This window comes from Pseudomonas sp. m6p, assembly GCF_055760375.1.
In genome coordinates, this window is sequence record NZ_CM147084.1 from 5,282,271 (window position 1) to 5,743,643 (window position 461,373).

Consider the following 461,373-nt stretch of genomic DNA (forward strand, 5'->3'; position numbering starts at 1 on the left):
CGCAAGGAAGTGCCGGGGTTCATTGCCGACCGTTTGCTCGAAGCGCTGTGGCGTGAGGCGCTGCACCTGGTCAACGACGGCGTGGCGACCACTGGCGAGATCGACGACGCGATCCGTTTTGGCGCCGGTCTGCGCTGGTCGTTCATGGGCACGTTCCTGACCTACACGCTGGCCGGTGGTGACGCGGGGATGCGTCACTTCATGTCGCAGTTCGGCCCGGCGTTGCAGTTGCCGTGGACGTATCTGCCGGCACCGGAGCTGACTGACAAGCTGATTGACGATGTGGTCGATGGCACCAGTGATCAGCTCGGCCGCCACAGCATTTCAGCGCTGGAGCGCTATCGTGATGACTGCCTGCTGGCGGTGCTGGAGGCGGTGAAAGCCACCAAGGAAAAGCACGGGATGAGTTTCAGCGAGTAATCCTTGCTCAGCAGTTCCGGCCCCTTCGCGAGCAGGCTCGCTCCCACAGGTCACTGCATTCAAGTGTGGGAGCGAGCCTGCTCGCGAAGACGGCAGTCCAGACACCCACAATGGAACAGACAGCATGCCCACCCTCACCACCTACCAAACCACCATCATCCCCGACTGGGTCGACTACAACGGCCATCTGCGCGACGCCTTCTACTTGCTGATCTTCAGCTACGCCACCGACGCCCTGATGGACCGTCTCGGCATGGACAGCAACAACCGCGAGGCCAGCGGCCACTCACTGTTTACTCTCGAACTGCACCTGAATTATCTGCACGAAGTGAAGCTCGACGCCGAGGTCGAAGTGCGCACGCAGATCATCGGTCACGACAGTAAACGCCTGCACCTCTATCACAGCCTGCACCTGGCCGGCGACGACAAGGAACTGGCCGGCAATGAGCAGATGCTGCTGCACGTCGACCTCGCCGGCCCGCGTTCGGCACCGTTCACCGCCGATACCCTGAGCCGTCTGCAAGCCATCGTCGCCGAGCAAGTCGATCTGCCCGCCCCGGCTTACATCGGCCGCGTCATCGCCCTGCCACCCGCCCGGTAATCCGCCCACGCTAGGAGCCAACATGAACACCGCTGCCGCTGTTGCCGATTTCCGCAGTTATCCGTTGATCAGCGCGCTGAGCGGCGTGCAGAACCTGACGGATCGCGTTTCGCTGGCCTGGGCTGATGGCCGTGTCAGCCCGTTTCACCATGTCTGGTTGCGGGACAACTGCCCGTGTGAACAGTGCGTCTATACCGTCACCCGCGAGCAGGTATTCGAGATCGTCGATGCCGCGCCGGATCTGGCTCCCGTCAACGCGCACATCGACAGCGACGGCTGTCTGCAGATCGACTGGCAGGACGGCCACCACAGTCGCTTCGATCCGGGCTGGCTGCGCGCCCACGCCTATGACGACGAGTCCCGCGCCGAACGTCTGGCGGCTAAACCTCAGCCCTATCTGTGGCGCAGCAATTTACAGCTACCGGCATTCGACTATTCAGCGCTGATGAACGACAACGGTGCGCTGCTGCAATGGTTGATCGCGGTACGCGACATCGGCCTGACCCAAGTGCGCGGCGTGCCCACCGAACCGGGTTCGCTGAAGCTGATCGCCCAGCGCATTTCGTTCATCCGCGAGAGCAACTTCGGCGTGCTGTTCAACGTGCAGTCCAAGGCCGATGCCGACAGCAACGCCTACACCGCTTTCAACCTGCCATTGCACACCGACTTGCCGACTCGCGAGCTGCAACCAGGGCTGCAATTTCTGCATTGCCTGGTGAATGACGCCGAAGGTGGCGAAAGTATTTTTGTCGACGGTTTCGCGATTGCCGACGCGTTGCGTCAGGAGGCACCGGAGTTGTTTCAGGCGCTGTGCGAAATCCCCGTGGAGTTTCGCAACAAGGACCGCCACAGCGACTATCGTTGCCTGGCGCCGATCATTGCGCTGGATGCGCTGGGCCGGGTGGCGGAGGTTCGCATGGCGAACTTTCTGCGCGGTGCATTTGATACATCGGTGGAGCAAATGCCGCTGCTGTACCGGGCCTATCGGCGCTTGATTGCGATGACCCGTGAGCCACGTTTTCGCCTGATGCAGCGACTCAATCCGGGTGAACTGTGGTGCTTCGATAATCGCCGCACGCTGCATGCGCGCAATGCGTTTGACCCGGCCACCGGGGCGCGGCATTTCCAGGGCTGCTACATCGATCGGGATGAGTTGTTGTCGCGGATTCTGGTGTTGCAACGCTAGACCGCTAAAAGCAAAAGATCGCAGCCTCCGGCAGCTCCTACAGGGGATCGCATTTCAACTGTAGGAGCTGCTGGAGGCTGCGATCTTTTGACTTTCATAAAATTAAAAAAAGCCCCGATACAAGCCGTGACAGGATCGGGGCAGAGGGTACTGTGAGGAGCTGCCAGTCGAGGGTGACCAAACCGTCTGTAGCGAGCTGAGGCCAGTGTGCCCACTCCCCTTGGCACTGAGTTAGCCGAAAACGACCTGTTCATAGCCGTCGCGGCCACTGCGACAAATCACCCTTGCCGTGCCTGCGCATGCCCACCAGAATCGAGCCACGACCTCCATTGCCGAAGAAGGAAGCGCGCCATGATGTATGCCGATTTGATCGATCAGGAAGACTTGTTGGGCCAGCTCAAGGCATTGGGGTTTCAGGTGCCGAGCGGCTCCACAGCGGAGCAGGCCTGCGAGTGTGCGGTGCGTGGTCTGGACAATGTTCGCGCGTTTGAATTGCGCAAGATGGTCAAGGACATGTACACCAGCGGCGCCAGTATCCAGCCTGCGGTGCGTCAGGCGATCGACAAACAGTTGTTGCCGGCATTGGCGGATTACCAGCAAAGCCATAGCGCCTGACAGAAGATCAAAAGATCGCAGCCTGCGGCAGCTCCTACAGTTGAAATGCGATCCCCTGTAGGAGCTGCCGCAGGCTGCGATCTTTTGCTTTACAGCCTTACGCTGGCAAACGTCGACTCATTGCGCGCCTGACTCAACGCCGACATCGGCCCCGACAGCGGCGACATCACGATGGCCTGCGGCAGCGGCAGCATCGCCACTTGCTGCGTGGTGTTGGAGCCTACGCGTTCGTCACGTGGCGGAATGCCGAAGTATTCGCGGTAGCATTTGGAGAAGTGCGGCGTCGACACGAAACCACACACCGAGGCCACTTCGATGATCGACATCGGCGTCTGCTTGAGCAGTTGCCGGGCGCGGATCAGGCGCAGCTTGAGGTAGTAACGCGACGGCGAGCAGTGCAGGTATTTCTGGAACAGCCGCTCCAGCTGTCGACGCGACACGGCGACGTACACCGCCAGTTCGTCGAGGTCGATCGGCTCTTCGAGGTTGGCCTCCATCAGCGCGACAATTTCCTGCAGCTTCGGCTGGTTGGTGCCGAGCATGTGCTTGAGCGGCACGCGCTGGTGATCCTGCTCGTTGCGGATGCGCTCGTAGACGAACATTTCCGAGATCGCGGCGGACAACTCGCGACCGTGATCGCGGCTGATCAGGTGCAGCATCATGTCCAATGGCGCGGTACCACCGGAACTTGTGAAACGGTTACGGTCGAGGGTGAACAGGCGAGTGCTCATCGCCACACGCGGGAAAGCTTCCTGCATCGCCGCCAGACATTCCCAGTGCACGCTGCAATCGAAACCGTCGAGCAGACCGGCGCAAGCCAAGGCCCAACTGCCGGTGCACACCGCGCCCAGCCGCTTGGACTGACGCGCCTGGCTCTGCAGCCATGACACGTGCTCGCGGGTCACGGTACGTTGAATACCGATCCCGCCGCAGACGATCACGGTGTCCAGGGGCGGGGCTTTGTGCATGGAGGCATCGGGGGTGATTTGCAGACCGTCACTGGCCCACACCTGGCCGCCATCGACGGTCAGGGTGCTCCAGCGATACAGCTCACGACCGGACAATTGGTTGGCCATGCGCAGGGGCTCGACTGCGGAGGCCAGAGAAATCAGCGTGAAATTGTCCAGCAGCAGAAAGCCGATGGATTGAGGCGCACGGTTCTGGGGTTGGGCCCCGGAGTTGAACGACGTCATCGCGGTATCTCCTCACACAAAGCGGGTGATGGCCTCAGGCGGAGGCTCTTGTTATTGCCGGCGTTCTCACGTGGGAGACGGGCTTTGTTATGACAGAGCAAATGCCATGCCTAAAATTGAATGGCCGTTCAATAACTCCTGAAAACGACGTCGCGACGTGTCTATTCAAGACGTCGGCCAACAGCTGTTTCGAAGTGCCATCAGCGGCAGTGAGCGCCCTGCCCCGCTGCCTGTGAGCAGATCGGTAGCACTTGTGGGAACTGGCCTGCGCGCAGTTTGTGGGGAGTGTCACCGCAGGCACGGGTGACGGACGGTAGGGAGTGCGAATGGCGCACTGCGAGTGGGAAAAGCTCTTATCTGATTGCGACGCGCTAAAAGGTGGCGTGATTTGATCAGCGTGTGCACTTGGTGAGCAGTTTTGACTGGTCTGGCGCTTCCAAATCAAACATAAATCCTGTGGCGAGGGGATTTATCCCCGATCGGCTGCGCAGCAGCCGTAAAACCATTCAGCGCGGTGTGTCAGGCAACACTCGATGGCAGGATTTGGGGCCGCTTCGCAGCCCATCGGGGATAAATCCCCTCGCCACAGGACATCTCGGTCTCAGCACTCAACCGCGCTAACGGCCAAACCACCGCGCGAAGTCTCTTTATATTTGTCATGCATATCGGCGCCGGTATCGCGCATGGTGCGGATCACCCGGTCCAGCGAGATGAAGTGCTGACCATCGCCGCGCAAGGCCATCTGCGCCGCGTTGATCGCTTTCACCGCCGCAATCGCATTGCGTTCGATGCACGGCACCTGCACCAGTCCACCGACCGGATCGCAGGTCAGGCCGAGGTTATGTTCCAGACCGATTTCCGCCGCGTTGCACAGTTGCTCCGGCGTCGCACCCAAAATCTCTGCCAGACCCGCTGCCGCCATCGCGCAGGCCGAACCCACTTCACCCTGGCAGCCGACTTCGGCACCGGAGATCGAGGCGTTCTTCTTGCACAGAATCCCCACCGCCGCCGCACCCAGAAAGTAGTCGACAACGTTGGCGTCGGTGACCGCTTCGCTGAACTTCATAAAGTAGTGCAACACCGCCGGAATGATCCCCGCCGCGCCATTGGTCGGCGCCGTGACCATACGCCCGCCCGCGGCGTTTTCTTCGTTGACCGCCAAGGCGAACAGGTTGACCCATTCCATCGCGCTCAACGTCGAACCGATCACGTTGGGCTTGTTCAATTCCTGCAGGTTGCGATGCAACTTCGCCGCACGCCGACGCACATTCAAACCACCGGGGAGGATGCCTTCGTGCTTGAGGCCCTGCTCGACGCAATCCTGCATCGCCCGCCACAGCCTCATCAGCCCGGCGCGGATTTCTTCTTCGCTGCGCCAGACCTTTTCGTTGGCCATCATCAATTCGGCGACGCGCAGATTGTTCTTTTGGCACAGCTGCAGCAGTTCCACCGCGCTGGAAAAGTCATAGGGCAATTCAGTGCGATCCAGATCGACCACACCGCTGGATGCCTGCGCCTGATCCACCACGAATCCGCCGCCGACCGAATAGTAGGTGTCGCGATGAATCTCGCCGTGATCGCCTTCGGCAATCAGGGTCATGGCGTTGGGGTGGAACGGCAGGTTCTCGTCGATCAGGCGCATGTCGCGCGCCCAGACAAACGGCACCGACAAACGGCCGTCCAGAAGAAGCGTGTGGGTTTCACGCAGGGCCTGGATTCGCGGGCCAATCTGCGACGGGTCGATTGCGTCCGGCCACTCGCCCATCAGGCCCATGATCACTGCGTTGTCGCTGCCGTGGCCGATACCGGTGGCCGACAGCGAACCGAACAGTTGCACTTCTATACGCCGCACCTGTTCGAGCAGGTGCCGGTCGCGCAGCGATTCGACAAACAGGGCCGCGGCGCGCATCGGGCCGACGGTGTGGGAACTGGACGGGCCGATGCCGATTTTGAACAGGTCGAAAACGCTGATAGCCATTGCTGCAGAGCTCCTGAGGATGCCGTTCCCGGGCGTTAAGCGCCCGCTGGCGGAGCTGCTACGCTCAAGCTGCGATCCGCCGGAATGCCCGCATCATCAGGCTTTTGTCAGGTCGCCCGGCGTCTGACACCGACGCACTCATGCCCACCAACGCCGTGCCGGTTTCCTCCCCTGTTTTCGCCGTTTTTATGCGGTTCAGATGGCCAAACGGGGCGGAAAAAAGCTGTAAACGACGTCACTGACACTGGATGCGACCATCCCTGTACTGGATACGACCCACCCTGTAGGCGTCAGATTTTCACTGGTACATGATCGTTATGACTCGATTGCAAGGCGCCGTGGTAGAGCTGTCTCCAGAACGCCATCCAACCGCAACCTATAAGTGCGGTGGTCCACAGTCGGAACACTGCCAAAAAAAACACCAAGGAGTCCATCCATGAAAGGTTCCCCGTCGTTGTTGTTGGCCGCCATGCTGAGTCTGCCGTTACTGGCTCACGCTGCAGAACCCGCTCAGTGCAGTACCGTGAACTTCTCCGATGTCGGCTGGACCGACATCACCGCTACCACCGCCACCACTTCGGTGGTGCTCGACGCCCTCGGCTACAAGACCAAGACCACCATGATCTCCGTGCCCGTGACCTACAAGTCGCTGGCCGACGGCAAGAACATGGACGTGTTCCTCGGTAACTGGATGCCGACCATGGAAAACGACATCAAGGCCTACCGCGATGCCGGCACCGTCGAAGTGGTGCGCACCAACCTCAAGGGTGCCAAGTACACCCTCGCCGTACCGCAAGCCCTGTACGACAAGGGTCTGCATGACTTCGCCGATATCGCCAAATTCAAGAAAGAGCTCGACGGCAAGATCTACGGCATCGAGCCCGGCAATGACGGTAACCGCCTGATCCAGAGCATGATCGACAAGAACGCTTTCGGCCTGAAGGACGCCGGTTTCAAAGTCGTCGAATCGTCCGAAGCGGGCATGCTCTCGCAGGTTGACCGCGCACAGAAACGCGACACCGCCGTGGTCTTCCTCGGCTGGGCGCCGCACCCGATGAACAAGCGCTTCAAGATTCAATACCTGACCGGCGGCGATGACTTCTTCGGCCCCGATTTCGGTGCTGCGACCGTGGCGACCAACACCCGCAAGGGTTACACCACTGAATGCAGCAACGTCGGTCAGTTGCTGAAGAACCTGGAGTTCACCGTCGACATGGAAAGTACCCTGATGGGCAACATCCTCGACGACAAGATGAAGCCTGAAGCGGCCGCCAAGGCCTGGCTGAAAAAGAACCCACAGGTGCTCGATACCTGGCTCGCTGGCGTGACCACCATTGACGGTAAACCTGGCCTGGAAGCCGTGAAAGCCAAGCTCGCACAGTAATTGCCTTACGCCGGGCGAGTTCGCTCGCCCGGGCTGTTTATTCCTTGCATGCGGACGTTCACTACCATGCTGATTGATCAGAAAATCCCTTTAGGCCAGTACATCGCGGGCTTCGTTGAATGGTTGACGCAACACGGCGCCAGCACCTTCGACGCAATCGCCGTGACACTGGAAACGATGATCCACGGCGTGACGTTTGCGCTGACCTGGTTCAACCCGCTGGTGCTGATCGGCCTCATCGCCCTGCTGGCCCACTTCATCCAGCGCAAATGGGGGCTGACGGTGTTCGTCATCGCCTCGTTCCTGCTGATCCTCAATCTGGGTTACTGGCAGGAAACCATGGAAACCCTCGCCCAGGTCATGTTCGCGACCCTGGTCTGCGTGGTCATCGGCGTGCCGCTGGGCATCGTCGCCGCGCACAAGCCGATGTTCTACACTTTAATGCGTCCGGTACTCGATCTGATGCAGACCGTACCGACCTTCGTTTACCTCATTCCTACCCTGACCCTCTTCGGGCTGGGTGTGGTGCCGGGCCTGATCTCCACGGTGGTGTTCGCCATCGCTGCGCCGATCCGCCTGACCTACCTGGGCATCCGCGATGTCCCGCAAGAACTGATGGACGCCGGCAAGGCCTTCGGCTGCTCGCGTCGCCAATTGCTTTCACGGATCGAACTGCCTCACGCCATGCCGAGCATCGCGGCCGGCATCACCCAGTGCATCATGCTGTCGCTGTCGATGGTGGTGATCGCGGCACTGGTGGGCGCCGATGGACTCGGCAAACCGGTGGTCAACGCACTGAACACTGCTGATATCGCCCTGGGCTTCGAAGCGGGCCTGGCGATCGTACTGCTGGCGATCATGCTCGACCGTATCTGCAAACAACCCGACGCCAAAGCAGGGGGTGACGCATGAGCATAATTCGCTTCGATAACGTTGACGTGATCTTCACCAAGGATCCGCGCGAAGCACTGAAACTGCTCGATCAAGGTTTGACCCGCAGTGAGATCCTGAAAAAGACCGGGCAGATCGTTGGCGTGGAAAAGGCCAGCCTGGACATCAACAAAGGCGAGATCTGCGTGCTGATGGGCCTGTCCGGCTCCGGCAAGTCGAGCCTGCTGCGCTGCATCAACGGCCTCAACACCGTCAGTCGCGGCAAGCTGTTCGTCGAGCACGAAGGCAAGCAGATCGACATCGCTTCCTGCACCCCGGCCGAGCTGAAAATGATGCGCACCAAACGCATCGCCATGGTGTTCCAGAAGTTCGCCCTGATGCCGTGGCTGACGGTGCGCGAGAACATCAGTTTCGGTCTGGAAATGCAGGGCCGACCGGAAAAGGAACGGCGCAAGCTGGTGGACGACAAGCTCGAACTGGTGGGCCTGACCCAATGGCGCAACAAGAAGCCCGATGAACTCTCCGGCGGCATGCAACAGCGGGTCGGTCTGGCCCGGGCGCTGGCGATGGACGCCGACATTCTGTTGATGGACGAACCGTTCTCGGCACTCGACCCGCTGATCCGTCAGGGTCTGCAGGACGAACTGCTGGAACTGCAACGCAAGCTGAGCAAGACCATCGTGTTTGTCAGTCACGACCTCGACGAGGCGCTCAAACTGGGGAGCCGCATCGCGATCATGAAAGACGGCCGGATCATCCAGTACAGCGTGCCGGAAGAGATCGTGCTGAACCCGGCGGACGACTATGTGCGCACCTTCGTGGCCCACACCAATCCGCTCAACGTGCTCTGCGGTCGCAGCCTGATGCGCACGCTGGACAACTGCAAACGCATCAACGGTTCGGTGTGCCTCGACCCGGGCGGCGACTCGTGGCTGGACCTGGCCGAAGGCAACACCATCAAGGGCGCGCGGCAGAACGGTTCGGTGCTGAACCTGCAGAACTGGGCACCGGGCCAGGCCGTGGAAGGTCTGGAGCGCAAACCGACGCTGGTGGACTCGAACATCGGCATGCGTGACGCGCTGCAGATTCGCTACCAGACCGGCAACAAACTGGTGCTGCACGACAACAACCATGTGGTGGGGATTCTTGGCGACAGTGAGCTGTATCACGCGTTGCTGGGCAAGAACCTGGGGTAAGAACCCCGGACACAAAAACGCCGCGAGAGGATCGCGGCGTTTTTGTTTGAAGAGCAAAAGATCGCAGCCTTCGGCAGCTCCTACAGGGGGAATGCGATCCATTTAGGAGCTGCCGAAGGCTGCGATCTTTCAAAGGAACAACGCGGTGCTTCAGACTGAAACACCGCGCACTTGCTGTTTAGCTATACACCCGGCCAAGGAGCTGCCGATGGCTTTCAAACTGATCGAGCACATCGCGTGTGATCTGATCCTGCGTGAAGCCCATCAGGTCGTAGTCCTGGCTGCCGTTGTGCAGGTACACCTCGGCACGGTAATAGCGCTGGCGCGCCTCATCGGACTGGGCCGATTCGGTCGGGGTCGCCAGGTAGCCGTCCAGGCTCACTTCATAGACGAAAGGATTGCCCTCTTCCATCTCGACACGCACGCCCATGCAGCGCTTGGATTTGCCCAGCAGCGTCTGCACTTCCAGACCCTGTGCACGCATTTGCGCGGCAGCGTCTTCCAGCGCAGGGCTGACCTGCTTGTCCATGAAGCGCTGCACCACCGATTGGCTCGGCTGCAGATCCAGCTGCGTCAGACGCTCGCTGAAACCACGACGACCGCGCTCAGCCAGTTGCGCCTGCTCCTGTTCGATCTGCACGTCCTGACGCATCGCCTTGTGCAGGCCGAACATGAAGAACACCAGCACCACCGAGAACGGCAGACCGGCCAGCACCACCATGGTTTGCATGGCTTCGAAGTTACCGGCGAACAGCAGACCGATAGTCACCAGCGTGATCACCACCGACCAGAAGATGCGCAGCCAGTGCGGCGCGTCTTCATCGACGTTGCCGCCCTTGCAGGACAGATTCGCCATCATCACCGCGCCGGAGTCGGCCGGGGTCAGGAACAGCACGAAGCCAACAAAGATCGACACACCGATGACGACTTTCGACGCCGGGTAGTGTTCCAGCAACTGGTAGATCGCCATCGACGGCTGTTCCAGCGCCGTCTTGCCGAGTTCCACCGCGCCCTGGTTCATCACCAGATCCAGTGCCGAGTTACCGAAGATCGACAGCCACGCCAGGGTGAAACCCAGCGGAATCAGCAGCACGCCAGCCACCAGCTCACGCACGGTACGACCACGGGAAATACGCGCGATGAACATGCCGACGAATGGCGCCCAGGAAATCCACCAGGCCCAGTAGAACAGGGTCCACAGGCCCAGCCAACGGTCGGACTTGGCGCTGTCGCCTTCATAGACGTACAGGTCGAAGGTCTTCAGCACCACGCCGTTGAGGTAATCGCCGATGTTCTGCACGAAGCCGTTGAGCAGGTGCAGGGTCGGGCCGAACAACAGGACGAAAATCAGCAGACCGCTGAACAGCACGATGTTCAGGTTGGACAGACGACGGATGCCGTTTTCCACACCGGACACGGCAGCGATGGTCGCCACGGTGCTCATCACGATGATCACGATCAGCAGGTTGGTGTTGCTGTGCTCCATGCCGAACAGGTTTTCCAGGCCGGAGGACACTTGCAGCGAGCCGATCCCCAGGTTGGTCACCAGACCCAGCAGGGTCACGAACATGCCGAAGCCGTCCACTGCGTGTCCGGCAGCGCCTTTGACCCAACGCTCGCCGACCAGCGGATACAGCGCCGAACGCAGGGCCAGGGGCTGGTTATGACGGTAAGCAAAGTACGCCACGGCCAGACCGACCAGTGCGTAGATCGCCCAGCCGTGCAGGCCCCAGTGCAGGAACGTCAGTTGCACCGCCTGACGCGCGGCCAGGTTGGTGGCCGCTGCGCCTTCCGGCGGATTGAAGTAATGGTCCAGCGGCTCGGAGGCGCCGAAATACAGCAGCGAAATACCGATACCCGACGAGAACAGCATCCCCGCCCAGGCGCCGTAACTGAAATCCGGGGTATCGTCCTTGCTGCCCAGTTTGAGTTTGCCGTAGGAGGAAAACGCCAGGCCCACCACAAACACCAGGTAGGCGGCGATCACCACCATGTAGTACCAGCCGAAGCTGCGCGACAACCAGGCCTGAGCCATACCCAACATTCTGCCGGCCTCTTGCGGGGCGATGATCAGAATGGCGGTCAACAACAGAATCAGCGCGGTCGAGGTGTAAAACACCCAACCGTTGACCGTCACCTTCTCGGGCGGGGTCTTTATAAGCGAGGCAGAACTCATGGCACAAATGCTCCAGGCAGTGCGAGAGAAGAACACAAGGCAACACGGAACCCGACCAATCGGTTAGTTGGCAGCCGACCGGCGGGTGATATAAAGACACCCCGAAAAAAGCCCGAACCTGCCGAAATGGCGTTGCGAATCGCTTTCGTGGCCGAAGCTGTGCGGACGTTCATCCGAAACCTGGCCCCGAGCGTCTTGCCCATTCAACACGTCCATCGAATAGCGAACCGCGCCATGCCCCACGCAGGCTTCAAGGATTTTCGGAGGTCGTTTTATCGCCATTTACAAGCAGAAAAAATCTGTAGGCAGCGACGATTTGTCGCAGATCTTATTCTTTGTTGATTGAACGTTCAATCAAAACAAAATAGACTGGCCCTCAATCCGATCGGCGTTTATCGCCCGTCGGAAGGCCTAAGGAGATGTGCAAGATGCCCAAGGTCGGTATGCAACCCATCCGCCGCCAACAACTGATCGAAGCCACGTTGCAGGCGGTCGATCAGGTCGGTATGGGGGACGCCAGCATTGCGCTGATCGCCCGTTTGGCCGGTGTCTCGAATGGCATCATCAGTCACTATTTTCAGGACAAGAATGGCCTGATTGCCGCCACGATGCGGTATCTGATGAACGTCCTCAGCGAGAACGTCACCGCGCGCCGGCAGGCGCTGGCAGACCGCAGCCCACGGGCGCATCTGCAGGTGATCATCGAAGGCAACTTCGACGCCAGCCAGGTCAATGGCCCGGCAATGAAAACATGGCTGGCCTTCTGGGCCACCAGCATGCACCAGCCGTCTTTGCACAGGTTGCAGCGGATCAACGATCACCGTCTGTATTCCAACCTGTGCTGCGAGTTCCGCCGTGTGTTGCCGCTCGAAGATGCGCGCAGCGCTGCGCGTGGACTGGCAGCGTTGATCGACGGTTTGTGGTTGCGCGGCGCGCTGTCGGGAGACGCTTTCGACACCGCGCAGGCGCAACAGATCGCTTACGAATACATGGATTTCCAATTGGCCAAGCAGGTGAGCCAGAGCACACAGAAAACGCTCGGTACCTGAACCGCCACCGCAGTTTCAGCGCGGTGGTCGACGCCAACCACTAATGCACTTGCGAGGACACTATGGCCCGTTTCGAACTGCAAAAACTCTACATCGATGGCGCGTACTCCGACGCTGGCAGCGATGCCACTTTCGAAGCCATCAACCCGGCGAACGGTGAAGTCCTCGCCAAAGTGCAACGTGCGACCAAGGAAGACGTCGAGCGTGCCGTGGTCAGCGCTGAAAAGGGCCAGAAAATCTGGGCCGCGATGACCGCCATGGAGCGTTCGCGCATCCTGCGTCGCGCCGTCGACATCCTGCGCGAGCGCAACGATGAACTGGCTGCTCTGGAAACCCTGGACACCGGCAAAGCCTTCTCCGAAACCAAGTACGTCGACATCGTCACCGGTGCTGACGTGCTGGAATACTACGCAGGCCTGGTGCCGGCGATCGAAGGCGAGCAGATTCCGCTGCGCGACACTTCCTTTGTCTACACCCGTCGCGAACCGCTGGGCGTGGTTGCCGGTATCGGCGCGTGGAACTACCCGATCCAGATCGCGCTGTGGAAATCCGCACCCGCCCTGGCCGCTGGTAACGCGATGATCTTCAAGCCAAGCGAAGTCACTTCGCTGACCACCCTGAAACTGGCCGAGATCTACACCGAAGCCGGCCTGCCAAACGGCGTGTTCAACGTCCTGACCGGCAGCGGCCGTGAAGTCGGCACCTGGCTGACCGAGCACCCGCGCATCGAGAAAGTCTCCTTCACCGGCGGCACCGACACCGGCAAGAAAGTCATGGCCAGCGCTTCGGCTTCGTCGCTGAAAGACGTGACCATGGAACTGGGCGGCAAGTCGCCGCTGATCATCTGCGACGACGCCGACCTCGATCGCGCCGCCGACACCGCGATGATGGCCAACTTCTACAGCTCCGGTCAGGTCTGCACCAACGGCACTCGCGTATTCGTACCGAGCCACCTGAAAGCCGCGTTCGAAGCCAAGATTGTCGAGCGCGTCGCGCGCATCCGCATCGGCAACCCGGAAGACGAAAACACCAACTTCGGCCCACTGGTTAGCTTCGCCCACATGGAAAGCGTGCTGGGTTACATCGCCAAGGGTAAAGAAGAAGGTGCTCGCGTGCTGTGCGGCGGCGAGCGTCTGACCAACGGCGAATTCGCCAAAGGCGCCTTCGTTGCACCGACCGTGTTCACCGATTGCACCGACGAGATGACCATCGTCCGTGAAGAAATCTTTGGCCCGGTGATGGCGATCCTCTCCTACGAGACCGAGGAAGAAGTGATCCGCCGCGCCAACGACACCGACTTCGGCCTGGCCGCCGGTATCGTCACCAAAGACCTGAACCGCGCACACCGCGTGATTCATCAACTGGAAGCCGGTATCTGCTGGATCAACGCCTGGGGCGAGTCCGACGCAAAAATGCCGGTGGGCGGTTACAAGCAGTCGGGCGTGGGCCGCGAAAACGGCATCAGCTCGCTGACCAACTACACACGTATCAAATCGGTACAGGTCGAGCTGGGCGATTACGTCTCGGTGTTCTGATCTGACTCAGAGTCTGGATGGGGCCTTTGTGGTGAGGGGATTCATCCCCGACGGGCTGCGAAGCAGCCCCCATCCAGACCCTGCAACTCTCCAGACAGAACTCATTCGCTGGCTTTACGACTGCTGCGCAGCCGGTCGGGGATAAATCCCCTCACCACAGAGGATTCTCTCCTCACCACTGGTTTTGCAGCGTCCCGGCGATCTTGACCTGACCAACCTCTAAGAGGGTGCATTCAATGTCCCAAGAATTCGATTACATCATCATCGGTGCCGGCTCGGCCGGTAACACCCTGGCGACCCGTCTGACTGAAGACGAAGGCGTCACCGTGCTGCTGCTCGAAGCAGGCGGCCCGGACTATCGTTTCGACTTCCGCACGCAAATGCCGGCCGCGCTGGCATTCCCGCTGCAGGGTCGTCGCTACAACTGGGCCTACGAAACCGATCCGGAGCCACACATGGACGGTCGCCGGATGGAATGCGGTCGCGGCAAAGGCCTCGGCGGCTCCTCGCTGATCAACGGCATGTGCTACATCCGTGGCAACGCGATGGACTACGACGGCTGGGCGAAGTTGCCAGGCCTGGAAGACTGGACCTACCTCGACTGCCTGCCGTACTTCCGTAAAGCGGAAACCCGTGACATCGGCCCGAACGATTACCACGGTGGCGACGGCCCGGTCAGCGTGACCACGCCGAAAGCCGGCAACAACCCGCTGTTCCACGCCATGGTTGAAGCCGGCGTGCAGGCCGGTTACCCGCGCACCGAAGACTTGAACGGCTACCAGCAGGAAGGCTTCGGCCCGATGGACCGCACCGTGACGCCAAACGGCCGTCGTGCTTCCACTGCCCGTGGCTACCTCGACGTCGCCAAAAAACGCTCGACCCTGACCATCGTCACCCACGCCCTGACCGACAAGATTCTGTTCGAAGGCAAGCGCGCGGTCGGCGTGCGTTATCTGGTCGGCTCGGCGGAAGAGCGCGTTGAAGCCAAAGCACGCAAAGAAGTTCTGCTGTGCTCCGGCGCCATCGCTTCGCCGCAGATTCTGCAGCGCTCCGGCGTCGGCCCGGCGAAACTGCTGGAAAGCCTCGACATCCCGGTCGTCCATGACCTGCCGGGCGTCGGTGAAAACCTGCAGGATCACCTTGAGCTGTACCTGCAATACGCTTGCACCCAACCGGTCTCGCTGTACCCGTCGCTGCTCTGGTACAACCAGCCAGCCATCGGTGCCGAGTGGCTGTTCAACGGCACCGGCATCGGCGCCAGCAACCAGTTCGAAGCCGGCGGTTTCATCCGTACGCGCGAAGAGTTCGAATGGCCGAACATCCAGTACCACTTCCTGCCGGTGGCGATTAACTACAACGGCAGCAACGGTGTGAAAGAGCACGGTTTCCAGGCGCACATGGGCTCCATGCGTTCGCCGAGCCGTGGCCGCATCCAGGTCAAATCCAAGGATCCGCGTCAGCACCCGAGCATCCTGTTCAACTACATGGCCACCGAGCAGGACTGGCAGGAATTCCGTGACGGCATCCGCCTGACCCGCGAAATCATGCAACAGCCTGCGCTGGACGCCTTCCGTGGCCGCGAAATCAGCCCGGGCATCGACGTGCAAACCGATGAGCAACTGGACAAGTTCATCCGCGAGCACGCCGAAACCGCGTTCCACCCGTCCTGCTCGTGCAAGATGGGCACCGACGAGATGGCGGTTGTGGATGGCGAAGGCCGCGTGCACGGCATGCAGAGCCTGCGAGTGGTCGATGCTTCGATCATGCCGATCATCACCACCGGTAACCTGAATGCGCCGACGATCATGATGGCCGAGAAAATCGCCGACAAGATCCGTGGCCGCCAGCCACTGCCGCGCAGCAACGCGCCGTACTATGTCGCTGGCGATGCGCCGGTGAAAGGCAAGGCGCTGCGTGATGTAACGCCTGCCGCTCACTGACAACCAACTGGCGCCGCCACAAAAAACCGCCACCTCTTTCAGAGGCTGGCGGTTTTTTTTATTTAACCCTCCCTACTATTTAAAAGTGCAACTTCGACCGAACAAAACTCGCAATACTTACCAACTTTACCTCTCGATCAAACACACTAGAATGCGCGCCTCCAAAGTACGAACCAAGGAAGAACAATGCCATTCAACTACGCAAATGAGAACATGTCCGCCAGCTTCTTTCGGCACGCATTATCTAAAGAAAAAACCATCACGTTGGACTTCGGCTATTTAAGCGGCGTTATCGAGTCGTGGTGGCAAAAGAACAAGAATCAAAACCTACACACCCTAAAAATACAACTTACAAATTTATTCATTAATTATCTCCACCCAGAAGACACCCTCTACTTTGACCAGGTCGGCACCCACAAAGGCATTGCCGCGGTGTGTATCAGAAATATTTTCAGCATTGACTGCCCTGCATTGGCCCTCACCGTCCATGAGGCGCTGGCTGACCTGTTCCACTTGACTGATATCAAGTACGAATACGAAGACCATAAAGCGCTGTACATGAAACCCTCCGCTGAAAAGTATCGGGAATGGGGTAATGGTTACGGTGACATCACCCCGCATTCAGATGATTTGTATGAAAGCCTGGACGTTGACTATCTTGCACTCACGGTGTGTCGGGACACGACTCGCACGCCGACCGCCTATTACTTTCCAGCCGACTTGCTGTTATCACTTGATGATGAAGAAATTCAAACCTTACTTGGCATGCAGGCGATTTTCATTTCAGGTAAAAACGTCAGCGGCTCGAAAGAGCGCGTTCGAAATGTCGTTGAATACAGTGAACTGTATGGCTACCGGTTTTCACTTGATTTCCGTATCGACATTCACAGCGGCGAGCGAATGCGTGCATTCAACGGCGGTCAAGAGGTGTTGGACAAGATCCGCGCAGGGCTACCCACTGCCAAGTGCAATGTCTCCACAGCGCAGACCGGCACGTTCCTGATCGTTGCCAATAACAAGATATTGCATGCTCGCCCCACTCTGAATATCAGCGCCGATGAGGTTCGCTCGCAAGCCGCAACTTCGACGTTGACCACTACGCCACGCTTGTTGTTTCGCAGCAAAGGGCCTCGCAAGCAGTATTACTCGCTGGACGAAAAGCACGCAGTCCGAGGAGCGGCTTGATGAAGGGCTGCCAGTCGTCATCCGACTCGACCTTCGCGCAGACACTCAAGGCGGGAGGGCGCGACGCTATCACCTTCGGCATCGCGTTCATTTTTCTGTATTTATCAATCGGAATGGTGGGCGCTGCTCAAGCGCTGACATTGAGTCAGACAATGGCAACGACCCTGTTGATTTTTTCGACACCGTTACAGTTTCTACTCATACAAAACTACAACGACGGATGGTTACTGCTCCCGATCATTCTGGCACTCAACGCCCGATTCGTTTTGCTTTCAGCAACGTTGGCACCGTACCTCAAGCAGACGTCGACGCGTAAGACTCTCGCGTCATTGATACTGCTGACACCCTCGATCTTCACGGCCTGCATAACGCGCTTCAAGCACAAGACGAGTTTCCCGTTCGCATATTTTGTTGGCGTAGGCGCCCCCATCTTCGCCTTGTCGATCATCTGCACTTACGTCGGCTTTATCGCCGGCGCAGATTTTGCGTCACCGACCGTTGCAGCCGCCATGACGATGCTCTTGCCACTTCAGTTCACTGCGCTGGCCGGCAAACACTGGCCGCACTACATGGAGGTCTCCAGCTACTGGCTAGGCTTCATCGGTGCCCCTTTGCTGGTGTTGCTCTTCAAGGACTACAGCTTGCTGATTACGCCCTTTGTGATCGGCGGCATGCTCGTAATGATTGAAAATATCCGTATTCGCCAAGGAACGGCTTCGCAATGACTCTCTGGATGCTGATCGGCTTTGCCGCAATCACGGCTTTTGCATTTCGTGCATTACCGTTTGCTTTCAAAAACACCACGGCGCTGGCGCGCACCGACGGTTCTTTTTACCGCTTCGTCAGCTACAGCGCCCAGGCGATGTTGGGAGTGATCATTTATGACACGGCATTTGCCAGGCTCGACGGTCCGAGCCTGGTGCAACAGTTTCAGATTCTGGACGCACTGAAACTGCTGCTCTTAGTCGGAACATTTGCCGTAGTGGCCAGAACCCGAAAAATTCTGCCGGGTTTCTTTGCCAGCCTGCTGATTTACGTACTTGCATTCGCCTATTTGAATAACTGAAGTTTTACCGCAGAACCGGCCAGGGGCCCTTGGACACACTTGCTCAAGCACGCCCCTTTTGCCTGACGGGATGACTGCCACTCACAGAATAGTTTTCCCTCCCGGGCGCCACCCTTGATACTCCCCCCCGCGCAGGCCTACTCTAGTCCTCGTCTGATCGCTTCATCCCTCCCGCCGAATCCGCTGCGCCGCTACTCCCATAACAAGGAGGTTCCCTGATGTTCGATTTCCACCCCCAGCTCAAGCAGCGCTTCGCTGCCTTGCGCACGGGCGCCGAGTTTTTTTCCTTGCGGTATGTACGCGAGTCCGGCCAGTACCTGTCGGTGCGCAAGAATGTCGCCGAACCGCCGAGCCTGAGCCGTGACGAGGGTGCGATGCTCACAGTGCGGGTCAACGGCGTCGAGGCTTACGCGGCGACCAACGACCTGTCGCAGCAAGGTCTGCAAGCCGCCCTGGAGCGCGCCGAACAGCAGGCCCGTCGGCTCAAGCCCCACGCCTTGCTCGACCTGCGCGATCAGCCGGTATCCAGTGACCGCGCTGATTACTTTTCGCCCAATCTCGATCAACCCTTCCCGTCCCTGAGCGAATGCTTCGAGCTGCTCGGCGCGGAATCCGCCGCGGTGCCAAAGGATGAGCGCCTGGTGCATTGGCAAGCGAGCATCGGCATCACCCACGTCGAACAGATTTACCTGAGCAGTGCCGGCGCCGAATTGCGCCAGGCCCAGCGCTTCGTTTATCCAAGTTTCGATGTCACTGCCTACGACGGCCACGACAGCCAGACCCGCTCCCTGGGCCGCGAGAACTTCGGTCAGCAGGGTGGCGCCGACGTGATCAGCCGTTGCGGTCTGGTCGGCGCCGGCCCGCAAGTGGCCGATCAGGCCCTGCAACTGCTGCTCGCGCCAAATACCCCGCAAGGCCCGCGCGATCTGTTGCTGATGCCCGATCAGATGATGCTGCAGATTCACGAGTCGATCGGTCACCCGCTGGAGCTGGACCGGATCCTCGGTGACGAGCGCAATTACGCCGGCACCAGCTTCGTCAAAACCAGCGACTTCGGCAGCCTGCAATACGGTTCGAAGCTGCTCAACGTGACCTTCGACCCGGACATTCCCGAAGAGCTGGCCAGTTACGGCCACGATGACGACGGCAGCAAGGCCAGCAAACAATTCCTGATTCGCCAAGGCTTGCTGTTGCGGCCATTGGGCGGCGCACTGTCGCAGTTCCGCGCCGGCCTCGACGGCGTTGCCAACAGCCGCGCCTGCGGCTGGAACCGGCCGCCGATCGACCGCATGGCCAACCTCAACATCGAGCCGGGCGATCAGTCGCTGACGCAACTGATCAGCGGCATCGAGCACGGCATTCTGATGAGCACCAACCGTTCGTGGTCGATTGACGATGCGCGCAACAAATTCCAGTTCGGTTGCGAGTGGGGGCAGTTGATCGAGAACGGTGAACTCAAGGGTGTGGTGAAAAATCCGAATTACCGAGGTATTTCCGCGCAGTTCTGGAAGAGTCTGCGCGCGGTCGGCGATGCCGGCACCCGTAAGGTGCTGGGCACGCCAAACTGCGGCAAGGGCGAGCCGAATCAGGTGATCCGCGTCGGCCACGCTTCGCCGGCCTGCGTATTCAGCAACGTAGATGTGTTTGGGGGAGACGCCTGATGAACATTTCGAAGAGTCAGTCCGACGCCTTCAAGATCATGGTCAATTGGCTGCGCGACAGCGTGCGCGAGCCGGAACAATTCACCCTCAGCTATGCCGCGGAATCCTCGGCGTTCGTGCGCTTCAACCACGCCAAGGTGCGTCAGGCCGGTCAGGTGCAACAAGCCGACGTCGGGTTGAAGCTGATCAACGATGGCCGCCATGCCGACCTGCACATCACCCTGTCCGGTGATCAGGAGGCCGATCTGCAACGCCTCGCCGAAGGCCTGCAACAACTGCGCGAAACCCTGCCGCTGCTGCCACAGGATCCGTACCTGCTGCTCAACCACAACGGCTGGCAGAGCAACAACGTGCAGCAACATCCGCTGCCGGACACCGAGCAAGTGGTCGAGGAAATCTGCACCGCGGCTGAAGGTCTGGATCTGGTCGGCTTCTATGCTGCCGGCCCGATCAGCCGTGGTTTCGCCAGCTCCTCGGGAGCGTTTGGCTGGCATCAGGCCAACAGCTTCAACTTCGACTTCAGCCTGTTCCACGAAAACGGCGAAGCGGTCAAGGCCAGCTACGCCGGGCACGAATGGAGCAGCGAAGGCTTCGCCCGGCGCTTCCAGCAGGCGCGCGAGCAACTGGCGTTCCTCGGTCGACCGTTGCGCACCCTCGCACCGGGGCAATACCGGGCGTATCTGGCGCCAGCCGCGCTGGAAGAAATCATGGGCATGCTCAGCTGGGGCGGTTTTTCCGCACAGTCGATCGCCAGCAAGAGCAGTCCGCTGCAGAAGCTGTATGTCGGTGATCAGGCGTTCAGTCCGCTGGTGTCGCTGGATGAGCAAGTCAGCGGTTCGTTGAGCCCGGCGTTCTCCGGCGAAGGCTACCCGCGCAGCGATCTGCGGCTGGTCATCGAAGGCAAGGCCGGCGATCAACTGGTCGGCTCGCGCAGTGCCGCCGAATACGGCCTGACCGCCAACGGCGCCGGCGGCGGTGAAATGCCGAGTGCACTGAACATGGCCGCCGGTGACCTGTCACAGGCAGAGATCCTCAAGCAGTTAGGCACCGGGCTGTACATCAGCAACCTGTGGTACCTGAACTACTCGGATCAACCGGCGGCGCGCCTGACCGGCATGACCCGCTTCGCAACTTTCTGGGTCGAGAACGGCGAAATTCAGGCGCCGGTCAGCACCATGCGCTTCGACGACAGCGCCTACAGCCTGCTGGGTTCGCAGTTGGAAGCGTTGACCGCCGAGCGTGAGTTGCTGCTGTCGGCGAGCACGTATAGCCAGCGCAATACGTCGTCGGCGTTGCTGCCGGGGGCGCTGGTGAGCCGATTGACCTTGACCCTGTAACTGAAAACCTCCAGTACCCCCAAGGATCAAGTGCTGGAGTGGACCCTGTGGCGAGGGGATTTATCCCCGATGGGTCGCGTAGCGGCCCCGCTTTTAAAATCAAATGCAGGGGACTGCTGCGCAGTCCATCGGGGATAAATCCCCTCACCACAGGGTTTCTTCACGACAAGCCATTTGGATTAACCACCCACCCGAGGTTCCATGCCCACACGCCCGCCTCTCGACGCCATCACCGCCCGCTGGTTGCCGTGGGTCGTCGCCATTGCGTTCTTCATGCAGTCCCTCGACGGGACCATTCTCAACACCGCCCTGCCGGCCATGGCCCGGGATCTGGCCGAAGACCCGTTGCGCATGCAAGGCGTGGTCATCGCCTACATGCTCACCGTGGCCTTGCTGATTCCGGCCTCGGGCTGGATCGCCGACCGCTTTGGCACCAAGAAAATCTTCTTCGGCGCGATCCTGCTGTTCAGCATTGGCTCGCTGCTCTGTGCGTTATCGAGCACTCTGACCATGCTGGTTGGCGCGCGTGTGATCCAAGGCCTGGGCGGCGCATTGATGTTGCCGGTCGGACGGCTGGTGGTGCTGCGTGCCTATCCGCGTTCGGAACTGGTGCGGATCATGGGCTTCATCACCATTCCCGGCCTGCTCGGCCCGTTGATCGGTCCGACCATGGGCGGCTGGATGGTGCAATACCTGACGTGGCACTGGATCTTCCTGATCAACCTGCCGGTCGGTGTTCTCGGCTGCTACGCGGTGTGGAAATTCATCCCCGACCTGCGCGGTACTGAACGCACGCGCTTCGATAGCCTCGGTTTCCTGCTGTTCGGCGCTGCAATGATCCTGATCACCATCGCCATGGAAGGTCTGGGCGAATTGCACTTGCCGCATCTGCGGGTGATGTTGCTGCTGTTCGGCGGTCTGGCCTGTCTGGCGGCGTACTGGCTGCGCGCCGGGCGTGTCGAGAATCCGCTGTTCGCCCCTTCGCTGTTCAAGACCAGGACTTTCGCGGTAGGAATTATCGGCAACCTGTTCGCCCGCCTGGGCAGCGGCGCCCTGCCGTTTCTGGTGCCGTTGCTGCTGCAGGTGGCGCTGGGTTATTCGCCATCGCAGGCAGGGATGAGCATGCTACCGCTGGCTGCAGCGGCGATGTTTGCCAAGTGGATGGCGCGGCCGCTGATCGAACGCCTCGGCTATCGCATTGTGCTCACCGGCAACACTCTGGCGCTGGGGATCATGCTGGCGAGCATGGGCCTGGTCAGCGAGCAGACGCCGTACTGGCTGCTGTTGTGCCTGCTGGCGGTTCTCGGCGCGATCAACTCGCTGCAATTCACCGCGATGAACACCGTAACCCTGATCGACCTCGACGACGCCAGCGCCAGCAGCGGCAACAGCTTGCTGTCGGTGGTGGCGCAATTGTCGCTGAGTCTGGGCGTGGCCTGTGCCGGTGCGTTGCTTGGTGGCTTCACGGCGGAGATCGGCAACGATGGCGTCGAGACCGTACTGGGCGCGTTCCAGCTGACGTTTGTCACGGTCGGAATCATGGCGATGCTGGCAGCGACGATCTTCTCGCAACTGTCGAAAGAAGACGGGCGCCGGGTCAAACGCCCGGATGAACATCCGGATGAGCACATCGAACACTGAACAAACAGTGAATGCTTTTGTGGCGAGGGAGCTTGCTCCCGCTGGACTGCGCAGCAGTCCCCCGCTTTATGAGCTGAAGAGCGGGGCCGCTTCGCGCCCCAGCGGAAGCAAGCTCCCTCGCCACAGTTGAATCTCTTCCCATGGGTTTTAATCACTGTTCGTCCAGAACTTTCGAGGAAAGTGGCACGGGGCTGCTACACTGCGCGACATTTTGTTTTGCAGGCCAGTCCCGTGACCACCATCGCCACCGCTTTTAATACTCTGCCGCTGTCCGCCGCCATGCTGGCTAACCTCGAATCCCTCGGTTATGCCCAGATGACGCCGATCCAGGCGCAGAGCTTGCCGGTGATCCTCAAGGGGATGGACCTGATCGCCCAGGCCAAGACCGGCAGCGGCAAGACCGCTGCATTCGGCATCGGCCTGCTCAACCCGATCAACCCGCGCTACTTCGGTTGCCAGGCGCTGGTGATCTGCCCGACCCGTGAGCTGGCCGACCAAGTCGCCAAGGAAGTCCGTCGCCTGGCCCGTGCCGAAGACAACATCAAGGTCCTGACCCTGTGCGGCGGCGTGTCGTTTGGCCCGCAGATCGCTTCGCTGGAGCATGGCGCACACATCATCGTCGGCACCCCGGGACGTATCCAGCAGCATCTGCGCAAGGGTTCGCTGGTCCTCGACGGCTTGAACACGCTGATCCTCGACGAAGCCGACCGCATGCTCGACATGGGCTTCTACGACGCGATCGAAGACATCATCGAAAAGACCCCGGCACGCCGTCAGACCCTGCTGTTCTCCGCCACGTACCCGGTGGGCATCAAGCAATTGGCGTCGAAATTCATGCGCGATCCGCAAACGGTGAAAGCCGAAGCGTTCCACGACGACACGCAGATCGAGCAGCGCTTCTACGAGATTTCCCCGGAAGAGCGCATGAGCGCAGTGACCAAAGTCCTGCACCACTTCCGCCCGGCTTCCTGCGTGGCGTTCTGCTTCACCAAGCAGCAAGTGCAGGAAACCGTTGACCACCTGACCTCCAAAGGCATTTCCGCCGTCGGCCTGCACGGCGATCTGGAACAGCGTGACCGCGATCAGGTACTGGCGATGTTCGCCAACCGCAGTACTTCGGTTCTAGTCGCCACCGATGTCGCCGCTCGTGGTCTGGACATCGACGCGTTGGACATGGTGATCAACGTCGAACTGGCCCGCGACTCGGAAATCCACATTCACCGCGTCGGCCGTACCGGTCGTGCCGGCGAGAAAGGCATTGCGGTCAGCCTCGTTGCGCCGTCCGAAGCGCATCGCGCGCAAGCCATCGAACAGTTGCAGAAAGCCCCGTTGAACTGGGATCAGGTCGATAACCTCAAGTCCCAGGGCGGCGCCCCACTGCAGCCACCGATGAGCACCCTGTGCATCGCCGGCGGGCGCAAGGACAAGGTGCGTCCGGGCGACATCCTCGGCGCACTGACCGGTGACGCCGGCATCCCGGGTGCCCAGGTCGGAAAGATCGCGATCTTCGACTTCCAGTCGTATGTGGCAGTTGAGCGCACCGTGGTCATGCAGGCGCTGCAGCGCTTGAACAACGGTAAGATCAAGGGCCGTTCGCTGCGCGTGCGCGTCCTTTAAGAACAACGCACACCCCCTGTAGGAGCTGCCGCAGGCTGCGATCTTTTGACTTTGTTTTTAAAGAGCAAGATCAAAAGATCGCAGCCTCGTTTCACTCGACAGCTCCTACAACAGTTGGTTTTGTGGTGATATTTCAGAGGACACCGTTTTGCGCTCTACCGAAGTCGTGATCATTGGCGCTGGCGCCGCAGGGTTGATGTGTGCACTGACCGCCGCCGGGCGTGGGCGTCAGGTGCTGCTGCTCGACCATGCGAACAAGGCCGGCAAGAAAATCCTGATGTCCGGTGGTGGCCGCTGCAATTTCACCAACATGTACACCGAGCCGGGCAATTTCCTCTCGGGTAACCCGCATTTCTGCAAATCGGCACTGGCGCGCTACACCCAGTGGGATTTCATCGGCATGGTCGCCAAGCATGGCGTGCCCTACCACGAGAAAAAACTCGGCCAGCTGTTCTGCGATAACAAATCCAGCGACATCCTCGGCATGCTGCTCGACGAGTGCGATCAGGTCGGCGTCGAGCTGCACCTGGACACCTCGATCCAGACCATCGAAAAGGTCGAAAGCGGTTACCTGCTCGACACCACCCTCGGCCAGGTTCAGTGCCAATCGCTGGTGATCGCCACCGGCGGGCTGTCGATCCCGACGCTGGGCGCTACCGGTTTCGGTTATCAGGTCGCCAGGCAGTTTGGCCACGAACTGCTGCCAACCCGTGCCGGCCTGGTGCCGTTCACCATCACCGATCAGCTCAAGGAACTGTGCACCGAGTTGTCCGGTACCTCGGTGGATTGTCTGGTCAGCTGCAACGAGCAGAGCTTTCGCGAGAATATCCTGTTCACTCACCGCGGCCTCAGTGGCCCGGCGATTCTGCAGATCTCGTCGTTCTGGGAGCCGGGCGACACCGTGGAGATCAACCTGCTGCCGGATCACGACACCGCCGCATGGCTGCAACAGCAAGTGGCCGAACGCCCGAACAGCGAACTGAAAACCCTGCTCGGGGAAATCTTCACCAAGAAGATGGCCAACCTGTTGGCGGACAACTGGTTCGTGTCCAAACCGATGAAGCAATACACCCACGCCGAACTGGCGCAGATTGCCGACAAGCTCGGCAGCTGGAAAGTTGTCCCGGCCGGCACCGAAGGCTACCGCACCGCCGAGGTCACGCTGGGCGGCGTCGATACCCGCGAAGTGTCGTCCAAGACCATGGAATCGCTGAAAAGCCCAGGGCTGTATTTTGTCGGCGAAGTGCTCGACGTCACCGGGCATCTGGGCGGTTTCAACTTCCAGTGGGCATGGGCCTCGGGTTACGCGGCTGCGCAATACGTCTGACTGAAACAACACTCCCCTGTAGGAGCTGCCGAAGGCTGCGATCTTTTGATCTTAAAAACAGGATCAAAAGATCGCAGCCTTCGGCAGCTCCTACAGGGGTAGCGGGCAATCAAGGAACACTTTTTGCTGTCAGATGTGATCGGCGCCATTGCGTCGGCGTCATTACTGGCTCAATTTAGCGGCATCGCCTCGGAAGGCCTTCGCACTTCATGTCCTCGACCTCGTTTCGTCAGTCTTTGCGGCGCCTGTGGGCGCTGGATAAATTCAGCTACAGCGTGCGGGTGTTCATCGCCCTGACCGGCAGCATGGCGCTGTGTTGGTATCAGGATGAAATGGGCCTGCTGATCCCGTTGTTCCTCGGAATCATCGCCAGCGCCCTGGCCGAGACCGACGACAGTTGGCAGGGTCGCCTCAACGCCCTCGCCGTGACACTGGTGTGTTTCAGCATCGCCGCGCTGTCGGTGGAACTGCTCTTCCCCTACCCCATCGTCTTTGCCATCGCCCTGGCCCTGGCCAGCTTCGCCCTGACCATGCTCGGTGCGCTCGGCGAGCGTTATGGCGCGATTGCTTCGGCAACGTTGATCCTGTCGGTCTACACCATGATCGGCGTGGATCAGCGCGGCGGCGCGGTCACCGATTTCTGGCACGAACCGATGCTGCTGGTGGCCGGCGCGGCGTGGTACGGCCTGCTGTCGGTGCTGTGGCAGGCGCTGTTTTCCAACCAGCCGGTGCAGCAGAGTCTGGCGCGGCTGTTCCGTGAACTGGGCTTCTATCTGAAGCTGAAAGCCTCGCTGTTCGAGCCGATCCGTCAGCTGGACGTCGAAGGACGGCGGCTGGAACTGGCACAGCAGAACGGTCGCGTAGTGGCCGCGCTGAACAGCGCCAAGGAAATCATCCTGCACCGGGTCGGCAACGGTCGCCCGGGCTCGAAAGTCAGCCGTTATCTGAAGTTGTATTTCCTCGCCCAGGACATTCACGAACGCGCCAGCTCTTCGCACTATCCTTACAACGCGCTGGCCGAGGCGTTCTTCCACAGCGACGTGCTGTTCCGCTGCCAGCGCTTGCTGCGCCAGCAGGGCAAAGCCTGTCGTGCGCTGGCCGAGTCGATCCAGATGCGCCAGCCGTTCGTCTACGACGCCAGTTTTGCCGAAGCGCTGACTGACCTCGACGCGTCCCTTGAACACCTGCGCATCCAGAGCAATCCGGCGTGGCGCGGCCTTCTGCGTTCGCTGCGTGCTCTGGCAGCCAACCTCGGTACCCTCGACCGCTTGCTCAGCGATGCGAGCAACCCTGACGCGCTGGCGGACGCCACCGACAGTAGCCTGCTCGACCGCTCACCACGCAACCTCAAGGACGTGTGGATTCGTCTGCGCACGCAGCTGACACCGACCTCCTTGCTGTTCCGCCACGCCCTGCGTCTGCCGCTGGCATTGAGTATCGGCTACGGCATGGTGCACCTGATTCACCCGTCGCAGGGCTATTGGATCATCCTCACCACACTGTTCGTCTGCCAGCCGAATTACGGCGCAACCCGGCGCAAACTCGGGCAGCGGATTCTCGGCACCGCCATCGGTCTGACCGTGGCCTGGGCGCTGTTCGATCTGTTCCCCAGCCCGCTGGTGCAGTCGTGCTTCGCCATTGCCGCCGGGGTGGTGTTCTTTACCAACCGCACCACGCGTTACACCGTGGCGACGGCGGCGATCACGATCATGGTGCTGTTCTGCTTCAACCAGATCGGTGATGGCTACGGGCTGTTCCTGCCGCGCCTGTTCGATACCCTGCTCGGCAGCCTGATCGCCGGCCTGACGGTGTTCCTGTTCCTGCCGGACTGGCAAGGTCGACGCCTGAACAAAGTGCTGGCCAACACCCTGACCTGCAACAGCATCTACCTGCGCCAGATCATGCAACAATACGCCGCCGGCAAGAGCGATGACCTCGCCTATCGCCTGGCACGGCGCAACGCGCACAACGCCGACGCGGCACTGTCGACCACGCTGGCGAACATGCTGATGGAGCCGGGGCATTTCCGGAAGGAAGCGGATGTCGGTTTCCGCTTTCTGGTGCTGTCGCACACGCTGCTCAGCTACCTGTCCGGGTTGGGCGCGCATCGCGAAACGCAGCTACCGGCGGAAGTCCGCGAACACCTGATCGACGGTGCTGGAGTGAAACTGGCCGCGAGCATCGATGAAATCGCCCAGGGCCTGGCGAACAAACAGCCCGTGGCGATCCAGAGCGACGACGAGGAAGCGCTGGCCAATGAGCTGGAGCAGATGCCGGACGAGATCGATGAAGGGCAGCGGCTGGTGCAGACGCAACTGGCATTGATCTGCCGGCAGCTGGGGCCGTTGCGCACGTTGGCGGCGCATTTGATCAAAGACACCAGTGAGGCTTAAGTTGACCGGACTGGCCCCATCGCTGGCAAGCCAGCTCCCACATGATTTGTGTACACCGCAATACCTGTGGGAGCTGGCTTGCCAGCGATGAGGGCATCAGCAACAACGCACGGGATCAGATGCTCACATCCCATGCTGCCTCAGCAACTTGTCATAACTGCCATCCGCCTTCATCGCCGCAATCGCCTTGTCGAACCCGGCCACAATCTGCTCATGCTCGGGGTTCTTCAGGCTCACCAGAATATGCAGGCTGTTCTCGCTCAACGGCTTGGGCAGGAACTCCACGGCGTTGCGTACCTTGGGTGATTCGCGCGCCAGGTAATAGCGTGCGACATACTCATCTTCCAGCGTCAGCTTGACCCGATCCGCCGCCAGCATGCGCACCGCCATTGCAAAGTTGTGCACCGGGACTTTCTGCAACGCCGTGTCGGCATCGAACGCCTGCGAGTAGGCATAACCGCGCACCACCGCCACCGGATAGGTGTGCAGTTGTTCCAGGCTGCTGTATTCCAGCGGCGTGTCCTTGCGCTTGAGAAAGCGGATGCGGTTGAGCAGGTATTCGCCAGAGAACTGGCCGATCCGGGTGCGCTCGTCGTTGTACCAGGCGTTGACCAGCACGTCGTACCGGCCCTCGCCCACCCCCAACAACGCCCGCGCCCACGGCACCTGCTCATAGTCGCTGGCATAACCGGCCCGCGCCAGCGCCGTGCTGACGATGTCGGTGGCCAGACCACCGTTGACCAGCGTGTCATCGGTAAAGGGCGGCCAGATATCAAACACCAGTCGCAACTTCTCCGCTGAGGCGGTTTGGGCCAGCAAGAGCAATCCGATCAAAGCAAAGGCTCGATGCAGTCGCGGCATGCTTGAAAATCCTTAGCGGGCGGTTGGCCCGGCGTGTTTTCCAGTCAAAACCCCAAGGCCCCGTACCGGCGAAACCCAGGCCCTAACAGTAGCTCATTGAAGCCAGTGCACAGCGCTTTCCAGCAGATTACACAAAGCGGCCGCCACCGCGAGAAAGGAATGATGGCATTTTGACCTTTGTCACAGACTGTTCCGCCATACAGACATCCGGCGCCAGTGCCCTTAGTATCGGGCGACGGAGTTCAAGGAGTCGGAAGATGACAATCGAGTGGGTCTGCAAGCATCACAGTGATCTGGGCAAAGAAGAGTTGTACGCACTGCTGAAGCTACGCTCGGAAGTGTTCGTGGTCGAACAGAAATGCGCCTACCCGGACCTCGACGGCCAGGATCTGGACGGCGACACCCATCACCTCATGGGTTGGGAAGATGATCAGTTGATGGCCTATCTGCGCCTGCTTGATCCCGAATCCCAGGGCGGTGACGTGGTGATCGGCCGCGTGATCATTGCGCCGCAGGGCCGTGGCAAAGGGCTCGGGCATGTGATGATGGAACACGCGCTGAAACAGGCCGGGAAGCATTGGCCGCAGGTGCCGATCTACCTGTCGGCGCAGGCGCATTTGCAGGGGTATTACGGCAGGTACGGGTTTGTGGTGGTGGGTGAGGAGTATCTGGAGGATGACATTCCGCATATCGGCATGCGTCGTCCTTGAGGCCCTCATCGCTGGCAAGCCAGCTCCCACAGGTTCATCCGTTGCTCACAACAACCGTGTTGACTGGAGACCCTTGTGGGAGCTGGCTTGCCAGCGATTGCGTCAGCTCAAACACTGCAAAACTCAGGGATATTCCAGCACAGCCTTGATCTGCCGCAGATTGCGCTCGATCCACCCGCGATCAATCGCCCCCCACTCGCGAATCCGATAGCGCCCGGCATGGTTGCGCGCACCCTCTTCCTGCTCGAATTCACAGACGATGTCCAGATCCGCCAGCGCGGCGATCGTGTCCTGCGCCGTGCGCCGGGGCATGCCGGTCACTTCGGTCAGCGCCGGGACGCTCGGGGCCAGGCCGCTGTCGATCAGGTAGGCCACGTACAGGCGCCGGTAAAAACTGCTTTTGGTCTTGCTTACGTCCATCTAAACACTCCCAACGTTAAAAGATCGCAGCCTGCGGCAGCTCCTACAGTTGGAATGCGATCTTTTGATCTTCATTGCAAATCCCGCCACGTCAGGTACACCCGCAGATCGAACTCGATCTGGTGATACCCCGGCAGCATGTGTTCGCACAATTTGTAGAAAGCCTTGTTGTGGTCCGATTCCTTGAAGTGCGCCAGTTCATGCACAACGATCATCTTCAGGAACTCGGGCGCAGCCTCTTTGAACAGCGAGGCGATGCGAATCTCTTTCTTGGCCTTGAGCTTGCCGCCCTGCACCCTTGAGACCGTGGTGTGCAGGCCCAGCGCGCGATGCGTCAGGTCGAGGCGGTTGTCGAACAGCACTTTGTCGATGGCCGGCGCGTTGCGCAGGTATTCCTGCTTCAGGTCCAGCGCGTAGCTGTACAGCGCCTTGTCGCTCTGCACATCGTGACGTCCGGGATAGCGTTGGCTCAGATAGTCACCCAGACGCTGTTCGGCGATCAGTTGGCGCACCTGATCCTGCAGTTGTGCGGGATAGGCCTGGAGGTATTTCAACGCAGTCATGGACACGGCAGCACGGTTCGAAAAGAGCGCCAGTGTAGCGAATTCAAACCGGCAGCGCGCTCCAGTCAAAGGGTTTGGCAAAGCTGACGGCGTCCTCGGAGGTCAGCGGACGCGCCACCAGGAAACCCTGCACGTATTCGCAGCCATGCGCCTGCAGCCATTGATACTGTTCAACGGTTTCCACGCCTTCGGCGATCACCAGCAAACCGTACTGTTTGCACAGATTGATCACGTTGCTGACCAGCGCCGCGTCGCGCGTCGAGTCCGGCAGCCGCGCAATCAGGTGTCGATCCAGCTTGAGCGTATCCAGCTCCAGATCACGCAGATACGCCAGCGAACACGGGCCCGAACCAAAGTCATCCAGCGCCACCCGCACCCCGAGATTACGCAGCAGGCGCAACTGTTTGCGGGTCTCGTCGGGGTTGTGCATCAGCGCGTCTTCGGTGACTTCCACCTCCAGTTGCCGCGGCTGCAGCGAATGCCGCTCCAGCACCTGACGTAACTCGGTGACCAGGTTCGGCAGGCCGAACTGGGTGTTGCTCAAACTCACGCCGAGCACCAGATCCTCGGCGAACAGGGTTTCCCAGGCTTTGCGCTGACCGGCGCCACGGTGATAGATCCAGCTGCCGAGCCGACTGATCAGCCGTGCTTCCTCCAGCAATGGCAGGAACAACCCCGGCGGCACATCGCCGACGCTCGGGTGCTGCCAGCGCAGCAACGCCTCGAAACCGCGGATCTGCCCGCTGTCGATCGCCACTTGCGGTTGATACACCAGATTGAAGTCACGGTTCTCGATGGCGTTGCGCACGCTCTCTTCGAGCATCAGCCGCGAGCGCGCGCGGCCGTTCATTTCGTGATCATAAAAACGATACTGCTGACGCCCGGCACGCTTGGCTTCGTACATGGCGATGTCGGAGGCGCGCAGCAAGCCGTCGAGGTTCGCGCCGCAGTCCGGGTAAGTGGCGATGCCGATACTCGCGCCGAGAGCGATGTCCAGTCCTTCGATCTGCTGACAGATCGACACCCTTTCGATGAGCTTCTCGGCAATTTTTGCGGCCTGCTCGGGAAACTCCAGATCGAGCAACGCGGTGAACTCGTCACCGCCCATGCGCGCGAGAATGTCGAACGGTCGCAGACAGGCCTTCAACTGCTCGGAAACCCAGCGCAGCACCCGGTCGCCGGCATCGTGGCCAAGGGAATCGTTGACCCGTTTGAAGCCATCCAGATCCAGATACAGCAGCACCCAACTGCTGTCGCTGCGTTCACCGCGCAGCAGCAGGTTTTCCACCGTCTGATAAAAGCCCCGGCGATTGAGCAGACCGGTCAACGGATCGGTGACCGCTTGAAATTCCAGCTGCTGATGCAGGTGACGCACCACCGACATGTCCAGCACCGTCACCACCATCGCCCGCTGCTCGGCCGGCAACGGCGCGCAGGACAACGCCACCGGCACCTGCTGCCCCGGTGCCGTGCGCAACAACGCATCGTGCAGACGCAAGGTCTCACCGCGTTTATAGCCGGCCAGCAACTCGGAACCGGCCCATAGCGGGATATGCGGTTTCTGCAGAAAATCGAGAAATTCCTTGCCCTCCAGCTCTTTCACCGGCGCATTCAGCAATCGCGAAATCGCTGGGTTGGCGAAGCGGATCAGGCCGTCCTCGCCGAGCACCAGAATGCCTTCCGCCGCGTTGTCCAGCACCGAGGCATTGAAGGCCCGCGCGAGTTCCAGATCATGACTCAGACGCTGCAAGGCGCGGCGGTTGCGCTGGTGTTCGAGCAATGCCTGGACTTTCGGCTTGAGGATCTGCGGATCGAACGGCTTGAACAGGTAATCCACCGCGCCACTGGCGTAACCCTTGATCACGGCGTCCTGTGATTGCTCGTTGGCGGTAAGGAAAATGATCGGCGTGAGACGCGTGCGCTGGCTGCCGCGCATCAGCCGCGCGACTTCGAAGCCGTCCATGCCCGGCATCTGCACGTCCAGCAGCACCAGATCGACATCGTGTTCGAGCAGCAGATTGAGCGCCTCGAAACCGGAGGCGGCGGTCATGACGTGCCAATCCTGACGCTGCAGCAACGCGCGCATGCTGATCAGGTTTTCAGGGTAGTCATCAACGATCAAAAGGACAGAGCTGCCTTCACCTGGCTGGGGTTGCGCGCATTCCATGCTGCTTCTCTTGTCGGGACATCTCTTGTCGGACTATCGGCCGGTTTTTTGTGAAAACCGTACAGTTACTGAGCCATCACTCTAGTCCCGGATCTGTGAAAGCAGAAGCTGCCACGCCGCCATCATTTAGCCAAAGCTGTAATTTACCGACTAACGGTCACCCCTGCAGCCCCCGAAAACCGGCACAGATGGCATTTCGACAGGATGTTGACGCCAATCATCTGCCAAACGGGCGTTAACAAAAAACACCTCTACGCTTATAACTGCCGCCCGAAAAAGCGCGGGCTAGAGCTTCTGGCACTCGCGTACAGGAAAATTGAGTGGAAGAACCGACATGATCGATCTCGCAACCTGGAACCTCAGCGTTCCCGTCGGCAGTCCGCCGTACACCGTCGAAACCTCCAAACTGGTGAATGGCTTCAAGGATCAGTACTTCCATTCCGACACCGGCACCTTGTTCTTCTGGTCGCCGGTGACCGGGTCAAAAACCGAAAACGCCATTTACCCGCGCACCGAACTGCGCGAAACCTTCAGCAACGGCTCCCTGCGCAACTGGTACTACCCCGACGCCGACAACACCCTGCGCGCGACCCTCGCCGTGAACAAAGTGCCCAGCTCCGGCAAGATCGTCATCGGCCAGATCCACGCTTATGAAAGCCAGAAGCCGATGGTCAAACTCGAATACCAGTACAAGACCAAAACTGAAACCGGCAACCTGGTGATCAAGGTGCGCATGCACCCCGATGACGACGAAAGCCGCGTCATCACCCTCGCCACCGGCATCAAACTCGACCGCGAATTCAACTACCTGATCCACCTCAGCCCCGGCGGTGCACTGGGCGTGAGCGCAGCGGGTTATCAGTGGGATTCACAAATCAGCGCGACGTGGCGCAACAAGCCGCTGTACTTCAAGGCTGGGGTGTATGTGCAGGACAACACCGGGTATACCAGTGAGGGTGGGCAGGTGACGTTCAGCAAGCTGGATATTGATCACGACAAATAACATTGCCGAGATTGCGAAAGAACCCATGCCCCCTGTGGGAGCTGGCTTGCCAGCGAGGACGGTTTACCAGCCTCCAGCAATGATGAATGCCAGACTGCAATCGCAAGCGGGCTCTCGCCTGCAAGGGTTTCAGCCTGTTCTGCACCCAATAAAAAACCCGCCTCTCGGCGGGTTTTTCATAAAAGCGGTTTAACGCTCAGGCTTAGTTGACCTTGGCGTTCAACTCACCCTTCAGATAACGCTGATACATCGCTTCCAGCGAGATCGGCTTGATCTTCGAAGCGTTACCGGCGGTGCCGAACGCTTCATAACGAGCGATACACACATCACGCATCGCCGTCACGGTCGCGCCGAAGAATTTACGCGGGTCGAATTCGCTAGGGTTGGTAGCCATCAGGCGACGCATGGCGCCGGTGGATGCCAGGCGCAGGTCGGTGTCGATGTTGACCTTGCGCACGCCGTACTTGATGCCTTCGACGATTTCTTCAACCGGTACGCCGTAGGTTTCTTTGATGTCGCCGCCGTACTGGTTGATGATCGCCAGCCACTCTTGTGGAACCGACGAGGAACCGTGCATCACCAGGTGGGTGTTCGGGATGCGCTTGTGGATTTCCTTGATGCGGTCGATCGCCAGCACGTCGCCGGTAGGTGGCTTGGTGAACTTATAGGCGCCGTGGCTGGTGCCGATGGCGATGGCCAGGGCATCGACCTGAGTCTTCTTGACGAAGTCAGCGGCTTCTTCCGGGTCGGTCAGCATCTGGCTGTGATCCAGAACGCCTTCAGCGCCGATGCCGTCTTCTTCACCGGCCATGCCGGTTTCCAGCGAGCCCAGGCAGCCCAGCTCGCCTTCTACCGAAACGCCGCAGGCGTGAGCCATGGCGACGGTTTGTTGGGTCACGCGGACGTTGTATTCGTAGTCGGTGGGGGTCTTGCCGTCCTCGCCCAGGGAGCCGTCCATCATCACCGAGCTGAAGCCCAGTTGAATGGAGCGCTGGCAGACGTCAGGGCTGGTGCCGTGGTCCTGGTGCATGCACACCGGGATGTGCGGGAATTCTTCGATCGCGGCCAGGATCAGGTGACGCAGGAACGGCGCGCCGGCGTATTTGCGAGCGCCGGCCGAAGCCTGAACGATCACCGGGGAGTCAGTCTTGTCAGCGGCTTCCATGATGGCGCGCATCTGCTCAAGGTTGTTGACGTTGAAGGCTGGAACGCCGTAGCCGAACTCGGCTGCGTGGTCCAGCATCTGGCGCATGCTGATAAGTGCCATTGTGTGTGTCTCTCCCGGTTGAGGGTCGTTAATCGTGCCAGCCTGCCGGAGCGGCGGCGGCTATTCAAGTGATTGCAGATCGGGGGTTGAGGCCCGGTCTGGTGATTCGATAAAGCAAATTCCTGAGAACTGCACAGATCCCCTGTGGGAGCGAGCCTGCTCGCGAAAGCAATCTCGCAGTCGTTGATGCAGTGCCTGTCAGACCGCTTTCGCGAGCAGGCTCGCTCCCACATGAGAATCGCAATGCTTCAATTACTCGGCTTTGCAGCCGCGGCCAATCAGGTCATTGGTGGCGACCCAGTACACCAGGCCTTCGTCACCCTTGACGTGAAACGCCAGCATGCCGTCGCTGTAAAGCACGCCCGAGGCGCCCGGCTCTTCTTTCAGGCGATAGACCTGATCGCCGCCGCCCAGTCGAACATCGACTTCCTTCTGGCCGGCATCGGCGTAACGCCACAGCACTTTGGCCTGGCTGTCGCAGGTCCAGGTGGTCCAGCTATCCGCCGGCGCGGACGACTGAAACAGGTTCATCTGCGCGCAACCGCCTAACAATGCCAATGCCGCAATGGCGATCAAGCCTTTCATCCGTGTTCCTCGACTGACAGCGCACGCCGCCAGCCCTGCGTTAAAGAGTCAGACCGGTCAAGGACAACCATGTTCCTTGGCCGGGGTTTGCGTCTCGTATTTGTCCAGACCGTCCGGCCCCGAGCGCTTGTTCAGCACCGGGTTGGTTTCGGCCTGCCAGTCGGCCTGATAGCAGCCTTTCTGTGCCGCATCCGGCGCAGGTGTCGCCTCGGCCTTCGGGTTACTCCCGCAGGCCGCCAGCGTACCGGTCAGCAACAACAGCGCTAACGACTTGACCATCTGAACACTCCTTTGCCTGGCCAAACGGGCGGCCTCAGGCCTTGGCCCGGCTTTCCAGGACTTCAACGGCTGGCAGCACCTTGCCTTCGACGAATTCGAGGAACGCGCCACCACCGGTGGAAATGTAGGAGATTTGCTCGGCCACGCCATATTTATCGATGGCCGCCAGGGTGTCGCCACCGCCGGCAATGGAGAACGCGGCGCTGTCAGCGATGGCCTGGGCCAGGACTTTGGTGCCGTTGCCGAACTGGTCGAATTCGAACACGCCGACCGGACCGTTCCACAGAATGGTTTTCGACGATTTCAGCAGTTCAGCGAAGTTGGCCGCGGTTTGCGGGCCGATGTCCAGAATCATGTCGTCAGCGGCAACGTCAGCGATCAGCTTGACGGTGGCTTCGGCGCTTTCGGCGAATTCCTTGGCAACCACCACGTCCACCGGCAGCGGCACGCTGACCTTGGCGGCGATGGCGCGCGCGGTGTCCAGCAGGTCCGGCTCATACAGCGACTTGCCGACCGGGTGACCGGCGGCCGCCAGGAAGGTGTTGGCGATGCCGCCGCCAACGATCAGTTGATCGCAGATCTGGCTCAGGCTGTTGAGGACGTCGAGTTTGGTCGAGACCTTGGAGCCGGCAACGATCGCAGCCATTGGCTTGGCCGGTGCGCCCAGCGCCTTGCCCAGTGCGTCCAGCTCAGCGGCCAGCAAAGGGCCGGCAGCGGCGACTTTGGCGAACTTGGCCACGCCGTGGGTCGAACCCTCTGCGCGGTGCGCGGTGCCGAAGGCGTCCATCACGAACACGTCGCACAGGGCGGCGTATTGCTGGGCCAGGTCGTCGGCGTTCTTTTTCTCGCCCTTGTTGAAGCGCACGTTTTCGAACAGCACGATGTCGCCGGCCTTGACGTCAACGCCGCCCAGGTAATCGGCCACCAGCGGCACGTCGCGGCCCAGGGCCTTGCTCAGGTAGTCGGCGACTGGCTTGAGACTGTTCTCGGCGGAGAATTCGCCTTCGGTCGGACGGCCCAGGTGCGAACACACCATCACCGCCGCGCCTTTTTCCAGGGCCAGCTTGATGGTCGGCAGCGAAGCCAGGATACGCGCATCGCTGGTGACAACACCGCCCTTGACTGGGACGTTGAGGTCTTCGCGGATCAATACGCGCTTACCTTGCAGATCGAGGTCGGACATCTTCAACACGGTCATGGGTCGCACTTCCTGAGTAGCTGTTCTTAGAGAGCAGGTTTTTTTGAAATCGCTGTTTGCAGATAGTGGTCTGCAACGTCCAGCATTCGGTTGGCAAAACCCCATTCGTTGTCGAACCAGGCCAGGATGTTCACCAGTTTGGGGCCGGAAACACGGGTCTGACTGGCATCGACGATGGCCGAATGTGGGTCATGGTTGAAATCACAGCTGGCGTGCGGCAACTCGGTGTAGGCCAGCAGCCCCTTGAGCGGGCCGTTGGTGGCGGCTTCGCGCAGGATCCGGTTGACCTCGCCCGCATCGGTCGCGGTGGCGGTCTGCATCGTGATGTCGAGGCAGGACACGTTGACCGTCGGCACGCGTACGGCTTTGGCCTGAATTCGCCCGGCAAGTTCCGGCAGCAGGCGCTCGATGCCACGCGCCAGACCAGTGGACACCGGGATCACCGACTGGAACGCCGAACGGGTGCGGCGCAGGTCTTCGTGGTGATAGGCGTCGATCACTGGCTGATCGTTCATCGCCGAGTGAATCGTGGTGATCGACACGTAATCCAGGCCGATCGCCTTGTCCAGCAGACGCAACAGCGGCACGCCGCAGTTGGTGGTGCAGGAGGCGTTGGACACCAGCAGTTCGGTGCCGGTCAGGCAATCCTGATTGACACCGTAGACGATGGTGGCGTCGACATCCGCCTCGCTGGCCATCGGTTGCGAGAACAGCACCCGGGGCGCGCCGGCGTCGAGGAAACGCTGGCCGTCTTCACGGGTGTGGTAGGCGCCGGAGCATTCGAGCACCAGGTCGACGCCCAGCGCCGCCCAGTCGATGCCTTCGGGGGTGGCACTGCGCAGGACCTTCACGCAGTCGCCATTAATATGCAGACAATCGCCTTCTACTCGCACTTCGCCGGGAAAGCGGCCGTGGGTGGAGTCGAAGCGTGTCAGGTATTCGATGCTGGCCATGTCCGCCAGATCATTGATCGCGACAATTTCAAACCCGGCCTTCTCGCCACGCTCGAACAACGCACGCAAGACGCAACGACCAATCCGGCCGTAGCCGTTGAGTGCAACTTTGTAGGGACGCGGTTGAGGCATGGGGTTCTCGATAGTATTCGCTAACAACACAACCCCATGTAGGAGCTGCCGGAGGCTGCGATCTTTTGATCCTGTTTTTAGATCAAGATCAAAAGATCGCAGCCTTCGGCAGCTCCTACAGGGAACGCGGCGACTTGGGTCGCCGCGCTATGTTTTAGTCTTCCAACAGCTCTTCAGCCTGACCCAGGATGTTGTCCAGGGTGAAACCGAATTCTTCGAACAGTGCCGAAGCCGGCGCCGATTCGCCGTAGGTGGTCATGCCGATCACGCGACCTTCCAGACCCACGTACTTGAACCAGAAGTCGGCGTGAGCCGCTTCGATTGCGATACGTGCGCTGACCTGCAGCGGCAGAACCGATTGCTTGTAGCCGGCGTCCTGCGCATCGAACACGCTGGTGCAAGGCATGGAAACCACGCGCACCTTGCGGCCTTGCCCGGTCAGTTTGTCGTAGGCCTGAACGGCCAGACCGACTTCCGAACCGGTCGCGATCAGGATCAGCTCAGGCTCGCCTGCGCAGTCCTTCAACACGTAACCACCGCGGCTGATGTCGGCGATCTGGCCGGCATCGCGTTCCTGATGCTGCAGGTTCTGACGCGAGAAGATCAGCGCCGATGGGCCGTCCTTGCGCTCCAGCGCGTTTTTCCAGGCCACCGCCGATTCAACGGCATCGGCTGGACGCCAGGTGTCGAGGTTCGGCGTGGAACGCAGGCTGGTCAGTTGCTCGATCGGCTGGTGCGTCGGGCCGTCTTCGCCCAGACCGATGGAGTCGTGGGTGTAGACGTGGATCACGCGCTTCTTCATCAGCGCCGACATGCGCACCGCGTTGCGCGCATATTCCATGAACATCAGGAAGGTCGCGCCGTAAGGCACCAGACCGCCGTGCAGGGACACGCCGTTCATGATCGCGGTCATGCCGAATTCGCGCACGCCGTAGTACATGTAGTTGCCGCTGGCATCTTCAGCGCTGACGCCTTTGCAACCTTTCCACAGGGTCAGGTTGGAACCGGCCAGGTCAGCCGAACCGCCGAGCAGTTCCGGCAGCAGCGGGCCGAACGCGTTCAGGGTGTTCTGGCTGGCTTTACGGCTGGCGATGGTTTCGCCTTTGGCCGCGACTTCAGCGATGTAAGCCGAGGCTTTTTCCGAGAAGTCAGCCGGCAGTTCGCCGCTCAGACGACGGATCAGTTCGTTGGCTTCGGTCGGGAATGCAGCAGAGTAGGCAGCGAAGCGCTGATCCCATTCGGCTTCGGCGGCACGACCTTTTTCCTTGGCATCCCACTCGGCATAGATGTCGGCCGGGATTTCGAACGGGCCGTGGTTCCAGTTCAGCGCCTGGCGGGTCAGAGCGATTTCCGCGTCACCCAGTGGGGCGCCGTGGCAGTCTTCCTTGCCCTGCTTGTTCGGCGAACCGAAACCGATGGTGGTCTTGCAGCAGATCAGGGTCGGCAGCGGGCTCTTGCGCGCGGTTTCGATGGCGGTCTTGATCTCTTCCGGATCGTGACCGTCGACGTTGCGGATCACCTGCCAGTTGTAGGACTCGAAACGCTTTGGCGTGTCATCGGTGAACCAGCCTTCGACTTCACCATCGATGGAAATACCGTTGTCATCGTAGAAGGCGATCAGCTTGCCCAGGCCCAGCGTACCGGCCAGGGAAGCGACTTCGTGGGAAATGCCTTCCATCATGCAGCCATCGCCGAGGAACACGTAGGTGTGGTGATCAACGATGTTATGGCCAGGACGGTTGAACTGCGCGCCCAGCACCTTTTCAGCCAGCGCAAAGCCGACGGCGTTGGCCAGACCCTGACCCAGCGGGCCGGTGGTGGTTTCGACGCCCGGGGTGTAGCCGAATTCCGGGTGACCCGGGGTGCGGCTGTGCAGTTGACGGAACTGCTTGAGGTCGTCGATCGACAGGTCGTAACCGGTCAGGTGCAGCAGCGAGTAGATCAACATCGAGCCGTGGCCGTTGGACAGCACGAAGCGGTCACGGTCGGCGAACGACGGGTTGCTCGGGTTGTGCTTGAGGTAGTCGCGCCAAAGTACTTCGGCGATATCTGCCATACCCATAGGGGCACCGGGATGGCCGCTGTTGGCTTTTTGCACGGCATCCATGCTGAGGGCACGAATGGCGTTGGCACGCTCACGACGGCTAGGCATCGCTGATCTCCTGGGTGTGAATAGATTGAAACGGAAAAAAGGAGGGCATTTTCCCTCACCGGAGCGCCTCGGGGCAATGACAGATAGTCATCCGAAGGCGTTTTTCCCGTGCTGGACGGCGGTTTCGTCTGGTGAAACCTTTCCGCTGTTCGTTTGTAGAGTTAACCAGTCAGTGAGAAGTGCCATCTATCGAGCAATATCAAAACTTTTTGATATTGCCCTTGCGGCGATTTCCCACCGTCACTAGACTGCTGCCCCATGAACTTACGCGTGCCTTCCATTCGCCATGACGATTGCGACGAGCTGGCGGCCCTGTGCAAGGCCGGTGGCGACCCGCTGCGCCTGAATGTATTGCGCGCGCTGGCCAACGATTCGTTCGGTGTACTGGAGCTGGCGCAGATTTTCGGCATTGGTCAGTCAGGCATGAGCCACCACCTCAAGGTGCTGGCCCAGGCCGATCTGGTAGCGACGCGCCGCGAGGGCAACGCGATTTTCTATCGCCGCGCCCTGCCCCACACTGAATTGCTGGGCGGCAAGTTGCATGCAGCACTGTTAGAAGAAGTCGACAATCTGGCGCTGCCGGAGGACGTGCAGGCACGGATCGCTCAGGTCCACGGACAACGTGAAGCTGCCAGCCAGGATTTTTTCGCCCGGGTCGCAGAGAAATTCCGCGCCCAGCAAGACTTGATCGCAGGCCTGCCGCAGTACCGCGACAGCGTGCTGGCCCTGCTCGACAAACTGAACTTCAATGGTGCTGCCACGGCCATTGAAGTCGGCCCCGGCGATGGTGCTTTTCTGCCGGAACTGGCCCGCCGCTTCGGCACCGTAACCGCGCTGGACAACAGCCCGGCGATGCTCGAACTGGCGCGTCAGGTATGTGAACGTGAACGGCTGGCTAACGTCAGCCTGCAATTGGCCGATGCATTGAATGGCACAAGCCTGACGGCCGATTGCGTGGTACTGAACATGGTGTTGCACCATTTCGCCGCGCCGGCCGAAGCGCTCAAGCACATGGCCGGCCTGCTGCAACCGGGCGGTAGCCTGCTCGTGACAGAGTTATGTAGCCACAACCAGAGTTGGGCCAGGGAGGCCTGCGGTGATCTGTGGTTGGGGTTTGAACAGGACGATTTGGCCCGTTGGGCCACCGCTGCGGGACTCGTTCCCGGGGACAGCCTCTATGTAGGCTTACGTAATGGTTTCCAGATCCAGGTTCGCCACTTTCAGCGACCGGCTGGCGACACTCACCATCGGTAAATTCAGGAAAACATCGAGATGAGCGAATACTCCCTCTTCACCTCCGAGTCCGTGTCTGAAGGACATCCGGACAAAATCGCCGACCAGATTTCCGATGCGGTGCTGGACGCCATTATTGCCCAGGACAAACACGCACGCGTTGCCGTGGAAACCCTTGTCAAGACCGGCGTTGCCATCGTGGCCGGTGAAGTGACCACCAGCGCCTGGGTCGACCTGGAGCAGATCGTTCGTGACGTGATCTGCGACATCGGCTACACCAGCTCCGAAGTCGGCTTCGACGGCGCGACCTGCGGCGTGATGAACATCATCGGCAAGCAGTCCCCTGACATCAACCAGGGTGTTGACCGCGCCAAGCCTGAAGATCAGGGTGCCGGCGACCAGGGCCTGATGTTCGGCTACGCCAGCAACGAAACCGACGTGCTGATGCCAGCGCCGATCACCTTCTCGCACCAGCTGGTACAGCGTCAGGCCGAAGCCCGCAAATCAGGTCTGCTGCCGTGGCTGCGTCCGGACGCCAAGTCGCAAGTGACATGCCGTTACGAAGGCGGCAAGGTGGTCGGTATCGACGCCGTGGTACTGTCGACCCAGCACAACCCTGAAGTGTCGTACAAAGACCTGCGCGAAGGCGTGATGGAGCTGATCGTCAAGCACGTGCTGCCTGCCGAACTGCTGAGCAAAGACACCCAGTTCCACATCAACCCGACCGGCCAGTTCATCATTGGCGGCCCGGTAGGTGACTGCGGTCTGACCGGTCGCAAGATCATCGTCGACAGCTACGGCGGCATGGCCCGTCACGGCGGTGGCGCGTTCTCCGGTAAAGATCCATCGAAGGTTGACCGTTCGGCGGCCTACGCTGGCCGTTACGTGGCCAAGAACATCGTCGCTGCCGGCCTGGCCGAGCGTTGCGAGATCCAGGTGTCCTACGCCATCGGTGTCGCTCAGCCGACTTCGATCTCGCTGAACACCTTCGGTACCGGCAAGATCAGCGATGACAAGATCATCAAACTGGTGCGTGAAGTGTTCGACCTGCGTCCATACGCAATCACCACCATGCTGGATCTGCTGCACCCGATGTACCAGGAAACTGCAGCCTACGGCCACTTCGGTCGTGCTCCGCAGACCAAGACGGTTGGCGAAGACACCTTCTCCACCTTCACCTGGGAAAAAACCGACCGCGCCGACGCTCTGCGTTCCGCCGCAGGTCTGTAAGCCCTTCCCGGCTGCAAAAAAAGCCCCGCACGGTTCGCGCCGTGCGGGGCTTTTTCATGCTTGCCAGGATTAAAAGATCGCAGCCTTCGGCAGCTCCTACAGATGAATGCGCTCCCCTGTAGGAGCTGCCGAAGGCTGCGATCTTTTGATCTTCATCGCCGAAACAAGAGGAAAAACTCCCACTCGACGTGGCTGAAAAATCCTGACTACCCTTCAAATTATCCCCATGAGCAAGGACGCTCACGATGCGCTTTTCTGTTTTGCTTTTTCTCAGTCTCGTAGGCCTGAGCAGCCACGCCACCCAATGTCCGAACTGGCCTGCCGCTCAGGCGCAAAACGAAATCTCGGCTCTGCAACAGCAGATCGACCAATGGGACGACGCCTACCACCGCCAAGGCCGCTCGCTGATTGCCGACGAGCTCTACGATCAATCGCGCCTGCGGCTCAACCAATGGCGACAGTGCTTCCAGCAGCATTCAGCGCCCGAACCTTTGCGCACTGCCTCAGGCGCCATCGCTCATCCAATCGCCCACACCGGTCTGGACAAGCTTCACCAAGCCGTCGCCGTTCAAGCGTGGTTGAAGAATCGGCAGGATGTCTGGGTACAACCCAAGGTCGATGGTGTGGCCGTCACGCTGATTTACCGTCGCGGCCTGTTACAGCAAGCGATCAGTCGCGGTAACGGCATCAGCGGTCAGGACTGGACAGCATCGGCGCAAAAGATCGGCGCCATTCCGCAACATCTGACTCAACCGCTGGACTTGCTGGTGCAAGGCGAACTCTACTGGCGCCTGCAGCAACATGTGCAAGCCAGCGCCGGCAGCGTCAATGCCCGCGCCACCGTTGCCGGGCTGATGAACCGCAAAACCTTGAATGCAGAACAGGCAGCCGGAATCGGCCTGTTTGTCTGGGACTGGCCACAAGGGCCAGCGAGTCTGCCGGAAAGAATATCGACGCTGGCAACCTTGGGATTCGCCGCAACGGCGCCATTCAGCCAGGCCATCGCCAACTTTGCCGATGCACAAAAATGGCGCGAGCATTGGTATCGATCGCCTCTGCCCTTCGCCACCGACGGCATTGTCCTGCGCCAGAGCCAGCGCCCACTGGCCGAGCGCTGGCAGGCAAGCGCGCCCTACTGGGCCGTCGCCTGGAAATACCCGTTTACCCGAGCGCTGGCCGAGGTGCGCAAAGTGAATTTCAAGGTCGGCCGCAGCGGACGCATCACCCCGGTATTAGAGTTGTCGCCGGTGATGCTCGATGACCGCGAGATCAAACGCGTCAGCGCCGGCTCCCTCAAGCGCTGGCAGGCGCTGGATATCCGCCCCGGCGATCAAGTAGCAATCAGCCTGGCCGGGTTGACCATCCCGCGACTCGACAGTGTGGTGCTGCGCACTACCGAACGAGCCGCCCTCGACATTCCCGACACGCGCGACTTCCACGCCTTGAGTTGCTGGCAACCGACACCCGGTTGTGAAAGCCAGTTTCTCGCGCGCCTGACCTGGCTCAGTGGCAAACAAGGCCTCGCGCTGCAGAATGTCGGGCGCGGCACCTGGGAGAAACTTCTGGAAACAGGCCGCCTGAACAACCTGCTGGATTGGTTGACCCTCGACGAGCCAGAGCTTGCTAACATTGCCGGCTTCGGCGAGCGCAGCAGCGCACGTCTGATCAACAGTTTTCACAGCGCCCGCCAACGACCGTTCACGCAGTGGCTCAAAGCCTTGGGTTTACCGCCCACCGGTCAGGCACAACTGGCCGACTCGTGGCAGGCGCTGGCACAACGCAACACCGAACAATGGCAGGCAGAAGCCGGAATCGGCCCGGGCCGCGCGGCGCAATTGAGCGCATTCTTCCGCGACCCGCAGGTGCTGGCCTTGAGTGACACATTACGCGCCGCCGGAATCGACGGCTTCTGATCACGCAATTCCGGCAGCCGGGAACCGAAGGAACGTCAGACGCTCAAACAGCGCAGTGCCACCGACCCGATTGCCTTCGCACATGGAGCTTTTATGAAATTTCTTGCACCGCTCGCCTTGCTGACCCTCTGTGGCGTTTTGGCCGCACCTGCGATGGCCGACGAAGACGCGCCGGGCCTGACCGGTTGCGCCGCGAAGAAGCAGGGCATCATCAATCAGCTCGAACAGGCCAAATCCCGGGGCAACACCGATCAGCAGGCCGGTCTGCAAACCGCTCTGGATGAAGTGACCAAGAACTGCACCGATGCCGGCCTGAAGAAAGAACGCGAAAACAAGGTGCTGGAAGCCAAGCACGAAGTCAGCAAACGTCAGGCTGATCTCGACAAGGCGATGAAGAAAGGTGATCCGGAGAAGATCGACAAGCGCAAAAACAAACTCGCCGAGTCGCGCAAAGAACTGCAGGATGCGCTGGACCAGATCGATAAGTAACCGAAGGTTTGGTGAGGGAGATTTATGTGGTGAGGGGATTTATCCCCGATGGGCTGCGCAGCAGCCCCAAAACCATTCAATCGAGTCTTTCAGAAAGAACAGCAGGTTCACGACGGCTGCGCCGCCGATCGGGGCGGTGCGACGTTTCGCTAAATCCCCTCGCCACAATTGCTCAGCAGTTCAATGGTCCCGAAACTCTTTATGGCAAGCGCTGCAGGCATCTTCAACCTTCTGCACGGCCGGCCCGAGGTTACTGGCCTTGTACGGCTGAACCTTGCTGGCGATCACCAGTTCACCGGTGGCCGCCTCAAGGTTACGGACCAATTCCTGAAAGCGGGCCTGACGCAGCCAGACATCGTCCTTGGCGCTGGTGTGATCTTCTTCGCGCACCTGCGGGAAATGCTTCCACGGTTCATGAGACAACGCATCAAGCTTCACCGCGCCTTCGGCGAATTTCGGCCCGTCGAACGGAATGCGTCCGCGCAACATGCCGCCCAGGTCTTCACCGGTCTTGAGCATCTGCTTGAAGATCGACTTACGTTGACCCAGCGGCGAATTCGGATCGACGCCGCCACAGGCGGACAAGGTCAGACAGGCCAGCAATACAACAGTAATTCTTTTAAGAGTCATGGTGGCTTCAGGTCACGGAATTCGGCGGCCAGTATCCTCGCGTCGCCGTCAAACACCAATAGCCCTATTAAAAATACGGGTTGCCCGAGCGCATGGAGCACTCGGGCAACCGGCACAGGAATCACTCCATGAACAGCCGTTTCAAGGCCTGGCGTTACCCGCTGATCGCAACCCTGCCGCTGCTGGCAATCCTTGCTGGCTGTACGGGCGGCGACAATGCCAAACCGAAAACCCACGCCTTGGCGACTTATTCCAGCGCCACCTGGGAAGCCCTGCCGGCGGTGTCCGACAGCGACCTGGTCGCCGGTTTCGGCTCGTGGCGCAGCGCCTGCACCCGACTCAAGGCTGATCCGATCTGGGGTGGCACCTGCGCGGCAGCCGCCAACGTGCCGCAGAGCGCCGGCGAAATTCGCGCGTTTCTCAAGCAGAACCTGGATGTGTTCGGGTTGCGCGCCGAACACGACAACCCCAACGGCCTGATCACCGGTTACTACGAGCCGGTCTACCCCGGCAGCCTGACCCCCACCGAAACAGCCAACGTGCCGGTCTATGGTGTGCCCGAAGACATGATCATCGTGTCGCTGGACAGCATTTACCCCGAACTCAAGGGCAAGCGCCTGCGTGGTCGCCTCGAAGGTCGGGTGCTCAAGCCGTATGACGACGCCGCAACCATCGAATCCAAAGGCGTCAAAGCCCCGGTGGTGGCGTACCTGACCGATCCGATGAACCTGCAATTCCTGCAGATCCAGGGCTCCGGGCGGATTCAGACGGCGGACGGCAAGCAACTGCGCATCGCCTACGCCGACCAGAACGGTCACCCGTACCGACCGATCGGCCGCTGGCTGGTGGAACAGGGCGAGTTGAAGAAAGAAGACGTGACCATGAGCGCGATCAGCAATTGGGCCAAGGCCAACCCGTCGCGCATTCCGGAGCTGTTGGGCAGCAACCCGAGTTATGTGTTCTTCACCCGTAACCCGGACAGCAACGAAGGCCCACGTGGCTCACTGAACGTACCACTGACCGCTGGGTACAGCGCGGCGGTGGATCGCAAGGTGATTCCGTTGGGCAGTCTGCTGTGGTTGTCGACCACCCGTCCGGATGGCACCGCTCTGGTTCGCCCGGTCGCGGCGCAGGACACTGGCGGCGCGATTGCCGGCGAGGTGCGCGCGGACTTGTTCTGGGGCACCGGCGACGCAGCCGGGCAACTGGCCGGGGACATGAAACAGCAGGGGCAGATCTGGATGCTCTGGCCTAAAGGTGCGGCGTTGCCGCAAGTGCCCCAGGTCGCCGACAAACCTTGAAAAGCAAAAGATCGCAGCCTGCGGCAGCTCCTACAGGGGACATGTATCAACCTTGTAGGAGCTGCCGCAGGCTGCGATCTTTTGATCTTGCTTTATCTATACCGACACAAAGAAGAACGCAGCAATCAGCCCCATCCCGACAAACCACACCAGCGACCGCAAGATCGCCCAGTCCGCCAGGTAGCAGATGATGTACAGCAGCCGACTGGTGATAAACATCACTGCCAGCACATTCACGGTCACTAGCTGCGCCGTGCCCACCAGATGCGCAACAATCACTGCGGCAGCAAATGCAGGCATCACTTCGAAGCTGTTCAGCTGCGCCGCATGCGCCCGTCGGGCGACGCCGCCCACGCTATCGAGAAAGTCCCGAGGACCATGATTGTCACTGAGCCGGAAACCGCCCGAGACCTTGGCCACAATCGTGCACACATACGGCAGGAAAATCGCGATCAATACACACCACAGAGCCACCGTCATAACGCCGTCCTTTTTTTCGAGTGTTGGAAATGGCGGGCAGTCAGAACTTCATCACCAGCATGCCGATCAGCACCAGCCCACAGGCTAAGAGCCGCGGCCTGCCGAAAGGTTCTTTCAGATAACGCATACCGAACAGCACCACCAGAATCACGCTGATTTCACGCAAGGCCGCCGCTTCGGCAATCGAGCCCAACTGCATCGCCCACAGCACCAGAGCGTAGCTGAACAACACGCAGAACCCGACCGCCAGCCCCAGCTTCCATTGCTCGCGCCAGAACACCAGAAACGCCGGGCGCTTGGCGACCCACGCCAGCAACGGAAACGGCCAGGCGCTGAGCAGCGTGACCCAGACCAGGTAATCCAGCGGATGCGACCAGCGCCGCAAGGCCTGGCCATCGATGTAGGTGTAGCAACCGATGCACAGCCCGATCAGCGCCACCACCGGCAGCATCGACCACGGCAAATGTTTACCACCACCGCCCTGCCAGAGCAGACAGACCATGCCCAGCGGAATCAGCATGATCCCGAAGATCTGCTGCGTGGTGAGCACTTCACCGGCGAAGATCAGGGTCAGCGCCAGCACCACCAGCGGCGACAAGCCGCGCATCAAGGGATAGACCAATCCGAGGTCGCCGACCCGATAAGCCTGGATCAGCAGATAGCGATACAGCAGCTCGAATGCTGCCGACGCCAGAATCCACGGCCAGATGTGCGCCGGTGGCAGGCTGATGAATGGAAAGGCCAGCGCCACGAACAACAGCGCCACCGTGTCCATGCACGCCACCACCAACAGCCGTTCGGCACTGAACTTGATCAGGGTATTCCACGTCGCATGCAACAGCGCCGCCATCAACACCAGAACTGTCGCCGCCACGTCCCACTCCTTGATTTTTTGTTGACCCTACACCAATGCGTACCACTGACCAACCGAGGGATGTGATTGTGTCCCCACCCCGAAACAGCCCATCCAACTTTCGCGCCGAAGAATCGGGGCGCTGTCTTTCCCCCCATCCAATGGAGCCCGGATGCTAGAACTTGTAGCCGCTTTTATCTGCCTCACCACCCTTCTCACCTTCGTCAATTACCGCTTCATCGGCCTGCCGCCGACCATCGGCGTCATGGTCACCGCGCTGATGTTCTCCCTGTTGCTGCAAGGCCTGAGCGTGCTCGGCTACCCCGGCCTCGAAGAACGCGTGCAGCAACTGATCGGCCAGATCGACTTCGGCGACCTGCTGATGAACTGGATGCTGTCGTTCCTGCTGTTCGCCGGCGCCCTGCACGTCAACCTCAACGATTTGCGCAGCTATCGCTGGCCCATCGGCCTGCTGGCGACGTTCGGCGTGCTGATTGCCACCGCCGTGATCGGCAGCCTCGCCTATTACATTTTTGCCCTGTTCGGTTGGCACGTGAGCTTCCTCTACTGCCTGCTGTTCGGCGCGCTGATTTCGCCGACCGACCCGATCGCGGTACTCGGCGTACTGCGTACCGGCAATGCCTCAAAACCGCTGAAAACCACCATCGTCGGCGAGTCGTTGTTCAACGACGGCACCGCGGTCGTGGTGTTTACCGTGCTGCTGGGCATCGCTCAGTTGGGTGAGACGCCGACCCTCAGCGCCACGGCCATGCTGTTCGTGCATGAAGCCCTTGGCGGCGTGCTGTTCGGCGGGCTGATCGGTTATGGGGTGTACCGGATGATCAAAAGCGTCCAGCAGCATCAGATCACGGTGATGCTGACCCTGGCGCTGGTGATCGGCGGTTCGGCGATGGCCACCGAGTTGCACGTCTCGGCGCCGATTGCGATGGTGGTGGCCGGCCTGATCATCGGCAACCTGGGGCGTAACCTGGCGATGAACGACATGACCCGCAAGTACCTCGACGGCTTCTGGGAGCTGCTCGATGACATGCTCAACGCCCTGCTGTTCGCGCTGATCGGCATGGAGCTGTTGCTGCTGCCGTTCAACTGGGCGCACGTGGCGGCGGCCAGTTTGCTGGCACTGGCGATCCTGCTGTCGCGCCTGCTCACCGTGGCCCCGGCCATCGTTCTGCTGCGGCGTTGGCGCACAGTGCCGCGTGGCACCATCCGCATCCTGACCTGGGGCGGTTTGCGCGGTGGTGTTTCGGTGGCACTGGCGCTGGCTCTGCCGCTGGGCCCGGAGCGCGACTTGCTGTTGAGCATCACCTACATCGTGGTGCTGTCGTCGATCCTGTTGCAGGGCCTGACCATCGGCAAACTGGTCAAGCACGCCACCCGCGACGAGCCGGCCACCACGGCCGAGCCCGCGCACCACTGATCATTTTCTGATCTGCTGCGGGTCAGGCTTTTCGGCCTGATCCGCAGCCCCTTTGGCCTTGCCTGTTTCCTTTGGCGCACCGCTTTCGCTGCGGATCTGCGCATGGCTGATCAGGGCAAAGATGCAACTGCCGCCGATGATATTCCCCGCCAGCGTCGGACCGGCAAACACCATCCAGAAATCACTCCACGGCAACTCGCCGGCAAACACCAGATACGAGACTTCTGCCGAACCGACCACGATGTGGGTGAAGTCGCCCAACGCCATCAGATAAGTGATGAGGATGATGATCCACATCTTCGCGCTCTCCATGGACGGGATCATCCAGACCATGGTGGCGATCATCCAGCCGGAGACGATGCCCTTGGCGAACATCTGGCTGGCGTGGTTCTCCATGACCTTGCGGCCGATTTCAAGGAAGGCGTGATCAGTCTTGGTGTCGAAGATCGGCAGCTCGAGCATCACGTACGCCACCAGAATCGTCCCGCACAAATTGCCGAACAGGACGACGCCCCACAAGCGGATCAACCGGCCAAAATTGGCCAGGGTCGGTTTGGTCATCACCGGGAGGACGGCGGTCAGGGTGTTTTCGGTGAACAGTTGCTGGCGGGCGAGAATCACCGCGAGGAAACCGGCACAGTAGCCGAAACTGGCGATGACCTTGTATTCGTCGCCCTCGGGCAGGCGCGAATTGAGCAGGCCCATGCCCATCAGCGACAGGCCCATGGTCAATCCGGCCGCGAGCGCCGACCACCACAACGCGGCGATGCTGCGCTCCAGTTCCTGATCGCCCTGAGTGCGGATGATTTCATGCAGAACCGCTGCGCGAGGCGGCTGGTTTTTCTCGACTTCATGTTGTTCATCGGTCGAGAGATTGGGGGTCTTGCCGTCTGTCGGGGTGGTCATGGCGTGGGAACCGGGTGGGGGCTTTTAGCTACGACCCTTGCCGTTCGGAATACGTTCTGTAGGAGCTGCCGAAGGCTGCGATCTTTTGATTTTGCTCGACCAAAACAAAGTCAAAAGATCGCAGCCCTCGGCAGCTCCTACAGGGCTTGCATTACTTGGTGACGAGCTCATCTTCCTTGAACTGATCTTTGACGTACTTGATCTCGGTCCGCCCGTGCGGCGCTGGCAGGCCGTCTTCACCGAGGTTGACGAAGACCATCTTTTCGACGGTGAGGATGCTCTTGCGAGTGATCTTGTTGCGAACCTCGCAGGTGAGGGTGATCGAGGTGCGGCCGAACTCGGTGGCGGTGATGCCCAGTTCGATGATGTCGCCCTGGCGCGAGGCGCTGACGAAGTTGATTTCGGAAATGTACTTGGTCACCACGCGCTGATTGCCCAACTGGACGATCGCGTAGATCGCCGCTTCTTCGTCGATCCAGCGCAGCAGGCTGCCGCCAAACAGGGTGCCGTTGGGGTTCAGGTCTTCGGGTTTGACCCATTTGCGGGTGTGGAAATTCATGTTCACTCCTGAGCGTTTGCCGAAAGATGGCGCCATCTTGGCAGACCGGGCGGTCAGGCTCCATGAGCCTTCTACTATGGTCGCTATTAACGATCTTCATCTGGCCGACAGAAACCCTTTGGAAGATCAGTCTAGACGGCTATAATCGCCCCCGTTTCAAAACGGTAACCTTCACTTGTTACCGTTTTCCCGCCACCTGTCCGAGGGGCGCTGCAGCAGGATCAACCTGTCAGGCTCGGATGGGGCGTTGACTGGCCACGGCCGGACACTAAACGCACAACGGCGCCCATTCGCATACATTACGAATGGAGGCTCTTCATGAGCGCTGTTATCACGCCTGCAGATTTTAACGATTACAAAGTTGCCGACATGTCCCTGGCTGCCTGGGGCCGTCGCGAAACCATCATCGCCGAGTCGGAAATGCCGGCCCTGATGGGTCTGCGCCGCAAGTACGCCTCCGAGCAGCCGCTCAAGGGCGCGAAAATCCTCGGCTGCATCCACATGACCATTCAGACTGCCGTGCTGATCGAAACCCTGGTTGCCCTGGGTGCCGAAGTACGTTGGTCGTCCTGCAACATTTTCTCGACTCAGGATCAGGCCGCTGCGTCCATCGCTGCCGCCGGCATCCCGGTTTTCGCCTGGAAAGGCGAGACTGAAGAAGAGTACGAGTGGTGCCTGGAGCAGACCATCCTGAAAGATGGCCAGCCATGGGACGCCAACATGATCCTCGACGACGGCGGCGACCTGACTCAGCTGCTGCACGACAAGTATCCACAAGTACTGGACCGCGTTCACGGCGTGACCGAAGAAACCACCACCGGCGTTCACCGTCTGCTGGACATGCTGGCCAAGGGCGAGCTGAAGATCCCGGCGATCAACGTCAACGACTCGGTGACCAAGTCCAAGAACGACAACAAGTACGGCTGCCGTCACAGCCTGAACGATGCGATCAAGCGCGGCACCGACCACCTGCTGTCCGGCAAGCAAGCGCTGGTCATCGGTTACGGTGACGTGGGCAAGGGTTCGGCCCAGTCCCTGCGTCAGGAAGGCATGATCGTCAAGGTTTCCGAAGTTGACCCGATCTGCGCCATGCAGGCCTGCATGGACGGTTTCGAACTGGTTTCGCCGTTCATCGACGGTATCAACGACGGCACCGAAGCAAGCATCGACAAAGCGCTGCTGGGCAAGATCGACCTGATCGTGACCACCACCGGTAACGTCAACGTTTGCGACGCGAACATGCTCAAAGCTCTGAAGAAGCGCGCTGTTGTCTGCAACATCGGCCACTTCGACAACGAAATCGACACCGCTTTCATGCGCAAGAACTGGGCATGGGAAGAAGTGAAGCCACAGGTACACAAGATCCACCGTACCGGCCCGGGCGCTTTCGACGCGCAGAACGACGACTACCTGATCCTGCTGGCCGAAGGCCGTCTGGTGAACCTGGGCAACGCCACTGGTCACCCGAGCCGCATCATGGACGGTTCGTTCGCCAACCAGGTACTGGCGCAGATCTTCCTGTTCGGCCAGAAGTACGCCGACCTGTCGCCAGCCCAGAAAGCCGAGCGTCTGACCGTTGAAGTACTGCCGAAGAAACTCGACGAAGAAGTGGCCCTGGAAATGGTGCGCGGCTTCGGCGGCGTGGTCACTCAACTGACCAAGCAACAGGCTGACTACATCGGCGTGACCGTCGAAGGCCCGTTCAAGCCGCACGCTTACCGCTACTGATTGGCTGAGCGTCGACGCGGTGTGCCTGGCGCACCGCGTTGCCTGACTGGCGCTGCTGACCGCTCTGTGTAGGAGCTGCCGCAGGCTGCGATCTTTTGATCTTCAAAGATCGCAGCCTGCGGCAGCTCCTACAGGAGTACAGCGTCCGGCTTACGTGTTTCCAAGGGTATGACCATGTCCCAAGACCGTCGCTACAGCTTCGAGTTCTTCCCGACCAAGACCGATGCTGGGCATGAAAAACTGCTCAACGTTGCCCGCCAGTTGGCAACGTACAACCCCGATTTCTTTTCCTGCACCTACGGCGCTGGCGGTTCTACCCGTGATCGCACCCTCAACACCGTTCTGCAGCTGGAAAGCGAAGTCAAAGTACCGGCCGCACCGCACTTGTCGTGCGTCGGCGACAGTAAAGACGACCTGCGCGGCCTGCTGAACGAGTACAAGGCTGCCGGCATCAAGCGCATCGTTGCCCTGCGCGGTGACCTGCCGTCCGGCATGGGCATGACCAGCGGCGAGCTGCGTCACGCCAATGAACTGGTTGAATTCATTCGTGAAGAAACCGGTGATCATTTCCACATCGAAGTTGCCGCTTATCCGGAGATGCATCCGCAAGCGCGCAACTACGAAGACGATCTCGCCAACTTCGTGCGCAAGGCCCGCGCCGGCGCCGACAGCGCGATCACCCAGTACTTCTTCAACGCCGACAGCTACTTCTACTTTGTCGACCGTTTGCAGGCGCTGGGCGTGGATATTCCGGTGGTACCGGGGATCATGCCGATCACCAACTACAGCAAGCTGGCGCGTTTCTCCGATGCCTGCGGTGCGGAAATCCCGCGCTGGATCCGCAAGCAACTGGAAGCCTACGGCGACGACAGCCAGAGCATTCAGCGCTTCGGCGAGCAGGTTGTCAGCGAAATGTGCGAACGCCTGCTGCAAGGTGGCGCACCAGGGCTGCACTTCTATTCCATGAACCAGGCCGAGCCTAGTCTGGCGATCTGGAATAACCTGAAGTTGCCGCGCTAAAAAGCATCAAAACACAATCAAAAGATCGCAGCCTTCGGCAGCTCCTACAGGGGTGTCGTGGCTGCGATCTTTTGCTTTTGAATCCCCGAATTAGAGCTTGTGCAGGCACTTTCTGGCTCTTTCGCGTTTCTCGTCGTAATCTCAAGCCATGCCTTTGATCGCGCAATTATTCACGGTGCTGGTTTTTGCTTGCCTGAGCTTTGCCGCTCGGGGCGAGAAGTTGCGTATTGTCACCGAGCCATGGGCGCCGTACGTGTACGAAGAGGACGGCAAGAACCTCGGGCTGGATTACGAAACCACGGCCATCGTGTTCAAGCGTCTGGGGATCGAGGTCGAATGGCAATTTTTGCCGTGGAAACGTTGCCTGTCGATGCTCGAAACCGGTCAGGCTGACGGCGCACTGGACATCTTTCACAGCGACGAGCGCGACGCCACCCTGCTCTACCCCATCGAACCGCTGTCGGACGTCGAGTTCGTGATGTTCTACGCCAACGACCGGCCACACCCGTTCAGCAAACTCGAAGAACTCAAAGGCCTGACCATCGGCACCTCGCCGGGTTATCTGTACAGCCCTGACTTCAGCGAATCGACACTGTTCACCCGCGAACCGGCGCCCACCCACGAAGCCAACTTCGGCAAACTGCTGCGCGGGCGTATCGACTTGCTGATCACCGATCGCCGCGTCGGTCAGCATTTGCTCGATCAGTTGAATATCCGCGATCAAATCAGCGAAAACCCTACAGTTATCAGCCGCCAGAGCCAATATCTGGCCGTTCGCCGCAATGCCGGGATGGATCTGCTGGTGGCGCGTTTTGGCGCCGAGCTCAAGCGCTTCAAGCGCGAACCGGCCTACGCCGAGCTCAGCGCACGCTACGGCGCAGCCCCGGTCGACGCTGCGCCAATGAGCAACGTCTCGGCCAGCCGCAAAACCGTTGAGCAGCAGGAAAGCAGCGCGCAGTGATTGCTCTGTTATACTCCGGCGTTCCCGCCAGGCTCACGCCCGGACGCCCGGAACCGTAACAGGCCTCCAGTCCCGCTACAGCGCAGCTTTTCAGCCCGCGCGAGCGCTCCTGACGTGCCTTCGAGACCGCAGCAGGACCGGACGGGGTCGCGTCCTCTTAAACGCGATTCGCGCCAGGCAAGACTCCCATTGGGCCAAGCCCTAACTAAAACAGGATTACTCATGTCCTTTGCTTCCCTCGGTCTCTCCGAGGCTTTAGTCCGTGCCATCGAAGATGCGGGCTATACCGAGCCTACTCCGGTGCAACAGCGGGCCATTCCCGCCGTGTTGCAAGGTCGCGACCTGATGGTTGCGGCACAGACAGGTACCGGTAAAACCGGCGGTTTCGCCCTTCCGATCCTGGAGCGGTTGTTCCCCAACGGTCACCCGGACAAATCCCAGCGTCACGGCCCGCGCCAACCGCGCGTCCTGGTCCTGACCCCGACCCGCGAACTCGCGGCCCAGGTTCACGAGAGCTTCAAGATCTACGCCCGTGACCTGAAATTCGTCAGCGCCTGCATCTTTGGCGGCGTCGGCATGAACCCGCAAGTCCAGGCCATGTCCCGTGGCGTTGACGTCCTCGTCGCCTGCCCGGGTCGCCTGCTTGACCTCGCCGGCCAGGGCAGCGTTGACCTGTCCCACGTCGAAATCCTCGTCCTCGACGAAGCCGACCGCATGCTCGACATGGGTTTCGTGCACGACGTGAAGAAAGTCCTCGCGCGTCTGCCGGCCAAGCGTCAGAACCTGCTGTTCTCGGCGACCTTCTCCAAAGACATCACCGATCTGGCCGGCAAGCTGCTGCACAACCCGGAACGCATCGAAGTCACGCCGCCGAACACCACGGTCGAGCGCATCGAGCAACGCGTGTTCCGTCTGCCGGCCAGCCACAAGCGTGCCCTGCTGGCGCACCTGATCACCGCCGGCGCCTGGGAACAGGTACTGGTGTTCACCCGCACCAAGCACGGCGCCAACCGTCTGGCCGAATACCTGGACAAACACGGCCTGCCGGCTGTGGCGATCCACGGCAACAAGAGCCAGAACGCCCGCACCAAAGCCCTGGCAGACTTCAAGGCCGGTGAAGTGCGCATTCTGGTCGCTACCGACATTGCCGCACGCGGCCTGGACATCGACCAGTTGCCACACGTGGTCAACTTCGAACTGCCGAACGTCGATGAAGACTACGTGCACCGTATCGGCCGTACTGGCCGCGCCGGTCGTTCGGGCGAGGCGATCTCGCTGGTCGCACCGGACGAAGAAAAACTGCTGAAAAGCATCGAACGCATGACCAAGCAGAAAATCGCCGACGGCGACCTGATGGGCTTCGATGCCAGCACCATCGAGGCCGAGAAGCCTGAAGTGCGCGAGCGTCCGGACATGCGCAACCCGCGCAACTCCCGCGGCCCGCGTGGCGACGGTCCGAATGGCGGCGGCGGTGGCGGCGGTCGCAAGGACAAAGGCAAAGACAAGGGCAAGGAAAAGCCGGCCGGCGAACGCGGCGAGCGCCCTGCCCGTCAGCAGAAACCACGTGAAGGCACGCCGAGCCGCGAACAGCGCCCAAGCCAGCCACCACGCGCGGCTGCCGACCGTGCACCGGACGAGTTCCTCGACGACGATATCGATAACTTCGGTAACCGCGTTGACTACGTGCCCAAAGCCGCTCCGGCCGGTGGGCGTAGTCGCCGTCCGGGCGCGCCAGGCCAGGGCGCAGGTGCCGGCGCACCTCGCGGCGGTCAATCGCAAGGTCGCCAGAACGGCCCGCGCAACAGCAACGGTTCGAGCACCGGCACCCCGCCGGGCAAACGCAACGGCCCGCGCAACGGCGCTCCACGTGATGGCCAGGGCCGTCGTGACGAGTCCTCGCGCAACCGCCGTCCGGCTCGCGACGATCAGCAACGCGCCGAACCGGCCGTGCAGAACCCGCGCAGCACCGGGCCGAAGATCATGCACAAGGAGTCGAAAGCCGACCGCTTCCCGACGCCTGAGCAGCTCGATCAACTGCCGACCCGTCCGCGCGGCGAAAAACCAGCCTTGCTGACCCGCAATCGCTGAGTTATCGCAGCCATGAAAAATGCCCCGGTTCGAAAGAGCCGGGGCATTTTTTATGGATGTCCCAGAACCCGCTTTCTGTAGGAGCTGCCGAAGGCTGCGATCTTTTGAGGTTGGTTTTTCCAGGATCAAAAGATCGCAGCCTTCGGCAGCTCCTACAGGGGATTCGGGTTGTGGCGGGCAATAAAAAACGCCCCCGGCCTTGCGACCGGGGGCGTTTTAGTGTGGCAGCGAAGTTATTTCGCTTTCACACCTTCAAACGAGATGTACAGGTCGACGTTGTCGGACTGTGGGCCCAGGTCCATCATCTTGCCGAAATCAGAACGCTTGATGCTGGTAGTACCTTCGAAGCCGGCACGGTAGCCGCCCCATGGATCCTTGCCTTCGCCCAGGAACACGGCCTTGACCACGATTGGCTTGGTCACGCCGTGCAGGGTCAGGTCGCCGGTCACGTCAGCCGTGTCTTTGCCAGCGGCGTTCTTGCCGGTGGATTTGACGCTGGTGGAGACGAACTTGGCGTCAGCGTATTTGCCCACGTCCAGGAAGTCTTTGCTGGCGATGTGCTTGTCGCGCTCGGCGTGGTTGGTGAACACGCTGGCGGTCTTCACGTTGAATTCGATTTTGCTGTCTTCAGGCTTGGCAGCGTCAAAGCTGAACTTGCCGTCGATGTCCTTGAAGGTACCGGTGATGTAGCTGTAGCCCAGGTGGCTGATCTTGAAGTCGACGAAGGCGTGCTGGCCTTCCTTGTCGACGGTGTAATCAGCAGCCATCACGTTCGCGGACAGTACGGCCGAACCGATTGCCAGAGCGGCCAGAGTCTTTTTCAACATGCTTTCTTTTCCTTTGAGTCGAGGTTGAATTTCAGGATTTGCGACCGAGCATTCGCGTCAGGGTCGCATCACGATCGATAAAGTGGTGCTTCAATGCTGCCAACGCATGGAGGCCGGAAAAAATTACCAGCGCCCACGCCAGCCAGAGATGAATCACCCCAGCGGTATCTGCCTGATCCGGTAGCCCGGAAACCAGTGCAGGCACTTCAAACAGACCAAACACCGGAATCCCGACACCGTCTGCGGTGGAAATCAGGTAACCGGCAAGCATCACAGCGAACAGCCCGACGTACAGAAACCCGTGGCCGAATTTGGCGCCGATGCGGGTCATGCGGCTGTAGCTCTGCAGGGTTGGCGGCGGAGGGCTGATAAAGCGCCAGAGCACCCGCAACACCATCACACCCAACAACACCAGACCGATGCTCTTGTGCAGATCCGGCGCGTCTTTGCGCCAGCTGCTGTAGTAATCCAGCCCCACCATCCACAGACCCAGCGCGAACAGTCCGTAGACTGCCAGCGCCACGCCCCAGTGCATGAAGATGCTGACCCAACCATAGCGTGAAGCAGAGTTACGTAGCTGCATTGCCCAAATCCTGTGAGAACTGCGAACCAAGACTAGCGAGTTATCTATCGAATTAAAGCGGAAAATTTTGCTTTGAAATATCGAGAAATACGATCAAGAGTCTGTAAGTGGCTTGTTAAGGAAAGATTAAGCGGGAAAAGTGTGGCGGGATGTTGTTGCCAGACAATGGAATTGCGTTGTCTGAGCGAACCCTTCGCGAGCAGGCTCGCTCCCACAGGTGATCGCATTCTCTCTGAAAGCACTCGGTCAAATGTGGGAGCGAGCCTGCTCGCGAAAGCGATCTGACAGGCAAAAAAAAGCGCGGCATAAACGCCGCGCTTTTTTCATTCACCGCAAGGCTTACTGCGCCTTGGTCTCGGTCGTTGCTGCAGGCTTGGCCGCTGGCTTCTTCACCGGCTCAGCCTTTTTCGCCGCAGGCTTGGCTGGGGCCTTTTTCGTCTCGGTTTTCGCTGCAGGCTTCTTCGCCGCAGGCTTGGCTGGCGCTTTCTTCGCCGGCTCGGTTTTCACCGGAGCAGCGGGTTTCGGCGCTTCCACCGGAGCTGGCGCAGGTGCCGGAGCCGGTGCAGGCGCTGGGGCCGCTGGCGCTGGAGCCGGCTCAGGCGCCTTCGCAGGCTCTGGCTTCTTCTCGTCGTCCGAACCGCCAAACAGGTTGCTGAAGAAGTTACCCTTCTTCGCCGCCACGGCACCCGCTGAGCCCGCCGCTGCTGCAGCCGGAACCACTTTGACCGGTTCAAACGACTTGCCGGCGGCCAGGTCTTCAACCTGACTGGCCGCACGCTGACCAGTGCGCAGCGCACCTTCCAGGGTGCCCGGGTACAGGGTGTCGGTGTGCTCGCCCGCGAAGGTCACGCGTTGCAGTGGGCGCTCCCACAGGCGCCAGAACTTGCTGATCTGGCCCGGGCCGTAAGCCAGGTAGGCGCCGCCCATCGACGGGTCAGTGCTGTAGCGACGGATTTCATAACCGGTGAACGAGCCACGGGCCTGTGGATAAAACGCGTGCAGACGGATCAGCACCTGATCGACCATCTGCTTGTCGCCGAACGCCTGCATCACGCGGGCATTGTCGCCGGACAGGTTGATCACCACGTTGGCGCCACCCTTCAGCGCCGGTTCGATCCAGAGCATGCCGAGGCCGGCGTTGCTGTAGATCTCACCGGACATGCGCGCCTTGCTTTCCCACACCGGCGTCTTGAACTTCAACATGATCTGGTCGCGCCAGCCGTAGTTGGTGCCCTTGATCGCGGCCAGATGCTGGGCGTCCAGTGCCGGGGTCAGCGCAATCTTGTTCAGCGCGCGCAATGGCACGGCCAGCACCACGTAATCAGCCTGGTAGCCGACACTGCCGACCTTGACGTTCACGCCGTCCTTGTCCTGAGTGATCGCCGACACCGGCGAGTTGGTCTTGATGGTCTTGATCTGTTTGACGAAAGCCTGGGCCAGCACCTGGCTGCCGCCGACCAGACGCGAAGCACGCAGGTCGCGGTCGGAGACGCCGCGGTACACACGGTTCTGCTGGGCGAAATACAGCAGCGACAGGCGCGAAGGCTCGTCGTAGTGGGTGCGGATGTCCTGGTTGATCAACTGACGCGCGGTGGCCGGCAGGTTCTGCTTGTCGAGCCAGCTCGACACGTTGATCTGGTCCAGCGCATGCAGGGTGTTGGTCGCGGCCGGGTTCTGCGGGTCGTCGATCGAACGGGCCAGATCGTCGAGGGTTTTCTGATAGCGCTTCAAGGCATCGGCGGTGGCCGGCTGCTTGGTTGCCAGATCGGCTGCGGAGAAATACTCGCCGTCGATCAGATAACCCGGTGTACGCACAAATTCAGGGGCCGGCGTGGTGCTCAGCTTGAAGGTCGAGACGTATTTGTTCAGCACCGGCTGGGTCTTGTCGTTGCCGATCCACTCGCTGGTGGCCATGCCCGAGCGACCGCCCAGGCTCGGCTTGGCTTCCAGCAGGGTGACCTGCCAGCCCTTGTTTTGCAGCTCGTAAGCCGCGGTCAGGCCCGACAGGCCGCCGCCGATCACGATTGCGGTTTTATCCTTGGCCAGCGCCGTAACGCTGAACAGCCCCAACATCACCAGCGCACAGGCGCGCAGCCAACCGACAGACATTCAGCGAACTCCGGAAATACACGTAGGAAAAAGCAGTTTTTGCGGGTCAGACGACCCAAAGAACCGCGAAGAATACGTCAGCCATCAAAACGCCGCCAGCGACGTCTATCGGCCCATACAAAGTAGCTCAATCGACACAATGGGTTGTTCCGACGCGATGCATTGCATAGGCTTGCGCGATTGTTTGCCCGCGCCTGACGCGAGCCGCCTCGAGGAGACTGTAAATGGGCCTGAATAACCAGTGGATGCAACGCGACCTCGCGGTGTTGTGGCATCCCTGCACCCAGATGAAAGACCACGAACAGCTGCCGCTGATCCCGATCAAGCGTGGTGAAGGCGTGTGGCTCGAAGACTTCGAAGGCAAGCGCTACCTCGACGCCGTCAGCTCCTGGTGGGTCAACGTGTTCGGCCACGCCAACCCGCGCATCAACCAACGCATCAAGGATCAGGTCGATCAGCTGGAACACGTGATTCTCGCCGGCTTCAGCCATCAACCGGTGATCGAGCTGTCCGAGCGCCTGGTGAAGATGACCCCGCAAGGCCTGAACCGGGTGTTCTACGCCGATAATGGTTCGTCCTGCATCGAAGTCGCGCTGAAAATGAGCTTTCACTACTGGCTCAACCGTGGCCAGCCGAACAAGAAGCGCTTCGTCACCCTGACCAACAGCTACCACGGCGAAACCATGGCGGCGATGGCGGTCGGCGACGTGCCGCTGTTTACCGAAACCTACAAAGCCCTGCTGATGGACACCCTCAAGGTGCCAAGCCCGGATTGCTACCTGCGCCCCGAAGGCATGAGCTGGGAAGAGCATTCACGCAACCTGTTCGCCGCCATGGAACAGACGTTGGCAGAGCATCATGACAGCGTGGCGGCAGTTATCGTCGAACCGTTGATTCAGGGTGCCGGCGGCATGCGCATGTATCACCCGGTGTACCTCAAGCTGCTGCGCGAAGCCTGCGACCGTTACGGCGTGCACCTGATTCACGACGAAATCGCTGTTGGCTTCGGCCGCACCGGCACCATGTTTGCCTGTGAACAGGCCGGCATCCGCCCGGACTTCCTCTGCCTGTCCAAGGCCCTGACCGGCGGCTACCTGCCACTGGCGGCGTGCCTGACCACCGACGAGGTCTACAGCGCGTTCTACGACGACTACCCGACCCTGCGCGCCTTTCTCCACTCGCACAGCTACACCGGCAACCCGCTGGCCTGTGCGGCGGCGCTGGCGACGCTGGATATCTTCGAGCAGGACAACGTCATCGAGAACAACCAGGCACTGGCCCGGCGCATGGCCTCGGCCACTGCGCATCTGGTTGATCACCCGAACGTCTCCGAAGTGCGGCAGACCGGCATGGTCCTGGCCATCGAGATGGTCAAGGATAAAGCCACCAAAAAGGCCTACCCTTGGCAGGAACGTCGCGGCCTGAAGGTGTTCCAGCATGCGCTGGAGCGTGGCGCGCTGCTGCGGCCGCTGGGCAGCGTGGTGTATTTCCTGCCGCCGTACGTGATTACCCCGGAGCAGATCGACTTCCTCGCCGAAGTCGCCAGCGAAGGCATCGACATCGCCACTCGCGACAGCGTCAGCGTGGCGGTGCCGAAGGATTTCCATCCTGGGTTCCGTGATCCGGGCTGATCCGGCTTACTTGAGATTTGCAGTGCCTGGACTGTCCCTTTCGCGAGCAAGCTCGCTCCCACAGGGAAATGCATTCTAAATGTGGGAGCGAGCTTGCTCGCGAATGAAGTCGACTCCGATCCAACTGATTCACATCTTTTTAGAGACCCACCATGAGACTGTCCCGCTTCTTTATCGACGCCGCCCTGAGCACCGGCGAACACGAACTGCCGGAAGCCCAGGCGCATTACATCAGCCGCGTGCTGCGCATGGCCGAGGGCGATGCGGTGCAGTTGTTCGACGGTTCCGGCCATGAGTTTCGCGGCTCGCTGGTGGAAGTCGGCAAGAAACGCGTCGTCGTACAGATCGACGAGCAGTTAGCCGGGCAGATTGAATCGCCGCTGCAGATCCACCTCGGCCAGGGCCTGTCCCGTGGCGAACGGATGGACTGGGCGATCCAGAAAGCCACCGAACTGGGCGTGAGCGAAATCACCCCGATCTTCAGCGAGCGCTGCGAAGTGCGGCTCAAGGACGAACGCGCCGACAAGCGCCTGCTGCACTGGCGTCAGGTGGCGATCAGCGCTTGCGAGCAATGCGGTCGTTCGCGGGTTCCGGTGATTCATCCACCGGTGCTGCTGACGGACTGGCTGAAACAGACCGACGCCGCGCTGAAACTGGTTCTGCACCCGGTGGCGGAGCCGTTGGTCAGCCATGCCAAACCGGCGACGCTGGCGTTTCTGATCGGCCCCGAAGGCGGCTTGTCCGACGCCGAAGTCGAGCAAGCCAAGGCCAACGGTTTCCACGCCGCCCGCCTCGGCCCACGCGTGCTGCGTACCGAGACTGCGCCGGTGGTTGCACTGGCGGTGGCGCAGCAACTGTGGGGTGATTTCTAACCCGTCACTGCACCGGATCACTGATCGGTTTGGCGATGATTGCCTTGAGTTCGCTGGTCATCGGGAACTCAAGGTTCAAGCCTTTCGGCGGGATCGGCTGTTCGAACCACTTACGGTAGATCTCGTTGATCTCCCCCGAACTGTACAGATCGGCCAGCGCGCCGTTCACCAGCGCGAGGAATGGCGGATCATCCTTGCGCACCATGCAGCTGTAGATTTCCCGCGATTGTTCCTCCCCCACCACGACCCAGTTGTGCGGGTCCCGCGCCTTGGCCCGCTCGCCGTAGAGCAATGCGTCGTCCATGTAGAAGGCCGCTGCCCGTCCCGATTGCAGCATCTGAAAAGCCTCGCCGTGATCCTTGGCGCTGATCACAAACATGTTCAGTTTGTGGTCGAGGTTGTAGCTCTTCAGATAGCGCTCGTTGGTGGTGCCGGCGGTGGTCACCACGTTCTTGCCGCGCAGGTCATCGAAGCTGTGGATGCCGCTGTCCTTTGCGGTCAGCAACTGCCCTTTGACGTAGATGAAACCGTAGGAGAACGCGACCTGTTTCTGCCGCTCGGCCGTCACCCCGGTGGAGCCGCACTCAAGATCAACCGTGCCGTTCTGCACCAGCGGAATCCGCGTCTGCGACGTCACCAGGTTGTACTTCACCTTCAGCTCCGGCAACGCCAGTTGCTGCTTGATCCGCTCGACAATCTTGCCCGCCAGCTCCACCGAATACCCCATCGGCTGCCCGGTGTGATCGCCCACATACGAGAACGGCACCGACGCATCGCGATAGCCCAGGGTGATGCTGTTGGCGCTGGCGATCTTGCCAAGCGCGCCGGTCAGCGGCACTTCATTGGCCTGTGCCTGGGCGCCGATGAACAGCGCCAGTGTGCAGCCGAGCAACGTGATTTTTTGCATTGTTATTCTCCGTTGTGGTTGGGGTGTTTTAGCAGAAACTGTCACGCCGCACGGGGATTGAACCCGTGCAGATCAATTGAGGGGCGTTGCTGGCCAATCAGTTCGCTGAGCAACTGCCCGCTGCCGCAGGCCAGGGTGAAACCGAGCGCGCCGTGGCCGAGGTTGAGCCACAGATTGCGATACGCCGTGGCGCCCAGCAGCGGTACGCCGGTGGGGGTGGCCGGGCGCATGCCCGCCCATTCAACAGCCACGTCGTAATTGCCGGCATCGGGAAAGGTGTCGCGGGCCTGGCGCTTGATCAGTGCCAACCGCTCGGGATCTACCGCCGGGTCGAAACCGACGATGTCGACCATCGCCGCCACCCGTAACTGTTCGCCGATGCGCGCGTAGACGATCTTGCGGTCGTAGTCGGTGATGCTCACGTCCGGCGCCCGATGCTCATCGCCGATCGGCACGGTCAGGCTGTAACCCTTCAGCGGATACAGCGGCAGGCGCAGGCCGGGCAGCGCCAGCAAGGGGCTTCGGTGCCCGGCGGCGATCACCAGTTGTTCAACTGGCAGGGTTTCGTTGCCAAGCTCAATCGCCGTAACGACGCCGTGGCTGTGGCGAATGCCGGTGACTGCCTGACCGAGGCGAAACTCGCAGCGACCCGACGCCGTCAATCGCGCCGCCAACTGCTGGCAGAAGGCGTGACAGTCGCCGACTTCTTCATCCGGCGTGTAGATCGCGCCTACAAACGGCGCATCGGTCAGTGCCGGTTCCAGCTGCGCACATTCGGCGGCGGACAACACCTGTTGTTGCTGCGGATCGGCCAAGCCCTTGCGCGCATGGTCGAAGTTGCCGGCATTGCGGAAGGTCACCAGTTTGCCGTTGCGCCGCCAGTTGAAACCGGTGAGCCCATCATCCTCTCGCCAGCGTTTCAGCGTGCTCTGGCTGAACAGCGCCAGACGCAACAGATGCGCCGCGTTTTCGCGGTTGACCGAGGTGCGGCAGGCGGCGAGAAACGACGCCATCCAGCGCCATTGCGCCGGGTCCAGACGCGGGCGCAGCTTGAGCGGTGAGTCGCCGCGCAGCATCCAGCCGATCGCCTGCAACGGCACGCCGGCATCGGCCAGCGGCGCCACATAGCGATAGGACAACTGGCCGCCGTTGGCGAAACTGGTTTCGCTGCCCAGCGACTGCCGCGCCTCGACCACTGTCACTTCGAAACCGTCGCGCACCAGCGCATAGGCCGTTGCCAACCCGATCACGCCGCCGCCGATGATGCACACACGCTGAGCCATGTCCGTCCTTATTTCTATGTGAAGACGAGGCTGAGGTTAGGGTGAGGTGACAGGCGCCGAACAATGAATAAAGATGCCAGACCTATAAACAAAGGTTATGGACTCGCCATGCGCCTTCGCCACATCGAGATTTTCCAGGCCATCCGCCAGACCGGCTCGGTCAGCGCCGCTGCGCAATTGCTGCACGTCTCGCAACCAGCGGTGACCAAAGTGCTGCAGCACGCCGAGCAGCAGTTGGGCTTTCCGCTGTTTCTGCGGGTGCGCGGTAAATTGCAGGCGACCCCGGAAGCGCTGGAGCTGGAGCGCGAAGTCGACAAGGTCACGGAAAGTCTGCAGGGCGTGCGACGCCTGGCCCAGAGCCTGCGCCGCGAGCCCGGCCACAGCCTGCGGATCGGCGCGACCCCGGCGCTGGCGCTGTCGTTGCTGCCGCCGGCGATCCGGCAATGGACGGCACAGTTCCCGGACATCGCCTGCGAACTCTCCAGCGCCCACAGCCGCGAGCTGATGCAGAACCTGCTGATGCGCGAAGTGGACGTGGCCCTGACGTTGCAGTTGCCGGATCATCCGGGACTGAAGGCGCAGGCATTGGCCTCGGGCGTGTTGGTGGCGCTGGCGCCGAAAGGTTACTGGCCGGAGGAAGAAGCCGGTCAGCCGTTGCCGCTGATGGCGTTGGCGGGAGCACCGCTGATCGGGCTATCCAGCGCCGACCCGCTGGCTGCCCGACTCGACAGCTACCTGGAAGCGGTCGAGCCACCGCCTCGCGTGCGGATCGCCGTGCAGACGTATTCGCTGGCGCGGGCGATGGTGGAGTCTGGCGCCGGGGTGGCGGTGATCGACCCTTTCACGGCACTCGGTGCTTCGCCGACCAGCACCGTAATCCGCCCGTTGGCGCCGCCCTTGCCGATCACGTTGTACGCAGTGACCCGCGCCACCGAACCGCCACCGCATACCCTCGGCGACTTGTTGCAGATATTCAGCAGACGCGCGCAGATACAACTGCAAACCCTGGTCCCTGTGGGAGCTGGCTTGCCAGCGATTGCGGTGGCCCCATCAACACATGAGTGACTGACAGGCCGTCATCGCGGGCAAGCCCGCTCCCACAGGATTTGTGATGTTCTAAAGGACATAAAACAGAATCGCCACAAAGTGCAGCAGACTCCCGGCGATCACGAACAAATGCCAGATCCCGTGCGCATGCCGCAACCGGTGATCCAGGGCAAAAAAGATGATCCCCACGGTGTACAACACCCCGCCCGACGCCAGCCAGGCAAACCCTGCCGTGCCCAGCGCCGCGATCAACGGCTTGACCGCCACCAGCACGATCCAGCCCATCACCGCGTAGATCACGATCGACAGGATCCGCGCTTCCGAGCGTGGCTTGATCTCCTGCAGGATACCGATCAGCGCCAGCCCCCAGACAATCCCGAACAACGTCCAGCCCCACGGCCCGCGCAGCGTCACCAGGCAGAACGGCGTGTAGCTGCCGGCGATCAGCAGATAGATGGAAAAGTGATCGACCTTCTTCATGATCGCTTTCTTGCGCCCGCGCACGCTGTGGTACACGGTCGAGGCGCTGTAGAGCACCAGCAAGGTAAAGGCGTAGATCGCCACGCTGACGATCTTCCACGGACTGCCGTCGAGGCTGGCAATCACCAGCATCCACACGCCGCCGATAAATGCGGCCACGGCCCCGACCAGATGCGTCCAGGCGTTGAGTTTTTCCCCGTGATACATGTGTCGCTCACCTCAAGATTCGTTACCGCAACGCGCAAGGCTCGGGCCTTGAGCGTAAAAGCGCAATGTTTCCGTTTAAAAGATCAAAAGATCGCAGCCTTCGGCAGCTCCTACAAAGAGCGGCGCATACCGGGCACAATCGACGCATTCTAAAAAGAGTCCGCGCCATGCTGATCGACGAAGAATTGACCCTGAAAAAACTCGAGGTGTTCCTCGCCTTCATGCGCACCGGCAACCTGGCGCGCGCCGCTGTCGAGTTGCAGACCAGCAATGTCAGCGTGCACCGGGCGATCCATTCGCTGGAAAGCGCCCTGCGCTGCCCGCTGTTCAAGCACGAAGGGCGCAACCTGACGCCACTGGAAAGCGCCTACGTGCTCGAAGAACGCGCGCAGAAGCTGATCCAGGACGTGGTCGAGAGTGTGCGCCTGACCCGCGAGGCCGCCGGGTTCTCCGCTGAACGCTTCAAACTCGGCTCGCTGTACTCGCTGACGGTGAAAACCGTACCGCAACTGATCATGGGCCTGAAGATCCGCCGCAGCGAACTCAACATCGACCTTATCCTCGGCTCCAACATCGACCTGCTGTACAAGCTGAAGAACATGGAAGTCGATGCGATTCTGGTGTCGCTGGACGACACCGTCAGCGACCCGGACTGCGAGCAGATCCCGCTGTTCTCCGACGACATTTTCCTCGCCACACCGGCAGATTCAAGATTCGCCCAGCGTCAGGAAGTCGATCTGGCTGAAGTGCGCGATGAAACCTTCATCACCCTGACCCAAGGCTTCGCCACCCACCAGGACGGCATCCGGGTGTTCAAACAGGCGGGGTTCGAGCCGAAGGTGGCGATGCAAGTCAACGACATCTTCACCCTGCTGAGCATGGTCAGCTCCGGGGTCGGCTATGCGCTGCTGCCAGGAAGGATTGCGGCGGTGTACGAGAACCGCGTGAAGCTGATCCCGTTGCAGGAGAAGTACCGCTTGCAGCAGCATATTGGCGTGGTGTTCTTGAAGGCCAAGGAGCGCGATCCGAATCTGCTGGCGTTGCTGGCGGAGTGTCGGATGTATGCCAATCGCCAGGCCTGACACCGCGTCGCCTACATCGCTGGCAAGCCAGCTCCCACAGGGTTTTGTGCTGATTCAGAAATCTTCTTACAACACAAAACCTGTGGGAGCTGGCTTGCCAGCGATGGCGTTAGACCCGACAACACAGAATCCGAAAGTCAGCCAACAATCCCGCGAACAATGAAGAACAACAGCGAAGGCCCAAGCAAACAGCCAAGCCCGGTGTGGAACGTCGCCGTCAACGCCCCATAAGGCACCAACCGCCGATCCGTCGCCGCCAGCCCTGCGGTCACCCCACTCACCGTCCCGGCCAGACCACCGAACACCATCGCCGAGCGCGGGTTATCCAGGCCCATCCAGCGCGCCGCGACCGGCGTGCCGACCATCACCAGAATCGCCTTGATCAACCCGGTGGCAATCGACAGCGCCATCACATCCGAGGTCGCGCCAATAGCCGCACCAGTCACTGGGCCGACGATGTAGGTCACCGCGCCCGCGCCGATGGTGGTCATGCTTACCGCATCGCGATAGCCGAAGGCCCAAGCCATACACGCGCCGACAATGAACGGCAGGATCGTACCGAGCAGCAGCGCGATCACGCCAATCAACCCGGCCTTCTTCGCCTCGGTCGCCTGCACTTCGAACGCCGTGGCGACAATCGCGAAATCACGCAGCATCGCCCCGCCCATCAGGCCGATGCCGGAGAACAGCGTCAGATCCGCCAGGCCTTTCTGACCACCGGTCAGAGTGCCGCCAACCCAGGCCAGCACCAGACCGATGACGATGGCAATCGCCGAGCCGTGAATGCGCCCGAAGGTCAGGCGTTTGGAGAGAATCACCGAGACCCACATGATCACGCCGACGAAAGCGAACGCGGTGATCAGGCCATTGTGTTCCAGACCGTTTTCAATGAGTGCCCACATGTCAGCGACCTCCTACCGGGGTGCCGACCGGGGTGACTTCCACCGGTTCGTCAGGCAATGGCTCACCTTTATGAGTGCGGCTGATCAGGGCAATGGTGCAGCCACACACCACCACCGAACCGATGGCCGCCAGCACCGCCACCGGGCCGCCGTGCAGGGCGGTGACGACGTTCTGTTGCGCGGCCATCGCCACCACCACCGGAATGTACATCGCGCCCCAGAAGCCGACGCCCATCTCGCAATCCTCGGTCATGCCGCCGCGTTTCTGCATCCACAACCGCGCGCAGATCAGCAGGATCATGGCGATGCCGACCCCGCCGACGTTGGATTTGACGCCCAGCAACACGCCGAGCATGTCGCCCATGATCACCCCTGCCAGCGTACAGATCGCCAACAGCGCCACACCGTAAATAATCATTGTTGTAGTCCTCAAAGTGCATCGTCGAATGTTGTTTTTGTTGTTCGAAGCCTGAGTCGCGGCGGTTTAGGGTCGGCGGCCACCCTCCTCTCGCAACAGCGCCTGCAAGGTGTCCAGACGCGCACTGTCGAAGGCAGTGACCGTGCCCGATTCGAACACCCGGCGCGCCAGCCCGGTCAGCACCGCACCGGGCGGCAGTTCGATCTGTAAACGCACGCCGCGCTCGTAAGCGCTTTGCACGGTGCCGCGCCAGTCCACCACGCGGCACATGTTGAACGCGAGATCGTCGCGCAGGGCGTCAGTCTTGATCAGCGGACGCGCGCGACTGCCACTCAGGTAAGCGATTTTCGGAGTCTTCAGTTCAACTTTGACGAAAGCCTCGGCGAGGGTTTGCGCCGGTGCCTCCAGTAACGGGCAGTGCGACGGCACGCTCACCGCCAGGCGTTTCGCCAGACCGGCGCCACGACTGCGCGCCAGCTCCGCCACCGCTTGCATCGCCGCGTCGCTGCCGGCAATCACCACCTGGTTATCGGCATTGATATTGGCCAGGTACACCGGCGACTCCGCGCTGTGCACCTGCGCCAGCAGCGTTTCGACGGTGGATAATTGCAGACCGATGATTGCGGTCATGCCATAGCCCTGTGGATAAGCCTGCTGCATTAACTCGCCACGCAGACTGACCAGATTTAACGCATCGCTGAAGCTCAGCGCCCCGGCGACCACCGCTGCCGGGTATGCGCCGATGGACAGGCCGGCGACGTAATCCGCCGTGAGTCCGTCCTGCAGCAATTGTCGTGAAGCAGCGACCCCGGCGATCAACAGGCACAGCTGAACCGCCCGGGTGCTGCGCAACGCGTCGGCAGAATCGAGCCGCGCGACATCTTCACCGAGCACCTCGCTGGCCTCGGTCAAGGTTGCCCGGGGCAAACGCTGGAGCATGCCCGGTTGCTGCGCGCCCTGGCCGGGGAACACCAACAGGCTGCTCACGCTGCCTGCTCCTGCGGGTTCCACGGGTCAGCGACCAGACAGGCTTGATGGGCGTTTTTCAGCAGCACCCGTGCAGACCCGCCGGCCCATTCGCGCAACGCGACTGCACCGAACGGCGTCTGCAATTGCATGTCGACCCGGCACACGGCTTGATCAAAGAGCTCGACCAGTTTGCGTGCCTGATTGCGGGTAATCAGCTGCGGTGTACGCAGAATCAGATCGAGATCGCTGGCCGCGTGCATCGCGACAAATCCACTGGCCAGCTCAAACCCGACACTGCCGCTGATGCCCCAGACCCAACCGCAATCATCGAGCATCGGCCGCAGTTGTTTGAGGGCCTGCATCACTGGCAGATCGCGCGCGCAATCGACATGACAAAGCGCTTCGGGGCTGACCCGACAGGCAATCGAATCGAGCGCCATAAACGCCGCCAGCCGCTGCTCACGGAACACACCGCGCACGCCCACCGCGACCAAACCTTCAGCGCTCACCGCCCGCCGCACCACCACCGGTTGCCCGGCAGCCAGCGATTCGACTGCCCACTGCGGCGCATCCGCCGGCAACTGCGCCGGGGTCATGCCCCACAGCAGATCGTGGGCCAGTGGCAGGTTCACCACTGCGCCCTCAGCAGTTCACGCACGCGGCTGGAGGCTTCACGATTTTTCGCGCCGAGACGCTTGCGCAAATCAGTGCCGGAGATATCGTCGATAGCCTGTTTCAGGCACCCGGTCACCCGCGCCAGATCCTCCGCCGTCGGCTGCTCGATCTGCTGCACCGAGAGGGTTTCCCAGAGCAATCCGAGGCTGGCGTAGCTGTCGATGTCATACGCCATCGGCGGCACGCTGGCGGCCAGTGCTTCCAGTTCCTCGACACTGCGCAGCGTCACTCGCGCCGCCGAGGCCTTGCCCATCGCATGCACCATCACCCCGGGATCGCGCAGGGCAATCAAGCGGTTGGCCTGATAACCGTGGGCCAGAAACGCCCCGGACATGGCCTTGCCCACCAGCAGTGCAATCACCGGATGCCCGGCCAGACGGGCGCGGGCATAACTGTCCGCCGCACCGGCCAGGGCCTGATGAATGCCGAGGGCTTCTTCGCGACGACCGTAAGCCTGGCTCGGGACGTCGACGATGGCGATGATCGGGCGTTTCCGTGTGTTGTCGCGATCTGCCGTGATTGCGTCATCCACCGCCTTGGCCAGGCCCCAGCCTTCGAGCAATCCGACTTCGCCGTTGCGAGCCCGTGGGAAACGGTTGTCGGGGTCAGCGACCACAGCGATCAATCGTCCGAGTTCGCCATCGGCCACCTTCAACGAGGGCGGCAAACCCTTCACCGCTTTCGCACCCGCGCTCAGGGCGTTGAACCAGTTCAAACCGCGCACCGAATAACCACTCATGAGCGCTCTCCTTGATACAGATCGCGAACCACCGACGGTTCGATTTGCTTGCCAGTGTCCAAACGGTTCAGGCGTTGCAAAAACCAATCGGCACGCTGACTGCGCGGTCGCGTTGGCAAACCCTGTTGCAGCAACGCACCGACCTGCTGGCGAATCTTTGCCACATCATCGGCGACGTAACGATCCACCAAGCCGCTGGCGAAACGCTGTTCGCCACCGGTCAGGCTCCAGATGAAGGGCCGGTCGCGGGAGTCGTATTCCTCGATCCCGGCTTCCTGCTCGATCACCTGTGGGCCGTTCAACCCAAGGCGCGCTTCCTGAGTCACCAGCAAATAGCTGCACAGCGCAGCGGCAATCGACATGCCGCCGAAGCAACCGACGCTGCCCGCCACCACACCGACCACCGGTTGGTACTGCTGCAAATCGACAATCGCCGCATGAATATCGGCAATCGCCGCCAACCCGAGATTGGCTTCCTGCAAGCGCACGCCACCGGTTTCCAGCAGCAACACGACGCGCGTCGGGATGCCCTTGCGGTTGTCTTCGGCGGCCAGTTCCAGCGCGCCGGCAATCTTCGCCCCGCCGACTTCGCCGAGGCTGCCGCCCTGGAACGCGCCTTCGATGGCGGCGATCACCACCGGCAAACCGTCGACGCTGCCCTTGGCGATCACCACGCCGTCATCGGCTTGCGGCACCACGCCCTGACGTTCGAGCCACGGCGACATGACCCGTTGAAACGGGTCGAGCAATTCGCGGAAGGTTCCGGCGTCGAGCAAGGCTTTCGCCCGTTGCCGCGCACCGAGTTCGACAAAGCTGTGCTTGTGCAACAGCGCTGTGCTGTCAGTCATGGCCGATCTCCTCGAAACCTTGTTCCAGACGCAGACGCACCACCCCCGGCGTGGCGCCGAAATCGTGGATATCGATGGCCATCGCCGGTGGCGTGGTGCCGTCGAACATCCGCGCGAACAGATGCTGCCAGCGCTGCTGCGCACCGTTGACCGAGGTCTGCACATTGATCGTCAGCTTGCCGGCCAGCCCCGGTTCGATCAGCACTTCCAGATCGCCCGAGCCGACACAACCGACCAGCGCGCGCCCGCGCGGCGGCTGCCCGGCGGAGAATTCAAAGGATAAGGTTTCCATCAAAACGCTCCCTGAAGGATGCCGTCGCGCTCGATTCGATCGAGCAGCAGCGTGGCGGCGAGCAAGTCGGCGGCGCCACCGGGCGAGGCATTCAATGCGATGAGTTGTTGATCCAGTGCGTGCAGGCGCCGACGCCCGGTGAGGCTGGCGCTGCCGCCAGCGTCGAGCACCGCTTGCGCGCCTTGCTGCATAGCGTGCAGGCCCTGTTCACCAGCGCGGTAGAGCACGCAGGTGTCGGCCAGATCGGTCATGATCGCCAGTAGCGCATCGAGCCGGGCATTCTGTTCGCCGTGACCGTTGGCGCGGCTGCGTTTGAGTTGCGGCAGGCCGCGTTGCAGCACGGACGGGAAGCCGAGTTGCGCTTCCTCACGGGCACCGCGTGCGCCGTAACGCAGGGCGACCTGAGCGCCGTGGCTCAGCGGTTTTGGTGCGTAGCGATCATCCAGCAAGGCCAGACGTGCGGCGCGAAGAGAGACGGCGTTGGCGCTTGAGGATTTCGGTTCCAGTGCAGCAGCGGTGATCAACAGGCCCAAGGCCCAGATCGCCCCGCGATGGGTATTCACCCCGTTGGTGGTCGCGAGCATCGCTTGCTCGCCTTCGCGACCGAGGCGGCCAATCGCTTCGCGCAACGCTGAATCGACTTCGCCGATGTCCACCGCCGCTTCAGCCATTTCCTTGAACGCCGGCCATAACGACAACGCCGAAGCGTGCATCAGGCCCAAGTGCAGATCGGTGTGTGCGCCATTGCCACGCCGGTCGACCAGCGCCGGTTTCGGCGAGAGATCGGCTTCGTCGATCAGCGCATCCACCGCCAGATCGGCCATGCGTTCGCTCAGGCTCAGGGGTTTCGCTTGCAGATTGAGTGCGTGCATTACCAGCTCCTGAACTTGGCGGGCGGGTTGTACAGGCCGCCGGACCACTCGACCAGATCGGCCACACTTTTCGCCGCCAGCAGTTCGCGGGTGGCGTCGGTGCGGCGGATGCCGAGGTCTTCGGGCAAAGCGATCAGGCCTTCGCGGCGCATGCGTTCAGTGTCTTTCGGGTTGTGGCGCAGGCCGATGGCGGTGACGCCGGCGACCGCTGCAATCATCGCCTGGCGCTCTTCCAGCGAGCGCGCTTTGTACAGGTAGGCGATGCCTTCTTCGGTGAGCAGGTGGGTGACGTCGTCGCCGTAGATCATGATCGGCGCCAGCGGCATACCGCTTTTCTTCGCCACTTCCACCGCGTCGAGGGTTTCGACGAAGGTCGGTTTGCCGCCCTCCTGGAAGGTCTCGACCATTTGCACGACAAGTTTCTTGCCGCGTTCGAGCATCGGTTGCGGCGCGTCGTCGTGGCGCATGTCGAGCCACGCCGGGGTGCCGTGACGCCGACCGCGCGGGTCGTGGCCCATGTTCGGCGCGCCGCCGAAACCGGCGAGGCGACCACGGGTGACGGTCGAAGAATGGCCGTCGCCATCGACTTGCAACGTTGCGCCGATAAACAGATCCACCGCGTACTGCCCCGCCAGTTGGCAGAACATCCGGTTGGAGCGCAGCGAGCCGTCGCGGCCGGTGAAGAACACGTCCGGGCGCGCGGCGATGTAGTTTTCCATGCCCAGTTCGGTGCCGAAGCAATGCACGCTCTCGACCCAACCGCTCTCGATCGCCGGGATCAGGGTCGGGTGCGGGTTGAGCGTCCAGTTGCGGCAGATCTTGCCTTTGAGGCCGAGGGATTCGCCGTAGGTCGGCAGGATCAACTCAATGGCAGCGGTGTTGAAACCGATGCCGTGGTTGAGCGACTGCACGTTGTGTTTTTCGTAGATCCCGCGGATCGCCATCATCGCCATCAACACGTGCACCGGTTTGATGTGCCGTGGGTCGCGGGTGAACAGCGGTTCGATGTAGAACGGCTTGTCGGCCACCACCACGAAATCCACCCACGAGGCCGGGATGTCGACGCGCGGCAGTTCGCTGACGTCATCGACCAATTGGTTGACCTGGACGATGACGATGCCGTCGCTGAAGGCCGCCGGTTCGATCAGTGCCGGGGTGTCTTCGGTGCTGGGGCCGGTGTAGATATTGCCGGCGCGGTCGGCCATGAACCCGGCCGAGAGCACGACGTTGGGGATCAAGTCCACCACCAGCCGCGCGTAGAGTTCGATGTAGGTGTGAATCGCGCCGACTTCCAGCAAGCCGTCTTCGAGCAACTGGCTGATGCGCAGGCTCTGGGTGCCAGCGAAGGAGAAATCGAGCTTGCGGGCGATGCCGCGTTCGAACAGATCCAGATGCTCGGAGCGACCGACGCTGGGCATGATCATGTGCAGATCATGCAGCTTGGCCGGATCGGCTTTGGCCAGCGAACGGGAAAGGAAATCCGCCTGCTTCTGGTTGTTGCCCTCCAGCACCACCCGGTCGCCGGGATGGATCAACGCTTCAAGCGCGGCGACGATCTTGTCGCTGGGCAACACCACACCGTCGGCCAGCCCGCGCACCTTGTCGAGACGCCGCTGCTTCTCGTCACGCCGCCGCGTCCAGCGCGAGTCGGGGGAAATTGTTGTTGTCATGCTCACTCCACGGGGTTCGCTGTCGTGGAGCTACCTTAGGAGTGTGGGGTGGGGGCATCAATCAAGCGCGGTGGTGAATCATTACGCTGAGCGTAACGTTTGACGACGCCTTCGCGAGCAAGCTCGCTCCCACAGGGTTTTGGGTTGTTCAATCACTATGTGACAACCCAAATCCCCTGTAGGAGCTGTCGAGTGAAACGAGGCTGCGATCTTTTGATCCTCAGAATCAAGATCAAAAGATCGCAGCGTGCCGCAGCTCCTACAGGGGAAGGCATTGCGCTTCTCAGTTCGTCGGCACCAACTTATCCAACACCCGATTTACCGCCAGCTCCGCCACCATCACCACCTGAGCAATGCCCTGCAGCGTCTTGAGGTGCGTGCCTTGCACCAGCGCCGCATGATTGTTGAGCATGACCGTGGCCGAGCCGAGGGATTCACTGGCGTCGGCCAGCAGGGATTCGCTGTCGGCGTCGGGGTTGGCCATGTACAGCGTGTTGGGGGTGTAGGGCGTGGCCATGAGGTCGGGTTTTGGCGGGCCGAGGTAATGGTCGAGGGCGCGTTCGGCGGCTTCGTGGAATTTCTTTGATTCGGGGGCTTCGTAGGGGGATGCCGTGTCGGTGACCGGCGGGTTAGGTGTTACTTTGAACATCGGAATGTACCTCTGTGAGGCCGCACCATCTCGCTGCTAAACGGTAGGGTGGCGGCTGTGCGCAAGTTAGCAGACCGGTCATTCCGGAACCCGGCGCACCCGAAGGTGCCATGCACACAGCCACCATCAAGCGCAGGCGAATGCCTGACCGGATGAGACTTGTACGACCGGAATAAAACGAAGCCGGGCTGCTAAACCCGATCACTGGGAATCAGTGACGCAATCAAGTTACGCAGGCTGCCGAGGGCGCACAAGCCGGCGGATTCTGGTGCATGCGTAGGCAGTGGCGCAAGGATTTGTAGGCTGGTGAGGCGTAACACTGAGTGTCTTTAAACAGCTGTGCCAGAATGTGTTTATTGCACTGCAGAAATTGAAGATTTGCCTGTAAGAATTTGCTGATTCAACTGGCCCCATCGCTGGCAAGCCAGCTCCCACAGGGTTTTGTGTGACTCACAAAATCCGAATACGACGCGGACACTGTGGGAGCTGGCTTGCCAGCGATAGGGCCAGTCAGGGCAGCACAAAGGCTGGATCAGTGAACCAGCCCAGCCTTCACCAACAACTGCTCCAACCCCAACAAATCCGGGACCTTGGCCACCTGTTCCCCGACCTGCACCGCCGCCTGCTCCAGCGCACACAACGGCACATCGACATAACTCAACTGACTGTCGAGCTTGTATGAACGCGGGATCCCCTGCACCAGCAGCGCGATGAATTTCAGCTGCGGCAAGCCGCCGAGGGCATTGAGGATGACGATCCGCGCGCGTTCGCCGATGACGATTTTCTGCCCGCACGCCGACTCGAAACTCAGCAGCGGAATCTGCCGCTCCCGCCAGCTCACCCGCCCCAGGTACCACGGCGGGGTGTCGAGGTCGAAGGCGCTGGCCTGATAGTCGATGAGCTCGGCGACGGCGACGTTGGGCAGGATCAGGTTGCGGTCGGCCAGTGGCAGCAACAGGCCGGTGAGTTGGCTGCTGCGCGCGTTGTGGCGGCGCTCATGCATGTTTCTTGCTCCAGTGGGCAATGCTTTCGAGCAGCACCGATTCCTGATACGGCTTGCCGAGGTAGTCGTTGACGCCGATGGCCATCGCGCGGTCGCGGTGTTTCTGCCCGGTGCGCGAGGTGATCATGATGATCGGCAGGTGCTGCAGGCGTTCGTCGTGGCGCACCTGGGTGGCGACTTCGAAACCGTCCATGCGCGGCATTTCAATGTCGAGCAGCATCAGGTCAGGCATGTGTTCTTCGAGCAGCAGCATCGCGTCGACGCCGTCCTTGGCGGTCAGCACGTTCATGCCGTGGCGTTCGAGCAAACGGCTGGTGACCTTGCGCACGGTGACCGAGTCGTCGACCACCAGTACCAGCAGGGGTTTTTGCGGCTCACTGTCGATGTCCGCCTGCGCCGGATGCTGGGCGATCCGCGCCTGCATCGCGCGGATCGGCGCGAGCAAATCAAGAATCAGCACCACCCGGCCATCGCCGAGAATCGTCGCCCCGGACACGCCCTGCACCGCCGCAAACTGCGGGCCGAGGCTCTTGACCACAATCTCGCGAGTGCCGGCCATCGCATCGACCTGCACCGCGATGTGCCGGTCATTGCACTGCACCAGCAGCACCGGCAATGGCAGGCTCTGGCCGAGCAGTTTGGGGCGTGGCACGGTTTTCAGCAGCTCGCCCAGATAACACAATTCATAGCGCTGACCGGCGTAGTGGTAGCTCGGCGGATCGTTGCGGTAGTGCGCTTCCAGATCATTCGGCAACACCCGGACGATGCCTTCGATGGTGTTCAGCGGAATCGCATACTGATCCTCCCCGCACTGCACCATCAGCGCGCGGTTGACCGACACGGTGAACGGCAGACGAATCCGGAAATGCACGCCCTGCCCCGGCACCGAGTCGATGCTCATGGTGCCGCCGAGCTGGCGGACTTCTTCGTGAACCACGTCCATGCCGACGCCGCGTCCGGAAATCTGGGTGATCTTTTCCGCGGTGGAAAAGCCCGGCTGCAGGATGAACTGCAGCACGTCGCGGTCGCTGATCTCGGCGTCCGGTGCGAGCAGGCCGCGCTTGATCGCCTTGCGCCGCACCGCGTCCAGCGGCACCCCGGCGCCGTCGTCGCGAATATCGAAAACGATGTCGCCACCCTCGCGGGTCAGGTCCAGGGTGATCGTGCCCTGCGCCGGTTTGCCCGCCGCCAGCCGCACTTCGGCCGACTCCAGACCATGGTCGACGGCGTTGCGCAGCATGTGCTCCAGCGGCGCGGCCATGCGCTCCAGCACGTTGCGATCCATCTCGCCTTCGGCGTTGCCGATGATGAAGGCGACGTCCTTGTTCAGCTCTTCGGCGACCTGCCGCACGATGCGTTTGAGGCGCGGCAACATCCGTTCGAACGGCACCATGCGCGTGCGCATCAGGCCTTCCTGCAATTCGGTATTGATTCGCCCCTGCTGCTGCAACAGGTTCTCGGCGTCGAGATTACGGCGCTCGAGGGTTTCCTTGAGGTCAAGCAGGTCGGAAGCGGATTCGAACAGCGCCCGCGACAGTTGCTGCAACTGCGAATGACGATCCATTTCCAGCGGGTCGAACTCTTCGTAACCGAGGCGTTCGGCATCGACTTGCTGACGGCTGAGGATCCGCCCCTGGGTTTCGGTGTCGAGCCGGCGCAACTGATCGCGCATGCGTTCGATGGTGGTTTCCATCTCGTTCAGCGCGGTTTGCGCATCGCTGACTTGCTGCTCGATACGCCCACGGAAAATCGAGGTTTCCCCGGCCAGGTTGACCAGCTCATCGAGCAGTTCGGCGGAGACCTTGACCATGTCCGCGCCGGCATCAGCGGCGGGTGCCGCAGGCTCGGTCTTGGCCGGAATCGGCAGCAACGGCGGCGTGTCGGGGGTCGCCGGATGGCTGAAATTCTGGATCGCATTGATCAGCCGATCCGCCGGCGGGCATGGCTGCCCGGCGCGCACGCCGTCGAGCATCTGCGCCAGGCGGTCATGCCCGCGCTGCACCAGCGCGAACAGTTCGGCGGACGGCTGCAGCACGCCGGTGGCGAGGCTTTCGTAAAGGAATTCGAGCTCATGGGCGAGGTCGCCGATCGGGCCGATCTCGACCATCCGCGCGCCGCCCTTGAGCGTGTGCAGATCGCGCAGCAGGGTTTCCACTTCCTGCCGATTGCCCGGCTCGGCCTGCCAGCGCAGCAACGCCGCGCCGGAGCTTTCGATGATGTCGAAACCCTCTTCGAGGAAGATGTCCAGCAGCTCCGGATCATGCGCCGCGCTGTCTGATTCAGCCGTCGGTTGCGCCGCTTCGGCAGTACCGGCGGCGCCCTGGCGGAACTGGCGGATCGTCTCGATCAGATCCTGCGCCGGGCGCAATGGTTGATGCGCCTGCAACAGCTCCAGCAACAAGGCCAGGCGGTCATGGCCCTTGTGCAGCAAGCGGCCCAGCGCCTCGCTGTGACTGTAGCGACGATCCACCAGCCCTTCGTAAAGGCTTTCCAGCTCATGGGCCAGATCGCCGATGGCGTCGACCTCGGCCATCCGCGCGCCACCCTTCAGCGTGTGCAAATCGCGCTGCAACGACGACAGCGGCGCAGCGTTGTCCGGGTCGCTCAGCCAGCGTTGCAAGGCTTGCCCGGCGCTGTCGAGAATGTCTACCGCTTCTTCGAGGAAAATCTCGACGATCTCGTCGTCCGGCGCAGTCTCGACATTGGCGCGGGACAGTTCGGCGGTGGCGGCACCCAGTTCGCTGATGCTCAAAGTGCGGCTGCCGTCGCTGCGGATCAGCCCCATCGCCGTCGGATCGAGGCTTTCATCCAGCAGTTCGTGCAAGGCGCGGATGCGCTGCGGCTGCGGGGTAACTTCCTGGCCGGCAGCCAGTTCGTCGAGCATGTTGATCAGCGCTTCGTGGGCGCTCTGGGCTTCGTGGAAAAACCTGTCGCTGACCGCCAGGCTGCTTTCTTCGACCGCGCCGTAGAGGTCGAGCAAGGCTTCGCACAACACATCCACCGGCAGCAGATCGGCGAGGTGCGCGCCTTCGCCCAACGTGGTCAGCTCATCCAGCAGCGCGCTGAGTTCCTGACGCTCGCCGGGGTGTTGCTGCCAGCGTTGCAACAGGCTTTCGGCATCGAGCAGGATGTCCATGCCCTGGGCGAGGAAGTTGTTGATCAGTTGCGGATCGCGCTTGATCCGCAGGCCGGTGTTCGGCGCGCTGAGGATCGCTTCCAGACGTTCGGCCAGCAGCGTTTCGGTGCGTTTGATCAGCGACTGCGCACCAACAATCGGCGCCAGCGGATCGTGCTTGAGCTGGCGCAAACCAACGCGGAACAAGCCTTCGGCTTCGAGGAGCAACTCCACTTCATCGAGGTCCAGCGGCAACTGATGCGCCTTGAACTCGCGCGCCAGCTTATCCAGCGGCGCGGCCAGTTCGGCAATCGGCAACACGCCGGCCATCGACGCACTGCCCTTGAGCGTGTGCAAGGCGCGCTGCAATTCGTCGCTGGCCGGCAGCGGCACATGCTCGGCGGCCTGATCGAGGAAGCGGTTGAGGCTGGCGAGGTGGGTTTCAGCCTCGTTGCGAAAGATCTCCAGCAACAGCGGATCGAGGGCCGCCACGTCATCGATGTCTTCGGCCGCCAGCGGCTCGACACCTTTGGCCAGCGCATGCGCGCGGGCCGCCAGTTGATCGACATCGCTGCGCTGACGCTGGCGCTGAGTGGCGAATTCGCTGATCAGTTCCGGCAGCAGCAACACCGTGTCGGTGAGCAACTGCTGCACCTGCGCGCCAGGTTCGACGCTGTGTTCCAGCACGCGGTTGAGCAGGTTTTCCACCGCCCAGGCCAGTTCGCCAAGGATCAGCGCACGAACCATGCGCCCGCTGCCCTTCAAGGTGTGAAAGGCCCGACGCAGTTCGGTCAGGGCGGCGCGGTCATGGGTGTCAGCCGACCAGCGCGGCAGGTATTCGTGCAGGACTTCGAGGACTTCGTCGGTCTCTTCGAGGAACACTTCGCGCAGTTCATCGTCCACCGGTTCTTCATCGGCCGGTGGTGGCATCAGGCTGCCGGGGGTGATCAAGGCCGGCGGGTTGACTGCCGATACCGGACTGGCCAGCACCTCGGCCAGCGACTGCACGGTATCGGGGTCATCCAGCGCTTGCAGATCCTGCATCACCAGCGCTTCGCTGGGGCTGAGCACATCGTCGAGCAGCGGCACGTGAGGTTCGCCGGGTGGCTCGTCAGGAAAGAAACCGAGGCTGGCGAGGCTCTTCTGTGCAACATCCAGCAGTTGTTCATTCGGCGCTTGCGGGTCGTCGCTCAGGCGTTCGAGGTAATACTCGAGGCTGGTGATGACGTCGGCCAGATGATCCAGTTGCTGCCAGCCCGGCTCGTGCGGATCGAGCAGCAAATGCTCGCGAATGAAGCTGTTGCAGGCTTCGACCAGACTCGCCGCGCGGCTCAACGGAATCATCGCCAGCGCGCCGCGCACCTGGGTCAGCAGTTCCGGCAACGGTTGCAGTTGCTGGCGATCCCAGTCGGCGTCGATGTAATCGACGATCATGTCCTTGGCCTGTTGCAGGCAGATGCGTGCTTCCTTGATCACGATCTGATGGATCTGCGTCAGGTCGGTGGTCGGCAGGCGCGCGTCTTCGGGGCTTTCCGGCTCGACGGTGCCGACCATTCCGGCGAGGTTGGCTTCGACGTAAAGCAGCGCGCCGGCAACGTCCATCAGGGTCGCGTCGTTCGGTTCGAGCTGGCCCTGAGCGAGGCTGAGCACCACCGCCAGTTGATCGATGATGACTTTGCGCGGCTGGCCGAAACCGAGCACCGCGAGGGTGTCGGCGATCTGCCGCAGCGGCGCCAGCAGACTCTCCAGATCGGAGGTGTGCTGACGGTCGCTGCGCACGAACAGGTCGAGGCGCTCCTTGACCCGCACCAGCTCTTCGCATAGCGCCGCCAGCACCGAGCGCATCGCATCGCGGTCGGGGCCGGCCAGGCGCGCGCGTTCTTCGTCGACCATCGCGCTGTCGGGCAACGCGTCGTCCAGGGAGTAGCGATCTTTCATGGTCAGCATCTGCCCGGTGGGATGTTCGGCTTTGGCAATATAGAACAGCAGGCTTTTCAGCAACTCCGGCGGGGGCGGCTGATTGAGGCCGCGCGGGCCTTGTTCGAGCAGGCGCTTGAGTTCCTTGTCGGCGTCCTTGAACAGGCTGCGCAGCGCCGGACTGTTGGCGATGGCGCCTTCGCGCATGCCTTCGACCAGCGCTGAAGCGACCTGCCACAGCGGGCTCAACGGCGCATTGGCGCTCAGCGCTTCGAGGCGCTGGAAGACTTTCGCCAGGTAGTCGAGGTGGGTCTGGTCATCCTGCTCGCGCAGCAACCCGACCAGCGCCATTTGCAGCATCTGGCGCAACTTGCGCAGCACGTTGGGCCACTCGGCCGGCTCCAGCGCGGCCAAGGCTTCTGCGCTCAACGGCGGCAAGTCCGGCAGTGGCGGGCTGAACAGGCTGGTTTCCGAGAGCAGGCTGTCGCCGCGGGCACTGCGCAGGTCGTTGATCAGCGGCAGCACCACCAGCGGCAGATCGCGGCGGGCGCTCTGCACCCGATCGAGATAGATCGGCAATTGCCCGAAGGCTTGCAGCAGCAGGTGCAGGGCTTCGTCCCGATGGGCGACGCGCCCCTGCTGCAAGGCTTCGACCAGATGCTCCATTTCTTCGGCCAGCAACGCCGCGCCGTAGAACTCGACCATCTGCAAACTGCCGTGCACCTGATGGATATAGGCCAGACACTCATCCAGCCCCGGCGCGGCCTGCGGGTCATCGAGCACGGCTTCAATTGCCTGATGCGCCTGTTTCAGCGTTTCGGCAATTTCACCCTTGACCCATTCGAGGGCCACGTAGTCGTGCCGGTCACCCATAACCACTCCACTCACGCCTTGTCCGTCGCGGACGCCGACGGCAAGGTGAAACCGGATACCGAACGGCGCAGCTGACTGGCCATTTTCGCCAGATTGCCGATGCTCTCGGCGGTGGCGGTGGAGCCGGACGAGGTCTGCGTGGTGATCTGCTGAATCACGTTCATCGTCAGCGAGATCTGCCCGGCCGACGAGGTCTGCTGCTGCGCCGCGTTGGAGATGCTTTGAATCAACGCGGCGAGGGTTTTCGAAACGCCTTCGATTTCTTCCAGTGCCACTCCGGCATCCTGCGCCAGTCGGGCGCCGCGCACCACTTCGGTGGTGGTCTGCTCCATGGAAATCACCGCTTCGTTGGTGTCGGTCTGAATCGCCCTCACCAGCGTTTCGATCTGCCGGGTGGCGGCGGACGAGCGCTCGGCCAGCCGCTGCACTTCATCGGCAACTACGGCAAAACCGCGTCCGGCGTCCCCGGCCATCGAGGCCTGAATCGCCGCGTTGAGCGCGAGGATGTTGGTCTGGTCGGCAATGTCGTCGATCAGGCTGACGATGTCGCCGATTTCCTGGGACGACTCGCCGAGGCGCTTGATGCGTTTGGCGGTGTCCTGAATCTGTTCGCGGATATTGTCCATGCCGTGGATGGTGTTGTGCACCACCTCGTTGCCCTTGTTGGCAATTTCCACGGAACGCTCGGCCACCGCCGAGGACTCAGCGGCGTTGGCCGACACCTGATCGATGGACTGGGCCATGTCGCTGATCGCGGTCGAGGCTTCGGAAATCTGCTGCGCCTGATGCTCCGAGGCCTGGGCCAGGTGCATGGCAGTGGCCTGGGTTTCCTGCACGGCGGCAGCCACCTGGCCGGCAGTAAGGTTGATGGTCGCGACCAGATCGCGCAGTTGGTCGACCGAATAGTTGATCGAATCGGCGATGGTCCCGGTGAAGTCTTCGGTCACCGAGGCGGTCACCGTCAGGTCACCGTCGGCGAGGTCTTCGATCTCGTCGAGCAGGCGCATGATCGCGTTCTGGTTACGCTCGTTCTTCTCGGCGGTCTCGCGCAACTGGCGATTGGTTTCGCGGACCATGACCATGCCGATCAGGATGATCGAGGCCAGCGCCAGCAAGCCCAGCACGTAGCCGCCAATGGTGTCGGTGCTGCGCCCGCCGGCAAGGTTTTCGAAACCGCTGGCGAGGTGTGAAGCCTCATCAAGCAGGGTCTGCGACAGGCTGAAGATGTTGCTCGCCGATTCACGGACCTTGAACAGCTCCGGCGAGGTTTCGAGGATTTCGTCCACGGAGCCTGAGACGAACTGGAACAGCTCGGAAATTTCACTCAGGCGCGCACGGGCGTCGCGGTCTTCGACCTGGCTGATTTTCAGGGTCGGGTTGCCCTGCAGCATGCCGTTGAGCACCTGGCCGAAACGGGTGGCGTCGCGGCCAAAAGCGTCGGCGGCCTGCTGCGAATTTTCGTCGCCAGCGAGCACGGTGTTGACCGCGCCGAGAATGCGTTCGGCCAGCAGCGATTGACGCTGGGCCATCGCCACTTGCGCCGCCGGGGCGCCGCGTTGCAGGAGAATTTCGACGACTTTTTCGTATTCGATCTGCAACTGCGGCACAGTTTCGGCCAGGGTCGCGGCGACCTGATGCAGCGAGAGTACGGTCTGTTCGCTGGAGAGAATCGCGTCGGTGTTTTTCAGCAGGCGTTCCCAGTCCAGCTGCACGGCGCGCATTTCCGGGCGCACGGTGGCGGGCGCGGGTGGCAGGCCGGTGGCCGGGTCGCCCTTCTTCAGGTAACCCCAGCGCTGGGCAAAATCGTTGCGCGCATCGCTCAGCAGCTTGAACGCAGCGGCCTTGCCGGCGGCGGCCTCGGTGGCGTTCTTGGCGATGCGTTGCGACAGCACCCGCAGTTCACCGGCGTGGCCGATGTACTGCTTGTCGTAATTGGCCTGGGTGTTGAGATAGGCGAAGTTGGCGAACAGCAGCATGATGAACACGATCAGTGCGATGAACAGCACGATGATCTGCGAACGACTGCGCGACCCTTCTGCCGACTTGCCTGTTTTTGCTTTTGTCATCGGTCCTCGCCTATGAAACCTGCCACGGTCCACTGTGGGATTTGTGGTGAGGGGATTTATCCCCGATGGGTCGCGCAGCGGCCCCAAAACTGAGTGGTATCTGGAACATCGCGAATGCAGGTTTTGGGTTGGCTTCGCCAACCATCGGGGATAAATCCCCTCGCCACAGACTCCCACCCCATAGATTTATGGTGCTTCGGCTATATCGCGACGCTCATGAACACCGGCGACCTGGCCAGCGCAAACAGGCTGAACACCCGCCAGTTCTGCTCGCGCCGGAAATAGCCTTTGACGAACTCGGCCTTGGAACCCTGGCGTTTGCTGATCGAGATCGGCTCGAAGCTGTCCTGCTCGAAGTGCTGCAGACCGAACACCTCATCCACCAGCAACCCGGCGAACACGTCGTTGTGCTCCACCACCAACACCCGCCGCTGTTTGCGCAGCGGTGACAGCTCGTGGCCGAAGAAGCCGCACAGGTCCATGATCGGCAGCAAGCGCCCACGCAGGTTAGCCACCCCTTTGACCCACGGCTTGACCCCGGGCAATTGAGTGCAACGCGGTTCGTGCAGCACTTCGCTGACTTCACCCATCGGCGTGACGTACCAATGCTCACCGAGGCGAAAGCCGATGCCGCTCCAGCGATCCTGACGGCCGGGCTGCGACGGCAGATCCGCCGCCAGCAGACGGCAGCGCTGGTCGATCTGCCACAGCAGCTCGAACGCGGTCAGCGACTGGTTCATGGCCGCGCGATCAACCGGCCAGCACGTTGTTCAGGGTCTTGATCAGCATGTCTTCTTCGACCGGTTTGGTCAGGTAATCCTTCGCGCCCTGGCGCGTGCCCCAAACCTTGTCGGTTTCTTGATCCTTGGTGGTGATGATGATCACCGGAATATGGCTGGTCTCGGCATCCTTGGTCAGTTGCCGGGTGGCCTGAAAGCCGTTGAGGCCGGGCATGACGATGTCCATCAACACTGCGTCGGGTTTTTCCTGACGGGCCAGGGCCACGCCGTCGGCGCCGTTTTCGGCCTTGAGCACTTCATGGCCGTGCTTTTCCAGCATGCCGGTGAGTTTGTACATTTCAGTCGGCGAATCATCGACGATCAGGATACGTGCCATGGTCTTCCCCATTTTTCTTGTCGACTCCCGGCCCGCTGGCCAAGCGTCACTGTACGTGTCTTACTGCGGCAAAACGGCGGCAAAGCCCGGAACGTGGGCCTGAATCGCGTCGAGCAGTTCTTCCTTGCTGAAAGGCTTGGTCAAAAATTGATCAGAACCGACAATCCGCCCCTTGGCCTTGTCGAACAGCCCGTCACGCGACGACAGCATGATCACTGGCGTGGCCTTGAACGCACTGTTGTTCTTGATTAAAGCGCAGGTCTGATAACCATCCAGACGCGGCATCATGATGTCGACAAAAATGATCCCGGGGTGGTTGTCGGCGATCTTGGCCAACGCGTCGAAGCCGTCGATGGCCGTGATGACCTCGCAGCCCACATTCTTCAACAGCGTTTCGGCGGTGCGACGAATCGTTTTCGAGTCGTCGATCACCATGACCTTCAAGGCGCTGGACTGCTGTTCCATAAGGGGGCTCTACCGTCGCCTTTGCGAATCAAATTGTCCGTTTTGCGATGAGTAATGGCTGGAAACCCTTGATGCTCAAGGGCCAGCACGCTATGCCAGCCTTTTTAGCACAGTCTCCAGATGCAATCTATCGACGGGTTTTTCCTTGACCGAAAACCCTGCCAGCGCCACTCTGGCGGCACTTTTTCAATACCGATCCGGTAGCCAATTGTCGAGGAAAACCCAATGAGCGTTCGCGTCGGGATTGTCATGGACCCTATCGCCAGCATTTCCTATAAAAAGGATAGCTCGCTGGCCATGCTGCTGGCCGCGCAGAAACGTGGCTGGGAACTGTTCTACATGGAGCAGCGCGACCTGTATCAGGCCGAAGGTCAGGCCCGGGCGCGCATGAAGCCGCTGAAAGTCTTCGCCAACCCGGAAAAATGGTTCGAACTGGACGCCGAGCAGGACAACCTGCTGAGCGACCTGGACGTGATCCTGATGCGCAAGGATCCGCCGTTCGACATGGAGTTCGTCTACTCCACCTACCTGCTGGAACAGGCCGAAACCGCCGGCGTGCTGGTGGTCAACAAACCGCAGAGCCTGCGCGACTGCAACGAAAAGCTGTTCGCCACGCTGTTCCCGCAGTGCACGCCGCCGACCATCGTCAGCCGTCGTCCGGACGTGCTGCGTGAGTTCGCCGACCACCATGGCGACGTCATCCTCAAGCCGCTGGACGGCATGGGCGGTTCGTCGATCTTCCGTCATACCGCCGGTCACCCGAACCTGTCGGTGATCCTTGAAACCCTGACGCTGCACGGCAAGCAGCAGATCATGATTCAGGGCTACCTGCCGGCCATCGTCGACGGCGACAAACGCATCCTGATGATCGACGGCGAGCCGGTGGATTACTGCCTGGCGCGAATTCCGGCTCAAGGCGAAACCCGTGGCAACCTCGCGGCCGGTGGTCGTGGTGAAGCGCGGCCGCTGACCGACAAGGATCGCTGGATCGCCGCGCAAGTCGGCCCGATCCTGCGTGAGAAAGGCCTGCTGTTCGTCGGTCTGGATGTGATCGGTGAGCACCTGACGGAAATCAACGTCACCAGCCCGACCTGCATCCGCGAAATCGACAACGCGTTCGGCACCGACATCGGCGGCATGCTGATGGACGCGATCGACAAGAAGCTGCAAGCCGCCGGCAAAAAGCCACAAGCTTGATGCACGTCACATGCAGTCTGTCGCTTGAAGCGTGAAGCCCAAGGCGTGAAACCAACATTGCGTTATCATGCGCAGCCTCTGAAAAACGCGATGTTGGTTTTCTTGTCATGACCCTCCCGTCCGATCTGCCCGCAGAACTCGCCCAGCGTGGCGTGCGCCCGGCCGATCGCCTCGGTTTTACCCTGTTTCTCGCGGCGCTGATTCATTTGGCGTTGCTGCTCGGCGTCGGCTTTACCATGGTCGAACCCAAGCAAATCAGCAAAACCCTGGAAATCACCCTCGCCACCTTCAAGAGCGAAACCAAGCCGAAGAAGGCTGATTTCCTCGCTCAGGAAAACCAGGAAGGCAGCGGCACCCTCGACAAGAAGGCGATTCCCAAGACCACCGAGGTCGCGCCGTTCCAGGACAATCAGGTCAAGAAAGTCACCCCGCCTCCGGCCGCCAAGCCGGAAGTACGCGAGGCCGCGCCGAAAGCTGCGGTGACCACGGTGGCGCCGAAACAGCAAAAGGCGCCGACCAAGAAAGAAGAAACCAAAACCGAAACCAAGCCTGCGGTCAACGCGCCGACATTCGACAGCTCGCAGCTGTCCAGCGACATCGCCAGCCTCGAAGCCGAACTGGCCAACGAACAGCAGCTGTACGCCAAGCGCCCGCGGATTCACCGCTTGAGCGCGGCCTCGACCATGCGCGACAAGGGCGCCTGGTACAAGGATGACTGGCGCAAGAAGGTCGAGCGCATCGGCAACCTCAATTACCCGGAAGAAGCGCGGCGCAAGCAGATTTACGGCAACCTGCGCCTGATGGTTTCGATCAACCGCGACGGCTCGCTGTATGAAGTGCTGGTGCTGGAATCCTCCGGCCAGCCGCTGCTGGATCAGGCGGCGCAGCGCATCGTCCGACTGGCGGCGCCGTTCGCGCCGTTTACCGGCGATCTGTCGGATATCGACCGACTGGAAATCATCCGCACCTGGAAATTCGCCCGGGGCGACAAGCTTTCCAGCAACTGACCGCCGGCATACAGGTTTTTTGTGGTGAGGGGATTTATCCCCGATCGGCTGCGAAGCAGTCGCAAAACCAGCACACGCGGTATGTCAGGCATATCACGTCAATGGATTGAGGGCCACTTCGCGCCCCATCGGGGATAAATCCCCTCACCACAAAGGTTCAACTTCAACAATGGATCTGCGTTGTTCTCTGATCCTCAGCTTGTCAGTTCGCCCCTTGAACGCCACACTATCGCTCATGAAAAACGTCAGCCCCAGCTACCTCAAGCATCATTTCCTGATCGCCATGCCGCATATGGCCGACCCGAACTTTGCCCACACCTTGACCTACATCGTCGAGCACACGGCCAATGGCGCCATGGGGCTGGTGGTCAATCGACCGCAAGAGCTGAATCTGGCTGACATCCTCGAGCAATTGCGCCCGGACATCGATCCGCCAGCGCTGTGCCAGCATGTGCCGATCTTCATCGGCGGCCCGGTGCAGACTGATCGCGGTTTCGTCCTGCACCCGGCCGGCAAGACCTTTCAGGCCACCGTTGAGCTCGAAGGTGATCTGGCGCTGTCCACTTCGCAGGACGTGCTGTTCGCCATCGCTGACGGCGTGGGCCCGGTGAAAAGCGTGATCACCCTCGGCTACGCCGGTTGGGAAGCCGGGCAACTGGAAGCCGAACTGGCCGACAACGCCTGGCTGACCTGCCCGTACGACGCCGACATCCTGTTCAACACCAGCAGCGAGCTGCGTCTGGAAGCGGCGGCACGGCATCTGGGGATCAACCTCAGCCTGCTGACCAGTCAGGCGGGGCACGCCTGATGGCCCTGCGCCTGATTCTCGGCTTCGACTACGGCACCAAACAGATCGGCGTTGCGGTCGGCCAGGTGATTACCGGCCAGGCCCGTGAGCTGTGCACCCTGAAAGCGCAGAACGGCGTGCCCGACTGGAATCAGGTCGAAGCGCTGTTCAAGGAATGGAAACCCGACGCCGTGGTGGTCGGCCTGCCGCTGAACATGGACGGCACGCCCAGCGAGATGTGCCTGCGCGCGGAGAAATTCGCCCGCCGTCTCAATGGCCGTTTCAATGTGCCCTTCTATACCCACGACGAACGCCTGACCACCTTTGAAGCCAAGGGTGAGCGACTGGTGCGTGGCGGGCAGAAAGGCAGTTACCGCGACAACCCGGTGGACGCCATCGCCGCCGCTCTGCTGCTGCAGGGCTGGCTCGATGAAAACACTGCATTGTTTGAATCCTGACAAGCGCTTCGGCGCTTTTCTTTTGGTTATAAACCCAGCCACGTCCGGCAGGACGCGGCTCGGAATCACGAAGGAGCATCCATGAGCCTGCCCAATCCCGCCGATCTGATCAGCCAGATGGCGACCCGCCTCAAGGCGCACCTTGCACAGCGTGATATCCGCGAGCCGCGTTACATCGGCATTCGCACCGGTGGTATCTGGGTCGCACAGGCCCTGCTCAAGGAACTGGGCAGTGACGCGCCGCTGGGCACGCTGGATGTTTCCTTCTACCGCGACGACTTCAGCCAGAACGGCCTGCACCCGCAAGTGCGTCCGTCGGCCCTGCCCTTCGAGATCGAAGGCCAGCACCTGGTGCTGATCGACGACGTATTGATGAGTGGCCGGACCATCCGCGCCGCCATGAACGAACTGTTCGACTACGGCCGCCCGGCCAGCGTGACCCTGGTCTGCCTGCTCGACCTGGACGCCGGCGAGCTGCCGATCCGCCCGAACGTGGTGGGTGCGACCCTGTCGCTGGCCGCCAATGAGCGGGTCAAGTTGTCCGGCCCGGAGCCGCTGACGCTCGAACTGCAAGACCTGAATCCTTAACCCGCCCTTATTGAGAGTCCCCCTCGCGATGACGCCTCTAGATACCAAGCGCCCGCTGCAGCTCAATGATCAGGGCCAGCTGCGCCACTTCCTCTCGCTCGACGGCCTGCGCCGCGAGTTGCTGACGGAAATCCTCGACACTGCCGACTCGTTCCTCGAAGTCGGTGCCCGGGCGGTGAAGAAGGTCCCGTTGCTGCGCGGCAAGACCGTGTGCAACGTGTTCTTCGAAAACTCCACCCGCACCCGCACCACCTTCGAACTGGCGGCCCAGCGGCTGTCGGCGGACGTGATCACCCTGAACGTGTCGACCTCGTCGGCCAGCAAGGGCGAAACCCTGCTCGACACCCTGCGCAACCTCGAGGCCATGGCCGCCGACATGTTCGTCGTGCGCCACGGTGATTCCGGCGCCGCACACTTCATCGCCGAGCATGTCTGCCCGCAGGTGGCGATCATCAACGGCGGCGACGGCCGTCATGCGCACCCGACCCAGGGCATGCTCGACATGCTCACCATCCGTCGGCACAAGGGCGGTTTCGAAAACCTCTCGGTGGCGATTGTCGGCGACATCCTGCATTCGCGGGTCGCGCGCTCGAACATGCTGGCCCTGAAGACCCTGGGCTGCCCTGACATCCGCGTGATCGCGCCGAAGACCCTGCTGCCGATCGGCATCGAGCAGTACGGGGTCAAGGTCTACACCGACATGAATGAAGGCCTGAAGGACGTCGACGTGGTGATCATGCTGCGCCTGCAGCGTGAGCGCATGAGCGGCGGCCTGCTGCCGAGCGAAGGCGAGTTCTACCGCCTGTTCGGCCTGACTACCGCGCGTCTGGCCGGGGCCAAGCCCGATTGCATCGTCATGCACCCGGGGCCAATCAACCGGGGGGTGGAAATCGAGTCCGCGGTGGCCGACGGCCCGCACTCAGTGATCCTCAATCAAGTCACCTACGGCATTGCGATCCGCATGGCCGTGCTGTCCATGGCCATGAGCGGGCAAACCGCCCAGCGCCAATTCGAGCAGGAGAACGCCCAGTGAAGCTCAGCATTCTCGGCGCCCGCGTCATCGATCCAAGCAGCGGCCTGGATCAAATCACCGATATCCACGTTGAAGCCTGCAAGATCGTCGCCCTCGGCGCCGCACCCGCCGGTTTCACTGCCGTTGAAACCATCGACGCTCAAGGTCTCGTTGCCGCGCCCGGGCTGGTCGATCTGAACGTCGCCCTGCGCGAACCGGGCTACAGCCGCAAAGGCAGCATCGTCAGCGAAACCCGCGCGGCGGCGGCGGGCGGCGTGACCAGTCTGTGCTGCCCGCCGAAAACCAAACCGGTACTCGATACCTCGGCCGTGGCCGAACTGATCCTCGACCGCGCCCGCGAAGCCGGCAACACCAAGGTGTTTCCGATCGGCGCGCTGAGCAAAGGCCTGGACGGCGAACAGTTGGCTGAGCTGGTGGCGCTGCGCGACGCCGGGTGTGTGGCGTTCGGCAATGGCCTGGAGAGTTTCCGCAACACCCGCACCCTGTGCCGGGCGCTGGAATACGCGGCCACTTTCGACCTGACGGTGATTTTCAATTCGCAGGATCACGATCTGGCCGATGGCGGTCTGGCCCATGAAGGCGCGGTTGCCAGTTTCCTCGGCCTGCCGGGGATTCCGGAAACCGCGGAAACCGTGGCTCTGGCTCGCGATCTGCTGCTGGTCGAGCAGACTGGCGTGCGCGCGCACTTCAGCCAACTGACCAGCGCGCGCGGCGTGGCCTTGATCGCTCAGGCGCAGGCCCGTGGCTTGCAGGTCACTGCAGATGTCGCCCTGTATCAGCTGATCCTTACCGATGAAGCGCTGATCGACTTCAGCAGCCTGTATCACGTGCAACCGCCGCTGCGCACCCGCGCCGACCGCGACGGCCTGCGTGAAGCGGTGAAGTCCGGGGTGATTTCGGCGATCTCCAGCCATCACCAGCCGCACGAACGCGACGCCAAACTGGCACCGTTCGGCGCGACCGAGCCGGGCATCAGCAGTGTGGAATTGCTGCTGCCGCTGGCGATGACGCTGGTTGAGGATGGTTTACTGGATCTGCCGACCTTGCTGGCGCGCCTGAGTGCCGGGCCTGCGGATGCACTGCGTTTGCCGGCGGGCAAACTGGAAGTCGGTGGTGCGGCGGATATCGTGCTGTTCGACCCGAAAGCCTCCACCGTGGCCGGCGAAGGCTGGCTGTCGAAGGGCGAGAACTGCCCGTTCCTCGGGCACAGCCTGCCGGGCGTGGTGCGCTATACGCTGGTGGACGGGCGGATCAGCCACCAGGCGTAACCGGCTGCTGAGGGACATTGTGGCGAGGGGATTTATCCCCGATGGGCTGCGCAGCAGCCCTCGATCTACAACCGCGGTGATTTCAGTTCCTCCGCGGTTGAATGTTTTAGGGCCGCTACGCGCCCCATCGGGGATAAATCCCCTCGCCACAGGTTACTGAAAGGCGCCGCGATTCTGCGCGTTGCGCACCGACACCTGATCATTCAGGGTCCAGAAGTCATACAGCACACCAATAAAGAACAACCCGCCGGTCAGCAGATACAGCAACCCGCTGATCCACTTGCCCTGGTACATCCGGTGCACGCCGAACACGCCCAGGAACGTCAGCAGAATCCACGCCACGTTGTATTCGATCGGCCCTGCGGTGAAACGCAGATCCGCCTCGCGATCCATTGCCGGGATCAGGAACACGTCGATCAGCCAGCCAATGCCCAGCAGACCGAAGGTGAAGAACCAGATCGTCCCGGTCACCGGCTTGCCGTAATAGAAGCGGTGAGCGCCGGTGAAACCAAAAATCCACAGCAGATAACCGATGATTTTGCTGTGGGTATCCTGCGGTGCAGCGACCTGCTGATAGCGGTTCATGAAGACCTCGATTCACTCGATAGATAAATTTTCTTTAATTCTTTGTGACTTTTTTACAGGGAGCCGACGTACGGCAAATGTTACTGTGTCGTCCGTCAAAGCCTTATACCACCGGACTTCTGTCGGACAATCGCGTCCATTTGCCGCTTGTTTGGTTCCGTTGCCTCCCGATTGAATCGACCAACGGCCTCGGAAGGGACAAAAAAGCTGTTATAAAGTTGCGCGCTACCACCTAAGAGCCACGCCTAATGCGACCATTTTTCAAGACATGGCTAACTATTTGCCTATTAATGCCACTGGCCGCCCACGCCACCAATCGTGAGCAACGTCTTCCCAACGTTAACGGTTTCACCCCTAAATCCCATGCTTCGGCTCCTTCGAGCAAAAGCAGCAAACAAACGAAACACACCACGCTCGCCAGCAAGAGTCACGGCAAGCTGGTGCCACCGATGGCCAACAAGGAAAGCAGCAACGTCCTGAGCCGTGCGGTGAACGTCCTCGGTACTCCCTACCGTTGGGGCGGCAGCAGCCCAAGTAAAGGCTTCGACTGCAGCGGTCTGGTCAAATATGCGTTCAACGACGCCACGTTCGACCTGCCACGTACCTCCAACGCCATGGCCAGCGGGCATGGCGAGAAAGTCGAACGCAAGGACCTGAAACCGGGCGACCTGATTTTCTTCAACATCAAGAGCCGTCGGGTCAACCACGTTGCCATCTACCTGGGCAACGACCGCTTCATCCACGCACCACGCCGTGGCAAAGCGGTCAGCATCGATACGTTGAACAAGCCGTACTGGGAACAGCACTACGTGGTTGCCAAGCGTGTGCTGCCGAAAGAACCGGGCGGCAAGCAGATGCGCGTGGTTCAGCGCTAAGCTTTCTAATCAAGATCAAAAGATCGCAGCCTTCGGCAGCTCCTACACAAATCACTGTAGGAGCTGCCGAAGGCTGCGATCTTTTGCTTTTGGCCTTTAGAAATTATCCGGCGTACGCGCCTTTTCCCGCGCATGCTCGCGGCTGATCAAGCCCTTGGTCACCAGCTCCTTCAGGCACATGTCGAGTGTCTGCATCCCCAACGACCCACCGGTCTGAATCGCCGAATACATCTGCGCCACCTTGTCCTCGCGGATCAGGTTCCGGATCGCCGACGTTCCCAGCATGATTTCATGCGCCGCCACCCGCCCGCCGCCGATCTTCTTGATCAGCGTTTGCGACACCACCGCCAGCAGCGACTCGGACAACATTGAACGCACCATGGACTTCTCGTCGCCCGGGAACACATCGACAACTCGGTCGATGGTCTTGGCGGCCGACGTCGTGTGCAGCGTGCCGAATACCAGGTGCCCGGTCTCGGCGGCAGTCAGTGCGAGGCGGATGGTTTCCAGGTCGCGCATCTCCCCCACCAGGATCACGTCCGGGTCTTCGCGCAGCGCCGAGCGCAATGCCGTGGCGAAACTGCGGGTATCGCGATGGACTTCGCGCTGATTGATCAGGCATTTGCGCGATTCGTGGACGAATTCGATGGGGTCTTCGATGGTGAGGATATGGTGATGGCGATGGGTATTGAGGTAATCGATCATCGCCGCCAGCGTGGTCGATTTGCCGGAGCCGGTCGGCCCGGTCACCAGCACCAGCCCGCGTGGCGCATCGGTGATCTTGCGAAACACATCGCCCATGGCGAGGTCTTCCATGCTCAGCACTTTCGACGGGATGGTGCGGAACACCGCACCGGCGCCGCGGTTCTGGTTGAACGCATTGACCCTAAAACGCGCGACGCCGGGAACCTCGAACGAGAAATCCGTTTCCAGGTGTTTCTCGAAGTCGACGCGCTGGGTGTCGTTCATGATGTCGTAGATCAATTCGTGCACTTGCTTGTGATCCAGCGCCGGCAGATTGATCCGCCGTACATCGCCATCGACGCGGATCATCGGCGGCAGACCGGCCGACAGGTGCAGGTCGGAAGCGCCCTGTTTGGCGCTGAACGCCAGCAGTTCAGTGATATCCATAGCGTCCCTCAATTCCAGTAGAATGCCGCGAACCTTCAGACCGCCGGCGCCTCTTGATGTCCACGATAGCAGACAACATTCTCCAGGTTAGTTCGCGTATCCAGGCCGCGACCAAAGCGGCCGGTCGTGACGAAAACAGCGTTCAATTGCTCGCCGTCAGCAAGACGAAACCGGCGCAGGCCCTGCGTGAAGCCTACGCCGCCGGCCTGCGTGACTTTGGCGAGAACTATCTGCAGGAAGCCTTGGGCAAACAGCTCGAACTGGCCGACCTGCCCTTGATCTGGCACTTCATCGGCCCCATTCAATCGAACAAGACTCGCGCTATCGCCGAGCATTTCGACTGGGTGCACTCCGTGGATCGCCTGAAAATCGCCCAACGCCTGTCCGAGCAGCGCCCGACCGAGCTGCCGCCGCTGAACATCTGCATTCAGGTCAACGTCAGTGGTGAGGCCAGCAAGTCCGGCTGCACCCCGGCCGACCTGCCGGCGCTGGCCGAGGCCATCAGCGCCCTGCCCCGATTGAAACTGCGCGGGCTGATGGCGATTCCCGAGCCGACCGAAGATCGCGCCGAACAAGACGCCGCTTTTGCTGCCGTGCAACGTTTGCAGGCCAGCCTGAATCTGCCGCTCGACACACTTTCCATGGGCATGAGCCACGACCTCGAGTCGGCCATCGCCCAAGGCGCCACCTGGGTGCGGATCGGTACCGCCCTGTTTGGTGCCAGAGATTACGGTCAGCAATGACCGACAGCCATCTGAAAAAGGACCTGACATGAGCAACACACGTATTGCCTTTATCGGTGCCGGCAACATGGCCGCCAGTCTGATCGGCGGCCTGCGCGCCAAGGGTCTGCAAGCCAGCCACATCCGCGCCAGCGATCCGGGTGAAGAAACCCGCCAACGCGTCAGCGCCGAACACGGCATCGAAACCTTCGCTGACAACGCGCAGGCCATCGACGGTGTCGACGTGATCGTGCTGGCGGTCAAGCCACAGGCGATGAAAGCCGTGTGCGAAGCCATCCGTCCAAGCCTGAAACCGCAGCAACTGGTGGTGTCGATCGCAGCCGGCATCACCTGCGCGAGCATGACTGCGTGGCTCGGCGAGCAGCCGATCGTGCGCTGCATGCCGAACACCCCGGCGCTGCTGCGTCAGGGCGTCAGCGGTTTGTACGCCACCAGCGAAGTGACTGCCGAACAGCGTCAGCAGGCTGAAGAGCTGCTGTCCGCCGTGGGCATTGCGCTGTGGCTGGACGAAGAGCAGCAACTCGATGCCGTGACCGCCGTCTCCGGCTCCGGCCCGGCGTACTTCTTCCTGCTGATCGAAGCGATGACCGCTGCCGGCGTCAAACTCGGCCTGCCAAAAGAAATCGCCGAACAACTGACCCTGCAAACGGCGCTGGGCGCCGCGCACATGGCGGTATCCAGCGATGTCGACGCTGCCGAACTACGCCGTCGCGTGACGTCGCCAAATGGCACCACAGAGGCCGCGATCAAATCATTCCAGGCTAATGGCTTCGAAGCCCTGGTGGAAAAAGCACTCGGCGCCGCCGCGCACCGCTCGGCCGAAATGGCCGAACAACTGGGCAAATAAGGAGCCTTACATGATTGGATTGAACACCGCAGCGGTTTACGTGCTGCAAACCCTCGGCAGCCTGTACCTGCTGATCGTGCTGTTGCGCTTCGTCCTGCAACTGGTGCGGGCGAATTTCTACAACCCGCTGTGCCAGTTCGTGGTCAAGGCCACCCAGCCGCTGCTCAAGCCGCTGCGCCGGATCATCCCGAGCCTGTTCGGCCTGGATATGTCATCGCTGGTGCTGGCAATTCTGGTGCAACTGGCCTTGATGGCCCTGACCCTGCTGCTGACCTACGGCACCACCGGTAACCCGCTGCAGCTGTTCATCTGGTCGATCATCGGCGTGATCGCGCTGTTCCTGAAGATCTTCTTCTTCGCCCTGATCATCAGCGTGATCCTGTCGTGGGTCGCCCCAGGCAGCCACAACCCGGGCGCTGAACTGGTCAACCAGATCTGCGAGCCGGCGCTGGCACCGTTCCGCAAGATTCTGCCGAACCTCGGCGGTCTGGACCTGTCGCCGATCTTCGCCTTCCTCGCGCTGAAGCTGATCGACATGCTGGTGATCAACAATCTGGCGGCGATGACGATGATGCCGGAAATCCTGCGCCTGCTGATGTGAGCTGGTTTCGCTGGGATGGGGACGATTTGATCCTCGAATGTCATCTGCAACCGGCAGCCCGCAGCGATGATTTCGCCGGGCTGCACGGTGACCGCCTGAAGATCCGCCTCACGGCGCCGCCGGTCGAGGGCAAGGCCAATGCGTATCTGATGGGCTTTCTGGCCAAGGCTTTCGGGGTGTCCAAAAGCCAGGTCAGTTTGCTCAGCGGCGAGTTGAACCGGCAGAAACGGGTGAAGATCTGTGCACCGAAGAAGCTGCCGGAGTTGCCTGATCTGGTGCGTCCGGTCTGATCCACTGTGGTGAGGGGATTTATCCCCGATGGGTCGCGAAGCGGCCCCCTTGTTGCTGCCAACCCCATTCTCTCGGTACGGCCAAAGATTACAGGGCTGCTACGCAGCCATCGGGGATAAATCCCCTCACCACAAGGACTTCGCTCAATCAACGATCAGGCCTTATCGTTGCTTGCCGCTAACCCCCCCGGTCTTTAGACTTACGCCTCATTTCAACGAGAGCAGGGTCGATGCCAGCTGCCTTTCCCCCCGATTCTGTTGGTCTGGTGACGCCGCAAACGGCGCACTTCAGTGAACCTCTGGCTTTGGCCTGCGGCCGTTCGCTGCCCGCCTACGACCTGATCTACGAAACCTACGGCACGCTGAACGCACAGGCGAGCAACGCCGTGCTGATCTGCCACGCCTTGTCCGGGCATCACCATGCCGCCGGCTATCACAGCGTCGACGACCGCAAGCCCGGTTGGTGGGACAGCTGCATCGGCCCCGGCAAACCGATCGACACCAACAAGTTCTTCGTGGTCAGCCTGAACAATCTGGGCGGCTGCAACGGCTCCACTGGCCCGAGCAGTATCAACCCGGAAACCGGCAAGCCATTCGGCGCCGACTTCCCGGTGCTCACCGTAGAAGACTGGGTGCACAGCCAGGCGCGTCTGGCCGACCGGCTCGGCATTCGTCAGTTCGCCGCCGTGATCGGTGGCAGCCTCGGCGGCATGCAGGCCTTGCAGTGGACTATCACCTACCCGGATCGCGTGCGTCACTGCCTGGCTATCGCCTCGGCGCCCAAGCTGTCGGCACAGAACATCGCCTTCAACGAAGTCGCGCGTCAGGCGATCCTCACCGACCCGGAATTCCACGGCGGTTCGTTCCAGGAACAAGGTGTGATCCCCAAGCGTGGGCTGATGCTGGCGCGGATGGTCGGGCACATCACCTACCTGTCCGACGACTCGATGGGCGAGAAATTCGGTCGCGGCCTGAAGAGCGAAAAGCTCAACTACGACTTCCACAGCGTCGAGTTCCAGGTCGAAAGCTATCTGCGCTATCAGGGTGAAGAATTCTCCGGACGATTCGATGCCAACACTTATCTGTTGATGACCAAAGCCCTGGACTACTTCGATCCTGCGGCGAACTTCGACGATAACCTGGCGAAAACTTTTGAAAACGCCACCGCCAAGTTCTGCGTGATGTCATTCACCACCGACTGGCGCTTCTCCCCGGCTCGCTCGCGGGAGCTGGTGGACGCGCTGATGGCGGCACGCAAAGACGTGAGCTACCTGGAAATCGATGCACCCCAGGGCCACGACGCCTTCCTGATTCCGATCCCGCGCTATTTGCAGGCGTTCGGCAATTACATGAACCGAATTACGGTGTGAACAAGCCATGAGAGCTGATCTGGAAATCATCCAGGAATGGATCCCCGCCGGCAGCCGCGTGCTCGACCTCGGCTGCGGCGACGGCGAACTGCTGACCTGGCTGCGCGACAACAAGAATGTCACCGGTTATGGCCTGGAAAACGACGCCGACAACATCGCCGAATGCGTGGCCAAGGGTATCAACGTCATCGAGCAGGACCTGGACAAAGGGCTGGGCAACTTCGCCAGCAACAGTTTCGACATCGTCGTCATGACCCAGGCCCTGCAAGCCGTGCATTACCCGGACAAGATCCTCGACGAAATGCTGCGGGTCGGTCGTCAGTGCATCATCACCTTCCCCAACTTCGGTCACTGGCGCTGCCGCTGGTATCTGGCAAGCAAGGGCCGCATGCCGGTGTCGGAATTTCTGCCGTACACCTGGTACAACACGCCGAACATTCACTTCTGCACCTTCGAAGACTTTGAAGAACTTTGTCGCGAACGTGATGCGAAGGTCATTGATCGGCTTGCCGTGGATCAACAGCACCGCCACGGGTGGGCCAGTAAGCTATGGCCTAATCTGTTAGGTGAGATTGGTATCTACCGCGTCAGCAGCCCGGTGCTTGCAGATCATCGGGTCGCGGTCTGAACCACGACATTTCGAGGAGAACGATCATGGGTCGCTTGATTACTGTGCTATTGGCCGCCTGCCTGAGTCTGTCGGCGGTGGCCGCCGATGCCATCAAGGGCGAACGCAAGGAAGTGTTCGGTGACGTTACCGTGCATTACAACACCTTCAACTCGACCTTCCTGACACCCGAGATCGCCAAGGCAGCCGAGCTGATCCGCAGCAAGAACCAGGGCGTGATCAACGTCTCGGTGATCAAGGACGGCAAACCGCTGATCGCCAACGTCACTGGCACGATCAAAGACCTGACCAGCCAGAGCGTGACCCTGAACTTCCGCCAGGTCACCGAACAAGGCGCGATCTACTACATCGCCCAGTATCCGGTGGAACAGCAGGAAACCCGCACCTTTGAAATCAAGGTGCAGAACGGTGACAAGATCAACACCATCAACTTCAACCAAGAACTCTTTCCCGGCGAATGATGAACCTCACGCAACTCGTACTGGCCAGCCATAACGCCGGCAAACTCAAGGAACTCCAGGCCATGCTCGGCGACTCGGTGCAACTGCGCTCGATCGGCGAATGGAGCAAGGTCGAACCGGAAGAAACCGGTCTGTCGTTCGTCGAGAACGCGATCCTCAAGGCGCGCAATGCCGCGCGCATCTCCGGGCTGCCGGCGCTGGCTGACGATTCCGGCCTGGCGGTGGATTTCCTTGGCGGCGCGCCGGGCATCTACTCGGCGCGCTATGCCGACGGCAAGGGCGATGCGGCGAACAACGCCAAACTGCTCGACGCGCTTAAAGACGTGCCACAAGCCGAGCGTGGGGCGCAGTTCGTCTGCGTGCTGGCACTGGTGCGGCATGCCGATGATCCGCTGCCGATTCTCTGCGAAGGCCTGTGGCACGGGCGCATCCTGACCGCCGCCAGCGGCGAGCACGGTTTCGGCTACGACCCGCTGTTCTGGGTGCCGGAGCGTGACGTGTCCAGCGCCGAACTGAGCCCGGCCGACAAAAACCAGATCAGCCACCGCGCCCGTGCAATGGATCTGCTGCGCCAGCGTCTGGGTTTGAAATGACCGATAGTCACCCCGCGTCGTCGCTGATCATCGGCGGCGCCTCTTCGCCTCGGGCGCCGCTGCCGACGCTGCCGCCTCTGGCGCTGTACATCCACATTCCGTGGTGTGTGCGCAAATGCCCGTATTGCGACTTCAACTCGCACACCGCCAGCCCGGTGCTGCCGGAAGAGGAATACGTCGACGCGTTGCTGGCCGATCTCGATCAGGACCTGCACGCGGTGTACGGCCGTGAAATCAGTTCGATCTTCTTCGGTGGCGGTACGCCGAGTCTGTTCAGCGCCGAAGCCCTCGGGCGCCTGCTCAAAGGCGTCGAGCAGCGCATCCCGTTTGCGCACGACATCGAGATCACCCTGGAGGCCAATCCAGGCACCTTCGAGCAAGAGAAGTTCGTCGCGTACCGCAAGCTGGGGATCAATCGCCTGTCGATCGGCATCCAGAGCTTCCAGCAGCAGAAACTCGAAGCCCTCGGACGTATCCACAACGGCGACGAAGCGGTGCGCGCGGCAGGTATGGCGCGTCAGGCCGGGTTCGATAACTTCAACCTCGATCTGATGCATGGCCTGCCCGACCAGTCGCTGGACGATGCCTTGAGCGACCTGCGCCAGGCCATCGAACTGAAACCGACGCACATCTCCTGGTATCAGCTGACACTGGAGCCGAACACGGTGTTCTGGAACCAGCCGCCGGTGCTGCCGGAAGACGATACGCTGTGGGACATTCAGGAGGCCGGGCAAGCGCTGCTGGCCGCGCACGGTTACGCGCAATACGAGGTCTCGGCCTATGCCCAGCCCGGGCGTCCGGCGCGGCATAACCTCAATTACTGGAGTTTCGGCGACTTCATCGGCATCGGCGCCGGCGCCCACGGCAAGCTCAGCCATCCGGACGGGCGCATCGTGCGCACCTGGAAGACGCGTTTGCCGAAGGACTATCTCAATCCGGCAAAAAACTTCCAGGCTGGCGAAAAAGCGCTGACCAACGACGAGATGCCGTTCGAATTTCTGATGAACGCTTTGCGCCTGACCTCGGGCGTCGAATCGCGCCTGTATCCGGAGCGCACCGGCCTGCCGCTGGAAAGCCTCGCAGAAGGCCGGGCAGCGGCAGAACAAAGTGGCCTGTTGCAGGTCGAACCGTCACGTCTGGCGGCCACCGAGCGCGGACAGTTGTTCCTCAACGACTTGCTGCAACAATTTCTGAACTGATTTCAGCCCCAAGGGAAAACGCATGGATTTGATACTCGATCTGCTCGCCACCGTGTCCCGCTGGAGCCGCAGCAACCTCTCGGAAATCGCCCTGGCGCTGGTGGGCTGCCTGCTGGTGCTGTTCGGCGCCGACTTCAAGGGCTGGGTCGAGCAGCGTCTGGGCAGCATCGCCGGCGCCCTGCGCGTACCGCTGATGGCCCTGCTGTGCGTAATCGGCAGCGGTGCCGCGCTGATCTACGCCACACCGTGGGTGGTCAAGGGCCTGAGCCAGTTCAACAACTACAGCCTGGCGCCGGTGTTGCTGGTGGTGCTGGTGTTGATCGGCGTTGTCGCTGATCGCCGCAGCTCCTACAGGAGTATTGCGCAGGACTCAGGACAGTTTTTCGAACTTCAGATCCCACACGCCATGCCCAAGACGTTCGCCGCGGCGTTCGAACTTGGTGATCGGGCGCTCGGCCGGGCGCGGTACGCATTTGCCGTCTTCGGCGAGGTTGCGGTAGCCCGGGGCGACGTTCATCACTTCCAGCATGTACTCGGCGTACGGTTCCCAGTCGGTGGCCATGTGCAGGATGCCGCCGACCTTCAGCTTGCTGCGCACCAGTTCGGCGAAGGACGCCTGAACGATGCGACGCTTGTGGTGACGGCTCTTGTGCCACGGGTCAGGGAAGAACAGCATCAGGCGATCGAGGCTGTTGTCGGCGATGCAGCGGTTGAGCACTTCGATCGCGTCGCAATCGTAGACCCGCAGGTTGGTCAGGCCCTGAGTCAGCACGCCATTGAGCAGCGCGCCAACACCCGGACGGTGCACTTCCACACCGATAAAGTCCTGATCCGGTGCCGCCGCGGCCATTTCCAGCAGCGAGTGGCCCATGCCGAAACCGATCTCCAGCGAGCGCGGTGCCGAACGGCCGAACACCTGATCGTAATCCACCGGCGCGTCGGCCAGCGGCAGCACGTACAGCGGCGCGCCCTGGTCCAGACCACGTTGCTGGCCTTCGGTCATGCGCCCGGCGCGCATCACGAAGCTCTTGATGCGGCGGTGTTGGCGCTCGTCGCCCTCTTCCGTCTGGATAGGCGTGTCGTTCGATTCAGTCATCAATGGCTCTTACTTGATCAGACCATCCAGCGGCGAAGAGGCGCTGGCATAGAGTTTTTTCGGCATGCGGCCGGCGAGGTAGGCCAGACGGCCCGCGACGATCGCGTGTTGCATGGCTTGGGCCATCATCACCGGTTGCTGGGCGTGGGCGATGGCCGAGTTCATCAGCACGGCGTCACAGCCCAGTTCCATGGCGATGGTGGCGTCGGAGGCGGTACCGACACCGGCATCCACCAGCACCGGAATTTTCGCTTCTTCGAGGATGATCTGCAGGTTGTACGGGTTGCAGATCCCCAGACCGGAACCGATCAGACCGGCCAGCGGCATGACCGCGATGCAGCCGATTTCCGCCAGTTGCCGGGCGATGATCGGGTCATCACTGGTGTAAACCATCACGTCGAAGCCTTCCTTGACCAGCGTTTCCGCGGCCTTGAGGGTTTCGATCACGTTGGGGAACAGGGTTTTCTGGTCGGCCAGCACCTCCAGCTTCACCAGGTTGTGGCCGTCGAGCAGCTCACGGGCCAGGCGGCAGGTGCGCACGGCCTCGATAGCGTCGTAGCAACCGGCGGTGTTCGGCAGGAAGGTGTAGCGATCCGGCGACAGCACTTCGAGCAGGTTCGGCTCGCCTTCGATCTGGCCGAGGTTGGTACGGCGCACGGCGAAGGTGACGATCTCGGCACCCGAGGCTTCGATGGCCTGACGGGTTTCTTCCATGTCACGGTACTTGCCGGTACCGACCAGCAAACGCGACTGGTAAGTACGACCGGCCAGAACAAAAGGCTTGTCGCTGCGAACGATGCTCATGGGGAATCCTCTTTAGGGGTGAGGGTCTTGCAGAATTCTGTGCCCTTGCGGGCCGGGCGACTAGCCGCCGCCGATGGCGTGCACCACTTCAACATGGTCGCCGTCATTGAGAACGGTGTCGGCATGCTGACTGCGCGGGACGATATCCAGATTGAGTTCAACTGCCACCCGCCGACCGGTCAGGTCCATACGGGCAATCAGGGCCGCAACGGTTTCACCGTCGGGCAGTTCAAGGGATTCGCCGTTCAACTGAATGCGCATGCGCCAGGCCGCCATCATTTTTAGGGGGTGGCATTCTAGCCCGATCATGACCTAAAGGTCAGCACCAAGCGTCAAGCGGTTTACTGCAGGCGCCAGGCGGCAAGCCCAAGGCACAGCCAGCCGACCAGAAACGCCAGCCCGCCGAATGGGGTGATGATGCCGAGCTTGCTGATGCCGGTGGTGGTCAGCACATACAGGCTCCCGGAGAACAGCAGAATGCCGACGGCGAACGAAATACCCGCCCAGGTCACCAACCGCCCCTGAATCTGCGTGGCCAGCAGCGCCACGCCGAACAACGCCAGGGTGTGCACCAGTTGATAAGTCACGCCAGTATGGAAAATCGCCAGATACTCAGGGGTCAGGCGGCTTTTCAGGCCATGGGCGGCGAAGGCGCCAAGGCCCACACCGGTAAAACCAAAGAAAGCGGCCAGCATCAGAAAGCCACGCAGCATGTGGAACTCCAGTCAGACTCGTTCGGCAGGGTCTGTATAATGGCCCGCTCTATCGGTTCGGCCAAGCCATCTCTATGCTGCGTTCACTTTTGCGTCGTCTCACGAAGGCCCTGCTCTGGTTCGCGGGCGGCAGTGTGTTGCTGGTGTTGCTGTTTCGCTTCGTGCCGCCGCCGGGCACGGCGCTGATGGTCGAGCGCAAGATCGAATCCTGGGTCGACGGCGAGCCGATTGACCTGCAGCGCACCTGGAAATCGTGGGACGAAATCTCCGATGACCTCAAAGTCGCGGTCATGGCCGGCGAAGATCAGAAATTTCCCGAGCACTGGGGTTTTGACTTCGGCGCGATCCAGGCGGCGTTGGCCCACAACGAACTCGGCGGTTCGATTCGCGGCGCCAGCACCCTGAGCCAGCAAGTGTCGAAAAACCTGTTTCTGTGGTCGGGGCGCAGCTATCTGCGCAAAGGCCTGGAAGCCTGGTTTACCGGACTGATCGAAGTGTTCTGGCCCAAGCAGCGGATTCTTGAGGTTTACCTGAACAGCGTCGAGTGGGATGACGGGGTGTTTGGTGCCGAAGCCGCAGCACGTCATCACTTTGGTGTGAGCGCCAAGTCACTGTCGCGTCAGCAGGCCAGTTATCTGGCGGCAGTACTGCCCAATCCGCGGGTGTGGAGTGCGAGCCATCCGACAGCTTATGTATCGCGCCGGGCCGGGTGGATTCGGCAGCAGATGAGCCAGTTGGGCGGGACCAGTTATTTGCTGGGGCTGGATGATTCGCGTCGGGCGCCTTGGGCGCAATAGCCCTCACTGTTCTTATAGACACTGAAAATCCCTGTGGGAGCGGGCTTGCCCGCGATAGCGGTAGTTCAGCCACCATCTACATGACTGACCCGACGCCATCGCTGGCAAGCCAGCTCCCACAGGGATTAATGCCGCCCTGACATATGCGCATAAAAAAACGCCCCGATCATCGCTGATCGGGGCGTTTTTGTTTGCCTGAGCGCCGGTTACGCGGCGATCGACAACTTGAGCTTGTTCATCGCGCTCTTCTCGAGCTGACGGATCCGCTCGGCCGACACGTTGTACTTCTGTGCCAGGTCGTGCAGCGTGGCTTTCTCTTCTGCCAGCCAGCGCTGGTAGAGGATGTCACGGCTACGCTCGTCCAGCACTTCCAGCGCTTCGTGCAGGTTGTGATTGGAGTTGTCGCTCCAGTCGGCATCTTCCAGCTGACGCGCCGGATCGTACCGGTGGTCTTCCAGATAGTTGGCCGGCGACTGGAAAGCACTGTCGTCATCGGCCTCTGCAGCCGGGTCGAAGGCCATGTCATGGCCGGTCAGGCGACTTTCCATCTCACGCACTTCACGCGGTTCGACGCCGAGGCTTTCCGCCACACGGTGGACTTCCTCGTTGTTCAGCCACGCCAGACGTTTCTTCTGGCTGCGCAGGTTGAAGAACAGCTTGCGCTGGGCCTTGGTGGTCGCGACTTTCACAATGCGCCAGTTGCGCAGGATGAACTCGTGAATTTCCGCCTTGATCCAGTGCACGGCGAACGACACCAGACGCACACCCATTTCCGGGTTGAAGCGTTTAACCGCCTTCATCAGGCCGACGTTGCCTTCCTGGATCAGGTCAGCCTGAGCCAGACCGTAGCCGGAATAGCTACGGGCAATGTGTACGACAAATCGCAGGTGGGCGAGCACCATCTGCCGAGCCGCCCCAAGATCCTGCTCATAGTAGAGACTCTCGGCCAGTTCACGCTCCTGCTCCGGCGTCAGCAATGGAATGCTGTTGACGGTGTGCACATAGGCTTCCAGGTTCGCACCCGGAACCAACGCGTACGCAGGTTGCAAAGAATTGGTCATGCGAAAAAACCTCCCACTTACATACTCGTGCCTCTCGGCACTGCGAAAAATTGACCGGGAATTCAAGTGCAAGTTCCCAAAAAAACCGCAAGGTCAATCACGCGCAAAAAAGATTCTACTTCGGCGCCAGCTCCCTGAGATGACGTGCGACTGCAATCCATGCACCGATATAACCCAACAGCACCGCGCCAAGCAAGAGCGACAGACCGTCGGCAACTGGCACTCCGGCCAGCGCGAAATCACTGCCGTACAAGCCGGCCAGTCCAACCACCGCGTCGTTCAGCCAGTTCAGGCCGAACGCCAGCACACCCCAAGACAGAACACCTGCACCGAAGCCATACAACGCGCCCATATAAAGGAAGGGACGACGCACATAGCTGTCAGTGCCGCCGACGAGTTTAATCACTTCTATCTCTGTGCGGCGGTTTTCAATATGAAGACGAATGGTATTGCCTATCACCAAAAGTAATGCAGAAACCAGAAGCACCGTCAGACCGAAGACAAAACGATCACCGAGCTTGAGGATGGCAGCCAGACGCTCGACCCAGACTAGATCAAGTTGCGCCTGTTGTACCTTGGGCAGCTCGGAAAGTTTTTGTCTTAATGCTTCCAGGGTCGGCTTGTCGACCTCGTTCGGGGTCACCAGCACCACGCCCGGCAGCGGGTTCTCCGGCAGTTCGCGCAAGGCCTCGCCCAGACCGGACTGCTGCTGAAATTCTTCCAGCGCCTGATCGCGGCCGACATATTCGGCATCAGCGACACCGGGCATGCCTTTGATCTGCTCGCGCAACGACTCGCCCTGCGCGGGCGTGGCATCCAGTTGCAGGTACAACGAAATCTGCGCCGCCCGCTGCCACGAACCGCCGAGACGCTCGACGTTGTTGATCAGCAGCGACAGGCCCATCGGCAAGCTCAGCGCCACGGCCATCACCATGCATGTGAAAAAGCTGCCGATCGGCTGCTTGCCGAGGCGACGCAGGCTGTCGAGCAGGCTGGCGCGGTGACTTTCAATCCACGAACGCAACAGCGTGGAGAAGTCCGGGCCATCGTCATCGTCGTGTTTTTTCTTCTTCGGCGGTTGCGGGTCGGCGGCCTTCGGGGCCACGCGCTCGGAAACCTTCGGACTGCGTGTCGCACTCATACGCCGGCCTCCCCGTCGCCGATCAATCGGCCGCGCTGCAGGGTCAGCATGCGGTGCCGCATGCGCGCAATCAGGGCCAGGTCGTGACTGGCGATCAGCACACTGGTGCCCAGGCGGTTGATGTCTTCGAACACGCCCATGATCTCGGCCGCCAGGCGCGGGTCGAGGTTACCGGTCGGTTCGTCCGCCAGCAGCAGGGCTGGACGGTGGACGATGGCGCGGGCGATGCCGACGCGCTGTTGCTGACCGGTGGACAGGTCGCCGGGGTACAGATCGGTTTTATCCGACAGCGCCACGCGCTCCAGCGCCGAATCGACGCGCTTGGCGATCTCGGCCTTGGACAGGCCGAGAATCTGCAGCGGCAGCGCGACGTTGTTGAACACCGTGCGATCGAACAGCAACTGGTGATTCTGGAACACCACGCCGATCTGCCGGCGCAGGAACGGAATCTGCGCGTTACTGATGGTGCTCAGGTCCTGCCCGGCCAGCAGCAGTTTGCCGCTGGTCGGACGCTCCATCGCCAGCAACAGGCGCAACAGCGTGGATTTACCAGCACCGGAGTGACCGGTGACAAACAGAAACTCGCCACGACGGACTCGAAAGCTCAGCTCATGCAAGCCGACGTGACCGTTCGGGTAGCGTTTACCGACCTGTTCGAAACGAATCATGAACGCTCCCGCTCGGCAAACAGTGCCTGGACAAAGGGTTCGGCTTCAAAGGTACGCAGATCGTCGATGCCTTCACCGACGCCGATGTAGCGGATCGGCAGACCAAACTGCTTGGCCAGGGCGAAAATCACCCCGCCCTTGGCGGTGCCGTCGAGCTTGGTCAGCGCCAAGCCGGTCAGTTCGACGGTCTGGTTGAATTGCTTGGCCTGATTGATGGCGTTCTGACCGGTGCCGGCGTCGAGCACCAGCAACACTTCGTGCGGCGCGTCGGCGTCGAGCTTGCCGATCACCCGGCGAACTTTCTTCAGCTCTTCCATCAGGTTGTCTTTGGTATGCAGACGACCGGCGGTGTCGGCGATCAGCACGTCAATGCCACGGGCCTTGGCGGCCTGCACGGCGTCGAAGATCACCGACGCCGAGTCCGCGCCAGTGTGCTGGGCGATCACCGGGATCTTGTTGCGCTCGCCCCAGACCTGCAACTGCTCAACGGCAGCGGCGCGGAAGGTGTCACCGGCGGCGAGCATGACTTTCTTGCCTTCCAGTTGCAGCTTCTTCGCCAGCTTGCCGATGGTGGTGGTCTTGCCGGCGCCGTTGACGCCGACCACCAGAATCACGAACGGTTTGGTCTGCGAGGCGATTTTCAGCGGCTGTTCGACCGGTTTCAGCATCGCCGCCAACTCGGCCTGCAGCGACTTGTACAGCGCGTCGGCATCGGCCAGCTCTTTGCGGGCGACCTTCTGAGTCAAGCGCTGGATGATCTGCGTAGTGGCTTCGACACCGACGTCGGCGGTCAGCAGACGGGTCTCCAGCTCATCAAGCAGGTCGTCGTCGATGGTTTTACGGCCGAGAAACAGGCTGGCCATGCCTTCGCCGATGCTGGCGCTGGTTTTCGACAGGCCTTGCTTGAGGCGGGCGAAGAAGCCGACTTTGGTTTCTTCGCTGCGCGGAGCTTCCACTGGCGTTTCAGCAACCACGTCTACCGGCACCACCGGAGCAGCGACGACCGGGGCAGGTGCAGGTGCAGGCTGCTGAACGACCGGCGCAACAGGGGCGACGACCACCGGGGCCACGGGTTCGGGAACAACCGGCGCTGGCTCGACAACGGGCTCAACCACTGGCGCCGGAGCGACTTCAGGGACGAACGCGGCAGGCGCCGGAATCGGCGGCGTCACATGCGGCGCCGCCTCTTCGACCAAGGCCACCGGCTCTTCCGCCACCGGCAAGGTCAGCCACGGCTCGACCGTCGGAGTCAATGACAGCTCGGCCGCCACCGGGGTTTCAGGTTGTGGCTCTGGCTCAACCGGTTGCAGCACCGGCTCGGCAATCGGCAGCACGATCGGCGCCGGCTCTTCTTCTATGGCAGGCGCTGGCGTCGGGGCCGGTTCAGGAATCGCGGGCGGCTGTTCGACGACGGGTTCCTGCGGTTTCTTACGCAGCCATCCGAACAGGCTTTTCTTCTCGCCAGCCGCAGCTGGGGTCTTCTTGTCGTCGTTGGAACCAAACATGGAGGACGGCTATCTCACGGTAGCGACGCGCCATAAGGGCGCCCCGGCAAATAAATATTCGATGCAGAACAGACTGTGTTTCATCCAGCTTGTTCACGCGCAACATTTTGTCGAGGCGCCAGCGGCACCCCAAAGATTCGTATTAACGAAGGACTAAACCGGAAAAATCGGCGAAAAAGCGAAGTCTAGTCGATAAACCGCAGCTTTCTGCCGCCAACCTATACAACCGGATCAGGCCTGAAAACCTGATAGGCGTGGTCGCCGGTAAAACGGATCAGTATCCTAGCACCCTCTCGCCCGCCGACGCTAAGACCAAGCGGGCAGCCCAACAGGTTAAAAAACGAATGAATGCTCTAGCCCGCCGCGCTGCAGGCCTGCTGCTCAGCACAGTCTGCCTGCCCCTTTCGGCCCTGGCGGCCGACCCGCAACCGACCCACGAATTCACCCTCGACAACGGCCTGAAGGTCGTCGTGCGCGAAGACCATCGCGCGCCGGTGGTGGTGTCGCAGGTCTGGTACAAGGTCGGCTCCAGCTACGAAACCCCGGGCCAGACCGGTCTGTCCCACGCGCTCGAGCACATGATGTTCAAGGGCAGCGAGAAAGTCGGCCCCGGCGAAGCCTCGCTGATCCTGCGCGACTTGGGCGCCGAAGAAAACGCGTTCACCAGCGACGACTTCACCGCCTATTACCAGGTGCTGGCCCGCGACCGTCTGGGCGTAGCGTTTGAACTGGAAGCCGACCGCATGGCCAATCTGCGTCTGCCGGCGGACGAGTTCGCCAAGGAAATCGAAGTCATCAAGGAAGAGCGCCGCCTGCGCACCGATGACAAGCCGATGTCCAAAGCCTACGAGCGCTACAAGGCGATGGCTTACCCGGCCAGCGGCTACCACACGCCGACCATCGGCTGGATGGCAGACCTGGACCGGATGAAGGTCGAAGAGCTGCGGCACTGGTATCAGTCCTGGTATGTGCCGAACAACGCCACGCTGGTAGTGGTCGGCGACGTCACCCCCGATGAAGTGAAGACCCTCGCCCAACGCTACTTCGGGCCGATTGCCAAGCGCGACGTGCCACCGGCGAAGAAACCGCTGGAACTGGCCGAGCCGGGTGAGCGCCAGATCACCCTGCATGTGCAGACCCAACTGCCCAGCCTGATGCTCGGCTTCAACGTGCCCAGCATTGCCACTGCTGAAGACAAGCGCTCGGTCAACGCCCTGCGCCTGATCTCGGCGCTGCTCGACGGCGGCTACAGCGGGCGCATCCCGACGCAACTGGAGCGCGGCGAAGAGCTGGTCTCGGGCGGTTCGTCGAGCTACGACGCCTACACCCGGGGCGACAGCCTGTTCACCCTGTCGGCGACGCCGAACACGCAGAAGAACAAGACCATGGCGCAAGCTGAAGCCGGTCTGTGGAAACTGCTGGAACAACTGAAAACCACCGCACCGTCCGCCGAAGAGCTGGAACGCGTGCGGGCACAGGTTATTGCCGGCCTGGTGTTCGAACGTGATTCGATCACCAGTCAGGCCACCGCCATCGGCCAACTGGAAACGGTCGGGCTGTCGTGGAAGTTGATGGACACCGAACTTGCCGATCTGGAAAGCGTGACCCCGCAAGACATCCAGAACGCCGCCAAGCTGTATTTCACCCGCGAACGTCTCAGCGTCGCCCATGTCCTGCCACTGGAGACGACTCATGAGTGAGCGCAAATCCCCACGCCTGCTGCTCGGTTTGATCGCCATCGCCGTGATCGGCTCTGCCGCGTTCTATCTGATGCCCGGTGTCAAAACCGACGCCAGCGAAGCGCTGGACAACGCCAAGACCAGCCAGAAGCTGCAATCGCTGGCCGAGCTCGACGGCAAGGCCCCGGCCAGCCGCAAGCTCGACGTGCAGACCTGGAACACCGCCGAAGGCGCCAAGGTACTGTTCGTCGAAGCCCATGAGCTGCCGATGTTCGATATGCGCCTGATCTTCGCCGCCGGCAGCAGTCAGGACGGCAATGCGCCGGGCCTGGCAGTCCTGACCAATGCCATGCTCAACGAAGGTGTGGCCGGCAAGGACGTCGGCGCCATTGCCCAGGGCTTCGAAAGCCTCGGCGCGGATTTCGGCAACGGTGCCCACAAGGACATGGCGCTGGCTTCGCTGCGCAGTCTGAGCGCCGCCGACCAGCGCGAGCCGGCGCTGAAGCTGTTCTCCGAAGTGGTGGGCAAACCGACCTTTCCGGCCGACTCCTTCGCACGCATCAAGAATCAGATGCTCGCCGGTTTCGAGTACCAGAAACAGAACCCCGGCAAACTCGCCAGCCTTGAGCTGATGAAACGTTTGTACGGCGACCACCCTTACGCGCATTCCAGCGACGGCAACCCGCAGAGCGTGCCGAAGATCACTCTGGCGCAACTGCGTGAGTTCCACGCCAAGGCCTACGCGGCGGGCAACGTGGTGATAGCGCTGGTCGGTGACCTGTCGCGCGCCGAGGCGGAGACGATTGCCAATCAGGTCTCCGGCGCCCTGCCGAAAGGCCCGGCGCTGGCGAAAATCGCCCAGCCGCAGGAACCGAAAGCCAGCGTCAATCACATCGAGTTCCCGTCCAAGCAAACCAACCTGCTGCTCGCACAGCTGGGCATCGACCGTGACGACCCGGATTACGCGGCGCTGTCGATGGGCAACCAGATCCTCGGTGGTGGCGGTTTCGGCACCCGGCTGATGAGCGAAGTGCGCGAAAAGCGCGGCCTGACCTACGGCGTGTATTCCGGGTTCAGCCCGATGCAGGCTCGCGGCCCGTTCATGATCAACCTGCAGACCCGCGCGGAAATGAGCGAAGGCACGCTGAAACTGGTGCAGGACGTGCTCGCCGATTACCTGAAAACCGGCCCGACCCAGAAAGAACTCGACGACGCCAAACGCGAACTGGCCGGCAGCTTCCCGCTGTCCACCGCGAGCAATGCCGATATCGTCGGCCAACTGGGCGCCATGGGCTTCTATAATCTGCCGCTGAGCTATCTGGATGACTTCATGCGTCAGTCCCAGAGCCTGACTGTCAAGCAGGTCAAAGACGCGATGAACAAACACCTGAGCACGGACAAACTGGTCATCGTCAGCGCTGGCCCGACCGTGCCGCAAAAGCCGTTACCGGCCCCATCTGATAAACCTGCCGAGCCACCGCTCGGGGTTCCGGAGCATTAATGGCTACTCGTCCTAAAAAACCTGCGCAGAACGTCCACAACGGTGTGAACCAGCTGCGCATCATCGGCGGCGAATGGCGCAGCCGCAAACTGAGCTTCCCCGATGCGCCGGGCCTGCGCCCGACGCCGGACCGCGTGCGCGAAACCTTGTTCAACTGGCTCGCGCCGTACGTCGCCGGGGCCAAGGTGCTGGATCCGTTCGCCGGCAGCGGCGCGCTGTTTCTTGAGGCCCTGTCGCGTGGCGCGGCCATGGGGCAGGCGCTGGATGCCAGCCACGTTGCCGTATCGAGCCTGAAGGAACACCTCGGCACCCTGCGCTGCACCAACGGCCAGGTGCAGACCGCCGACGCGCTGCGTTATCTGGAGACCCAGGTCGCCACGCCGTTCGATCTGGTATTTCTCGATCCGCCGTTCAACAAGAACCTGCTGCCAGCGGTCTGCACTTTGCTCGAAGAGCGCCAATGGCTGGCGCCGGATTCGTGGATCTACACTGAAAGCGAGACCGCGCCTTCGACGCTGGGCCTGCCGGGCAACTGGCGCCTGCACCGCGAGCAGAAATCCGGGCGGGTGTACTACGCGTTGTGGCAACGTATGGCAGAGATCGCTGGTTAACTGAAAGTTTGCGCTAAATCTGTGGCGAGGGAGCTTGCTCCCGCTGGGTCGCGTAGCGGCTCCTGTTTCAGAAGCGAGGCCTGCTGCGCAGTCCAGCGGGAGCAAGCTCCCTCGCCACAAAAGCCTGCCTACTCTGCCCACAAAGCTGCATCGAGAACCATCGTGCCCGCTTCTTCAGAACGCTTCACCCCCGCCTTCGGCCTCGGCAACCCGCACCTGCAAACCTTGTGGGGGCCGCTGTGGCGCAAAACCGTCCACCTTGATCGCGAGCGTGAACGCCTGTGGCTGGATGACGGCGACTTCCTCGACCTCGACTGGCATGGCCCGCACAGCGCCGAGGCGCCGCTGGTGCTGGTGCTGCATGGGCTGACCGGTTCTTCAAATTCGCCTTACGTCGCCGGGATCCAGGCCGCGCTCGCCGCCCAAGGCTGGGCCAGTGTCGCGCTGAACTGGCGCGGCTGTTCAGGCGAGCCCAACCTGCTGCCGCGCAGTTACCATTCCGGTGCCAGCGAAGACCTCGCCGAAGCCATCAGACATCTGCGTGCCAAGCGCCCGCTGGCGCCGCTGTATGCGGTTGGCTATTCGTTGGGCGGCAATGTGTTGCTCAAGCATCTGGGCGAGACCGGCAGCGACAGCGGCGTGCTCGGTGCGGTGGCCGTGTCGGTGCCGTTTCGGCTTGATCAGTGTGCCGACCGCATTGGCCAGGGTTTCTCCAAGGTCTATCAAGCACACTTCATGCGCGAGATGGTCGCCTACATCAAGAACAAGCAACGCCAGTTCCAGCATGACGGGCGCGAGGATGGCCTGGCAGCCTTGGCGGCGCTCGGTTCGCTGGAGAACATGCGCACCTTCTGGGACTTCGACGGCCGGGTCACCGCGCCGCTGCACGGTTTCACCGATGCCGAGGATTACTATCGACGGGCGTCGAGTCGTTACTTTCTCGGCGAGATCCGCACCCCGACCCTGATCATTCAGGCGGCTGACGACCCGTTCGTGTTTCCGCACAGTTTGCCGACTGCCGAGGAGCTGTCCACCAGCACCCAGTTCGAATTGCAGGCCAAGGGCGGGCACGTCGGCTTTGTCGATGGCACGTTCCGCCAGCCCGGCTATTACCTGGAACGGCGCATTCCGCAATGGCTGGCCCGTGTGACGTCGTGAGCGATCAGGGCGAGTCGATCCGCTTCTGGCAAACCGCGCCGCTGGCCGGGGTCGAGTTGCTGTCGGCGCGCTACATCGAGCATCGCTTCGCCCCGCACGTCCACGACGGTTATGTGATCGGCATGATCATGGCCGGTGCCCAGCGTTATCGCTATCGCGGCGCCGAACACCTGGCCGGCAGCGGCACGCTGGTGCTGATCAATCCGGACGAATTGCACACCGGGCACAAGGGTACTGAGGATGGCTGGCTGTACCGGGCGTTCTATCCCGATACCGGACAGATCGTGTCCTTGCTCGAAGAACTGGAACTGCCCTGCGCGCCGATGCCGGCGTTTGGCGCGACGCTGTACCGCGACCCGGATCTGGTCAACGGCTTCTGTCAGTTGCACCGCTTGCTGGAAAGCCCCGCCACCGCACTGCAACAGCAGACGGTGTGGCGCGAAATGATGATGCTGTTGTTGCAGCGACATGCGGCGGTGCAGATCAACGGCAGCCCGGGCAAGGAACATCGCGCGGTGGTGATGGCCAAGGAGCTGCTGCACGCGCAACTGGCGGCGCCGCCATCGCTGGAAGAACTGGCGGCCGCGGTGAATCTGTCGCCCTTCCACTTCGCCCGTGTCTTCCGCCGCGCCACCGGCATGCCACCGCATACTTGGCTGATGCAGCAGCGCATCGCCACGGCCCGGGGTTTATTGCAGAGTGGTTGCCTGCCGGTGGAAGTCGCCATGCAGTTGGGTTTTGCCGACCAGAGTCATCTGAGCCGGCAGTTCAAGCAGGTGTATGGCGTGGGGCCGGCGGCGTATCGCAGTGCCCGCGTGGAACGCTAAAAGATCGCAGCCTGCGGCAGCTCCTACAGGGAAATACATTCCAATGTAGGAGCTGCCGCAGGCTGCGATCTTTTGCTGTTATTCGCCCGTGGCTATACCTCTGGAAGGCTCATTGATCCACTCACTCCACGACCCGGCATACAACGAACCCAGCGGATACCCCGCCAGGCACAACGCAAACAGGTTGTGACACGCCGTCACCCCGGAACCGCAATAAGCGACCAGGTCCGTTGGCGAACGATCACCAAGTTTCGCCGCAAAACGCTGCTTGAGCTGCTCCGCTGGCAGGAACCGCCCGTCGCCGCCGAGGTTCTCGGTAAACGCCGCGCATTGCGCCCCGGGAATGTGCCCGGCAATCGGGTCGATCGGTTCCACCTCACCCTTGAAGCGCGGCAAGGCCCGGGCATCGAGCAATGTCAGCGACGGCTGCGCAAGGCGCTTCTGCAATTGTTCGGCGCTCAGCAGCAGTTTCATGTCCGGTTGCCCGCTGAAATTGCCGCGACTGACCGATGGCGCATCCAGACTCAGCGGCAAACCCGCCGCGTGCCAGGCCTTGAGGCCGCCGTCGAGAATGAACACGCCATCGCGCTTGCCCAGCCACGCCAGCAACCACCAGGCGCGGGCCGCATAGGAACCAGGGCCGTCGTCGTACAAAACCACGTCGCTGTCGACATTGATGCCCCACGCCTGCAGACGCTCGATCAACGCCGCCGGCTCGGGCAACGGGTGACGTCCGGTCACGCCTTTGACCACTTTGCCACTGAGGTCGCGTTCAAGGTCGGCGAAGCGGGCGCCGGCGATGTGCCCTTCGGCATAGCTGCGCTGCCCGTAGTCCGGGTCTTCGAGGGCAAAACGACAATCGAGAATCACCAGCCCCGGCTGCTCCTTGCGGGCATCCAGTGCGGTCGGGCTGAGCAGTTGCGCAATCGGCATAACGGACTCCTGTGAGCGACTTCGAAATGGATTACCGCCCTTCCTCCAGGGCCTGGGCCAGCGGCACGTAGAACTCGTCGAACAAGGCATTCACCTCTTCGCGGGCCTGATCGGTGACGAATCCGGCTTCCAGCACCAGCACCTGATACACGCCACGCTTGATGGCCTGTTCGCTGAGGTGGTTGGAGTTTTCCCGGGTGGTGCACAGAAAGCGCACCCACGAGGTGAGGATGATCCAGGCATTGATCGTCAGGGATTCGATCTGCACCCGATCCATCTTGAGAATGCCGGCGGCGACGAAGCCCTCGTAGATCGCCATGCCCTGAATCACGCAGCGCTGGGAAAAGCGCCGGTAGCGCGCAGCCAGGTCCGGGTCGCTGTCGAGCAGGTGCTCGAGATCCCGATGCAGAAAGCGGTAACCCCACATCGCCGACAGCAGCTCCTTGAGGTAATAGCGCTTGTCTTCGACGGTGGCGGCACGCCCCTGCGGCGGGCGCAGAAAGCTGTCCACAAGCGTCTCGTACTCACTGAACAGCACGGCGATGATCGCCTGCTTGTTCGGGAAGTGGTAGTACAGATTGCCCGGAGAAATCTCCATGTGCGCGGCTATGTGATTGGTGCTGATGCTGCGCTCGCCCTGCTGATTGAACAGTTCGAGGCTGTTCTGCACGATGCGCTCGCTGGTTTTTATTCGTGGGGCCATGGCTTGAGCTTTAATTCAGAGTGCGGTGAGGGGCATCTTACGACCTAACCGGAATTGGATAAAACAAAGCTGTGTCGGGAAGTCATTTGACTTTCTAGAGCATAGACTCTAAAAAGTCCTCACTACAATAAATCCGGAGCCGACGATGACTGCCGACATTGCTTATCTGCAAACGCTGCAACAGCCCCTGGAAGAGCTGGATCGGCTGTTCGCGGCACAGCGCGCCGCCTACACAGCCAACCCGATGCCACCGGCGGCCCAGCGTCAGCAATGGCTCAAAGCGTTGCGCGAGATGCTCAGCAATGAGCGCCAGGCCTTGATAGACGCCATCAGCGCAGATTTCAGTCATCGCAGCGCCGATGAAACCCTGCTTGCCGAGCTGATGCCCAGCCTGCACGGTATCCATTACGCCAGCCGCCACCTCAAGGGCTGGATGAAGTCGTCGCGACGCAAAGTCGGCATGGCCTTTCAGCCGGCATCAGCGAAAGTCGTGTACCAGCCGCTCGGCGTGGTCGGCATCATTGTCCCGTGGAACTACCCGTTGTATCTGGCCATCGGCCCATTGGTCGGTGCGCTCGCGGCGGGTAACCGGGTGATGCTCAAACTCAGCGAATCGACCCCGGCCACCGGCCAACTGCTCAAAACCCTGCTGGGACGAATTTTCCCCGAAGACCTGGTCTGCGTGGTGCTCGGCGAGGCCGACATCGGCGTGGCGTTCTCCCGTCTGCGCTTTGATCACTTGCTGTTCACCGGCGCCACCAGCATCGGCAAGCATGTGATGCGCGCGGCGGCGGAAAACCTGACCCCGGTAACACTCGAACTGGGCGGCAAGTCCCCGGCCATTGTCTCCGGCGACGTACCGCTCAAGGACGCCGCCGAACGCATCGCCTTCGGTAAAACCCTCAACGCCGGCCAGACCTGCGTCGCGCCCGATTATGTGCTGGTGCCGCAAGACCGTGTCGGCGCGTTCGTCGAAGCCTATCGCCAGGTGGTGAACAATTTCTATCCGACCCTCGCCGACAACCCGGACTACACCGCGATCATCAACGAGCGCCAACTGACCCGGCTCAACAGTTATGTCAGCGACGCCACCAGCAAGGGCGCGCTGCTGATTCCGCTGTTCGAACAAGGCCAGGGCCGGCGCATGCCGCACAGCCTGCTGCTGAACGTCACCGACGAGATGACCGTGATGCAGGACGAAATCTTCGGCCCGCTGCTGCCGATCGTGCCGTATCAGGATCTTGATCAGGCGTTTGCCTACATCAATCAGCGCCCGCGTCCTCTGGCGCTTTACTACTTCGGCTACGACAAACGCGAACAGAACCGCGTGCTGCACGAGACCCACTCCGGCGGCGTGTGCCTGAACGACACCTTGTTGCACGTGGCGCAGGACGACATGCCATTCGGCGGCATCGGCCCGTCGGGCATGGGCCACTATCACGGCCACGAAGGCTTCCTGACTTTCAGCAAGGCCAAGGGCGTACTGATCAAACAGCGCTTCAACGCCGCGAAGTTAATCTATCCGCCGTACGGCAAATCGATCCAGAAACTGATCCAGAAGCTGTTCATCCGCTAATCGTCGTCACCGACGGGTAATAACAACAATGCACCCAAGCCTGACCGAAACACCTGCCCTGTCGCGCCGTGGCCTGCTGAAATTCAGCCTCGGTGCCACCGCGTTCCTCGCCACCGCCGGCCTTGGCGCCAGCCTCAGTGGTTGCTCATCGAGTGTCGCGGCCAACGGTTTCGCCACCTTGCGTGACGGCGACCTGCTGTTCCTGCGGGCACTGATTCCGGTGATGCTCGAAGGCGCCGTGACCACCGAGAAGATGCCCGGTGCGGTGGATGGCACTCTGAAGTCGCTGGACTTCAGCCTCGATCACCTGTCGCCGGAGATGCTCAAACTCACCCGACAACTGTTCGACGTGCTCGGCATGGCCGTCACCCGCGGGCCGCTCACCGGCATCTGGGGCAGTTGGGAAAACGCCAGTCCCGAGGCCATGCGCCACTTCCTCGAACGTTGGCAGAACAGTTCATTGAGCCTGCTGCGCATGGGCCACAGTTCTTTGCAGCAGATGGTGATGATGGCCTGGTACACCCGCGCCGAGTCCTGGGCGCATTGCGGCTATCCCGGCCCGCCGACTGTTTGAAACCGAGTCGCGCCCTTCGCAAGCAGGCTCGCTCCCACAGTGGGTTGCGGTGCAAATGTGGGAGCGAGCCTGCTCTCGAAGGGACCCGCCAGAACAACAAGAACAAGAGAACCTGATCAATGCCCGTACCCGACCCGTTCCGCGAAGGCCTTGCCCGTGGCTGGAAAACCTACAACGGCGCACAACTGACCGACGACCTGACGCTGCAAACCGACGTGGCCATCATCGGCAGCGGTGCCGGAGGCGGCACCACGGCGGAAATCCTCAGCGCCGCCGGTTACAAAGTGCTGCTGATCGAAGAAGGCCCGCTCAAGACCAGTTCCGACTTCAAAATGCTTGAAGACCAGGCCTACAGCAGCCTCTATCAGGAAGGCATCGGCCGCATGAGCAAGGACGGCGCGATCACCATTCTGCAGGGTCGCGCGGTGGGCGGCACCACGCTGATCAACTGGACGTCGAGCTTCCGCACGCCCGAGCCGACCCTCGAACACTGGGCCAGGGAACACAACGTCAAAGGCCACAGCCCGGCCGAGATGGCGCCGTGGTTCGAGAAAATGGAACAGCGCCTCGGCGTCGCGCCTTGGAGGGTCCCGCCCAATGCCAACAACGACGTGATCCGCAAGGGCTGCGAGCAACTCGGCTACAGCTGGCACGTGATCCCGCGCAACGTCCGTGGCTGCTGGAACCTTGGCTATTGCGGCATGGGCTGCCCGACCAATGCCAAGCAGTCGATGATGGTCACCACCATTCCGGCGACCCTGGAAAAGGGCGGCGAACTGCTGTACCTGGCCCGCGCGGAAAAACTGTTGATCAGCGGCGACAAAATCACCGGCCTGCAATGCGTGGCGATGGACGAGCGCTGCGTCGCGCCGACCGGACGCAAAATCACGGTCAAAGCCCGGCATTACGTGCTGGCGGGCGGCGGCATCAACAGCCCGGCCCTGCTCTTGCGTTCAGACGCGCCGGACCCGCATCAGCGCCTCGGCAAACGCACCTTTTTGCATCTGGTTAACATGTCCGCCGGGCGTTTCGACGAGGTGATCAACCCGTTCTACGGCGCGCCGCAGTCGATCTACTCGGATCATTTCCAGTGGAAGGACGGCACCAGCGGGCCGATGGGCTACAAACTCGAAGTGCCACCGCTGCAACCGGCACTGGCGGCAACGCTGCTCGGCGGCTTCGGCCAGCAGAACGCCGAACACATGGCCGACCTGCCACACACCCACGCGATGCTCGCGTTGCTGCGCGACGGCTTCCATCCGGACAGCCCCGGCGGCAGTGTCGAATTGCGCGGCGACGGCTCACCAGTGCTCGACTATCAAGTCTCGTCTTACGCCTGGGAGGGCTTGCGTCGCGCGTTTCACAGCATGGCCGAGATCCAGTTCGCCGGCGGCGCGAAAGCGGTAATGCCGATGCACGCCGATGCGCGCTACGTGAACACCCTGGCCGAGGCGCGCAAATTGATCGACGGTCTGAGCCTTGAGCTCTATCGCACGCGACTGGGCAGTGCCCACGTGATGGGCGGTTGCGCAATGGGTGAAGACCCGAAAAACGCGGTTACCGACAGCCTTGGCCGGCATCATCAACTGAGCAATCTTTCGGTTCACGACGGCTCGCTGTTCCCCACCAGCATTGGCGCCAACCCGCAATTGTCGGTGTATGGACTGACCGCACAACTGGCGACATCCCTCGCCGATCGGCTGAGAAATCCGTGAAAAAAACGGTTTATCGCGTCGTCTATAGTGCTTTCTTACCCAACAGGCGACTTGGCCGACCGGGACGGCTGCGATACCATCCGACTCCCCAACGGACTCCCGCCAGGACGACGCGATGAACCGAGTGTTGTACCCAGGTACCTTCGACCCTATTACCAAAGGGCATGGCGATCTGGTCGAACGCGCCTCGCGCCTGTTCGATCACGTGATCATTGCGGTCGCCGCCAGCCCGAAGAAAAATCCGCTGTTCCCGCTGGAACAACGGGTTGAGCTGGCTCGCGAGGTCACCAAACACCTGCCCAACGTCGAAGTGGTCGGCTTCTCGACGCTGCTGGCGCATTTCGCCAAAGAGCAGAACGCCAATGTGTTCCTGCGCGGTCTGCGCGCGGTGTCGGACTTCGAATACGAATTCCAGCTGGCCAACATGAACCGCCAGTTGGCCCCGGACGTCGAGAGCCTGTTTCTCACCCCGTCCGAGCGTTATTCGTTCATTTCCTCGACGCTGGTGCGGGAAATCGCCGCGCTGGGCGGCGATATCAGCAAGTTCGTGCACCCGGCCGTGGCAGATGCGCTGACCCTGCGCTTCAAAAAGTAGGAGCTGCCGAAGGCTGCGATCTTTTGCTTTTAAAGATTGCAGTCTCGTGCCCTTGATCGCAGCCGCGTGCACTGTTCTCGCCAATGCGGCACAATTGCGCGCATTGATTTATTGCGCCCGGGCCTGCCGCCCCGGCTGGAGTTAGCATGTCCCTGATCATCACCGACGATTGCATCAACTGCGACGTCTGCGAACCCGAGTGCCCGAACGCTGCCATTTCCCAAGGCGAAGAGATCTACGTGATCGACCCGAACCTGTGCACCCAGTGCGTCGGCCACTACGACGAACCGCAGTGCCAGCAGGTCTGCCCGGTGGATTGCATTCCGCTGGACGAGGCGCATCCGGAGACTGAAGAACAGTTGATGGAAAAGTACCGCAAGATCACCGGCAAGGCCTGAGTCCTTCAGCGCCTGTTCCGACGCCATCGCGGGCAAGCCCGCTCCCACAGGGTTGTGTGGTGATACACAAATCGTGTGAACACCGAAATCCTTGTGGGAGCGGGCTTGCCCGCGATGAGGCCATCAATAACACCGCTGATCTCGGATCAGCTCACTCACGCTGCTCAAACCCCTCCCCCGTACACCCCAGACACCGCACAAAAGCAGCTTTCGCCGGATCCACCACCAGCGCCTGTCCCGCATCGCCCACCCCGCCACCCAGCGCGGTAAACGGCAATGACACCACAAACACCCCCGCACCCAGCACCGTTGCCACCACCAATAAAGGTCGGGCAATCAGCAAATCGCCGATCATGGCGTAGGCGGGAGGGTTCTGGATGGCGTAGCGCGGATCACCGCTGCCGTTTTCCGTGGCCTGAACGGCCAGGCTGAAACACAGCAGCAGTGTGGCAAACAGGACTTGCAAGGACTTCATGGCACGATCCTTCGGGCTGAACAGTGAGACCACTCACTATAGACCGTAGGACTTTTTCAGCTTTTTGCCTCAGGTCTGACAGCGCGGACAGAACACACTGGCCCGCTGACCGAGCTTCACCTCGCGCAGACCGGTGCCGCAGACCTTGCAGTGCTCACCGCCACGACCATAAACGAAGAGCTCCTGCTGGAAGTACCCCGGTTGCCCATCGCCGCCAATGAAATCACGCAACGTGGTGCCGCCGCGCTCGATGGCTGCGGCCAGGATGCGTTTGATCTCGATCGCCAGCTTCAGGTAACGCGCCCGGGAAATGCTCTTGGCTTCGCGCCGCGGATCAATCCCGGCGGCGAACAGCGCTTCGGTCGCGTAAATATTGCCGACGCCCACCACCACCGCGTTGTCCATGATGAACGGCTTGACCGCCACAGAACGCCCGCGTGACAACTGGAACAGCCGCTCGCCGTCGAACAGATCGGTCAACGGCTCCGGCCCGAGGCGAATCAGCAGTTCGTGATTGAGCGGGTCGCTACTCCAGAGCATCGCACCGAACCGGCGCGGATCGGTGTAGCGCAGGGCCAGCCCGGATTCCAGCTCGATATCGACATGCTCATGCTTGGCCGCCGGCATCCCGGCCTCAACCAGCCGCAAGTTACCGGACATGCCCAAGTGGCTGATCAGCGTGCCGACTTCGGCATTGATCAACAAATACTTGGCCCGCCGCTCGACCAGCACGATGCGCTGCCCGGACAGGCGCACATCGAGGTCTTCGGGGATCGGCCAGCGCAGCCGGCGATCCCGCACGATGACCCGGCTGACGCGCTGGCCTTCCAGGTGCGGAGCAATGCCCCGGCGGGTGGTTTCGACTTCCGGCAGTTCAGGCATGGCGTCCTCGAATCAATGCGCGCCGAGGTCGCGGATGGTCTGTTTGAGGGTTTCGAAATCGTAGTCCGACAAGCCCACGTAATCGAGAATCAGCGCACCGATGCTGTTCCACTCGTGGTCCTCGGTCTGGTTGCCCAGCACCCGATACGACGCACAGATGTGTTCGGCCATCTTCAGGATCGCCAGCAGATTCTTCATCTGGCTGTTGCGCGAGGACTCGTCGCTGAAGATCGCCAGCGCATTGTGGTGATTGGCAATCGCCGTGCTGACATGTTCCGGCAGGCGCCACGACTTGGCGGTGTAGTAGCCGACCACGGCGTGGTTGGTATTGAACTCGGCGTTCTCGGTGTCCACCACCCGGCATTCGGCGCTGGCATTGGCGTAAGCCTTTTCCAGTACCGACATGTAGTTGGGGAAGCGCTGCAGCATCAACGGCACGCCGCAGTCGTGGAACAGCCCCAAGGCATAGGCTTCGTCGCCGGCCTGGGTGCCGATGCGCTTGGCCAGGGTCAGGCACGTCATCGCCACGTCCTGCGCAGTGTCCCAGAAACGGTTGAGGGTGACGATGGTGTCGTCGTTCATCTCGCCCTTGATCGACTGCGCGTTGATCAGGTTGATGATCGAACGGCTGCCCAACAGGTTCACTGCACGCTGGATCGAGGTGATCTTGTTGCTCAGGCCGTAATACGGCGAATTGACGATTTTCAGCAGCGAACCGGACAGGCCGGGATCCTGGGAGATCAGCTTGGCGATCACCTCCAGGTCCGGGTCGGGCATGTACTGCTCCATTTGCAGATCCACCATGATCTGCGGCTGCGCCGGCACACTGATGCCTTGCAGGGATTGTTGAATCTGTTCGGTGGTCAGCTCTTGGGACATAAGTACACACTCTGGGACAGGCGGCGATTCTAACCTCTAAAAACCGCACGACGACACACCAGTGGGCAATTGTCAGGAACTTTCATCCACGCTCAGGCTTCGGACTTTGTAAGGCCGACCGGACAATCAAGCACCGGCGCGGCGGTAATTTCCCGCAGACTCAGGAGCTTATCGATGACTACCTCCCTCACCGGCAAACGCGTCGCCATTTTGGTAACCGACGGTTTCGAACAGGTCGAGTTGACCGGCCCCAAGCAGGCACTCGAGCAGGCCGGCGCCCAGGTCGACATCCTTTCGGCCGAGGCCGGCAAGGTCAAAGGCTGGCACCACGACAAACCGGCGGATGACTTCAAGGTCGACCAGACCTTTCAAGGTGCCAGCAGCGAGCAGTACGACGCGATCGTCCTGCCGGGCGGCGTACAGAACTCCGACACCATCCGCATCGACCAGGACGCCCAGCATCTGGTGAAAACCGGGGCCTCCGCCGGCAAACCGATTGCGGTGATCTGCCATGGCGGCTGGTTGCTGATTTCCGCCGGGTTGGTCAACGGCAAAACCATGACCAGTTTCAAGACACTCAAGGATGACCTGGTGAATGCCGGGGCCAACTGGGTCGACAAGGAAGTGGTCAAGGACGGTCATCTGATTAGCAGCCGTCAGCCGGACGATATTCCAGCGTTCAACAAGGAACTGATCGACGCGCTGTCGGCCTGATCTGTGGGGCTAGTGAATTCATGTGGTAAGGGGATTTATGTGGCGAGGGGATTTATCCCCGATGGACAGCGCAGCTGCCCCAAATCGATTCACGCGGTCAGTCAGACAACTGCGTTCGGGGTTTGCGGCTGCTATGCAGCCGATCGGGGATAAATCCCCCTCGCCACAGTAAACTCCTTCATCACTGATTCCCCTTGCCACATGTCCACTCACCAGCCAATCAGGCCGAGCAACACGCTATACTCCCGCTCTTTTTTCCGGAGCGACGTCATGTCCCTGCCTAGCCTGCGCCTTAAAGCCAACGCCGACCGTCGCCTGCGCAACGGCCACTTGTGGGTCTACAGCAACGAAATCGATGTGACCGCCACGCCACTGCACGGCTTCAAGGCCGGCGATCAGGCGATCCTCGAAGCTGCCGGCGGCAAGCCGCTGGGCATCGTCGCCATGAGCCCGAACAACCTGATCTGCGCGCGTCTGTTGTCGCGCGACATCAAGTTGCCGCTGGACAAGTCGCTGCTGGTGCACCGCCTGAACGTGGCCCTGTCACTGCGCGAGCGTCTGTTCGACAAGCCGTTCTACCGCCTTGTCTACGGCGACTCCGATCTGCTGCCAGGTCTGGTAGTCGACCGTTTCGGCGACATCCTCGTCGTGCAGATCGCCTCGGCGACCATGGAAGCGCATAAAGATGCTGTGATCGCTGCACTGACCCAAGTGCTCAAGCCGAGCGGCATTCTGTTCAAGAACGATTCCGCCGCCCGTGATGCCGAAGGCCTCAACCGCTACGTCGAAACCGTGTTCGGTCTGGTGCCGGAGTGGGTGGCCCTGGAAGAAAACGGCGTGAAATTCGAAGCGCCGGTCATTGGCGGCCAGAAAACCGGCTGGTTCTACGACCACCGCATGAACCGCGCCCGCCTCGCCCCTTACGCCAAAGGCAAACGTGTCCTCGACCTCTATAGCTACATCGGTGGCTGGGGCGTGCAGGCTGCTGCGTTCGGCGCCAGTGAAGTATTCTGCGTCGACGCATCGGGCTTTGCCCTCGACGGCGTCGAGCGTAACGCCGCGCTGAACGGCTTCGCCGACAAGATGACCTGCATCGAAGGCGATGTCTTTGAAGCGCTGAAGGAACTCAAGGCCAGCGAAGAACGTTTCGACGTGATCGTTGCCGATCCGCCTGCGTTCATCAAGCGCAAGAAAGACATGAAGAACGGCGAAGGCGCCTACCGTCGCCTGAACGAGCAAGCCATGCGCCTGCTGACCAAGGACGGCATTCTGGTCAGCGCTTCGTGCTCGATGCACCTGCCGGAAGACGATCTGCAGAACATCCTGCTGACCAGCGCCCGTCACCTGGACCGCAACATCCAGTTGCTCGAACGCGGCGGTCAAGGTCCGGACCATCCGGTACACCCGGCTATCGCCGAGACTCGCTACATCAAGAGCATCACCTGCCGTCTGCTGCCGAACAGCTGATTGGCTCATGAAACGGGGAGCCTGCGGGCTTCCCGTTGCTTTACGGCGATGCAATATCGTCGAATTCCTTTCCTTTTCCTACAACTAACTTCCTACATGTACGCAGGACATTTCCCTGCGCGTTGATTTTCAAGAACTAATACTTACAAACTTGACCTTGCAGCACATCCACTCCGACAAAATTAATAGAAATTTCCTACCCAAGTATCGCTTGCCAATAATTCATTACAACCTATTATTAAGTTGTCACCACGACGGTGACATTCACTCTCAATGAACAAGGAGTTCATACTTATGAAAGCAATTACTCTGGAAACCAACAAAATCGCAAACCTGGCTTTCCTGGTTGCGCCTAAAGCCCGCTAAGTAAACCGGAACGCTGGGGAGTGCCGGCACCCCAGCGTTCTTTCGACTACGTCCAGAGTGATGAATACAACATGTACATCAATCCTTATTTATTCATATTGCCGCGCACGCCCGGACAAATAGTCTGGAACTATAAAGACCACACCCAACATGAACTTGACCTGACTTACTCTTGTCGACTCGCACAACTTATCAATAACCCGGAACAGTTCGACAGACGCAACATAATAGACTCACAACTTCTAAACGCAGGCATATTAACCGTTGCAAAAATAGACAGTCCGCCATGGGGCTGGGACGAGCTGTCGAAGATTTATCATATTGGTACCCAGAACATTCCCTGCGAACAGACGCCCCAGAATATTCATGAGTGGTCCAGGCAATACCTGAACCATTGCAGTGCGGTGCTGACCACACCGGCACCCACTCAAGATCGCCCGATACTTGAAGACGCACCTCGAATCGCCCTGCCCGCCTCTGCGGCCCTGACCGTCGCCAGCCTGGGTAATGTCCTGCGCTTGAGAAAAACCTGCCGCTCCTTTACTGGCGAAGCGATCACGCTCGGCGACGTCGGCACGCTGATGTATCTCACACTGGGTTTTCTTCACCATCGCGACCTTGACCGCGACGAAAGCATCGCCGAAGGCCTCGGCGCCCGTCGCAGCAGTCCCTCCGGGGGTGGACTGAATGCCTGTGAAGGCTTTCTTCTGGCACGCAATATCGAGGGTCTTGAGCCGGGCCTCTACGCCTATCACCCGGCAGACCACACGCTCAGCCGGGTCAACCCATTGCCCGAACCTGCGCTCGGCCATTTGCTGGCGGGCCAGCATTTCATCAATAACCTGCCTCTGGGCCTGTTCATCACCGCTCGTTTCGACAAGCTCTGGTGGAAGTATGAACACTCGCGCGCCTATCGCATGGCGTTCGTCGAGGCGGGTCATCTGTCGCAGACCTTTCAACTGGTGGCCACGGCGCTGGGCCTGGGAACGTGGCTGACCGGGGCATTCGCTGATCGGCAGGTCGAAGCCCTGCTCAAGCTCGAAGGCAGCGCTGAACAACCGTTGTTCTTTGTCGGCTGCGGTGCCAGCGACGGTCAGGCGATGTGTCAGGAAATGCGCGACCTGTTGCTGGAGACACGGACATGAACGTGCCATCCACGGATCTTCCCGAAGCGCCAACGTCCTGGGCGCTTCGATTCACCCTCGGCGACTGGAACAACCACGCTTCGGTACGCACCAGCCGGCACGACTACCGGTTGCCGGAAGACCTGCAGCTGCAACTGCAGACCCGCTTCTGGTTCCCGCCGGCCTTCCTGCCGTATCTGTCCCACCCGGCCATCGAAGCCGCAGGCAGCAAGGTCATGCATCGGCTGGCAGCCAGCCACCTGGTGCACTTCCTGGACTACACCACGCTGCTTGAACACCGCATCGTCAACCGCGCCGTGGAAACCATCGTCCACGGCGAGTTGCCCGCGTACATTCCTCCACGGATGAAAACCGCCGCGCTGCAGCTGTATACCGACGAGGGTTATCACGCGCTGTTCTCCCATCATCTGGCCGAACAGATCGCCGAACTGCATGGTTTTACCGGTCGCCCGCAGATGCCGCTGCGCATCACCCGCCTGACCGGTCAGATTGCCCGAACGCCGGAGAGTAAACGCCCACTGGCATGGTTTCTGCTGGGTTTCGTCTCGGAAACCATCATTGCCCGGGAGCTGCTGGATGTGTGTCGGGAAACGCTGGTCAGCAGCGTGAATGACATGTTGCGCGATCACCTCGCTGACGAAGCGCGCCACAGCCGGTTTTTTTCCGAAGTCTTCCACTACCTCTGGTTGACCCTGAACAGCCGCCAGCGCGCCTTCGTTGCCAGAACCTTGCTGGAGACCCTGGCGACCTTCTTCGAAGTCGACGAGCAATGGCTGCACCAAAGCCTGCGCCGCGCCGGTATCGGCGAAGGTGCGATCAAGGAAATCCTCGACAGCCTGACCAACGAGCACGCCAGCCGCCAGCGTGCCAGATCCGGAGCCGTGGCCACGCTTGCCGCACTCGAAAGGGCCGGATTTTTCGCACTACCCAACAACCGTAAACTTTTCGCCAAGGCAGGACTGATCGATGCGTGAAGGACGAAAGGCAGTAACAACCCGACAACGCCGCGGGGCGGTCAGTCTGCTGTTGGCCATGGTGCTGCTGGGGGTGTTTCCGCTGGATGTTCTGCTGCCGTCGTTCCCGGCGCTGGCCGAACACTTCGCCCGCACTCCGGCCGACATCGCGCTGTCGATCAGCCTGTTTGCCGTGGGCATTGCCTTCGCCCAACTGGTGATCGGGCCGTTGTCCGACGTCATCGGGCGCAAGGGACTTTTACTCGCCGGCATGGGAGTCTCGATCCTCGGCGCCATTGGTTGCGTGATGACCAGTCACTACACGCTGTTCATGACCTTTCGCATCGTGCAGGCCATCGGCTGCGGCTGTTTTGTCCTGTCGCAGGCGCTGGTACAGGATCTGTTCGATGGCAAGGAGCGCGACCGCCTGCGAATCCTGATGGTGACCGCCACCGGGATCTTCATCTCCCTGTCACCGCTGGCTGGCAGCTTCCTGCAAGCGGCCCTGGGCTGGCGCGGCAGCTTCTGGCTGTTCATCGCACTCGCGGCTGCGGTGTTGCTCAAGGCCTGGCTATTTCTCGACGGTGCTCGGCCAGACGTCAACGCTACACCGCTCAATTTCCTCAGAGCCTATCGACGGGTGCTCGGGGATTTCGAGTTCGTCGGCTACTGGCTGATTTCAGCTTTCGCATTCGCCTGCCACTTCTCGTTCATCGTCATTTCGCCGTTGATCTTCATGGATCAATTGCAGCTGTCCGCCTTCGACTTCTCGTTGATCCTGCTGATCTACGGTGCGGCCTATGTAACAGGCGGAATTGCCGCCGCGCTATTGAGCCGACGCATCAGTTCTGCGCAACAGATCGTGGCCGGGTTGAGCCTGATCCTGCTGGCGGGGCTGGTGATGCTATTTCTGTCGCAGCACTTCGCGCTCTCGCCCGCCACGGTATTGATCCCGATGCTGATCTGCACCGCCGGCACCACCATCTCACGCCCGGCCGCCACCTCACGAGCCATGGACCTGTTCCCGGAGAACGCCGGTACGTCAGCCTCGGCCGGCAGCACAATCATTTTTATTTGTGGTGGGTTGATCAGCGCACTGATCAGCCTCAGCCCGAGCAATCTGCAAGCGACCCTCGGCTACAGTTTTGTTCTGCTCAGTTGCATCGCACTGGCATTGAACAAGCGGATCAGCCATCGCGCCAGCGTCATCGAAAACGGCGCCGTCACGCCCTCTGGCAGCGATTGAGCCTGCCAGTCGTCATGCCATACGCACCGTCGGCACTGGAACAACGCTTTGCGCCATTCCCTCCAGACGCCAGCGGTGTAGAATCGGCTGATTCATCGCCATTCATCCCCCGGCGGGTTTATGAGCTCAGGCTGAGGCAAGCGGCGATCCCGCAAAGTCATCAGCAACATCCAGGACACACGGCCATTTCTGAGTGTTCCAGACGTCAATAGAAGCTCACTCCCTTTTGATACCTGATTTAGCCGCCCGGAGTGCTCCATGCCAGATTACCGCTCGAAAACATCCACCCACGGCCGCAACATGGCCGGCGCCCGCGCACTGTGGCGCGCCACCGGGATGAAAGATGACGACTTCAAGAAGCCGATCATCGCCATTGCCAACTCCTTCACCCAGTTCGTGCCGGGCCACGTGCACCTCAAAGACCTCGGTCAACTGGTTGCCCGTGAGATCGAACGCGCCGGTGGCGTAGCGAAAGAATTCAACACCATCGCCGTGGATGACGGCATCGCCATGGGTCACGACGGCATGCTGTATTCGCTGCCGAGCCGCGAGATCATCGCCGACTCCGTCGAGTACATGGTCAACGCCCACTGCGCCGACGCCATTGTCTGCATCTCCAACTGCGACAAGATCACCCCCGGCATGCTGATGGCCGCCTTGCGCCTGAACATTCCGGTGATCTTCGTGTCCGGCGGCCCAATGGAGGCAGGCAAAACCAAACTCGCTTCCCACGGCCTCGACCTCGTCGACGCCATGGTGATCGCCGCCGACTCCAGCGCTTCTGACGAGAAAGTCGCCGAGTACGAGCGCAGCGCTTGCCCGACCTGCGGTTCGTGCTCCGGCATGTTCACCGCCAACTCGATGAACTGCCTGACCGAAGCCCTCGGCCTGGCATTGCCGGGCAACGGTTCGACCCTCGCTACCCACAGTGATCGCGAGCAGCTGTTCCTGCAGGCCGGCCGCACCATCGTCGAGCTGTGCAAGCGTTACTACGGCGAGAACGACGAATCCGTGCTGCCGCGCAACATCGCCAACTTCAAGGCGTTCGAGAACGCGATGATGCTCGACATCGCCATGGGTGGTTCGACCAACACCATCCTGCACCTGCTGGCGGCCGCCCAGGAAGCCGAGATCGATTTCGATCTGCGCGACATCGACCGTCTCTCGCGCAGCGTGCCGCAACTGTGCAAAGTGGCGCCGAACATCCAGAAGTACCACATGGAAGACGTGCACCGCGCCGGGGGCATCTTCAGCATTCTCGGCTCTCTGGCCCGTGGTGGCCTGCTGCACACCGACCTGCCGACCGTGCACAGTCGCAGCATGGAAGAAGCCATCGCCAAGTGGGACATCACCCAGACCACCGACGAAGCCGTGCATCACTTCTTCAAGGCCGGCCCGGCGGGCATCCCGACCCAGACTGCGTTCAGCCAGTCGACTCGTTGGGAAACCCTGGATGACGACCGTGAAAACGGCTGCATCCGCAGCTTCGAACACGCCTATTCGAAAGAAGGTGGCCTGGCCGTGCTGTACGGCAATATCGCGCTGGACGGCTGCGTGGTGAAGACCGCCGGCGTTGACGAGTCGATCCACGTCTTCGAAGGCAACGCGAAAATCTTCGAAAGCCAGGACAGCGCGGTGCGCGGCATCCTTGCCGACGAAGTGAAGGAAGGCGACATCGTCATCATTCGCTACGAAGGTCCGAAAGGTGGCCCGGGCATGCAGGAAATGCTCTACCCGACGTCGTACCTGAAGTCCAAAGGCCTGGGCAAAGCCTGTGCGTTGCTCACCGACGGTCGCTTTTCCGGCGGTACTTCCGGCTTGTCGATCGGCCACGCTTCGCCAGAGGCCGCGGCCGGCGGCGCGATCGGTCTGGTTCAGGATGGCGACAAAGTGCTGATCGACATTCCGAACCGCTCGATCAACCTGTTGGTCAGCGATGAAGAACTGGCTGCACGCCGGGTCGAGCAGGACAAGAAAGGCTGGAAGCCGGTCGAACAGCGTCCACGCAAAGTGACCACCGCTCTGAAGGCCTACGCCCTGCTGGCGACCAGCGCCGACAAGGGTGCGGTGCGTAACAAGGCGATGCTCGACGGGCTGTAAGCGTCGAATCGCCAAAACAAAAATACCCCGCCAACTGCGGGGCATTTTTTTGCCTGATGCTTGCAAACCACCCCATGTAGATACCGTCTTGCCCCTCACCGGGCAAGTGCCAATTTCGGGTCAAATGGTTGGCCCGATTTGAGCACTCCGTAGACGAAGTGCAACAACTTGCGCATGGCTGCACAGATGATCTGTTTGGGGGCTTTGCCATTGGCCTTCAAGCGTTCCTTCATGGCGATGATCGCCTCGTTGTGCCTCAGCGCTACCAGGCCTGGCATGTACAGACCCGCCCGAACGCGAGCCGAGCCGACCCTCGAAATAATTGTTCTGCCTTTGAGTTTTCCTGACTCCTGCAGCTTAGGGTTCAACCCTGCAGCAGCGACCAGTTTGCGAGGGTCGTCGTATTTGCGCAGGTCGCCCAGCTCGGCCAGCAGCCGCTCAAGGGTTTTCTGCCCGATACCGTCGATGGTCACGATCAAGTCGCGCATCTGGCGCATGTCCGGATCATCATCGATGTGTTTCTTGATCGCTTTGTGCGTTTCAGCGATCTCTTTTTCGATGTGGCGCAGAACGGAGTTGATCGAGTCTTTGACCTTTTCGTCGGACACATCCAGACGATTGAGCTCCATCTGCTCCATTTCCTGAAGATCATCCAATCGACGCACCATCGCCTTCAGTTGGCGGTATTTCAGTGGCTCCGGAGCCCAAAGCTGAAGCTTTTCAGCCTTTTCCCGAGCAAAATCAGCGAGCAGTTTGGCGTCGCTTTTATCGGTTTTGATCCGGCGCAATTCGCTGTCGGCGTAAGCATGGGTCGTGGCCGGATTGACGACACAGACCCGGTAACCCTTGTTGTAGACGAACTCGGCAAGTTCCAGGTGATAGACGCTGGTGGCTTCCATCACGATCGAGGCTGTGGGCTCGACCTGCTTGTTCAACCAAGCTTCAAACTCTTTGAAACCCTTCGCGTCATTAGGCAGCTTGGCCTTGGTTTTGTGCTTACCGTTTGGCAAGTGCGTGGCGATATCAAAGGTGTTTTTAGCGATATCGACACCGACGAAACTGGACATGAGTGTCTCTCCATTGATCTGTTTTCGATCATCACTGCACTCTGTCCAACCTTGCGAATGCGAGCTCTCGCCAGAGACGGGCCCAAGATACCGTTCGAACTATATGAGTGAGTGTGGAGGGCTGGAGCACGATCTACATCACAGGCAAAAAGCCTAAGGAGCTGCACGGCTTCCAAGTCCCTCCCTCGATGATCAGTCGAGAACTATCGCTCCTGACGGAGCGATAGTCGAGATACAAGGAGCTGCCGCAGGCTGCGATCTTTTGATCTTGCTCTTAAAAACAAGATCAAAAGATCGCAGCCTGCGGCAGCTCCTACAGGGATTTCAGGGCTTACTGAATTTCTTCAGGCTTCACGATCACCCAGTTCTTGTCCGCCGTCACCGGCAACCCTTCCTTGGCCTGCGCCGCTGCGTGCTTGGCCATCATGCCGTTGAGCTGGGTCATGTATTTGTCCTTGCGGTTGACCCACAAGTGAATGCCGCCCTTGGCTACATCCACATCGTGGAACAACATGTAGCCGTCGCTGCTCGGGGTGTCGCCGCCCACCAGTACCGGTTTTTTCCACTCATCGATGTAGGTCAGGATCGCCGCATGCTTGCCGGCCATCCAGGTTGCCGGGGTCCACAGGTACGGGGTCAGTTCCAGGCCGAGGTTGGCCTTCTCGTCATACTTGCCGGCGGTGATCTGCTTGCGCGCAGTGGTCAGCTCGCCGGTTTCGCGGTTCTTCAGCAACGTGGTCACGCCGATCACATTCTGTGGTTTGACGTTGTAGCCGTACTTCGGATCGGCCGCGACCATGCGCACCAGTTCTTCGGAGGCGGCGGTCATCACGTAAACCTCGATGCCGTTCTCCATCAGCTTGTTGTACAGCTCGGCCTGGCCGGTGAAGACTTTCGGCGGCTGCACATCGAGGTTCTTCACCACTTCGCCGTCGTAATAGGTCGCCGGCACCGGTTTGCCCGACGCCATCAGCTCATCGACGTAGCCTTTGAGTTCCTTGAGGGTAAAGCCGGAGAACACCTGCGCCACCCACGGGTAGCAGACCATGTCGTCGACTTCGCACAGGCGATAGTAGTAACTGAACAGGCTTTCCTTGTGGTCGGCGGTGTCCTTGAACGGCATCAGTTTCAGGGAGGGATCGAGTTTGTCGCGGGTGATCAGGCCCTTGTTTTCCATGAACGGCAGCAACGACTCTTCGAGGTCATAGCGGTAACTGGTGTTGTCCATGTCGAACACCGCGTAGTTACCTTTGTTGGCGTTGGCCGCGATCATCGCGTCCAGTGCCTTGGCCTGATCCGCCGGCCAGTGCTTCAGATCGGTGGCGAATGCGTGAGCGGCCAAGCCCAATCCAAGCACCACAGCGAGCATTTTCGGTGCGAACTTCATCGACGTTTTCTCCCTGACTGAAAGACATCGACGCTAACAAATAAGTGTGACAGTCCTCGTCTGTCAGCGACCGCTTACGTCTCCTCAACGCCAGTTGCATTGCCAAGAGCGACAAGCGCTTATTCCAAAAACGACGGACGACCTGCTATTTCGGTATTAATTCATTGGAAATCAAACTGTTAGGCTTGCCGGTTCGCAGTTGCCCCAGAAGGTGACTGGCACAAGTCTTATCGGAGTCTTCATGAATCTGCCGCTGATCCTCAATCTGCTGGTGTTCCTCGCCCTGCTCTTCGGTCTGGCGCAAACCCGCCACACGACGTGGAGCCTGGCGAAAAAAGTCCTGCTCGCACTGGTGCTGGGCGTGGCGTTCGGCGTGGCCCTGCACACCGTTTACGGTGCCGGCAATCCGGTGCTGAAAGCCTCGATCGGCTGGTTCGATCTGGTCGGCAACGGTTACGTGCAGTTGCTGCAAATGATCGTGATCCCGCTGGTGTTCGCCTCGATCCTCAGCGCGGTGGCCCGTCTGCACAACGCCTCGTCGCTGGGCAAGATCAGCTTCCTGACCATCGGCACGCTGCTGTTCACCACCGCGATTGCGGCGCTGATCGGTATCGGCCTGACCAACCTGTTCGGCCTCACCGCCGAAGGCCTGGTCGCCGGTACTCAGGAAATGGCCCGTCTGCAAACCATCCAGACCGACTACGCCGGCAAGGTCGCCGACCTGAATGTGCCGCAACTGCTGCTGTCGTTCATTCCGCAGAACCCGTTCGCCGACCTGGCCCGGGCCAAGCCGACCTCGATCATCAGCGTGGTGATCTTCGCGGCTTTCCTCGGTGTCGCGGCGCTGCAACTGCTCAAGGATGACGTCGAAAAAGGTCAGAAAGTGATCAACGCCATCGACACCCTGCAAGCCTGGGTGATGCGTCTGGTGCGTCTGGTGATGAAGCTGACCCCGTACGGCGTGCTGGCGCTGATGACCAAAGTGGTCGCCGGTTCCAACCTGCAGGACATCATCAAGCTCGGCAGTTTCGTCGTGGTTTCGTACCTCGGTCTGGGCCTGATGTTCGTGGTGCATGGCCTGCTGGTGTCAGCGGCCGGGATCAACCCGCTGCGTTTCTTCCGCAAGATCTGGCCGGTGCTGACGTTCGCGTTCACCAGCCGTTCCAGCGCCGCGAGCATTCCGCTGAGCATCGAAGCGCAGACCCGTCGTCTGGGCATTCCGCAGTCGATCGCCAGTTTCGCCGCCTCGTTCGGTGCGACCATCGGCCAGAACGGTTGCGCCGGTCTGTACCCGGCGATGTTGGCGGTGATGGTTGCGCCAACCGTCGGCATCAACCCGCTGGATCCGCTGTGGATCGCGACGCTGGTGGCGATTGTGACCCTGAGCTCGGCCGGTGTGGCCGGTGTTGGTGGCGGCGCGACGTTCGCCGCACTGATCGTGCTGCCGGCGATGGGTTTGCCGGTGTCACTGGTGGCGCTGCTGATTTCGGTTGAGCCGCTGATCGACATGGGCCGTACGGCGTTGAACGTGAGTGGCTCGATCACTGCAGGTGCGATTACCAGTCAGGTGATGCAGCAGACCGATAAAGCGCTGCTGGATGCCGATGAGCATGCGGAGCTTGCTCAGGCTTGATGTAAAGCAAGATCAAAAGATCGCAGGCTTCGCCAGCTCCTACAGGGGACATGCGTAAACCTTGTAGGAGCTGCCGCAGGCTGCGATCTTTTAGGCTTTTTCCCAGACCTCAAAGTTGTACGCGGGCTTGTCGCCCTCAGGCGGATTCGGCACGTTCGACACCAGCTTCCACTGGTTCAGGTCAAACTCCGGAAACCACGCATCCCCTTCCGGGCTCAGCGCCACACGGGTCAGATACAGACGATCGGCCTGCGCCAGCCCTTGCGCATACAACTGCGCGCCGCCAATCAGCATCAACTCATCGACGCCCTGCGCTTTCGCCCATTCCTCGGCACGCACCACCGCGGCTTCCAGCGACGGATACACCTCCGCGCCTTCCAACACCAAGTCTGGCTGGCGGCTGACCACGATGTTCAAGCGCCCCGGCAGCGGACGGCCGAGCGAATCCCAGGTCTTGCGGCCCATGATGATCGGCTTGCCGAGGGTCGTGGCCTTGAAGTATTTGAAGTCCCCCGGCAGGTGCCAGGGCATGCTGTTGTCGACACCGATCACGCGGTTTTCACCGAGGGCTGCGATCAGGCTGAGGGGGAGTGATTTAGTCATGCCGGCGAGGATACCAGAGCCTCGCTTGACCCGATAAGCGCCACAGCGGTTATGCTCATGGCTCAATTGAGCAACGGAATGGCGCGTGACTGAACTGACTCCCCTGCAAAACCTCTGGCTGACTGAAACCATCCGCCTGCGTGAAGAGCACGCAGGTCCCCTGGAGGATCTGGAAGCCAATCGTCTGGCCCGCGCGGCCGGCGGCGATCTGCCGAGCCGTATTCAGCGCCGGGCGGCGTGGCTGGCCGAGCGCGACGGGCTGAGCACGGCACTCAAGCACTGGCTGCAGGGCGCGCGTCTGGCGCTGGTGCTGTTGGTGATTTTCGCGTTGCTGAGCGGCGCCGGACTGGCCTTCGCCGCACTGAGCCAGTCACCGGTGAATGTATTCTGGGCCTTGGGCAGCCTGCTCGGGTTGAACCTGATTCTGCTGCTGAGCTGGGCGCTGGGGCTGATCTTTGCCGGAGAACACGGCGCCACCCTCGGGCGCTTGTGGCTGTGGCTCAGCGAAAAACTCGCTCGCGATGCCAAAGCCGCGCAACTCGCGCCGGCCCTGCTGCTGATGCTGCAACGCAAAAAACTCAATCGCTGGGCGCTCGGCACATTGGTCAACGGTCTGTGGTTGCTGGCGATGCTCAGCGCCCTGCTGTTGCTGCTGACACTGATGGCGACCCGGCGCTACGGCTTCGTCTGGGAAACCACCATTCTCAGCGCCGACACCTTCATCAACCTGACCCAAGCCCTCGGCGCGCTGCCGGCGCTGCTCGGTTTCAACGTACCCAGCGTGGAAATGATCCGTGCCAGTGGCGACGCGGCGCTGGGTATCGAAAGCGCGCGACAGGCCTGGGCGACCTGGCTGGTTGGCGTGCTGGTGGTCTACGGCGTTCTGCCGCGTCTGCTGCTGGCGCTGTTGTGTTTCTGGCGCTGGAATCGCGGCAAAGCCGTGCTGGCGCTGGACCTCAACCTGCCCGGCTACGCCCAGCTGCGCGAACGGCTGATGCCGACCAGCGAACGTCTCGGCATTAACGACGCGGCGCCTGAGCAGTTGCATCGCGTCGAAAGCAGCGTCAGCGAACACGCCAGCGACGGCGCTTTGCTGGTGGCCATTGAACTCGACGATCAGCGCCCGTGGCCACCGGCCCTGCCGAAAACCGTGAGCAACGCCGGAATCCTCGACAGCCGCGAATCACGGCACAAACTGCTCGAACAGCTCAGCCGTTTCCCTCCGGCGCGCCTGCTGATCGCCTGCGACCCGCGACGCTCGCCGGATCGCGGCAGCCTCGCGCTGATCGCCGAACTGGCGCGCAACGCCAGCGCCACCCGCGTCTGGCTGCTGCAAGCACCGCCCGGTGAAGCGCTGGACAGCGCCCGCCTCGGCGACTGGCATGTCGCGCTGCAACAGCTGGAATTGCCGTTCGCCGATTGCGCACCGATGAACTGGCTGGAGAACGGTCATGACTGATGCCCGCAAAGCCCCGCTGAAACTCGCGGTGGTCGGCCACACCAACGTCGGCAAGACCTCGCTGCTGCGCACCTTGACCCGTGACGTCGGTTTCGGCGAAGTCTCGCACCGCCCGAGTACCACCCGCCATGTCGAGGGCGCGCGGTTGTCGGTGGACGGCGAGCCCTTGCTCGATCTCTACGACACGCCGGGGCTGGAAGACGCCATTGCCCTGCTGGATTTCCTCGAGCGTCTGGAGCGCCCCGGCGAACGCCTCGACGGCCCGGCGCGACTGGCACGGTTTCTCGACGGCAGCGAGGCGCGCCAGCGTTTCGAACAGGAGGCGAAAGTCCTGCGACAACTGCTCGCCTCCGACGCCGGTCTGTATGTGATCGACGCCCGTGAGCCGGTGCTGGCCAAGTATCGCGACGAACTCGAAGTGCTGGCCAGCTGCGGTAAACCGCTGCTGCCGGTGCTGAATTTCGTCAGCAGCGCCAACCATCGCGAACCGGACTGGCGCGAAGCGTTGGCGCGGCTCGGCCTGCATGCGCTGGTGCGGTTCGACAGCGTTGCGCCGCCGGAAGATGGCGAGCGGCGCCTGTACGAAAGCCTCGCGCTGCTCTTGGAAAACGCCCGTCCGCAACTGGAACGCTTGATCGCCGATCAACAGGCCCAGCGCCTGGCCCGCCAGCAAAGTGCGGCACGCCTGATCGCCGAATTGCTGATCGATTGTGCGGCGTGCCGGCGCAGCGTGGTCAGCGAGGCCGAGCAGGAACAGCAAGCCATCAGCGAACTGCGCAAAGCCGTGCGTCAGCGTGAACAGAAGTGCGTCGAGGCGCTGCTCAAGCTTTATGCGTTTCGCCCGCAGGACGCGGCGGCCAGTGATCTGCCGCTGCTGGATGGGCGTTGGGGCGATGACCTGTTCAACCCGGAAACGCTTAAGCAACTCGGCGTGCGAGTCGGCGGCGGGATCGCGGCAGGCGCGGCGGCCGGAGCTGGCGTGGATTTGCTGGTGGGCGGGATCACCCTTGGCGCTGCGGCGCTGGCCGGTGCGCTTGCCGGCGGCGCGCTGCAAACGGCGCGCAGTTATGGCAGCCGTCTGCTGGACAAGATCAAGGGCCAGCGCGAGTTGACCGTGGATGACGGGGTGCTGCGGCTGCTGGCGTTGCGTCAGCGGCAGTTGCTGTCTGCGCTGGATCAACGCGGACATGCGGCGATGGACGCAGTTCAGGTCGCCACCCCGCAGGACAAGAGCTGGCGCGAGGGCAAGCTACCGGAGGCGCTGAACAAGGCGCGGGCGCACCCACAGTGGTCGTCGCTCAATCCGCATGCGAAGTTGAATCAGGCGGAGCGGCAGGAGCAGATAGATCTATTAGCTGCGGATTTGTAGCGCCTGGACTGGCCCCATCGCTGGCAAGCCAGCTCCCACAGGGTTCTCGGTGAAAACCCATTTTGTGATCAACCGAGATACCTGTGGGAGCTGGCTTGCCAGCGATGGCAGCCACTCGGTTCCAAGACCTGAGAAGACAAAAGACGCACCGCTTTCTCCTTCAACACCTTGAGATCCATCACCGGCACCGCCGTTTCCTTGGCCAACTCATCCCACTGGCGCATGCGCAAACTCACGGCACACAACGGATCACGCTCAAACGCACCCGCCTCCTCCTCGCTCATCACCCCGCCCTGATACTCCAGGGTCCGGCGACTCGCTTCACTCAGGCGCTCGAAATACCCAGGTTCGCGCAAGGTCAGGTAACGCTTGGCCTCAACGTGATATTCCACCAGCCGCGCCAGACGCTCACTGAAACCCGCCTCACGCAAATAATCCGCACCCAGGCGCTCATGGCTGACCACGCCATACCCGCCCATGTTCTCGGCGCCCTCGGCACACAAATGGCCGATGTCATGGAAGAACGCCGCCAGCACCACTTCATCATCAAACCCTTCAGCCATCGCCAACTGCGCGGCCTGAGACATGTGCTCGATCTGCGACACCGGCTCGCCGATGTAATCACTAGCACCAAAGCGTTCATACAGCGCAAACACCCGGTCAACGACTTGCGCATGCGCCGCCATCACATTTCCTCCAGTAATTGCGCCACGTTGCGCTCGGCCAGTGCCGGGCCGACGCTCATGCCGACGCCGGTGTGCATCAACGCCACACTCAGCCCCGGGGCCGGGCGCAGCAACGAAAACGGTCCCGGCCCCCGGGCACCGTAGACGCCCTGCCAGCGCTCGAGCACTTGCACCTTGCAGCCCAACGTCTGTTCGGCCAGCTCGAGCATCCAGTTGTCCACTTGCTCGGCATTGAACGGCGACGGATCGCTGCCGTAATGGTGCGAGTCGCCGATGATCAGCTCGCCATACGGCGTCGGACTGATCAGCAGGTGAATGCCGTTGTCGTGCAGGTGCGGTTGTTCGCGCAGGATCTGCGCCTGCACCGCCGCCGCTTGCGGCAGGTCAGCGAAAGCGCCGTAGTGCACGCAGCTCAGACCGGTGAGCAAGGCGTGTTGCAGATTCAGCTCGATCTGCGGTTTGGCACGGAGCATTTGCAGGCGGCAGATCTGCGGATCGAGCGCGGCGATCGGCTCGGCCAGCAGGGTCTGATAATCGTGGCCGGAGCAGACGATGATTTGCTTTGCCGTGAAGCTGCCGGCGGTGCTGTGCAGGTGCCCCGGTTCGACGTCGCGCACCAGCGTACTGAAGTGAAACTCGACGCCGAGATCGCGGCGCAGGTAGTCAATCAGCGCGGGGATTGCTTCGCGCGAGTACAGCTGTTGATCGTCCATGCCGTGCAATGCAGCACGGTGGTGACTGAACTGGCCGTGGTACAGATCACGCAGTGCGGCGCCGCGCAACAGGGCGACGTTATACCCGTGTTCCACGGCGCGGCCGTTGCAGAAGGCCTCGAGCAATTGCTCTTCGGCTTCGCTGCGGGCGAACAGGTACGAGCCGTTGCGCTTGATGTGCAGACCGGCGAGTTGCGCCCAGTCGCCCCAGATCTCGCGGCTGGCCGTGGCCAGTTCGAGCATCGGCCCCGGTGGCTGCCCGGTGACCAGCGCCTGACCAAAGTTGCGCACCGAAGCGCCGAGGGGCGTGGCGGTGCGTTCGAAAACGCTGACCTTGAGCCCGCGTTTGGCCGCGGCATAGGCGTGGGACAGGCCGAGGATGCCGGCGCCGACGATGAGCAGGTCTTGGTGCTGAGTCATAAAAGCAATCCCGCTTGTGTGGCGAGGGAGCTTGCTCCCGGTCGGCTGCGCAGCAGTCGTAAATTCAGCAGACGCGGAGTGCCTGACACTACTCGTTTGCAGGATTTGGGACCGCTTCGCGCTCCAGCGGGAGCAAGCTCCCTCGCCACAGGCTGTGTGAGTCAGTTACTTGGCGACGACTTTCTCGGACTTGCCGTCATAACGCTTGCGCCACTCGGTGAGGATCTCGTCGCGATTCTTCGAGGCCCAGGCGAAGTCGTTCTTGATCAGGCGCTGCTCGTAGTCGACCGGCAGTTCGGTCTGCGGCTTGGCGATGCCCGGCTGCGCAAGAACCGCGAAGTTCTCCTTGTACAGGTCCATCGCCTCGGCGCTGGCGGAGAAGTCCGCGAGTTTCTTCGCGGCGTCTTCATGCGGTGTGCCTTTGATCACGGCCGTCGCTTCGATCTCCCAGCCCAGGCCCTCCTTCGGCAGAATGATGTCCAGCGGCGCGCCCTGGCGCTTCAGCTGTACCGCCGGGTATTCGAAGGAAATGCCGATCGGGAATTCACCCGCCGCCGCCAGTTTGCACGGCTTGGAACCGGAGTGAACATACTGGCCGATGTTCTGGTGCAGACCGTCCATGTAGGCCCAGCCCTGCTTCTCGCCGAAGGTTTGCAGCCAGGCGCTGACGTCGAGGAAACCGGTGCCGGACGACGCCGGGTTCGGCATGACGATCTTGCCCTTGTACTCAGGCTTGGTCAGATCCTGCCAGCTCACCGGTTTACTCAGTCCCTGCTTCTCGGCTTCGACGGTGTTGAAGCAGATGGTCGCGGCCCACACGTCCATCCCGACCCAGGCTGGCGGGTTGGCGGCGTCGCGGTAGTTCGCGCCGATCTTGCCCAGATCCTTCGGTGCGTAGCTTTGCAGCATGCCCTGCTGATCGAGGATCGCCAGGCTCGAAGCGGCCAGGCCCCACACCGCGTCAGCCTGTGGACGGGCCTTTTCGGCCAGCAGCTTGGCGGTGATGATCCCGGTGGAGTCGCGCACCCACTTGATCTCGACGTCCGGGTTGGCCTTTTCGAACGCAGCCTTGTAGGCGGTCAGTTGTTCGGCTTCGAGGGCGGTGTACACCGTCAACTCGGTTTTTGCCGCGAAGGCATTCAGGCTGAAAGTAGCGAGCACAGCAGCGGCCAGGGCCATAGGCTTGAACATGATCGTTTTCCTGTCTTGAGTTGAGGTTGGGAAAATCAGTGACCGGGCGCGGTTTGCCGCCAGGCCTGGGAACGGCGCAGCAAGCCGCGCGAAGCCCACGCCAGCAGCAAGGACACGCCCGCCGAGGTGAACAGAATCAGGGTCGACATCGCTGCCGCGCCGCCGACGTTGCCGGCGTCATCCATGTTCAGCACCGCGACCGCCGCGAGGATGGTGTCGGGGCTGTAGAGGAAGATCGCCGCCGACACCGTGGTCATCGCCGAGACAAACAGGTAGCGCACGATGTCCAGCAGCGCCGGCAGACAGATCGGCACGGTGACCCGCAGGTAGTGGCGGTACAGCGGCGCCTTGAGCGACAGCGCGGCGGCTTCGAACTCGGCGTCGAGTTGGCGCAGCGCTGTGGTCGCGGTCATTTGTGCGGTGGTCAAGTAGTGCGCAATGGTGCAGACGATCAGCAGGGTCATCGTGCCGTACAGCACGTGCAGCGGGTTGCCGCTGAGGTTGAAGAAGAAGACGTAACCCAGACCGAGCACCAGCCCCGGCACTGCCATCGGCACGAAACTGAGCATGCGCAACGTCAGGTTGAGGCCGCGTTGGCTGCGGGTTTTCTCCATCAGGTAAGCGCCGGTGAAGATCAGCACGCTGCCGATCAATGCGGTGCCCAGCGCCATCTTCAGGCTGTTGCCATAGGCCAGCCAGCCGCCGCCAGCAGTTTCGTTGAACTGGTAGTGATTGAGCGACAGCGACAGGTTGTACGGCCAGAACTTCACCAGCGAGGAGAACACCGCCATGCCGAACACCAGCAGCAACGCCGCGCTGATCAACACAACAATCGCCAGATAGCAGGCATCACGCATTTTCGACGGCGCTGGTTTGAATACTTGCGCACGGCCACTCATGGAATCGCCGTGACGCCGACGCAACCAGGCATCGACGCCGAAGCTGAACAGCGCCGGCAGCAACAGCACCATGCCGATCAACGCCCCGCGTCCGAATTGTTGCTGACCGACCACGGCTTTGTAGGCTTCCAGCGCCAGCACTTGATAGTCTCCGCCGACCACCACCGGCACACCGAAATCGGTGATGGTCAGAGTGAACACCAAGCAGAACGCGGCGAACACCGCCTGCCGGGTCGCCGGCCAGGTGATGCTGCGAAACGCCTTGGCCGGACTGGCGCCCATGCTCGACGCCGCATCGAACAGCCGCGCATCGGCCAGCGACAACGCCGACAGCAGAATCATCAGCGCATGGGGAAAGGTGTAGATCACCTCACCCAACACAATGCCCCAGAAACCGTAGATATTGTCCGAGAGCAGCCCGCGCAACATGCCCTGGTTGCCGAACAGATAAACCAGTGCGATACCCGGCAGCATCGACGGCGCCATCAATGGCAGCAGGGAAATCCCGCGCCAGATGCCCTTGGCTGGAATCAATGTACGTTGCAGGGCGTAGGCAAACAGGTAGGCCAGCGGTACGACGATGGCCGCGACGCTGAGGGAAACTTTCAGGCTGTTACCAAGCAGCCAGTGGAAATTCTCGCTGGTCACCAACTCCTTCGCGGCGAGCCAGCCACCGCCCTGCCCGGCCTCGCTGCTGAAGCCGCGCCAGAAGATCGCCAGCAACGGCAGCAGCACCGCGACACCGAGCAGCAACAGCAGCAGGAGTTTGCCGCCGAAGACGAAGATCCGGTCACCGACCTCGGCCCCGGACACTCGCCGCGCCTGCTTGTGCGGTAGCGGCAGTGCGATGTTCGCGCTCATCAGGCAAACACCTGCAGGCTGCGCGGCGGCAAGGCGACCATGATCTGCTGGGCGCCGAGGCGCGGCATGGCTTCCGGCGCCAGTTCGGCGAGCAGCGAATGGCCCGGCAACTGGTCGAGTTCGAAGCTCATGCGGCAGCGATTGCCGAGGAACGTGATCTCGCGAACCTTGGCCGGGAACAGGTTTTCTTCGTGCACCAGCGGATTGACGCTGATCGCTTCCGGACGGCAGAACAGTCGGCCCGAAGCGCCGCTCACGCTGCCATCCGCCAGACGTACATCCATCCCGCCAACCCGGGCGTAACTGGCGCTGCTGCGCTGGAACGGCAGCCAGTTGCCCTGCCCGACGAACTCGGCCACGAACGGCGTGGCCGGGCGGTTGTAGATGTCCTGCGGAGTGGCGTACTGCTCGACCCGACCGTTGTGCATCACGGCGATGCGGTCAGCCATCAGCATGGCTTCGTCCTGATTATGGGTGACCATCAGGGTGGTGATGCCGAGGTTGCGCTGCAGCTGGCGCAGTTCGGTGCACAGATGCTCGCGCACCCGGGCGTCCAGCGCCGACATCGGCTCATCAAGCAATAACAGCGACGGCGCCGGGGCCAGGGCGCGAGCCAGCGCGACTCGCTGTTGCTGACCGCCGGACAACTGGCCTGGGTACTTTTTCTCACTGCCGCTGAGGCCGACCAGCTCCAGCATCTGCCCGACGCGACGGCGTACTTCGTCACGACCACTGCCGGCGAGGCCGTAGGCAATGTTTGCTTCGACGGTCAGATTGGGGAACAGCGCGTAGGACTGGAACAGGATCCCGTAATCCCGGGCCTGCGGCGCAAGGTGCGAGACGTCGCGGTCGCCGAGGTACAACTCGCCGCTGTCCTGCTTCTCCAGCCCGGCGATGCAGCGCAACAGCGTGGTCTTGCCGCAGCCCGACGGGCCGAGCAGGCACACCAGCTCACCGGCGGCGACGTCGAGGGAGACGTTATCCAGTGCGGTAAACGCGCCGAAGCGTTTCTGCACGCCGCGCACTTTCATCGGCGCACCGGGATTGGTCAGGGCAGTTGCGATGGCAGGATTCATGGACAGACCTCATCAAGCAGATGGGGCCAATCCTAGAGTTGTAATGCGTCCGTCATGTGGCAGTGAGGCAAAAACGGCCGATAGTGGTATTCGGGGATTTTGGTTCAGGTTTCAAGTCATGGGTTGCCGGGTCTGGCCCCATCGCTGGCAAGCCAGCTCCCACAAGGATCTTCAGTGAATGCAGATTTTGTGAACACCTGAAATACCTGTGGGAGCTGGCTTGCCAGCGATGGGGCCAGTACTAGCAGTGAAGAAATCAGGCCGGGGACATTTCCTGAGCCAAGCCGAGGAAGGCCGCCGGCAACCGCGCCCCCTTGCGCTCCTTGAGGCAATACAGGTACTCGGGAATCTGCGGCGCATTCTCGATGGTCAGCACGCGCAACTGCGGATCATGCGGCACTTCCTGGCGGGCAATGATGCTGATGCCGATATTGCGCAGCACCGCCTCGCGGATCGACTCACGGCTGCCGATCTCCAGCAACGGCCCGAAACTGACCCCGGCGCTTTCCAGCAACTCCTCGGTCAAACGGCGGGTGGTCGAACCGGACTCGCGCATCAGCAAGGTATGCCCGGCCAGTGCACTCAACGCCACATGCTCCTGCGCCGCCAGCGGATGGTTGCGATGCACCGCCAGCACCAGCGGATCGCTACCCAATACCCGGCGAATCAACCGCGCATCCTCAAGCAACTGCGACGACGCCGCGACATCCACCCGGTAATCCTCCAGCGCTTCGAGCACTTGTTGCGAGTTGCCGATTTCCACCGACACCTCCACCTGCGGCAGACGCTCGCGGAAGGTCTTCACCAGATCGAGGATGTAATACGGCGCAGTGGCAGCGATGCGCAACGTGCCCTGCACCTGACCGCTGTTGCGCAGGAAGAACTCGATGTCGGCCTCCTGCTGCAACAGCGTCTTGACCATCGGCAGCAACCGCGCGCCTTCGTCGCTGACACTCAAACGACGGCCGCCACGGTAGAACAGCTCCACCGAATACTGGCTTTCCAGATTGCGAATCTGCGTGGTCACGGTGGGTTGGCTGAGGCCGAGCTTTTTCGCCGCCAGCGTAATGCTGCCCAGGCGGGCGACCATATAAAACGCTTTCAGCTCGGCACTCAGCACAACCATCCCTCATCGTTTATTTACGCAGCAGGCGCAAACCGTTGAACACCACCAGCAGGCTCACGCCCATGTCGGCAAACACCGCCATCCACATGGTGGCGAGTCCGGCGAAGGTTACCCCAAGAAAGATAGCCTTGATCACCAGGGCCAAGGCGATGTTCTGTTTCAAGATGCTCGCGGTGTCGCGCGACAGGCTGATGAACGCCGGGATCTTGCGCAGATCATCGTCCATCAGGGCGACATCGGCGGTTTCAATCGCGGTGTCGGTGCCGGCGGCCGCCATGGCGAAACCGATTTCGGCCCGCGCCAGCGCCGGGGCGTCGTTGATACCGTCGCCGACCATGCCGACCCGATGCCCCTGTGCATAAAGCTCTTCGATAGCCTGCAGCTTGTCGGTCGGCAGCAAGTCGCCCTTGGCCTGATCGATACCGACCTGCGCGGCAATCGCCTGCGCGGTGTGAACGTTGTCGCCGGTCAGCATCAAGGTTTTCACGCCCAGTGCGTGCAACTGGCGGATCGCTTCGCGACTGGATTCCTTGACTGTGTCGGCCACGGCGAACAGCGCCAGCGGACCAGAACTGTCGAGCAGCAACACCACGGATTTGCCCTGTTTCTCCAGCGCAAACAGCTTCTCTTCGAGTTGCGGCGAGCACAGGCCCAGCTCCTCGACCAGACGATGGTTGCCCAAGTGATAGGTCTGGCCGTTGACCTGGCCCTTCACGCCACGACCGGCCAGCGCTTCGAAGTTATCCACACTCAGCACGGCGAGGTTTTTATCCACAGCCGCATTGGCGATCGCCAGCGACACCGGGTGATCGGAGCGCCCGGCCAGCGCGGCGGCAATCGCCGGAGCGCTGGCGTCAGCGGTCGGGTTGAGCGACAGGTAATCGGTCTGCACCGGTTTGCCGTGGGTGATGGTGCCGGTCTTGTCCAGCGCCAGATAATCGAGCTTGAAACCGCCCTCCAGATAAACGCCGCCCTTGACCAGAATACCTTTGCGCGCCGCCGCCGCGAGGCCGCTGACGATGGTCACCGGGGTGGAGATCACCAGTGCGCACGGGCAGGCCACCACCAGCAACACCAGCGCGCGGTAGATCCAGTCGAACCACACCGCGCCCATGAACAGCGGCGGAATGATCGCCACGGCCAGCGCCAGCGCGAACACCACCGGGGTGTAGATTTTCGAGAATTGATCGACGAAGCGTTGGGTCGGAGCGCGCGCCCCCTGAGCCTGCTCGACGGCGTGGATGATCCGCGCCAGGGTCGAGTTGTTCGCCGCCGCAGTCACCGTGTATTCCAGCGAGCCGGCCTGGTTGATGGTGCCGGCGAAGACTTTGTCGCCCACGGTTTTCTCCACCGGCAGGCTTTCGCCGGTGATCGGCGCCTGATCGATGGTCGAACTGCCGCTGACGACTTCACCGTCCAGGGCGATGCGCTCGCCGGGTTTTACCCGCACACGGGCGCCGAGTTCGACGCTTTTAACCTCTTGTTCGATCCAGTTGCCATCGGCCTGCTGCACCGTGGCCTGTTCCGGGGTCATTTGCATCAGGCCGCTGATGGCGTTGCGCGCGCGATCCAGCGAGCGCGCCTCGATCAATTCGGCCACGGTAAACAGGAACATCACCATCGCCGCTTCCGGCCACTGCCCGATCAACACCGCACCGGTCACCGCGATGCTCATCAGCGCATTGATGTTGAGGTTACGGTTCTTCAGGGCGATCCAGCCCTTTTTATAGGTGGTCAGGCCGCCGCTGAGGATCGACACCAGCGCAATGATCGCCACCACCCAGGTTGGCGCGGCGTTGGTGAAGTGGATAACTTCCGCCGCCAGCGCGCCGACACCGGACAGCGCCAACGGCCACCAGTGTTTTTTTACTGGTGCCGGGGCCGGGGTTTCGACGCCCGCCTCCAAAGGCTCGGCGTGCATGCCCAGCGAGGTGATCGCCTCGGTGATCGGCGCGGTGTCCGGCAGGTTGTGGGTCACGCCGAGCACGCGGTTGATCAGATTGAATTCCAGTTGCTGCACCCCGGCCAGTTTGCCGAGCTTGTTCTGGATCAGCGTCTGCTCGGTCGGGCAGTCCATCGCTTCGATGCGGAAACTGCTCAACCGGGCGTCAGCGCTGGTCTTTTCGCTCAGTTGCACCAACGCAGGCGCAGCCGCTGTCGACGAGCAGCAAGAATCTTCGTGCGAATGAACCGGTGCCGGTGCTGCGGCTTTCGACCCGCAGCAGGAATCGCCGCCATGTTCGTGCTTATGCACAGGCTGCAATTTATGGCTGTGGCTATGATCGTGCCCGTCGCCGGGCTTGTGGGTGTGCTGGGAATCGCTCATTGGTCGCGTCCATGAAGGTGCCTGTTGCCAAGTAAAGACCCTGTAGCCACTATAGGGTCAAGCACCCATTTTGGAGATCGCTGTCATGAAGATCGGAGAACTGGCGAAACTCACCGACTGCGCCGTGGAAACCATCCGCTATTACGAGCGCGAAAACCTGCTGCCGGAACCGGCGCGCAGCGATGGCAACTACCGCGTCTACACCCAGGCCCACGCCGAACGCCTGACCTTCATCCGCAACTGCCGCACCCTCGACATGACCCTCGAAGAAATCCGCAGCCTGCTGGCCATGCGTGACAGCCCGCAGGATCAGTGTGCAAGCGTCAATACGCTGATCGACGAGCACATCCAGCATGTGAAAGCGCGGATTGACGGATTGCTGGCCTTGCAGACACAACTGCTCGACCTGCGCCAACGCTGTGGCGAAGGGCCGGGGGCGGATCAGTGCGGGATTTTGCAGCGGCTGGAGGTGAGTGGTGGCGTCGTCGCAACCGAAGTCGAACATTCCCACGTAGGCCGCAGCCACGGCCATTGACAACACCACAAAATATTGTGGGAGCTGGCTTGCCAGCGATAGCGGTTTTACCGACACATCAATGTTGAATGTGCTGCCGTCATCGCTGGCAAGCCAGCTCCCACAGGTTTAATGGCAGTCTGTCAGACCGCCATCGGCGCGGTCATCGGCGCATGGTGCTCGTAACCTTCCAGCGAGAAATCGCTCGGCTCCACCAGCTCCAGCCACTCCGGCTGGTATACACCGGTCTTGGCAAACTCCGGCACGCGGTCGGAGATTTTCAGTTTTGGCATGGCGAACGGCTCGCGCTTGAGCTGTTCGTTGAGCATGTCCAGATGGTTCTCGTAGACGTGCGCATCACCGATGAAATAGGTGAACCAGCGCGGCGTGTAACCGGTCAGGCGCCCGATCAGGCTGAGCAGCGCGGCGCCTTCGGTGAGGTTGAACGGCGTGCCCAGGCCCAGGTCGTTGGAGCGGATGTAGAGGGTCAGGGAGATCTCTTTGGTCTCTACATTCGGATGGAACTGGTACAGCAGATGGCACGGCGGCAGGGCCATTTCATCGAGCTGGGCGCAGTTCCAGCCGTGGAACAGGATGCGGCGGCTGCCCGGATCCTTGATGATCGTGTCGACGCACTGGCGCACCTGATCGATGGCTTTGTACAGCACCACATAGGCCTGGCCGTCTTCATCGCCCTGGGCGATCTGCTTGTAGCCGTTGCTCAGGGTCTGTTCGATGGCGGCGGTGTTGCTCAGCGGGATCTGCTTGTACGCCGGCCATTTGCGCCATTGCACGCCGTAGATTTCGCCGAGGTCGTCTTCGCCCTGACGGAACGGGTTGGCCAGCCACTGCGCGTTTTCGTTGGCGTTCTGGTCCCAGACCTTGCAGCCCAGCGCACGGAATTCAGCGGCATTGTTCACGCCACGCAGAAAACCGCACATCTCGCCGATGGCCGATTTGAAGGCCATCTTGCGGGTGGTGATCGCCGGGAAACCTTCCTGCAGATCGAAACGCAGCATCGCACCCGGGAAGCTGATGGTGTTGATGCCGGTGCGGTTGGCCTGTTTGGTGCCGTTCGCAATGACGTGCGAGACCAGTTCGAGATATTGCTTCATGAGTTACCTGTGTCCTTTGAGCCCCGGCGTCGCGCGCCGGGGTTCGTAGTTTAAGCGGTCGGCGCGAGCGGCGCTGCCGGCGCACGACGATAGGCCAGCCAGATCAGGAACAGCCCGCCGACAATCATCGGCACGCACAGCACTTGGCCCATGGTCAGCCAGTTCCAGGCCAGGTAGCCCAGTTGCGCGTCCGGTACGCGGACGAACTCGACGATGAAACGGAAGATGCCGTAGAACAGCGCAAACATGCCCGATACCGCCATGGTCGGACGCGGTTTACGCGAGAACAGCCACAGGATCAGGAACAGCGCGACGCCTTCGAGCGCGAACTGATACAGCTGCGACGGGTGACGCGGCAGCTGCGCCGGATCGCTGAACGGCGGGAAGATCATCGCCCACGGCACGTCGGTCGGCTTGCCCCACAGCTCGGCGTTGATGAAGTTACCGATACGCCCGGCGCCCAGACCGATCGGCACCATCGGCGCAACGAAGTCCATCAGCTGGAAGAAAGTCTTGCCGTTGCGTTTGCCGAACCACAGCGCGGCGAGCATCACCCCGATGAAACCGCCGTGGAACGACATGCCACCCTTCCACACTTCGAAAATCAGCGTCGGGTTGGCGATGTAGGCACTCAGGTCATAGAACAGCACGTAACCCAGACGTCCACCGACAATCACCCCCATCGACAGCCAGAACACCAGATCGGAGAGCTTCTCCTTGGTCCAGGTCGGGTCGAAACGGTTGAGCCGGCTCGACGCCAGCAGCCATGCGCCGCCGATGCCGACGAGGTACATCAGGCCGTACCAGTGGATTTTCAGCGGACCGATGGCCAGGGCCACCGGGTCGATCTGCGGGTAAGGCAGCATTGCGACTCCTCGTTAGAGTTGAAACCAAAATTCCCGGGCGACGCTGCCACCTCAGGATTAAGCCAGGATTGCGGCCTGCTCTGAACCAGAGGCTCAGAGCAGGAAATTCAGACCCACGCAGAACAGCAAAGCGGCGAACAGCCGTTTCAGCAAGCGCGGCGACAACTTGTGCGCCAGACGCGCGCCGAGACGGGCGAACACCATGCTGGTCAGGGCAATGCCCAGCAGCGCCGGCAAATAAACAAAACCGAGACTATGCGGCGGCAACAACGGATCATGCCAGCCCAGAATCATGAAACTTAAGGCACTGGCCAGCGCAATCGGCAGGCCACAAGCCGACGACGTCGCTACGGCTTGCTGCATCGGCACGCTGCGCCAGGTCAGGAACGGCACGGTCAGCGAGCCGCCGCCGATCCCGAAAATCGCCGAGGCCCAGCCAATCACACTGCCGGCCACGGTCAGACCGAGTTTGCCCGGCACCGTTCGACTGGCCTTGGGTTTGACCTCCAGCGCCAGTTGCACGGCAATCACCAAGGCGAACACGCCGATGATCTTCTGCAGGTTCGGCCCGGAAATCGCCTCGGCCGTCAGCGCCCCAAAACCGGCGCCGAGCAGAATGCCCACGGTCATCCACATGAAGATCGGCCAGCGCACCGCACCACGTCGATGGTGTTCACGCACGGCATTGACCGAAGTGAAGATGATGGTCGCCAGCGATGTCCCTACCGCCAGATGCGTGAGGATCGACTGATCGAATCCCTGCAAGGTAAAACTGAACACCAGCACCGGGACAATAATGATCCCGCCGCCCACCCCGAACAGCCCGGCCAGCACGCCCGCACAGGCGCCCAACGCCAGATAGAGCAGAAATTCCATGACCGTCTCCCAGACGCATCCCCAAAACCGGAGCGGCATGGTAACGGATGCATGCCCTCCGGCTCCACTTGCGATGGATGCACGGACGCCGACTGCGTAGAGTGAGCAAAAAACACACAAGGACCACCTTATGTGCCTGATCGTTTTCGCCTGGCGTCCGGGCCATGCCCAGCCGCTGATCGTCGCGGCCAACCGTGACGAGTTCTACGCCCGCCCGAGCCTGCCGCTGGCGCCATGGACCGACGCGCCGCACGTACATGCCGGGCGCGATCTTGAGGCGGGCGGCACCTGGCTGGGGATCGGCGCCAGCGGGCGCTTTGCCGCGCTGACCAATATCCGCGATCCACACCAGCCTCCGGCGCGTAAATCGAGGGGCGAGCTGGTGGCGCGGTTTCTCGCGGGCGATGCGTCGATTGATGATTATTTAAGCGATGTGGTCGCGCGCTCGCCGGAGTACGCCGGGTTCAACCTGCTGCTGGGCAATGCCCACGAGCTGTGGCACTTCAATGCGCGAACGTCCGAGCCGGTGATGCTCCAACCCGGGGTTTACGGGCTGTCGAATGCCGGGCTGGATACGCCGTGGCCGAAACTGCTCAAGGCCAAGGCTGCCCTGAGCGCGGTGCTGGACGATCCACAACCTGCGCGGTTGCTGGAGTTGCTGGGCGATGCGCAAACCGCACCGTTTGCCGAACTGCCGGACACCGGAGTCGGGCTGGCGACCGAATCACTGCTGTCGAGCGTGTTCATTGCCAGCCAGAGTTACGGGACGCGGGCGAGTACGGCGTTGATTGTGCAGGCGGACGGCACGCGGCGGATGATCGAGCGCAGTTTCGGGCCGTATGGCGGGCATTTGGGGGAGGTGGAGATCAATACCTGAAAGTGAGCAACCATTGTGGCGAGGGAGCTTGCTCCCGCTCGGGTGCGAAGCAGCCGCAACCCAGCCAATGCGATCTCTCAGAAGAATCTCATTGACCGAATTGGGAGCGCTCCGCACTCCAGCGGGAGCAAGCTCCCTCGCCACAGGGCCATCAGCCTTTTAAAGGGCCTTGTTGACCGCCGGCGGATTCATCTTCGACAAGCCGAGATTCTTCAGCGCCAGTTGCAGCGAGCTGTGGATAACCTGCGGATTGTCGATGGTCATCAGCTCGGCCAGCAGGTCCTTAGCCTTGCTCAGGTTGATTTGACGCAGCATCCACTTCACTTTCGGCAGGTTGGTGGCGTTCATCGACAGGCTGTCGAAGCCCATCGCCATCAACAGCACCGCCGCTGCCGGATCACCGGCCATTTCGCCGCAGATGCTCACCGGCTTGCCTTCGGCATGCGCGTCGCGCACCACAGTCTGCAGGGCTTGCAGCACCGCCGGGTGCAGGTAGTCGTAGAGATCGGCTACTCGCGGGTTGTTGCGGTCAACCGCCAGCAGGTACTGAGTCAGGTCGTTGGAGCCGACCGACAGGAAGTCCACCTGGCGCGCCAGTTCCCTGGTCTGATACACCGCCGCCGGAATCTCGATCATCACCCCGATCGGCGGCATCGGCACGTCGGTGCCTTCGTCGCGCACTTCGCCCCAGGCCCGGTGGATCAGGTGCAGGGCTTCTTCGAGTTCGTGGGTGCCGGAGATCATCGGCAGCAGGATCCGCAGGTTGTTCAGGCCTTCGCTGGCCTTGAGCATCGCACGGGTCTGCACCAGGAAGATTTCCGGGTGGTCGAGGGTCACGCGAATCCCGCGCCAGCCGAGGAACGGGTTGTCTTCCTTGATCGGGAAGTACGACAGCGATTTGTCACCGCCGATGTCCAGACTGCGCATGGTCACCGGTTGCGGATGAAACGCGGCGAGCTGCTCGCGATAGATCGCCAGTTGTTCCTTCTCGCTCGGGAAGCGCTGGTTGATCATGAACGGCACTTCGGTGCGGTACAGGCCGACACCCTCGGCGCCGCGCTTCTGCGCCCGCGCCACATCGGCCAGCAGACCGGTGTTGACCCACAACGGCATGCGGTGCCCGTCGAGGGTCACGCACGGCAGGTCACGCAGGGTATCGAGGCCCAGCGCCAGTTGTTTCTCTTCTTCGACCACCTCGGCGAACTGCTTGCGCAGCACGTCGCCAGGGTTGGTGTAGACCTCGCCGCGGGTGCCATCGACGATCACTTCGATACCGTCGACCTTGGCGTACGGCAGATCGACCAGGCCCATCACCGTCGGAATGCCCATGGCCCGGGCCAGGATCGCGACGTGGGAGTTGCCCGAACCGAGGACCGACACCAGACCGACCAGCGTGCCTTCCGGCACCTCGCCGAGCATCGCCGGCGTCAGTTCTTCGCTGACCAGAATGGTTTTTTCCGGGTAGACCAGGTTCTGCTGACGCTCTTCCTGCAGGTAAGCCAGCAGGCGCCGGCCGAGGTCTTTGACGTCCGACGCACGCTCGCGCAGGTAGGCGTCGTCCATCAGTTCGAAACGGTTGACGTGCTCAGTGACCACCTGGCGCAGCGCGCCCTGGGCCCACTGGCCGGTCTTGATCACGGTGGTGATTTCGCTGCCCAGCGAGGCATCGTCGAGCATCATCAGGTAGACGTCGAACAGCGCGCGCTCTTCCGGACGCAACTGGGTCGCCAGTTTGGCGGACAAGGCGCGCATGTCGGCGCGCACGCCTTCGATGGCGGTCTTGAACAGCGCCAGTTCGGCGTCGATGTCGGTGATGTGCTTGTCCGGCACCACGTCCAGATCCGCTGGCGGCAGCATCACCACCGCAGTACCGACGGCAGCACCCGGCGAACCCGGTACGCCGACGAACTTGGCTTCCTGAATACCCTTGCCCTGACGGCCCAGGCCACGGATCGAACCGGTGGCCTCGGCGTGGGCGATCACGCCGGCGAGCTGCGCGCTCATGGTCACGAGGAAGGCTTCTTCACCTTCATCGAACTGGCGGCGTTCTTTCTGCTGGATGACCAACACGCCGACGACGCGGCGGTGGTGAATGATCGGCGCCCCGAGGAAGGAGGCGTAGCGCTCCTCGCCGGTCTCGGCGAAGTAGCGGTAGCGCGGGTGATCCGCGGCGTTTTCGAGGTTCAGGGGTTCTTCACGCGTGCCGACCAGACCCACCAGACCTTCGTTGGGTGCCATGCTGACCTTGCCGATCGAGCGCTTGTTCAAGCCCTCGGTGGCCATCAGGACGAAGCGGTTGGTCTCGGGATCAAGCAGGTAGACCGAGCAGACCTGGCTGCCCATGGCCTCTTTGACGCGCAACACAATAATCCCCAACGCCGCCTTGAGATCCTTGGCGGAGTTAACTTCCTGGACGATCTTGCGCAGCGTATTGAGCATGGCTCGGGGTCGAACTCCGTCGTCAGTCGCGCGCTAAAAGGCGCGGGGCAAGCTCTTTGAGGGCGCGTCGATACACCTCGCGCTTGAATGTCACCACCTGGCCCAACGGATACCAATAACTGACCCAGCGCCAGCCATCGAACTCCGGTTTACCGGTCAAATCCATCCGCACCCGCTGCTCGTTGGAGATCAGGCGCAGGAGAAACCATTTCTGTTTCTGGCCGATGCACAGCGGTTGGCTGTGGGTACGCACCAGACGTTGCGGCAAACGATAGCGCAACCAGCCCCGGGTACAGGCCAGTATTTCAACATCTTCACGTTCCAGGCCAACTTCTTCGTTCAGCTCGCGGTACAAGGCGTCTTCCGGCGTCTCCTCGGGGTTGATTCCCCCTTGCGGAAACTGCCAGGCATCTTGATTGATACGGCGAGCCCATAGCACCTGGCCGGCGTCATTCGTCAGAATGATCCCGACATTGGGGCGGAAACCATCGGGGTCGATCACGGCAACAACCTCGCAAACGCATGTCGCCGCATTGTTCCACAAAGCTTGATAAGGCGGCAACGAAGGTTCCTACCTTATGTGCACTCTTGTGAAAAGACCGTATTCTTGTCGCCTTTTTACTGACTTTTCAGCGGGTAACTGCAATGCGCCTGGCTCTATTCGATTTGGACAACACCCTTCTGGGCGGCGACAGCGATCACGCTTGGGGCGACTATCTGTGCGAGCGCGGCTTCCTCGATCCGGTGGCGTACAAGCAGCGTAACGACGAGTTCTACCAGGATTACCTGGCCGGCCAGCTGGATAACGCCGCGTACCTGAACTTCTGCCTGGAAATCCTCGGTCGCACCGAAATGGCCGTGCTTGAGCAGTGGCATAACGATTACATGCGCGACTGCATTGAGCCGATCATGCTGCCCAAGGCGCTGGAGTTGCTGAAACAGCACCGTGACGCCGGTGACAAACTGGTGATCATCACCGCCACCAACCGCTTCGTCACCGCGCCGATTGCCGTGCGCCTGGGCGTTGAAACCCTGATCGCCACCGAGTGCGAGATGGTCGATGGCCGCTACACCGGGCGCAGCACCGACATTCCGTGCTTCCGCGAAGGCAAGGTGACGCGCCTGAATCGCTGGCTGGAGGAAACCGGGCATTCGCTGGATGACAGCTATTTCTACAGCGACTCGATGAATGACCTGCCGCTGCTGGAGCAGGTGGCGAACCCGGTGGCCGTGGATCCGGATCCGAATCTGCGGGCCGAGGCCGAGAAGCGCGGATGGCCAGTCATTAGTCTGCGCGGCTGATATAGCTATCGCTGGCAAGCCAGCTCCCACAGGTTTTTCAGGTGGTCACACCATTTGTGTTCGCTACAGATCCTGTGGGAGCTGGCTTGCCAGCGATTGAAGCAACGCGGTCTCAAGCCTTAAACAGGCTTGGCGCCCATCAACCCGGCAATCGCGATAAAGCAGACAACACTGAACAACGCCAAGGCAAAAGTGAACCTGCCAACCCCGCCAGGCGCCTTGCGCAAGCGATTCAACCGCACCAGCAACCAGAACCACGCCAGCGCCGCCACGGTATACAGCACGCTGGAGGCCAGCAGCCAGGTCTGCCCCAGCGGCCAGCCGACCAGATGCACCATGCCCCAGCCGGTGAACGGCATGCTCAACAACGCCAGGCCCATCAACAGCCAGATGAACACCCGTGGCCGTTGCAAGGTGCGGCTGCCCGCCGTTGCATCACCTTTGCGTTTTGCCAGAAAAACCCAGACTCCCAACCCCAGCGCACCGGCCAGCAACACTACAGTGGCGACCATGTGCGCGGCTTTCAGGGCAGTTAACGTTTCCATTGTTCGATTTCCTCAGGGCCTGCCCATCAGCGTAGCCGCTCAGCCAAGAAACAACTGATAGGCCGGGTTTTCGCTTTCATCCCAGTACGGATAACCGATTTCCTCAAGCGCCGCCGGCACCAGATGGCGCTCGTCATGCGGTACTTGCAGGCCCGCGACCACCCGGCCGTCAGCTGCGCCGTGGTTGCGGTAGTGGAACATCGAGATGTTCCAGCGCCCGCCGAGCTTGTTGAGGAAGTTGAACAGCGCGCCCGGACGTTCCGGGAATTCGAAGCGGAACACCACTTCGTCGATCACGTGCGCCGCATGGCCGCCCACCATGTGACGAATGTGCAACTTGGCCAGTTCGTTGTCGGTCAGGTCGAGTACCGGGAAACCCTGCTCGGTCAGGCTCGCCAGCAGCGCGCTGCGCGGGTCGTTTTCCGGGTGCGTCTGCACGCCGACGAAGATGTGTGCTTCGCTGCCGGTGTTGTAGCGATAGTTGAATTCGGTGATCTGGCGCTTGCCAATCGCTTCGCAGAAGGCTTTGAAACTGCCGGCCTTCTCAGGAATGGTCACGGCGATGATCGCCTCGCGACCCTCGCCCAGCTCGGCGCGCTCGGCGACGTGGCGCAGGCGGTCGAAATTGACGTTGGCTCCGGAGTCGATGGCGACGAAGGTCTGGCCACTGACGCCGCGCAGTTCGACGTACTTCTTGATCCCGGCCACGCCCAAGGCGCCGGCAGGTTCGGTGATCGAGCGGGTATCGTCGTAGATATCCTTGATTGCCGCGCAGATCTCGTCGGTGCTGACAGTTATTACTTCGTCGACGTAGTCTTTGCAGATGTCGAAGGTGTGCTGGCCGATCTGTGCCACCGCCACGCCGTCGGCGAAGATGCCCACGGTCGGCAGTACCACGCGCTCACCGGCGGCCATGGCCGCTTGCAGGCAGTTGGAGTCGTCCGGCTCGACGCCGATGACCTTGATGTCCGGACGCAGGTATTTCACGTACGCCGCGATACCGGCAATCAGACCGCCGCCGCCGACCGGCACGAAGATCGCGTCCAGCGGTTGCGGGTGCTGGCGCAGAATTTCCATCGCCACGGTGCCCTGCCCGGCAATGGTGTGCGGATCGTCGTACGGGTGGATGTAGACGTAGCCCTTTTCATCGACCAGTTTCAGCGAGTAGGCCAGCGCTTCCGGGAACGAATCGCCGTGCAGCACGACTTTGCCGCCGCGCGAGCGCACGCCTTCGACCTTGATCTCCGGAGTAGTCTTGGGCATGACGATGGTCGCTTTCACGCCCAGCACTTTCGCCGCCAGCGCCAGACCCTGCGCATGGTTGCCCGCCGACGCGGTGACCACGCCACGGGCACGTTCTTCGTCGGTCAGCTGGGTCAGCTTGTTGTACGCGCCGCGAATCTTGAACGAGAACACCGGCTGCAAGTCTTCACGCTTGAGCCAAATGTCATTGCCCAGCCGCTCGGAGAGCTGGCGAGCGTTCTGCAGCGGAGTTTCTACGGCAACGTCATAAACGCGCGAGGTGAGGATCTTTTTGACGTACTGTTCGAGCATCGGAAAGCATCACTGAGCGGTTGGGCAGGGCCAAGGAGTCTAACCCGGCTTTTGCCCGTGCGACCACACTGAACAGGGGGTTTTAGCCGGGGCGAACAGTTTGTGATGCAAACCTCATTGTGGTGAGGGGATTTATCTCCGATCGGCGGCTCAGCCGTCGTCAACCTGAGAGCGCAATATTTGCGAGGGGTGCTGGGAGCGCTTCGCCCTCCATCGGGGATAAATCCCCTCACCACAGGAGTTTTCGCCGGGCATGGGGGCTATAATGCCGGCCTTTCCGAACTCACCTTGCCCGCTTCCGGAGCCCGCATGACCCAGGATCAACTCAAACAGGCAGTGGCTCAGGCCGCCGTCGACTTCATCCTCCCGAAACTCGATGACAAGAGCATCGTCGGGGTCGGCACCGGCTCCACCGCCAACTGCTTCATCGATGCGCTGGCCCAGCACAAGGGCGCGTTCGATGGCGCGGTCGCCAGTTCCGAAGCCACTGCCGCACGCCTCAAGGGCCACGGCATTCCGGTGTATGAGCTGAACACTGTCAGCGACCTGGAGTTCTACGTCGACGGCGCCGACGAGAGCGACGCGCACCTGAACCTGATCAAGGGCGGCGGCGCGGCCCTGACCCGCGAGAAGATCGTCGCGGCCGTGGCCAAGACCTTCATCTGCATCGCCGACGCCAGCAAACTGGTGCCGGTGCTGGGCGAATTCCCTCTGCCGGTGGAAGTGATCCCGATGGCCCGCAGCCACGTCGCCCGCCAACTGGTGAAACTGGGCGGCGACCCGGTGTACCGCGAAGGCGTACTGACCGATAACGGCAACATCATCCTCGACGTGTACAACCTGCAGATCACCAACCCGGTGGAGCTGGAAGCGCAGATCAACGCGATCGTCGGCGTGGTCACCAACGGTCTGTTCGCGGCGCGCCCGGCGGATCTGCTGTTGCTGGGCACCAGCGAAGGTGTAAAAACGCTGAAGGCTGAGTAAGTCAGCCGCCCACCATTTATGGGCAGGCGAGTAAACCTGTGGGAGCTGGCAAGCCAGCTCCCACAGTGTTTTGCGGTGTGAGTTAAGGCTGTGCAGGTTTCCTGAAGACGTAAAACAGATTCGGCTCACTCACCAGATACAACGTTCCGTCATCATCCATCGCCATGCCTTCGGCTTGCGGCACGCTCTTGTGCAAACCCTGCCGGCCCTTGTTCAGCGACAAGGTGCTCAGCGGACGTCCATCAACATCCAGTTCAAGAATCAGCCCCGACTCGTCGGACAGCACCAACAAATGGCCGCTGCGCTCGTCGTATTGCAGGCTCGACAGATCGCGCACGAACATCCCGGCATCGCGCTTAGGGTTGTTGATCACGTGCACCGCGTAGGATTTTTCTGGATTGAAGTGCGGAAACCCGTGCACTTCATAAATCAGCATCGGGTCGCGCTCCTTGGCCACGAACAGGCGTTTGCCCACCGAGTCATACGCCAGGCCCTCGAAGCCCTTGTTGCCGCTCATGTGCACGCCAAGGGTCATCTGTTCGGCATCCGCCGCATCGAGGAAGGTCGTGTCCTGCTCAAGATGCACCTTGATCAGCCGTTGCTCTCGCTCGTCGGTGATCACATAGGTGTCGGCACTGATGAACTCCACCGCTTCGGCATCGCCAAAGCCGATCAGTGCGATGCGCCGCAGGATCTTGCCGTCGAGCGACAACTCGACCAATTCGGCGTGCTTATTGGTCACGGTGAACAGGCTTTTGCGCAGCGGATCGTAGGTCAGCGCCGACACATCGTCGTTCAGCCCGTCGATGACCCTGGCCTCCACCTCGACCCGGTACTGATCCAGACCGATGGCCTGGCTGCTTAACGGTTGCCACACACTGTGCAGGTTGAACCAGGCGCGCTCGAACAGGCGCAGGTATTGGCCGATCGCGATCAACGCGATCAGGGCAATCACTGACAGGATGGAAAACAGGGGCTTGGGACGGGCAAGTCGACGCATTCAGGCAGGCTCGGGATCAAAACAGGCGGATGAAATATCACGCCTGTCTGAACTGAAGCTTAATGGCCACTTGCCTCAGGCCACAAGACGCCCCTGTGTAGGAGCTGCCGCAGGCTGCGATCTTTTGATCTTGAAAAACAAAAGCAAAAGATCGCAGCCTGCGGCAGCTCCTACATGAGGATTAGTGAAAGGTGGTTATTTCTGCTTTTCGAAACGATAGAACAGGTTCGGCTCACTGACCATGTACAGCGTACCCGCGTCGTCCATGGTCACGCCTTCGGCGCGGGGAATGGTGCTCTTCAAACCGTTGAAGCCGCCCAGCAGGGTCATGAAGCTGACTTGCTCGCCCTTCTCGTCCAGCTCCAGCAACAGATGCGAATCAGCGGACAGCACCAGGGTGTGGCCGGTACGCGGGTCGATGGCCAGCGCCGAGAGGTTGCGGATATCCAGCTCATCATTGGCCAGCTTCTGCTTGTCACCCTTGAGGATCTGGCTGCCGTCGCTTTTCCAGGTGAACAGCGCTGGCGGCCGCTCTTCGCCCAGCAGCAACTGCTGGTTGCGCGGATCCCAGGTGATTGCCTCAAATGCCTTGTTCTGGTTTTTCGACGGACCGAGGTCGTATTTCGGGAAATCGGCGATATTCAGCTCGCGGGTGCTGGCATCGACCTTGACGATGGTCAGCAGATGCTCGCGCTCATCGACGATCGCCATCAGGCCGTTTTGCAACACGGTCACACCTTCCGGATTGCTCCAGCCCACCAGCGGCATCTTGCGCAGCACATCACCCTGCAGGGTCAGTTCGACCAAAAACGGGTTCTTGCCCATCACTGAAAACAGGGTTTTGGTCTGCGGGTTGTAGGACAGGTCAGAGGCCTCATCCTTTTCCATGCCCGGCAGCAATTTACCGTCGATGACCACGCGATAGTCCGGCAACCAGATGCTCGCTTTTTGCTCGGCCTGGCTTTCGAAACGCTCGCGCAACCAGAGCAGGCCACGGTCGTCCCAATGCATGGCAAACGCCAGGCCATACGCGGCGGCAAGCACCAGCAACAGCCAGACATACCAGCGCAGGGCAAAACGTGAACGACGGGAAGGTTTGAGCTGAGTTTGAGCTGACATCAGGGACGCGTTCCGAAAATTCAGGCTATGGGTAATAGCACAAAGAGGCCGGCTCAGACGCCAGAATGAGAGGAATTATCCGGACAGAATGTGAAAAAAACGGCAAATGACGGGATTGCCCCCTGCCTTATAAAGCCGGATCAAAAGATCGCAGCCTGCGGCAGCTCCTACAGAGACAGGTGTAGGAGCTGACGAAGGCTGCGATCTTTTGCCCTTAGCGCACGCTGCTGCTGAAGCGGCTCGCGCCAACCAGTTCCAGCACGATGTCGTCGCCGACATTCAGCGGGCCGACGCCCACTGGTGTGCCGGTGAGGATCACGTCGCCGGCCTGCAGCGAAAAGCAGCCGGCCATGTGCTGGATCATCGGCACGATCGGGTTGAGCATCGCGCTGCTGTTGCCGTCCTGACGCACTTCACCGTTGATGGTCAGGCGAATACCGATGTCGGTCAGGTCTGGGAACGTGCTGCCGACCACAAACGGCGCGATCACCGCCGCGCCGTCGAACGATTTGGCGATTTCCCATGGCAGGCCCTTGGACTTGAGCTCGGCCTGCTTGTCGCGCAGGGTCAAATCCAGCGCCGGGGCGAAACCGGAGATCGCATCCAGCACTTCTTCGCGGCTCGGTTTGGTCGACAGCGGCTTGCCGATCAACACGGCGATTTCCGCTTCGTAGTGCACCGAGCCGCGCTCGGTCGGAATGCTGAACCCACCTTCCAGCGGCACCACACAACTGCCCGGCTTGATGAACAGCAACGGCTCGGTAGGCACCGGGTTGTCCAGTTCCTTGGCGTGTTCGGCGTAATTACGGCCAATGCACACTACTTTCCCGATCGGGAAGTGAATGCGCGTGCCGTCGACGTACTGGTGCTGATAGCTCATTTACCGACTCCTGCCTTCATTGATTCAGGGGATTGCCAATCAAACCGCGAAGATCTTGCCCGGGTTCATGATGCCGTTCGGGTCGAACACCGCTTTGACCGCCTTCATGTACTCGATTTCGACCGGCGAACGGCTGTACGTCAAATAGTCGCGCTTGGTCATGCCCACGCCGTGTTCGGCGGAGATCGAACCGTTGTATTTCTCGACGGTTTCGAACACCCACTTGTTGACGGTCGCACACTTGGCGAAGAACTCGTCCTTGCTCAGGTTATCCGGCTTGAGGATGTTCAAGTGCAGGTTGCCGTCGCCAATGTGGCCGAACCAGACAATTTCGAAATCCGGGTAATGTTCACCGACGATCGCGTCGATTTCCTGCAGAAACGCCGGCACTTTCGACACGGTGACCGAGATGTCGTTCTTGTACGGCGTCCAGTGCGAGATGGTTTCGGAAATGTACTCGCGCAACTTCCACAGGTTGTGCAGCTGGGTTTCGCTCTGGCTCATCACGCCATCCAGCACCCAGCCCTGCTCGACGCAGTGTTCGAAGGTTTCCAGCGCGGTGTTGGCCACTTCTTCGCTGGTTGCCTCGAATTCCAGCAACGCATAGAACGGGCACTCGGTGTCGAACGGCGCCGGTACATCGCCACGGCCCAGCACTTTGGCCAGGGCCTTGTCGGAGAAGAATTCGAACGCGGTCAGGTCAAGCTTGCCCTGAAAGGCGTGCAGCACCGGCATGATCGAGTCGAAATCAGCGGTGCCGAGGACCATCGCCGTAAGGTTTTTCGGCGCGCGATCCAGACGCATGGTCGCTTCGACCACAAAACCCAAAGTGCCCTCGGCACCAATGAATAATTGGCGCAGGTCGTAACCGGTGGCGTTCTTGATCAGGTCTTTGTTCAGCTCCAGCACATCACCCTTGCCGGTGACCACTTTCAGGCCAGCGACCCAGTTACGGGTCATGCCGTAGCGAATCACCTTGATCCCGCCGGCATTGGTGCCGATGTTGCCGCCAATCTGACTGGAACCGGCCGACGCGAAGTCCACCGGGTAGTACAGGCCGTTTTCTTCGGCGACGTTTTGCAGGTGTTCGGTGACCACGCCCGGCTGGCACACGGCGGTGCGATCGGTGAGGTTCACGTCGAGAATCTGGTTCATGTAGTCGAACGACACCACCACTTCGCCATTGGCGGCGACGGCGGCGGCGGACAGCCCGGTGCGCCCGCCGGATGGCACCAGCGCCACTTTGTGGGTATTGGCCCAGCGGACGACGGCCTGCACCTGCTCGATGGTCTTGGGAAACACGATGGCGCCTGGCGCGGGCGCGAAGTGCTTGGTCCAATCCTTGCCGTACGCATTCAGGGAGTCGGCGTCGGTCAGGACCTTGCCAGGCTCGACCAGGGTCTTCAGTTCATCAATCAGGGCAGGATTGGTCATCGACAGAACTCTCGAACAATTCATGGTCATCCTGAAGACGCTTCACGTCGCAGGAATGAGTGTTTAGCGGGGTGGCTATGCTAGCATACCGACCCCGCAGGCCAGTGCCCAAGGCCAGTTCTGCGGTGACGGCTTTCTTGTCGTCCAGGTCAATGTCTGTTGACCATTTCCTGCCATTTTTCTCCGGGATACAGGTTTACGCAGATGAGCAAGACTTCTCTCGATAAGAGCAAGATCAAGTTCCTTCTTCTCGAAGGCGTCCACCAATCGGCTGTCGACGTCCTCAAGGCGGCGGGCTACACCAGCATCGAATACCTGACAGGCTCCTTGCCGGAAGCCGAGCTCAAGGAAAAGATCGCTGACGCTCACTTCATCGGCATTCGTTCGCGCACCCAACTGACCGAAGAGATCTTCGATCACGCGAAGAAGCTGGTCGCGGTCGGCTGTTTCTGCATCGGCACCAACCAGGTTGACCTGAGTGCTGCCCGCGAGCGCGGTATCGCCGTGTTCAACGCGCCGTACTCCAACACCCGCTCCGTCGCGGAACTGGTACTGGCCGAAGCGATCCTGCTGCTGCGCGGCATTCCGGAGAAAAACGCTTCCTGCCACCGTGGCGGCTGGATCAAGTCCGCAGCCAACTCCTTCGAGATCCGTGGCAAGAAACTCGGCATCGTCGGCTACGGCTCGATCGGTACGCAGCTGTCGGTTCTGGCTGAAGGCTTAGGGATGCAGGTCTTCTTCTACGACACCGTGACCAAGCTGCCGCTGGGCAACGCCACTCAGGTCGGTAACCTGCACGAGCTGCTGGGCATGTCCGACATCGTCACCCTGCACGTTCCGGAAACCGCTGCGACCCAGTGGATGATCGGCGAGAAGGAAATCCGCGCCATCAAGAAGGGCGGCATCCTGATCAACGCCGCGCGCGGTACCGTGGTCGAGCTGGACGCCCTGGCGGACGCGATCAAGGACAAGCACCTGATCGGCGCGGCCATCGACGTGTTCCCGGTAGAGCCACGCTCCAACGACGAAGAGTTCGAAAGCCCGCTGCGTGGCCTGGACAACGTGATCCTGACCCCGCACATCGGTGGCTCGACTGCCGAAGCCCAGGCCAATATCGGTCTGGAAGTGGCGGAGAAACTGGTCAAGTACAGCGACAACGGTACTTCGGTGTCGTCGGTGAACTTCCCGGAAGTGGCCCTGCCGGCTCACCCTGGCAAGCACCGTCTGCTGCACATCCACGAGAACATTCCGGGTGTGATGAGCGAGATCAACAAGGTCTTCGCCGAAAACGGCATCAACATCTCCGGTCAGTTCCTGCAGACCAACGAGAAAGTCGGTTACGTGGTGATCGACGTCGACGCCGAGTACTCGGAGCTGGCGCAAGAGAAGCTGCAACACGTCAACGGCACCATCCGTAGCCGCGTGCTGTTCTGATCGAACGCCGAGCAATGAAAAAGGGAGCCTTCGGGCTCCCTTTTTCATGCACCACCGGAAACTTATTTGACGTTGACGGTGATTTTCTTCGACACGATTGGCGGATCGAACGGCATGTGGCCGCTGTCGCCCAGTTCCAGCTGCAAGGTGTGCTTGCCCGGGGCCAGTTTGATCGTGGCCTCGGTCTGCGCCTTGCCGAAGTGCATGTGGTTGGCATCATTCGGAATCGGCGCGCCCGCCGCCGGCATTTGGTCGACGTCGATCAGCAGGTGATGGTGACCGGTGTTCTTGGTAACGTCACCGGCCGGTGCCAGCGCCACGTCCTTGACCCCGAACTTGACCTTGAACTCCTGAGAAACCGTGGCCCCGTCTTCGGGAGAAACGATGAACACTTCGGCACCTTTAGGCGCCGGGGTCGCTGCACTGGCCAGCACTGAAACACCCATCAACAGGCCAGCCAAGGCTGCTCGTGACATAAACGTTTTCATTCTCTTCTCCAGTTTTTCCGTAAAATCCGCGCGGTCATGACAACTTCACGACCATTCGTTGTCGAAGGCACTCGACAACCATAGCAAAGCGAGCCTGACTCAGAGCATCGCAATAATGATTTCAAAGGAGTGACCATGCGCCTTCTGCCTGGCCTGATCTGCCTGCTACCCCTTCTGAGCCCCTTGGCTCACGCCGAACTGATTGATGACGTCAACGACCGTGGCGAGTTGCGCATTGCCCTTGAGGCTAATACACCGCCCTTCAATTTCAAGGATGGCGACACACTCACGGGGTTCGAGGTCGAGCTTGGGCAACTGCTGGCCAACGAGCTGGATGTACGCGCCGACTTCATCGTCACCGACGAAGCCGACCTGCTCCAGGGCGTTGAAAGCGGCAAGTACGACGTCGCGCTCAACCACATAGCACTGACACCTGAACTCAAGGATCGTTTCGACTTCAGCGAGCCTTACGGCAAGGTCGACTCGCAGCTATGGGCGAAGAAAGATGAGCAGCCACGGCCAATGGTGCTGGTGCAGGCGCTGACCGAAGAGAAGCCGAAAGCGACCCCGGTGGAGCTGGCGATTCCGTTTCAGAAGGGTAATCCGGCATTTCACGCCAGCCTGGAAGGTGCGTTGCAGCGGATCAAGGCCGATGGGCGGTTGGCGGCGCTGTCCGCGAAGTGGTTCACCGAACCGTAGGAGCTGCCGCAGGCTGCGAGCTTTTGATCTTGATTTTGAAGATCAAGAGATCGCAGCCTCGTTTCACTCGACAGCTCCTACAGGGGGTTTGTGGTGGGCTTTTAGTCGAGGTGGGCCAGGGCCATGGCGGCCTGAGAAAGTTCGAGTTCACTGAAGACTTGAACCCCATGGCGTTTGAGCAGCGCAGCCGTCACGCCTTCTCCCGAAACCTTCACCCCACTGAACGTCCCGTCATAAGTCAGCAGATTCCCGCAGGAAGGGCTGTTGGCCTTGAGCACCGCCACACGGATGCCATGCTTTTGCACCAGTGCCAGCGCCTGCCGCGCGCCGTCGAGAAACTGCGCGCTGACGTCCTCGCCTTCGGTGGTGATCACCGCTGCCTTGCCATCGAGCACGTCGGTGCCCTGCCCGCCCGGGATTTCCGCCGCGGCACGCGGGGTCGGCAAACCACCGGCCACTTCCGGACACAGCGGCACTACACGGCCTTCGGCGATCCACTGTTCGAGCAAGTCGAACGGCCCGCTGGCCCCGCCGTCGTAACGCACGCGGTGGCCCAACAGGCAGCGGCTGACCAGAATCTTCTGCATCTCAGAACGGCTCGTTGCCACGACGGCGGAACCAGCCGGTCAGCGACAGGCGCTCGCGCTGCGCCGGCAACACTTCATGCGGTACTTCGCCAGAGAGGAACACCACCAGGCAGCCGCCGGTGGGTTGCACGTCATGCACCCGGTCTTCGCTCAGGTACATGCGCAACTGACCGCCGTCTTCCGGCAGCCAGGCGTCATTGAGGTAGACCACCGCCGAGACCATGCGCCGGTCATCGTCGCGAAAACGGTCGACGTGCTTGCGGTAGAACGCGCCCGGCGGATACAGGGCGAAGTGGCACTCGAAATCCTCAAGCCCGAGGAACAACCCGCGATTGAGCGCCTCGCGCAGACTCTCCATCAGATTCAGATAACGGTCGCTGGCCTCGGCCTGGCCCGGGTCGATCCACTGGATGTGGTCGCCACGAATGCCCTCGCGAATCTCCGAAAACGGCCCACGGCCTACCGCTGCCGGCGCCAGTTCGCCCTCGGCCTCACGTTTGCGGCACTCGGCCGCCAGCTCACGGGTCAAACCCGCGGGCAGGAAAATGTTCTGCTGCGACCAGCCATGCTCGGCCAAGTCGTCGACGATGCGTAACAGCAGCGGGTGTTCAGAGGATATTTGCATGGCGCGCATAGTATGCCGGCGGCAGGAAATCCGACAGAGCCACGCGGCGGCTTGATACGAATTCTCGACAAGTACCGGCACCGCACGGAGAATAGTCCGCTGCTGACAGGAGTCCCTATGCGCCGTTTGCTTTTTTCACTGTTGATGTTCTGCGTTTTGCCCGCCTGGGCGGACGGCCACGATCAACTGTACAAGATCGCCGGCTGGCCAGATCAACGTGCGCATTTCAACGATGCCCTGAGCGCCGCGCAGCAGCGCTACCAGAACAACCTGCCACCGGCGGTGTTCCAGGCCCTGGTCAATAACAGCAACCAGCGCTTCGCCCCCCAGGCCATGGATCAGCGTGCCGAAGCGCAGCTGCGCCAGCACCTTGCCGATCCACAACCGGCGCTGACCTTTTTTCAATCGCCGCTGGGCAAGAAAATCGTCGCCGCTGAATTGCTCGCCACCCGTAGCGATCAGCTGGCGAAGAACGCCAAAGGCTTGCCGAAGATGCAGGTCAGCGACAGCCGTCTGCTGGTCATCGGCCATCTGGCCCAAGCCCTGCCGGCGCGCGAGGCCGGCGCCGAAGTCAGTCTGGCGATTGCCGGCGTGGCGGCGGACAGCCTGAGTTCGATGATCCCCGGCCTGCTCGGCGGCGGTCAGGCGCAAGGCATGTTGAACGGTCAGCGCCAGCGCCTGATGGAGCAGATCGGCGCCGATTTGAACAACACGCTGCTCTACGTTTATCGCGATCTGTCGGACGACGAACTGGAGCAGTTCGCGACTTTTGCCGAATCCACTGAGGGCAAGGCGTATTACCAGGCGGCGCTGGCAGCGATCCGGGCGGGGTTGGCGGTGGGGCAAAGCTCTTCGAACCTTGGCCAGTAAGCTTTATCACCTTTCAGACCGCCATCGCTGGCAAGCCAGCTCCCACAAGGATTTTCATCTAATACAGAGTTTGTGAACGCCGGAAAACCTGTGGGAGCTGGCTTGTCAGCGATGAGGCCAGCAACTCCCCTAGAGATTCCGCCCCCTGATCCGCTTGTTCAGAAACTCGAAATACTCCTCGCGCATCTCCAGCGTCTCATTCGCCAGATGATGCCGCGCCTCTGGCAGCAACAGAATCTGCGGCCGGTCGAATTTCCACTTCAGCACCTGCAAGTTGTGCTGCCAGTCCACGGTCATGTCCGCCTGCCCCTGAATGATCAGCGGCCGTCGCGGACTTTTTTTCGCGTGTTCGACGCGGATGATCCAGCGCGACAGCGCACCGACCCACGCGGTCGGCAAGCGCTTTGGCTGCAACGGATCGGACTGCAGAAACGGCAGGAAATCCGGGTCGTTGGAGTTCTCGCTGAAGCGCCGGGCGATGCCTCGCACGAAAGGTCTGAGCAGGTAATAACTGAGCTGCGACCAGCCCCAGGCGCGCGGACGTACCAGCGGCGCCAACAGAATCAAATGGCCTTGCGCCGGGCTGCCCTCGCCATGATTGAGTACATGGTCGACGACGATCGCGCCGCCGGTGCTTTGCCCGCACAGGTGCCAGGGTTGCGGCAGGGCAATCGAACCGGCTTCGGCGAACAGCGCCTGCAAGGCGTCCTGATATTCAGAGAAATCACGGATGCTCGCCCGCGGCCCACTCGACAAACCATGCCCCGGCAAGTCGCAGGCAATAACAGCAAAATCCTGATCCAGTGCCCACTCGATGACATGCCGATACAGCCCGGTGTGATCGTAAAAACCGTGCAGCAGAAACAGCGTGCCCTTGACCTTCTCCGGCCACCAGCAATGGCTGACCAGCTCATACCCGTCCACTTCAAAGCGGCCCATGCCGCGCCAGACATCGCGCTCGGGGAAGTCGGTTTTATAAAACCGCTGATACGCTTTCGCCTCATCCGACAACGGCTGCCACTGGGCCAAAGGCTTGAGGCTGGCGCGTAAATGATCGGCATCGAAAGTGTCAGGCATGCGGGTATTCCAAAGCGGTAAACAGACTTTATCGGCCTGCGATATTCATCTGTTGCGGCAAGCATGGCAAGCTAGCCCCCCTTCGAGGATCGAAAAACCATGCGCTCGCCCTACCGCACCGCACTGTTTGCCAGCCTGCTCGCGCTTGTGTGTGCCGGGGTGCTGTGGGCGGCGTACGACTGGTTTCAGGGGCGTTATCTGCGTGCGTTCAGTCAGCACACCGCGGTGTTTTCCGGTGATTCGCTGCGTCTGCCGGATGAACTGGCCGGGCCCGGCAAAATCCGTCTCGTGCACTTCTGGGACCCGGCCTGCCCATGCAACGTCGGCAATCAACAGCACCTGACGGAAATGGTCGAACAGTTCGGCCCGCGCGGCGTGGAATTCTTCGCCGTGCAAAAAGCTGGCAGCCACGGCCAGTTGCCCGCGACCCTGAGCAATCTGAAAAACATCACGGTGTTGCCCGGTTCCGAGCAGGTACCGGCCAGCCCCGCCGTGGCGATCTGGGACCGCAGCGGCAAACTGGCGTACTTCGGCCCCTATAGCGAAGGCCTGACCTGCAACTCCAGCAACAGCTTTATTGAACCGATCCTCAACGCGCTGATGGATGATCGACCGGTCAACGCCACCCACACCCTGGCGGTCGGGTGTTACTGCCCTTGGCCGGTGGTGGTGCAGTAAGGCATTCCGGACTTTTCGAGGACAGCGATGCACGGCACGGAAGGTCTGTGCTAATTGTTTGCAGCCCGACGGGCGGCAATCCCGCATGCACAAGGAGTCACCATGAAACGCGTCTTCACCGTTCTTGCCTTGCTCATCGTTGTCCTGCTCGCCAGCGTCGGCGCCTACCTCTACAGCAAGCAACCGACGCGTCAGGGCCAGGTGGAGCTGCGCAACCTGCAGGGTTCGGTGACCGTGCGTTACGACGAACGCGGGGTGCCGCATATTCGTGCCGAGAACGAAACCGATCTGTATCGCGCCCTCGGCTACGTGCACGCTCAAGATCGACTGTTCCAGATGGAAGCCATGCGCCGCCTCGCGCGTGGCGAGTTGGCCGAAGTGCTAGGGCCGAAGCTGCTCGACACCGACAAACTGTTCCGCAGCCTGCGCATCCGCGAACGCGCCGCCCGTTATGTCGCCAGTCTCGATAAGCAGTCACCGGCGTGGAAGGCCCTGCAAGCTTATCTGGACGGCATCAACCAGTATCAGGACAGCCACGCTGCGCCGATCGAGTTCGACGTACTGGGCATCCCCAAGCGGCCGTTTACGGCAGAGGACAGCATCAGCGTCGCCGGTTACATGGCCTATAGCTTTGCCGCAGCGTTTCGCACCGAACCGCTGCTGACCTACGTGCGCGATCAACTCGGCGCCGATTACCTCAACGTCTTCGACCTCGACTGGCAGCCCAAAGGCGTGCTTGCCAAAGGTCACGCCAACAAGACGCCGGCCCTCGCCGCCAGCGACTGGCAAGACCTCAACGCCCTCGCCCGCCTCAGCGAGCAGGCGCTGATTGAAAACGGCCTGCCGCAATTCGAAGGCAGCAATGCCTGGGTGATTGCCGGCAGTCGCAGCCAGAGCGGCAAACCGCTGCTGGCCGGCGACCCGCACATTCGTTTCTCGGTGCCTTCGGTGTGGTACGAAGCACAACTGTCGGCGCCGGGGTTTGAGCTTTACGGCCATCATCAGGCGCTGGTGCCGTTCGCGTTCCTGGGGCACAACCTGGATTTCGGCTGGAGCCTGACCATGTTCCAGAACGACGATCTGGATCTGATCGCCGAGAAGGTCAACCCGGACAACCCGAATCAAGTCTGGTACCACGGCCAGTGGACCGATCTGCTCAGCTCCGAGCAGCAGATCGCGGTGAAGGGCCAGGCGCCGGTGACGCTGACCCTGCGCCAGTCGCCCCATGGCCCGATCGTCAACGACGCCCTCGGCACTGCCGCCGGCAAGACACCGATCGCCATGTGGTGGGCGTTTCTCGAAACACCGAACCCGATCCTCGAAGGCTTCTACCAGCTCAACCGCGCCGACACCCTGGCCAAGGCCCGCGCTGCGGCGGCGAAGGTGCAGGCGCCGGGGCTGAACATCGTTTACGCCAACGCCAAGGGTGACATCGCCTGGTGGGCTTCGGCGCTGTTGCCCAAACGCCCGGCCGGGGTCAAACCGGAGTTCATTCTCGACGGCAGCGGCAATCAGGCGGACAAGGATGGTTACTACCCGTTCAGCGCCAACCCGCAGGAGGAAAATCCGCCGCGCGGCTACATCGTCTCGGCCAACTTTCAGCCGCTGTCGCCGACCGGGATGGAGATTCCCGGTTACTACAACCTCGCTGATCGCGGCCAGCAGCTCAATCGCCAGCTCAGCGACAAGAGCCTGAAGTGGAGCAACGAGGCCAACCAGAAGCTGCAACTGGGCACCACCACCGGTTATGGCCCGCGTACCCTGGCGCCATTGCTGCCGGTGCTGCGTGAAGTGGTGAGCGATCCGGCGCAACTGAAACTGGTCGAGCAACTGGCGCAGTGGCCGGGCGACTATCCGCTGGATTCGGTGAGCGCCACCGTGTTCAACCAGTTCCTCTACGACCTCGCTGATGCGGCGATGCGCGATGAGTTGGGCAACGACTTCTTCGAAACGCTGCTCTCGACCCGGGTGATCGACGCCGCCCTGCCGCGCCTGGCGGCGAACGCCGATTCACCGTGGTGGGACAACCGCAACACGCCGAACAGGGAGACGCGCGCCGACATCGTCAAAGCAGCGTGGCAGGCGAGCATGGCGCACCTGAAACAGACCCTCGGCGACAACCCGTCCGACTGGCAATGGGGCACGGCACACACCCTGACCCATGGTCATCCGCTGGGGCAACAGAAGCCGCTGGACCGCATCGTCAATGTCGGGCCGTTCGCTGCGCCCGGCAGTCATGAAGTGCCGAATAATCTCTCGGCCAAACTCGGCCCGGCGCCATGGCCGGTGACTTACGGGCCTTCGACGCGGCGGCTGGTGGACTTCGCCGACCCGGCACACAGCCTGACCATCAACCCGGTCGGCCAGAGCGGTGTGCCGTTCGACAGCCACTATGACGATCAGGCTGAAGAGTACGTCGAGGGGATGTATGTGCAGGCGCATTTCAGCGAGGAAGAGGTGACGGCCAATACGCGCAGTACCTTGAAGCTGTTGCCAGCGCGGGCTGCGCAATAGATTTGTGCTGGCTGGTCTGGCCCCATCGCTGGCAAGCCAGCTCCCACAGTGTCTCTGGTGTTCTCATGATTTGTGAACGACACAAAAGCCTGTGGGAGCTGGCTTGCCAGCGATGGGGCCCTCAAGAACAACACTGGAACTCAGAGCAGCCCGGCAAAATTCAGCCGAAACTGCTGCGGCGTCACCCCCAACCGGCGATTGAACACACTGCGCATGTGCTGCGCATCGCGAAACCCACACTGATAAGCCACGGTCTTCAGCGGCGCCGTGGTGCTTTCGAGCAGCACCCGTGCCGCATCGACTCGCGCACTTTCGACGAACTCTGCCGGGGTGACCCGGGCCTCGCGGGCAAACACCCGGGAAAAATTGCGCGCGCTCATGTTCGCCGCGTTCGCCAGATCGGCAATCGTCAGGTCGCCGGTGAGATTGGCCAGCACATACAGCTGCACCATCGCCACCGCCGAGGTCGGCTCCGCATGCGGCGTGAGAAACGGACTGAACTGCGACTGTCCGCCCGAGCGCTGGGTGAACACCACCAGCCGTTTGGCCACGCTCAGCGCCACGTCAGCGCCGTGATCGCGGGCTAACAGGTACAGCGACAGATCGATCCCCGCCGTAACCCCGGCCGAGGTATAGAGCGCACCGTCCTCGACATACAGGCGATCGGCTTCGACCCGCGCCGATGGACACAATTGCGCCAGCGATTGGGCATCGTTCCAGTGGGTGGTTACCGTTCGCCCATCGAGCAACCCCGCGCGGGCCAGCATGAACGCGCCGTTGCAGATCGAGCCAAAACGCCGCGCACGGGCACTGGCCTCGCGCAGCCAGGTGTCGAAGCCTTTGCCGAAATCCAGAAACGGTAACTGCGGGCCGCCGGCGACGAGCAACAGGTCCCAGGCGTCGAGCGCCTCGCTGAAGTGCCGGTGAGCGCTGAGGTTCAAACCGTTGGAACAGGCCATCGGGCCATGCTCGACGCCGATCACCTCCAGCCGATAGTGATCCTCGGGCGGCAGAAACCGGTTGGCCTCGGCAAACACATCCATCGGCCCGCTGACATCCAGCGCCTGCACGCCGGGGAACACCACGATGGCGATGGTTCTGTTCATAAGCCTCCTTGGGGATCTTTGTGGCGAGGGGATTCATCCTCGATCGGCTGCGCAGCAGTCGTAGATCCTCACTGCGCGGTTTACCTGATACACCGAAACAGCAGGTTTTGGGACTGCTGCGCAGTCCATCGGGGATAAATCCCCTCACCACGGAGGAGCGCAATAAGCGCTCAAGCCGTGAGTTGGCACGATTTGCAGGTCGATTGGCAAGGATCGCAGCCATGGGTTGATTGTCCGTTCAGTGCCTCGGGGAACAGACTTTGTCCATCAGCGCCACAACGGCGTTTTCGACGAGGAAACACCTTATGAGCACGACCATTGCCGGCATCAAAATCCCCGACAGTGCCCTCGCCCGGGCCACCACCGAGTACATTCGCGACATCGAATCCGACCTGCTCTATCACCACTCGCGCCGGGTGTTTCTGTTCGGTGCGCTGAGCGGCGAACGCCAACAACTGACCTACAACCCGGAGCTGCTGTATGTCGGCGCGATGTTCCACGACCTCGGACTGGTCGACGGTTATCGCAGTGATGACGAGCGTTTCGAAGTGGATGGCGCCAACGCGGCAGCGGCGTTTCTCAAACCGTACGGGCTGAGCGATGACGACATCGAACAGGTCTGGCTGTCGATTGCCCTGCACACCACGCCGGGCGTGCCCAAACATCTGCGGCCGACTGTGGCGCTGGTGACGGCGGGTGTCGAGATGGACGTGTTGGGGATGGATTACGCGGCGTTCAGCAGTACCCAGCGCGAGGCGGTGGTGCATGCGCATCCACGCGGGGAAGGTTTCAAGGAATGCATCATCTGCGCGTTTGCCGACGGCTTGCGCCATCGTCCGCAGACCACCTTCGGCAATGTGAAGACCGATGTGCTGGTGGATCAGGAGCCGGGGTTCAAGCCGATGAACTTTGTCGAGGTCATCCGTACATCCCCTTGGATTTCCTGAGCTCCAAAAGCAAAAGATCGCAGCCTGCGGCAGCTCCTACAGTGGAATGCGATCCCTGTAGGAGCTGCCGCAGGCTGCGATCTTTTTGCCTGTCAGGCCGCTTCCGGCGCAGGCGCGCGGCGCACGTCCGGTTGTTTCCACGAATCGGCAGCGCCTTCTTCGATGGCTTGCTGGATGGCTTTCTTGCGCGCTTCTTCGGCGCGGCGGCTGAAGAACCACACCAGGAAGGTCACCAGCGATACCGCCAGCAGAATCAGGCTGGCCACGGCATTGATCTCCGGCTTCACGCCCAGACGCACCGCCGAGAACACTTCCATCGGCAGGGTCGTCGAACCCGGGCCGGAGACGAAGCTCGCCAGTACCAGATCGTCCAGCGACAGCGCGAACGACATCATGCCGCCCGCTGCCAACGAAGGCGCGATCATCGGGATGGTGATCAGGAAAAACACCTTCCACGGCCGCGCACCCAGATCCATTGCTGCCTCTTCGATCGACAGGTCCAGCTCACGCAGACGCGCCGACACCACCACCGCCACATACGCCGCACAGAACGTCGTGTGGGCGATCCAGATGGTGACGATGCCACGTTCCTGCGGCCAGCCGATCATCTGCGCCATGGCCACGAACAGCAGCAACAGCGATAGACCGGTGATCACTTCGGGCATCACCAAAGGCGCCGTCACCAGACCACCGAACAGCGTGCGGCCCTTGAAGTGGGTGATGCGGGTCAGGACGAACGCGGCGAGGGTGCCCAGCGCCACCGCGGCAACCGCGGTGTAGCAGGCGATTTCCAGCGAGCGCACCACCGAGCCCATCAGTTGCGTGTTGTCGAGCAGGCCGACGTACCACTTCACCGACCAGCCGCCCCACACCGTCACCAGTTTCGAGGCGTTGAACGAGTAGATCACCAGGATCAGCATCGGCAGGTAGATGAACAACAGACCCAGTACCAGCATCAGGCTGGAGAAACGGAAGCGCTTCATTCTTTACCCTCCATTTCCTTGGCCTGACTGCGGTTGAACAGGATGATCGGCACAATCAGGATCGCCAGCATCACCACCGCCAGGGCAGACGCCACCGGCCAGTCACGGTTGTTGAAGAACTCTTGCCAGAGCACTTTACCGATCATCAGGGTTTCCGGACCGCCAAGCAGTTCCGGGATCACGAACTCACCGACCACCGGGATGAACACCAGCATGCAGCCGGCAATGATCCCGTTCTTGGACAGTGGAATGGTGATTTTCCAGAAGCTGTTGAAGGTGCTCGAACCCAGGTCGGCAGCGGCCTCCAGCAAGCTGTGATCGTGCTTCACCAGGTTGGCGTACAGCGGCAGAATCATGAACGGCAGGTACGAGTAGACAACACCGATGTACACCGCGAGGTTGGTGTTGAGGATCTGCAGCGGCTCGTCGATCCAGCCCATGCTCATCAGGAACCCGTTGAGCAGGCCGTTGTTGCTGAGAATGCCCATCCACGCATACACACGGATCAGGATCGCGGTCCAGGTCGGCATCATGATCAGCAGCACCAGCACCGTCTGCAGCTCTTTACGGGCGCTGGCGATGGCGTAGGCCATCGGGTAGCCGATCAGCAGGCACAACAGCGTGCTGAAGAACGCCATCTTCAGCGAGCCAAGGTACGCGGCGATGTACAACTCGTCGTCGCCGAGCATTGCGTAGTTGCCAAGGTTCAGCAGCAGTTGCAGCTTCTGCTCGGCGAAGGTGTAGATCTCGGTGTACGGCGGGATGGCCACATCGGCTTCGGCAAAGCTGATCTTCAGGACGATGAAGAACGGCAGCATGAAGAACAGGAACAGCCAGATGAAGGGAACCCCGATGACCAACTGGCGGCCACCGGGAATTATTCGATTGAGCCGGCGTTTGAATTTGCGCATGTTCATGAGCGAAGTACCACGCCGCTATCGTCTTCCCACCACACGTAAACCTGATCACCCCAGGTCGGACGCTGGCCGCGACGCTCGGCGTTGGCAACGAACGACTGCACCAGCTTGCCACTCGGCAATTCGACGTAGAACACTGAGTGCCCACCGAGGTAGGCGATGTCATGCACCTTGCCGCTGGACCAGTTGTATTCGCAGGTCGGCATTTCGGCGGTGACCAGCAGCTTCTCCGGACGAATCGCGTAGGTCACGGATTTGTCCTGCACCGAAGTGCTGATGCCGTGGCCGACATAGATCTGCCGGTCGAGGTCCTTGCAGGTGATGGTAGCGTGGCCTTCGGCGTCGTCGATCACTTCGCCTTCGAAGATGTTCACGTTGCCGATGAATTCGCAGACCAGACGGCTGGTCGGGGTTTCGTAGATGTCGATCGGGCTGCCGATCTGGGCGATCCAGCCCAGGTGCATGATCGCGATGCGCTCGGCCATGGTCATGGCCTCTTCCTGGTCGTGGGTCACCATCACGCAGGTCACGCCCACACGCTCGATGATTTCCACCAGCTCCAGCTGCATCTGCGAACGCAGTTTCTTGTCCAGTGCGCCCATGGGTTCGTCGAGCAGCAGCAGTTTCGGCCGCTTGGCCAGCGAACGCGCCAGTGCCACACGCTGCCGCTGACCGCCGGACAGTTGATGCGGCTTGCGCTTGGCGTACTGGCTCATCTGCACCAGTTTGAGCATCTCGGCCACACGCGCATCGATCTCGGCGTTGGGGATCTTGTCCTGCTTGAGGCCGAAGGCGATGTTCTGCGCCACGGTCATGTGCGGGAACAAGGCGTACGACTGGAACATCATGTTGATCGGTCGCTCGTACGGCGGCATGTCGGTGATGTCGACGCCGTCGAGGAAAATGCGCCCCTCCGTGGGCCGTTCGAACCCTGCCAGCATCCGCAGCAGTGTGGATTTGCCCGATCCCGAACCGCCGAGCAGGGCGAAAATTTCGCCCTTCTTGATTTCCAGGGACACATCGTCCACGGCAATCGTCTCGTCGAACTTCTTCGTGACCCGGTCGATTTTGACCAACACCTGCTTAGGTGTCTGGTCGCCCTCGAGGGCTTTCTTATAGGCGCCGGAGGCAACTGCCATTTACGAAACTCCCAGAAAAAAACAGTGCAGTTCGCCCCATGCGGACGAACCCAGGATAGTTTGTGCCTTACTTGCCCGACTTGACCTTGGTCCAGCTACGGGTCATCAAACGCTGAATATTGGGTGGCAACTCGACCGACACGTAAGTCTTGTCGAGGACTGCTTGCGGTGGATAAACCGCTTCATCGGTGCGGATGGACTGCTCCATCAGCTTGTCCGACCCCGGGTTGGGGTTGGCGTAACCGACGTAATCACTGACCTGGGCGATCACCTCAGGTTTCAGCAAATAGTTGATGAAGGCGTGGGCCTCTTTGACGTTGGACGAGTCCTTCGGAATCGCCAGCATGTCGAACCACAGCGCGCCGCCCTCTTTCGGAATCGAGTAGGCGATGTTCACGCCCTTCTTGGCTTCCTCGGCACGGTGCTTGGCCTGGAAGATGTCACCGGAGAAACCGATGGCCACGCAGATGTCGCCGTTGGCCAGATCACCGATGTATTTCGAGGAGTGGAAGTAGGTGACGTAAGGACGCACGGCCAGCAGTTTGTCGGTGGCCTTGGCGTAATCCTTCGGATTGGTGCTGTTGGCGTTCAGGCCCATGTAGTTGAGCACGGTCGGCATCATTTCATCGGCCGAGTCGAGGAACGCGACGCCACAGCTGTGCAGCTTCTTGATGTTCTCCGGTTCGAACAGCACGCTCCAGGAGTCGATCTTGTCGATACCGAGCACGGCCTTGACCTTGTCGACGTTGTAGCCGATGCCGTTGGTGCCCCACAGGTACGGCACCGCGTACTGGTTGCCCGGATCGTTCTGCTCCAGGCGCTTGAGCAGCACCGGATCGAGATTCGCATAGTTCGGCAGCTGCGACTTGTCGAGCTTCTGGAACGCGCCTGCCTTGATCTGCTTGCCAAGGAAGTGGTTCGACGGCACGACCACGTCGTAACCGGTACGCCCGGCCAGCAGCTTGCCTTCCAGGGTCTCGTTGGAATCGAACACGTCGTACACCGGTTTGATCCCGGTTTCTTTCTGGAAGTCGGCCAGGGTGGTCTCGCCGATGTAATCCGACCAGTTATAAATATGCACCGTACCGGCGGCCTGGGCTCCGACAGCGATCGTCAGGCCGGCAGTGGCCAGCAGGGCTTTGCGCAAAGAAGAAAAAATAGGCAAGTGGAGGTCCTCTAATTTAGTTGGGCCCAAGTTGCCCCGTGCTGCATGACAGTCACGGTTGCCCGGCAACAAAACCGGCGCGCAACTTACCTTCGAAAAACCGATCCAGCAAAACTTTCTGTCATTTAATTGATCCGCTGACCGCCGTCGTGGCGACGACAGCCAGCGGTTGCTGCTTCAAACCGGCTTATTTACCGGATTTGATCTTGGTCCAGCTGCGGGTCATTTCGCGCTGGGTAGCGGCCGGCAAGTCGGCGATCGCATACAGCTTGGCCTGCACGTCGGCTGGCGGGTAAATGCCTGGATCGCTGGTGATGTCTTTTGCCACCAGAGCGGTCGCAGCAGCGTTACCGTTCGGGAAGCGTACGGCGTTGGTGATGCCGGCCATGACTTCAGGCTTCTGCAGGAAGGTCATGAACTTGTAGGCGCCTTCAACGTTTTCGGCATCTTTAGGGATGGCGACCATGTCGAAGAAGCTGCCAGCGCCTTCTTTCGGAATGGCATAGCTGACTTTCACCTTGTCACCGGCCTCGGCGGCACGGGACTTGGCCTGCTGCACGTCACCCGAGTAACCGACCGCTACGCAGATGTTGCCGTTGGCCAGGTCCGAGATGTACTTGGAGGAGTGGAAGTAGGTGATCGAAGGACGAATCTTGAGGAACAGGTCCTCGGCTTTCTTGATGTCTTCTTTCTTCTGGGTGTCGGTAGGCAGGCCCAGGTAGTGCAGTGCGACCGGGAGCATTTCGGTCGGCGAATCGAGGAAGCTCACACCGCAGCCCTTGAGCTTGGCGATGTTTTCCGGCTTGAGCAGCACGTCCCACGAGTCGATGGTGTCGACGCCCAGCGCGGCCTTGACCTTCTCCGGGTTGTAACCGATACCGATCGAACCCCACATGTACGGGAAGGCGTGCTTGTTGCCCGGATCGCTGACCGACACGGCCTTGAGCAGGTCCTGGTTCAGGTTTTTCCAGTTAGGCAGCTTGGACTGGTCCAGCTCCTGATAAACACCGGCCTTGATCTGCTTGGCCAGGAAGTTGTTCGACGGCACAACGACGTCGTAACCGGATTTGCCCGCCAGCAGTTTGGCTTCCAGGGTTTCGTTACTGTCGAATACGTCGTAAACGACTTTGATCCCGGACTCTTTCTCGAAGTTGGCAATGGTGTCCGGAGCGATGTAGTCGGACCAGTTGTAAACATGCAGTACCTTGTCGTCCGCGTGAACCGCACCCGCCATCATGCCCGCGACGGACAGCGCGAGAAGAGTCTTGCCAGCAAGCTTTTTACCTAATGCCTTCATGCGTCATGCTCCAAATTTTTCTTTTTTGAACCACTTTGTTCAGCGGCCGAACCCCGACAACTGGAACTGCGGCTAGTCTGGCAAGATCGGAGGCGGTCTTTCAAGAAAAGGCCCACCTTTCTGACACCTTCGAGCGAGAGCGCCGCAGCTCCCCCGCTCGAAGCCTAGCACTTAGGCTTGCAACGCACTGAGGGTCAGGTCCAGGCACTTGCGTGCCTTGGTCACCAGTTCATCGATCTCCGCCTTGCTGATCACCAGCGGCGGCGCAATGATCATGGTGTCGCCCACGGCGCGCATGATCAGGCCGTTATCGAAGCAGAACTGCCGGCAGATCATGCCCACGCCCCGGCCTTCGTAACGCTTGCGAGTGGCCTTGTCCTGCACCAGCTCGATCGCCCCCAGCAAACCGACGCCACGCACTTCGCCCACCAACGGGTGGTCGTTGAGTTCGCGCAGACGTTTCTGCAAATACGGTGCCGTTTCGTTGTGCGCGTTCTCGATAATTTTCTCGTCGCGCAGAATCCGGATGTTTTCCAGACCCACCGCTGCCGCCACCGGGTGCCCGGAGTAGGTGAAGCCGTGGTTGAAGTCGCCACCTTCGTTGAGCACCTTCACCACATCGTCACGGACGATCAGGCCACCCATCGGGATGTAACCGGAGGTCAGGCCTTTGGCGATGGTCATCATGTCCGGTTTCAGGTCGTAGAAATCCGAACCGAACCACTCGCCGGTACGGCCGAAACCGCAGATCACCTCATCAGCGACGAACAGAATGTCGTACTTGGCGAGGATTTCCTTGATGCGCGGCCAGTAGGTATCAGGCGGAATGATCACGCCGCCGGCGCCCTGGATCGGCTCGGCAATGAAGGCGCCGACGTTGTCCACGCCGACTTCAAGAATCTTCTCTTCCAGCTGATTGGCGGCCCAGATGCCGAACTCTTCCGGCGACATGTCGCCGCCCTCGGCGAACCAGTACGGCTGGGCGATGTGGACGATGCCCGGAATCGGCAAGTCGCCCTGCTCGTGCATATAGGTCATGCCACCCAGGCTCGCGCCGGCCACGGTGGAACCGTGGTAACCGTTCTTGCGGCTGATGATGACTTTCTTGTTCGGCTGGCCCTTGATCGCCCAGTAGTGGCGAACCATGCGCAGCATGGTGTCGTTGCCTTCGGAGCCGGAGCCGGTGAAGAACACATGGTTCATGCCTTCAGGCGCCACGTCGGCGATGGCCTTGGCCAGTTCCAGCGCCGGCGGGTGCGCGGTCTGGAAGAACAGGTTGTAGTAAGGCAGTTCGCGCATCTGTTTGGCGGCAGCGTCCGCCAGCTCATCGCGGCCATAACCGATCGCCACGCACCACAGACCCGCCATGCCATCGAGGATCTTGTTGCCCTCGCTGTCCCACAGGTACACGCCCTTGGCGTTGGTGATGATCCGTGGGCCCTTTTCTTTCAGCTGCTTGAAGTCGCTGAACGGGGCCAGGTGGTGTTCGCTGCTGAGGGCTTGCCATTCACGGGTTTGCGGGTTGTTGCTGGTCATGCCAATTCTCCTTGTTATCGGTGAAGGCGCGGCTGCTGCCAGCCGCGCCCGGCGTATCAGACGGCGAAGAGCAGGTACTCACGCTCCCAGGAACTGATCACGCGCTTGAAGTTTTCATGCTCGGCCCGCTTGACCGCGACGTAGCCGGTGATGAAGGTCTTGCCCAGGTATTTCTCGATGGTTGCGCTGTTTTCCATACGCTCCAGCGCGTCTTCGATGGTCAGCGGCAGGCGCAGGTTGCGGCGTTCGTAGCCGCGACCGACCACCGGCGCGCTCGGGTTCAGCCCCTCGACCATACCGATGTAACCGCAGAGCAGGCTCGCGGCAATCGCCAGGTACGGGTTGGCGTCGGCGCCCGGCAGGCGGTTTTCCACGCGGCGGTTCTGCGGGCCGGCATCCGGGACGCGCAGGCCCACGGTGCGGTTCTCTTCGCCCCACTCCACGTTCACCGGCGCCGAAGTGTCCGGCAGGAAGCGGCGGAACGAGTTGACGTTCGGCGCGAACAGCGGGAGCAATTCCGGGATCAGTTTCTGCAGGCCACCGATGTGGTGCAGGAACAGCTGGCTCATGGTCCCGTCTTCATTGGAGAACACGTTCTTGCCGGTCTCGATGTCGATGATGCTTTGGTGCAGGTGCATCGCACTGCCCGGCTCGCCGGTCATCGGCTTGGCCATGAAGGTGGCGGCCACGTCGTGCTTGAGCGCGGCTTCGCGCATGGTGCGTTTGAACACCAGGATCTGGTCGGCCAGCGACAGTGCATCGCCGTGACGGAAGTTGATTTCCATCTGTGCCGTGCCGTCTTCGTGGATCAGCGTGTCGAGGTCCAGCTCCTGCAGTTCGCACCAGTCGTAGACGTCTTCGAACAGCGGGTCGAATTCGTTCGCCGCTTCGATGGAGAACGACTGACGCCCGATTTCCGGACGGCCCGAGCGGCCGATAGGCGGCTGCAGCGGATAGTCGGGATCGTCACTGCGCTTGGTCAGGTAGAACTCCATCTCCGGCGCCACGATCGGCTGCCAGCCCTTGTCGGCGTAGAGTTTCAGGACTTTCTTGAGCACGTTGCGCGGCGACAGCTCGATCGGGTTGCCTTGCTTGTCGTAGGTGTCGTGGATCACCTGGGCGGTCGGCTCGATGGCCCATGGCACCAGGTACACGGCGTTCTGGTCGGGGCGGCAGATCATGTCGATGTCGGCCGGGTCGAGCAGTTCGTAATAGATGTCGTCTTCGACGTAGTCGCCGGTCACGGTCTGCAACAGCACGCTTTCCGGCAGGCGCATGCCCTTCTCGGCGATGAATTTGTTGGTCGGCGAGATCTTGCCCCGGGTGATACCGGTCAAGTCGCCGATCATGCATTCGACTTCTGTGATCTTGTGGTCTTTCAACCAATCGGTGAGCTGGTCGAGGTTGTTACTCATAAATGCCTCTGGGCTGAGTCTCCTGACATCGTGTCAGGCAAAGTTTGACGCCGTGGCGTCGCGTTAAAGGGGGCTTGCTTGCGCGCAGTGCCGGCTTACGCCTGGCACCGCGCATCGACAATGAAAGAGGAGCTTACCTGCCCTTTACGCTGGCGTTGCATTTCCTGTGCACATTCAAGGCGTGCAGAATCATGAGCACGGCTTTGGGAGCGGCACAGGCTTTGGGACTCAAAGGGATCTATATTGAAGGAAGACGCCATAAACAGAATGCTTTGCCGTACGTCCAGAATAACGGACGCTGCCGTTTGGCCTGATGCGGACGAGGACATCGTCGACAGCCCGCGAGCCTTGCGGGCTGCACCACGGACGGATTGGTCGCCACTGATGTGTTGAGCATGCAGACCGGACTGTTGCGAGCAGTCGGTGATGCCGATTAACGGCAGGCGAGACATGAAGCACCCCGGTATTATTGCTGTTATGGGTTTGATCGGAGCTTAGCCTTGTTCATTTTTTTACACAACACCCCCGTAAAAAATACAACACGGCCTGCTCAAGCCCGCGGGTGCCAAGCGTCCCAAGGACAAAAAACTGCCCCAAAGTGCCCCATAAATGCCCTTGCAGCGCTTTTTTAGGGCAAAAAAGGCCTCGCTTGACTTCGGCATGCCGTTCGGGTTGACTGAAACCAGAAAAGATCAATGATTGATATTTTTAACAACAAAGGTGTTGCATCATGTCGGTACCCCCGCGTGCCGTTCAGCTTAACGAAGCGAACGCGTTCCTTAAGGAACATCCTGAGGTTCTGTACGTTGACCTTCTGATTGCGGATATGAATGGTGTGGTGCGCGGCAAGCGCATCGAACGCACCAGCCTCCACAAGGTTTACGAGAAAGGCATCAACCTGCCGGCCTCTCTATTTGCTCTGGATATCAATGGTTCGACGGTGGAAAGCACCGGCCTGGGTCTGGACATCGGCGACGCCGACCGGATCTGCTATCCAATCCCCGATACCCTGTGCAACGAGCCATGGCAGAAGCGCCCGACCGCGCAATTGTTGATGACCATGCACGAACTCGAAGGCGACCCGTTCTTCGCCGATCCGCGCGAAGTGCTCCGTCAAGTTGTTGCAAAGTTTGACGAGCTCGGCTTGACCATCTGCGCAGCCTTCGAGCTGGAGTTCTACCTGATTGACCAGGAAAACGTGAACGGCCGCCCTCAGCCGCCACGCTCGCCGATTTCCGGCAAACGCCCGCACTCGACTCAGGTCTACCTGATCGACGACCTCGACGAATACGTCGACTGCCTCCAGGACATTCTGGAAGGCGCCAAAGAACAAGGCATCCCGGCCGACGCCATCGTCAAGGAAAGTGCTCCGGCGCAGTTCGAAGTGAACCTGCACCACGTCGCCGACCCGATCAAGGCGTGCGACTACGCGGTGCTGCTCAAGCGTCTGATCAAGAACATCGCCTACGACCATGAAATGGACACCACCTTCATGGCCAAGCCCTATCCGGGCCAGGCCGGTAACGGTCTGCATGTCCACATCTCGGTGCTCGACAAAGATGGCAAGAACATCTTTGCAAGCGAGGATCCCGAGCAGAACGCCGCGCTGCGTCACGCGATCGGCGGTGTGCTCGAGACCCTGCCGGCGCAGATGGCTTTCCTCTGCCCGAACGTCAACTCGTACCGTCGCTTCGGCGCGCAGTTCTATGTACCGAACTCGCCGTGCTGGGGCCTGGACAACCGCACCGTGGCGATCCGCGTACCGACCGGCTCTGCCGATGCCGTGCGGATTGAACACCGCGTGGCCGGCGCCGACGCCAACCCGTACCTGCTGATGGCTTCGGTTCTGGCCGGTGTGCATCACGGTCTGGTGAACAAGATCGAACCGGGCGCTCCGGTCGAAGGCAACAGCTACGAGCAGAACGAGCAAAGCCTGCCGAACAACTTGCGCGATGCCCTGCGTGAGCTGGACGACAGCGAGGTGATGGCCAAGTACATCGATCCGAAATACATCGATATCTTCGTCGCCTGCAAGGAAAGCGAGCTGGAGGAGTTCGAACACTCCATCTCCGACCTTGAGTACAACTGGTATCTGCATACCGTTTAAGCGGTTTGCAGGAATAAAAAACGCTGCCGGCCATTACAGCCCGCAGCGTTTTTTTATGGCAGAACACAAACCCCTGTGTTTGGTGTGAAGGGCCGCCTGCGGCGGATCGCTGGCAAGCCAGCTCCCACATGCTCTTCGTCGAGCATAGATTCCAAGTACAAAAACATTCCTTGTGGGAGCTGGCTTGCCAGCGATGGCGTCCGGGCAGACAACATCGAACCCGGCTCGTACAATGCTCGCTGCCCCGCAGGAGACTTCCATGACGCGTCCCGCCCCCGTCCGCAAACCCCGTGCCCGCAGCCAGGCGCGCATCGATTCGATACTCGACGCCGCGCGCACGCTGCTGGCCGCCGAGGGGGTGGCCAGTCTGTCGATCTACAGCGTCGCCGAACGCGCGCAGATTCCGCCCTCCTCCGTGTACCACTTCTTCGCCAGCGTCCCGGCACTGCTCGAAGCGCTGACCGCCGACGTGCATGCGGCGTTTCGCGCCTGCCTGCAAGCGCCGATCGACCACGATGCCCTGCGCGACTGGCGTGACCTGTCGCGGCTGGTCGAGGAGCGGATGCTGGAGATCTACGACGAAGACGCTGCGGCCCGCCAGTTGATCCTCGCCCAGCACGGCCTGACCGAAGTGACCCAGGCCGACCGCCAGCACGACATAGAACTGGGCGACCTGATGCACAAGCTGTTCGACCATCACTTCGAATTGCCGCGCCTGCCGAGCGATGTCGATGTGTTTGCGCTGGCGATGGAACTGGGCGACCGCGTGTATGCACGTTCGGTACAGCAACACGGGCAGATCACACCGCGCATGGCCGAGGAAGGGATGCGGGTGTTTGATGCCTATCTCGGGTTGTATCTGCCGCCTTATCTGCCTAAACGCTAAAAGATCGCAGCCTTCGGCAGCTCCTACAGGCGCGCATTCCCTTGTAGGAGCTGCCGAAGGCTGCGATCTTTTGATCTTCAAAAAGAAAAACCCCGAAGGGCTCACGCCTTTCGGGGTTGTTTTTTACTCACTGGCTTACAACTTGGCGATCGACACCTCGGTGGATTTCACAAAGGCGATCACTTCGCTGCCCACCGCCAGTTCCAGCTCCTTGACCGAGCGGGTGGTGATCACCGAAGTGACGATGCCGGAAGCGGTCTGCACGTCGATTTCCGACAGCACGTCGCCGAGAACGATCTCCTTGATCGAGCCTTTGAACTGGTTGCGCACGTTGATGGCTTTGATAGTCATGGCTTTGATTCCTGTCGTTGGAGGTAACTTGAGTTATTGAGCCCAGCGCAATTGCGTAGGCAGTGGTGAAACAGGTTCCGGCTCCGGCGGTTCGCCAGGCAGGGAGAGAACACGGTTGAGCACTTCGGTTTCCAGCGCCGCCAGTCGATGCGATCCGCGCACGCGCGGACGTGGCAACTCCACTGGCAGGTCGAGGCCGACTTCGCCGTCCTCGATCAGAATCACCCGATCGGCAATCGCCACCGCTTCGCTGACGTCATGGGTCACCAGCAGCACGGTAAACCCATGCTGTTGCCAGAGTCGTTCGATCAGTTGCTGCATCTCGATCCGGGTCAGCGCATCCAGCGCACCCAGTGGCTCGTCGAGCAGCAGCAGGCGCGGCTGATGAATCAGCGCCCGGGCCAGCGCCACACGCTGCTTCTGCCCACCGGACAAGGCGGCCGGCCATTCGTTGGCACGATCGGCCAGACCCACCGCTTCCAGCGCTTCAAGCGCTTGCGGGCGCCAGTTGCCGTTAAGGCCGAGGCCAACGTTGTCGATGATCTTTTTCCACGGCAGCAGCCGTGCTTCCTGGAACATCAGCCGGGTGTCTTCGCGCGCATCGCTCAGCGGTGCGGCACCGGCCAACAGGTCGCCGCCAGTCGGTTGATCGAGGCCGGCGAGCAAGCGCAGGAAGGTGCTCTTGCCGCACCCGCTGCGCCCGACCACGGCGACGAATTGCCCCGCTGGAATGTGCAGGTCGATGTCGCGCAGCACCTGCCGCGCACCAAAGGTTTTCTGCAGGTTGCGCACCACCAGCGGAATCCCGCGCAGCAGGCGTGGAGGTTGTTGAGCGGTCATGCCGCACCTCCCTTGGCAACCTGATAAGCCGGGTGCCAGCGCAACCACACACGTTCAAGTCCACGGGCCGCGAGGTCGGCGAGTTTGCCGAGCACCGCGTAAAGCAGGATCGCCAGCACCACCACATCGGTCTGCAAAAACTCCCGGGCATTCATCGCCAGATAGCCGATGCCGGAGCTGGCGGAAATGGTTTCGGCAACGATCAGCGTCAGCCACATGAAGCCCAGCGCAAAGCGCACGCCGACCAGAATCGAAGGCAGTGCCCCCGGCAGAATCACCTGCCAGAACAAACTGAAACCGGACAGACCATAACTGCGCGCCATTTCCACCAGCGCCGGGTCGACGTTGCGGATGCCGTGATAGGTGTTGAGGTAGATCGGGAACAACGTGCCCAATGCGACCAGAAAAATCTTCGCCGACTCGTCGATGCCGAACCACAGGATCACCAGTGGAATCAGCGCTAGGTGCGGCACGTTGCGGATCATCTGCACCGAGCTGTCGAGCAGGCGTTCGCCCCACTTCGACAGGCCGGTGATGAAGCCCAGCACCAGGCCGATGCTGCCACCGATGGTGAAGCCCAGCGCCGCGCGCCAGCCGCTGATTGCCAGGTGCGTCCAGATTTCGCCGCTGCGCACCAGGCTGACACCGGCCTCGATCACCGCCACCGGTGCCGGCAGAATCCGCGTCGACAACCAACCGGCCGACACCGACAACTGCCACACCGCCAGCAACAGCACCGGCAACGCCCAGGGCGCGAGGTTGTGGATAAGTTTCTTCATGGCGCGCCTCAGCTCTGCGACGCGGCTTTGGGAAGAATGTCGTTAGCCACCATCTCGCCGAACGGGCTGACATAACCGGCGCTTTTCGGCAGCTCCGGACGCTCGATGTCGAGGTGCGGGAACAGCAGCTCAGCGACGCGGTACGACTCTTCGAGGTGTGGATAACCGGAGAAGATGAACGTATCGATCCCCAAATCCGCGTACTCCTTCACGCGGGCGGCCACGGTCGGACCATCGCCGACCAGCGCGGTACCGGCGCCGCCGCGCACCAGACCGACGCCGGCCCACAGGTTCGGGCTGACTTCGAGGTTGTCGCGACTGCCGCCGTGCAGCGCGGCCATGCGTTGCTGACCAACCGAGTCGAAGCGCGCCAGCGATGCTTGCGCACGTTTGATGGTGTCGTCGTCCAGATGCGAGATCAGCCGGTCGGCTGCTTGCCAGGCTTCGGCGTTGGTTTCGCGCACGATCACATGCAGACGAATACCGAATCGCACGGTACGTCCGAGCCTGGCGGCTTTGGCGCGCACCTGCTCGATCTTCTCGGCCACCGCCGCTGGCGGCTCGCCCCAGGTCAGGACCATCTCGACCTGTTCGGCAGCCAGATCCTGCGCTGCTTCCGAAGAGCCACCGAAGTACAGCGGCGGACGCGGTTGCTGGATCGGCGGATAGAGCAGTTTGGCGCCCTTCACGCTGATGTGTTCGCCGTCGTAATCGACGGTTTCGCCTTCCAGCACGCGACGCCAGATGCGGGTGAATTCCACCGAAGCCTGATAACGCGCTTCGTGATCGAGGAACAGACCATCACCGGCCAATTCTTCCGGGTCGCCACCGGTCACCAGGTTGAACAGCGCACGCCCGCCGGACAGACGATCCAGGGTCGCTGCCTGCCGCGCGGCCACCGTCGGGGAAATGATCCCGGGGCGCAGGGCGACAAGGAATTTCAGACGCTGGGTCACCGGGATCAGCGACGCGGCCACCAGCCACGAGTCTTCGCACGAACGGCCGGTGGGAATCAGCACGCCGCCAAAACCCAGACGATCCGCCGCTTGCGCGACCTGTTGCAGATAACCGTGGTCAACGGCGCGGGCGCCTTCGGCGGTGCCAAGGTAATGGCCGTCGCCGTGGGTAGGCAGGAACCAGAAGATATTAAGGCTCATGGAGTGGTCTCCTTGGAAATTCGATTTACTGGGCTTGGGTAACCGAGCTTTGGGCCACAGCGGCCGGTGGTGTCCAGATCACGTCCTTGATGCTCAACGGCTTGGGAATCAGCTTGAGCTGGTAGAAGGTGTCGGCGATTTTCTGTTGCGCGGCGACCACGTCCGGGGTCAGGAACAGCGCACCGTAGCCTTGGCGTTTCACCGAGGTCAGGGTGATGTCCGCCGGCAGGCCGAGCAGTGGCGCGACCTGTTGGGTCACGTCTTCAGGATTGGCTTTGGACCACTCGCCCACGGCGCGCACTTCTTCGACGAGGGTCTTGATCACCTCGGGATTTTTCTGCGCGTAGGGTTTGGTCGCGAGGTAGAACTGATGGTTGTCGACGATGCCTTTGCCGTCACGCAGGGTGTGCGCTTGCAGCTGTTTCTCGGCAGCGGCCTGGTACGGATCCCAGATTACCCAGGCGTCGACGCTGCCGCGTTCGAACGCGGCGCGGGCATCGGCCGGCGGCAGGAATACGGTCTGGATATCAGCGTATTTGAGGCCGGCATCTTCAAGGGCGCGCACCAGCAGGTAGTGCACGTTGGAGCCTTTGTTCAGCGCGACTTTCTTGCCCTTCAGATCGGCGACCGATTTGATCGGCGAGTCTTTCGGTACGAGGATCGCTTCGCTGTTCGGCGCTGGCGGCTCGTAGGCGACATAGAGCAGGTCAGCACCGGCAGCCTGAGCGAATACCGGTGGGGTCTCGCCGGTAACACCGAAGTCGATCGAGCCGACGTTCAGGCCTTCGAGCAGTTGCGGGCCGCCGGGGAATTCAGTCCATTGCACGTCCACGCCTTGCGCGGCCAGACGCTTTTCCAGAGTGCCTTTGGCTTTGAGCAGCACCAGCGTGCCGTATTTTTGATAACCGATCCGTAGAGTCTCGGCCTGAGCTTGAGTAATGGCGCCGAAGGACACAGCCGCAGCAAACAGAGCGACCAGACCACGACGCAAAAATACAGGGCGCATAGCGCTCTCCTTTTTGCTGTTGGGTTTTGGCTGCACCTGCTTGGCCGTTAGCGGCTGAGTAAGGTGAGTGGAGCAAATTCGGGTAAGGCTTAAATGCTCCAGCGAGCACTCAACAAACGTTCATTCAACAGCCCCGGCTCCAGCGGTTTCGGCCGGCGGGCCATGGCACTGACAAACTGCTCCAGTGCCTCGTGCAGACGCTGCTCCAGCGCCGGCGCCAGTTGCGCCTGGGCACTGCCTTCGCCGTAAGCAATCTGGCTGTCCTCGGCAAAAATCCCTTGCAGCATTTCCTGGGCTTTCAATGCCGACAGCACGGGCTTGAGGGCGTAATCGACCACCAGCATGTGGGCGATGCTGCCGCCCGTGGCCATCGGCAGCACAATCTTGTGGTTCAGGGCGCGTTCCGGGAGCAGATCGAGCACGGTCTTCAGTGCGCCGGAAAACGACGCCTTGTACACCGGCGTGGCGATCAGCAGACCGTCGGCGTTTTCAATCTGCGCCAGCAGGTCGAGCACCTTCGGGCTGTCGAAGCGGGCGTGGAGCAAGTCTTCGGCCGGGAAGTCCCGCACCTGATAACTCACCACTTCCACCCCCTGCTCCTGCAACCAGCGTTGCGAGCGCTCCAGCAACACCCCGGAACGGGAGCGCTGGCTGGGACTGCCACCGAGAGAGACGACCAGCATTCAGACGATTCCTTGCGCGTTACAGGCGATTCGCGGGTTGCGATCTCGCTTCGATGGAGTGACCTTACCAGCTGATTTATATATCCATAAATCATATTTATTCATTTGGTTATGCATTTTGGAGATATACATTTCAACAAACTGCGCGCGAAAAAAAGGCCGTCGAAACGGCCTGAAATCCCCTGCTATTTGGATGCACCAAAAGATCGCAGCCTACGGCAGCTCCTACATGGATCGGCTTACTCCTGTAGGAGCTGCCGCAGGCTGCGATCTTTTGATCTTAACGATTCGGCTGCGGCGTCAGGCGCAGGTATGGTTTCACCGCACGATAGCCTTTGGGGAAGCGCCGCTTGATCTCTTCCTCATCCTTGAGCGACGGCACGATCACCACCTCCTCACCGTCCTGCCAGTTGGCCGGGGTGGCCACCTTGTAGTTGTCGGTAAGCTGCAGCGAATCGATCACCCGCAGGATCTCGTGGAAGTTGCGTCCGGTGCTCGCCGGGTAGGTGATGGTCAGGCGGATCTTCTTGTTCGGATCGATGACGAACAGCGAACGCACGGTCAGCGTGTCGTTGGCGTTCGGGTGGATCAGATCATAGAGATCGGACACCTTGCGATCGGCATCGGCCAGGATCGGGAAGTTGACGATGGTGTTCTGGGTTTCGTTGATGTCTTCGATCCACTTGTGGTGCGAGTCCACCGGGTCCACCGACAGCGCAATGGCTTTGACGCCGCGCTTGCTGAACTCATCCTTGAGCTTGGCGGTGAAGCCCAGCTCGGTGGTGCACACCGGGGTGAAGTCGGCCGGGTGGGAGAACAGCACACCCCAGCTATCGCCCAGCCACTCGTGAAAACGAATCTTGCCGGCGCTGGAATCCTGTTCGAAATCGGGGGCGATGTCGCCGAGTCTGAGGCTCATGGTGCTGCTCCTGATGAGTTGTTGGAGAACTCAACTGTAGCTTGGGATTTGCCATCATGAAAAAGAATAAATAACTAGATATCTAGCACTTAAAGGAATATTAAACATCGTTCACTGGACGCTCGCCGCCATCGCGACGAACATCGACCCCAAGGTTCGAGAAGGCCTTGAGTAGCTGCAAAAGAGGGAAATTTCGGGACAGGCTTACGGGGGTGAGCCTGACCCGAAAATGCAAAAGCCCCGTCCGGCGCAATGCCGGACGGGGCTTTTTTACATCAGCCGCTTGAGCGCGCTATTACAGCAGCGGGATCGAGTAGCTGACGATCAGGCGGTTTTCGTCCTGGTCGCGCTGACCCGGGATGTCGTTGCGCCAAGTAGCGTTTTTCCACATGAAGCCCAGGTTCTTGGCCGGGCCTTCAGGAATAACGTAACCGATGGTCAGATCGCGTTCCCACTCGGAGTTGCCGTTGCCGTTCTCACGACGGTTGGAACCCACGGTGTCGATGTCGCTGCCGCGCAGGTAGACCATGCCGGCGGTCAGGCCTGGCAGGCCGACTTTGGCGAAGTCATACGAGTAGCGTGCTTGCCAGGTTTTCTCGCCAGCACGACCGAACTTCTGGATCTGCATGTCGGTAATGGTGTAGTTCGACGAACCGTCGCCCTGGTTCAGCCAAGGGAAGTCGGAGCTGCCGTTGGAAACCTGATAGCCGCCACCGAAAGTGTGACCTTCAACGGTATACAGGAACAGGCCGCTGTACAGGTTGTTGTCGATCGGACCTTTGCCGCTGACATTGCCGACGTAGTTACCGTTGCCGAAGTAGGCGGCGGTGTTGCCGTTGGCGCCGTCGTCGCTGCTGTGGAAGTAGCGGAAGTCAGACTTCAGTACGCCTGGGCCGATTGCCCAGTTATGAACCAGACCCAGGAAGTGCTGCTTGTAGAAGTCTTCCAGGTTGCCGTAGTAGTACTGGGCAGTGAGGTCCTTGGTGATTTTGTAGTCACCACCGGCGTAGTAGAACTTGTTGCTGTTGGCCACGCGAGCGTTCGCACCGCCAACAGACAGGTTCTCGTTGTTACTGGAGTTACGCCCTTTCACTGCTTCGATCTGACCAGCGACCAGAGTCAGGTCCTTGATCTCGCCGGAAGTGATCTGGCCACCCTGCCAGGTTTGTGGCAGCAGACGACCGTCGTTGGTCACGATGACCGGGTTCTTCGGCTGCAACGTGCCCAGCTTCAGTTCGGTCTGAGAGATTTTGGCCTTGGCGGTCAGGCCCAGACTCGAGAAGTTATCAACAGCTTCGCCATTGGACTTGCTCGGGAACACGGTGCCACCGTAGGACGTCGAGGTTGCACCGTTGGTGCCGCCGCCCGAATCCAGGCGCACGCCCAGCAGGCCGATGGCGTCGATACCGAAGCCTACGGTGCCTTGGGTGTAACCGGAGATGAAACGCAGATCGAAGCCTTGGCCCCATTCTTCGTTCTTGTTCTGAGCGCCAGCCGCTTTGGTGCCGGAGTCACGGTTATCGGTGTTGATGTAGAAGTTACGCAGCCCCAAAGTAGCTTTGCTGTCTTCGATGAAACCGGCGGCGCCTGCCTGCTGCGCCAAAACCCCTACGGCCACAGCCAGGGCCAAGGTGGACTTGTTCATGTAAAGCTCCTCTCGTTTCTAATTCTTGTGTTCCTGGCCCGGGGTCTGATGCCCTGGATCCTAAGATGCGCGATTAGCGCCAGACCGTGACTGACAAGTCAATCGTAACCTTGTGTGTCTACGACCAAGGTCTAATCGCAGTGATTTGGTCCGTGCAGAGTAAAGATTTCCTGATAAACCCAAAAAGAATTTATTCATTCTTTTTCATATCATTTGGAAATATGGCCAGTATCGTGCCACCTCCGCCGGGAAACAGCGTATCGGCGACTAAGCTCATTCCTAAATGGTATTTGTTAGCCTTTTTTTATATCGATTAGCTTTGGCGCAACCCCGATTCGTCAAACCCTATCGAAAAGGCGACGCCATGATGGCCAAACGCGCACTATCTAGTCAATTTGTTACAGTTTGTGTATCAGCGCTGATTTCTTTTTCCGCCCATGCCGCCAACCTCACTGTTGGCTATCAAACCGGTATCGACCCGAGCAAAGTCCCTCAGGCCGACGGCGTCTACGAGAAGACCATCGGCGAGAAAATCGACTGGCGTCGCTTCAACAGTGGCCCGGAAGTTGTGACAGCCATCGCATCAGGCGACGTACAGATCGGCAACCTTGGCTCCAGCCCTCTGGCAGCGGCCGCTTCGCGCAATCTGCCGATCGTCGCTTTCATTGTTTCAGCGCAGATCAACGCCGCCGAGGCGCTGGTGGTGCGCAATGGCAGCGGGATCAATACCCCGCAGGATCTGGTCGGCAAGACCATCGCCACGCCTTTCGTTTCCACCTCCCACTACAGCTTGCTCGGCGCACTCAAGCACTGGGGCCTGGACACCTCGAAAGTCAAAGTGGTGAACCTGCAGCCCGCAGAAATCGCAGCGGCGTGGAAGCGTGGAGATATAGATGGCGCGTTTGTCTGGTCGCCGGCGCTGGGGGAAATCCGCAAGACCGGCAAGACCCTGACCGATGCCGCACAAGTCGGCCAATGGGGCGCACCGACCTTCGAAGTCTGGGTCGCGCGCAAGGACTACGCCGAGAAGCACCCTGAGGTGGTGGCCAAGTTTGCCAAGGTCACTCTAGACGCATTTGCCGATTACGCCAGCCATAAAGACAGCTGGACGGCGGACTCGGCGCCGGTGCAGAAAATCGCCAAATTGACCGGTGCCAATGCGGCCGACGTACCGGAGCTGCTGGCCGGGTCGGCCTTCCCGGATGCCAAGGCGCAGCAAACCACCGCACTGCTGGATGGCGGCACGGCCAAGGCGATAGGTGAGACGGCGAAGTTTTTGAAGGAACAAGGCAAGGTCGAGACGGTGCTGCCGGACTACTCGCCGTACGTCAGTGCGAAGTTTGTAACCGAAAACAATTGAATAGGTGGCGAGGGGATTCATCCCCGATGGACTGCGCAGCAGTCCCCTGCTTTTGCTAAAGCGGGGGCCGCTGCGCGGCCCATCGGGGATGAATCCCCTCGCCACAAAAGTCCTTCGCTAATCTTCAGAGGGTCTTTTCGAAGATCTTCGAATTGCGCTGATAGTTGTACAGCGACGCCCGCGCCGCCGGCAGGCGCTCGACGCTGCTAGGCTCGAAGCCACGTTCGCGGAACCAGTGCGCGGTACGGGTGGTGAGGACGAACAGGGTTTTCAACCCTTGCGCCCGGGCACGGGTCTCGATGCGCTCCAGCAGCTCATCGCCGCGACCACCATGGCGGTACTCCGGATTCACCGCCAGGCACGCCAGTTCACCGGCGTCCGAATCGGCAATCTGGTACAGCGCCGCACAAGCAATGATCATCCCTTCACGCTCAACCACACTGAACTGCTCGATTTCGCGCTCCAGCACTTCGCGCGAGCGACGCACCAGAATCCCCTGCTCTTCCAGTGGGCTGATCAGGTCGAGCAAACCGCCGACGTCTTCAATCGCCGCCTCGCGCACCAATTCGAATTGCTCCTGAGCGACCAGCGTACCGCCACCATCGCGGGTGAACAGTTCGGTCAGCAGTGCACCGTCCTCGGCATAGCTGACGATATGGCTGCGCGCGACACCGCCACGGCAGGCCTCGGCGGCGGCCTCCAGCAGTTCGGCCTGATAGTTGTTGCCCAGACGCGCCAGATGCGCAGGTACTTGTTGCGGACGCAGTTCGCGCACCAGTTTGCCGTTTTCGTCGATCAGACCGAGGTCGGCGCCGAACAGCAACAGTTTGTCGGCACCGAGGTCGATGGCGGCGCGGGTGGCGACGTCTTCGCAGGCGAGGTTGAAGATTTCCCCGGTCGGCGAGTAGCCCAGCGGCGACAGCAGCACGATCGAGCGCTCGTCGAGCAGGCGATTGATGCCTTTGCGGTCGACCCGGCGCACTTCGCCGGTGTGGTGATAGTCGACACCCTCGAGCACGCCGATCGGCCGCGCTGTAACCAAGTTGCCGCTGGCCACCCGCAGACGCGAGCCCTGCATCGGCGACGAGGCCATGTCCATCGACAGCCGCGCTTCGATGGCGATGCGCAACTGACCGACCGCGTCGATCACACATTCCAGGGTTGCCGCATCGGTGATGCGCATGCCGTGGTGATAGTGCGGGGTCAGGCCGCGAGCGGCGAGGCGGGTTTCAATCTGCGGACGCGAACCGTGGACCAGCACCAGACGCACGCCGAGGCTGTGCAACAGCACCAGGTCGTGGACGATGTTGCCGAAGTTCGGATGCTCCACACCGTCGCCGGGCAGCATGACGACGAACGTGCAGTCGCGGTGAGCGTTGATGTAAGGGGACGCGTGACGAAGCCAATTGACGTATTCGGGCATGAACCTGGGCCTGTAATAAATAGCAGCCGGAAAAAAGGGCGAAACGGAAAACGCACAGCGGGCTGATGGTTATCGTCGGAACAGGCTTGGCGACACGCGCGTTCTCCTCATGAATACGGGTTGGATTCCCACTAATTTAACGTCTTCCCCTGTAGGAGCTGCCGCAGGCTGCGATCTTTTGACTTTGTTTTTAAGAGACAAGATCAAAAGATCGTCCGAACGCGGCCCGAGCCTTCGGCAGCGCCTACAAGGGATGTGTTCAATTCTTCAGGCAGTAATGTTCAACCAACTGCCGCAATAGATGCACGGTAGGCTGCAAACGTGACATTTCGAGGTATTCGCCGGGCTGGTGGGCACAGGCGATGTCGCCGGGGCCGAGCACGATGGTTTCGCAGCCAAGGCGCTGAAGATAAGGCGCTTCGGTGCCAAACGCCACTGTTTCGGCACGATGGCCGGTGAGCTTTTCGGCGATGCGCACCAATTCGGCGTCTTCGGCCTGTTCGAACGGCGGTACTTCTGGGAACAACGGTTTGTAATCGATCTTCACCTGGTGCCGCTCGGCCACGGGATTGAGCTTGCGCAGGATCTCCGCACGCAGCACTTTCGGGTCCATGCCCGGCAACGGACGCAGGTCGAACTCCAGCGAACACTGGCCACAGATGCGATTCGGGTTGTCGCCGCCATGAATACAACCAAAGTTCATGGTCGGTTGCGGCACGCTGAACTGCGGATTGTTGAATTCACGCTGCCACAACAGGCGCAAACCGCGCAGCTCGCCGATGGCATCGTGCATCGCTTCGAGGGCACTGTGCCCCAAACGCGGATCCGACGAATGGCCGCTCTGCCCGAGGATATCGATGCGCTCCATCATGATGCCCTTGTGCATGCGGATCGGCTTGAGCCCGGTCGGCTCGCCGATCACCGCCGCACGGCCCAGTGGCTTGCCGGCCTCGGCCAGCGCCCGGGCACCGGACATCGAGCTCTCTTCATCACAGGTGGCGAGGATCAGCAGCGGTTGCTTGAACGGTTGATCGAGCAGCGGCTGCACGGCCTCGATGATCAGCGCGAAAAAGCCCTTCATGTCGCAACTGCCCAGCCCGACCCAGCGGCCGTCAACTTCGGTAAGCTTCAGCGGATCGGTCTGCCACAGCGCATCGTCATAAGGCACGGTATCGCTGTGCCCGGCCAGCACCAGACCGCCGGGGCCGCTGCCGTAACTGGCGAGCAGGTTGAATTTGCCGGGGCTGACCTGCTGGATATCGCAGCTGAAGCCCAGATCACCCAGCCAGCCGGCGAGCAAATCGATCACCGCCCGGTTGGACTGATCCAGGCCCGGTTGGGTGCAACTGACCGACGGTACGGCGATCAGTGCAGCGAACTGGTCTTGCATGGACGGCAAAGGCATCGCTGACTCCAACTCCGATTTGAAGTCCATCATAGAGCCATCCGGCGCCAGGAATAAACCGCCGCAGGGCGTAGGAAGTTTGAGTCCTGTACACTGCACGGCCTTGGCAGCCACACATTCCCCCGGCTGCGCTCCCGATCCTGGATTTTCCGGCCATGCAGAAAGAAACCGAAATCAAACTCCGCGTCAGCCGCGAAACCCTCGCTGCCCTGCGCGAGCACCCGCTACTGAAAAAACGCAACAAAAATGGCTGGGAACGCCGTGAGTTGATGAACCAGTACTTCGACACCCCCGAGCGCGACCTGGCCCAGGCCAAAGTCGCCCTGCGCCTGCGCAAGGACGGTGACGAAGTGATTCAGACCCTCAAGACCCGCGGCCAGAGCGTTGCCGGTCTGTCCGAGCGTAATGAATACGACTGGAAGTTGCCCAAAGCCAAGCTCGACGTGAAGAAACTCGACGGCGAATGCTGGCCCGAGTCACTGGCCGAGCTGGACAAGAAAACCCTGAAGCCGATCTTCACCACCGACTTCGTCCGCGAGCGTGCGGAAATCGCCTGGGGCCGCGGCAAGGCCAAAGTCGTCATCGAAGCTGCGCTGGATCTGGGCCACGTGGTGGTCGGCAAGCAGAAAGAAGAAATCTGCGAGCTGGAACTGGAACTGCGCGAAGGCGAGCCGGCCGCACTGCTGGAACTGGCCGCCGAACTGGCCGAAACCCTGGCCCTGATGCCGTGCGACATCAGCAAGGCCGAGCGCGGCTACCGTCTGTACGACGCCAACAGCTACTCGCTGAGCCTGCCGGCGCCGCAACTGACCCCGGAAACCCCACTCGACGACGCGTTCGCCGCATTGGCCTGGCACTTGCTCGGCAGCAGCCAGCGTCTGGCCGAACAATATCGCTTCAATGGCCACTGGCGCCTGCTGCAGGACTGGGTCGAGAACCTCGCCGAAATGCGCGCCCTGCTCAGCAGCCTCGGCCAGGCGGCACCGCGTCCGGCCACTCACGACCTGCGCGTGGCGCTGGACGCATTGCTCGAAGACTGGCGCCCGCTGGTTCAGGTCGGCATCGAAGACGAAGACGTGCGCAAGGCGGCGCCGGAGCAATTCCTCGAAGAACTGGAAGACCCGCGCTGGGGCCTGTTCTCGCTGACCGCATCACGCTGGCTGCTGGCCCACGCCTGGACCGCCGAGCGCAACACCCGCGGCAACCGCCAGGGCGCCGCGCAACTGCACAGCTGGCTGCCGCGCCTGCTGGGCGAGGAAGCCACGTCCCTGCAATTGCAGCGCTATCAGCAGCAACCGGAAGATCTGGCCGAGCAACTGCCGCGCATCGAGCGCATCCAGGTCTGGCTGCACCACGCGCGCAACGTGCTGGAGATTGCGGAAATGGATCGCCTGTACGGCGAGCTGAACAAACTGGCGCAACTGGCCAACGAACCGACCATCACTGACGAACTGCTCGATGCGCGCAAGCAGCAGGCGATTGCGGTTTATCAGAATCGTGCGTGGAAAATGCTGCTGCGCATGTGATGACTGCGTGGTGAGGGGATTCATCCCCGATGGACTGCGCAGCAGTCCATCGGGGATGAATCCCCTCGCCACAGAGGCCATCAGCGCATGACCGGCAGGCTGGTGGTGGACTTGATCTCCGACAGCGCCACAATCGAATTCACTTCCTGAATCCCCGGCACCAGCGACAGTTTCTCGAAAAAGAACCGCTCATACGCCTCGATGTCCGCCGCGACAATCCGCAACAGAAAATCTACCGCGCCCATCAGCACGTAGCACTCCAGCACTTCCGGAAAACCGCGAATCGCCTCGGTGAATTCGGTGAAGTTCGACCGCCCGTGGGCGTTGAGCTTGATCTCGGCGAAGATCTGCGTGTTCAGGCCGATCTTCTTGCGATCAAGCAAGGTCACCTGGCCGCGAATGATGCCCTCCTCCTTCATCCGCTGAATGCGCCGCCAGCACGGTGACTGCGACAGGCCCACCTGCTCGGCGATCTGTGCGCTGGACAAGGAAGCGTCCTCTTGCAGCAGGGCGAGAATCCTGCGGTCGTAGCTGTCCAGATCGCTGTGCATAGAAAAACCTCAAATATCAATTCATGCGAATCAATCCAGTCGACCATTCGCCAATTACACCGATCTTAGCCAAGAAATACCCGGCACCGAATGTAAAAATTTCTCCAGTATTATTTGGAGACTCGCCATGCCGCACCTCGAAGCCGTGAATACCGCACCAACCCGGGCCGATGTCTGGAACGTCAACAACAGCCATTGCCTGGCGCAGTATCAGATCCTCGCCGAAGCCGAGCCGGATCTGCTGGTGCGGGTGCTGAACCTGTTCGCGCTGCAGTTCCTCACGCCTGAACAGGTCAATGTGCAGCGGATGGACGACTTGATGTCGATCGACATCGTCATGGGCGGTTTCAGTTGGCATCGCGCCCAAGTGATTGCTGAAAAACTTCGTAACCTGATCAGCGTCTGCTCGGTCAACCTGCAAAACGCCGACGCGGCGTGGGATACGCCCGCGCAAGCGGTTGGCTGAAAAATCCGGCAACGGCTTTGTCGGGTAGTGGCCCAACGGTCTGCGGGGCCACGACTATCCTTTGCGAACTGTCGTTCAAAAGGAGCCCGCATGTCCGTTCAACTCGCCACTCAGGACCGCTGGCTGGATCTCAACGATGTGTTGCGTGAATTGGTCGCCCAAGGGTTCATCAGCCAGGATTCGGCGGAGCAGGCGCTCAATGCCCGACGCCGCCACGCGACCCACGGCCAGCAGCACCCGCTGGAGTTCATTGCCAGCCAGCAACTGGATGACCTCAGCCGTCCGGGTAAACATCTGGATCTGGAAAGCCTGACCCTGTGGCTGGCGCAGCAGGCCGGCCAACCGTACATGCGCATCGACCCGTTGAAGATCAACGTCGCCGCCATCACCCCGCTGATGTCCTACGCCTTTGCCCAGCGGCACAGGATTCTCGCGGTGGCGGTCGACCGCGATGCGGTGGTCGTGGCCAGCGCCCAGCCCTACGTCACCGGTTGGGAGGCTGACTTGACCCACGTGCTGAAGCTGCCGATCAAACGGGTGGTCGCCAACCCGGTGGACATCCAGCGCTTCAGCGTCGAGTTCTTCCGCCTGGCCAAATCGGTCAGCGGCGCCAGCAATGCCGATCAGCAAAGCGGCAACCTCGGCAACTTCGAACAACTGCTCAATCTCGGCGCCAGCGATCAGGAGCCGGATGCCAACGATGCGCATATCGTCAACATCGTCGACTGGCTGTTCCAGTACGCCTTCCAGCAGCGCGCCAGCGATATCCACATCGAACCGCGCCGCGAACAGGGCACCGTGCGTTTCCGCATCGACGGCGTGCTGCACAACGTCTATCAATTCCCGCCGCAGGTGACCATGGCGATCGTCAGTCGCCTGAAAAGCCTCGGGCGGATGAACGTCGCCGAGAAGCGCAAACCCCAGGACGGCCGGGTCAAAACCAAAACCCCGGACGGCGGCGAGGTGGAGCTGCGGCTTTCAACGCTACCCACCGCGTTTGGCGAAAAAATGGTCATGCGGATTTTTGACCCGGAAGTGCTGCTCAAGGACTTCGATCAGTTGGGCTTTTCCGCCGATGACCTGCGCCGCTGGCAGGACATGACCCGCCAGCCCAACGGCATCATCCTGGTCACCGGGCCAACCGGTTCGGGCAAGACCACCACGCTCTACACCACGCTGAAGAAACTGGCGACGCCGGAGATCAACCTCTGCACCATCGAAGACCCGATCGAAATGGTCGAGCCGGCGTTCAACCAGATGCAGGTGCAGCACAACATCGACCTGAGCTTCGCCGCCGGCGTGCGCGCGCTGATGCGGCAAGACCCGGACATCATCATGATCGGCGAGATTCGCGACCTGGAAACCGCGGAAATGGCGATTCAGGCGGCACTCACCGGCCACCTGGTGCTGTCGACCCTGCACACCAACGATGCCCCCAGCGCTATCAGCCGGTTACTCGAACTCGGCGTGCCGCACTACCTGATCAAGGCCACGGTGCTCGGGGTCATGGCCCAGCGTCTGGTGCGTACCTTGTGCCCGCACTGCAAGGCGCCGCTGACGCTGGAAGAGGAGGACTGGCAGACCCTGACCCGCCCCTGGCAGGCGCCGCTGCCGGGCAATGCGCAACGCGCGATCGGCTGCCTGGAGTGTCGCGACACCGGTTATCGCGGACGCGCCGGGGTCTACGAAATCATGCAGTTGAGCGATAGCCTCAAAGCGCTCATCACCCCCGACACCGACCTCACCGCCATCCGCCGGCAAGCCTTCAAGGAAGGCATGCGCAGCCTGCGCCTGTCGGGTGCGCAGAAGGTCGCGGCGGGGCTGACCACCCTCGAAGAAGTGCTGCGGGTGACACCGCAGAGCGAGCAGAAATAGGCCGCTACGGAACCGGATCGGGGAATCGTTATCCAACGCCGTAGTTAACCCCCAGGAGTCACTCAATCATGCGTCTCAAACTTGCTGTCGCCACCCTTGCCTTGCTGTCCCTTCCCGTTGGTTCAGCGATGGCCGACAGCTTTTGGCGTAACGTCATTTCGTCCGGCGCCACCACCGGTTCGACCTACCTGACCTTCAAGGATCACAAGCTGATCGTTGCCGCGCAGGACGACGCCGGCAGCTTCGTCGCCAGCGATGGCGGCATTCGTGGGCCATATCTGGAAGCAGCCATGCAGAAAGTCCGCGCCGACAATCCGGGCCTGCAGGCCACGGACATGGAACTGGCGAATGCGATTCTGGCGAAGAACGCAGTGGCTTCCGAGTAAGCCCGGCGCCAACAAAAATGCCGCTCGATCGAGCGGCATTTTTTTAAGCAAAAAGCAAAAGATCGCAGCCTTCGGCAGCTCCTACAGGGATCAGTGTAGGAGCTGCCGAAGGCTGCGATCTTTTGCTCTTCAGCGGTAATCGTCCACCGGGACGCAGGCACAAAACAGATTGCGATCCCCATAAACGTTATCCACCCGATTCACCGCCGGCCAATACTTGTGCGCCTTGGTGTGTGCATCCGGGGTGATGCCCTGCTCGATGCTGTAAGGCCGCTCCCAGACTCCGGTGACATCCGCCAGGGTATGCGGCGCGCGCTTGAGCGGGTTGTCTTCCGCCGGCCAGTTGCCGTTCTGCACTTCGGTGATTTCCGCACGGATGCTCAGCATGGCGCCGATAAACCGGTCCAGTTCGGCCTTGGATTCGCTCTCGGTCGGCTCGACCATCAACGTCCCCGGCACCGGAAAAGACATGGTTGGCGCATGGAAACCGTAGTCCATCAGGCGCTTGGCGACGTCTTCTTCGCTGATCCCGGTCTGCGCCTTCAACGGCCGCAGATCGAGAATGCATTCATGGGCCACCCGCCCGTTGCGCCCGGTATACAGCACCGGAAATGCGCCGGATAAATGCTGCGCCAGATAGTTCGCGGCGAGGATCGCCACCTCACTGGCATCCGCCAGTTGCGGCCCCATCATCGCGATGTACATCCAGCTGATCGGCAAAATACTCGCACTGCCCCACGGCGCCGCGCTGACTGCGCCGTTCTGCGGCAGCGGGCCGTCAATCGGCACAACCGGATGATTGGCGACGAACGGCGCCAGGTGCGCGCGAATGCCGATCGGCCCCATGCCCGGCCCGCCACCGCCGTGGGGAATGCAGAACGTCTTGTGCAGGTTCATGTGCGACACGTCGGCGCCGATGTCCGCCGGCCGCGCCAGCCCGACCTGCGCATTCAGATTGGCGCCGTCCATGTACACCTGCCCGCCGTGCTGGTGGATAACTTCGCAGATTTCGCTGATGCCCTCCTCGTAAACACCATGGGTCGACGGATAGGTCGCCATCAGGCACGACAATTTGTCCCCCGCCTCGGCCGCCCTGGTTTTCAGGTCGTCCAGATCGACGTTGCCGGCCTCGTCGCATTCGACGATCACCACGCGCATCCCGGCCATCTGCGCCGAGGCCGGGTTGGTGCCGTGGGCCGAGGACGGGATCAGGCAAATATCCCGCGCGCCCTGATGCCGGCTCTCGTGATATTTGCGAATCGCCAGCAGCCCGGCGTACTCGCCCTGAGCCCCGGAGTTGGGCTGCATGCAGATTGCATCGAACCCGGTGATCGCGCACAGCCAGCGCTGCAGTTCTTCGATCATCAAGGTGTAACCGACTGCCTGCTCCCGAGGCGCGAACGGGTGCAGATTGGCGAACTGCGGCCAGGTGATGGGGATCATCTCGCTGGTGGCGTTAAGTTTCATGGTGCAGGAGCCCAGCGGGATCATCGACTGGTTGAGCGCCAGATCCTTGTTCTCCAGTTGCTTGAGGTAGCGCAGCATCTCGGTTTCGCTGTGATGCGCGTTGAACACCGGGTGGCGCAGGTACGGCGTGTTGCGCTGCAGATGGTCGGGAATGCCGGAAACCAGTGCTTCTGCGTCAATGTCGTCGACGTTCAAACCATGATCGGCACCGAGCAGCACATCGAACAGCTTCGCCACCGTGTTTTCATCGCACGTCTCGTCGAGGCTCAACCCCACTCGGCCACGGCCGAGAATCCGCAGGTTGATCTGCGCGGCCCTGGCACTGTCGATGATCGCGCTCTGCGCACCACCCACCTCCAGCGTGAGGGTGTCGAAAAACTGTCCGTTGACCCGCGCAATACCATGGCGCTCAAGGCCCGCCGCCAGGATGCAGGTCAAGCGGTGCACGCGCTGGGCGATGCGTTTCAAGCCTTGCGGCCCGTGATACACCGCGTAGCAACTGGCGATGTTGGCCAGCAGCACCTGCGCGGTGCAGATGTTCGAGTTGGCCTTCTCGCGGCGAATATGTTGCTCACGGGTTTGCAGGGCCATGCGCAACGCGACGTTACCGCGTGCGTCTTTCGACACGCCGATGATCCGCCCCGGAATCGCCCGTTTGTACTCCTCACGGCTGGCAAAAAACGCTGCGTGCGGGCCACCGTAGCCCATCGGTACGCCAAAGCGCTGGGACGAACCGAACACCACGTCCGCGCCCAGTTCACCCGGCGGCGTCAACAGCAACAGGCTCAGCAGATCGGTGGCGACACACGCTAACGCCTGCTGCGCGTGCAACTGATCGATGACCGGACGCAGATCACGGATCTCGCCATGAGTGTCGGGATACTGCAGCAACGCGCCGAATACCTGATGCTGGTTGAGGTTATCCACAGCGTCGATGATCAGCTCGAAGCCGAAACCTTCGGCGCGGGTCTGCACCACGGAGATGGTTTGCGGATGACAGTTCTCATCGACGAAAAACAGATTGCTCTTCGACTTCGCCACACGCTTGGCCAGCGCCATGGCTTCTGCAGCGGCGGTGGCTTCGTCGAGTAACGAGGCGTTGGCCAGTTCAAGTCCGGTGAGGTCGATGGTCAGTTGCTGAAAATTCAGCAACGCTTCGAGACGGCCCTGGGCGATCTCCGGTTGATACGGGGTGTACGCGGTGTACCAACCAGGATTTTCCAGCACGTTACGCAGAATGACGGTCGGCGTCAGCGTGCCGTAGTAGCCCATGCCGATCAGACTGGTCCACACCTGATTCTGCTCGGCGTAACCGCGCAGCTTGGCCAGCGCCGCCTGCTCATCAAGGGCCGGCGGCAAATCCAGTACCCGGTTCAGCCGAATGCCCGGCGGCACCGTCTGCTCGATCAGTTCAACCCGGCTGCCGAGACCGAGGCTGTCGAGCATCGCCTGTTGCTCGGCAGCGTCGGGCCCCAAATGGCGGCGCAGGAAGACTTCGGGGTCGCGTAACTGGCTCAAGGATGGCAACTGGGACATGACGGGCTCTCTCTTGGCTGCTCGGCGTCAATGCAACACGGTCAAACCAGCATAGCAGCCGATACCGACGCGCACGGCTTGGCGGCAGCGGGGGTTCCGGGGCATGCTGTAGCGCCTGCATCAGGCGTCCAACTTCCGGATGATCGAACCCTCATGAGCCAACTGCCGTTCCTGCCGTTTTCCAAACCTGTCATTGATGAAGCCACGATTGCCGCCGTCGGCGATGTACTGCGCTCCGGCTGGATCACCAGCGGGCCGAAGGTCCAGGCCTTTGAAGCGCAGTTGTCGGAATATTTCGGCGGACGCCCGGTGCGCACCTTCAACTCCGGCACCTGCACCATGGAAATCGCCCTGCGCATCGCCGGCATTGGCCCGGGTGACGAAGTGATCACCACGCCGATTTCCTGGGTCGCCACCGCCAACGTGATCCTCGAAGTCGGCGCCACCCCGGTGTTCGCCGACATCGACCCGGTGACCCGCAACATTGATCTGGACAAGCTCGAGGCAGCGATCACCCCACGCACCAAAGCGCTGATTCCGGTGTACCTCGCCGGCCTGCCGGTGGACATGGATCGGCTATATGCCATCGCGCGCAAACACAATCTGCGGATTGTCGAAGACGCCGCGCAGGCGTTGGGTTCGAGCTGGAACGGCCAGCGCATCGGCGCCACTGGCGACTTCGTGTCGTTCAGTTTCCAGGCCAACAAGAACGTGACCTGTTCCGAGGGCGGCTGCCTGGTGCTGAACACCCCGGAAGAGGCGCGGCTGGCGGAGAAGTACCGCCTGCAGGGCGTGACCCGCAACGGCTTTGATGGTCTGGACGTCGATGTGCTCGGTGGCAAGTTCAACATGACCGACATCGCCGCCACCATCGGCCTCGGCCAGTTCGCCCATATCGAGGCGCTGACCGCCCATCGTCAGGAACTGGCCCGGCACTATTTCAAATGTTTTGGCGATGACTTTGAAGCGACCTATGGCGCGCAACTGCCGCCAGCGGATTTCACTCACAGCAACTGGCACCTGTTTCAGCTGGTACTGCCGGAGCGCAAGGACGGTTTGCCGGCCCGCGCTACGTTCATGGAACAGATGCAGGCACACGGCGTCGGCATCGGCTATCACTACCCGCCGATTCATTTGCTGAGTCTGTACCGCGAGCGCGGTTTCAAGGAAGGCATGCTGCCGGTGGCCGAGCGCGTCGGGCGACTGATTGTGTCGTTGCCGATGTTCAACACCATGATCAAGGAAGATGTCGAGCGGTCGGTGGCGGCGGTGAAAGCGGTATTGAAACCCTGAAGCGCTCTTAATGTAGGAGCTGCCGCAGGCTGCGATCTTTTGATCTTGTCTTTAAAAACAAAGTCAAAAGATCGCAGCCTGCGGCAGCTCCTACAGGGGGCGAGGATTATTCGCCGATTGCAGCCTTGTAGCCCTCGGCGTCCAGCAGTTTTTCCAGCTCGGCTTTGTCGCTTGGCTTGAGCTTGAAAATCCAGGCGTTGTAAGGGTCGTTGTTCAGCTCTTCCGGCGCGTCAGCCAGCGCTTCGTTGATTGCGGTCACTTCGCCGCTGATCGGCGAGTAGATGTCGGACGCCGCTTTCACGGACTCGACCACACCGGCCGCTTCACCGGCTGCAAACACCTTGCCCACTTCAGTCAACTCGACAAACACCACATCGCCCAGCGCTTGCTGCGCGTGATCGCTGATGCCCACGGTAACGGTGCCGTCGGCTTCCAGGCGTGCCCATTCATGACTTTCGGCAAAACGCAGTTCAGCGGGGATATTGCTCATGCTCGGTGTCCTCAAGAAATTGTCAGCGGTCAGGCCCGCCGGAAAAGGTCAGATCAAGGTTTTGCCATGGCGCACGAAGGTCGGTTTGACCACTCGTACCGGATACCACTTGCCACGGATTTCCACTTCGGCGCGGTCGGCGGTGGCCATCGGTACACGCGCCAGGGCAATCGATTTGCTTAGCGTAGGAGAGAAACTACCACTGGTGATCTCTCCTTCGCCAACATCGGCGATACGAACCACCTGATGGGCACGTAAAACACCGCGCTCCTCAAGCACCAGCCCCACCAGTTTGTGCGCAACGCCGGCGGCTTTTTCCGCTTCCAGCGCAGCACGCCCGATGAACTGCCGCGAGGTCGGTTCCCAGGCAATGCTCCAGGCCATATTGGATGCCAGCGGCGAGACATCTTGATGAATGTCCTGGCCGTAGAGGTTCATCCCGGCCTCGACCCGCAACGTATCGCGGGCGCCGAGGCCGATCGGCGAAATGCCGGCACCGACCAGATCGTTGAAAAATCCCGGCGCCTGCTCGGCCGGCAAGGCGATTTCCAGGCCATCCTCACCGGTGTAGCCGGTGCGCGCAATGAACCAGTCGCCATCGACGTGAGCTTCGAACGGTTTGAGATGTTTGATCAGTTCGGCGCGGGACTGGGTCACCAGTTCGGCAATTTTCTGCCGGGCCTGCGGGCCTTGAATGGCGAGCATCGCCAGATCCTGACGCTCATGCAATTGCACGTCGTAACCGTCGACCTGCGCCTGCATCCATGCCAGATCCTGGTCGCGAGTGGAGGCGTTGAATACCAGACGATAACGGTCTTCGAGGCGATAGACGATCATGTCGTCGACGATGCCGCCACGCTCGTTGAGCATCGTGCTGTAGAGCGCGCGGCCGGGGCGGTGCAGGCGCTCGACGTCATTGGCCAGCAAATGCTGCAGCCAGCCCTTGGCCTGTGGGCCATCGACGTCGATAACGGTCATATGGGAAACATCGAACACCCCGCAATCGCGGCGCACCTCATGGTGTTCCTCGACCTGCGAGCCGTAATGCAGTGGCATGTCCCAACCGCCAAAATCGACCATCTTCGCGCCGAGGGCGAGATGCAGGTCATACAGAGGCGTACGCTGTCCCATGGGTTTCTCCTTCCGGGCGTGGCGAAGGTGCGGACAGCCGCTGCACGGGGTGAAAGCCGCTAAATAGAAGGCTTTCAGCCGATTTCAGCGAACGGGTCTGTCAGACGAACCGCACCGAATGCCGCGCATTGTAGCCGCATGATTCAGCTCTCACTACTAAGTGTTTCGGTGCGCCGAGCGGCGGATCAGGCCGATGACCGGCAACAGACCGACCAATACCAGGGTCAGCGCCGGCAGCGACGCCCGCGCCCACTCGCCCTCACTGGTCATTTCGAAGATCCGCACCGCCAGCGTGTCCCAGCCAAACGGGCGCATCAGCAGGGTCGCGGGCATTTCCTTGAGCACATCGACGAACACCAGCAGCGCCGCACTCAGCGTGCCGGGCAGCAACAGCGGCAGATACACTTTGAAAAACAGTCGCGGCCCACTGACACCGAGGCTACGTGCCGCTTCGGGCAATGAAGGCCGTATACGCGCCAGACTGTTTTCCAGCGGCCCGTAGGCCACCGCGATGAAGCGCACCAGATAGGCCATCAGCAATGCCGCCAGACTGCCCAGCAGCAGCGGCTTGCCGGCGCCGCCGAGCCAGCCTGAGAGCGGAATTACCAGTTCGCGGTCGAGATAACTGAACGCCAGCATGATCGACACCGCCAGCACCGAGCCCGGCAGTGCATAACCAAGATTGGCCAGACTGACCCCGGAACGGATCGACCGGGTCGGCGCCAGTCGTCGGGCGAAGGCCAGCAGCAACGCGACGCTGACGGTGATCAATGCCGCCATGCCACCCAGATACAGGGTGTGCAGAATCAGCCCGGCGTAACGTTCATCGAGATCGAAGCGCCCGCGCTGCCAGAACCAGACAATCAGTTGCAGGACTGGAATCACGAATGCGCAAGCAAACACCAGAGCGCACCAGCCGGTCGCCGCGAACGCCTTGATCCCGCTCAGGTGATACAACGCCTTGACCCGTGGCCGCTCGTTGCTCGCCCGATTGGCGCCGCGCGCGCGCCGCTCGCCGTACAGCACCAGCATCACCACCAGCAGCAACAGACTGGCCAGTTGCGCCGCGCTGGGCAGGCTGAAGAAGCCGTACCAGGTCTTGTAGATGGCGGTGGTGAAGGTGTCGAAATTGAACACCGACACCGCGCCGAAATCCGCCAATGTCTCCATCAGCGCCAGTGCCACACCGGCACCAATCGCCGGACGCGCCATCGGCAACGCCACCCGCCAGAACGCCTGCCAGGGCGATTGCCCGAGTACCCGCGCCGCTTCCATCAGGCCTTTGCCCTGCGCCAGAAACGCGGTGCGCGCCAACAGATAAACGTAGGGATAAAACACCAGCACCAGCACCACGATCACCCCGCCGGTGGAGCGCACACGCGGCAGGCGCAGGCCGCTGCCGAACCACTCACGCAACAGGGTTTGCACCGGGCCGGCGAAGTCCAGCAGACCGACGAAGACGAACGCCAGCACGTAGGCCGGAATGGCGAACGGCAGCATCAGCGCCCAGTCGAGCCAGCGCCGCCCGGGGAATTCGCAGAGGCTGGTGAGCCACGCCAGGCTGACACCGAGCAGCGTCACGCCGACGCCAACGCCAAACACCAGCGTCAGGGTGTTGCCCAGTAGACGCGGCATCTGGGTTTGCCACAGGTGCGACCAGATCTGCTGATCAATGGTCTGCCACGACAGCAGCAGGACACTCAGGGGCAGCAACACCAGCGCGGCAATGGCGAGGACGATGGGGTACCAGCGGCGTTGGGCGGGGTGGGCCAAGGGGGTTCTCTAATAAATCGTGGGTCGGCGCAAGCGTAATGCCAGCCCCAATTGTGGCGAGGGGATTTATCCCCGATCGGATGCGCAGCATTCGTAAAAACTACGCCCGCGGTGTATCAGTACGCTTTGATTAAGGGCATTGGGGGTGCTTCGCACCCCATCGGGGATAAATCCCCTCGCCACAGGATATAACCAGGTTTTAGTTCCAGCCCGCCCGATCCATCATGCGGATCGCTTCAGCCTGTCGCTTGCCCGCCACTTCCACCGGCAAGGTGTCAGCGACGAACTTGCCCCACGCTGCCACTTCTTCCGAAGGTGCCACCGCCGGGTTGGCCGGGAACTCCTGGTTCACGTCGGCGAAGATTTTCTGCGCTTCAGGTGTGGTCATCCATTCGACCAGCGCCTTGGCTGCCTCCGGGTGCGGTGCATGTTGGGTCAGGCCGATACCGGACAGGTTGACATGCACGCCGCGATCGGCCTGATTCGGCCAGAACAGTTTCACCGGCAGGTCCGGTTTCTGCTTGTGCAGGCGACCGTAGTAGTAGGTGTTGACGATGCCGACGTCGCACTGCCCGGCGTTAATCGCTTCCAGCACCGCGACGTCGTCGGAGAACACATCGGTGGACAGGTTGTTGACCCAGCCCTTGAGGATCTTCTCGGTCTTCTCGGCGCCGTGCACTTCGATCATGGTCGCGGTCAGCGACTGGTTGTAGACCTTCTTCGCCGTGCGCAGACACAGGCGTCCTTCCCAGTTCTTGTCGGCCAGCGCTTCGTAGGTGGTCAACTCGCCCGGTTTAACCCTTTCGGTGGAATAGGCGATGGTCCGCGCGCGCAGGCTCAGGCCGGTCCAGGCGTGGGTCGAGGAGCGATATTGCGCAGGAATGTTGGCGTCGATGGTCTTCGAGGTGAACGGCTGCAGAATGCCCATCTGCTCGGCCTGCCAGAGGTTGCCGGCATCGACGGTCAGCAGCAGGTCGGCGGTGGCGTTTGCGCCTTCGGCCTTGATCCGCTGCATCAACGGCGCTTCCTTGTCGGTGATGAACTTGATCTTCACCCCGGTTTTCGCGGTGTAGGCGTCGAACACCGGTTTGATCAGCTCATCGATACGCGAGGAATAGACCACCACCTCGTCGGCGGCCTGGGCGGTAGTGCTGCCGATCAGGGTCAGGGCCAGTGCGGTCAGAAGACGCTTGGGTGCCAACATGGGAGTGATCTCTCGGTCGGAAAATGTGGGCCAAATGATAAGGACTCACATTTACCACCTCAATCGAACTCTTTTCCAAGGAGTTACCAGATGTTGCACAGGGCAACACACCCCTGTAGGAGCTGCCGAGTGAAACGAGGCTGCGATCTTTCGATCTTAAACCAAGATCAAAAGATCGCAGCCTTCGGCAGCTCCTACAGAGAGCGTTATCGACTCAGGGTTTGGCGAGCGCGGGGAGGTCGCCTGTGAGGCCAAGTGCTTCACGAACAAAGAGAGCCTTGGCCTCGGGCATCTGCTCCACCAGCTTCAACCCGGCGTTGCGCAACCAGCGCACTGGCAACGGGTCGGCCTGGAACAAGCGTTCGAAGCCCTCCATCGCCGCCATCAGCGCGAGGTTGTGCGGCATGCGTCGACGCTCGTAACGGCTCAGCACCTTCACGTCCGCCAGGCGCTCGCCGCGTTCCGCGGCTTGCAGCAGCACTTCAGCCAGCACCGCCGCATCAAGGAAACCCAGGTTGACGCCCTGCCCGGCCAACGGGTGAATGGTGTGCGCCGCATCGCCAATCAGCGCCAGCCCTTCGGCGACATAGCGCTTGGCGTGACGTTGACGCAGCGGCACGCACAACCGTGAGTCAGCGCTGAGCACTTCGCCCAGGCAACCCTCGAACGCACGCTCCAGCTCACGGCAGAACGCGGCTTCATCCAGCGCCATCAGGCGTTCGGCTTCACTCGGCGTGGTCGACCAGACGATCGAGCACCAGTCTTGCTGCCCGTCACGCTCCAGCGGCAGAAACGCCAGCGGCCCGTGATCGGTGAAACGCTGCCACGCGGTCATCCGGTGCGGCTTGCTGCTGCGCACGCTGGTGACGATGGCGTGGTGCAGGTAATCCCACTCTCGGGTGGCAACGCCGGTCAGCCGGCGCACCGCCGAATGGGCGCCATCCGCCGCGATCACCAGCGGCGCACGCAACTGGCGACCGTCGGCCAGGGTCAGCAGCCAGTCGTCACCGGAGCGGCGCATCTGTTCCAGCCGTGCGTTGGCCAGCATACCCAGATCGCAATCGTGCAAACGATCAAGCAAGGCATCCTGCACCACACGGTTTTCGACGATATGTCCCAGCACATCGGCGTGCACACTGCTCGCCGAGAAATGAATCTGCCCGGTGCCGCTGCCGTCCCACACATGCATGTCGGTGTAGGGACTGCTGCGGCGTTTGGCGATGCCGTCCCAGACGCCAAGGCGTTCGAGAATCCGCTGGCTGGCCGCCGACAAGGCGCTCACTCGCGGCTCGAACGGCGCGGCGGCATCGAACGGTTTGACGCTCAGCGGGCTGCCGTCGAGCAGCAACACTTCCAGGCCACTGTCCTGCAGCGCCAACGCGAGGGCGCTGCCGACCATTCCGGCTCCGACAATCAGCAGATCTGCGCGCATTTCCATGCTTTAAGCCTGTCTCGCTGGCGGCATGCGCCGCCCGTAAAGGGTTTTACCGAACGCGCCAGTGGGCGGCGCGCTGCTGAAAGTGAAGGTGACGATCCGCCGCTCAAGCATCCGGCCGCGTCCCCAGCCCCATGGCCTGACGGGCAAACCAGCGCTTGGCCGGTGGCAGCAGATCGAGACCGAGCAAGCCAATGTTGCGCCCCAGCGACACCAACGGCTGGGTGCTGCCGAACAGGCGGGTAACCTGATCGGAGAAGCCTACTGTAAGGTCCTGATCCAGGCGCTGGCGCTCGCGATAGGCCTGCAACGTGGCGAAGTCGCCCAGCGGCTGGTCGCTGGCAAGCAGTGCGGCGGCCAAAGCATCGGCATCACGCAGGGACAGGTTGAAACCCTGCCCGGCAATCGGGTGCAGGCTGTGTGCAGCGTTGCCGAGCACCGCCAGATGCGAGCGCACTTGCTCCTCGGCCTCGACCAGCGACAACGGATACAGATGCCGCGCGCCAACCTGTTTCAGGGTGCCGAGGCGGTAGCCGAACACGCCTTGCAATTCACTGAGGAAATCGCGCTCGCTCAAGTCTGCCAAACGCTGCGCGTCCATGCCCAGGCGGGTCCAGACCAGCGCACAGCGGTTGTCCGGCAGCGGCAGCAAGGCCATCGGTCCTTCGTCGGTGAAACGCTCGAAGGCCATGCCGTTGTGCGCCTCGCTCGGGGTGATGTTGGCGATCAGCGCGCTCTGGTTGTACGGACGCTTGCGCACGTTGATGCCCAGTTGTTCGCGCAAACCGGAACGGCCACCATCGGCGAGCACGGCCAGATCGCACTCGATGCTGGTTTCATCGTTGAGGGTCAGGCGATAACCGTCGGGCAGCGGCTCCATGCGCGTAACCTCCGCCGGGCAACGCCAACTGATCACGTCTTTATCCAGATGCTGCCACAGGCACTGGCCGAGCCAGGCATTCTCCACCACATAACCGAGCGCCGGCACGCCCTCTTCCATCGCCGACAGACGGGCGGTGGAGAAGCGACCCCGATCGGAGACGTGAATCTGTTTGATCGGCTCGGCGCGGCGGGAAATCTCCTGCCAGACGCCCAGCCGCTGATAGATCTGCCGTGAACCGAAGGACAGCGCCGATGAACGGGCGTCGTAACTCGGTTGCCAACTGTCGCCGGGGGCGAACGGTTCGATCAGGACGATCTTCCAGCCGCGCGCCTTGGCCCCAGCCTGCAAGGCCAGCGCCAGACTGGCGCCGACCAGACCGCCGCCGATGATTGCCAGGTTGACTCGACTCATGCCGCGTGTGTCCGTGCTTGCGCCATCAGCGCTTCGATCTCGGCGACGGTTTTCGGTACGCCGCTGGTCAATATTTCACAACCGGTCTTGGTCACTACCACGTCATCCTCGATGCGCACGCCAATGCCGCGCCATTTCTTTGCTACGTGCTGGTTGTCCGGGGCGATGTAGATGCCCGGCTCCACGGTCAGCGCCATGCCGACCTCCAGCACCCGCCATTCGCCGCCGACCTTGTATTCGCCGACGTCGTGTACATCCATGCCCAGCCAGTGCCCGGCACGGTGCATGTAAAACGCTTTGTAAGCTTCGGTCGCGATCAATTCGTCGACCTCGCCTTGCAGCAATCCAAGTTTCACCAGCCCCGTGGTAATCACCCGAACCGTGGCTTCGTGCGCCTGATTCCAGTTTTTGTTCGGGGCGATTTCAGCGAATGCGGCTTCCTGCGAGGCCAGCACCAACTCGTAAATCGCTTTTTGCTCTGGCGAGAACTTGCCGTTGACCGGCCAGGTGCGAGTGATGTCGCTGGCGTAGCAGTCGATTTCGCAACCGGCGTCGATCAATACCAGATCGCCGTCCTTGAGCAGCGCGTCATTCTGCTGGTAATGCAGGATGCAGCTGTTGCGTCCGGCGGCGACAATCGAGCCGTAAGCCGGCATCTTCGCCCCGCCCTTGCGAAACTCGTAATCGAGCTCGGCTTCCAGGCTGTACTCGTACAGTCCCGGCCGGCTGGCCTGCATCGCGCGGACATGCGCCTGAGCGGAAATCCGCGCTGCTTCGCGCATCACCTTCACTTCTGCCGCCGATTTATACAGGCGCATGTCATGCAGCAGGTGATCCAGGGCAACGAATTCGTTCGGCGGCTGGGCGCCGAGGTGCGCCTTGGAGCGGATCACGTTGATCCAGTCCATCAGGTGGCGATCGAACTCCGGGTTGCTGCCCATCGCCGAATACACCCGATCGCGGCCTTCGATCAGGCCCGGCAGGATGTCGTCGATGTCGGTAATCGGGAACGCGTCGTCGGCGCCGTAATCACGGATTGCACCTTCCTGCCCGGCGCGCAGACCGTCCCACAACTCGCGTTCGGCGTTGCGTTCACGGCAGAACAGCACGTACTCGCCATGCTCGCGGCCGGGCATCAGGACGATGACCGCCTGCGGCTCGGGGAATCCACTGAGGTACTGAAAGTCACTGTCCTGACGATAGACGTGCTCGACGTCGCGGTTGCGGATCGCGACTGCGGCGGCGGGCAGGATCGCGATGCTGTTGGGTTCCATCTGCGCCATCAGGGCCTTGCGGCGACGGCTGTATTCCGCTTTGGGGATATGGGTCATGGGCAGATGGCTTTCCCTGGCACGCGATTAATGCAGCGACGGCTTGGCGGCTGGCGGCACGTCGGCTTTCTTGGTTTCCGAGAACAGCAGCAGCGGCGCGACGCGCAGATACTCCATGACTTCCATGTAGTCGGTTTCGCCGTCTTCGGACTCTTCCAGGGCATCTTGCACCTGGGAAATCGCCGCCAGATCCTGCAGCACTTCGGTCGCTTCGGTGCTGAGCATGCTGCTGTCGCGGCAGTTCAGGCCGAAACCGCTGAGGAAGCCCTGGCACCATTGGCCCAGTGCAGCGGCGCGGTCGGCCAGCGGCGCATCATCGGTCGGCAGCAGCAGAACGACGGTCACGTCGCTGCCAGTCAACTCACCCTTGACCATTTCTTGCAGGCCGATCAGGGCGTTGCGGACGTTGTCCTGGATATCGCCTTCGAGCAGTTCGGCGGCGTCGATCAACCAGCCTTCGTTATCGAAGCCGGCGCCGGCGCAGCTGCGGCCGAGCAGCAGGCCATGCAGTTCGGCAGGCGAGACGTTGTGGCCGCTGGCAGTCAGCAGGGTGGCAAAGGCTTGGTACGGGGAATTCGCAATGGTCATGGGCAGCTAGGCGCCAGACGGCGCTATGTCTAGAATGAAGGCCTTGTATCCTACATCGACAGACTCGCCAAGACTATTAAAGGCTGTCCGCCAGCTATCCCATCAGACAGACTCCGACTCAGTGGACACAATGGAAGACACCGACCTGCAAGCGCTGATGGCCAGACTCGAACTGCTGATTAGTCGAGTGGAGCAACTTAAGAGTCAAAACGCACTCTTACTAGCTCAGGAAAAGACCTGGCGCGAGGAACGCGCTCACCTCATTGAAAAAAACGAAATCGCCCGGCGTAAGGTCGAATCGATGATTTCGCGCCTCAAGGCCCTGGAGCAAGACTCATGAGTTCAAGCAATAGCGTTACCGTGCAGATCCTCGATAAAGAATATTCGATCATCTGCCCCCAGGAAGAACGCAGCAATCTGGTCAGCGCCGCCCGCTACCTGGACGGCAAGATGCGCGAGATCCGCAGCAGCGGCAAAGTCATCGGCGCCGACCGTATCGCCGTGATGGCCGCGCTGAATATCACCCACGACCTCTTGCACAAAGAAGAGCGCCCGGACATCCAGGCCAGCGGCTCGACCCGTGAACAGGTGCGCGACTTGCTCGATCGTGTCGATCTGGTGCTGGCGACCGATCCGGACGTCACCAAGGGCTGATTCGCCGGGCCGCTTGAGGTATACTCGCGGCACTCCCTGGGGTGCTTGCCAGTTGACGATGTCCCTGAGCCGATTTGCACTACCCTGGAGGTTGCACGTTGGGCTGGTGTGCATGTCCGCCAGACGGAAAGCCTTAAAGTCTACTGCATCCTCCACCTTGAACTTTCGGGTTCAAGGGCTAAGTTGACAGCGGTTCATCCGGGGAGCCTGATTCGAATCCGATGCCGGTTTTTGCCGGCATCGGATTTTTTATGCGTGCGTTTTCGCCCTCACCTGCCGAAGCCGAACCATGACCGAACCTGCGCTGCTGCCCCGCCCGCAACTCCGTCGCCTGCTGCGCAAGACGCGCCGCGCATTGACCCCGGGCGAACAACGCCAGGCCGCCAAAGGCCTGTTCCGCCAACTGGCGCAAGACCCGCACTTTCGCCGGGCCAGACACATTTCCCTGTACCTGCCCACCGACGGTGAAATCGACCCGCGCCTGCTGCTGCGCGAAGCCCAGCGGCGCGGCAAGGCCACCTACCTGCCAGTGCTCAGTGCCTGGCCGCGAACCAAAATGGTGTTCCAGCGGATTCGCCCGGGCGACAGGCTCAAGCCCAATCGCTTTCGCATTCTCGAACCGCGAGCCAATCTGGCTCAGCAACGCAGGATCTGGACCCTGGATCTGGTGCTGTTGCCACTGGTTGGGTTTGACGATGTCGGCGGACGGCTGGGGATGGGCGGCGGATTCTACGACCGCAGTCTGGCCTACCTGGCCCGGCGCAAAAACTGGCGCAAGCCGACGTTGCTGGGGCTGGCCCATGAATGTCAGAAGGTCGAACGCCTGGCGCAGGCCAGCTGGGATGTACCGTTGCAGGGCACGGTCACCGATAAGGCGTGGTATTTCGCAGGGTAGACGCCGCGCGGGTCAGCGGCGTCGGGAAGGCTGTTTCAGCGCTTGAACGCGGTCGACTGTTGGACCTGTTGCGCGACTTCAATCGGCGCATCGGTCTTGCTCGTCCACAGACTTTGCGCATAACCGGTGGTTACGACGCCGAGGCCGAACAAAATAACCAAAGTCCATAGCAAATCCGGTTTGCGTTTCATCGATTGCCCCCCTCAAGGCACATCATCACGATGACAGCAGCGGTTTCCGTTCGTAGGCCGTGCAGCAGCGTCAAGCTTTAAAGGCCTGCATTTTGCGACAACGTGAACCCGGGCGCAAATGCTGACGTCAACCGACCGTCGGTTTGTCATAAAATTGCCCGACAACCTGTCCAATCACCGCTTGAGGAGCAAAAGACATGGCCTATTGGCTGATGAAATCCGAGCCGGACGAACTCTCGATCAAAGGCCTGGAGACACTCGGAAAAGCGCGCTGGGACGGGGTTCGCAACTATCAGGCGCGCAATTTCCTGCGGGCGATGGAGGTCGGGGATGAGTTCTTTTTCTACCACTCCAGTTGCCCGGAGCCGGGGATTGCCGGAATCGGCAGGATTATTCAGGCAGCGTACCCGGATCCCACCGCACTGGACCCCGAAAGCCATTACTTCGACCCGAAAGCCACGCCCGAGAAAAACGCCTGGAGTGCAATCGATGTTGCACACGTCGAGACCTTTGCCCGGGTGCTGAAACTGGATTATCTGAAGCAGCAGACCGCACTGGCCGAGATGCCGCTGGTGCAAAAAGGCAGCCGTCTTTCGGTCATGCCGGTGACCGCCGAACAGTGGGCCGTCGTGCTCGGTTTGCGCTGAGAACTCTCCGGTCACGGTTTTTTACCCGAAAAAAGGGCTAGGCTTGGCGCTCATTTGACTGACATCAAGCGAGTGAAACGCTTGAACAGTCAGACTGGACGCCACAGCCGCAGGATGCCCCCATGTCGACGCACAGCCGTTCTTCACTTCTATATGCCGGTTCGCTCCTGGTGTTACTCGCCGCCGCGGGTGGCCTCGGTTACTGGATGTCGATCAGCAGCCGGCTGGTCGAGGGGCTGTCGATGGGCAACGGGCGCCTGGAAGCAACCGAGGTGCAGATCGCCAGCAAGACGCCCGGGCGCCTGGCCGAGGTGCTGGTGGATGAAGGCGACAAGGTCAGCAAAGGACAACTGCTGGCGCGCATGGACACCCGCACCCTCGAAGCCCAGCGCAATCAGGCCGAAGCCGAAGTCCTGCGCGCCCGGGAGAATCTCAACGCCGCTCAGGCCAATGTGCAGTTGCGTCAGAGTGAGCTGCTGCTGGCCCAGCAAGAGCTCGGCCGCTCGCAGTCACTGTTCAAGCACGGTTACGTCAGCGCGCAGATCATCGATCAACTGCAGTCGCGAATTGGCACCGGCAACGCTGCGGTGACCGCAGCCCGCGCCCAGGTATCTGCCGTCAGCGCAACAATCGGCGCAGCGCAGGCGCAGGTGGCGCAGCTGACCAGCGAAATCGACGACAGCCTTCTGCGCGCGCCGATTGATGGCGTGATCCAGCTGCGCATGGCCGAACCCGGCGAAGTGCTGGGTGCCGGCGGCCGGGTCTTGTTGCTGATCGATCCCAACGATCAGTACATGAACCTCTATCTGTCAGCCGCGGTGGCTGGGCGCCTGGCGGTGGGCGATGACGCTCGCGTGCTGCTCGATGCCTTGCCCGATAACCCGCTGCCGGCAAAAATCAGCTTCGTCGCAGCCAAATCGCAGTTCACTCCCAAAGAGGTCGAGACCCGCGACGAGCGACAAAAACTGGTGTTCCGCGTCAAGTTGCGCCTGACCCAGCCCAGCGCCGTGCCACAGGCCAAGCCCGGCATGCCCGGCGCCGGCTATGTGCGCATCGCCCCCGTCGAATGGCCGGCCAATCTGCAATGAGCAGCCTTGCGGTTCAAGCGAACGGTATCGCCCACCGCTACGGCAAACAGCAAGCGCTGAAGGAGATCGCCTTCAGCCTGCCCGCCGGAACCCGCTGCGGGTTGATCGGCCCCGATGGCGCGGGCAAGTCCAGCCTGTTGGGGTTGATCGCCGGCGTGAAAACCCTGCAACAAGGGCAACTGCAAGTGCTCGGAGGCGCGATCCAGGATCGCCGGCATCGCGACACACTCTATGCACGCATCGCCTTCATGCCGCAGGGTCTGGGCGGCAACCTGTACCCCGAGCTGTCGATCCGCGAGAACATTCAGTTCTTCTCGACGCTGTTTGGCCTGTCTAGGGCTGAAAGCGAGCAACGCATGCACAGCCTGTTGCTCGCGACCGACTTGCTGAAATTTGCCGAGCGCCCCGCCGGCAAGTTGTCCGGCGGCATGAAGCAGAAACTCGGGCTGTGCTGCGCGCTGATCCATGAGCCCGACCTGTTGATCCTCGATGAGCCGACTACTGGCGTCGACCCGCTCTCGCGCCGGCATTTCTGGGAGCTGGTCGACGATGTGCGCAGCCAGCGCCCGCAACTGACGCTGCTGGTCGCCACGGCGTATATGGAAGAAGCCGAGCAATTCGAGCATTGCCTGATGCTCGACGCCGGCCAGTTGATCGCCACCGGCCTGAGCCGCGAGCTGGCGGCCGTCACCCCCAGCGGCAAACTCGATGACGCCTTTACCCATTTCCAGGGTGACAGCCAGCACGACGCTCAACCGCTGGTGATTCCACCGCGCACCGGCGACAGCAACGACATCGCCATCCAAGCCCACGACCTGACGCTGCGCTTCGGCGATTTCACCGCCGTGGATCACGTCAGTTTTGCCATTGGCCGTGGCGAGATTTTCGGTTTTCTTGGCTCCAACGGCTGCGGCAAGACCACCACCATGAAAGTCCTGACCGGGCTGATGCCGGCCAGCGAAGGCAGTGCGACGCTGCTCGGTAACCCGGTAAACGCCAAGGATCTGGCCACGCGCAAGCGGGTCGGGTTCATGTCGCAGAGCTTTTCGCTGTATGGCGAACTCAGTGTGCGACAGAACCTCGAACTGCACGCGCGGCTGTTCGACCTGCCCAAAACCGAGAGCGCACAGCGCATCGAGGCATTGATTCAGCGCTTCAATCTGCTCGCGGTCGCCGACCAGCCATCCGGGGCATTGCCATTGGGGCTGCGCCAGCGTCTGTCGCTGGCGGTGGCAGTGCTGCACCGCCCGGAAGTGCTGATCCTCGACGAGCCGACCTCCGGCGTCGATCCGGCAGCCCGCGATGACTTCTGGCGACTGTTGATCGAGTTGTCCCGCGAACAGGGCGTAACGATCTTCCTCTCCACGCACTTCATGAACGAAGCGCAGCGCTGCGACCGCATCTCGCTGATGCACGCGGGCAAGGTCCTCGCCTGCGACACCCCGGCGGCGCTGCAACGCCAGTTTGCGGGAGAGACGCTGGAAGCGGCCTTCGTCACTTGCCTGGAACAGGCTCAGGGCGCTCAGCCACCAGCGCCTGCGGCCGAACCGCAAATGGCGCCGCCGAGCGCAGCGACAACACCGCTGCCCCGCCACGGTTTCAGCCTCGGTCGCCTGCTGGCGGTGGCCCGTCGCGAAGGCAAGGAACTGCTGCGCGACAAGGTGCGCATGGCATTCGCGCTGGCGGGGGCGATTTTCATGATGGTGATTTTCGGCTACGGGATTTCCCTGGACGTGGAAAACCTCGCGTTCGCCGTGTACGACCAGGATCAGACGCCGCAGAGCCGGGCTTATCTTGAGGCGTTTCGCGGCTCCCGCTACTTCGACGAACAGCCGGCCATCCACGATCCACAGGAACTGCACCGGCGCCTGCAACGCTCGGAAATCAAACTGGCACTGGAAATCCCGCCCGGATTCGGCCGCGATTTGTACGCCGGGCGCCAACCCGCTGTGGCGGCGTGGCTGGATGGCGGCATGCCGTTTCGCGCCGAAACCAGCCGCAACTATGTTGAAGCCGTGCACCTGGCCAATCTGCAACAACTGGCCGAGCAAAGCAGCCCCGCGCTGGCCCACCCGACAGCGGCCAGTCTGGAAACCCGTTTTCGCTATAACCAGGACGTGGTCAGCGTCAACGCCATCGGCCCCGGGGTCATGGCGCTGATCCTCGCCTTCATTCCTGCGATGCTGACGGCGTTGGGCATCGTGCGCGAAAAGGAGTTGGGCTCGATCACCAATTTCTACGCCACGCCCCTGACCCGCTTGGAGTTTCTGCTGGGCAAGCAGGCGCCGTACCTGCTGGTCAGTCTGGTCAACCTCGCGGTGCTGGTGGCGATGAATCGCTGGCTGTTCGGCGTGCCGTTCAAGGGCAGCCTGCTGACACTGGCATTCGGCGGCCTGCTGTACGTGCTGGCGACCACCAGCATGGGCCTGCTGATTTCGGCGTTCACCCGCACACAAATCGCCGCGATCCTCGGCACCATGATCATCACCAGCTTGCCGACCATCCAGTTCTCCGGGCTGATCGTGCCGCGCTCGTCGCTGGAGGGTGCGGCCGCGGTGATGGGCATGCTGTTTCCGGCGGGGCACTTCCTCGACATCGCGGTGGGCACGTTCACCAAAGCGCTGGACGTGCGTCAGCTGTGGCCGCAGTGCCTGGCGCTGTTCGGGTTCTTTGTCGGGTTCACCGGGCTGAGCCTGATCATGCTGAAAAAGCAGGAGGCCTGATGCACAAGTTCGCACATATCCTGCGCCTGGGCCTCAAGGAACTGACCAGCCTGCGCCATGACAGCGTGTTGCTGCTGTTTCTGTTCTACGCCTTTACCGTGGCGATCTACATGCCCGCTGCGGGTTCGGTGATTGGCGTACACAACGCCAGCGTGGCCATCGTCGACGAAGACCACAGCGCCCTCTCGCGCCAGTTGGCCCAAGCCCTGCAGCCGCCGGAGTTCCAGACGCCGGTGCTGTTGCCTTACCCTCAGCTGGACCAGGTGATGGACAGCGGTCAATACACCTTCGTCATCAACATCCCGGCGGGCTTTCAAACCGATCTGCTGGCGGCGCGGCAACCGGCGATTCAGGTCAATGTCGACGCCACGGCCATGAGCCAGGCGTTCATGGGCGCTGGCTACATTGGCCGGATCTTTCAACGCGAGTTACTCGACTATGCAGATCAGGGTGAAGCAGCGACCAAGGCGCCGCTGCTACTGACTACTCGCGCGCTGTTCAACACCAATCTGGAGGGTGGCTGGTTTCTGGCGGTGATTCAGATCGTCAACAACATCACCATTCTGGCGATCATCCTCACCGGCACGGCGCTGCTGCGCGAACGCGAACACGGCACGCTCGACCATTTGCTGGTGCTGCCGCTGACGGCGCTGGAAATCATGCTGGCGAAAATCTGGAGCAACCTGCTGGTGGTGGTGCTGTGCACCTGGTTGTCGTTGGAAGTGGTGGTCAAAGGCCTGCTGGGCGTGCCATTGGCCGGCTCGATGAGCCTGTTTTTACTGGTGACGGCGGTTTATCTGTTTGCCAGCACCGCGCTGGGCATCTTTCTGGCGACGCTGGCGCGTTCGACGCCGCAGTTCGGCCTGCTGGCGATTCCAGTGATCATCCCGATGTTGCTGCTGTCGGGCGGCAGCACACCGCTGGACAGCATGCCGCAATGGTTGCAGTGGGTGATGCAGGGCTCGCCGTCCACGCACTTTGTCAGCCTCAGCGCCGCGATTCTGTTTCGCGACGCCGGGCTGAGCGTGGTCTGGCCGGACTTGCTGGCGCTGACGGCCATCGGCCTGCTGTTCTTCCTCATCGCGCTGGCACGCTTTCGCAGGAGCCTGGCGTCCTGAACAGCCGCCAGCGTGGTTACTGAATGATCAGGTTGTTGAACAGCAGATCTTCAACCACCGGCTTGCCGGTCTCGTCATTCATCACTTGCTGGGTCTGCTTCAGGGCTTCCTGACGCAGCTTTTCCTTGCCTTCGATGCTGCCCATCGCCTCGGTGGTCTGCTGAGTGAACAGCGCCACCAGTTGATTGCGGATCAGCGGCTCGTTGGCCTTGACCAGTTTGGTCGCCTCTTCACCGGTCACACGCAGCGCCACGTCGGCCTTGTAGACCTTCAGCTTCGGCGTGCCGTCCAGCCCGTAATTGCCCACGAACGGCGGGCTCAGGGTGATGTAGTTGACTTTCGGCGCCTCGCCTTCTTTGGCTTCTTCGGCCAGCGCTGCCACAGGCAGAGACAGGGCCAGCAACAACATGATCCACGCTTTCACAATTCGCTCCTTATCCGGTTTGCGGCCTAGCATAACGACCCGCCGCGCAAGCACAAGCTTATGGCTGACTATCAGGGCCGGGCATGCTCGTTGACCCGTTGACTGACATACCTACACTTATCGGCCATCACTCCCAAAGGAATAGCCCTGATGAAAGCCTTGCTGTGCAAAGCCTTCGGCCCTGCCGAATCGCTGGTGCTGGAAGACGTCGCCAGTCCTGTCGCGAAGAAGAACGAAATCCTGCTGGAGGTGCACGCCGCCGGGGTCAACTTCCCGGACACGCTGATCATCGAGGGCAAGTACCAGTTCAAGCCGCCCTTCCCGTTTTCCCCTGGGGGCGAAGCGGCTGGGGTGGTCAGCGGCGTCGGTGAAAAGGTCAGCCATCTGAAAGTGGGCGACCGGGTCATGGCCCTGACCGGCTGGGGCAGCTTCGCCGAACAGGTCGCGGTGCCGGGCTACAACGTGCTGCCGATCCCGCCGTCGATGGATTTCAACACCGCCGCCGCGTTCAGCATGACCTACGGCACTTCGATGCACGCCCTCAAGCAACGGGCCAACCTGCAACCGGGCGAGACCCTGCTGGTGCTCGGCGCTTCCGGTGGCGTCGGCCTGGCGGCAGTGGAGATCGGCAAAGCCATGGGTGCCCGGGTCATCGCCGCCGCCAGCAGCGCGGAAAAACTTGCCGTGGCCAAGGCTGCCGGTGCCGATGAACTGATCAACTACAGCGAAACCAGCCTCAAGGATGAAATCAAACGCCTCACCGATGGCCAGGGCGCCGACGTGATCTACGACCCGGTCGGCGGCGACCTGTTCGACCAGGCCATCCGCGCCATCGCCTGGAACGGCCGCCTGCTGGTGGTCGGCTTCGCCAGCGGACGCATCCCCGAACTGCCGGTCAACCTCGCGCTGCTCAAAGGTGCAGCCGTGCTCGGCGTGTTCTGGGGCTCCTTCGCCCAGCGCCAGCCACAGGACAACGCAGCAAACTTCCAGCAACTGTTCGGCTGGTTCGCCGAAGGCAAGCTGAAACCGCTGGTGTCGCAGGTGTACCCGCTGAGCAACGCGGCGCAGGCGATCAACGATCTGGGGCAGCGCAAGGCGGTGGGCAAGGTGGTGGTGCAGGTGCGCTGAGTTTTTCCCGGCCGGCGCCCCTTGGAGCCGGCCCGGTTCGCGCCAGGCAGCAACACAGCTTCACTCTCTGCGGCGCTGGTTATCAAAGCAACTCACGAACCTCTCCCGGCAGAAAACTCATGTATCTCCGCATGGGGGCCTCCCGGCAGCCTCTGACGATCATCGGTACGCGCCGATTCATCCTGGCGATGATTGCCAGACGTTGATCATCGGCCAACTGACTCTTGTGGATCGCGTTCGAAAGGTAAGCGCGGGTGTAATGAAACACGTCCGCGTCGACCCAGGCGTACTCAGGCATGTTCCTGAAACTGCCATTGATGACATGACACTTCACTGACTTCAGCCACTGATTGAGATGGATCGGCTCGTCCCGGCCCAGTCGAAAGAGCATCGGTGCCACCACGGGCTGTTCTGCAGGCCGCCCGTCTTCAGCCGTCCAGGGCTTGAAGCGCCACTGTGTTATTGCATCTTTGACCGCCTCAGCCAGATCAGGGTGATCACTTTGCACAATGCTGATCGCGCTGACCGAACCATCCGCCTTGACGACAAAACTGACCCTGACTTCGCCTTCGACCCCGGCCCTGTGCAACAGCTTCGGGTAGATCGGCTTGGGATTGTTTTCCGGTATGAGTAGCCCTTCCGCTGCCAGCGCAAGACTGAAGATCGTCAATAAAAGCCCAGCAAAGAACCACCGCATGATCTCGCCCCTTCCCGATTGAGATGCCTGTCCGGCAACAACAGAAAGGTTACGGAGCACTGCCTGTTAACTGAATGGCGCAGCTTCGCTATTGAATGCAGGACATTTCTCGATCCTGACAAGAAAACAGGCGAACGCCCTGCGCAACGGGCTTCAGGTACATTTTCTGACGGATGTTTAGCCGCCACTGGTCGCTGCCGCGTCGCCCGGCAACAAATGTTCCTGAACCTTCAGACTGCGAGACGGAATCAGCCGTCCCTTGTCATCGAAGCGCAAAACGATCAGCCAGTCGAAGACTTCATCCGGCCATCTTTCCTGGCCCATCAGCGCTGTGGGATCGCCACCAAAGGCCTTGAGCAGTTTATTGATGTGGCCGTGGTGCCAGGCGATCAGCACCGTTTGCGCCTGATTGCTCTTGCGCAACAGTTTGACCAATTGATGCAGATCGCCATTGACGTAGGGCTGCTCGATCGCGAGGTTCAGGCGTTGGGCCAGCGGGGTCAGGGTCAGGCGCGAGCGCGAACTCTCCGGGGTGTCGCCTGCAGCGATCAAACGCTGCGGGGTGAGCGCTTGGCCGTCGAGTTGCAGCGCAGAGAAATAGTCGACGTAGGCGGCTGCACGCTGTTCGCCCCGGGCGTTGAGCACAGATCCGACATCCGGTTTTTCCGCATGCCGGATGATCAGCACCGTGGCGTTGCGCAGGCCGGAATGGGAAGGATGATCGGTGACGATCAATGTCAGCAGCACAACGGCGAGCCCCGCCGCCACCAAGAACCTCGGCACCAACATGCGAACCTTCAGGGCCATTTCCTATCTCTGCTGATCAATTGGCTGAACGGGCCGCGAGTCTATGCCACACCCTGTTGATAAGTGGTGAAAACGTCGTGTTTTTACAGCTGAGCGACAGGTTCGTAAAAGAACATGCGACTTCCAACATTTTCCGCTGTTTTGCCGATGCGAACCGGTGCTATTTTCGGTAACGAAACTGTAACATTCGCATCCGCAGTCAAAACAAGAAATCTGGAGCTCTTGAATGTTTGCTTTCTTTCGTCCTGCCGCACATCAGGCTCCATTGCCTGAAGAAAAAATAGACAGCACTTACCGACGCCTGCGCTGGCAGATCTTCGCCGGTATCTTCTTTGGCTACGCGGGTTACTACCTGCTGCGCAAAAACTTCTCGCTGGCCATGCCGTACCTGATCGACGAAGGCTACAGCCGTGGCGATCTGGGTCTGGCGATGTCGGCCATTGCCATCGCCTACGGTCTGTCCAAGTTCCTGATGGGGCTGGTCTCCGACCGTTCCAATCCGCGTTACTTCCTGCCGTTCGGCTTGCTGGTGTCGGCCGGGGTGATGTTCATTTTCGGTTTCGCGCCGTGGGCGACGTCCAGCGTGACCATGATGTTCATCCTGCTGTTCATCAACGGCTGGGCCCAGGGCATGGGCTGGCCGCCGAGCGGGCGCACCATGGTGCACTGGTGGTCGCAGAAGGAACGGGGCGGCGTGGTCTCGGTGTGGAACGTGGCGCATAACGTCGGCGGCGGTCTGATCGGCCCGCTGTTCCTGATCGGCATGGGCCTGTTCAATGACTGGCACGCAGCGTTCTACGTCCCGGCAGCGGTAGCGCTGGGCGTAGCGGTGTTTGCCTTCATTACCATGCGCGACACCCCGCAATCGGTCGGCCTGCCGCCGATCGAGAAGTACAAGAACGATTACCCGGAAGGCTACGACGCCAGCCACGAAGACGAATTCAGCGCCAAGGAAATCTTCGTCAAATACGTGCTGCGCAACAAAATGCTCTGGTACATCGCCATGGCCAACGTCTTCGTCTACCTGCTGCGCTACGGCGTACTGGACTGGGCGCCGACCTACCTCAAAGAAGCCAAGCACTTCGACGTCGACAAGACTTCGTGGGCTTACTTCTTCTACGAGTGGGCGGGCATTCCGGGCACGCTGCTGTGCGGCTGGATGTCGGACAAGATCTTCCGTGGCAACCGTGGCCTGACCGGCATGGTGTTCATGGCACTCGTGACCGTGGCGACGCTGGTGTACTGGCTGAACCCGGCCGGCAACCCGACCGTGGACATGATCGCGCTGTTCTCGATCGGTTTTCTGATCTACGGCCCGGTGATGCTGATCGGTCTGCAGGCGCTGGAGCTGGCACCGAAAAAAGCCGCCGGCGCGGCAGCAGGCTTCACCGGTCTGTTCGGCTATCTGGGCGGTTCGGTCGCGGCGAGTGCGGCGATGGGTTATACCGTTGACCACTTCGGCTGGGACGGTGGTTTTGTCCTGCTGGTGGGCGCTTGCCTGCTGTCGATGGCCTTCCTGGCCCCGACGCTATGGCACAAGCAAGTCGCCAGTCAGAGCCGCGAAGCCGTCGCCTGATCGGCTTTTGCCTGACAGCGCTTGAGCCGCGCCTCCAGATTTCGATCCGGCATGGCGTGGCTGCGCAGGGCGTGGGCGGTCTGCTCGACATAATCGCGAGTGGTGCCGTAGCGCCCGCAAGCGCTTTCGAACACCTGACTCAGCACATGATCCGGCAAGTTGCCGGCATAGCTGGGCAGGTGTCGCTCCAGAACAAACCCCAACGCCTGAACCTGACTGCCATCTTCGAGCCGGCAGTTCAGCCAGTGCGGGCGATAGGACGGGAACGGCATCTCGCGTTTCCACAGCGCGTACAGCGCAGCGTCGAGATTCTCTTCCGGCAGCCGATAGGCGAAGCCGCTGCACGAACCGCCACGATCCAGACCGAACACCAGCCCGGGCATTTCCGGCGTTCCACGATGCTCATGCGACCACAGGTACAAGCCGCGATGGTAACCGTGGACTCGCCCGCGCACCCGCTCCACCGCCGTGCACTCCGGGCGCCAGATCAGCGAGCCGTAAGCAAACAGCCACACCGGCCCACCCTTGTGGCGCGCCATGGTCGATTGCATCGAGACGAGAAGTTGTTCGTGGGTCAGCTGCGGTCCCAGATCGAGCCGCGGAGGGTAAGCCAGATTCACAAAAGCAGATTCAATGGCTGTCATGACGGAAGTGTTCGGCCCCGCAAGTATTACAAGATGTAAGCACAATTCGCTTGATAGAACATATAGCAGTAACTGTAAAACGAAAAGTGCTAAAGGATGTATGACCCGCCTGACAACGATAATGCGGGATCATCTGCCCGGTTATCCGGTTTTATATAGCCTAATACCCTTGCAGCAATATCTTAAATACCCGAATGAAATATGCATAAGCCTTCGCTTGTTCAGGTTTCGTTCATGAAGGCGCGGGAAACTCCCTACTAGAATGTCGGACTTTCTTTCTTCTCCGTCGCTGAACGCCTACGTATAACGGCCTTCCTCTGGCGCAAGCCATCCCGTTTAACCGAGGCTGCACAATGAACATCCGAAGACTTCTGACCGTATTGCTGATGACTCAGACCGGCCATGCATTGGCCGCGGACGATGCGCAGGACACGGGCTTCTGGTATGCCCAGACCAGCGTCTACACCCGACATTATTCGCCCGACCCCGAGCACAATAATCATCAGGACTTGATCGGCATCGAACGCAATCAGGCTTCGGGCTGGGTCTTTGGCGGGGCAACTTTCCGTAATTCGTTCCGCCAGCGCTCGAACTACGCCTATGCCGGCAAGCGCTACGACAGCAGTGAGTATCCGGTGTATTTGAAAGTCACGGGCGGGCTGTTGCAGGGTTATCGCGGTGATAACAAGGACAAGATCCCGTTGAACCGCTATGGCGTTGCGCCAGTGATCATTCCGTCCGTCGGGACTCACTACGGCCCATTGGCCGCCGAGCTGGTGTTTCTCGGCGCCAATGCGGCGATGGTGACTAGCGGCGTACGTTTCTAGGGACGGGGCTCAAGAGCGCGGCGCGTAGGCAAATACGTCGGCGCGCATCTGGTGCGCATCCATCCCCGCTTCCACCAGCGCATCCAGCGTGCCGTAGACCATCGCCGGCGAACCGCTGGCGTAGACGTGCAGGGCCTTCAGATCGGCGAAGTCCTCGCACACGGCCTGGTGCAACATCCCGCAGCGCCCTTCCCAACCGCACTGGTCGCTGACCACTTTGTGCAGGAACAGATTGGGCAGCTTCAGCCATTCGTCCCAATGCTCGATGTCGTAGAAATCTTCCGGGCGACGCACGCCCCAGTACAGATGCACCGGGTGTTTGAAGCCGTTGGCGCGGCAGTGTTCGATCAGGCTGTGGATCTGGCCCATGCCGGTGCCGGCGGCGATCAGCACCAGCGGCCCGTCAGGCAATTCGGCAAGATGCGTGTCGCCGAACGGCAGTTCGACGCGCACCAGCGGGTTGCGCTGCAGTTGCTCGATCAGGCTCAGTGCACTGGCTTCGCGGGCCAGTACGTGAATTTCCAGATCCCGTCCGCCGTGCGGTGCCGAGGCCATGGAGAACGCTGACTTTTCACCGTTCTCGCGCTCGATCATCAGGTACTGCCCGGCGTGATAACGCGGTGGCTTGCCGGCCGGCGCACGCAGGCGCACGCGCCAGGTGTCGCCGCCGACGTCCCGGCATTCGATGACCTGACACGACAGGCTGCGCACCGGCAGTTCTCCCAGCGCGAGCACGCCATCCCACAGCAGGACGCAGTCTTCCAGCGGCTCGGCTATGCAAGTGTAGAACTCGCCGTGGTCCTGCACCTTGCCGGCCTGTTCGACCCGGCCTTCCACCAGCAGCGCCGCACACACGTGGCAATTGCCGTTGCGGCAGCTTTGCGGGCAGTCGTAGCCCAGGCGCCGCGCACCATCGAGAATCCGCTCACCGGGCCGTATCTCAAGCACCGCTCCGGAGGGCTGCAGGGTTACACGCATCAATCTATTCCTAACTGATTCCAGATGGCATCGATCCGCTGGGTGACGGCGTCGTCCTTGACGATCACACGGCCCCACTCGCGAGTGGTTTCGCCCGGCCACTTGTGGGTGGCATCCAGGCCCATTTTCGAGCCCAGGCCCGAGACCGGCGAGGCGAAGTCGAGGTAGTCGATCGGCGTGTTGTCGATCATCACCGTATCGCGCTTGGGGTCCATGCGCGTGGTGATGGCCCAGATCACGTCGTTCCAGTCGCGGGCATTGATATCGTCGTCAGTGACGATAACGAACTTGGTGTACATGAACTGTCGCAAAAACGACCAGACACCGAGCATCACGCGCTTGGCATGCCCCGGATACGACTTCTTCATCGTCACCACGGCCATGCGGTACGAGCAGCCTTCCGGCGGCAGGTAGAAGTCGGTGATTTCCGGGAACTGCTTCTGCAGGATCGGCACGAACACTTCATTCAGCGCAACGCCAAGGATCGCCGGCTCATCCGGCGGACGACCGGTGTAGGTGCTGTGATAGATCGGCTTGATCCGGTGGGTAATGCGCTCGACGGTGAACACCGGGAAGCTGTCGACTTCGTTGTAGTAACCAGTATGGTCGCCGTACGGGCCTTCGTCGGCCATTTCGCCCGGATGGATCACGCCTTCGAGGATGATCTCGGCAGTGGCCGGCACTTGCAGGTCGTTGCCACGGCACTTGACCAGCTCGGTGCGATTGCCGCGCAACAGGCCGGCGAAAGCGTATTCGGAGAGACTGTCCGGCACCGGCGTCACGGCGCCGAGGATGGTCGCCGGGTCGGCGCCCAGCGCGACCGACACCGGGAACGGCTGGCCCGGATGCTTTTCGCACCACTCGCGGAAGTCCAGCGCGCCGCCACGGTGGCTGAGCCAGCGCATGATTACCTTGTTGCGGCCGATCACTTGCTGACGGTAAATACCGAGGTTCTGGCGCTCCTTGTTCGGGCCTTTGGTGACGGTCAGGCCCCAGGTGATCAGCGGGCCGACGTCGCCGGGCCAGCAGGTCTGCACCGGCAGCATCGCCAGGTCGACGTCGTCACCTTCGATAACCACTTCCTGGCACACCGCGTCTTTGACGACTTTCGGTGCCATCGAAATGATCTTGCGGAAGATCGGCAGTTTCGACCACGCGTCCTTCAAGCCCTTCGGCGGCTCCGGCTCCTTGAGGAAGGCCAGCAGCTTGCCGATCTCGCGCAGTTCGCTGACCGACTCGGCGCCCATGCCCATGGCCACCCGCTCGGGCGTGCCGAACAGGTTGCCGAGCACCGGAATGTCGTAACCGGTGGGCTTCTCGAACAGCAGCGCCGGGCCCTTGGCCCGCAGCGTGCGATCGCACACCTCGGTCATCTCCAGCACCGGCGAGACGGGAATCTGGATGCGTTTCAACTCTCCGCGCTGCTCAAGCTGCTGCACGAAATCCCGAAGATCCTTGAATTTCATTGACGATGGCACCCTCAAAATAGGCGTACATCCTACCTGCTATGCAGCCCTGTGGCAGCCTGTCGCTGCTTACTTGGCTGCATTGGTCTGCGCTTTCCCACGGTTTTCCCGGGCTTGCAGGCTCATAAACAGCGGCTCGAGGATCGGCGCCACAAACCGCGCACCGACTTCGGACAGGTGGTTGTCATCGGTGTACAGCGAATAGCCGCCGAGTTCGGCGTGGCACAAGCCTTTGTCATCGCACAGCCGTGGCGCCGGATCGACCACGCGCACGGCCGGATCCTCCTGCGCAAGTTGCGCAAACAGCTGACTGATGAACACCTGGCGTTGGTGGTGCGCCTCGACGTCCAGCCCGACGTCATCGACCGGACGATCGAGCATCGCCAGACGTGTCAGCCGATAGGGCGGACTGAACGCCTGCAACGGCGCCTCTTTCACCAGCCACACGCGATGCCCGCCGGCACGCAATTGCGCCACTCGGGCCCGCAGACCTTCAGCCAGGCGCCGCTCGGCGTCGGCACGATCATAGCGGCCATCGGTGGTTCTCAGCACGTGGCCCAGATCACCTTTGGCATCGCCGTACAGGTACAGGCTCCAACGCGCAACCAGCACCACATCGCTGACCGATTGCGCCTTCAGCCCCTGCTCGACACGCTGGTTGAAACGCGCACAGACACCGTCATGTTCCAGCCCGTCGACCGGAATACAGCCGGGGGAGCTGGCCAGGATCACGCTGACGCCGTGGGCCTTGGCACCGTCATCGAACACCGGGATCAGCGCCGTGGCATGGCTGTCACCCCAGACCATCGCGTGGGTCGGCAGATCCGCCACGCCGTAATGGCAGAACAGCTTGTCGTCCGGGGTCTTGTCATCCGCCAGACAGGCCATCAGCTCCGGCCGCCACTCGCGGCCCTTGGCGTATTGCAGGGCCTGCTCGGACAGGCGCCATGGCAGGCCATCGGTCCAGCGCAGCGATTGCCCGGCCAGACCGAGCACCAGGATGCCGCAGAAACCGGCCAGCAGAATCTGCCGACGACCGGCGAGCAAACGCCGTTCGCGGAACGGCGTTTCGACGAATTTCCACGACAGATAACCCAGCACCAGGGTCAGCAGGATCAACCCGGCCGTGTCGAGCGCGCCCGGCTCATCGACGCTGGCGTAGCTGGAAAACACGAACACCGGCCAGTGCCACAAGTACCAGGAATAGGAAATCAGGCCGAGGCCGACCATCACCCGACTGCTCAACAATTGACCAACCAGTGTTTCGCGATGACCGTTGGCCAGAATCAGCAGCACCACGCCCAGCACCGGCAGCAGCGCGGTCGCTCCCGGGAACGGCATCGACTTGTCGTAGACGAACACTGCCAGCAGGATCAACCCCATGCCCAGCAGGCTCAAGGCCTGGGCGGCCAGCGGTTTCAAACGCCAGGCGTGTTTCGGTGCAATCGCCAGCATCGCCCCGGCGAGCAACTCCCAGGCACGCATCGGCAACAGGAAGAAAGCCTTTTCCGGATGATGCTGGATCGCCCACACACTCAGCCCGAACGACACCAGCAGCACAGCGAACAGCGCCAGCCGCCAGTGTTTCAACCGGCTCGAGAGCAACGTCAGCAGCAGCGGGAAGAAGATGTAGAACTGCTCTTCCACCGCCAGTGACCAAGTATGGAGCAGCGGTTTCAGGTCAGAGGCGACGTCGAAGTAACCGTCCTGGCGCATGAACAGGATGTTCGAGACGAACGTCACCTGATAGCGCACCGAACGCCCCAGTTCTTCGTAGTCCTTGGGCGCCAGCAGGAACCAGCCCACCGCCAGCACCGCAATGATCATCGCGAACAGCGCCGGCAGGATGCGCCGCGCACGCCGCGCCCAGAACTCGACGAAACTGAAACGCCCGGCCTGACGCTGGTTCCAGATGATCGAGGTGATGAGGTAACCGGAGATCACGAAGAACACGTCCACGCCGACAAAACCGCCGGTAAACCCCGGAACGCCAAAGTGGAACAGCACCACGGCGATCACCGCGACTGCGCGCAGGCCGTCGATATCCCTTCGATAAGCGAGTGTGCTCATAAAATCTTTAATGCCAATCAGGTGGTGGTTTTTATACAGCGCGAGCCCGAGTCGAGAGGCTCGCGAGCGCTGCTGGTTGTATTGCCCGATCACAGACCTTAACAGATCAGGAATCGCTCATTGCCGAGACAAATTTCATGCAAAAAAAAGGCGCCCCCGCGAGGGCGCCTTTTTCCGCTTCAACTGGCGATGTTACTTGCGTTTCATCGACAGGAAGAACTCGTCGTTGGTCTTGGTCGTTTTCAGCTTGTCGACCAGGAACTCGATGGCCGCCACTTCGTCCATCGGGTGCAGCAGCTTGCGCAGGATCCACATGCGCTGCAGTTCGTCGTCGGCAGTCAACAACTCTTCGCGGCGGGTGCCGGAGCGGTTGATGTTGATGGCCGGGAACACACGCTTCTCGGCGATCTTGCGATCCAGAGGCAGCTCCATGTTGCCGGTACCTTTGAACTCTTCGTAGATCACTTCGTCCATCTTCGAGCCGGTTTCAACCAGCGCGGTGGCGATAATGGTCAGCGAGCCGCCTTCTTCGATGTTGCGCGCAGCACCGAAGAAACGTTTCGGTTTCTCCAGGGCGTGAGCATCGACACCACCGGTCAGCACCTTGCCGGAGCTCGGGATCACGGTGTTGTAGGCACGGGCCAGACGGGTGATGGAGTCGAGCAGGATCACCACGTCCTTCTTGTGTTCGACCAGGCGCTTGGCCTTCTCGATCACCATTTCGGCAACCTGCACGTGACGGGTCGGCGGCTCGTCGAAGGTCGAGGCAACCACTTCGCCGCGCACGGTGCGCTGCATTTCGGTCACTTCTTCCGGACGTTCGTCGATCAACAGCACGATCAGGTGCACTTCAGGGTTGTTACGCGCGATGTTCGCCGCGATGTTCTGCAGCATGATCGTCTTACCGGCTTTCGGCGGTGCAACGATCAGACCACGCTGGCCTTTGCCGATCGGGGCGCACAGGTCGATCACACGACCGGTCAAGTCTTCGGTGGAACCGTTACCGGCTTCCATCTTCATGCGCACGGTCGGGAACAGCGGGGTCAGGTTCTCGAAGAGAATCTTGTTCTTCGCGTTCTCGGGACGATCGAAGTTGATCGTGTCGACCTTGAGCAGAGCGAAGTAACGCTCGCCTTCCTTCGGCGGACGGATCTTGCCAACGATGGTGTCACCGGTGCGCAAGTTGAAACGACGGATCTGGCTCGGCGAGACGTAGATATCGTCCGGGCCGGCGAGGTAGGAAGCGTCAGCGGAGCGCAGGAAGCCGAAGCCGTCCTGGAGAATCTCCAGCACGCCATCACCGGAGATTTCCTCGCCGCTTTTCGCGTGCTTTTTCAGCAGGGAGAAAATCACGTCCTGCTTGCGCGAACGGGCCATATTTTCTATGCCCATCTGTTCGGCCAATTCGAGCAGTTCGGTAATCGGCTTTTGCTTGAGTTCAGTCAGATTCATATAGGAATGACGTAATCATTTATGGAGGGGGGGAAATTAAGCTTTTGGCTTAATGAGGCCGCGCCGCGGAGAAGGCGACAGGATCGCGAACTTGTTCGAAAAGGAGTGCGTCGGCGACGGCTAGCAGGGGGCAGTGGAGAAACCAGTGCGGGGCCGAATGTACCACCTGAGTTTCGGAGCGTCTAGCCCTGAATACGCAAAAAGCCCCGCAAATTGCGAGGCTTTTTTTCGGCGATTTACAGCGACGCTTAGATGTTGGCGTCGAGGAAAGCAGCCAGTTGCGACTTCGACAGGGCGCCGACTTTGGTCGCTTCAACGTTGCCGTTCTTGAACAGCATCAGCGTCGGGATACCACGCACGCCGTGCTTGGCCGGGGTTTCCTGGTTTTCGTCGATGTTCAGTTTGGCAACGGTCAGCTTGCCTTTGTAGGTCTCGGCAATCTCGTCCAGAACCGGAGCGATCATTTTGCAAGGGCCGCACCATTCAGCCCAGTAGTCGACCAGTACAGCGCCTTCGGCCTTGAGTACGTCGGCTTCGAAGCTGGCGTCGCTAACGTGTTTGATCAGATCGCTGCTCATGGAATTCTCCAGGTTGTAAGCAAAAAAACGTGGCCCATCATATCCGCCCTTCCCTTGTTCAGGAAGCCGCAGTTGATTGAGTCTTGCTATGGCGCCCCATGAGTCTGGGTATAGCCCAAGTCACGCGGTGGCGGGGGCGATGAAGGCGATCCCGGTGCGCAGCGCCGCGTTGCGCACGTGCTCTTGCATGGCCTTCTGGGCGGCGGCGGAGGCCCGGCGCGCGAGGGCGCGGAGGATCTTGCGGTGCTCCTGCCAGGTTTCCATCGCCCGTTCGGCGCGGATGAACGGTAGCTTCTGGCTCTCCAGAAAGATCTCGGCGCTCGCAGTGAGGATGCTCAGCATCGCCTGATTGCCGCTGGCCAGCAGAATGCGCCGGTGGAATTCGAAGTCGAGTTTCGCCGCAGCCTCGAAGTCCCCAGCCTTCAATTGCTCGCGCATTGCCGCGACGTTGTCCTCCAGCGCATCCAGATCGATCGTGCTCAAGGTCACCGCCGCCAGCCCGGCGGCAAAACCCTCCAGCGCATAGCGCAACTGAAAGATGTCCAGCGGCGAAGCCTGCGCCGCGAACGGCCAGCCCGGCGCATGGTCACCCGGCGCAATGTCCACCGGTGCCTGCACGAACACGCCTTTGCCCGGCTGGATGCTGACCACACCCAGCGCACTGAGCGATGACAGCGCCTCCCGCAACGATGCCCGGCTGACCCCCAGTTGCACCGCCAGATCCCGTTGCGACGGCAACGCATCGCCCGCACCGAACCCCTGTTCGGTGATCAGTTTGCGTATGGCTTGCAGCGCCACTTCGGGTACGGCGCGGGAGATCGAGTTCATGGTTGTTCAGACGAGCCAGGCCAAGGTGCGGCTAGTTGTAAAGCTATTCGCCGGATCCGGCAAGTCGTGCCCCAGCGGGGTTCGACGCCTTGGCGCGATGCGCTATCGAGGTGCGAAAAACATCCTGACTGTTCAGACCAGTAAGACCGAAAGAACACGCCAAATCCGCGGCCTGCGTGGCATCCGGCGCGGTGTTGGCACGGCGCATGCTCTGTCCGATCGCAGAAAACACTTCCCGCCGATCCGGAGATTTGCCATGAGCCTGCGTTACAGCGCCCTCCTCACCGCCCTGTTTGCCAGCCTGATGCTGAGCCAGGTGCCCGCCCACGCCGACGGTCTGGAAGACGTGGTCAAACGCGGCACACTGAAAGTCGCCGTGCCTCAGGACTTCCCGCCATTCGGCTCGGTCGGCCCGGACATGAAACCCCGTGGCCTGGATATCGACACGGCGAAGCTGCTGGCTGATCAACTTAAGGTCAAACTCGAACTGACCCCGGTCAACAGCACCAACCGCATCCCGTTCCTCACCACCGGCAAGGTCGATCTGGTGATCTCCAGCCTCGGCAAGAACCCGGAGCGCGAGAAAGTCATCGACTTCTCCCACGCCTACGCGCCGTTCTACCTCGCGGTGTTTGGCCCGCCTGATGCCACCGTCAACACGCTCGACGACCTCAAGGGCAAGACCATCAGTGTCACCCGTGGCGCCATCGAAGACATCGAGCTGACCAAGGTCGCCCCCGAAGGCGTGACCATCAAGCGCTTCGAGGACAACAACTCGACCATCGCCGCTTACCTCGCAGGGCAAGTCGACCTGATCGCCAGCGGCAACGTGGTGATGGTGGCGATCAGCGAGAAGAACCCGAAACGCGTTCCGGCGCTGAAAGTGAAGCTCAAGGATTCGCCGGTCTACGTCGGCGTAAACAAGAACGAGCCCGCGCTGCTGGGCAAGGTCAACGAGATCCTCGCCACCGCCAAGGCCGACGGCGCGCTGGAGAAAAACTCGCAGACCTGGCTCAAAGAGCCGCTGCCGGCCGACCTCTGATCGGTCGCGCGGGAGACAATCGATGGCTTATCAGTTCGATTTCATGCCGGTGGTGCAAAACACCGACCTGCTGCTGCGCGGCGCTCTGTTCACCCTGGAACTGACGGCGATTGGCGCAGTGCTCGGCGTCGGCGTCGGCATCGTCGGCGCGCTGGTGCGGGCGTGGAACATTCGCCCGTTCTCGGCACTCTTCGGCGTCTACGTCGAGTTGATCCGCAACACGCCATTTCTGGTGCAGTTGTTCTTCATCTTTTTCGGCCTGCCGTCGCTTGGGGTGCAGATTTCCGAGTGGCAGGCAGCGGTGCTGGCGATGGTGATCAACCTCGGCGCGTACTCGACCGAGATCATCCGCGCGGGCATCCAGGCGATTCCGCGCGGGCAACTGGAAGCCGCCGCCGCACTGGCGATGAGCCGTTTCGAAGCGTTCCGCCACGTGGTCCTGCTGCCGGCGCTGGGCAAGGTCTGGCCGGCACTGAGTAGCCAGATCATCATCGTCATGCTCGGCTCGGCGGTGTGTTCGCAGATCGCCACTGAGGAGCTGAGCTTCGCTGCCAACTTCATTCAGTCGCGCAACTTCCGCGCCTTTGAAACCTACGCGCTGACCACGCTGATTTACCTGTGCATGGCGCTGCTGATCCGCCAGTTGCTGAACTGGGTCGGCCGCCGCTATATCGCGAGGAGCAGCCGATGAGCGACTTCACCTTCTGGGACATCCTGCGCAACCTGCTCACCGGCCTGCAGTGGACGCTGGCGCTGTCGCTGGTGGCGTTCATCGGTGGCGGGATCGTCGGGTTGCTGATTCTGGTCATGCGCATCTCGAAAAAACCGTTGCCGAGCAACATTGCCCGCACCTGGATCGAACTGTTCCAGGGCACACCGCTGCTGATGCAGCTGTTCCTGGTGTTCTTCGGCGTGGCGCTGGCCGGGATCGAGATCTCGCCGTGGATGGCGGCGGCGATTGCCCTGACGCTGTTTACCAGCGCCTATCTGGCGGAGATCTGGCGCGGTTGCGTCGAAGCGATCCCTCACGGTCAGTGGGAAGCGTCATCGAGCCTGGCGCTGAATCCGCTGGAGCAACTGCGCTACGTGATCCTGCCGCAGGCGTTGCGCATCGCGGTGGCGCCGACCGTGGGCTTCTCGGTGCAAGTGGTCAAAGGCACGGCGGTGACCTCGATCATCGGTTTCACCGAGCTGACCAAGACCGGCGGCATGCTCGCCAACGCCACGTTCGAACCGTTCATGGTCTACGGCCTCGTCGCCCTCGGCTACTTCCTGCTCTGCTACCCCTTGTCGCTCAGTGCGCGCTACCTGGAAAGGAGACTGCATGCCTCTGCTTAGAATTTCCGCCCTGCATAAATACTACGGCGATCACCACGTGCTCAAAGGCATCGACCTGAGCGTCGAGGAAGGCCAGGTGGTGGCGATCATCGGCCGCAGCGGCTCGGGCAAATCGACCCTGCTGCGCACGCTCAACGGCCTGGAGTCGATCAATGACGGGGTAATCGAAGTCGACGGCGAGTACCTCGACGCCGCCCGCGCCGACCTGCGCAGCCTGCGGCAGAAAGTCGGCATGGTGTTCCAGCAGTTCAACCTGTTCCCGCACCTGACCGTCGGCGAGAACGTGATGCTCGCGCCGCAAGTGGTGCAGAAAGTACCGAAGGCCAAGGCGGCCGAACTGGCGCGCAAGATGCTCGAACGCGTCGGCCTGGGGGAGAAGTTCGACGCCTTCCCGGATCGGTTGTCTGGCGGGCAGCAACAGCGCGTGGCAATTGCCCGGGCGCTGGCAATGTCGCCGAAAGTGCTGCTGTGCGACGAGATCACCTCGGCGCTGGACCCGGAACTGGTCAATGAAGTGCTGGCCGTGGTGCGCCAGCTGGCGAAAGAAGGCATGACGCTGATCATGGTCACCCACGAAATGCGTTTCGCCCGGGAAGTCGGCGACAAACTGGTGTTCATGCACCATGGCAAGGTGCATGAAGTGGGGGATCCGAAGGTGTTGTTTGCCCATCCGCAGACGGCGGAGCTGGCGAATTTCATTGGCACGGTGGAAGCGACAGCCTGAAATAGCCGTAGTGATGGGGCGGACGCCTTCGCGAGCAGGCTCGCTCCCACAGGGATCTCTGTTGGACCACTATGGTGTGTTCGCCGCAAAACCTGTGGGAGCGAGCTAGCTCGCGAATGGCCGCGCCGCGGTCTCAAGCTTTTATGCGCAGGATCAACGGTTTGAACCATGCGCGTTGGCGCCAGCGTTTGATCGTGGCACGATGGCGGGGTTATCGACCGAGACCCCCTGACCATGCCGCAATCCAAAGCCAAGAATCTGTCCCTGATCGCCGCAATCGACCTGGGCTCCAACAGCTTCCACATGGTCGTGGCCAAGGCCCAGAACGGTGAAATCCGTATTCTGGAGCGCCTCGGAGAGAAAGTGCAGCTTGCCGCCGGTATCGACGATGAGCGCCATCTCAACGAAGAATCGATGCAGCGCGGGCTCGATTGCCTCAAGCGTTTTGCCCAACTGATCAACGGCATGCCGCTGGGCGCCGTGCGAATCGTCGGCACCAACGCCCTGCGCGAAGCGCGCAATCGTCTGGAATTCATCCACCGCGCCGAAGAAATCCTCGGTCACCCGGTGGAAGTCATCTCCGGCCGTGAAGAAGCGCGGCTGATTTATCTGGGCGTGTCACACACCCTCGCCGACACCCCGGGCAAGCGTCTGGTGGCCGACATCGGCGGCGGCAGTACCGAATTCATCATCGGGCAGCGGTTTGAACCGCTGCTGCGCGAAAGCCTGCAAATGGGCTGCGTCAGCTTCACTCAGCGTTATTTCAAGGACGGCAAGATCACCCCGGCCCGTTACGCCCAGGCGTACACGGCGGCGCGGCTGGAGATCATGAGCATCGAGCACGCCCTGCACCGCCTGACCTGGGATGAAGCCATCGGCTCCTCGGGCACCATCCGCGCCATCGGCCTGGCGCTGAAGGCCGGCGGGCATGGCACCGGCGAAGTGAATGCCGAAGGCCTGGCCTGGCTCAAGCGTCGTCTGTTCAAACTGGGTGACGTCGACAAGATCGATTTCGAAGGCATCAAACCTGACCGCCGGGCGATCTTCCCCGCGGGTCTGGCGATTCTCGAAGCGATCTTCGACGCCCTCGAACTGCAACGCATGGATCACTGCGAAGGCGCACTGCGTGAAGGCGTGCTCTACGACCTGCTTGGCCGCCATCACCACGAAGACGTGCGCGAACGCACCCTGACTTCGTTGATGGAGCGTTATCACGTCGACCTGGAACAAGCCGCGCGAGTTGAACGCAAAGCGCTGCACGCCTTTGATCAGGTCGCTGCAGACTGGGAGCTGGACGACGGCATCTGGCGCGAACTGCTCGGTTGGGCGGCGAAAGTCCACGAAGTCGGCCTCGACATCGCGCACTACCACTACCACAAGCACGGCGCCTACCTGATCGAACACTCGGACCTTGCCGGGTTCTCCCGCGAAGACCAGCAAATGCTCGCCCTGCTGGTGCGCGGCCACCGCCGCAACATTCCCAAGGACAAGTTCGCCGAATTCGGTGACGACGGCGACAAGCTGATCCGCCTGTGCGTGCTGCTGCGCTTCGCGATCCTGTTCCACCACATCCGTGGCACCCAGGCGATGCCGCAAGTGGTGCTGCACGCCAAGGGCAACACCCTCGACGTGGAATTCCCGGAGCACTGGCTGGATGAGAATCAGCTGACTCAGGCTGACTTTGGCCTGGAGGCCGAATGGCTGACGCGGGTTGGCATCGTGCTGACAGTCCACTGATAACCCCTGTAGGAGCTGCCGCAGGCTGCGATCTTTTGCTCTTTAAACGGCAAGATCAAAAGATCGCAGCCTTCGGCAGCTCCTACACAGGTCGGTGTTTGGCGTACAAAAAAGGCGATCCCGAGGGATCGCCTTTTTATTTCACCTGAAACCGAGGCTTAGCTGCTCACCGGCAAAATCGGGCTGCCCAGGCGTTCCAGCAACGTCGCCTGCGCGCTGCGCGGGTTCTGGTTGCCGGTTGGCGTGTTGCGGATGTAACGGCCATCCGACTGCAGGCTCCAGCTGTGGGTGTTGTCGGTCAGGTACAGCTCCAGCTCTTTCTTGACGCGAGTCAGCAGCTTCTTGCCTTCCACCGGGAAGCAAGTCTCGACGCGCTTGTCGAGGTTGCGCTCCATCCAGTCGGCACTGGAGAGGAACATCTGCTCCTCGCCGCCGTTGAGGAAGTAGAACACTCGGGTGTGTTCAAGGAAGCGACCGATGATCGAGCGCACATGGATATTGTGCGAAACCCCGGCAATGCCCGGACGCAGGCAGCACATCCCGCGCACCACCAGATCGATGCGCACGCCGGACTGGCTGGCCTTGTACAGCGCGCGGATGATCTTCGGATCAGTCAGCGAGTTGAACTTGGCGATGATGTGCGCCGGTTTGCCTTCGATGGCGAACTGGGTTTCCCGGGCAATCATGTCGAGCATGCCCTTTTTCAGGGTGAACGGCGCATGCAACAGCTTCTTCATACGCAGGGTTTTACCCATGCCGATCAACTGACTGAACAGTTTGCCGACGTCTTCGCACAAGGCGTCGTCGGAAGTCAGCAGGCTGTAGTCGGTGTACAAACGGGCGTTGCCGGCGTGGTAGTTACCGGTGCCGAGGTGCGCGTAACGCACGATCTCGCCGGCCTCGCGACGCAGGATCAGCATCATCTTGGCGTGAGTCTTGAAACCGACCACGCCGTAAATCACCACCGCACCGGCCGCTTGCAGACGGCTGGCCAGTTGCAGGTTGGACTCTTCGTCGAAGCGTGCGCGCAGTTCGATGACCGCCGTCACTTCCTTGCCGTTGCGCGCGGCGTCCACCAGCGCATCGACGATTTCCGAGTTGGCGCCGGAGCGGTACAGGGTCTGGCGCACAGCCAGAACATGTGGATCTTTCGCCGCCTGCCGCAGCAGGTCGACCACCGGGGTGAACGACTCGAACGGGTGCAGCAACAGGATGTCCTGCTTGCTGACGACACTGAAAATGTTCTCGCTGTTCTGCAGCAGTTTCGGGATCTGCGGGGTGAACGGCGTGTATTGCAGCTCCGGGTGACTGTCCAGACCGGTGATGCTGAACAGGCGGGTCAGGTTGACCGGGCCGTTGACCTGATACAGCTCGGTCTCGCTCAGGTTGAACTGTTTGAGCAGGTAGTCCGAGAGGTGTTTCGGGCAGGTATCGGCGACTTCCAGACGCACCGCATCACCGTAGCGCCGCGAGAACAGCTCACCACGCAGGGCGCGCGCAAGGTCTTCGACATCTTCGGAGTCGAGCGCCAGGTCAGCGTTTCGGGTCAGGCGGAACTGGTAGCAGCCCTTGACCTTCATGCCCTGGAACAGGTCATCGGCGTGGGCGTGGATCATCGACGACAGGAACACATAGTTGTCGCCCGGGCCGCCGACTTCTTCCGGAACCTTGATGATCCGAGGCAGCAGGCGCGGTGCCGGAATGATCGCCAGACCGGAATCGCGACCGAAGGCGTCGATGCCTTCCAGTTCGACGATGAAGTTCAGGCTCTTGTTTACCAGCAACGGGAATGGATGCGTCGGGTCGAGGCCGATCGGGGTGATGATCGGCGCGATCTCGTCGCGGAAGTAGCGGCGCACCCAGGTTTTGATCTTGGTCGTCCAGTGACGGCGACGGATGAAGCGCACCTGATGCTTTTCCAGCTCCGGCAGCAGGATGTCGTTGAGGATCGCGTACTGGCGATCAACGTGACCGTGCACCAGCTCGCTGATCCGCGCCAGCGCCTGATGCGGTTGCAGACCATCGGCACCGGCCTGTTCCCGGGCGAAGGTGATCTGCTTCTTCAGGCCGGCGACGCGGATTTCGAAGAACTCGTCGAGGTTGCTGGAGAAAATCAGCAGGAACTTCAGCCGCTCCAGCAACGGATAGGACTCATCCAGCGCCTGTTCCAGCACGCGGATGTTGAACTGCAGTTGCGAAAGCTCGCGGTGGATGTACAGGCTGCTGTCATCCAGCCCCGGGATCGCAATCACTGGCGCCGCCGCAACGGCTTCGGTGACCGGCGCGGGCGGCGCAGGTTCGAGTTCCGGCGGGGTTTCGGTGATTTGCTCCACCACCGGTTGAGCTTCTTTTACTGCAACTTCAGTGAGTCCTTCGGTATTCATCGAATGTTCCTGGGAGGGCTATTTCTGCTCTCGTAACAATTGAGCGGCGCGGACAGCAAAGTAAGTCAGGATGCCATCAGCGCCGGCACGTTTAAAGGCGGTCAGTGACTCGAGAATCACCGCCTCGCTCAACCAGCCATTCTGGATCGCCGCCATGTGCATGGCGTATTCGCCGCTAACCTGATAGACGAAGGTCGGCACTTTGAAGGCATCTTTTACCCGGAAAAGAATGTCCAGGTACGGCATGCCGGGTTTGACCATGACCATGTCCGCGCCTTCAGACAAGTCCGCGCCGACTTCGTGCAACGCTTCATCGCTGTTGGCCGGGTCCATCTGATACGAGGCTTTGTTGGCCTTGCCCAGATTCGCTGCCGAACCCACGGCATCGCGGAACGGCCCGTAATAGGCGCTGGCGTACTTGGCCGAGTAGGCCATGATCCGCACATTGACGTGGCCGGCGATCTCCAGCGCTTCGCGGATCGCCTGAATCCGACCGTCCATCATGTCCGACGGTGCCACGACCTGAGCGCCGGCTTCGGCGTGGGACAGCGCCTGCTTGACCAGCGCGTCGACGGTGATGTCGTTCTGCACGTAGCCTTCTTCGTCGAGAATGCCGTCCTGCCCATGGGTGGTGAACGGATCGAGGGCGACGTCAGTGATCACTCCCAGCTCGGGAAACCGCTCACGCAACGCACGAGTGGCGCGCTGGGCAATGCCCTGCGGGTTCCAGGCTTCGGCGGCGTCGAGGGATTTCAATTCGACAGGCGTAACCGGGAACAGCGCCAGCGCCGGAATGCCCAGTTCGACCCATTTCGCCGCTTCTTCAAGCAGCAGATCGATGGTCAGGCGCTCGACGCCGGGCATCGAGGCCACGGCTTCGCGACGGTTCTCACCGTCAAGCACGAACACCGGCAGGATCAGGTCATCGACCGTCAGCACGTTTTCCCGTACCAGCCGACGCGAAAAATCATCGCGACGGTTGCGGCGCAAACGGGTAGCGGGGAACAAACGGTTGGCAGGGGTAAAGCTCACGGCAGACTCCTGAGCCCGCGCAAACGGGCGAGCGTGACAGTTATAGACGGCCATTATGACGAACAGATTACAGTTGTGCGTACCCCGTGACATGTAGCCGCATTCCATTGTTAGCGTAGGAATTGTTCACGTCGAGACACATTTCGACACTTTCCTGAATGTGTCCGAAGGGTTAGGCTGCGCGTTCATTTCGCCAGCACCCAGACAATGCTCCAACAATTTCTGCATGACTTCGGCTACTTTGCCCTGTTTCTCGGCACGTTCTTCGAAGGCGAAACCATCCTGGTGCTCGCGGGCTTCCTCGCGTTCCGTGGATACATGGACATCAACCTGGTGGTGGTCGTGGCGTTCTTCGGCAGCTATGCCGGCGATCAGCTGTGGTACTTCCTGGGGCGCAAGCACGGGCGCAAATTGCTCGCGCGCAAACCGCGCTGGCAGATGATGGGCGACCGCGCGCTGGAACACATCCGCAAGCATCCGGACATCTGGGTCCTGAGCTTCCGCTTCGTTTACGGCCTGCGCACGGTGATGCCGGTGGCGATCGGCCTGTCGGGTTATCCGCCGGGACGCTACCTGCTGCTCAACGGCATCGGCGCAGCGATCTGGGCCACCGCTCTGGCGGCCGCCGCCTACCACTTCGGCGCGGTGCTCGAAGGCATGCTCGGCAGCATCAAGAAGTACGAACTGTGGGTGCTCGGCGCCCTGTTGGTACTGGGTGTCGGCCTGTGGCTGCGTCGCCGCTTCAAGAATGCGCGCCTGGCCAAGCAGGTTTACGCCGATGAACAAGCCGCAAAAGCCGCGCGCCTGCTTCAGGCAGAACACACCAAACCCGCCGAGCCTAAGACGCCAGCCGAGTAACACGCTGGCGACAGCCATACAGCCCGATGCCACTGAGCAGGCTGTAACCGAGCAGACCAGCCCAGGCCAACGGGCTGGCTGGCCATAGCCCGAGCAGCGGCGCCAGCCATACCAGGGGCACATTCGACCCCAGCCGCAGCAGCTCGACCTTCAGTGCCCACGGGCGATTCTCCAGCATCACCCCCAGCGCGAACAAACCCCACGCCACTGCGCCCCACCCCAGCAACAGCGCTGTGATCGACAGATGTTGCGCCTGCCCCATCAGGTCACTGCCCAGCGCGATATAGACGCAGAACTGTAGCGCCACATACCACTGGCGACGGCTGTCGAGCGGCACCTCGTACTTGCGGAAGCGGCTCAAGTCGGGTTTGGTCAGCGGGTACTTCGCCGCCACGTCCGCCGGACGCCAGCCGGTGCGCATGAACCAGATCCGCAGCTTGTCCCACTTGCTCTCGGCACGGCGTGCGTCGCCCCACAACTGCACATAGAACTGCACATTGGCCCACAGCGGATTCCAGCTCGCCAGCGGCGTGGTCACACCGAAAATCACCGGCTCGTTGTCGTCCTCTTCCTGAAACGTACCGAACAACCGATCCCAAAGAATGAACACCCCGCCGTAGTTGCGATCCATGTAGAGAGCGTTCTGTGCATGGTGGGCCCGATGATTGGATGGCGTGACGAAGAACCACTCGAACCAGCCGAGCTTGGGAATGTGCCGGGTGTGAACCCAGAACTGATACAGCAGATTCATCGCCGCGACACTGACGAACACCAGCAGCGGCACGCCAAACACGGCCATCGGCAGGTAGAAGATCCAGCCCAGCACAAATCCGGTACTGGTCTGGCGCAACGCCGTGGAGAGGTTGTATTCCTCGCTCTGGTGATGCACCGAATGCGCGGCCCAAAGAATGTTGCGCTCGTGGCCCAGACGATGCAGCCAGTAATAGCAGAAGTCATAGAAGACAAAGGCCAGCACCCAGACCCAGAGACTGTCGGCCGGCAACCTGAGCAGCGCCAGGTGTTCCAGGGCAAACGCATAGGTCACCAGCCCCAGGCCTTTGGTCAGCAGGCCGGTGGTGGTCGACAACACCCCGGCGCTGAGGCTGTTGACCGAGTCGGCGAGGCGATAGTGTCGGGTCCCGCGCCAGCGATCGGCAAGCAGTTCGGCGGCAATCAGCACGAAGAAAAATGGCACTGCATACAGAATGAAGTCCATGGCGCGCCCCGGTCGGATTCTATGGACAGATCCTAGGTCTAGCCGCCCTTTTCCCCTATGGCAACGTACGACAATTTAGTGGACATTTAGCGCCATGAATCTGGAGAGAAACCCATGAGCAAAAAAGTTGCAGTGATCCTGTCCGGCAGCGGCGTGTACGACGGCGCCGAGATCCACGAGAGCGTCATCACCCTGTTGCGCCTGGATCAACGCGGCGCGCAGGTGCAGTGCTTCGCGCCGAACATCGCGCAGTTGCATGTGATCAATCACCTGACCGGTGAAGAAATGCCCGAAACGCGCAATGTCCTGGTGGAGTCGGCGCGCATTGCCCGCGGCAACATCAAGGACATCCGTGAGGCCGTCGTCGAAGACTTCGACGCGCTGATCGTGCCTGGCGGCTTTGGCGCCGCGAAAAACCTCTCGAACTTCGCCGTCGAAGGTGCCGGCTGCACGGTACAGCCTGAGGTGCTGGCCTTGGCTGAAGCCTTTGCCGAAGCGGGCAAACCGGTGGGTCTGATGTGCATCTCGCCGGCGCTGGCAGCGAAAATCTACGGCCCGGGCGTAACCTGCACCATCGGCAACGATGCCGATACCGCCACCGCGATGAACAAGATGGGCGCCACCCACGAAGACTGCGCGGTGAGCGAGATCATCGAAGACAAGGCGCGCAAACTGGTGACCACCCCGGCCTACATGCTGGCGCAGAACATCAGTGAGGCGGCTTCGGGGATCAACAAGCTGGTCGACCGGGTTCTGGAACTGACTCACGAGAACGATGTTTGATGCGACCTTTCTGAAGGGTTTTCGTGGTGAGGGGATTTATCCCCGATGGCTGCGCAGCAGCCCTTTGCATCTTGAAGCATTGGGCCTGCTGTGCAGGCCATCGGGGATAAATCCCCTCACCACAGGAATACGGTTGAATCAGGACTGACGTGCAAGGCGGGTGAGAATCCGGTCCAGCGCATTGGCAAACGCCTGTTTCTCACGCTCGCCGAACGGTGCCGGGCCGCCGCTGATCTGACCCTGCTCACGCAGGTCGGTAAACAGGTTGCGCACGGCCAGGCGCTCGCCCATGTTCTGCGCGTCGAACTCCTTGCCGCGCGGGTCAAGCGCCGCTACACCTTTCTTCACCAGGCGATCGGCCAGCGGGATATCGCTGCAGATCACCAGCTCTCCGGGCACCGCGTGCTCGACCAGATAATCGTCCGCCGCATCCGGGCCGCTGGGCACCACGATCAGCTTGACGATGGCCAGCCCCGGTTTGATCTGCGGTTGCCCCGCCACCAGCACCACTTCGAACCGGCGCTTGAGGGCGAACTTCACCACCAGCTCCTTGGCGGCCCGCGGGCAGGCGTCGGCATCAATCCATACACGCATCTTGATAACCTCTTGAAAGCAAAAGATCGCAGCCTGCGGCAGCTCCTACAGGGATACACCGAACCCCTGTAGGAGCTGCCACAGGCTGCGATCTTTCAAACGATAACCCGATCAGGCAGCAGAAACCCGCTTCTTCTCGGCCATCCGGCTGCGCCCATACAACACTACAATCGCCAGAATCGCCACGGCCTGCGCCAATAGCGAATAAGCGTCGGCATGAATCCCCAGCCAGTCGAAATCGAAGAACGCCACCGGCCGCGTACCGATGATCCCGGCTTCCTGCAACGCCTTCACGCCATGCCCGGCGAACACCACCGACAACGCGCAGAGCAGACCGGCGTTGATGCTGAAGAACAGCGCCAGCGGCAGTTTCGCCGAGCCACGCAGGATCACCCAGGCCAGACCGATCAGCAGCACCAGCGCCGTCGCACCACCGGCCAGCACCGCATCATGCCCGGCGGGACCGGCCTGCAGCCACAGGGTTTCGTAGAACAGGATCACTTCGAACAACTCGCGATACACCGAGAAAAACGCGAGGATCGCGAAGCCGAAACGCCCGCCGCCGCCCACCAGGCTCTGTTTGATGTAGTCCTGCCAGGCTGCCGCGTGGCGCCGGTCGTGCATCCACACGCCGAGCCACAGCACCATGACGCTGGCGAACAGGGCCGTCGCGCCTTCGAGCAATTCACGCTGCGAGCCGCTTACGTCGATCACATACGCCGCCAGCGCCCAGGTACCCAGACCGGCGAGCAGCGCCAGGCCCCAGCCGAGGTTGACGCTGCGCACCGCCGATTGCTGGCCGGTATTGCGCAGGAACGCGAGGATCGCCGCCAGCACCAGAATCGCTTCGAGGCCTTCGCGCAGCAGAATCAGCAGACCGGAGATGTAGCTCAGCGACCAGCTCAGGCCATCGCTGCCAAGCAGTTCGGCAGACGCTTTGAGCTTGCCCTTGGCCGCGTCCAGGCGCTCTTCGGCCTGCGCCACCGGCAGACCATCCTGCAACGACTGACGGTAGGCCATCAGCGATTTTTCGGTGTCCTTGCGTACGTTGGCGTCGACGTTATCCAGCGAACTTTCGACCAGTTCGAAACCTTCCAGATACGCCGCCACCGACAGGTCATAGGCCTGATCACGATCACCGGCGCGGTAAGCCGCCAGGCTTTTGTCCAGCGTCGCGGCGGTGTAGTCGAGCAATTGCGCCGGGCCGCGTTTGACCTGCGGTGGCTGGGCGCGCTGGGCACGGAAGGTCGCGGCGACTGGCGCACCTTCGGCGGCCTGTACTTCGGCCGGCGTCTGGCGTGCCAGATCAGCGATATTGAAAGTCTTGTCGGACTTGGCGGCGGCCGGGTCGGCACTGAAGCCGGCGATGTAGGTCGCCAGGTCCCAGCGCTGACGGTCGTCCAGTTGATCGGCGAACGCCGGCATGTCGGTGCCTTCGACACCTTGGCCGAGGGTGCTGTAGATCGCGTACAGGCTCAGATGATCCATCCGCGCGGCATCGCGCAGGTTGGCCGGTGGCGGCGCCATGCCGAGGCCCGCCGGACCGTCACCGGCTCCGTTGGCACCGTGACAAACCGAGCAGTTTTGCGCATACAGCGGCGCGCCACGGGTCGGATCCGGCGTGATGATCGGCGCCTGGCTGACCTCATACGCCACCGCCAGTTTCGCCCCCAGTTGCCGGGCCTGACGGGCGACGTCGGCACCATCCTGCTTTGCCTTGATAGCCGCATGCAGAGCTTCGACGCCCTGCTCCAGCGCAGCCTTCTCCGGTTTGGCCGGCAGACCGCCGATCAGTCCTTGCAGCACTTGGGTGAATTCCAGCTGCTCGCGGTATTCGCCGTCGTCGACGACCTTGCCCGCTTCGACCGTCGGCGGGTAGTCGGCGCTGATGTAATCGAGCAGGTGCAGCGCTTGCGGGGCGCCTTCCACCGTGTCGGCCAGCAGGTTGAAGCTGCTCAGGGCGCACAACGGGAACACCAGCCAGGCCAGAAATCGGGACGCGGCAGTCATGAATGAGTCTCAAATGGAAATGCGAAGTTACATATTGTTCACTTCGAACGCTTTTCACTCAAGCGTTGTCGACGTACGCCACCTGGGACGGGTGCCATGAACCTTCGAAAACGGACGCATCACTTGGCCACTACCGCACTCTATACTGCGCCACCTCATTGCATTTGCTGTTCAAGGACGAACCCTCTTCATGCGCCATAGCTTGCTGCTACCCCTGTTGATCGCCACCGTTGTGCAGTTGAACGGTTGCGGTGCGTATCGCAATTACGATCTGGAGCTGCAACAGACCACCGCGCCGCTCAAAAACGGCAACATCGAAGGTGCCCTGTCGGTGATCGAAGCGAACAATCCGGACCCGGAAAAAGACCTGCTCTACTACTTCGAAAAAGGCGCCGTACTGAGTGCCGGCGGCGATTTTGCGCAAAGCCAGACCACCTGGCGCAGCGCCGAACAGATGATTATCGAACGCCAGGACACAATCCAGACCACTGGTGACAAGTTGCTTGCAGCAATGGGCGATCACTGGGGCAGCATCATCAACGACAAGCTGCGCCGCTACGATGGCTACGACTATGAAAAGGTCATGCTGACCACGCAAATGGCCCTCAATCAGTTGGCGCTAAATGACTTCGATGGCGCTCGCGCCGACATCAAGAAAACCCACGAGCGCGAAGCGCTGATCGCTCGGCAACGGGAGCTGGAATACGAAAAAATCGAGGAAGCAGCCAAGGCCCAGGGCGCACGTGTGCATTACAGGGATCTGCAGGGCTACCCGGTGGTAATGCTCGAATCGCCTGCGGTGATTGCCCTGAAAAACGGTTACCAAAGTGCATTCAGTCACTATCTCGCGGGCTTCACTTATGAAGCGCTGGGTGAAAAGGATCTTGCCGCACCCGGATATCGTCAGGCCATTGAACTGCGCCCGGACGTAGCCTTTTTTCAACAGGCACTGCGCGACCTCGGCAGCCCCGGACTCAAGGCCGATGAAAGTGACGTGCTGATCATTGTGCAAAGCGGGCTGGCACCTGCCCGCAGTTCAGTACGCGTGCCGTACCCGGTGAAGCTGGCAGACGGGCAAGTCATCGTCGCCAACATTTCGTTTCCGGTGATGGTGCCGGACACCTCAACCCCGCCGGTCAGTCAGGTGAGTATCGATGGTCGCCAGAAGAAACTGATCGCGGTCAACAGCATCACCGAAATGTCCTTGCGCACGCTGCGTGACGACATGCCCGGGATTATCCAGCGCACGACCTATCGGGCATTCCTCGCCGCAGATGTTCAAGGCACGGACAATCGACGCAACCCGAGCAAGGCGTCCTACGTGACTCACTGGGACAATTTCGAACACGCTGACACCCGCACCTGGCGCACCCTGCCTGACCTGACGCAGGTTGTGCGCCTGCGCCTGAAAAAGGGCGAGCATCTGATCAGCCTGTCGAATACCACGGCGCCGCTGAAGATCCGTATCGACCAGCACCGGCAGATGATCGGCCTGCGCGTGCTCGGTGGACAGATTTACGCCAATGGCAGCGCTTTTCAGTCCCGCACCTCACTGGAAAATCGAGTATCCAGCCTGAAATAAGTAATGGCACCAAACTAACAAGTGCGATTAAAAAGCTATTACATGGCCAGCATCGCCCGCTTATAATGCCGCGCCCTCGCTATAGCGACGCGGCATAAAAGCTCCTCTGGTTATGAGGAATTGGCAGGAGGCCAGCGCCACTGTCGATGGGTCACACCAGCCCGACCAGCACCGGCGGCTGATGCAGTTACTAGCTCAGGGAAGAAGTACCCCCATGGCATTGCGCACTCCCACCTTGATCGCGCTCAGCGCTGTCACTCTGCTGTCCGGCTGTTCGGCGTTTCGCAACTACGATTCGGAACTGGCCCAGACCAACCAGCAACTGGCCACCGGCAACGTCGACGCCGCGCTGACCCTGCTGGAAAAGAACAACACCGGCCCCGACAAAGATCTGCTCTATTACTTCGAGAAAGGTGAGTTGCTGCGCGCCAAGGGTGACCTGTCCGGCAGCCAGAACGCCTGGACCAGCGCCGACCAGGTGGTCGGTCAGTGGGAGGATTCGGTCAAGCTCGACTCCGGCAAATACCTGGCCCAGTTCGGCAGCTTCATCGTCAACGACAAGGTCCGTCGCTACGAAGGTTACGACTACGAGAAAGTCATGCTGACCACGCAGATGGCCCTCAACCTGCTGGCCGTCAACGATTTTGATGGCGCCCGCACCGCGATCAAGAAAACCCACGAACGTGAAGCGGTGATCGCCGACCTGCGCGACAAGGAATACCTCAAGAGTGAGGAAGAGGCCGAAAAGGAAGGGATCAAGACTCAGTACAAGGATCTGCAAGGCTACCCGGTCGCCAGCCTCGACGCGCCGGAAGTGGTCAGCCTGAAAAACAGCTATCAGAGTGCGTTCAGCCATTACCTGGCCGGTTTCGTCTACGAAGCCCTGGGCGAGAAAGACCTGGCTGCACCGGGCTACCGCAAGGCGGCCGAACTGCGCCCGAACACCCCACTGCTGGAACAGGCGCTGGTCAACCTCGACAAGCCGAGCAAGTCCGACGACAGCGACATCCTGATCGTGGTGCAAAGCGGTCTGGCACCTTCGCGCGATTCGATCCGCGTGCCGCTGCCATTGCCGATCTCCAACAATGTGGTGATCACTCCACTGTCGTTCCCGATCATCAAGCCTGACACCTCCACCGCACCCTTCGCGCAGATCGGTGTCGATGGCCAGCAAGTCAACCTGACGGCCCTCAACAGCACCACCGCCATGTCCCGCCGCGCCCTGCGCGATGACATGCCGGGGATCATTGTGCGCACCACCGTGCGCGCAATCACCAAAGGCGTGGCGCAGAAGAAGATCAACGAAACCAATCCGCTGGCCGGTCTGGCCGTGGGTATCTCTTCAGCCGTGCTGGAAGGTGCCGATACCCGTACGTGGCGCACCCTGCCGGACAATACCCAAGTGGTGCGTCTGCGCTTGAAGAAAGGCGAGCATCAAGTCAGCCTGCCGAGCGCCGTCGGCGGTTCGCTGGTCAAGGTCACCGTCGATCAGCGTTATCAAGTGATCAGCCTGCGAGCGGTGGGCAATCAGGTATTTGCCGGCGGCGTCGCCGCCCATGTCATCCCGAGCGTCGGCGCGACCAACGTCGCCAGCCTCAAACAACCTTAAGAACGGAGTCTTTGCATGCGCTTCAAACTCTTCGCCGTTGCCGCCCTCGCCGTCCTGGCCAGCGGCTGCGCCACCCCGCCACCGCCGGAGCCGGGCAGCGCCGCGAGCAAGGTCGTGGCCATGGGCCCGCAGAAACACATCGCGGTCGGCGCCATGCGCGTCGCCCGTGAGAACGGCTTCATGACCGTCAATGTGCAGTTGACCAACACCCTCAACAGCAACAAGACGTTCTACTACCGCTTCGCTTGGCTCGGTGCGGAAGGCTTTCCGGTCGCCGAGGAAGAAGTCTGGAAAAGCCAGATGATGTACGGCGCTCAGACCAGCTTCATCCAAGGCATCGCCCCGACCCCGAAAGCCGTGGACTTCCGTCTCGAACTCAAGACGCCTTAAGCCCGCCAACCTATTCCTGTATTAGAGAGCATTCCCATGTTTGCACGCTTTTCCCTGATCGCTGTCCTCGCCCTGCTGGCCTCCGGTTGCGCCAACACCTCGCCGACCCTGGGTAGCAAGAACATCAGCTACGGCGACACCAAAGCGGTTGAAACCGTGACCAACGAATTCGGTTCGACCGACCTGCAGATGATCGCCGAATCGATGACCCGCTCGCTGGCCCAGTCCGGCATTCTGCAGGGCCGCCCGGTGGTGCAGGTCTACGACGTGAAGAACAAGACCAGCGAGTACATCGATACCCGCGAAATCACCACCAGCATCAAGACTCAGTTGATGAAATCCGGCACCGCCCGCTTCGCCAGCGACAACACCGCGATGCAGAGCCAGGTCGATCAGCTCAAGCTGCAAAACCAGAGCGGCCTGTACAAGAAGAGTACCGTGGCCAAGACCGGCAACATGATCGCCGCCAAATACCGTCTGGAAGGTTCGATCAGCTCGATCGTCAAGCGCAGCAGCGACTACAAGGACGTCTTCTACAAATTCAGCCTGCAACTGATCGACGTCGAAAGCGGTCTGGCCGAGTGGATGGACGAAAAAGAGATCCGCAAAACCACGGAGCGTTAATTGATGCGCGCATGGATTGGCATGATGGCCCTGGCTTGCGCGTTCAGCGTGCAAGCGGCCCCGAAAGTCGCGGTAACGGATCTGGCGTATCAGGAACGTGTGGAGCAGTACATCCACATCGTTTCGGCGCAGAGCAATTACCGCGAGGGTTACTACAGCTCCAGTGGTTCGTCGAACTACAACGAGCTGGAAGCGACCACCAGCTACATCGAACAGGGTGAACTGCGTAAATTCACCGGCGACATCAAGGGCGAGATCCTGCGCACCGGGATGTTCCAGCTGGTGCAGGGCACGCCGTACACCGCATCGTCCAAGGGTGACGTCTACGACGTGATCAAGCGCATCAAGGCCGGCAGCTTCAAAGACGCCGACTACGTGCTGTTCGGCACCGTATCCGACATCGACTTCACCCAGGACATGAACGAGCTGGCGCACACCGACAGCTATTCGGCGGTGCTGGGTCTGACGCTGGTGGCGGATTTCAGCCTGATCAACACCAAGACCTACGAGATCACCTCGGCCTTCACGGCGATGGGCGAAGCGCAGGACACCAAACTGGTGAACGGCCGCGACATCAAGATCTCGCTGAACCGCCCGCGGGTGGTGCGTGACGTGTCGAAAGCCCTGGGTGAGGACGTCGCCGGGCAACTGAGCATGCAGCTCGGTGGCGGCGGTTACGAGCAGCCGCGTGAGGCGCAGCAGCGCAACAACCTGCCGCGTGATACCGCGCCGGTGATTTTGCACTGACCAGCTGAGTGAACAACTCTGTAGTGAGGGGATTCATCCCCGATGGCTCGCGAAGCGAGCCCCTCTTGATCTTGAAAGAAGGGGCTGCTACGCAGCCCATCGGGGATAAATCCCCTCACCACAAAGCGCCCTCACCACAGTTGGATGTAACCCAGATGTATCGTCAGAAACGAAAAAGGCGACCTCGATAGGTCGCCTTTTTTCTGGCCGGGGCTTTTAGACCGCCGCTTTACGCAATGTCGCCATAAACGCCGCCGCGCCAATGAACAGCCCGGCAAACGTGCGGTTCATGCGTTTCTGCTGCTTCGGCGTGCGCAACAGGCGTAGCACCTTGGACGCCAAACCCGTGTAGCCAGCCATGACAACCAGATCCACGCAGATCATGGTCACACCGATCACCAGGTACTGCATCAGCAGCGGTGCGTGGGGATTGATGAACTGCGGCAGCACCGCCAGCATGAACACCAGCGCCTTGGGGTTACTGATGTTGACCAGGAAGCCGCGAAACACCAGCGCCAGCGGTTTGCCGATCGGCCGGACTGCCGCGTCATCGCTCATGTCCATGGGCAGCGCACGCCATTGCTTGACCGCCAGATAGACCAGATAGGCCACACCGAACCATTTGATCGCATAGAACGCGGTGGCCGAAGCAGTGAGGATCGCGCCGACCCCAGCACCGACAATCGCAATCTGTACCGCCAGGCCGACTTGCAGGCCCAATGCGTTCCAGTAACCGCGCCAGAAACCGTATTGCAGGCCGCTGGACATCGACGCAATGGCGCCAGCACCCGGGGACAGACTGATCACCCAGCAGGCGGCGAAAAATGCCAGCCATGTTTGAAGCTCCATCGCACACCTCGACTCTGAATCGTGACAGACGTCAAAGCTAATGCGGTTTGGGCCTAAAAGCAAAAGATCGCAGCCTGCGGCAGCGCCTACATTGAAATGCGATCTTTTGATCTTGTCTGGAAAACTACTTCTCGAATCCGCTGGACGGAAACACATCGCTGCCGCGCCAACGCCGCACCGAGCGCTGGAAGAACAGGCTGTTCGGCACTTGTACCATGGCGCTGCCAGTGCCCAGTTCCTCTGCCTCGATCAACGTGGTGTAAAGCAGATTGATCGCCACCACCCGGCCTTTGACCCCGGGTTTGTCAGTGGTGTCGACCAGCTCCACCACATCGCCGAGGCGGAACGGGCCGACGGTGAAGATCAGGATCGCGCAGAGCAGGTTCGACAGCACACTCCACATCGCGAAGAACGCCACCGCCGCCACCGCGACGAAACCCGACAGCGCCGTCCACAACACCGTGGCCGACACCCCGAGGCGCTCCAGCACAAAGATCAGCGCACTGCCCATGATCAGCCAGCGCAGACCGCCACGCAGCGGCATCAGCAACTGCGGCGGAAACGGGTAGCGCTCACCCAGACGGGTCAGGCCTTTGGCAACGAAGCGCTGGGCCAGATAGCCAGCCAGCAGGATCAGCAGAATCTGCACGCCGAGCCAGATCGGCTCGACCCACACCGCCGGCAATGGCCACTTGAACGCGTCCATCAGGACAGCGCCTCCAGCTCCGCCTGCATGCTTTCCAGCGTCTCGAGCGCCTCCATCCACGCTTCTTCCAGCTCGGCTTCGCGCACTTTCAGCCTGGCCTGCTCGGCCAGCAGATCACGCAACTCGTTCTTGCGCGCCGGCTCGTAGATATCGCTGTCGCCGAGGCTGGCATCCACCTTGGCGAGTTTTTCGTGAAGTTTGCCGAGCTCGGCTTCGAGCTTGTCGGCTTCGCGCTTGTGCGGCGCCAGTTGCTGACGCAATGCAGCGGCGGCCTGGCGCTGGGCCTTCTTGTCGGTTTTGTCCGGGTTAACCGGCGTGTTGCTGACCGGCGCGTTGCGCTGGCGGTATTCCACCAGCCAGCGCGCGTAATCTTCAAGGTCGCCATCGAACTCTTCGACCTTGCCGTCAGCGACCAGGTAGAAGTTGTCAGTGGTGCTCTTGAGCAAGTGCCGATCGTGAGACACCACCAATACCGCGCCGCTGAATTCCTGCAGCGCCATGGTCAGCGCCAGGCGCATTTCCAGGTCGAGGTGGTTGGTCGGTTCGTCGAGCAGCAACAGGTTCGGCCGCTCCCAGGCGATCAACGCCAGGGCCAGACGCGCTTTTTCGCCACCGGAGAAATTCAGTACCGGCTCGTCGATACGCGCGCCACGGAAGTCGAAACCGCCAAGGAAGTCGCGCAGGGTCTGCTCGCGTTCGGTCGGCGCCAGACGCTGCAGGTGCAGCAACGGGCTGGCCTTGGCATCCAGCGAGTCGAGTTGATGCTGGGCGAAGTAGCCGACCACGGTGTTCTCGCCGCGTGTCAGACGCCCGGCCAGCGGTTCGAGCTCGCCGGCGAGGTTCTTGATCAGGGTCGACTTGCCGGCACCGTTCGGCCCGAGCAGACCGATCCGCGCCCCCGGGATCAATTGCAGCTTGACCTTCTCCAGGATGGTTTTTTCGCCGTAACCCAGACGCGCATCGGACAGGTCGATCAGCGGGCTGGAGATCTTGGTCGATTCACGAAAGACGAAGTCGAACGGCGAATCGACGTGGGCCGCCGACAGCTCTTCCATGCGTTCCAGGGCCTTGATCCGGCTCTGCGCCTGACGGGCCTTGGTGGCCTGGGCCTTGAAGCGGGCGATGTAGCTTTCCATGTGCGCACGTTGCGCCTGCTGCTTCTCGTAGGCCTGTTGCTGCTGGGCCAGACGCTCGGCACGGGCACGCTCGAACGCGGTATAGCCGCCCCGGTACAGGGTCAGTTTGCGCTGATCGACATGGGCCACGTGATCGACCACTTCATCGAGGAAGTCGCGGTCGTGGGAAATCAGCAGCAAGGTCCCCGGGTAACTTTTCAGCCACTCTTCGAGCCAGATGATCGCGTCGAGATCCAAGTGGTTGGTCGGTTCGTCGAGCAACAACAAGTCCGACGGACACATCAAGGCCTGCGCCAGGTTCAGACGCATCCGCCAGCCACCGGAGAAATCGCCTACTTGACGATCCATCTGCTCGTTGGTGAAACCCAGACCGGCGAGCAACTTGCGCGCCCGCGCATCGGCGGTATAGCCGTCGGCGCTGTCGAGTTCGGCGTGCAGACGGGCCAGAGCCGTGCCATCGTGGGCCGCTTCGGCGGCGGCGAGGTCACGTTGCACTTCGCGTAGACGCAGGTCGCCATCGAGCACATAGTCGACCGCCAGGCGTTCGAGCGTGTCGACCTCCTGGCGCATGTGCGCGATCCGCCAGTCGGCCGGCAGCAGGCAATCGCCCGAGTCCGGATGCAACTCGCCGCGCAGCAAGGCGAACAGGCTGGATTTGCCGGCGCCGTTGGCACCGATGAGGCCGGCTTTGTGGCCGGCGTGCAGGGTCAGCTCGGCGTCTTCTAGCAGACGTTGCGGGCCACGCTGTAAAGTCAGGTTCTGAAGTCGGATCATAATGGCGGCGGAGTCTACCAGCTTCGCTCACAACTGGCGCGAGTAGCACGATGTCCTCTGACCTGTGGAGCTTTTCCCTTGCCACCTACGCCCGACCAGGCGTGGAACCTGCCTGCCTGCAACTGCAAAGGGCGGGGGCCAATGTCTGCCTGCTGCTGTGCGGTCTGTGGTTGGAACAACGTGGCGTGGCCTGCGACGAACAACGCCTGGAGCAGTTGAAAACGCTGGTGGGGTCTTGGGATGCGGAGGTGGTGCAGCCACTGCGTGCGTTGCGCACTCAATGGAAAACCCTGGCCGAGGAAGATCCGGTACTCAAGGGGCTGCGAGCACAAATGAAGGCGCTGGAGCTGGAAGCCGAACGGCATCTGCTGTGGCAACTGGAACAGGTTGCGCAGGATTGGCCGCGCGATGACGCATCAGCGTCGGGGGAGTGGCTTGAGAGTCTGACGGGATCGGCCGCCAGCCCGAACCGCGACGCGCTGCAAGTGCTGCGCGTCGCGGCAACCGGCACTTAGGAAGCGCTGGTCGGGTTGCTGCTGGCGCTCGACGCAGCGGCTGGCATTGGCGCAGTCGTGGTGGTCGAGGTGGAAGCGGCTGGAGCAGGCGCGGCGGCCGGCGCCGGAGCGGTTGGCTTGGCAGCCGGTGCTGTCGCCGGTTTGGCGGCAGCAGGTTTGGCAGCGGCCGGTTTTTTCGCGGCAGGTTTGGCGGCTGGTTTAGCGGCCGGCTTGGCGGCTACCGGTTTGGCAACAGGCTTGGCTGCAGCGGTCGCAGGTTTTGCTGCTGCAGGTTTGGCAGCGGTTTTAGCGGCAGGCTTGGCCGCTGGTTTGGCAGCAACCTTGGCAGCAGGTTTTGCCGCGACCGGTTTGGCCGCAGTCTTGGCTGCCGGTTTTGCCGCAGCGGTTTTCGCGGCAGGTTTGGCAGCCGGTTTTACCGCGACTTTGGCAGCTGGTTTAGCAGCAGCGGTTTTTACCGGAGCGGCTTTGCGCGCAGCAGGTTTTGCCGCTGGCTTGGCAGCCGGTTTTGTCGCTGCAGGTTTGGCAGCGGCAGTACGAGCAGCCGGTTTCGCAGCGCTCGCCGCAGCCGGTTTTTTCACTGCGGTTTTGGCAGCAGGTTTGGCGGCGGTTTTAGCCGGTGCCTTGGCCGCTGGTTTTGCCGCTGGCTTGGCTGCAGCAGTTTTCGCCGGCGCTTTTGCCGCCGCAGGTTTCGCGGCCGCTTTCTTCGCAGGCACTGCTGCAGGTTTTGCTGCGCGAGAGGTCAGCGCCTTGCCGGCGGCCTCTTGGACACGACCGACACCCTGAGCCAGTTTCAGGCTTTCCTGGGCGTCGCGCTTGAGTTGCAGAATGTAGCCACGAGTGTCGGACTGACGATCCTTCAGCGCATCGAGCAGGTCTTCGAGTTCTTTGACGGCAGCCTTGGCCTTGTTCTGCGCCTTGGCTTTACCGGCAGCGGCTGCGTCCTGCAATTTGGTGCGGGATTTGTGCAGTTTTTCTTGCGCCTTGCCGCGTTGCTTTTCCAGTTTGGCGAGCAGTTTTTCAGCATCAGCCAAGGCTTGGGAGCAAGCGTTTTCCAAATGCTCGAGCAGGCTGCCCGAGAGTTGTTGGAGTAAGTGCAACGGAGTGTTTACAGGCTTCTTGGTGGCCGACATGGTTTACCTCCTGGCTGACGTGAGTGCGGCTCATACTAGACCTCTGCAGTTACCGCCGCTAGGTCATCTTGACAGTAACGAAACCGTTGCGTTGCAACGAAGCGAAAATGTTCTGCACAAAGACAAAAGCAGTTCACCGTTGCAGACGTTCGCGCTGGCATAATCGCCCGCATCTCAGGACGGAGTGTGCCCATGTCGCGCTACCTTGTTTTATCCCTCTGGATGATTTTTTCCGCCGCCCACGCCGACGAAAAAACCACCGCGAACGATGCTCACGATCTGGCCTACAGCCTCGGCGCCAGCCTCGGTGAACGCTTGCGCCAAGAGGTCCCGCAATTGCAGATTCAGGCGTTGGTCGACGGATTGCAGCAGGCCTATCAAGGCAAGCCATTGGCACTGAGCGAAGCACGGATCGAGCAGATCCTCGCCGATCACGAATCGCAAAACGCCGAACACTCCACGCTGCCTTCAAGCGATGCCGCGATGGAAAACGAACAACGTTTTCTCACCGCCGAAAAAGCCAAGCCAGGCGTGAAGGAACTGGCCGACGGCATCCTGTTGACCGAGCTGACCCCGGGCAGCGGTGCCAAGGCCGGCCCGGATGGGAAAGTGCAGGTGCTGTACGTCGGTCGATTGCCGGATGGCACGGTGTTCGACCAGAACACTCAGCCGCAATGGTTCAGCCTCGACAGTGTGATTGCCGGCTGGCGTACCGCACTGCAGAACATGCCGGTAGGTGCCAAGTGGCGATTGGTGATTCCATCGGATCAGGCCTACGGGGCCGATGGTGCGGGTGATCTGATCGCGCCATTTACACCACTGGTGTTTGAAGTCGAGTTGCGCGGCGCAACGAGCTGATTCACGCCGATTCACGGGCATAAAAAAACGCGATGCGCTTTCGGCGCACCGCGTTTTTTTCATGTCTGCGAGAAACCTGTCAGGCCTGAACCGGATCTTCCTGCTTGTGTGCCGTGTGCAGCACTTCAATCAGACAGTCTTCCAACTCGAAGCGCTCGTGCAGCAGGCCACCCAGTTCCTTGAACTTCTCGGCGACACATTTGCCTGCATCGCAAAGGTCGTTGAACGCGAGGAGTTTTTCGGTGATGACGTCGATACGCGGGTAAAGGGTTTCGGCAAGTTCGAGGCCGCGCTTGTCGTTGAAGGCCTTGGCTTCACCGGTCAGCTGTTCGTAGATTTCGAAGTGCCCGGCCGAGACGTAATCGACCAGCACACCGCAGAATTCCAGCAAGGGTTTACGGTTCTCGGACAGAGCCTGTGGCTTGTCGCCCAACTTGTCGTAGGCACCGATCAGATCTTCACGCTCTTGCAACCAGCGGTCGATCAGCAGATGAACTCCACCCCAGCGTTCCTGAGCATTCTGACAACTTTCGAGCATGGCGATCTCTCTTCCCTTGTGGGTCATGCTGCTCTACACCCGCGCCCCTCTTCTGGCTGTTATCACTTGGAGGCGAACCGGGCAGAGCGTCATCGAGCAACATAAATCCAATGACACGTGCGGGCCAGATTATGCCCGCACGCCTGTGGCTTCAAGGTACGCAGGAGATAAAGTTCATACAAGTGTTTAATCCCTGACCAGCGTGCGGTGCGACGCTTCGCCGCTGGGGGAGCGCTGCAGAGCGCTCCAGACCAGCCGCAGCAATTGGTACACAGACAGGATGAACATTGCCACAAAGAACAGCAGGCTCCACTCGGGGATACTCAAATCGAACAGTGTCCAGGAAATTTCTGCGCAATCTCCACCGCCTCTGAGCATCCGCACCGTGGCACACAACCATGGCAGGTTGCTGAACAACGCTTCGGAATCAGGCGCGCAGCGGGTCATCTGCATCAGCGGGTCACTCTGCAGCAACACCTGTCGCCAGGCCGCCGTCGTCCCGCCCAGGCTCAGGCCAAGCGCGGCGCCCCAGTACAGCGACAGGCCGACACGCCGTGGGCCATGGACCGCCGCCACCCCGCAACAGAACGTCAGCAACGCCATGAAGAACCGTTGCGCCAGGCACAGGCTGCAGGGCGTCAGCCCGACCGCATACTCGAGATAATAGGAAGCTCCCAGGGCCATAGCCCCTGCAGTGAAAGCCGTGAATAACAAGGAGCGTGAACAGGCCAACGACATGGCTTTTCCGTAGCAATAGAGACAGGCAGTTACGGTAGAGGAAAGCTTGTCAGCCTTTCAAGGCGGAGCTCTGGCGACAGTTCACCAGAAGTGTAGGGAAAACCCGACAGACGCGAGAGGAATAGGCGTAGTCCCCTGTAGGACTTCGCCCAAGACGCCCGCCGGTGGTAATTATTCGCTCACTGAACGTTCACGAGGGAGCATGCTCCCTCGCGAAATCAGGCGTGAACCGGCACTGGCAACGGCGCAGCCAGCAGGCGCTCGTCCAGCAATCCGAGACCTTCCTGGAACAACTGGTTACTGCGCTCGGTGTCACCCAGTTGCGCAAGCAGACGCGCCAGCTCTGCACAGGCTTCCGGATTGCGCTGCAGCCGCAGACTGCTTTCCAGGTAATCCCGTGCCTTGCCCCACAAGCTGGTTTGCAGACAGAGACGACCGAGGGTCAGCAACAGGCTCGGATCCGCCGGATGCTCTTTGAGCCAGCCTTCGGCGGTCTGCAACTGACGCGCCGGATCACTGCCGCGGACCAGGCCATACAGCCGAGCAAGATGGCTGTCGTACTTGCGCTTGAGGGCGCTGCGCAGGACTTCTTCCGCTTCAACCTGTGCGCCCAGCTGACGCAGTTGCTCGGCGTATGCCAGCACCAGCGCCGGTTCCTGACGCTGCGCGGACGTCAATTGCTCCCAGGCACGGGTGAGTGACTGCAGACCAACCTTGCCGTCCTCGTCACGATGCGCCGCCAGCGACAGGTTGTTACCCCAGGCTCGCCGTTCCAGTTCAGCCAGTTCGGCTGGCGGCAGAGCCTTGTCCTTGCGCAGTTCCGGCAACAGGCGAACCACCGCCGACCAGTCGCCGCGCTGCTGATGCAGACGCTGCAACTGCCGCAAGGTCTGCACGTTATGCGGATGCCGCTCGTGCATCGCTTGCAGGGTCACCAGGGCGCCGTCGGTATCACCGCGATCGGTCTGCAATTGCGCATGACTCAAGGCAATCGCCAGTTCGGCCTGCGGCTGGCGCTCCAGCGCACGCTCAAGCAACTGATCGCACTCCTTGTACTTGCCTTGCTCGTTGGCCGCGCGTGCCGCGCCGAGGTAATACAACAGCGGCTGGCGCTCGGCCTCGGCGGCGCGAGACAGGTGACGTTGCGCGCTGGCCCAGCGACCTTCGGCCAGATCCAGCTGACCGTGTTCGATGGCCACCTGCACTCGCCGGCTGCGATTACGTCGCGACCACGGGTTGACCACACCACTGGAGGCCATGACCAGCTCGACCAGGGCCTTGATGCCCCAGATCAGCAGCCACAACACCGCAATCAGTGCCAGCGTCGCCCACAGACTGGATTCATAACGGAAGCTCTTGTAGGCGATCAGCACGTACCCGGAGTGCTCGGCAATCGCCAGGCCCAGCGCCGCCGTCGCGGCGATCACCAGAAACACGATCACATACAGGCGTTTCATGGCGTGGTCTCCTGCGCGGTGTTGGCGGCAGGTTTGGCGAACGGTTTGACCGATTCTTCAGCGTTGACGTTACGCCGCCCCAGATAAGCCTGCACCGCGCTCAACGTGCCGGTCAGATCCGGCGTCTTGACGGTGACCGGTTGCTGGCTCAGCTCGGCAACCTGTTCGAGCATGGTTTTGCTCTGCGGATTGTCCGGGTTGAAATTGCCCTTGAGCACGTCCCGCGCTTCGGTCAGCGCCTGGGTGTAGACGGGCGCCTGGCCATTGAGCGCCGCCCATTGCGCCTGCTCCAGCGCCAGGCTCAGGGCCAGACGCACCTGGCTCAGGCTTTGCCCGGCCAGCAGTGGCTTCACGTTCTTGTCGGCATTGAAATCGATGCGGATGTAGCGCGACACCTGATCCCACCACTGCGCCCAGCGGCTGGCGCCATCGCCGTCAGCGGTCAGGCCCAGCAGTGACTCGCCACGATCCTTGTACTCCGGGGCCAGTTCGGTCAGTTCGATGACCTGGTCACGCAAGGCACCAATGCGCAGGAACAGGCCGGTGCGATCCGGCTGTTCGGTGCTGCGCAGCGCGACGAGGGTTTTCGCCACTTGCTCGCGGGCGGCGAACGATCCCGGATCGTTCTGCTCACGGAGAATTTCGTCAGCGCCCTGCACCAGCGCCTGAGCGCTGCTGATGTCCTGCAAGGCCGAAAGGCGCAGGCTGGCCAGTCGCAGCAGATGCTCGGCCTCGGCCAGACGCCAGTCCTTGCGGCTGGCACCGAGGACGGTTTCCAGACGCTGGTTGAGGCGCTGCTGATCACCCTGCAGTTGCGTCACCAGACGCTGGCGCTCGGCGAGTTCATCGGCACCGGGCAGTTGCGCGAGGCGCTCGGTCAGGCGCTGTTCGTTGAGTTTGAGGCTCTGCGCCTGATCGTTCAACGCTTGCACCTGGCCAGACTGCTGCGCAGTGTTGGTCTGCAGGTGACGCACCTGCCAGACACCCCAGCCACCAATCGCCACGCCGGCAGCGCCGAGCAACAGGGCGACAATGGCCAGGCCGTTGCCTCGGCGCGGCGCTTGGGCCGGCGGTGGCGTTTCAACCTGGGCATCGATCACAGGCTGGACATCATCTTTAGGCAAGGCTGTTTCGCTCACGTATCCATCCTTTGCATTAGAGAACGGGCACGGGATGCTCCCGTAACGCCGTCAGCAAAGCCGCAGCACTCGCGCCACGGCAATCCACAACTGTTTGGGCCCCGGCGGCACGTGCCAGCTCGGCGACCCTTGGGCTTGGCACAAACAACGGCAACTGCGCAATCGCCGGCCAGGCAGCGCCGGCCAGTTGGCACAGGTGCTCGAAACCCTGTCCACTGCTGACCACCAGCCCGTTCAAGCGTTCCGCTTCGATCCGTCGGGGCAGTTCATCCGGGGCATAGGCTGGCAGGTCACGCCTGTATAACTCCAGATACTCGACACTAGCACCTAGCGCACGCAGGCGCTCGGCGAGCAGCTCGCGACCGCCCTCCCCGCGCAGGATCAGCACCTGCGCGTCGGCCCCGCTGACCGCTTCGCGCAGACGCGGCAATTGCAGCAGGGCTTCGCTGTCATCGCCGTCGGCGGGAAAGTGTACGTCGAGACCGTGATCGCGAAGAATCTGCGCGGTCGCCGCGCCGACGCTGAACCACGGCATCGACAACGACCCAGGCCCATGAGCGTCCAGCAGATCAAGCGCAATCCGCGCCGCCGGTTTGCTGACCACGATGATCGCGCTGCAGCCCGACAGTTGCGCCAGTGCTCGACGTATCTTGTCAGAAACCGGCAGCGGCACGATGTCCAGAAGCGGCAGACAACTGCTGAAAAAACCTTCTGCGGCCAACACCCCGGCCAGCACCGCACAGTCATCCGCAGGACGCGTCAGCAGCAGGCGCCAGGCAGTCACTCGTGACCTGCCTCGCCATACACCGCTTTGAGAATGTCGTCGGCCCCCTGACTGAGCAGGTCTTCAGCGACCTTCACACCCAGTGCTTCGGCATCGGCGCGCGACGCACGGGCCTCGGCGCTGAGCAGCTTGCCGCCGCTCGGCTCGCCCACCAGACCACGCAGCCACAATTGCTCACCTTCAAGCACGGCGTAGCAGGCGATCGGCACTTGGCAGCCGCCATTCAGATGTTTGTTCAGAGCACGTTCAGCGGTCACGCGCGAAGCGGTGTCGGCATGGTGCAGCGGTGCGAGCAAGGCGTGGATTTGCGTATCGGCGCTACGACATTCGATGCCGACCGCGCCCTGGCCACCGGCCGGCAGACTGTCGTCGATACTGATCGCCGAGGTGATGCGGTCTTCGAAACCGAGACGAATCAGGCCGGCTGCCGCGAGAATGATCGCGTCGTACTCGCCGGCATCGAGCTTGGCCAGACGGGTGTTGACGTTGCCGCGCAGGAAGCGGATTTCCAGATCCGGGCGACGGGTCAACAGTTGCGCCTGACGACGCAGGCTGGAGGTGCCGACGATGGCGCCGGCAGGCAGCGCATCCAGGCTTTGATAGGTATTGGAAACGAAAGCATCACGCGGATCTTCACGTTCGCAGATGCAGAACAGTCCCAGGCCTTCGGGGAAGTCCATCGGCACGTCTTTCATCGAATGCACGGCGATGTCGGCTTCGTTTTCCAGCAGCGCGGTTTCCAGTTCCTTGACGAACAGACCCTTGCCGCCGATTTTCGACAGCGGTGAGTCGAGCAGCTTGTCGCCGCGACTGACCATGGGCACCAGCGTCACCAGCAGACCCGGATGGGCCTCCTCAAGACGGGCTTTGACGTATTCGGCCTGCCAGAGGGCCAGCGCACTTTTACGGGTGGCGATGCGGATTTCGCGAGAGGACATGGATCAATCCGTACTGAATAGATACGACGGATAATAACAGCTCAGCCAAATCCACTTTGACTTGAATCAGAAACGGCGTGGCCTCCCTGGCCTGCAATGCCCGGCAGAAGAACGTGCAACCGCGCGCGAAGGCCGGGTCAGAGGCCCTGCATCATCTTGCGCACACCGGCCACATGCCGCCGGCTGACGATCAGCGCATCACCATTGAGGCCTTTGAGGAACAGCTGGAAATGCCCAAGCGGCGTGCGTTGCAGACGCTCGATACGGTCGCGGGCCACCAGCGCGTTACGGTGGATGCGCACGAAACGCTCGCCGAATTCGTCTTCGAGGGCCTTGAGCGGCTCGTCCAGCAACACCTCGCCACTTTCATGGCGCAGGGTCACGTACTTGTGATCAGCAATGAAATAGACCACCTGATCCAGCGGGATCAGTTCGATGCCTTTTCGGGTTCGGGCGCTGATATGACTGCGCGGGCCGTTGCCGCTTTCGGCGGCAGGCCGAGTCAGGGCCGAAAGTTGCGCCCGGTTGGGACGTTCAGCCCGCTTCAGGGCGTCATGCAGATGTTCGGTTCGCACGGGTTTCACCACATAGCCCACGGCGCTGGCCTGCAGGGCTTCCACGGCAAATTCATCGGGGCTGGTGCAAAACACCACGGCCGGCGGCGTTTCACGCTCGCACAGACGGGCAGCCACTTGCAGGCCATCGAGGCCCGGCATGCGGATATCGAGCAGCACGATATCCGGCTTGTGGCTGTCGATCAGCGCCAACGCCTCTTCGCCATTCGTGGCGCTGGGCTCCAGAACTGTATAACCCTCGAGCTCGCTCACCATTCGGCTGAGGCGCTCGCGAGCCAGTGGTTCGTCATCAACGATCAGGACATTCATATTGCGCTGGATTCCTGCGTGAGTCTCGCACAAGGATAGCGTAGACAGGTGAAGTGACGTCCGTCACCGCGATCCACGCTAAGACTAGCCCGAGCGCCAAAAAGTGCCGTACGTCGGCCAGCAATATTTGCCAGTGTCCGGGTCGTACTGCTCAAAGCCCGCTGTTTTCTGCGTTTTTCACGGGGTATGCCAAAGGACAAATCCACCCACCCCCTCTTCTTATAGTCGGCGTCCAGACCTTAGCGCGATCTGCAGTCGCGCCGACCCTTATGTCCAACTGTAGACGCTTGCCGGGCCGATATTGCTCAATCGAAAAATATCCTTGCGCAAATCCCCTGCAGACAGCGCCGACTATGAACGAGCGGATGAGAAAAAAACGTATCGACCAGTGTCAGCGACAGGATTGGCAACCCTGTTATTATCCGCGCCAGCGTTTCACGCCTTCTTTCTCCAAGCCGATACGAGCGAATTCATGAGCACTGACAAGACCAATCAGTCCTGGGGCGGCCGCTTCAGTGAACCCGTCGACGCCTTCGTCGCCCGCTTCACCGCCTCCGTCACTTTCGACCAGCGCCTGTATCGCCACGACATCATGGGCTCGATCGCCCACGCCACCATGCTGGCCAAGGTCGGCGTGCTGACGGATGCCGAGCGCGACAGCATCATCGATGGCCTGCAGACCATCCAGGGCGAAATCGAGGCCGGCCAGTTCGACTGGCGCGTCGACCTCGAAGACGTGCACATGAACATCGAAGCGCGCCTGACTGACCGCATCGGCATCACCGGCAAGAAACTGCACACCGGGCGCAGCCGTAACGACCAGGTCGCCACCGACATCCGCCTGTGGCTGCGTGACGAAATCGACCTGATCCTGGCCGAAATCACTCGCCTGCAAAAAGGCCTGCTGGAGCAGGCCGACCGTGAAGCGGCGAGCATCATGCCCGGCTTCACTCACCTGCAGACCGCACAACCGGTGACCTTCGGCCACCACATGCTGGCCTGGTTCGAAATGCTCAGCCGCGACTACGAGCGTCTGGTCGACTGCCGCAAGCGCACCAACCGCATGCCGCTGGGCAGCGCTGCGCTGGCCGGCACCACCTACCCGATCGACCGCGAATACACCGCGCAACTGCTGGGCTTCGACGCCGTGGGCGGCAACTCGCTGGACAACGTTTCCGATCGCGACTTCGCCATCGAATTCTGCTCCGCCGCGAGCATCGCGATGATGCACCTGTCGCGCTTCTCCGAAGAGCTGGTGCTGTGGACCAGCGCGCAATTTCAGTTCATCGATCTGCCGGACCGCTTCTGCACCGGCAGTTCGATCATGCCGCAAAAGAAAAACCCGGACGTGCCGGAGCTGGTACGCGGCAAGACCGGCCGGGTATTCGGCGCGCTGATGGGCCTGCTGACCCTGATGAAAGGCCAGCCATTGGCCTACAACAAGGACAATCAGGAAGACAAGGAACCGCTGTTCGACGCCGCCGACACCCTGCGCGATTCGCTGCGCGCCTTTGCCGACATGATCCCGGCGATCAAGCCGAAACACGCGATCATGCGTGAAGCGGCCCTGCGCGGTTTCTCCACCGCCACCGACCTGGCGGACTACCTGGTACGCCGTGGCCTGCCGTTCCGTGATTGCCACGAAATCGTCGGCCACGCGGTGAAATACGGCGTGGATACCGGCAAGGATCTGGCCGAGATGAGCCTGGAAGAATTGCGCCAGTTCAGCGACCAGATCGAGCAGGACGTGTTTGCCGTACTGACGCTGGAAGGCTCGGTGAATGCCCGTGACCATATCGGCGGGACAGCGCCTGCGCAGGTCAAGGCAGCGGTGGTTCGCGGTCAGGCGTTGATCGCAAGCCGCTAAAAGCATCGCGGGCAAGCCCGCTCCCACAGGGTTCTTTTTTGGAACACAATTTTGTGTTCGACCCAAAGACCTGTGGGAGCTGGCTTGCCAGCGATTACCTATTTACAAACGCCGCAATACTCACTTCTTGGCAGCGATCATCGCCAAAAACGTCGGCATCGCCGCCTCTTTGTCGGCAGCAATCTTCTGCACATGCGGATTCTGCTCAAGCTGCTCCAGCAGCGCCTTGGCTTTCGGCATCTCCGCCAGCCAATCGATCCCGAACAGCTTCTGCCCGACCGCACAGGCCAGCGGCACGCTGTACAGAAAGTACAGATCCGCAATGCTCAGGCTGTCGCCCGCCACGTACGGCGCGAACTTGCCGTGTCGGCCCAGTGCCGCAAAACCCAGCAACAGCTCGGCTTTGGTTTTCTCCTTGATCGCGTCCGGCACCGTCGCGCCGAAGAACGCCTCGCCATAACAGGCGCGCCCCGGCAGCTCGATGTACAGCTCGATTTCCTTGGCAATCGCCAACACCTGCGCTCGCTCGAATGGATCGCTCGGCAGCAACGGCGTACCTTTCTGGGTCTGCTCAAGGTATTCGAGGATGATCGCGGTTTCGTTAATAAATCCGGCATCGACACCGAGTACCGGTACTTTGCCGCGCGGGCTGATCGCCAGCGACTCCGGGGTCTGCGTCGGGTAGAAGGTGACTTCTTCGAACGCCAGGCCTTTTTCCAGCAGCGCCAGTTTGACCATGTTGTAGTAGTTGCTGACAGCGAATCCATAGAGCTTGAACATCACATAGCCTCCAGGCCGTGCGGGGTGGGCAGGCACTGTTTATAGATCGCCCGTCACGATCCTGCCAGCAGCATCACGCCGCTGAATGCGGGTAAACTGGCGCCTTTCCTTGAGGAGCCTGCCATGAGCGAGCCGACAGACATCGACAACGACGAAGAAGAGTTCACCGAGGCGACGTTGATCGAAGCCATCGAGAACCAGATCGAAAGCGACAACCCGCCAGCCGCCAAGGCGACCTTCAACAAGCTGACCCTGGTGGGTGTCGAGCGCGAAGAGATACTCAACCTGATGGCGCACGTGCTGGCCTATGAGATTGACGCGATGCTCGACGAAGACCGTGCGTTCGATACCGAGTGGTATGAAACCGCACTGCGTGCGCTGCCCGAGTTGCCGCCGGAAAAGCAGTAAGCAAAACACTTCCCCTCGTGGGAGCGAGCCTGCTCGCTCCCACACAATTTGTCACCCATCCATCCAGCCATCTCTCCGACCCCGACTACACTGGAATCCGCCTCAAGACAAAATCCCTGATCTGAGCACTGGACACGCCGCAAAAGCGGGTTCACCTTAGGGACGCTGTCGTCCAATTCCTAGAAAGTCTGGAGTCCTTATGTCGCTTACCCCTGAGTTGGTTGCCGAACTGGAAGTCCTCGCACTCTTCAACCTGGACAGTTCCCAGGAAGGTTTGAAAATTCATCAGACCGCTGCCCCGAAACACATTGCCGCCGCCAAACGCCTCTTCGAAAAAGAACTCACCGACCAGCCCGATGGCGGGTATCTGACCAGCCTGGGTCGCGATGCCGCGCAAAATGTGCAAACCGTGCTGACCATTCTGAGAGAGCAGGAAACCGCCTGATTCCCCCTTCTTTTGCCCACGGGAACTCCTGCCACGGGATTTCCGCGGGCCTGCCCCGCCCTTGCGCTAAAAATCTGGCGTCAAAAAACAAATTCAGCTTAAAAGTCCCGCCGTGCAAAGGCTAAACTGCCTCCCATTCCGAGACCCTCTTCGTCCGAGCCCACGAGCCGGTTTGAGCTGACATGACGCGCACCCATGAAATCCGCCCCGATCTGGACGAAGGCATCGACCGCAAGGTACTCAGCCAGCTGCGCGCGCGTTTTCTCAAGCTCAATGAAGGTCGCCTTGGCCGGGCACTCGAAGGTCTGTCGACCCGCCAGCAAGGCGTGCTGACCCTGCTGCCGCTGTTCTTCCACGTCAATCATCCGCTGCTGCCAGGCTATGTTTCCGGCAGCACGCCAGCCGGGCTGTCCAACTATGAACCGGACGCTACCGCCCTCGCCGAAGCACAACGCCTGACTCGCTCGTTCTCCTACAAACCACGCCACGGCAGCAACCCGCCACGGCCACTTCACGGGCTGTTCCTGATGGGCAGCCTCGGCACCCTGGCCCAGGCCGATCAGAGCGACATGGACGTGTGGGTCTGCCATGCGCCGGATCTGGGCGAAAGCGAGATCGCCGAGCTACGCAAAAAATGCCAGCTGCTCGAAGCCTGGGCCGCGACCCAGGGCGCCGAGGCGCACTTCTTCCTGATCGACCCGGTGCGTTTCGTCACAGGCGAACGCGACAGCCAACTCAGCTCCGAAAATTGCGGCAGCACTCAGCACTATCTGCTGCTGGACGAGTTTTATCGCACCGCGATCTGGCTGGGCGGACGCACGCCGATCTGGTGGCTGGTGCCGGTCTACGAAGAAAGTGCGTACGACCTGTACACCCACACCCTGCTGTCCAAGCGCTTCATTCGCGCCGACGAGACGCTGGATCTCGGACATTTGGCGAGGATTCCGCCGGGCGAGTTCATCGGCGCCGGCCTGTGGCAACTGTTCAAGGGCATTGAGTCGCCCTACAAATCGGTACTCAAGTTGTTGCTGACCGAGGTCTACGCCAGCGAACACCCAAAAGTGCAGTGCCTGAGTCTGCGTTACAAGCAGGCCGTGTTTGCCAATCAACTGGATCTGGATGAGCTGGATCCGTACATGGTCGTGTACCGACGCATCGAAGAGTACCTGACCGCCCGCAACGAGCCGGAGCGGCTGGAGCTGGTACGACGCGCGTTGTACCTCAAGGTCAACCGCAAGCTCACTGGCAGCAGCCGCACCCAGAGCTGGCAGCGCTCGCTGCTGGAACGCCTGGCGCACGAATGGCATTGGGATCAGCGCCAACTGGCCTTGCTCGACAGCCGCAGCCAGTGGAAAGTCCGCCAGGTCAGCGCTGAACGCCGCGCCCTGGTCAATGAGCTGAATTACAGCTACCGCTTCCTGACCCAGTTCGCCCGCAGCGAACAGACCGTCAGCCTGATCAACAAGCGCGATCTCAACGTGCTCGGGCGCCGCCTGTACGCGGCGTTCGAGCGCAAGGCCGACAAGGTCGAATTCATCAATCCCGGCATCGCCCCGGACCTGGCCGAAGACACCCTGACCCTGGTGCAGTCGCCGAACAAGAAAGAACCCGGGCAAACCCAGTGGGGCTTGTACAACGGCAGTCTGAACGCTTTGGAATGGGAGCACTTTGCGCCGATCAAGCGCAGCCGCGAGTTGCTCGAGCTGCTGACCTGGTGCCATCGCAACGGCGTGATCGACAGCAGCACGCGCCTGGCCCTTCATCCCGGCACCAGCGACATGAGCGAGTTCGAGTTGTTCAACTTGCTCGGCAGCCTGCAGCAGTGCATCGCCCTGCCCCTGCCAACCGTTGCAGAAGAGCCGCTGCTGCGCGCCGCGATGCCGAGCGAGGTGCTGATACTGGTCAACGTCGGTGTCGACCCGCTCAAGCATCATCGCGACCTGAATATCCTGATGACCACCGAGCGCACCGATTCGTTGAGTTACGCCGGGGTGCGCGAAAACCTTGTATTGACCCTCGATCAAGTCACGCTCAACAGCTGGAATGAAGTGCTGGTCAACCGCTTCGACGGTCCCCACGCATTGCTCGATTGCCTGCGCGACTACCTCAACAACCTGCCGCGCGGCCCGCAGCAGCCGTCATTGAAAGTGCGCTGCTTCTGCCACAACCGCGCACAGTTCATTGCCCGGCGCGTCGAAGAAGTCATCGACACCGCGCAGACCCTGCTGCTCAGCGAACTCAATCATCGCTACCTGATTCAGGTGCAACAGCACTATCACGTGCTGGAACTGGTGCCGGGCCAGGTCAATCATGTCGCGCTCGCCACCTTGCCGGCGCTGCTGGATTATCTGGGCGAAGAACAGCCGCGCTACAGCCCGCTGCACCTGGATCCGATGGCTCTGGAGGATCATGACCTCGCGCTGATTCTGCCCATGGGTCAGCCGGAGGCGATTCAGGTGTTCTACCGGATTACCGAACAACAGGCCGAGTTGTACGTGCTGGATGAGTTCAACGCGCTGTGGCAACAGCATCTGCCGTACCACGACGAACAGAGCCTGCTGGTGCCGCTGCAACGCTTCCTGCAATCGATTCAGTACCGGCGAGAAGCACTGTTGCCGATGGACGGCAACCCGGCGATCAGCCTCGAAACCTTGTATTACCAGTTATTGCCTTCAGGCCCGGGGCGCGCGCGCCGGGTCGAAGCACGGCCGGCGCCGCAAACCCCGGTGAACAAACCGTTCTACGATGTGCAGGCAATCATTGGCAAAGCCGCACCGGGCGAAGTGCAGGTCACCCTGTATTGCAATCAACGAGAATTCAGCGAGCTCGAACATGGCGACCAGCTGTTTCGCGTGGTCGCCCGGGAGATCGTCGAACAGCGCCGCGAGACCGAGCGCTATCGCTGCTACATCACCGACCTGGACCTCTCGGGCCTGCTTGGTGACGGGCAGAGTTCAAGCAATCTGTATTTGCGCTACAAGGCCGACCTGGAGCGCGCCCTGAACGAGGCGCTCGAACAGATCTGAGGCGGGGTCACTCGCGGAAATCACCGCCGTTGGCTGGTTGTGACTCGACTTCCAGCAAGGTCAGTTTCAGGGTCTTGCCACCCGGCGCGGGCCAGTCGATGTGCTGACCGACCTTCAGGCCCAGCAGCGCGCTGCCGACCGGCGCGAGGATCGAGATCTTGCCTTCGTCGGCGTTGGCATCCTTGGGGTAGACCAGCGTCAGGTGATAATCCTTGCCGCTGCCTTCTTCGCGGCAGTGCACGCGGGAATTCATCGTCACGACATCAGCGGGCACTTCATCGTGGCCGACCAGTGTATCGGCGCGGTCCAGTTCGGTTTGCAGCGCGATCACGCCCGGCGCAGCCTGGTCTTTCTCGTTCAGGTTGTCGATCAGGCGCTCCAGACGTTGTACGTCCAGACGGGTAAGGGTGATGGAAGGTGCGGTCATGATTCGGGCAGACTCCTTTCTTCTGCACACAAAAAAAGCAAAACCCCGCCAAAAAAGACGGGGTTTTCACCAGGCCTCGATGGGTTGAGGCGTGTTCGGACACTATCACAGCTCAAAAAATATACAAGCCACCCACCCGACAGCCCCACTCAGCCCTGAGGAAACTTTGTGGTGAGGGGATTTATCCCCGATAGACTGCGCAGCAGTCTCAAAAGGCTGGGGCCGCTGCGCAACCCATCGGGGATAAATCCCCTCGCTACAGGATCGAGTCAGGCCTGAATTCGGCGTTGTCGGGCTTGGCTGACGATCACCCGCCGCCGCTCATCATCGGCCGAGCGCCATTCGCGAATATCCTCGACATGGCGGAAGCAGCCAAGGCAAACCTTCTGCTCATCCAGCCGGCAAACGCCAGTGCACGGTGACGGCACCGCTGGGCTGACGTTGCTGTAGAGCGGCTTGGGTGGGCGCGGGGCAACCTCGGTCACGATCAGATCTCTTCGAAATCCAGCTCAAGGCCGGTCTGGTCCTGAACGCAACGAGCCAGGACTTCACCGAGCAGTTCTTCAGACTTCTCGCAGCTCCATTTGCCCGACTCTTCGTCGTAGTCGAAATGGAAACCACCGGAACGCGCCGCCAGCCACAGCTGACGCAGCGGCTCCTGGCGGCTGATGATCAGCTGGCTGCCGTTGTCGAACTTGATGGTCATCATGCCGGCCGTGATCTCGATATCGTCGGCATGATCCTCCAGCAACTCTTCCAACGCCTGCTGGGTGGCATCGACCAGATCGTGGAAACGCGCTTCGGACAAACTCATTGTGGCAACCTCAAAAAATGTCGGGTCAGGCTCAAGCGCCGCAAGATACGGGCGCTGCCGGCCGATTGCAAAGATTAACGACCAAGCACCGTTTCCCATCCAGCACTGGCGCCTATGGGAGCGAGCCGGCTCCGGGCGGCGATCCGACGAAAGCGGTGTGTCAGCCAGCAAACATATCGGATGTGCCGGCCTCTTCGCGAGCAGGCTCGCTCCCACAAGGCTCCAGGTGTATCCAGAGAGCCCCGCCGGACGGGAACCCCCTCGCATAGGCAAGCTGCCGGGTGGCCGGTATACTCCGGCGCAATTAACGCATTTTCAAGGATTTCGCCATGAAGCGCCTGATCTCTTCCCTTGCTGCGCTCGTCGCGGTTGCCTGCCTCGTTTCGGCCTGTGGTCAAAAAGGCCCGCTGTACCTGCCGGATGACGATCAGGACCCGGCCGAGCAAGCCCAGTCTTCGCAAAAGCAGCCGTCCAAAGCACACAAGCACGACGTTTACCAATAAGGGATCGCCATGGACGCTTTTAACTACCGTGGCGGGGAGCTGTTCGCGGAAGGTGTGGCGCTGTCCGCCATCGCCGACCGCTTCGGCACGCCCACCTATGTCTACTCGCGTGCGCACATCGAAGCCCAGTATCTGGCCTACGCCGATGCCTTGGCGGGCATGCCGCACCTGGTCTGCTACGCCGTAAAGGCTAACTCCAACCTCGGCGTGCTGAATGTCCTGGCCCGTCTCGGCGCCGGTTTCGACATCGTTTCCCGTGGCGAACTGGAGCGTGTGCTGGCCGCTGGCGGCAGCGCCGACAAGATCGTCTTCTCCGGTGTCGGCAAGACCCGTGACGACATGCGTCGCGCGCTGGAAGTCGGCGTGCACTGCTTCAACGTCGAATCCACCGACGAACTGGAGCGCCTGCAAGTGGTGGCCGCCGAGCTGGGCGTTCGCGCGCCGATCTCGTTGCGCGTCAACCCGGACGTCGATGCCGGCACCCATCCGTACATTTCCACCGGTCTCAAAGAGAACAAGTTCGGCATCGCCATTGCCGACGCCGAAGACGTGTACGTGCGTGCCGCACATCTGCCGAACCTGGAAGTGATCGGTGTCGATTGCCACATCGGCTCGCAACTGACCACCTTGCCGCCGTTCCTCGACGCTCTCGACCGTCTGCTGGACCTGGTCGACCGCCTCGGCGATTGCGGCATTCATCTGCGCCACATCGATCTCGGCGGTGGCCTGGGCGTGCGTTATCGCGATGAAGAGCCGCCACTGGCCGGCGATTACATCAAGGCTGTGCGTGAGCGTCTGAACGGTCGTGACCTGGCACTGGTGTTCGAGCCGGGCCGCTTTATCGTCGCCAACGCCGGCGTGCTGCTGACCCAGGTCGAATACCTCAAGCACACCGAACACAAGGATTTCGCCATCGTCGACGCGGCGATGAACGATCTGATCCGCCCGGCGCTGTATCAGGCCTGGATGGACGTCACCGCCGTCAAGCCGCGTGACAGCGCCGCGCGCCAGTACGACGTGGTTGGCCCGATCTGCGAAACCGGCGATTTCCTCGCCAAGGATCGTGAGCTGGCGCTGGAAGAAGGTGACCTGCTGGCCGTGCATTCGGCCGGTGCCTATGGCTTCGTGATGAGTTCCAACTACAACACCCGCGGCCGTGCCGCTGAAGTGCTGGTAGACGGTGATCAGGTTTTTGAAGTGCGCCGCCGCGAAACCGTGGCTGAGCTGTTTGCCGGCGAAAGCCTGCTGCCGGAGTAACCCATGCTGCTGCGTTTTACCAAAATGCACGGCCTGGGCAATGACTTCATGGTTCTCGACCTGGTCAGCCAGCACGCGCATATTCAGCCCAAGCACGCCAAGCAATGGGGCGACCGGCACACCGGTATCGGTTTCGACCAGTTGCTGATTGTCGAAGCGCCGAGCAACCCGGACGTGGATTTCCGTTACCGGATCTTCAACTCCGATGGCTCGGAAGTGGAACAGTGCGGCAACGGTGCGCGCTGCTTCGCGCGCTTCGTGCTCGACAAACGCCTGACCGCCAAACGGCAGATTCGCGTCGAGACCAAGGGCGGCATCATCGAGCTGGACGTGCGTAACGACGGCCAGATCGGCGTGAACATGGGCGCACCACGCCTGGTCCCGGCGGACATTCCGTTCGACGCACCGGCGCAGGCGTCCAGCTATCAGCTGGAAGTCGACGGCACCACGGTCGAACTGGCCGCCGTGTCGATGGGTAACCCCCATGCGGTGCTGCGCGTGCAGGACATCAATACCGCACCGGTGCATGAACTGGGACCGAAAATCGAACACCATCCGCGCTTTCCGGCGCGGGTCAACGTCGGTTTCATCCAGGTCATCGACCGCCACCGCGCGCAATTGCGCGTCTGGGAACGCGGCGCCGGGGAGACCCAAGCCTGCGGCACCGGCGCTTGCGCCGCGGCTGTCGCGGCTATCAGCCAGGGGTGGATGGATTCGCCGCTGTTGATCGACCTGCCCGGCGGGCGTCTGTCCATTGAATGGGCAGGCCCCGGCCATCCGGTGCTGATGACCGGCCCGGCAGTGCGTGTATACGAAGGACAAGTGCGTCTTTGAGTGAGCAGAAGCCATGACCGATAAGCCTCAGGTACCCGCCCGACAGTCCGACGAATCAGCGTCCGAGAGCCTGGAGGCGGCAGCGGTTGCCGCATACCTGGAGGCTCATCCGGACTTCTTCGTCGAGCACGAAGAACTGCTGCCCGCCCTGCGCATTCCCCACCAGCGCGGTGACACCGTATCGCTGGTCGAACGGCAGATGAGCATTTTGCGCGACCGCAACATCGAGATGCGTCATCGCCTCTCGCATTTGATGGACGTCGCACGCGACAACGACCGACTGTTCGACAAGACCCGCCGCCTGATCCTGTCGCTGATGGACGCCGCCAGCCTCGAAGACGTGGTGATCAGTGTCGAAGACAGTCTGCGTCAGGATTTCCAGGTGCCCTTTGTCAGCCTGATCCTGCTCGGCGACAATCCGGCACCGGTTGGCCGCTGGGTGACCCACGCCGACGCGCAAACCGCCATCGGCGGCCTGCTCACCGAAGGCAAAAGCGTCAGCGGCAGCCTGCGTGAGCATGAGCTGGACTTCCTGTTCGGCGAAGAACAGCGCAAGCAGATCGGCTCCACCGCCGTGGTTGCCGTCAGCCATCAAGGCATCCACGGCATTCTGGCGATCGCCAGCCGTGATCCGCAGCACTACAAAAGCTCGGTCGGCACGCTGTTTCTCAGCTACATCGCCGAAGTCATGGGCCGCGTGCTGCCACGGGTCAACAGCTCACTGCGCTCGGTACGCTGAGCATGGAACGACAACTGGACGCTTACTGCGAACACCTGCGCAGTGAGCGACAGGTGTCGCCGCACACCCTGTCGGCCTACCGCCGCGACCTCGATAAAGTCCTCGGCTGGTGCCTCAAGCAGAACATCGGCAGCTGGGCGGCGCTGGATATTCAGCGTCTGCGCAGCCTGATTGCCCGGCTGCATGCTCAGGGACAATCCTCGCGCAGCCTTGCCCGTCTGCTCTCGGCAGTGCGCGGCCTCTATCACTACCTCAATCGCGAAGGTCTGTGCGACCACGACCCGGCGACCGGCCTGGCGCCGCCGAAAGGCGAACGGCGCCTGCCGAAAACACTCGACACCGACCGTGCTTTGCAACTGCTGGAAGGTGCCGTCGAGGATGATTTTCTGGCGCGGCGCGATCAGGCGATTCTCGAACTCTTCTATTCCTCGGGCCTTCGCCTGTCCGAGCTGACCGGGCTCAACCTCGATCAGCTGGATCTGGCCGACGGCATGGTTCAGGTGCTCGGCAAGGGCAGCAAGACCCGCCTGCTGCCGGTCGGCAAAAAGGCTCGCGAAGCACTGGAGCAGTGGCTGCCGCTGCGGGCCATGACCAACCCGGCCGACGACGCCGTGTTCGTCAGCCAGCAAGGCCGGCGCCTCGGTCCACGGGCGATTCAGGTACGAGTGAAACTGGCCGGCGAACGCGAACTGGGGCAGAACCTGCACCCGCACATGCTGCGGCACTCTTTCGCCAGCCACTTGCTGGAGTCCTCGCAGGATTTGCGCGCGGTGCAGGAACTGCTCGGCCACTCGGACATCAAGACCACGCAGATCTACACCCACCTGGACTTCCAGCACCTGGCGGCGGTCTACGACAGCGCCCACCCACGGGCCAAACGCAGCAAAGGCGACGATTCATGAACATCCAGTTGATCACCTTCGACCTCGACGACACTTTGTGGGACACCGCGCCGGTGATCGTCAGCGCCGAAGCGGTATTGCGCGAATGGCTGAGCGAACACGCACCGAACCTGGGCGCGGTGCCGGTGGAGCATCTGTGGGCGATTCGCGAACGGGTGCTGACCCGCGAACCGGGCCTCAAGCACCGCATCAGCGCGCTGCGCCGGCGGGTGCTGTTCCACGCACTGGAAGACGCCGGGTACGCCCACGGCGAAGCTTCGGATCTGGCCGACAAAAGTTTTGAAGTGTTCCTGCAGGCACGGCACCAGATCACGGTATTTCCCGAGGTCGAACCCACCCTGGAAATCCTCGCCAACCACTACGCCCTCGGCGTGGTCACTAATGGCAACGCTGACGTGCGCCGCCTCGGGCTCGCCGATTACTTCAAGTTTGCGTTGTGCGCCGAAGACATCGGTATTGCCAAGCCGGATGCGCGGCTGTTTCACGAGGCGTTGCAGCGTGGTGGTGTGAGTGCGGAAGCGGCCGTGCACATTGGCGATCATCCGGGCGACGACATTGCCGGGGCGCAGCAGGCGGGCATGCGCGCGATCTGGTTCAACCCGGCGGGCAAGGTCTGGGAAGCGGAGCGTCAGCCGGATGCTGAAATCCGTAACCTCACGGATCTGCCAGCAGTGCTCGCCCGCTGGAATGCCACCGCCTGCTGACACACAACCACTTTTTTGTGGTGAGGGGATTTATCCCCGATCGGTTGCGCAGCAGCCGTGAAGTCATCTTGCACGGTGTGTCAGGACTGTGGGGCGTGCTGCATTAGGGGCCGCTTCGCGACCCATCGGGGATAAATCCCCTCGCCACAAGGCTCACCCCTGCAAGGGATCGCGGCGCGTCTGGAGTATTTGTTCGAGGCATGAAAAAGCCCGCAGCGACGGCGGGCTTTTTCAGCAAGCAAGTGGCACGCCTCAGATAGGGCGGCTGCCGTACTTGTTGTCCGGCTTCTTGGGCGGATCGGCGACCACGTTGGCCTCCACTTCCTGCACCTTGCCGCCGCGCGCAAGGAATTCTTCCATGGCCTTGGCCAGGGCGTCGCGCTCCTTGTTCTTGGCTTCGATGCTCGGCAACTCGTCTACCGACACCGCAGCCTTGGCTTTGCCCTTGGCAGCCGGGGCCGGCGTATCGTCACCGCCATCGTCTTCAGCAACGTCTTCCGCTGCTGCTTCCAGACCGTCCTCGGCCTCGTCTTCGTCGCCTACTTCGAGGTCGTCGTTTTCCAGATCATCGTCGCTCATGTTCTACCTCATGACTTGCGAAAAGCAGATTAGTTATAGACCAGCTTTGGCGACTGTCGAAAGTCGCCGGAAAAAAATCGGTAACCGCTGGTGACCAGCGGTTTACGCCCCGTCACCGTGCAAGGTGGCGAGGACTTTACGGGCACCGCCATGATCACGGTGCTCGCCCAGATAAACGCCTTGCCAGGTTCCCAGAGCCAGACGCCCAGCCGATACCGGCAGACTGATCTGGCAGCCAAGCACGCTGGCCTTGAAGTGCGCCGGGAGGTCGTCCAGGCCTTCGTCGTTATGCTCATAGCCGTCTGTTCCTTGTGGGATCAGACGATTGAAAAATCGTTCGAAGTCGCGACGGACCGCCGGATCGGCGTTCTCGTTGATGGTCAACGACGCCGAGGTATGCTGCAGCCACAAATGCAACAGACCGACCCGGCACGCCTTGAGTTCAGGCAGGCCGGCGAGTAACTCGTCCGTTACCAGATGAAAGCCCCGGGGCCGTGCCCGCAGGGTTATCAGAGTCTGTTGCCACATACAGTTCTCCGCACGTTCGGGGCGCATTCTAGCGCGCTCTGGGAAAAAACAAAGGCCCTAATATTCCTGCAATGATGTAAGCCATTGGCCGCAGAAAAATGCCCATCGTAAACACGACGAAAGCCGTACGAAAAATCCTTTCAGCTGCTCTCTCAATGACAAATCCCGGACAAAAAAATGCCCGGCAAGCCGGGCAAGTTTTTTCGATGCGCGTACTTACAGGTTGTAGCCGCGTTCGTTGTGTTGTGCCAGGTCCAGGCCAACCGATTCTTCTTCCTCGGTCACCCGCAGCCCCATCACGGCGTCCAGCACCTTGAGGATGATGAAGGTGACAATCGCGGTGTAGATCACTGTGAAGCCGACGCCTTTGCACTGAATCCACACTTGCGCCGCGATGTCGGTCACGGTGCCGAAGCCGCCCAGCGACGGTGCAGCGAATACACCGGTCAGGATCGCACCGAGGATACCGCCGATACCGTGCACGCCGAATGCGTCCAGGGAGTCGTCATAACCAAGCTTGCGTTTCAGGGTGGTGGCGCAGAAGAAACACACCACACCCGCCGCCAGACCAATCACCAGTGCGCCCATCGGGCCCACGGTGCCAGCCGCCGGAGTGATTGCAACCAAACCGGCAACCACACCCGAGGCGATGCCCAGTGCACTTGGCTTGCCGTGGGTGATCCACTCGGCAAACATCCAGCCCAGTGCGGCAGCTGCGGTTGCAATCTGAGTGACCAGCATCGCCATACCGGCAGTACCGTTGGCAGCAGCGGCGGAACCGGCGTTGAAACCGAACCAGCCGACCCACAGCATCGCTGCACCCATCAGTGTGTAACCGAGGTTGTGCGGCGCCATCGGGGTGGTCGGGAAACCTTTGCGCTTGCCCAGTACCAGGCACGCTACCAGGCCGGCGATACCCGCGTTGATGTGCACCACGGTGCCGCCCGCGAAGTCGAGTACGCCCCAGTCCCACAACAGGCCGCCGTTACCGGACCAGACCATGTGTGCAATCGGTGCATAGACGAGGGTGAACCACACGCCCATGAAAATCAGCATCGCCGAGAATTTCATCCGCTCGGCGAACGCACCGACGATCAGCGCCGGGGTGATGATCGCGAAGGTCATCTGGAAGGTGACAAACACCGCCTCAGGGAACAGCGCCGCCGGGCCGGTCAGGCTCGCCGGAGTGACACCGGCCAGAAAGGCCTTGCCCATGCCGCCGACGAAGGAATTGAAGTTGACGACGCCTTGCTCCATACCGGTAGTGTCAAACGCGATGCTGTAGCCATAAATGACCCACAGGACGCTGATCAGACCGGTAATGGCGAAGCACTGCATCATCACCGAAAGAATGTTTTTGGAGCGAACCATGCCGCCGTAGAACAGCGCGAGGCCGGGAATGGTCATGAACAGCACGAGGGCTGTGGAGGTCAGCATCCAGGCGGTATCGCCGGAATTGAGGACTGGAGGCGCCACCGGATCTGCCGCCATGGCCAGGCCGGGCATTACGATGGACAACAGGGCGCCTAGCCCTGCGAATTTACGCAGAGTCATATTGTTTTCTCCTGGGGCGTTGGGTTTGTGGCGGCGTTTAGATCGCGTCGGTATCGGTTTCGCCGGTACGGATGCGGATCGCCTGTTCCAGATTGACCACGAAGATCTTGCCGTCACCGATCTTGCCGGTGTTGGCCGCCTTGGTTATCGCCTCGATAACCCGATCCAGATCCTTGTCGTCGATGGCCACGTCGATTTTCACCTTGGGCAGAAAATCGACCACATATTCCGCGCCGCGATACAGCTCGGTGTGACCCTTCTGCCGGCCGAAGCCTTTAACTTCAGTAACGGTAATGCCCTGCACGCCGATTTCGGACAGCGACTCGCGCACGTCGTCCAACTTGAACGGCTTGATGATGGCAGTGACTAGCTTCATGAAACTCTCTCCCGAATTGGTGGACTTGCCCCAGGAAAACAAACCCGACTCAAGTCTAAGCGCAGTGCCTGGCTTTGTAACGCATCGTCGGCCTTGCCTGCCCGACTGACGCCAGCTAACCGCTGCCGGCGAAACTCCCCGCTCCGCCTGCCGCACTGCATTCGTCACAGCGACTGCATCAGTGCATGGGTCACTACCGACTAAGCAGAAAGCTTGCCATCTCGCCAAATTCCTCTGATTTCAAGCCCTTGGCCGCTGCCACAGGCGCCCGCGCAAAAAAGCCCCGACGGTTACGCACAACAACGGTGCGCTGCCGTCCGTCCGCCTGCGCGAAAAGCGTGCATCCGTGCCTGCGTCAATGACTATAGACACTGCGTGATACACTGCGCGCCACTGTTTACAGGACACATTCCATGCTCGCGCCCAAAGACTTCCTCGACGCCCTGAGCGGCACTGCCTCCCGCCTGTTCAGCGGCGACACCCCGCTGCCAAAAGCCGAAATCGAAAGCCAGCTCAAGATGCTGCTGCAAAGTGCTTTCAGCAAACTGGATCTGGTGAGCCGTGAAGAATTCGATAGCCAGATGCTCGTACTGGCTCGAACTCGCGCCCGCCTTGAAAGCCTTGAAGCCAAAGTCGCAGAACTGGAAGCCAGGCTGACGCCGCCGGCCGAGTAAGACTGCAGCCCCTGGGCCGAGACGCCTTCAAGTTTGCGAGTAGACATTAAACCGCCCCCGCCGAGGCAGGAGCGGTTTCCGTCAGATCAATCCTCTACAACGAATTATTCCAACGGTCTCGCAGAAACTCGTACAGGCGAAAATCCCATAACGCGATTCTGACGAGGCGCCACATATGTTTAAGAAACTTAGACATACTTTGGCCCTCCTTGCGTGGGGCCAAACCTCCGATGCACTTTCCGGCGTACGAACACCTTCGGGACTACACGTGAGTGTGTCCGCCAAGGCGACCGGGTGTGGGTTCCCCGAATACAACACCGGCACGGGTCTCACACCGTGTCGAGGAACATGAAGTCTTTGCGCCCCCGGCCACACTTCGCGAATACCTCATGAGTGGGCATCGTCATTGCGGACTTTATGACAGACCTTAGAAAGCGACTTAAACAACTTGTATCAAGTCGTTAGGATGCGCCAGTAACAGGACCGTTGCCCCCCCTTTCAAGTCCATCTGATACTTGCGCCAATGAGCAAACATGCATAACCTGAGCGCACGTGAGTGTGTCCGCAAAGGATACGCAGGCCTTGGCCTCACCGATGCCTGCAAACTGAAAACCGTCTACTCAAGGCGGTTTTTTTTCGCCTCGAAACTGGTTGACCTCCTCCCGCAACATCCAGTGAAAGTTCGCGCCCGCCAGCTCCCCTTTCCCCGACTACCCTTCAAAAACCCGCAGGAAGCGGCCCCCGATTCAGCTCAAGGAACGACCATGTCCCTGTCCATCGTCCACAGTCGCGCCCAGATAGGCGTGGATGCACCTGCCGTTACCGTCGAAGTCCATCTGGCCAACGGCCTGCCGTCGCTGACCATGGTCGGCCTGCCCGAGGCGGCGGTGAAGGAGAGCAAGGATCGGGTGCGCAGCGCGATTATCAATTCCGGGCTGCAGTTTCCGGCGCGGCGGATCACCCTGAATCTGGCGCCGGCGGATTTGCCCAAGGACGGCGGGCGGTTTGATCTGGCGATTGCCTTGGGGATTCTGTCGGCAAGTGTGCAGGTGCCGTGTCTCACGCTGGATGAGGTGGAATGCCTCGGTGAACTGGCGCTGTCCGGCGCGGTGCGGCCGGTGCGCGGGGTGTTGCCAGCGGCGCTGGCGGCGCGCAAGGCCGGGCGGGCCCTGGTGGTGCCGCGGGCGAATGCCGAGGAGGCCTGTCTGGCTTCGGGCCTGAAAGTGTTTGCGGTGGATCATCTGCTGGAAGCCGTGGCGCATTTCAACGGGCATACGCCGGTCGAGCCATATGTCTCGGACGGGCTGATCCACGCGGCGAAACCTTATCCCGACCTCAACGAAGTGCAAGGACAGATGGCCGCCAAACGGGCGCTGCTGATTGCGGCGGCAGGCGCGCACAACCTGCTTCTTTTTGGCAACCATTAGACCCCAAAAAATTCTGATCAGGGCCGTCAAGGGTGCGGAGGCTCTGCATCCGTGCCATTGGCGGCCGGGCTTTGAATTTACATTAGTATTTGGGGATGATATTTTTGCTGCCACATAAGTAATTCAGCCCAACGACTATTTAGATAAGGAATTAGAAAGGTGTTTGAGCTAATAGGAATATGCGTCGTTGTTTATTTGGTCTGGAGAATAGCAAAGCGAGTTTCATCCACGGCGGTTAGAAAAACATTATCTGAGGCAATAATCTACGCCAATAAGCAAGGTGTTCCCCGGGACTTTTCCGTAGCTGTTACGGAAACGCCAAACGCACTACGCGAAGCAAGAAAAATACTTAAAGAGAACAATCCAGATTTTGCGACTCTTGACGTTTACCAACAATATGGGCTCGCTATAACCATGCTATACGAACGAAATCAGGAGCGAGAGTCAGCACAAAAGTTACCAATAGTAAAAAAGGTCATAAAAGATTTCCTTCAACCTCAAATTGACCGTCTACATAGTCAAGGCTTAAGAACGCACATGAACGATGTGGTTCTTGCCTATATATTAACAATGGCAACAGCAGTGACAAAAAGTGCGGGAACCAACTCAATAAATTTTGCCGAACTAAAGGAAATAGCAGCGAGCATCTTCCCCACAGCCGAACATTTGGCCTTAATCGAAAACGCCTTTGACACAATAAATTTCAACCCAAATGAATTCATTGAAAAATGTAACGCTTTAACGCCAATCATTATGGATGAAGTGAAAAACAATAAGGGCGAGTATTATGAGAAATACACCAAGAAAGCCATCGCAGAAATAGATGATATGTTTAATCGCAGTATCGACTATGACCCGAGGAAGGTAAAGAAACACAATTTCTTAGATGTATAATCTCGGCTACATGCGTACGTACGTGTGCGTGTGTCTTGAAAACCCTAAGGGGTTTTCGCTTTGCTCTTAACCACCAGCATTGCCTTCGAAGAAGGCTTCGCTTTTCTCGGCAATGCTGCTCCTTCCTAGTCACTCATTAAAAAATGAGCTTTCGGAGGACAGCATAACCAAAAAAAGAAGCCCCTTTCTCGGGCCTAAGTCAGCGATACTACTGCTTAGACTTTGAACACTTAACGCCCGTATCTGCGGCGTCCCGGCTCCCTGTTCAACACCGTTTCCAGTGGCTTGCGGGCTGGCAACCATTCATTGCCGGGTTCCCCTTTGTATGGCCTTCGCTTCACATAGTCCAAAAATCGCAATAATGAGCCGGGTCAGCTCATCCAAAACTATGGAAAGTGCATACGCTGTATTTATTATAGTTATGAAATCCACGATTTACTAATTGCAGAAAACAGTGCAATCCAATCGCCTACAGCATCAACACCGAACCTCAGAAACTTATGTTTTTGCAGTTCACTTTTTATTAAATTACCATTTGAATTCGACAAGTCAAATCGAAAGATAATAAATATCTCAGCCCCCCCCAAAATACAAATAATCCATGCCGCTCAGCTTTTAGCGGGTCTCGGGTCGCCGACCTGAGCAAGTAGGAATGTTGCCGAAGGTCAACAGTCAACCACAGCGTGGTTGTCCTATCTTGAAGTTAATTTCAAATTTTAACTAAACGGATTTGACAATTAAAATATTAATGGTATTTGTATATTCACACCAAGGAGAAATTTATGAATATACCGATACACCAGCAACTCATTATTGCAGCATTTTTGGAGCTTGAAGAGGTTGCATATACACACAGCAATCAAGGCAGGAGAGCAAGAGAATTCTTATTATCTTTCCACGACAACCGAAAGGTTGATGTTTTTGGATTTGTCAGCCTCGACGAAAAACTTCAAAGATGCGTAATGCTCTTAATTGAAAGCCATATAAATTCGCCTCATTGCGTTTCACTTATCTTCAAGAGCCGACTCGCTGAACTCTCAAATTTCGAGGACATGTGAGAAAATTAAAAAATTGGTTTGTTCGAAGCGAGCGGATAAAAGACAAGCACAGCGGAATTATTCAATACTTAAACTACTTGACTAACGACAAACATCCAAACCATAAAAACAAGACTACCATTAGGCCGCTCTATGGAGATGTAAATACGATAATTCAAGGCTGTGCTAACGAAGCCATTCTATTGGACCTAAAGAACAGCAAAAGCAAGGGAGGTAGGCCTGTCAGCTCCTACGCCCAGTCTTTTACGTTTGTTTTACCGGAAACCGTAAAAAAACCAACCCCTGAGCAATGGAAGCTTATATTTAAAGATCTCGCGACTGCCTTGGCTCACAAGGTAGGTATCCCCTTGGATGCCCTAAAAGGTAAGGCATTCGCAAACATACACGACCAGAGCAACCCACATCTAAACTTGGTTCTATCTCGTGTAGTAAACGGCAAGCACCTTAGAGCCTTAGATCAAAAATCTACTATCAACACCCTAAAAAAATCGTTTACAGCAGCGACGCTTAAGCATTGCGGTCTCGATTTGGGTACCTACAACCCTGTGAATACTAATCTTGGAAAGCGTCAAACAAACTGGCAACGCCAGCAACAAGAGGCACAGAGTCAAATTAAGGCCGCTACTGATATTGCAAAGAAGCTGGAGGAAGAAATCGAACAGGCAAAACTATTAGGAAAATATACAGCAATGCTTAATAGCCAAATCCAAAAATGGATGTCCGCAGTTCTTGAAGGTGATACTGAGCAAGAGGCCAGACAGGCAAATAGAATAGATAAATCCATCGCCAATCTAAACGAGCTTAGTATCAACCCTGAGACAGCAGCACTAATAGAGGAACTTGTTACCTCGGTAGAGAAGAAAGCAGGCAAGCCTATAACAGTTAAGCGAAAGAACAAGCCGTGGCCAGCCCCTTAAACATCAACAGGCAACGGCACTATACTAAATCCAGCATCTTGATACTTCTTGGCCTTTTCTTCATCCGTAAGATTCTGCCATCCATATATTTCCGCTAGGTCATTTTCTCGCTGCAAACCTTCTGCTTTTGGCGGGATATTACCATACATACCGCCCTCGTGAAGGAATCGCTGAACGCCGCTCTTAAAGAGTATTTCGACAGTTCTATCTTGGAAATCTATTTTTATATCCTCAATAATTAAACGCAGTCTTTCGTTTATTTTTGAGCGGATTTCAAAAACGGTTTGGTCATCCTCAGTACTGCTTAACTTTTGAAGGCTCTGGATATCCTTATCTACATCCGCCTTCTGCTGCTCCAAGGCTTGATATATTTCCGACTCTACGGCCTTTTTCCTCTCAGATAGCTCTTCAAGACGCTGCTCGTTTTCAATAGCCATCAATCGCTCTAAGTCGCTGACCTTGCCACGCAGGCGTTTAAAGTCAGACTTAAAGTTCTCAAGCATTTCTTGAATCTCGCCAACCTCCGAATCGATTTCGTACTTTGAATTAATCAAGTCATCAACTTTATTTTTCTCAGCCAGAATGCTCTTAATATCAGCCTCAGCTAAGAACTTCAAAAGCATTGTTTCTATTTGCTCATAAGGCCAAGCCCTATAATTACAACTGCCGTGCTTCGCACGATAGCAAACTAAATATTTTCCACCCTTTCTTTTGTCCGCCCCTTTATTAACGTGATTGGCAGTTGCCCCACACTTTGAGCAATGGGCTAGTTTTGTAAAAAGATTACTAAATTTCTTTCCCTTGTTTCCTTGACCAGCTAGCCCTCGCTCTTTTCTCTTTTCTTGAACACGCCGAAACAGCTCTGGACTGATAATCTGTGGGAAATAGTTGGCGACTTCTTGACCTTGATTTATACGTCTCCGCCGGTGATCCTCTAATTTCTCCCAAGTCATAGGCTGGTAGTAGCCCATTACTGCTCTATTTTCGAGAATTTTCTTGATATATGACGGCTGCCAGAAATCCCCGTAGTTTGGGTTTTTCCGAGCGTTCTCTCGAGTAAAAGTAGGCACTCCTCTTTCGGTAAGAATTCTCGCTGTTGCAATGGCTCCAACATTATTATCTGACAGACGATATATTTCTCTAACCACTTCAACCCGTTCGGGTATTTCTTCGATTGCTCGAACAGTCAAACCATTTACAATAACTTTAACGGCTTTGAGCCATAAAGGGAGGCGGGAGGTAGCGACCTCCCCCGTCTGAAATGCTCGCAACTTCTTAGCATTCCAAGCGTCACGGACTCTACGCCCCTTCTCATTACTTTCGGTGAACGCCCTTTGAAGCTCACCAAGAGCGACATAAATCTGGGTTATATCATCGCCGTATTTGTAAACTTGAGTGCTTGAAGTAATGGCAATTTTTATGCCCTTTCTAAGCAAATCAAGGATAATTGGTAGGCTCTCCATTGGGTCGAGCCGAGTAATACGGTTAATTGCCTCAACGGCAAGGTAATCGCCCCTCTTGACTACTCCACTATCAACCGCGTCTAGAAACGTCTTAAAACGACCTTTTAAGATGTTTTTGCCGGTATAACCGGAAACACCCAAGTCGTTCAGGTCGAGACTGCTATCCAACACTGCACCCTCGGCCACAATTTCAGGCCGAGCGGCGAAACTGTCAATGAGGCTTTGCTGACGCCGCAGGCTGTCGCCCTTGCGTTGTTCTTCACTACTAAATCGGATGTAAGGCCATATCTTGGGCATCGCGTCCCCTCCCCTGCTGGCATTCTGCCGCGTTTGTGGTCTGGGGTCTAATGGTCTATGAAATCCTGTTCAGCGGGCCGCCGGGCACTGGCAAAACATTGTTGGCGAGTCGCTTGCCAGGCCTGCTGCCGCCCCTGTCCGAATCCGAAGCGCTGGAAGTGGCGGCGATTCAATCGGTCGCCAGCGGTGTGCCGCTGACTCATTGGCCGCAGCGTCCATTCCGTCAACCGCACCATTCTGCATCGGGGCCGGCGCTGGTCGGTGGCAGCTCGAAACCACAACCCGGCGAAATCACCCTCGCCCACCACGGCGTGCTGTTTCTCGACGAGCTTCCGGAATTTGATCGCAAGGTGTTGGAGGTACTGCGCGAACCTCTGGAATCCGGATATATCGTGATCGCCAGAGCCAAGGATCGCGTGCGATTCCCCGCGCGTTTCCAGCTGGTGGCAGCGATGAACCCCTGCCCCTGTGGATATCTGGGCGAGCCGAGCGGCAAGTGTTCGTGCACACCAGACATGGTGCAGCGCTACCGTAACAAGCTCTCGGGGCCGTTGCTGGATCGGATCGATCTGCACCTGACGGTGGCGCGGGAGGCAACGGCGTTGAATCCATTGGTCAAACCGGGCGAGGACAGTGCCAGTGCGGCAGCCGTGGTGGCCGAGGCACGAGAACGCCAGCAAAAGCGCCAGCGTTGTGCCAACGCCTTTCTTGATCTACCGGCGCTCAAGCGGCACTGCCAGTTATCCACAGCCGATGAGAAATGGCTCGAGTCAGCCTGTGAACGGCTGACACTCTCACTGCGTTCGGCACATCGCTTGCTCAAGGTTGCGCGCACACTGGCGGACCTTGAGCAAGTGGATGCGATCAAGCGTGAGCACTTGGCCGAGGCGCTGCAATACCGCCCGGCAACGCCTTAATGCTCGGTCAAATCCACCAGCGGCGCCTGCCGTACTTCGGTTTCGCGCCCGGCCTGAATCTCGGTCACGCGCTTCAATGCGTTATCCACAGCGCTTTTGTCTGCCAGCAGGCTGTAGCTGATCTGAAACTGTTGGCTGGCCTTTGGCGCAATGGTCGGTACCAGGTTCAGCGGACGCTGATAGCGGCGGTTGTAGGAAAAACTGGTTCCCGGCTCAAGGCCCGTGACATAGCCCTGCCCTTGGGTGTCGGTGTTTTTCCACAGAGAAAATACCGGCAGCTGCCGGGTATTGAAGCCGACGGAGACACCGAGGCTGCCAGCCTTGTCATGCAGCACGGTCAAGGTTTCGCCTTTGGCGTCGGCGTAGGGTATGACGTTGTAGACGGTTTCGTCATAGTCCTTGGTCGGCCCGCGATAGGTCTGCCAGTCGGCCAACTCGGCTTTGGCCTTGTCGTTGAAGGGTGAGACCTGTTTCACCGGTGCCGCGAACCGCGCGCCCTGCTCGAGGAACGGCGTGCTGAAGTTACTGTGGTACAGCGCCTGGTATTCCTTTGGATAATCGCCGTTGTTGGTCAGCGTATCGTTAAGGGCAAAACGGGTGCTGCCGGGCTCAGTGACAAGCTCCGTCATCACCGAAAAGTCGACTTTCTTGAACGCCTGCTCTTTCAGTTCGCCGCGCAGGCTGATGGCATAGGGTGGTTTTTCATCGATGTGCAGCGTGACGCTGCTGGCCGGGATATTGGCAGCGCGGCCGTGCAGGGTCAGCAACTCGCCATTGTCCATGCCGGGATGGCCGACCCATTCGTAACCGCAGCGTGTCACCAGTTCATTGAAGCCTTCCAGCCAGCCCAGACCACCGCGCCCATTGAGTTCGATGAAGGCCGGGTTGACCACGTCCTTGACCGGCGAATCCCAACCCATGCGTACATTGCCGACGGAGGCCTGCAGGACATTCATGCCACGGGTTGGCACCACCGAGAGTTTCATCGTGCCGTTATCGATATCGACGATGCTGACACCTTCCTGTCGCCCACCGTGCAGGGTGCGCAAGCTTATGGAGAAAGGTTTGCCGGTTTTCACACCGAGCTGCTCACTGGTGATCGTCCAGTTTTGCGCGGGCTTGTTGGTATCGAGGAGTACGTAATCCCAAGCCATCGCGTGGGTAGCAGCAGAGAGTGCGCCGAGGGCAACGGCGAATTTGAGCGGGGTCATGGCAGCAGCCTTTATTGGAGTTGTGCCATTTTTATAGCGCTGCGGAAACGTTTCAGCAAGTGCAATGGAGCTTGCGATCGTGTGATTTCCCAAGAATTGGCGGGGATCCATTCGCGAGCAAGCTCGCTCCCACAGGGATCTCGGGTGTTCACAGAATCTGTGATTCACGCCGGAAACTGTGGGAACGAGCTTGCTCGCGAAAGCTATATCAAGGCTGTATCAACGAAAGCGATCAACCTCGGAACGCAAGTCCGCCGCCAGTTTCTCCAGCTCTTTAGCCGTAACAGCTAGGTTCGACACAACCTCACGCTGCTCACTGTTGGCCAGCGCAATGCTCTGCAAATTGCTGCTCAACAATGTCGCGGTGCTGCTCTGCTCCTGCGTCGCCGTGGTAATCGCCGCAAACTGCTGCCCTGCCGAACGGCTCTGTTCATCGATCCGCGCCAGCGCCGACGCCACATTGGCGTTGCGCGACAGGCCTTCCTGCATCAGCACATTGCCCTGCTCCATGGTGCTGATGGCGTTGCCGGTTTCCTGCTGGATGCTGTGGATCATCCCGGAAATTTCATCGGTCGCCTGACGGGTGCGCGACGCCAGGTTACGCACTTCATCGGCCACCACAGCAAAACCACGGCCCTGTTCACCGGCCCGCGCCGCTTCAATCGCCGCGTTGAGCGCCAGCAGGTTGGTCTGTTCGGCAATCGAAGTGATCACACTGACGATACCGCCAATCTCCTGAGAGCGCTGACCCAGCGTGTTGATCACGGACGCCGTGGTGTTCAGCGCGCCAGCGATTTGCTCCAGCGAGGACGAGGCTTCTTCCATCGAGCTGCGACCGATCTGCGTTTGCTGGGCATTTTCCTGCGCCAGACGCTGAGTCGCGCCCATGTTGTCGGCAATGTTCAGCGAAGTGGCGCTGAACTCTTCCACCGCGCCGGCCATGCTGGTGATTTCGCCGGACTGCTGTTCCATGCCTTCATACGCACCACCGGACAAACCGGACAGCGCCTGGGCGCGGCTGTTGACCTCTTGCGAAGCGCGGCGGATGTGCTCGACCATGGTCGACAGCGCCTGGCTCATCTGGTTGAACGCGCGGGACAGCTGGCCGATCTCGTCATTGCTCGATACGTTCAGGCGCACGCTCAGATCACCGGCGCCCAAGGCTTCGGCCTGACGTACCAGATCGCTCAATGGCGCCAGTTTGCTGCGCAGCAGCCAGACCACCGAACCGACCGCCAACAACATCGCCAACAGACTGCCGATAGCCAGTTGCGTACCGACGCTCCAGGTCACCGCGCGGATCTCGGTTTTCGGCATGCTCGCCACCACCGACCACGGCCCGCCCTCGAACGGAACAGCAATGCTGTAAAAGTCTTCAGAGGTGTCGCTCCAGAACTCACCCTTGCCCGGTTTCGCCGCCAGCCCCTTGATCACCGGAACGGCCTGATCCAGCGCTTGCACGCCGGCCGGCGCCACCAGCCATTTATTCTGCTCATCCAGCAGCGCCAACGAACCAGTCTGGCCGATGCGGAAACGCTTGAGATTGGCAAACTGGGCGTTCTGCGCATCGGTGTAGTCAAAACCAACGAACAACACCGCAATCACCTTGCCGCTGCCGTCGCGCACCGGGGTGTATTGGGTCATGTAGGAACGATCGAACAACAAGGCACGGCCGACGTAGCCCTGCCCCGCCATCAACCTGGCATAGGCGGGGTGCGCATGATCGAGCAAAGTGCCGATGGCGCGCGTGCCGTCCTGTTTGGTCAGCGAGGTGCTGACGCGCACGAAGTCTTCGCCGCTGCGCACGAACAGCGTGGCGACACCAGCGGTCATCTGCTTGAACTCGTCGACTTCCTTGAAGTTGTTGTTCAGCACTTCACTGCCCAGGTGCAGGCCCGGGGTCTGGGTGCCGGCGACGTTCACCGGTTCATCCGGATGAATGCTCAGGCCCGCGCTGAAGCGCTTCTCGAACAACCCGCTCAGGCGCTGCGTGCTCTCGCGCAGCGTGCCGTGGAAGGTGCTCAACTGGTCAGCCAGCAGCCGCGCCTCACTGGCGAGGTGTTCCTCACGGGTGGCGAGATTGGCGGAATCCAGCGAACGCAGGGCGAATACCGTACTGCCGCTGATGACGATCGCCAATATCACAGCGAGCGCGAGGCCCAGCTGCGAAGCGATCCGAGCGCGAGGTTGAGACATGAACAGCTCCTGGCCGAGCCACCGGATCCTCCTTGATCGCAGCACCTGCTCGGAAAATTCTAATAATGGGGGTGGAATCGTGGAGACCGGCACGACGGTCCCACATGCTCATTTTCGGCGGTCAAACCGAATACTTGAGTAAATAGCGGGGTTATGGCGCAAGGCCGGCATTGTGGCGGCTCTAACGTTTCAGCTCAAGCGCTTGACTTGCGGCAGCGACATGGCGCGCACTTCGCCTTGCAGAAAATCACTGAGGCGGCGCAAACGTTCACCTCCCGGACGGGTTTTCGGCCACACCAGGTAGTAATTCAGGCCACTGGCGACGGCAGTCGGCCACGGCAGGCTCAAGCGGCCCTGCGCCACATCTTCGGCGACCATCAGCAGATCCCCCATCGACACCCCATAGCCTCGGGCAGCAGCGATCATGCCCAGTTCGAGGGTATCGAACACCTGCCCGCCCTTGAGCGACACCTGATCGGACAGCCCCATGTGCTCCAGCCAACTGCGCCAGTCACGCCGGTCCGGGGTCGGGTGCAGCAACTCGGTGGAGGCCAGCCGCGCCACATCCCAGGGTTGATCGTTCAGCAGGTTTGGCGCGCCGACCGGGATCAATTCTTCGGGAAACAGCAGGCTGGCCTCCCAGTCCGGCGGGAAGTGCCCGTCACTGAGCAGTACCGCGCAATCGAATGGCTCATTGTTGAAATCCACCGAATCCACGTCCATCCACGCACTGGTCAGTTGCACTTCGTTGCCCGGTTGCAGGTGGCGGAAACGACTGAGTCGCGCCAGCAGCCAGCGCATGGTCAGGGTCGATGGCGCTTTCATGCGCAGGATGTCGTCCTCGGCGCGCAAGGTGTTGCAGGCGCGTTCAAGGGCTGCAAAGCCCTCGCGAATGCCGGGCAACAACATCCGCGCCGATTCCGTCAGTTGCAGGTTGCGTCCGCTGCGGTGAAACAGCTTGCAGGCGAAATGCTCTTCCAGCGTCTTGATGTGCCGGCTGACGGCACTCTGGGTGATCGACAACTCCTCGGCCGCCCGGGTGAACGAGCTGTGCCGCGCCGCCGCTTCGAATGCGCGCAGGGCATACAAGGGTGGAAGACGACGGGACATACACAAAGCTCCTTTGGCGGCATCCGGCCACCCCGGCGAGGTTTACTCATGATGAGTTTTAATCATGCCACCCATCCTTTTTATCCTTTTGTGCAAACCTTTCCAAGCGCCGAGAATCGACGGTCTCTTGTTCCCTTTGATTGATGGGTGGTGATGACCATGCAGCATCCTGTGCGTACCGAACTCTGGGCCATCCTGCGGCTGGCGGGGCCGTTGATTGCTTCACAGTTGGCGCACATGCTGATGGTGCTGACCGACACCCTGATGATGGCGCGCCTGAGTCCCGAAGCGCTGGCCGGTGGCGGACTGGGCGCGGCAAGTTATTCGTTCGTGTCGATTTTCTGCATCGGCGTGATCGCGGCGGTCGGCACCCTGGTGGCGATCCGTCAGGGCGCCGGCGACATCATCGGCGCGGCACGTCTGACCCAGGCCGGGCTGTGGCTGGCGTGGCTGATGGCGCTCGGCGCCGGGTTGCTATTGTGGAATCTGAAACCGGTGTTGCTGCTGTTCGGCCAGACCGAAACCAACGTCAACGCCGCTGGACAATTTTTGTTCGCTCTGCCCTTCGCCCTGCCCGGCTATCTGAGCTTCATGGCCCTGCGCGGCTTTACCAGTGCGATCGGCCGGGCGACGCCGGTGATGGTCATCAGCCTCGGCGGCACCGTGGCCAACTTCCTGCTCAATTACGCGTTGATCACCGGGATGTTCGGCCTGCCGAAACTGGGGCTGACCGGCATCGGCCTGGTCACGGCAATCGTTGCCAACTGCATGGCGCTGGCGCTGGCCTGGCACATCCGCCGGCACCCGGCCTACGACGCTTACCCGTTGCGCGCCGGCCTGTCGCGGCCAAATCGTCAGTATCTGAAAGAACTGTGGCGACTCGGCCTGCCGATTGGCGGCACCTATGCCGTGGAGGTCGGTTTGTTCGCCTTCGCCGCGCTGTGCATGGGCACCATGGGCAGCACGCAACTGGGCGCACACCAGATTGCCCTGCAGATCGTTTCGGTAGCGTTCATGGTGCCGGCGGGGATGTCCTACGCGATCACCATGCGCGTCGGCCAGCACTACGGCGCCGGGCAATTGAGCGATGCACGCCTGTCCGGCCGGGTCGGGATCGTCTTCGGTGCAGTGGTAATGCTCGGTTTCGCCATGGTGTTCTGGCTGTTGCCGAATCAACTGGTCGGGTTGTTCCTCGATCACCACGACCCGGCGTTTGCCGAAGTCATTCGCCTGGCAGTGAGCTTGCTGGCGGTGGCGGCATGGTTTGAACTATTTGACGGTACGCAGACGATTGCCATGGGCTGTATCCGTGGACTCAAGGACGCAAAAACCACGTTTCTGGTCGGCCTCGGCTGTTATTGGCTGATCGGCGCGCCAGCGGCGTGGTGGATGGCGTTCCACCTGCATTGGGGGCCGACGGGCGTCTGGTGGGGTCTGGCGCTGGGTCTGGCGTGTGCGGCGGTGAGCCTGACGCTGGCGTTTGAATGGCAGATGAAGCGGATGATCCGGCGGGAGCCGCAATCTCGGGGCTTCAACATCCCTCAACCTGAGTGAGTTTCACCTTGTGGGAGCGAGCCTGCTCGCGAATGCGATCGGTCAGTCGAATTATCTTTGCCTGACACACCGCTTTCGCGAGCAGGCTCGCTCCCACAGGGGTTTACGCCTAACCCGGAAATTGCGCTCAACTGACGATTTCGAGCGCTGGCTGCTGGCTTGAGCCAAACGTCAGGTACTCAACCAACTCCGCCAACGGCAACGGCCGGCTGATCAGATACCCCTGCACCTGGTCGCAGCCAAAGCCGCGCAACAACTCCAGCTGTTCCGGTGTTTCAACCCCTTCGGCCACCACTTCCAGATGCAGGTTGTGCGCGAGGTTGATCATCGCGTGCACCAGTTTGCGGTTCTCTTCGCGCTGTTCCATGCCGCCGACGAAGCTCTTGTCGATCTTCAGCAAGGTGATCGGCAGGCTGTTGAGGTGCACGAACGACGAGAACCCGGTGCCGAAGTCATCCAGCGAGAAACGCACGCCGAGACGGCCGAGGGCGTCCATGGTCTGTTTGACCAGATCGCTGCGGCGCATCACGGCGGTTTCGGTGAGTTCGAATTCCAGCCACTGCGCCTCGACCCCACGCTCGGCAATCAGCCGACTGAGCGTCGGCAGCAACTGACTGTCCTGAAACTGGCGGAACGACAGGTTGATTGCCATGTGCAGCGCAGGCAGCCCGCGCTCGCGCAGCGCCTGCATGTCACGCAGGGCGCGGGAAATCACCCAGTAACCCAGCGGCACGATCAAACCGCTTTGTTCAGCGAGCGGCACGAATTCGCTCGGCGGCAGCAGACCACGCTCGCCATGACGCCAGCGCACCAGCGCTTCAAGGCCGACGATTTGCCCGTCCGCCAGATTCAGGCGTGGCTGGTAGTGCAACTCCAGCTCATCACGACGCAAGGCCCGGCGCAGTTCGCTTTCGAGGTCGGCCATGCTCCGCGCGTTGCGGTTGATGCGTTCGTTGAAGATATGGAACGTGCAGCCCTGGGTGCTCTTGGCCTGCTGCATGGCGATGTGCGCATGCCACATCAGCGGATCGGCGCCACCTTGTGCGCGGGCATGGGCGATGCCGAGGCTGGAGCCGATCAACAGGCTTTCGCCATCGACCCAATACGGTTCGGACAAGGCTTCAGTGATGCGTTCGGCCATCCACTCGGCGCGTTGTGGCGCACGGCGGGTGTCGATCAGCAGGGCAAACTCATCGCTGCCCAGGCGGGCCAGTTGATCACCGGCCTCGAGCTGACTTTTCAGCCGCGCAACGACCTGCAGGATCAGCCGGTCGCCGGCCTGATGGCCGAGGGCGTCGTTGGCGTGACGGAAGTTGTCGAGATCCAGATGCCCCAGGGCCAGACCGCGACCGTCGTTTTCCGCCAGGCGCGCCGCGAGCAGGGTCTGGAAGCCCTGACGGTTGGCGATGCCGGTCAGCGGATCCTGTTCGGCCAGGCGTTGCAGAGTATTTTCGAGAACGCCGCGTTCACGCACGTGGCGCAGGCAGCGGCGCAGCATGCCGGCGTCGAGCGCGTCGAACACCAGCCAGTCACTGACACCCACCGGCGCGGTGGAGGGTTCGTGCTCCAGCAGCAACACCGTCGGCAGGCTGCAACGGCCCGGGGCCGGCTGCAGCGCGGGAACGGTCAACAACACCGCGTGGCGATTGTCTTCGAACAGACTGCTGACCGACTCCCAGCTCGGCGCGCTGATCAGCACCGCCGCGCTCCCCATCGGAGCCAGACACTCGCGCAATAACGCTGTCCACGCTGGCTCTTCGGCCAGTAGCAGCAAACGCAAGGGTTCGACAGGCGTAGACAAGCTAGCTCCCTAGACTCTGCAATGATGTGGGCGGGGCATTATGCCGTTGCGATGTTCAATGACAACGATTATCAGAACGTTATTTTGTGTCACGAATGAGAACATTAGCCGCAAAATCACCGTGTATCCTCCGCGAAAGTAACAAAACCGGCAAATTTGAATCGCGTGGTGCGTCACAAGTCGGAGAGAGCAGCACAAATCGCTGAGCCTGTTAAAATACCGGCCCATTTCGTCAACGACTCCCGAATTTTCGTATGTCCCGACTCAATCCCCGGCAGCAAGAAGCCGTGAACTACGTCGGCGGCCCTCTATTGGTGCTCGCCGGCGCTGGCTCCGGCAAGACCAGCGTGATCACGCGCAAGATCGCGCACCTGATCCAGAACTGCGGCATCCGCGCCCAGTACATCGTCGCCATGACCTTTACCAACAAGGCTGCGCGCGAGATGAAGGAGCGGGTTGGCACCCTGCTGCGCGCCGGTGAAGGTCGCGGCCTGACGGTCTGCACCTTCCACAACCTGGGCCTGAACATCATCCGCAAGGAGCATGCGCGGCTGGGCTACAAACCCGGTTTCTCGATCTTCGACGAGACCGACGTCAAAGCCCTGATGACCGACATCATGCAGAAGGAATACGCAGGCGACGACGGCGTCGACGAGATCAAGAACATGATCGGCGCCTGGAAAAACGACCTGATCCTGCCGGCCCAGGCGCTGGAAAACGCGCGCAATCCCAAGGAACAGACCGCTGCCATCGTTTACACCCACTACCAGCGCACGCTCAAGGCGTTCAACGCGGTGGACTTCGATGACCTGATCCTGTTGCCGGTAAAGCTCTTCGAAGAGCACGCCGATATTCTCGAAAAGTGGCAGAACAAGGTGCGTTACCTGCTGGTCGACGAATACCAGGACACCAACGCCAGCCAGTACTTGCTGGTGAAGATGCTGATCGGCAAGCGCAACCAGTTCACCGTGGTGGGCGACGACGACCAGTCGATCTACGCCTGGCGCGGCGCGCGGCCGGAAAACCTGATGCTGCTCAAGGACGACTATCCGTCGCTGAAAGTGGTGATGCTGGAGCAGAACTACCGCTCCACCAGCCGCATCCTGCGCTGCGCCAACGTGCTGATTTCGAACAACCCGCACGAATTCGAAAAGCAGCTGTGGAGTGAGATGGGCCACGGCGACGAGATCCGCGTGATCCGCTGCCGCAACGAGGACGCAGAAGCCGAGCGCGTGGCCATGGAAATCCTCAGCCTGCACTTGCGCACCGACCGCCCGTACAGCGATTTCGCGATTCTCTATCGCGGCAACTACCAGGCCAAGCTGATCGAGCTGAAGTTGCAGCACCACCAGGTGCCGTATCGCCTGAGCGGCGGCAACAGTTTCTTCGGGCGTCAGGAAGTGAAGGACCTGATGGCCTACTTCCGCCTGATCGTGAACCCGGATGACGACAACGCCTTCCTGCGGGTGATCAACGTGCCGCGCCGGGAAATCGGTTCCACGACGCTGGAAAAGCTCGGCAACTACGCCACCGAACGCAAGATCTCGATGTACGCCGCCACCGACGAAATCGGTCTGGGCGAGCATCTGGACAGCCGCTTCACCGATCGCCTGTCGCGCTTCAAGCGCTTCATGGACAAGGTCCGTGAACAGTGCGCCGGCGAAGACCCGATCTCGGCCCTGCGCAGCATGGTCATGGACATCGACTACGAGAACTGGCTGCGCACCAACAGCTCCAGCGACAAGGCTGCGGACTACCGGATGAGCAACGTCTGGTTCCTGATCGAGGCCTTGAAGAACACTCTGGAAAAAGACGAAGACGGCGAGATGACCGTCGAAGACGCCATCGGCAAACTGGTCCTGCGCGACATGCTCGAACGTCAGCAGGAAGAAGAGGACGGCGCCGAAGGCGTGCAGATGATGACCCTGCATGCGTCCAAGGGCCTGGAATTCCCTTACGTGTTCATCATGGGCATGGAAGAGGAAATCCTCCCGCACCGCTCCAGCATCGAAGCCGACACCATCGAAGAGGAGCGCCGCCTGGCCTACGTGGGCATCACCCGCGCGCGTCAGACCCTGGCCTTCACCTTCGCTGCCAAACGCAAACAGTACGGCGAGATCATCGATTGCGCGCCCAGCCGCTTCCTCGATGAACTGCCGTCGGACGATCTGGCGTGGGAAGGCAACGACGACACACCGACCGAAGTCAAAGCCGTGCGGGGCAACAGCGCACTGGCTGATATACGCGCGATGTTAAAGCGCTAGAATTGACCACTTTTTACTAGACCTTCGGCGCACAAAGCGCCAAATGAGGACAGCTTCATGGAAGCATTGCACCAGAAAATCCGCGAACAAGGCATCGTGCTTTCCGACCAGGTCCTGAAGGTCAACGCCTTCCTGAACCACCAGATCGACCCGGCCCTGATGAAGCTGATCGGCGACGAATTCGCCACGCTGTTCAAGGATTCGGGCATCACCAAGATCGTCACCATCGAAGCCTCGGGCATTGCCCCGGCGATCATGACCGGTCTGAACCTCGGCGTGCCGGTGATCTTCGCCCGCAAGCAACAGTCCCTGACCCTGACCGAAAACCTGCTGTCGGCTACCGTTTACTCGTTCACCAAGAAGACCGAAAGCACCGTGGCCATCTCGCCGCGTCACCTGACCAGCAGCGACCGCGTGCTGATCATCGACGACTTCCTGGCCAACGGTAAGGCTTCGCAGGCGCTGATCTCGATCATCAAACAGGCTGGTGCCACGGTTGCCGGTCTGGGCATCGTGATCGAGAAGTCATTCCAGGGTGGGCGTGCCGAGCTGGACTCGCAGGGCTATCGCGTTGAATCGCTGGCTCGCGTGAAGTCGCTGAAGGATGGTGTCGTCACCTTCATCGAGTAACGGCTGAAAGACGCGAATACACCGCAATTCCTGTGGGAGCTGGCTTGCCAGCGATGGCGACCTATCCTTCAACATCCACGTTGACTGATACACCGCCATCGCGGGCAAGCCCGCTCCCACAGGTTTTTTTGTCGTTTTTTATTGCGCGGTAGCCTTCAGGCCGGTGAGCAGCAGGCGCTGGAACAGGTCTTCCTTCAAGCCTTCCGGGTTGGTCAGCTGCATACGTTCAAGGTGTTCGGGGAACGTCGAAGCCTCCGGCGCATCCAGCGCAGCCTTGCCCAATTCCAGAATCTCGCTCAGCTTGAACTTGCTTTTCAGCCAGTTCAGCGCTCGCAGCAGATCGCGCTCGATCGCGGTGAAATCACAACCCAGCGGATACTCCGGAAACAGGTTCGGATGCTTTGCGGCAATGGCCTGCAAGCGTTGCGGGGTGTTGTCGGCAAATCGCGGATCGAGGCGGAAGTCCTTCGGCAGCTTGCCGACCTTCTGTGCCTGCTCGATCAACCCCGGCTGGAAGCGTGAATCGCTGATATTGAGCAACGACTCGATCACCACCGCATCGGACTTGCCGCGCAGGTCGGCGATGCCGTACTCGGTGACCACGATGTCACGCAGGTGCCGTGGAATCGTGCAGTGGCCGTACTCCCAGACAATGTTCGAACTGACCTCGCCGCCGGACTCGCGCCAGCTGCGCAGGATCAGAATCGAGCGCGCATCGTGCAGCGCGTGGCCTTGGGCGACGAAGTTGTATTGCCCGCCAACCCCGCTAAGCACCCGCCCGTCCTCCAGTTGATCGGCCACGCCCGCGCCCATCAGGGTCATGGTGAACACGGTGTTGATGAACCGGGCATCGAGGCGCTGCAAGCGCTTGAGCTCTTCCTGACCGTACAGCTCGTTGATGTAGCTGATGCGGGTCATGTTGAACTCGAGGCGCTTGCTCTGCGGTAACTCGCGCAGGCGCTCATAGAAACTGCGCGGACCGAGGAAAAACCCCCCGTGTACCGCGATGCCATCGGTCTGCGCCGCTTCATCGAGGGTGCCGGCGTTGGCCTGCTCTTGCGTCTGAACGTCGGGGTAGACCTTGCGCCGGATGATCCCGGCATCGGCCAGTACCAGCAGACCGTTGACGAACATTTCACTGCAGCCATACAGGCCCTTGGCGAATGGCGCGGTACCGCCCTCGCGCTCGATCAACTGCGCCCACTGGCTGAGATTGATGTCATCGAGCAACGCTTGGTAACCGGCGTTATCTGCCTGCCGCGCCAGCAGTGCGGCGGTCAGTGCATCGCCCATCGAGCCGATGCCGATCTGCAAGGTGCCGCCGTCGCGCACCAGCGTGCTGGCATGCAAACCAATGAAATGATCCTGAAAGCCCACCGGCATGTTCGGCGTGGAAAACAGCGTGCTGCTGTCCTTCGCGTCGATCAGCAGGTCGAAAGTGTCGATATCGACTTCGGCATCGCCGGGCATGTACGGCAGGTCGGTGTGCACCTGACCCACCAGCAAAATGGTCTCCCCGGCATCGCGGCGCTTGGCGATCATCGGCAGCAGGTCAAGGGTGATGTCCGGGTTGCAGCTCAGGCTCAACCGATCGGGATGTTCGCTGCTGCTGGCAAGTAACTGCGCCACCAGATTGAGGCCGGCGGCATTGATGTCGCGGGCGGCGTGGCTGTAGTTGCTGCTGACGTAATCCTGCTGGGCCGGTGCGCTGTTGAGCAGGCTGCCGGGCTGCATGAAGAACTGTTCGATACGGATGTTGGCGGGCAAGCTGTCGCGGCGCAGGTCGGTGAGGAAATCGAATTCGGGGTAATCACCGAATACACGCTCGACGAAGGGTTCGATGAAGCGCTTCTGCAGACCGTCGCCCAGCGTCGGCCGCCCCAGGCACAGCGCGGTGTACATCGTCAGTCGCCGTTCGGGCAGGCTCTTGATGCGCCGGTACAGCGCGTTGACGAAGTGATTGGGCTTGCCCAGCCCCAGCGGCATGCCCATGTGGATATGCGACGGCAAGCGTGCGAGCACCTCGTCCACTGCCTGTTCGATCGAACACAACTGCACCATCTGAAGCCTCCTGCCCGTTCCGTGAATAGAGGTAGACCGAGCTTGCCTCGACTTTGCTGCAAAGGACAGCCCACGTCGCGAATCGCAGGCACAAAAAAACCGTCCGAAGACGGTCTTTTTCGTCAGAAGCGCGGCTTATTTCAGGCCGGACATCTTCTGGATCGCGCCTTTCAACTCGTCATCCGAGCAATCGGCGCAAGTGCCTTTCGGCGGCATGGAGTTGATGCCGGTGATGGCCTTGGCCAGGATGCCGTCGAGGCCGCCCTGATGATCGGCGCGGTCTTTCCAGGCGGCGGTGTCACCGATTTTCGGTGCGCCCAACAGGCCAGTGCCGTGGCAAGCGTTGCAATGTTTTGCAATCACTTCATCCGGGGTCTTCGCACCACCGCCGCCGCCCGCAGAGGCAGCGACTTCCATTCCTTTGCATTCCTGCCCCTGAACGCACACCTGGCCCACTGGCTCGAGGCGCTTGGCAATGTCGTCATTCGTCGCAGCTTGAGCGCTGACAGCCCAGAGGGCCAGTACGGTTGCTGGTGCGGCCAGCATTTTCATAATTAGGTTCACGCGTTCACCCTCAATGGTGGCTATTCACGCCTGCGGCCACGGTTCGCAGGCGGGCGCAAGTATAGCGGGTAGCCCGCCACACTGAAACAACCCCATAGTCGAAGGGGTTATACCGCGCAGTGGAAAAACTCTTCGGATGCCTTCGCCGTCATGGCCTGGCGCCTCTGTGTTTAAAAATTCGCCGGCGTGGCTGCGCTGATTAGTCGCGCAGGCGCGTCGAACGGATTACGGAAACGATGCGGCTTGGTACTTTCAAAATAGTAGCTGTCGCCGGCTTCGAGAATAAAAGTTTCCAGCCCCACCACCAGTTCCAGACGACCTTCCACCAGAATCCCGGTTTCCTCGCCTTCATGGGTGAGCATTTCTTCGCCGGTATCGGCGCCGGGCGGGTAGATTTCGTTGAGGAATGCGATGGCCCGACTCGGGTGCGCGCGGCCGACCAGTTTCATGGTCACCGCGCCGTCGGAGATGTCGATCAGCTCGTTGGCCTTGTAGACGATCTGGGTCGGGACTTCCTGCAGGATTTCTTCGGAAAAGAACTCGACCATGGACATGGGAATCCCGCCCAGTACCTTCCTCAGCGAACTGATCGAAGGGCTGACGCTGTTCTTTTCGATCATCGAAATGGTGCTATTGGTGACGCCCGCGCGTTTGGCGAGTTCACGCTGGGAAAGCCCTTTGAGCTTGCGGATCGATTGCAGTCGTTCACCGACGTCCAAGGCGGGAGCCTCCTGATGTTGTAAGAATATTGAGCGTTATCATGGCGACAGCGTTCAGTATTTACAACACTTGGCCCCCGCAGCGGCGTCAACCCTCGGAATAGAGCCTTGGCACCCGACGCAGGTTGCAGAAGATCTGGTACGGAATGGTGTCCGCCCACTGCGCCACTTCGCTGGCGAGGATGTTTTTGCCCCACAGCTCGACGGTCGAACCGAGGTCGGCTTCCGGCACCTCAGTGAGGTCGATGCACAGCATGTCCATCGACACGCGACCGAGAATCCGGCTGCGTTTTCCGGCCACCAGCACTGGCGTGCCGGTCGGTGCCTGACGCGGGTAGCCGTCGGCATAGCCCATGGCGACCACGCCGATGCGCATCGGTTTGTCGGTAATGAATTTGGCGCCGTAGCCGATCGGCTCGCCGGCGGGCAATTCACGCACGCAGATGACTTTCGATTCGAGCGTCATCACCGGTTGCAGGCGCTCGGCCACGGCGTTGGCTTCTTCGAACGGCGTTGCGCCATAGAGCATGATGCCCGGGCGTACCCAGTCGCTGGGGATCTGCGGCCAACCGAGCACCGCCGGCGAATTGCGCAGGCTGACTTCGGCCGCCAGGCCCTGACGCGCCGCCTCGAACACCGCCACTTGATCGGCGCTGCTCTGCTCGTGCAACTCATCGGCACGGGCGAAGTGACTCATCAGCACGATCTTCGCCACTTTGCCGCTGGCCAGCAGGCGTTGATAGGCCGCCGCGTAATCCTTCGGATGCAGGCCCACACGGTGCATCCCGGAATCGAGCTTCAACCACACGGTGATCGGTTTGCTCAATGCCGCCTGCTCGATGGCTTCGAGCTGCCACAACGAATGCACCACGCACCAGAAATCATGCTCGACGATCAGCGCCAGTTCATCGGCTTCGAAAATGCCCTCGAGCAACAACGTCGGGGCCTTGATGCCCGCCGCGCGCAGCTCCAGCGCTTCTTCGACGCAGGCGACGGCGAACCCGTCGGCCTCGGCTTCCAGCGCCTGGGCGCAACGCACCGCGCCGTGCCCGTAGGCATCAGCCTTGATCACCGCCAGCGCCTTGGCGCCGGTGACTTCGCGGGCAATTCGGTAGTTGTGGCGCAGGGCTTCTAGGTCGATCAGGGCACGGGCAGGACGCATGGCGGCAGACTTCTAGGCGGTCATGGGAATAAAAACCGGCGCTGGCTGACGGCGTGAACCGCCAACAGCGCCGGGAGAGGGATCTTTGAAACGGTTACGGCAACGCGGCGACGATGGAAATCTCGACGAGGATGCTCGGCTTGGCCATCTTCGCTTCGACAGTGGCGCGGGCCGGGGCGGCGCCTTTGGGCAGCCACTGATCCCACACCGAGTTCATCCCGGCAAAGTGCGCCTCGATGTCGTTCAGGTAGATCGTCGCTGACAGCAGATGCTGCTTGTCAGTCCCGGCCAGATCCAGCAAACGCTCGATGTTGGCGAGCACGTCGCGGGTCTGCTGTTCGACCCCGGCGTTGAAGTCATCACCGACCTGACCGGCCAGATACACGGTGCCGTTGTGGGTGACGATCTGACTCATGCGCTCATTGGTGAGCTGGCGCTGGATTGCCATGTTTTGCGGACTCCTGAGGCTTGTTGCCGTAACGGGAAATATCGAGGCCTTCGGCGCTGATCTGCGGCTTTTTCTTCGCCATCAGATCGGCGAGCAAACGACCGGAACCGCACGCCATGGTCCAACCCAGGGTGCCGTGACCGGTGTTGAGGAACAGGTTCTTGAACGGTGTGGCACCCACGATTGGTGTGCCGTCCGGCGTGGTCGGACGCAAACCGGTCCAGAAGCTCGCCTCGGTCAGATTGCCGCCCTGAGGATAAAGGTCGTTGACGATCATCTCCAGGGTTTCGCGCCGACGCGGGTTGAGCGACAGGTCAAAACCGGCGATTTCCGCCATGCCGCCGACGCGGATGCGGTTGTCGAAACGGGTGATCGCGACCTTGTAGGTCTCGTCGAGAATGGTCGAAGTCGGGGCCATGTCCGGGTTGGTGATCGGCACGGTCAGCGAGTAGCCCTTGAGCGGATACACCGGGGCCTTGATGCCCAGCGGCTTGAGCAGTTGCGGCGAGTAGCTGCCGAGGGCCAGCACGTAGCGGTCGGCGGTTTCCAGCTTGCCGTCGATCCACACGCCGTTGATGCGGTCGCCAGCGTAGTCGAGGCGCTGGATGTCCTGACCGAAGCGGAATTCCACACCGAGTTTCACGGCCATTTCCGCCAGACGCGTGGTGAACATCTGGCAGTCGCCCGTCTGGTCGTTCGGCAGACGCAAGGCGCCGGCGAGGATATCGGTGACATTGGCCAGCGCCGGCTCGACGCGGGCAATGCCGGCGCGGTCGAGGACTTCAAACGGCACGCCGGATTCTTTAAGCACGGCGATGTCTTTGGCGGCGCCATCCAGCTGCGCCTGGGTGCGGAACAGTTGCGTGGTGCCGAGGCTGCGGCCTTCGTAGGCGATGCCGGTTTCGGCACGCAGTTCGTCGAGGCAGTCGCGGCTGTACTCGGACAGACGCACCATGCGCTCCTTGTTCACCGCGTAACGGCTGGCGGTGCAGTTACGCAGCATCTGCGCCATCCACAGGTACTGGTCGATGTCGGCAGTGGCCTTGATCGCCAGCGGCGCGTGGCGCTGCAGCAGCCATTTGATGGCCTTGAGCGGCACGCCCGGCGCGGCCCACGGCGAAGCGTAACCCGGCGACACCTGGCCGGCGTTGGCGAAACTGGTCTCCATGGCCACGGCTGGCTGCCGGTCGACCACCACCACTTCAAACCCGGCACGGGCCAGATAGTAAGCACTGGCGGTACCGATGACGCCGCTACCCAAGACCATTACGCGCATTTTTGTATCCCTCATCGCGGCGGGGCCGCGTACGTCTGTTGTTAGAGCAATGATGCGCGCAGTGTAAAAAAGAATGGCCAGTGCATTTCACTATATAAGCGCCTATATTTGGCGACAATTCTCGGCAAAAACCCTTTTCACGGAGGCGCATCCCCTATGCGTACCAACACTCAGACCAAACGTGAGCTGGACAAGATCGACCGCAACATCTTGCGGATCCTGCAGGCAGACGGGCGCATATCGTTTACCGAACTCGGGGAGAAGGTCGGCCTGTCCACCACGCCGTGCACTGAGCGGGTGCGAAGGCTGGAGCGCGAGGGGATCATCATGGGCTACAACGCCCGCCTGAACCCGCAGCACTTGAAGGGTAGCCTGCTGGTGTTCGTCGAGATCAGCCTCGACTACAAATCCGGCGACACCTTCGAAGAGTTCCGCCGCGCGGTGCTGAAACTGCCGCACGTGCTGGAATGCCACCTGGTGTCAGGGGATTTCGACTATCTGGTGAAGGCGCGGATTTCCGAGATGGCTTCGTACCGCAAGCTGTTGGGCGACATTCTGTTGAAGCTGCCGCATGTGCGCGAGTCGAAGAGTTACATCGTGATGGAAGAAGTGAAGGAGAGCCTGAGCCTGCCGATTCCGGACTGAGATTTGGAAGATCAAAAGATCGCAGCCTTCGGCAGCTCCTACAGGTGAATGCATTTCCATGTAGGAGCTGCCGAAGGCTGCGATCTTTTCAGACCAGCACCTGCCGATTCGAAGCCATGTACTCGAAGACCTGCTTTTCCACCCGTGGATGAATCAGCTCCACCGGCCCGCGCCCGTTCGGGCACGGCAGGGTTTTGGTGGTACCGAACAAGCGGCAAATCAGCGGACGCTCGCCATACACCGTGCAACCATTGGGGCCCAGGTGCACACAGTTCAGCTCTTCCATCGCCGCATCCTGTTCGGCGCGGGTCTTGCGCGGCAGACGTGACATTTCTTCCGGGGAAGTGGTCACCGGTCCACAGCAGTCATGGCAGCCGGGCACGCAGTCGAACGTGGGTATCTGCTGACGCAGATCGCGAAGGGTCTGGCGATTGCAACTCATCGAAACGGTAACCCACATGAAATAGGCGGCAATTGTGCCGCAAAAGCCGTGATCCAGACAGCAACGACCGACCAGTGTTGCCCGTGCTCGGGCGTGCGGCTTATGCTCCGTCAAATTTTCTCGACACTCAGCCGTTGGATGACGCCCATGAACGCCCGCGCCCGAACCTTCGCGAGCCAACCCCACGTTGCCTCTTACTACGCCGCCAGCAGCCTGCCGCAGCCCGATCATCCGCAGCTGCAAGGTGAAGTGATGGCCGACGTGTGCGTGGTCGGCGGCGGGTTTTCCGGGTTGAATACCGCGCTGGAACTGGCCGAACGCGGCCTCAGCGTGGTGTTGCTGGAGGCGCACCGGATCGGCTGGGGCGCCAGTGGCCGCAACGGCGGACAGTTGATTCGCGGGGTCGGCCACGGCCTCGACCAGTTCGCCAATGTCATCGGTGCTGACGGCGTACGCCAGATGAAACTGATGGGCCTGGAAGCGGTGGAAATCGTCCGTCAGCGCGTCGAGCGCTTTCAGATCCCGTGCGATCTGACCTGGGGCTACTGCGACCTCGCCAACAAGCCGGCCGACCTCGAAGGCTTCGCCGAAGACGCCGATGAGCTGCGCAGCCTCGGCTATCGCTACGAAACCCGTCTGCTGCAAGCCGATGAAATGCACACCGTGGTCGGCTCCAAACGCTATGTCGGCGGCTTGATCGACATGGGTTCCGGGCATTTGCACCCGCTGAACCTGGCGCTGGGCGAAGCCGCTGCCGCACAGCAATTGAGTGTGAAGCTGTTCGAGCAATCGGCTGTGACGCGGATCGATTACGGCACCGAGGTTCGCGTCCACACCGCTCAAGGTTCAGTGCGGGCGAAAACCCTGGTGCTGGGCTGCAACGCTTACCTCAACGACCTCAATCCGCAACTCAGCGGCAAAGTGCTCCCGGCCGGCAGCTACATCATCGCCACCGAGCCGTTGAGCGAAACCCAGGCGCACAGCCTGCTGCCGCAAAACATGGCGGTCTGCGACCAGCGGGTGGCGCTGGATTACTACCGGCTCTCGGCGGATCGGCGTCTGCTGTTCGGCGGTGCCTGCCATTATTCCGGGCGTGATCCGAAGGACATCGGCGCCTACATGCAACCGAAGATGCTCGACGTGTTTCCACAACTGGCAGGCGTGAAGATCGACTATCAATGGGGCGGGATGATCGGCATCGGTGCCAACCGGTTGCCACAGATTGGCCGACTCAATGACCAGCCGAACGTGTATTACGCCCAGGCCTATTCCGGGCACGGGGTAAACGCCACGCACCTGGCTGGCAAGCTGCTGGCCGAGGCAATCAGCGGGCAGCACAGCGGTCGCTTTGATCTGTTTGCCAAGGTGCCGCACATCACTTTCCCCGGCGGCAAGCATTTGCGTTCGCCGTTGCTGGCGTTGGGGATGTTGTGGCATCGGCTCAAAGAGTTGGTCTGATGTTTTTGCTGCGTCCTTGAAGCCGCCATCGCTGGCAAGCCAGCTCCCACAGGTTTTTGCGGCGAATACAAATATTGTGAACACCAAATTACTGTGGGAGCTGGCTTGCCAGCGATGAGGCCCGCCAGAAAAATACAGGTTTCAGATCCGCCAGAACGGCTTCAACCCCTCTTCATTTGCCTGCTCCCGGGTCAACCCGACATCCTTGAGCTGCTCCGGCGTGAGACTCAGCAACGCCTTGCGCGTGTGCAGACGATGCCAGAACAGGCCCCAGCGGCTCAGGCCGGAGGGCGCGTTGCGCATGGCGCTATTCCATGCGCTGTCCTCCTGCCCTGCCGCCAGTTCCTGACTGTGTAACGTCAGCCGCACATCGCTCAAGCCGTTCATTTTTGTCGCTCCTGTTTACTTGGGTAGCCAGAGATTCCATGATGCGCGGGTCGGCAAAAGCATTACAGATTCAACACACCTGTATTAATCCCATACAGATTTGCCGTTTCTGCGTCTGAATCACCGATTTTTGCTGCATCTGTACTGGTTTAACGAATCACCTGCATCGAGGCAGTGCCATGACCCTGTATGTGAACCTCGCCGAGCTGCTCGGCACCCGCATCGAACAAGGCTTCTACCGACCCGGTGATCGCCTGCCTTCGGTGCGCGCCTTGAGCGTAGAACACGGGGTCAGCCTGAGCACCGTGCAGCAGGCCTATCGCATGCTTGAAGACAGCGGCCTGGCAACGCCGAAACCCAAGTCCGGCTACTTTGTGCCGGTGGGCCGCGAGCTGCCGGAGCTGCCCGCCGTCGGGCGTCCGGCGCAGCGGCCGGTGGAGATTTCGCAGTGGGATCAAGTGCTGGAGCTGATTCGCGCAGTACCGCGCAAGGACGTGGTGCAACTGGGTCGCGGCATGCCCGACGTGACCACGCCCACCCTGAAACCACTGCTGCGTGGGCTGGCGCGGATCAGTCGCCGGCAGGACATGCCCGGGCTGTATTACGACAACATCCACGGCACCCTCGAACTGCGCGAACAGATCGCCCGGTTGATGCTCGATTCCGGCTGCCAGTTGAGCGCCAGCGATCTGGTGATCACCACCGGTTGCCACGAAGCGCTGTCCACCAGCATCCACGCGATCTGCGAGCCGGGCGACATCGTTGCGGTGGATTCGCCGAGCTTCCACGGCGCCATGCAGACCCTCAAAGGGCTGGGCATGAAAGCCCTGGAAATCCCCACCGATCCACTGACCGGCATCAGCCTCGAAGCGCTGGAACTGGCGCTGGAGCAGTGGCCGATCAAGGTCATCCAGATCACCCCCAACTGCAACAACCCGCTGGGCTACATCATGCCGGAGTCGCGCAAACGCGCGTTGTTGACGCTGGCGCAGCGTTTCGATGTGGCGATCATCGAGGACGACGTGTATGGCGAACTGGCTTACACCTACCCGCGACCGCGCACGATAAAATCCTTCGACGAGGATGGCCGCGTGCTGCTGTGCAGTTCGTTTTCCAAGACCCTGGCGCCGGGGCTGCGCATCGGTTGGGTCGCGCCGGGACGGTATCTGGAACGGGTGCTGCACATGAAATACATCAGCACCGGTTCCACCGCGCCACAGCCGCAGATTGCCATTGCCGAATTCCTCAAAGGTGGCTACTTCGAGCCGCACTTGCGGAGAATGCGCACGCAATACCAGCGCAATCGCGACGTAATGATCGATTGGGTGACGCGCTATTTCCCGGCCGGCACTCGCGCCAGTCGTCCGCAAGGCAGCTTCATGCTCTGGGTCGAATTGCCGGAGGCTTTCGATACGCTGAAACTCAATCGTGCATTGCATGACCAAGGCGTGCAGATTGCCGTCGGCAGCATCTTTTCCGCGTCGGGCAAGTATCGCAATTGTTTGCGGATGAATTACGCGGCCAAACCGACACCGCAGATCGAAGAAGCAGTGCGCAAGGTCGGCGCGGCGGCGATCCGGCTGCTGGCCGAGTCCGAATCACTCGAGCTGAAACGTACCGTATCCCTCGAAGCGCTGAAGGTCGGCGACACGGCTTGAGGTATCGCTGACGCGGGCTTCGATCTGCAGTTCCACCTCCAGATGGCGCCCGGTGGCGATGCTGCCCGCGCGCCGGTTCACGATGCGATCACCAGGCTGCAGCAGATCCGCCGCGCCCGTCCGGCCTCCCTCGCGCTGCCATTGCACCGGCGCGCCATCCAGACGCGCCGCCACCATGCGTAGCTGCAAGCGTCCCGCTGCCCAGCGATAATCCAGCGCATCGCTGTTCGGGGCAGAAAACGACCAGGTGAACGAACGCGCGGCCGGACATTGAATCCGTAGATGAACCGTGCGCACCCCAAAACTGCCGTCATTGCCCGATTGCCGGGCGCGCAGCTCCGTGCGCGTCGAAACGCCATAATCCACAGCGCTCGGTGAGAGCGTCATCTGACAGGCGTCGCTGGCCATGACCGACGTTGCTGCCAGCGCTCCCAGCGTGATCAGGATAATCCGTCGAAGCATGCGCAATAACTCGCTCATGTGAGATTCAAAGGCTGACAGAGCGCGTCGACGGGCTCGATCAACGCGTGCTCGTCCGGCGCTTCAGCCAGATTGAATTGCAGGTCGCAGTGCGCGCTATCCGACAGTTGCACCCGCAGCAACTGCCCGGGTTTGATATCCGGAAGAAAGATCGTCCCGGCCTCAAGCACCGTAGTCACGAATGCGCCTTGCCGGTCTTGAACAAGCAAACCACTGGGCAGCCATTGCCGATCAACCGTTCTGGCCTTCAACAGCACACGCCGCACACGGGTGACGGTGAAATCCAGATGCTGAACCGAGCCGCGCCCGGCCTCCACTTCCTGATAACCGTCGAGCACCTCCACATTGCGCGGCAGGCTCAGTGGGTCGACCTCCAGCCTGGCCGTCGCATAGGGCGGCAGACTCGCCGCTACTGCCCGGCCCGAAACGTCCGTCCACACCGGACCTTGCGGCGTGTACAGCTTCAGACCCGCACGGTCACCAGCCTTGAGCACGGCAAAGGTCTCGCGCAGCGGATACGGCGACAGCGTCACACCGTCGCGATGCAGCACCATGCCGCCACGCAGGCCCACGTCGAACTCACTTGCGCTGTCACGCTGGTTCAGGCCCAGGTCCACACGGCTGTAATGCGTCAGTGCGTTGACCCGCAATCCCAGCGATGGCGCTGCGGCTTCACGCTGTTCGGCGCTGGCGCTATAAGCCAGGGTTTCACTGAGCACCTCGCTCATCGACACGCCACTGCGCACTCCGGATCGCGGATCGCTGCGCACATAGCTACGAGCCCTGCGCTGCTCACCCAATGGCATCCCGACCGTCAGATAAGCCGAGGTGCCCCGACGCCACGCGTCGGTATCGCCGATGCTGCGCTCAAGACTCAACGACAGGCTGATCCGCTCGGGCAACGTCTGCGACCAGGACAAACCCAGGCGCATGTTGGGTGGCCCGTCCACGCTGGTGTAGCGCGACCAGGTCATGCCGAATGCCCCCCAGCGCTCGACAGTACCGTTGAGCGAAAATGTCCAGTGATCGCGCCCGGTGGCCTCGGCGCGTCCCCGCTGCTTGTTCCACCCTGTGTCTGACAGGGTGCGAAAGCCCTGACCACGGCGCACGGCAACCACGCTGGTGGACAGATTCGGCGACAACACGGCACTGACGGTCATTTGTAATTGATGCCCTGCAATACCTGTCTCTCGATCACTGGACAGCACCTGGCGCACACCGCTGCTCAGATTGCCCGGCCATTGACGCTGCAGCCCCCAGCCTGCCGACAGGTAGTCCGCCCCACCCAGGATCCCGCCGCTCACGCGCAACGCTCGCGACAGACTCCATTCCCGGCCAAAGGTGGCAAACGATGGCGCCTGACGATCATCCGCACCCTGGCGTCGCACCGTGCCCAGCGCCAGATTGAAGCCGTCCGCACGGTCTGATTGCGCGTCTTGAAGACTGGCTGCAGGAACGCGGAAACGCCGCACCTGCCCTTCTTGCTCGTGCACGCTGACTTCGAGGTCGAGTTGGGTGCTCAACAATGGCAGCGCGCGCAGAGTGAATGGCCCACCGGGAACCCGCGTGGTGTAGATCAGCAAACCGTTCTGTCGGACTTCGATTCGCGAGGGCGACCAGGCAATGCCCTCGACCTCGCCACGCGCGCCCTGCTGTGCCGCGCGCAATTGCGCGAACGCATCCTCCGGCAGAATCTGCACACCGCTGAACGCTTCGCCGGCAAACAAGGGCGACTGCAGGTTCAACTGACCGATCTGCACGCTGGTTTCGTAGTCTTCCAGGGTGCGCATGCCATAGGCATACAGATGCTCGAAGCGCGTACTGTCGGGCAATTGCGTATAGGACTGGCGACTGCGCAAAACCCAGTTGCCAGCGTTCAAGCCAATCTCCGAACCCAGGCTGCGAAAATCGCTGCGCTGCCCCCCTGACTGGCCGCCCATGACCAACGCATCGTAATTGAACACGCCGCCGACACCGCCGTTGGTGAAGGTGTGCGGTTGATGTTCCGGCAACGCCAGCAGGTCGGTCGGTAGCAGCAGGTCGATCTGCTCCTGGCCGGGATGCAGCTCGACGATGGCCGAGGGCAGACCTTCGCGCAGTGTCAGACACGGGTCGACCGGCGCCGGAGCCGCTTGTGCGCGCACGCCGGCAGCCTTGAGCAAGGCCGGTTGCAGGCACGGCTCGCCCTCGGCATCGAACGTCACGAACACCCGACCTCGAGGCTGTCCATTGACCTCCAGCGCGACCAGACGTGTGCCTTGGGAGAAACGCGGTGCCTGGCGAAAGTACGCTGCCAATGCCGGATCGAGTCCGCGCTCGCGAAGCATCTGCGTATCGAACTCCACCACCTCGCCGGCCAGCGCCACGCCGACACCCTGAGCCATCACCAGCGCCAGTCCCCGACGGGCAGAACCGCGCATCAATGCGTTACCGGAGCATCAAAGTGATCCACCGCAAAGCCATAGGTGGTGGCCGGAAAAATCCGTACGGCCATGGCCCGCACCGTCGAGCTCAACGGTAACCAGACGGACAGGCGCTCTCCGGGCAGGATCCAGGTACGCGGCAGCTCCACCACCTGCGTGCCCGGCAGCGGAACAATCGCCTTCGCCAGCCGCACAACGTAAGGACTGGGATTACTGACCAGCAGGCCTTCAGCCGTGGCCGACCAGCGCAGCCGCTTCCATGGCTCGCGCTCGACTGGCAGGCCGGCGGGGCGCAGGATCACCGGCAGGTTTTGCCGAACCCCCAGATTGACCCGGGCGCCGTCGACACCTGCGACAGGATTGATCCCCTCAAAGATCACCCGCTTCAGACGCTCGGTCTGCAACGGTTCGGCGCTCTGCAAAATAAACCGTACCTGCTGCACCGCGCCGGCCTCGACCCGGGCCACCGACGGGCTGAACAGCAACAGCGTCTGATCATGCGGCTCGATGTCTACGATCGTGGTATGCAGCAGGGCCGGACGCGTTTCGGTATTGCGCACGTTCATGGTTGCTTCGCCCACGCCCTCATCCACCACCAACACAGGGGTCTGCGGCACCATGCCCGCAGCGTGGACGACAGGCATCAAAAGCAGGGCGAGCAGGCACAGTGGCAGCGCCCTGAAGACAGGACGACACATCGAAATCAGCATCGGTATTGTTCCGCTGGGAATGGCAACGCCCCCGTCAAAGGGCGCGCCGAAAGAGCGAGAAAGAACCCGGCCATGGCCGGGTTCTGACGATCAGAGGTAGTACATATCGAACGTGACCGGGCCATCGAGCGGAATCTCGCTGGTGATCGGCAGTGCGTTACTCGGACCAATGATCGGCAGCAGGCTCATCGGAAACCCGTGGTGGCGCGCCGCGACCGGGCCAGCGGCCACGCCCGTCCCCCAGGAGTACAGCGCCGGGGCATTGCTTACCAGCGGCGAGGAAGGCAGTTGCCACGTCGGCGCCGCCAGGCTTCGGGTGATCAGGGTCTGCTGGATGCCGTCGGCCTCCGGACGCCCGTGGCGCAGCGCAAAGCCACCGATACGGATGCCGTTGATTTCACCCAGGCCATAGAACAAGGCCGCATCGCTGTTACCGGCGCCATCGCTGATACCCGGCAGTTTGGTCGCCGCGCGATTGTCTCTGACCGACACTTCCACCGGTGCTGGCGCATCGCAGTTGATGTGCAGCGATATATCGTGAGTCGGCAGCAGCGTCTGCGTGGTCTTGTTCAGCGTGGCTGCCGATATCTTGCGCAAATCTACCGTGCCGCCACCGGCGAACGCGGGAATGCACGACGTCGGAATGATGGTTCCGATCACGCTCAGGTCCACGCTTTCGGCAACCGCCAGTGTGGGTATTACTGCAGCCGCAACGGCGGCCATCCATGTTGATGTTTTCATCAGTCCCTACCTGTTCGGCTATTTAAATGGCAGTGGTTCAGTGCATCGCTTTCACGAGGCCGTGAACGCCGGGGCGATGATTTCGTTTTTTGTAGGCTCCGTATGTAGGAATAGGCACCAAGCCAAAACAGAAAAAACGACAAAGCAAATAGTCCAAAGCCACATGCGAACTCATTCCTACTTTCGAACGACTAATGGTTTACCCAATGTGGCGAGGATCTGCCTTGAAGGGTCTTTGAAATCCTCTGCATGCCATACTCCGCCCCCCCAGCCTCCAGCCGAGAAAGCAACGTGCGACCCGGAAAAAAATTGCTCGCTGTCTGCGTGTTGTGTTCGTTGGCCAGTGGTTGCGCAACCCTTGATGTACCGCGCGAACCCAGCCAGGTATTGCCGGCCACCGGCTCCGCATTCGGCCGCTCGATCCAGGCCCAGGCCGCGCCTTATCAGGGCCGTTCCGGCTTCCGCTTGCTGTCCAACAGCACTGAAGCGTTCACCGCGCGCGCCGAACTGATTCGCAATGCGCAAACCAGCCTCGACTTGCAGTACTACATCGTTCACGACGGTGTCAGCACGCGGATGCTGGTGGAAGAACTGCTCAAGGCTGCCGACCGCGGCGTGCGCGTACGCATCCTGCTCGATGACACCACCAGCGACGGTCTGGACACGACCATCGCCACGCTGGCGGCACACCCACAGATCCAGATTCGCCTGTTCAACCCGCTGCACCTGGGTCGCAGCACCGGCGTGACCCGCGCAGCCGGACGCCTGTTCAACCTGTCGCTGCAACACCGGCGCATGCACAACAAACTGTTTCTGGCCGACAACAGCGTGGCCATCGTCGGCGGGCGCAATCTGGGCGACGAGTACTTCGATGCCGAGCCGAACCTGAATTTCACCGACATCGACATGCTCAGCGTGGGCCCGGTGGCCGAACAGCTCGGGCACAGTTTCGATCAGTACTGGAACAGCGCACTGAGCAAGCCGATCGACGAATTCCTCTCCAGCAAACCGAGCATCAAAGACCTGCAAAACACCCGCACACGCCTGGAAGAATCGCTGGATGAAACCCGCAAACAGAACCACGCGCTGTATCAACAGTTGATGACGTTCAAGACCGCGCCGCGCATGGATATCTGGCGCAAGGAACTGATCTGGGCCTGGAACCAGGCACTGTGGGACGCGCCGAGCAAGGTGCTGGCCAAGGACGAGCCGGATCCGCAACTGCTGCTGACCACGCAACTGGCGCCGGAGCTGCGCGGCGTCAGCAAAGAACTGATCATGATTTCGGCGTACTTCGTGCCCGGCCAGCCGGGGCTGGTGTACCTGACCGGACGCGCCGACGCCGGGGTCTCGGTGAGCCTGCTGACCAATTCGCTGGAAGCCACCGATGTGCCCGCGGTGCACGGCGGTTACGCGCCGTACCGCAAGGCGTTGCTGGAACACGGTGTGAAACTGTATGAACTGCGCCGTCAGCCCGGGGACAACTATGGCAGCGGTCCGCATTTGTTTTACAGCAAGTCGTTCCGCGGCTCGGACTCCAGCCTGCACAGCAAGGCGATGATTTTCGATCGACAGAAAGCGTTCATCGGCTCGTTCAACTTCGATCCGCGCTCAGTGTTGTGGAACACCGAAGTCGGGGTGCTGGTGGACAGCCCGGAGCTGGCCGGACATGTGCGCGAACTGGCGCTGCAAGGCATGGCGCCAGCCCTGAGTTATCAGGCGAAATTGCAGGATGGGAAGATTGTCTGGGTGACCGAGGACAACGGTCAGATGCACACGCTGACCCAGGAACCCGGGAGCTGGTGGCGGCGCTTCAATGCGTGGTTCAGCACCACGGTGGGCCTGGAACGGATGCTTTAAAAAGCAAAAGATCGCAGCCTGCGGCAGCTCCTACACTGGAGGAATGCGGTTTCCCTGCAGGCTGCGATCTTTTGACCTTAAGCCGTTTGCACCGTCCCGAATGCACCTTGGCGCATCAGCAGTATCACCAACCCGAACGCCCCCGCCGCCATCAACAATGGCAACGCATGCCCGCTGATCCACTGACTGCCCGCCCCCGCGAGCAAAGGCCCGATCAGACAGCCCACACCCCACAGCTGCGCAATGTGCGCATTGGCCCGCACCAGCGCATCGTCGCGGTAACGCTCGCCAATCAGGATCAGTGACAAGGTGAACAGGCCACCGGCACTGGCCCCGAACAACACCCACAACGGCCAGATCAGCAGCGTATCGAGCAACAGCGGAATCGCCAGGCTCGACAGCATCAGGATCACCGCGCATCCGGTGAACAACGTGCGCCGCGACAGGTAGTCTGCCAACGCGCCAATCGGCAGTTGCAGCAGCGCGTCGCCGACCACCACGGTGCTGACCATCGCCAGTGCAATCTCGGCAGTGAAGCCCTGCTGCAGGCAATACACCGGCAGCAGCGTGAGGATCATCGCCTCGAACGCGGCGAACAACGACACCGCCCAGGCAATCGCCGGCAACTCGCGGGCAAATCCCCAGAGATCGCCGAAGGTCACACTGCTGGCTTCACTGCTCGGCGCCCCGCTGCGGCCCATCAACAGAAAAGGCGAAACCGTCAGCAGCCCGACGCCGACCCAGAATCCATAATCATGTTCAGTACCCAGCGCCCCCAGAAGCAATGGACCAGACAGTTGGCTCAATGCATAACTGCTGCCATACAGCGCGACCAGTCGTCCGCGCCAGTGTTCGACGACCAGTTGGTTGATCCAGCTTTCGCCAAGGATGAACACGATGGTCAGGATCACCCCGATCATCAGGCGTAATACCAGCCAGATCGGATAACTCGGCAGCAGCGCCAGCAAGCCAATCGACAACGCGCCGGCCCACAGGCACAGGCGCATCAGGTTGGCTGTGCCGAAACGCGCCGCCAGATGACTGGAAATCTTCGCGCCCAGCAATACGCCAATCGCCGGCATCGCCGCCATCACACCGATGGCGAAAGAGCCATAGCCCCAACCCTCAAGACGCAACGACACCAGCGGCATGCTGACCCCCAGGGCCAGACCGACACTCAAGACAGACGCCAACACGGCGAAATACGTCGCCCAACGCATGGTCCACGCTCCTGTGGATTATTTTTATGTACACCACAAAACCAAATGTGGGAGCGGGCCTTTGTGGTGAGGGGATTTATCCCCGATCGGCTGCGCAGCAGTCGCAAAACCTGAGCATGCGGTGTATCTGCAAATCCGCATTGTCCGGTTCTGGGGCCGCTGCGCTGCCCATCGGGGATGAATCCCCTCGCCACAAAAACCCGCTCCCACAGGGGATCGCTGTTTCGTCAGGGAGCCGGAGTTGCCGGGCTCCCGTTAACGGCTTACAGCTTGATCCACGTCGCCTTCAGCTCGGTGTACTTGTCGAATGCATGCAGCGACTTGTCACGACCGTTGCCCGACTGCTTGAAGCCACCGAACGGTGCGGTCATGTCGCCGCCGTCGTACTGATTGACCCACACGCTGCCGGCGCGCAACGCTTTGGCGGTCAGGTGCGCTTTGGAGATGTCCTGGGTCCACACTGCTGCGGCCAGGCCATACGGCGTATCGTTGGCGATCTGGATCGCCTCTTCGGCGGTGTCGAAAGCGATGACCGAGAGCACAGGGCCGAAGATCTCTTCCTGAGCGATCTTCATCGCGTTGCTCACACCGTCGAAAATCGTCGGCTCGACGTAGGTGCCACCGGTTTCCTGAAGAATGCGCTTGCCGCCAGCGACCAGTTTGGCGCCGTCGCTGTGACCGGATTCGATGTACGACAGCACGGTATTCATCTGCTGGGTATCGACCAGCGCACCAACGTTGGTCGCCGGATCCAGTGGGTTGCCCGGCTTCCAGGTTTTCAGCGCCTCGATCACCATCGGCAGGAATTTATCCTTGATCGAACGCTCGACCAGCAGACGCGAACCGGCGGTGCAGACCTCGCCCTGGTTGAAGGCGATGGCGCTGGCGGCGGATTCGGCAGCGGCTTGCAGGTCCGGCGCATCGGCGAAGACAATGTTCGGGCTCTTGCCGCCGGCTTCCAGCCACACGCGCTTCATGTTCGATTCGCCGGAATAGATCATCAACTGCTTGGCGATCTTGGTCGAACCGGTGAACACCAGCGTGTCGACATCGTTGTGCAACGCCAACGCCTTGCCAACGGTGTGGCCGTAACCCGGCAGCACGTTGAGCACGCCTTTCGGAATACCGGCCTCAACGGCCAGCGCAGCGATGCGGATGGCGGTCAGCGGGGATTTTTCCGATGGTTTGAGGATCACCGAGTTACCGGTCGACAGCGCCGGGCCGAGTTTCCAGCAGGCCATCATCAGCGGGAAGTTCCACGGCACGATGGCGCCGACCACGCCCACCGGCTCGCGGGTCACCAGACCGAGTTGATCGTGCGGAGTGGCGGCGACTTCGTCGTAGATCTTGTCGATCGCCTCGCCGCTCCAGCTCAGGGCCTGCGCCGCGCCGGGCACGTCGATGTACAGCGAATCGCTGATCGGCTTGCCCATGTCGAGGGTTTCGAGCAGCGCCAGTTCTTCGGCGTGCTGCTTGAGCAGGCCGGCGAAACGGATCATGGTGGCTTTGCGTTTGGTCGGTGCCAAGCGCGACCAGACGCCGGAATTGAAGGTGGCGCGAGCGTTTTCCACGGCGCGCTGAGCGTCGGCGGCGTCACAGCTGGCGATCTTGCCCAGCAGACGGCCATCGACCGGGCTGATGCACTCGAAAGTCTCGCCGGAGACGGCGTCGGTGTATTCACCGTTGAGGTAGGCGCGGCCTTCGATCTTCAGGTCGCGGGCACGTTGTTCCCAATCGGCACGAGTCAGGGTGGTCATTCGAGTGTCCTCCTCTTGTTGAATAGAGCGCCGCGTTCTTCGCGGTCGTCTTCAGGAATGCTGCCCGGCCAGCCTGCTTTTCGGCCCAAGGCACCCGCCACCCTAAACCAGCGGCCGGGTTTGTTTCAATATATTTGACATAAGCGCGCCATACGACCTTGCGGTGTTCATTTTAATAAACATAGACTCTGGCCCTTTCAAGCCACCGCGCCGTCATCACGGGAGAAAACAACAATGAACATCCAGAACGTCGTCGACATCAGCCTGACCACCAGCGCAGCCGAACGCTATCGCCCGGACCCGGCCAAAGTGCTCAAGGGTGATCCCGAGCAAGCGGTGTTCAACCAGTACGACAGTCCTTGCGGGCAAATGGGTGTTGGCGTGTGGGAAGGTGCGGTTGGCCAATGGACGGTCAATTACACCGAGCACGAATATTGCGAAATCCTGCAGGGAGTTTCGGTGCTGCGTGACAGCGATGGCAATGCCAAGACCTTGCGCGTGGGTGACCGCTTTGTGATTCCAGCAGGCTTCCGTGGCACCTGGGAAGTGCTGGAGGCTTGCCGCAAGGTCTATGTGATCTTTGAACAGAAGGCTTGAGGACTTTCGCTGACTGATCCGGCCCTATCGCTGGCAAGCCAGCTCCCACAGGTTTTGTGATTAACACCAACATTGTGAACACCGGTAATCACTGTGGGAGCTGGCTTGCCAGCGATGAGGCCCGGCCTGACACCGCAGAAATCCGAGGCAACAAAAAAGGCCCGTATCGTGAGATACGGGCCTTTTTCGTAAGTCGGGAAAAATCAATTACTTGATTTTGCCTTCCTTGTAGATCACGTGCTTGCGAACAACCGGATCATATTTCTTGATCTCGATTTTGTCCGGGGTAGTACGCTTGTTCTTGTCGGTAGTGTAGAAGTGACCAGTACCGGCGCTCGAAATCAAACGAATCAATTCACGCATGATTAGCTCCCTTAAATCTTGCCGTCGCGACGCAGCTCGGCCAGCACAACGCTGATGCCACGCTTGTCGATGATACGCATGCCTTTGGCGGAAACGCGCAGGCGTACGAAACGTTTCTCTTCTTCAACCCAGAAGCGGTGATGCTGCAGGTTCGGCAGGAAACGACGACGGGTTTTGTTGTTTGCGTGGGAAATGTTATTCCCGGTTACCGGACCCTTACCGGTAACTTGACATACTCTCGACATGCCTCAGCCCTCTAAAACCACATGCCCAACCCGGCATGGGTTGGCCGCTTAATCTCTCAGTCATTTGGCGCCAGGCGCCGCGTTTCTTTAGAGGTCTTACCGGCTACACCTACAGTGAAGGAACCGGGCCCCTAGAAAAGAGCGCTGCTTTATACCAGAAAGACCGGGGTGCAACAACAATGGATGTGCAATCGACCGGTAAAAACGCGCATTTTCCGGCTGCGGACGCTTTGGATAAAGGCTGAGGCGCGTTTTGACCACTCGTCGCAGAAAACCGCTGTAAAAGAGGTTCCCGACTTTTCCTCGCGCACCGTGGTCTGAAAAACACCACTGTCCCGGCCCGAAAAATGCAAAAAGGGGATAGTCATTTGCAATCCAGCCCTCTAGGGTAACCCTTTTCCAGACTGCACCTGCAGATGGGCCTTCGATCTGTAAAGGAAGCCGACCATGCGCCTCGCTGCCCTACCCCTGTTGCTCGCCCCGCTTCTGCTGAGCCCATTGGCCCAGGCTGCCGCCCTGAGTGTGTGCACCGAGGCCAGCCCTGAAGGGTTCGACGTGGTGCAATACAACTCGCTGACCACCACCAATGCCTCGGCCGACGTACTGATGAACCGCCTGGTGGACTTCGACACCGCCAGCGGCAAAGTCGTGCCAAGCCTGGCCGACAGCTGGGAAGTCAGCCCCGATGGCCTGAGTTACGTGTTCAAGCTGCACCCGCAGGTGAAGTTTCACAGCACTGACTATTTCAAGCCGACCCGCACCCTGAGCGCCGAAGACGTCAAGTTCAGCTTCGACCGCATGCTCGACCCGGCCAACCCATGGCACAAAGTGGCGCAAAGCGGATTCCCGCACGCCCAGTCCATGCAGTTGCCGACGTTGATCAAGAAGATCGACGCACTCGACCCGCTGACCGTGCGCTTTACCCTTGACCACCCGGATTCGACGTTCCTCGCGACACTGAGCATGGGCTTCGCCTCCATCTATTCCGCCGAATATGCGGACAAGCTGCTCAAGGCCGACGCCACCGACAAGCTCAACAGCCAACCGATCGGTACCGGCCCGTTCGTGTTCACGCGCTTCCAGAAAGACGCCTCGGTGCGCTACAAGGCCAACCCGGACTACTTTGGCGGCAAGCCTGCGGTCGATCCGCTGATCTTCGCCATCACCCCTGACGCCAACGTGCGCCTGCAAAAACTGCGGCGCAACGAATGCCAGATCGCCTTGTCGCCAAAACCGCTGGACGTGAAGGCCGCGCAGGAAGAGCCGACGCTGAAAGTGGAAAAGACTGACGCGTTCATGACCGCTTTCGTCGGCATCAACAGCCAGCATCCACCGCTCGACAAACCGGAAGTGCGCCAGGCGATCAACCTCGCCTTCGACAAGGCCAACTACGTCAAAGCCGTGTTCGAAGACACCGCGGAACCGGCCAACGGCCCTTACCCGCCGAACACCTGGAGCTACGCAAAGAACCTGCCGGGCTATCCGCACGACGTGGCCAAAGCCAAGGCGCTGCTGGCCAAGGCCGGACTCAAGGACGGCTTCCAGACCACCATCTGGACGCGTCCGTCCGGCAGCCTGCTCAACCCGAACCCGAGTCTGGGCGCGCAGTTGCTGCAATCGGACCTGGCAGAGATCGGCATTCAGGCGGAAATCCGCGTGATCGAGTGGGGCGAACTGATTCGCCGCGCCAAGGCTGGCGAGCATGACCTGCTGTTCATGGGCTGGGCCGGCGACAACGGTGATCCGGACAACTTCCTCACGCCGCAGTTTTCCTGCGCAGCAGTGAAGTCCGGCACCAACTTCGCCCGCTACTGCAATGCCGACCTGGACAAGCTGATCAGCGCCGGCAAAACCACCAGCGAGCAAGGAGTGCGCACCAAACTGTATGAACAGGCGCAGGCGCAGATTCAGCAGCAGGCGCTGTGGTTGCCGCTGGCACACCCGACCGCTTATGCGCTGACGCGCAAGGATGTGCAGGGTTACTCCGTCAGCCCGTTTGGCCGCCAGGACTATTCCAAGGTCAACCTGAAATAACCCACCACAGCACAATCCCCCTGTAGGAGCTGCCGGAGGCTGCGATCTTTTGATCTGAAAAACAAAATCAAAAGATCGCAGCCTCCGGCAGCTCCTACAGGGGGTAGGCCGGCTACATCCAGCCACACTCCGCCATCGACAGCGGCTCGCCGTCGCCAATGATGAAGTGATCCAGCACCCGTACATCAATCAGGTCCAGAGCCTTCTGCAAGCGCTTGGTCAGTTGCCGATCCGCCTGGCTCGGATCGCTGTTCCCCGATGGATGGTTGTGGCAGAGAATCACCGCCGCCGCGTTGTTGGCCAGTGAGCGCTTCACCACTTCCCGGGGATGCACGCTGGTATTGTCGATGGAGCCACGAAACAGCGCCTCGAACGTCAGCACTTGATGCTTGGAATCAAGAAACAGGCAGCCAAACACCTCGTGGGGCTCATGGCGCAGCATGGATTTGAGGTAATCCCGAACAGCCTGTGGATTCTCCAGTGCCGGCTCTCTACGTGAGCGTTCGGCCAGATACCGGCGGTTCATTTCTTGAGCAGCCTGCAACTGCGCAAACTTTGCGGGCCCCAGCCCCAACTGTTTGCTGAATGCTTCCTGATCGGCCTCAAGCAACAAACGCAGGCTGCCGAACTGATTCAACAAGTGTCGCGCCAGGTCCACTGCGCTTTTTCCAGCGACTCCCGTACGCAAAAAAATCGCCAGCAACTCGGCGTCTGAAAGGCTCGCAGGGCCCTGTTCCAACAACCTTTCTCGCGGCCGCTCCGCCGCCGGCCAATCGCGAATACTCATACACCTTCCTTGTCTGTGGGCGCCGCTGTTCCGTAGCGGTCGCTGTGATATCGTAGCCCATCTTTTTTGCGGGCGAATTCACCCTGGGGAGGGGGTTTCGCCACGTATCAACCACGAAATGAAAGGCAGACCTATGCAGCGGCTGTATCGGAAACGCATCGTTCTGGGCGTCGGCGGCGGCATTGCAGCCTACAAGAGCGCCGATCTGGTTCGTCGCCTGATCGACCAGGGTGCCGAAGTGCGCGTGGTCATGACCCATGGCGGCGCCGAGTTCATCACCCCGCTGACCATGCAGGCCCTGTCGGGGCACCCGGTTCACCTCGACTTGCTCGACCCGGCTGCCGAAGCGGCGATGGGCCACATCGAGCTGGCCAAGTGGGCCGATCTGGTATTGATCGCCCCGGCTACCGCCGACCTGATCGCCCGTCTGGCCCAGGGCATCGCCAACGATTTGCTGACCACGCTGGTTCTTGCTACCGACGCCGTAGTGGCGATCGCGCCGGCAATGAACCAGGCCATGTGGCGCGATCCGGCGACCCAGGCCAACCTGCAACTGCTTGAAAGCCGTGGCCTGAAGACCTTCGGCCCGGCCTCCGGCAGCCAGGCCTGCGGTGACGTCGGCATGGGCCGGATGATGGAAGCCACCGATCTGGCGCAGTGTGCGGCGGACTGCTTCCAGCGTCAGGCACTGACCGGCAAACACGTGGTGATCACCGCCGGCCCGACTCAGGAAAACATCGACCCGGTGCGCTACATCACCAACCACAGTTCCGGGAAAATGGGCTTTGCTCTGGCCGAAGCCGCGGTGGAAGCCGGCGCCCGCGTGACCCTGATCAGCGGCCCGGTGCACCTGCCAACGCCGGATCGCGTCACCCGCATCGACGTGGTCAGTGCCCGCGACATGCTCGCGGCCTGCGAATCCGCCATCCCGTGTGATGTGTTCATCGCCTCGGCAGCGGTGGCGGACTACCGTCCGGAAGTCGTTGCCCCGCAAAAACTCAAGAAAGACCCTACAAGCGGCGACGGCTTCGTCCTGCAAATGGTGCGTAACCCGGACATCCTGGCCACCATCGCAACCCGCCCCGACCGCCCGTTCAGTGTCGGCTTCGCCGCCGAGACCGAACACCTGCTCGACTACGCTGCACGCAAGCTGAAAGACAAGAATCTCGATTTGATCGTCGCCAACGACGTGGCCAATCCGAGCATCGGGTTCAACAGCGAAGAAAACGCCTGCAGCGTGATCGACCGTGAGCTTCACGCCACCGTTTTCGCCCAGACCAGCAAGGGCAAGATCGCTCGCCAACTGGTCACTTTTATCGCCGAACGTCTGAACCAGGTTTAATTTACATGCACGCTTTGCAAGCCAAGATCCTCGACCCCCGCATCGGTACCGAATTCCCGCTGCCACAATACGCCACTCCAGGCTCTGCCGGCCTCGACCTGCGCGCCATGCTGGAGCAGGACATCGTGATCAAGCCGGGTGAAACCGTGCTGATCCCTACCGGCCTGTCGGTCTACATCGGCGACCCGAACCTCGCCGCGCTGATCCTGCCGCGCTCGGGGATGGGCCACAAGCACGGCATCGTGCTGGGCAACCTCGTCGGCCTGATCGACTCGGATTACCAGGGCCCGCTGATGGTCTCCTGCTGGAACCGTGGCCAGAGCGACTTCACCATGACCGTCGGCGAGCGTCTGGCGCAGCTGGTGCTGGTGCCGGTAGTACAGGCGCACTTCGAAATGGTGGAAGAGTTCGTCGAAACCGAGCGCGGCGCGGGCGGCTTCGGTCATACCGGCACCAAATAACCGAATGTCTCCCTGTAGGAGCTGCCGCAGGCTGCGATCTTTTGACTTTGTTTTTCAAGAGCAAGATCAAAAGATCGCAGCCTGCGGCAGCTCCTACAGGGGGAATTTGTGCAGATTCACACGGAAGGTTTAGCACCGAAAATCAAGGTTTTGCCGGCCGAAAGCCACGCCAGCCGAGGCGTCATGGCCCTTTCACACCACGAACTCTCTGTGGAAAACGCCGTCATACCTTTCAGTTTGAGCCTGCCGCCGAGTGAATCGTCGGTCTGTCCCGCCACTTTCGAGATGGAGCATTTGTGCAGATGAGCACCCCAGCCAAGATCGCCCCGAAGCTACCTGACAGCATCTTCCGCGCCTATGACATTCGCGGCACCGTGCCGGAATTCCTCAATGCCGAAACCGCGTACTGGATTGGCCGCGCCATCGGCTCGCAGAGCCTGGCCCAGGGTGAACCGAACGTGTCGGTCGGCCGCGACGGGCGTCTGTCCGGCCCGGAGCTGGTTGCCGAACTGATCCGCGGTATCGCCGAGAGCGGCTGCCATGTCAGCGACGTTGGCCTGGTTCCGACCCCGGCGCTGTACTACGCGGCCAACGTGCTGGCCGGCAAGTCTGGCGTAATGCTCACCGGTAGCCACAACCCGTCGAACTACAACGGCTTCAAGATCGTGATCGCCGGCGACACCCTCGCCAACGAGCAGATCCAGGTGCTGCACGAGCGCATCAAGACCAATGACCTGACCAGCGGTCAGGGCAGCGTCACTCAAGTCGAAATCCTTGACCGCTACACCACCGAAATCGTCCAGGACGTCAAACTGGCCCGCCGCCTGAAAGTCGTGGTCGACTGCGGCAACGGTGCGGCCGGCGTGATCGCCCCGCAACTGATCGAAGCGCTGAACTGCGAAGTCATTCCGCTGTTCTGCGAAGTCGACGGCAACTTCCCCAACCATCACCCGGACCCGGGCAAACCCGAGAACCTCGTCGACCTGATCGCCAAGGTCAAGGAAACCAACGCCGATCTCGGTCTGGCCTTCGACGGTGACGGCGACCGTGTCGGCGTGGTGACCAATACTGGCAGCATCGTCTACCCGGATCGCCTGCTGATGCTGTTCGCCCGCGACGTGGTGGCGCGCAACCCGGACGCGGAAATCATCTTCGACGTCAAATGCACCCGCCGTCTGGTGCCGCTGATCAAGGAGTACGGTGGTCGCCCGCTAATGTGGAAGACCGGTCATTCGTTGATCAAAAAGAAAATGAAACAATCCGGCGCTCTATTGGCCGGCGAGATGAGCGGGCACATCTTCTTCAAGGAGCGCTGGTTCGGTTTCGACGACGGTATTTACAGCGCCGCACGGCTGCTGGAGATCCTCAGCAAGGAAAAATCCACCGCCGAAGAGCTGTTTGCGACCTTCCCGAACGATATTTCTACGCCAGAAATCAATATCCATGTGACCGAAGAGAGCAAATTCAGCATCATTGATGCACTGCACGACGCACAGTGGGGCCCAGGCGCTGACCTGACCACCATTGACGGCGTGCGAGTCGATTACGCCAAAGGCTGGGGCCTGGTGCGCGCCTCCAACACCACACCGGTGCTGGTGCTGCGTTTCGAGGCCGATGACGAGGCAGAACTTGCGCGTATCAAGGCGGTGTTCCACACCCAACTGAAACGCGTTGCACCTGATCTCCAACTACCGTTCTGATTCACCCGGAGCCCTGAATGACCCTCGAACGCGAAGCCGCCGCCCATACCGCCCAGGTTCTGTCCGAAGCGTTGCCTTACATCCGACGTTATGTCGGCAAGACCCTGGTGATCAAATACGGCGGCAACGCGATGGAAAGCGAGGAGCTGAAAACCGGCTTCGCCCGCGACATCGTCTTGATGAAAGCCGTGGGCATCAACCCGGTGGTGGTTCACGGCGGCGGCCCGCAGATCGGTGATCTGCTCAAGCGCCTGTCGATCGAAAGCCACTTTGTCGATGGCATGCGCGTCACTGACGCGGCGACCATGGACGTGGTGGAAATGGTCCTCGGCGGCCAGGTCAATAAAAGCATCGTCAACCTGATCAACCGTCACGGTGGCAGCGCCATCGGCCTGACCGGTAAAGACGCCGGGCTGATTCGTGCGAAGAAACTGACCGTCACCCGCCAGACTCCGGAGATGACCCAGCCGGAAATCATCGACATCGGTCAGGTCGGTGAAGTGGTCGGGATCAACACTGAACTGTTGAATCTGCTGGTCAAAGGCAACTTCATTCCGGTGATCGCGCCAATCGGCGTCGGTGAGAACGGCGAGTCGTACAACATCAACGCTGATCTGGTGGCCGGCAAGGTCGCCGAGGCGCTGAAAGCCGAGAAGCTGATGCTGCTGACCAACATCGCCGGCTTGATGGACAAGTCGGGCACCGTGTTGACCGGCCTGAGCACCCAGCAGGTCGACGACCTGATCGCCGACGGCACCATCTACGGCGGCATGCTGCCAAAGATCCGTTGTGCACTGGAAGCAGTTCAGGGCGGTGTCGGCAGCTCGCTGATCATCGACGGTCGCGTACCGAACGCGATCCTGCTGGAAATCTTCACCGATACCGGTGTGGGCACGCTGATCAGCAATCGCAAGCGTCCGTAAGGCGTCGCGGAAACCAAAAGACCCCGCTCAGCCTGACTGAGCGGGGTCTTTTTTTGCCTGCAATCCCTGTAGGAGCTGCCGAAGGCTGCGATCTTTTGACGTTTTGCTTTCAAAAAACAAGATCAAAAGATCGCAGCCTTCGGCAGCTCCTACAAGGGCAGCGCATCAGACGCCGAACTGGGCGCGGTACGCTTCCACGGCTGGCAGATGCTGCTTGAGCTGCGGATCGTCAGCGAGGAATTCCAGCACCTGGTTCAGCGAAACGATGCTGATCACCGGAATACCGAAATCACGCTCGACTTCCTGGATTGCCGACAACTCGCCGTTGCCACGCTCCTGACGGTTCAGGGCGATCAGCACGCCAGCGGCCTTGGCGCCGTCCTGGGACGCGATGATTTGCATCACTTCACGGATCGCGGTGCCGGCGGTGATCACGTCGTCGATGATCAGCACGTCGCCGGTCAGCGGTGCGCCGACCAGACTGCCGCCTTCGCCGTGGGCCTTGGCTTCCTTGCGGTTGAAGCACCACGGCAGGTCGCGGTCGTGATGCTCGGCCAGCGCGACGGCAGTGGTTGCCGCCAGCGGGATGCCTTTGTAGGCCGGGCCAAACAGGACGTCGAAAGAAATGCCGCTTTCGGCGATGGCTGCCGCGTAGAAACGCCCCAGCTGCGCCAGGGCCGAGCCCGTGTTGAACAGGCCGGCGTTGAAGAAGTAAGGACTGGTGCGCCCGGACTTCAGGGTGAACTCACCGAAGCGCAAAACGCCGCGATCGATGGCAAAACGAATGAAATCGCGCTGATACGCTTGCATGAAAAAAACCCCAAATACCACGGATTTAGCTAATTAGCTTGACGCCGTGTATCATACACTCACGCGATTTTTGGGGCCATTTATGCGGATCATCAGTGTGAACGTCAATGGTATTCAGGCGGCAGTCGAGCGTGGTTTGCTCAGTTGGCTGCAAGCTCAGAATGCCGACGTCATCTGTCTGCAGGACACCCGTGCCTCCGCCTTTGAACTGGACGACCCAGCCTTCCAACTGGATGGCTACTTCCTTTATGCCTGCGATGCTGAAGTCCCTGCCCAAGGTGGCGTGGCTTTGTATTCGCGGTTGCAACCGAAGGCTGTCATCAGCGGTCTCGGTTTCGAGACGGCCGACCGCTACGGGCGCTACCTGCAAGCAGATTTCGACAAAGTCAGTATTGCCACCTTGCTGCTTCCTTCGGGGATGAACGGCGATGAGGACTTGAACCAGAAGTTCAAGCTCATGGACGACTTCGGCAAGTACCTGGACAAGCAGCGGCGTAAACGTCGCGAGTACATTTATTGTGGCTCGCTGTACGTGGCGCAGCAGAAGCTCGACATCAAGAACTGGCGCGACAGCCAGCAATCCCCGGGCTTCCTGGCGCCAGAACGCGCCTGGATGGACGAGATTGTCGGCAACATGGGTTACGTCGATGCCCTGCGCGAAGTCAGCCGCGAAGGCGATCAGTACAGCTGGTGGCCGGACAACGAACAGGCCGAGATGCTGAATCTGGGCTGGCGTTTCGACTACCAGATCCTGACCCCGGGCCTGCGACGCTTCGTGCGCAGTGCACGCCTGCCGCGGCAGCCACGGTTCTCGCAGCACGCGCCGCTGATCGTCGACTACGACTGGACGCTGACCATCTAAGCGTCGATTTGTGGATGCAAAAAAGCCGACATCGCTGTCGGCTTTTTTGTGCGCGCTGATTACAGGTCATTTGTGCTGATCGTTATTTGATCAACCGCCAGGTGAACGGATAACGGTAGGGGAACCCTTCGTTCGCCTTCACCCCGGCAATGATCGTCAACACCAGCGCGCCGATGGCCAGCAGGCCCAGCAAGAAGAAGCCGATGATCAGCACCATCAAAAGCAGACAGATCGCGGCAGCAATCGCCACGGTGATCTGGAAATTCAGTGCCTCTTTGCCCTGAGCGTCGATGAACGGATCAGTTTCGCGCTTCATCTGCCACAGAATCAGCGGCCCGATCAGGTTGCCGAACGGAATCCAGATCCCCAGCAAGGCGGACAAGTGACAAAACATCGTCCATTGGCGAACCTCCTGGCTCGGTTTTGGCAGCAACTCTTGCTCGTCACTCATCGCGTCATCCTTGCGGGTTGCGAACCTGCTCAGTCGGCCAGTGCAGCCTTTTGCAGTTCGAAGATTTCGTTCATGCCTTTCTTGGCCAGTTCCAGCATGGCATTCAGATCTTCAGGCTGGAACGGCGCGCCTTCGGCGGTGCCCTGGACTTCGATGAAGCCACCGGTGCTGGTCATCACCACGTTGAGGTCGGTCTCGGCGGCGGAATCTTCAAGATAGTCCAGATCCAGCACCGGCTCACCCTGATACATGCCGACCGACACCGCGCCGATCATTTGCTTGAGCGGGTCGCCGCCCTTGAGGCCGCCACGCTTCTTGATCACTTTCAGTGCATCAACCAGGGCCACCATGGCGCCAGTGATGGAGGCGGTGCGGGTGCCGCCGTCAGCCTGAATCACGTCGCAGTCGACGTACAGGGTCACGTCGCCCAGCTTGGACATGTCCAGCGCAGCGCGCAGGGAGCGGCCGATCAGGCGCTGGATTTCCAGGGTGCGACCGCCCTGCTTGCCACGGCTCGCTTCACGCTGGTTACGCTCGCCAGTGGCACGCGGCAGCATGCCGTACTCGGCGGTCAACCAGCCCTGGCCCTGGCCCTTGAGGAAACGCGGCACGCCGTTTTCGACGCTGACAGTGCAGATGACCTTGGTATCACCGAATTCGACCAGTACGGATCCCTCGGCGTGTTTGGTGTAGTTGCGGGTAATGCGGATCGAGCGGAGCTGATCGGCAGCGCGACCACTTGGACGTTTCATAGGGAATACCTGTACTGGGGACGGAAAACTGCCGAGCATTATAGAGCGCTGCACCGCGCCTGGGCACGGGTTAAAAATTCCGGCCGTCGACCCAGAGCCCTGAAACGCACATAACCGACGGCCTGCAGCCCTTTGTCACACCGTGTGTTTGGGCGCATCCGCCGCACTGCGCTACAATCCTGCGCCTTTGCTGCCAGTCGGCTTAAATTCATTGATATCGAGCCTGCGGAACATCCCTTCTGCGCCGATCTGCATTGCGAGGTCACCGCCATGGTGCACAGCATGACCGCCTTCGCCCGCGTTGAGAAAGCCGGCGCCCAGGGCACCCTGAGCTGGGAACTGCGCTCGGTCAACAGCCGCTATCTGGAACCGCACCTGCGTCTTCCGGAGTCGTTCCGCGACCTCGAGGGCTCAGTGCGTGAAGCCCTGCGTCAGGGCCTGTCGCGGGGCAAACTGGAATGCACCCTGCGCTTCACCGAAGAAAGCACCGGCAAGCCGTTGCAGGTCGACCGCGAGCGCGCCGCGCAATTGGTCGCCGCCGCCGAAACCGTTGCCGGCCTGATCAAGAACCCGGCAGCACTCAACCCGCTGGAAGTGCTGGCCTGGCCCGGCGTACTGGTGGCCGACGCGACTGATCCACAGGCGCTGAATGCCGATGCGCTGGCGTTGTTCAATCAAGGTCTCAAGGAACTCAAGGCCGGCCGCGAGCGCGAAGGCGCGGAGCTGGCACGCCTGATCAACGAGCGCCTGACTTCCATAGAAGAAGACGTCGTGACCCTGCGTGAACTGGTGCCGCAGATGCTCGCGACCCAGCGCCAGAAAGTCCTCGACCGCTTCGCCGACATGAAGGCCGAACTGGATCCGCAGCGTCTGGAACAGGAGATGGTCATGCTCGCGCAAAAGAGCGATGTGGCCGAAGAACTGGATCGTCTGAGCACCCACATCATTGAAGTCCGCCGAGTGCTCAAGTCCGGCGGTGCTGCTGGCCGGCGCCTCGACTTCCTGATGCAGGAACTCAACCGCGAAGCCAACACACTGGGCTCCAAGGCCTTCGACCCGCGCAGCACCCAGGCCGCCGTCAACCTCAAGGTGTTGATCGAGCAGATGCGCGAACAAGTGCAGAATATTGAGTAAGGCTACAGACATGACCCACCACACCGGCACCCTGTACATCATTTCCGCCCCTTCGGGCGCGGGCAAGAGCAGCCTGGTCAAGGCGTTGACCGACACCAACCCGGAAATCCGCGTCTCGATTTCCCACACCACCCGCGCCATGCGCCCGGGCGAAGTGGATGGCGTGAACTATCACTTCGTGACCCGCGAAGAGTTCGTGAAGATGGGCGAGCACGGCGACTTCCTCGAACGCGCCGAAGTCTTCGGCAACTTCTACGGCACCTCGCAAAGCCGTCTGCAGCAGACGCTGGACGAAGGCCACGACCTGATTCTGGAGATCGACTGGCAAGGCGCCGAGCAGGTCCGCAAGTTGATGCCGCAAGCCCGCTCGATCTTCATCCTGCCGCCGTCGCTGCAGGCCCTGCACCAGCGCCTGACCAACCGTGGCCAGGACAGCGACGAGATCATCGACGGCCGGATGCGCGAAGCGGTCAGCGAGATGAGCCACTACGTCGAATACGATTACTTGATCATCAACGATGATTTCGCCCACGCGCTGGACGATCTGAAAGCGATTTTCCGTGCCAATCAGCTGCAGCAGAAGCGCCAGCAAGTGCGTTTCGGCAGATTGCTGGCTGAATTGCTGGGTTAATCAGCACTTCCCAAAACCGCTGCAAGCGCTTTACATTGGTGCCTGCAGCGCGTTGAAGGGTCTGGTCAAAAAATCAGCGCTTCCCTAATCGCTGGTGATTTTTTAAACTGTTGAGTCCGCTCGCCCAACCGGGCAGCGCGCATATTGCATTCGCTCCGAGGAATACCATGGCCCGCGTAACCGTTGAAGACTGCCTAGAACACGTGGAAAACCGCTTTGAGCTGGTCATGCTCTCTACCAAGCGTGCCCGTCAACTGGCCACCGGCGGCAAAGAGCCACTGGTCCAGTGGGAAAACGACAAGCCGACCGTTGTCGCCCTGCGTGAAATCGCTGAAGGCCTGATGAGCTACGAGTTCATCGCCGAGCAGGAAATCGTCCAGGATGAACCGCTCTTCGCTGCTTTCGAGGACGAGTCCAACGAGGCCGTCTAAGCCTATGCCTGGTCGACGTAGCACGGCGCGGGAACACAGCCTACGGCAGGAGTCATCATGCCGAGCATAGACGCCCTCGCCGATCGCTTATCGACCTACCTCGGCAACGACCAGGTCAACCTGGTCCGCCGAGCGTATTTCTACGCCGAACAAGCCCATGACGGTCAGCGCCGTCGCAGCGGCGAGGCGTACGTCACGCATCCGCTTGCGGTGGCGAATATTCTTGCCGACATGCACATGGACCATCAGAGCCTGATGGCGGCGATGCTGCATGACGTGATCGAAGACACCGGTATCGCCAAAGAAGCGCTGCAAGCGCAGTTCGGTGAAACCGTGGCCGAACTGGTCGACGGGGTCAGCAAACTGACCCAGATGAACTTCGAGACCAAGGCCGAAGCCCAGGCCGAGAACTTCCAGAAAATGGCCATGGCCATGGCACGCGACATTCGCGTGATCCTGGTCAAACTCGCCGACCGCCTGCACAACATGCGCACGCTGGAGGTGTTGTCCGGGGAAAAACGCCGCCGCATCGCCAAGGAAACCCTCGAAATCTACGCGCCCATCGCCAACCGGCTGGGCATGCACGCGATTCGTATCGAGTTCGAAGACCTCGGCTTCAAGGCGATGCACCCGATGCGTTCCGCGCGGATTTACCAGGCGGTCAAACGCGCCCGGGGCAACCGCAAGGAAATCGTCAACAAGATCGAAGAATCCCTTGGCCATTGCCTCGCCATCGACGGCATCCAGGGCGAAGTCAGCGGACGCCAGAAACACCTCTACGGCATCTACAAGAAAATGCGCGGCAAGCGTCGGGCCTTCAACGAGATCATGGACGTCTATGCGTTCCGGATCATCGTCGACAAGGTCGATACCTGCTACCGCGTGCTGGGTGCCGTGCATAATTTGTACAAGCCGTTGCCGGGGCGCTTCAAGGATTACATCGCGATTCCCAAGGCCAACGGCTATCAGTCGCTGCACACCACGCTGTTTGGCATGCACGGCGTACCGATCGAGATCCAGATCCGTACCCGCGAAATGGAAGAGATGGCCAACAACGGCATTGCCGCCCACTGGCTGTACAAATCCAGCGGTGACGAGCAGCCGAAAGGCACTCACGCCCGCGCCCGTCAGTGGGTCAAAGGCGTGCTGGAAATGCAGCAACGTGCCGGCAACTCGCTGGAATTCATCGAGAGCGTGAAGATCGACCTGTTCCCGGACGAGGTCTACGTGTTCACGCCCAAAGGCCGGATCATGGAGCTGCCCAAAGGCTCCACGGCGGTCGACTTTGCCTACGCGGTACACACCGATGTCGGCAACAGCTGCATTGCCTGCCGGATCAACCGCCGCCTCGCACCGCTGTCCGAACCGCTGCAAAGCGGCTCCACGGTCGAGATCGTCAGCGCGCCCGGCGCACGGCCGAACCCGGCGTGGCTCAACTTCGTGGTCACCGGCAAGGCACGCACGCACATCCGTCATGCGCTGAAACTGCAGCGCCGCTCCGAGTCGATCAGCCTCGGTGAACGCCTGCTGAACAAAGTGCTCAACGGTTTCGACAGCGCGCTGGAGAAGATCCCGGCCGAGCGCGTCAAGGCAATGCTCGCCGAATATCGTCTGGAACTGATCGAAGATTTGCTCGAAGACATCGGCCTGGGCAACCGCATGGCCTATGTCGTGGCGCGCCGTCTGCTCGGCGAAGGCGAGCAGCTGCCGAGTCCGGAAGGGCCGCTGGCGATTCGCGGCACCGAAGGGCTGGTGCTGAGCTACGCCAAGTGCTGCACGCCGATCCCGGGCGACCCGATTGTCGGCCACCTGTCGGCGGGCAAAGGCATGGTCGTGCACCTGGACAACTGCCGCAACATCAGCGAAATCCGGCACAACCCGGAAAAATGCATCCAGCTCTCGTGGGCCAAGGATGTCACCGGCGAATTCAACGTCGAGCTGCGCGTCGAGTTGGAGCACCAGCGCGGCCTGATCGCCCTGCTGGCCAGCAGTGTCAACGCGGCCGACGGCAATATCGAGAAAATCAGCATGGACGAGCGCGATGGCCGCATCAGCGTCGTCCAACTGGTGGTCAGCGTCCACGACCGTGTGCACCTGGCCCGCGTGATCAAGAAACTGCGCGCCCTGACCGGGGTCATCCGCATCACCCGCATGCGTGCCTAATTCACACCTAACAAGGAGTCATACATGACCAAGACTGTTATCACCAGCGACAAGGCCCCGGCCGCCATCGGTACTTACTCCCAGGCGATCAAGGCCGGCAACACTGTCTACATGTCGGGCCAGATTCCTCTGGACCCAAAGACCATGGAGCTGGTTGAAGGCTTCGAAGCCCAGACCGTCCAGGTGTTCGAGAACCTCAAAGCCGTAGCTGAAGCTGCCGGTGGTTCGTTCAAGGACATCGTCAAGCTGAACATCTTCCTCACCGACCTGAGCCACTTCGCCAAGGTCAACGAAATCATGGGCAAATACTTCGACCAGCCTTATCCGGCCCGCGCCGCCATCGGCGTTGCAGCCCTGCCGAAGGGTTCGCAAGTCGAAATGGATGCCATCCTCGTCATCGAGTAATGCACACGGCGCAGCCTTCAACCGCTGCGCCGACTGCTCTGCGGTAAAGAAAAGGTTTTGAAAGGATTCCACCATGCGCAAAGCGCTTGCTCTCTCGCTGCTCGCCATTTTCCTCGGCGGCTGTGCCAGCGACCCCGCCGACCGTGACATCAGCGGCACCTGGATCAACCAGGTGGCGATCGATGCCGCTGCCAAGGGCGGCCCCCTGCGCGAAGCGCTTCAGGCCTATGGCCCGAACCTGGAGTGGGACGTCAACACCAAGGCCGGTCAGGCCCGCTACACCAACGGTTTCGAGAACGTCGAAGGACGGCTGCAGGGCGAACAGTCCGGCGCCTGGAAAGTCGACTTCTATGGCAGCTCCGGCAGCGAGCTGAAACGCGACGGCGGCCGGATGAAACAAGCCGCCACCGAGAACGAACCCGACCAGTTGTTCGACCGCGCACAAATCCCCGTACCGGAAGGCGCGCCAATCGGTGCCAGCTTCGAACGCGCACTGTATTCGGCTTACCTGAGCGGCAGCTGGAAGATTGCCAGCGGCGACGGCGAAGGCAACACCGTGCAATTCCAGGCCGACGGCCAGGTGTCCGGCCTGCCCGGCGCCGACCGTTATGCGCTGTGCCTGGCAGGCGACTGCGCCTCGATGAACAGCGACCACGACAGCATGTGGCTGCAGCTCAACGGCCAGGGCAACAACTGGATCTTTGCCCGCAAAGGCAAGGCGCTGGAAATTTTCCAGGCAGTGAATACCGCACTGGCGGATGAAATGCCGCAGTTCACCCCGGGTGAGCGCAAGTGGTTGCTTGAGAAGCAGTAACCGCGCCTGAGAGCAACACATAACCCTGTGGGAGCGGGCTTGCCCGCGATGAGGCCATCAGACTCAACACTTTAGTTGACTGCCAAGCCGCCATCGCGGGCAAGCCCGCTCCCACAGTGGTTTGTGGCGTTAGAAGGTCAGCACTTGCCTTCAAGAATCGCCGCATAACCTTCGCGGTAACTCGGATATTTCGGCATCCAGCCCAGCGCCTTCGCACGAGCATTGCTGCAGCGTTTACTGCCAGTGCGGCGTACGCTGGCGTCGTCAGCCCATTCGGTAACCCCCAGATACTCCCGCAGCCAGGCGACCACTTCGGCCAACGGTGCCGGCGCATCGTCCACACCAATATAGATATCCTGCAACGGCTTGCCCTGATGAGCCGCCTGCAGCAGAAACGCCATCAGCCCCGCCGCGTCATCAGCATGGATGCGATTGCCGTACAGCGGCGGCTCGACCGCCACTCGATAACCGCGACGCACCTGGGTCAACAGCCATTCACGTCCCGGGCCGTAAATGCCGGTCAGGCGCACAATGCTCGCCGGGATGCCGCTGTTCAGCGCCACTTGCTCAGCCTCAAGCATCACTCGCCCGGAATAGCCGCTGGCGACGGTCGCTGAATGTTCGTCGACCCACTCCCCTTCCTGCTGCCCGTACACACTGCTGCTGGAAACGAACAGTAGCCGATCAGGCGTCTGCCCGTAGTCGTCCAGCCAACTCAGTACATTCTGCAAACCCTGCACGTAAGCCGCACGATAACCGGCTTCATCGTGATCGGTCGCCGCCGCGCAATACACCAGATAGTCCACCGCCCCGAATGGCCAGTTTTCCGGGCAATCTTCCTTGAACAAATCACCAGCGACGCCAATGACGCCGTCCGGCAAACGCGACACATCACGGCGCAGACCCTGCACCTCCCAGCCGGCGGCCAACAATTGCGTAGCCAGACGACTGCCGACATCACCACAACCGGCAATCAAAACAGAGGGCGCGGACATCAAAAAACTCCCGAAAGAAAGGAACAGACTAGCCCTCGCAAAGGACGAACGGCTAGCAATGAAGGAAAAAAAGAAACTCTATTACTTTTGTTAACAAGAATTACTTGCAATAATGCACCCCACTTTTGTTCTCGGCCTCACGAGGCCTGGAAGAGCATCACCGTTTTTCTACTTCAGGTCCGGCCAGCATGACACGTAATCAAAACCCCGCTTCGCCAACCAAACGACCTCGCGCCTTCAGCGCAGTGGCGGCCCTGCTGCTCAGCCTGATGCTGGCACCGACCGCCGCTTTCGCCGACGCACAAGCGCCAACCGCTCCGGCTGCCACCGAACAGCACGCACCAACTGCAGCCGCGCCAGCCACCACCGATCCGGTGCAGGCAGTAGACGCCGCTCCGGCAGACGCTCCTGAAGTGCTCGAACCCGACAACACCTTGGGCATGGCCCACGACCTGTCGCCATGGGGCATGTACCAGAACGCCGACATCATCGTGAAAATCGTGATGATCGGTCTGGCCATCGCTTCCATCATCACCTGGACCATCTGGATCGCCAAAGGCTTCGAGCTGATGGGCGCCAAGCGGCGTCTGCGTGGTGAAATCGCGGCTCTGAAAAAAGCCGCGACCCTCAAGGAAGCCAGCGCCACTGCGGCGAAGGAAGGCACCCTCGCCAACCTGCTGGTGCACGACGCCCTCGAAGAGATGCGCCTGTCGGTCAACAGCCGCGAGAAGGAAGGCATCAAGGAGCGCGTCAGCTTCCGCCTTGAGCGCCTGGTCGCCGCCTGTGGCCGCAACATGAGCAGCGGCACCGGCGTCCTCGCCACCATCGGTTCCACCGCGCCGTTCGTCGGCCTGTTCGGCACCGTGTGGGGCATCATGAACAGCTTCATCGGCATCGCCAAGACCCAGACCACCAACCTTGCCGTCGTGGCGCCGGGCATCGCCGAAGCGCTGCTGGCCACTGCTCTGGGTCTGGTTGCTGCGATTCCTGCGGTGGTGATCTACAACGTGTTCGCCCGCTCCATCGCCGGCTACAAGGCGCAGGTGTCCGACGCTTCGGCGCAGGTCCTGTTGCTGGTCAGCCGTGACCTCGATCACCAGCCTGAGCGCAGCAGCTCGCAACCACACATGGTGAAAGTGGGGTAATCGGCCATGGGCCTGCATTTGAAAGAAGGCGCAGACGACGATCTGGCCGAGAACCACGAAATCAACGTCACGCCGTTCATCGACGTGATGCTGGTGCTGTTGATCATCTTCATGGTGGCCGCGCCACTGGCCACTGTGGACATCAAGGTCGACCTGCCGGCGTCGACCGCCAAACCGGCACCGCGCCCGGAGAAACCGGTGTTCCTCAGCGTAAAAGCCGATCAGCGCCTTTACATCGGCGACGACGAAGTCAACGCCGATACCCTCGGCGCAACGCTCGACGCCAAGACCCAGGGCAAAAAAGACACCACCATCTTCTTCCAGGCCGACAAGGGTGTGGACTACGGCGACCTGATGAGCGTGATGGATAAATTGCGCTCGGCCGGTTACCTGAAGGTCGGTCTGGTGGGCCTTGAGAGCGCAGCCAAGAAATGATCACGACGCGCCATAAGCTGACGCGTTACAGCGGTAGCCTGGCCGTGGTGCTGGGCGTTCACGCGCTGGCCATCGCGCTGGCGCTGAACTGGACCGCCCGCCCGCCCATCGAACTGCCGCCGCAGGCAATGATGGTCGAGCTGGCACCGGTTCCGACCCAGCCACCGCCTGCTCCGCCGAAAGTCGTCACACCGCCGCAGCCACCAGCTCCGGTCGAAGAGTTGCCGATCCCGAAACTGGCTGAAGCACCCAAGGCCGAGATTGCCGTACCGAAGCCCAAACCCAAGCCAAAGCCGAAACCGCAGCCGCCCAAGCCCGTCGAAAAGAAACCGGAGCCGGTGAAGGAAAAACCGGCCGAGGAAAAACCGGCTGACACCCAACCGACTCAGGCGCCGACGGAGAAATCCGCCCAGCCCGCACCGGGCCCGTCGCCGGCACAAATGGCCGCCAAGGCCAGTTGGCAAGGCACCCTGCTCGCGCACTTGGGCAAATACAAGAAGTACCCGGCCAGCGCACAGGCTCGCGGCAAGGAAGGCGTGAACCGTTTGCGCTTTGTGGTCGACGCTGAAGGCAACGTGCTGTCATTCGAACTGGTGGGCCGCTCGGGCAACGCCGACCTGGATCGGGCCACCCTGGAAATGATCCGTCGCGCGCAACCGCTGCCCAAGCCGCCGGCCGATATGCTGAACAACGGCTCGATCGAAATTGTGGCGCCGTTTGTGTACTCGCTGGACCGTCGTCGTTAAGTAGCAAGATCAAAAGATCGCAGCCTTCGGCAGCTCCTACAGGTATTCGCCCCCTGTAGGAGCTGCCGAAGGCTGCGATCTTTTGTTTTTCAGCTCATCCATAAACGGCAAACTCACATTGCCCGGTGTCGCATTCCTCACTCAGTCTGATAACGTGCGTCTATCGATTGCAGCCGTTATGCTTGGCCCGCAACTTCATGGACGCTCGCTATGACCCTCACAGAATTACGCTACATCGTTACCCTCGCCCAAGAGCAGCACTTCGGCCACGCCGCCGAGCGTTGCCACGTCAGCCAGCCAACCCTGTCGGTGGGCGTGAAAAAACTTGAAGACGAACTCGGTGTGCTGATTTTCGAGCGCAGCAAAAGCGCCGTGCGCCTGACTCCGGTTGGCGAAGGCATCGTCGCCCAAGCGCAAAAGGTGCTGGAGCAAGCGCAAGGCATCCGTGAACTGGCCCAGGCCGGCAAGAACCAGCTGACCGCGCCGCTGAAAGTCGGTGCGATCTACACCGTCGGGCCGTACCTGTTCCCGCACCTGATTCCACAACTGCACCGGGTCGCCCCGCAGATGCCGTTGTACATCGAAGAAAACTTCACCCACGTGCTGCGCGACAAACTGCGCAACGGCGAGCTCGATGCAATCATCATCGCCCTGCCGTTCAACGAAGCCGACGTACTGACCCTGCCGCTGTACGACGAGCCGTTCTACGTCCTGATGCCGGCCCAGCACCCGTGGACGCAAAAAGAATCCATCGACCCGGGCCTGCTCAACGACAAGAGCCTGCTGCTGCTCGGCGAAGGCCACTGCTTCCGCGATCAGGTGCTGGAAGCCTGCCCGACCCTGACCAAGGGCAACGACGGCGCCAAGCACACCACGGTGGAATCCAGCTCGCTGGAGACCATCCGCCACATGGTCGCGTCCGGTCTGGGGATCTCGATCCTGCCGCTGTCGGCGGTGGACAGCCATCACTACGCCCCAGGCGTGATCGAAGTGCGGCCGCTGTCGGCGCCGGTGCCATTCCGCACCGTCGCCATCGCCTGGCGCGCCAGCTTCCCACGGCCGAAAGCCATCGAGATCCTCGCCGACTCCGTTCGCCTGTGCTCGGTGGCCAAGCCCGCCGCGCCGGTCACGGCCGGTTAAGCCAGGGTCATGACCGAGCTGTCGCAAGTGTCGGTGACGGCACTCAAGGGTGTCGGCGAAGCCATGGCCGAGAAACTGGCCAAGGTCGGCCTGGAGAATCTCCAGGACGTGCTGTTTCACCTGCCGCTGCGTTATCAGGATCGCACCCGCGTGGTGCCGATCGGCCACTTGCGCCCGGGCCAGGACGCGGTGGTCGAAGGCACCGTCAGCGGTGCCGACGTGGTCATGGGCCGGCGCCGCAGCCTCGTCGTGCGCATGCAGGACGGCACTGGCGGGCTGAGTCTGCGCTTCTACCATTTCAGCAACGCGCAGAAAGAAGGCCTCAAGCGCGGCACACGGATTCGCTGCTACGGCGAAGTACGGCCCGGCGCTTCGGGGCTGGAAATCTACCACCCGGAATACCGCGCCATCACCGGTGACGAACCGCCGCCCGTGGATGAAACCCTGACCCCGGTCTACCCGCTCACCGAAGGCCTGACCCAACAGCGCCTGCGCCAGTTGTGCATGCAGACCCTGACCCTGCTCAAGCCGAACACCCTGCCCGACTGGCTGCCGACCGAACTGGCCCGCGACTACCAACTGGCGCCGCTGGCCGATGCGATACGCTACCTGCACAACCCGCCCGCCGACGCCGATGTCGATGAGCTCGCCCTCGGTCATCACTGGGCGCAGCATCGGCTGGCTTTCGAAGAACTGCTGACCCATCAACTGTCGCAGCAGCGTCTGCGCGAAAGCCTGCGTTCGTTACGCGCGCCAGCGATGCCAAAGGCTACGAAGCTGCCGGCGAAATACCTGGCCAACCTCGGCTTTAATCCGACCGGCGCGCAACAACGCGTGGGCAACGAAATCGCCTACGACCTCAGCCAGCACGAACCGATGCTGCGACTGATTCAGGGCGATGTTGGCGCGGGCAAAACCGTGGTCGCCGCCCTCGCGGCACTGCAAGCGCTGGAGGCCGGTTATCAGGTCGCACTGATGGCGCCGACCGAGATCCTCGCCGAGCAACACTTCATCACCTTCAAGCGCTGGCTCGAACCGCTGGGCATCGACGTCGCGTGGCTGGCCGGCAAGCTCAAGGGCAAGAACCGCGCCAGCGCACTGGAACAGATCGCCAGCGGCACGCCGATGGTGGTCGGCACCCACGCGCTGTTCCAGGACGAAGTGCAGTTCAAGAACCTCGCGTTGGTGATCATCGACGAACAACACCGCTTCGGCGTGCAGCAACGCTTGGCATTGCGGCAGAAAGGCGTCGGCGGGCGCATGTGCCCGCACCAACTGATCATGACCGCCACGCCGATTCCACGCACCCTAGCGATGAGCGCCTACGCCGACCTCGACACCTCGATCCTCGACGAACTGCCGCCCGGTCGCACCCCGGTCAACACCGTGCTGGTCACCGACACCCGCCGCGTCGAAGTCATCGAACGGGTGCGCAGCGCCTGCGCCGAAGGGCGTCAGGCCTATTGGGTGTGCACGCTGATCGAAGAGTCGGAAGAGCTGACCTGTCAGGCCGCCGAAACCACGTTCGAAGACCTCACCGCCGCCCTCGGTGAGCTCAAGGTTGGGCTGATCCATGGGCGCATGAAACCAGCGGAAAAAGCGGCAGTCATGGCTGAATTCAAGGCCGGCAATCTGCAACTGCTGGTTGCCACCACCGTGATCGAAGTCGGCGTCGACGTGCCCAACGCCAGCCTGATGATCATCGAAAACCCCGAGCGTCTCGGCCTCGCGCAACTGCACCAGTTGCGCGGTCGCGTCGGCCGGGGCAGCGCGGTCAGCCATTGCGTGCTGCTCTACCATCCGCCGCTGTCACAGATCGGCCGCCAGCGCCTGGGCATCATGCGCGAGACCAACGACGGTTTCGTCATCGCTGAAAAAGACCTCGAACTGCGCGGCCCCGGCGAAATGCTCGGCACCCGTCAGACCGGCCTGCTGCAATTCAAAGTCGCCGACCTGATGCGCGACGCCGACTTGCTGCCCGCCGTGCGCGATGCCGCGCAAGCGCTGCTGGAACGCTGGCCAACCCACGTCAGCCCATTGCTCGACCGCTGGCTGCGTCATGGGCAGCAATACGGCCAAGTGTGAGCACCGTCGCAGTTTGTGAAGGATCGTTCCGACAGAGCTGGTTATACTCCTGCCATTGTTTCAAAAACGGATACAGACCATGACTGACGCAGCTCTCGCCCCCGAACTTCCGCACGCGCCGTCTGTAATTCGGCTACTGCTCGGCAAGCTGGGTATCGCCTACGAAGAAGTGCTCGACCACCACGGCCTCAATGCTTCGCGCAAGGTACAAGCCGTGTTGCTGGACGATGCCGTCGGCGCGCTGATGGTGCTGTTTCCGCAGAGCCAGTTGCTCGACCTCAACCGCCTCGCCGAACTGACGGGCCGGCGCCTGACCGCCGTGTCCACCGAGCGCCTGGAAAAGATGCTCGGCAAACACAGCCTGAGCCTGCTGCCGGGCCTGCCGGCGCTGACCAGTTCGCCGTGCCTCTACGAAGAAAGCCTGCTGCGCGAGCCGAAGCTGCTGATCAACTCCGGCGAGCCGGGCCTGCTGCTGGAAATCACCAGCGAAGCCTTCAAGAGCATGCTGACCAAGGCCAGCGCCGCCAACTTCGGCGAAGCCCTGAGCAGCATCCGCCCGAACCTCGACCGCCCGGACGATGACCGCGAGGAAATCACCCAGGCCGTGCAGGCGTTCACCGCACGCCGGATTCAGCAGCGTCTGGAAGCGACCATCGAGATTCCACCGCTGGCCGAGACGGCGCAAAAAATCATCAAACTGCGCGTCGACCCCAACGCCACCATCGACGACATCACCGGCGTGGTCGAAACCGACCCGGCGCTGGCTGCACAAGTGGTGAGCTGGGCGGCGTCGCCGTACTACGCTTCGCCGGGCAAGATCCGTTCGGTGGAAGACGCGATCGTTCGCGTGCTGGGCTTCGATCTGGTGATCAACCTCGCGCTGGGCCTGGCCCTCGGCAAGACCCTGAGCCTGCCCAAAGACCACCCGCAACACACCACGCCGTACTGGCAGCAATCGATCTACACCGCCGCCGTTATCGAGGGCCTGACCCGCGCCATGCCGCGCGCCCAGCGTCCGGAAGCCGGCCTGACCTATCTGGCCGGTCTGCTGCACAACTTCGGCTACCTGCTGCTGGCCCACGTGTTCCCGCCGCACTTCTCGCTGATCTGCCGCCACCTGGAGGTCAACCCGCACCTGTGCCACAGCTACATCGAGCAGCACCTGCTGGGCATCAGCCGCGAACAGATCGGCTCGTGGCTGATGCGCTATTGGGACATGCCCGATGAACTGGCCACCGCCCTGCGCTTCCAGCACGACCCAAGCTACGACGGCGCCTACGCCGAATACCCGAACCTCGTCTGCCTGGCCGTGCGCCTGCTGCGCAGCCGCGGCATCGGCTCCGGCCCCGACGAAGACATCCCCGACGCCCTGCTCGAACGCGTCGGCCTGACCCGCGACAAAGCCAACGACGTGGTCAGCAAAGTGCTTGAGGCTGAAGTCCTGCTGCGTGAGCTAGCTTCGCAATTCAGCCAGGCTTGAAAACTTCGCGAGCAAGCTCGCTCCCACAAGGTTTCGGTGACCTCCTGTGGGAGCGAGCTTGCTCGCGAAGAATCCACCCCAATCTACCTGCCTGACACAAAACCTGTGGTGAGGGGATTTATCCCCGACCGACTGCGTAGCAGTCGCAAACCCAGCCAACAGGATGTGTCAGTTATATCGAGGTCTCAGGTTTTGGGGCCGCTGCGCAGCCCATCGGGGATAAATCCCCTCACCACAACAGCCCATCCACTCAAGCCCGTCTACTCAAGCCTTCGGCTTGGCCTTCCTCGGCTTCAAATACTTCATCAACCCCTGAAACCACATCACCAGCGCCGGATTACCTTTCAGCTGAATCGACTTGTCCTGAATCCCCTGCATAAACGCCAACTGCTTGTTCTTCGCCTGCATCGTGGCAAAGGCATAACCCGCATCCTTGAACGCAATCGCAAACGCCGGCTCCGCCACCACCCCAGATTTGCTGGTAACGCGCTGATTCTTCACCACGAAATGCCGCGCCACTTTCCCGTCCAGCGTCTGCAACTGAAACACCAGATCCTTGTCACCCAACTGCTGCTGGAACGCAGGATTTGTCCGGCTGGCCTTACCCATCAACAAACCCATCATCCACAGAAGAAAACGAAATTTCATGCGCACAGCCTCAAAAGGAAAGTGAACGGCCGGGGCAGTGTAAGGGATTCGAACGATAACGCCACTATCCGCCGCTATTGGAAGATGATGCAACCCATTTCCCGCACGATGACCGCCAAGTCACGCTTCTGCACCCCACTTCCTACACCTGTTGAAACACATCCCTGTAGGAGCTGCCGAAGGCTGCGATCTTCTGATCTTCCAGCCTGCAAACCTATGGGAAATTTCCTGCAAAGCGCCGCGATACCTATGAACTAGGCTGGTTGGCAGTTCGTCGATAGCCTCTGTGTGTCGCCGCCAAATCGGTGACTCGGACGTGCAAGTCCGGTTCAGGTGCACATTCGTTGATGGCATTTCGCCGAGCGTTTTCCTATGCTCGCGGATCGTTATGGCGGCTGTGCGTCGGAGACCTTCGGGTCTGCCGGCCACCTGGACCGGTCTTGCACACCAACGCACAGCTGCCACCTCTTTCGAAGTGCAAAGCGAATAGGTGTCGGCCTCACAACTCCAGGAAGCTGCACCATGATCAAACCAACACCCAATCCCCCCGAAACCCCAGACATATCGCCCTACGAATCGCTGGAATCCAAGAAATTCCACGAAGCCGCCGAACGCGCCCTCGACCACCACTTCAAACCGCGTACCGAATCCCAACCCAAACGCGAAACCGGCCTCTTCAGCCTCGCCCCCGGCACCGACGCCGAAGCCCTCATGGCCAACGCCTCCGAAGACCTCCTGTCCATCAGCGCCATTGCCTGCGACCTCGCCGACGACCTCCACGGCTCCCGCCGCTCGGTAGCACTGGCCCTGAGCAGAATGGCGGATGGGGTGCGATTGATGGTGGAAGGGACGCTCGACCACATTGAAGTGGGGAACGTGGCGGCCAAGTCGTAGTGGGATTTGCGGATGAAAAAAAGGGGACGTTAAGTCCCCTTTCATGAGCTTCGGCATTAGCGACTAGCGAAAGTCTTGTGCGCTTTTTGGTCGTGACTCCAACCCTTGGAGCGCCGCTCGGTTTATGAAGGAATAACTTCCTGCGCCGCATCGCTGCCTGAATACAACTTCTTCCTCTTTGAGCACCGTCAGATAACTCACGAATGCCTGGTTAACGAGGTAGGTATACGTACCGAGCTTGAACTTGATGATGTTCAGGCTCGCGCTTCCTTCCGTCGCATTCACAACGAAAAACTTGCCCCTAGGCGGCACAGCATTCTTCGGGTAAACCATCTCGATGTTCCCCGGCACACCATATCGATACTGAACAGAACCAACCGTGGGTTTGCTGTTCCCCCGCGCGCAAACAGAAACCGTCTTGCCGCCATCTAATGGGCAACTGAAGTAAATATCTTCGTCATCCGAACACAACGTTACTTCTTCCCCCCACCTCAATGGCGCCGTCCCATGCGAAACGCGCTCCGGTGTTTTCTCGACATCGGCACAGTTGGACAGACAAACCAGTTTCGAAAGATCCGGAACATCGCTTTCAGCGAACAGGAAAGTCGCTGAACCATCGCGTTTGCGGGCGTGATAAACGGGAACACTGACAGCCAGCCCCTTGGCTGACACCGGCACCTTGGTATCCTCGCCCGAGACGAACCAGCCTTCGACCTCCCCGCATAACGCCTCCAAAGCGACTTCACTGAACGAGTCATTCGTTGGCACGGCGAACGGCTTGGCATCACCTCGGCAGTCATAGCCATGCCAGTAGGGCCCAGTGTTCATATCAATGTCGATAGAGAAAACATAAGCGCCGTCGAGCACCACTTTGCCGCTGTCGTAGGCGAAAACCAGCCAACGACGCGACTTCGCCTGGGAGTAGTTTTCTTCCTGAAGGATGTACCGCTCGCCATCTCGATAAAGCCAGAAGTCACTCATCGCCCCTGCCGGCTCCGCCGTCTCGGATAGGCGCTGCCCGGAATGTACGTCCACCAGAAAATTGTCCTTCAGCGCCAGCGCGCAGTCGCTGCCAACGTCCCTGCACGACGTGAGTGACGGGAACATCGGCCCCGCCACCGCAGAGAAAGAACACAGCAATAACGTGATCAAGCCTAATCTTTTCAACTTGCCACCTGTTTCAAAGCGAGTAATCCATCACTTCTTCCAGCCGCCAGCATTGCCCACGAACAAACCGATACTCGAAGACATAATCGGTATCCGGTTTCTGCAGGATCGCAACGGCGTGATCACCTTGCTCTTCCTTGACGGTCAACGTCAGGCCCTGAGCCTCTCGCTTCGCTACATCCGGGATGATCGGGAACTTGAGCTGATCGCCGCTGAGGCTGCTTTTTTGCATCTCGGGCTCGGGATCACTGGCCACAGTCGTGACCATTTTCAGCGGCTGCTGGACGAAGGCTTTCTGCACGTCCGCGCGTTCAGAGAAGGCTGAGAGGAAGGTTGAAAAGTTGGGTGAGGGGCACGCAACACCGGTCACGTCATCGTCGGTCTTTAAAGCTTTCTGGCGGATCTCCTTTTGCAGTTTCGAATCGGCAATGATCTTTGCATCAAGGTCTGCCAGACGCTTTTTGATACTCGCTGCATCCTTGTAGGCACACACGACATCGACACCATGTTCAAGGTCTCGGCCGTCGCGACAGTTCTGCAATTCGGGGTCTGGTGGATCACCGCGGAAAAACCGCAAAGACAACTGCTCCCCCTGCTTGATGAGCGGCAATTCCAGCGTCCAATAGGTGTAGCCTTCAAAGTTACCGTATGACTCTTTTAGCTTCGTGAGCACGTACAGGGATTTCCCCGCTCGCTCAGGAAATTTGCGTTCAAAGAAAAACACTGACGCGATTTCATCTCCTATGAGCGGCGCCACAAAAGAGAGTTCTGGCTTCGTGGGACTCATCGTCGTGTAAAAAACCTCACCACCCGGAACGTAGGCGCCTGTCGTCTGACCCTTGAGCGTGTTCTTCAAGAACAACACGGTGATCTTCTGCTCGCCCACCGATGCCACCACCGGCGGATGCATTTGCTTGATGGTTTGCAGGTCATCAGCCGTTGCCGGTTGCGCTGTGAAACCGATGATCGATACGAGCATGCACACACAACTTGAGACCCTGGTCACTTTCATTACTTCCTTGTTGATCGACAAATTGATCAATCTTCAAAAACCAGCGCGAGTGGCCTCACGATGATTCAGGTGCGCCGCATTTCAGCTCTCTGATCTGCTCGTTCTGAATCGGAATCACGCAGGCAAGGCGCTTTTCGCCGGTAGGACGTAGATCTGTCAGGCTAAGCGTCACGTGCAAACCGTCGTCCGCAAATACGTGATCTTCAAACCCGGCATAGCTATAACCCGACCTGAACGACTTACCGTCAAAACTGCAAAAGCGCTTGGACGCCAACACCCTCCAATTACCCTCTGGCGCAAGGATTTGCACATCGAGGCACGGACTACCAAACGTGGTGACGTAACGAGCAACAACATCACCAAAGCGTTGAGAAGCAGAGTTGGAAACCTTGGCGACATCGACCACTTCACTCGTATCATCCGGTGCGACGGCGTCCAGATAAGCGGCTCGCTCCAGACTCATTCTGGCGATGCAGTTATTGGTCAGCGTGGTGTATGCCTTGGATCCGGTTTCAGTCTCTATGGCTTCTAGAGGGCATGTGGTGTCGCGCAACTTGATCCACGCACGTTGCGAGTCTCTGGCCATGGCCATGTATGTCTTCGCTTGTTCAGGCTGACGCTTCCATTGAGACTCGAATCGAGTCATCAATAGTTTGTAGCTGGCATTGAGTTTTGCATCGGCACTCTTGCGGTCGGCTTCCACGCATTGGTCGTATTGCCAGCTCACCGTGATGACTTTGCAGTTGTCCTCAGCGAGCGCGATTGAAGCGGACAGCAGGCCTAAGGACAACGCGATAAAGCGCACAAACATGTTCAATGTTTCATTCCCTGAATTGCGGATCGCTCAACTACGCGTCGAGGTATTTTCTGCGCCTTGCCGTCGGCGCTCATCGCGTCGCGGTACTGGCTGTAATAGCGCTGCGCTTCATCTTTGCGATCAAGGCGCCAGAGTGAATCGGCGATGTTCAACATCAGTACTGTGCGTTTACCGACGGCCTCAACGCCGCGATACAACTTCAGCGCCAGTGCATCGTTGCCGCCCTCGGCTAAATAGAAGCCAAGATCATTAAGACCCTGAACATTTCGAGCCGGTGGATGGCAAGCCATGTACGAATCCGCCCCCATGACCAAGCTCCATTCGATCTCGCTGGCTCGATATTGCGCAGATTCAATGTTCGAGAGGGTTTTCAGTAGTGCCTGTGGGGAAGGTGTCTCCATTTCAGGTTTGAGTACTTCACCCTCGTCGGTAGTCCAGCTATTGCCCACCCATTTGCCAGCGCAGAACTGATCATCACGCTGAAGCAGCACACAACCGGTCTCCATCGAAATCACATCGCAGTGACTTCGTGACTGGAAGCTGTCTTCACCACTCCCGTCTGACAACATTCCATACATCGTTTGGTTCACGAGTAAGGTCTTCTTGTCAGGGCTAAGCCATCGAGGAAGGACTTCGACCCCAATATCGGTTCCGTAGAGCGGGAATGTTTTTCCATTCGCGGTAAAGGTCGCGCTCGCCGCTTCCACTGAGTGTTCGGGCCATACTTTTGCTTTCAAATGCAATGTCAGTGTGTGCCCGTCGACTCCAGTGATTCGCACTTCTTCTGCCGTAGCCCCATTCGCCAGCAACAGACCCGCGAGCAATAGTGCGGATCTAAGGCTGCCCATACTCGATCCTTTTAGCCGCAGGGCTTGTTTGCTGTAACTGTCTTTCAGTGATGCCATAAGCCTCTATGAGCCCTTCCCAGGACCCCTTCGAACCAAACGACCGATAACTATTGCTGTAGCTGTAATGCTCCAACCTTCCAGCGGTGGAGTAATACCCGCGCCACTCCGGGCAGGATCCACACCCGCCATAACCGCCGATGAACACCAGGCCGCCCTTGCTTCCTTTTACACAATCCATCTCCACTGCCACGTTACTCAGCATCTTCGTCTTCTTACCGTCAGACGTGAGCTGTGAAACCTTGTCGATATTGCGCCGCAACACTTTGCCGCCAATGTTGATCGTCTGATCGGAGCAGACCGGTATGAGGTGGGTTTCTGCGTCATCCACCGTTACGGATCGGCAGGACGACACCATCACCACTTCAACACCGCCACATTGCATGACATCGCGCTGGGTGTAGGCGCCCTTGGGAGCGGCGAAAGCTGGAAACGAGAGCAACAGCGAAAGGCTGCTCGCAAGAAGACGGTTCATCGACTCACTCCTCATCGATCGACGGTGATTCCACGTCGGTCATGCCAAGCAGCCGGAACTCATTGTTCACGAATTCGTAGTACCGATCCCGGTTACGGTTTTCCAGGCGATTTCCCTGGGCGTCTTCTTCGCCATCGAGCGTGACGCCGGAAATGATGATCAAGCGACTATCGGGCAAATACGTCGTGTCGAAAGTGCTGCCGTCATAGGCATTCGGAAGACCGCCAACGACATCACCGGTCTGGGCGTCCAGCACTTCGCCACAAATGGCCCCGCCGCCACAGCCGAACCTGTACAGGATGTAATGGCCGGCGAAGTTGACCTTGCCTTGCAGGGCCTTCGCCCGGGTGCTGTCCATGACCGAGTTGCTTTGTTCCTGCTGCACCGGTTCATGGTTGGGGCCGCTGAAAACGGGGGTGACGGCGTAATCCTTGAAGTCGGGATCGGCGGCGAATGCCATGGAAGTGGCAGCTGATAGCAAGCTGCCGAGAACAATCGAAAATCCTTTCAAGTACTAACTCCATAACAGCAGTGGGAAACCGTTGGCTTACTCGGACTGACCTTCATAACGCTGTGTCTGCGGGTTGAATTGCCACAGATGTGGCCGGGTCATGCCCTCTTCGCCCTTGTAGCGAATCCGCCCTCGCTTGTCCCTAATGTAGGAGTAGATCTCGATGTCCTTGAATTCACCGCCACCTTTAGGCGGACCGTCCAGAACTTTGACCCCGGCGAAGTAATCGCCACCCGAATACTTCAAGTAACCACGGCACTGGATCAGGAAGGCGAATGTGCTGTCCATCGAAGAACCAATGCCTACGCGGGAATTGAAGATGAAGTCTTCGATACCATCGCCGTTTAGGTCGCCACGGAAGACTACGTGGCCTGGCTCGATAGAGAATTCTTTTCCATCGAGACTGGAAAGTATGTCTTCCTGATCTCCGCTGCTCTCCGGCCATTGAGATAAGAAATATTTAGAGTCAGTTTCCTGATTGCAGACACCTGCCGCCATAACGGCTATCGGCAACCAGCTCATGAATAACACCAGCAGTCGTTTCACTTCACATCCTTCGAATTCATCAATTCCAGTTCACCATCCCGATACAACACTTCGCACCCGATCCACGCCAGATCCACCTGCGGCATCACCGCCGAGGGCTTGCGCAGTTCCCGCAACAACGTCGAACCATGCGACAGCCGCCCGCCCATCCGCGCAATCACCGCCCGCGCGGTTTGGTAGTGCGCATGCCGCCCCGGATCTAGGGTGTCTTCCAACAAGATGTCCACGCCGAGAATGCCTTGCACTTGCCCCGGATAAATCATGAAACCGGTGGCCTGCTCCGCACCTTCGCGACCGTCCTGCCAGAAGCTGCCATCGCGGGTGCGCACGTCGGGATGCGGCGCGAACCAATGCTCGCGATCCGCCATGGGCATGGCGTGGTGCAGACGGAAGAAGATGCGCATCAGATTGTCGCGATACCACTCGCGTACTTGCAGGTAGTAACCGCGCAGGCCCGGCAGGCCGGTCGAATGCGCGAGGCGGATCAGCCCGGACCATTGCGGGAATGGCTGTAGCGGCAGTTCGCTCGACGCGGGTCGCGGGGTAGCCGGATCGGTTTCCCACGGCAGTCGATGAGGACTGTTTTCCAGATTGTCGTACGCGGTCGGCGGGCGGCCCAGCCAATCACCACCGCTGCTGGCCAGTGCAGTGGCAATGCACAAATTGCCTTGCACTACGAACACGTAGAACCGGGTGAACCAGTCTGCTAATTGCTGGCCATTGGCACTTTGGGCGACCAATTCGGCCAGCTCCCGATCGAAGCGCTGCAAGCCGTTTTCAAGGTTCAGCAAATGGCCGCGAGCCTTGCGTTGCATACGCAAAAACAGCGGCAACGAACGCAGCATCTTCAGCGGTCGCCACGGCAGATGCGGCGTCGCACCACCAACTTCACCGGCGTAGTTATCGGCGCTGATGCCCCAGTCGGCCAACCGGGCAAGAAACAGGTCATTGTTGATGTAGGACGCGCCGCCGAACACAGCAGTGAACGGCTCGTTGTCCTGCAACACTCGCGCATCCCAGCGCGCCATGATCGCCGGGATACTCACCGCCGCGCGGCGCTGGGCGTACTCCACCAGCACGCTCGGTTGCGGTGGCAGGATCTCGGCGATGTTCGCGGCGGTCAGGTGCCGGCGCCAGCCGTAGTCGCTGATCGGCCGGTATTGCAGCAGCCAGAGTTGCGAGCCGTCCCAGGCCCATTCGACGTCGCCGGGCACGTAGTGGAACACGCGCAACACGTCTTGCAGGAAGCGCCAGAGCAGGTCTTCGGTCAAGCCGTGGGACGGCGTGAACGTGCCACTGCGCCACGCATCGCCGAGTCGCGAAAGCGTTGCTTGTGAGGGGCTGACTTGACCGTCGGCCAGCGATTCGAGATGACCTTCAACCCATTCCAGTTCTACCGAGAGATGGCGCACGAATGCGATCCCGGAAACCACCGGCGTGATGAAGCGTTGCACCACCACTTCCTCGACGCCTTCGGCCGTGAGTTCGGCGATGCGTTTCGGCACATTGGCGGGCGGCTCGCGCAGATAGGTTGTGCTCAAACCGGCATTCGCCGAATCGGCCTGATCCTCGCCATAACTGGAGGAGCGCACCGCCCAAGTCACGTCGGGTTGGGCAGCGAGAAATGTTGGCAGACGCGGATCATTGCAATCGTTGAGCGTCAGCGCCGCCGGCACCGCTTGCCGCGCCAGTTCAGCCAGGCGCAAACGCCCGCCCTTGGTGTGCGCAACAAACCCGCGCTCGCCCGACTCCAGCCATTGCGCGAACTGCATGGGCGCGTCGATCCATGGGTAATGGCCCCAACCGGGTTTCAGGCTGATGGTCAGGTCTGCGCGCGCAAGAATCGCCGACCATGCGGCGGCTTGTTCGATGCCGAGCACCTTGTCCTGATCGCCCCAGACCAGCTCGACCGGATCGGTGATCCACTCCAGCAGCGGCAGCGCGGTGTCGGCACGGATCAGATCCCAGTGCGGCACAAACGCACGGCAACGCGCATAACCGGCGCCCATGCGCTGGTACTGCGCGGGCGTCCAGGTCTGGTTGGAGAACTTGCGCGCGAACAGCGTCGGTTTGTTCGAGAGCAACCAGTGAATGGTCCTGCGAATCGGCAGCGGCGACATAAGTGCAGGCAACCGCCGCTGCCACAGAAACGCACCGACTGGCGCCAACAAAACGCTGCGGGAGAAGTGTCCGGGCCGACGTTGTAACGCATGCAACACCAGCAACGCATTGACCCCTACTGCCATGACCGCGCTGCCCTTCTGCGTCATCGCCAGCAAAGTCTGCGCGTAGTCCGCCAGATCCTCGCAAGGTGGCTGCGGATTGGCGCCGAAGCCCGGCAACTCCAGCGGAACCACGTCGTATCGCTGGAAGTGCGGCAGCGCGTCATCCCACCAATCCGCGGCGCTGCCGTTGCCGGCCAACAGGTACATCAAGGGCTTGCCCATGAGCGATCCTCAGGTCAGATCGCGCAGAGCGGCGTCGAGGGTTGGATAACGGAATGTGTAACCAGCCTCGGTCAAACGCTGCGGCACCACGCGCTGGCCGTCGAAGAACAACTGCGCCATTTCCCCTGCCATTGCACGCACTGGCGCGGCGGGAATATGGAACCACACCGGACGCTTGAGGACCTTGCCGGCCTGCTCGGCGAACGCTGCCTGACTGACCGTTTCCGGCGCCACCATGTTGTAGGTGCCACGCAGACTGTCGTCATTGAAAGCCCTTGCGATCACCTGAAGCACATCATCGCGATGCACCCAACTCATGATCTGCCGACCATCGCCCATGCGCCCGCCGAAGCCCAAGCGGAACGGCAGCAGCAACGGCGTCAACGCGCCGCCCGGGCCGAAGACCACGCCGAGGCGTAGCACCACCTGACGCACGCCAAACTCAGTGGCCGGTTGCGCGGCGGCTTCCCAACGCGCGCATAGTTCGGCCATGAAACCGTCGCCCTTGCTGGCGTGTTCATCGAGGCTTTCGCTGGCATCGCGCACGCCGTAGAAGCCGATGGCCGAGGCTTGAATCCATAGTGCTGGTTTGTGCTCGGTGTTCTGCAACCAAGTCATCAGCGCTTCGGTGGTGCCGACTCGACTGGCGAGCAGTTGCGCCTGACGTTTGGGAGTCCAGCGTGGGCCGGCGACAGGGGCGCCGGCGAGATTGATCACTACGTCAAAGGCTTCGTAGTGGCTGAGTTCGCTGAACGAATGCACACAGCGAGCGCGGCCGTTGAACAGATTGGCCGCGCTCAACGGATCGCGCGTCAGTACGCTGACCGAGTGGCCCGCGTCGAGTAATTGATTGACCAAGGCTTCACCGATAAACCCGGTGCCGCCAGTGATCAGCACACGATTGAAAGCGCCGCCGGCAAACGGGTTGGATTGGCTCGGAGTCTTTACTGAAGGAGATTTTCGGCGGTCATGTCGATACAGCCAGAATAACGGCGGCACCAACACCAGCAATGCAAAACCATCTAGCCATAGATGCGACCAAACCTGTTGTTGCGCTGAGAGCCACATGTCCTGAGGCGCCCATAACAGGATGCCCGCGATCAACCAGCCCCAAACTGCCGGGGCTTTCAAGCGATTGCCCAAGTGCACCAGCGCGAGCATGTACAGCGAATAACTTTGCAGCGTCGCGCCGAACAGCGCGAGCCACCAGACTTGTTGTTCGCGGCCGGCCGCAGGCACCGCATCGGCGCCCCAGAATGCGAGTTCGAGGGTGTGCAAATAGCCGTCGAGTAATCCGGAGTGACCGGCCCAAGTCAGGGTGAGGCCGGCGAGAATGTGCACGATTGCGGCGGCGTATAGCCAGAGTACTAACGCGGGGCGAAGGGAGATCGAGGGGGCTGGCATTCCGTGTCCTGAGCGCATTCCTTGGGGGTGGGGAGTTTAAAGGAAAATCGCAGTCGTCAGATGCTCAAGCATTAAACGTTTTAGCGTGAGGGATTCAGGCTCAACGCGTGCGAAAGCGCATCAAACATGCCCCAAAACTCAGATGCAGCGACTAGCCTTGATCGGCGCGGTGCCTGACGATCCCAATCGCCCCACTTGAAGAGGCCCAACTGATTACCTTTGTCAGCCGCCATTTGATAACAGTCTAACGCCCGAGACATATCCTTCGTTCTAAGCTCGCCACAAACCGTTTCACTGTGTTCTTCCTTGAGTCATTCAGGCTTTGCGTTTGGAGAACCGGGTGACGCATTGCTTGGTTATGTTCATTTCCCAGTAGGTGCTGAGCAACACTTTACGCTTTTTGTCGACGCGCAAATTAACGAATCCATCGCCGCAATCCGGCTGCAATTCTTCGAAGGTGCCGATTCTGGCTTGGTAAATGAACACCCGGTAGTAGTCGTAAGTACCCATGCCGTCATCAAGCTGCCAGATCGCGAAATCCTGAGCGCCGTCGAAATTGAAATCGTCGAACTGCATGTGGAGTTCGTTTACGGCTTCAAAATCGACCGTCCGCGACTCGTTATGCGTTTCGCCTTTAACCGCGACGTTCAGCGTGGAGCCTTTGAGAACCAGCGTTGTTTCAACGCCTTGGGTTGGGCTGAACGTAGCGGTTTCGGCTAGCGACGGGATCGTCCACAGCAGGCCCAGCAGTGATAACGCTAAAGTTTTGAAATGCATGTACTCGCAGAACAGATCCATTAAAGCCCCGTAGCAAACGTCCCATCAAACAATAAAGTTTCCAAGGCCTAGTCATGACCCGCGAGCCTTAACAGAAGGAGAGTAGTCTGCAACTTCTTCTATTGCTGCGTTGTAGCACGCTGCCTAACCCGATCAGGAACCTTGGCTTGCTTGCCATTCTCGCTCATGAGATCGGTGTATACCTTATAGTTCTTTCCTGCGGATGTTTTATCACCCGCCTCCCAATAAGCATCTGCGAGATTAAGATAGGCAACTGTCCGCTTCGGATTTTCTGAAATAACTTTTTTCAAGAGCCAAATTGCGTCGGTATTGAAGCCTGCTTGCTGCCAAAAAAATGCTACGTCATTGAAAACTTGTTGGCTGGCAGAAGAGTAACCATACTCACCAATGTAGCGTTCAATAAAATCACGTTTCGGAAAGCTAGAAAATCTTGCTTTATCCTTATAAAGGCGCGACGTGGCGTTTTTGAACTCGACCAAAAGTTCTTCTTTTATATTTTTCTCAACACCAGAGACCATTTCTATCTTACTCAGACATTCAGCGCTTTCACATTTCTGCGCTTCATCATGTTCAAGCACTGAATAGCAATATGGTTGTGGTTGCCCCGCAGAGCCAGGACCTTTCTGTAGATACACCAGACTTTCACCACTTGCATTAATTGGTTGGCAATAAGGAACCACACCGAAAGCGTCAGGTACTCCGGATTTATTCTTGATAATATCCACGCCACTTACGATCTTGCTCGCATCAAGTGTTTGCACTTTTCCGTCAGCACTCAAAATCCAGAAGGTGTTTTCCTGAGAGCTACAGTCACATTCACAGCTCAATATATAACTCTGGCTCCTGATATCAAACTTTGCCTTTGGAACGCCATCAGAACCACAGAAGTTCTCAGAAATAGCCACTGAGCAAATATTGGTATCAGGATCGCATGCCAGCTTTTTCCCTTCGCTCCACGCTGGAGACGAAAAAAAAATCAAAATAATAAACCAGCGAAATTTAAAGCTCACAGATGTCACCCTCTACGATTATTCCGTAATTGCCATTTTCTCGCGTGGCAGTATTACCACTCATTGTAGCGGTATACTTTTGCCCCTGAATGATTCCCATCCGGCGACTGAAGGCATCGGCCCTATACGCCTCTGAGGCTTTTTCCGCTCGTTTTTTACAAACAAAAATCAGTAGCTCTTTTTGGGTAGTAATATTAGCACTAGGGAACTCGGTTCTAATAAGCTGCTCCGCCTTCGCGAGATGATTTTGCTGAACACACAAGTCGTATAGCGCACAGTAAGTACGCAGTTGAATTTTCACCATCAGATTCGGTGCCAATTCGCGCATCAACTTGATACAAGACATCACATTCTCATTATATTTCGCCGCATGATTCAGCTGAATCTTTTGAAACGCTTCGACCTCGCCAAGCTTCTTGAAAGCCGATTTCCATCCTGCATTGTTGCTGGCGATTACTCCCGTCGCCCAACTCATTTGGGCGGCGGTATTCGCAGAGTTCAACGAATTCATCAGTGTCTGGAAATTCATGTTGGCACCAAAACATCCGTCAAACGTGGCTTGATCTGCTCCACGCATCTCCAGCAGAACCGGCCCTAACGTGCCCTGCCCGAAGTTCCACTGAATAACACCGAAAGACATACCTTGACCATCGAAATTACCGGCCAGTGCCTCATAATCCAACTTGCTCTTTCCTTCGTATCCGGAGGAAACCAATAGTGCGATTTCTTTGGCCTTGCTGAGTGGGATACAAACGGCCGACAGCGCATTCGCTACAAAGGCAATCGAATGGAAATGCCATATCAAGTCGGTACTGATAGCAGCCTTTTCTTTCAGTTCATCCCAAAACACATAGCTGCTGATCCTTTCTTTCTCATGCTTCAGTGTCTTCGGGGCGTGCTCAAGCTCAGTATCAAGCCGGCTCCATTTTGGAGCATCTGCTTTCGCTTTCCACTCCGTCGGATGATGTGCAACCAGCTTGGACCATTGCGACCGCGTATCAGGGTTTTTCAACGCCTCGGCCAACTCGGCCGGATCGACGTCCCCGCTCTGGTCTTTATCGACCTTCGTGAACAGATCCTGAAAGAACGCAGGCATGTCCTTTGGATCGAGAAACCCGTCCGCTGTCGCATTGGTTTCTTCGACGATCTGAAACCCCAGCTTTTCCCAATCATGCTGAGTGATAATTTGTGCGCCCACTTTCTTGACTAGGCCATTGACGGCCTGAGCATTGTCAGTAACGATCACATCGTAGTAATCGTCGGTACCCACTTTGATGACCGGCGTCTTGTTCAAATCAACTGCATGTTCCGTTTTCAGCACCGTACTATCCGTCGCAGGTGCTTTTTTCTTCAGCTCACCTCCAGCCGGCAAATACAGATATTGCTTGCCGATCTTCAGCCCAGCCGTATTCTTGAGGAAGTCTTTTACGTCTGCTTCAGCAGTGAATATCTCGACGTGCACTTGATACTTACTCGCTACACCGCCATCTTCACCGGTCAGGTTTTCAGTCAGTCCCAGGTAGCCAATCGGATCTCCAGCCTTGATTCCAATGCTTGCGGACTCCACAGAGTCAAAGCTGCTCGGGATTACATCCCAAGCAACAAAGTCGTTTTCCACAATTGCCCAGAAGCTGGGAGGAAGGCTTCCTTCCCCAGCCAAGCTACCGCTGCTCGTACATTTCGCCATTCGACGAATTGTCCCTGCAACATTGAGGTTCAGTACCTCTTTGCTTTCAAATTCCACCGAACTTTGAGGGTTAAGTTGCAGCGAGCCAATCTTATCACCGGCATTTTGCCCATTTTGGGCAGAGATAGGACCCTGATAAAGATCCAATCTTGTCAACGCGGTTCCTTTCACCTTACCTTGCCAATATTTTGGCTTTAAACGCTCCGGGATCGGGTCTGCCAGCCATATACGTGCGGGTTTGGAGTTTTTGTAGGGTACTCCGTCTTTCAAGTATGCGAACCAGACCTCCTTTCCAGCCTCGCGAACTTTGTGACCGTTCTTTTTAACGCTACCTGAAAGAATTTTCCCTTTCGCATAGGTAACGTTGCCTAGGGCCTTTTGATCCAGTATTTCAAGTTTGGTCCCCGCAACGAGCTTGCCAACGTTCTGAACGCTACTGGATTCAGGGAAATCGTCGTAAGCGTTGAAGTCACTTACCTTCATGGTCACTTGAGGCTTCGGAGTTTCTTCCTCAGTCAGCGGATAACGCTTGAAGGGCAGAAGGTGCATGTACAAGCTGTAGAAGTTCAGCTTGTTTTGTTTGCCTTTATTCGGTCCTTCTTCTGGGTTTGGCGCAGATTTGTACTCATGTCGCACCAAACAAAACGAGTTGGAATACTGCAGTTTTTTCTCATTTTCGCCGAACGTAGATTCTAGATAGTCTTCGTTAAGCCGATAGGCCACAACCTCGCCGTCAGCCATGCAGCGGATCGGTTCGTTCAAGATGCATTGAGGGGCACTGGCATTGCTAATGTGAATACCACCATGCCAGAACTTATTACTGCCCAAGAGATAGTGGCCCGATGTTTCTTTTTCTAGTGCTTTATATATTTCGTCGGCGCTCTCGAATTGCTTCCCGTCCGCCTTTCTGAACGGGTATTGAAAACTCATGAGCGGTGATCCTGCCGGAGCCGGGGTCGCTGCAGGCGCCGGAGCAGGAGCAGGCGTCGGTTGCGCACCGGTCCTGTACTCCGCCTTCGGCCGGAGGTACTTGTTCGGCATCGGCCAGTAGCCGCTACCCGCACCGTACTTTGCGGACTTTGGCCCGGTCGAACTCTGTGAGCCGAAGAAATTCCCCTTGACCCGGTTAGCGTCCATGTCCTCAATCACGCCGGTATGGTGCATTCCTGTCCATAGCGCGATATCACCCGGCTGAACGCTGTCGAGGGCAATGAACTCGAAATGCGTGGTGTCTGTCGCAAGTTGACTTGTAGTGCGGTAAGGGATGTCATACCCCGCATCACGGAGCATTAGATTTAGTAAGTGGGAACAATCAATTTCCTTCCGACCATTACCGTCTTCGTCCGCAGATCCGCCTTTACCATAACCGTATTCATATCCGCTATAAGGGTATTTCGCGCGCTGTTCAAGTAGACCTGTACTCATCAATAGCATCCTGCTTTAAAGGCAATGAATTGAATTATTTGCGGTAATGCCTTGGGTGCTTAGTCGTTCGACGCCTCTAGCACCTGCCTCATTGCCTTTCTTGTCGGCCTCCTGATAACACGCCATCGCCCGAGCCAAATCACTAGGGATGATTGCGCCGGCTTCATAGGCGCCGCCTAGTTGAATCAATGCACTCGGGGAACCGAGCCGGGCAGAGCTTACAAGAGCCCCCAATGACTTTTCTGGATTTACACAGGCTCGCTTCTCTTCGTAATTGCCTTCATCGCAATAGAAGTCAGCAAGGGCAATCCCTGCTTCAGGTACGCTCTTGGCAGCTGACTCCAGTAGTTGAAGGATCTTTACGTTTTCCAACCGTGGAGCTTGACCTGAAAGGCTGATCCCCGCCGCTGCAAAGGCGGCCTCTGCGGAGCCTTGGTCTGCCCCATGTAAATAACTATTCAGAGCAGAAATGTACAATTGACTGGAAGAAGAGGAGTCGGTATCGATACCCAGCTGGTTATACATCGCCCCTCTTTTTAGTGCGCGTTCACCCGGTGAAGCCTTTAAATTCGGGTATTGAGCATCAAGTACAGCCTCAAGCGACCAGTCTTCAGCACGGGTCAATACCCAACAGTCGTTATGTTTGAAAGTGAAGATCTTGAGCACTTCACCGTTTGAATCGCGAACAATCACGTTGCTCGGCAGCTGGACTTGCATGCTCAGCCCAGATTTCGCGATGTTGTCAGGAGCAAGCATCACCAACGATTGAAGGTCCAACAACCTCGACTTTCGCTCCACCACTCGCGGCTTTGACTCGGTGGAGACTACCTTTTGCTCGATCACGGGCGAGGCGATAAACGCTTGCTGCACCTCAGGCTTGGACGAGAACTCTTTTACGAAATCTGCGAAGTTGTCGCTCGGGCATTGCACGGTGCTAGATTGCGCCGCAAAGGCGTCTGAACAAAACCCAAACGCCAAAAGCACCAGACATTGCAGCTTGAATTGACGCACTCGATTGTTCTTTGTCATCACGAACTCATCACTCAGAAAACACAAAAAAAGCCTTCGGCTTAACCTTCTCAGGCGGCGCATTCAACAACGCCTGATCCATCAAACTCCCCGCCTTATCCTTATCCGCCGCCCCCGGCAGCACCGGCGGTTTGATCCCGATGCCAGTGCCCGCTCCCGGCGAGCCCCCTGCGTTGATCTTCACCACCGGCCCAACCACCGTCACCCCACCGCCATCGAGCTTGATAAAGCTCCCACCCCCAAGCATGGTCAGCTCCGTCCCCGCCTCAATAACAATCTTGTCACCAGCCTTGAGGTGAATCTCTTTCCCCACGCTGGTCAGTTGTGCCGTGCCCAGTTTCACATGCTGGTTCTGCCCAACCGTCAGATGATCATCCAGCTTCGCTTCAACCTTGCGATCGGAAATCGTGGTGCGATGTTCTTCGGCCTTCAGCTCGGTGTAGGTGTTCTTCACCACAGTGTCGTGGCGTTCATTCCCGACGCGGATTTTCTGGTCGTGTTCGACGTTTTCATCCCAGTCGCGCTGGGCGTGGATGAAGATTTGTTCGGCGCCTTTTTTGTCTTCGATGCGCAGTTCGTTGTAGCCGCCGCCCCCCGGGGAGCTAAGGGTCTTGAACACGCTGCGGGTTTTGTTCGCCGGCAGGGCGTACGGCACCGGGTTTTCCTTGTGGTACAGGCAGCCGGTGACGAGGGGTTGGTCGGGGTCGCCTTCGAGGAAGGTGACGAGGACTTCCATGCCGATGCGCGGGATGCTGATGGCGCCGTAGCGGTCGCCGGCCCAGGAGCTGGAGACGCGCAGCCAGCAGCTGGTTTTGTCGTCGGCCAGGCCTTCGCGGTCCCAGTGGAACTGGACTTTGATGCGGCCGTATTGGTCGCAGTGGATTTCTTCGCCTTTGGGGCCGGTGACCATGGCGGTCTGGCTGCCGAGCACCCGCGGTTTCGGGTGTTCGAGGGCCGGGCGGTAGAACACGTCCCACGGGGTGGCGAGGAAGGTGTTGCGGTAGCCCTGGTGGAAATCGTCCTTGTTGTCGGTGGTGTCGCTGGTCACGCCTTCTTCGAGGACTTGCGGCTGTTTGCCTTCGTGGAAGATTTCGGTGAGCAGCCACAGGTCGTTCCACTCGCTGCGCGGGTGGTCGGACATGGCCATGAAGTGGCCGCTGACCAGTTTGGTCTGGTCGCCGCGACCTTCGGCCTGGCGGTAGTCGGCGCGGTGGCGTTCGAGGGCGCGCTGGCTGAGGAACTTGCCGCGCGCACGGTCGATGAAGCGGCCCGGGTAGTCGTAGTCTTCGAGATCCGGTTCAGTGCTCTCGCCATCGGGTTTGTACGCTGCTTCCATTTGCAGGCGCGGTTTTTCGAAGTCGTAGTCGCGGCGCGTGGTGCGGCTGGTGCGGGTTTCCAGGCGCAGTTTGAAACCTTTGATCACCGGTTCTTCGGCGACCATGCCGCTGCCCTGCACGTACGCGGTCGGCTGGCCGAGGTCGGGGAACACGGTCTGGTCGTCGCCGAACACCAGCAGGTGAGCCTTTTCGCTGTGCTGGAAGTGGTAGTGAATACCCTCCTCTTCGCACAGACGCTGGACGAAGTGCAGATCGGTTTCGTCGTACTGCACGCAGTAGTCGCGATCCGGGCACGGCTGGCTGAGCTGGAAGCTGTAGGCGTTGCCCTTGATCCCGTGTTCGTCGAGGATCAGCGCGATGATTTTTGGCGCCGACATCTGCTGGTAGATGCGCTGGTTGGTGCGGTGATGCAGGTACTGCAGTTGCGGCACCAGCGAGACCTTGTAGCGGGTCAGGCGCTTGCCGGCATCGCCCTGGGCGACGCGGTAGATCTGGCCGTGAATGCCCGAGCCCTGCGGATCGAATGCGAGAAACGCCTGCTTGTGCAGGAGTTTTTCCAGGTCCAGATCGGGGTTTTCGCTGACCAGTTCGAGGTCGAAACGAAACGGCTGGCTGATGCCTTCGGTGCCGGTGAACGACAGCACTTGCAGGTCGCCCACGTAGTCTTCGACCTTGAGGCTGAAGTGGGTTTCGTTAGCTGGGTTGAACATAAAGCGCTCCCTGTTCGAATGTCGTCCGTTACGCCCGAAGTCGCAACCGTTGCAGCCAGGACGAAGTGGCGCCCAAGGCGTCACGCAATTGGGCAGCAGTGATGGTGCGTTCTGCCGCATTGAAGCTCAGCGCGGTTCGCAGCGCTGGCCAGCCGTGTTTCGGTAAGTTCGCCGGGGCTTGCAGCTCGCGCTCCAGGTGCTCGTCGCGGGCCTGGGTCGAGGGCAAGCGGCGGAACGGGTGTTTGCCGCTCGCCAGTTCATAGATCACGCAGGCCACGCCGTACACGTCCGCGCTGGCCGACAACGGTTGGCCCTCAAGCAGTTCGGGGGCGGCGTAGCCCGGGGTCCAGGCGTTGAAGCGCTCGCGGCTCAGGTGCGGCAGGCCGGGCAACACGCCCTCGTCTGCCTGGCCGAGACCGAAGTCGAACAGGCGCAGGCCGTCTTCACTGAGCATGACGTTGCTCGGTTTCATGTCACCGTGCAGCACGCCACGACGGTGGGCGTAGGCCAGCGTATCGAGCAGCGGCAGCGCGATGTCGCGCGTTTCTTTCCACGGCAGGCCGAGAGGCCGCTCGCAGAGCAGTTTGTCCAGGGTCAGGCCACGCATGTATTCCATGGTGATGAAGGCCCGCTGGCAGTCGGTGTCGACTTCAAAGGTGTGTGCACGCACGACGTTGTCGTGGCGCAGGCGCCGGGTCAGGGCGAACTCGCTGTAGAGCAAGGCACTGGCGTCCGGCGATTCGGCAAATTCTTCGCTGAGGATTTTCAGCGCGATGTAAGGGTCGGGATCGCCGAACTGCTCGTGCAGCAGATCTCGCGCCCGATAGACCGCACCCATGCCACCCGCCCCGAGCAGACGCTCGAGGTGGTAGCGGCCGGCGAGTACGTCCGGCAATGCACCGATGCTGGCCTTGGTCGGCGCCAGCAGCGGCTCGGCGTTGTTTGCCTTGGCGAAGGCGAAGTAGGTCAGGTTGCTGGCCTGCTCTTCGCTCATCAGCAAGTCATCGACTGAGGATTCGATTTCAGTCATTGGCGGATCACCACGGCAGTCAGGTTATCCCGGGCGGCGCCACGCAGGGCGCCGTCGAACAGACGTTCCAGCGCCACATGCGGCGCGCTGAGGCTGAGGGCGTTGCCGAGAGCATCGCTGCTCAGCCCCTGATACAAACCATCGCTGCACAACAAAAACGCATCGCCCGGATAGACCTCGAGTTCGAGGACGTCCAGGGTCAGCTGTTCGGCCGCACCGACGGCTCGGGTCAAGGCCTGAGCCGCCGGGTGCGCTGCCGCCTGTTCGACGCTCATCTGTTGCTCGTCGATCAGTTGCTGCTGCAGCGAATGATCCTTGGACAGCTGATACAGCCGCTGCCCGCGCCACATATAGCAACGGCTGTCGCCGGCCCAGATGCAGGCCGCGCGGTTGCCTTCCACCAGCAGCGCCACAACGGTGCTGCCCATGATGCTGTCGTGGCGTCCGGCGGTGACCGTCAACTCTTGCCCCAAGCGCCGGTTCAGCCAGTGCAGGCACTGGCGGATGGCTTTGAGGCGTTCGTCGAAGTCCTCGTGTTGCGGCAGTTCAGCCAGGCTGGCGACGATCAACTGGCTGGCGATGTCGCCACCCTGATGACCGCCCATGCCGTCCGCGACCACCCACAGCCCCTGCTGTGGCGAGTCGAGGAAGGCATCTTCGTTGCGCGCCCGCACCTTGCCCGGGTCGGTACGCGCCGCGCTGCGCCAGGGACTGGCCACCAGCATCAGAGCTGCACCGGCATACGGAAGGTGCGCAGCACGCCCATGTCGAACGGGTTCGGCGTGCGCTGGCTGGTCAGCAGGTAGTTGGCGCGCAGGCCACCCACGTCGGCTTTCAGCACCAGCACGTCGCGACCGGTGAGGTACTCGGTCTGCATCAGGTCGAACAGACGGAACAGCGACCATGGGCCGGAGTTCTTCTCGATGCCGATCGGACGCCCGGCCATCTTGTCCATCACCAGGCTGGTGCGACCGTCTTCAGCATCGGTCGGCCACTTGAACGTCATTGGCAGGATCGGACCGTGGCGGTACTCCATGGTCTTGTCGCCGAACTTGAACTCGGAACGGCTGACGGCCGGATCGAGGGTGTACGGCTCCAGTTTGAACTGCACGGTCGGCTCGGACGGATTGATCGAGAAGAAGCTCTGACGAATCGTCAGGGCTGCTGCCATCTGGTCGAGATACATCTTCGAGACCGGCAGGCTGTGACCGTCGACGCTGCGCATCCGGTAGTTGCCCGGATCACCGCTGACGAACGGACGCATGTAGCTGTCGAAGAAGCGGTCGACGGTACCTTGAGCCCGGAAGAACTCGCGGAAGTCGCTGATCGCCACGTCGCTGGTGCTGCTCGCGCTGAACGGATAACGCTTGCTGATGGTTTTGCCATACACGCTGTACAGCTCGTTCTGATAACGGCCGTTCAGGTATTGGTAGGCATCGTTGAGCACCAGGCGCCACGAGTCTTCGGCCAGCACGTTGAACCACACGCTCAGTGGACGCGGCAGGCGACCCGAGGCCGCGCGCAGGTTGGTCAGCGCATCACGCTGGCCGCTCATGCGGGTTTTCGCCATTTCGAACGCGGCTTGTTCCGGCGTGCTGGAGCGGGCCAGACCGGACAGTTGCAGTTGCAGGTCGTTGAGCGCGCTGATGGCCGGGGTCAGGTCAGCGGCCGGGCCGTTGTTGTCATCGAGCAAACGGTGCAGCGGCTCGAAGCGCCGTTGCAGCGACTTCTTCGCGGTGTCCGGCAGGCTTTTCGCCACGGCCATCGCCGAAGCCTTGTCCGCCACGGCAGACGCCAGTTTGCCGACCTTGCCCAGTTTGCCCTTCTGCCCGGCCAGTGCATCGGCGGCATCACCGGCTTCGTCCACCGGATCGGCAGCGGCCGGGAAGCGCGTGTTTTCACGTACTTCAGTGAGCAATGCCAGCACCGGCGAGTTGGCCGAGGTCAGGCCCGCCAGTTGTTCGGCGCCTTCACCGGCGTCGCTGATCGGCGGCAAGGCCACCTGGCCAACGGCTTCGCTCCAGTAGTTGGCGTAGTCACGGAAGTACAGTTGCTCCAGCTCGACCATCAGGCGACGCAAGTCCATGTCGCTGATGCCCGCACCTTCGCCCAGCACCCAGTTGTCACGCAGGATGTCGGTGACCAGCGCCGACCCCTGCACCGAGAAATACTGCTGATAACCCTGCTGGGTGTAGAACCCCGGGATCACGTATTCGGTGCCGATGAACAGCGAGCCTTGCGGGCCGAGGTGTTGGCTGAAACGGTATTCCGGCAAGTTGCGCGCCTGCTCGCGGAGCATGCGGTAGACCACGGTGGCCAGCGATTCGGCGCGCAGCACCTGACGTGCCTGAGTGACCAGTTGATCGTTCAGCGGGTAGATGAACGGCTGCTTCAGCAAGCGCTCAAGGTGAGTGTTCAGACCATTCTGCACCGCGGTGTTGCCGGTGTAGCGCTGCGACCAGTCAGTGGCGACCCAGTCCTTGAGCCACGCCGCGTCACGACGGTCTTTCATGTTCAGCATCAGGTACGCACGCAGGCTGTTGAGCAGCTTGTCGCGGTCCTTCATGTTGGCGCGGATCTGCCCTTCGAGCATCGTCGCGACCCGTGGCAGCAATTGCGCTTCGAGCTCATGCTCGTAGGCTTGCCTGACCACCGGATTGACGTCTTCGCCCTGATACAGACCGCCACGCTCGTGGTAGGAGACGTCGCCCTTCTTCGGGAACACCTGAGTCGCAGCGTAGCTGGTGTCGAGGGTTTTCAGCACGCCCATCGCGTCATCACGCGGGGTCAGCGCCGAACGTTGCTGAGTCCAGTTCTGCGCCAGCGTGCGCAGGTTTTCCAGACGCTCATAGTTGGCCGAGAAACCACCGGCCCAGAGCATGCCGAACAGCGCCAATGCCGCCAGTGCGCCAACGTACAACGCACGCTGACCCCAATGGATGCGGCTGCGCTCGCGTTTGTCGAGGCCGGCCAGATCCGACTCGGGGAAAATCACCCGACTGAACAGATGATGGATGAAGCGCGAACGGCCACTGCGCAGGGTCGGCAGCACACCGGCATTCATGCCGAGGTTGGCGCCGATGCCGGCGGTAGTTGCGTCCATTTCCTGCGTCAGGTGCGGAGCACTGGTCAGGTAGAAACCCCGCAGCAGCGACGCGCGCTGATACCGGTTGCCAGTGAACGCCATGTCGACGAACAGGCACAGACGCTCGCCGATCTGCCCCAGTTGATGCGGGAAGTCGAGGATGCGGCCCCGGCGCTGGGTATCGCGCTCGGAGTGCATGCGCATGATCACCTGATTGTTCAGGCGCCGCAGCAGCTCTTCGAACTCGCCGCGCAGGACTGCGACGTCGGTGCCGACCTGATCCTTGCGGAAACTGGTGCCCAGCACCTGATCGCTTTCTTCGCGGGTCAGCTGATCGAAGAACTCGTCGAAACCGAGCAGCTTGTCGGCCTTGCTCAGTACCAGATACACCGGCACATCGACGTGCAGTTTCTGATAGACGTCTTGCAGACGACCGCGCACCTGGCGCGCCAGGGTGTCGATGTCCTGCTCGCTGCCACCGATCAGGGATTCCACCGGAATGGTCACCAGCACACCGTTCAACGGACGCCCGCGACGACGCTTGCGCAGCAGTTCGAGCAAGGTGGTCCAGGCACTGCCGTCGACTTCCGCGTCCGGCTGGGTGGTGTAGCGCCCGGCTGTGTCGATCAGCACACCGTGATCGGCGAAGTACCAGTCGCAATGACGGGTGCCGAGGGTGTCGCGGGTCAGCTTGCGGTCGATCTTGTTGATCGGGAATTCCAGCCCGGAGAAGTCCAGCAGGCTGGTCTTGCCGGAGGCCTGCGGACCGATCAGCAGGTACCACGGCAAGTCGTTGCGCCAGCGTTCGCTGCGGCCGCGATACAGGCTCGAAGTCTTCAGGGTTTTCAGCGCGTCCTTGAAGCGCGCCTTCAACTCTTTCTGCTCTTCTTCGATCAGCTCGTCACGACGGATGCGATCCTGGCCATCTTCGGTTTCTTCGACGGCTTTCTTGCGGATGCCCGCGCGCCAGCTGACGAAGACCATGGTCAGGCCCCAGATCAGGAACAACACGGCGATGGTCAGCAGACGCGAGGTCGCGCTTTCCCAGAACTTGTAGTCATCCACCGCCAACAACGGGCCGACGAACCACACCAGCAGCGCCACGAACAGCACCAGCAGCAGGGTCCAGACCCAGGTCTGGCGCAGGAAGGCGCCGACTTTCTTGAAAAACTTTTTCATCACACGTCCCTGTTTACGGCTGCGACTGCGGTTGCACCGCGGCCGGATCAAGCGGCTGATAAGGTTGCAGAACGGTGTCGCGCTGCTCGCCCAGGACCCAGGCGAAGCCCGAATACATCACCACCAGGCAGACCACCGTGAACAGCACCACCATCCACGCCGGCACGATGCGCACCAGGTTGCGGCGCTGGTCGTTGAGGCCTTCCCAGTGCGGCGACAACTCGCGCGGCACGTCGCCACGCAACTGACGGATCTGCCGGTACAGGGCGTCGCGGATGCCTTCAAGCTCAAGCATGCCACGGGCCTGCACGCGGTACTTGCCCTCGAAACCGAGGGACAGGCACAGGTACATCAGCTCGAGCATCGGCAGATGCTTGACCGGATTCTTCGACAGGCGATCGAGCAGCTGGAAAAACTTCTCGCCACCGAACGTCTCGTTGTGGAAGCTGCTGAGCAGGCTCATCTGCGACCACTCGCTTTCGTTGCCCCACGGCGTGGTCACCACAGCTTCGTCGACCACGGTGCAGAGCACGTAACGCGCGGCCATCACCTGGCTGCTTTCGGCGCCGTTGTGCAACGCACGCACTTCAAACAGCTTGAGCCCGGCGGTCAGGCGCTCGTTGAGCGCGTAGAGGTCTTCGCGGGTTTCGCTGTGCTTGAGGCGCACCACTTCCGAGAGCAGTTCGGACGACGCCGCCACCAGCGAATTCAGGCTGATGTTGAACGCTTCCGCCGGGCGCAGGCGCGCGGCGTAGATCATCCGTTCTTCCAGTTGCTCGAAGCGCGGCGGCGCGGCGAAGTCGGTCAGCGGACTGGCTGCCGGTCCGTGGCCCTGACGATCGAGCAGGACGGTTTTGTCGTCCTGGTTGTAATCCGTTTCCTTGATCATGTCGGTCAGTTCCTGATGGCCCAGAATTTCAGTTCAAGCTCGGCGAATTCGCCGGACACGTGGAACGCGAAGCCGCCGGAGCGCTCGAGTTGCGCCAGGTCTTCGGAACTGAGTTCGAGGATGAAGTAGGTTTTGTTCGAGTGGAACGCGATCTGCCGCGGGGCCACCGGCAACGGTTTGACCTTGATCCCCGGCAGGTGCAGGTTGACCAGTTGGCGGATGCGCTCCACCGGGCCGACCTTGAGGTGCGCCGGCAAGCGGTGGCGCAGTTCTTCGGAGTCGCAGTTGGCACTCGCCGCCAGCACGAACGACGCCGAGCCGAGCAGTTTGTGGTCGTGCAACGGCGACACGATGATCCCGTACTGACGCGCCTGCAGAATCAGTTCGATGGCGTGCTGTTCGAGCACCATCGACAGCACCTGACGAATCGCTTCCATCAGTTTGCGGAAGCTCGCGCCCTGATCGGCGTGGGAATAGCGGCTGTCCAGACGCGGGCGTTTGCTGTCGCTGGAGAAGGTCGCCAGATCGCCGAGCATGGTCAGCAGCGTGCGATACAACTCTTCCGGGTGCACCTGCTCCAGACCGAGGTAGTGGCGCAGCAGCAGTTCGGTACGGTTGATCAGTTGCAGCATCATGAAGTCGCCGACTTCCGCACCGCCGACCTTGCCGTTGGAGCGGATCCGCTCGGCAATCGTGTCGCCCCGGTGGTTGAGCATGCTGATGACTTCTTTGAGGCACGACAGCAGATAACTGGATGCGTGAGCCTGAATGTAGGTCGGCACGAAATCCGGATCGAGGCTGATCACGCCATCAGGCGTGGTATCGAGCACGTCGCAGATCTTCAGCTTCACGTAGGCCTGATCGCTCTGCTGCTCGCCGAGCAACAGTTTGAAATCCGGGCGACCACAGCTGACCTGGCTGGCGGAATCGTCGCCGGCGTTGGAGTCGGCCACTTCGGCGTCGTACGCGGTGTAACGCGCGAGCACGTCGGACTGCTCCGGGCGGCGCGCTTCGATGTGGTTACCGGTGACCAACGGCAGCGCCAGGTAAATCGGCGTGTTGCCGGTGTTCGGCGGCACGTCCAGCGCCAGCGGCTCGGTGTTGCCGCCGAGTTCGAACAGGCTGCCGTCCGGCAGGATCCCCGACGCGGCACTGATCACCAGTTTGCCCATGTTGAGGAACTGCAAGTCGATCTCCAGATTGAGGAAACCCCAGGTGTAACCACCCAGCAACTGGGTGCGGGTTTTCATCTGGTGATCGTAATAGCGATCGTTGTGCTGGAAGTGCTGCGGCCGCAGCAGCATGCCTTCCTGCCAAATGACTTTATGGGTATTCATCTTCAGTCATCCGCCTTGGCGAGCGCTTCATGGGTGTTGCGGATCCCGGCCTGATCCAGGGTCAGATCGGCTTCGGTCAGCTCCAGCGGGGTGACCTGAACGGTGTAGCGCCACTTGGTTTCCGGCAGATCGCGGTACGCAGCGAGAACGCCGACGTAGCGGCTGCCCTCCTCCACGCTGAGTTTCATTTCCACGGTTTCACCCGGGCGCAGTTCGAGTTCTTCGCTGGCCACCAGATCCGGGTTGAGGGATTCCTTGGCGCGCTCGTAGAGGCTGAAGAAATCAGCGTTCTCGAAGGTCACCGGGTGCTTGAGTTCGAACAGACGCACCACGATCGGCGAAGGACGGCCGTTGAGGTCCGGGTTGAGCTGATCACTGCCGGTCAGCTTCAGGTTGATCTTGGTCACTTTCGAGTACGGCGACAGCGACGAGCAACCGGCGAGCAGCACCAGCACGGTGAGCGCAGTCAGCGTCTTGAAAAAAGCGGTCGAGCGGCGAGACATGCGCATCATCCTTGGTGGTCGGTGTGTAGGGTAGAAATCAGGCGGATCTGTTCTTCGTAGGCCTGGGCGAAATCGCGGGCCAGCAGACGCTCGCTCCAGTCATCGTCCTGACGCAGGGCCTGGTGGTAACGGCCGAACGCTCTCCAGCGTCCGCCCGAAGTGGCGATCAACGGCTTGTTGTCGGGCTCGAAACGCAGGGTCAGTTGCTCCGGCGAGAAGTGCTCGAGGGTGCCGCGTACGGCGGCGCGGCTGGCGGTCAGCAAGGCCACCTGATGCGCCTGCAGATCGCGGAACGCGCGGGAAATCGCCTGCTCGGCCGGCAGGTGCCCGGGCTTGTGCGGCTGCAACAGAATCTCCAGCGCTTCACTCGGATCAACCGCGAATTTCAGCGGGTTCTTGTTGGTGCCTTGCACGGTGGTCTGGGCCAGACGCAGTTCGTTTTTCAGCTCCGAACGGGTGCGCAGGCTCTGCTGCAGTCCGCCGATGCTCTGGCGCAACAGACGCGCGGCGTTCAGCGCCAGGGCTTCGCGGGCGTCGTGATCAAGGCCTTTGAGATCCACGCCCAGTGCTGCACCGAAATGCTCCCAGAAGCCTTCACTCTGACGCTCGACGGCTTTCGGGGCCGGAGCTGGCTCGGGTTCAACCGGGGCGACCAGCTCGGGCACCATCAGGCTTTCCATGTCGATGCGCGCGTAGTCGGCACGCTGACGGGAGTCCTCAGGCTTGGCGGTCGGCGCCAACAGTTCGTCGATTTCCGAATAGACGCGCTCTTGCTGTTCGATCGCGTTCAACGGATCGAGGTCGAGGAAGGCGTCGTCCGGAATGATGCTGCCGGCGGCACGCGGCCGGCCGACTTCACCGTCGAAGGTCGCCGGATCACGCACCAGCCGCGCACGAATCTCGAAGTCACCGAGCACGTAGGTGCTGCCGTGCTCGATGCGCACCGGTTCGCCCTTGTGCAGGCGTGCGCCACTGTCGCCGTCCTGAACCCCGTTGCTGCTGGTGTCGGTGAGGAAAAACGTGCCTTCGCGGTAGCTGACAATCGCGTGGTGATTGGACAGGTGACGCTTGCGGTCAGGAATGATCCAGTCGCAGTCCTCGCCCCGCCCGATCACGCCACCGGCCTGTTTGAAGGTCTTCTGGCACAACTCGGTGGGCACGAACTGCTTGGTGTTCAGCATTTCGAAAACCAGTTCCATGTTTGATGCTCCTTGCGGTCACTTGCCGCGATTGACCGCTTGCGGATCACCCAACGGGCGATAGTCGTTGTCGTTGAATTTGTAATTGCCGCTGCAGCCGCCAAGGCCGCATAGAACGACGAGGGTCAGCAGGACAGCGTGCCAGTGACGAACAGACATCAGAGGGTCTCCAGGGGTAGACAAAGCACAAAGCGCCGACCCTTGCGGGCGGCGCTGAAATTAATTCTTTTGGTGGGCTCGAAGGCTCTGCATCGGGGCCTTGAGCCAGACCAGCGAGGCGTACGCACCTCCTGTGGCCAGTGAGCAATCTGTGGCGAGGGGACTTGTCCCCGATGGGCTGCGAAGCAGCCCCAAGACCTGATCACCGGTTCTTGCAGGAGAACCGCGCTTGCTCGATTACGACTGCTGCGCAGCCGATCGGGGATAAATCCCCTCGCCACAGAGAAGCCCTTCAAGACAGGAGTTGTGCAAACGGCAAGAGCCAGGTTCAGATCAACCATCGAAATCACCCAGGTTGATATTCAGGCGCCCGAGGCGGTACAGCAGGGTGCGGCGTGGCAGGCCCAGTTCGCGGGCAGCGAGGGTCTGGTTGCCGTCGTTCTTGCGCAGGCAATCGAGCAACAACGTGCGTTCGACTTTTTCCAGACGTTCGCGCAGATTCAGGCCGCTGTGGTCTTCGGGCATCGGCTCCATGCGCAGGGAGAAATGCTCGGCCAGCAACTCGCCGCCCTCGCACAACAGCACCGCGCGTTCGACCAGTGCCTTGAGTTCGCGCACGTTGCCGGGGAAGGTGTAGCCGGACAGGTGCTCCAGCGCCGCGCTCGACCAGCGCACCGGGTCGCGCTGCAAATACGCGCAGGTCTTCTCGGCGAAATGCTGAGCCAGTTCGAGGATGTCGCCTTCGCGCTGACGCAGCGCCGGCAGCTCGATCGGAAACTGTGCGAGGCGGTAATACAGGTCCTCGCGGAATTTGCCTTCGCTGACCAGCGTCGACAGATCACGGTGCGTCGCGGCGATGATCCGCACGTCGATCTTGTGCGTATCGTTGGAACCCAGCGGACGAATCTCGCCCTCCTGCAACACCCGCAGAATCTTCGCTTGCAGCGACAGCGGCATATCGCCGATTTCGTCGAGCAACAACGTGCCGCCGTTGGCCGCATCGAACAGCCCCGCGCGGTCACGATCAGCGCCGGTGAAGGCGCCTTTGCGATAGCCGAACAGCTCGCTTTCCAGCAGGTTTTCCGGGACAGCCGCGCAGTTCTGCACGATAAACGCCTGAGAGCGACGCGGGCCGCAATCGTGAATCGCCCGGGCGACGACTTCCTTGCCGGTGCCGGTCTCGCCGCGCAGCAGAACGGTGTACGGGCTGTGCAGGACTTTGCTGATCAACGAATGGGTCTGGCGCATTGCTGCGCTTTTGCCGATCAGGCCATAGCCGTTGATGCTCGGCACACTGCGCGCCACCGTGGCCGACTCTGCCGGCGGCTGGCGCAGACGCTGCAGCAAGTGCAACTGACCAAGGACGAACGAGCCGAGCTGGCCGAGTGAGTCGGCAAAGCCTTGCAGGTCCACACGACGACGACTGGCGCACAGCAACAAGCCTTCGACCGCTTTGTGCTGATTGACCAGCGGCACGCACAGCAGCGATTGCCACGGCGTCGCCGCAGCCGGCAGAAAACTGGTCTCGTGCAGGCTGCCGCTCAGGTCGTCAAGGCACACCACGCGGTTCTGGCACAGGGCAAACTGCAGCAGCTGCTCGCCGTTGTAGTCCGCCGGCAGGCTGGTGGCGGCGCGCGGTTGCAGCGCGCCGTCGAGGCATTCGGCATTCATCCCCAGGCAGGTGTGGGTGGCGTCGAGCAGGTACAGCTGGGTCAGTTCGCAACCGCTCAGCTCAGCCAGACCACGCACGAAGTCACCCAGCAGCGCAGCACCGTCCGCCGCGCGCGACAGGCTGGCAAACTGCGCCAGCAAGGCTTCGGCATAGACCAGTGGCTGCGGCACTTGAGTGAACATCACACCCACCTCAGGCGAACTCGCACGTCACGCTGGCGTTACCGTCGAGCGTGGCATGCACACGCTTGAGGCTCTCACCGCTGGCCATTGCATCGAGCAAGCGGTCAGCCACCAGCGGCAGCACGTGCTGATCGAGCAAATGGTCGATCAGGCGCGCGCCGCTTTCGCTTTGCGTGCAGCGCTCGGACAGGTGATCGACGAGGTTCTGGCACCAGCTGAAATCCAGCTGACGACGGTTGAGGCGCTCGCCCAGACGACCGAGTTTGATCTCGATCAGCTCGCGCAATACCGGGCCGCCGACCGGGTAGTACGGCACCACTTTCATCCGCGCCAGCAGCGCCGGTTTGAAGTGCTTGCTCAGCACCGGGCGAATCGTCTCTTCGAGCAGCTCGGCGGTCGGGCGGGCGCCGTCTTCGCAGAGGTCGCTGATCTTGTCGCTACCGAGGTTCGAGGTCATCAGGATCAAGGTGTTGCGGAAGTCGATCTCGCGACCTTCGCCGTCGTTGGCCACACCTTTGTCGAAGATTTGGTAGAACAGGTTGAGCACGTCCGGATCAGCCTTTTCGACTTCATCGAGCAGCACCACCGAGTACGGCTTCTGGCGTACCGCTTCGGTGAGCATGCCACCCTCGCCGTAACCGACGTAGCCCGGCGGCGCACCGATCAGACGCGATACGGTGTGCTTCTCCTGGAATTCGGACATATTGATGGTGGTGATGAAACGGTCGCCGCCGTACAGCAGGTCAGCCAGGGCCAGCGCGGTTTCGGTCTTGCCGACGCCGCTCGGGCCGACCAGCAGGAACACGCCGACCGGTGCATCAGGTTTGTTCAGGCCGGCGGCAGTGGCGCGCATCGACCGATCCAGCGCGTGCACGGCTTGTTCCTGACCACGGATGCGCGTGCGCAGGTCGGTGGCGAAACTCGCGACCTTGGCGTTGTGTTCGCGGGCCAGTTGCGCCAGCGGCACACCGGTCCAGGCGCTGATCACTTCGGCCACCAGACGCGGGCAGACTTCGAAGCTGACCAGACGCTCTTTGACTTGAGCAGCGGTCAGGGCGCTGTGGGTCTGGTGCAGTTCGGCTTCCAGCGCTTCGACGCTCTGGCCTTCCTCGACCTCGGCGGCGATGGTTTCGATCACCGTGCCTTCGGCGTCTTCTTCAACGCTGACGGTCGGCTCGACAGCGGCAGCTTCGCGGGCCTTGGCCAGTTGCTGACGCAGTTCCAGCAGGCGCTCGGCCAGTTGTTTCTGTTCAGTCCACAGCGTTTCGAGCGCGACTTTTTCGTTTTCGGCTTCGTCCAGTCGCGCTTCCAGTGCATCCAGCGCTTCGTGGTCGATCAGCAGACCAGCCTCGGCATCGCGACGCAGAGCCTGACGCTGACGGCCACCTTCGGCCAGTTCGCCACGCAGGCGTTCGAGGCTTTCCGGAGCAGCGGCGAGGCTGATGCGCACGCGAGCACAGGCGGTGTCGAGCACGTCGACGGCTTTGTCCGGCAGCTGGCGACCGGCCAGATAGCGGGCCGACAGCTCGGCAGCGGAGACCACCGCGTCATCCCGCAGGTAGATGCCGTGGCTCTTCTCATAGACCTGCGCCAGACCACGGAGAATGGTCACTGCTTCGCTGACGGTCGGTTCGTGCAACTGCACCGGTTGGAAACGACGGGCCAGCGCCGGATCCTTCTCGAAATATTTCTTGTACTCGGCCCAAGTGGTCGCAGCGATGGTGCGCAGTTCACCGCGAGCCAGCGCCGGTTTCAGCAGGTTGGCCGCGTCGGAGCCGCCGGCATTGCCGCCCGCGCCGATCAGGGTGTGGGCTTCGTCGATGAACAGGATGATCGGTTTCGGCGAGGCTTTGACCTCGTCGATCACGCCTTTGAGGCGACGCTCGAATTCACCTTTGACGCTGGCGCCAGCCTGCAGCAGGCCCATGTCCAGCGACAGCAGCTCGACGCCCTTGAGCACCTGCGGCACTTCACCGGCAGCGATGCGCGAGGCCAGGCCTTCGACGATGGCGGTCTTACCCACGCCGGCCTCACCGACCACGATCGGGTTGTTCTTGCGGCGACGGGCGAGGATGTCGACCATCTGGCGGATCGCGCCATCGCGGCACAGCACCGGGTCGAGTTTGCCGTCGCGGGCCTGTTGGGTCAGGTTGTGGGTGAAGCGCTGCAGCAGCGATTCGCCCTGCGCCGCCGGCTTGCCGTTGGCCGCCGGTTGCTCCTGTTGCGACAGGGCAAATTCCTTCAGGCGATCAATGTTCAACTTGGCGAGCAGCGGCTGGTAACGGCTGCCGGCGTAGCGCATCGGGTTGCGCAGCAGCGCGAGGATCAGTGCGGCATCTTCCACCGAGGTCTGGCCCAGTTCAAGGTTCGCCACCAGCAGCGCGTCTTGCAGCCACTGCACCAGTTCCGGGGCGAACACCGGGTTGCGCGAGGCGCTGTGTTCAACGCGAGATTGCAGTGCGGCGCTCAGTTCACCGGCGTCGACGTCGGCATCCTGCAGCGCGCGAGAGAGCAAGCCGTTGGGACGTTCCAGCAAACCCAGCAGCAGGTCTTCGACGAGGATCTTGCTGCCGCCACGAGCCACGCAACGTTCGGCCGAACGCTCCAGATCACGACGGGTTTCGGCGTCCAGCGCCTGGATGAGTTGTTGCAGGTCTACGTTGATCATGGCTCACGTCCTTAATGAATTTTGCTGCCCAGAGTGACCACGCCGTCTGCTTTCTCGCAGCCCAGCCAACTGGTCCAACCCAGGCGACAGTCGTTCTTCTCACCAATGCGCAGTTCGCGGATTTCTTCCGGGCGCAGCACCAGGCGAATGTCGTAATCGAGCGGGTCACGCAAGGTGAACCGCACCAGCGCGCACAGCGGCTGGTAACCGAAACCGATCGGCAGGAATTCGTGGAATCGCTCCCAGTCGAGTTCGGTGATGTGAATGCGAAATTTACCGCTGCGGTCGCGCACCTGCTCGCCCAGCACCAGGTCTTCACCGAGCAGGCTGTTGGCGCGACCGAGGCGGTTGCGCTGCTCGTCGAGGATCTCCACGCGGCGCTCGATGCACTGCTCGATGACCAGGTCTTCGTGTTTGAAGTAGTAACGCAGCACGGCTTCGATCAGCGCCGCGGAGTGCGCGCGCAAGCTGAGCAAACCGAGGTACGGCAGCAGGCGTTTCCAGTTCAGTTCCTTGGCCTTGCGGATCTCGTCGCCGCCCAGACCGATCAGCGCGAACAGCTGCGAAGAGAACGGGTCGATCGCGCCACTCTGGAAGCTGGCGCGATAGCGGTACTTGCGCCAGATCGGCAGCATCAGCCGTTGCAGGCGATGGTGGAACAGGTCGAGGAAATTGCGCGTCGGGTTGCCGTCCTCGCTGTCGCCCAGCGCTTGTTCGCCGTAGAACGCCGGCAGCGGCGAACCGGAGCCGACCAGCCCGATCAGGTTGAAACGCATGCGCGCGCGCATCTGCCCGTGCTCTTCGAAAAACTCTACGCGATCGACGTCGCTGCGCGGAAAGCCCAGGCTCGGGTTGGCCTGGAACTCCACCTGATCGTACAGATCGTCTTCGCTCAGGTACGGGTGCGCCTCGCGCAGCCGGTCGATCACCAGCAGCACGGCTTGAAACAGCGAGTACTCGCGTATTACCTTGGTCAGCCCGCTTAAAGCAGGGGCTGCAGGCCCATACGTGGTGTCCATTGGTACACCTCTCCCTGTGTGCTTTTTACCCGCAGCTCGTGGTACGAATTGAGACTGGCGTAAAGCGCGAAAAACTCGTTGAGAACCGAGGCGAAAACGAACAGGTCGCCTTCGCCGATATACCCTTCCGGGTCGATGGTCAGTTCGGTGCGCAGACCGCGCACCGGCAAGCCACGGTGCAGCCGGTCGACGTGGTGGTGCTTGATGTGCTTGAGGCCGCCGAGCAGGCGTTTGCTGACCTTCTCCGCGTGCTGGTCGTAGTAGCGCGGCAGGTCGTAGGTTTCGAGAATCACCTTCAACGCGTTGACGTCGGCCAGCGACAGATAGTTGAGCGACATGTTGCTGATCAGCTTCCACAGGAAGTCACGGTTCAGCGGCGGCGCAAAGCTCGACGTGGCCGGGGTGATGTTGCGGAAACTGAGGAACTCCGGGGTCTCTTCACAGGCCATGCAGATGTCGCCGAGCTTGAGCTTGCGCGGCAGGTTCTGGTTGGTGCAGATCAGCTCGATCGACAGGGTTTCGTGAGCTTCGGTGTGGCGGATGCCGAAGCTCAGGTAGGTGTCGAGGCCGTCATGCAGCAAGGACGAACGCTGGCGGATGCTGTAATGCGGACGGCTGTTGGGCACGTCGAAACTCGGGTCGTGCTCGAACGATTCGAACGGCACGTACTCCTGATAACCGAGGCCGCCGGGCTTCCAGCCGGTGACGGTTTCCACCGAGAACACGCCGCAGTTTTCCAGATCGTATTCCGCCGGCAGCAGCAGGTATTCGTCCTGTTTGCCATCGAGGCGGATCGGCAGGGCGTCGTGGGCGAACAGGTTGGCAATCGGCGTGCAGAACAGCTTCACGTTATCCAGGGTCGGCCGCATGCGCATGATCCCGCTCTTGCGGATATCGAAACGCAGCTCCAGGCCGCGCATCTGCTTGAGCGTGTCTTCCGGCAGCGCCTTGAGGATGTCCAGACCGTTGACGTCGACGAACAGGAACTTGTCCTGGAAGGCGAAGTATTCCTGCAGGTAGCGATAGCCACGGAAGGTGTTCAGCGGATACGGGATCAACGCTTCTTCTTCGGCAAAGCCCACCGGCTTGACCCGGTCACCGGGAATCTTGAACGCCATCGGCTTGCCGGCCACGCCATCGATTGGCTTACCGGCGCCGTCGAGCGGGATCAGCTCGATGCCTTCCAGGTTGCGCAGCAGACTCAGATACAGCATCTGACTGATGTAGCGTTCGCCGGCAAAGTGCAGGCGCAGCTTGCTCAGCTCCAGCTCACCGAGGTGACCGTCAGCGCTCATTTCCAGACGCAGGCTGAGCAGCGAACCGTCGCCCTTCACCGAGTAGTTCAGCGCGGCCAGATCCAGCGGCAGCACCTCGGTCGGGTAGCAGGTGCGGAAGCGGCAACGCACGTCCTCGATCGGTTTGCTTTCGATCGGCGTATCGCGCTCGACCACTAGCGCCGGCCCCGACCGCTTCAGCGGATCGAACTGCAGAATGCTGAACGCCGGCAGCGGGCGCATGTAGTTCGGCCACAGCAGTTGCATCAGCGAGTGGCTGAGCTCCGGCAGCTCGTCATCGAGCTTCTGCCGCAGACGCCCGGTGAGGAACGCAAAACCTTCCAGCAACCGCTCCACATCCGGATCCCGCCCAGCCTGGCCCAGGAACGGCGCCAACGCCGGACTACGCTCGGCGAAACGGCGACCGAGTTGGCGCAGTGCGGTGAGTTCGCTTTGGTAGTAGTGGTTAAAGGACACGGGTTACCTGCCTGGTAGTGGAACTCATCAAAAAAAAATCCTGTAGAGCGCAACCGTCACGCCCGCACAGCAATAGCCGGCGATCAGGAGATACGGCACGAGCAGAATCCAGCCGTAAGCCATGAATGCACTGTCGAACGGCCCGGCGATCAGACTGCACAAGCCATAAAGCATCCAGGGCACCGCGTAGAAAGGTATGAACTTCAACGGCGCCAGCCAGACCATTCGCAGCGCCTGCTGCTCATTGCGGCGCTTCGCAGTCCGCGATACCCACAGAGCAAACAACAGCAGCCCGGGCAAGCCGAAACACAACAGATACTCCCAGTGAGTCTCGGACGAATCGAATGTCGAAAATTCGCCAATCCACAAGCCATAAGATGAGAACGCCAGCATGGCCAAGAATGGCGTCCACAAGGCGCCCATGAAGAAACTCAGCTGCGCGCGACTGAGGATGGGCATCTCGTTCGATACACCAATCACGGGCAACCCCTCATCTTCGAAACCAAGTCCTGCGAAGCAATCGCAGGCAATGCCTGCCGCATCAGCTCCAGCGCAACTGCACAGGTGTTCAACAGGTACACGTCATTGCGATAGACCCGCTGAACAGCGCTGGCAGGCAACGCGAAAGACCCTGTCCAGCCCAACATGCAGATGATCCCTGGCAGTTTCATGGGCAGATCGAAGCCTCACGGATCGTCCATTCCCGTTGCGTGCCTTCAGTGACCTTCTTGACCGCAGCCAGGCGTTGTTTCAACTGAGAGGAGTCAAGGGTCTTGTTGCCCGCGGCATCGTGGATGTTCAACTGATAGTTGCCTGTCATCCGGATCATATTCAGCCACATCATTTGACCGCTGCCGCATTCAGTTCCAGAACTGTTCCATCCTGTAAATAAACAACGTCACCACCGTCGTAACCAAGTAGGTCCTGGCTGGTTAACTTACGGCCCTCTGTAAGGCCGTGCTTTATCCAACCCTCAGCCCAGATGTCCCCACTCTCATAACGAATCTCAACGTAATAGGCTGGAGGATCTGATTTAGTGATTTCAAAAAAAACTCCTCCATCCTGCGCCCCGCTCCAATGAGCATTAGGATGATTTTTCAAGGTCGGTACCTTTCCGTCAGAACGCTCAAGCAATGAGTAGGCTGCGATTCCCAAAAAGAGCGTCAGCGCAAATATGGAAACGAAAGTCCACTTCAATACCTTCACTTGCTAATCTCCAAAGTGTCGGTTGAGAAGATGTAGTCCAGATCTGGTTCACTGAATTGAAATTGGGCCATGTAGGCACTTGGGACGACAACCCGCGTACGAAAAGGAATCGAGAAACCAACCGCCTCTGCCAAATCCGTCGCAAATGTCACACAGTTATGATTTCCGAGATCATATTCTTGCCGTTTGGCGTTCGAGTTTTCCGCCTCTTTCGCTTTGAGCCAAGTAAGCGCTTGGTCGTAGACATGTCCTCTCAAAACAACCCCGGTGATATTTCCGGATTGACCGTGCTCGATGGCGATGTGTCTGAGGGTTTTCTTGAGGGACGATTCAGTAATCGAGCCACCTTTCAGTACCACGTCAGGAATTCGACCAACACGTACCCGCCCTGCCGGTCCAGGCCCGGGATAACGACCATATTCATAATATTTTGACTGACCCGTTTTTCCGTTAATTACGAGAACGCCCGCATGTCCGAGGTAGGGAGCTTTGCCACCGGGTATCTCTATTTTTTTACCGAAAAACGTCGTCTGATAGCCGTCGATGTGGATTTTGTAGTCTGGAAAAACAACTGGAATAACGTAGTCGTCGTCACCCACCAAATAGATTTGAACCGGCGCCACATCAGCTGCAGGCGTCGTTACTACGGTTGTGACTTGAGCCGCTTGACCCATCTCACTCTCCTCGCAAAAGCCAGTTCGGCTTAGCAGCGAACTGAACGCTTTGTGATTGAGCCTTTTGACCCAAGGGCTTCGAAAAACCCGCCTCGTCTGTCACTCCCTGCACCTGCGTCCCATCCTCTAGTGTCGCTACATAGGAGACGTTTTTGAGTGGTGCCCCGGAAGCAGCGTCCAAGAGCTGAACACGGACATTGAACCCAAAAATACTCAACGGAATCGGTGGAACGAACGGTGCAGGCGTATGCGAATTCCCGATGATTACCGTCCCGGAGCCGGCAGTGACCTTGTTGCCATGGGCCCCGACTGAACCTACGGTGGCGGCAGGTTTGCCATTGATCAAAACCGTCGTCGCCAGATCGCCGACCAACGCACCACCACACGCCGAGGCATCGCCTTGGCGGGCGGCCGCGAGGCCGTCGAAGAACACGTCGCCGGAACCGGCGGCGATCGGGTTGGTACCGTGGCCTGGAAGTGGGCAAGCGGTGGGGTCGGATACGCGTGCTGCGGGTTTGCCAGACATCGGGAATCTCCTTAGGTGACCTTCACTTGACCGCTGCCATCCAGGCGCGCGGAAAAACTGACCTGACGCTTGAAACCCTCGACTTCCAGCAGGCCTTCGATGCTGAAGGCCAGCCGCAGTTGATCGTGGTCACGCGGCAGGGAAATGACACGCACGTTGCTCAGGCGCGGCTCGTAGGCTTCGATGAAGTTTTCGATGGCCAGACGGGCCTGACTCAGGGAGTCGTGCAGGCTCAGACGCATGTCATTGAGATCGGGCAACCCGTAGTCGGCCAGCGTTTGCACGCTGCCGGCCCGGGTGCTGAGCATTTTGGCCAGATGGGCAGCCACTGACGCCATGGCACAAGCCTCGAGGCTGTTGCCCTTGCGTAGTTCCGCGTCGCCGTTGAGGCGCTCGAACAGGCTGCCGTATCCGTCCATGAGTCGCTCTTACTCTTTGTCCAGCTTGCCAACCAGCGACAGGGTGAAATCGGCACCCATGTACTTGAAGTGCGGACGCACGTTCAAGCTGACGCGGTACCAGCCCGGCTCGCCTTCAACGTCGCTGACGATCACTTGCGCAGCGCGCAGCGGACGACGGCCACGCACTTCGGCGCTCGGGTTTTCCTGGTCGGCGACGTACTGGCGGATCCACTTGTTCAGTTCCAGCTCGAGGTCGGTACGCTCTTTCCACGAACCGAGTTGCTCGCGCTGCAGCACTTTCAAGTAGTGAGCCAGGCGGTTGACGATCATCATGTACGGCAGTTGGGTGCCGAGCTTGTAGTTCAGCTCTGCAGCCTTGCCTTCTGCGCTGATGCCGAAGAACTTCGGCTTCTGCACCGAGCTGGCGGAGAAGAACGCCGCGTTGTCGGAGCCTTTGCGCATGGTCAGGGAGATGAAGCCTTCTTCGGCCAGTTCGTATTCACGACGGTCGGAGACCAGAACCTCGGTCGGGATCTTGGTTTCGATTTCGCCCATGCTTTCGAAATGGTGCAGCGGCAGGTCTTCAACCGCGCCACCGCTCTGTGGGCCGATGATGTTCGGGCACCAGCGGAATTTGGCGAAGCTGTCGGTCAGCTTGGTGCCGAACGCGAACGCGGTGTTGCCCCACAGGTAGTGCTCGTGGCTGTTGGCAACGGTTTCCTTGTACACGAACGATTTCACCGGGTTTTCTTCCGGATCGTACGGGTTACGCAGCAGGAAACGCGGCACGGTCAGGCCAACGTAGCGGGAGTCTTCCGAAGTACGGAAGCTCTGCCATTTGGCGAATTGCGGGCCTTCGAAGTGGTCTTTCAGATCTTTCAGATCCGGCAGGCCGGTGAAGCTTTCCAGACCGAAGAATTTCGGGCCGGCGGCGGCGATGAACGGCGCGTGGGACATGCACGAAACGCTGGCCACGTACTGCATCAGTTTCACGTCCGGCGAGCTTGGGGACATGAAGTAGTTGGCGATGATCGCGCCGACTGGCTGACCACCGAACTGGCCGTATTCAGCGGTGTAGATGTGCTTGTACAGGCCCGACTGCATGACTTCCGGCGAATCTTCGAAATCGTCCAGCAGGTCTTCTTTGGAGACGTTGAGGATTTCGATCTTGATGTTTTCGCGGAAGTTGGTGCGGTCGACCAGCAACTGCAGGCCACGCCACGACGATTCCAGTGCCTGGAAGTCCGGGTGGTGCAGGATTTCGTCCATCTGACGGCTGAGCTTGGCATCGATCTCGGCGATCATGCGGTCAACCATGGCCTTCTTGACCGGCTCACCGTTGTTCTGCGGCTTGAGCAGTTCTTCGATGAACGCCGACACGCCACGCTTGGCGATGTCGTAGGCTTCGTCGTCCGGGGTCAGACGGGTTTCGGCGATGATGCTGTCGAGAATGCTGTATTCGCCGCTTTCGGCGCTCTTCTCTTGTGCTGCGCTAGTGCTCATTGTGTTGGCTTCCTTGGCTGGAGTCTCAGGCGTCCGGGGCTGCGGCGTTCAGGCCCAGCTCACCGAGTACGCGACCGCGGGATTCGTCGTCGGCGAGCACGCCTTCGATCGCTTTACGGAACGCAGGTGCGTTACCCAGCGGGCCTTTGAGGGCCACCAGCGCATCGCGCAGTTCCATCAGTTTTTTCAGCTCAGGCACTTGCTCGACCAGGCTGGCCGGGTTGAAGTCCTTCATCGAATTGACGCGCAGTTGCACAGCCAGCTCGTCGGCCTCGCCATCTTCCTGCAGACGGTTCGGCACGCTCAGCGTCAGACCCAGCTCTTGCTTGGCCAACACTTCGTCGAAGGTCATCTTGTCGATGCTGATCGGCTTGCGATCTTCGATTTTGCGATCGTCCTTGCGGTGGGTGTAGTCACCGATTGCCAGCAGCTTCAGCGGCAGTTCAATCTCTTCCTGAGCACCGCCGGTGGCGGGTTTGAAGGTGACGTTGATGCGTTCCTTGGGGGCTACCGAGCCTTCTTTGGCCATGGCTTTTCTCCTTGCGGTTGTGGCCCTGGGGCCTATTCGAGTACCACTTCGAGATCGAGGTGGCACAGCCTGCGATAAATCTCTTCCTTGCGTTCACGCACTGCATGGTTCTGCGGCAACAACTCGCAGCAACTGTGCAGCAGGTGCAGCACTTCCAATGCAAGATCGGGCTCCCAGGCGTGCAGGCCTGAGTCCTGTAATGTCTGATCGAGGGTTTCGAGCTGGTTCTTGGCCAGTTCGTATTTCTTGGCCATGAAGCACAGCCGCGCGAGGGCGAACTGCCAGAAGAACCGCTCGCGGCCACCGTGGGCCGACTGCAGCCCCTGTTTGAGGATTTGCACGGCAGGCTTGAGGCCTTCTTTGCGCAGCAGCGGCAGCACGTCCTGCAGGGCCTTTTCCCAGGCGGGCTGGGTTTCGATGTCATCGGTTTCGACCTTGCGCGGCGCGCTGGCGCTTTGCAGGTGCGGCATGACATTGCCGGCGATCCACGCCCGGGTGGACGGATCGGCAAACGGCGCGCCGTCATGGAAACGACATTCGATGATCCCGGGCAGGCGCTGAACCAAAAGCGCGAAGTGGATTTCCACTTCGCGCATTGCCATCTCGGCGTTGAGGTTCTGGAGACATTCCCAGACCATCCTCTGGCCATCGAACCAGAACGGCGCCTTCGCCAGGCTCGCCTCCAGTTCCACCAGCAGGTCGGCGTATTTGCCTTGATCGAAGCGATCCTGATACTGCTTGAGTTTGTCCACCGGCAGACCGCGCAACACGGTGATCTGCTCGGCGTTGCGCTCGGGCACCGCGTCGATCGGCAGCCACAGTAAGGTGCGGTTCAGACGCAAGGCACGCAGGTCGGTGGCCTTCTGCTTGAGCCACCAGGCACACAACGGACGCGCGCTTTCCTGCTGGGCGCGCAGAGCCTTGTAGGCGTCTTTTTCGTTGTCGATCGGTGCGCCGGGGGTCAGCAGCTGGCTCGCGGCCTGCTTGACCTGCGCCACCGCCGCACCCACCACACCGGGGGCCGGCTGATTGTCGGCGGCACGCTGGATCATGGTTTTCAGGCGGCGCGAGAGCGGCAACAGCAGCGGCGCGTCGTCGCCCAAATGTTCAGTGCACGCGGCATCGAGGCCGGCCAGATGCTCGGACAACTGCCGGAACATCGGCAGCTGTTCCTTGATCGCAATGTTTTCGGTGAGCACCTGCTCCAGGCGCGGCACCAGCCAGCCGATGGCGGCGGCACGGGTACGCGGCTTGAGCGGGTGAACGTCGGCCCAGTGGTTTTCCGACAGATGGTGCAGCAGACCGAGGCCGGCCAGCAGCCCGGGGAAGGATTCGCGCTGGTACAGCGACCAGGTCAGCCAGGCGCCGACACGCAAATCCTTGGATTGGGTGCGCAGCAGGTTTTCGCTGTTTTCGCGGATTTTCAGCCAGTCGATCTGCCCGCTTTCGTGCATCGACGAGGCTTTGGCCAGCTCGCTTTCCAGCGCCTCGAATTCGCTCGAAAAACGAACGTCTTCGCCCGCGAAATTCTCTTTGGAAACAGAGACTTTTGCGAGTTCGAGGTAATGGGCGGAAAGTTTGCTTGAGTAGGACATCCATGGCCTTTATTCAGGATTACAGTCAGGCGCCTATTGGAGTTACCGCGGCGCGGGACAGTATCGAAGAGCGGTGAAGCGACTCATCCAATTGAGATGTGCTCTTTCAAGTGGGCGCATCGTAATCACTATGATGGCCACTAGGGAAACTCTGAAAAAGACTTTCTGATTTGGCAAAATACCGCGACCCCACCCACCGAGTTTCCCGATGAAGCAGATGACCTTCGCCGACGCCGAGTACGCTGGCAAGCGCAAGCAAACCCGCAAGGAGTTGTTCCTGATCGAGATGGATCGGGTGGTGCCGTGGAAGGGCTTGATTGCTTTGATCGAGCCACATTATCCGAAAGGTGAAGGTGGCCGTCCGGCCTACCCGTTGATGGCGATGCTGCGTGTGCATCTGCTGCAGAACTGGTTCGGCTACAGCGATCCAGCGATGGAGGAAGCGCTGTACGAAACCACGATCCTGCGCCAGTTTGCCGGGCTGAACCTGGAGCGCATCCCCGACGAAACCACCATTCTCAACTTCCGCCGCTTGCTGGAGAAACACGAGCTGGCGGCCGGCATCCTCGCTGTCATCAATGGCTATCTGGGCGACCGCGGCCTGTCGCTGCGCCAGGGCACCATCGTCGATGCAACGCTGATCAATGCGCCCAGTTCGACCAAGAACAAGGACGGCAAGCGCGACCCGGAAATGCACCAGACCAAGAAGGGAAACCAGTATTATTTTGGCATGAAGGCCCACATCGGCGCCGATGACGAATCGGGTCTGGTGCACAGCGTAGTGGGCACGGCGGCCAATGTGGCGGATGTCACCCAGGTGGACAAATTGCTGCATGGCGACGAAAACGTGGTCTGCGCCGATGCAGGCTACACCGGTGTCGAAAAGCGGCCCGAGCATGAAGGACGTGAAGTTATCTGGCAGGTGGCGGCACGCCGCAGCACCTACAAAAAACTCGATAAGCGCAGCGTGCTGTACAAAGCCAAGCGCAAGATTGAAAAGGCCAAGGCTCAGGTGCGCGCCAAGGTCGAGCATCCGTTCCGGGTAATCAAGCGCCAGTTCGGTTACACCAAGGTGCGCTTTCGCGGCTTGGCCAAAAACACGGCGCAACTGGTGACACTGTTCGCTCTGTCGAACCTGTGGATGGCGCGCCGACATTTACTGACGAATGCAGGAGAGGTGCGCCTGTAATGCGGGAAATGGCCACCGGAGTGGGGTCCGGGTGGCGAAAACGTAAGAAATACTCGTCGAATTGATTGTTTTTTGATCATTTGGCGAGTTTAAAAGTTGCGCTAGGTGGTATGCCGGGGAAATACATGGCTACTTCAGACCATCCCTAGCAAGCATCTGATTAAACAACAAGACGAAGTGTTCAGTGGGGTGTGTAAGAGATCGCCCTATATATGGCAGGGGAATCCCTGATGGCGAATTATATTGCGCGCATTTGCCTCGCCCCCTCAGAACCCTTGATCCAGAGCGGCCCAACCCGCTCTGTGCGAATCGCCTCGAACACCCGTCCCAATACACGGCGGCAAGCATGACAACTCTCGAAAAAAATGGAAGTAGGACTCTTCCGAAAATGCATTGGATTTTACAAACGATTTACCGACGACAATACTCAACAACAAAAGTGCCATCAATTTGATGGCAATTCATTTTTCTGAAACTTTATTCAGCTCGTGAATGCTGTACTTCAGTGCTAACTCAATAATTATCGAAGTGACTTCCCACAGACATTTCCTTCAATCCGCACAACACTTTCACGCCCGGAATACTCTGACAAATGTCAGGGATACTTCTTACATCAATTTATTTCCTGCGTCGCTAGCGTGCCTTGGCAAATTCTTTTCGCGTGGCGATCAGGGAGGATCGAACACCGCGCATCGACTCACTATGCCAAGGACAAGCGTATGTTCAGTACGGGCAGCTGCGCGCCTTTCTCCCTGCACATTCCCGGCGTTCGTCATGACTTCGAGGTGCTCGCATTTGATGGTGAAGAAGCCATCAGCCGCCTGTACGCGTTCCGGGTCGAGCTGGTCAGCGAACGTGCAGATATCGATCTGGAAAGCCTGCTCAGTCAGCCGGCATTTCTGCAATTCGGGTTCAACGACGAAGGGATTCACGGGCGCATTGAAGATGTACGGGTGGGTGAAAGGGGAAAACGCCTGACCCACTATGAGCTGACGCTGGTGCCTGCGTTGCATTATCTGCAGTTCAGTCATGACCAACGGATTTTTCAGCAGCGTACGGTGCCGCAGATCATCGCGCAGGTGCTCAAAAGGCATGGCATTCAAGGTGATGCTTTTACCTTTCATGTCGCCTCGAATCCGCCACGCGACTATTGCACTCAGTACGCGGAAAGCGACTTTGAGTTCATACAGCGCCTGTGCGCCGAGGACGGAATCGCTTGGCATCACCAGCATTCGGCGGACGGCCACCTGCTGGTGTTCACCGATGACCAGGTGTTTCTCCCCACGTTGGCTGCGATGCCGTATCTGCAGGAATCCGGCATGGTGGCCGAGCATCAGGTGGTCAGCCGATTCAGTGTGCGCAACAGTACGCGCACCAGCACCGTCACTCGTCGTGACTACGACCTGAAACGCCCGAGCCTGTTGCTTGAAGCCCGCTTCACTGCCGGCTTCACTCCAGCACTGGAGGACTACCGTTATCCTCTATTGATTGAAAACGACAGGCGCGGCAAGCAAGTTGCCCGGCAAGCGCTGGAGCGCCACCGTAGTGATTACGAACGGGGCGACGGCGAAAGCGATCAGACGAGTCTGCGTAGCGGCCACTTGTTTGAGCTGAACGGACACCCGCGCAAACAGTGCAACGATCTGTGGCTGCTGCTCAGCGTTACTCACGAAGGCCGCCAGCCGCAAGTGCTTGAGGAGACCGGCACCGGCAACGTCGAACCCGCCGATGGTTTTACCCAAGGCTACCGCAATCGCTTTAGCGTGATTCCTGGCGAGGTGGTATTCAGGCCTGCACTGCCGCCGCCACGCCGTCCGCTGGTGACTCAGACCGCACGGGTTACCGGCCCCGAAGGCGAAGAGATTTATTGCGATGAGTTCGGTCGCGTGAAGATCGAATTTCCCTGGGATCGCAAAGAACTTAACAGTGACCGCAGCAGTTGTTGGGTACGCGTAGCGAGCAGTTGGGCCGGCGATCATTTTGGCGCAGTGACCATTCCGCGGGTTGGCATGGAAGTCGTGGTGTCCTTTTTGGAGGGCGACCCGGACAAACCACTGATCACCGGTTGTGTGTCCAACAGAGTTACCGCGCCACCCTACTCATTACCCGATCACAAGACCCGAACTGTCTTGCGCAGCGAAAGCTCGCCGCGCAATGGCGGTTACAACGAACTGTCGATCGAGGATCGCGCCGGGCAAGAGCTCATCCATGTGCGCGCACAGCGCGACATGGCGCAAAAAATCGGCAACAGCTTTCAACTGGAAGTGGGCAACGAGCGCCGCGAAACCATCAATGGCAACAGTTACACCCGTGCCGGAAGGTCTCTCGACATCGAGGCCGGCCAGCAAGTGCTGCTCAAGGCTGGCGCCAGTGTGGTGCTGGATGCTGGCGCCAGCATCACGCTGAAGGCTGGCGGCCATCACCTCGTGATCGATAGCGGTGGCATTTTCAGCAGCACTGAAATCGAAACGGACCGCGAGCCGCAAGACAGTGAAGCGCCCCAGCCGCTGCGGCCTGGACTGGATGGCGCATTACCCGTTGCGCCAGCGGTACACGAACGCGCAGAGGCAGAGCTCGAGGAAGAGGAGGAAGAAGTCGACCTGGAGGATGAGACGCCGGGGGGAATAACTTTGCGTATCGGGGTGTTTTTCGATGGCACGGGGAATAATCGAGTGAACAGCCAAATGACCGCTGGCTGTTACGCGCTCGAGGTGGGGCTGGCGGAGCAGGCGGAAGAAATCCAAAAGTTCTGCATGAGCCAAGGTTATGACGAATGGGGCGGAGCACCCGATACCAGTTACGGCAACGACCTGAGCAATGTGGCGAGGCTATATGACTTGTATCGCGATGACAGTGAACGAAGATTGGAAAGTGATGAACCTACTGGATTCATCCCGGTATATGTGGAAGGCATCGGCACCAGCAGCGGAGCGGAGGACTCGCTGTACTCGCAAGCAACTGGAGACGGCGCACAGGGCGTCTTGGCAAGAGTCGAGCAAACTCCCTCACTCATCCTAGAGCGGCTGCGTTTTTTTCATCAGCACAATGAAGATAGGAAAGTCGCTCGAATCGAGTTTGATATTTTCGGATTCAGCCGAGGCGCTGCGGCTGCGAGGCACTTTGCCAATGAAGTGCTGAAGAGCGAGAAAAACATCTTGGCGGAGGTATTCGCGAACACACCTATGACCGTCGAGGGTTTCAGCCGGGATGACATCGCCATCAACTTCATTGGCATTTTCGACACTGCTGCAGCCGTCGCAAAAATGTCCTTCGGCGATTTTAGCGTTCACGACGCCGCAAACCCCGGCGTAAACCTTTACCTCGCGCCAGACATTGCAAAAAAAGTTGTGCATCTCGTGGCAAGGGATGAGCGCCGTCACAATTTTTCGCTGAACACCGCCGATACCGCCGATATCGTATTGCCAGGCGTGCACTCCGATCTGGGTGGCGGGTATGTGCCCCGTATCACCGAGCGTGTTTTACTCAGCAAACCCCGCCAAAGCCCGGAGGATGTGCGCCTGCCCCATCATGAATCCGATGCTTACAGGGTCACACAGTATGAACTCAGGCGACTGCAAGACCAGCTCAATCTGCATGGTTTGCCACTGCAAATACGTACTTGGGAGAAGATATTCACCCGAAACGCCAGGGGCGACAGAGCCCGTTGGAAACAAGTGCATGCAGTCATCAGTTGCGAGCGTGAAGTACGCAATGATCTGTCATTGATCTATTTGCGAGTCATGCGGGAATTGGGCGTGAAACATGGCGTCCAGTTCAAAATCATTAAAGAAGACGACAGCCGGTATGCGCTGCCAGAGGAACTACACACCATCGCAGGAAAATTAATGGCTTACGCGCTCGGTGAAAGCCGCCGTATCGGATTGACACTGGCCGAAGAAGCTCTGCTCGTAGCTCGCTACATTCATCTATCCGCAAATTGGAACGCTGCAAGAGGATTGGATGGGAGCGAACTCAGCATCGTGTTCATCAACCGGCCCGCCGAAAACTTTATACGTGCGGTGCATCCTAATGTTTGAGAAATATGTCTCCTGCAGCATTTTTTGCAGTTTGTCGCTTGCACTGCTTTTGAGCGGATGTACTTCACCTTCTGATCGCTCTCTGCCCTACGACGCATGGACAGTGCAGTTTTTCTCTCCTGACTACATGGATGTAGTGATTGAGTCTACCGCGGCAGTAGATATAGATAACCGGCTATTCAGTAACGTCGGCAGCAGCGTCGCAGCACAACGCTATCCGAACCCGTACAGAAAAGGCACACCGAGCGAATTCAAAGGCAATCCTGCCGGGTGGCCCGAAGACCCTTGGGGGAAAGGTCGACCGACTTCAGGCGCGAACCTACCCGAACGTATCTATGTCCGCTGGCAGTCTCTCGCTGAACCCCAAACCTACGAGGTTGTTATCAGAATTCCAGAGGCCACTCGAAAGCTGATGCTTGAACGCAAGGAAAGCTTTTGTGCGTTCGATGGAAAAGTCATAACGCAATTCCGAAAATGGCTGGTAGTGGGACTGGCCCCGGGTGGTATTGCCAAGGTATGGGTTCGCGGACCATGCCTTCCGGGAGTCGAAGTCACACGTGTAGAAGGCATAATCCACTCAAAGGGATCGAATAGCGGGCTCAGAGACGGGAAATACTCTGCTCTACAGGAAGAATCCAAAGCCTATATCGAAAAATTCGGCATTCCCTATGGCTCGTGGTAATCACAATCCGGTTATCTCACCGGGGAATCCAAGCCATAACATAGGCAAATACTTATGCCTGCTTTTCGGATTTCTGCTGGCAGTTTGCACTCAAATCCATGCTCAAGCGAAAGATAATCAGCCCTGGTTCCTTGGCTTTGGAGCACCAGACTATATGGAGGTCTGGATTGAAACCGCCGATGTGGTGGATATCCGGGAGCGAGTATTCCGACGCGCCGGAGCCGGAATTGCTTCGGTAAGAGTCCCGGCCGATAAAAAAGGCACACCGGCAGGTTGGCCAAAAAATCCCGGAAGTGGCGCAGGGCGTGATGTCACCGGCGCTGACCTGCCCCGCTTGATCTACGTGCGCTGGCAGTCACTGGCCGAACCTCAGACCTATGAAGCCTATATCGTCATCCCCGAATCAGCCCGGGAGATCATGCGCAAGCCGGAGAAAGTTTTTTGCAGGGCTGATGGCAAATGGATTACCGACTACCGCGACGGCGTCGGAATCGGCTTGGCTCCCGGCGGCATTGTGAAGGTCTGGCTTGGAGGACCTTGCCTCAAGTCTCTAGAGATTGCTCGGGTCGAAGGAAGTGTAGTGAAACAAGGCCCCTATCAAGGAAAAAACGAGGGGCGGTACGCGTTGCCCCTATCACCTGAATCAAAAACCTACATCGAAAAATTCGGCATCCCCTTCGGGAGCTGGTAAGGAGCTTTACCTCATGGAATTGAAACCCCTGCTTTTCGCAGCACTGATGTCGCTACCCGTCACTCAAGCCTCCGCAGATACCCCACCACTGGACGGTCATTACTATCTGACCGGCGCAATGGAAATGGGCGCCGAATTGCTGCTGCGCAAGGACGGCACGTTTGACGCAGGCGTGGCATATGGCAGTGCTGACGGCTTTGCCAAAGGCACCTGGCAGGTGGAGAACAACACCGTGACACTGAAGAGCGAGACCAAAGCGGCGTCGAACAGCGATTTATCCGGCCTGTTTCAGGATCTGCAACTGGCAATCGAGCCGAACTGCCTGGCCGTGGATTTCGGCAACGGCAAGGCCTGTTTCCGACGTCAGTAAGCCGATTGGCAGCCACAAAAAATGGGCACCCGACCGCAATCGGTGTGCCCATTTTTATTGCAGTTCTCCCTGCTTGTCAGGAGTTCGCCGCAACTTAAGGATTGACGCTGTCTTTCAACGACTTGCCTGGCTTGAATGCAACAGTGTTGCTGGCCTTGATTTTCACCGGTTCGCCGGTTTGCGGGTTCTTGCCGGTGCGGGCGCCGCGGTGGCGTTGCAGGAAGGTGCCGAAGCCCACCAGCGTGACGCTGTCCTTGCGGTGCAGAGCGCCGGTGATTTCTTCGAGGACGGCGTTGAGCACGCGGTTGGCCTGTTCTTTGGTCAGATCCGCTTTTTCAGCGATTGCAGCGGCGAGTTCTGGTTTACGCATTAGTGAAGCCCCTTTGACGGTTTTTTGTTGTTATGTCCGTGCTGTTCTCGTTGGAACAGCGCCCAAGGCGCCGCAGGCTCTACTCTGCGGCAGACGGGAGTGAGAATGGCACGCGGATACCGGCGGCGCCAGTCTCCCCGCGACCTTTGTAGGGGCAAAAGCGGGGTGATTCCGACAGAACGACCGGTATTTACGCCAGCAGGGGCGGAAGCTGTTTGTTCAGGGCGAGTTTTTCCATCACCGCCGCGCCGGTCAGCGCGTAACCGAGCAACTGACCCTCGGCACTGTGGCACAGGGCCTTGATGTCGGCGCCCTGCCCTTCGACGGTCCAGACACCTTCGCTGCCCCGAGGCGGTGGCGACACGACCAACGGGCATACCGGGGTTTTCACCGTGATCGGCATCGCGCCGTAGCTCACGGCTGTCGGATTGCCGGCCAGGGTTTGTGCCAGCGCACGCGCACAGCTCATGAGGGGCATCACGTACAACAGATTCAGCCCATCGACCTCGGCGCAGTCGCCCAGGGCGTAGATATTGGCGTGGGACGTTTTCAAATAACGGTCGACGACAACGCCGCGATTGACCTGCACCCCGGCAGCCGCCGCCAGATCGATGCGCGGACGCAGGCCGATAGCCGACACCACCACATCGCAGGCAATCACCTGGCCGTCGGACAGATGCGCTTCCAGCCCATCCGCGACTTTTTGCAGGCGGGTGAGCACCGGGCCAAGGTGAAAACGCGCGCCCAGGCTTTCCAGCCCGGCCTGCACGGCGGCCGCAGCGGCCGGGTGCAGCAGCATTGGCATCACTTGCTCGCACGGCGCCACCAGTTGCACCTCGTAGCCGCCGAGGATCAGGTCGTTGGCGAATTCGCAGCCGATCAGGCCCGCTCCCAGCAGCAACACGCGGCGCTTGCCCGCAGCGGCGGCACGAAAGCGTGCGTAGTCTTCGAGATCGTTGATCGGGAATACCAGTTCGGCGCCATCGCCTTCGATCGGCACCCGCACGGTTTCCGCGCCCCAGGCGAGGATCAGGTCGCGGTAGTACACCGCTTCTTCGCCGATCCACAGGCGCTTGTGGCCGGCGTCGATGCCGCTGATGCGCGTGTGGGTGCGCACTTCGGCCTTCAATTGCTCGGCCATGGCGCCGGGTTCGGCCATGCTCAGGCCATCAGCGTCCTTGTTCTTGCCGAAACCGGTGGAGAGCATCGGTTTGGAGTAAGAGCGCCCGTCGTCGGCGGTAATCAGCAGCAGCGGGGTTTCGCCATCGAGTTTGCGAAACTCCCGGGCCAGGTTGTAACCCGCGAGCCCGGTGCCGACGATTACGACAGGTGCGTTCATGCCTTACTCCTTGGTTTTTCTCAGTTGATTTCGATCATTTCGAAGTCCGACTTGCCGACGCCGCAATCCGGGCACAGCCAGTCTTCCGGCACGTCCTGCCACAGGGTGCCTGGCGCGATGCCGTCATCCGGCCAACCTTCGGCTTCGTTGTAGATCAGGCCGCAGACGATGCATTGCCACTTTTTCATTCAGGTACTTCCTCAATTCAGGCTTTGGTCGGCGCGGACGGTCGATGGTGGTTGCGCTGCCGTCCGGCTCAGGGCGTTTTGTACTGAGGGTGCCGGGCAGATGCAAGCCTGTTCGGCGCAACGGCGACCCGGATCCATCAAATTCGCAGCACGCCATGTTAAGCTCGCCGCCTCATTTGCGGCCAATAATGACTCATTGTGCACCATTCAAATGCCTGCCCGGCCCCGCTCTGGCTGACTCAAAACCGACTGACGCCCCTTCCCGATTCGTTGACCCTGAACTGGTTGTTCGACGAAGGCTCGCTGACCCGCCGCCTGACGCGGCTGTCGAATGACGGCTTCAGCGTCACACCGTTGTTCGAAGGCTGGGACACTCTGCGCAGTGACGAATGCGCGGCGCTGGATCTGGCCGAAGGCAGCGAAGGCTGGGTGCGCGAGGTGTATCTGCGCGGTCACGGCGAGGCCTGGGTGTTCGCCCGTAGCGTGGCGTCACGCGCCGCCCTGCAAGGCGACGGCTTGCACATGGACGAACTGGGCAGCCGCTCGCTGGGCGAACTGCTGTTTTGCGACCACGCTTTCCAGCGCCGCGCCATCGAGGTCTGCCACTACCCGCAGGACTGGCTGCCATCAGAATGCCGCGCGCCGGAACTGTGGGGCCGCCGCTCGCGCTTCGACCGTGGCGCCCTGAGCGTGCTGGTGGCGGAGATTTTCCTGCCGACGCTGTGGAGCACCGCCCGCGCCCATCCGGAGAACAGCTGATGTACCAGAGCCTGCTCAAGTCCCTGAACCGCTTGAACCCGCGCGCCTGGGATTTCATTCAGCTGACGCGCATGGACAAGCCGATCGGCATTTACCTGCTGCTGTGGCCGACGCTATGGGCGCTATGGATTGCCGGTAAGGGCTCGCCCTCGCTGGCCAATATCGTGATTTTTGTCCTCGGCGTGGTACTGACCCGCGCCGGGGGTTGCGTGATCAACGACTGGGCGGATCGCAAGGTTGATGGCCACGTCAAACGCACCGCGCAACGACCGCTGGCCAGCGGCAAGATCAGTTCGAAAGAGGCGCTGGTGTTCTTCGCGCTGCTGATGGGCGTGAGCTTCCTGCTGGTGCTGTGCACCAATGCGCCGACCATCTGGCTGTCGCTGGGCGGCCTGGCGCTGGCGTTCACCTATCCGTTCATGAAGCGCTACACCTATTACCCGCAAGTGGTGCTCGGCGCGGCGTTCTCGTGGGGCATGCCGATGGCGTTCACCGCCGAAACCGGCGAACTGCCTGCCGCCGCGTGGCTGCTGTGGATCGCCAATCTGTTGTGGACGGTGGGTTACGACACCTATTACGCGATGACTGACCGTGATGACGACCTGAAGATCGGCGTGAAATCCACGGCGATTCTGTTTGGTGATGCGGATCGGGTAATCATCCTGACCCTGCAGGCGCTGTCATTGGGCTGTCTGCTGCTGGCCGGGTCGAAGTTCGAGCTGGGGACGTGGTTCCATCTCGGCCTGCTGGTGGCCGCGGGCTGTTATGCGTGGGAGTTCTGGTACACCCGCGATCGCGACCGCATGCGTTGCTTCAAGGCGTTCTTGCACAACCATTGGGCCGGATTGGCGATTTTTGTCGGGATCGTGCTGGATTACGCGTTGCGCTGATCCACAAAAACCTGTGGAAGCGAGCCTGCTCGCGAAGGCGTCGTGTCAGTCAGCCAATGTGTTAACTGACACACTGCTTTCGCGAGCAGGCACGCTCCCACAGGGATGTAGTTGCTGCAGGAATCAGTGTTTAGGCATGTGCCACATGTCCTTGAACCCTTCCCCCTTCATGTCGCCCGGTTTTTCATCCATTTTGAAGGTGTAAAGCGGCTTGCCGTCATATGCCCACTGCATGGTGCCGTCATCACGCTTGATGGGGGTGAATTTGCCTTCAGCCTTGGCACCCGCCGGCGCCATCATCGGCGGCCAGTTCTTCGCGCAATCGCCGTTGCACATCGATTTACCGCCCGTGTCCTTGTCGAAGGTGTACACGGTCATGCCTTTGTGATCGGTCATCATGCCGTCTTTCATCATGACCGGGTCAGCGGCGAACGCCATCGACGGTAATGCAACGGCAGCAGCCATCAGCAGGGCTTTGAAAGAAGCAGTCATTTGAGTCATGGAAACCTTCTTTTGTGGTTGTCAGGATTCGGACTTAGAGCTTAGCCCAGGATCACGCCAACCGCCGGGCGACTAAAATACTGTCACACGACTGCAATAATTCCGTTATCTAATGCGGCGCAAGACAGTTAAATGACAAGAGGATTAAGGCATGGTTGGCAGGAGCATTCTGATCGTCGACGACGAAGCGCCCATTCGCGAAATGATCGCCGTTGCGTTGGAAATGGCCGGCTATGACTGCCTCGAGGCGGAGAACTCGCAGCAGGCACACGCCATCATCGTTGACCGCAAACCGGACCTGATCCTGCTCGACTGGATGCTGCCCGGCACCTCCGGCATCGAACTGGCCCGCCGCCTCAAGCGTGACGAGCTGACCGGGGACATCCCGATCATCATGCTCACCGCCAAGGGCGAAGAGGACAACAAGATCCAGGGGCTTGAAGTCGGCGCCGACGACTACATCACCAAGCCGTTTTCCCCACGCGAACTGGTCGCCCGCCTCAAGGCTGTGCTGCGCCGCGCCGGCCCGACCGATGGCGAAGCGCCGATCGAAGTCGGCGGCCTGCTGCTCGACCCGATCAGCCACCGCGTGACCATCGACGGCCGTCCGGCCGAGATGGGCCCGACCGAATACCGTCTGCTGCAATTCTTCATGACCCACCAGGAACGCGCCTACACGCGCGGGCAGTTGCTGGATCAGGTCTGGGGCGGCAACGTCTATGTTGAAGAGCGTACCGTCGACGTGCACATCCGGCGCCTGCGCAAAGCCCTCGGCGATGCCTACGAAAATCTGGTACAAACCGTGCGCGGCACCGGCTACCGGTTTTCCACCAAGGCCTGATCCGACCGCCAGACTCGCTGACAAGGACCGTATTTTCCGTGAATCAAAACTGGCATGGCACCCTGATTCGCCACATGCTGTTGCTGGTCACCGCCTGCCTGGTGATCGGCTTGATCAGCGGCTATTACGGCTGGAGCCTCGCTGCAGGCCTGGGCCTGTATCTGGCCTGGACGCTCAAGCAACTGCTGCGCCTGCACGAATGGCTGCGTCTGCACCAACCCGATGAAGCACCGCCCGACGGCTATGGCCTGTGGGGCGAGGTATTCGACAGCATCTACCACCTGCAACGCCGCGACCAACGGGTACGCGGGCGCCTGCAAGCGGTGATCGACCGGGTGCAGGAGTCCACCGCCGCGCTGAAAGATGCGGTGATCATGCTCGACAGCGACGGCAACCTGGAATGGTGGAACCGCGCCGCCGAAACCCTGCTCGGCCTCAAGACCCCGCAGGACAGCGGCCAACCGGTGACCAACCTGGTGCGCCATCCGCGCTTCAAGGAATACTTCGAGCAGGACAGCTACGCCGAACCGCTGGAAATCCCTTCGCCCACCAATGATCGTGTGCGCATCCAGCTGTACCTCACGCGTTACGGCAACAACGAACACTTGATGCTAGTGCGCGACGTCACGCGCATCCATCAGCTGGAACAGATGCGCAAAGACTTCATCGCCAACGTCTCCCACGAACTGCGCACGCCGCTGACGGTGATCTGCGGCTACCTGGAAACCTTGCTCGACAATGTCGAGGAAGTGAATCCGCGCTGGAGCCGCGCCCTGCAGCAGATGCAGCAACAGGGCGGGCGCATGCAGACCCTGCTCAACGACCTGCTGTTGCTGGCGAAACTGGAAGCCACCGATTACCCGTCGGACAATCAGCCGGTGCAGATCGACACCCTGCTGCAATCGATCAAGAGCGACGCCAAGCAGTTGTCCGGGCAGAAAAACCAGAAAATCACCCTCGAAGCCGACGGCAAGATCCTGCTCAAGGGCAGCGAGGCGGAACTGCGCAGCGCCTTCTCCAACCTGGTGTTCAACGCCGTGAAGTACACCCCGGCCGAGGGCAACATCCGCATTCGCTGGTGGGGCGACGAGCAAGGCGCGCACCTGAGCGTGCAGGACTCCGGGATCGGCATCGACAGCAAGCACCTGCCGCGCCTGACCGAACGCTTCTACCGTGTCGACTCCAGTCGCAACTCCAACACCGGCGGCACCGGGCTGGGCCTGGCAATCGTCAAACATGTGTTGCTGCGCCACCGCGCACGGATGGAGATCAGCAGCGTGCCTGGTCATGGCAGCACGTTCACCTGCCACTTCGCCCCGGCCCAGGTGGCCCAGGCACGGGCCATCAGCGCCGCCGAGTGATACCGGCCAGCACGCGCCACTAGGCAATCGCCAAGTCAGCCGCTACATTGGCTGACTTGCGTCTGCCTTTCAGGCGCGATTTTTTCTCTCTTACGAATCACACGGAACCTGCAAAACTCCATCATGGACCCTTCCCCTGGCTTGTCCCTCGCTACGATTTTCGCCGATTTCGGCATGATTCTTTTCGCTCTGATCCTGGTGTTGCTCAACGGCTTCTTCGTTGCAGCGGAATTCGCCATGGTCAAACTGCGCTCGACCCGGGTCGAGGCCATCGCCGACAAGAACGGCTGGCGCGGGCACATCCTGCGCACCGTTCACAGTCAGCTGGATGCGTACCTCTCGGCCTGTCAGCTCGGTATCACCCTCGCCTCCCTCGGCCTGGGCTGGGTCGGTGAACCGGCGTTCGCGCACCTGCTCGAACCACTGCTGAGCGCGGTCGGCGTGCAGTCGCCGGAAGTGGTCAAAGGCATTTCGTTCTTTACCGCGTTCTTCATCATTTCCTACCTGCACATCGTGGTCGGTGAGCTGGCGCCCAAGTCGTGGGCGATCCGCAAACCCGAGCTGCTGTCGCTGTGGACGGCAGTGCCGCTGTACCTGTTCTACTGGGCGATGTACCCGGCGATCTACCTGCTCAACGCCAGCGCCAACGCGATTCTGCGCATCGCCGGCCAGGGCGAACCCGGCCCGCACCACGAACATCATTACAGCCGCGAAGAACTGAAACTGATCCTGCACTCCAGCCGTGGTCAGGACCCGAGCGACCAGGGCATGCGCGTGCTGGCCTCGGCGGTGGAAATGGGCGAACTGGAGGTGGTCGACTGGGCCAACTCCCGCGAAGACCTGATCACCCTCGAATTCAACGCACCGCTGAAAGAAATCCTCGCGATGTTCCGTCGCCACAAGTTCAGCCGGTATCCGGTGTACGACAGCGAACGCCAGGAGTTCGTCGGTCTGCTGCACATCAAGGACCTGTTGCTGGAACTGGCGGCGCTGGACCACATTCCCGAGTCGTTCAACCTGGCTGAACTGACCCGCCCGCTGGAGCGCGTGTCGCGGCACATGCCGCTGTCGCAGCTGCTGGAGCAGTTCCGCAAGGGCGGCTCGCACTTCGCCGTGGTCGAAGAGGCCGACGGCAACATCATCGGCTACCTGACCATGGAAGACGTGCTGGAAGTGCTGGTCGGCGACATCCAGGACGAACACCGCAAGGCCGAGCGCGGGATCCTCGCGTATCAACCGGGCAAGCTGCTGGTACGCGGCGACACGCCGCTGTTCAAAGTTGAACGCCTGCTCGGTATCGACCTGGATCACATCGAAGCGGAAACCCTCGCCGGGCTGGTCTACGAGACCCTCAAGCGCGTCCCGGAAGAGGAAGAGGTGCTGGAAGTCGAAGGCCTGCGGATCATCATCAAGAAGATGAAAGGGCCGAAGATTGTGCTGGCCAAGGTGTTGATGCTGGATTGATGGGTGTTTTGGGGGACGCTTCTGTGGTGAGGGGATTGATCCCCCTCACCACAGAAGCCCCTCCACAGCGGCCCCCTAACGGTTTTACTGTTTGCCCAACGCAAAGTTGGGCAACGCCCCCAGCGGCTGGTTGAACTGATACGGAATCGACACCAGCCCCTGCCCGGTATTGCGCTGCACCACAAAGTGCAGGTGCGGGCCGCTGCTGTTGCCGGTATTGCCCGACAGCGCCAGCGGGCTGCCAACCGTCACCCGCTGCCCCTCGCGTACGCTCACCGAACCTTGCTTGAGATGCAGGTACACACCCATCGTGCCGTCGTCATGCAGCACCCGGACAAAATTGCCGGACGCATCATTGCCGCGCCCGCTCTGTGAGTTTTCGGTTTTCACCACCACCCCGGCCCGTGCGGCAATGATCGGCGTGCCGACCGGCATGGCGATGTCCATCGCATACCGGTTCTTCGGCCCGTAATGGCTGTACTGGCCATTGGCGCCCTGACTCAGACGGAACGGCCCGCCCCGCCACGGCAACGGATAGCGATAGCTCTGCGCGGCGCCTGCAGGGTCACCCAGGGAATACTGAAATTGCGGTGAATACACCAGCGGCTGACCCTGGGTAATCGCTGTGAGCAGCGCCAACCGGGTATTACTGCGCGCAGGCAGCACTCGGCGGATGGTCTGGGCCGGCACGCCACGCACGTTGCTCATCCCGGTAAACGCCAGCGCAATCTCGACCGGCGCATACAGATCGTTGCGCACGAACACCACGTCGGCGCCCTTCTGCTTCTTGATGTCGAGGTACACCTGGCGCTCCAGATGTTCGACCATGCGGTCCTGAAACACGAACACCTGCGAGCCTTTGCTCGGCCGGTCGCTGTACGAGACGACACCGTTGGCATCGGTGGATTTGTAGATGGTCATGGCCACAGTCGAGGTGGAGGCCAGGAAAAGACCACAGAGAAACAGCAGGCGCGCGAGCATGGGCAGGAATCTGTCGAAGGAAGGCCTGGAAAAGAGCCTAGCAGCTGAGACAGACCAGGCTAGTCGACAGATGTTTCAAGTTGCCCAGCGCACAAAGCAAAAGATCGCAGCCTGCGGCAGCTCCTACAGGGAAATGCATTCCAATGTAGGAGCTGCCGCAGGCTGCGATCTTTTCACAGACGCCGCTTACGCACCCGGAACGAAGTGCTTCTGCGCCGTACCGCGGGCGATCAGGCGGGAGATGTAGTCGAGCTTCTGCGCATCCTGGTCGACGAAACGGAACGTCAGTTGCAGCCAGTCGCTGTCGGCTTTCTGTTCGTGGGCAACGATGGCGTGCAGGTAGCCGTTGAGGCGGGCGATTTCGGCGTTGTCGCCCTGCTCCAGATCGAGCACGGCGCTGTCGAGAATCTGCGGCAGGGCATCGGTGCGTTTCACCACTAACAGCGCTTCCTTGATGCTCAGGGCCTTGATCACGCATTGCTGGGTGCCGCCTGGCAGGCGCAACTGGCCCTGGCCACGACCGCCGGCCGGTGCTTTGGAGGCGGCCGGAGCCTGAACTGGCGGGCTGTTGAGCAAGCCGCGGGACGGCGCCGCAGCAGGCGCCGCAGCAGCGGCTGGCTTAGCGAACGGATTGGCCGCCGCAGCGGCCGGCGCAGCACCGACCACCGCAGGCTTGCCACCGGTCAGCGCGCTCAGGGAATCGTTGCCGAACGCCGAATTCATCTTGGTCGGTGCACTGTTCATCAAGGTGTCGAGCTTGCCGACCTTGTTCAGCGCCTGCTTGACCTTGGTCAGCAGTTGCTCGTTGGTGAACGGCTTGCTGACATAGCCGGAAACGCCGGCCTGAATCGCCTGCACCACGTTCTCTTTATCACCACGGCTGGTGACCATGATGAATGGCATGGTCTTGAGATTGTCCTGCTCGCGGCACCAGGTCAGCAGTTCAAGACCGGACATTTCCGGCATTTCCCAGTCGCACAGCACCAGGTCGAATGCTTCCTTGGCCAACATGGCCTGAGCCTTTTTGCCGTTGATGGCATCCTCGGTGCGGATCCCCGGGAAGTAATTACGCAGGCACTTTTTCACCAGGTCGCGAATGAACGAAGCGTCGTCCACGACCAACACACTGATCTTGCTCATCCAACACCCCTATAAAAATCCCGGCAAGCATACCGCTTTGCTGATGGCACATTGCCAACAATCTTCAGTCACGCCGGGACTTTTCGTTCGCGGGTGCTGCTTTTTAATTCGATTTTCTGTTCAAGCGCCATAAACAAAAACGCCCGGCCAAAGGGCCGGGCGCTTTTCTCAGGCAATCTTACTTATCGTCAGCATCGCCCGGAACATTAGCGGTTTCGCCGCTTGTGCCTTGAACTTCTTCTTTCATGCGTTTGAGGCCCAGGTGCCGCACATCGGTGCCGCGTACCAGGTAGATCACCAACTCCGAGATGTTGCGCGCGTGGTCGCCGATACGCTCCAGCGAACGCAGCACCCAGATGATGCTCAGAACCCGCGAAATAGAGCGCGGGTCTTCCATCATGTAGGTGGCCAGCTCACGCAGCGCAGTCTTGTATTCACGGTCGATGACCTTGTCATATTGCGCCACCGACAGCGCCAGATCGGCGTCGAAGCGGGCAAAGGCGTCCAGCGCATCGCGCACCATGTTGCGCACCTGGTCGCCGATATGACGCACTTCGACATAACCGCGCGGCGCTTCGCCTTCTTCGCACAGCTGAATGGCACGACGGGCGATCTTGGTCGCTTCGTCGCCGATGCGCTCCAGATCGATCACAGACTTGGAGATGCTGATGATCAGACGCAGGTCGGACGCCGCTGGCTGACGACGGGCGAGAATGCGCAGGCACTCTTCGTCGATGTTGCGTTCCATCTGATTGATCTGGTCGTCGATCTCGCGCACCTGCTGAGCCAGGCCCGAGTCGGCCTCGATCAGTGCGGTGACCGCGTCGTTGACCTGCTTCTCGACCAGCCCGCCCATGGCCAGGAGGTGGCTGCGCACTTCCTCAAGCTCGGCGTTGAACTGCGCGGAGATGTGGTGGGTAAGGCCTTCTTTACTAATCATGGTGGCGTCCTTGGAGCGTCCGGTAAGGTGCGGTGGGCCGCAGCGTCAATTCTGTGAATAACCGCAACTGTCAGCCATAACGACCGGTGATGTAGTCTTCGGTCTGTTTCTTCGCCGGATTGGTGAACAGGGTGTCGGTGTCGCCGAATTCCACCAGTTTGCCCATGTACATGAACGCCGTGTAGTCGGAAACCCGCGCGGCCTGCTGCATGTTGTGGGTCACGATGACGATGGTGAACTTTGACTTCAGCTCGTAGATCAGCTCTTCGACTTTCAGGGTCGAGATCGGGTCGAGGGCCGAGCACGGCTCGTCGAGCAGCAACACTTCCGGCTCAACCGCGATGGTGCGGGCAATCACCAGACGCTGCTGCTGACCACCGGACAGGCCGAGTGCCGAGTCGTGCAGACGGTCTTTGACCTCATCCCAGAGGGCCGCGCCTTTCAGCGCCCACTCGACGGCTTCGTCGAGGATGCGCTTCTTGTTGATGCCTTGAATGCGCAAACCGTAGACCACGTTTTCGTAAATGGTCTTGGGGAACGGGTTGGGCTTCTGGAACACCATGCCCACACGGCGACGCAGCTCGGCAACGTCTTCACCCTTGCGGTAGATGTTGTTGCCGTACAGGTTGATCGCACCTTCGACACGGCAGCCGTCCACCAGGTCGTTCATGCGGTTGAAGGTGCGCAGCAGCGTGGACTTGCCGCAGCCGGACGGGCCGATGAACGCGGTCACGCGCTGTTTCGGGATGTTCATGCTGACGTCGAACAGCGCCTGCTTCTCACCGTAGAACAGGCTCAGGCCCGGGACCTCGATGGCCACCGTTTCCTGCTCGAGGCTCAAGCTCTGCTTGTCGCGACCCAGGGCCGACATGTTGATGCCGTGGGTATGTGTTTCGTGCTGCATGGGAGGCTCCCTGTGCTAACAAATTCGGTTCGTTGTACCGCCGGACAACGCCAGCGGGTTACTCAAATTCTGTGTCTGTCGCGATTCCTGTGGGAGCTGGCTTGCCAGCGATGGCATCACCGCGGTGTTACTGGCAGACCGAGTCGTCTGCATCGCTGGCAAGCCAGCTCCCACAGGGTTTGTGTTAACTATCCAGTGCTTTGTATTTTTCGCGCAGGTGGTTACGAATCCACACCGCCGACAGGTTCAACGTGGCGATCACCAGCACCAGCAGCAACGCCGTGGCGTACACCAGCGGCCGTGCCGCTTCGACGTTCGGGCTCTGGAAGCCGACGTCATAGATGTGGAAGCCCAGGTGCATGATCTTCTGGTCCAGGTGCAGGTACGGGTAATTGCCGTCCACTGGCAGCGACGGTGCCAGTTTCACTACACCCACCAGCATCAGCGGCGCCACTTCACCGGCGGCGCGAGCCACGGCGAGGATCATGCCGGTCATCATGGCCGGGCTGGCCATTGGCAGGACGATCTTCCACAGCGTCTCGGCCTTGGTCGCGCCCAGTGCCAGCGAGCCTTCACGGACGGTGCGCGGGATACGCGCCAGACCTTCCTCGGTCGCCACGATCACCACCGGCACCGCCAGCAGCGCCAGGGTCAACGAAGCCCAGAGCAGACCCGGTGTGCCGAACGTCGGCGCTGGCAGCGCTTCAGGGAAGAACAGACGGTCGACCGAACCACCCAGCACGTAGACGAAGAAGCCCAGACCGAACACGCCGTAGACGATCGCCGGCACACCGGCGAGGTTGTTCACCGCGATGCGGATCACTCGGGTCAGGGTGTTCTGCTTGGCGTATTCACGCAGGTACACCGCCGCCAGCACGCCGAACGGGGTGACGATCATCGCCATGATCAGGGTCATCATCACGGTGCCGAAGATCGCCGGGAAGATCCCGCCTTCGGTGTTCGCTTCACGCGGGTCATCCGAGAGGAACTCCCAGACCTTGCCGAAGTAGAAACCGATCTTGGTCATCGTGCCCATGGCGTTCGGCTGGTAAGCGTGAACCACTTTGCCCAGGCTGATTTCGATCTCTTTGCCGTTTGCATCGCGGGCGGTCAACGCGTCGCGGTTGAACTGCGCATGCAGATCGCTCAGGCGTGCTTCGACATCCTGATAACGCGCGTTCAGCTCGGCACGCTCGGCGTCCATGTCCGCTTGCGCGGTGGCGTCGAGCTTGCCGTCCAGTTCCAGCTTGCGCCCGTGCAGACGGATGCGTTCCAGCCCTGCGTTGATCGCACCGATGTCAGTCTTTTCCAGCGATTTGAGCTGTGCAGCCAGGCCGTTCACCCGGTTGATCCGCGCTTGTAGCTCAGGCCACGCCGCTTCACCTTCGGCGATGACCTTGCCGTCCTGTTTGACGTTGACCAGGTAGCCGTAGAAGTTGCCCCACTCGCGACGCTCGATCGCCATCAGTTCCGGCGGCGTGGTCTGCTTGGTCAGCCACTCGCCGACCACCCAGGTGAAATCGTTGCCGTTCAGGTCGCGGTTACCGACCTTGATCAGCTCGCGGGTCATGAATTCCGGGCCCTGATCAGGCACCGGCAGGCCGGCGCTTTTCAGGCGTGCGCGCGGTACTTCTTCTTTCTGTACCACTTCGCCGATGACCAGGTGATTGGCCTGGCCCGGTACGTCGTAGCTGGCGTGGATCAGGTCCGCCGGCCAGAAGTGACCCAGACCGCGCACGGCAATCACCGCCAGCAGGCCAATGGTCATGATGACCGCAATGGACACCGCGCCACCGCTGATCCAGACGCCCGGGGCGCCGCTCTTGAACCATCCATTCAGGGAGTTCTGTTTCACAGACTTCTACCTTTCTTAAAGCGACGAGTATTTCTTGCGCAGACGCTGACGAATCAGTTCTGCCAGGGTGTTCATGACGAAGGTGAACAACAGCAGCACCAGCGCCGAGAGGAACAGCACGCGGTAGTGGCTGCCGCCGACTTCCGACTCGGGCATTTCCACCGCGACGTTGGCGGCCAGGGTGCGCAGGCCTTCGAACAGGTTCATTTCCATGACCGGAGTGTTACCGGTGGCCATCAACACGATCATGGTTTCGCCGACCGCACGGCCCATGCCGATCATCAGCGCCGAGAAGATCCCCGGGCTGGCGGTGAGGATCACCACGCGGGTCATGGTCTGCCACGGCGTGGCACCAAGCGCCAGGGAACCGAGGGTCAGGCCACGCGGCACGCTGAACACGGCATCTTCGGCAATCGAGTAGATGTTCGGGATCACCGCAAAACCCATCGCCAGACCCACCACCAGAGCGTTGCGCTGGTCGTAGGTGATGCCCAGGTCGTGGGAGATCCACATGCGCATGTCACCGCCGAAGAACCAGTTCTCCATGTACGGGCTCATGTACAGCGACAACCAACCGACAAACAGGATCACCGGAATCAGCAGCGCACTTTCCCAGCCATCCGGGACTTTCAGGCGGATCGACTCAGGCAGGCGACTGAAGGTAAAACCGGCGACCAGAATGCCGATCGGCAACAGCATCAGCAGACTGAAGATGCCCGGCAGATGCCCTTCCACATACGGGGCGAGGAACAGACCGGCGAAGAACCCGAGGATCACCGTCGGCATCGCTTCCATCAACTCGATCACCGGCTTGACCTTGCGGCGCATGCCCGGGGCCATGAAGTAGGCGGTATAGATCGCAGCGGCAACCGCCAGCGGTGCCGCCAGCAGCATCGCGTAGAACGCGGCTTTCAGGGTGCCGAAGGTCAGTGGCGAGAGACTCAGTTTCGGTTCGAAATCGGTGTTGGCCGCCGTCGATTGCCAGACGTATTTAGGCTCGTCGTAGTTCTCGTACCAGACCTTGCTCCACAACGCGCTCCACGACACTTCCGGGTGCGGGTTGTCGAGTAGCAGCGGTTGCAGCTTGCCGCCGGCCTCGACGATCACCCGGTTGGCGCGCGGCGACAGGCCGAACAGGCCCTGACCTTCGGCCACCGGCTCGACCAGCAACGTGCGGTGCGCGGTGCTGTGGAACACACCGAGCTTGCCGCTGGCATCAAGGGCCACGAAGCCCTTGCGACGCTCTTCGGCGGTGATTTCAACGATCGGCGTGGTGCCCATCTGGAAAGTACGGATCTGCTTCAGGCGCAGTTCGCCATCGGTGTCACGGGCCATGAACCACTGGGCCAGGCCACCCTTGGAGTCACCGATGATCAGCGAGATGCCACCCACCAGTTGCGTGCTCGCAGTGACTTCGGCGTCAGCGTTTTCCAGCAGTTTGTAGCGACCGTTGAGGCTCTTGTCGCGCAGGCTGAACACGTCGGCCTGGGCGCGCCCGTTGACCACGTACAGCCATTGCTGGCGCGGGTCGACGAAGATGTTTTTCACCGGCTCGGTCATCTGCGGCAGTTCGATACGCTTCTGCTCGTTGGTGACTTCGCCGGTCATCATGTTTTCTTCGCTGGTCAGCGCCAGCACATTAAGTTGCGCACCGGTCGAGCCGACCAGCATCAGCGTCGAATCGGTGGCGTTGAGGCTGACGTGCTCCAGCGCACCGCCGCTCTCGTTCACTGCGATCGGGGCTTCGCCGTACGGGTATTCGATGGCCGGGGTGATGGTTTTCTTGCCATCGGGATAGCTGACTTTATAGGTGTGACGGAACACCAGCGCCTGGCCGTTGGACAGGCCCACCGCTACCAGCGGATGACCTGGCTGATCTTCGCCAATGGAAGTGACGGTCGCGCCAGCAGGAACCGGCAGATCGACGCGCTTCAATTCAGCGCCACTGTCGATGTCGAAGAACAGCGCCTGGCCTTTGTCGGAAACGCGCATTGCCACCTGATTCTGCTCTTCGAGCGAAATCATCAGCGGCTTGCCGGCGTCCTGCATCCAGGCTGGGGTAATGGCATCTTTCGCGGTCAGGCTGGCACCCTGGAACAACGGGGCAACGACGTAGGCGAGGAAGAAGAAGATCAGCGTGATGGCTGCCAGCACCGCCAGACCGCCAACGAGGACGTACCAGCGGGTGAAGCGATCCTTGAGCGCGCGAATGCGGCGCTTGCGTTGCAACTCAGGCGTATTGAAGTCAATGCGCTTGGGAGGGTTCGTAGTCATTTTGGAATTGGCCAGATCATTCATGCGCACACCCTAGCGATCCTGTATGACAGAAAGATGACAATGCAGTGACGCAGCAAATCCGCCGCCAGCGGGGCACTGGCAGTGGATAAAAGAATTCGGGGAGTGTGGGGCGAACTTGCTCGCGAAAGTGCCGGTTCTGAAGGCCGCTTCGCGAGCAGGCTCGCTCCCACATGAGTCAGGCGGGGTTTACCCCTGACTCAGTTTGTTACTTTTTTGCGACTTCAGCGCCGCCTTCCTGCAGACCCAGGTCAGCCAGTGCTTTTGCAGCAACCTTGGCTGGCAGTGGGATGTAGCCGTCTTTCACCACCACTTCCTGGCCCTGTTTGGACAGAACCAGTTTCACGAACTCGGCTTCCAGCGGGGCCAGAGGCTTGTTCGGGGCCTTGTTCACGTAAACGTAGAGGAAGCGCGACAGTGGGTACTTGCCGTTCAGGGCGTTTTCTTCGGTGTCTTCGATGAAGTCAGTGCTGCCTTTCTTCGACAGAGCAACAGTCTTCACGCTGGCAGTCTTGTAGCCGATGCCCGAGTAGCCGATGCCGTTCAGCGAGGAGCTGATCGACTGCACAACCGACGCCGAACCTGGTTGTTCGTTGACGTTAGGCTTGTAGTCGCCTTTGCACAGGGCTTCTTCCTTGAAGTAGCCGTAAGTGCCGGATACCGAGTTACGACCGAACAGTTGCACTGGCTTGTTGGCCAGGTCGCCGGTCACGCCCAGGTCGCCCCAGGTTTTCACGTCGGCTTTGGCGCCGCACAGACGGGTAGACGAGAAGATCGCGTCAACCTGTTCCATGGTCAGGTGCTGGATCGGGTTGTCCTTGTGCACGAACACCGCCAGGGCGTCCACGGCCACCGGAATAGCAGTTGGCTTGTAGCCGTATTTCTGTTCGAAGGCCGCCAGTTCGGTGTCCTTCATCTTGCGGCTCATCGGGCCCAGGTTGGAGGTGCCTTCGGTCAGCGCAGGTGGCGCGGTGGCGGAGCCAGCAGCCTGAATCTGGATGTTTACGTTCGGGTATTCTTTCTTGTAGTTCTCAGCCCACAGGGTCATGAGGTTGGCCAGAGTGTCGGAACCAACGCTGGACAAGTTGCCCGATACACCGGTGACCTTGGTGTAAGCCGGAATTGCCGGGTCAACGCCAGCGGCTACCGCGTGGGCAGTCGCAACGCCAGCAGCGACAAAAGTCATTGCCGCCATCAAACGCTTCAGTTTCATGCCTTACTCCTAGCAGATAGGGTGTGTTAAGTCGGGGCCAAGTATCAGCAGGCCGTGTGAACACTCTATGGCTGAAATATGACAATTGGATGAAAGGCCAGCATGGGCGCGGCACAAAAAAATGGAACTCTTCCAAGGTTGACAAATCACTATCAAAAGATAGTCTTGTCAACCACGAGAGGGCACCATGATAAACGACCGAATTCGTCGCGCACGCCTGCAACGAGGGCTAACCCTTGATGCTCTGGCCATCCAGCTCGGCGACATAACCAAACAAGCTTTGAGCAAATATGAGAAGGGGTTGAGCACCCCGAACTCCACTCGCCTGCTGCAACTAGCTAAAGCACTGCAGGTCAATCCTGAGTACTTTTTCCGCTCAGAAGCGATACCTTTGGCACCTCTGGAATTTCGTAAGCTGGCCAAGATGCCCAAATATCGCCAGGCCCAAGTAGAAGAAAAAATTCGAGAGCACCTCGAGCGCTACATCGCCCTAGAGGAATGTTTCGATCCCGCAGACATCAACACCCCTGTCACTCCCGCACAAATGATTGCAGTCTCCTCTATTGATGAAGCCGAGCTAGCGGCTGAGGAGCTTCGCCAATTCTGGGGAATTGGCACTGACCCCATTGCCAACCTCACCGAACAGCTGGAAGAGCACAGCATCAAGATTGCAATGCTCAATGGCCCAGACGATTTCGATGGTGCTTGTGCTACAACTGGCGACGGGAAGCATGTCCTAATTGCGTTGAATGCTGATCGCCCAGGCGAACGAATCAGGTTTACTGCCGCCCATGAGCTCGGTCATTGGGTGATGGCATTGCCAGAGGAGATGTCTGAAAAGGATAAAGAAAATTGCTGCCATCGTTTCGCAGGGGCGTTTCTGTATCCAGCCAAAAGCGTTACTGGCGATTTCGGCAGCCATCCTCGCACCAGGGTTCATCCACAAGAACTACTGATTGCAAAGCGGCAATACGGAATATCGATGCATGCCGCCCTGAGACGACTGAAGGATCTGAAGCTACTCAGCGAAGGTGGTTATAAATCCCTCACTATTCAATTCAGTGCCAAAGGCTGGCGAAAGTCGGAACCTGAGCCGATGCCGTGCAAACCGCCGCAAAGGTTTGAGTCGTTAGCATTTTGGGCACTGGCAGAAGGGCTGATTACCAAATCCCGGGCTGCCGAACTCTTGCGCAAGCCAGTAAAAGCCCTGGACCCAAGTTTCCTGGGCTCACTGGAGAGTGCATGAGCCTTATCTACATCAGTGATACGAATATCTGGATCGATTTCAGAAATGCCGGATTACTGGAGCAGATGTTTAGATTGCCTTTCACATTGTGTTGTACTGACTTCGTAATGCATGAACTTGAAGACTTCCCACATGACGAATTGCTTGATCAAGGTCTGATAGTCGAATCACTCGATGACGCCAGTGTCATGCGGTTATATGGTTTACGAATCGAACACAACAACAGTTCGCTGGCCGATGTGTCTTGTTACCTGCTGGCACAGCAAACACGTCGCCCTTTACTCACCGGAGATGGCAAGCTGAGGCGCCAGGCACAGCGAGACGGACTCCAAGTACACGGAGCTCTTTGGTTACTGGATTTGATGGTTGAACATCACGTCATCGAAAGACTGCATGCAGCAGAAGCCTTGGCCCACATGCTTGAGCATGGAGCTCGACTCCCGGCTAGCGAGTGTGAAACAAGGCTCTCACGCTGGCGAGAGCCCTAGATAGCTGAATCTTTGGATCAGCGCCCCTTCTTCCAAAGCCACGCCCCCACCAGAATCCCCATCGCGCACAGCACCGCCACATAGTAGGCCGGGCCCATCGCACTCTCTTTAAGCAGCAGGCTGACCACCATCGGCGTCAGGCCACCGAAGATCGCGTACGCCACGTTGTACGAGAACGACAGCCCGCTGAAGCGCACCACCGGCGGGAACGCCTTGACCATCACGTAGGGCACCGCACCGATAGTGCCGACCAGCAGACCGGTCAGGGCATACAGCGGGAACAGCCAGTTCGGGTGGTCGGCGAGGCTGTGGTAGAAAGTCCAGGAGCTGATCAGCAGGCCCAGGCTACCGAAGACAAACACCCGGCCGGCGCCGAAACGGTCGGCCAGGGCACCGGAGATGATGCAGCCGACGCTGAGGAACACGATCGCCAGACTGTTCGATTGCAGCGCCACCGTTGGCGAGAAGTGATAGACCGTCTGCAGCACGGTCGGGGTCATCAGGATCACCACGACGATCCCGGCGGACAGCAGCCAGGTCAGCAGCATCGAGATCGCAATCGCCCCGCGATGGTCACGCAGCACCGCACGCAGCGGTACTTCTTCGGCCAGCGCCTTGCGCAGTTGCAATTCGGCGAACACCGGGGTTTCGTGCAGCCAGCGGCGCAGGTACACCGAGAACAGGCCGAACACGCCGCCGAGCAGGAATGGAATCCGCCAGGCGTAGTCGGACACCTCCACTGGCGTGTAGATGCTGTTGATTGCCGTGGCGACCAGCGAGCCGAGCAAGATGCCGGCGGTCAAACCGCTGGTCAGTGTCCCGCAGGCGTAGCCGATGTGCCTTTGCGGCACGTGTTCGGAAACGAAGACCCACGCCCCCGGCACTTCCCCGCCAATCGCCGCGCCTTGGATCACTCGCATCAGCAGCAACAGAATCGGCGCCCACAGGCCGATCTGTGCGTAGGTCGGCAGCAGACCCATGATCAGGGTCGGCACGGCCATCATGAAAATGCTCAGGGTGAACATTTTCTTGCGCCCCAGCAGGTCGCCGAAGTGCGCCATGACGATGCCGCCCAGCGGCCGCGCGAGGTAACCGGCGGCGAAAATGCCGAAGGTCTGCATCAGGCGCAGCCACTCGGGCATGTCGGCCGGGAAGAACAGCTTGCCGACCACGGTGGCGAAGAACACGAAGATGATGAAATCGTAAAACTCCAGCGCACCGCCCAAGGCCGATAGCGACAGAGTCTTGTAATCATTGCGGGTCAGGGGGCGTGCAGGTTGCTCGGGCTGCGCGAGGCTCGAAGGCGCTGTGGTCATGGCAAGGGCTTCTCTTATAGGCGGATCTACCGCCACAACAACGCTGGCTGTGGCTTGGGCAGGTTCGGCACCATAGCAAATTGTTCGAAAAAGCACATAGAGGCGCGTATTTGACGGTCAAAATCAGAACCCGATGGTCGTCGTGGAGTCTACCGACCGATATACTCGCAACCTTGCTCCGGTTTGTAGGGGGTTGCTGTGCGAAAACGTCGTTGGTCGCCCTGGTGCGTGGATCCAGCCGCTTTCGCAGAGTTTCCCTTTAGACGCCTACGGAAAACGTGACGAACGCAGTATGTTCGGTGCTGAATCGTTTTTCCTGAAGACGGCTACCACCAGCAATACCAACGAAGAGTCACGGGTCAGAGGCACCCCCGGCATGATAGAGCTCGAACAAGAAGATCCGATCCCGCAAGGCGACCTGGCCTTGCAAATCACCGCACTCCCTCGCGAGACCAACGGCTTTGGCGATATTTTCGGCGGCTGGCTGGTGGCGCAGATGGACCTGGCGGGGACCGCGATGGCCAGCCGCGTTGCCGGTGGCCGTGTGGCGACCGTGGCCATCGACCGCATGGCCTTTCTGGTGCCGGTCGCGGTCGGTGCGCCATTGTCCTTTTATACCCAGACCCTGGAAATCGGCCGCAGCTCGATCCAGATGATGGTCGAAGTGTGGAGCGACGATCCGCTGTCCAGCGAGTGGCGTAAAGTGACCGAGGCGGTGTTCGTCTTCGTCGCCATCGACGGCAGCGGTCGCACCCGCTCGGTGCCGCCGCGCGCACGTTAAACCTCGCCGCGGTTTTGCGGTCGATAGTCGTCCCAAGTGTCTGATCGAGAGCTGTCCCATGAACACGCCCAGCGTTGAAGCCGTGAAACTGGATGAACTGAACTGCTGGCGCATCCGCCACGGTCAGGCCGAAGTGCTGGTGGCCCAGCAAGGCGCGCACATCCTCAGTTATCAAATCGACGGCCAGCCGCCGATCATCTGGCTCAACGACAAGGCGGTGTTCAAGACCGGCAAGAGCATCCGCGCCGGTGTGCCGGTGTGCTGGCCGTGGTTCGGCAAGTTCGAACGCAACCCGCAGCACGTGCAGGCCTTGTACACCGGTGAGCAACCGGCACCCGCACACGGTCTGGTGCGAGCGATGGATTGGGAGCTGGGCGGCATCGAATCAGAGGCTGACGGCGTCAAGGTCGAATTCAAGCTGCCCTACCCCGAAGGTGGCCTGCCGGGCTGGCCGTATCAGGTCGATCTGACCCTGACCCTGCATCTGAATGATCAGTTGCACATCAGCCTGACCAGCCATAACCGGGGTGTCGAAACCGTCAGCATCAGCCAGGCGCTGCACACTTATTTCGCAGTCAGCGATGTGCGCAACGTGCACGTCGACGGTGTGGACGGTCTGGAGTACATCGAGACCCTGGACAACTGGAACACCCACCACCAGCAAGGCGCACTGCGCTTCGCCGGGGAAACCGACCGCATCTACCTCGAGGCTCCGCCGCAACTGAGCATCGTCGACCCGGCCTGGGAGCGGCGCATCGTACTGACCGCAAGCGGCTCACGCACCGCAGTGATCTGGAACCCGTGGATCGACCGCGCCGCCGCGTTCAGCGACATGGACAACGACGGCTGGCAGCGCATGCTGTGCATCGAGACGGCGAATGTGATGAATGATGTGGTGAATCTGGCGTCGGGTGCGAGCCATACGATGGGTGTCAGCGTCGGTAGTAAACCGCTTTAACCAGTACCGCAAAACAAAATGTGGGAGCGAGCCTGCTCGCGAATGCGTTATGTCAGCCACTCTTCAAGTGCCTGATACACCGCTTTCGCGAGCAGGCTCGCTCCCACAGTTGTTTTGGGGTGACGATTACAGATCGGACTCCTGCACCACCCGCACCTTGTCCGCGTCCAGCGCATACGCCGCGTCAGCCAGGTCATTGCTGACCTTCTCGATCTTCAGCGTGCCGGTCACCCACAGCGGCGTGTAGATGTCATCCAGCTTCAAGCCCTTGGGATAACGCACCAGCACCAGTTGATTCGGCGGCGGTGGCGGTACGTGGATGCACGCGCCCGGGTATGGCACCAGGAAGAACAGCGTGCTGCGACCCTTCGCATCGGATTCCAGCGGCACCGGGTAGCCACCGATGCGGATGTGCTTGTCGTTCATCGACGCCACGGTCTTGGTCGAATACATCACCGCCGGCAAACCCTTGGCCTGCTTCATCCCGCCCTTCTCGGTGAAGGTGCCGGTGGCTTCCGGGGAGTTGTGGTCGATTTCGGGCATGGCCTCGAGGGCTTTCTGGTCCGACTTGGGCATCAGTTCCAGCCAGTCGGTTTCCGGCAGTTCGCCGGCGTGGGCCAGACCGCTGCCCAGCAAAAGGAGAGTCAACAAAAGACGGCGCATGGAGGTGCTCGGTAAAAAATGCTCGGATAAAGGAAGGACGTCGAATCGCCGAGCATTCTAGCCCTCCCTGCCGCGTTGGCAGAGAGGACTTGGTCGCTTGGATCAGTTCTTTTTAATCAGGCCGTAGATCACCAGCAGCACGATCGCGCCGACCAGCGCACCGATGAAGCCCGCGCCTTGACCTGCCTGATAGATACCCAGGGCCTGGCCGCCGTAAGTGGCCGCCAGCGAACCGCCGATACCGAGCAGGATGGTCATGATCCAGCCCATGCTGTCATCGCCCGGTTTGAGGAAGCGTGCCAGCAGGCCGACGATCAAGCCGATAAAGATGGTTCCGATAATTCCCATGGCATTTCCCTCTGACACTCAATAGTAGATATGCCAAAGCCTAGTCAGACTTTGGCATCCTGCCATGAGAGAACGGCGAGCCCTGAATGGTTCCGCCGCTGCCAGATGAAACTGTCGTTACTCGGCGATCAGCGCTTCGACCTTGACGATCTGCGCCTGCAGCGTCGCCATGTCGGCGCAGCGCAGGTTGGCGTGACCAACCTTGCGCCCGGCCTTGAAGGCTTTGCCGTAGTGATGCAGATGGCAGTCTTCGATGGCGATGACTTTCTCAACCGGCGGAACCACGCCGATGAAGTTGAGCATGGCGCTCTCGCCGACCTTGGCCGTCGAGCCCAGCGGCAGGCCGGCTACGGCGCGCAGATGGTTTTCGAACTGGCTGCACTCGGCGCCTTCGGTGGTCCAGTGCCCGGAGTTGTGCACGCGCGGGGCGATTTCGTTGGCCTTGAGGCCACCGTCGACTTCAAAGAATTCGAACGCCATCACGCCGACGTAATCCAGCTGCTTGAGCACACGGCTGGAGTAGTCTTCGGCTAAAGCCTGCAGCGGGTGATTGGTGCTCGCCACCGATAGCTTGAGGATGCCACTGTCGTGGGTGTTGTGCACCAGCGGGTAGAAGCGGGTTTCACCATCGCGGGCACGCACGGCGATCAGCGAAACCTCACCGGTGAACGGCACGAAGCCTTCCAGCAGGCAGGCCACGCTGCCCAGCTCGGCGAAGGTACCGATCACGTCTTCAGGCTTGCGCAGGACTTTCTGACCCTTGCCGTCGTACCCCAGGGTGCGGGTTTTCAGCACGGCCGGCAGACCGATCGAAGCCACGGCGGCGTCCAGGTCGGCTTGCGATTGAATGTCGGCGAAGGCCGGGGTCGGAATGCCCAGGTCCTTGAACATGCTCTTCTCGAACCAGCGGTCGCGAGCGATGCGCAGGGCTTCGGCACTCGGATAGACCGGGACGAATTGCGAGAGAAACGCCACGGTCTCCGCCGGGACGCTTTCGAACTCGAAGGTCACCAGGTCGACTTCGTCAGCCAGTTGGCGCAGGTGATCCTGATCGCCGTAATCGGCCCGCAGGTGTTCGCCCAGCGCGGCGGCACAAGCATCCGGCGCAGGGTCGAGGAAAGCGAAGTTCATGCCCAGCGGAGTGCCCGCCAGCGCCAACATGCGGCCCAACTGGCCGCCACCGATTACACCGATCTTCATCTCAACAACCTCAGGCAATACGTGGGTCTGGATTGTCCAGGACGCTGTCTGTCTGCTCGGCACGGAAGGTTTTCAGTACCGCGTGGAATTGTGGATGCTTGGCGCCGAGGATGCTCGCCGACAGCAGCGCGGCGTTGATCGCGCCGGCCTTGCCGATGGCCAGGGTGGCAACCGGGATGCCCGCTGGCATCTGCACGATCGACAGCAGCGAATCGACGCCCGAGAGCATCGACGACTGCACCGGAACGCCCAGCACCGGCAGGTGGGTCTTGGCCGCACACATGCCTGGCAGGTGGGCTGCGCCACCGGCACCGGCGATGATCACCTCGATGCCACGGCCCTCAGCCTCTTCGGCGTACTGGAACAGCAGATCCGGGGTGCGGTGGGCGGAAACCACCTTGACCTCGTACGGGATGCCGAGCTTTTCCAGCATATCGGCGGTGTGGCTAAGGGTGGACCAATCGGACTTGGAGCCCATGATCACGCCAACCAGTGCACTCATCGTCGCGCCTCTTCTCTCTGGGCGCCCGCAGGCGCGTCAAAAACAACAAGCCACGCAGGATTGCGTGGCTTGATTGTACGAAAAATGGCCGGACGTACCGGCCGAAGGCCGCGCAGTATACCGCAAAGAAGCCAATAAACAGCCCCCGAAACGACCATCTGTCAAATCAGCGAAAGGCCCGGTTTTATTGACTTGAAGGTCAGCAGAAAAGATCAAAAGATCGCAGCCTTCGGCAGCTCCTTGTATCTCGACTATCGCTCCGTCAGGAGCGATAGTTCTCGACTGATCATCGAGGGAGGGACTTGGAAGCCGTGCAGCTCCTTAGGCTTTTTGCCTGTGATGTAGATCGTGCTCCAGCCCTCCACACTCACTCATATAGTTCGAACGGTATCTTGGGCCCGTCTCTGGCGAGAGCTCGCATTCGCAAGGTTGGACAGAGTGCAGTGATGATCGAAAACAGATCAATGGAGAGACACTCATGTCCAGTTTCGTCGGTGTCGATATCGCTAAAAACACCTTTGATATCGCCACGCACTTGCCAAACGGTAAGCACAAAACCAAGGCCAAGCTGCCTAATGACGCGAAGGGTTTCAAAGAGTTTGAAGCTTGGTTGAACAAGCAGGTCGAGCCCACAGCCTCGATCGTGATGGAAGCCACCAGCGTCTATCACCTGGAACTTGCCGAGTTCGTCTACAACAAGGGTTACCGGGTCTGTGTCGTCAATCCGGCCACGACCCATGCTTACGCCGACAGCGAATTGCGCCGGATCAAAACCGATAAAAGCGACGCCAAACTGCTCGCTGATTTTGCTCGGGAAAAGGCTGAAAAGCTTCAGCTTTGGGCTCCGGAGCCACTGAAATACCGCCAACTGAAGGCGATGGTGCGTCGATTGGATGATCTTCAGGAAATGGAGCAGATGGAGCTCAATCGTCTGGATGTGTCCGACGAAAAGGTCAAAGACTCGATCAACTCCGTTCTGCGCCACATCGAAAAAGAGATCGCTGAAACGCACAAAGCGATCAAGAAACACATCGATGATGATCCGGACATGCGCCAGATGCGCGACTTGATCGTGACCATCGACGGTATCGGGCAGAAAACCCTTGAGCGGCTGCTGGCCGAGCTGGGCGACCTGCGCAAATACGACGACCCTCGCAAACTGGTCGCTGCTGCAGGGTTGAACCCTAAGCTGCAGGAGTCAGGAAAACTCAAAGGCAGAACAATTATTTCGAGGGTCGGCTCGGCTCGCGTTCGGGCGGGTCTGTACATGCCAGGCCTGGTAGCGCTGAGGCACAACGAGGCGATCATCGCCATGAAGGAACGCTTGAAGGCCAATGGCAAAGCCCCCAAACAGATCATCTGTGCAGCCATGCGCAAGTTGTTGCACTTCGTCTACGGAGTGCTCAAATCGGGCCAACCATTTGACCCGAAATTGGCACTTGCCCGGTGAGGGGCAAGACGGTATCTACAGGGCAAGGCATTTCAACCTGTAGGAGCTGCCGAAGGCTGCGATCTTTTCCCACAGACCCACCACTCAAGAAGCCTGTGCAGCGCCGCCCTCAAGTTTGCGCCAGAGCAACCGCACGTTGGCCTTGCGCACCAGTGCGCAGCGGTACAGGCGAATTTCCAGCGGTACATGCCATTGCGGGCCGCCGCAGACCACCAGTTCGCCGCGGGCCAGCTCGGCGCGCACGCTCAGTTGCGGTACCCAGGCGATGCCGAGGCCTTCCAGGGCCATGCTTTTCAGGCTGTCGGCCATGGCGGTTTCATAGATCGTGGTAAAGCGCAGCTGACGTTGACGCAGCAAACCATTCACCGAGCGCCCGAGAAACGCCCCGGCGCTGTACGCCAGCAACGGCACGCTGACGTCGCCTTCCAGATCGAACAGCGGCTTGCCTTCGGCATCCGCCGCACACACCGGCAGCATCTCGGTCTGGCCCAGGTGCAACGACGGGAAGATTTCCGGGTCCATCTGCATCGCTGCGTCCGGGTCGTAGAACGCCAGCATCAGGTCGCAGCCGCCTTCGCGCAGCGCGTGCACCGCGTCGCCGACGTTGGTTGCCACCAATCGCGTGGCGATATTCAGCCCTTCGTTACGCAGTTGCGCAATCCAGCGCGGGAAGAAGCCCAGCGCCAAAGAGTGCGCGGCGGCGACCTGCATCACTTCGCCCTGCCCGCCTTCGAGGTGATGCAGATGACGCAGCACTTCACCGAGCTGTTCGACCACGGTGCGCGCGGTCACCAGAAACAGTTGCCCGGCCGCCGTCAATTCGATCGGCGTGCGCGAGCGGTTGACCAGCGTCAGGCCCAGCGCCGCTTCGAGGCTGCGAATCCGCCGACTGAACGCCGGCTGGGTCACGAAACGCCGTTCGGCCGCCTGCGAGAAGCTGCGGGTGGCGGCCAGGGCACTGAAGTCCTCGAGCCATTTGCTTTCCAGATTCATCACGCCCTCCCGGGAACGCACCAAAACAGGTCACACGTCTGCCGCGCAGGCGGCGTCACACGGGCATTATGCCGAATGTGCATAGGCCAGTGTTTAACAGCATTGGCCCAAAAAATCCCGTAAGCCTAGCATTCGCAGCGTTCCGGCATAGACCGGGTCCATATCGAGATGATTTCTATCATGTCCTCCGCTGCATCTTTCCGCACAGAAAACGACCTGCTTGGCGCCCTCGAAGTACCGGCTCAAGCGTATTACGGCATCCAGACCCTGCGAGCGGTGAACAACTTCCGTCTCTCCGGCGTTCCGATTTCGCATTACCCGAAACTGGTTGTGGGTCTGGCGATGGTCAAACAGGCCGCCGCTGACGCCAACCGTGAGTTGGGTCACCTGAGCGAAGCCAAGCACGCTGCCATCAGCGAAGCCTGTGCCCGATTGATCCGCGGTGATTTCCACGAAGAATTCGTGGTCGACATGATTCAAGGTGGCGCCGGTACGTCCACCAATATGAACGCCAACGAAGTGATCGCCAACATTGCGCTCGAAGCAATGGGTCACCAGAAAGGCGAGTACCAGTACCTGCACCCGAACGACGACGTGAACATGGCGCAGTCGACCAACGACGCCTATCCGACCGCGATCCGTCTGGGTCTGCTGCTGGGTCACGACGCGCTGCTGGCCAGCCTCGACAGCCTGATTCAGGCCTTCGCCGCCAAAGGTGAAGAATTCAACCACGTGCTGAAGATGGGTCGTACTCAACTGCAAGACGCCGTGCCGATGACCCTGGGTCAAGAGTTCCGTGCGTTCGCCACCACCATGGGCGAAGACCTGGCCCGTCTGAAGACGCTGGCCCCGGAACTGCTGACCGAAGTGAACCTGGGCGGTACCGCGATCGGCACCGGCATCAACGCCGACCCGCGCTATCAGGCGCTGGCCGTTCAGCGTCTGGCGCTGATCAGCGGTCAACCGCTGGTGCCCGCCGCCGACCTGATCGAAGCCACTTCCGACATGGGCGCCTTCGTGCTGTTCTCCGGCATGCTCAAGCGCACCGCGGTCAAGCTGTCGAAGATCTGCAACGACCTGCGCCTGCTGTCCAGCGGCCCACGCACCGGCATCAACGAGATAAACCTGCCGGCGCGTCAGCCAGGCAGCTCGATCATGCCCGGCAAGGTCAACCCGGTAATCCCGGAAGCCGTTAACCAGGTGGCGTTCCAGGTCATCGGTAACGACTTGGCGCTGACCATGGCAGCCGAAGGCGGCCAACTGCAGCTGAACGTGATGGAGCCGCTGATCGCGTTCAAGATCCTCGACTCGATCCGTCTGCTGCAACGCGCCATGGACATGCTGCGCGAGCACTGCATCGTCGGCATCACCGCCAACGAAGCCCGCTGCCGCGAACTGGTCGAGCACTCGATCGGTCTGGTCACCGCGCTGAACCCGTACATCGGCTACAAAAACGCCACCCGCATCGCCCGTATCGCCCTTGAAAGCGGCCGTGGCGTGCTGGAACTGGTGCGCGAAGAAGGTCTGCTCGACGAAGCCATGCTCGCCGACATCCTGCGCCCGGAAAACATGATTGCCCCGCGTCTGGTTCCGCTCAAAGCCTGAGCCGACGCGTTATTTGTAGCATCGCTCACCAGGTCGAGGGACTAGACACCTCTCACCTTTTGAGGGCTTGGGGATTTGTCCCCAAGCCCTTTTTTTTAACTTCTTTGCGGGCAGGACGTTAAATGTTTTATGTATTTGATACCGCCAAGATCGCAGCCTTCGGCAGCTCCTACATGAACGACGTGTACCTGTAGGAGCTGCCGAAGGCTGCGATCTTTTGATCTTGCAGCACCCTCGTTTCGTCGCTTGCACCACGAGCGTGCAGACGGGCGCCGCACTGATCGGTATAGTGCCGCCCCTCTTCGCGTGAGCGGTCGTCGGTAACGAGGCCATAACCCATGCGAAACCCGAACTAATAACAAACCCGCGAAATGGATCCGGGACGAAACCTTCGCCTCACCTGTCGTGCCGCGCGCAAACCGGTGTAACGCGATGTTTCTGAACATCCAGCATTTGCTTACACAAAAAACAGCGAGGAAAAATCCATGCTCGAAGTCATCAACGACTTCCTCTCAGGGAAAGTACTGATCGTGCTCATTGTCGGGCTCGGTAGCTACTTCACGATTCGCTCGCGTTTCGTTCAATTGCGCCACTTCTTCCACATGTTCGCGGTATTCCGCGACAGCCTCAAAAGCAGCGGCGGGCAACTCAGCTCGTTCCAGGCCCTGATGCTCAGCCTTGCTGGCCGCGTCGGTGCAGGCAACATCGCCGGTGTCGGCATCGCCGTGACCCTCGGTGGTCCGGGTGCGGTGTTCTGGATGTGGGTGACCGCACTGGTCGGCATGTCCAGCAGCTTCTTCGAATGCACCCTGGCCCAGGTCTACAAGCGCGCCGATGGTGACGGTCTGTACCGTGGCGGCCCGGCCTACTACATCCAGCACGGCCTGAAACTCAAAGGCATGGCGGTGGTGTTCTCGATCCTGCTGCTGGTCACCTACGGCTTCGCCTTCATCGGCCTGCAGTCCTACACCGTGACCCACTCGCTGCAAAACGCCTTTGCCTTCGACCCACGCCACACCGGGATCGTCCTGGCGGTACTGCTGGCCATCACCTTCATCGGCGGCATCAAGCGTATCGCTGCCGTGTCCGACCTGCTGGTACCGGTCAAGACTCTGGCCTATATCGGCGTGACCCTGTACGTGATCGGCACCCAGATCGAACACGTGCCAGCGATGCTGGAAACCATCTTCAAGAGCGCCTTCGGTCTCGACCCGGCCTTCGGTGGCCTGCTCGGCAGCGCCATCGTCATGGGCGTGAAGCGTGGCGTGTTCGCCAACGAAGCGGGCCTGGGCAGTGCGCCGAACGTCGCCGCCGTGGCCTCGGTGAAACACCCGGGCGCTCAGGGCGTGGTTCAGGCCTTCAGCGTGTTCCTCGACACCTTCGTGATCTGCACCTGCACCGCGCTGCTGATCCTGCTGTCGGGCTTCTACACCCCGGGCTTCGAAGGTGACGGCATCGTTCTCACCCAGAACTCGCTGGCCGCCGTGGTCGGTGACTGGGGACGCATCTTCGTCAGCGTCGCGCTGTCGCTGTTCGTCTTCACCTGCATCCTCTACAACTACTACCTGGGCGAAAACAGCCTGCAGTTCCTCAGCCGCAACCGCGCGTTGCTGATGGTTTTCCGCGGTCTGGTCCTGGCGCTGGTGGTATGGGGTTCGATGCAAGACCTCTCGACCGTATTCGCCTTCGCTGACATCACCATGACGTGCCTGGCCTTCGTCAACCTGATGGCCCTGGCCATGCTGTTCAAGGTCGGCATGCGTGTCATGCGCGACTACGACGAGCAGCGCCGCGCCGGCATCAAGCAGCCGGTGTTCGATTCCAGCAAATTTGCCGATCTGGATTTGGACTTGAAGGCCTGGCCGACCGAGGCGCCAGCCGTCGGCAAGACCGCAGTCGAGCCGCAAGGCATCCCTGCAGCGCAACGCTGACAGGTGAATGACGGGCGCATCCCCTGCGCCCGTCAGTTACAGTTCGTAAAACTGTGGGAGCGAGCCTGCTCGCGAAAGCGGCGGATCAGTCGACATTCTGGTATCTGACCCACCTCATTCGCGAGCAAGCCCGCTCCCACAGGAACTCATCGCTTCGGAGAATCCTATGACCCCTTCGACTTATCCCGCCGCCCAACACGTCATGGTGCTCTACACCGGTGGCACCATTGGCATGCAGGCCAGCGCCAACGGCCTGGCCCCGGCGTCCGGTTTCGAAGCCCGCATGCGCGACTACCTGCACAGCCAGCCCGAACTGGTGGTGCCGCAGTGGCGCTTCCGGGAAATGTCGCCGCTGATCGACAGCGCCAACATGACCCCGGCCTACTGGCAGCAACTGCGCGAAGCGGTGGTCGATGCGGTGGACGTGCAAGGCTGCGACAGCGTACTGATCCTGCATGGCACCGACACCCTGGCCTACAGCGCTGCGGCGATGAGTTTCCAGTTGCTCGGCCTGCATGCCCGGGTGTGTTTCACCGGCTCGATGCTGCCGGCCGGCGTCACCGACAGCGATGCCTGGGAAAACCTCGGTGGCGCGATGGTTGCTCTGGGTCAGGGTCTGGCGCCGGGCGTGCACCTGTATTTCCATGGCGAGCTGCTGGCGCCGACCCGTTGCGCGAAAGTGCGCAGCTTCGGTCGGCATCCGTTCAAGCGCCTGGAGCGTCAGGGCGGCGGGGTGAAAGCGCCGTCGATTCCAGCCGCACTGAACTACAACCAGCCGAAACAACTGGCCAAGGTTGCTGTGCTGCCACTGTTTCCCGGCATCGGCGCCGAGGTGGTTGATGGCCTGCTGGCCAGCGGTATCAAAGGTCTGGTGCTGGAGTGCTACGGCAGCGGCACCGGACCGAGCGACAATCCCGAGTTCCTTGCCAGCCTCGGCCGCGCACGGGACAACGGTGTGGTGGTGGTTGCGGTCACGCAGTGCCATGAAGGCGGGGTCGAGCTGGATGTGTATGAAGCCGGCAGCCGTTTGCGCGGCGTGGGCGTGCTATCCGGCGGCGGCATGACCCGCGAGGCGGCGTTCGGCAAGTTGCACGGCTTGCTCGGTGCGGGTCTGGACAACGCCGAAGTGCGGCGTCTGATCGAACTCGACCTGTGTGGCGAACTGATCTGACACCACCCGAACCCTTGCAGGAGTGAGCCCCTGTGGCGAGGGAGCTTGCTCCCGCTCGACTGCGCAGCAGTCGCAGTGTTTTGGGGCCGCTACGCGCCCCAGCGGGAGCAAGCTCCCTCGCCACAACAGCCCTCATACCGTTTGATCTTCACCCGGCATATAACTTGCTGCCGTTTCCAGCACCCCCGAGGCTGGAAGATCTTATGCTCCACTCCCACCTCACCACGCTCAACGCCGTCTCACTGGTGCTCAACACCTTCAAGACCGAAGGCCTGTCGAGCGAAGCGCTGCTGGCCGGCAGCGGCATCAGTGCGGCGGATCTGAACCGCGCCGACACGCGCATCACCACCAATCAGGAGATGCAGGTCTGCGCCAACGCCGTTGCGCTCAAGCATGACATTGGCCTGGAACTGGGACGGCGGATGCATGTTTCCTGCTACGGCATCCTCGGTTACGCGCTGCTGACCTGTGCCACCTTCGGTGACGCTTTGCGCCTGGCGATTCGCTATCCGGCGCTGTTGGGAACACTTTTCGAACTAAGCCTGGAAGACGATGGCGAGCGCGTCTGGTTCGTCGCTGCCGATTACCGCGAGAGCCCGGAGATGGCGGTGTTCAACGCGGAATTCTGCCTGGTGTCGCTGAAGGTCATCTGCGACGACCTGCTCGGGCACCCGCTGCCACTGCTGGCGACGCGTTTTGAACATGCCGCGCCGGATTATCGCGACAGTTATGCCGAGCACTTCGCCAGCCCGCTGCACTTCGCCGCCAAGGACAACGCCTTTGCCTTCGACCGGCGCTGGCTCGATCAACCGTTGCCATTGGCCGACAGCATCACCCACCAGGCCATGGCCGATCGCTGCCGCAAGCAGAATATCGAGTTCACCGGACGGCAGGCGTGGCTGGGGCGGATTCGCCAACTGCTCAGCGCCCAGCTCAATGCAGCACCGGGCCTCGAGGGGCTGGCCCAGCAGATGAAATGCTCGCCGCGCACCTTGCGCCGCCATCTCAAGGACATGGGCAGCAGTTATCAAGAGCTGCTCGACGAACTGCGTTTCGAGCGCGCCAAACAGATGCTCTTTGAGGATCAGTTGCCGATCTACCGCATCGCCGAGACCCTGGGCTTCAGCGAAACCGCGAGTTTCCGCCATGCGTTCGTGCGCTGGAGCGGGGTTGCGCCGAGCCAGTTCCGACCCTGAAGATCAAAAGATCGCAGCCTTCGGCAGCTCCTACGCCGATCTGTGTAGGAGCGGCCGAAGGCTGCGATCTTTTGATCTGCTGACAAGGGGCGAATTTCGGTCAGCGTTTTTGGCCATATCGATCCCCTTTTGGCCTTTCCTGCCGTTCTCCGATTCGCCGCGCACCGCAACACTGGGGGCAACCGAATCAGCCCCCTGCGGAGAACAACAAATGCTGACGATCTACTCGGACGATCACCACCTGCACCACGGTCGCTGCGAACTCATCGACGGCCAGCTCAAGCCGTGTTTCGAAATGCCGTCGCGCGCCGACCACGTGCTGCAACGGGTCAAGAACCAAAACCTCGGATCGGTGGAAGCGCCAAAGGATTTCGGTCTCGAACCGATCGCGCGCATCCACAGCCGCGACTACCTCGACTTCTTCAAAGGTGCGTGGGCACGCTGGACCGAATTCAACACCGACGGCGACTTGCTGCCCTACACCTGGCCCGCACGCACTCTGCGGCAGATCAAACCGACCAGCCTGCACGGCCAGCTCGGCTACTACAGCTTCGACGGCGGCGCGCCGATCACCGCCGGCACCTGGCAAGCGGCGTACAGCGCAGCGCAGGTCGCCCTCACCGCCCAAGCCGAAATCCAGCGCGGCGCACACAGCGCCTTCGCCCTGTGCCGACCACCGGGACATCACGCTGCCAGCGACTTGATGGGCGGTTATTGCTACCTCAACAACGCCGCCATCGCCGCTCAGGCATTCCTTGATGCCGGCCACCAGAAAGTCGCGATCCTCGACGTCGACTACCACCACGGCAACGGCACCCAGTCGATATTCTACGAGCGCAGCGACGTGCTGTTCACCTCGATCCACGGCCATCCGGAAGCCGAGTTTCCGTTCTTCCTCGGCTACGAAGATGAACGCGGTGAAGGCGCCGGTGAAGGCTTCAACTTCAACTATCCGCTGCCGGCCGGCTCCGGCTGGAAGGTGTGGAGCGCGGCGCTGGAACAGGCCTGCAACGAGATCGACAGCTACGGTGCCGACATCATCGTCGTGTCGCTGGGCGTCGACACCTTCAAGGACGATCCGATCTCGCAGTTCAAGCTCGACAGCCCGGATTACCTGGCGATGGGCAAACGCATCGCCGCCCTCGGCAAACCGACGCTGTTCGTGATGGAAGGTGGCTACGCCGTCGAAGAGATCGGCATCAACGCGGTGAACGTGCTGGAAGGGTTCGAACAATGAACCGACTCAAGCACTGCATTGCACCAGCCCTGTGCGCGGCGCTGCTCAGCGTCGGCGCCAACGCCGAAGAACGCACCTTGCGCGTCTACAACTGGTTCGACTACATCACGCCCAAGGCGCTGGAAGACTTCAAGGCGCAGAACAGCCAGACCAAACTGGTCTACGACATCTTCGACACCAACGAAGCGCTGGAAGCCAAGCTGCTGACCGGCAACTCCGGCTATGACGTGGTGGTGCCGTCCAATGTGTTCCTCGCCAAGCAGATCGAGGCCGGGGTGTTCCAGCCGCTGGACCGCAGCAAGCTGCCGAACTGGAATCACCTCGATCCGAAACTGATGAAGCTGATCGAAGCCAACGACCCGGGCAACAAATTCGCCGTGCCGTACATGTACGGCACCATCCTGATCGGCTTCAACCCGGCCAAGGTCAAAGCCGCGCTGGGCGATAACGCGCCGGTGGACAGCTGGGACCTGATTTTCAAGGAAGAGAACATCAGCAAGCTCAAGCAGTGCGGCGTCGCCCTGCTCGACTCGCCGTCGGAGATCCTGCCGCTGGCCCTGCAACACCTGAGCCTGGACCCCAACAGCAAGAAGCCGGCGGACTATGCCAAGGCCGAGGCGTTGCTGATGAAGATCCGCCCGTACATCACTTACTTTCACTCGTCCAAATACATGGCTGATATTGCCAACGGTGACATCTGCGTCGCGGTGGGTTATTCCGGCAGCTTCTCGCAAGCGGCCAATCGCGCCAAAGAGGCGAAGAACGGTGTCGTGGTCGACATGCGCCTGCCCAAGGAAGGCGCACCGATCTGGTTCGACATGCTCGCCGTTCCCAAGGGCGCGAAGAATCCGCAAGACGCCTACACCTTCATCAACTACCTGCTGCAACCGGCGGTGATCGCCCCGGTCAGCGATTTCGTCGGCTACCCGAACCCGAACAAGGACGCTACCGGGCTGGTCGATCCGGCGATCCGCAACAACCCCAACCTGTACCCGACCGATGCGGCGATGAGCACGCTCTACACCCTGCAACCGCTGCCGCGTGATGCCGAACGGGCGCGCACACGGGCCTGGACCAAGATCAAGTCCGGCACCTGACCTTCACTTCGGTTCAGTTACGGGCCTGCGTTGATGCAGGCCTTTTTTGTCCGCGATATCTATATACCGCCATGCCGGCCCCGACGGTCATTACCTTGAGCCCGAACGCGCACCGAACGCCCAACGGTACCTGCGCCCACCTCACAGGAAGTGACCATGAGCGAAGACTCCGCCCCACCCGCCGCCCTCCCGAATGAGCAGAATGACTTGCTTACCCAACTGGTGGCAGGACCCTCGATCAGGGAAGTCGCCACCCAGGCGCTGTTGCCGGCCCTGAAAACCCTCTACCCGCAACTGACCATCGATCCGCGTCTGGCCATGGTGGTGACACCGACCTGGGCCTTTGATGCAACGCAGGTGATCCCCGGCGCAAGACGCTACGAATCACTGACGGGCGCTCTGGTCCGTCATGGGGTGGCGTCCACGCCCGTGCTGTATTTCGATGGCGAGCATTACCTCACCCTGGAACCTCTGGCGCCGGTACCGGTGCAATTGCCGGTCAACATTGAGGCTATCGGGCGTTTGCTCAACGAACTTGCGCCCTTGCTGTTCATTGCGTTTCAGGAGCAACAGCTCAATTACTGGAACCAGCTCACGCGCCCCTCAACGCCACGCTGGAAGCAGTTGTCCCACTCAATGCGCGAGCGCTGGAACATTGAACCCGGGCCATCATGGGATGCCGATCAGGTCGCCATGGCCCGCCACTTGTTCACTTATCCGGAAAAGGGCGCCCGCACGACCAACGACCGCTATCAATCGCGGGCCTGCCTGATCGACCTCGACCAGGTCGACGACGGTGCTGCAAGACACCTGAACACCCTCGACATGGCGGTGCTGACCGGAACGCTGGGCACTCGCACGCTGATCCTCACTTACACCATAACCGGTGGTTTTCAGAGCTACGAGTCAATGCAGGCTCTGGGCGAGTCCCTGCTGAGCTACACCGCAGAAAATGACGCCGGCAATGCCTGGCAGTGGCGCCTGATCGAACCCGAAGGCAATTACTTCGACCACCTGGCCTGTAACCTGATTGCCTTGCAAGCCGATGCGATCGGTGCACTGGCGACCGATACCGACATCCGCAACCGCGATCTGGCACCCCACATCAGTCGGGCGGCAGATGGACACGACCCGACGGACAGGCAGGCACCCTCGCGCTTCAACCGGGTCGAGCAAGGGTTGCCGGACTGGATGCTCAACGCGTCCTCCGTCGATCTCACGGCCTACAGTCGTCATCTGATGGACTTGGCAACCCTTCGCACACAGAACGCCAACCAGTCGTTTCAGGACGGGATCAAGCCGATCCGCGAGTACACCCTGGAGAGACTTCGCGAGGCCATGCTCAAGCAACATCCCGAGGCTGCAGATCTGGATCTGGCAGACATCGAGATCGTGGTCGACAGTGTCGTGGTCTGGGGCACTTTTGTGCCACCGACGGAACCACAACGTAGCACCTTGAGCCTGGTCGATCTGGCGCTGCAAAACCTGATCGCCGTCCCCCTGGGTGACAAGACCGTGCGCAGCAAAAGTGCCTCGACGCTGCCGTCCTGGATGAACGCGGCGTACCTGGAGGCCTTGATCGTCAGTGTCGACATCGGCAGGACCTACCCGGCCCTGATCAAAGGCAAATTGCTTGACGATCCTCTGGAAAGCCTGCGCCGGCAGAATCTGTTCACCGGCCATTTGCGGGTTGAGCTACCGCTGTTGGCCCTGCAACAAAAGATTCGCGGCCTGGGCGGGATCAATGAGCTCGGCTATCGCTATGTCGCTGCCGTGGTGCAGGTGCTCGATGCCAATCGCCGGGTCGACGGCCAGGAAATTGTCATTCGCCCACTGGCTTTCAATCCCGGTTGGCGGCTGCTTGCCTCTGCGGACGAAGTGGCCAACATGTTTGTCATCGGTCCTCGGCAGATGGACAAGGGCCCCTGCCTGCTTTACCAGCCATTACTTGACCAGTCCTTGAGCCAGTACCCGACACCGGCCAACCTGATTTATGCCATCAAGCATTCGGCCACCCTGCGCCAATCGGTGCTTGCCTGGTTACCGGACAGGGTACGCAGCCATTATTCCGACTACGTATTCACCGGCAGCCTGCCCTCGGTCTGGTCGCTCTCGCAGCTGTTGGCAGACCCGCTGACCCCTCTGCAAATGGGCGGCACGCTGTCCCTTGGCACGCAAGTCATTGCCAACGATTACCTGGCCGCTGTGTTCAAGAGCAACGCCCTGGCACTGGTGGATCTGGCACAGCGGCAATCGGTGTCCAACGCGCAAAACCGCTGGGCGACTTTCAAACAGGCGGCGTGGGCGATCCTCAATGCGGCGCTGCCTTTTCTGGGCAGTACGGTCGGTACCGCCGCGTGGGTCTGGCAGATTCTGGAGGACCTGCAACAAGGCCTGGACGCCACAGAAACAGGCGACCGTGACCAGCAGAAAGCCGTGATGACCGACCTGTTGCTGACATTGGCCATGGTCCTCGCGCACCGCGGTGCGACGCGTCATACCACGGCCCGCCAGATCGAAGAAAAGCCTGTCGGTGCCGTCACGACCGAGATTCGGCAGGCCGTCGAACCGCCACCGGCCTCTATCGTGCAACTGCCCGACAGGGCAAGCGATTCCGCTACTGCCCGGCACCCTGTATCCCTACTGACCGGCCCGGCCCTGAGTCTTAAGGAAACGCTCGACCGTTTCCAAATCAGCACACCCGAGCCTCTGACTCCGCCCGCTGCCGATAGCGGTGCGTACCGACATCTCTACAGCCACGACAACCGCTACTACACCCAGGTCGGGGAGCGCTGGTTCGAGGTGGCCGTGGAGGAAAACGGCGAGGTCTCGATCATCGACGCTCGCCAACAACCTCCACGCCAAGGGCCGCCGTTGATCGGCAATTCCCGTGGGCAATGGTTCGTCGACACCCGCCTGCGTCTGCGAGGCGGCGGCTTGTCTGCCCGGCGCAAAGCGATCAAACAGCAAAACGCTCAACGGATCGCCGAGCTCAAGCAACAGTTGGCCACGTTTGATGAGGAACGCGCCAACGCCAAAACCGAACTGATCGCCGCTTACAACCAGATGAAAGCTGCCAGCACCGAGGCTCGACCGGCCTTGCAGCAACAATTTTTAGACCTGCTCGAGCAGCGCAGCAGCCAGTACGAAGCCCCCATCGAACAGCTCAAGGCGCTCAGCCTGCTTGAAAGCTTGCCCAACTACCGCTCCGCCATGACTTCGATGCTGGATACCCAGCTGTACTTCAACCAGAGCTGGCTTGATGAGAACAATGCCACCTTCAGCCGGACACTGCGTGAAACCCTGGCACTGCTGGAGGCGCAAGAGACTGCCGCGGGCTCGGGCGATCGGACGATCTATCGACAGATGATTGATCTCGCTGAAGGCGTAATCGGCAAGATCGAGTTTGCCCACTCGCGGTTCCAGGCGCTGAGCAGGCTAGGCAGAAACGCTGCCGAGATCACCAATAAGTACCGCAGGCAATTACCCGCTTTCAGCGTGAATGACCTCAAGGCGCTGCAAGTTTCACTGGCGCGTGAGGTCTGCTTCGAAGCAGGCGACGGCGCTGCTCTGAAGGAGGCGCGAGGCGACTTCACCCGCCTGCTCGACACCACCAACCTGGCGATCCAGACCTCACAGGAACTGATTCAGGAAGACAGCGCCGAGGGGATTATCCAGCGCGCCGAAGCGCTTGATGGCGTGCTGGAGCAGTTCACGGGCATTACTCAAGCCTTCGAAGACTTGTCCCTCAGCCACAAGGATGTACTGATCCAGCCGTCCTTCGAGCAAGTGCGCAAACGGGTCAGCGAATTCCACAAAGACACTGAAGATCATCTGGCGCAATTGCTGCGTGAACTGCCGACGACGGAGCCACGTTCCGTACCTTCACAACCGCCGCGAACCTCGCGCAAACGGGTCATCAAAACGCGCTTCAAAGGCACCGTGGTCGGCGAAATGCGCCCTTCGGCTCCCGGTGAACCCGTTTTGCTGGAGGTTCGCGCCCCCGTGACCGGCAAGGTCATCGCCACCTTTCACGAAAAGACACCCGGGGTCTGGCTGGAACGCATCCCGGCCCCGCGGCGCCGTCCGGTCGCACCTGCACCGGCGCTGGCAGTACAGCTGGTGCAGGGCCAGGCGCTGCTCGATGGCCTGGAAGATTTCATTCGGCGAACCGAAGCCCAATCGAAGAAACCTGGCCGTATCCCGGTGGAAACCGAGGAGCTGTTTCGACAACATGCCGAACACGTCGGACAAAGCGCCAGTGCCCTGGCGCAAGCCATGACCCCGCTCAGCACGATTGACGGCCAGAACCAGACCGCCACCCGACTGCAGGCAGCACTTGAGAAAGCAAAGGAGCGACTGTACGCCGAGGGTTACCGGGTTCGCGTCGACATGATCAAGCAGCAACCGCCGACGGCGGCGCGGGTGGAATGGCTGCTGAGCAAAGGTGAAATCGACATCGTGCGCAACGGTGATCGGCGCCGGCTCAAGGGACCGCGCAAGGACTTCCTTCAGGAATACGAGATTCGCGAGCGTCGCGGGGCAGCGACTCTCTGGTACGCGCACTTTCATTACCCCCGGCTCGACGCGGCCATCAACGCCTTTACCGCTGCTCATTTGAAGACCCGGGAGCAGCGCTTGCTGGCCGGTGCTTTCGACGTACGCGCCGACACTGCAAACCCACAGCTCATCGCGATTTATCGCAGCGAGATCAGCCCGCAACTGGCTCGTGCCCTGTTCTTTTCGCATGCCTGAAATGTCAAAAAGGAAACTGACAATGACCGAATCTGTCGACAACCTCCGTCCCCCCGTCCTGCTGAAGAAAAACCTCGTCGTGCGGCAGACAAGCCAAGGCCCAACCGTCGACGAAGTGGCGGCTCAAATGCTGCGTAAAGCCCTGAAAGAGAGGTTTCCCGACCGCGATATCGACCCCGACCATACGCTCATCGGCACCCCTCAATGGCAATGGGACGACGGTACGCTGACGGCAATGCCCATCCGGTTCGAGTCTCTGACCCAGGCCGTAGTCCGGCAGTTCTTCACCGCCACCAGCGCCAATTACCTGGAAGGCGAACACTTCCTGACAACCGATCCGCAAGCCACACCCGTGCTGCACCTGGACATCGGCATCGAAGCCATCGCCACCTTGCTCAACGACTACGCACCCCTGCTTTTCACCGCCTTTGGCGAACGTCAGCTGGATTACTGGAACAGCGCCGGCCCCAAGTCAACGCGTTGGCAGGAGTTGTCCGATGCCCTGCGCAAAGCCCTTGATGTGCAGACCGACAGTGGCTGGGATGAAAGCCAATGCCACGTGGCCAGAGCCGTCTCGCAGTTCCCGGACAAACAGCAGAGGCCGACTCGGGCTCCCGAGGTTTCGTCGATCAAGGTCTGCCTGATCGACGTCGATACGGTCGATGACAAGGGCGAGACCCGGCATCTGATCGTCGGCGGCGCGGCCGTGCTCACGGGGCGTTATCGGCAGCGCGACCTGGTGATGATGTACTCGGTAGAAAAGGGTTATGAGTCGTTCGACACTCTGGAATCGCTGGGAGCGTCTTTATCTGATCGCCTGCCCGACCAATTGGCCGGGCGCAACCTGAAGTGGCAGTTGTTCGAGCCCGCAGGCAATTTCTTCGATCACATGGCCTGGGCGTTGATTGCCAGTCAACTCGATGCCATCGCCTCGATCACCAGCGCAGAACTTGCCGCCGATCACACGCCGTACGCCCCGGACTTCACCCGTGCCGACCATCCCCGCGATACCGGACTGGACGACGCCATTCCCGACTGGCTGATCGGCGCCTCGGCGGCGGACATGGAGCGCTACAGCCGATCGGTCAGTGCGCTGGGCAAGCTATACAAACTCGCAGACAAGAACCTGTTCCGGATTGCGTCCATCACGACCTTCGCTGGCAGGCGTATGCGCGAAGCCATTCTGGCCGATAAAAAATCTGCGGCCGGGCTGCCGCTGGAAACCCTTGAAATCACCATCACCAACAGCTTCGAGTCGGGAGGCCTGACGCTGCCCAACCCCAACGATACTCATACGGAAACCCTGGGTGAGTTTGCACTGCAGAACGCCGCCCCCTACCAGGCAAGCCTGCGCTTCAATCCGCCGCAAACCGTTCCCCGCTGGTTGAACGAGACCTATCTGACAAACATGGCGAGCCAGGTCAACATCGGCATGGCCTATCCACAGTTGATCAAGGAAAAACTGATCAATGATCGGCCGCAAGCTGCATTACAAGCACAGTTCTATATCAGACAACTCCAGGCTGTGCTGCCGCTTGTTGCACTGGAGAACAAAATCCGTCGCATCGCCGGTTTCAATGAGCAGGGCTATCGCTATGTGTGCGAATGGCTCAAACCGACACCCGCTCATCCGCAACCGGTGGTGATACGCCCTCTGACCTTCATCCGCTCCGGAGAAAGCATCGGTGATACGGTGGACAACATGTTCATCATCGGCCCCCGTCAGCCCGAGGCCGGCCCCTGCGTGCTGTACCGGCCACTGTTCGAACAATCGCTGATGCAATTCCCTTCTGCGCAAAACCTGCTGTACGCCTTGCACCAACCGGGAGAGCTGAGGGATTCGGTGCTGGCGTGGTTGCCCGATGCAGCCATCAGCTTCAAATACGCTCAATTCACCTTCCCGATCGGCCTGCCCACCCCATGGCTCGGCGCTGAGTTACTGCTGGAACCCTGGACCTCCGTGAACTGGGCCGGGCCGGTCGAGCTCGGGTCGCAGGAACTGAGCGGCGATGTATTCGCCAAATTGTTCCAGTCCCATGCCCAAGCGATGGCACAACTGGCTGACCGGCAATCGCAATCCAACGCCGAACGCCGCTGGGCATTGCTGCGAGACAGCGGCTGGGCCGTGTTCAATGTTGCTGCGAACTTTCTCAGCGGCCCGGCTGGCGCGGCCATCTGGATCTGGCAAAGCCTCACTGAAATCGAGCATGCGCTGGAGGCGCATCAACGGGGCGACAGGCTCAACGAGTGGAGTTCGGTGGGCGACATGTTGCTGACCTTGGGTATTCTCCTGGCCCATCACGCTGCCGTACGCCGCAAGGCCGGCCCACGCCCATGGTCAGACATCGACGACAACGTAGCCGACTTGCCGCAGAAACCGGCCGTAGCGCCCGCCAAACCTGTCGTGACCCTTATTCCCACGCCACTGACCGATGAACTGCCTCCCGCTCATTACAATTCACTGGAAGCCAGCGGCTCCATACCTCGCAGGAGCCCTGCGGCCTTGATCGCGTATCTGCAAGATGCCGCAGTCCCGGCCCCGGACCTGACTGATCCGAATGTGCAGACCCTGCGGCGCGGTCGTGCCAGCCTGTACAGGCTCAATGATCAGCTGTACGCACAGGTCGGCGAACACTGGTACACGGTGATCGAAAACGATGATCAACAGCTGCAGATCGTATTTGCCGGCAATCCGCGGAAAACTGGGCCGCTTCTGGCGCAATTTGCTCAAGGCCAGTGGGTGGTCGATACGCGTCTGCGCCTGCGCGGGGGAGCCGGTGGGCAGAGTCTGCAAAACCGGCTCAGGACCCAACGCAGGGAAAAGGAGCAACAGCGAAAACAGCTGGAAACCGCGCTGAATGACTTCAAACGCCAGGAACCCGCAGCCGATGCCGCGTTGCAACGGGCGCTGGATGAAATGCTCGCGGCCAGCGGCCCTGCGCACGAGCAAGCCACCGAGCGCTATCTCGCACAGGTTGAAACGCTGATTGGCGATTATGACGCCGCCCTGAAAAACCTCGAGCAATGGCGCCAGAAAGGCGGCAGCGAAGGCTATCTGCATGATGTGCTGCGCCTGACCACGCTGCTGCAGAAAAACCTCGCCCTGTGGTTTTCCCTCAAACGCAACGCCTATGCCAGCCTTACCCACAAGCTGGTCGAGAACAACGAGATCGAATCGGACACCGCGCTGCAAACTCATATCGAAAATGTCAGACAGACATTGGCATTGAGTCAGGACATGGTGACGCGCCTGCGATTGTCCCAGAGCTCACTGGCCGCTCTCGAAACCCTGGGAAGTGCCGGTATCACCGCTGCACAACGCTTGCGCGCGTTGCTGCCGTCATTCACCGAGTGGGATCTGAAGTCCAACGAAATCGGCATGTCCCACGAGCTGTGCATGCGTAACTCGGCCAGCGCAGCGGCCGCGCCGGAGCGTGACGTGGTGGGATTACTGATCATCGAGGCAGCTACCGCCACCCATCAGCATGCACAATTGCTCAAAACGCCGACCGCGACAGATGCAATCGCGCTGCACATCGAACGTCTGAGCAAGCTGATCGATGTTTATGCCGACACCGATCAGCGCCTCACAGACCTTCCTGGTGAAATGCCGGACAAACTGGAACCGACCCAGCTTGAACGAATACGCGGCCTGATCAACGAGTTCCGGCAACTGGCTCAGGATCAATTGAACGCGCTGCTGCCCGAGAACGTTGTCAGCGCCCCACCCGCCCCTCCCAGACCGGCCGTTGCGGGGCCCTCCCGCCAAGCCATAAAAGTGACCAAGAGCCGTCCTCGCGAACCGCAATCCGCCCACGCTTCAACCACAACCGAGCAACCTCTGGAGAGCGTACTGCCGCCGAGGCCGCGTCCGAATCGACAACCGCCGTTGGCAGACATCGATATTGTCGCCAATAGCCTGAAACTGGTTGATGACGTGCAGGCTTTCACGCAACAGACACGCAAGGACGCGTTACGGCCCAACCGGATTCCGGCGGACATGCAGGATCTGTTCGATCAACGAGCAGCGCTTCTGGAGCGAGCGGCGGCCGATGCTGCCCAGGCCCTCGCCCGCATTCGCGCCACTGGCGGCGCAACGCCGCCGGTGGGCAATATCGGGGCGTATCTCACCGCCGATGCCCAGCGATTACGGACCGAAGGCGTCAACCTCCGCGCCAGCATGCTCAAGCAGCGCCAGCCTCGTCAGGCTTATCTGCAATGGATGCTGGACAATCATCAAGTGCAAATCGAACGCAATGTTCAGGGAAGGATCAGGACCAAAAAACGTCGCGATTACTTTCAGGAATATCGGATTCTGGATGTAACCAACAAGCATCAACCATTGTGGCTGGCGCATTTTCACTACGACTCACTGGAGGCTCCACTGGAAAGCTTCACAGCGGCGCACCTGAAAATCGCTGATGCGCATTTGCAGCAGTTCACTGCCGAACGCCGCGAGGCACTCGGCACATTGGCACCGATCGACTATGTGCTGCGACGAATCAGCGACCCGGCGCTGTTTTTCAATCTCGAACCCCAGCCCTGACTCAGGCGACGGGGCGGTCTGGAGCCCGCCCCTTTCAATCCACCTGCCAGGCCCTGCGCAACCTGTCCAGCGCGGCGTCGATCGCCGGTTCAGGCACCGCAGCAAACCCCATCACCAGACCGGCGCGCTGCTCCAGCTCAGCGCCGGCGTCTGGCAACCAATAGCTGCTCAAGCCATTGATCTCGACCCCGACGTCACGGGCCAATTCGATCAACTCCCGCTCACGCGCCACGCTGTCGACTGGCACGGTCATATGCAGGCCTGCGGCCACGACGGGCAACGGGCCGACTCCCGGGATGTTCGCCGGCCACCCCTTGAGCAGCGTGTCGCGCCGGCTCAGCGCCGCTCGCCGCATACGGCGGATGTGCCGCTGGAAGTGTCCGCTCGCCATGAATTCGGCCATGACCGCCTGGGTGCTGACTTCGGAATGCCTTACATCCACTGCACGCCGTTGAGCGAACGCCTCCACTAACCCCGGAGGCAGCACCAGATACCCCAGGCGCAATGCCGGAAACGCCACCTTGCCGAACGTGCCGACATACAGCACCCGTCCCTGCCGATCGAGCGCCGCCAAAGGGGCCAGCGGCGCGCCGCTGTAGCGGTACTCGCCGTCGTAGTCGTCCTCGACGATCCAGCCTCCTGTGCGCTCGGCCCAGGCAAGCAGTTCAAGGCGTCGGGCAAGGCTCATCACCACCCCGGTGGGATATTGATGGGAAGGCGTTACATAAGTCAGGCGACAGTCGTTCAACCTCGTCAGTTCGGCACAGTCGATGCCCTCGTTATCCACAGCCACACCGAGCAGTTTCGCACCGGCCACGGCGAAGGCGTGACCCGCTGCTCGATACCCCGGATTTTCAATCGCGACGCCGTCACCCGGCTCGACCAGCAACTGTGCACAAAGGCTTATTCCCTGCTGCGCACCGCTGGTGATCACAATTTGTTCAGCTGTGCATTGCATGCCCCGAGAACTGCGCAGATAGGCAGCGATCATCCCGCGCAACCGTGCATCACCGGCCGGATCGCCATAACACAGTTGCTGCAAATCCGGTTTTCGCCAGAAAGCCGCATTCAGCTTGGCCCAGACGTCGAACGGGAACAGATCAAACGCCGGTACACCGACCCGAAAAGCCCGGGGCGGACCACTGGGCGGCCGGGCCAAATGGTTATTTCTGACCCGGGTCAGCGGATCGTTGTGGATAACCTTGCTGGATGGATCTACAGGTAAATCCGGGCATTTTGTGGATAAGGCTGTGGGTAAGCCTGTTGAAAACCCTGTGGATATTTTTGTGGACAACTTTTTCGCTGGCAACGCTGCGTGAGGCAAATGCGCAACGTAAGTGCCATCACCGACCCGACCTTCGATGAAGCCTTCGGCATACAGTTGATCGTAGGCGCGCACCACACTGTTACGCGAAATGGCCAGCGCCGCCGCCAGATCACGACTGGCCGGTAGCCGCGTGCCGCTGCACAGCCGCCCGTCCAGTACGCGCAATCGTAATGCCTGATAGAGCTGGCGGCTCAAGCCTTGGCGGCGGTCGAGTTCGATTCCGGCCGGATTGAACGGCATAGACAGTGTGGTCGATTCGGGCATGGCAATGGACCTATGAAATTGGTCATCAATGGCTCTTACAACAGACCAATAGCCTGCCTAGGATGCAGGCATTCGCCAAGGAAAATCTCTCCATGTACACGCCCCGCGCCTTCGCCATCAACGACCTGTCGCAATTGCACGAACTGATCCTCGCCACTCGCCTTGCCATTCTTGTGAGTCATGGTGAGAACGGTCTGCAAGCCAGCCATGTGCCGGTGCTGCTGCACCGCGAACAGGGTCCTAACGGCACGCTGTACGGGCACCTGGCCAAAGCCAATCCGCAATGGAAAGACCTGCGCGACGGCGCTGAAGCGATGCTGATATTTGCCGGCCCCGACGCCTACGTCAGCCCCGGGTTTTACCCGAGCAAGGCCGAGCACGGCAAAGTCGTGCCGACCTGGAACTACGTCGCCGTGCACGCCTACGGCCACGCCGAAACCTTCAGCGACGGCGGGCGCCTGCTCGACATCGTCAGCACACTGACCGATCGCCATGAAGCCGGGCGCGCGCAGCCGTGGAAGGTCGACGACGCGCCGGCCGACTACATCGACGGCATGCTCAAGGCCATCGTCGGTTTCGCCATACCCATCGACCGCCTCGAAGGCAAGCGCAAGCTCAGCCAGAACCGCAGCGCCGAAGACATTGCCGGCGTGCGCGAAGGCCTGGCTGCCAGCCCCGACATCAATGACCAGACCCTCGCCCACTTGATGCGTTAAGGAAATCAGCATGAGTCAGATCCAGATCCGCCCGGTGACTGCCGGTGATCACACCGCCTGGCTGCCGTTGTGGCAGGCCTACCTGCGCTTCTACAACAGCGAGTTGCCGGACGCCGTCAGCCACAGCACCTGGCAGCGTTTCCTCGACCCGAGCGAGCCGACCCATGCCGCCCTCGCCTGGGCCGACGGTAAAGCAGTGGGCATGGTGCACTTCATCTATCACCGTTCCAATTGGAGCATCGAAAACTCCTGTTACCTGCAGGACCTGCTGGTAGCGCCAGAGACCCGCGGCACGGGTGTCGGTCGCTTGCTGATCGAACACGTTTACGCCACTGCCAAGGCCGACGGTTGCTGCAAAGTGCATTGGCTGACCCACGAAACCAATGCCACCGCGATCCAGCTCTACGAGCGCATCGCCGAGCGCCCGGGATTCATCCAGTTTCGCAAAGCCATTTAAGGAGCCGCGTGCATGACCACTTCACTCGCCGACTGGAAAGGCGTTCCGGCGCCCACCAGCAAACTGCTCGAAGGCCGCTTTATCCGCCTGGAAAGACTTGACCCGACGCGCCATGGCGACGAGTTGTTCAACGCCCTCGAAGGCCCCGGCGCCGACCCGAAGCTGTGGGATTACTTGCCCTATGGGCCGTTTCCGCAGCGCAACGCGTTCAATGACTGGCTGAACAACCATGCGGCCAGCAGCGATCCGTATTTCTTCAGCATCATCGACCGCGCTACAGGCCAGGTGCAGGGCATCCTCAGCCTGATGTCGATCGTCCCGGCGCAGGGCCGCATCGAGATCGGCCACGTGACCTTCGGCGCGTCGATGCAGCGCTCGCCGAAAAGCACTGAAGCGGTGTACCTGCTCGCCAAATATGCCTTCGCGCTGGGCTACCGGCGCCTGGAATGGAAGTGCAACAACGGCAACGCCCGCTCCAAATACGCCGCCGAACGCTTGGGCTTCAGCTTCGAAGGCGTGTTCCGCCAGCACATGGTGGTCAAGGGCCAGAACCGCGATACCGCGTGGTATTCGATTCTGGATTCAGAATGGCCGGCGATTGCGGCAGGGTTCGAGCAGTGGTTGAGCGATGCCAACCAGACGCCGACCGGGCAGGTGAAAGGCTTGGTCGAGTGCCGTCGTTAAATCGTCAAAGCAAAATCGGCAGCTCCTACAGGGTGAACGTCAATCCCATGCAGGAGCTGCCGAAGGCTGCGATCTTTTGATCTGTTGTTTACCCCAGTTTCTGCGCCAGCACCGCAATGTGTTCCGGCCCGATCCCGCAACAACCGCCCAAATGGCTGGCGCCCCGCTGCTGCCAGTCAATCGCCCAGTGCAGATACCCCGGCGGATCCAGGTCATCGCGCAACGGATCGAGGCCGTCATTGGCCGTTGCCTCTTTCGGTTGCGGTGGAAATGCATTGGCATACGCGCCGATGTGAATCTGCACGCCCAGGCGTTCGAAGGTGGCGCGCGCTGCGTCAATCGCCGCGCCGATCACTTCCGGCTGGCTGCAGTTGAACAGCAGCGTCTCGACGCCCAGCTCCGCCGCCACGGCCGCTGCCTCAGCCACCGGCTCACCGGAACGCAGACGCGGTACTTCGTCGGTGTCTTCATCCTTCAAAGTAAACGACAGCCAGAACGGTTTGCCGTCCTGCGGCAGACCGGCACGAATGGAGCGCGCCTCGATGATCGAGCTCTGGGTTTCCGCCAGCCACAAATCGACATGCGGCGCCAGGCCGGTCACCAGTGGCGCCAGCAATTCGTTCACCCGCGTCGCTTCGAACAGGTCCGGGCGATAGGAGCCGAACAGCGGCGGCAACGAACCGGCCACTCGCACCGCTTTGCCCGACGCCTGCACCGCACGCTGTGCCAGCTCGCCCGCCAACGCCGCCAGAGCCTGGCCTTCAGCGGCAAACCGCGCCTCGCCGATATGAAACGGCACGACCGCATAACTGTTGCTGGTGATCACATTGGCGCCGCTGGCGATGTAGGCGGCGTGCACCGCTTCGACCGCTTGCGGCGCTTCGATCAGGGCCAGCGCCGACCACTCGGGCTGCCGAAACGGCGCCCCGGCGCGTTGCAACTCACGGCCCATGCCGCCATCGAGAATTACCGTGCTTGCTGTGCCCATATGCTTTTCGCTCATATGCTTATGAATATTTCTCACTACCAGAGTAGTTCTTATAACTATTTAATACGCACCATTCGGTTAATAACAACCCCTTTTTTCAGGTGTCGACTGTGAAACTTCAACCGCTACTGGCCCTGGGCCTGACGATTCTGGCCGCGTCCACTCAAGCCTTCGGCGGCGCCACACTCGATCGCGTCGAACAGAAAAAAGAGCTGGTCGGCGTGCTGATGGAAAGCTACCCGCCCTTCTCGTTTCTCAATGAGCAGAATCAACTGGACGGCTTCGACGTCGACGTCGCCAAAGCCGTCGCGGAAAAACTGGGGGTCAAGCTGCGCCTGGAAACGCCATCCTGGGACGTGATCGCTGCCGGTCGCTGGAGCGGGCGCTACGACATTTGCATCTGCTCCATGACCCCGAGCAAGGCCCGCGCCGAAGTGTTCGATTTCCCGGTCGAGTACTACGCCTCGCCCGCCGTGATCGTGGTCAACGCCAAGGACGATCGCATCCACGGCGCCAAGGACTTGAGCGGCAAGAAAGTCGGCCTGACCAGCGCCAGCAGCTACGAAAGTTATCTGAACAAGAATCTGGTCATTGAAGGCGCCGAAGACACGCGCCTGGAGTACCCGTTCGAGGATGTGCAGATCGCTCCGTACGATACCGACAACGTCGCCTTCCAGGATCTGGGCCTGGGCGCCGGTGTGCGCCTGGACGCCATCCTCACCAATCTGGTGACCGCGCAGCCGCGCCTGAATCAGGATCAGCGTTTCAAACTGGCCGGCACGCCGCTGTACTCGGAACCGAACTCGGTGGCCATCGAAAAGGGTGACGCCGAGTGGGACGCCAAAGTGCGCGAGGTATTCGCGCAACTCAAGCAGGACGGCACGCTGAGCAAGCTGTCGCAGAAATGGATCGGCGCCGATATCAGCCAATGACTGCCTTCCCGACACCTCCACAGCCGCCGCAACCGGTGGCTGAATCGCGCCTGCAACGGCTGTTCGGTTTCCGCACGCGCCTGTACCTGACCTGGGCGGCGATGTTCAGCCTGTTCGCCGGGTTTTTCCTGAGCTTCGATCTGAAGCTCTCGATCATCCTCGACAAGCTGCCGAACCTGCTCGGCGTGCACCTAGCGCCCAACGGCTTCCTGCAGGGCGCGGCGCTGACCCTGTTTCTTTGCGCGTGCGCCATCGTCGCTTCGTCTTTGCTGGGCTTCGTCACCGCCCTCGCGCGCCTGTCGAAAAGCGCCGTGGCATTCGGGATCGCCAGTTTCTACACCTCGTTCTTTCGCGGCACGCCGCTGCTGATCCAGATCCTGTTGATCTACCTCGGCCTGCCGCAACTGGGTGTCGTGCCCGGCGCGGTGGTCGCCGGGATCATTGCCCTGTCACTCAACTATGGCGCGTACCTGAGCGAGATTTTCCGCGCCGGCATTCTCGGCGTGCCCTACGGCCAACGCGAAGCTTCGCTGGCGCTGGGCATGCGCGAGAGCGTGATCTTCTGGCGCATCACCCTGCCCCAGGCGATGCGCACAATCATCCCGCCGACCACCAACCAGTTCATCTCGATGCTCAAGGACTCGTCACTGATCTCGGTGATGGGCGTCTGGGAAGTGATGTTTCTGGCGCAGTCCTACGGACGCTCGAGCTACCGCTACATCGAGATGCTGACCACGGCGGCGATCATTTACTGGCTGATGTCGATCGGTCTGGAGCTGATTCAGGCGCGCATGGAACGGCATTATGGCAAGGCTTATGTGCGGCGTAGCTGAGCTGATGCGTCGACAGACATCTACCACGGGCGGATCGAGCAGTGGCAGATGAGTTTCTGATCATTACCAGCGGCCAGTGACAACACAACTTGTAGGAAAGGGCAGCAGGCCGGCAGGACGTAATGCGCAAATCTGCGTTGATCCGGCCTTTTCCGCCGATCAAAACGACGTAGCCCGCAGCACCGGGCGATCCGGCTGACATCGGTGCCTGCAGCCTCCAACTTAGAGTTTGGCCTCCTTCCAAGAGAGGCTGAACTCGATGCCCGTTCAATTCCACTTTCGACCGAAACACCTGACACTGGCCATTACTCTGGCGATGGGATGTGCTGATCTGTCCATGGCTCAGGACACACCGCCCGACACTCAAGGCATCTCTCCCGCCCCCTCTGAAACGTTCAAATCAGCGATCAACGCTTTCGCCAATCATCCGGACACCGTCCAACTGAAGGTCAGCAAAGCGTATCCGGCGCAGGAAGGTGTAGCGCTGGCGCTCGATGGCCGCAACGATCTTGTCACCGTGCAATCTCGCGGCAGTTTCGCCGGTCTGGTCGACGGTGGCGGGGGCGACAATCTGCTGCAACTCGACGCGAACAAGAAAGGCGTGCTGGGTGAAACCCGTAACTTCAGCGGGCTGGAGGTCAGGCGCGGGAACTGGACCCGTAGCGGACCGGGTGATTTCAACATCGGCGTACTGGTCCATCCGAAGGCAATGCTGGTCAACGATGGGCAAATTCTGGGTACGGCAGTGACCGAGGGGATTCTGATCAACAAAGGAGCGATCAATGGCGGCGCCACTGTCGCGTCTGGCGGTGACCTGACCAACCAGGGCCTCATTGACGGCACGGTGGATATTCATGAAAACGCCCATATAGCCGGGAATGGTGCGGTAAATCATTTGAATGTGTACGGACGCATGACCGTCGACGATGTCTACGGCGCACCCAAGGTTTCGGGAGATCTGCGCCTGGCCCGTTCTGCCGTGCTGGCCTATGCCGTGGATGCCTCCGGCAACAGTCAGACGGTGGTCGTAAAAGGAACCGCTCATTTGGGTGACGCCACCCTGAAACTCGTCACCGCCGGCGACTATCTGCAAAGCAGTCAGCACACTGTTCTGCAAGCGGAAACGATTGAGGGACAGTTTGGCACCGTTGAAAACGATCTGGCATACATGACCCCGACGCTGCACTACGAAGCACAACGAGTGGGCTTGCTCTATGCCCGTAACGATGTGCGGCTCGAAAACCTTGCGACCACGCAGAATAGCCAGGCGCTCGCCCAGAGCATTGACGAGACACCCTCCCCATCTCAGCAACCTCAGCAACCTCAGCAACCTCAGCAACCTCAGCAACCTCAGCAACCTCAGCAACCTCAGCAACCTCAGCAACCTCAGCAACCTCAGCAACCTCAGCAACCTCAGCAACCTCAGCAACCTCAGCAACCTCAGCAACCTCAGCAACCTCAAGAGCCTGAGGCACTTCGCCAGACAAGCAAGGCCATCAGCGCGGCTACACCTCAAAATACTGCCGTCACGGCCCTGCTCGGTGCCAGCAAGCCGACGGCCAGCCTGGCCCTCGAACAACTCGCCGCCGGCAGCAACGCCAACCTCGCCAAAGCCACACTGAGCAGCGTCAATCCGCTCAGCGCCAGCATGCTTTCGGCCATGCATCAACTGGACAGCGGCAATGGCGCGCCAAGCTCTGGGAATGCACCGCGCCTGACGGCTGGTGGCGAAGGCAAAGGGCGGGTCTGGCTGCAAACGCTCGGGCATCGCGGCCAGGTTGATCGTGACGCCGCCAGTGTTCTGAAGCATTCCACCCAAGGTCTGGTCATGGGGGCGGACTGGCGAATCGACGAACAATGGCATGTCGGCCTGATGGGTGCAAAAGCGCAAACCCGCTTCGATGCCCAACAGTTCGACGGTGATCTCGACAGCTGGCACCTCGGCGCCTACGCGCTGCGTCAGGATGGCCCGTTCGCCTTGCGCTTGGGCGCCTCGTACGGCAGCCATGACGGCAGCGGCAAACGTCGCGTCGCCTTCAATGGTTTCAGCGATCGGCTCAAGAGCCGCTATGACGCCAGCACCCAGCACGCCTTTGCCGAAGTCGGCTACAACCTCGGTCGTGGCGACGTCAGCATCGAGCCGTTCGCCAGCGTCGGTTATCAACGCTATCAACGTGACGGCTACACCGAGAACGGTGGCGATGCGGCGCTCAAGGTTCAGGGTCAGACCCAGGCGAATCCGAGCAGCACCCTCGGCCTGCGCCTGGCGAACACCAGCCAGCTGTCCAACGGTATGCAACTGACGCCGCGTTTGAGCGCGAGCGTGAAACACACCTACGGCGATCTGGATAACGTAACGCGCCAGCACCTGGTCAAGGGTGGCAAAAGCTTTGAAGTCACTGGCGCCGAGATGGATCGCAACAGCTTCACGCTGGATGCAGGTCTGGATCTGACCCTGTCCGCCCGTAACACTCTAGGCATTGGCCTCAGCGGCGAGGCCGGCAACGATAGCCGCAGTTACGGCGTGACAGGCCAGTGGCGCATGGCGTTCTGACACAACGCTACGTGTAGGAGCTGCCGCAGGCCCGAGCCTGCGGCAGCCCCTACAAAGAACAGCATATTGCAGGCGAAAAAAAAGGGGAGCACATGCCCCCCCGAGGTTTAAAGCGTTGGATCGCGGCGGTTATCTCAGCCTTCGATCTCGATCAGGATTTCGCCCGGGTTGACCCGGTCGCCCTTGGCCACATGAATGGCGGTGACCTTGCCGGCAATCGCTGCCTGGACTTCGGTTTCCATCTTCATCGCTTCGGTGATCAATACAGCCTGGCCAGCCTTGACGGTGTCGCCCTCCTTGACCAGCACATCGACGATGTTGCCTGGCATGGTGGTGCTGACATGGCCCGGTGCCGACGCCTGCTTGCGTTTGCTGCTGCCACCGCCGACAAATTCGTTGAGCGGTTCGAACACCACTTCTTCCGGCATGCCATCGATGGACAGGTAGAAGTGACGCTTGCCTTCGGCCTTCACGCCGACACCGGTGATGTCGACGCGGTAGGTTTCGCCGTGGACGTCGATGACAAACTCGGTCGGCACGCCTTCGCCGCCGGCCTTCGCCACACCACCGGCCTCAGGGATCGGCAACAGCACTTCCGGAACGAGGGTGCCGGCGGCACGCTCTTCGAGGAATTTGCGGCCGATGTCCGGGAACATGGCGAAAGTCAGCACGTCTTCTTCGGACTTGGCCAGTGCGCCGATGTCGGCACGCAGCTTGGTCATCTCCGGCTTGAGCAGATCGGCCGGACGTACATCGATCACCTCTTCACTGCCGATGGCCTGACGACGCAGTTTTTCATTCACCACGCCCGGCGCCTTGCCGTAACCGCCCTGCAGGTACAGCTTCACTTCGTTGGTGATGGTTTTGTAGCGCTCGCCGGCCAGCACGTTGAAGAACGCCTGGGTGCCTACGATCTGCGACGTCGGAGTCACCAGCGGCGGGAAGCCGAGGTCTTCACGTACCCGCGGAATTTCCGCCAGCACTTCGGCCATGCGGTTCAGCGCGCCCTGCTCTTTCAGCTGGTTGGCAAGGTTGGAGATCATCCCGCCCGGCACCTGATTGACTTGCACACGGGTATCGACTGCGGTGAATTCGCTTTCGAACTGGTGGTACTTCTTGCGTACGGCGTAGAAGTACAGACCGATTTCCTGCAGCAGCTCCAGGTCCAGACCGGTGTCGTACTCGGTGCCTTTGAGCGCAGCAACCATCGACTCGGTGCCCGGATGGCTGGTGCCCGAGGCGAAGCTGGAGATCGCGGTGTCGATGTGGTCGGCGCCGTTTTCGATGGCTTTCAATTGGCACATCGCCGCCAGACCAGCCGTGTCATGCGAGTGGATGAACACTGGCAGCGATTGCTCGGCCTTCAACGCTCGCACCAGTTCACCGGTGGCATATGGCGTGAGCAGACCGGCCATGTCCTTGATCGCCACCGAGTCGCAACCCATGGCTTCCATCTGCTTGGCCTGCGCCACGAACGCGTCGATGGTGTGCACCGGGCTGGTGGTGTAGGCGATGGTGCCCTGAGCGTGTTTGCCGGCAGCCTTCACCGCTTCGATCGCTACGCGCAGGTTACGCACGTCGTTCATTGCGTCGAAGATGCGGAATACGTCGATGCCATTGACCGCGGCCTTGGCGACAAAGGCTTTGACCACGTCATCGCTGTAATGGCGGTAGCCGAGCAGGTTCTGCCCGCGCAGAAGCATTTGCAGGCGGGTGTTGGGCAGCGCGGCGCGCAGTTGGCGCAGGCGTTCCCACGGGTCTTCTTTCAGAAAGCGTACGCAGGCGTCGAACGTCGCGCCGCCCCAGCATTCCAGCGACCAGTAGCCGACTTTGTCGAGCTTGTCGCAGATCGGCAGCATGTCTTCAGTGCGCATGCGGGTGGCGAGCAGCGATTGGTGAGCGTCGCGCAGGATGGTATCGGTAACGAAGATCTTCTTGCTCATTCTTATATTCCTCACAGGCCTGCGTGGGCGGCGATGGCGGCGGCGATGGCCAGGGCCAGCTCTTCGGGTTTGCGCTTGATCGAGTAGTTGGTCAGTTCAGGGTGGCTTTCAACGAAGCTGGTATTGAACTGGCCGCTACGGAATTCCGGGTTGCGCAGGATTTCCTGGTAGTACGCGGCGGTGGTCTTCACGCCTTGCAGGCGCATGTCGTCCAGCGCCCGCAGGCCACGGTCCATCGCCTCTTCCCAGGTCAACGCCCAGACCACCAGTTTCAGGCACATCGAATCGTAGAACGGCGGAATGGTGTAACCGGTATAGATCGCCGTGTCGGTGCGTACGCCCGGGCCGCCGGGAGCGTAGTAACGGGTGATCTTGCCGAAGCTCGGCAGGAAGTTGTTTTTCGGGTCTTCGGCGTTGATGCGGAACTGCAACGCAAAACCACGGTGCTGGATGTCTTCCTGTTTCACCGACAGCGGCAGGCCGGAGGCGATGCGGATCTGTTCGCGGACGATGTCGATCCCGGTGATTTCTTCGGTGATGGTGTGCTCCACCTGGACCCGGGTGTTCATCTCCATGAAGTACACCTCGCCCTCGGCGAGCAGGAACTCCACGGTGCCGGCGTTCTCGTAACCCACAGCCTTGGCCGCACGCACCGACAGGTCGCCGATGTAGGCGCGCTGTTCCGGGGTCAGTTGCGGGCTCGGGGCGATCTCGATCAGCTTCTGGTTGCGGCGCTGGATCGAGCAGTCACGCTCGAACAAGTGCACGACATTGCCGAAGCTGTCGCCGAGGATCTGCGCTTCGATGTGTTTCGGGTTGACGATGCATTTTTCCAGGAACACTTCCGCCGAACCGAAAGCCTTGGTCGCTTCGGAAATCACCCGAGGGAAATTCTGTTCGAGTTCTTCGCGGCTGTTGCAGCGACGGATGCCGCGCCCGCCACCACCAGAGGTAGCTTTAAGCATCACCGGATAACCGATGCGGTCGCCTTCGGCCAAGGCTTCTTCGATACCGGAGACGTTGCCTTCGGTGCCTGGGGTGACGGGTACGCCGGCCTTGATCATGCTGCGCCGGGCTTCGGTCTTGTCGCCCATGCGGCGAATGACTTCCGCCGATGGGCCAATGAACTTGATTCCGCGTTCGGCGCAGATGTCTGCCAGCTCGGCATTTTCCGACAGGAAGCCGTAACCGGGATGCAATGCATCGCAACCGGTTTCCACCGCCAGGTTCACCAGCTTGCGCGGGTTGAGGTAACCGGCCAGTGGCTCGGCACCGATGCTGTGGGCTTCGTCCGCACGCTTCACATGCAAGGCATGCCGGTCGGCGTCGGAAAAAATCGCAACCGAGCGAATGCCCATTTCGGCGCAGGCCCGCACGATTCGTACGGCAATCTCACCACGGTTGGCGATCAGGATCTTTGTTATCACTTGGAGGTTCCCTTGAGCCGGTGGCACCACGACCTGCTAGACCCAGGTCGACGCGTGACTAAATGTTTCAATTTAGTCGCAGCCCCACACTAGCGCTCGCAAGGGATTAACAAAAATGAATAAAAATTGGGTCAGGCATAAGCAAAGACTTATAGTTAAACCATCAGCCTGCCGTCAGAGCCTATAAGAAATGCGTAAGTCCTTGATGCGTATGACATTACGCCAATTGCAGATCTTCAACGAAGTGTGTGATTTACGTTCCTACAGCCGTGCCGCCGATGAAATGTCTCTGACACAACCGGCCGTGAGCCTACAGATTCGTCAGCTGGAAGAGCTGATCGGCCAGCCATTATTCGATTACGTCGGCAAAAAACTCTACATGACCGAGGCCGCCGAAGCCCTGCAGCGTGCCAGCCGGGACATCTTCGGCCGCCTGGAAAACCTCGACATGCAGCTGTCGGACATGCAGGGCTCGCTGCAAGGCCAGTTGAAGCTGGCCGTGGAATCCAGTGCCAAATACTTCGTGCCGCACCTGTTCGCCGCGTTCAAGCGCCAGCACCCGGAAGTGAACCTGCAGCTGACTGTGGTCAACCGCGGCCAGGTGATTCGCCGCCTCTCGGACAACCGCGATGATCTGGTGATCATGTCGATGGTGCCGCAGGACATGGGGCTGGAGTTTCTGCCGTTTCTGAACAACCCGATTGTCGCCGTGGCGCGCCCGAACCATCCGCTGGCGCACATGGGGCCGCTGCGCCTGCAGGATCTTGAGCCTTACACGCTGCTGATCCGCGAACCGGGTTCAGGTACGCGATTGGCCTGTGAAGAGTATTTCAAAGAGAAACGCGTGCACTTCACCCAGACTCAGGAAGTGGCCTCGGCCGAAGCTCAACGTGAATGCGTCGTGGCGGGTCTGGGCCTGGCGCTGTTGACGCGCCACGCCCTGAACCTGGAACTGGCGACCGGCGGCCTGGTGGAGCTGCCGGTCGAAGAGTTGCCGCTGTTTCGCAGCTGGTGTCTGGTGCAAGCCAAGGCCAAACGGCTGTCACCGGTAGCGCATGCCTTCCTGGCGTTTATCCGCAGCGAGCGGGTGCAGATCAGCGCGCTGGTTGAGCGCTTCGACGGGAAACTGCCGGTGCGGCCTGCCAGTAGTTGAGTTCGATGTCCTCGGGAAAATCGCTGATTTCGCTCTGAAGCTGACGGAGTTCGAAGCGATCTTCGATGGCGCGACGGAATTCCATGCGGCGCTGGTCTTCCTGCTGACGACGGGTTTTCGCGGCGCTGTTGCGTTCTTCGTAGGGCTGAGCCATTTCGAGTCTCCCAAGGCGAGTACGGGAGTTTCACGATAGGCGTGGGGGATGACGGTTTGGCTGCGCGGGGATGACAGTGCGATGAAAGTTGCGCAGGGTTGTGGTGTTTCTGAGGACGCCTTCGCGAGCAGGCTCGCTCCCACAGTGGATTTTCTGTGAACACAAATTTTGTGTCACACCGAGCTCAAATGTGGGAGCGAGCCTGCTCGCGATTAAGGTCGGAACGACCTTACGATGACTTTAGTCATCGAGGGCTTTCACGGCTTTGGGCGACAACCGCAAGCTACGCAAACTGCGTTTCACACTCTTGAGATGGTTGACCAGACTCGGCCCACGCGCCATCGCCACGCCCATCGCCAGCACGTCGATCACCACCAGATGCGCAATGCGCGAGGTCAGCGGTGTGTAGATCTCGGTGTCTTCGTGTACATCGATTGCCAGGTTGACCGTCGACAGCTCGGCCAACGGTGTCTGACTCGGGCACAAAGTGATCAGCGAGGCGCCGCTCTCGCGCACCAGGTTGGCAGTGATCAGCAGATCCTTGGAACGCCCGGACTGGGAAATGCAGATCGCCACGTCGGTCGGCTTCAAGGTCACCGCCGACATCGCCTGCATGTGCGGGTCGGAATACGCCGCAGCGGTCAGCAGCAGACGGAAGAACTTGTGCTGCGCATCCGCCGCCACCGCGCCCGACGCACCAAAGCCGTAGAACTCGACGCGCTGCGCCTGGGACATCAGCGTCACGGCACGCTGCAATTCCACCGGATCGAGCTTCTCGCGAACCTCCATCAGCGTATGCAATGTGGTGTCGAAAATTTTCAGGCTGTAGTCGGCGACCGAGTCGTCTTCATGGATCGCGAACTGGCCGAAGCTGGCACCGGCGGCCAGGCTCTGCGCCAGTTTGAGCTTGAGATCCTGAAACCCGGAGCAGCCAATGGCCCGGCAGAAGCGCACGATGGTCGGTTCGCTGATGCCGACGCTGTGGGCCAGGTCGGCCATGGAACTGTGCATCACCGCCGCAGGGTCAAGCAGCACGTGGTCGGCGACCTTGAGCTCCGACTTGCGTAACAGGTGACGTGACTGGGCGATGTGTTGCAGCAGATTCAAGGGGCTGGACTCTTCTTATGGGCAAGGATGTAGCACGCTTGTAGTTATACTACATGAATTGGCTTTTTGCCTGCTCAATGCGTAACTCCATGTCCCCATATCAGGCGCGATGGAGTGCATGTAGCCCTTAAAGCGGTTTTTCCTGTTCGCGCAACAGCCCGGCCAGACGGTCGGCCTCCACCGGACGACTGATCAGATAACCCTGCACTTCGTCGCAGCGCTCGACGCGTAGAAACTCCAGTTGTTCCTGCCGCTCGACACCTTCGGCCACCACTTTTAACGACAGCCCGTGAGCCATGGCGATGATCGCTCGGGTGATCGCCGCATCCTCACTGCCCTGCCCCAGCCCGCGAATGAACGCCTGATCGATCTTCACGTAATCCACCGGAATCCGTTTGAGGTAACTCAGCGACGAATAGCCGGTGCCGAAATCGTCGATCGCCAGCTTCACCCCCAGATCGCGCAGTTGCTGGAAGGTCGCGATGATGTGTTCGACGCTGTCGAGCAACTGGCTTTCGGTGAGTTCCAGTTCGAGGTAGTGCGGCGCCAGCCCGGTTTCTTCCAGCACCTGGCGCACCAGGCTGACCAGTTTGCCCTGCCGCAGTTGATGCACCGACAGGTTCACCGATACCCGAATCGGCGCCAGCCCCTGGCGCTGCCATTCGCACGCCTGCCAGCAAGCCTGGCGCAGCACGAATTCGCCAATCGGGCCGATCAGTCCGGTTTCCTCGGCCAGGCCGATAAAGTCCCCCGGCGGCACCCGGCCCATGGTCGGATGATCCCAGCGCACCAGCGCTTCCGCCGCATTCAGGCGCCCGGTTTGCAGGCACAGCTTCGGCTGGTAGAACACCTTGAGCTGCTTGTCTTCGATGGCTTTGCGCAACTGGTTCTCCAGTTGCAGACGCTCAAGGGTGCTGGCCTGCAAGCTGTCGGTGTAGAACTGGAAACTGTTGCCGCCCAGGTGCTTGGCGTGTTGCATGGCCATGTTCGACTGACTGACCAGCGCGGAAATCTCTCGGGCGTTGTCCGGCAGCATGCTGATGCCCATCGAGGCACTGACCACCAGTTCATGCCCTTCGACCGTCAACGGCAGGCGCAGCTTGCTCGACAGCCGCGTGGCGACCCGTGCCAGGCTCGACAGGTTGCCGTAAGCATCGAACAGCACGGCAAACTCGTCACCGGACAGTCGCGCGATGGTGTCAGCCTCCGGCAATGCATTGACCAGGCGTCGGGCCATTTTCTGCAGCAGTTGGTCCGCGACCTCGTGACCGAGGCTGTCGTTGAGCAGCTTGAAGCGATCGAGATTGATGTGCAGCAGCGCCAGACTGCGCCGGCCGCCCTGACGCACGCGCTGATGGGCTTCGTGCAGGCGCTCGCGGAACAGCGAACGATTGGCCAGCCCGGTCAGCTCATCGTAATGCGTCAGGAAGCGCATACGCTCCTCGGATTCGCGTCGCGCGGAAAGATCGGCGAAGAAGCCGACGATATGGCTGACATTTCCCCGACTGTCGCGCACCGCATTGAGTTGCAGCCACTGCGGATACAGCTCGCCGTTCTTGCGGGTTTCCACCAGTTCGCCCTGCCAGCTGCCGTGCTGCTCCAGCGCGTGGCGGATCGAAACGTAATGTCGCCGCGCATCACGACTGCACGGCAGCTCGACGACATTACGCCCGAGCATGTCTTCGATGTCATAACCGGTGACCCGGCTGAACGCCTGATTGATCGCGATCAGCGCGTAGTTCGGGTCGAGAATGACGATGCCTTCGCTGGCCGCTTCGAACACCGTGGCCGCCAGTCGCTGCTGTTCTTCAAGGCTTTTGCTCGCGCTGATGTCGCGCCGGGTACCGACCATGCGGATCACCCGGCCACTGTCACTGCGCTCCACAGCGCGGCCGCGGTCTTCGATCCATACCCAATGGCCGTCACCGTGCCGTACGCGGTATTCGATCTGATAGTCCTCGGAGCGCCCTTTCAGGTGTTCGATCAGCGCCTGCTTGAGTCCGGGCACATCCTCGGGGTGCAGGCGTGGCTTGAGGTCGCGCAGGATCGCCGTGACATATTCAGGCGCGAGGCCGAACAGCTCCTGAATCTGCGTGTGGTGGACTTCGTCGGTTTGCAGATTCCAGTCCCACAGCCCCAGTTCACTGGCCTTCAACGCCAGGGCCAGCCGGGCTTCGCTTTTGCTCAGCGCCTGGTTGGCCACGTCCAGTTCGCGGCTGCGCTGCGCCACCCGGTCTTCCAGCTCGACCTGCGCCTCACGCAATTGGCCCTCGGCGCAGCGCCGCTGTTCGATCTCTTTGGCCAGCGCCTGATTGAGCTGCTCGCTGCGGTTCTGCGCCTGCTGCAGGTGTTCGATCAGGTGCTGGTTCTGAAAACGCCGCAGCAAGCCGCGGTCGATCAGCCGATTGACCTGCCATGCCACCACACTCAGTGAGCCGAGCAGAATCAGCCCGAGCCAGCCCCAGCCGCGTGCCTGTTCGTCGCCGCCCCAGAACAGGTAGCCGATCGCCGGCAGCAGGCACGGCAAGGTAAAGGACAGAAACGCCGGCAGGCTGACGGCATAAGCAACGCTGGCCGACAATGTCGCGGCGCCGATCAGGCCGAACACCCAGGCTTGCTGCATGAAGTTGTCGGCGGGCACCAGCGCGATGCCGGCGCCAGCCAGCGTCAGGCCGGTCATGGTCGAGCCGAGCAGGAACATGCGGAACCAGATCGGCTGGGCCTGACGGTCCGGGATCGCCGAATCGAACGCGGCGACCTGGATCACCCGCAGCGCCACCAGCGACAACAACCAGACCAGCCAGATGCTGACCACGAAATAGCGCTGCGGGCTCCAGAGCAAAGCGGCGCAGACCAGACCATTGAGCAACATGAACATCGTCGGCAGCAGCGAGCCCTGATACAGCAGGCGCGTGCGTTCGACCGCCATTTCGACGGCGTAATGCTTGCGGATGACCCGGGGTTCCACAGAGGGGCCCGACAGGTCTGAGCTGAGGGTCTTGTGCAATGTTGTTGTTCTTATAAGAGTGAGCATTGGGCCCGAAACGTGGACGGAGCATACACAAGCAGACCCCGTTGCCAAACTGCTCCAGATCATAATTTGCCGGAAACTTTTCCCGTCCGATCACCGGCAAAACCCGCAAAGCGAGGCGGGCCGAAGCCTGTAGCCAGTGACCGACCGGTCGTCATCGGCGGCGCTTTCATCGGCTAATGCAAAGCTCGGTTTGCCCGGGCCTGCGGCGCACCCTAGAATGCCCCGATGCGCGATGATCTCTCCCTTCTGCTGAACTCCCTCAACGATGCCCAACGCCAGGCCGTAGCAGCCCCCGTTGGCCGTCAGTTGGTCCTGGCCGGTGCCGGTTCCGGTAAAACCCGAGTGCTGGTGCACCGTATCGCCTGGTTGATCCAGGTCGAAAACGCCTCGCCCCACTCCATTCTGTCGGTGACCTTCACCAACAAGGCCGCTGCCGAGATGCGTCACCGCATCGAGCAGTTGCTGGGTATCAACCCGGCCGGCATGTGGGTCGGCACCTTCCACGGCCTGGCGCACCGCCTGTTGCGGGCGCACTGGCAGGAAGCCGGGTTGAGCCAGACTTTCCAGATTCTTGACAGCGACGACCAGCAACGCCTGGTCAAGCGGGTGATCCGCGAGCTGGGGCTGGACGAACAACGCTGGCCAGCCCGGCAGGCCCAGTGGTTCATCAACGGGCAGAAAGACGAAGGTCTGCGCCCACAGCACATTCAGGCCAGCGGCGACTTGTACCTGGCGACCATGCGCGGCATCTATGAAGCCTACGAGGCGGCCTGCCAGCGCGCCGGCGTCATCGACTTCTCCGAACTGCTGCTGCGCGCCCTCGACCTGTGGCGCGATCACCCGGGTCTGCTGGCGCACTATCAAAAGCGCTTCCGCCACATCCTCGTCGACGAGTTTCAGGACACCAACGCCGTGCAGTACGCCTGGTTGCGCCTGCTCGGCAAGGGCGGTGACAGCCTGATGGTGGTCGGCGACGACGATCAGTCGATCTACGGCTGGCGCGGGGCGAAAATCGAGAACATTCATCAGTACTCGTCCGACTTCCCGGATTCGGTGACCATCCGCCTGGAGCAGAACTACCGCTCCACCGCCGGCATCCTCAAAGCGGCCAACGCCTTGATCGCCAACAACACCGGACGCCTCGGCAAAGAGCTGTGGACCGACGGTGGCGATGGCGAAGCGATCAACCTGTATGCCGCGTTCAACGAACACGACGAAGCACGCTATGTTGTCGAAACCATCGAAAGCGCGCTGAAAACCGGCCTGGCTCGCAGCGACATCGCGATTCTTTACCGCTCCAACGCCCAATCGCGCGTTTTGGAAGAAGCCTTGCTGCGCGAGCGCATTCCGTACCGCATCTATGGCGGCCAGCGCTTCTTCGAGCGCGCGGAAATCAAGAACGCCATGGCCTACCTGCGTTTGCTGGAAGGTCGCGGCAACGATGCCGCGCTGGAGCGGGTGATCAACGTCCCGGCCCGTGGCATTGGCGAGAAAACCGTCGAGGCGATCCGCGACCATGCCCGTCACAGCGATGTGTCGATGTGGGAAGCGATGCGCCAACTGGTCGCCAATAAAGGCCTGACCGGTCGTGCTGCCGG

At 60.7% G+C, this 461,373-nt stretch carries 415 protein-coding genes, 1 other RNA gene, 5 pseudogenes and 1 riboswitch (2 of these 422 running past the window's edge); of the genes and pseudogenes, 190 read left to right on the forward strand and 231 right to left on the reverse strand.

Going from position 1 to position 461,373, the window contains the following annotated elements:
* The 4 genes from ACYZUM_RS24150 to ACYZUM_RS24165 form a co-directional block, all read left to right on the forward strand.
* Positions 1–420 carry the 3' portion of an L-carnitine dehydrogenase gene (locus ACYZUM_RS24150; protein WP_108184035.1) on the forward strand. The gene continues 546 nt to the left of window position 1, outside the view, so 420 of the gene's 966 nt are visible here — the last part of the coding sequence; the start codon falls outside the window, past its left edge; it ends in the stop codon at positions 418–420.
* 124 nt (positions 421–544) lie between these two features.
* A complete protein-coding gene (locus ACYZUM_RS24155; protein ID WP_086793591.1) occupies positions 545–1,021 on the forward strand; it encodes a thioesterase family protein in 477 nt (158 codons plus the stop codon).
* Between the two features lie 22 nt (positions 1,022–1,043).
* Positions 1,044–2,207 carry a gamma-butyrobetaine dioxygenase gene (locus ACYZUM_RS24160; protein WP_108184037.1) on the forward strand — a complete coding sequence of 388 codons (1,164 nt, stop codon included), beginning with the start codon at positions 1,044–1,046 and terminating at the stop codon, positions 2,205–2,207.
* Positions 2,208–2,558: 351 nt separating this feature from the next.
* The gene (locus tag ACYZUM_RS24165) at positions 2,559–2,822 is read left to right on the forward strand and encodes a hypothetical protein (RefSeq protein ID WP_007962640.1); all 264 of its coding nucleotides are present in this window, start codon (positions 2,559–2,561) and stop codon (positions 2,820–2,822) included.
* A gap of 89 nt (positions 2,823–2,911) precedes the next feature.
* Here the strand turns inward: ACYZUM_RS24165 and gbdR are convergent, their stop codons facing one another.
* Positions 2,912–4,015, reverse strand: coding sequence for a choline metabolism transcriptional regulator GbdR (gene gbdR / locus ACYZUM_RS24170; RefSeq protein WP_007949927.1), 1,104 nt, complete (start codon positions 4,013–4,015; stop codon positions 2,912–2,914).
* A 601-nt stretch (positions 4,016–4,616) separates the two neighbouring features.
* Complete coding sequence (locus ACYZUM_RS24175) at positions 4,617–5,993, reverse strand: L-serine ammonia-lyase (RefSeq protein ID WP_108184039.1); 1,377 nt, start codon at positions 5,991–5,993, stop codon at positions 4,617–4,619.
* A gap of 436 nt (positions 5,994–6,429) precedes the next feature.
* On the opposite strand from ACYZUM_RS24175, the gene ACYZUM_RS24180 reads away from it, so the two are divergent.
* From ACYZUM_RS24180 to choV, 3 genes are all read left to right on the forward strand, one after another.
* Positions 6,430–7,377, forward strand: coding sequence for a choline ABC transporter substrate-binding protein (locus ACYZUM_RS24180; RefSeq protein WP_041063381.1), 948 nt, complete (start codon positions 6,430–6,432; stop codon positions 7,375–7,377).
* A 66-nt stretch (positions 7,378–7,443) separates the two neighbouring features.
* Complete coding sequence (choW, locus tag ACYZUM_RS24185) at positions 7,444–8,289, forward strand: choline ABC transporter permease subunit (protein WP_041063383.1); 846 nt, start codon at positions 7,444–7,446, stop codon at positions 8,287–8,289.
* On the forward strand, positions 8,286–9,464 hold the full coding sequence (choV, locus tag ACYZUM_RS24190) for a choline ABC transporter ATP-binding protein (protein ID WP_041063385.1): 1,179 nt from the start codon (positions 8,286–8,288) through the stop codon (positions 9,462–9,464). The genes choW and choV overlap by 4 nt, the downstream gene beginning before the upstream one ends.
* Before the next feature lie 178 nt (positions 9,465–9,642).
* Here choV and betT read toward each other — a convergent pair whose 3' ends face one another.
* Entirely contained in the window at positions 9,643–11,640 is a 1,998-nt protein-coding gene (gene betT / locus ACYZUM_RS24195) for a choline BCCT transporter BetT (RefSeq protein WP_041063387.1), read from the reverse strand.
* Positions 11,641–12,068: 428 nt separating this feature from the next.
* Between betT and betI the strand changes: the two genes are divergently transcribed.
* From betI to yccS, 12 genes are all read left to right on the forward strand, one after another.
* Entirely contained in the window at positions 12,069–12,689 is a 621-nt protein-coding gene (gene betI / locus ACYZUM_RS24200) for a transcriptional regulator BetI (RefSeq protein WP_108184040.1), read from the forward strand.
* Between the two features lie 62 nt (positions 12,690–12,751).
* Positions 12,752–14,224, forward strand: coding sequence for a betaine-aldehyde dehydrogenase (betB, locus tag ACYZUM_RS24205; protein WP_108184041.1), 1,473 nt, complete (start codon positions 12,752–12,754; stop codon positions 14,222–14,224).
* A 236-nt stretch (positions 14,225–14,460) separates the two neighbouring features.
* Positions 14,461–16,164, forward strand: coding sequence for a choline dehydrogenase (betA, locus tag ACYZUM_RS24210; protein ID WP_108184042.1), 1,704 nt, complete (start codon positions 14,461–14,463; stop codon positions 16,162–16,164).
* A gap of 186 nt (positions 16,165–16,350) precedes the next feature.
* Complete coding sequence (locus ACYZUM_RS24215; protein WP_108184043.1) at positions 16,351–17,349, forward strand: hypothetical protein; 999 nt, start codon at positions 16,351–16,353, stop codon at positions 17,347–17,349.
* Positions 17,349–18,074: an AzlC family ABC transporter permease gene (locus tag ACYZUM_RS24220; RefSeq protein WP_108184044.1), complete on the forward strand. Its 726-nt coding sequence runs from the start codon at positions 17,349–17,351 to the stop codon at positions 18,072–18,074. The genes ACYZUM_RS24215 and ACYZUM_RS24220 overlap by 1 nt, the downstream gene beginning before the upstream one ends.
* Positions 18,071–18,415 carry an AzlD domain-containing protein gene (locus ACYZUM_RS24225; protein ID WP_108184045.1) on the forward strand — a complete coding sequence of 115 codons (345 nt, stop codon included), beginning with the start codon at positions 18,071–18,073 and terminating at the stop codon, positions 18,413–18,415. The genes ACYZUM_RS24220 and ACYZUM_RS24225 overlap by 4 nt, the downstream gene beginning before the upstream one ends.
* A 218-nt stretch (positions 18,416–18,633) precedes the next feature.
* Entirely contained in the window at positions 18,634–20,076 is a 1,443-nt protein-coding gene (locus tag ACYZUM_RS24230; protein ID WP_108184046.1) for a TldD/PmbA family protein, read from the forward strand.
* Positions 20,076–21,413, forward strand: a complete 1,338-nt coding sequence (locus tag ACYZUM_RS24235; protein ID WP_108184047.1) for a TldD/PmbA family protein — start codon at positions 20,076–20,078, stop codon at positions 21,411–21,413. The genes ACYZUM_RS24230 and ACYZUM_RS24235 overlap by 1 nt, the downstream gene beginning before the upstream one ends.
* 201 nt (positions 21,414–21,614) lie before the next feature.
* Positions 21,615–23,054, forward strand: coding sequence for a multidrug transporter subunit MdtD (mdtD, locus tag ACYZUM_RS24240; protein ID WP_108184048.1), 1,440 nt, complete (start codon positions 21,615–21,617; stop codon positions 23,052–23,054).
* Between the two features lie 231 nt (positions 23,055–23,285).
* Positions 23,286–24,671, forward strand: a complete 1,386-nt coding sequence (gene dbpA / locus ACYZUM_RS24245; protein WP_007962660.1) for an ATP-dependent RNA helicase DbpA — start codon at positions 23,286–23,288, stop codon at positions 24,669–24,671.
* A 148-nt stretch (positions 24,672–24,819) separates the two neighbouring features.
* Positions 24,820–25,998, forward strand: a complete 1,179-nt coding sequence (locus tag ACYZUM_RS24250) for a BaiN/RdsA family NAD(P)/FAD-dependent oxidoreductase (protein ID WP_041063403.1) — start codon at positions 24,820–24,822, stop codon at positions 25,996–25,998.
* A gap of 209 nt (positions 25,999–26,207) precedes the next feature.
* Positions 26,208–28,391: a YccS family putative transporter gene (yccS, locus tag ACYZUM_RS24255; protein WP_047297089.1), complete on the forward strand. Its 2,184-nt coding sequence runs from the start codon at positions 26,208–26,210 to the stop codon at positions 28,389–28,391.
* Positions 28,392–28,514: 123 nt separating this feature from the next.
* Here yccS and ACYZUM_RS24260 read toward each other — a convergent pair whose 3' ends face one another.
* The gene (locus tag ACYZUM_RS24260) at positions 28,515–29,252 is read right to left on the reverse strand and encodes a substrate-binding periplasmic protein (RefSeq protein ID WP_108184049.1); all 738 of its coding nucleotides are present in this window, start codon (positions 29,250–29,252) and stop codon (positions 28,515–28,517) included.
* Between the two features lie 257 nt (positions 29,253–29,509).
* Here ACYZUM_RS24260 and ACYZUM_RS24265 point away from each other — a divergent pair, with 257 nt between their 5' ends.
* Positions 29,510–29,962 carry a GNAT family N-acetyltransferase gene (locus ACYZUM_RS24265; protein ID WP_108184050.1) on the forward strand — a complete coding sequence of 151 codons (453 nt, stop codon included), beginning with the start codon at positions 29,510–29,512 and terminating at the stop codon, positions 29,960–29,962.
* 123 nt (positions 29,963–30,085) lie between these two features.
* Here the strand turns inward: ACYZUM_RS24265 and ACYZUM_RS24270 are convergent, their stop codons facing one another.
* From ACYZUM_RS24270 to ACYZUM_RS24280, 3 genes are all read right to left on the reverse strand, one after another.
* Positions 30,086–30,382, reverse strand: coding sequence for a winged helix-turn-helix domain-containing protein (locus ACYZUM_RS24270; RefSeq protein ID WP_003229005.1), 297 nt, complete (start codon positions 30,380–30,382; stop codon positions 30,086–30,088).
* A 71-nt stretch (positions 30,383–30,453) separates the two neighbouring features.
* Complete coding sequence (locus tag ACYZUM_RS24275) at positions 30,454–30,945, reverse strand: M48 metallopeptidase family protein (protein ID WP_108184051.1); 492 nt, start codon at positions 30,943–30,945, stop codon at positions 30,454–30,456.
* A gap of 43 nt (positions 30,946–30,988) precedes the next feature.
* Complete coding sequence (locus ACYZUM_RS24280) at positions 30,989–33,112, reverse strand: putative bifunctional diguanylate cyclase/phosphodiesterase (protein WP_041063414.1); 2,124 nt, start codon at positions 33,110–33,112, stop codon at positions 30,989–30,991.
* 334 nt (positions 33,113–33,446) lie between these two features.
* Between ACYZUM_RS24280 and ACYZUM_RS24285 the strand changes: the two genes are divergently transcribed.
* Positions 33,447–34,115, forward strand: a complete 669-nt coding sequence (locus ACYZUM_RS24285; protein WP_108184052.1) for a polysaccharide lyase family 7 protein — start codon at positions 33,447–33,449, stop codon at positions 34,113–34,115.
* Positions 34,116–34,317: 202 nt separating this feature from the next.
* On the opposite strand, the gene fba is transcribed toward ACYZUM_RS24285, so the two are convergent.
* From fba to tkt, 6 genes are all read right to left on the reverse strand, one after another.
* On the reverse strand, positions 34,318–35,382 hold the full coding sequence (gene fba, locus ACYZUM_RS24290) for a class II fructose-bisphosphate aldolase (protein ID WP_003177554.1): 1,065 nt from the start codon (positions 35,380–35,382) through the stop codon (positions 34,318–34,320).
* Between the two features lie 252 nt (positions 35,383–35,634).
* Positions 35,635–35,967: an MliC family protein gene (locus tag ACYZUM_RS24295; protein ID WP_047297097.1), complete on the reverse strand. Its 333-nt coding sequence runs from the start codon at positions 35,965–35,967 to the stop codon at positions 35,635–35,637.
* A 57-nt stretch (positions 35,968–36,024) separates the two neighbouring features.
* Complete coding sequence (locus ACYZUM_RS24300) at positions 36,025–36,246, reverse strand: hypothetical protein (RefSeq protein ID WP_007961876.1); 222 nt, start codon at positions 36,244–36,246, stop codon at positions 36,025–36,027.
* A gap of 34 nt (positions 36,247–36,280) precedes the next feature.
* Entirely contained in the window at positions 36,281–37,444 is a 1,164-nt protein-coding gene (locus tag ACYZUM_RS24305; protein WP_108184053.1) for a phosphoglycerate kinase, read from the reverse strand.
* Positions 37,445–37,470: 26 nt separating this feature from the next.
* On the reverse strand, positions 37,471–38,529 hold the full coding sequence (gene epd, locus ACYZUM_RS24310) for an erythrose-4-phosphate dehydrogenase (protein ID WP_108184054.1): 1,059 nt from the start codon (positions 38,527–38,529) through the stop codon (positions 37,471–37,473).
* 154 nt (positions 38,530–38,683) lie between these two features.
* Entirely contained in the window at positions 38,684–40,681 is a 1,998-nt protein-coding gene (gene tkt / locus ACYZUM_RS24315; RefSeq protein WP_108184055.1) for a transketolase, read from the reverse strand.
* A 258-nt stretch (positions 40,682–40,939) separates the two neighbouring features.
* Between tkt and ACYZUM_RS24320 the strand changes: the two genes are divergently transcribed.
* The 4 genes from ACYZUM_RS24320 (at position 40,940) to ACYZUM_RS24335 (ending at position 45,546) form a co-directional block, all read left to right on the forward strand.
* Positions 40,940–41,935 carry an ArsR/SmtB family transcription factor gene (locus ACYZUM_RS24320; RefSeq protein WP_041063436.1) on the forward strand — a complete coding sequence of 332 codons (996 nt, stop codon included), beginning with the start codon at positions 40,940–40,942 and terminating at the stop codon, positions 41,933–41,935.
* An 18-nt stretch (positions 41,936–41,953) separates the two neighbouring features.
* On the forward strand, positions 41,954–43,144 hold the full coding sequence (metK, locus tag ACYZUM_RS24325; protein WP_027610621.1) for a methionine adenosyltransferase: 1,191 nt from the start codon (positions 41,954–41,956) through the stop codon (positions 43,142–43,144).
* Between the two features lie 245 nt (positions 43,145–43,389).
* A complete protein-coding gene (gene ligB, locus ACYZUM_RS24330) occupies positions 43,390–45,057 on the forward strand; it encodes an NAD-dependent DNA ligase LigB (RefSeq protein ID WP_108184056.1) in 1,668 nt (555 codons plus the stop codon).
* A gap of 93 nt (positions 45,058–45,150) precedes the next feature.
* Positions 45,151–45,546, forward strand: a complete 396-nt coding sequence (locus ACYZUM_RS24335; protein WP_108184057.1) for a DUF1090 domain-containing protein — start codon at positions 45,151–45,153, stop codon at positions 45,544–45,546.
* A 180-nt stretch (positions 45,547–45,726) separates the two neighbouring features.
* Here ACYZUM_RS24335 and ACYZUM_RS24340 read toward each other — a convergent pair whose 3' ends face one another.
* Positions 45,727–46,176 (reverse strand): c-type cytochrome, encoded by a 450-nt coding sequence (locus ACYZUM_RS24340; RefSeq protein ID WP_108184058.1) that lies wholly within the window; start codon positions 46,174–46,176, stop codon positions 45,727–45,729.
* A 128-nt stretch (positions 46,177–46,304) separates the two neighbouring features.
* Here ACYZUM_RS24340 and mltA point away from each other — a divergent pair, with 128 nt between their 5' ends.
* On the forward strand, positions 46,305–47,477 hold the full coding sequence (mltA, locus tag ACYZUM_RS24345) for a murein transglycosylase A (protein ID WP_108184059.1): 1,173 nt from the start codon (positions 46,305–46,307) through the stop codon (positions 47,475–47,477).
* Between the two features lie 96 nt (positions 47,478–47,573).
* On the opposite strand, the gene ACYZUM_RS24350 is transcribed toward mltA, so the two are convergent.
* Entirely contained in the window at positions 47,574–47,957 is a 384-nt protein-coding gene (locus ACYZUM_RS24350; RefSeq protein WP_108184060.1) for an MAPEG family protein, read from the reverse strand.
* A gap of 40 nt (positions 47,958–47,997) precedes the next feature.
* The gene (locus tag ACYZUM_RS24355; protein ID WP_086793617.1) at positions 47,998–48,831 is read right to left on the reverse strand and encodes an EamA family transporter; all 834 of its coding nucleotides are present in this window, start codon (positions 48,829–48,831) and stop codon (positions 47,998–48,000) included.
* Positions 48,832–48,982: 151 nt separating this feature from the next.
* On the opposite strand from ACYZUM_RS24355, the gene ACYZUM_RS24360 reads away from it, so the two are divergent.
* On the forward strand, positions 48,983–50,248 hold the full coding sequence (locus ACYZUM_RS24360) for a cation:proton antiporter (RefSeq protein WP_473061190.1): 1,266 nt from the start codon (positions 48,983–48,985) through the stop codon (positions 50,246–50,248).
* Here ACYZUM_RS24360 and ACYZUM_RS24365 read toward each other — a convergent pair whose 3' ends face one another.
* Together ACYZUM_RS24365 and ACYZUM_RS24370 are read right to left on the reverse strand one after the other, a co-directional pair.
* A complete protein-coding gene (locus tag ACYZUM_RS24365) occupies positions 50,249–51,154 on the reverse strand; it encodes a formate/nitrite transporter family protein (RefSeq protein ID WP_108184061.1) in 906 nt (301 codons plus the stop codon).
* A 151-nt stretch (positions 51,155–51,305) separates the two neighbouring features.
* On the reverse strand, positions 51,306–51,713 hold the full coding sequence (locus ACYZUM_RS24370; RefSeq protein ID WP_003229043.1) for an acyl-CoA thioesterase: 408 nt from the start codon (positions 51,711–51,713) through the stop codon (positions 51,306–51,308).
* Between the two features lie 196 nt (positions 51,714–51,909).
* Positions 51,910–52,008, forward strand: a riboswitch (S-adenosyl-L-homocysteine riboswitch).
* Between the two features lie 23 nt (positions 52,009–52,031).
* On the opposite strand from ACYZUM_RS24370, the gene ahcY reads away from it, so the two are divergent.
* The 4 genes from ahcY to ACYZUM_RS24390 all read left to right on the forward strand — a co-directional run bounded on the left by ahcY (position 52,032) and on the right by ACYZUM_RS24390 (position 57,510).
* Positions 52,032–53,441, forward strand: coding sequence for an adenosylhomocysteinase (gene ahcY, locus ACYZUM_RS24375; RefSeq protein WP_007959684.1), 1,410 nt, complete (start codon positions 52,032–52,034; stop codon positions 53,439–53,441).
* A 174-nt stretch (positions 53,442–53,615) separates the two neighbouring features.
* On the forward strand, positions 53,616–54,461 hold the full coding sequence (metF, locus tag ACYZUM_RS24380; protein ID WP_003229047.1) for a methylenetetrahydrofolate reductase [NAD(P)H]: 846 nt from the start codon (positions 53,616–53,618) through the stop codon (positions 54,459–54,461).
* A 148-nt stretch (positions 54,462–54,609) separates the two neighbouring features.
* Positions 54,610–55,422, forward strand: a complete 813-nt coding sequence (locus tag ACYZUM_RS24385; RefSeq protein ID WP_041063457.1) for a substrate-binding periplasmic protein — start codon at positions 54,610–54,612, stop codon at positions 55,420–55,422.
* Between the two features lie 222 nt (positions 55,423–55,644).
* Positions 55,645–57,510: a DEAD/DEAH box helicase gene (locus tag ACYZUM_RS24390; protein WP_108184062.1), complete on the forward strand. Its 1,866-nt coding sequence runs from the start codon at positions 55,645–55,647 to the stop codon at positions 57,508–57,510.
* 233 nt (positions 57,511–57,743) lie between these two features.
* Here ACYZUM_RS24390 and ACYZUM_RS24395 read toward each other — a convergent pair whose 3' ends face one another.
* The 3 genes from ACYZUM_RS24395 to ACYZUM_RS24405 form a co-directional block, all read right to left on the reverse strand.
* Complete coding sequence (locus ACYZUM_RS24395; protein ID WP_041063462.1) at positions 57,744–58,337, reverse strand: YceI family protein; 594 nt, start codon at positions 58,335–58,337, stop codon at positions 57,744–57,746.
* A 31-nt stretch (positions 58,338–58,368) separates the two neighbouring features.
* On the reverse strand, positions 58,369–58,920 hold the full coding sequence (locus tag ACYZUM_RS24400) for a cytochrome b (protein ID WP_108184063.1): 552 nt from the start codon (positions 58,918–58,920) through the stop codon (positions 58,369–58,371).
* A gap of 339 nt (positions 58,921–59,259) precedes the next feature.
* Positions 59,260–61,029, reverse strand: a complete 1,770-nt coding sequence (locus tag ACYZUM_RS24405; protein WP_108184064.1) for a flavin monoamine oxidase family protein — start codon at positions 61,027–61,029, stop codon at positions 59,260–59,262.
* A gap of 224 nt (positions 61,030–61,253) precedes the next feature.
* Between ACYZUM_RS24405 and ACYZUM_RS24410 the strand changes: the two genes are divergently transcribed.
* Positions 61,254–62,660: an adenosylmethionine--8-amino-7-oxononanoate transaminase gene (locus tag ACYZUM_RS24410; protein ID WP_108184065.1), complete on the forward strand. Its 1,407-nt coding sequence runs from the start codon at positions 61,254–61,256 to the stop codon at positions 62,658–62,660.
* A gap of 152 nt (positions 62,661–62,812) precedes the next feature.
* Positions 62,813–63,532, forward strand: a complete 720-nt coding sequence (locus tag ACYZUM_RS24415) for a 16S rRNA (uracil(1498)-N(3))-methyltransferase (protein ID WP_108184066.1) — start codon at positions 62,813–62,815, stop codon at positions 63,530–63,532.
* Between the two features lie 4 nt (positions 63,533–63,536).
* Here the strand turns inward: ACYZUM_RS24415 and ACYZUM_RS24420 are convergent, their stop codons facing one another.
* Together ACYZUM_RS24420 and ACYZUM_RS24425 are read right to left on the reverse strand one after the other, a co-directional pair.
* Complete coding sequence (locus tag ACYZUM_RS24420) at positions 63,537–64,439, reverse strand: transporter substrate-binding domain-containing protein (protein WP_108184067.1); 903 nt, start codon at positions 64,437–64,439, stop codon at positions 63,537–63,539.
* Positions 64,440–64,480: 41 nt separating this feature from the next.
* The gene (locus ACYZUM_RS24425; protein WP_108184068.1) at positions 64,481–65,722 is read right to left on the reverse strand and encodes a D-amino acid dehydrogenase; all 1,242 of its coding nucleotides are present in this window, start codon (positions 65,720–65,722) and stop codon (positions 64,481–64,483) included.
* A gap of 108 nt (positions 65,723–65,830) precedes the next feature.
* On the opposite strand from ACYZUM_RS24425, the gene ACYZUM_RS24430 reads away from it, so the two are divergent.
* A complete protein-coding gene (locus ACYZUM_RS24430; protein WP_108184069.1) occupies positions 65,831–66,787 on the forward strand; it encodes a LysR family transcriptional regulator in 957 nt (318 codons plus the stop codon).
* A gap of 51 nt (positions 66,788–66,838) precedes the next feature.
* Here the strand turns inward: ACYZUM_RS24430 and trhA are convergent, their stop codons facing one another.
* Positions 66,839–67,456: a PAQR family membrane homeostasis protein TrhA gene (gene trhA / locus ACYZUM_RS24435; protein WP_007964065.1), complete on the reverse strand. Its 618-nt coding sequence runs from the start codon at positions 67,454–67,456 to the stop codon at positions 66,839–66,841.
* A gap of 167 nt (positions 67,457–67,623) precedes the next feature.
* Between trhA and ACYZUM_RS24440 the strand changes: the two genes are divergently transcribed.
* Entirely contained in the window at positions 67,624–68,538 is a 915-nt protein-coding gene (locus ACYZUM_RS24440) for a LysR family transcriptional regulator (protein ID WP_108184070.1), read from the forward strand.
* Between the two features lie 137 nt (positions 68,539–68,675).
* On the opposite strand, the gene madM is transcribed toward ACYZUM_RS24440, so the two are convergent.
* The 16 genes from madM to pilG all read right to left on the reverse strand — a co-directional run bounded on the left by madM (position 68,676) and on the right by pilG (position 87,127).
* Entirely contained in the window at positions 68,676–69,440 is a 765-nt protein-coding gene (gene madM, locus ACYZUM_RS24445; RefSeq protein WP_103485191.1) for a malonate transporter subunit MadM, read from the reverse strand.
* A gap of 1 nt (position 69,441) precedes the next feature.
* Entirely contained in the window at positions 69,442–69,858 is a 417-nt protein-coding gene (gene madL / locus ACYZUM_RS24450; protein ID WP_108184071.1) for a malonate transporter subunit MadL, read from the reverse strand.
* 66 nt (positions 69,859–69,924) lie between these two features.
* On the reverse strand, positions 69,925–70,845 hold the full coding sequence (mdcH, locus tag ACYZUM_RS24455) for a malonate decarboxylase subunit epsilon (RefSeq protein ID WP_108184072.1): 921 nt from the start codon (positions 70,843–70,845) through the stop codon (positions 69,925–69,927).
* Complete coding sequence (locus tag ACYZUM_RS24460) at positions 70,842–71,462, reverse strand: malonate decarboxylase holo-ACP synthase (protein ID WP_086793636.1); 621 nt, start codon at positions 71,460–71,462, stop codon at positions 70,842–70,844. Before ACYZUM_RS24460 ends, mdcH begins: the two co-directional genes overlap by 4 nt.
* Positions 71,456–72,241, reverse strand: a complete 786-nt coding sequence (gene mdcE, locus ACYZUM_RS24465; protein ID WP_108184073.1) for a biotin-independent malonate decarboxylase subunit gamma — start codon at positions 72,239–72,241, stop codon at positions 71,456–71,458. Before mdcE ends, ACYZUM_RS24460 begins: the two co-directional genes overlap by 7 nt.
* Positions 72,238–73,089, reverse strand: coding sequence for a biotin-independent malonate decarboxylase subunit beta (locus tag ACYZUM_RS24470; RefSeq protein WP_108184074.1), 852 nt, complete (start codon positions 73,087–73,089; stop codon positions 72,238–72,240). The genes mdcE and ACYZUM_RS24470 overlap by 4 nt, the downstream gene beginning before the upstream one ends.
* Positions 73,082–73,381 carry a malonate decarboxylase subunit delta gene (locus ACYZUM_RS24475; RefSeq protein WP_108184075.1) on the reverse strand — a complete coding sequence of 100 codons (300 nt, stop codon included), beginning with the start codon at positions 73,379–73,381 and terminating at the stop codon, positions 73,082–73,084. Before ACYZUM_RS24475 ends, ACYZUM_RS24470 begins: the two co-directional genes overlap by 8 nt.
* Positions 73,381–74,253, reverse strand: a complete 873-nt coding sequence (locus ACYZUM_RS24480) for a triphosphoribosyl-dephospho-CoA synthase (RefSeq protein ID WP_142579901.1) — start codon at positions 74,251–74,253, stop codon at positions 73,381–73,383. The genes ACYZUM_RS24475 and ACYZUM_RS24480 overlap by 1 nt, the downstream gene beginning before the upstream one ends.
* The gene (gene mdcA / locus ACYZUM_RS24485) at positions 74,253–75,923 is read right to left on the reverse strand and encodes a malonate decarboxylase subunit alpha (RefSeq protein WP_108184078.1); all 1,671 of its coding nucleotides are present in this window, start codon (positions 75,921–75,923) and stop codon (positions 74,253–74,255) included. Before mdcA ends, ACYZUM_RS24480 begins: the two co-directional genes overlap by 1 nt.
* Before the next feature lie 283 nt (positions 75,924–76,206).
* Positions 76,207–76,572: a DUF6124 family protein gene (locus tag ACYZUM_RS24490; RefSeq protein WP_108184079.1), complete on the reverse strand. Its 366-nt coding sequence runs from the start codon at positions 76,570–76,572 to the stop codon at positions 76,207–76,209.
* A gap of 532 nt (positions 76,573–77,104) precedes the next feature.
* On the reverse strand, positions 77,105–77,575 hold the full coding sequence (locus tag ACYZUM_RS24495; RefSeq protein ID WP_108184081.1) for a chemotaxis protein CheW: 471 nt from the start codon (positions 77,573–77,575) through the stop codon (positions 77,105–77,107).
* Positions 77,568–83,480, reverse strand: a complete 5,913-nt coding sequence (locus tag ACYZUM_RS24500; RefSeq protein ID WP_108184082.1) for an Hpt domain-containing protein — start codon at positions 83,478–83,480, stop codon at positions 77,568–77,570. The genes ACYZUM_RS24495 and ACYZUM_RS24500 overlap by 8 nt, the downstream gene beginning before the upstream one ends.
* Before the next feature lie 11 nt (positions 83,481–83,491).
* The gene (locus tag ACYZUM_RS24505) at positions 83,492–85,546 is read right to left on the reverse strand and encodes a methyl-accepting chemotaxis protein (RefSeq protein ID WP_108184083.1); all 2,055 of its coding nucleotides are present in this window, start codon (positions 85,544–85,546) and stop codon (positions 83,492–83,494) included.
* 200 nt (positions 85,547–85,746) lie between these two features.
* Positions 85,747–86,286, reverse strand: coding sequence for a chemotaxis protein CheW (locus tag ACYZUM_RS24510; RefSeq protein ID WP_108184085.1), 540 nt, complete (start codon positions 86,284–86,286; stop codon positions 85,747–85,749).
* A gap of 10 nt (positions 86,287–86,296) precedes the next feature.
* Positions 86,297–86,662 carry a twitching motility response regulator PilH gene (pilH, locus tag ACYZUM_RS24515; protein WP_025109154.1) on the reverse strand — a complete coding sequence of 122 codons (366 nt, stop codon included), beginning with the start codon at positions 86,660–86,662 and terminating at the stop codon, positions 86,297–86,299.
* 60 nt (positions 86,663–86,722) lie between these two features.
* The gene (pilG, locus tag ACYZUM_RS24520) at positions 86,723–87,127 is read right to left on the reverse strand and encodes a twitching motility response regulator PilG (RefSeq protein ID WP_041063509.1); all 405 of its coding nucleotides are present in this window, start codon (positions 87,125–87,127) and stop codon (positions 86,723–86,725) included.
* Between the two features lie 225 nt (positions 87,128–87,352).
* On the opposite strand from pilG, the gene gshB reads away from it, so the two are divergent.
* The 7 genes from gshB (at position 87,353) to ACYZUM_RS24555 (ending at position 93,465) form a co-directional block, all read left to right on the forward strand.
* Entirely contained in the window at positions 87,353–88,324 is a 972-nt protein-coding gene (gene gshB / locus ACYZUM_RS24525; protein WP_108184087.1) for a glutathione synthase, read from the forward strand.
* Between the two features lie 107 nt (positions 88,325–88,431).
* On the forward strand, positions 88,432–89,331 hold the full coding sequence (locus tag ACYZUM_RS24530) for an energy transducer TonB (RefSeq protein WP_041063513.1): 900 nt from the start codon (positions 88,432–88,434) through the stop codon (positions 89,329–89,331).
* Positions 89,332–89,566: 235 nt separating this feature from the next.
* Positions 89,567–90,139, forward strand: a complete 573-nt coding sequence (locus ACYZUM_RS24535; RefSeq protein ID WP_108184088.1) for a YqgE/AlgH family protein — start codon at positions 89,567–89,569, stop codon at positions 90,137–90,139.
* On the forward strand, positions 90,139–90,576 hold the full coding sequence (gene ruvX, locus ACYZUM_RS24540; RefSeq protein ID WP_003229101.1) for a Holliday junction resolvase RuvX: 438 nt from the start codon (positions 90,139–90,141) through the stop codon (positions 90,574–90,576). The genes ACYZUM_RS24535 and ruvX overlap by 1 nt, the downstream gene beginning before the upstream one ends.
* An 81-nt stretch (positions 90,577–90,657) precedes the next feature.
* Positions 90,658–91,164, forward strand: coding sequence for a bifunctional pyr operon transcriptional regulator/uracil phosphoribosyltransferase PyrR (pyrR, locus tag ACYZUM_RS24545; RefSeq protein WP_108184089.1), 507 nt, complete (start codon positions 90,658–90,660; stop codon positions 91,162–91,164).
* Between the two features lie 28 nt (positions 91,165–91,192).
* The gene (locus ACYZUM_RS24550) at positions 91,193–92,197 is read left to right on the forward strand and encodes an aspartate carbamoyltransferase catalytic subunit (RefSeq protein ID WP_041063517.1); all 1,005 of its coding nucleotides are present in this window, start codon (positions 91,193–91,195) and stop codon (positions 92,195–92,197) included.
* On the forward strand, positions 92,194–93,465 hold the full coding sequence (locus ACYZUM_RS24555; RefSeq protein WP_108184090.1) for a dihydroorotase: 1,272 nt from the start codon (positions 92,194–92,196) through the stop codon (positions 93,463–93,465). Before ACYZUM_RS24550 ends, ACYZUM_RS24555 begins: the two co-directional genes overlap by 4 nt.
* Positions 93,466–93,618: 153 nt before the next feature.
* On the opposite strand, the gene ACYZUM_RS24560 is transcribed toward ACYZUM_RS24555, so the two are convergent.
* Complete coding sequence (locus ACYZUM_RS24560) at positions 93,619–94,050, reverse strand: NINE protein (protein WP_007964113.1); 432 nt, start codon at positions 94,048–94,050, stop codon at positions 93,619–93,621.
* Between the two features lie 248 nt (positions 94,051–94,298).
* On the opposite strand from ACYZUM_RS24560, the gene ACYZUM_RS24565 reads away from it, so the two are divergent.
* Positions 94,299–94,925, forward strand: a complete 627-nt coding sequence (locus ACYZUM_RS24565; RefSeq protein WP_108184091.1) for a C40 family peptidase — start codon at positions 94,299–94,301, stop codon at positions 94,923–94,925.
* Between the two features lie 96 nt (positions 94,926–95,021).
* Here the strand turns inward: ACYZUM_RS24565 and ACYZUM_RS24570 are convergent, their stop codons facing one another.
* Positions 95,022–96,056 carry a type IV pilus twitching motility protein PilT gene (locus ACYZUM_RS24570; protein ID WP_041063525.1) on the reverse strand — a complete coding sequence of 345 codons (1,035 nt, stop codon included), beginning with the start codon at positions 96,054–96,056 and terminating at the stop codon, positions 95,022–95,024.
* 56 nt (positions 96,057–96,112) lie between these two features.
* Here ACYZUM_RS24570 and ACYZUM_RS24575 point away from each other — a divergent pair, with 56 nt between their 5' ends.
* From ACYZUM_RS24575 to ACYZUM_RS24620, 10 genes and pseudogenes are all read left to right on the forward strand, one after another.
* Entirely contained in the window at positions 96,113–96,799 is a 687-nt protein-coding gene (locus ACYZUM_RS24575) for a YggS family pyridoxal phosphate-dependent enzyme (protein WP_108184092.1), read from the forward strand.
* A gap of 28 nt (positions 96,800–96,827) precedes the next feature.
* A complete protein-coding gene (gene proC / locus ACYZUM_RS24580) occupies positions 96,828–97,646 on the forward strand; it encodes a pyrroline-5-carboxylate reductase (protein WP_027610579.1) in 819 nt (272 codons plus the stop codon).
* Between the two features lie 10 nt (positions 97,647–97,656).
* The gene (locus ACYZUM_RS24585; RefSeq protein ID WP_108184093.1) at positions 97,657–98,247 is read left to right on the forward strand and encodes a YggT family protein; all 591 of its coding nucleotides are present in this window, start codon (positions 97,657–97,659) and stop codon (positions 98,245–98,247) included.
* Positions 98,244–98,537 carry a DUF167 domain-containing protein gene (locus tag ACYZUM_RS24590; RefSeq protein ID WP_108184094.1) on the forward strand — a complete coding sequence of 98 codons (294 nt, stop codon included), beginning with the start codon at positions 98,244–98,246 and terminating at the stop codon, positions 98,535–98,537. The genes ACYZUM_RS24585 and ACYZUM_RS24590 overlap by 4 nt, the downstream gene beginning before the upstream one ends.
* Positions 98,538–98,767: 230 nt before the next feature.
* Positions 98,768–99,907: a homoserine O-succinyltransferase MetX gene (metX, locus tag ACYZUM_RS24595; RefSeq protein ID WP_041063539.1), complete on the forward strand. Its 1,140-nt coding sequence runs from the start codon at positions 98,768–98,770 to the stop codon at positions 99,905–99,907.
* Between the two features lie 7 nt (positions 99,908–99,914).
* The gene (gene metW / locus ACYZUM_RS24600; RefSeq protein WP_003229126.1) at positions 99,915–100,535 is read left to right on the forward strand and encodes a methionine biosynthesis protein MetW; all 621 of its coding nucleotides are present in this window, start codon (positions 99,915–99,917) and stop codon (positions 100,533–100,535) included.
* A gap of 26 nt (positions 100,536–100,561) precedes the next feature.
* Complete coding sequence (locus ACYZUM_RS24605) at positions 100,562–100,996, forward strand: DUF4426 domain-containing protein (protein WP_086792263.1); 435 nt, start codon at positions 100,562–100,564, stop codon at positions 100,994–100,996.
* The gene (gene rdgB / locus ACYZUM_RS24610) at positions 100,993–101,589 is read left to right on the forward strand and encodes an RdgB/HAM1 family non-canonical purine NTP pyrophosphatase (RefSeq protein WP_041063545.1); all 597 of its coding nucleotides are present in this window, start codon (positions 100,993–100,995) and stop codon (positions 101,587–101,589) included. The genes ACYZUM_RS24605 and rdgB overlap by 4 nt, the downstream gene beginning before the upstream one ends.
* A complete protein-coding gene (gene hemW / locus ACYZUM_RS24615) occupies positions 101,586–102,788 on the forward strand; it encodes a radical SAM family heme chaperone HemW (RefSeq protein WP_108184095.1) in 1,203 nt (400 codons plus the stop codon). The genes rdgB and hemW overlap by 4 nt, the downstream gene beginning before the upstream one ends.
* Positions 102,789–102,810: 22 nt before the next feature.
* Positions 102,811–103,131: pseudogene (locus ACYZUM_RS24620) on the forward strand (DUF3392 domain-containing protein); the annotation flags it as partial.
* A gap of 27 nt (positions 103,132–103,158) precedes the next feature.
* On the opposite strand, the gene trmB reads toward ACYZUM_RS24620, so the two are convergent.
* The 4 genes from trmB to ACYZUM_RS24640 form a co-directional block, all read right to left on the reverse strand.
* Complete coding sequence (gene trmB / locus ACYZUM_RS24625; protein WP_064589653.1) at positions 103,159–103,884, reverse strand: tRNA (guanosine(46)-N7)-methyltransferase TrmB; 726 nt, start codon at positions 103,882–103,884, stop codon at positions 103,159–103,161.
* Positions 103,885–103,893: 9 nt separating this feature from the next.
* A complete protein-coding gene (locus ACYZUM_RS24630) occupies positions 103,894–104,688 on the reverse strand; it encodes a thiazole synthase (protein WP_007964131.1) in 795 nt (264 codons plus the stop codon).
* A gap of 60 nt (positions 104,689–104,748) precedes the next feature.
* Positions 104,749–104,949 (reverse strand): sulfur carrier protein ThiS, encoded by a 201-nt coding sequence (thiS, locus tag ACYZUM_RS24635; RefSeq protein WP_161794890.1) that lies wholly within the window; start codon positions 104,947–104,949, stop codon positions 104,749–104,751.
* A gap of 80 nt (positions 104,950–105,029) precedes the next feature.
* Entirely contained in the window at positions 105,030–105,401 is a 372-nt protein-coding gene (locus ACYZUM_RS24640) for a DUF423 domain-containing protein (protein ID WP_003229144.1), read from the reverse strand.
* Between the two features lie 74 nt (positions 105,402–105,475).
* Between ACYZUM_RS24640 and mtgA the strand changes: the two genes are divergently transcribed.
* Positions 105,476–106,198: a monofunctional biosynthetic peptidoglycan transglycosylase gene (mtgA, locus tag ACYZUM_RS24645; protein WP_108184096.1), complete on the forward strand. Its 723-nt coding sequence runs from the start codon at positions 105,476–105,478 to the stop codon at positions 106,196–106,198.
* Between the two features lie 206 nt (positions 106,199–106,404).
* Here the strand turns inward: mtgA and rpoH are convergent, their stop codons facing one another.
* From rpoH to ftsY, 4 genes are all read right to left on the reverse strand, one after another.
* Positions 106,405–107,259: an RNA polymerase sigma factor RpoH gene (gene rpoH, locus ACYZUM_RS24650; RefSeq protein WP_003229146.1), complete on the reverse strand. Its 855-nt coding sequence runs from the start codon at positions 107,257–107,259 to the stop codon at positions 106,405–106,407.
* 115 nt (positions 107,260–107,374) lie between these two features.
* Positions 107,375–108,400, reverse strand: a complete 1,026-nt coding sequence (gene ftsX, locus ACYZUM_RS24655; RefSeq protein ID WP_007964135.1) for a permease-like cell division protein FtsX — start codon at positions 108,398–108,400, stop codon at positions 107,375–107,377.
* Positions 108,397–109,068: a cell division ATP-binding protein FtsE gene (gene ftsE, locus ACYZUM_RS24660; RefSeq protein WP_003229148.1), complete on the reverse strand. Its 672-nt coding sequence runs from the start codon at positions 109,066–109,068 to the stop codon at positions 108,397–108,399. Before ftsE ends, ftsX begins: the two co-directional genes overlap by 4 nt.
* Complete coding sequence (gene ftsY, locus ACYZUM_RS24665) at positions 109,065–110,573, reverse strand: signal recognition particle-docking protein FtsY (protein ID WP_108184098.1); 1,509 nt, start codon at positions 110,571–110,573, stop codon at positions 109,065–109,067. Before ftsY ends, ftsE begins: the two co-directional genes overlap by 4 nt.
* Before the next feature lie 344 nt (positions 110,574–110,917).
* Here ftsY and ACYZUM_RS24670 point away from each other — a divergent pair, with 344 nt between their 5' ends.
* The 5 genes from ACYZUM_RS24670 (at position 110,918) to ACYZUM_RS24690 (ending at position 116,349) form a co-directional block, all read left to right on the forward strand.
* Positions 110,918–112,273 carry a M16 family metallopeptidase gene (locus ACYZUM_RS24670; RefSeq protein WP_098966083.1) on the forward strand — a complete coding sequence of 452 codons (1,356 nt, stop codon included), beginning with the start codon at positions 110,918–110,920 and terminating at the stop codon, positions 112,271–112,273.
* Entirely contained in the window at positions 112,266–113,753 is a 1,488-nt protein-coding gene (locus ACYZUM_RS24675; protein ID WP_108184099.1) for a M16 family metallopeptidase, read from the forward strand. The genes ACYZUM_RS24670 and ACYZUM_RS24675 overlap by 8 nt, the downstream gene beginning before the upstream one ends.
* Positions 113,753–114,364 (forward strand): 16S rRNA (guanine(966)-N(2))-methyltransferase RsmD, encoded by a 612-nt coding sequence (gene rsmD / locus ACYZUM_RS24680; RefSeq protein ID WP_108184100.1) that lies wholly within the window; start codon positions 113,753–113,755, stop codon positions 114,362–114,364. The genes ACYZUM_RS24675 and rsmD overlap by 1 nt, the downstream gene beginning before the upstream one ends.
* A 162-nt stretch (positions 114,365–114,526) precedes the next feature.
* Entirely contained in the window at positions 114,527–115,522 is a 996-nt protein-coding gene (locus ACYZUM_RS24685; protein ID WP_108184101.1) for a hydrolase, read from the forward strand.
* Complete coding sequence (locus ACYZUM_RS24690; RefSeq protein WP_174377000.1) at positions 115,498–116,349, forward strand: AraC family transcriptional regulator; 852 nt, start codon at positions 115,498–115,500, stop codon at positions 116,347–116,349. Before ACYZUM_RS24685 ends, ACYZUM_RS24690 begins: the two co-directional genes overlap by 25 nt.
* 78 nt (positions 116,350–116,427) lie before the next feature.
* On the opposite strand, the gene ACYZUM_RS24695 is transcribed toward ACYZUM_RS24690, so the two are convergent.
* Together ACYZUM_RS24695 and ACYZUM_RS24700 are read right to left on the reverse strand one after the other, a co-directional pair.
* The gene (locus ACYZUM_RS24695) at positions 116,428–117,282 is read right to left on the reverse strand and encodes a sulfurtransferase (RefSeq protein WP_108184102.1); all 855 of its coding nucleotides are present in this window, start codon (positions 117,280–117,282) and stop codon (positions 116,428–116,430) included.
* Positions 117,283–117,313: 31 nt separating this feature from the next.
* The gene (locus ACYZUM_RS24700; protein ID WP_027610562.1) at positions 117,314–117,985 is read right to left on the reverse strand and encodes a TetR/AcrR family transcriptional regulator; all 672 of its coding nucleotides are present in this window, start codon (positions 117,983–117,985) and stop codon (positions 117,314–117,316) included.
* Between the two features lie 145 nt (positions 117,986–118,130).
* Here ACYZUM_RS24700 and ACYZUM_RS24705 point away from each other — a divergent pair, with 145 nt between their 5' ends.
* The 5 genes from ACYZUM_RS24705 to ACYZUM_RS24725 all read left to right on the forward strand — a co-directional run bounded on the left by ACYZUM_RS24705 (position 118,131) and on the right by ACYZUM_RS24725 (position 122,843).
* Complete coding sequence (locus ACYZUM_RS24705; protein ID WP_108184103.1) at positions 118,131–119,561, forward strand: coniferyl aldehyde dehydrogenase; 1,431 nt, start codon at positions 118,131–118,133, stop codon at positions 119,559–119,561.
* Between the two features lie 28 nt (positions 119,562–119,589).
* Entirely contained in the window at positions 119,590–120,135 is a 546-nt protein-coding gene (locus tag ACYZUM_RS24710) for a twin-arginine translocation pathway signal protein (protein ID WP_108184104.1), read from the forward strand.
* 119 nt (positions 120,136–120,254) lie between these two features.
* Positions 120,255–121,850 carry a GMC family oxidoreductase gene (locus ACYZUM_RS24715; protein WP_108184105.1) on the forward strand — a complete coding sequence of 532 codons (1,596 nt, stop codon included), beginning with the start codon at positions 120,255–120,257 and terminating at the stop codon, positions 121,848–121,850.
* A 115-nt stretch (positions 121,851–121,965) separates the two neighbouring features.
* Entirely contained in the window at positions 121,966–122,445 is a 480-nt protein-coding gene (coaD, locus tag ACYZUM_RS24720; protein WP_003229157.1) for a pantetheine-phosphate adenylyltransferase, read from the forward strand.
* Positions 122,446–122,591: 146 nt separating this feature from the next.
* A complete protein-coding gene (locus tag ACYZUM_RS24725) occupies positions 122,592–122,843 on the forward strand; it encodes a YfhL family 4Fe-4S dicluster ferredoxin (RefSeq protein WP_003195146.1) in 252 nt (83 codons plus the stop codon).
* Positions 122,844–122,994: 151 nt separating this feature from the next.
* Here ACYZUM_RS24725 and ACYZUM_RS24730 read toward each other — a convergent pair whose 3' ends face one another.
* The 3 genes from ACYZUM_RS24730 to ACYZUM_RS24740 all read right to left on the reverse strand — a co-directional run bounded on the left by ACYZUM_RS24730 (position 122,995) and on the right by ACYZUM_RS24740 (position 125,025).
* Entirely contained in the window at positions 122,995–123,318 is a 324-nt protein-coding gene (locus tag ACYZUM_RS24730; protein WP_108184106.1) for a multidrug transporter, read from the reverse strand.
* Between the two features lie 69 nt (positions 123,319–123,387).
* A complete protein-coding gene (gene mutM, locus ACYZUM_RS24735) occupies positions 123,388–124,200 on the reverse strand; it encodes a bifunctional DNA-formamidopyrimidine glycosylase/DNA-(apurinic or apyrimidinic site) lyase (protein ID WP_108184107.1) in 813 nt (270 codons plus the stop codon).
* Between the two features lie 12 nt (positions 124,201–124,212).
* Positions 124,213–125,025, reverse strand: a complete 813-nt coding sequence (locus ACYZUM_RS24740; RefSeq protein ID WP_473061369.1) for an HDOD domain-containing protein — start codon at positions 125,023–125,025, stop codon at positions 124,213–124,215.
* 228 nt (positions 125,026–125,253) lie between these two features.
* On the opposite strand from ACYZUM_RS24740, the gene ACYZUM_RS24745 reads away from it, so the two are divergent.
* From ACYZUM_RS24745 to ilvD, 6 genes are all read left to right on the forward strand, one after another.
* Complete coding sequence (locus ACYZUM_RS24745; RefSeq protein WP_108184109.1) at positions 125,254–125,793, forward strand: type 1 glutamine amidotransferase domain-containing protein; 540 nt, start codon at positions 125,254–125,256, stop codon at positions 125,791–125,793.
* A gap of 270 nt (positions 125,794–126,063) precedes the next feature.
* Positions 126,064–127,260, forward strand: a complete 1,197-nt coding sequence (locus tag ACYZUM_RS24750; protein ID WP_108184110.1) for a class I SAM-dependent rRNA methyltransferase — start codon at positions 126,064–126,066, stop codon at positions 127,258–127,260.
* A gap of 437 nt (positions 127,261–127,697) precedes the next feature.
* Positions 127,698–128,771 carry a SagB family peptide dehydrogenase gene (locus ACYZUM_RS24755; RefSeq protein WP_108184445.1) on the forward strand — a complete coding sequence of 358 codons (1,074 nt, stop codon included), beginning with the start codon at positions 127,698–127,700 and terminating at the stop codon, positions 128,769–128,771.
* Positions 128,768–129,745 (forward strand): diiron oxygenase, encoded by a 978-nt coding sequence (locus ACYZUM_RS24760; RefSeq protein WP_108184111.1) that lies wholly within the window; start codon positions 128,768–128,770, stop codon positions 129,743–129,745. Before ACYZUM_RS24755 ends, ACYZUM_RS24760 begins: the two co-directional genes overlap by 4 nt.
* Positions 129,738–130,970 carry an MFS transporter gene (locus ACYZUM_RS24765; protein WP_108184112.1) on the forward strand — a complete coding sequence of 411 codons (1,233 nt, stop codon included), beginning with the start codon at positions 129,738–129,740 and terminating at the stop codon, positions 130,968–130,970. The genes ACYZUM_RS24760 and ACYZUM_RS24765 overlap by 8 nt, the downstream gene beginning before the upstream one ends.
* Before the next feature lie 258 nt (positions 130,971–131,228).
* Complete coding sequence (ilvD, locus tag ACYZUM_RS24770) at positions 131,229–133,070, forward strand: dihydroxy-acid dehydratase (protein WP_007964170.1); 1,842 nt, start codon at positions 131,229–131,231, stop codon at positions 133,068–133,070.
* Between the two features lie 95 nt (positions 133,071–133,165).
* Here ilvD and ACYZUM_RS24775 read toward each other — a convergent pair whose 3' ends face one another.
* Positions 133,166–134,137, reverse strand: a complete 972-nt coding sequence (locus ACYZUM_RS24775) for an IS110 family RNA-guided transposase (RefSeq protein ID WP_108181669.1) — start codon at positions 134,135–134,137, stop codon at positions 133,166–133,168.
* A 331-nt stretch (positions 134,138–134,468) separates the two neighbouring features.
* Positions 134,469–135,524: an HAD family hydrolase gene (locus ACYZUM_RS24780; protein WP_108184114.1), complete on the reverse strand. Its 1,056-nt coding sequence runs from the start codon at positions 135,522–135,524 to the stop codon at positions 134,469–134,471.
* Between the two features lie 241 nt (positions 135,525–135,765).
* On the opposite strand from ACYZUM_RS24780, the gene ACYZUM_RS24785 reads away from it, so the two are divergent.
* Positions 135,766–137,157, forward strand: coding sequence for an L-cystine transporter (locus ACYZUM_RS24785; protein WP_096795779.1), 1,392 nt, complete (start codon positions 135,766–135,768; stop codon positions 137,155–137,157).
* A gap of 90 nt (positions 137,158–137,247) precedes the next feature.
* Here the strand turns inward: ACYZUM_RS24785 and ACYZUM_RS24790 are convergent, their stop codons facing one another.
* The gene (locus ACYZUM_RS24790; RefSeq protein WP_108184115.1) at positions 137,248–137,760 is read right to left on the reverse strand and encodes a dihydrofolate reductase; all 513 of its coding nucleotides are present in this window, start codon (positions 137,758–137,760) and stop codon (positions 137,248–137,250) included.
* An 85-nt stretch (positions 137,761–137,845) separates the two neighbouring features.
* On the opposite strand from ACYZUM_RS24790, the gene ACYZUM_RS24795 reads away from it, so the two are divergent.
* Both ACYZUM_RS24795 and ACYZUM_RS24800 read left to right on the forward strand, forming a co-directional pair.
* Positions 137,846–139,219 carry a DUF2868 domain-containing protein gene (locus ACYZUM_RS24795; protein WP_108184116.1) on the forward strand — a complete coding sequence of 458 codons (1,374 nt, stop codon included), beginning with the start codon at positions 137,846–137,848 and terminating at the stop codon, positions 139,217–139,219.
* The gene (locus ACYZUM_RS24800; RefSeq protein WP_108184117.1) at positions 139,212–140,588 is read left to right on the forward strand and encodes a GTPase/DUF3482 domain-containing protein; all 1,377 of its coding nucleotides are present in this window, start codon (positions 139,212–139,214) and stop codon (positions 140,586–140,588) included. The genes ACYZUM_RS24795 and ACYZUM_RS24800 overlap by 8 nt, the downstream gene beginning before the upstream one ends.
* A gap of 68 nt (positions 140,589–140,656) precedes the next feature.
* On the opposite strand, the gene ACYZUM_RS24805 is transcribed toward ACYZUM_RS24800, so the two are convergent.
* The 7 genes from ACYZUM_RS24805 to ACYZUM_RS24835 form a co-directional block, all read right to left on the reverse strand.
* Positions 140,657–141,274, reverse strand: a complete 618-nt coding sequence (locus ACYZUM_RS24805) for a phosphonate degradation HD-domain oxygenase (protein ID WP_108184118.1) — start codon at positions 141,272–141,274, stop codon at positions 140,657–140,659.
* Positions 141,274–142,407, reverse strand: coding sequence for a TIGR03364 family FAD-dependent oxidoreductase (locus ACYZUM_RS24810; RefSeq protein WP_108184119.1), 1,134 nt, complete (start codon positions 142,405–142,407; stop codon positions 141,274–141,276). The genes ACYZUM_RS24805 and ACYZUM_RS24810 overlap by 1 nt, the downstream gene beginning before the upstream one ends.
* Positions 142,408–142,572: 165 nt before the next feature.
* Positions 142,573–143,598: a putative 2-aminoethylphosphonate ABC transporter substrate-binding protein gene (locus ACYZUM_RS24815; protein ID WP_108184120.1), complete on the reverse strand. Its 1,026-nt coding sequence runs from the start codon at positions 143,596–143,598 to the stop codon at positions 142,573–142,575.
* A gap of 35 nt (positions 143,599–143,633) precedes the next feature.
* Positions 143,634–145,358, reverse strand: coding sequence for a putative 2-aminoethylphosphonate ABC transporter permease subunit (locus ACYZUM_RS24820; protein ID WP_108184121.1), 1,725 nt, complete (start codon positions 145,356–145,358; stop codon positions 143,634–143,636).
* The gene (locus ACYZUM_RS24825; protein ID WP_108184122.1) at positions 145,358–146,434 is read right to left on the reverse strand and encodes a putative 2-aminoethylphosphonate ABC transporter ATP-binding protein; all 1,077 of its coding nucleotides are present in this window, start codon (positions 146,432–146,434) and stop codon (positions 145,358–145,360) included. The genes ACYZUM_RS24820 and ACYZUM_RS24825 overlap by 1 nt, the downstream gene beginning before the upstream one ends.
* 256 nt (positions 146,435–146,690) lie before the next feature.
* Entirely contained in the window at positions 146,691–147,554 is an 864-nt protein-coding gene (locus tag ACYZUM_RS24830; RefSeq protein WP_098968462.1) for a LysR family transcriptional regulator, read from the reverse strand.
* Between the two features lie 16 nt (positions 147,555–147,570).
* Positions 147,571–149,886: a heavy metal translocating P-type ATPase gene (locus ACYZUM_RS24835; RefSeq protein ID WP_108184123.1), complete on the reverse strand. Its 2,316-nt coding sequence runs from the start codon at positions 149,884–149,886 to the stop codon at positions 147,571–147,573.
* 85 nt (positions 149,887–149,971) lie between these two features.
* On the opposite strand from ACYZUM_RS24835, the gene cadR reads away from it, so the two are divergent.
* Positions 149,972–150,421, forward strand: coding sequence for a Cd(II)/Pb(II)-responsive transcriptional regulator (cadR, locus tag ACYZUM_RS24840; protein ID WP_007964189.1), 450 nt, complete (start codon positions 149,972–149,974; stop codon positions 150,419–150,421).
* Positions 150,422–150,543: 122 nt separating this feature from the next.
* Here the strand turns inward: cadR and ACYZUM_RS24845 are convergent, their stop codons facing one another.
* The 3 genes from ACYZUM_RS24845 to ACYZUM_RS24855 form a co-directional block, all read right to left on the reverse strand.
* Positions 150,544–151,515 (reverse strand): thymidylate synthase, encoded by a 972-nt coding sequence (locus ACYZUM_RS24845; protein WP_108184124.1) that lies wholly within the window; start codon positions 151,513–151,515, stop codon positions 150,544–150,546.
* A 50-nt stretch (positions 151,516–151,565) separates the two neighbouring features.
* Positions 151,566–152,381, reverse strand: a complete 816-nt coding sequence (gene lgt, locus ACYZUM_RS24850; RefSeq protein WP_007965581.1) for a prolipoprotein diacylglyceryl transferase — start codon at positions 152,379–152,381, stop codon at positions 151,566–151,568.
* A 93-nt stretch (positions 152,382–152,474) separates the two neighbouring features.
* Complete coding sequence (locus tag ACYZUM_RS24855) at positions 152,475–153,257, reverse strand: sulfite exporter TauE/SafE family protein (protein ID WP_047297179.1); 783 nt, start codon at positions 153,255–153,257, stop codon at positions 152,475–152,477.
* 130 nt (positions 153,258–153,387) lie between these two features.
* Between ACYZUM_RS24855 and ACYZUM_RS24860 the strand changes: the two genes are divergently transcribed.
* Positions 153,388–154,134 carry an NRDE family protein gene (locus ACYZUM_RS24860; protein WP_041072167.1) on the forward strand — a complete coding sequence of 249 codons (747 nt, stop codon included), beginning with the start codon at positions 153,388–153,390 and terminating at the stop codon, positions 154,132–154,134.
* A 159-nt stretch (positions 154,135–154,293) separates the two neighbouring features.
* On the opposite strand, the gene ptsP is transcribed toward ACYZUM_RS24860, so the two are convergent.
* Entirely contained in the window at positions 154,294–156,573 is a 2,280-nt protein-coding gene (ptsP, locus tag ACYZUM_RS24865) for a phosphoenolpyruvate--protein phosphotransferase (protein ID WP_041072165.1), read from the reverse strand.
* Positions 156,574–156,595: 22 nt separating this feature from the next.
* Positions 156,596–157,075, reverse strand: coding sequence for an RNA pyrophosphohydrolase (locus ACYZUM_RS24870; RefSeq protein WP_003229203.1), 480 nt, complete (start codon positions 157,073–157,075; stop codon positions 156,596–156,598).
* A 143-nt stretch (positions 157,076–157,218) separates the two neighbouring features.
* On the opposite strand from ACYZUM_RS24870, the gene ACYZUM_RS24875 reads away from it, so the two are divergent.
* Positions 157,219–157,875 carry a histidinol-phosphatase gene (locus ACYZUM_RS24875; RefSeq protein WP_041072163.1) on the forward strand — a complete coding sequence of 219 codons (657 nt, stop codon included), beginning with the start codon at positions 157,219–157,221 and terminating at the stop codon, positions 157,873–157,875.
* A 119-nt stretch (positions 157,876–157,994) separates the two neighbouring features.
* Here the strand turns inward: ACYZUM_RS24875 and ACYZUM_RS24880 are convergent, their stop codons facing one another.
* Together ACYZUM_RS24880 and ilvA are read right to left on the reverse strand one after the other, a co-directional pair.
* Entirely contained in the window at positions 157,995–158,420 is a 426-nt protein-coding gene (locus tag ACYZUM_RS24880; protein ID WP_041072161.1) for a DUF2269 domain-containing protein, read from the reverse strand.
* Between the two features lie 39 nt (positions 158,421–158,459).
* The gene (ilvA, locus tag ACYZUM_RS24885) at positions 158,460–159,974 is read right to left on the reverse strand and encodes a threonine ammonia-lyase, biosynthetic (RefSeq protein WP_041072159.1); all 1,515 of its coding nucleotides are present in this window, start codon (positions 159,972–159,974) and stop codon (positions 158,460–158,462) included.
* Positions 159,975–160,283: 309 nt separating this feature from the next.
* Here ilvA and rpiA point away from each other — a divergent pair, with 309 nt between their 5' ends.
* A complete protein-coding gene (gene rpiA / locus ACYZUM_RS24890; protein ID WP_095137581.1) occupies positions 160,284–160,958 on the forward strand; it encodes a ribose-5-phosphate isomerase RpiA in 675 nt (224 codons plus the stop codon).
* An 82-nt stretch (positions 160,959–161,040) separates the two neighbouring features.
* Here the strand turns inward: rpiA and ACYZUM_RS24895 are convergent, their stop codons facing one another.
* The 4 genes from ACYZUM_RS24895 to ACYZUM_RS24910 all read right to left on the reverse strand — a co-directional run bounded on the left by ACYZUM_RS24895 (position 161,041) and on the right by ACYZUM_RS24910 (position 165,391).
* Positions 161,041–161,958 (reverse strand): SdiA-regulated domain-containing protein, encoded by a 918-nt coding sequence (locus ACYZUM_RS24895; RefSeq protein ID WP_108184125.1) that lies wholly within the window; start codon positions 161,956–161,958, stop codon positions 161,041–161,043.
* 195 nt (positions 161,959–162,153) lie between these two features.
* Positions 162,154–163,077 (reverse strand): SdiA-regulated domain-containing protein, encoded by a 924-nt coding sequence (locus ACYZUM_RS24900; protein WP_108184126.1) that lies wholly within the window; start codon positions 163,075–163,077, stop codon positions 162,154–162,156.
* Positions 163,078–163,291: 214 nt separating this feature from the next.
* Complete coding sequence (locus ACYZUM_RS24905; RefSeq protein WP_041072151.1) at positions 163,292–163,957, reverse strand: fumarylacetoacetate hydrolase family protein; 666 nt, start codon at positions 163,955–163,957, stop codon at positions 163,292–163,294.
* Positions 163,958–163,996: 39 nt separating this feature from the next.
* The gene (locus ACYZUM_RS24910; protein WP_108184127.1) at positions 163,997–165,391 is read right to left on the reverse strand and encodes an FAD-binding oxidoreductase; all 1,395 of its coding nucleotides are present in this window, start codon (positions 165,389–165,391) and stop codon (positions 163,997–163,999) included.
* A 204-nt stretch (positions 165,392–165,595) separates the two neighbouring features.
* Here ACYZUM_RS24910 and serA point away from each other — a divergent pair, with 204 nt between their 5' ends.
* Positions 165,596–166,825 carry a phosphoglycerate dehydrogenase gene (serA, locus tag ACYZUM_RS24915; RefSeq protein WP_003229219.1) on the forward strand — a complete coding sequence of 410 codons (1,230 nt, stop codon included), beginning with the start codon at positions 165,596–165,598 and terminating at the stop codon, positions 166,823–166,825.
* Positions 166,826–166,887: 62 nt separating this feature from the next.
* Here serA and ACYZUM_RS24920 read toward each other — a convergent pair whose 3' ends face one another.
* Positions 166,888–167,313 carry a DUF4399 domain-containing protein gene (locus ACYZUM_RS24920; RefSeq protein WP_041072147.1) on the reverse strand — a complete coding sequence of 142 codons (426 nt, stop codon included), beginning with the start codon at positions 167,311–167,313 and terminating at the stop codon, positions 166,888–166,890.
* 135 nt (positions 167,314–167,448) lie between these two features.
* Between ACYZUM_RS24920 and ACYZUM_RS24925 the strand changes: the two genes are divergently transcribed.
* Positions 167,449–168,012, forward strand: coding sequence for a transporter substrate-binding domain-containing protein (locus ACYZUM_RS24925; protein WP_041072145.1), 564 nt, complete (start codon positions 167,449–167,451; stop codon positions 168,010–168,012).
* 101 nt (positions 168,013–168,113) lie between these two features.
* Here ACYZUM_RS24925 and ACYZUM_RS24930 read toward each other — a convergent pair whose 3' ends face one another.
* Both ACYZUM_RS24930 and ACYZUM_RS24935 read right to left on the reverse strand, forming a co-directional pair.
* Positions 168,114–168,599, reverse strand: coding sequence for a 2-thiouracil desulfurase family protein (locus ACYZUM_RS24930; RefSeq protein ID WP_108184128.1), 486 nt, complete (start codon positions 168,597–168,599; stop codon positions 168,114–168,116).
* 1 nt (position 168,600) lies between these two features.
* A complete protein-coding gene (locus ACYZUM_RS24935) occupies positions 168,601–169,233 on the reverse strand; it encodes a 2OG-Fe(II) oxygenase (RefSeq protein WP_041072141.1) in 633 nt (210 codons plus the stop codon).
* A 108-nt stretch (positions 169,234–169,341) separates the two neighbouring features.
* On the opposite strand from ACYZUM_RS24935, the gene ACYZUM_RS24940 reads away from it, so the two are divergent.
* Complete coding sequence (locus ACYZUM_RS24940) at positions 169,342–170,094, forward strand: DUF2059 domain-containing protein (protein ID WP_108184129.1); 753 nt, start codon at positions 169,342–169,344, stop codon at positions 170,092–170,094.
* Positions 170,095–170,223: 129 nt separating this feature from the next.
* On the opposite strand, the gene bipL is transcribed toward ACYZUM_RS24940, so the two are convergent.
* Complete coding sequence (gene bipL / locus ACYZUM_RS24945; protein WP_108184130.1) at positions 170,224–171,171, reverse strand: phospholipase BipL; 948 nt, start codon at positions 171,169–171,171, stop codon at positions 170,224–170,226.
* Between the two features lie 99 nt (positions 171,172–171,270).
* On the opposite strand from bipL, the gene ACYZUM_RS24950 reads away from it, so the two are divergent.
* On the forward strand, positions 171,271–171,849 hold the full coding sequence (locus ACYZUM_RS24950) for a DUF6436 domain-containing protein (RefSeq protein ID WP_041072135.1): 579 nt from the start codon (positions 171,271–171,273) through the stop codon (positions 171,847–171,849).
* A gap of 102 nt (positions 171,850–171,951) precedes the next feature.
* Positions 171,952–174,363: a penicillin acylase family protein gene (locus ACYZUM_RS24955; protein WP_108184131.1), complete on the forward strand. Its 2,412-nt coding sequence runs from the start codon at positions 171,952–171,954 to the stop codon at positions 174,361–174,363.
* A gap of 140 nt (positions 174,364–174,503) precedes the next feature.
* On the opposite strand, the gene ACYZUM_RS24960 is transcribed toward ACYZUM_RS24955, so the two are convergent.
* Positions 174,504–175,469 (reverse strand): GlxA family transcriptional regulator, encoded by a 966-nt coding sequence (locus ACYZUM_RS24960; RefSeq protein WP_108184132.1) that lies wholly within the window; start codon positions 175,467–175,469, stop codon positions 174,504–174,506.
* Positions 175,470–175,774: 305 nt separating this feature from the next.
* Here ACYZUM_RS24960 and ACYZUM_RS24965 point away from each other — a divergent pair, with 305 nt between their 5' ends.
* Entirely contained in the window at positions 175,775–176,416 is a 642-nt protein-coding gene (locus ACYZUM_RS24965; RefSeq protein WP_108184133.1) for an HD domain-containing protein, read from the forward strand.
* A gap of 92 nt (positions 176,417–176,508) precedes the next feature.
* Here ACYZUM_RS24965 and ACYZUM_RS24970 read toward each other — a convergent pair whose 3' ends face one another.
* From ACYZUM_RS24970 to ACYZUM_RS25000, 7 genes are all read right to left on the reverse strand, one after another.
* A complete protein-coding gene (locus ACYZUM_RS24970; RefSeq protein ID WP_108184134.1) occupies positions 176,509–177,399 on the reverse strand; it encodes an ABC transporter permease subunit in 891 nt (296 codons plus the stop codon).
* A complete protein-coding gene (locus ACYZUM_RS24975) occupies positions 177,396–178,277 on the reverse strand; it encodes an ABC transporter permease subunit (RefSeq protein ID WP_174377002.1) in 882 nt (293 codons plus the stop codon). Before ACYZUM_RS24975 ends, ACYZUM_RS24970 begins: the two co-directional genes overlap by 4 nt.
* 35 nt (positions 178,278–178,312) lie before the next feature.
* Entirely contained in the window at positions 178,313–179,455 is a 1,143-nt protein-coding gene (locus ACYZUM_RS24980) for an ABC transporter ATP-binding protein (RefSeq protein WP_003229245.1), read from the reverse strand.
* 67 nt (positions 179,456–179,522) lie between these two features.
* Positions 179,523–180,620 carry a polyamine ABC transporter substrate-binding protein gene (locus ACYZUM_RS24985; protein WP_041072123.1) on the reverse strand — a complete coding sequence of 366 codons (1,098 nt, stop codon included), beginning with the start codon at positions 180,618–180,620 and terminating at the stop codon, positions 179,523–179,525.
* Positions 180,621–180,807: 187 nt separating this feature from the next.
* Positions 180,808–181,917 (reverse strand): polyamine ABC transporter substrate-binding protein, encoded by a 1,110-nt coding sequence (locus ACYZUM_RS24990; protein ID WP_041072121.1) that lies wholly within the window; start codon positions 181,915–181,917, stop codon positions 180,808–180,810.
* Between the two features lie 171 nt (positions 181,918–182,088).
* The gene (locus ACYZUM_RS24995; protein ID WP_086792334.1) at positions 182,089–183,453 is read right to left on the reverse strand and encodes an aspartate aminotransferase family protein; all 1,365 of its coding nucleotides are present in this window, start codon (positions 183,451–183,453) and stop codon (positions 182,089–182,091) included.
* A 56-nt stretch (positions 183,454–183,509) separates the two neighbouring features.
* Complete coding sequence (locus ACYZUM_RS25000; RefSeq protein WP_007967993.1) at positions 183,510–184,868, reverse strand: glutamine synthetase family protein; 1,359 nt, start codon at positions 184,866–184,868, stop codon at positions 183,510–183,512.
* A gap of 730 nt (positions 184,869–185,598) precedes the next feature.
* Here ACYZUM_RS25000 and ACYZUM_RS25005 point away from each other — a divergent pair.
* Positions 185,599–186,975, forward strand: coding sequence for a glutamine synthetase family protein (locus ACYZUM_RS25005; protein WP_003229254.1), 1,377 nt, complete (start codon positions 185,599–185,601; stop codon positions 186,973–186,975).
* Positions 186,976–187,234: 259 nt separating this feature from the next.
* On the forward strand, positions 187,235–187,861 hold the full coding sequence (locus ACYZUM_RS25010; RefSeq protein WP_108184135.1) for a TetR/AcrR family transcriptional regulator: 627 nt from the start codon (positions 187,235–187,237) through the stop codon (positions 187,859–187,861).
* A gap of 135 nt (positions 187,862–187,996) precedes the next feature.
* Here ACYZUM_RS25010 and ACYZUM_RS25015 read toward each other — a convergent pair whose 3' ends face one another.
* From ACYZUM_RS25015 to ACYZUM_RS25050, 8 genes are all read right to left on the reverse strand, one after another.
* The gene (locus tag ACYZUM_RS25015; protein ID WP_007967989.1) at positions 187,997–188,212 is read right to left on the reverse strand and encodes a TOBE domain-containing protein; all 216 of its coding nucleotides are present in this window, start codon (positions 188,210–188,212) and stop codon (positions 187,997–187,999) included.
* Between the two features lie 33 nt (positions 188,213–188,245).
* A complete protein-coding gene (gene ssuB, locus ACYZUM_RS25020; RefSeq protein WP_108184136.1) occupies positions 188,246–189,052 on the reverse strand; it encodes an aliphatic sulfonates ABC transporter ATP-binding protein in 807 nt (268 codons plus the stop codon).
* Positions 189,049–189,831 (reverse strand): aliphatic sulfonate ABC transporter permease SsuC, encoded by a 783-nt coding sequence (ssuC, locus tag ACYZUM_RS25025; RefSeq protein WP_086792340.1) that lies wholly within the window; start codon positions 189,829–189,831, stop codon positions 189,049–189,051. Before ssuC ends, ssuB begins: the two co-directional genes overlap by 4 nt.
* Before the next feature lie 8 nt (positions 189,832–189,839).
* The gene (gene ssuD, locus ACYZUM_RS25030; RefSeq protein ID WP_041072113.1) at positions 189,840–190,988 is read right to left on the reverse strand and encodes an FMNH2-dependent alkanesulfonate monooxygenase; all 1,149 of its coding nucleotides are present in this window, start codon (positions 190,986–190,988) and stop codon (positions 189,840–189,842) included.
* A 25-nt stretch (positions 190,989–191,013) separates the two neighbouring features.
* Positions 191,014–191,994, reverse strand: coding sequence for a sulfonate ABC transporter substrate-binding protein (locus tag ACYZUM_RS25035; RefSeq protein WP_108184137.1), 981 nt, complete (start codon positions 191,992–191,994; stop codon positions 191,014–191,016).
* An 89-nt stretch (positions 191,995–192,083) separates the two neighbouring features.
* Positions 192,084–192,677: an NADPH-dependent FMN reductase gene (gene ssuE, locus ACYZUM_RS25040; protein ID WP_041072109.1), complete on the reverse strand. Its 594-nt coding sequence runs from the start codon at positions 192,675–192,677 to the stop codon at positions 192,084–192,086.
* 280 nt (positions 192,678–192,957) lie between these two features.
* A complete protein-coding gene (locus ACYZUM_RS25045) occupies positions 192,958–193,596 on the reverse strand; it encodes a peroxiredoxin (RefSeq protein WP_108184138.1) in 639 nt (212 codons plus the stop codon).
* A 295-nt stretch (positions 193,597–193,891) separates the two neighbouring features.
* Positions 193,892–195,241 (reverse strand): OprD family porin, encoded by a 1,350-nt coding sequence (locus ACYZUM_RS25050; RefSeq protein ID WP_047297205.1) that lies wholly within the window; start codon positions 195,239–195,241, stop codon positions 193,892–193,894.
* A 364-nt stretch (positions 195,242–195,605) separates the two neighbouring features.
* On the opposite strand from ACYZUM_RS25050, the gene tauA reads away from it, so the two are divergent.
* Complete coding sequence (tauA, locus tag ACYZUM_RS25055; RefSeq protein WP_108184139.1) at positions 195,606–196,601, forward strand: taurine ABC transporter substrate-binding protein; 996 nt, start codon at positions 195,606–195,608, stop codon at positions 196,599–196,601.
* Positions 196,602–196,725: 124 nt separating this feature from the next.
* On the opposite strand, the gene argA is transcribed toward tauA, so the two are convergent.
* Positions 196,726–198,024, reverse strand: a complete 1,299-nt coding sequence (gene argA, locus ACYZUM_RS25060) for an amino-acid N-acetyltransferase (RefSeq protein WP_142579903.1) — start codon at positions 198,022–198,024, stop codon at positions 196,726–196,728.
* 259 nt (positions 198,025–198,283) lie between these two features.
* Positions 198,284–199,429, reverse strand: coding sequence for an acetylornithine deacetylase (argE, locus tag ACYZUM_RS25065; protein WP_108184446.1), 1,146 nt, complete (start codon positions 199,427–199,429; stop codon positions 198,284–198,286).
* Positions 199,430–199,584: 155 nt separating this feature from the next.
* Between argE and ACYZUM_RS25070 the strand changes: the two genes are divergently transcribed.
* Positions 199,585–200,955 (forward strand): CYTH domain-containing protein, encoded by a 1,371-nt coding sequence (locus ACYZUM_RS25070; RefSeq protein WP_142579904.1) that lies wholly within the window; start codon positions 199,585–199,587, stop codon positions 200,953–200,955.
* Between the two features lie 80 nt (positions 200,956–201,035).
* Here ACYZUM_RS25070 and ACYZUM_RS25075 read toward each other — a convergent pair whose 3' ends face one another.
* Positions 201,036–201,506: an Lrp/AsnC family transcriptional regulator gene (locus ACYZUM_RS25075; RefSeq protein ID WP_108184140.1), complete on the reverse strand. Its 471-nt coding sequence runs from the start codon at positions 201,504–201,506 to the stop codon at positions 201,036–201,038.
* A gap of 127 nt (positions 201,507–201,633) precedes the next feature.
* On the opposite strand from ACYZUM_RS25075, the gene ACYZUM_RS25080 reads away from it, so the two are divergent.
* From ACYZUM_RS25080 to ACYZUM_RS25090, 3 genes are all read left to right on the forward strand, one after another.
* Positions 201,634–201,972 carry a hypothetical protein gene (locus ACYZUM_RS25080; RefSeq protein WP_108184141.1) on the forward strand — a complete coding sequence of 113 codons (339 nt, stop codon included), beginning with the start codon at positions 201,634–201,636 and terminating at the stop codon, positions 201,970–201,972.
* A 90-nt stretch (positions 201,973–202,062) separates the two neighbouring features.
* A complete protein-coding gene (gene tfpB, locus ACYZUM_RS25085; RefSeq protein WP_108184142.1) occupies positions 202,063–203,847 on the forward strand; it encodes a type IV pilus assembly ATPase TfpB in 1,785 nt (594 codons plus the stop codon).
* 65 nt (positions 203,848–203,912) lie between these two features.
* Entirely contained in the window at positions 203,913–204,233 is a 321-nt protein-coding gene (locus ACYZUM_RS25090; protein ID WP_169843014.1) for a DUF2388 domain-containing protein, read from the forward strand.
* 129 nt (positions 204,234–204,362) lie between these two features.
* Here ACYZUM_RS25090 and gcvP read toward each other — a convergent pair whose 3' ends face one another.
* The gene (gene gcvP / locus ACYZUM_RS25095) at positions 204,363–207,236 is read right to left on the reverse strand and encodes an aminomethyl-transferring glycine dehydrogenase (protein ID WP_108184143.1); all 2,874 of its coding nucleotides are present in this window, start codon (positions 207,234–207,236) and stop codon (positions 204,363–204,365) included.
* A gap of 153 nt (positions 207,237–207,389) precedes the next feature.
* Here gcvP and ACYZUM_RS25100 point away from each other — a divergent pair, with 153 nt between their 5' ends.
* Positions 207,390–208,529, forward strand: a complete 1,140-nt coding sequence (locus tag ACYZUM_RS25100; protein ID WP_108184144.1) for a DegT/DnrJ/EryC1/StrS family aminotransferase — start codon at positions 207,390–207,392, stop codon at positions 208,527–208,529.
* Between the two features lie 106 nt (positions 208,530–208,635).
* On the opposite strand, the gene gcvH is transcribed toward ACYZUM_RS25100, so the two are convergent.
* The 8 genes from gcvH to ACYZUM_RS25140 form a co-directional block, all read right to left on the reverse strand.
* Positions 208,636–209,019, reverse strand: coding sequence for a glycine cleavage system protein GcvH (gene gcvH, locus ACYZUM_RS25105; RefSeq protein ID WP_142579867.1), 384 nt, complete (start codon positions 209,017–209,019; stop codon positions 208,636–208,638).
* Positions 209,020–209,067: 48 nt separating this feature from the next.
* Positions 209,068–210,150 (reverse strand): glycine cleavage system aminomethyltransferase GcvT, encoded by a 1,083-nt coding sequence (gcvT, locus tag ACYZUM_RS25110; RefSeq protein ID WP_108184146.1) that lies wholly within the window; start codon positions 210,148–210,150, stop codon positions 209,068–209,070.
* A gap of 156 nt (positions 210,151–210,306) precedes the next feature.
* Positions 210,307–211,923 (reverse strand): ABC transporter permease, encoded by a 1,617-nt coding sequence (locus ACYZUM_RS25115; RefSeq protein WP_108184147.1) that lies wholly within the window; start codon positions 211,921–211,923, stop codon positions 210,307–210,309.
* Between the two features lie 199 nt (positions 211,924–212,122).
* Entirely contained in the window at positions 212,123–213,127 is a 1,005-nt protein-coding gene (locus tag ACYZUM_RS25120) for an extracellular solute-binding protein (RefSeq protein ID WP_108184148.1), read from the reverse strand.
* A 214-nt stretch (positions 213,128–213,341) separates the two neighbouring features.
* Entirely contained in the window at positions 213,342–214,559 is a 1,218-nt protein-coding gene (locus tag ACYZUM_RS25125; RefSeq protein WP_473061370.1) for a 2-octaprenyl-3-methyl-6-methoxy-1,4-benzoquinol hydroxylase, read from the reverse strand.
* A 109-nt stretch (positions 214,560–214,668) separates the two neighbouring features.
* Positions 214,669–215,856 (reverse strand): 2-octaprenyl-6-methoxyphenyl hydroxylase, encoded by a 1,188-nt coding sequence (gene ubiH / locus ACYZUM_RS25130; RefSeq protein WP_108184149.1) that lies wholly within the window; start codon positions 215,854–215,856, stop codon positions 214,669–214,671.
* Positions 215,853–217,187 (reverse strand): Xaa-Pro aminopeptidase, encoded by a 1,335-nt coding sequence (gene pepP / locus ACYZUM_RS25135; RefSeq protein WP_108184150.1) that lies wholly within the window; start codon positions 217,185–217,187, stop codon positions 215,853–215,855. Before pepP ends, ubiH begins: the two co-directional genes overlap by 4 nt.
* A 27-nt stretch (positions 217,188–217,214) precedes the next feature.
* Entirely contained in the window at positions 217,215–217,775 is a 561-nt protein-coding gene (locus ACYZUM_RS25140) for a YecA/YgfB family protein (RefSeq protein WP_041072076.1), read from the reverse strand.
* Positions 217,776–217,905: 130 nt separating this feature from the next.
* On the opposite strand from ACYZUM_RS25140, the gene ACYZUM_RS25145 reads away from it, so the two are divergent.
* The 4 genes from ACYZUM_RS25145 to ACYZUM_RS25160 all read left to right on the forward strand — a co-directional run bounded on the left by ACYZUM_RS25145 (position 217,906) and on the right by ACYZUM_RS25160 (position 219,324).
* Positions 217,906–218,115, forward strand: a complete 210-nt coding sequence (locus ACYZUM_RS25145; RefSeq protein ID WP_025112001.1) for a TIGR02449 family protein — start codon at positions 217,906–217,908, stop codon at positions 218,113–218,115.
* The gene (locus tag ACYZUM_RS25150) at positions 218,112–218,429 is read left to right on the forward strand and encodes a cell division protein ZapA (protein ID WP_008055229.1); all 318 of its coding nucleotides are present in this window, start codon (positions 218,112–218,114) and stop codon (positions 218,427–218,429) included. The genes ACYZUM_RS25145 and ACYZUM_RS25150 overlap by 4 nt, the downstream gene beginning before the upstream one ends.
* 30 nt (positions 218,430–218,459) lie before the next feature.
* A non-coding RNA gene (gene ssrS, locus ACYZUM_RS25155) (6S RNA) lies at positions 218,460–218,638 on the forward strand.
* Positions 218,639–218,718: 80 nt separating this feature from the next.
* Complete coding sequence (locus ACYZUM_RS25160) at positions 218,719–219,324, forward strand: 5-formyltetrahydrofolate cyclo-ligase (protein WP_108184151.1); 606 nt, start codon at positions 218,719–218,721, stop codon at positions 219,322–219,324.
* 35 nt (positions 219,325–219,359) lie between these two features.
* On the opposite strand, the gene ACYZUM_RS25165 is transcribed toward ACYZUM_RS25160, so the two are convergent.
* Positions 219,360–219,515, reverse strand: coding sequence for a hypothetical protein (locus ACYZUM_RS25165; RefSeq protein ID WP_086792358.1), 156 nt, complete (start codon positions 219,513–219,515; stop codon positions 219,360–219,362).
* 197 nt (positions 219,516–219,712) lie between these two features.
* Here ACYZUM_RS25165 and ACYZUM_RS25170 point away from each other — a divergent pair, with 197 nt between their 5' ends.
* The 4 genes from ACYZUM_RS25170 to ACYZUM_RS25185 all read left to right on the forward strand — a co-directional run bounded on the left by ACYZUM_RS25170 (position 219,713) and on the right by ACYZUM_RS25185 (position 225,091).
* Positions 219,713–220,162 (forward strand): EVE domain-containing protein, encoded by a 450-nt coding sequence (locus ACYZUM_RS25170; RefSeq protein WP_108184152.1) that lies wholly within the window; start codon positions 219,713–219,715, stop codon positions 220,160–220,162.
* 122 nt (positions 220,163–220,284) lie between these two features.
* Positions 220,285–221,250, forward strand: a complete 966-nt coding sequence (locus tag ACYZUM_RS25175; protein ID WP_108184153.1) for an HlyD family secretion protein — start codon at positions 220,285–220,287, stop codon at positions 221,248–221,250.
* Positions 221,247–223,973, forward strand: a complete 2,727-nt coding sequence (rbbA, locus tag ACYZUM_RS25180; protein WP_108184154.1) for a ribosome-associated ATPase/putative transporter RbbA — start codon at positions 221,247–221,249, stop codon at positions 223,971–223,973. The genes ACYZUM_RS25175 and rbbA overlap by 4 nt, the downstream gene beginning before the upstream one ends.
* Entirely contained in the window at positions 223,973–225,091 is a 1,119-nt protein-coding gene (locus ACYZUM_RS25185; protein ID WP_108184155.1) for an ABC transporter permease, read from the forward strand. The genes rbbA and ACYZUM_RS25185 overlap by 1 nt, the downstream gene beginning before the upstream one ends.
* A 16-nt stretch (positions 225,092–225,107) precedes the next feature.
* Here the strand turns inward: ACYZUM_RS25185 and ACYZUM_RS25190 are convergent, their stop codons facing one another.
* Entirely contained in the window at positions 225,108–225,515 is a 408-nt protein-coding gene (locus ACYZUM_RS25190) for a flagellar basal body-associated protein FliL (protein WP_027610485.1), read from the reverse strand.
* A 150-nt stretch (positions 225,516–225,665) separates the two neighbouring features.
* Here ACYZUM_RS25190 and ACYZUM_RS25195 point away from each other — a divergent pair, with 150 nt between their 5' ends.
* Positions 225,666–226,643: an NADPH:quinone oxidoreductase family protein gene (locus ACYZUM_RS25195; RefSeq protein ID WP_108184156.1), complete on the forward strand. Its 978-nt coding sequence runs from the start codon at positions 225,666–225,668 to the stop codon at positions 226,641–226,643.
* Between the two features lie 82 nt (positions 226,644–226,725).
* On the opposite strand, the gene ACYZUM_RS25200 is transcribed toward ACYZUM_RS25195, so the two are convergent.
* Positions 226,726–227,340: an energy transducer TonB gene (locus tag ACYZUM_RS25200; protein ID WP_086792365.1), complete on the reverse strand. Its 615-nt coding sequence runs from the start codon at positions 227,338–227,340 to the stop codon at positions 226,726–226,728.
* 177 nt (positions 227,341–227,517) lie between these two features.
* Positions 227,518–228,147, reverse strand: coding sequence for a flagellar basal body-associated protein FliL (locus tag ACYZUM_RS25205; protein WP_108184157.1), 630 nt, complete (start codon positions 228,145–228,147; stop codon positions 227,518–227,520).
* Positions 228,148–228,373: 226 nt separating this feature from the next.
* Here ACYZUM_RS25205 and glpT point away from each other — a divergent pair, with 226 nt between their 5' ends.
* Positions 228,374–229,723, forward strand: coding sequence for a glycerol-3-phosphate transporter (glpT, locus tag ACYZUM_RS25210; protein WP_473061191.1), 1,350 nt, complete (start codon positions 228,374–228,376; stop codon positions 229,721–229,723).
* On the opposite strand, the gene ACYZUM_RS25215 is transcribed toward glpT, so the two are convergent.
* Positions 229,699–230,367 (reverse strand): gamma-glutamylcyclotransferase, encoded by a 669-nt coding sequence (locus tag ACYZUM_RS25215; protein ID WP_041072057.1) that lies wholly within the window; start codon positions 230,365–230,367, stop codon positions 229,699–229,701. The two genes, glpT and ACYZUM_RS25215, sit on opposite strands and share 25 nt — an antisense overlap.
* A gap of 353 nt (positions 230,368–230,720) precedes the next feature.
* On the opposite strand from ACYZUM_RS25215, the gene ACYZUM_RS25220 reads away from it, so the two are divergent.
* Entirely contained in the window at positions 230,721–231,194 is a 474-nt protein-coding gene (locus tag ACYZUM_RS25220; RefSeq protein ID WP_108184158.1) for a sn-glycerol-3-phosphate transporter, read from the forward strand.
* A gap of 9 nt (positions 231,195–231,203) precedes the next feature.
* Here the strand turns inward: ACYZUM_RS25220 and ACYZUM_RS25225 are convergent, their stop codons facing one another.
* From ACYZUM_RS25225 to ACYZUM_RS25250, 6 genes are all read right to left on the reverse strand, one after another.
* Entirely contained in the window at positions 231,204–232,172 is a 969-nt protein-coding gene (locus ACYZUM_RS25225; protein WP_041072054.1) for a CDP-6-deoxy-delta-3,4-glucoseen reductase, read from the reverse strand.
* Positions 232,172–233,638 carry a 4-hydroxy-3-polyprenylbenzoate decarboxylase gene (gene ubiD / locus ACYZUM_RS25230; protein WP_007968427.1) on the reverse strand — a complete coding sequence of 489 codons (1,467 nt, stop codon included), beginning with the start codon at positions 233,636–233,638 and terminating at the stop codon, positions 232,172–232,174. Before ubiD ends, ACYZUM_RS25225 begins: the two co-directional genes overlap by 1 nt.
* Before the next feature lie 69 nt (positions 233,639–233,707).
* On the reverse strand, positions 233,708–235,708 hold the full coding sequence (locus ACYZUM_RS25235; RefSeq protein ID WP_142579866.1) for an acyltransferase family protein: 2,001 nt from the start codon (positions 235,706–235,708) through the stop codon (positions 233,708–233,710).
* 192 nt (positions 235,709–235,900) lie between these two features.
* Positions 235,901–237,160 (reverse strand): transcription termination factor Rho, encoded by a 1,260-nt coding sequence (gene rho, locus ACYZUM_RS25240; protein WP_003229334.1) that lies wholly within the window; start codon positions 237,158–237,160, stop codon positions 235,901–235,903.
* Between the two features lie 248 nt (positions 237,161–237,408).
* Positions 237,409–237,738 carry a thioredoxin TrxA gene (trxA, locus tag ACYZUM_RS25245; RefSeq protein ID WP_003206727.1) on the reverse strand — a complete coding sequence of 110 codons (330 nt, stop codon included), beginning with the start codon at positions 237,736–237,738 and terminating at the stop codon, positions 237,409–237,411.
* 120 nt (positions 237,739–237,858) lie between these two features.
* Positions 237,859–238,566 (reverse strand): FadR/GntR family transcriptional regulator, encoded by a 708-nt coding sequence (locus ACYZUM_RS25250; RefSeq protein ID WP_108184160.1) that lies wholly within the window; start codon positions 238,564–238,566, stop codon positions 237,859–237,861.
* A gap of 256 nt (positions 238,567–238,822) precedes the next feature.
* On the opposite strand from ACYZUM_RS25250, the gene ACYZUM_RS25255 reads away from it, so the two are divergent.
* The 5 genes from ACYZUM_RS25255 (at position 238,823) to ppx (ending at position 243,407) form a co-directional block, all read left to right on the forward strand.
* Positions 238,823–239,608: a transporter substrate-binding domain-containing protein gene (locus ACYZUM_RS25255; RefSeq protein WP_108184161.1), complete on the forward strand. Its 786-nt coding sequence runs from the start codon at positions 238,823–238,825 to the stop codon at positions 239,606–239,608.
* Between the two features lie 22 nt (positions 239,609–239,630).
* Entirely contained in the window at positions 239,631–240,299 is a 669-nt protein-coding gene (locus tag ACYZUM_RS25260; RefSeq protein ID WP_041072042.1) for an amino acid ABC transporter permease, read from the forward strand.
* Positions 240,296–240,946, forward strand: coding sequence for an amino acid ABC transporter permease (locus ACYZUM_RS25265; RefSeq protein WP_108184162.1), 651 nt, complete (start codon positions 240,296–240,298; stop codon positions 240,944–240,946). The genes ACYZUM_RS25260 and ACYZUM_RS25265 overlap by 4 nt, the downstream gene beginning before the upstream one ends.
* On the forward strand, positions 240,933–241,670 hold the full coding sequence (locus ACYZUM_RS25270; RefSeq protein WP_103520362.1) for an amino acid ABC transporter ATP-binding protein: 738 nt from the start codon (positions 240,933–240,935) through the stop codon (positions 241,668–241,670). Before ACYZUM_RS25265 ends, ACYZUM_RS25270 begins: the two co-directional genes overlap by 14 nt.
* A gap of 234 nt (positions 241,671–241,904) precedes the next feature.
* Positions 241,905–243,407, forward strand: a complete 1,503-nt coding sequence (gene ppx / locus ACYZUM_RS25275; protein WP_041072037.1) for an exopolyphosphatase — start codon at positions 241,905–241,907, stop codon at positions 243,405–243,407.
* Between the two features lie 158 nt (positions 243,408–243,565).
* On the opposite strand, the gene ppk1 is transcribed toward ppx, so the two are convergent.
* Entirely contained in the window at positions 243,566–245,791 is a 2,226-nt protein-coding gene (ppk1, locus tag ACYZUM_RS25280; RefSeq protein WP_007968444.1) for a polyphosphate kinase 1, read from the reverse strand.
* 18 nt (positions 245,792–245,809) lie between these two features.
* Complete coding sequence (gene hemB / locus ACYZUM_RS25285; protein ID WP_041072033.1) at positions 245,810–246,823, reverse strand: porphobilinogen synthase; 1,014 nt, start codon at positions 246,821–246,823, stop codon at positions 245,810–245,812.
* 207 nt (positions 246,824–247,030) lie between these two features.
* Here hemB and ACYZUM_RS25290 point away from each other — a divergent pair, with 207 nt between their 5' ends.
* The gene (locus ACYZUM_RS25290) at positions 247,031–247,681 is read left to right on the forward strand and encodes a DedA family protein (protein ID WP_041072031.1); all 651 of its coding nucleotides are present in this window, start codon (positions 247,031–247,033) and stop codon (positions 247,679–247,681) included.
* Here ACYZUM_RS25290 and ACYZUM_RS25295 read toward each other — a convergent pair.
* Positions 247,662–248,897 carry a sterol desaturase family protein gene (locus ACYZUM_RS25295; protein ID WP_108184163.1) on the reverse strand — a complete coding sequence of 412 codons (1,236 nt, stop codon included), beginning with the start codon at positions 248,895–248,897 and terminating at the stop codon, positions 247,662–247,664. The genes ACYZUM_RS25290 and ACYZUM_RS25295 overlap by 20 nt on opposite strands.
* 114 nt (positions 248,898–249,011) lie before the next feature.
* Here ACYZUM_RS25295 and elbB point away from each other — a divergent pair, with 114 nt between their 5' ends.
* Positions 249,012–249,680: an isoprenoid biosynthesis glyoxalase ElbB gene (gene elbB, locus ACYZUM_RS25300; RefSeq protein ID WP_108184164.1), complete on the forward strand. Its 669-nt coding sequence runs from the start codon at positions 249,012–249,014 to the stop codon at positions 249,678–249,680.
* Positions 249,681–249,818: 138 nt separating this feature from the next.
* Here the strand turns inward: elbB and ACYZUM_RS25305 are convergent, their stop codons facing one another.
* On the reverse strand, positions 249,819–250,274 hold the full coding sequence (locus tag ACYZUM_RS25305; RefSeq protein WP_047297238.1) for a YaiI/YqxD family protein: 456 nt from the start codon (positions 250,272–250,274) through the stop codon (positions 249,819–249,821).
* A 111-nt stretch (positions 250,275–250,385) separates the two neighbouring features.
* The gene (locus ACYZUM_RS25310) at positions 250,386–252,284 is read right to left on the reverse strand and encodes an FTR1 family protein (RefSeq protein ID WP_108184165.1); all 1,899 of its coding nucleotides are present in this window, start codon (positions 252,282–252,284) and stop codon (positions 250,386–250,388) included.
* 190 nt (positions 252,285–252,474) lie between these two features.
* On the opposite strand from ACYZUM_RS25310, the gene ACYZUM_RS25315 reads away from it, so the two are divergent.
* From ACYZUM_RS25315 to ACYZUM_RS25335, 5 genes are all read left to right on the forward strand, one after another.
* Positions 252,475–253,866, forward strand: coding sequence for a COG3014 family protein (locus ACYZUM_RS25315; protein ID WP_041072026.1), 1,392 nt, complete (start codon positions 252,475–252,477; stop codon positions 253,864–253,866).
* Between the two features lie 214 nt (positions 253,867–254,080).
* On the forward strand, positions 254,081–255,475 hold the full coding sequence (locus tag ACYZUM_RS25320; RefSeq protein ID WP_041072025.1) for a COG3014 family protein: 1,395 nt from the start codon (positions 254,081–254,083) through the stop codon (positions 255,473–255,475).
* A 15-nt stretch (positions 255,476–255,490) separates the two neighbouring features.
* Positions 255,491–255,865, forward strand: a complete 375-nt coding sequence (locus tag ACYZUM_RS25325) for a YcfL family putative periplasmic lipoprotein (protein WP_041072023.1) — start codon at positions 255,491–255,493, stop codon at positions 255,863–255,865.
* 36 nt (positions 255,866–255,901) lie between these two features.
* Positions 255,902–256,489 carry a penicillin-binding protein activator LpoB gene (lpoB, locus tag ACYZUM_RS25330; protein WP_003229365.1) on the forward strand — a complete coding sequence of 196 codons (588 nt, stop codon included), beginning with the start codon at positions 255,902–255,904 and terminating at the stop codon, positions 256,487–256,489.
* Positions 256,490–256,492: 3 nt separating this feature from the next.
* Positions 256,493–257,236 (forward strand): penicillin-binding protein activator LpoB, encoded by a 744-nt coding sequence (locus tag ACYZUM_RS25335; RefSeq protein WP_473061192.1) that lies wholly within the window; start codon positions 256,493–256,495, stop codon positions 257,234–257,236.
* A gap of 216 nt (positions 257,237–257,452) precedes the next feature.
* Here ACYZUM_RS25335 and rhtB read toward each other — a convergent pair whose 3' ends face one another.
* From rhtB to ACYZUM_RS25350, 3 genes are all read right to left on the reverse strand, one after another.
* Complete coding sequence (rhtB, locus tag ACYZUM_RS25340) at positions 257,453–258,085, reverse strand: homoserine/homoserine lactone efflux protein (protein ID WP_041072021.1); 633 nt, start codon at positions 258,083–258,085, stop codon at positions 257,453–257,455.
* Between the two features lie 124 nt (positions 258,086–258,209).
* A complete protein-coding gene (locus ACYZUM_RS25345; RefSeq protein ID WP_003229371.1) occupies positions 258,210–258,791 on the reverse strand; it encodes a mechanosensitive ion channel family protein in 582 nt (193 codons plus the stop codon).
* Positions 258,791–260,701, reverse strand: coding sequence for an ATP-binding cassette domain-containing protein (locus ACYZUM_RS25350; RefSeq protein ID WP_108184167.1), 1,911 nt, complete (start codon positions 260,699–260,701; stop codon positions 258,791–258,793). Before ACYZUM_RS25350 ends, ACYZUM_RS25345 begins: the two co-directional genes overlap by 1 nt.
* A gap of 50 nt (positions 260,702–260,751) precedes the next feature.
* Here ACYZUM_RS25350 and ACYZUM_RS25355 point away from each other — a divergent pair, with 50 nt between their 5' ends.
* A complete protein-coding gene (locus ACYZUM_RS25355) occupies positions 260,752–261,216 on the forward strand; it encodes a TIGR02444 family protein (protein ID WP_108184168.1) in 465 nt (154 codons plus the stop codon).
* Here ACYZUM_RS25355 and ACYZUM_RS25360 read toward each other — a convergent pair.
* Positions 261,213–262,346, reverse strand: coding sequence for an AlgP family protein (locus ACYZUM_RS25360; RefSeq protein ID WP_198758801.1), 1,134 nt, complete (start codon positions 262,344–262,346; stop codon positions 261,213–261,215). The two genes, ACYZUM_RS25355 and ACYZUM_RS25360, sit on opposite strands and share 4 nt — an antisense overlap.
* 192 nt (positions 262,347–262,538) lie before the next feature.
* On the opposite strand from ACYZUM_RS25360, the gene ACYZUM_RS25365 reads away from it, so the two are divergent.
* Positions 262,539–263,204: an FKBP-type peptidyl-prolyl cis-trans isomerase gene (locus tag ACYZUM_RS25365; RefSeq protein ID WP_108184170.1), complete on the forward strand. Its 666-nt coding sequence runs from the start codon at positions 262,539–262,541 to the stop codon at positions 263,202–263,204.
* Positions 263,205–263,283: 79 nt separating this feature from the next.
* Here ACYZUM_RS25365 and ACYZUM_RS25370 read toward each other — a convergent pair whose 3' ends face one another.
* From ACYZUM_RS25370 to ACYZUM_RS25405, 8 genes and pseudogenes are all read right to left on the reverse strand, one after another.
* Entirely contained in the window at positions 263,284–263,742 is a 459-nt protein-coding gene (locus ACYZUM_RS25370) for an Rsd/AlgQ family anti-sigma factor (protein WP_041072012.1), read from the reverse strand.
* 186 nt (positions 263,743–263,928) lie between these two features.
* On the reverse strand, positions 263,929–264,480 hold the full coding sequence (locus ACYZUM_RS25375) for a disulfide bond formation protein B (protein WP_108184171.1): 552 nt from the start codon (positions 264,478–264,480) through the stop codon (positions 263,929–263,931).
* A 218-nt stretch (positions 264,481–264,698) separates the two neighbouring features.
* Positions 264,699–265,937, reverse strand: a complete 1,239-nt coding sequence (locus ACYZUM_RS25380) for a heme biosynthesis protein HemY (RefSeq protein ID WP_108184172.1) — start codon at positions 265,935–265,937, stop codon at positions 264,699–264,701.
* Positions 265,934–267,076 carry a uroporphyrinogen-III C-methyltransferase gene (locus tag ACYZUM_RS25385; RefSeq protein WP_108184173.1) on the reverse strand — a complete coding sequence of 381 codons (1,143 nt, stop codon included), beginning with the start codon at positions 267,074–267,076 and terminating at the stop codon, positions 265,934–265,936. Before ACYZUM_RS25385 ends, ACYZUM_RS25380 begins: the two co-directional genes overlap by 4 nt.
* 16 nt (positions 267,077–267,092) lie before the next feature.
* Positions 267,093–267,860: a uroporphyrinogen-III synthase gene (locus ACYZUM_RS25390; RefSeq protein ID WP_108184174.1), complete on the reverse strand. Its 768-nt coding sequence runs from the start codon at positions 267,858–267,860 to the stop codon at positions 267,093–267,095.
* The gene (gene hemC, locus ACYZUM_RS25395; protein ID WP_108184175.1) at positions 267,857–268,798 is read right to left on the reverse strand and encodes a hydroxymethylbilane synthase; all 942 of its coding nucleotides are present in this window, start codon (positions 268,796–268,798) and stop codon (positions 267,857–267,859) included. The genes ACYZUM_RS25390 and hemC overlap by 4 nt, the downstream gene beginning before the upstream one ends.
* A 137-nt stretch (positions 268,799–268,935) precedes the next feature.
* Positions 268,936–269,682: a LytR/AlgR family response regulator transcription factor gene (locus ACYZUM_RS25400; protein ID WP_041072003.1), complete on the reverse strand. Its 747-nt coding sequence runs from the start codon at positions 269,680–269,682 to the stop codon at positions 268,936–268,938.
* A pseudogene (locus tag ACYZUM_RS25405) lies at positions 269,679–269,819 on the reverse strand (sensor histidine kinase); the annotation flags it as partial. The pseudogene ACYZUM_RS25405 and the gene ACYZUM_RS25400, both read right to left, overlap by 4 nt.
* A gap of 335 nt (positions 269,820–270,154) precedes the next feature.
* Between ACYZUM_RS25405 and argH the strand changes: the two are divergent.
* On the forward strand, positions 270,155–271,549 hold the full coding sequence (argH, locus tag ACYZUM_RS25410; RefSeq protein WP_041072002.1) for an argininosuccinate lyase: 1,395 nt from the start codon (positions 270,155–270,157) through the stop codon (positions 271,547–271,549).
* Positions 271,550–271,669: 120 nt separating this feature from the next.
* Here argH and ACYZUM_RS25415 read toward each other — a convergent pair whose 3' ends face one another.
* On the reverse strand, positions 271,670–272,329 hold the full coding sequence (locus ACYZUM_RS25415) for a glutathione S-transferase family protein (RefSeq protein ID WP_108184176.1): 660 nt from the start codon (positions 272,327–272,329) through the stop codon (positions 271,670–271,672).
* Between the two features lie 123 nt (positions 272,330–272,452).
* On the opposite strand from ACYZUM_RS25415, the gene ACYZUM_RS25420 reads away from it, so the two are divergent.
* The 3 genes from ACYZUM_RS25420 to ACYZUM_RS25430 all read left to right on the forward strand — a co-directional run bounded on the left by ACYZUM_RS25420 (position 272,453) and on the right by ACYZUM_RS25430 (position 276,208).
* A complete protein-coding gene (locus ACYZUM_RS25420) occupies positions 272,453–272,737 on the forward strand; it encodes a hypothetical protein (RefSeq protein ID WP_007964529.1) in 285 nt (94 codons plus the stop codon).
* 199 nt (positions 272,738–272,936) lie between these two features.
* A complete protein-coding gene (locus tag ACYZUM_RS25425) occupies positions 272,937–273,182 on the forward strand; it encodes a TIGR02647 family protein (RefSeq protein ID WP_003229392.1) in 246 nt (81 codons plus the stop codon).
* Between the two features lie 182 nt (positions 273,183–273,364).
* Complete coding sequence (locus ACYZUM_RS25430; RefSeq protein ID WP_108184177.1) at positions 273,365–276,208, forward strand: class I adenylate cyclase; 2,844 nt, start codon at positions 273,365–273,367, stop codon at positions 276,206–276,208.
* A 7-nt stretch (positions 276,209–276,215) separates the two neighbouring features.
* Here ACYZUM_RS25430 and rnk read toward each other — a convergent pair whose 3' ends face one another.
* The 3 genes from rnk to cyaY form a co-directional block, all read right to left on the reverse strand.
* Complete coding sequence (gene rnk, locus ACYZUM_RS25435) at positions 276,216–276,635, reverse strand: nucleoside diphosphate kinase regulator (protein WP_041071993.1); 420 nt, start codon at positions 276,633–276,635, stop codon at positions 276,216–276,218.
* 269 nt (positions 276,636–276,904) lie between these two features.
* Positions 276,905–277,120, reverse strand: coding sequence for a DUF1289 domain-containing protein (locus tag ACYZUM_RS25440; RefSeq protein ID WP_108184178.1), 216 nt, complete (start codon positions 277,118–277,120; stop codon positions 276,905–276,907).
* Positions 277,121–277,122: 2 nt separating this feature from the next.
* On the reverse strand, positions 277,123–277,449 hold the full coding sequence (gene cyaY, locus ACYZUM_RS25445; protein ID WP_041071991.1) for an iron donor protein CyaY: 327 nt from the start codon (positions 277,447–277,449) through the stop codon (positions 277,123–277,125).
* Positions 277,450–277,778: 329 nt separating this feature from the next.
* Here cyaY and lptM point away from each other — a divergent pair, with 329 nt between their 5' ends.
* The 6 genes from lptM to ACYZUM_RS25475 are packed head-to-tail and all read left to right on the forward strand — an operon-like array spanning position 277,779 to position 282,388.
* Positions 277,779–277,952: an LPS translocon maturation chaperone LptM gene (gene lptM / locus ACYZUM_RS25450; protein ID WP_007911098.1), complete on the forward strand. Its 174-nt coding sequence runs from the start codon at positions 277,779–277,781 to the stop codon at positions 277,950–277,952.
* A gap of 9 nt (positions 277,953–277,961) precedes the next feature.
* Complete coding sequence (lysA, locus tag ACYZUM_RS25455) at positions 277,962–279,209, forward strand: diaminopimelate decarboxylase (RefSeq protein ID WP_086792394.1); 1,248 nt, start codon at positions 277,962–277,964, stop codon at positions 279,207–279,209.
* A 3-nt stretch (positions 279,210–279,212) separates the two neighbouring features.
* A complete protein-coding gene (gene dapF, locus ACYZUM_RS25460) occupies positions 279,213–280,043 on the forward strand; it encodes a diaminopimelate epimerase (protein WP_041071988.1) in 831 nt (276 codons plus the stop codon).
* 13 nt (positions 280,044–280,056) lie between these two features.
* Positions 280,057–280,782, forward strand: a complete 726-nt coding sequence (locus ACYZUM_RS25465; protein WP_108184179.1) for a DUF484 family protein — start codon at positions 280,057–280,059, stop codon at positions 280,780–280,782.
* A gap of 2 nt (positions 280,783–280,784) precedes the next feature.
* Positions 280,785–281,684 carry a tyrosine recombinase XerC gene (xerC, locus tag ACYZUM_RS25470; protein ID WP_003229409.1) on the forward strand — a complete coding sequence of 300 codons (900 nt, stop codon included), beginning with the start codon at positions 280,785–280,787 and terminating at the stop codon, positions 281,682–281,684.
* Complete coding sequence (locus ACYZUM_RS25475; protein ID WP_108184180.1) at positions 281,681–282,388, forward strand: HAD family hydrolase; 708 nt, start codon at positions 281,681–281,683, stop codon at positions 282,386–282,388. The genes xerC and ACYZUM_RS25475 overlap by 4 nt, the downstream gene beginning before the upstream one ends.
* Positions 282,389–282,640: 252 nt before the next feature.
* Here ACYZUM_RS25475 and sutA read toward each other — a convergent pair whose 3' ends face one another.
* The 4 genes from sutA to glnK all read right to left on the reverse strand — a co-directional run bounded on the left by sutA (position 282,641) and on the right by glnK (position 285,425).
* Positions 282,641–282,967 carry a transcriptional regulator SutA gene (sutA, locus tag ACYZUM_RS25480; protein ID WP_007951900.1) on the reverse strand — a complete coding sequence of 109 codons (327 nt, stop codon included), beginning with the start codon at positions 282,965–282,967 and terminating at the stop codon, positions 282,641–282,643.
* 102 nt (positions 282,968–283,069) lie between these two features.
* The gene (locus ACYZUM_RS25485; RefSeq protein WP_086792400.1) at positions 283,070–283,495 is read right to left on the reverse strand and encodes a secondary thiamine-phosphate synthase enzyme YjbQ; all 426 of its coding nucleotides are present in this window, start codon (positions 283,493–283,495) and stop codon (positions 283,070–283,072) included.
* 216 nt (positions 283,496–283,711) lie between these two features.
* Complete coding sequence (locus ACYZUM_RS25490) at positions 283,712–285,049, reverse strand: ammonium transporter (RefSeq protein WP_041071980.1); 1,338 nt, start codon at positions 285,047–285,049, stop codon at positions 283,712–283,714.
* A 37-nt stretch (positions 285,050–285,086) separates the two neighbouring features.
* Entirely contained in the window at positions 285,087–285,425 is a 339-nt protein-coding gene (gene glnK / locus ACYZUM_RS25495; protein WP_002555808.1) for a P-II family nitrogen regulator, read from the reverse strand.
* A 413-nt stretch (positions 285,426–285,838) separates the two neighbouring features.
* On the opposite strand from glnK, the gene ACYZUM_RS25500 reads away from it, so the two are divergent.
* From ACYZUM_RS25500 to ACYZUM_RS25520, 5 genes and pseudogenes are all read left to right on the forward strand, one after another.
* Positions 285,839–286,099 (forward strand): accessory factor UbiK family protein, encoded by a 261-nt coding sequence (locus tag ACYZUM_RS25500; RefSeq protein ID WP_108184181.1) that lies wholly within the window; start codon positions 285,839–285,841, stop codon positions 286,097–286,099.
* A 764-nt stretch (positions 286,100–286,863) separates the two neighbouring features.
* Positions 286,864–287,517, forward strand: a pseudogene (locus tag ACYZUM_RS25505) (magnesium chelatase domain-containing protein); the annotation flags it as partial.
* Between the two features lie 168 nt (positions 287,518–287,685).
* Entirely contained in the window at positions 287,686–288,420 is a 735-nt protein-coding gene (locus ACYZUM_RS25510) for a hypothetical protein (RefSeq protein ID WP_273658701.1), read from the forward strand.
* Positions 288,421–289,202: 782 nt separating this feature from the next.
* Entirely contained in the window at positions 289,203–289,478 is a 276-nt protein-coding gene (locus tag ACYZUM_RS25515) for a DUF7673 family protein (RefSeq protein WP_273658702.1), read from the forward strand.
* A complete protein-coding gene (locus ACYZUM_RS25520) occupies positions 289,475–290,395 on the forward strand; it encodes a hypothetical protein (RefSeq protein ID WP_273658703.1) in 921 nt (306 codons plus the stop codon). The genes ACYZUM_RS25515 and ACYZUM_RS25520 overlap by 4 nt, the downstream gene beginning before the upstream one ends.
* On the opposite strand, the gene ACYZUM_RS25525 is transcribed toward ACYZUM_RS25520, so the two are convergent.
* Complete coding sequence (locus tag ACYZUM_RS25525) at positions 290,392–292,155, reverse strand: recombinase family protein (protein WP_273658704.1); 1,764 nt, start codon at positions 292,153–292,155, stop codon at positions 290,392–290,394. The genes ACYZUM_RS25520 and ACYZUM_RS25525 overlap by 4 nt on opposite strands.
* Positions 292,156–292,220: 65 nt before the next feature.
* On the opposite strand from ACYZUM_RS25525, the pseudogene ACYZUM_RS25530 reads away from it, so the two are divergent.
* Positions 292,221–293,072: pseudogene (locus ACYZUM_RS25530) on the forward strand (YifB family Mg chelatase-like AAA ATPase); the annotation flags it as partial.
* Here the strand turns inward: ACYZUM_RS25530 and ACYZUM_RS25535 are convergent.
* From ACYZUM_RS25535 to ACYZUM_RS25545, 3 genes are all read right to left on the reverse strand, one after another.
* Positions 293,069–294,283 carry an aldose 1-epimerase family protein gene (locus tag ACYZUM_RS25535; RefSeq protein ID WP_086792411.1) on the reverse strand — a complete coding sequence of 405 codons (1,215 nt, stop codon included), beginning with the start codon at positions 294,281–294,283 and terminating at the stop codon, positions 293,069–293,071. The pseudogene ACYZUM_RS25530 and the gene ACYZUM_RS25535 sit on opposite strands and share 4 nt — an antisense overlap.
* Positions 294,284–294,502: 219 nt before the next feature.
* Positions 294,503–296,479 carry a methyl-accepting chemotaxis protein gene (locus tag ACYZUM_RS25540; protein WP_108184186.1) on the reverse strand — a complete coding sequence of 659 codons (1,977 nt, stop codon included), beginning with the start codon at positions 296,477–296,479 and terminating at the stop codon, positions 294,503–294,505.
* A 189-nt stretch (positions 296,480–296,668) separates the two neighbouring features.
* Complete coding sequence (locus ACYZUM_RS25545; RefSeq protein ID WP_041071969.1) at positions 296,669–297,589, reverse strand: LysR substrate-binding domain-containing protein; 921 nt, start codon at positions 297,587–297,589, stop codon at positions 296,669–296,671.
* 159 nt (positions 297,590–297,748) lie between these two features.
* Between ACYZUM_RS25545 and ACYZUM_RS25550 the strand changes: the two genes are divergently transcribed.
* Positions 297,749–299,143, forward strand: a complete 1,395-nt coding sequence (locus ACYZUM_RS25550; protein WP_108184187.1) for a NorM family multidrug efflux MATE transporter — start codon at positions 297,749–297,751, stop codon at positions 299,141–299,143.
* A 127-nt stretch (positions 299,144–299,270) separates the two neighbouring features.
* Here the strand turns inward: ACYZUM_RS25550 and ACYZUM_RS25555 are convergent, their stop codons facing one another.
* Entirely contained in the window at positions 299,271–300,944 is a 1,674-nt protein-coding gene (locus ACYZUM_RS25555) for a putative bifunctional diguanylate cyclase/phosphodiesterase (protein WP_108184188.1), read from the reverse strand.
* A 254-nt stretch (positions 300,945–301,198) separates the two neighbouring features.
* Between ACYZUM_RS25555 and rep the strand changes: the two genes are divergently transcribed.
* A complete protein-coding gene (gene rep / locus ACYZUM_RS25560; protein WP_108184189.1) occupies positions 301,199–303,208 on the forward strand; it encodes a DNA helicase Rep in 2,010 nt (669 codons plus the stop codon).
* Between the two features lie 57 nt (positions 303,209–303,265).
* Complete coding sequence (locus ACYZUM_RS25565) at positions 303,266–303,838, forward strand: xanthine phosphoribosyltransferase (protein WP_473061193.1); 573 nt, start codon at positions 303,266–303,268, stop codon at positions 303,836–303,838.
* A 138-nt stretch (positions 303,839–303,976) separates the two neighbouring features.
* Here ACYZUM_RS25565 and ACYZUM_RS25570 read toward each other — a convergent pair whose 3' ends face one another.
* The 6 genes from ACYZUM_RS25570 to dadA form a co-directional block, all read right to left on the reverse strand.
* Positions 303,977–305,899: an acetyl-CoA hydrolase/transferase C-terminal domain-containing protein gene (locus ACYZUM_RS25570; protein WP_108184190.1), complete on the reverse strand. Its 1,923-nt coding sequence runs from the start codon at positions 305,897–305,899 to the stop codon at positions 303,977–303,979.
* Positions 305,900–306,034: 135 nt separating this feature from the next.
* Entirely contained in the window at positions 306,035–306,451 is a 417-nt protein-coding gene (locus tag ACYZUM_RS25575; protein WP_041071964.1) for a c-type cytochrome, read from the reverse strand.
* Positions 306,452–306,633: 182 nt separating this feature from the next.
* Positions 306,634–307,182: a cupin domain-containing protein gene (locus tag ACYZUM_RS25580; protein WP_007920393.1), complete on the reverse strand. Its 549-nt coding sequence runs from the start codon at positions 307,180–307,182 to the stop codon at positions 306,634–306,636.
* An 88-nt stretch (positions 307,183–307,270) separates the two neighbouring features.
* Entirely contained in the window at positions 307,271–308,344 is a 1,074-nt protein-coding gene (alr, locus tag ACYZUM_RS25585) for an alanine racemase (protein WP_108184191.1), read from the reverse strand.
* Between the two features lie 94 nt (positions 308,345–308,438).
* Entirely contained in the window at positions 308,439–308,792 is a 354-nt protein-coding gene (locus ACYZUM_RS25590) for a RidA family protein (RefSeq protein ID WP_041071962.1), read from the reverse strand.
* Positions 308,764–310,068 carry a D-amino acid dehydrogenase gene (gene dadA, locus ACYZUM_RS25595; protein WP_041071961.1) on the reverse strand — a complete coding sequence of 435 codons (1,305 nt, stop codon included), beginning with the start codon at positions 310,066–310,068 and terminating at the stop codon, positions 308,764–308,766. The genes ACYZUM_RS25590 and dadA overlap by 29 nt, the downstream gene beginning before the upstream one ends.
* 156 nt (positions 310,069–310,224) lie before the next feature.
* Here dadA and ACYZUM_RS25600 point away from each other — a divergent pair, with 156 nt between their 5' ends.
* Positions 310,225–310,713, forward strand: a complete 489-nt coding sequence (locus ACYZUM_RS25600) for an Lrp/AsnC ligand binding domain-containing protein (RefSeq protein WP_003177284.1) — start codon at positions 310,225–310,227, stop codon at positions 310,711–310,713.
* Between the two features lie 88 nt (positions 310,714–310,801).
* Here ACYZUM_RS25600 and ACYZUM_RS25605 read toward each other — a convergent pair whose 3' ends face one another.
* Complete coding sequence (locus ACYZUM_RS25605; protein ID WP_108184447.1) at positions 310,802–311,155, reverse strand: YkgJ family cysteine cluster protein; 354 nt, start codon at positions 311,153–311,155, stop codon at positions 310,802–310,804.
* Between the two features lie 147 nt (positions 311,156–311,302).
* Here ACYZUM_RS25605 and ACYZUM_RS25610 point away from each other — a divergent pair, with 147 nt between their 5' ends.
* The gene (locus ACYZUM_RS25610) at positions 311,303–312,613 is read left to right on the forward strand and encodes an NAD(P)/FAD-dependent oxidoreductase (protein ID WP_108184192.1); all 1,311 of its coding nucleotides are present in this window, start codon (positions 311,303–311,305) and stop codon (positions 312,611–312,613) included.
* A gap of 141 nt (positions 312,614–312,754) precedes the next feature.
* On the opposite strand, the gene ACYZUM_RS25615 is transcribed toward ACYZUM_RS25610, so the two are convergent.
* Positions 312,755–313,000, reverse strand: coding sequence for a DUF1127 domain-containing protein (locus tag ACYZUM_RS25615; RefSeq protein ID WP_108184193.1), 246 nt, complete (start codon positions 312,998–313,000; stop codon positions 312,755–312,757).
* A 179-nt stretch (positions 313,001–313,179) separates the two neighbouring features.
* Between ACYZUM_RS25615 and ACYZUM_RS25620 the strand changes: the two genes are divergently transcribed.
* The gene (locus ACYZUM_RS25620) at positions 313,180–314,658 is read left to right on the forward strand and encodes an aminotransferase-like domain-containing protein (RefSeq protein ID WP_108184194.1); all 1,479 of its coding nucleotides are present in this window, start codon (positions 313,180–313,182) and stop codon (positions 314,656–314,658) included.
* On the opposite strand, the gene ACYZUM_RS25625 is transcribed toward ACYZUM_RS25620, so the two are convergent.
* From ACYZUM_RS25625 to ACYZUM_RS25640, 4 genes are all read right to left on the reverse strand, one after another.
* Positions 314,599–315,138 carry a DUF1120 domain-containing protein gene (locus ACYZUM_RS25625; RefSeq protein ID WP_108184195.1) on the reverse strand — a complete coding sequence of 180 codons (540 nt, stop codon included), beginning with the start codon at positions 315,136–315,138 and terminating at the stop codon, positions 314,599–314,601. The genes ACYZUM_RS25620 and ACYZUM_RS25625 overlap by 60 nt on opposite strands.
* Positions 315,135–317,558 carry a fimbria/pilus outer membrane usher protein gene (locus tag ACYZUM_RS25630; protein WP_108184196.1) on the reverse strand — a complete coding sequence of 808 codons (2,424 nt, stop codon included), beginning with the start codon at positions 317,556–317,558 and terminating at the stop codon, positions 315,135–315,137. Before ACYZUM_RS25630 ends, ACYZUM_RS25625 begins: the two co-directional genes overlap by 4 nt.
* A complete protein-coding gene (locus ACYZUM_RS25635; protein ID WP_108184197.1) occupies positions 317,558–318,271 on the reverse strand; it encodes a fimbria/pilus chaperone family protein in 714 nt (237 codons plus the stop codon). Before ACYZUM_RS25635 ends, ACYZUM_RS25630 begins: the two co-directional genes overlap by 1 nt.
* Before the next feature lie 90 nt (positions 318,272–318,361).
* The gene (locus ACYZUM_RS25640; protein ID WP_473061194.1) at positions 318,362–319,012 is read right to left on the reverse strand and encodes a DUF1120 domain-containing protein; all 651 of its coding nucleotides are present in this window, start codon (positions 319,010–319,012) and stop codon (positions 318,362–318,364) included.
* Between the two features lie 249 nt (positions 319,013–319,261).
* Between ACYZUM_RS25640 and ACYZUM_RS25645 the strand changes: the two genes are divergently transcribed.
* Positions 319,262–320,872 carry a phospholipase D family protein gene (locus ACYZUM_RS25645; RefSeq protein WP_473061195.1) on the forward strand — a complete coding sequence of 537 codons (1,611 nt, stop codon included), beginning with the start codon at positions 319,262–319,264 and terminating at the stop codon, positions 320,870–320,872.
* Positions 320,873–320,949: 77 nt separating this feature from the next.
* On the opposite strand, the gene ACYZUM_RS25650 is transcribed toward ACYZUM_RS25645, so the two are convergent.
* Complete coding sequence (locus tag ACYZUM_RS25650; RefSeq protein WP_108184199.1) at positions 320,950–322,092, reverse strand: MFS transporter; 1,143 nt, start codon at positions 322,090–322,092, stop codon at positions 320,950–320,952.
* Positions 322,093–322,355: 263 nt separating this feature from the next.
* Complete coding sequence (locus ACYZUM_RS25655; protein WP_041071948.1) at positions 322,356–323,849, reverse strand: aldehyde dehydrogenase; 1,494 nt, start codon at positions 323,847–323,849, stop codon at positions 322,356–322,358.
* A 234-nt stretch (positions 323,850–324,083) separates the two neighbouring features.
* On the opposite strand from ACYZUM_RS25655, the gene ACYZUM_RS25660 reads away from it, so the two are divergent.
* Entirely contained in the window at positions 324,084–324,446 is a 363-nt protein-coding gene (locus tag ACYZUM_RS25660; RefSeq protein WP_041071946.1) for a cupin domain-containing protein, read from the forward strand.
* 207 nt (positions 324,447–324,653) lie between these two features.
* Here ACYZUM_RS25660 and rpmG read toward each other — a convergent pair whose 3' ends face one another.
* Complete coding sequence (gene rpmG / locus ACYZUM_RS25665; RefSeq protein WP_003177274.1) at positions 324,654–324,809, reverse strand: 50S ribosomal protein L33; 156 nt, start codon at positions 324,807–324,809, stop codon at positions 324,654–324,656.
* An 11-nt stretch (positions 324,810–324,820) separates the two neighbouring features.
* A complete protein-coding gene (gene rpmB / locus ACYZUM_RS25670; RefSeq protein ID WP_003229474.1) occupies positions 324,821–325,054 on the reverse strand; it encodes a 50S ribosomal protein L28 in 234 nt (77 codons plus the stop codon).
* Positions 325,055–325,501: 447 nt separating this feature from the next.
* Between rpmB and ACYZUM_RS25675 the strand changes: the two genes are divergently transcribed.
* Positions 325,502–327,088, forward strand: a complete 1,587-nt coding sequence (locus ACYZUM_RS25675) for an ABC transporter substrate-binding protein (RefSeq protein WP_086792427.1) — start codon at positions 325,502–325,504, stop codon at positions 327,086–327,088.
* 112 nt (positions 327,089–327,200) lie between these two features.
* Here the strand turns inward: ACYZUM_RS25675 and radC are convergent, their stop codons facing one another.
* Positions 327,201–327,875, reverse strand: a complete 675-nt coding sequence (gene radC, locus ACYZUM_RS25680) for a RadC family protein (RefSeq protein ID WP_041071940.1) — start codon at positions 327,873–327,875, stop codon at positions 327,201–327,203.
* A gap of 133 nt (positions 327,876–328,008) precedes the next feature.
* On the opposite strand from radC, the gene coaBC reads away from it, so the two are divergent.
* The 4 genes and pseudogenes from coaBC to argB all read left to right on the forward strand — a co-directional run bounded on the left by coaBC (position 328,009) and on the right by argB (position 332,301).
* A complete protein-coding gene (gene coaBC, locus ACYZUM_RS25685) occupies positions 328,009–329,217 on the forward strand; it encodes a bifunctional phosphopantothenoylcysteine decarboxylase/phosphopantothenate--cysteine ligase CoaBC (protein ID WP_108184201.1) in 1,209 nt (402 codons plus the stop codon).
* A 5-nt stretch (positions 329,218–329,222) separates the two neighbouring features.
* Entirely contained in the window at positions 329,223–329,678 is a 456-nt protein-coding gene (gene dut, locus ACYZUM_RS25690) for a dUTP diphosphatase (RefSeq protein WP_003229483.1), read from the forward strand.
* A 323-nt stretch (positions 329,679–330,001) separates the two neighbouring features.
* A pseudogene (locus ACYZUM_RS25695) lies at positions 330,002–331,378 on the forward strand (phosphomannomutase/phosphoglucomutase); the annotation flags it as partial.
* Positions 331,379–331,395: 17 nt separating this feature from the next.
* Positions 331,396–332,301 (forward strand): acetylglutamate kinase, encoded by a 906-nt coding sequence (gene argB / locus ACYZUM_RS25700; protein WP_003229488.1) that lies wholly within the window; start codon positions 331,396–331,398, stop codon positions 332,299–332,301.
* 165 nt (positions 332,302–332,466) lie between these two features.
* On the opposite strand, the gene pyrE is transcribed toward argB, so the two are convergent.
* A complete protein-coding gene (pyrE, locus tag ACYZUM_RS25705; protein WP_041071932.1) occupies positions 332,467–333,111 on the reverse strand; it encodes an orotate phosphoribosyltransferase in 645 nt (214 codons plus the stop codon).
* Between the two features lie 82 nt (positions 333,112–333,193).
* On the opposite strand from pyrE, the gene ACYZUM_RS25710 reads away from it, so the two are divergent.
* Positions 333,194–333,973 (forward strand): exodeoxyribonuclease III, encoded by a 780-nt coding sequence (locus ACYZUM_RS25710; protein WP_007920349.1) that lies wholly within the window; start codon positions 333,194–333,196, stop codon positions 333,971–333,973.
* Positions 333,974–334,055: 82 nt separating this feature from the next.
* Here the strand turns inward: ACYZUM_RS25710 and ACYZUM_RS25715 are convergent, their stop codons facing one another.
* A complete protein-coding gene (locus ACYZUM_RS25715) occupies positions 334,056–334,424 on the reverse strand; it encodes a DUF4870 domain-containing protein (RefSeq protein WP_473061196.1) in 369 nt (122 codons plus the stop codon).
* A gap of 29 nt (positions 334,425–334,453) precedes the next feature.
* On the reverse strand, positions 334,454–335,176 hold the full coding sequence (gene rph, locus ACYZUM_RS25720) for a ribonuclease PH (RefSeq protein WP_027610407.1): 723 nt from the start codon (positions 335,174–335,176) through the stop codon (positions 334,454–334,456).
* A 270-nt stretch (positions 335,177–335,446) separates the two neighbouring features.
* On the opposite strand from rph, the gene ACYZUM_RS25725 reads away from it, so the two are divergent.
* The 6 genes from ACYZUM_RS25725 (at position 335,447) to ACYZUM_RS25750 (ending at position 340,754) form a co-directional block, all read left to right on the forward strand.
* Positions 335,447–336,310 (forward strand): YicC/YloC family endoribonuclease, encoded by an 864-nt coding sequence (locus ACYZUM_RS25725; protein ID WP_108184203.1) that lies wholly within the window; start codon positions 335,447–335,449, stop codon positions 336,308–336,310.
* A 10-nt stretch (positions 336,311–336,320) separates the two neighbouring features.
* On the forward strand, positions 336,321–336,941 hold the full coding sequence (gene gmk / locus ACYZUM_RS25730) for a guanylate kinase (protein ID WP_041071927.1): 621 nt from the start codon (positions 336,321–336,323) through the stop codon (positions 336,939–336,941).
* A 167-nt stretch (positions 336,942–337,108) separates the two neighbouring features.
* Entirely contained in the window at positions 337,109–337,372 is a 264-nt protein-coding gene (gene rpoZ, locus ACYZUM_RS25735; protein WP_008030604.1) for a DNA-directed RNA polymerase subunit omega, read from the forward strand.
* Between the two features lie 57 nt (positions 337,373–337,429).
* Positions 337,430–339,535 (forward strand): bifunctional GTP diphosphokinase/guanosine-3',5'-bis pyrophosphate 3'-pyrophosphohydrolase, encoded by a 2,106-nt coding sequence (gene spoT, locus ACYZUM_RS25740; RefSeq protein ID WP_041071922.1) that lies wholly within the window; start codon positions 337,430–337,432, stop codon positions 339,533–339,535.
* Between the two features lie 24 nt (positions 339,536–339,559).
* Positions 339,560–339,940: a RidA family protein gene (locus ACYZUM_RS25745; protein WP_003229509.1), complete on the forward strand. Its 381-nt coding sequence runs from the start codon at positions 339,560–339,562 to the stop codon at positions 339,938–339,940.
* 73 nt (positions 339,941–340,013) lie between these two features.
* Entirely contained in the window at positions 340,014–340,754 is a 741-nt protein-coding gene (locus ACYZUM_RS25750) for a putative periplasmic lipoprotein (protein ID WP_108184204.1), read from the forward strand.
* 137 nt (positions 340,755–340,891) lie between these two features.
* Here the strand turns inward: ACYZUM_RS25750 and ACYZUM_RS25755 are convergent, their stop codons facing one another.
* Complete coding sequence (locus ACYZUM_RS25755; RefSeq protein ID WP_108184205.1) at positions 340,892–341,749, reverse strand: SDR family oxidoreductase; 858 nt, start codon at positions 341,747–341,749, stop codon at positions 340,892–340,894.
* A 188-nt stretch (positions 341,750–341,937) separates the two neighbouring features.
* On the opposite strand from ACYZUM_RS25755, the gene exbB reads away from it, so the two are divergent.
* From exbB to ACYZUM_RS25785, 6 genes are all read left to right on the forward strand, one after another.
* Positions 341,938–342,894: a tonB-system energizer ExbB gene (gene exbB, locus ACYZUM_RS25760; protein ID WP_108184206.1), complete on the forward strand. Its 957-nt coding sequence runs from the start codon at positions 341,938–341,940 to the stop codon at positions 342,892–342,894.
* Positions 342,895–342,900: 6 nt separating this feature from the next.
* Complete coding sequence (exbD, locus tag ACYZUM_RS25765; RefSeq protein WP_041071566.1) at positions 342,901–343,329, forward strand: TonB system transport protein ExbD; 429 nt, start codon at positions 342,901–342,903, stop codon at positions 343,327–343,329.
* Entirely contained in the window at positions 343,326–344,075 is a 750-nt protein-coding gene (locus tag ACYZUM_RS25770) for a TonB family protein (RefSeq protein WP_108184207.1), read from the forward strand. The genes exbD and ACYZUM_RS25770 overlap by 4 nt, the downstream gene beginning before the upstream one ends.
* A 210-nt stretch (positions 344,076–344,285) precedes the next feature.
* Positions 344,286–345,215: a hydrogen peroxide-inducible genes activator gene (locus ACYZUM_RS25775; protein WP_007962352.1), complete on the forward strand. Its 930-nt coding sequence runs from the start codon at positions 344,286–344,288 to the stop codon at positions 345,213–345,215.
* A gap of 9 nt (positions 345,216–345,224) precedes the next feature.
* Positions 345,225–347,300 (forward strand): ATP-dependent DNA helicase RecG, encoded by a 2,076-nt coding sequence (gene recG / locus ACYZUM_RS25780; RefSeq protein ID WP_108184208.1) that lies wholly within the window; start codon positions 345,225–345,227, stop codon positions 347,298–347,300.
* A 79-nt stretch (positions 347,301–347,379) separates the two neighbouring features.
* Positions 347,380–348,780 carry an aminoacyl-tRNA deacylase and HDOD domain-containing protein gene (locus ACYZUM_RS25785; protein WP_095137709.1) on the forward strand — a complete coding sequence of 467 codons (1,401 nt, stop codon included), beginning with the start codon at positions 347,380–347,382 and terminating at the stop codon, positions 348,778–348,780.
* Between the two features lie 264 nt (positions 348,781–349,044).
* Here the strand turns inward: ACYZUM_RS25785 and ACYZUM_RS25790 are convergent, their stop codons facing one another.
* Positions 349,045–349,428: a helicase gene (locus ACYZUM_RS25790; protein ID WP_003229522.1), complete on the reverse strand. Its 384-nt coding sequence runs from the start codon at positions 349,426–349,428 to the stop codon at positions 349,045–349,047.
* Positions 349,429–349,950: 522 nt separating this feature from the next.
* Between ACYZUM_RS25790 and ACYZUM_RS25795 the strand changes: the two genes are divergently transcribed.
* The gene (locus ACYZUM_RS25795; RefSeq protein ID WP_108184209.1) at positions 349,951–350,322 is read left to right on the forward strand and encodes a DUF6124 family protein; all 372 of its coding nucleotides are present in this window, start codon (positions 349,951–349,953) and stop codon (positions 350,320–350,322) included.
* Between the two features lie 63 nt (positions 350,323–350,385).
* Here ACYZUM_RS25795 and ACYZUM_RS25800 read toward each other — a convergent pair whose 3' ends face one another.
* The 36 genes from ACYZUM_RS25800 to tssA all read right to left on the reverse strand — a co-directional run bounded on the left by ACYZUM_RS25800 (position 350,386) and on the right by tssA (position 390,709).
* Positions 350,386–351,474, reverse strand: coding sequence for a hypothetical protein (locus tag ACYZUM_RS25800; RefSeq protein ID WP_262949068.1), 1,089 nt, complete (start codon positions 351,472–351,474; stop codon positions 350,386–350,388).
* 28 nt (positions 351,475–351,502) lie between these two features.
* Positions 351,503–352,468: a hypothetical protein gene (locus tag ACYZUM_RS25805; protein ID WP_440828795.1), complete on the reverse strand. Its 966-nt coding sequence runs from the start codon at positions 352,466–352,468 to the stop codon at positions 351,503–351,505.
* A gap of 88 nt (positions 352,469–352,556) precedes the next feature.
* Positions 352,557–353,312, reverse strand: coding sequence for a lysozyme inhibitor LprI family protein (locus tag ACYZUM_RS25810; RefSeq protein ID WP_108184212.1), 756 nt, complete (start codon positions 353,310–353,312; stop codon positions 352,557–352,559).
* Between the two features lie 2 nt (positions 353,313–353,314).
* The gene (locus ACYZUM_RS25815; RefSeq protein ID WP_262949070.1) at positions 353,315–354,223 is read right to left on the reverse strand and encodes a tetratricopeptide repeat protein; all 909 of its coding nucleotides are present in this window, start codon (positions 354,221–354,223) and stop codon (positions 353,315–353,317) included.
* Complete coding sequence (locus tag ACYZUM_RS25820) at positions 354,153–354,698, reverse strand: hypothetical protein (protein ID WP_108184214.1); 546 nt, start codon at positions 354,696–354,698, stop codon at positions 354,153–354,155. The genes ACYZUM_RS25815 and ACYZUM_RS25820 overlap by 71 nt, the downstream gene beginning before the upstream one ends.
* Positions 354,699–354,702: 4 nt before the next feature.
* Positions 354,703–355,158, reverse strand: coding sequence for a hypothetical protein (locus ACYZUM_RS25825; protein ID WP_108184448.1), 456 nt, complete (start codon positions 355,156–355,158; stop codon positions 354,703–354,705).
* Between the two features lie 87 nt (positions 355,159–355,245).
* Entirely contained in the window at positions 355,246–355,755 is a 510-nt protein-coding gene (locus tag ACYZUM_RS25830; protein WP_003229535.1) for a hypothetical protein, read from the reverse strand.
* A complete protein-coding gene (locus ACYZUM_RS25835) occupies positions 355,752–358,202 on the reverse strand; it encodes an alpha/beta fold hydrolase (protein WP_108184215.1) in 2,451 nt (816 codons plus the stop codon). Before ACYZUM_RS25835 ends, ACYZUM_RS25830 begins: the two co-directional genes overlap by 4 nt.
* A gap of 9 nt (positions 358,203–358,211) precedes the next feature.
* Positions 358,212–359,606 (reverse strand): TIGR01777 family oxidoreductase, encoded by a 1,395-nt coding sequence (locus ACYZUM_RS25840; RefSeq protein WP_108184216.1) that lies wholly within the window; start codon positions 359,604–359,606, stop codon positions 358,212–358,214.
* A 315-nt stretch (positions 359,607–359,921) separates the two neighbouring features.
* On the reverse strand, positions 359,922–360,383 hold the full coding sequence (locus ACYZUM_RS25845; RefSeq protein ID WP_041071688.1) for an XAC2610-related protein: 462 nt from the start codon (positions 360,381–360,383) through the stop codon (positions 359,922–359,924).
* 119 nt (positions 360,384–360,502) lie between these two features.
* Positions 360,503–361,414: a tetratricopeptide repeat protein gene (locus ACYZUM_RS25850; RefSeq protein WP_108184217.1), complete on the reverse strand. Its 912-nt coding sequence runs from the start codon at positions 361,412–361,414 to the stop codon at positions 360,503–360,505.
* A complete protein-coding gene (locus tag ACYZUM_RS25855) occupies positions 361,404–364,526 on the reverse strand; it encodes an EF-hand domain-containing protein (RefSeq protein ID WP_473061197.1) in 3,123 nt (1,040 codons plus the stop codon). The genes ACYZUM_RS25850 and ACYZUM_RS25855 overlap by 11 nt, the downstream gene beginning before the upstream one ends.
* A gap of 15 nt (positions 364,527–364,541) precedes the next feature.
* The gene (locus ACYZUM_RS25860) at positions 364,542–365,555 is read right to left on the reverse strand and encodes an SEL1-like repeat protein (RefSeq protein ID WP_262949071.1); all 1,014 of its coding nucleotides are present in this window, start codon (positions 365,553–365,555) and stop codon (positions 364,542–364,544) included.
* Positions 365,556–365,565: 10 nt separating this feature from the next.
* Positions 365,566–367,602: a type VI secretion system Vgr family protein gene (locus ACYZUM_RS25865; RefSeq protein WP_108184218.1), complete on the reverse strand. Its 2,037-nt coding sequence runs from the start codon at positions 367,600–367,602 to the stop codon at positions 365,566–365,568.
* A 28-nt stretch (positions 367,603–367,630) separates the two neighbouring features.
* A complete protein-coding gene (locus ACYZUM_RS25870) occupies positions 367,631–368,632 on the reverse strand; it encodes a serine/threonine-protein kinase (RefSeq protein WP_095695842.1) in 1,002 nt (333 codons plus the stop codon).
* Entirely contained in the window at positions 368,629–369,357 is a 729-nt protein-coding gene (locus ACYZUM_RS25875) for a PP2C family protein-serine/threonine phosphatase (protein ID WP_027610389.1), read from the reverse strand. The genes ACYZUM_RS25870 and ACYZUM_RS25875 overlap by 4 nt, the downstream gene beginning before the upstream one ends.
* A complete protein-coding gene (tssM, locus tag ACYZUM_RS25880; protein ID WP_108184219.1) occupies positions 369,357–372,896 on the reverse strand; it encodes a type VI secretion system membrane subunit TssM in 3,540 nt (1,179 codons plus the stop codon). Before tssM ends, ACYZUM_RS25875 begins: the two co-directional genes overlap by 1 nt.
* Before the next feature lie 13 nt (positions 372,897–372,909).
* Positions 372,910–373,785: a type IVB secretion system protein IcmH/DotU gene (gene icmH, locus ACYZUM_RS25885; protein ID WP_047297298.1), complete on the reverse strand. Its 876-nt coding sequence runs from the start codon at positions 373,783–373,785 to the stop codon at positions 372,910–372,912.
* Between the two features lie 5 nt (positions 373,786–373,790).
* On the reverse strand, positions 373,791–375,122 hold the full coding sequence (gene tssK / locus ACYZUM_RS25890) for a type VI secretion system baseplate subunit TssK (RefSeq protein ID WP_007962327.1): 1,332 nt from the start codon (positions 375,120–375,122) through the stop codon (positions 373,791–373,793).
* Positions 375,123–375,124: 2 nt separating this feature from the next.
* Positions 375,125–375,625 (reverse strand): type VI secretion system lipoprotein TssJ, encoded by a 501-nt coding sequence (gene tssJ / locus ACYZUM_RS25895; protein ID WP_007962325.1) that lies wholly within the window; start codon positions 375,623–375,625, stop codon positions 375,125–375,127.
* 5 nt (positions 375,626–375,630) lie between these two features.
* The gene (tagH, locus tag ACYZUM_RS25900) at positions 375,631–376,824 is read right to left on the reverse strand and encodes a type VI secretion system-associated FHA domain protein TagH (RefSeq protein WP_473061198.1); all 1,194 of its coding nucleotides are present in this window, start codon (positions 376,822–376,824) and stop codon (positions 375,631–375,633) included.
* A gap of 18 nt (positions 376,825–376,842) precedes the next feature.
* A complete protein-coding gene (locus ACYZUM_RS25905; protein ID WP_003229566.1) occupies positions 376,843–376,983 on the reverse strand; it encodes a hypothetical protein in 141 nt (46 codons plus the stop codon).
* A 333-nt stretch (positions 376,984–377,316) separates the two neighbouring features.
* The gene (locus ACYZUM_RS25910; protein WP_108184221.1) at positions 377,317–378,837 is read right to left on the reverse strand and encodes a sigma-54 interaction domain-containing protein; all 1,521 of its coding nucleotides are present in this window, start codon (positions 378,835–378,837) and stop codon (positions 377,317–377,319) included.
* 10 nt (positions 378,838–378,847) lie between these two features.
* Positions 378,848–381,505 carry a type VI secretion system ATPase TssH gene (gene tssH / locus ACYZUM_RS25915; protein ID WP_108184222.1) on the reverse strand — a complete coding sequence of 886 codons (2,658 nt, stop codon included), beginning with the start codon at positions 381,503–381,505 and terminating at the stop codon, positions 378,848–378,850.
* An 11-nt stretch (positions 381,506–381,516) separates the two neighbouring features.
* Complete coding sequence (gene tssG, locus ACYZUM_RS25920; RefSeq protein WP_003229570.1) at positions 381,517–382,524, reverse strand: type VI secretion system baseplate subunit TssG; 1,008 nt, start codon at positions 382,522–382,524, stop codon at positions 381,517–381,519.
* A complete protein-coding gene (gene tssF, locus ACYZUM_RS25925; protein WP_007962320.1) occupies positions 382,488–384,275 on the reverse strand; it encodes a type VI secretion system baseplate subunit TssF in 1,788 nt (595 codons plus the stop codon). The genes tssG and tssF overlap by 37 nt, the downstream gene beginning before the upstream one ends.
* A 27-nt stretch (positions 384,276–384,302) precedes the next feature.
* Positions 384,303–384,734 carry a hypothetical protein gene (locus tag ACYZUM_RS25930; protein ID WP_198758429.1) on the reverse strand — a complete coding sequence of 144 codons (432 nt, stop codon included), beginning with the start codon at positions 384,732–384,734 and terminating at the stop codon, positions 384,303–384,305.
* A 17-nt stretch (positions 384,735–384,751) separates the two neighbouring features.
* Positions 384,752–384,922, reverse strand: coding sequence for a hypothetical protein (locus ACYZUM_RS25935; RefSeq protein ID WP_473061199.1), 171 nt, complete (start codon positions 384,920–384,922; stop codon positions 384,752–384,754).
* A gap of 20 nt (positions 384,923–384,942) precedes the next feature.
* The gene (locus tag ACYZUM_RS25940) at positions 384,943–385,104 is read right to left on the reverse strand and encodes a hypothetical protein (RefSeq protein WP_198758431.1); all 162 of its coding nucleotides are present in this window, start codon (positions 385,102–385,104) and stop codon (positions 384,943–384,945) included.
* Between the two features lie 11 nt (positions 385,105–385,115).
* A complete protein-coding gene (locus ACYZUM_RS25945) occupies positions 385,116–385,481 on the reverse strand; it encodes a hypothetical protein (RefSeq protein WP_108184224.1) in 366 nt (121 codons plus the stop codon).
* Positions 385,478–386,155 carry a DUF6695 family protein gene (locus ACYZUM_RS25950; protein ID WP_097089465.1) on the reverse strand — a complete coding sequence of 226 codons (678 nt, stop codon included), beginning with the start codon at positions 386,153–386,155 and terminating at the stop codon, positions 385,478–385,480. The genes ACYZUM_RS25945 and ACYZUM_RS25950 overlap by 4 nt, the downstream gene beginning before the upstream one ends.
* A 1-nt stretch (position 386,156) precedes the next feature.
* The gene (locus ACYZUM_RS25955) at positions 386,157–386,681 is read right to left on the reverse strand and encodes a PAAR domain-containing protein (RefSeq protein WP_108184225.1); all 525 of its coding nucleotides are present in this window, start codon (positions 386,679–386,681) and stop codon (positions 386,157–386,159) included.
* 11 nt (positions 386,682–386,692) lie between these two features.
* The gene (gene tssE / locus ACYZUM_RS25960) at positions 386,693–387,100 is read right to left on the reverse strand and encodes a type VI secretion system baseplate subunit TssE (protein WP_041071603.1); all 408 of its coding nucleotides are present in this window, start codon (positions 387,098–387,100) and stop codon (positions 386,693–386,695) included.
* Between the two features lie 9 nt (positions 387,101–387,109).
* Positions 387,110–388,585, reverse strand: a complete 1,476-nt coding sequence (gene tssC / locus ACYZUM_RS25965; RefSeq protein ID WP_003229584.1) for a type VI secretion system contractile sheath large subunit — start codon at positions 388,583–388,585, stop codon at positions 387,110–387,112.
* Positions 388,586–388,610: 25 nt separating this feature from the next.
* The gene (gene tssB, locus ACYZUM_RS25970) at positions 388,611–389,114 is read right to left on the reverse strand and encodes a type VI secretion system contractile sheath small subunit (RefSeq protein ID WP_003229587.1); all 504 of its coding nucleotides are present in this window, start codon (positions 389,112–389,114) and stop codon (positions 388,611–388,613) included.
* 32 nt (positions 389,115–389,146) lie between these two features.
* Positions 389,147–390,709, reverse strand: a complete 1,563-nt coding sequence (gene tssA, locus ACYZUM_RS25975) for a type VI secretion system protein TssA (RefSeq protein WP_108184226.1) — start codon at positions 390,707–390,709, stop codon at positions 389,147–389,149.
* Between the two features lie 208 nt (positions 390,710–390,917).
* Here tssA and ACYZUM_RS25980 point away from each other — a divergent pair, with 208 nt between their 5' ends.
* The 5 genes from ACYZUM_RS25980 to ACYZUM_RS26000 all read left to right on the forward strand — a co-directional run bounded on the left by ACYZUM_RS25980 (position 390,918) and on the right by ACYZUM_RS26000 (position 397,678).
* Positions 390,918–391,898 carry an IS5-like element IS1384 family transposase gene (locus ACYZUM_RS25980; protein WP_010466230.1) on the forward strand — a complete coding sequence of 327 codons (981 nt, stop codon included), beginning with the start codon at positions 390,918–390,920 and terminating at the stop codon, positions 391,896–391,898.
* A gap of 719 nt (positions 391,899–392,617) precedes the next feature.
* On the forward strand, positions 392,618–395,935 hold the full coding sequence (gene tssI, locus ACYZUM_RS25985) for a type VI secretion system tip protein TssI/VgrG (protein WP_473061371.1): 3,318 nt from the start codon (positions 392,618–392,620) through the stop codon (positions 395,933–395,935).
* A complete protein-coding gene (locus ACYZUM_RS25990) occupies positions 395,928–396,617 on the forward strand; it encodes a DUF2931 family protein (protein WP_108184228.1) in 690 nt (229 codons plus the stop codon). The genes tssI and ACYZUM_RS25990 overlap by 8 nt, the downstream gene beginning before the upstream one ends.
* Entirely contained in the window at positions 396,604–397,308 is a 705-nt protein-coding gene (locus ACYZUM_RS25995; protein WP_108184229.1) for a DUF2931 family protein, read from the forward strand. The genes ACYZUM_RS25990 and ACYZUM_RS25995 overlap by 14 nt, the downstream gene beginning before the upstream one ends.
* Before the next feature lie 13 nt (positions 397,309–397,321).
* Positions 397,322–397,678, forward strand: coding sequence for a hypothetical protein (locus ACYZUM_RS26000; RefSeq protein WP_041071609.1), 357 nt, complete (start codon positions 397,322–397,324; stop codon positions 397,676–397,678).
* A gap of 94 nt (positions 397,679–397,772) precedes the next feature.
* Here the strand turns inward: ACYZUM_RS26000 and ACYZUM_RS26005 are convergent, their stop codons facing one another.
* From ACYZUM_RS26005 to ACYZUM_RS26015, 3 genes are all read right to left on the reverse strand, one after another.
* Positions 397,773–398,048, reverse strand: coding sequence for an HU family DNA-binding protein (locus ACYZUM_RS26005; protein ID WP_003213368.1), 276 nt, complete (start codon positions 398,046–398,048; stop codon positions 397,773–397,775).
* 190 nt (positions 398,049–398,238) lie between these two features.
* Positions 398,239–399,387 (reverse strand): NAD(P)/FAD-dependent oxidoreductase, encoded by a 1,149-nt coding sequence (locus tag ACYZUM_RS26010; protein ID WP_108184230.1) that lies wholly within the window; start codon positions 399,385–399,387, stop codon positions 398,239–398,241.
* A gap of 20 nt (positions 399,388–399,407) precedes the next feature.
* Positions 399,408–399,575 carry a rubredoxin gene (locus ACYZUM_RS26015; protein ID WP_086792472.1) on the reverse strand — a complete coding sequence of 56 codons (168 nt, stop codon included), beginning with the start codon at positions 399,573–399,575 and terminating at the stop codon, positions 399,408–399,410.
* 198 nt (positions 399,576–399,773) lie between these two features.
* On the opposite strand from ACYZUM_RS26015, the gene ACYZUM_RS26020 reads away from it, so the two are divergent.
* On the forward strand, positions 399,774–400,334 hold the full coding sequence (locus ACYZUM_RS26020) for a chorismate--pyruvate lyase family protein (RefSeq protein WP_473061200.1): 561 nt from the start codon (positions 399,774–399,776) through the stop codon (positions 400,332–400,334).
* Positions 400,334–401,224, forward strand: a complete 891-nt coding sequence (gene ubiA / locus ACYZUM_RS26025; protein WP_108184232.1) for a 4-hydroxybenzoate octaprenyltransferase — start codon at positions 400,334–400,336, stop codon at positions 401,222–401,224. The genes ACYZUM_RS26020 and ubiA overlap by 1 nt, the downstream gene beginning before the upstream one ends.
* Before the next feature lie 123 nt (positions 401,225–401,347).
* Here ubiA and ACYZUM_RS26030 read toward each other — a convergent pair whose 3' ends face one another.
* A complete protein-coding gene (locus ACYZUM_RS26030; protein WP_041071626.1) occupies positions 401,348–401,725 on the reverse strand; it encodes a COG4315 family predicted lipoprotein in 378 nt (125 codons plus the stop codon).
* Positions 401,726–401,876: 151 nt separating this feature from the next.
* Here ACYZUM_RS26030 and phoB point away from each other — a divergent pair, with 151 nt between their 5' ends.
* The 3 genes from phoB (at position 401,877) to ACYZUM_RS26045 (ending at position 405,391) form a co-directional block, all read left to right on the forward strand.
* Positions 401,877–402,566, forward strand: a complete 690-nt coding sequence (gene phoB, locus ACYZUM_RS26035) for a phosphate regulon transcriptional regulator PhoB (protein WP_003229608.1) — start codon at positions 401,877–401,879, stop codon at positions 402,564–402,566.
* Positions 402,567–402,640: 74 nt separating this feature from the next.
* Complete coding sequence (gene phoR, locus ACYZUM_RS26040; RefSeq protein WP_260688132.1) at positions 402,641–403,927, forward strand: phosphate regulon sensor histidine kinase PhoR; 1,287 nt, start codon at positions 402,641–402,643, stop codon at positions 403,925–403,927.
* Positions 403,928–404,050: 123 nt separating this feature from the next.
* Complete coding sequence (locus ACYZUM_RS26045) at positions 404,051–405,391, forward strand: hemolysin family protein (protein ID WP_007962298.1); 1,341 nt, start codon at positions 404,051–404,053, stop codon at positions 405,389–405,391.
* A gap of 84 nt (positions 405,392–405,475) precedes the next feature.
* Here ACYZUM_RS26045 and ACYZUM_RS26050 read toward each other — a convergent pair whose 3' ends face one another.
* From ACYZUM_RS26050 to ACYZUM_RS26080, 7 genes are all read right to left on the reverse strand, one after another.
* Entirely contained in the window at positions 405,476–406,372 is an 897-nt protein-coding gene (locus ACYZUM_RS26050) for a peptidoglycan DD-metalloendopeptidase family protein (protein ID WP_041071631.1), read from the reverse strand.
* A gap of 186 nt (positions 406,373–406,558) precedes the next feature.
* On the reverse strand, positions 406,559–407,512 hold the full coding sequence (locus tag ACYZUM_RS26055) for a response regulator (protein ID WP_086792478.1): 954 nt from the start codon (positions 407,510–407,512) through the stop codon (positions 406,559–406,561).
* Between the two features lie 178 nt (positions 407,513–407,690).
* Positions 407,691–408,452, reverse strand: coding sequence for a phosphate signaling complex protein PhoU (gene phoU, locus ACYZUM_RS26060; protein ID WP_007962290.1), 762 nt, complete (start codon positions 408,450–408,452; stop codon positions 407,691–407,693).
* A gap of 70 nt (positions 408,453–408,522) precedes the next feature.
* Positions 408,523–409,356: a phosphate ABC transporter ATP-binding protein PstB gene (gene pstB / locus ACYZUM_RS26065; RefSeq protein ID WP_007962289.1), complete on the reverse strand. Its 834-nt coding sequence runs from the start codon at positions 409,354–409,356 to the stop codon at positions 408,523–408,525.
* 184 nt (positions 409,357–409,540) lie between these two features.
* Complete coding sequence (gene pstA, locus ACYZUM_RS26070; protein ID WP_041071636.1) at positions 409,541–411,211, reverse strand: phosphate ABC transporter permease PstA; 1,671 nt, start codon at positions 411,209–411,211, stop codon at positions 409,541–409,543.
* A 15-nt stretch (positions 411,212–411,226) separates the two neighbouring features.
* On the reverse strand, positions 411,227–413,260 hold the full coding sequence (locus tag ACYZUM_RS26075; protein WP_182403087.1) for an ABC transporter permease subunit: 2,034 nt from the start codon (positions 413,258–413,260) through the stop codon (positions 411,227–411,229).
* A 454-nt stretch (positions 413,261–413,714) separates the two neighbouring features.
* Positions 413,715–414,719, reverse strand: a complete 1,005-nt coding sequence (locus ACYZUM_RS26080) for a phosphate ABC transporter substrate-binding protein PstS (RefSeq protein ID WP_086792482.1) — start codon at positions 414,717–414,719, stop codon at positions 413,715–413,717.
* Between the two features lie 187 nt (positions 414,720–414,906).
* Here ACYZUM_RS26080 and ACYZUM_RS26085 point away from each other — a divergent pair, with 187 nt between their 5' ends.
* Positions 414,907–415,965 carry a helix-turn-helix domain-containing protein gene (locus ACYZUM_RS26085; RefSeq protein WP_108184235.1) on the forward strand — a complete coding sequence of 353 codons (1,059 nt, stop codon included), beginning with the start codon at positions 414,907–414,909 and terminating at the stop codon, positions 415,963–415,965.
* On the forward strand, positions 415,962–416,453 hold the full coding sequence (locus ACYZUM_RS26090; protein WP_108184236.1) for a PIN domain-containing protein: 492 nt from the start codon (positions 415,962–415,964) through the stop codon (positions 416,451–416,453). The genes ACYZUM_RS26085 and ACYZUM_RS26090 overlap by 4 nt, the downstream gene beginning before the upstream one ends.
* Positions 416,454–416,470: 17 nt before the next feature.
* On the opposite strand, the gene ACYZUM_RS26095 is transcribed toward ACYZUM_RS26090, so the two are convergent.
* The gene (locus ACYZUM_RS26095) at positions 416,471–417,769 is read right to left on the reverse strand and encodes an MFS transporter (RefSeq protein ID WP_108184237.1); all 1,299 of its coding nucleotides are present in this window, start codon (positions 417,767–417,769) and stop codon (positions 416,471–416,473) included.
* Between the two features lie 376 nt (positions 417,770–418,145).
* On the opposite strand from ACYZUM_RS26095, the gene ACYZUM_RS26100 reads away from it, so the two are divergent.
* Complete coding sequence (locus tag ACYZUM_RS26100) at positions 418,146–418,550, forward strand: acyl-CoA thioesterase (RefSeq protein ID WP_473061372.1); 405 nt, start codon at positions 418,146–418,148, stop codon at positions 418,548–418,550.
* Between the two features lie 58 nt (positions 418,551–418,608).
* Positions 418,609–419,508 (forward strand): D-hexose-6-phosphate mutarotase, encoded by a 900-nt coding sequence (locus ACYZUM_RS26105; protein ID WP_108184238.1) that lies wholly within the window; start codon positions 418,609–418,611, stop codon positions 419,506–419,508.
* Positions 419,509–419,634: 126 nt separating this feature from the next.
* Here ACYZUM_RS26105 and ACYZUM_RS26110 read toward each other — a convergent pair whose 3' ends face one another.
* The 4 genes from ACYZUM_RS26110 to purE all read right to left on the reverse strand — a co-directional run bounded on the left by ACYZUM_RS26110 (position 419,635) and on the right by purE (position 422,221).
* Positions 419,635–420,171, reverse strand: coding sequence for a DUF3299 domain-containing protein (locus ACYZUM_RS26110; protein WP_007962278.1), 537 nt, complete (start codon positions 420,169–420,171; stop codon positions 419,635–419,637).
* 102 nt (positions 420,172–420,273) lie between these two features.
* Positions 420,274–420,519 carry a GlsB/YeaQ/YmgE family stress response membrane protein gene (locus tag ACYZUM_RS26115; RefSeq protein ID WP_003229635.1) on the reverse strand — a complete coding sequence of 82 codons (246 nt, stop codon included), beginning with the start codon at positions 420,517–420,519 and terminating at the stop codon, positions 420,274–420,276.
* Positions 420,520–420,636: 117 nt separating this feature from the next.
* Entirely contained in the window at positions 420,637–421,719 is a 1,083-nt protein-coding gene (locus ACYZUM_RS26120) for a 5-(carboxyamino)imidazole ribonucleotide synthase (protein ID WP_086792485.1), read from the reverse strand.
* Between the two features lie 10 nt (positions 421,720–421,729).
* Positions 421,730–422,221: a 5-(carboxyamino)imidazole ribonucleotide mutase gene (gene purE, locus ACYZUM_RS26125; RefSeq protein ID WP_003229641.1), complete on the reverse strand. Its 492-nt coding sequence runs from the start codon at positions 422,219–422,221 to the stop codon at positions 421,730–421,732.
* 478 nt (positions 422,222–422,699) lie between these two features.
* Between purE and ACYZUM_RS26130 the strand changes: the two genes are divergently transcribed.
* The gene (locus tag ACYZUM_RS26130; protein WP_108181669.1) at positions 422,700–423,671 is read left to right on the forward strand and encodes an IS110 family RNA-guided transposase; all 972 of its coding nucleotides are present in this window, start codon (positions 422,700–422,702) and stop codon (positions 423,669–423,671) included.
* A gap of 84 nt (positions 423,672–423,755) precedes the next feature.
* On the opposite strand, the gene ACYZUM_RS26135 is transcribed toward ACYZUM_RS26130, so the two are convergent.
* Complete coding sequence (locus ACYZUM_RS26135; protein WP_041071648.1) at positions 423,756–424,664, reverse strand: LysR substrate-binding domain-containing protein; 909 nt, start codon at positions 424,662–424,664, stop codon at positions 423,756–423,758.
* Positions 424,665–424,844: 180 nt separating this feature from the next.
* Here ACYZUM_RS26135 and aspA point away from each other — a divergent pair, with 180 nt between their 5' ends.
* From aspA to ACYZUM_RS26175, 8 genes are all read left to right on the forward strand, one after another.
* Complete coding sequence (gene aspA, locus ACYZUM_RS26140) at positions 424,845–426,269, forward strand: aspartate ammonia-lyase (protein WP_003229645.1); 1,425 nt, start codon at positions 424,845–424,847, stop codon at positions 426,267–426,269.
* Positions 426,270–426,754: 485 nt separating this feature from the next.
* The gene (locus tag ACYZUM_RS26145; RefSeq protein WP_108184240.1) at positions 426,755–428,200 is read left to right on the forward strand and encodes an alanine/glycine:cation symporter family protein; all 1,446 of its coding nucleotides are present in this window, start codon (positions 426,755–426,757) and stop codon (positions 428,198–428,200) included.
* Between the two features lie 166 nt (positions 428,201–428,366).
* Complete coding sequence (locus ACYZUM_RS26150) at positions 428,367–429,371, forward strand: asparaginase (RefSeq protein WP_108184241.1); 1,005 nt, start codon at positions 428,367–428,369, stop codon at positions 429,369–429,371.
* Between the two features lie 203 nt (positions 429,372–429,574).
* Entirely contained in the window at positions 429,575–430,567 is a 993-nt protein-coding gene (locus ACYZUM_RS26155; RefSeq protein WP_108184242.1) for an AraC family transcriptional regulator, read from the forward strand.
* Positions 430,568–430,778: 211 nt separating this feature from the next.
* Positions 430,779–431,804, forward strand: coding sequence for a histone deacetylase family protein (locus ACYZUM_RS26160; RefSeq protein ID WP_108184243.1), 1,026 nt, complete (start codon positions 430,779–430,781; stop codon positions 431,802–431,804).
* The gene (locus ACYZUM_RS26165) at positions 431,801–432,901 is read left to right on the forward strand and encodes a polyamine ABC transporter substrate-binding protein (protein ID WP_108184244.1); all 1,101 of its coding nucleotides are present in this window, start codon (positions 431,801–431,803) and stop codon (positions 432,899–432,901) included. Before ACYZUM_RS26160 ends, ACYZUM_RS26165 begins: the two co-directional genes overlap by 4 nt.
* A 156-nt stretch (positions 432,902–433,057) precedes the next feature.
* Positions 433,058–437,656: a hypothetical protein gene (locus ACYZUM_RS26170; protein ID WP_473061201.1), complete on the forward strand. Its 4,599-nt coding sequence runs from the start codon at positions 433,058–433,060 to the stop codon at positions 437,654–437,656.
* A 22-nt stretch (positions 437,657–437,678) separates the two neighbouring features.
* A complete protein-coding gene (locus tag ACYZUM_RS26175) occupies positions 437,679–442,202 on the forward strand; it encodes a hypothetical protein (RefSeq protein ID WP_108184246.1) in 4,524 nt (1,507 codons plus the stop codon).
* 34 nt (positions 442,203–442,236) lie between these two features.
* On the opposite strand, the gene pdxR is transcribed toward ACYZUM_RS26175, so the two are convergent.
* A complete protein-coding gene (gene pdxR / locus ACYZUM_RS26180) occupies positions 442,237–443,793 on the reverse strand; it encodes a MocR-like pyridoxine biosynthesis transcription factor PdxR (protein WP_108184247.1) in 1,557 nt (518 codons plus the stop codon).
* 92 nt (positions 443,794–443,885) lie between these two features.
* Here pdxR and ACYZUM_RS26185 point away from each other — a divergent pair, with 92 nt between their 5' ends.
* From ACYZUM_RS26185 to ACYZUM_RS26195, 3 genes are read left to right on the forward strand one after another with little or no spacing between them, the layout of a single operon-like run.
* Entirely contained in the window at positions 443,886–444,509 is a 624-nt protein-coding gene (locus ACYZUM_RS26185) for an FMN-binding negative transcriptional regulator (protein WP_108184248.1), read from the forward strand.
* Between the two features lie 10 nt (positions 444,510–444,519).
* On the forward strand, positions 444,520–444,966 hold the full coding sequence (locus ACYZUM_RS26190; RefSeq protein WP_108184249.1) for a GNAT family N-acetyltransferase: 447 nt from the start codon (positions 444,520–444,522) through the stop codon (positions 444,964–444,966).
* Between the two features lie 12 nt (positions 444,967–444,978).
* The gene (locus tag ACYZUM_RS26195) at positions 444,979–445,650 is read left to right on the forward strand and encodes a GNAT family N-acetyltransferase (protein WP_108184250.1); all 672 of its coding nucleotides are present in this window, start codon (positions 444,979–444,981) and stop codon (positions 445,648–445,650) included.
* 88 nt (positions 445,651–445,738) lie between these two features.
* Here the strand turns inward: ACYZUM_RS26195 and ACYZUM_RS26200 are convergent, their stop codons facing one another.
* Positions 445,739–446,638, reverse strand: a complete 900-nt coding sequence (locus ACYZUM_RS26200; protein WP_108184251.1) for a homocysteine S-methyltransferase family protein — start codon at positions 446,636–446,638, stop codon at positions 445,739–445,741.
* Positions 446,639–446,748: 110 nt separating this feature from the next.
* Here ACYZUM_RS26200 and ACYZUM_RS26205 point away from each other — a divergent pair, with 110 nt between their 5' ends.
* From ACYZUM_RS26205 to ACYZUM_RS26215, 3 genes are all read left to right on the forward strand, one after another.
* Complete coding sequence (locus ACYZUM_RS26205; RefSeq protein WP_108184252.1) at positions 446,749–447,570, forward strand: ABC transporter substrate-binding protein; 822 nt, start codon at positions 446,749–446,751, stop codon at positions 447,568–447,570.
* Entirely contained in the window at positions 447,567–448,403 is an 837-nt protein-coding gene (locus tag ACYZUM_RS26210; RefSeq protein ID WP_003229672.1) for an amino acid ABC transporter permease, read from the forward strand. The genes ACYZUM_RS26205 and ACYZUM_RS26210 overlap by 4 nt, the downstream gene beginning before the upstream one ends.
* Positions 448,404–448,662: 259 nt before the next feature.
* Positions 448,663–450,957: an autotransporter domain-containing protein gene (locus tag ACYZUM_RS26215; RefSeq protein ID WP_473061202.1), complete on the forward strand. Its 2,295-nt coding sequence runs from the start codon at positions 448,663–448,665 to the stop codon at positions 450,955–450,957.
* A 134-nt stretch (positions 450,958–451,091) separates the two neighbouring features.
* On the opposite strand, the gene oadA is transcribed toward ACYZUM_RS26215, so the two are convergent.
* Entirely contained in the window at positions 451,092–452,900 is a 1,809-nt protein-coding gene (oadA, locus tag ACYZUM_RS26220) for a sodium-extruding oxaloacetate decarboxylase subunit alpha (protein WP_108184254.1), read from the reverse strand.
* Positions 452,901–452,911: 11 nt separating this feature from the next.
* Positions 452,912–454,327: an acetyl-CoA carboxylase biotin carboxylase subunit gene (locus ACYZUM_RS26225; RefSeq protein ID WP_041073867.1), complete on the reverse strand. Its 1,416-nt coding sequence runs from the start codon at positions 454,325–454,327 to the stop codon at positions 452,912–452,914.
* Between the two features lie 190 nt (positions 454,328–454,517).
* Between ACYZUM_RS26225 and ACYZUM_RS26230 the strand changes: the two genes are divergently transcribed.
* Positions 454,518–455,480: a LysR family transcriptional regulator gene (locus ACYZUM_RS26230; RefSeq protein WP_108184255.1), complete on the forward strand. Its 963-nt coding sequence runs from the start codon at positions 454,518–454,520 to the stop codon at positions 455,478–455,480.
* On the opposite strand, the gene ACYZUM_RS26235 is transcribed toward ACYZUM_RS26230, so the two are convergent.
* The 3 genes from ACYZUM_RS26235 to ACYZUM_RS26245 form a co-directional block, all read right to left on the reverse strand.
* Entirely contained in the window at positions 455,422–455,634 is a 213-nt protein-coding gene (locus ACYZUM_RS26235) for a PA3496 family putative envelope integrity protein (protein WP_025112635.1), read from the reverse strand. The two genes, ACYZUM_RS26230 and ACYZUM_RS26235, sit on opposite strands and share 59 nt — an antisense overlap.
* Positions 455,635–455,874: 240 nt before the next feature.
* The gene (hexR, locus tag ACYZUM_RS26240) at positions 455,875–456,741 is read right to left on the reverse strand and encodes a transcriptional regulator HexR (protein ID WP_007962240.1); all 867 of its coding nucleotides are present in this window, start codon (positions 456,739–456,741) and stop codon (positions 455,875–455,877) included.
* A 127-nt stretch (positions 456,742–456,868) separates the two neighbouring features.
* Positions 456,869–459,775, reverse strand: a complete 2,907-nt coding sequence (locus ACYZUM_RS26245) for a GGDEF domain-containing phosphodiesterase (RefSeq protein WP_108184256.1) — start codon at positions 459,773–459,775, stop codon at positions 456,869–456,871.
* 225 nt (positions 459,776–460,000) lie between these two features.
* Between ACYZUM_RS26245 and uvrD the strand changes: the two genes are divergently transcribed.
* Positions 460,001–461,373, forward strand: partial view of a DNA helicase II gene (uvrD, locus tag ACYZUM_RS26250; RefSeq protein ID WP_041073860.1) — the 5' portion only. 811 nt of this gene lie beyond the right edge of the window; only the first 1,373 of its 2,184 coding nucleotides appear in the window; it begins with the start codon at positions 460,001–460,003; its stop codon lies beyond the right edge, outside the window.

Coding starts and splice junctions, on each gene's coding strand:
- ACYZUM_RS24790 (WP_108184115.1), bottom strand. CDS start 137,760: ATGACTAAATCACTCCCCCTCAGCCTGATCGCAGCCCTCGGTGAAAAC.
- tssG (WP_003229570.1), bottom strand. CDS start 382,524: ATGGACACCACGTATGGGCCTGCAGCCCCTGCTTTAAGCGGGCTGACC.
- ACYZUM_RS25620 (WP_108184194.1), top strand. CDS start 313,180: ATGACCCTGTATGTGAACCTCGCCGAGCTGCTCGGCACCCGCATCGAA.
- ACYZUM_RS26160 (WP_108184243.1), top strand. CDS start 430,779: ATGCTGACGATCTACTCGGACGATCACCACCTGCACCACGGTCGCTGC.
- ACYZUM_RS26155 (WP_108184242.1), top strand. CDS start 429,575: ATGCTCCACTCCCACCTCACCACGCTCAACGCCGTCTCACTGGTGCTC.
- ACYZUM_RS25475 (WP_108184180.1), top strand. CDS start 281,681: ATGAACATCCAGTTGATCACCTTCGACCTCGACGACACTTTGTGGGAC.
- argA (WP_142579903.1), bottom strand. CDS start 198,024: ATGCCCGAATACGTCAATTGGCTTCGTCACGCGTCCCCTTACATCAAC.
- ACYZUM_RS24835 (WP_108184123.1), bottom strand. CDS start 149,886: ATGAGCGATTCCCAGCACACCCACAAGCCCGGCGACGGGCACGATCAT.
- ACYZUM_RS24235 (WP_108184047.1), top strand. CDS start 20,076: ATGAACATTTCGAAGAGTCAGTCCGACGCCTTCAAGATCATGGTCAAT.
- ACYZUM_RS25220 (WP_108184158.1), top strand. CDS start 230,721: ATGAACATCCGAAGACTTCTGACCGTATTGCTGATGACTCAGACCGGC.
- glnK (WP_002555808.1), bottom strand. CDS start 285,425: ATGAAGCTAGTCACTGCCATCATCAAGCCGTTCAAGTTGGACGACGTG.
- ACYZUM_RS25170 (WP_108184152.1), top strand. CDS start 219,713: ATGGCCTATTGGCTGATGAAATCCGAGCCGGACGAACTCTCGATCAAA.
- ACYZUM_RS26080 (WP_086792482.1), bottom strand. CDS start 414,719: ATGAAACTGAAGCGTTTGATGGCGGCAATGACTTTTGTCGCTGCTGGC.
- ACYZUM_RS25795 (WP_108184209.1), top strand. CDS start 349,951: ATGATCAAACCAACACCCAATCCCCCCGAAACCCCAGACATATCGCCC.
- ACYZUM_RS25305 (WP_047297238.1), bottom strand. CDS start 250,274: ATGCGTGTATGGATTGATGCCGACGCCTGCCCGCGGGCCGCCAAGGAG.
- ACYZUM_RS24725 (WP_003195146.1), top strand. CDS start 122,592: ATGTCCCTGATCATCACCGACGATTGCATCAACTGCGACGTCTGCGAA.
- pilH (WP_025109154.1), bottom strand. CDS start 86,662: ATGGCACGTATCCTGATCGTCGATGATTCGCCGACTGAAATGTACAAA.
- ACYZUM_RS25140 (WP_041072076.1), bottom strand. CDS start 217,775: ATGACCATTGCGAATTCCCCGTACCAAGCCTTTGCCACCCTGCTGACT.
- pstB (WP_007962289.1), bottom strand. CDS start 409,356: ATGCAGCACGAAACACATACCCACGGCATCAACATGTCGGCCCTGGGT.
- rhtB (WP_041072021.1), bottom strand. CDS start 258,085: ATGGAGCTTCAAACATGGCTGGCATTTTTCGCCGCCTGCTGGGTGATC.
- ACYZUM_RS24415 (WP_108184066.1), top strand. CDS start 62,813: ATGAGACTGTCCCGCTTCTTTATCGACGCCGCCCTGAGCACCGGCGAA.
- oadA (WP_108184254.1), bottom strand. CDS start 452,900: ATGAGCAAGAAGATCTTCGTTACCGATACCATCCTGCGCGACGCTCAC.
- tssC (WP_003229584.1), bottom strand. CDS start 388,585: ATGAGCACTAGCGCAGCACAAGAGAAGAGCGCCGAAAGCGGCGAATAC.
- gbdR (WP_007949927.1), bottom strand. CDS start 4,015: ATGACGTCGTTCAACTCCGGGGCCCAACCCCAGAACCGTGCGCCTCAA.
- ACYZUM_RS25345 (WP_003229371.1), bottom strand. CDS start 258,791: ATGGACGCGTTCAAGTGGCCATTGCCGGCGGTGTGGGTCGAGCCGATC.
- ACYZUM_RS25045 (WP_108184138.1), bottom strand. CDS start 193,596: ATGAGCCTCAGACTCGGCGACATCGCCCCCGATTTCGAACAGGATTCC.
- exbD (WP_041071566.1), top strand. CDS start 342,901: ATGGGCCTGCATTTGAAAGAAGGCGCAGACGACGATCTGGCCGAGAAC.
- choW (WP_041063383.1), top strand. CDS start 7,444: ATGCTGATTGATCAGAAAATCCCTTTAGGCCAGTACATCGCGGGCTTC.
- ACYZUM_RS26090 (WP_108184236.1), top strand. CDS start 415,962: ATGAGCCTTATCTACATCAGTGATACGAATATCTGGATCGATTTCAGA.
- ACYZUM_RS26010 (WP_108184230.1), bottom strand. CDS start 399,387: ATGAACGCACCTGTCGTAATCGTCGGCACCGGGCTCGCGGGTTACAAC.
- ACYZUM_RS25550 (WP_108184187.1), top strand. CDS start 297,749: ATGCAGCATCCTGTGCGTACCGAACTCTGGGCCATCCTGCGGCTGGCG.
- ACYZUM_RS24730 (WP_108184106.1), bottom strand. CDS start 123,318: ATGAAGTCCTTGCAAGTCCTGTTTGCCACACTGCTGCTGTGTTTCAGC.
- ACYZUM_RS25650 (WP_108184199.1), bottom strand. CDS start 322,092: ATGCGTTGGGCGACGTATTTCGCCGTGTTGGCGTCTGTCTTGAGTGTC.
- ACYZUM_RS24475 (WP_108184075.1), bottom strand. CDS start 73,381: ATGGAAACCTTATCCTTTGAATTCTCCGCCGGGCAGCCGCCGCGCGGG.
- ACYZUM_RS25980 (WP_010466230.1), top strand. CDS start 390,918: ATGAAGCAGATGACCTTCGCCGACGCCGAGTACGCTGGCAAGCGCAAG.
- ACYZUM_RS24810 (WP_108184119.1), bottom strand. CDS start 142,407: ATGACTCAGCACCAAGACCTGCTCATCGTCGGCGCCGGCATCCTCGGC.
- ACYZUM_RS26195 (WP_108184250.1), top strand. CDS start 444,979: ATGACCACTTCACTCGCCGACTGGAAAGGCGTTCCGGCGCCCACCAGC.
- ACYZUM_RS24875 (WP_041072163.1), top strand. CDS start 157,219: ATGCGCCTGGCTCTATTCGATTTGGACAACACCCTTCTGGGCGGCGAC.
- tssE (WP_041071603.1), bottom strand. CDS start 387,100: ATGGACGGATACGGCAGCCTGTTCGAGCGCCTCAACGGCGACGCGGAA.
- ACYZUM_RS25005 (WP_003229254.1), top strand. CDS start 185,599: ATGTCGGTACCCCCGCGTGCCGTTCAGCTTAACGAAGCGAACGCGTTC.
- ssuE (WP_041072109.1), bottom strand. CDS start 192,677: ATGCTGGTCGTCTCTCTCGGTGGCAGTCCCAGCCAGCGCTCCCGTTCC.
- tssK (WP_007962327.1), bottom strand. CDS start 375,122: ATGAATACCCATAAAGTCATTTGGCAGGAAGGCATGCTGCTGCGGCCG.
- betT (WP_041063387.1), bottom strand. CDS start 11,640: ATGAGTTCTGCCTCGCTTATAAAGACCCCGCCCGAGAAGGTGACGGTC.
- tssA (WP_108184226.1), bottom strand. CDS start 390,709: ATGTCCTACTCAAGCAAACTTTCCGCCCATTACCTCGAACTCGCAAAA.
- mltA (WP_108184059.1), top strand. CDS start 46,305: ATGAACAGCCGTTTCAAGGCCTGGCGTTACCCGCTGATCGCAACCCTG.
- mdcA (WP_108184078.1), bottom strand. CDS start 75,923: ATGACAACAACAATTTCCCCCGACTCGCGCTGGACGCGGCGGCGTGAC.
- ACYZUM_RS25605 (WP_108184447.1), bottom strand. CDS start 311,155: ATGAGTTGCAATCGCCAGACCCTTCGCGATCTGCGTCAGCAGATACCC.
- ACYZUM_RS25160 (WP_108184151.1), top strand. CDS start 218,719: ATGACCGAACCTGCGCTGCTGCCCCGCCCGCAACTCCGTCGCCTGCTG.
- ruvX (WP_003229101.1), top strand. CDS start 90,139: ATGGCCCTGCGCCTGATTCTCGGCTTCGACTACGGCACCAAACAGATC.
- ACYZUM_RS25750 (WP_108184204.1), top strand. CDS start 340,014: ATGCGCAAAGCGCTTGCTCTCTCGCTGCTCGCCATTTTCCTCGGCGGC.
- ACYZUM_RS25100 (WP_108184144.1), top strand. CDS start 207,390: ATGAGCCAACTGCCGTTCCTGCCGTTTTCCAAACCTGTCATTGATGAA.
- madL (WP_108184071.1), bottom strand. CDS start 69,858: ATGATTATTTACGGTGTGGCGCTGTTGGCGATCTGTACGCTGGCAGGG.
- ACYZUM_RS25265 (WP_108184162.1), top strand. CDS start 240,296: ATGAGCGACTTCACCTTCTGGGACATCCTGCGCAACCTGCTCACCGGC.
- ACYZUM_RS24995 (WP_086792334.1), bottom strand. CDS start 183,453: ATGACCAGCAACAACCCGCAAACCCGTGAATGGCAAGCCCTCAGCAGC.
- ACYZUM_RS24845 (WP_108184124.1), bottom strand. CDS start 151,515: ATGAAGCAATATCTCGAACTGGTCTCGCACGTCATTGCGAACGGCACC.
- ACYZUM_RS25500 (WP_108184181.1), top strand. CDS start 285,839: ATGCTCGCGCCCAAAGACTTCCTCGACGCCCTGAGCGGCACTGCCTCC.
- ACYZUM_RS25310 (WP_108184165.1), bottom strand. CDS start 252,284: ATGACTGCCGCGTCCCGATTTCTGGCCTGGCTGGTGTTCCCGTTGTGC.
- ACYZUM_RS25655 (WP_041071948.1), bottom strand. CDS start 323,849: ATGACCACCCTGACTCGTGCCGATTGGGAACAACGTGCCCGCGACCTG.
- ACYZUM_RS26200 (WP_108184251.1), bottom strand. CDS start 446,638: ATGGGCACAGCAAGCACGGTAATTCTCGATGGCGGCATGGGCCGTGAG.
- ACYZUM_RS25225 (WP_041072054.1), bottom strand. CDS start 232,172: ATGCGTGTAACCCTGCAGCCCTCCGGAGCGGTGCTTGAGATACGGCCC.
- ACYZUM_RS25565 (WP_473061193.1), top strand. CDS start 303,266: ATGGAAGCATTGCACCAGAAAATCCGCGAACAAGGCATCGTGCTTTCC.
- ACYZUM_RS26135 (WP_041071648.1), bottom strand. CDS start 424,664: ATGAATCTGGAAAGCAAATGGCTCGAGGACTTCAGTGCCCTGGCCGCC.
- ACYZUM_RS25015 (WP_007967989.1), bottom strand. CDS start 188,212: ATGACTATCAAAGCCATCAACGTGCGCAACCAGTTCAAAGGCTCGATC.
- ACYZUM_RS24500 (WP_108184082.1), bottom strand. CDS start 83,480: ATGGGTGACCGGCACGACTACGTGGCCCTCGAATGGGTCAAGGGTGAA.
- rpoZ (WP_008030604.1), top strand. CDS start 337,109: ATGGCCCGCGTAACCGTTGAAGACTGCCTAGAACACGTGGAAAACCGC.
- ftsX (WP_007964135.1), bottom strand. CDS start 108,400: ATGAGTGCGACACGCAGTCCGAAGGTTTCCGAGCGCGTGGCCCCGAAG.
- ACYZUM_RS24360 (WP_473061190.1), top strand. CDS start 48,983: ATGCTAGAACTTGTAGCCGCTTTTATCTGCCTCACCACCCTTCTCACC.
- tauA (WP_108184139.1), top strand. CDS start 195,606: ATGATGGCCAAACGCGCACTATCTAGTCAATTTGTTACAGTTTGTGTA.
- ACYZUM_RS24705 (WP_108184103.1), top strand. CDS start 118,131: ATGACTGCCGACATTGCTTATCTGCAAACGCTGCAACAGCCCCTGGAA.
- ACYZUM_RS24560 (WP_007964113.1), bottom strand. CDS start 94,050: ATGAACCGCTATCAGCAGGTCGCTGCACCGCAGGATACCCACAGCAAA.
- dadA (WP_041071961.1), bottom strand. CDS start 310,068: ATGCGCGTAATGGTCTTGGGTAGCGGCGTCATCGGTACCGCCAGTGCT.
- rbbA (WP_108184154.1), top strand. CDS start 221,247: ATGAGCAGCCTTGCGGTTCAAGCGAACGGTATCGCCCACCGCTACGGC.
- ACYZUM_RS24160 (WP_108184037.1), top strand. CDS start 1,044: ATGAACACCGCTGCCGCTGTTGCCGATTTCCGCAGTTATCCGTTGATC.
- ACYZUM_RS24570 (WP_041063525.1), bottom strand. CDS start 96,056: ATGGATATCACTGAACTGCTGGCGTTCAGCGCCAAACAGGGCGCTTCC.
- ACYZUM_RS25990 (WP_108184228.1), top strand. CDS start 395,928: ATGTTTGAGAAATATGTCTCCTGCAGCATTTTTTGCAGTTTGTCGCTT.
- ACYZUM_RS26150 (WP_108184241.1), top strand. CDS start 428,367: ATGACCCCTTCGACTTATCCCGCCGCCCAACACGTCATGGTGCTCTAC.
- ACYZUM_RS26075 (WP_182403087.1), bottom strand. CDS start 413,260: ATGCAGGACGCCGGCAAGCCGCTGATGATTTCGCTCGAAGAGCAGAAT.
- ACYZUM_RS25465 (WP_108184179.1), top strand. CDS start 280,057: ATGACCGATAAGCCTCAGGTACCCGCCCGACAGTCCGACGAATCAGCG.
- ACYZUM_RS26030 (WP_041071626.1), bottom strand. CDS start 401,725: ATGACTCAAATGACTGCTTCTTTCAAAGCCCTGCTGATGGCTGCTGCC.
- ACYZUM_RS26000 (WP_041071609.1), top strand. CDS start 397,322: ATGGAATTGAAACCCCTGCTTTTCGCAGCACTGATGTCGCTACCCGTC.
- ACYZUM_RS25255 (WP_108184161.1), top strand. CDS start 238,823: ATGAGCCTGCGTTACAGCGCCCTCCTCACCGCCCTGTTTGCCAGCCTG.
- purE (WP_003229641.1), bottom strand. CDS start 422,221: ATGAGTGCACTGGTTGGCGTGATCATGGGCTCCAAGTCCGATTGGTCC.
- tssI (WP_473061371.1), top strand. CDS start 392,618: ATGTTCAGTACGGGCAGCTGCGCGCCTTTCTCCCTGCACATTCCCGGC.
- ACYZUM_RS24300 (WP_007961876.1), bottom strand. CDS start 36,246: ATGGTCAAGTCGTTAGCGCTGTTGTTGCTGACCGGTACGCTGGCGGCC.
- ACYZUM_RS25260 (WP_041072042.1), top strand. CDS start 239,631: ATGGCTTATCAGTTCGATTTCATGCCGGTGGTGCAAAACACCGACCTG.
- ACYZUM_RS26175 (WP_108184246.1), top strand. CDS start 437,679: ATGACCGAATCTGTCGACAACCTCCGTCCCCCCGTCCTGCTGAAGAAA.
- ACYZUM_RS24935 (WP_041072141.1), bottom strand. CDS start 169,233: ATGCGCGCCATGCAAATATCCTCTGAACACCCGCTGCTGTTACGCATC.
- mutM (WP_108184107.1), bottom strand. CDS start 124,200: ATGCCTGAACTGCCGGAAGTCGAAACCACCCGCCGGGGCATTGCTCCG.
- ACYZUM_RS25820 (WP_108184214.1), bottom strand. CDS start 354,698: ATGAACCGTCTTCTTGCGAGCAGCCTTTCGCTGTTGCTCTCGTTTCCA.
- ACYZUM_RS25145 (WP_025112001.1), top strand. CDS start 217,906: ATGGAAGACACCGACCTGCAAGCGCTGATGGCCAGACTCGAACTGCTG.
- ssuC (WP_086792340.1), bottom strand. CDS start 189,831: ATGAAGAAACTTATCCACAACCTCGCGCCCTGGGCGTTGCCGGTGCTG.
- ACYZUM_RS25120 (WP_108184148.1), bottom strand. CDS start 213,127: ATGTTGGCACCCAAGCGTCTTCTGACCGCACTGGCCCTGACCCTGATC.
- ACYZUM_RS25380 (WP_108184172.1), bottom strand. CDS start 265,937: ATGAAACGCCTGTATGTGATCGTGTTTCTGGTGATCGCCGCGACGGCG.
- gcvP (WP_108184143.1), bottom strand. CDS start 207,236: ATGTCCCAGTTGCCATCCTTGAGCCAGTTACGCGACCCCGAAGTCTTC.
- ACYZUM_RS26215 (WP_473061202.1), top strand. CDS start 448,663: ATGCCCGTTCAATTCCACTTTCGACCGAAACACCTGACACTGGCCATT.
- ACYZUM_RS24675 (WP_108184099.1), top strand. CDS start 112,266: ATGAGTGAGCGCAAATCCCCACGCCTGCTGCTCGGTTTGATCGCCATC.
- ACYZUM_RS24270 (WP_003229005.1), bottom strand. CDS start 30,382: ATGGACGTAAGCAAGACCAAAAGCAGTTTTTACCGGCGCCTGTACGTG.
- ubiD (WP_007968427.1), bottom strand. CDS start 233,638: ATGAAATTCAAGGATCTTCGGGATTTCGTGCAGCAGCTTGAGCAGCGC.
- ACYZUM_RS24940 (WP_108184129.1), top strand. CDS start 169,342: ATGCGCCGTTTGCTTTTTTCACTGTTGATGTTCTGCGTTTTGCCCGCC.
- metF (WP_003229047.1), top strand. CDS start 53,616: ATGTCCCAAGACCGTCGCTACAGCTTCGAGTTCTTCCCGACCAAGACC.
- sutA (WP_007951900.1), bottom strand. CDS start 282,967: ATGAGCGACGATGATCTGGAAAACGACGACCTCGAAGTAGGCGACGAA.
- ACYZUM_RS24400 (WP_108184063.1), bottom strand. CDS start 58,920: ATGCAGCTACGTAACTCTGCTTCACGCTATGGTTGGGTCAGCATCTTC.
- ACYZUM_RS25935 (WP_473061199.1), bottom strand. CDS start 384,922: ATGTTGGGCTGGACAGGGTCTTTCGCGTTGCCTGCCAGCGCTGTTCAG.
- glpT (WP_473061191.1), top strand. CDS start 228,374: ATGTTTGCTTTCTTTCGTCCTGCCGCACATCAGGCTCCATTGCCTGAA.
- ACYZUM_RS24550 (WP_041063517.1), top strand. CDS start 91,193: ATGACGCCTCTAGATACCAAGCGCCCGCTGCAGCTCAATGATCAGGGC.
- ACYZUM_RS24510 (WP_108184085.1), bottom strand. CDS start 86,286: ATGAACCAGTCGCTGACCGCGTTCGAGCTGCTGTGGCAGATCGACCAG.
- rnk (WP_041071993.1), bottom strand. CDS start 276,635: ATGACCGCACCTTCCATCACCCTTACCCGTCTGGACGTACAACGTCTG.
- fba (WP_003177554.1), bottom strand. CDS start 35,382: ATGGCACTTATCAGCATGCGCCAGATGCTGGACCACGCAGCCGAGTTC.
- bipL (WP_108184130.1), bottom strand. CDS start 171,171: ATGCCTGACACTTTCGATGCCGATCATTTACGCGCCAGCCTCAAGCCT.
- ACYZUM_RS25290 (WP_041072031.1), top strand. CDS start 247,031: ATGCTCCAACAATTTCTGCATGACTTCGGCTACTTTGCCCTGTTTCTC.
- ftsY (WP_108184098.1), bottom strand. CDS start 110,573: ATGTTTGGTTCCAACGACGACAAGAAGACCCCAGCTGCGGCTGGCGAG.
- ACYZUM_RS25835 (WP_108184215.1), bottom strand. CDS start 358,202: ATGGGCAAGCCCTTGATGTACCTGTTGGCCGGCAACGGCAGCGCCGCG.
- ACYZUM_RS25355 (WP_108184168.1), top strand. CDS start 260,752: ATGTCCTCTGACCTGTGGAGCTTTTCCCTTGCCACCTACGCCCGACCA.
- yccS (WP_047297089.1), top strand. CDS start 26,208: ATGTCCTCGACCTCGTTTCGTCAGTCTTTGCGGCGCCTGTGGGCGCTG.
- ACYZUM_RS26130 (WP_108181669.1), top strand. CDS start 422,700: ATGTCCAGTTTCGTCGGTGTCGATATCGCTAAAAACACCTTTGATATC.
- tagH (WP_473061198.1), bottom strand. CDS start 376,824: ATGGAACTGGTTTTCGAAATGCTGAACACCAAGCAGTTCGTGCCCACC.
- ACYZUM_RS26110 (WP_007962278.1), bottom strand. CDS start 420,171: ATGCGCCGTCTTTTGTTGACTCTCCTTTTGCTGGGCAGCGGTCTGGCC.
- ACYZUM_RS25325 (WP_041072023.1), top strand. CDS start 255,491: ATGCGCTTCAAACTCTTCGCCGTTGCCGCCCTCGCCGTCCTGGCCAGC.
- ACYZUM_RS25710 (WP_007920349.1), top strand. CDS start 333,194: ATGCGGATCATCAGTGTGAACGTCAATGGTATTCAGGCGGCAGTCGAG.
- ACYZUM_RS26145 (WP_108184240.1), top strand. CDS start 426,755: ATGCTCGAAGTCATCAACGACTTCCTCTCAGGGAAAGTACTGATCGTG.
- ACYZUM_RS24420 (WP_108184067.1), bottom strand. CDS start 64,439: ATGCAAAAAATCACGTTGCTCGGCTGCACACTGGCGCTGTTCATCGGC.
- ACYZUM_RS25490 (WP_041071980.1), bottom strand. CDS start 285,049: ATGACTCTGCGTAAATTCGCAGGGCTAGGCGCCCTGTTGTCCATCGTA.
- ACYZUM_RS24390 (WP_108184062.1), top strand. CDS start 55,645: ATGTCCTTTGCTTCCCTCGGTCTCTCCGAGGCTTTAGTCCGTGCCATC.
- ACYZUM_RS26185 (WP_108184248.1), top strand. CDS start 443,886: ATGTACACGCCCCGCGCCTTCGCCATCAACGACCTGTCGCAATTGCAC.
- madM (WP_103485191.1), bottom strand. CDS start 69,440: ATGTGGGCACTCATTGAAAACGGTCTGGAACACAATGGCCTGATCACC.
- ACYZUM_RS25755 (WP_108184205.1), bottom strand. CDS start 341,749: ATGTCCGCGCCCTCTGTTTTGATTGCCGGTTGTGGTGATGTCGGCAGT.
- ACYZUM_RS24495 (WP_108184081.1), bottom strand. CDS start 77,575: ATGCATGAGCGCCGCCACAACGCGCGCAGCAGCCAACTCACCGGCCTG.
- ACYZUM_RS25825 (WP_108184448.1), bottom strand. CDS start 355,158: ATGGCATTCGCCGCCGATCCCGACTTCAAGGATTACGCCGTCACCCCC.
- ACYZUM_RS24815 (WP_108184120.1), bottom strand. CDS start 143,598: ATGTTCAAGCCTATGGCCCTGGCCGCTGCTGTGCTCGCTACTTTCAGC.
- gcvT (WP_108184146.1), bottom strand. CDS start 210,150: ATGGGACAGCGTACGCCTCTGTATGACCTGCATCTCGCCCTCGGCGCG.
- rpoH (WP_003229146.1), bottom strand. CDS start 107,259: ATGACCAATTCTTTGCAACCTGCGTACGCGTTGGTTCCGGGTGCGAAC.
- ACYZUM_RS24265 (WP_108184050.1), top strand. CDS start 29,510: ATGACAATCGAGTGGGTCTGCAAGCATCACAGTGATCTGGGCAAAGAA.
- ACYZUM_RS26005 (WP_003213368.1), bottom strand. CDS start 398,048: ATGCGTAAACCAGAACTCGCCGCTGCAATCGCTGAAAAAGCGGATCTG.
- ACYZUM_RS24405 (WP_108184064.1), bottom strand. CDS start 61,029: ATGTCTGTCGGTTGGCTGCGCGCCTGTGCGCTGGTGATGTTGGGGCTG.
- ACYZUM_RS24565 (WP_108184091.1), top strand. CDS start 94,299: ATGCGACCATTTTTCAAGACATGGCTAACTATTTGCCTATTAATGCCA.
- ACYZUM_RS24950 (WP_041072135.1), top strand. CDS start 171,271: ATGCGCTCGCCCTACCGCACCGCACTGTTTGCCAGCCTGCTCGCGCTT.
- mtgA (WP_108184096.1), top strand. CDS start 105,476: ATGCTGCGTTCACTTTTGCGTCGTCTCACGAAGGCCCTGCTCTGGTTC.
- betA (WP_108184042.1), top strand. CDS start 14,461: ATGTCCCAAGAATTCGATTACATCATCATCGGTGCCGGCTCGGCCGGT.
- ACYZUM_RS26235 (WP_025112635.1), bottom strand. CDS start 455,634: ATGGCTCAGCCCTACGAAGAACGCAACAGCGCCGCGAAAACCCGTCGT.
- rsmD (WP_108184100.1), top strand. CDS start 113,753: ATGGCTACTCGTCCTAAAAAACCTGCGCAGAACGTCCACAACGGTGTG.
- lgt (WP_007965581.1), bottom strand. CDS start 152,381: ATGCTGCCTTACCCGCAGATCGACCCGGTGGCCCTGGCCATCGGTCCG.
- ACYZUM_RS26120 (WP_086792485.1), bottom strand. CDS start 421,719: ATGAAGATCGGTGTAATCGGTGGCGGCCAGTTGGGCCGCATGTTGGCG.
- ubiA (WP_108184232.1), top strand. CDS start 400,334: ATGTACCAGAGCCTGCTCAAGTCCCTGAACCGCTTGAACCCGCGCGCC.
- dapF (WP_041071988.1), top strand. CDS start 279,213: ATGCTGCTGCGTTTTACCAAAATGCACGGCCTGGGCAATGACTTCATG.
- ssuD (WP_041072113.1), bottom strand. CDS start 190,988: ATGAGCCTTAATATCTTCTGGTTCCTGCCTACCCACGGCGACGGCCAT.
- ACYZUM_RS24180 (WP_041063381.1), top strand. CDS start 6,430: ATGAAAGGTTCCCCGTCGTTGTTGTTGGCCGCCATGCTGAGTCTGCCG.
- ACYZUM_RS24880 (WP_041072161.1), bottom strand. CDS start 158,420: ATGGAAACGTTAACTGCCCTGAAAGCCGCGCACATGGTCGCCACTGTA.
- betI (WP_108184040.1), top strand. CDS start 12,069: ATGCCCAAGGTCGGTATGCAACCCATCCGCCGCCAACAACTGATCGAA.
- ACYZUM_RS25675 (WP_086792427.1), top strand. CDS start 325,502: ATGCGCCTCGCTGCCCTACCCCTGTTGCTCGCCCCGCTTCTGCTGAGC.
- ACYZUM_RS25515 (WP_273658702.1), top strand. CDS start 289,203: ATGAATATACCGATACACCAGCAACTCATTATTGCAGCATTTTTGGAG.
- coaD (WP_003229157.1), top strand. CDS start 121,966: ATGAACCGAGTGTTGTACCCAGGTACCTTCGACCCTATTACCAAAGGG.
- ACYZUM_RS25575 (WP_041071964.1), bottom strand. CDS start 306,451: ATGAAAATGCTGGCCGCACCAGCAACCGTACTGGCCCTCTGGGCTGTC.
- ACYZUM_RS24895 (WP_108184125.1), bottom strand. CDS start 161,958: ATGCGTCGACTTGCCCGTCCCAAGCCCCTGTTTTCCATCCTGTCAGTG.
- spoT (WP_041071922.1), top strand. CDS start 337,430: ATGCCGAGCATAGACGCCCTCGCCGATCGCTTATCGACCTACCTCGGC.
- ACYZUM_RS25805 (WP_440828795.1), bottom strand. CDS start 352,468: ATGCTCGTATCGATCATCGGTTTCACAGCGCAACCGGCAACGGCTGAT.
- ACYZUM_RS24165 (WP_007962640.1), top strand. CDS start 2,559: ATGATGTATGCCGATTTGATCGATCAGGAAGACTTGTTGGGCCAGCTC.
- ACYZUM_RS24670 (WP_098966083.1), top strand. CDS start 110,918: ATGAATGCTCTAGCCCGCCGCGCTGCAGGCCTGCTGCTCAGCACAGTC.
- ppk1 (WP_007968444.1), bottom strand. CDS start 245,791: ATGAATACCGAAGGACTCACTGAAGTTGCAGTAAAAGAAGCTCAACCG.
- coaBC (WP_108184201.1), top strand. CDS start 328,009: ATGCAGCGGCTGTATCGGAAACGCATCGTTCTGGGCGTCGGCGGCGGC.
- ACYZUM_RS25350 (WP_108184167.1), bottom strand. CDS start 260,701: ATGATCCGACTTCAGAACCTGACTTTACAGCGTGGCCCGCAACGTCTG.
- ACYZUM_RS25415 (WP_108184176.1), bottom strand. CDS start 272,329: ATGTTCAAGCTCTATGGATTCGCTGTCAGCAACTACTACAACATGGTC.
- ACYZUM_RS24700 (WP_027610562.1), bottom strand. CDS start 117,985: ATGGCCCCACGAATAAAAACCAGCGAGCGCATCGTGCAGAACAGCCTC.
- ACYZUM_RS24430 (WP_108184069.1), top strand. CDS start 65,831: ATGCGCCTTCGCCACATCGAGATTTTCCAGGCCATCCGCCAGACCGGC.
- ACYZUM_RS25905 (WP_003229566.1), bottom strand. CDS start 376,983: ATGTCTGTTCGTCACTGGCACGCTGTCCTGCTGACCCTCGTCGTTCTA.
- ptsP (WP_041072165.1), bottom strand. CDS start 156,573: ATGCTCAATACGCTGCGCAAGATCGTCCAGGAAGTTAACTCCGCCAAG.
- alr (WP_108184191.1), bottom strand. CDS start 308,344: ATGCGTCCTGCCCGTGCCCTGATCGACCTAGAAGCCCTGCGCCACAAC.
- ACYZUM_RS25270 (WP_103520362.1), top strand. CDS start 240,933: ATGCCTCTGCTTAGAATTTCCGCCCTGCATAAATACTACGGCGATCAC.
- ACYZUM_RS25205 (WP_108184157.1), bottom strand. CDS start 228,147: ATGGCCCTGAAGGTTCGCATGTTGGTGCCGAGGTTCTTGGTGGCGGCG.
- ACYZUM_RS25185 (WP_108184155.1), top strand. CDS start 223,973: ATGCACAAGTTCGCACATATCCTGCGCCTGGGCCTCAAGGAACTGACC.
- exbB (WP_108184206.1), top strand. CDS start 341,938: ATGACACGTAATCAAAACCCCGCTTCGCCAACCAAACGACCTCGCGCC.
- ACYZUM_RS24410 (WP_108184065.1), top strand. CDS start 61,254: ATGGGCCTGAATAACCAGTGGATGCAACGCGACCTCGCGGTGTTGTGG.
- ACYZUM_RS24690 (WP_174377000.1), top strand. CDS start 115,498: ATGGCTGGCCCGTGTGACGTCGTGAGCGATCAGGGCGAGTCGATCCGC.
- ACYZUM_RS24175 (WP_108184039.1), bottom strand. CDS start 5,993: ATGGCTATCAGCGTTTTCGACCTGTTCAAAATCGGCATCGGCCCGTCC.
- ACYZUM_RS24960 (WP_108184132.1), bottom strand. CDS start 175,469: ATGAACAGAACCATCGCCATCGTGGTGTTCCCCGGCGTGCAGGCGCTG.
- ACYZUM_RS24505 (WP_108184083.1), bottom strand. CDS start 85,546: ATGACAAAAGCAAAAACAGGCAAGTCGGCAGAAGGGTCGCGCAGTCGT.
- tfpB (WP_108184142.1), top strand. CDS start 202,063: ATGTCCGTTCAACTCGCCACTCAGGACCGCTGGCTGGATCTCAACGAT.
- thiS (WP_161794890.1), bottom strand. CDS start 104,949: ATGCGCATTCAGTTGAACGGCGAATCCCTTGAACTGCCCGACGGTGAA.
- ACYZUM_RS24425 (WP_108184068.1), bottom strand. CDS start 65,722: ATGGCTCAGCGTGTGTGCATCATCGGCGGCGGCGTGATCGGGTTGGCA.
- ACYZUM_RS25165 (WP_086792358.1), bottom strand. CDS start 219,515: ATGAAACGCAAACCGGATTTGCTATGGACTTTGGTTATTTTGTTCGGC.
- ACYZUM_RS25485 (WP_086792400.1), bottom strand. CDS start 283,495: ATGTGGCAACAGACTCTGATAACCCTGCGGGCACGGCCCCGGGGCTTT.
- ACYZUM_RS24470 (WP_108184074.1), bottom strand. CDS start 73,089: ATGACTGACAGCACAGCGCTGTTGCACAAGCACAGCTTTGTCGAACTC.
- tssM (WP_108184219.1), bottom strand. CDS start 372,896: ATGAAAAAGTTTTTCAAGAAAGTCGGCGCCTTCCTGCGCCAGACCTGG.
- ACYZUM_RS24755 (WP_108184445.1), top strand. CDS start 127,698: ATGTACATCAATCCTTATTTATTCATATTGCCGCGCACGCCCGGACAA.
- icmH (WP_047297298.1), bottom strand. CDS start 373,785: ATGATCAAGGAAACGGATTACAACCAGGACGACAAAACCGTCCTGCTC.
- ACYZUM_RS26085 (WP_108184235.1), top strand. CDS start 414,907: ATGATAAACGACCGAATTCGTCGCGCACGCCTGCAACGAGGGCTAACC.
- epd (WP_108184054.1), bottom strand. CDS start 38,529: ATGCCTCAACCGCGTCCCTACAAAGTTGCACTCAACGGCTACGGCCGG.
- ACYZUM_RS25625 (WP_108184195.1), bottom strand. CDS start 315,138: ATGAGCGAGTTATTGCGCATGCTTCGACGGATTATCCTGATCACGCTG.
- ahcY (WP_007959684.1), top strand. CDS start 52,032: ATGAGCGCTGTTATCACGCCTGCAGATTTTAACGATTACAAAGTTGCC.
- ACYZUM_RS25370 (WP_041072012.1), bottom strand. CDS start 263,742: ATGCTCGAAAGTTGTCAGAATGCTCAGGAACGCTGGGGTGGAGTTCAT.
- argB (WP_003229488.1), top strand. CDS start 331,396: ATGACCCTCGAACGCGAAGCCGCCGCCCATACCGCCCAGGTTCTGTCC.
- ACYZUM_RS24855 (WP_047297179.1), bottom strand. CDS start 153,257: ATGGAATTTCTGCTCTATCTGGCGTTGGGCGCCTGTGCGGGCGTGCTG.
- ACYZUM_RS25235 (WP_142579866.1), bottom strand. CDS start 235,708: ATGAGCACACTCGCTTATCGAAGGGATATCGACGGCCTGCGCGCAGTC.
- ACYZUM_RS24825 (WP_108184122.1), bottom strand. CDS start 146,434: ATGAATCCTGCCATCGCAACTGCCCTGACCAATCCCGGTGCGCCGATG.
- tkt (WP_108184055.1), bottom strand. CDS start 40,681: ATGCCTAGCCGTCGTGAGCGTGCCAACGCCATTCGTGCCCTCAGCATG.
- pdxR (WP_108184247.1), bottom strand. CDS start 443,793: ATGCCCGAATCGACCACACTGTCTATGCCGTTCAATCCGGCCGGAATC.
- ACYZUM_RS24385 (WP_041063457.1), top strand. CDS start 54,610: ATGCCTTTGATCGCGCAATTATTCACGGTGCTGGTTTTTGCTTGCCTG.
- ACYZUM_RS24575 (WP_108184092.1), top strand. CDS start 96,113: ATGTCCACGATAGCAGACAACATTCTCCAGGTTAGTTCGCGTATCCAG.
- metK (WP_027610621.1), top strand. CDS start 41,954: ATGAGCGAATACTCCCTCTTCACCTCCGAGTCCGTGTCTGAAGGACAT.
- ACYZUM_RS25995 (WP_108184229.1), top strand. CDS start 396,604: ATGGCTCGTGGTAATCACAATCCGGTTATCTCACCGGGGAATCCAAGC.
- ACYZUM_RS26100 (WP_473061372.1), top strand. CDS start 418,146: ATGATAGAGCTCGAACAAGAAGATCCGATCCCGCAAGGCGACCTGGCC.
- mdcE (WP_108184073.1), bottom strand. CDS start 72,241: ATGAGTGGTTATTCGGTGCGCGGTTTGAACTGGTTCAACGCCCTGAGC.
- gmk (WP_041071927.1), top strand. CDS start 336,321: ATGACCCACCACACCGGCACCCTGTACATCATTTCCGCCCCTTCGGGC.
- ACYZUM_RS25940 (WP_198758431.1), bottom strand. CDS start 385,104: ATGATCCGGATGACAGGCAACTATCAGTTGAACATCCACGATGCCGCG.
- ACYZUM_RS25175 (WP_108184153.1), top strand. CDS start 220,285: ATGTCGACGCACAGCCGTTCTTCACTTCTATATGCCGGTTCGCTCCTG.
- ACYZUM_RS24320 (WP_041063436.1), top strand. CDS start 40,940: ATGAACTTACGCGTGCCTTCCATTCGCCATGACGATTGCGACGAGCTG.
- ACYZUM_RS24370 (WP_003229043.1), bottom strand. CDS start 51,713: ATGAATTTCCACACCCGCAAATGGGTCAAACCCGAAGACCTGAACCCC.
- rep (WP_108184189.1), top strand. CDS start 301,199: ATGTCCCGACTCAATCCCCGGCAGCAAGAAGCCGTGAACTACGTCGGC.
- ACYZUM_RS24215 (WP_108184043.1), top strand. CDS start 16,351: ATGCCATTCAACTACGCAAATGAGAACATGTCCGCCAGCTTCTTTCGG.
- ACYZUM_RS24780 (WP_108184114.1), bottom strand. CDS start 135,524: ATGAAGTTCGCACCGAAAATGCTCGCTGTGGTGCTTGGATTGGGCTTG.
- ACYZUM_RS25875 (WP_027610389.1), bottom strand. CDS start 369,357: ATGCTGGTGGCCAGTCCCTGGCGCAGCGCGGCGCGTACCGACCCGGGC.
- ACYZUM_RS25545 (WP_041071969.1), bottom strand. CDS start 297,589: ATGTCCCGTCGTCTTCCACCCTTGTATGCCCTGCGCGCATTCGAAGCG.
- hemC (WP_108184175.1), bottom strand. CDS start 268,798: ATGTCCTCTCGCGAAATCCGCATCGCCACCCGTAAAAGTGCGCTGGCC.
- ACYZUM_RS25860 (WP_262949071.1), bottom strand. CDS start 365,555: ATGACAAAGAACAATCGAGTGCGTCAATTCAAGCTGCAATGTCTGGTG.
- rpiA (WP_095137581.1), top strand. CDS start 160,284: ATGACCCAGGATCAACTCAAACAGGCAGTGGCTCAGGCCGCCGTCGAC.
- ACYZUM_RS24920 (WP_041072147.1), bottom strand. CDS start 167,313: ATGAAAACGTTTATGTCACGAGCAGCCTTGGCTGGCCTGTTGATGGGT.
- ACYZUM_RS24350 (WP_108184060.1), bottom strand. CDS start 47,957: ATGACGGTGGCTCTGTGGTGTGTATTGATCGCGATTTTCCTGCCGTAT.
- ubiH (WP_108184149.1), bottom strand. CDS start 215,856: ATGAGTCGAGTCAACCTGGCAATCATCGGCGGCGGTCTGGTCGGCGCC.
- elbB (WP_108184164.1), top strand. CDS start 249,012: ATGAGCAAAAAAGTTGCAGTGATCCTGTCCGGCAGCGGCGTGTACGAC.
- ACYZUM_RS24965 (WP_108184133.1), top strand. CDS start 175,775: ATGAGCACGACCATTGCCGGCATCAAAATCCCCGACAGTGCCCTCGCC.
- ACYZUM_RS24765 (WP_108184112.1), top strand. CDS start 129,738: ATGCGTGAAGGACGAAAGGCAGTAACAACCCGACAACGCCGCGGGGCG.
- ACYZUM_RS25715 (WP_473061196.1), bottom strand. CDS start 334,424: ATGAGTGACGAGCAAGAGTTGCTGCCAAAACCGAGCCAGGAGGTTCGC.
- ACYZUM_RS25010 (WP_108184135.1), top strand. CDS start 187,235: ATGACGCGTCCCGCCCCCGTCCGCAAACCCCGTGCCCGCAGCCAGGCG.
- pyrR (WP_108184089.1), top strand. CDS start 90,658: ATGAGCCTGCCCAATCCCGCCGATCTGATCAGCCAGATGGCGACCCGC.
- ACYZUM_RS25425 (WP_003229392.1), top strand. CDS start 272,937: ATGTCGCTTACCCCTGAGTTGGTTGCCGAACTGGAAGTCCTCGCACTC.
- lptM (WP_007911098.1), top strand. CDS start 277,779: ATGAAGCGCCTGATCTCTTCCCTTGCTGCGCTCGTCGCGGTTGCCTGC.
- ACYZUM_RS24775 (WP_108181669.1), bottom strand. CDS start 134,137: ATGTCCAGTTTCGTCGGTGTCGATATCGCTAAAAACACCTTTGATATC.
- ACYZUM_RS25200 (WP_086792365.1), bottom strand. CDS start 227,340: ATGCGGTGGTTCTTTGCTGGGCTTTTATTGACGATCTTCAGTCTTGCG.
- ACYZUM_RS24440 (WP_108184070.1), top strand. CDS start 67,624: ATGCTGATCGACGAAGAATTGACCCTGAAAAAACTCGAGGTGTTCCTC.
- ACYZUM_RS24745 (WP_108184109.1), top strand. CDS start 125,254: ATGACTACCTCCCTCACCGGCAAACGCGTCGCCATTTTGGTAACCGAC.
- ACYZUM_RS25790 (WP_003229522.1), bottom strand. CDS start 349,428: ATGAAATTTCGTTTTCTTCTGTGGATGATGGGTTTGTTGATGGGTAAG.
- lpoB (WP_003229365.1), top strand. CDS start 255,902: ATGTTTGCACGCTTTTCCCTGATCGCTGTCCTCGCCCTGCTGGCCTCC.
- ACYZUM_RS26050 (WP_041071631.1), bottom strand. CDS start 406,372: ATGCTCGCGCGCCTGCTGTTTCTCTGTGGTCTTTTCCTGGCCTCCACC.
- ACYZUM_RS24480 (WP_142579901.1), bottom strand. CDS start 74,253: ATGCACGCACTCAATCTGCAAGCGAAACCCCTGAGCCTGAGCGAACGC.
- ACYZUM_RS25570 (WP_108184190.1), bottom strand. CDS start 305,899: ATGGTGCAGTTGTGTTCGATCGAACAGGCAGTGGACGAGGTGCTCGCA.
- argH (WP_041072002.1), top strand. CDS start 270,155: ATGAGCACTGACAAGACCAATCAGTCCTGGGGCGGCCGCTTCAGTGAA.
- ACYZUM_RS24335 (WP_108184057.1), top strand. CDS start 45,151: ATGAAATTTCTTGCACCGCTCGCCTTGCTGACCCTCTGTGGCGTTTTG.
- ACYZUM_RS26095 (WP_108184237.1), bottom strand. CDS start 417,769: ATGACCACAGCGCCTTCGAGCCTCGCGCAGCCCGAGCAACCTGCACGC.
- ACYZUM_RS24905 (WP_041072151.1), bottom strand. CDS start 163,957: ATGAGCTATCAGCACCAGTACGTCGACGGCACGCGCATTCACTTCCCG.
- ACYZUM_RS24715 (WP_108184105.1), top strand. CDS start 120,255: ATGCCCGTACCCGACCCGTTCCGCGAAGGCCTTGCCCGTGGCTGGAAA.
- metW (WP_003229126.1), top strand. CDS start 99,915: ATGAGAGCTGATCTGGAAATCATCCAGGAATGGATCCCCGCCGGCAGC.
- hemW (WP_108184095.1), top strand. CDS start 101,586: ATGACCGATAGTCACCCCGCGTCGTCGCTGATCATCGGCGGCGCCTCT.
- ACYZUM_RS25360 (WP_198758801.1), bottom strand. CDS start 262,346: ATGTCGGCCACCAAGAAGCCTGTAAACACTCCGTTGCACTTACTCCAA.
- ACYZUM_RS24805 (WP_108184118.1), bottom strand. CDS start 141,274: ATGGCGGCGCATGCGCAAGTCGTTGACCGGGTGTTTGCGCTGTATGAA.
- ACYZUM_RS25035 (WP_108184137.1), bottom strand. CDS start 191,994: ATGCGCCCTGTATTTTTGCGTCGTGGTCTGGTCGCTCTGTTTGCTGCG.
- ACYZUM_RS25630 (WP_108184196.1), bottom strand. CDS start 317,558: ATGCGCGGTTCTGCCCGTCGGGGACTGGCGCTGGTGATGGCTCAGGGT.
- ACYZUM_RS25815 (WP_262949070.1), bottom strand. CDS start 354,223: ATGGCATCACTGAAAGACAGTTACAGCAAACAAGCCCTGCGGCTAAAA.
- ACYZUM_RS26170 (WP_473061201.1), top strand. CDS start 433,058: ATGAGCGAAGACTCCGCCCCACCCGCCGCCCTCCCGAATGAGCAGAAT.
- ACYZUM_RS24585 (WP_108184093.1), top strand. CDS start 97,657: ATGATTGGATTGAACACCGCAGCGGTTTACGTGCTGCAAACCCTCGGC.
- ACYZUM_RS26165 (WP_108184244.1), top strand. CDS start 431,801: ATGAACCGACTCAAGCACTGCATTGCACCAGCCCTGTGCGCGGCGCTG.
- phoB (WP_003229608.1), top strand. CDS start 401,877: ATGGTTGGCAGGAGCATTCTGATCGTCGACGACGAAGCGCCCATTCGC.
- ACYZUM_RS24970 (WP_108184134.1), bottom strand. CDS start 177,399: ATGAAGCGCTTCCGTTTCTCCAGCCTGATGCTGGTACTGGGTCTGTTG.
- ACYZUM_RS24275 (WP_108184051.1), bottom strand. CDS start 30,945: ATGACTGCGTTGAAATACCTCCAGGCCTATCCCGCACAACTGCAGGAT.
- ACYZUM_RS26230 (WP_108184255.1), top strand. CDS start 454,518: ATGCGTAAGTCCTTGATGCGTATGACATTACGCCAATTGCAGATCTTC.
- tssB (WP_003229587.1), bottom strand. CDS start 389,114: ATGGCCAAAGAAGGCTCGGTAGCCCCCAAGGAACGCATCAACGTCACC.
- ACYZUM_RS25785 (WP_095137709.1), top strand. CDS start 347,380: ATGACTGACGCAGCTCTCGCCCCCGAACTTCCGCACGCGCCGTCTGTA.
- ACYZUM_RS25430 (WP_108184177.1), top strand. CDS start 273,365: ATGACGCGCACCCATGAAATCCGCCCCGATCTGGACGAAGGCATCGAC.
- ACYZUM_RS25150 (WP_008055229.1), top strand. CDS start 218,112: ATGAGTTCAAGCAATAGCGTTACCGTGCAGATCCTCGATAAAGAATAT.
- ACYZUM_RS25870 (WP_095695842.1), bottom strand. CDS start 368,632: ATGACTGAAATCGAATCCTCAGTCGATGACTTGCTGATGAGCGAAGAG.
- betB (WP_108184041.1), top strand. CDS start 12,752: ATGGCCCGTTTCGAACTGCAAAAACTCTACATCGATGGCGCGTACTCC.
- gcvH (WP_142579867.1), bottom strand. CDS start 209,019: ATGAGCAATATCCCCGCTGAACTGCGTTTTGCCGAAAGTCATGAATGG.
- ACYZUM_RS26045 (WP_007962298.1), top strand. CDS start 404,051: ATGGACCCTTCCCCTGGCTTGTCCCTCGCTACGATTTTCGCCGATTTC.
- metX (WP_041063539.1), top strand. CDS start 98,768: ATGCCAGCTGCCTTTCCCCCCGATTCTGTTGGTCTGGTGACGCCGCAA.
- xerC (WP_003229409.1), top strand. CDS start 280,785: ATGGAACGACAACTGGACGCTTACTGCGAACACCTGCGCAGTGAGCGA.
- ACYZUM_RS24925 (WP_041072145.1), top strand. CDS start 167,449: ATGCGCCTTCTGCCTGGCCTGATCTGCCTGCTACCCCTTCTGAGCCCC.
- ACYZUM_RS24155 (WP_086793591.1), top strand. CDS start 545: ATGCCCACCCTCACCACCTACCAAACCACCATCATCCCCGACTGGGTC.
- tssH (WP_108184222.1), bottom strand. CDS start 381,505: ATGATCAACGTAGACCTGCAACAACTCATCCAGGCGCTGGACGCCGAA.
- ACYZUM_RS25400 (WP_041072003.1), bottom strand. CDS start 269,682: ATGAATGTCCTGATCGTTGATGACGAACCACTGGCTCGCGAGCGCCTC.
- ACYZUM_RS24605 (WP_086792263.1), top strand. CDS start 100,562: ATGGGTCGCTTGATTACTGTGCTATTGGCCGCCTGCCTGAGTCTGTCG.
- ACYZUM_RS24640 (WP_003229144.1), bottom strand. CDS start 105,401: ATGCTGCGTGGCTTTCTGATGCTGGCCGCTTTCTTTGGTTTTACCGGT.
- ACYZUM_RS24260 (WP_108184049.1), bottom strand. CDS start 29,252: ATGCCGCGACTGCATCGAGCCTTTGCTTTGATCGGATTGCTCTTGCTG.
- ACYZUM_RS25610 (WP_108184192.1), top strand. CDS start 311,303: ATGAACGCCCGCGCCCGAACCTTCGCGAGCCAACCCCACGTTGCCTCT.
- ACYZUM_RS24535 (WP_108184088.1), top strand. CDS start 89,567: ATGAAAAACGTCAGCCCCAGCTACCTCAAGCATCATTTCCTGATCGCC.
- tssJ (WP_007962325.1), bottom strand. CDS start 375,625: ATGTCTCGCCGCTCGACCGCTTTTTTCAAGACGCTGACTGCGCTCACC.
- ACYZUM_RS24280 (WP_041063414.1), bottom strand. CDS start 33,112: ATGGAATGCGCGCAACCCCAGCCAGGTGAAGGCAGCTCTGTCCTTTTG.
- ACYZUM_RS25540 (WP_108184186.1), bottom strand. CDS start 296,479: ATGTCTCAACCTCGCGCTCGGATCGCTTCGCAGCTGGGCCTCGCGCTC.
- ACYZUM_RS25335 (WP_473061192.1), top strand. CDS start 256,493: ATGCGCGCATGGATTGGCATGATGGCCCTGGCTTGCGCGTTCAGCGTG.
- ACYZUM_RS24340 (WP_108184058.1), bottom strand. CDS start 46,176: ATGACTCTTAAAAGAATTACTGTTGTATTGCTGGCCTGTCTGACCTTG.
- trhA (WP_007964065.1), bottom strand. CDS start 67,456: ATGTATCACGGGGAAAAACTCAACGCCTGGACGCATCTGGTCGGGGCC.
- ACYZUM_RS25365 (WP_108184170.1), top strand. CDS start 262,539: ATGTCGCGCTACCTTGTTTTATCCCTCTGGATGATTTTTTCCGCCGCC.
- ACYZUM_RS24710 (WP_108184104.1), top strand. CDS start 119,590: ATGCACCCAAGCCTGACCGAAACACCTGCCCTGTCGCGCCGTGGCCTG.
- ACYZUM_RS24490 (WP_108184079.1), bottom strand. CDS start 76,572: ATGTTCAAAGTAACACCTAACCCGCCGGTCACCGACACGGCATCCCCC.
- cyaY (WP_041071991.1), bottom strand. CDS start 277,449: ATGAGTTTGTCCGAAGCGCGTTTCCACGATCTGGTCGATGCCACCCAG.
- pepP (WP_108184150.1), bottom strand. CDS start 217,187: ATGACCCATATCCCCAAAGCGGAATACAGCCGTCGCCGCAAGGCCCTG.
- trxA (WP_003206727.1), bottom strand. CDS start 237,738: ATGAGCAGCGATCTGATCAAACACGTTAGCGACGCCAGCTTCGAAGCC.
- rho (WP_003229334.1), bottom strand. CDS start 237,160: ATGAATCTGACTGAACTCAAGCAAAAGCCGATTACCGAACTGCTCGAA.
- proC (WP_027610579.1), top strand. CDS start 96,828: ATGAGCAACACACGTATTGCCTTTATCGGTGCCGGCAACATGGCCGCC.
- aspA (WP_003229645.1), top strand. CDS start 424,845: ATGTCCTCCGCTGCATCTTTCCGCACAGAAAACGACCTGCTTGGCGCC.
- ACYZUM_RS24530 (WP_041063513.1), top strand. CDS start 88,432: ATGACCCTCCCGTCCGATCTGCCCGCAGAACTCGCCCAGCGTGGCGTG.
- ACYZUM_RS25535 (WP_086792411.1), bottom strand. CDS start 294,283: ATGACCCCGCTCAAATTCGCCGTTGCCCTCGGCGCACTCTCTGCTGCT.
- dut (WP_003229483.1), top strand. CDS start 329,223: ATGCACGCTTTGCAAGCCAAGATCCTCGACCCCCGCATCGGTACCGAA.
- ACYZUM_RS25725 (WP_108184203.1), top strand. CDS start 335,447: ATGGTGCACAGCATGACCGCCTTCGCCCGCGTTGAGAAAGCCGGCGCC.
- ACYZUM_RS25635 (WP_108184197.1), bottom strand. CDS start 318,271: ATGCTGATTTCGATGTGTCGTCCTGTCTTCAGGGCGCTGCCACTGTGC.
- lysA (WP_086792394.1), top strand. CDS start 277,962: ATGGACGCTTTTAACTACCGTGGCGGGGAGCTGTTCGCGGAAGGTGTG.
- ACYZUM_RS25070 (WP_142579904.1), top strand. CDS start 199,585: ATGCAGAAAGAAACCGAAATCAAACTCCGCGTCAGCCGCGAAACCCTC.
- ACYZUM_RS25845 (WP_041071688.1), bottom strand. CDS start 360,383: ATGCATTTCAAAACTTTAGCGTTATCACTGCTGGGCCTGCTGTGGACG.
- cadR (WP_007964189.1), top strand. CDS start 149,972: ATGAAGATCGGAGAACTGGCGAAACTCACCGACTGCGCCGTGGAAACC.
- pilG (WP_041063509.1), bottom strand. CDS start 87,127: ATGGAACAGCAGTCCAGCGCCTTGAAGGTCATGGTGATCGACGACTCG.
- ACYZUM_RS25840 (WP_108184216.1), bottom strand. CDS start 359,606: ATGCCAGCCCCCTCGATCTCCCTTCGCCCCGCGTTAGTACTCTGGCTA.
- gshB (WP_108184087.1), top strand. CDS start 87,353: ATGAGCGTTCGCGTCGGGATTGTCATGGACCCTATCGCCAGCATTTCC.
- radC (WP_041071940.1), bottom strand. CDS start 327,875: ATGAGTATTCGCGATTGGCCGGCGGCGGAGCGGCCGCGAGAAAGGTTG.
- ACYZUM_RS25215 (WP_041072057.1), bottom strand. CDS start 230,367: ATGACAGCCATTGAATCTGCTTTTGTGAATCTGGCTTACCCTCCGCGG.
- ACYZUM_RS25645 (WP_473061195.1), top strand. CDS start 319,262: ATGCCATACTCCGCCCCCCCAGCCTCCAGCCGAGAAAGCAACGTGCGA.
- ACYZUM_RS25770 (WP_108184207.1), top strand. CDS start 343,326: ATGATCACGACGCGCCATAAGCTGACGCGTTACAGCGGTAGCCTGGCC.
- rph (WP_027610407.1), bottom strand. CDS start 335,176: ATGAAACGTCCAAGTGGTCGCGCTGCCGATCAGCTCCGCTCGATCCGC.
- ACYZUM_RS26115 (WP_003229635.1), bottom strand. CDS start 420,519: ATGGGAATTATCGGAACCATCTTTATCGGCTTGATCGTCGGCCTGCTG.
- recG (WP_108184208.1), top strand. CDS start 345,225: ATGACCGAGCTGTCGCAAGTGTCGGTGACGGCACTCAAGGGTGTCGGC.
- ACYZUM_RS24910 (WP_108184127.1), bottom strand. CDS start 165,391: ATGACCAATCCTGCCCTGATTGATGAACTGAAGACCCTGGTCGAGCCT.
- ppx (WP_041072037.1), top strand. CDS start 241,905: ATGCCGCAATCCAAAGCCAAGAATCTGTCCCTGATCGCCGCAATCGAC.
- ACYZUM_RS24955 (WP_108184131.1), top strand. CDS start 171,952: ATGAAACGCGTCTTCACCGTTCTTGCCTTGCTCATCGTTGTCCTGCTC.
- trmB (WP_064589653.1), bottom strand. CDS start 103,884: ATGACTGAATCGAACGACACGCCTATCCAGACGGAAGAGGGCGACGAG.
- ACYZUM_RS25375 (WP_108184171.1), bottom strand. CDS start 264,480: ATGTCGTTGGCCTGTTCACGCTCCTTGTTATTCACGGCTTTCACTGCA.
- ACYZUM_RS24930 (WP_108184128.1), bottom strand. CDS start 168,599: ATGCAGAAGATTCTGGTCAGCCGCTGCCTGTTGGGCCACCGCGTGCGT.
- ACYZUM_RS26190 (WP_108184249.1), top strand. CDS start 444,520: ATGAGTCAGATCCAGATCCGCCCGGTGACTGCCGGTGATCACACCGCC.
- ACYZUM_RS25615 (WP_108184193.1), bottom strand. CDS start 313,000: ATGAACGGCTTGAGCGATGTGCGGCTGACGTTACACAGTCAGGAACTG.
- ACYZUM_RS25525 (WP_273658704.1), bottom strand. CDS start 292,155: ATGCCCAAGATATGGCCTTACATCCGATTTAGTAGTGAAGAACAACGC.
- rpmB (WP_003229474.1), bottom strand. CDS start 325,054: ATGTCGAGAGTATGTCAAGTTACCGGTAAGGGTCCGGTAACCGGGAAT.
- ACYZUM_RS24695 (WP_108184102.1), bottom strand. CDS start 117,282: ATGCCGATTGCGCAACTGCTCAGCCCGACCGCACTGGATGCCCGCAAG.
- ssuB (WP_108184136.1), bottom strand. CDS start 189,052: ATGACCGCTCAACAACCTCCACGCCTGCTGCGCGGGATTCCGCTGGTG.
- ACYZUM_RS24785 (WP_096795779.1), top strand. CDS start 135,766: ATGAATCTGCCGCTGATCCTCAATCTGCTGGTGTTCCTCGCCCTGCTC.
- ACYZUM_RS24800 (WP_108184117.1), top strand. CDS start 139,212: ATGACTGATGCCCGCAAAGCCCCGCTGAAACTCGCGGTGGTCGGCCAC.
- ACYZUM_RS24750 (WP_108184110.1), top strand. CDS start 126,064: ATGTCCCTGCCTAGCCTGCGCCTTAAAGCCAACGCCGACCGTCGCCTG.
- ACYZUM_RS25660 (WP_041071946.1), top strand. CDS start 324,084: ATGAACATCCAGAACGTCGTCGACATCAGCCTGACCACCAGCGCAGCC.
- ACYZUM_RS24900 (WP_108184126.1), bottom strand. CDS start 163,077: ATGTCAGCTCAAACTCAGCTCAAACCTTCCCGTCGTTCACGTTTTGCC.
- ACYZUM_RS25420 (WP_007964529.1), top strand. CDS start 272,453: ATGAGCGAGCCGACAGACATCGACAACGACGAAGAAGAGTTCACCGAG.
- ACYZUM_RS24285 (WP_108184052.1), top strand. CDS start 33,447: ATGATCGATCTCGCAACCTGGAACCTCAGCGTTCCCGTCGGCAGTCCG.
- ACYZUM_RS24225 (WP_108184045.1), top strand. CDS start 18,071: ATGACTCTCTGGATGCTGATCGGCTTTGCCGCAATCACGGCTTTTGCA.
- rdgB (WP_041063545.1), top strand. CDS start 100,993: ATGATGAACCTCACGCAACTCGTACTGGCCAGCCATAACGCCGGCAAA.
- ACYZUM_RS24860 (WP_041072167.1), top strand. CDS start 153,388: ATGTGCCTGATCGTTTTCGCCTGGCGTCCGGGCCATGCCCAGCCGCTG.
- ACYZUM_RS24220 (WP_108184044.1), top strand. CDS start 17,349: ATGAAGGGCTGCCAGTCGTCATCCGACTCGACCTTCGCGCAGACACTC.
- ligB (WP_108184056.1), top strand. CDS start 43,390: ATGCGCTTTTCTGTTTTGCTTTTTCTCAGTCTCGTAGGCCTGAGCAGC.
- ACYZUM_RS26055 (WP_086792478.1), bottom strand. CDS start 407,512: ATGAGCAAGATCAGTGTGTTGGTCGTGGACGACGCTTCGTTCATTCGC.
- serA (WP_003229219.1), top strand. CDS start 165,596: ATGAGCAAGACTTCTCTCGATAAGAGCAAGATCAAGTTCCTTCTTCTC.
- pyrE (WP_041071932.1), bottom strand. CDS start 333,111: ATGCAAGCGTATCAGCGCGATTTCATTCGTTTTGCCATCGATCGCGGC.
- choV (WP_041063385.1), top strand. CDS start 8,286: ATGAGCATAATTCGCTTCGATAACGTTGACGTGATCTTCACCAAGGAT.
- ilvD (WP_007964170.1), top strand. CDS start 131,229: ATGCCAGATTACCGCTCGAAAACATCCACCCACGGCCGCAACATGGCC.
- ACYZUM_RS25865 (WP_108184218.1), bottom strand. CDS start 367,602: ATGTTCAACCCAGCTAACGAAACCCACTTCAGCCTCAAGGTCGAAGAC.
- ACYZUM_RS25320 (WP_041072025.1), top strand. CDS start 254,081: ATGGCATTGCGCACTCCCACCTTGATCGCGCTCAGCGCTGTCACTCTG.
- ACYZUM_RS24295 (WP_047297097.1), bottom strand. CDS start 35,967: ATGAAAGGCTTGATCGCCATTGCGGCATTGGCATTGTTAGGCGGTTGC.
- ACYZUM_RS25810 (WP_108184212.1), bottom strand. CDS start 353,312: ATGTTTGTGCGCTTTATCGCGTTGTCCTTAGGCCTGCTGTCCGCTTCA.
- ACYZUM_RS25295 (WP_108184163.1), bottom strand. CDS start 248,897: ATGGACTTCATTCTGTATGCAGTGCCATTTTTCTTCGTGCTGATTGCC.
- ACYZUM_RS25775 (WP_007962352.1), top strand. CDS start 344,286: ATGACCCTCACAGAATTACGCTACATCGTTACCCTCGCCCAAGAGCAG.
- mdtD (WP_108184048.1), top strand. CDS start 21,615: ATGCCCACACGCCCGCCTCTCGACGCCATCACCGCCCGCTGGTTGCCG.
- ACYZUM_RS25950 (WP_097089465.1), bottom strand. CDS start 386,155: ATGGGTCAAGCGGCTCAAGTCACAACCGTAGTAACGACGCCTGCAGCT.
- ACYZUM_RS24305 (WP_108184053.1), bottom strand. CDS start 37,444: ATGACCGTGTTGAAGATGTCCGACCTCGATCTGCAAGGTAAGCGCGTA.
- phoR (WP_260688132.1), top strand. CDS start 402,641: ATGCTGTTGCTGGTCACCGCCTGCCTGGTGATCGGCTTGATCAGCGGC.
- ACYZUM_RS25000 (WP_007967993.1), bottom strand. CDS start 184,868: ATGAGTAACAACCTCGACCAGCTCACCGATTGGTTGAAAGACCACAAG.
- ACYZUM_RS24365 (WP_108184061.1), bottom strand. CDS start 51,154: ATGACCACCCCGACAGACGGCAAGACCCCCAATCTCTCGACCGATGAA.
- ACYZUM_RS24990 (WP_041072121.1), bottom strand. CDS start 181,917: ATGAAGGCATTAGGTAAAAAGCTTGCTGGCAAGACTCTTCTCGCGCTG.
- ACYZUM_RS25080 (WP_108184141.1), top strand. CDS start 201,634: ATGCCGCACCTCGAAGCCGTGAATACCGCACCAACCCGGGCCGATGTC.
- ACYZUM_RS25910 (WP_108184221.1), bottom strand. CDS start 378,837: ATGTTCACTCAAGTGCCGCAGCCACTGGTCTATGCCGAAGCCTTGCTG.
- rpmG (WP_003177274.1), bottom strand. CDS start 324,809: ATGCGTGAATTGATTCGTTTGATTTCGAGCGCCGGTACTGGTCACTTC.
- ACYZUM_RS26105 (WP_108184238.1), top strand. CDS start 418,609: ATGAACACGCCCAGCGTTGAAGCCGTGAAACTGGATGAACTGAACTGC.
- ACYZUM_RS25050 (WP_047297205.1), bottom strand. CDS start 195,241: ATGAACAAGTCCACCTTGGCCCTGGCTGTGGCCGTAGGGGTTTTGGCG.
- ACYZUM_RS26210 (WP_003229672.1), top strand. CDS start 447,567: ATGACTGCCTTCCCGACACCTCCACAGCCGCCGCAACCGGTGGCTGAA.
- ACYZUM_RS25855 (WP_473061197.1), bottom strand. CDS start 364,526: ATGAGTACAGGTCTACTTGAACAGCGCGCGAAATACCCTTATAGCGGA.
- phoU (WP_007962290.1), bottom strand. CDS start 408,452: ATGATTAGTAAAGAAGGCCTTACCCACCACATCTCCGCGCAGTTCAAC.
- ACYZUM_RS24230 (WP_108184046.1), top strand. CDS start 18,634: ATGTTCGATTTCCACCCCCAGCTCAAGCAGCGCTTCGCTGCCTTGCGC.
- ftsE (WP_003229148.1), bottom strand. CDS start 109,068: ATGATTCGTTTCGAACAGGTCGGTAAACGCTACCCGAACGGTCACGTC.
- ACYZUM_RS26245 (WP_108184256.1), bottom strand. CDS start 459,775: ATGCTCACTCTTATAAGAACAACAACATTGCACAAGACCCTCAGCTCA.
- ACYZUM_RS25315 (WP_041072026.1), top strand. CDS start 252,475: ATGCGCCATAGCTTGCTGCTACCCCTGTTGATCGCCACCGTTGTGCAG.
- ACYZUM_RS25930 (WP_198758429.1), bottom strand. CDS start 384,734: ATGCCCATCCTCAGTCGCGCGCAGCTGAGTTTCTTCATGGGCGCCTTG.
- ACYZUM_RS25955 (WP_108184225.1), bottom strand. CDS start 386,681: ATGTCTGGCAAACCCGCAGCACGCGTATCCGACCCCACCGCTTGCCCA.
- ACYZUM_RS25590 (WP_041071962.1), bottom strand. CDS start 308,792: ATGGCAATCCAGCGCCAGCTCACCAATGAGCGCATGAGTCAGATCGTC.
- ACYZUM_RS24630 (WP_007964131.1), bottom strand. CDS start 104,688: ATGAGCATCGTTCGCAGCGACAAGCCTTTTGTTCTGGCCGGTCGTACT.
- ACYZUM_RS25640 (WP_473061194.1), bottom strand. CDS start 319,012: ATGAAAACATCAACATGGATGGCCGCCGTTGCGGCTGCAGTAATACCC.
- ACYZUM_RS25600 (WP_003177284.1), top strand. CDS start 310,225: ATGCGTACCAACACTCAGACCAAACGTGAGCTGGACAAGATCGACCGC.
- ACYZUM_RS24395 (WP_041063462.1), bottom strand. CDS start 58,337: ATGTTGAAAAAGACTCTGGCCGCTCTGGCAATCGGTTCGGCCGTACTG.
- argE (WP_108184446.1), bottom strand. CDS start 199,429: ATGCCTTTGCCGTCCATGCAAGACCAGTTCGCTGCACTGATCGCCGTA.
- ACYZUM_RS25125 (WP_473061370.1), bottom strand. CDS start 214,559: ATGCGCGCAGATCTGCTGATTGTCGGAGCCGGAATGGTCGGCAGCGCC.
- ACYZUM_RS26015 (WP_086792472.1), bottom strand. CDS start 399,575: ATGAAAAAGTGGCAATGCATCGTCTGCGGCCTGATCTACAACGAAGCC.
- ACYZUM_RS25250 (WP_108184160.1), bottom strand. CDS start 238,566: ATGAACTCGATCTCCCGCGCCGTACCCGAAGTGGCGCTGCAAGCCATA.
- ACYZUM_RS25075 (WP_108184140.1), bottom strand. CDS start 201,506: ATGCACAGCGATCTGGACAGCTACGACCGCAGGATTCTCGCCCTGCTG.
- ilvA (WP_041072159.1), bottom strand. CDS start 159,974: ATGCTCGAACAGTACGTCAAAAAGATCCTCACCTCGCGCGTTTATGAC.
- ACYZUM_RS24980 (WP_003229245.1), bottom strand. CDS start 179,455: ATGGCAGTTGCCTCCGGCGCCTATAAGAAAGCCCTCGAGGGCGACCAG.
- ACYZUM_RS24760 (WP_108184111.1), top strand. CDS start 128,768: ATGAACGTGCCATCCACGGATCTTCCCGAAGCGCCAACGTCCTGGGCG.
- ACYZUM_RS24820 (WP_108184121.1), bottom strand. CDS start 145,358: ATGAGCGCGAACATCGCACTGCCGCTACCGCACAAGCAGGCGCGGCGA.
- ACYZUM_RS25745 (WP_003229509.1), top strand. CDS start 339,560: ATGACCAAGACTGTTATCACCAGCGACAAGGCCCCGGCCGCCATCGGT.
- ACYZUM_RS25195 (WP_108184156.1), top strand. CDS start 225,666: ATGAAAGCCTTGCTGTGCAAAGCCTTCGGCCCTGCCGAATCGCTGGTG.